Origin of the sequence: Janthinobacterium sp. RA13 (assembly GCF_000745325.1) — a bacterium.
Classification (GTDB): Bacteria; Pseudomonadota; Gammaproteobacteria; order Burkholderiales; family Burkholderiaceae_D; genus Janthinobacterium; species Janthinobacterium rivuli.
Genome location: NZ_JQNP01000001.1, coordinates 4,574,328 through 5,035,700, shown reverse-complemented (window position 1 = coordinate 5,035,700; position 461,373 = coordinate 4,574,328). Strand labels below are relative to the sequence as shown.

Annotated in this window: 409 protein-coding genes, 8 tRNA genes, 2 pseudogenes and 2 riboswitches (1 of these 421 cut by a window edge); of the genes and pseudogenes, 137 read left to right on the top strand and 282 right to left on the bottom strand. The window is 61.6% G+C overall.

Annotated features, from left to right (window positions below; genetic code table 11):
• The 6 genes from FG13_RS22260 to dkgB form a co-directional block, all read right to left on the bottom strand.
• A protein-coding gene (locus FG13_RS22260) for a xanthine dehydrogenase family protein molybdopterin-binding subunit (RefSeq protein ID WP_035824413.1) crosses the window boundary here: on the bottom strand, positions 1–887 show its start. The gene continues 1,387 nt to the left of window position 1, outside the view; the window shows 887 of its 2,274 coding nt (coding positions 1–887); its start codon is at positions 885–887; its stop codon lies beyond the left edge, outside the window.
• A 10-nt stretch (positions 888–897) separates the two neighbouring features.
• A complete protein-coding gene (locus FG13_RS22255; protein ID WP_034753534.1) occupies positions 898–1,356 on the bottom strand; it encodes a (2Fe-2S)-binding protein in 459 nt (152 codons plus the stop codon).
• Between the two features lie 131 nt (positions 1,357–1,487).
• A complete protein-coding gene (locus tag FG13_RS22250) occupies positions 1,488–2,204 on the bottom strand; it encodes a DsbC family protein (RefSeq protein ID WP_035824412.1) in 717 nt (238 codons plus the stop codon).
• Between the two features lie 160 nt (positions 2,205–2,364).
• Positions 2,365–3,609 (bottom strand): FAD-dependent monooxygenase, encoded by a 1,245-nt coding sequence (locus tag FG13_RS22245; RefSeq protein WP_035824411.1) that lies wholly within the window; start codon positions 3,607–3,609, stop codon positions 2,365–2,367.
• Positions 3,610–3,675: 66 nt separating this feature from the next.
• Positions 3,676–4,605 (bottom strand): LLM class oxidoreductase, encoded by a 930-nt coding sequence (locus FG13_RS22240; RefSeq protein WP_035824410.1) that lies wholly within the window; start codon positions 4,603–4,605, stop codon positions 3,676–3,678.
• 10 nt (positions 4,606–4,615) lie between these two features.
• Entirely contained in the window at positions 4,616–5,440 is an 825-nt protein-coding gene (gene dkgB / locus FG13_RS22235; protein ID WP_035824409.1) for a 2,5-didehydrogluconate reductase DkgB, read from the bottom strand.
• 185 nt (positions 5,441–5,625) lie between these two features.
• On the opposite strand from dkgB, the gene FG13_RS22230 reads away from it, so the two are divergent.
• Both FG13_RS22230 and FG13_RS22225 read left to right on the top strand, forming a co-directional pair.
• Positions 5,626–5,701 (top strand) — tRNA-Phe (locus FG13_RS22230).
• Between the two features lie 253 nt (positions 5,702–5,954).
• Positions 5,955–6,968 (top strand): hypothetical protein, encoded by a 1,014-nt coding sequence (locus FG13_RS22225; RefSeq protein ID WP_152598836.1) that lies wholly within the window; start codon positions 5,955–5,957, stop codon positions 6,966–6,968.
• A 155-nt stretch (positions 6,969–7,123) separates the two neighbouring features.
• Here FG13_RS22225 and FG13_RS22220 read toward each other — a convergent pair whose 3' ends face one another.
• Positions 7,124–7,663, bottom strand: a complete 540-nt coding sequence (locus FG13_RS22220; protein WP_034784389.1) for a DUF2058 domain-containing protein — start codon at positions 7,661–7,663, stop codon at positions 7,124–7,126.
• Positions 7,664–7,927: 264 nt separating this feature from the next.
• Between FG13_RS22220 and FG13_RS22215 the strand changes: the two genes are divergently transcribed.
• Positions 7,928–8,233 carry a PsiF family protein gene (locus tag FG13_RS22215; protein ID WP_035824403.1) on the top strand — a complete coding sequence of 102 codons (306 nt, stop codon included), beginning with the start codon at positions 7,928–7,930 and terminating at the stop codon, positions 8,231–8,233.
• Positions 8,234–8,280: 47 nt separating this feature from the next.
• Here FG13_RS22215 and FG13_RS22210 read toward each other — a convergent pair whose 3' ends face one another.
• Together FG13_RS22210 and ptsJ are read right to left on the bottom strand one after the other, a co-directional pair.
• On the bottom strand, positions 8,281–9,000 hold the full coding sequence (locus FG13_RS22210; RefSeq protein ID WP_035824400.1) for a glutamine amidotransferase-related protein: 720 nt from the start codon (positions 8,998–9,000) through the stop codon (positions 8,281–8,283).
• 32 nt (positions 9,001–9,032) lie between these two features.
• Positions 9,033–10,334, bottom strand: a complete 1,302-nt coding sequence (gene ptsJ / locus FG13_RS22205; protein ID WP_035828595.1) for a MocR-like B6 salvage transcription factor PtsJ — start codon at positions 10,332–10,334, stop codon at positions 9,033–9,035.
• Positions 10,335–10,426: 92 nt separating this feature from the next.
• On the opposite strand from ptsJ, the gene FG13_RS22200 reads away from it, so the two are divergent.
• The 3 genes from FG13_RS22200 to FG13_RS22190 all read left to right on the top strand — a co-directional run bounded on the left by FG13_RS22200 (position 10,427) and on the right by FG13_RS22190 (position 16,087).
• Positions 10,427–11,254 carry a YggS family pyridoxal phosphate-dependent enzyme gene (locus FG13_RS22200; protein ID WP_035824397.1) on the top strand — a complete coding sequence of 276 codons (828 nt, stop codon included), beginning with the start codon at positions 10,427–10,429 and terminating at the stop codon, positions 11,252–11,254.
• An 88-nt stretch (positions 11,255–11,342) separates the two neighbouring features.
• Entirely contained in the window at positions 11,343–13,604 is a 2,262-nt protein-coding gene (locus FG13_RS22195; protein WP_035824396.1) for a putative bifunctional diguanylate cyclase/phosphodiesterase, read from the top strand.
• A gap of 92 nt (positions 13,605–13,696) precedes the next feature.
• Positions 13,697–16,087 carry a S9 family peptidase gene (locus FG13_RS22190; protein WP_035824393.1) on the top strand — a complete coding sequence of 797 codons (2,391 nt, stop codon included), beginning with the start codon at positions 13,697–13,699 and terminating at the stop codon, positions 16,085–16,087.
• Positions 16,088–16,196: 109 nt separating this feature from the next.
• Here FG13_RS22190 and FG13_RS22185 read toward each other — a convergent pair whose 3' ends face one another.
• On the bottom strand, positions 16,197–17,192 hold the full coding sequence (locus tag FG13_RS22185; RefSeq protein ID WP_035824391.1) for a cytochrome-c peroxidase: 996 nt from the start codon (positions 17,190–17,192) through the stop codon (positions 16,197–16,199).
• Between the two features lie 208 nt (positions 17,193–17,400).
• Between FG13_RS22185 and FG13_RS22180 the strand changes: the two genes are divergently transcribed.
• Positions 17,401–17,841, top strand: coding sequence for a hypothetical protein (locus tag FG13_RS22180; protein ID WP_051959357.1), 441 nt, complete (start codon positions 17,401–17,403; stop codon positions 17,839–17,841).
• 20 nt (positions 17,842–17,861) lie between these two features.
• Here FG13_RS22180 and FG13_RS22175 read toward each other — a convergent pair whose 3' ends face one another.
• The gene (locus tag FG13_RS22175; protein WP_235211789.1) at positions 17,862–18,632 is read right to left on the bottom strand and encodes a hypothetical protein; all 771 of its coding nucleotides are present in this window, start codon (positions 18,630–18,632) and stop codon (positions 17,862–17,864) included.
• A gap of 119 nt (positions 18,633–18,751) precedes the next feature.
• Here FG13_RS22175 and FG13_RS22170 point away from each other — a divergent pair.
• The 3 genes and pseudogenes from FG13_RS22170 (at position 18,752) to FG13_RS29150 (ending at position 20,804) form a co-directional block, all read left to right on the top strand.
• A tRNA-Phe gene (locus FG13_RS22170) sits at positions 18,752–18,827 on the top strand.
• Between the two features lie 945 nt (positions 18,828–19,772).
• A pseudogene (locus FG13_RS31000) lies at positions 19,773–19,910 on the top strand (IS3 family transposase); the annotation flags it as partial.
• 282 nt (positions 19,911–20,192) lie between these two features.
• A complete protein-coding gene (locus FG13_RS29150) occupies positions 20,193–20,804 on the top strand; it encodes a hypothetical protein (RefSeq protein ID WP_051959355.1) in 612 nt (203 codons plus the stop codon).
• Positions 20,805–21,110: 306 nt separating this feature from the next.
• Here the strand turns inward: FG13_RS29150 and FG13_RS30535 are convergent, their stop codons facing one another.
• Positions 21,111–21,302, bottom strand: coding sequence for a hypothetical protein (locus FG13_RS30535; RefSeq protein ID WP_161784205.1), 192 nt, complete (start codon positions 21,300–21,302; stop codon positions 21,111–21,113).
• A gap of 158 nt (positions 21,303–21,460) precedes the next feature.
• On the opposite strand from FG13_RS30535, the gene FG13_RS30530 reads away from it, so the two are divergent.
• The 5 genes from FG13_RS30530 (at position 21,461) to FG13_RS22140 (ending at position 30,459) form a co-directional block, all read left to right on the top strand.
• A complete protein-coding gene (locus FG13_RS30530) occupies positions 21,461–23,797 on the top strand; it encodes a DUF7034 domain-containing protein (protein WP_161784204.1) in 2,337 nt (778 codons plus the stop codon).
• A gap of 233 nt (positions 23,798–24,030) precedes the next feature.
• A complete protein-coding gene (locus tag FG13_RS22155; RefSeq protein WP_051959351.1) occupies positions 24,031–26,415 on the top strand; it encodes an acyl-CoA dehydrogenase in 2,385 nt (794 codons plus the stop codon).
• A 180-nt stretch (positions 26,416–26,595) separates the two neighbouring features.
• Positions 26,596–27,537, top strand: coding sequence for a hypothetical protein (locus tag FG13_RS22150; protein WP_035824389.1), 942 nt, complete (start codon positions 26,596–26,598; stop codon positions 27,535–27,537).
• Between the two features lie 129 nt (positions 27,538–27,666).
• Positions 27,667–29,028: a prephenate-dependent tRNA uridine(34) hydroxylase TrhP gene (gene trhP, locus FG13_RS22145; protein ID WP_035824385.1), complete on the top strand. Its 1,362-nt coding sequence runs from the start codon at positions 27,667–27,669 to the stop codon at positions 29,026–29,028.
• Between the two features lie 183 nt (positions 29,029–29,211).
• Positions 29,212–30,459 (top strand): DUF819 family protein, encoded by a 1,248-nt coding sequence (locus tag FG13_RS22140; RefSeq protein WP_035824382.1) that lies wholly within the window; start codon positions 29,212–29,214, stop codon positions 30,457–30,459.
• 85 nt (positions 30,460–30,544) lie between these two features.
• Here FG13_RS22140 and FG13_RS30190 read toward each other — a convergent pair whose 3' ends face one another.
• On the bottom strand, positions 30,545–31,141 hold the full coding sequence (locus tag FG13_RS30190) for a hypothetical protein (protein WP_152598831.1): 597 nt from the start codon (positions 31,139–31,141) through the stop codon (positions 30,545–30,547).
• Positions 31,142–31,403: 262 nt separating this feature from the next.
• On the opposite strand from FG13_RS30190, the gene gdhA reads away from it, so the two are divergent.
• The gene (gene gdhA, locus FG13_RS22135) at positions 31,404–32,747 is read left to right on the top strand and encodes an NADP-specific glutamate dehydrogenase (RefSeq protein WP_035824380.1); all 1,344 of its coding nucleotides are present in this window, start codon (positions 31,404–31,406) and stop codon (positions 32,745–32,747) included.
• A gap of 112 nt (positions 32,748–32,859) precedes the next feature.
• Here the strand turns inward: gdhA and FG13_RS22130 are convergent, their stop codons facing one another.
• A complete protein-coding gene (locus FG13_RS22130; protein ID WP_035824378.1) occupies positions 32,860–33,417 on the bottom strand; it encodes a flavin reductase family protein in 558 nt (185 codons plus the stop codon).
• 175 nt (positions 33,418–33,592) lie between these two features.
• Between FG13_RS22130 and FG13_RS22125 the strand changes: the two genes are divergently transcribed.
• Complete coding sequence (locus FG13_RS22125; RefSeq protein WP_035824377.1) at positions 33,593–34,222, top strand: head GIN domain-containing protein; 630 nt, start codon at positions 33,593–33,595, stop codon at positions 34,220–34,222.
• 42 nt (positions 34,223–34,264) lie between these two features.
• Positions 34,265–35,065: an enoyl-CoA hydratase gene (locus tag FG13_RS22120; RefSeq protein WP_035824375.1), complete on the top strand. Its 801-nt coding sequence runs from the start codon at positions 34,265–34,267 to the stop codon at positions 35,063–35,065.
• Position 35,066: 1 nt separating this feature from the next.
• On the opposite strand, the gene FG13_RS22115 is transcribed toward FG13_RS22120, so the two are convergent.
• From FG13_RS22115 to FG13_RS30525, 7 genes are all read right to left on the bottom strand, one after another.
• Positions 35,067–35,804, bottom strand: coding sequence for an AIM24 family protein (locus FG13_RS22115; RefSeq protein ID WP_035824373.1), 738 nt, complete (start codon positions 35,802–35,804; stop codon positions 35,067–35,069).
• A gap of 3 nt (positions 35,805–35,807) precedes the next feature.
• Positions 35,808–36,419, bottom strand: coding sequence for an AIM24 family protein (locus FG13_RS22110; RefSeq protein ID WP_235211788.1), 612 nt, complete (start codon positions 36,417–36,419; stop codon positions 35,808–35,810).
• Between the two features lie 47 nt (positions 36,420–36,466).
• On the bottom strand, positions 36,467–37,120 hold the full coding sequence (locus tag FG13_RS22105) for an AIM24 family protein (RefSeq protein ID WP_081922678.1): 654 nt from the start codon (positions 37,118–37,120) through the stop codon (positions 36,467–36,469).
• 81 nt (positions 37,121–37,201) lie between these two features.
• The gene (locus FG13_RS22100; protein WP_035824369.1) at positions 37,202–38,170 is read right to left on the bottom strand and encodes an IS1595 family transposase; all 969 of its coding nucleotides are present in this window, start codon (positions 38,168–38,170) and stop codon (positions 37,202–37,204) included.
• A gap of 142 nt (positions 38,171–38,312) precedes the next feature.
• Positions 38,313–41,477: a S8 family serine peptidase gene (locus FG13_RS31200; RefSeq protein WP_035824365.1), complete on the bottom strand. Its 3,165-nt coding sequence runs from the start codon at positions 41,475–41,477 to the stop codon at positions 38,313–38,315.
• Position 41,478: 1 nt separating this feature from the next.
• Entirely contained in the window at positions 41,479–42,294 is an 816-nt protein-coding gene (locus FG13_RS22090) for an NF038120 family PEP-CTERM protein (RefSeq protein ID WP_200880305.1), read from the bottom strand.
• 128 nt (positions 42,295–42,422) lie between these two features.
• Complete coding sequence (locus FG13_RS30525; RefSeq protein WP_161784203.1) at positions 42,423–42,731, bottom strand: hypothetical protein; 309 nt, start codon at positions 42,729–42,731, stop codon at positions 42,423–42,425.
• On the opposite strand from FG13_RS30525, the gene FG13_RS22080 reads away from it, so the two are divergent.
• Together FG13_RS22080 and FG13_RS22075 are read left to right on the top strand one after the other, a co-directional pair.
• On the top strand, positions 42,730–43,638 hold the full coding sequence (locus FG13_RS22080; RefSeq protein ID WP_051959349.1) for a histidine kinase: 909 nt from the start codon (positions 42,730–42,732) through the stop codon (positions 43,636–43,638). The two genes, FG13_RS30525 and FG13_RS22080, sit on opposite strands and share 2 nt — an antisense overlap.
• Positions 43,635–44,294 (top strand): response regulator, encoded by a 660-nt coding sequence (locus tag FG13_RS22075; RefSeq protein WP_235211787.1) that lies wholly within the window; start codon positions 43,635–43,637, stop codon positions 44,292–44,294. The genes FG13_RS22080 and FG13_RS22075 overlap by 4 nt, the downstream gene beginning before the upstream one ends.
• Here the strand turns inward: FG13_RS22075 and FG13_RS22070 are convergent.
• Entirely contained in the window at positions 44,291–46,777 is a 2,487-nt protein-coding gene (locus FG13_RS22070) for a TonB-dependent receptor (RefSeq protein WP_035824352.1), read from the bottom strand. The genes FG13_RS22075 and FG13_RS22070 overlap by 4 nt on opposite strands.
• A 93-nt stretch (positions 46,778–46,870) precedes the next feature.
• Complete coding sequence (locus tag FG13_RS22065) at positions 46,871–47,332, bottom strand: Lrp/AsnC family transcriptional regulator (RefSeq protein WP_034784295.1); 462 nt, start codon at positions 47,330–47,332, stop codon at positions 46,871–46,873.
• Positions 47,333–47,431: 99 nt separating this feature from the next.
• Between FG13_RS22065 and ilvB the strand changes: the two genes are divergently transcribed.
• A complete protein-coding gene (gene ilvB / locus FG13_RS22060) occupies positions 47,432–49,183 on the top strand; it encodes a biosynthetic-type acetolactate synthase large subunit (RefSeq protein WP_035824350.1) in 1,752 nt (583 codons plus the stop codon).
• 140 nt (positions 49,184–49,323) lie between these two features.
• On the opposite strand, the gene FG13_RS22055 is transcribed toward ilvB, so the two are convergent.
• Positions 49,324–50,181, bottom strand: a complete 858-nt coding sequence (locus tag FG13_RS22055; RefSeq protein ID WP_035824347.1) for a helix-turn-helix domain-containing protein — start codon at positions 50,179–50,181, stop codon at positions 49,324–49,326.
• A gap of 145 nt (positions 50,182–50,326) precedes the next feature.
• Here FG13_RS22055 and FG13_RS22050 point away from each other — a divergent pair, with 145 nt between their 5' ends.
• Genes FG13_RS22050 through bamE form a run of 5 tightly spaced genes read left to right on the top strand, consistent with a single transcriptional unit; the run spans position 50,327 to position 53,763 of the window.
• The gene (locus FG13_RS22050) at positions 50,327–51,769 is read left to right on the top strand and encodes a cytochrome P450 (RefSeq protein WP_035824344.1); all 1,443 of its coding nucleotides are present in this window, start codon (positions 50,327–50,329) and stop codon (positions 51,767–51,769) included.
• Positions 51,770–51,803: 34 nt separating this feature from the next.
• Entirely contained in the window at positions 51,804–52,265 is a 462-nt protein-coding gene (locus FG13_RS22045) for a GNAT family N-acetyltransferase (protein WP_035824341.1), read from the top strand.
• Positions 52,262–52,621, top strand: a complete 360-nt coding sequence (locus FG13_RS22040; protein ID WP_035824338.1) for a nucleotide pyrophosphohydrolase — start codon at positions 52,262–52,264, stop codon at positions 52,619–52,621. The genes FG13_RS22045 and FG13_RS22040 overlap by 4 nt, the downstream gene beginning before the upstream one ends.
• A gap of 48 nt (positions 52,622–52,669) precedes the next feature.
• Entirely contained in the window at positions 52,670–53,458 is a 789-nt protein-coding gene (locus FG13_RS22035) for a hypothetical protein (RefSeq protein WP_035824336.1), read from the top strand.
• Positions 53,455–53,763, top strand: coding sequence for an outer membrane protein assembly factor BamE domain-containing protein (gene bamE / locus FG13_RS29140; RefSeq protein WP_051959347.1), 309 nt, complete (start codon positions 53,455–53,457; stop codon positions 53,761–53,763). Before FG13_RS22035 ends, bamE begins: the two co-directional genes overlap by 4 nt.
• Before the next feature lie 97 nt (positions 53,764–53,860).
• Here the strand turns inward: bamE and FG13_RS22025 are convergent, their stop codons facing one another.
• The 3 genes from FG13_RS22025 to FG13_RS22015 all read right to left on the bottom strand — a co-directional run bounded on the left by FG13_RS22025 (position 53,861) and on the right by FG13_RS22015 (position 59,194).
• Complete coding sequence (locus FG13_RS22025) at positions 53,861–55,516, bottom strand: methyl-accepting chemotaxis protein (protein ID WP_035824334.1); 1,656 nt, start codon at positions 55,514–55,516, stop codon at positions 53,861–53,863.
• Between the two features lie 436 nt (positions 55,517–55,952).
• Entirely contained in the window at positions 55,953–58,112 is a 2,160-nt protein-coding gene (locus FG13_RS22020; protein ID WP_081922845.1) for a DEAD/DEAH box helicase, read from the bottom strand.
• 200 nt (positions 58,113–58,312) lie between these two features.
• Positions 58,313–59,194 (bottom strand): alpha/beta fold hydrolase, encoded by an 882-nt coding sequence (locus tag FG13_RS22015; RefSeq protein WP_051959344.1) that lies wholly within the window; start codon positions 59,192–59,194, stop codon positions 58,313–58,315.
• A gap of 134 nt (positions 59,195–59,328) precedes the next feature.
• On the opposite strand from FG13_RS22015, the gene FG13_RS22010 reads away from it, so the two are divergent.
• Positions 59,329–60,945, top strand: coding sequence for a M28 family peptidase (locus FG13_RS22010; protein WP_035824333.1), 1,617 nt, complete (start codon positions 59,329–59,331; stop codon positions 60,943–60,945).
• Positions 60,946–61,059: 114 nt separating this feature from the next.
• Here the strand turns inward: FG13_RS22010 and FG13_RS22005 are convergent, their stop codons facing one another.
• The 3 genes from FG13_RS22005 to FG13_RS21995 all read right to left on the bottom strand — a co-directional run bounded on the left by FG13_RS22005 (position 61,060) and on the right by FG13_RS21995 (position 65,352).
• The gene (locus FG13_RS22005; RefSeq protein ID WP_035824332.1) at positions 61,060–61,476 is read right to left on the bottom strand and encodes an SRPBCC family protein; all 417 of its coding nucleotides are present in this window, start codon (positions 61,474–61,476) and stop codon (positions 61,060–61,062) included.
• Positions 61,477–61,616: 140 nt separating this feature from the next.
• A complete protein-coding gene (locus FG13_RS22000) occupies positions 61,617–62,315 on the bottom strand; it encodes a dienelactone hydrolase family protein (RefSeq protein ID WP_035824330.1) in 699 nt (232 codons plus the stop codon).
• A 91-nt stretch (positions 62,316–62,406) separates the two neighbouring features.
• The gene (locus FG13_RS21995) at positions 62,407–65,352 is read right to left on the bottom strand and encodes a polymer-forming cytoskeletal protein (protein WP_152598829.1); all 2,946 of its coding nucleotides are present in this window, start codon (positions 65,350–65,352) and stop codon (positions 62,407–62,409) included.
• Positions 65,353–65,467: 115 nt separating this feature from the next.
• Here FG13_RS21995 and FG13_RS21990 point away from each other — a divergent pair, with 115 nt between their 5' ends.
• Positions 65,468–66,472: a GlxA family transcriptional regulator gene (locus FG13_RS21990; protein ID WP_035824326.1), complete on the top strand. Its 1,005-nt coding sequence runs from the start codon at positions 65,468–65,470 to the stop codon at positions 66,470–66,472.
• A gap of 4 nt (positions 66,473–66,476) precedes the next feature.
• Here the strand turns inward: FG13_RS21990 and FG13_RS21985 are convergent, their stop codons facing one another.
• Both FG13_RS21985 and FG13_RS21980 read right to left on the bottom strand, forming a co-directional pair.
• Complete coding sequence (locus tag FG13_RS21985; protein ID WP_034784311.1) at positions 66,477–66,710, bottom strand: hypothetical protein; 234 nt, start codon at positions 66,708–66,710, stop codon at positions 66,477–66,479.
• A 117-nt stretch (positions 66,711–66,827) separates the two neighbouring features.
• On the bottom strand, positions 66,828–67,934 hold the full coding sequence (locus FG13_RS21980) for an S-(hydroxymethyl)glutathione dehydrogenase/class III alcohol dehydrogenase (RefSeq protein WP_035824324.1): 1,107 nt from the start codon (positions 67,932–67,934) through the stop codon (positions 66,828–66,830).
• A gap of 208 nt (positions 67,935–68,142) precedes the next feature.
• Between FG13_RS21980 and FG13_RS21975 the strand changes: the two genes are divergently transcribed.
• The 3 genes from FG13_RS21975 to FG13_RS21965 all read left to right on the top strand — a co-directional run bounded on the left by FG13_RS21975 (position 68,143) and on the right by FG13_RS21965 (position 70,996).
• A complete protein-coding gene (locus FG13_RS21975; protein WP_035824321.1) occupies positions 68,143–69,591 on the top strand; it encodes a PQQ-dependent sugar dehydrogenase in 1,449 nt (482 codons plus the stop codon).
• A gap of 119 nt (positions 69,592–69,710) precedes the next feature.
• Positions 69,711–70,154: a thioesterase family protein gene (locus tag FG13_RS21970; protein ID WP_034753479.1), complete on the top strand. Its 444-nt coding sequence runs from the start codon at positions 69,711–69,713 to the stop codon at positions 70,152–70,154.
• A gap of 41 nt (positions 70,155–70,195) precedes the next feature.
• On the top strand, positions 70,196–70,996 hold the full coding sequence (locus tag FG13_RS21965) for a substrate-binding periplasmic protein (protein WP_051959341.1): 801 nt from the start codon (positions 70,196–70,198) through the stop codon (positions 70,994–70,996).
• Positions 70,997–71,043: 47 nt separating this feature from the next.
• Here FG13_RS21965 and FG13_RS21960 read toward each other — a convergent pair whose 3' ends face one another.
• Positions 71,044–71,547: a DUF3016 domain-containing protein gene (locus tag FG13_RS21960; protein WP_035824318.1), complete on the bottom strand. Its 504-nt coding sequence runs from the start codon at positions 71,545–71,547 to the stop codon at positions 71,044–71,046.
• A 435-nt stretch (positions 71,548–71,982) separates the two neighbouring features.
• Between FG13_RS21960 and FG13_RS21955 the strand changes: the two genes are divergently transcribed.
• Entirely contained in the window at positions 71,983–73,488 is a 1,506-nt protein-coding gene (locus FG13_RS21955; RefSeq protein WP_035824316.1) for a DUF3369 domain-containing protein, read from the top strand.
• Positions 73,489–73,780: 292 nt separating this feature from the next.
• Here FG13_RS21955 and FG13_RS21945 read toward each other — a convergent pair whose 3' ends face one another.
• The gene (locus tag FG13_RS21945) at positions 73,781–75,736 is read right to left on the bottom strand and encodes a GAF domain-containing sensor histidine kinase (protein ID WP_035824309.1); all 1,956 of its coding nucleotides are present in this window, start codon (positions 75,734–75,736) and stop codon (positions 73,781–73,783) included.
• A 185-nt stretch (positions 75,737–75,921) separates the two neighbouring features.
• On the opposite strand from FG13_RS21945, the gene FG13_RS21940 reads away from it, so the two are divergent.
• The 5 genes from FG13_RS21940 to FG13_RS21920 all read left to right on the top strand — a co-directional run bounded on the left by FG13_RS21940 (position 75,922) and on the right by FG13_RS21920 (position 83,566).
• Positions 75,922–77,469 (top strand): C13 family peptidase, encoded by a 1,548-nt coding sequence (locus tag FG13_RS21940; protein ID WP_051959339.1) that lies wholly within the window; start codon positions 75,922–75,924, stop codon positions 77,467–77,469.
• A 29-nt stretch (positions 77,470–77,498) separates the two neighbouring features.
• On the top strand, positions 77,499–77,852 hold the full coding sequence (czcI, locus tag FG13_RS21935) for a cation efflux protein, CzcI family (protein WP_035824308.1): 354 nt from the start codon (positions 77,499–77,501) through the stop codon (positions 77,850–77,852).
• A gap of 91 nt (positions 77,853–77,943) precedes the next feature.
• Positions 77,944–79,182 carry a TolC family protein gene (locus tag FG13_RS21930; protein WP_035824307.1) on the top strand — a complete coding sequence of 413 codons (1,239 nt, stop codon included), beginning with the start codon at positions 77,944–77,946 and terminating at the stop codon, positions 79,180–79,182.
• A 12-nt stretch (positions 79,183–79,194) separates the two neighbouring features.
• Positions 79,195–80,400 carry an efflux RND transporter periplasmic adaptor subunit gene (locus tag FG13_RS21925; protein WP_035824304.1) on the top strand — a complete coding sequence of 402 codons (1,206 nt, stop codon included), beginning with the start codon at positions 79,195–79,197 and terminating at the stop codon, positions 80,398–80,400.
• Between the two features lie 25 nt (positions 80,401–80,425).
• The gene (locus FG13_RS21920) at positions 80,426–83,566 is read left to right on the top strand and encodes an efflux RND transporter permease subunit (RefSeq protein ID WP_035824299.1); all 3,141 of its coding nucleotides are present in this window, start codon (positions 80,426–80,428) and stop codon (positions 83,564–83,566) included.
• Between the two features lie 184 nt (positions 83,567–83,750).
• Here FG13_RS21920 and FG13_RS21915 read toward each other — a convergent pair whose 3' ends face one another.
• Together FG13_RS21915 and FG13_RS30185 are read right to left on the bottom strand one after the other, a co-directional pair.
• On the bottom strand, positions 83,751–84,260 hold the full coding sequence (locus FG13_RS21915) for a hypothetical protein (RefSeq protein ID WP_035824298.1): 510 nt from the start codon (positions 84,258–84,260) through the stop codon (positions 83,751–83,753).
• 122 nt (positions 84,261–84,382) lie between these two features.
• Entirely contained in the window at positions 84,383–84,619 is a 237-nt protein-coding gene (locus FG13_RS30185; protein WP_152598828.1) for a hypothetical protein, read from the bottom strand.
• A gap of 211 nt (positions 84,620–84,830) precedes the next feature.
• Between FG13_RS30185 and FG13_RS21910 the strand changes: the two genes are divergently transcribed.
• Positions 84,831–85,205, top strand: a complete 375-nt coding sequence (locus FG13_RS21910; protein ID WP_035824296.1) for a hypothetical protein — start codon at positions 84,831–84,833, stop codon at positions 85,203–85,205.
• On the opposite strand, the gene FG13_RS21905 is transcribed toward FG13_RS21910, so the two are convergent.
• Positions 85,206–88,250, bottom strand: a complete 3,045-nt coding sequence (locus FG13_RS21905; RefSeq protein WP_235211786.1) for a sensor domain-containing diguanylate cyclase — start codon at positions 88,248–88,250, stop codon at positions 85,206–85,208.
• A gap of 224 nt (positions 88,251–88,474) precedes the next feature.
• Here FG13_RS21905 and FG13_RS21900 point away from each other — a divergent pair, with 224 nt between their 5' ends.
• On the top strand, positions 88,475–89,194 hold the full coding sequence (locus tag FG13_RS21900) for a helix-turn-helix domain-containing protein (protein WP_051959337.1): 720 nt from the start codon (positions 88,475–88,477) through the stop codon (positions 89,192–89,194).
• Here the strand turns inward: FG13_RS21900 and FG13_RS21895 are convergent.
• Together FG13_RS21895 and queC are read right to left on the bottom strand one after the other, a co-directional pair.
• Positions 89,178–90,095 carry a sterol desaturase family protein gene (locus FG13_RS21895; protein WP_035828575.1) on the bottom strand — a complete coding sequence of 306 codons (918 nt, stop codon included), beginning with the start codon at positions 90,093–90,095 and terminating at the stop codon, positions 89,178–89,180. The genes FG13_RS21900 and FG13_RS21895 overlap by 17 nt on opposite strands.
• Before the next feature lie 81 nt (positions 90,096–90,176).
• The gene (gene queC / locus FG13_RS21890) at positions 90,177–90,890 is read right to left on the bottom strand and encodes a 7-cyano-7-deazaguanine synthase QueC (RefSeq protein WP_035824294.1); all 714 of its coding nucleotides are present in this window, start codon (positions 90,888–90,890) and stop codon (positions 90,177–90,179) included.
• Between the two features lie 221 nt (positions 90,891–91,111).
• Here queC and FG13_RS21885 point away from each other — a divergent pair, with 221 nt between their 5' ends.
• Positions 91,112–93,019 (top strand): autotransporter assembly complex protein TamA, encoded by a 1,908-nt coding sequence (locus FG13_RS21885; protein WP_035824291.1) that lies wholly within the window; start codon positions 91,112–91,114, stop codon positions 93,017–93,019.
• An 8-nt stretch (positions 93,020–93,027) separates the two neighbouring features.
• Positions 93,028–97,443: a translocation/assembly module TamB domain-containing protein gene (locus FG13_RS21880; RefSeq protein WP_327062479.1), complete on the top strand. Its 4,416-nt coding sequence runs from the start codon at positions 93,028–93,030 to the stop codon at positions 97,441–97,443.
• Between the two features lie 170 nt (positions 97,444–97,613).
• On the opposite strand, the gene FG13_RS21875 is transcribed toward FG13_RS21880, so the two are convergent.
• Positions 97,614–97,853, bottom strand: coding sequence for a hypothetical protein (locus tag FG13_RS21875; protein WP_034753464.1), 240 nt, complete (start codon positions 97,851–97,853; stop codon positions 97,614–97,616).
• A 24-nt stretch (positions 97,854–97,877) separates the two neighbouring features.
• On the bottom strand, positions 97,878–98,030 hold the full coding sequence (locus FG13_RS30730; protein ID WP_168208500.1) for a hypothetical protein: 153 nt from the start codon (positions 98,028–98,030) through the stop codon (positions 97,878–97,880).
• A 154-nt stretch (positions 98,031–98,184) separates the two neighbouring features.
• Here FG13_RS30730 and FG13_RS21870 point away from each other — a divergent pair, with 154 nt between their 5' ends.
• Positions 98,185–98,703 (top strand): hypothetical protein, encoded by a 519-nt coding sequence (locus FG13_RS21870; RefSeq protein ID WP_035824281.1) that lies wholly within the window; start codon positions 98,185–98,187, stop codon positions 98,701–98,703.
• A gap of 6 nt (positions 98,704–98,709) precedes the next feature.
• Here FG13_RS21870 and FG13_RS21865 read toward each other — a convergent pair whose 3' ends face one another.
• The 8 genes from FG13_RS21865 to FG13_RS21830 all read right to left on the bottom strand — a co-directional run bounded on the left by FG13_RS21865 (position 98,710) and on the right by FG13_RS21830 (position 108,248).
• The gene (locus FG13_RS21865) at positions 98,710–99,519 is read right to left on the bottom strand and encodes a hypothetical protein (protein ID WP_035824277.1); all 810 of its coding nucleotides are present in this window, start codon (positions 99,517–99,519) and stop codon (positions 98,710–98,712) included.
• Positions 99,520–99,606: 87 nt separating this feature from the next.
• A complete protein-coding gene (locus FG13_RS21860) occupies positions 99,607–100,185 on the bottom strand; it encodes a nucleotidyltransferase family protein (protein WP_051959335.1) in 579 nt (192 codons plus the stop codon).
• A 2-nt stretch (positions 100,186–100,187) separates the two neighbouring features.
• Complete coding sequence (locus FG13_RS21855) at positions 100,188–101,195, bottom strand: DUF4424 family protein (protein ID WP_161784202.1); 1,008 nt, start codon at positions 101,193–101,195, stop codon at positions 100,188–100,190.
• The gene (locus FG13_RS21850) at positions 101,192–104,023 is read right to left on the bottom strand and encodes an ATP-binding protein (protein WP_035824270.1); all 2,832 of its coding nucleotides are present in this window, start codon (positions 104,021–104,023) and stop codon (positions 101,192–101,194) included. The genes FG13_RS21855 and FG13_RS21850 overlap by 4 nt, the downstream gene beginning before the upstream one ends.
• Positions 104,024–104,031: 8 nt before the next feature.
• Complete coding sequence (locus FG13_RS21845) at positions 104,032–104,766, bottom strand: hypothetical protein (RefSeq protein ID WP_035824268.1); 735 nt, start codon at positions 104,764–104,766, stop codon at positions 104,032–104,034.
• Positions 104,759–106,129: a hypothetical protein gene (locus FG13_RS21840; protein WP_099378545.1), complete on the bottom strand. Its 1,371-nt coding sequence runs from the start codon at positions 106,127–106,129 to the stop codon at positions 104,759–104,761. The genes FG13_RS21845 and FG13_RS21840 overlap by 8 nt, the downstream gene beginning before the upstream one ends.
• Positions 106,130–106,364: 235 nt before the next feature.
• Positions 106,365–107,129, bottom strand: a complete 765-nt coding sequence (locus FG13_RS21835; protein ID WP_035824262.1) for a DUF3108 domain-containing protein — start codon at positions 107,127–107,129, stop codon at positions 106,365–106,367.
• A complete protein-coding gene (locus tag FG13_RS21830) occupies positions 107,130–108,248 on the bottom strand; it encodes a DUF3108 domain-containing protein (RefSeq protein WP_235211785.1) in 1,119 nt (372 codons plus the stop codon).
• A gap of 149 nt (positions 108,249–108,397) precedes the next feature.
• On the opposite strand from FG13_RS21830, the gene FG13_RS21825 reads away from it, so the two are divergent.
• Complete coding sequence (locus FG13_RS21825) at positions 108,398–109,126, top strand: PhaM family polyhydroxyalkanoate granule multifunctional regulatory protein (protein ID WP_035824257.1); 729 nt, start codon at positions 108,398–108,400, stop codon at positions 109,124–109,126.
• 21 nt (positions 109,127–109,147) lie between these two features.
• Here FG13_RS21825 and FG13_RS21820 read toward each other — a convergent pair whose 3' ends face one another.
• The 11 genes from FG13_RS21820 to pdxR (FG13_RS21770) form a co-directional block, all read right to left on the bottom strand.
• On the bottom strand, positions 109,148–109,444 hold the full coding sequence (locus tag FG13_RS21820) for a hypothetical protein (protein ID WP_225242919.1): 297 nt from the start codon (positions 109,442–109,444) through the stop codon (positions 109,148–109,150).
• A complete protein-coding gene (locus tag FG13_RS21815) occupies positions 109,428–111,158 on the bottom strand; it encodes a response regulator (protein ID WP_035824253.1) in 1,731 nt (576 codons plus the stop codon). Before FG13_RS21815 ends, FG13_RS21820 begins: the two co-directional genes overlap by 17 nt.
• Before the next feature lie 11 nt (positions 111,159–111,169).
• Positions 111,170–111,889: a sensor histidine kinase gene (locus FG13_RS21810; RefSeq protein WP_035824251.1), complete on the bottom strand. Its 720-nt coding sequence runs from the start codon at positions 111,887–111,889 to the stop codon at positions 111,170–111,172.
• Positions 111,890–112,046: 157 nt separating this feature from the next.
• Positions 112,047–113,801 carry a family 2A encapsulin nanocompartment cargo protein cysteine desulfurase gene (locus tag FG13_RS21805; RefSeq protein ID WP_035824247.1) on the bottom strand — a complete coding sequence of 585 codons (1,755 nt, stop codon included), beginning with the start codon at positions 113,799–113,801 and terminating at the stop codon, positions 112,047–112,049.
• Positions 113,776–114,705 carry a family 2A encapsulin nanocompartment shell protein gene (locus FG13_RS21800; RefSeq protein ID WP_034784363.1) on the bottom strand — a complete coding sequence of 310 codons (930 nt, stop codon included), beginning with the start codon at positions 114,703–114,705 and terminating at the stop codon, positions 113,776–113,778. Before FG13_RS21800 ends, FG13_RS21805 begins: the two co-directional genes overlap by 26 nt.
• A gap of 117 nt (positions 114,706–114,822) precedes the next feature.
• Positions 114,823–115,047: a helix-turn-helix domain-containing protein gene (locus tag FG13_RS21795; RefSeq protein WP_051959649.1), complete on the bottom strand. Its 225-nt coding sequence runs from the start codon at positions 115,045–115,047 to the stop codon at positions 114,823–114,825.
• Between the two features lie 7 nt (positions 115,048–115,054).
• Positions 115,055–116,041, bottom strand: coding sequence for a serine O-acetyltransferase EpsC (gene epsC / locus FG13_RS21790; protein ID WP_051959333.1), 987 nt, complete (start codon positions 116,039–116,041; stop codon positions 115,055–115,057).
• A 19-nt stretch (positions 116,042–116,060) separates the two neighbouring features.
• Positions 116,061–116,558: a rhodanese-like domain-containing protein gene (locus FG13_RS21785; protein WP_081922674.1), complete on the bottom strand. Its 498-nt coding sequence runs from the start codon at positions 116,556–116,558 to the stop codon at positions 116,061–116,063.
• 228 nt (positions 116,559–116,786) lie between these two features.
• Positions 116,787–118,418 (bottom strand): FAD-dependent 5-carboxymethylaminomethyl-2-thiouridine(34) oxidoreductase MnmC, encoded by a 1,632-nt coding sequence (gene mnmC / locus FG13_RS21780; RefSeq protein ID WP_035824244.1) that lies wholly within the window; start codon positions 118,416–118,418, stop codon positions 116,787–116,789.
• Positions 118,418–118,981, bottom strand: coding sequence for a DNA-3-methyladenine glycosylase I (locus tag FG13_RS21775; RefSeq protein WP_035828568.1), 564 nt, complete (start codon positions 118,979–118,981; stop codon positions 118,418–118,420). Before FG13_RS21775 ends, mnmC begins: the two co-directional genes overlap by 1 nt.
• 38 nt (positions 118,982–119,019) lie before the next feature.
• Entirely contained in the window at positions 119,020–120,501 is a 1,482-nt protein-coding gene (gene pdxR / locus FG13_RS21770) for a MocR-like pyridoxine biosynthesis transcription factor PdxR (RefSeq protein WP_035824242.1), read from the bottom strand.
• Between the two features lie 106 nt (positions 120,502–120,607).
• On the opposite strand from pdxR (FG13_RS21770), the gene FG13_RS21765 reads away from it, so the two are divergent.
• Complete coding sequence (locus tag FG13_RS21765) at positions 120,608–121,069, top strand: OsmC family protein (RefSeq protein ID WP_035824241.1); 462 nt, start codon at positions 120,608–120,610, stop codon at positions 121,067–121,069.
• Entirely contained in the window at positions 121,070–121,723 is a 654-nt protein-coding gene (locus FG13_RS21760; protein ID WP_035824236.1) for an FMN-binding negative transcriptional regulator, read from the top strand.
• Here the strand turns inward: FG13_RS21760 and FG13_RS30520 are convergent.
• The 4 genes from FG13_RS30520 to FG13_RS21745 form a co-directional block, all read right to left on the bottom strand.
• A complete protein-coding gene (locus FG13_RS30520) occupies positions 121,707–121,847 on the bottom strand; it encodes a hypothetical protein (protein ID WP_161784201.1) in 141 nt (46 codons plus the stop codon). The two genes, FG13_RS21760 and FG13_RS30520, sit on opposite strands and share 17 nt — an antisense overlap.
• Before the next feature lie 2 nt (positions 121,848–121,849).
• Positions 121,850–122,803 (bottom strand): AEC family transporter, encoded by a 954-nt coding sequence (locus FG13_RS21755; RefSeq protein WP_035824235.1) that lies wholly within the window; start codon positions 122,801–122,803, stop codon positions 121,850–121,852.
• Between the two features lie 99 nt (positions 122,804–122,902).
• The gene (locus FG13_RS21750; RefSeq protein ID WP_035824233.1) at positions 122,903–123,340 is read right to left on the bottom strand and encodes a CHRD domain-containing protein; all 438 of its coding nucleotides are present in this window, start codon (positions 123,338–123,340) and stop codon (positions 122,903–122,905) included.
• Between the two features lie 167 nt (positions 123,341–123,507).
• Positions 123,508–124,065 carry a winged helix-turn-helix transcriptional regulator gene (locus tag FG13_RS21745; RefSeq protein ID WP_034753667.1) on the bottom strand — a complete coding sequence of 186 codons (558 nt, stop codon included), beginning with the start codon at positions 124,063–124,065 and terminating at the stop codon, positions 123,508–123,510.
• 253 nt (positions 124,066–124,318) lie between these two features.
• Between FG13_RS21745 and FG13_RS21740 the strand changes: the two genes are divergently transcribed.
• A complete protein-coding gene (locus FG13_RS21740) occupies positions 124,319–124,555 on the top strand; it encodes a hypothetical protein (RefSeq protein WP_035824231.1) in 237 nt (78 codons plus the stop codon).
• On the opposite strand, the gene FG13_RS21735 is transcribed toward FG13_RS21740, so the two are convergent.
• From FG13_RS21735 to FG13_RS21720, 4 genes are read right to left on the bottom strand one after another with little or no spacing between them, the layout of a single operon-like run.
• The gene (locus FG13_RS21735; RefSeq protein ID WP_035824228.1) at positions 124,552–125,559 is read right to left on the bottom strand and encodes a Csu type fimbrial protein; all 1,008 of its coding nucleotides are present in this window, start codon (positions 125,557–125,559) and stop codon (positions 124,552–124,554) included. The genes FG13_RS21740 and FG13_RS21735 overlap by 4 nt on opposite strands.
• Positions 125,559–127,913 (bottom strand): fimbria/pilus outer membrane usher protein, encoded by a 2,355-nt coding sequence (locus FG13_RS21730; RefSeq protein WP_081922843.1) that lies wholly within the window; start codon positions 127,911–127,913, stop codon positions 125,559–125,561. The genes FG13_RS21735 and FG13_RS21730 overlap by 1 nt, the downstream gene beginning before the upstream one ends.
• A 57-nt stretch (positions 127,914–127,970) precedes the next feature.
• Positions 127,971–128,699, bottom strand: a complete 729-nt coding sequence (locus FG13_RS21725) for a fimbrial biogenesis chaperone (protein WP_235211784.1) — start codon at positions 128,697–128,699, stop codon at positions 127,971–127,973.
• Positions 128,700–128,711: 12 nt separating this feature from the next.
• Positions 128,712–129,242 (bottom strand): Csu type fimbrial protein, encoded by a 531-nt coding sequence (locus FG13_RS21720; RefSeq protein WP_035824226.1) that lies wholly within the window; start codon positions 129,240–129,242, stop codon positions 128,712–128,714.
• Between the two features lie 349 nt (positions 129,243–129,591).
• On the opposite strand from FG13_RS21720, the gene FG13_RS21715 reads away from it, so the two are divergent.
• Positions 129,592–130,395 (top strand): response regulator transcription factor, encoded by an 804-nt coding sequence (locus tag FG13_RS21715; RefSeq protein WP_035824223.1) that lies wholly within the window; start codon positions 129,592–129,594, stop codon positions 130,393–130,395.
• Here the strand turns inward: FG13_RS21715 and FG13_RS21710 are convergent.
• Entirely contained in the window at positions 130,392–132,959 is a 2,568-nt protein-coding gene (locus FG13_RS21710) for a TonB-dependent receptor (protein ID WP_035824220.1), read from the bottom strand. The genes FG13_RS21715 and FG13_RS21710 overlap by 4 nt on opposite strands.
• Positions 132,960–133,290: 331 nt before the next feature.
• Entirely contained in the window at positions 133,291–133,881 is a 591-nt protein-coding gene (pnuC, locus tag FG13_RS21705; RefSeq protein ID WP_035824218.1) for a nicotinamide riboside transporter PnuC, read from the bottom strand.
• Between the two features lie 222 nt (positions 133,882–134,103).
• On the opposite strand from pnuC, the gene FG13_RS21700 reads away from it, so the two are divergent.
• Positions 134,104–134,865 carry a substrate-binding periplasmic protein gene (locus FG13_RS21700; RefSeq protein ID WP_035824216.1) on the top strand — a complete coding sequence of 254 codons (762 nt, stop codon included), beginning with the start codon at positions 134,104–134,106 and terminating at the stop codon, positions 134,863–134,865.
• 6 nt (positions 134,866–134,871) lie between these two features.
• On the opposite strand, the gene FG13_RS21695 is transcribed toward FG13_RS21700, so the two are convergent.
• Both FG13_RS21695 and FG13_RS21690 read right to left on the bottom strand, forming a co-directional pair.
• The gene (locus FG13_RS21695) at positions 134,872–135,573 is read right to left on the bottom strand and encodes an isochorismatase family protein (RefSeq protein ID WP_198521362.1); all 702 of its coding nucleotides are present in this window, start codon (positions 135,571–135,573) and stop codon (positions 134,872–134,874) included.
• A 78-nt stretch (positions 135,574–135,651) separates the two neighbouring features.
• On the bottom strand, positions 135,652–136,518 hold the full coding sequence (locus FG13_RS21690) for a pirin family protein (protein WP_035824213.1): 867 nt from the start codon (positions 136,516–136,518) through the stop codon (positions 135,652–135,654).
• A gap of 119 nt (positions 136,519–136,637) precedes the next feature.
• On the opposite strand from FG13_RS21690, the gene FG13_RS21685 reads away from it, so the two are divergent.
• Together FG13_RS21685 and FG13_RS21680 are read left to right on the top strand one after the other, a co-directional pair.
• Positions 136,638–137,543 carry a LysR family transcriptional regulator gene (locus FG13_RS21685; RefSeq protein ID WP_035824211.1) on the top strand — a complete coding sequence of 302 codons (906 nt, stop codon included), beginning with the start codon at positions 136,638–136,640 and terminating at the stop codon, positions 137,541–137,543.
• A gap of 46 nt (positions 137,544–137,589) precedes the next feature.
• Entirely contained in the window at positions 137,590–138,393 is an 804-nt protein-coding gene (locus tag FG13_RS21680) for a metallophosphoesterase family protein (protein ID WP_035824209.1), read from the top strand.
• On the opposite strand, the gene FG13_RS30725 is transcribed toward FG13_RS21680, so the two are convergent.
• Both FG13_RS30725 and bla read right to left on the bottom strand, forming a co-directional pair.
• Complete coding sequence (locus FG13_RS30725; protein WP_200880304.1) at positions 138,390–138,563, bottom strand: hypothetical protein; 174 nt, start codon at positions 138,561–138,563, stop codon at positions 138,390–138,392. The genes FG13_RS21680 and FG13_RS30725 overlap by 4 nt on opposite strands.
• 266 nt (positions 138,564–138,829) lie before the next feature.
• Complete coding sequence (gene bla / locus FG13_RS21675) at positions 138,830–139,774, bottom strand: subclass B3 metallo-beta-lactamase (RefSeq protein ID WP_035824207.1); 945 nt, start codon at positions 139,772–139,774, stop codon at positions 138,830–138,832.
• A gap of 138 nt (positions 139,775–139,912) precedes the next feature.
• Here bla and FG13_RS21670 point away from each other — a divergent pair, with 138 nt between their 5' ends.
• Positions 139,913–140,710 (top strand): metallophosphoesterase family protein, encoded by a 798-nt coding sequence (locus FG13_RS21670; RefSeq protein ID WP_035828562.1) that lies wholly within the window; start codon positions 139,913–139,915, stop codon positions 140,708–140,710.
• Here the strand turns inward: FG13_RS21670 and FG13_RS21665 are convergent.
• On the bottom strand, positions 140,707–141,234 hold the full coding sequence (locus FG13_RS21665; RefSeq protein WP_035824205.1) for a dihydrofolate reductase family protein: 528 nt from the start codon (positions 141,232–141,234) through the stop codon (positions 140,707–140,709). The genes FG13_RS21670 and FG13_RS21665 overlap by 4 nt on opposite strands.
• Positions 141,235–141,275: 41 nt before the next feature.
• Here FG13_RS21665 and FG13_RS21660 point away from each other — a divergent pair, with 41 nt between their 5' ends.
• Positions 141,276–141,872, top strand: a complete 597-nt coding sequence (locus FG13_RS21660; protein ID WP_158300074.1) for a TetR/AcrR family transcriptional regulator — start codon at positions 141,276–141,278, stop codon at positions 141,870–141,872.
• A gap of 30 nt (positions 141,873–141,902) precedes the next feature.
• Here FG13_RS21660 and FG13_RS21655 read toward each other — a convergent pair whose 3' ends face one another.
• From FG13_RS21655 to FG13_RS21510, 30 genes are all read right to left on the bottom strand, one after another.
• On the bottom strand, positions 141,903–142,580 hold the full coding sequence (locus FG13_RS21655) for a type 1 glutamine amidotransferase domain-containing protein (RefSeq protein WP_035824201.1): 678 nt from the start codon (positions 142,578–142,580) through the stop codon (positions 141,903–141,905).
• 22 nt (positions 142,581–142,602) lie between these two features.
• Positions 142,603–143,766: an iron-containing alcohol dehydrogenase gene (locus FG13_RS21650; RefSeq protein ID WP_035824199.1), complete on the bottom strand. Its 1,164-nt coding sequence runs from the start codon at positions 143,764–143,766 to the stop codon at positions 142,603–142,605.
• A gap of 91 nt (positions 143,767–143,857) precedes the next feature.
• Positions 143,858–144,466 (bottom strand): TetR/AcrR family transcriptional regulator, encoded by a 609-nt coding sequence (locus FG13_RS21645; protein ID WP_035824197.1) that lies wholly within the window; start codon positions 144,464–144,466, stop codon positions 143,858–143,860.
• Between the two features lie 106 nt (positions 144,467–144,572).
• A complete protein-coding gene (locus FG13_RS21640; protein WP_035824195.1) occupies positions 144,573–144,962 on the bottom strand; it encodes a hypothetical protein in 390 nt (129 codons plus the stop codon).
• A 143-nt stretch (positions 144,963–145,105) separates the two neighbouring features.
• Positions 145,106–145,885, bottom strand: a complete 780-nt coding sequence (locus tag FG13_RS21635; RefSeq protein ID WP_035824193.1) for an enoyl-CoA hydratase — start codon at positions 145,883–145,885, stop codon at positions 145,106–145,108.
• A gap of 73 nt (positions 145,886–145,958) precedes the next feature.
• Positions 145,959–147,155, bottom strand: coding sequence for an acetyl-CoA C-acyltransferase (locus tag FG13_RS21630; protein WP_035824191.1), 1,197 nt, complete (start codon positions 147,153–147,155; stop codon positions 145,959–145,961).
• A 60-nt stretch (positions 147,156–147,215) separates the two neighbouring features.
• Positions 147,216–147,713, bottom strand: a complete 498-nt coding sequence (locus FG13_RS21625; RefSeq protein WP_235211783.1) for a PaaI family thioesterase — start codon at positions 147,711–147,713, stop codon at positions 147,216–147,218.
• An 11-nt stretch (positions 147,714–147,724) separates the two neighbouring features.
• Complete coding sequence (locus tag FG13_RS21620) at positions 147,725–150,124, bottom strand: 3-hydroxyacyl-CoA dehydrogenase/enoyl-CoA hydratase family protein (RefSeq protein WP_035824189.1); 2,400 nt, start codon at positions 150,122–150,124, stop codon at positions 147,725–147,727.
• Between the two features lie 14 nt (positions 150,125–150,138).
• Positions 150,139–151,929: an acyl-CoA dehydrogenase C-terminal domain-containing protein gene (locus FG13_RS21615; protein ID WP_035824186.1), complete on the bottom strand. Its 1,791-nt coding sequence runs from the start codon at positions 151,927–151,929 to the stop codon at positions 150,139–150,141.
• Between the two features lie 78 nt (positions 151,930–152,007).
• Positions 152,008–152,610: a TetR/AcrR family transcriptional regulator gene (locus FG13_RS21610; RefSeq protein ID WP_035824184.1), complete on the bottom strand. Its 603-nt coding sequence runs from the start codon at positions 152,608–152,610 to the stop codon at positions 152,008–152,010.
• Positions 152,611–152,867: 257 nt separating this feature from the next.
• Positions 152,868–153,257 (bottom strand): RNA-binding S4 domain-containing protein, encoded by a 390-nt coding sequence (locus FG13_RS21605; RefSeq protein WP_035824182.1) that lies wholly within the window; start codon positions 153,255–153,257, stop codon positions 152,868–152,870.
• Positions 153,254–154,417, bottom strand: coding sequence for a cardiolipin synthase ClsB (gene clsB, locus FG13_RS21600; RefSeq protein WP_035824180.1), 1,164 nt, complete (start codon positions 154,415–154,417; stop codon positions 153,254–153,256). The genes FG13_RS21605 and clsB overlap by 4 nt, the downstream gene beginning before the upstream one ends.
• A gap of 9 nt (positions 154,418–154,426) precedes the next feature.
• Positions 154,427–155,248, bottom strand: coding sequence for an endonuclease/exonuclease/phosphatase family protein (locus FG13_RS21595; protein WP_035824178.1), 822 nt, complete (start codon positions 155,246–155,248; stop codon positions 154,427–154,429).
• A 70-nt stretch (positions 155,249–155,318) separates the two neighbouring features.
• Positions 155,319–155,621: a hypothetical protein gene (locus FG13_RS21590; RefSeq protein WP_152598826.1), complete on the bottom strand. Its 303-nt coding sequence runs from the start codon at positions 155,619–155,621 to the stop codon at positions 155,319–155,321.
• 69 nt (positions 155,622–155,690) lie between these two features.
• On the bottom strand, positions 155,691–155,984 hold the full coding sequence (locus FG13_RS21585; RefSeq protein ID WP_077398985.1) for a hypothetical protein: 294 nt from the start codon (positions 155,982–155,984) through the stop codon (positions 155,691–155,693).
• A 13-nt stretch (positions 155,985–155,997) separates the two neighbouring features.
• Positions 155,998–156,462: a dihydroneopterin triphosphate diphosphatase gene (gene nudB, locus FG13_RS21580; RefSeq protein ID WP_035824172.1), complete on the bottom strand. Its 465-nt coding sequence runs from the start codon at positions 156,460–156,462 to the stop codon at positions 155,998–156,000.
• A gap of 84 nt (positions 156,463–156,546) precedes the next feature.
• A complete protein-coding gene (gene aspS, locus FG13_RS21575; protein WP_035824170.1) occupies positions 156,547–158,343 on the bottom strand; it encodes an aspartate--tRNA ligase in 1,797 nt (598 codons plus the stop codon).
• Between the two features lie 69 nt (positions 158,344–158,412).
• Positions 158,413–159,054: a DUF502 domain-containing protein gene (locus tag FG13_RS21570; protein ID WP_035824167.1), complete on the bottom strand. Its 642-nt coding sequence runs from the start codon at positions 159,052–159,054 to the stop codon at positions 158,413–158,415.
• A gap of 39 nt (positions 159,055–159,093) precedes the next feature.
• Entirely contained in the window at positions 159,094–159,402 is a 309-nt protein-coding gene (locus tag FG13_RS21565; protein WP_035824165.1) for an FmdB family zinc ribbon protein, read from the bottom strand.
• 79 nt (positions 159,403–159,481) lie between these two features.
• Positions 159,482–160,084 carry a methyltransferase gene (locus FG13_RS21560; protein WP_035824163.1) on the bottom strand — a complete coding sequence of 201 codons (603 nt, stop codon included), beginning with the start codon at positions 160,082–160,084 and terminating at the stop codon, positions 159,482–159,484.
• A gap of 18 nt (positions 160,085–160,102) precedes the next feature.
• Positions 160,103–161,674: a ubiquinone biosynthesis regulatory protein kinase UbiB gene (ubiB, locus tag FG13_RS21555; protein ID WP_035824160.1), complete on the bottom strand. Its 1,572-nt coding sequence runs from the start codon at positions 161,672–161,674 to the stop codon at positions 160,103–160,105.
• On the bottom strand, positions 161,671–162,309 hold the full coding sequence (locus FG13_RS21550; RefSeq protein ID WP_035824158.1) for a ubiquinone biosynthesis accessory factor UbiJ: 639 nt from the start codon (positions 162,307–162,309) through the stop codon (positions 161,671–161,673). The genes ubiB and FG13_RS21550 overlap by 4 nt, the downstream gene beginning before the upstream one ends.
• A 152-nt stretch (positions 162,310–162,461) precedes the next feature.
• Positions 162,462–163,415, bottom strand: coding sequence for a Tim44 domain-containing protein (locus FG13_RS21545; RefSeq protein WP_035824155.1), 954 nt, complete (start codon positions 163,413–163,415; stop codon positions 162,462–162,464).
• A 31-nt stretch (positions 163,416–163,446) separates the two neighbouring features.
• On the bottom strand, positions 163,447–164,181 hold the full coding sequence (gene ubiE, locus FG13_RS21540) for a bifunctional demethylmenaquinone methyltransferase/2-methoxy-6-polyprenyl-1,4-benzoquinol methylase UbiE (protein ID WP_035824152.1): 735 nt from the start codon (positions 164,179–164,181) through the stop codon (positions 163,447–163,449).
• A gap of 29 nt (positions 164,182–164,210) precedes the next feature.
• Positions 164,211–165,452, bottom strand: a complete 1,242-nt coding sequence (locus FG13_RS21535; RefSeq protein WP_035824150.1) for an RNA polymerase sigma factor — start codon at positions 165,450–165,452, stop codon at positions 164,211–164,213.
• 2 nt (positions 165,453–165,454) lie between these two features.
• Positions 165,455–165,799 carry a YciI family protein gene (locus FG13_RS21530; RefSeq protein WP_035824148.1) on the bottom strand — a complete coding sequence of 115 codons (345 nt, stop codon included), beginning with the start codon at positions 165,797–165,799 and terminating at the stop codon, positions 165,455–165,457.
• A gap of 215 nt (positions 165,800–166,014) precedes the next feature.
• Positions 166,015–166,464: a gamma-butyrobetaine hydroxylase-like domain-containing protein gene (locus tag FG13_RS21525; RefSeq protein ID WP_035824146.1), complete on the bottom strand. Its 450-nt coding sequence runs from the start codon at positions 166,462–166,464 to the stop codon at positions 166,015–166,017.
• A 9-nt stretch (positions 166,465–166,473) separates the two neighbouring features.
• Positions 166,474–166,923, bottom strand: a complete 450-nt coding sequence (locus FG13_RS21520) for an HIT family protein (RefSeq protein WP_035824142.1) — start codon at positions 166,921–166,923, stop codon at positions 166,474–166,476.
• The gene (locus FG13_RS21515; protein WP_035824140.1) at positions 166,923–170,963 is read right to left on the bottom strand and encodes a DUF3683 domain-containing protein; all 4,041 of its coding nucleotides are present in this window, start codon (positions 170,961–170,963) and stop codon (positions 166,923–166,925) included. The genes FG13_RS21520 and FG13_RS21515 overlap by 1 nt, the downstream gene beginning before the upstream one ends.
• A 258-nt stretch (positions 170,964–171,221) precedes the next feature.
• Complete coding sequence (locus FG13_RS21510; RefSeq protein ID WP_035824134.1) at positions 171,222–171,713, bottom strand: YqaA family protein; 492 nt, start codon at positions 171,711–171,713, stop codon at positions 171,222–171,224.
• 201 nt (positions 171,714–171,914) lie between these two features.
• On the opposite strand from FG13_RS21510, the gene ilvA reads away from it, so the two are divergent.
• From ilvA to rapZ, 5 genes are all read left to right on the top strand, one after another.
• Positions 171,915–173,450: a threonine ammonia-lyase, biosynthetic gene (gene ilvA, locus FG13_RS21505; RefSeq protein ID WP_034753344.1), complete on the top strand. Its 1,536-nt coding sequence runs from the start codon at positions 171,915–171,917 to the stop codon at positions 173,448–173,450.
• Between the two features lie 119 nt (positions 173,451–173,569).
• A complete protein-coding gene (gene queF / locus FG13_RS21500) occupies positions 173,570–174,412 on the top strand; it encodes an NADPH-dependent 7-cyano-7-deazaguanine reductase QueF (RefSeq protein ID WP_035824131.1) in 843 nt (280 codons plus the stop codon).
• Positions 174,413–174,759: 347 nt separating this feature from the next.
• Entirely contained in the window at positions 174,760–175,242 is a 483-nt protein-coding gene (locus FG13_RS21495) for a PTS sugar transporter subunit IIA (RefSeq protein ID WP_034753339.1), read from the top strand.
• Between the two features lie 36 nt (positions 175,243–175,278).
• On the top strand, positions 175,279–176,214 hold the full coding sequence (gene hprK, locus FG13_RS21490; protein WP_034753337.1) for an HPr(Ser) kinase/phosphatase: 936 nt from the start codon (positions 175,279–175,281) through the stop codon (positions 176,212–176,214).
• A 148-nt stretch (positions 176,215–176,362) separates the two neighbouring features.
• Complete coding sequence (gene rapZ, locus FG13_RS21485; protein WP_035824128.1) at positions 176,363–177,226, top strand: RNase adapter RapZ; 864 nt, start codon at positions 176,363–176,365, stop codon at positions 177,224–177,226.
• Here rapZ and FG13_RS21480 read toward each other — a convergent pair whose 3' ends face one another.
• From FG13_RS21480 to FG13_RS21445, 8 genes are all read right to left on the bottom strand, one after another.
• A complete protein-coding gene (locus FG13_RS21480; RefSeq protein ID WP_035824126.1) occupies positions 177,227–178,312 on the bottom strand; it encodes an enoyl-CoA hydratase/isomerase family protein in 1,086 nt (361 codons plus the stop codon). It abuts the gene before it with no gap.
• 135 nt (positions 178,313–178,447) lie between these two features.
• Positions 178,448–178,810, bottom strand: a complete 363-nt coding sequence (gene hpf, locus FG13_RS21475) for a ribosome hibernation-promoting factor, HPF/YfiA family (protein WP_035824124.1) — start codon at positions 178,808–178,810, stop codon at positions 178,448–178,450.
• Between the two features lie 69 nt (positions 178,811–178,879).
• On the bottom strand, positions 178,880–180,358 hold the full coding sequence (locus FG13_RS21470) for an RNA polymerase factor sigma-54 (protein WP_035824120.1): 1,479 nt from the start codon (positions 180,356–180,358) through the stop codon (positions 178,880–178,882).
• 4 nt (positions 180,359–180,362) lie between these two features.
• Positions 180,363–181,118: an LPS export ABC transporter ATP-binding protein gene (gene lptB / locus FG13_RS21465; RefSeq protein WP_035824117.1), complete on the bottom strand. Its 756-nt coding sequence runs from the start codon at positions 181,116–181,118 to the stop codon at positions 180,363–180,365.
• A complete protein-coding gene (lptA, locus tag FG13_RS21460) occupies positions 181,118–181,699 on the bottom strand; it encodes a lipopolysaccharide transport periplasmic protein LptA (protein ID WP_035824115.1) in 582 nt (193 codons plus the stop codon). The genes lptB and lptA overlap by 1 nt, the downstream gene beginning before the upstream one ends.
• A gap of 25 nt (positions 181,700–181,724) precedes the next feature.
• Positions 181,725–182,336 (bottom strand): LPS export ABC transporter periplasmic protein LptC, encoded by a 612-nt coding sequence (lptC, locus tag FG13_RS21455; protein ID WP_035824112.1) that lies wholly within the window; start codon positions 182,334–182,336, stop codon positions 181,725–181,727.
• Between the two features lie 42 nt (positions 182,337–182,378).
• Positions 182,379–182,912, bottom strand: a complete 534-nt coding sequence (locus FG13_RS21450; protein ID WP_035824109.1) for a KdsC family phosphatase — start codon at positions 182,910–182,912, stop codon at positions 182,379–182,381.
• Entirely contained in the window at positions 182,912–183,946 is a 1,035-nt protein-coding gene (locus FG13_RS21445) for a KpsF/GutQ family sugar-phosphate isomerase (protein WP_035828559.1), read from the bottom strand. Before FG13_RS21445 ends, FG13_RS21450 begins: the two co-directional genes overlap by 1 nt.
• Positions 183,947–184,030: 84 nt before the next feature.
• Here FG13_RS21445 and FG13_RS21440 point away from each other — a divergent pair, with 84 nt between their 5' ends.
• On the top strand, positions 184,031–186,010 hold the full coding sequence (locus tag FG13_RS21440; protein WP_035824107.1) for a monovalent cation:proton antiporter family protein: 1,980 nt from the start codon (positions 184,031–184,033) through the stop codon (positions 186,008–186,010).
• Here FG13_RS21440 and FG13_RS21435 read toward each other — a convergent pair whose 3' ends face one another.
• The 3 genes from FG13_RS21435 to FG13_RS21425 form a co-directional block, all read right to left on the bottom strand.
• Positions 186,011–187,168: a GGDEF domain-containing protein gene (locus FG13_RS21435; protein WP_035824106.1), complete on the bottom strand. Its 1,158-nt coding sequence runs from the start codon at positions 187,166–187,168 to the stop codon at positions 186,011–186,013. It lies immediately after the preceding gene.
• A 34-nt stretch (positions 187,169–187,202) separates the two neighbouring features.
• Positions 187,203–188,054 (bottom strand): MOSC domain-containing protein, encoded by an 852-nt coding sequence (locus tag FG13_RS21430; RefSeq protein ID WP_035824105.1) that lies wholly within the window; start codon positions 188,052–188,054, stop codon positions 187,203–187,205.
• Positions 188,055–188,182: 128 nt separating this feature from the next.
• On the bottom strand, positions 188,183–189,277 hold the full coding sequence (locus tag FG13_RS21425) for a type II asparaginase (protein WP_081922672.1): 1,095 nt from the start codon (positions 189,275–189,277) through the stop codon (positions 188,183–188,185).
• Between the two features lie 133 nt (positions 189,278–189,410).
• Here FG13_RS21425 and FG13_RS21420 point away from each other — a divergent pair, with 133 nt between their 5' ends.
• Together FG13_RS21420 and FG13_RS21415 are read left to right on the top strand one after the other, a co-directional pair.
• Complete coding sequence (locus FG13_RS21420) at positions 189,411–189,803, top strand: hypothetical protein (RefSeq protein WP_152598824.1); 393 nt, start codon at positions 189,411–189,413, stop codon at positions 189,801–189,803.
• On the top strand, positions 189,800–190,636 hold the full coding sequence (locus tag FG13_RS21415; protein WP_035824099.1) for a MipA/OmpV family protein: 837 nt from the start codon (positions 189,800–189,802) through the stop codon (positions 190,634–190,636). The genes FG13_RS21420 and FG13_RS21415 overlap by 4 nt, the downstream gene beginning before the upstream one ends.
• Positions 190,637–190,641: 5 nt before the next feature.
• Here the strand turns inward: FG13_RS21415 and FG13_RS21410 are convergent, their stop codons facing one another.
• The 20 genes from FG13_RS21410 to FG13_RS21315 form a co-directional block, all read right to left on the bottom strand.
• Positions 190,642–193,095 carry a TonB-dependent receptor gene (locus FG13_RS21410; RefSeq protein WP_035824096.1) on the bottom strand — a complete coding sequence of 818 codons (2,454 nt, stop codon included), beginning with the start codon at positions 193,093–193,095 and terminating at the stop codon, positions 190,642–190,644.
• A gap of 106 nt (positions 193,096–193,201) precedes the next feature.
• Positions 193,202–194,185: a siderophore ABC transporter substrate-binding protein gene (locus FG13_RS21405; RefSeq protein ID WP_035824094.1), complete on the bottom strand. Its 984-nt coding sequence runs from the start codon at positions 194,183–194,185 to the stop codon at positions 193,202–193,204.
• A gap of 1 nt (position 194,186) precedes the next feature.
• Positions 194,187–194,957 carry an iron ABC transporter ATP-binding protein gene (locus FG13_RS21400; protein WP_035824092.1) on the bottom strand — a complete coding sequence of 257 codons (771 nt, stop codon included), beginning with the start codon at positions 194,955–194,957 and terminating at the stop codon, positions 194,187–194,189.
• Positions 194,954–195,904: an iron chelate uptake ABC transporter family permease subunit gene (locus FG13_RS21395; protein ID WP_035824089.1), complete on the bottom strand. Its 951-nt coding sequence runs from the start codon at positions 195,902–195,904 to the stop codon at positions 194,954–194,956. Before FG13_RS21395 ends, FG13_RS21400 begins: the two co-directional genes overlap by 4 nt.
• Entirely contained in the window at positions 195,901–196,857 is a 957-nt protein-coding gene (locus FG13_RS21390) for an ABC transporter permease (RefSeq protein ID WP_035824088.1), read from the bottom strand. The genes FG13_RS21395 and FG13_RS21390 overlap by 4 nt, the downstream gene beginning before the upstream one ends.
• The gene (locus tag FG13_RS21385; RefSeq protein WP_035824086.1) at positions 196,854–198,626 is read right to left on the bottom strand and encodes an ABC transporter ATP-binding protein; all 1,773 of its coding nucleotides are present in this window, start codon (positions 198,624–198,626) and stop codon (positions 196,854–196,856) included. The genes FG13_RS21390 and FG13_RS21385 overlap by 4 nt, the downstream gene beginning before the upstream one ends.
• The gene (locus FG13_RS21380; protein ID WP_035824084.1) at positions 198,620–200,386 is read right to left on the bottom strand and encodes an ABC transporter ATP-binding protein; all 1,767 of its coding nucleotides are present in this window, start codon (positions 200,384–200,386) and stop codon (positions 198,620–198,622) included. Before FG13_RS21380 ends, FG13_RS21385 begins: the two co-directional genes overlap by 7 nt.
• A 103-nt stretch (positions 200,387–200,489) precedes the next feature.
• The gene (locus tag FG13_RS21375; RefSeq protein WP_035824081.1) at positions 200,490–201,458 is read right to left on the bottom strand and encodes a FecR domain-containing protein; all 969 of its coding nucleotides are present in this window, start codon (positions 201,456–201,458) and stop codon (positions 200,490–200,492) included.
• A gap of 3 nt (positions 201,459–201,461) precedes the next feature.
• Positions 201,462–201,980, bottom strand: a complete 519-nt coding sequence (locus FG13_RS21370; protein ID WP_035828558.1) for a sigma-70 family RNA polymerase sigma factor — start codon at positions 201,978–201,980, stop codon at positions 201,462–201,464.
• A 121-nt stretch (positions 201,981–202,101) separates the two neighbouring features.
• Positions 202,102–203,514, bottom strand: a complete 1,413-nt coding sequence (locus FG13_RS21365; RefSeq protein ID WP_035824079.1) for a lipopolysaccharide biosynthesis protein — start codon at positions 203,512–203,514, stop codon at positions 202,102–202,104.
• 21 nt (positions 203,515–203,535) lie between these two features.
• Positions 203,536–204,084, bottom strand: coding sequence for a dTDP-4-dehydrorhamnose 3,5-epimerase family protein (locus tag FG13_RS21360; RefSeq protein WP_200880303.1), 549 nt, complete (start codon positions 204,082–204,084; stop codon positions 203,536–203,538).
• Between the two features lie 56 nt (positions 204,085–204,140).
• A complete protein-coding gene (locus FG13_RS21355; protein ID WP_081922670.1) occupies positions 204,141–205,064 on the bottom strand; it encodes a glycosyltransferase family 2 protein in 924 nt (307 codons plus the stop codon).
• A gap of 106 nt (positions 205,065–205,170) precedes the next feature.
• A complete protein-coding gene (ychF, locus tag FG13_RS21350) occupies positions 205,171–206,262 on the bottom strand; it encodes a redox-regulated ATPase YchF (RefSeq protein WP_035824073.1) in 1,092 nt (363 codons plus the stop codon).
• Between the two features lie 214 nt (positions 206,263–206,476).
• Entirely contained in the window at positions 206,477–207,061 is a 585-nt protein-coding gene (pth, locus tag FG13_RS21345; RefSeq protein ID WP_035824070.1) for an aminoacyl-tRNA hydrolase, read from the bottom strand.
• Between the two features lie 115 nt (positions 207,062–207,176).
• Positions 207,177–207,785, bottom strand: coding sequence for a 50S ribosomal protein L25/general stress protein Ctc (locus FG13_RS21340; RefSeq protein ID WP_035824067.1), 609 nt, complete (start codon positions 207,783–207,785; stop codon positions 207,177–207,179).
• Positions 207,786–207,951: 166 nt separating this feature from the next.
• Entirely contained in the window at positions 207,952–208,902 is a 951-nt protein-coding gene (locus FG13_RS21335) for a ribose-phosphate pyrophosphokinase (RefSeq protein WP_034753270.1), read from the bottom strand.
• 150 nt (positions 208,903–209,052) lie between these two features.
• Positions 209,053–209,129: transfer RNA gene (locus FG13_RS21330), tRNA-Gln, on the bottom strand.
• Positions 209,130–209,207: 78 nt separating this feature from the next.
• Positions 209,208–210,092: a 4-(cytidine 5'-diphospho)-2-C-methyl-D-erythritol kinase gene (ispE, locus tag FG13_RS21325; protein WP_035824064.1), complete on the bottom strand. Its 885-nt coding sequence runs from the start codon at positions 210,090–210,092 to the stop codon at positions 209,208–209,210.
• Positions 210,089–210,739 (bottom strand): outer membrane lipoprotein LolB, encoded by a 651-nt coding sequence (locus FG13_RS21320; protein ID WP_035828557.1) that lies wholly within the window; start codon positions 210,737–210,739, stop codon positions 210,089–210,091. Before FG13_RS21320 ends, ispE begins: the two co-directional genes overlap by 4 nt.
• Positions 210,740–210,744: 5 nt before the next feature.
• Positions 210,745–212,532: a tetratricopeptide repeat protein gene (locus tag FG13_RS21315; protein WP_035824062.1), complete on the bottom strand. Its 1,788-nt coding sequence runs from the start codon at positions 212,530–212,532 to the stop codon at positions 210,745–210,747.
• Positions 212,533–212,699: 167 nt separating this feature from the next.
• Here FG13_RS21315 and mutM point away from each other — a divergent pair, with 167 nt between their 5' ends.
• From mutM to FG13_RS21290, 5 genes are read left to right on the top strand one after another with little or no spacing between them, the layout of a single operon-like run.
• Positions 212,700–213,536, top strand: coding sequence for a bifunctional DNA-formamidopyrimidine glycosylase/DNA-(apurinic or apyrimidinic site) lyase (gene mutM / locus FG13_RS21310; RefSeq protein ID WP_035824059.1), 837 nt, complete (start codon positions 212,700–212,702; stop codon positions 213,534–213,536).
• 21 nt (positions 213,537–213,557) lie between these two features.
• Positions 213,558–215,459: a dynamin family protein gene (locus FG13_RS21305; RefSeq protein WP_035824057.1), complete on the top strand. Its 1,902-nt coding sequence runs from the start codon at positions 213,558–213,560 to the stop codon at positions 215,457–215,459.
• 20 nt (positions 215,460–215,479) lie between these two features.
• Positions 215,480–216,643 carry an A/G-specific adenine glycosylase gene (gene mutY, locus FG13_RS21300; protein WP_051959327.1) on the top strand — a complete coding sequence of 388 codons (1,164 nt, stop codon included), beginning with the start codon at positions 215,480–215,482 and terminating at the stop codon, positions 216,641–216,643.
• Positions 216,643–218,445: a sensor histidine kinase gene (locus FG13_RS21295; RefSeq protein WP_051959325.1), complete on the top strand. Its 1,803-nt coding sequence runs from the start codon at positions 216,643–216,645 to the stop codon at positions 218,443–218,445. Before mutY ends, FG13_RS21295 begins: the two co-directional genes overlap by 1 nt.
• Positions 218,442–219,056 carry a response regulator transcription factor gene (locus FG13_RS21290; protein WP_035824055.1) on the top strand — a complete coding sequence of 205 codons (615 nt, stop codon included), beginning with the start codon at positions 218,442–218,444 and terminating at the stop codon, positions 219,054–219,056. Before FG13_RS21295 ends, FG13_RS21290 begins: the two co-directional genes overlap by 4 nt.
• A gap of 34 nt (positions 219,057–219,090) precedes the next feature.
• On the opposite strand, the gene FG13_RS21285 is transcribed toward FG13_RS21290, so the two are convergent.
• From FG13_RS21285 to pilM, 10 genes and pseudogenes are all read right to left on the bottom strand, one after another.
• Positions 219,091–222,315, bottom strand: a complete 3,225-nt coding sequence (locus FG13_RS21285; protein ID WP_051959323.1) for a molybdopterin dinucleotide binding domain-containing protein — start codon at positions 222,313–222,315, stop codon at positions 219,091–219,093.
• A gap of 10 nt (positions 222,316–222,325) precedes the next feature.
• Positions 222,326–223,432: an NrfD/PsrC family molybdoenzyme membrane anchor subunit gene (nrfD, locus tag FG13_RS21280; protein ID WP_035824053.1), complete on the bottom strand. Its 1,107-nt coding sequence runs from the start codon at positions 223,430–223,432 to the stop codon at positions 222,326–222,328.
• Between the two features lie 3 nt (positions 223,433–223,435).
• Complete coding sequence (dsrO, locus tag FG13_RS21275) at positions 223,436–224,146, bottom strand: sulfate reduction electron transfer complex DsrMKJOP subunit DsrO (RefSeq protein ID WP_051959321.1); 711 nt, start codon at positions 224,144–224,146, stop codon at positions 223,436–223,438.
• A 263-nt stretch (positions 224,147–224,409) separates the two neighbouring features.
• Entirely contained in the window at positions 224,410–225,546 is a 1,137-nt protein-coding gene (locus tag FG13_RS21270) for a deoxyguanosinetriphosphate triphosphohydrolase (RefSeq protein ID WP_035824051.1), read from the bottom strand.
• Between the two features lies 1 nt (position 225,547).
• Positions 225,548–227,167: a bifunctional shikimate kinase/3-dehydroquinate synthase AroKB gene (gene aroKB / locus FG13_RS21265; protein WP_035824048.1), complete on the bottom strand. Its 1,620-nt coding sequence runs from the start codon at positions 227,165–227,167 to the stop codon at positions 225,548–225,550.
• A gap of 107 nt (positions 227,168–227,274) precedes the next feature.
• Entirely contained in the window at positions 227,275–229,545 is a 2,271-nt protein-coding gene (locus tag FG13_RS21260; RefSeq protein ID WP_161784200.1) for an Ig-like domain-containing protein, read from the bottom strand.
• 55 nt (positions 229,546–229,600) lie between these two features.
• Positions 229,601–230,926, bottom strand: a pseudogene (locus tag FG13_RS21255) (type IV pilus secretin PilQ); the annotation flags it as partial.
• Positions 230,927–231,018: 92 nt separating this feature from the next.
• Positions 231,019–232,056, bottom strand: a complete 1,038-nt coding sequence (locus FG13_RS29135; protein ID WP_152598823.1) for a pilus assembly protein PilP — start codon at positions 232,054–232,056, stop codon at positions 231,019–231,021.
• Positions 232,057–232,071: 15 nt separating this feature from the next.
• The gene (locus FG13_RS21245; protein WP_158300069.1) at positions 232,072–232,614 is read right to left on the bottom strand and encodes a PilN domain-containing protein; all 543 of its coding nucleotides are present in this window, start codon (positions 232,612–232,614) and stop codon (positions 232,072–232,074) included.
• Positions 232,615–232,628: 14 nt separating this feature from the next.
• Positions 232,629–233,270, bottom strand: coding sequence for a pilus assembly protein PilM (gene pilM / locus FG13_RS21240; RefSeq protein WP_051959318.1), 642 nt, complete (start codon positions 233,268–233,270; stop codon positions 232,629–232,631).
• Between the two features lie 292 nt (positions 233,271–233,562).
• On the opposite strand from pilM, the gene FG13_RS21235 reads away from it, so the two are divergent.
• Positions 233,563–235,908 (top strand): penicillin-binding protein 1A, encoded by a 2,346-nt coding sequence (locus tag FG13_RS21235; protein WP_035824043.1) that lies wholly within the window; start codon positions 233,563–233,565, stop codon positions 235,906–235,908.
• A 66-nt stretch (positions 235,909–235,974) separates the two neighbouring features.
• On the opposite strand, the gene cyaY is transcribed toward FG13_RS21235, so the two are convergent.
• Positions 235,975–236,304 (bottom strand): iron donor protein CyaY, encoded by a 330-nt coding sequence (gene cyaY / locus FG13_RS21230; protein ID WP_035824041.1) that lies wholly within the window; start codon positions 236,302–236,304, stop codon positions 235,975–235,977.
• A 40-nt stretch (positions 236,305–236,344) separates the two neighbouring features.
• Between cyaY and lptM the strand changes: the two genes are divergently transcribed.
• On the top strand, positions 236,345–236,527 hold the full coding sequence (gene lptM, locus FG13_RS21225; RefSeq protein ID WP_034778304.1) for an LPS translocon maturation chaperone LptM: 183 nt from the start codon (positions 236,345–236,347) through the stop codon (positions 236,525–236,527).
• On the opposite strand, the gene FG13_RS21220 is transcribed toward lptM, so the two are convergent.
• The 5 genes from FG13_RS21220 to FG13_RS21200 all read right to left on the bottom strand — a co-directional run bounded on the left by FG13_RS21220 (position 236,524) and on the right by FG13_RS21200 (position 242,418).
• The gene (locus tag FG13_RS21220; RefSeq protein ID WP_035824039.1) at positions 236,524–237,177 is read right to left on the bottom strand and encodes a sulfite oxidase heme-binding subunit YedZ; all 654 of its coding nucleotides are present in this window, start codon (positions 237,175–237,177) and stop codon (positions 236,524–236,526) included. The two genes, lptM and FG13_RS21220, sit on opposite strands and share 4 nt — an antisense overlap.
• Before the next feature lie 9 nt (positions 237,178–237,186).
• The gene (gene msrP, locus FG13_RS21215) at positions 237,187–238,164 is read right to left on the bottom strand and encodes a protein-methionine-sulfoxide reductase catalytic subunit MsrP (RefSeq protein WP_035824037.1); all 978 of its coding nucleotides are present in this window, start codon (positions 238,162–238,164) and stop codon (positions 237,187–237,189) included.
• A gap of 84 nt (positions 238,165–238,248) precedes the next feature.
• Positions 238,249–239,400, bottom strand: a complete 1,152-nt coding sequence (gene ccsB / locus FG13_RS21210) for a c-type cytochrome biogenesis protein CcsB (protein ID WP_034753239.1) — start codon at positions 239,398–239,400, stop codon at positions 238,249–238,251.
• A 64-nt stretch (positions 239,401–239,464) separates the two neighbouring features.
• On the bottom strand, positions 239,465–241,561 hold the full coding sequence (locus tag FG13_RS21205) for a cytochrome c biogenesis protein ResB (RefSeq protein WP_035824035.1): 2,097 nt from the start codon (positions 241,559–241,561) through the stop codon (positions 239,465–239,467).
• Positions 241,562–241,746: 185 nt separating this feature from the next.
• A complete protein-coding gene (locus FG13_RS21200; protein ID WP_035824033.1) occupies positions 241,747–242,418 on the bottom strand; it encodes a c-type cytochrome in 672 nt (223 codons plus the stop codon).
• 186 nt (positions 242,419–242,604) lie between these two features.
• Between FG13_RS21200 and yihA the strand changes: the two genes are divergently transcribed.
• Positions 242,605–243,348, top strand: coding sequence for a ribosome biogenesis GTP-binding protein YihA/YsxC (yihA, locus tag FG13_RS21195; protein ID WP_034753234.1), 744 nt, complete (start codon positions 242,605–242,607; stop codon positions 243,346–243,348).
• 77 nt (positions 243,349–243,425) lie between these two features.
• On the opposite strand, the gene FG13_RS29630 is transcribed toward yihA, so the two are convergent.
• The 6 genes from FG13_RS29630 to FG13_RS21160 all read right to left on the bottom strand — a co-directional run bounded on the left by FG13_RS29630 (position 243,426) and on the right by FG13_RS21160 (position 252,489).
• A protein-coding gene (locus tag FG13_RS29630; RefSeq protein ID WP_425252161.1) for an IS3 family transposase occupies positions 243,426–244,792 on the bottom strand; the annotation gives its coding sequence in 2 pieces (ribosomal slippage) (positions 243,426–244,289 and positions 244,292–244,792; 1,365 coding nt in all).
• A gap of 88 nt (positions 244,793–244,880) precedes the next feature.
• Positions 244,881–245,768: a hypothetical protein gene (locus FG13_RS21180; RefSeq protein ID WP_235211781.1), complete on the bottom strand. Its 888-nt coding sequence runs from the start codon at positions 245,766–245,768 to the stop codon at positions 244,881–244,883.
• 270 nt (positions 245,769–246,038) lie between these two features.
• The gene (locus tag FG13_RS21175) at positions 246,039–249,149 is read right to left on the bottom strand and encodes an efflux RND transporter permease subunit (RefSeq protein ID WP_035824029.1); all 3,111 of its coding nucleotides are present in this window, start codon (positions 249,147–249,149) and stop codon (positions 246,039–246,041) included.
• Positions 249,146–250,318 carry an efflux RND transporter periplasmic adaptor subunit gene (locus FG13_RS21170; protein ID WP_035824027.1) on the bottom strand — a complete coding sequence of 391 codons (1,173 nt, stop codon included), beginning with the start codon at positions 250,316–250,318 and terminating at the stop codon, positions 249,146–249,148. Before FG13_RS21170 ends, FG13_RS21175 begins: the two co-directional genes overlap by 4 nt.
• 87 nt (positions 250,319–250,405) lie before the next feature.
• Positions 250,406–251,764, bottom strand: coding sequence for an ATP-binding protein (locus FG13_RS21165; RefSeq protein ID WP_035824025.1), 1,359 nt, complete (start codon positions 251,762–251,764; stop codon positions 250,406–250,408).
• The gene (locus FG13_RS21160) at positions 251,761–252,489 is read right to left on the bottom strand and encodes a response regulator (RefSeq protein ID WP_035824023.1); all 729 of its coding nucleotides are present in this window, start codon (positions 252,487–252,489) and stop codon (positions 251,761–251,763) included. The genes FG13_RS21165 and FG13_RS21160 overlap by 4 nt, the downstream gene beginning before the upstream one ends.
• Before the next feature lie 186 nt (positions 252,490–252,675).
• Between FG13_RS21160 and FG13_RS21155 the strand changes: the two genes are divergently transcribed.
• A complete protein-coding gene (locus FG13_RS21155) occupies positions 252,676–253,212 on the top strand; it encodes a Spy/CpxP family protein refolding chaperone (RefSeq protein WP_161784199.1) in 537 nt (178 codons plus the stop codon).
• Positions 253,213–253,283: 71 nt separating this feature from the next.
• Here the strand turns inward: FG13_RS21155 and dsbD are convergent, their stop codons facing one another.
• The 34 genes from dsbD to creB form a co-directional block, all read right to left on the bottom strand.
• A complete protein-coding gene (gene dsbD / locus FG13_RS21150) occupies positions 253,284–255,233 on the bottom strand; it encodes a protein-disulfide reductase DsbD (RefSeq protein WP_081922666.1) in 1,950 nt (649 codons plus the stop codon).
• A gap of 158 nt (positions 255,234–255,391) precedes the next feature.
• On the bottom strand, positions 255,392–255,784 hold the full coding sequence (rplQ, locus tag FG13_RS21145; RefSeq protein WP_034753219.1) for a 50S ribosomal protein L17: 393 nt from the start codon (positions 255,782–255,784) through the stop codon (positions 255,392–255,394).
• Positions 255,785–255,917: 133 nt separating this feature from the next.
• Positions 255,918–256,895 carry a DNA-directed RNA polymerase subunit alpha gene (locus tag FG13_RS21140; protein ID WP_008444343.1) on the bottom strand — a complete coding sequence of 326 codons (978 nt, stop codon included), beginning with the start codon at positions 256,893–256,895 and terminating at the stop codon, positions 255,918–255,920.
• A 108-nt stretch (positions 256,896–257,003) separates the two neighbouring features.
• A complete protein-coding gene (rpsD, locus tag FG13_RS21135) occupies positions 257,004–257,627 on the bottom strand; it encodes a 30S ribosomal protein S4 (protein WP_010394478.1) in 624 nt (207 codons plus the stop codon).
• A 258-nt stretch (positions 257,628–257,885) separates the two neighbouring features.
• Positions 257,886–258,290, bottom strand: a complete 405-nt coding sequence (gene rpsK, locus FG13_RS21130; protein ID WP_010394475.1) for a 30S ribosomal protein S11 — start codon at positions 258,288–258,290, stop codon at positions 257,886–257,888.
• Positions 258,291–258,307: 17 nt separating this feature from the next.
• Positions 258,308–258,673 carry a 30S ribosomal protein S13 gene (gene rpsM, locus FG13_RS29625; protein ID WP_046681666.1) on the bottom strand — a complete coding sequence of 122 codons (366 nt, stop codon included), beginning with the start codon at positions 258,671–258,673 and terminating at the stop codon, positions 258,308–258,310.
• 14 nt (positions 258,674–258,687) lie between these two features.
• Positions 258,688–258,801: a 50S ribosomal protein L36 gene (rpmJ, locus tag FG13_RS29620; protein WP_010394471.1), complete on the bottom strand. Its 114-nt coding sequence runs from the start codon at positions 258,799–258,801 to the stop codon at positions 258,688–258,690.
• A 42-nt stretch (positions 258,802–258,843) separates the two neighbouring features.
• A complete protein-coding gene (gene infA, locus FG13_RS21120) occupies positions 258,844–259,062 on the bottom strand; it encodes a translation initiation factor IF-1 (RefSeq protein WP_005663428.1) in 219 nt (72 codons plus the stop codon).
• 18 nt (positions 259,063–259,080) lie between these two features.
• Positions 259,081–260,415, bottom strand: a complete 1,335-nt coding sequence (secY, locus tag FG13_RS21115; RefSeq protein ID WP_010394438.1) for a preprotein translocase subunit SecY — start codon at positions 260,413–260,415, stop codon at positions 259,081–259,083.
• A 32-nt stretch (positions 260,416–260,447) separates the two neighbouring features.
• Positions 260,448–260,879 carry a 50S ribosomal protein L15 gene (gene rplO / locus FG13_RS21110; RefSeq protein WP_034753211.1) on the bottom strand — a complete coding sequence of 144 codons (432 nt, stop codon included), beginning with the start codon at positions 260,877–260,879 and terminating at the stop codon, positions 260,448–260,450.
• A 30-nt stretch (positions 260,880–260,909) separates the two neighbouring features.
• A complete protein-coding gene (gene rpmD / locus FG13_RS29615) occupies positions 260,910–261,089 on the bottom strand; it encodes a 50S ribosomal protein L30 (RefSeq protein WP_010394435.1) in 180 nt (59 codons plus the stop codon).
• A 10-nt stretch (positions 261,090–261,099) separates the two neighbouring features.
• Positions 261,100–261,618 carry a 30S ribosomal protein S5 gene (rpsE, locus tag FG13_RS21105; RefSeq protein WP_010394433.1) on the bottom strand — a complete coding sequence of 173 codons (519 nt, stop codon included), beginning with the start codon at positions 261,616–261,618 and terminating at the stop codon, positions 261,100–261,102.
• A gap of 9 nt (positions 261,619–261,627) precedes the next feature.
• Complete coding sequence (rplR, locus tag FG13_RS21100; RefSeq protein ID WP_010394431.1) at positions 261,628–261,990, bottom strand: 50S ribosomal protein L18; 363 nt, start codon at positions 261,988–261,990, stop codon at positions 261,628–261,630.
• Positions 261,991–262,003: 13 nt separating this feature from the next.
• On the bottom strand, positions 262,004–262,537 hold the full coding sequence (rplF, locus tag FG13_RS21095) for a 50S ribosomal protein L6 (RefSeq protein WP_034778281.1): 534 nt from the start codon (positions 262,535–262,537) through the stop codon (positions 262,004–262,006).
• 10 nt (positions 262,538–262,547) lie between these two features.
• Positions 262,548–262,943 carry a 30S ribosomal protein S8 gene (gene rpsH, locus FG13_RS21090; RefSeq protein ID WP_034753208.1) on the bottom strand — a complete coding sequence of 132 codons (396 nt, stop codon included), beginning with the start codon at positions 262,941–262,943 and terminating at the stop codon, positions 262,548–262,550.
• A gap of 14 nt (positions 262,944–262,957) precedes the next feature.
• Complete coding sequence (rpsN, locus tag FG13_RS21085) at positions 262,958–263,263, bottom strand: 30S ribosomal protein S14 (protein ID WP_010394423.1); 306 nt, start codon at positions 263,261–263,263, stop codon at positions 262,958–262,960.
• A 2-nt stretch (positions 263,264–263,265) separates the two neighbouring features.
• Positions 263,266–263,805 carry a 50S ribosomal protein L5 gene (gene rplE, locus FG13_RS21080; RefSeq protein ID WP_010394421.1) on the bottom strand — a complete coding sequence of 180 codons (540 nt, stop codon included), beginning with the start codon at positions 263,803–263,805 and terminating at the stop codon, positions 263,266–263,268.
• Positions 263,806–263,811: 6 nt separating this feature from the next.
• Positions 263,812–264,126 carry a 50S ribosomal protein L24 gene (gene rplX / locus FG13_RS21075; RefSeq protein WP_034753204.1) on the bottom strand — a complete coding sequence of 105 codons (315 nt, stop codon included), beginning with the start codon at positions 264,124–264,126 and terminating at the stop codon, positions 263,812–263,814.
• Positions 264,127–264,135: 9 nt separating this feature from the next.
• On the bottom strand, positions 264,136–264,504 hold the full coding sequence (rplN, locus tag FG13_RS21070) for a 50S ribosomal protein L14 (RefSeq protein WP_008444317.1): 369 nt from the start codon (positions 264,502–264,504) through the stop codon (positions 264,136–264,138).
• A gap of 253 nt (positions 264,505–264,757) precedes the next feature.
• The gene (gene rpsQ, locus FG13_RS21065; protein ID WP_010394415.1) at positions 264,758–265,030 is read right to left on the bottom strand and encodes a 30S ribosomal protein S17; all 273 of its coding nucleotides are present in this window, start codon (positions 265,028–265,030) and stop codon (positions 264,758–264,760) included.
• Positions 265,027–265,218, bottom strand: coding sequence for a 50S ribosomal protein L29 (gene rpmC, locus FG13_RS21060; protein WP_010394412.1), 192 nt, complete (start codon positions 265,216–265,218; stop codon positions 265,027–265,029). Before rpmC ends, rpsQ begins: the two co-directional genes overlap by 4 nt.
• Before the next feature lie 12 nt (positions 265,219–265,230).
• Positions 265,231–265,650 (bottom strand): 50S ribosomal protein L16, encoded by a 420-nt coding sequence (gene rplP / locus FG13_RS21055; protein ID WP_034753201.1) that lies wholly within the window; start codon positions 265,648–265,650, stop codon positions 265,231–265,233.
• Positions 265,651–265,652: 2 nt separating this feature from the next.
• Positions 265,653–266,477 (bottom strand): 30S ribosomal protein S3, encoded by an 825-nt coding sequence (gene rpsC / locus FG13_RS21050; protein ID WP_034753199.1) that lies wholly within the window; start codon positions 266,475–266,477, stop codon positions 265,653–265,655.
• 9 nt (positions 266,478–266,486) lie between these two features.
• Positions 266,487–266,819, bottom strand: coding sequence for a 50S ribosomal protein L22 (rplV, locus tag FG13_RS21045; protein WP_170840583.1), 333 nt, complete (start codon positions 266,817–266,819; stop codon positions 266,487–266,489).
• Positions 266,816–267,091 (bottom strand): 30S ribosomal protein S19, encoded by a 276-nt coding sequence (rpsS, locus tag FG13_RS21040; protein WP_008444295.1) that lies wholly within the window; start codon positions 267,089–267,091, stop codon positions 266,816–266,818. The genes rplV and rpsS overlap by 4 nt, the downstream gene beginning before the upstream one ends.
• A gap of 10 nt (positions 267,092–267,101) precedes the next feature.
• Complete coding sequence (gene rplB, locus FG13_RS21035) at positions 267,102–267,929, bottom strand: 50S ribosomal protein L2 (protein ID WP_034753198.1); 828 nt, start codon at positions 267,927–267,929, stop codon at positions 267,102–267,104.
• The gene (gene rplW, locus FG13_RS21030) at positions 267,929–268,246 is read right to left on the bottom strand and encodes a 50S ribosomal protein L23 (protein WP_010394398.1); all 318 of its coding nucleotides are present in this window, start codon (positions 268,244–268,246) and stop codon (positions 267,929–267,931) included. The genes rplB and rplW overlap by 1 nt, the downstream gene beginning before the upstream one ends.
• Complete coding sequence (rplD, locus tag FG13_RS21025) at positions 268,243–268,863, bottom strand: 50S ribosomal protein L4 (RefSeq protein ID WP_034753197.1); 621 nt, start codon at positions 268,861–268,863, stop codon at positions 268,243–268,245. The genes rplW and rplD overlap by 4 nt, the downstream gene beginning before the upstream one ends.
• A gap of 3 nt (positions 268,864–268,866) precedes the next feature.
• Positions 268,867–269,523 (bottom strand): 50S ribosomal protein L3, encoded by a 657-nt coding sequence (gene rplC, locus FG13_RS21020; RefSeq protein ID WP_010394393.1) that lies wholly within the window; start codon positions 269,521–269,523, stop codon positions 268,867–268,869.
• 380 nt (positions 269,524–269,903) lie between these two features.
• The gene (locus tag FG13_RS21015; RefSeq protein ID WP_035824017.1) at positions 269,904–270,092 is read right to left on the bottom strand and encodes a hypothetical protein; all 189 of its coding nucleotides are present in this window, start codon (positions 270,090–270,092) and stop codon (positions 269,904–269,906) included.
• Positions 270,093–270,159: 67 nt separating this feature from the next.
• Positions 270,160–270,348 carry a hypothetical protein gene (locus FG13_RS21010; RefSeq protein ID WP_035824015.1) on the bottom strand — a complete coding sequence of 63 codons (189 nt, stop codon included), beginning with the start codon at positions 270,346–270,348 and terminating at the stop codon, positions 270,160–270,162.
• A 244-nt stretch (positions 270,349–270,592) separates the two neighbouring features.
• Positions 270,593–271,984 (bottom strand): cell envelope integrity protein CreD, encoded by a 1,392-nt coding sequence (gene creD / locus FG13_RS21005; protein WP_035824013.1) that lies wholly within the window; start codon positions 271,982–271,984, stop codon positions 270,593–270,595.
• Positions 271,985–272,070: 86 nt separating this feature from the next.
• A complete protein-coding gene (gene creC / locus FG13_RS21000; protein WP_035824011.1) occupies positions 272,071–273,492 on the bottom strand; it encodes a two-component system sensor histidine kinase CreC in 1,422 nt (473 codons plus the stop codon).
• On the bottom strand, positions 273,489–274,220 hold the full coding sequence (gene creB, locus FG13_RS20995; protein WP_035828548.1) for a two-component system response regulator CreB: 732 nt from the start codon (positions 274,218–274,220) through the stop codon (positions 273,489–273,491). The genes creC and creB overlap by 4 nt, the downstream gene beginning before the upstream one ends.
• A 165-nt stretch (positions 274,221–274,385) precedes the next feature.
• Between creB and FG13_RS29130 the strand changes: the two genes are divergently transcribed.
• Complete coding sequence (locus tag FG13_RS29130; RefSeq protein ID WP_051959312.1) at positions 274,386–274,934, top strand: tetratricopeptide repeat protein; 549 nt, start codon at positions 274,386–274,388, stop codon at positions 274,932–274,934.
• Between the two features lie 19 nt (positions 274,935–274,953).
• Here the strand turns inward: FG13_RS29130 and FG13_RS20985 are convergent, their stop codons facing one another.
• From FG13_RS20985 to rpsL, 6 genes are all read right to left on the bottom strand, one after another.
• Positions 274,954–275,799 carry a DUF817 domain-containing protein gene (locus FG13_RS20985; RefSeq protein WP_035824009.1) on the bottom strand — a complete coding sequence of 282 codons (846 nt, stop codon included), beginning with the start codon at positions 275,797–275,799 and terminating at the stop codon, positions 274,954–274,956.
• 154 nt (positions 275,800–275,953) lie between these two features.
• Entirely contained in the window at positions 275,954–276,271 is a 318-nt protein-coding gene (rpsJ, locus tag FG13_RS20980; protein ID WP_010394389.1) for a 30S ribosomal protein S10, read from the bottom strand.
• 179 nt (positions 276,272–276,450) lie between these two features.
• The gene (gene tuf / locus FG13_RS20975; RefSeq protein WP_034753125.1) at positions 276,451–277,641 is read right to left on the bottom strand and encodes an elongation factor Tu; all 1,191 of its coding nucleotides are present in this window, start codon (positions 277,639–277,641) and stop codon (positions 276,451–276,453) included.
• 72 nt (positions 277,642–277,713) lie between these two features.
• On the bottom strand, positions 277,714–279,819 hold the full coding sequence (gene fusA, locus FG13_RS20970) for an elongation factor G (RefSeq protein ID WP_034753184.1): 2,106 nt from the start codon (positions 279,817–279,819) through the stop codon (positions 277,714–277,716).
• A 108-nt stretch (positions 279,820–279,927) separates the two neighbouring features.
• Positions 279,928–280,398: a 30S ribosomal protein S7 gene (gene rpsG / locus FG13_RS20965; protein WP_010394377.1), complete on the bottom strand. Its 471-nt coding sequence runs from the start codon at positions 280,396–280,398 to the stop codon at positions 279,928–279,930.
• Positions 280,399–280,550: 152 nt separating this feature from the next.
• Positions 280,551–280,934, bottom strand: a complete 384-nt coding sequence (gene rpsL, locus FG13_RS20960) for a 30S ribosomal protein S12 (RefSeq protein ID WP_010394376.1) — start codon at positions 280,932–280,934, stop codon at positions 280,551–280,553.
• Between the two features lie 425 nt (positions 280,935–281,359).
• On the opposite strand from rpsL, the gene FG13_RS20955 reads away from it, so the two are divergent.
• Positions 281,360–283,285: a phosphoethanolamine transferase gene (locus FG13_RS20955; protein WP_035824007.1), complete on the top strand. Its 1,926-nt coding sequence runs from the start codon at positions 281,360–281,362 to the stop codon at positions 283,283–283,285.
• An 18-nt stretch (positions 283,286–283,303) separates the two neighbouring features.
• On the opposite strand, the gene FG13_RS20950 is transcribed toward FG13_RS20955, so the two are convergent.
• From FG13_RS20950 to FG13_RS20940, 3 genes are all read right to left on the bottom strand, one after another.
• Complete coding sequence (locus tag FG13_RS20950; protein WP_035824005.1) at positions 283,304–283,600, bottom strand: hypothetical protein; 297 nt, start codon at positions 283,598–283,600, stop codon at positions 283,304–283,306.
• The gene (locus tag FG13_RS20945) at positions 283,590–283,883 is read right to left on the bottom strand and encodes a BrnT family toxin (protein WP_035824003.1); all 294 of its coding nucleotides are present in this window, start codon (positions 283,881–283,883) and stop codon (positions 283,590–283,592) included. The genes FG13_RS20950 and FG13_RS20945 overlap by 11 nt, the downstream gene beginning before the upstream one ends.
• Before the next feature lie 63 nt (positions 283,884–283,946).
• Positions 283,947–285,512: a MutS-related protein gene (locus tag FG13_RS20940; protein ID WP_051959311.1), complete on the bottom strand. Its 1,566-nt coding sequence runs from the start codon at positions 285,510–285,512 to the stop codon at positions 283,947–283,949.
• A 207-nt stretch (positions 285,513–285,719) separates the two neighbouring features.
• Between FG13_RS20940 and FG13_RS20935 the strand changes: the two genes are divergently transcribed.
• From FG13_RS20935 to FG13_RS20900, 8 genes are all read left to right on the top strand, one after another.
• Entirely contained in the window at positions 285,720–286,985 is a 1,266-nt protein-coding gene (locus FG13_RS20935; RefSeq protein WP_035828545.1) for an efflux RND transporter periplasmic adaptor subunit, read from the top strand.
• A 27-nt stretch (positions 286,986–287,012) separates the two neighbouring features.
• Entirely contained in the window at positions 287,013–287,729 is a 717-nt protein-coding gene (locus tag FG13_RS20930) for an ABC transporter ATP-binding protein (protein ID WP_035823997.1), read from the top strand.
• Between the two features lie 9 nt (positions 287,730–287,738).
• Positions 287,739–289,061 (top strand): ABC transporter permease, encoded by a 1,323-nt coding sequence (locus FG13_RS20925; RefSeq protein ID WP_035823994.1) that lies wholly within the window; start codon positions 287,739–287,741, stop codon positions 289,059–289,061.
• A gap of 28 nt (positions 289,062–289,089) precedes the next feature.
• Complete coding sequence (locus tag FG13_RS20920) at positions 289,090–290,328, top strand: ABC transporter permease (protein ID WP_035823992.1); 1,239 nt, start codon at positions 289,090–289,092, stop codon at positions 290,326–290,328.
• Positions 290,329–290,356: 28 nt separating this feature from the next.
• Complete coding sequence (locus tag FG13_RS20915) at positions 290,357–291,709, top strand: sigma-54-dependent transcriptional regulator (RefSeq protein WP_035823991.1); 1,353 nt, start codon at positions 290,357–290,359, stop codon at positions 291,707–291,709.
• Positions 291,709–293,040 (top strand): sensor histidine kinase, encoded by a 1,332-nt coding sequence (locus tag FG13_RS20910; protein WP_081922665.1) that lies wholly within the window; start codon positions 291,709–291,711, stop codon positions 293,038–293,040. Before FG13_RS20915 ends, FG13_RS20910 begins: the two co-directional genes overlap by 1 nt.
• 238 nt (positions 293,041–293,278) lie before the next feature.
• A complete protein-coding gene (locus tag FG13_RS20905; protein WP_081922664.1) occupies positions 293,279–293,803 on the top strand; it encodes an FxDxF family PEP-CTERM protein in 525 nt (174 codons plus the stop codon).
• A gap of 59 nt (positions 293,804–293,862) precedes the next feature.
• Complete coding sequence (locus FG13_RS20900; RefSeq protein WP_035823990.1) at positions 293,863–294,642, top strand: spermidine synthase; 780 nt, start codon at positions 293,863–293,865, stop codon at positions 294,640–294,642.
• A 29-nt stretch (positions 294,643–294,671) separates the two neighbouring features.
• Here the strand turns inward: FG13_RS20900 and FG13_RS20895 are convergent, their stop codons facing one another.
• Both FG13_RS20895 and pdxR (FG13_RS20890) read right to left on the bottom strand, forming a co-directional pair.
• Positions 294,672–295,277: a hypothetical protein gene (locus FG13_RS20895; RefSeq protein WP_035823989.1), complete on the bottom strand. Its 606-nt coding sequence runs from the start codon at positions 295,275–295,277 to the stop codon at positions 294,672–294,674.
• A gap of 31 nt (positions 295,278–295,308) precedes the next feature.
• Complete coding sequence (gene pdxR / locus FG13_RS20890) at positions 295,309–296,826, bottom strand: MocR-like pyridoxine biosynthesis transcription factor PdxR (RefSeq protein WP_035823987.1); 1,518 nt, start codon at positions 296,824–296,826, stop codon at positions 295,309–295,311.
• 109 nt (positions 296,827–296,935) lie between these two features.
• Between pdxR (FG13_RS20890) and FG13_RS20885 the strand changes: the two genes are divergently transcribed.
• Entirely contained in the window at positions 296,936–297,595 is a 660-nt protein-coding gene (locus FG13_RS20885; RefSeq protein WP_035823985.1) for a pyridoxamine 5'-phosphate oxidase family protein, read from the top strand.
• Between the two features lie 85 nt (positions 297,596–297,680).
• A complete protein-coding gene (locus tag FG13_RS20880; RefSeq protein WP_081922840.1) occupies positions 297,681–298,511 on the top strand; it encodes a class I SAM-dependent methyltransferase in 831 nt (276 codons plus the stop codon).
• A 45-nt stretch (positions 298,512–298,556) separates the two neighbouring features.
• Here the strand turns inward: FG13_RS20880 and FG13_RS20875 are convergent, their stop codons facing one another.
• From FG13_RS20875 to FG13_RS20865, 3 genes are all read right to left on the bottom strand, one after another.
• Positions 298,557–300,200 (bottom strand): serine hydrolase, encoded by a 1,644-nt coding sequence (locus FG13_RS20875; protein WP_035828539.1) that lies wholly within the window; start codon positions 300,198–300,200, stop codon positions 298,557–298,559.
• A 22-nt stretch (positions 300,201–300,222) separates the two neighbouring features.
• Entirely contained in the window at positions 300,223–302,082 is a 1,860-nt protein-coding gene (locus FG13_RS20870; RefSeq protein WP_035823983.1) for a M1 family metallopeptidase, read from the bottom strand.
• Between the two features lie 115 nt (positions 302,083–302,197).
• Entirely contained in the window at positions 302,198–304,594 is a 2,397-nt protein-coding gene (locus FG13_RS20865) for a M1 family aminopeptidase (RefSeq protein ID WP_035823980.1), read from the bottom strand.
• Positions 304,595–304,740: 146 nt separating this feature from the next.
• A riboswitch (yybP-ykoY riboswitch) is annotated at positions 304,741–304,923 on the top strand.
• Positions 304,924–304,931: 8 nt separating this feature from the next.
• Between FG13_RS20865 and FG13_RS20860 the strand changes: the two genes are divergently transcribed.
• Together FG13_RS20860 and FG13_RS20855 are read left to right on the top strand one after the other, a co-directional pair.
• Positions 304,932–305,507 carry a TMEM165/GDT1 family protein gene (locus FG13_RS20860; protein ID WP_035823977.1) on the top strand — a complete coding sequence of 192 codons (576 nt, stop codon included), beginning with the start codon at positions 304,932–304,934 and terminating at the stop codon, positions 305,505–305,507.
• 113 nt (positions 305,508–305,620) lie between these two features.
• Positions 305,621–305,824 (top strand): hypothetical protein, encoded by a 204-nt coding sequence (locus FG13_RS20855; RefSeq protein WP_035823974.1) that lies wholly within the window; start codon positions 305,621–305,623, stop codon positions 305,822–305,824.
• On the opposite strand, the gene FG13_RS20850 is transcribed toward FG13_RS20855, so the two are convergent.
• Together FG13_RS20850 and FG13_RS20845 are read right to left on the bottom strand one after the other, a co-directional pair.
• Positions 305,821–314,448 carry a GH36-type glycosyl hydrolase domain-containing protein gene (locus FG13_RS20850; RefSeq protein WP_081922839.1) on the bottom strand — a complete coding sequence of 2,876 codons (8,628 nt, stop codon included), beginning with the start codon at positions 314,446–314,448 and terminating at the stop codon, positions 305,821–305,823. The two genes, FG13_RS20855 and FG13_RS20850, sit on opposite strands and share 4 nt — an antisense overlap.
• A 392-nt stretch (positions 314,449–314,840) precedes the next feature.
• Positions 314,841–316,868, bottom strand: a complete 2,028-nt coding sequence (locus FG13_RS20845; RefSeq protein ID WP_035823972.1) for an aminotransferase class V-fold PLP-dependent enzyme — start codon at positions 316,866–316,868, stop codon at positions 314,841–314,843.
• A 153-nt stretch (positions 316,869–317,021) separates the two neighbouring features.
• On the opposite strand from FG13_RS20845, the gene FG13_RS20840 reads away from it, so the two are divergent.
• Together FG13_RS20840 and FG13_RS20835 are read left to right on the top strand one after the other, a co-directional pair.
• Positions 317,022–317,519, top strand: a complete 498-nt coding sequence (locus FG13_RS20840; RefSeq protein WP_035823969.1) for an Lrp/AsnC family transcriptional regulator — start codon at positions 317,022–317,024, stop codon at positions 317,517–317,519.
• A 197-nt stretch (positions 317,520–317,716) separates the two neighbouring features.
• Positions 317,717–319,693 (top strand): methyl-accepting chemotaxis protein, encoded by a 1,977-nt coding sequence (locus FG13_RS20835; protein ID WP_035823966.1) that lies wholly within the window; start codon positions 317,717–317,719, stop codon positions 319,691–319,693.
• A gap of 6 nt (positions 319,694–319,699) precedes the next feature.
• Here FG13_RS20835 and FG13_RS20830 read toward each other — a convergent pair whose 3' ends face one another.
• Positions 319,700–320,200 (bottom strand): thioredoxin family protein, encoded by a 501-nt coding sequence (locus tag FG13_RS20830; RefSeq protein ID WP_035823964.1) that lies wholly within the window; start codon positions 320,198–320,200, stop codon positions 319,700–319,702.
• A gap of 165 nt (positions 320,201–320,365) precedes the next feature.
• Between FG13_RS20830 and FG13_RS20825 the strand changes: the two genes are divergently transcribed.
• From FG13_RS20825 to FG13_RS20800, 6 genes are all read left to right on the top strand, one after another.
• Positions 320,366–320,656: a DUF3349 domain-containing protein gene (locus tag FG13_RS20825; RefSeq protein ID WP_235211849.1), complete on the top strand. Its 291-nt coding sequence runs from the start codon at positions 320,366–320,368 to the stop codon at positions 320,654–320,656.
• An 80-nt stretch (positions 320,657–320,736) separates the two neighbouring features.
• Positions 320,737–321,903: an HPP family protein gene (locus FG13_RS20820; protein WP_035823961.1), complete on the top strand. Its 1,167-nt coding sequence runs from the start codon at positions 320,737–320,739 to the stop codon at positions 321,901–321,903.
• Positions 321,900–322,997, top strand: a complete 1,098-nt coding sequence (locus tag FG13_RS29125) for a M48 family metallopeptidase (RefSeq protein ID WP_051959304.1) — start codon at positions 321,900–321,902, stop codon at positions 322,995–322,997. The genes FG13_RS20820 and FG13_RS29125 overlap by 4 nt, the downstream gene beginning before the upstream one ends.
• Positions 322,998–323,132: 135 nt before the next feature.
• Entirely contained in the window at positions 323,133–324,944 is a 1,812-nt protein-coding gene (locus tag FG13_RS20810) for a DUF885 domain-containing protein (protein ID WP_035823958.1), read from the top strand.
• A gap of 157 nt (positions 324,945–325,101) precedes the next feature.
• Positions 325,102–326,199: an SRPBCC family protein gene (locus FG13_RS20805; protein ID WP_161784198.1), complete on the top strand. Its 1,098-nt coding sequence runs from the start codon at positions 325,102–325,104 to the stop codon at positions 326,197–326,199.
• The gene (locus tag FG13_RS20800) at positions 326,196–327,371 is read left to right on the top strand and encodes a zinc-dependent alcohol dehydrogenase (protein ID WP_035823956.1); all 1,176 of its coding nucleotides are present in this window, start codon (positions 326,196–326,198) and stop codon (positions 327,369–327,371) included. Before FG13_RS20805 ends, FG13_RS20800 begins: the two co-directional genes overlap by 4 nt.
• Before the next feature lie 58 nt (positions 327,372–327,429).
• On the opposite strand, the gene FG13_RS20795 is transcribed toward FG13_RS20800, so the two are convergent.
• A complete protein-coding gene (locus FG13_RS20795) occupies positions 327,430–328,269 on the bottom strand; it encodes an HDOD domain-containing protein (RefSeq protein ID WP_035828534.1) in 840 nt (279 codons plus the stop codon).
• A 76-nt stretch (positions 328,270–328,345) separates the two neighbouring features.
• A complete protein-coding gene (locus tag FG13_RS20790; protein ID WP_035823954.1) occupies positions 328,346–328,978 on the bottom strand; it encodes a transcriptional regulator in 633 nt (210 codons plus the stop codon).
• Positions 328,979–328,993: 15 nt separating this feature from the next.
• On the opposite strand from FG13_RS20790, the gene FG13_RS20785 reads away from it, so the two are divergent.
• On the top strand, positions 328,994–329,767 hold the full coding sequence (locus tag FG13_RS20785) for a hypothetical protein (RefSeq protein WP_152598822.1): 774 nt from the start codon (positions 328,994–328,996) through the stop codon (positions 329,765–329,767).
• 273 nt (positions 329,768–330,040) lie between these two features.
• Here the strand turns inward: FG13_RS20785 and FG13_RS30180 are convergent, their stop codons facing one another.
• The 20 genes from FG13_RS30180 to FG13_RS20695 form a co-directional block, all read right to left on the bottom strand.
• Positions 330,041–330,229 carry a hypothetical protein gene (locus tag FG13_RS30180; RefSeq protein ID WP_152598821.1) on the bottom strand — a complete coding sequence of 63 codons (189 nt, stop codon included), beginning with the start codon at positions 330,227–330,229 and terminating at the stop codon, positions 330,041–330,043.
• Between the two features lie 48 nt (positions 330,230–330,277).
• Positions 330,278–330,442, bottom strand: a complete 165-nt coding sequence (locus FG13_RS30515; RefSeq protein WP_161784197.1) for a hypothetical protein — start codon at positions 330,440–330,442, stop codon at positions 330,278–330,280.
• 48 nt (positions 330,443–330,490) lie between these two features.
• Entirely contained in the window at positions 330,491–330,655 is a 165-nt protein-coding gene (locus tag FG13_RS30510; protein WP_161784196.1) for a hypothetical protein, read from the bottom strand.
• A 48-nt stretch (positions 330,656–330,703) separates the two neighbouring features.
• Positions 330,704–334,945 (bottom strand): DNA-directed RNA polymerase subunit beta', encoded by a 4,242-nt coding sequence (gene rpoC, locus FG13_RS20775; RefSeq protein WP_034753138.1) that lies wholly within the window; start codon positions 334,943–334,945, stop codon positions 330,704–330,706.
• 109 nt (positions 334,946–335,054) lie between these two features.
• Entirely contained in the window at positions 335,055–339,161 is a 4,107-nt protein-coding gene (gene rpoB / locus FG13_RS20770) for a DNA-directed RNA polymerase subunit beta (protein ID WP_035823947.1), read from the bottom strand.
• A gap of 244 nt (positions 339,162–339,405) precedes the next feature.
• Entirely contained in the window at positions 339,406–339,777 is a 372-nt protein-coding gene (rplL, locus tag FG13_RS20765) for a 50S ribosomal protein L7/L12 (protein WP_034753136.1), read from the bottom strand.
• A 67-nt stretch (positions 339,778–339,844) separates the two neighbouring features.
• The gene (rplJ, locus tag FG13_RS20760; RefSeq protein WP_034753621.1) at positions 339,845–340,384 is read right to left on the bottom strand and encodes a 50S ribosomal protein L10; all 540 of its coding nucleotides are present in this window, start codon (positions 340,382–340,384) and stop codon (positions 339,845–339,847) included.
• 320 nt (positions 340,385–340,704) lie between these two features.
• Positions 340,705–341,400, bottom strand: coding sequence for a 50S ribosomal protein L1 (gene rplA / locus FG13_RS20755; protein ID WP_034753134.1), 696 nt, complete (start codon positions 341,398–341,400; stop codon positions 340,705–340,707).
• Positions 341,400–341,834, bottom strand: coding sequence for a 50S ribosomal protein L11 (gene rplK, locus FG13_RS20750; RefSeq protein ID WP_034753131.1), 435 nt, complete (start codon positions 341,832–341,834; stop codon positions 341,400–341,402). Before rplK ends, rplA begins: the two co-directional genes overlap by 1 nt.
• 114 nt (positions 341,835–341,948) lie before the next feature.
• Complete coding sequence (gene nusG / locus FG13_RS20745; RefSeq protein WP_034753130.1) at positions 341,949–342,575, bottom strand: transcription termination/antitermination protein NusG; 627 nt, start codon at positions 342,573–342,575, stop codon at positions 341,949–341,951.
• The gene (gene secE, locus FG13_RS20740; RefSeq protein WP_035823944.1) at positions 342,575–342,958 is read right to left on the bottom strand and encodes a preprotein translocase subunit SecE; all 384 of its coding nucleotides are present in this window, start codon (positions 342,956–342,958) and stop codon (positions 342,575–342,577) included. The genes nusG and secE overlap by 1 nt, the downstream gene beginning before the upstream one ends.
• Positions 342,959–342,990: 32 nt before the next feature.
• Positions 342,991–343,066 (bottom strand) — tRNA-Trp (locus FG13_RS20735).
• Between the two features lie 66 nt (positions 343,067–343,132).
• Positions 343,133–344,323, bottom strand: coding sequence for an elongation factor Tu (tuf, locus tag FG13_RS20730; protein ID WP_034753125.1), 1,191 nt, complete (start codon positions 344,321–344,323; stop codon positions 343,133–343,135).
• Positions 344,324–344,411: 88 nt separating this feature from the next.
• A tRNA-Thr gene (locus FG13_RS20725) sits at positions 344,412–344,486 on the bottom strand.
• A 43-nt stretch (positions 344,487–344,529) separates the two neighbouring features.
• Positions 344,530–344,603 (bottom strand) — tRNA-Gly (locus FG13_RS20720).
• Between the two features lie 63 nt (positions 344,604–344,666).
• A tRNA-Tyr gene (locus FG13_RS20715) sits at positions 344,667–344,751 on the bottom strand.
• A 232-nt stretch (positions 344,752–344,983) separates the two neighbouring features.
• The gene (locus FG13_RS20710) at positions 344,984–346,630 is read right to left on the bottom strand and encodes a response regulator (RefSeq protein WP_035823941.1); all 1,647 of its coding nucleotides are present in this window, start codon (positions 346,628–346,630) and stop codon (positions 344,984–344,986) included.
• A gap of 133 nt (positions 346,631–346,763) precedes the next feature.
• Positions 346,764–348,359 (bottom strand): DUF3369 domain-containing protein, encoded by a 1,596-nt coding sequence (locus tag FG13_RS20705; protein ID WP_035823938.1) that lies wholly within the window; start codon positions 348,357–348,359, stop codon positions 346,764–346,766.
• A gap of 63 nt (positions 348,360–348,422) precedes the next feature.
• Positions 348,423–349,511 carry a J domain-containing protein gene (locus FG13_RS20700; RefSeq protein WP_035823936.1) on the bottom strand — a complete coding sequence of 363 codons (1,089 nt, stop codon included), beginning with the start codon at positions 349,509–349,511 and terminating at the stop codon, positions 348,423–348,425.
• A gap of 149 nt (positions 349,512–349,660) precedes the next feature.
• Positions 349,661–350,812 (bottom strand): class I SAM-dependent methyltransferase, encoded by a 1,152-nt coding sequence (locus FG13_RS20695; RefSeq protein ID WP_035823933.1) that lies wholly within the window; start codon positions 350,810–350,812, stop codon positions 349,661–349,663.
• Positions 350,813–350,886: 74 nt separating this feature from the next.
• Here FG13_RS20695 and FG13_RS20690 point away from each other — a divergent pair, with 74 nt between their 5' ends.
• The 4 genes from FG13_RS20690 (at position 350,887) to pepF (ending at position 355,144) form a co-directional block, all read left to right on the top strand.
• Positions 350,887–351,675: an SDR family oxidoreductase gene (locus FG13_RS20690; RefSeq protein ID WP_035823931.1), complete on the top strand. Its 789-nt coding sequence runs from the start codon at positions 350,887–350,889 to the stop codon at positions 351,673–351,675.
• Between the two features lie 54 nt (positions 351,676–351,729).
• Positions 351,730–352,128, top strand: coding sequence for a dihydroneopterin aldolase (locus tag FG13_RS20685; protein ID WP_035823929.1), 399 nt, complete (start codon positions 351,730–351,732; stop codon positions 352,126–352,128).
• Between the two features lie 5 nt (positions 352,129–352,133).
• Positions 352,134–353,096, top strand: coding sequence for a tRNA 2-thiocytidine(32) synthetase TtcA (ttcA, locus tag FG13_RS20680; protein WP_035828533.1), 963 nt, complete (start codon positions 352,134–352,136; stop codon positions 353,094–353,096).
• Positions 353,097–353,275: 179 nt separating this feature from the next.
• Positions 353,276–355,144, top strand: coding sequence for an oligoendopeptidase F (gene pepF, locus FG13_RS20675; protein WP_035823926.1), 1,869 nt, complete (start codon positions 353,276–353,278; stop codon positions 355,142–355,144).
• A gap of 100 nt (positions 355,145–355,244) precedes the next feature.
• Here pepF and kefC read toward each other — a convergent pair whose 3' ends face one another.
• On the bottom strand, positions 355,245–357,059 hold the full coding sequence (kefC, locus tag FG13_RS20670) for a glutathione-regulated potassium-efflux system protein KefC (RefSeq protein ID WP_035823924.1): 1,815 nt from the start codon (positions 357,057–357,059) through the stop codon (positions 355,245–355,247).
• 55 nt (positions 357,060–357,114) lie between these two features.
• On the opposite strand from kefC, the gene FG13_RS20665 reads away from it, so the two are divergent.
• Entirely contained in the window at positions 357,115–359,655 is a 2,541-nt protein-coding gene (locus FG13_RS20665; RefSeq protein WP_081922661.1) for a KAP family P-loop NTPase fold protein, read from the top strand.
• A 64-nt stretch (positions 359,656–359,719) separates the two neighbouring features.
• On the opposite strand, the gene FG13_RS20660 is transcribed toward FG13_RS20665, so the two are convergent.
• The 9 genes from FG13_RS20660 to hppD form a co-directional block, all read right to left on the bottom strand.
• A complete protein-coding gene (locus FG13_RS20660) occupies positions 359,720–360,304 on the bottom strand; it encodes a tyrosine-protein phosphatase (RefSeq protein ID WP_035823920.1) in 585 nt (194 codons plus the stop codon).
• The gene (locus FG13_RS20655; RefSeq protein ID WP_035823918.1) at positions 360,301–360,783 is read right to left on the bottom strand and encodes a hypothetical protein; all 483 of its coding nucleotides are present in this window, start codon (positions 360,781–360,783) and stop codon (positions 360,301–360,303) included. Before FG13_RS20655 ends, FG13_RS20660 begins: the two co-directional genes overlap by 4 nt.
• A complete protein-coding gene (locus FG13_RS20650) occupies positions 360,780–361,922 on the bottom strand; it encodes an MGDG synthase family glycosyltransferase (protein WP_035823916.1) in 1,143 nt (380 codons plus the stop codon). Before FG13_RS20650 ends, FG13_RS20655 begins: the two co-directional genes overlap by 4 nt.
• A gap of 111 nt (positions 361,923–362,033) precedes the next feature.
• Entirely contained in the window at positions 362,034–363,179 is a 1,146-nt protein-coding gene (locus FG13_RS29120; RefSeq protein ID WP_051959299.1) for an ankyrin repeat domain-containing protein, read from the bottom strand.
• Positions 363,180–363,240: 61 nt separating this feature from the next.
• Positions 363,241–365,061 carry a M14 family metallopeptidase gene (locus tag FG13_RS20640; RefSeq protein ID WP_051959297.1) on the bottom strand — a complete coding sequence of 607 codons (1,821 nt, stop codon included), beginning with the start codon at positions 365,059–365,061 and terminating at the stop codon, positions 363,241–363,243.
• Between the two features lie 125 nt (positions 365,062–365,186).
• Positions 365,187–367,907: a TonB-dependent receptor plug domain-containing protein gene (locus FG13_RS20635; protein ID WP_035823913.1), complete on the bottom strand. Its 2,721-nt coding sequence runs from the start codon at positions 367,905–367,907 to the stop codon at positions 365,187–365,189.
• 163 nt (positions 367,908–368,070) lie between these two features.
• Positions 368,071–369,573, bottom strand: a complete 1,503-nt coding sequence (locus FG13_RS20630) for a S41 family peptidase (protein ID WP_035823910.1) — start codon at positions 369,571–369,573, stop codon at positions 368,071–368,073.
• A 123-nt stretch (positions 369,574–369,696) separates the two neighbouring features.
• Positions 369,697–373,293: an indolepyruvate ferredoxin oxidoreductase family protein gene (locus tag FG13_RS20625; protein WP_035823907.1), complete on the bottom strand. Its 3,597-nt coding sequence runs from the start codon at positions 373,291–373,293 to the stop codon at positions 369,697–369,699.
• Positions 373,294–373,593: 300 nt separating this feature from the next.
• Positions 373,594–374,721 (bottom strand): 4-hydroxyphenylpyruvate dioxygenase, encoded by a 1,128-nt coding sequence (gene hppD, locus FG13_RS20620; protein ID WP_034753093.1) that lies wholly within the window; start codon positions 374,719–374,721, stop codon positions 373,594–373,596.
• 125 nt (positions 374,722–374,846) lie between these two features.
• On the opposite strand from hppD, the gene FG13_RS20615 reads away from it, so the two are divergent.
• Positions 374,847–375,377 carry an Lrp/AsnC family transcriptional regulator gene (locus FG13_RS20615; RefSeq protein WP_035823904.1) on the top strand — a complete coding sequence of 177 codons (531 nt, stop codon included), beginning with the start codon at positions 374,847–374,849 and terminating at the stop codon, positions 375,375–375,377.
• Here FG13_RS20615 and FG13_RS20610 read toward each other — a convergent pair.
• Genes FG13_RS20610 through FG13_RS20595 form a run of 4 tightly spaced genes read right to left on the bottom strand, consistent with a single transcriptional unit; the run spans position 375,369 to position 379,930 of the window.
• Positions 375,369–376,091: a GNAT family N-acetyltransferase gene (locus FG13_RS20610; RefSeq protein WP_035823901.1), complete on the bottom strand. Its 723-nt coding sequence runs from the start codon at positions 376,089–376,091 to the stop codon at positions 375,369–375,371. The genes FG13_RS20615 and FG13_RS20610 overlap by 9 nt on opposite strands.
• Positions 376,088–377,200 (bottom strand): hypothetical protein, encoded by a 1,113-nt coding sequence (locus tag FG13_RS20605; protein ID WP_035823899.1) that lies wholly within the window; start codon positions 377,198–377,200, stop codon positions 376,088–376,090. Before FG13_RS20605 ends, FG13_RS20610 begins: the two co-directional genes overlap by 4 nt.
• A 12-nt stretch (positions 377,201–377,212) precedes the next feature.
• Positions 377,213–377,929 (bottom strand): glutathione S-transferase family protein, encoded by a 717-nt coding sequence (locus FG13_RS20600; RefSeq protein ID WP_035823898.1) that lies wholly within the window; start codon positions 377,927–377,929, stop codon positions 377,213–377,215.
• Between the two features lie 12 nt (positions 377,930–377,941).
• Entirely contained in the window at positions 377,942–379,930 is a 1,989-nt protein-coding gene (locus FG13_RS20595; protein WP_035823896.1) for a lytic transglycosylase domain-containing protein, read from the bottom strand.
• Between the two features lie 104 nt (positions 379,931–380,034).
• Between FG13_RS20595 and FG13_RS20590 the strand changes: the two genes are divergently transcribed.
• Positions 380,035–380,562: a 5-formyltetrahydrofolate cyclo-ligase gene (locus FG13_RS20590; RefSeq protein ID WP_051959295.1), complete on the top strand. Its 528-nt coding sequence runs from the start codon at positions 380,035–380,037 to the stop codon at positions 380,560–380,562.
• A 13-nt stretch (positions 380,563–380,575) separates the two neighbouring features.
• On the opposite strand, the gene metF is transcribed toward FG13_RS20590, so the two are convergent.
• The 4 genes from metF to metK all read right to left on the bottom strand — a co-directional run bounded on the left by metF (position 380,576) and on the right by metK (position 384,637).
• Complete coding sequence (gene metF / locus FG13_RS20585; protein WP_035823894.1) at positions 380,576–381,406, bottom strand: methylenetetrahydrofolate reductase [NAD(P)H]; 831 nt, start codon at positions 381,404–381,406, stop codon at positions 380,576–380,578.
• On the bottom strand, positions 381,393–381,749 hold the full coding sequence (locus FG13_RS20580) for a phage holin family protein (protein WP_035823893.1): 357 nt from the start codon (positions 381,747–381,749) through the stop codon (positions 381,393–381,395). The genes metF and FG13_RS20580 overlap by 14 nt, the downstream gene beginning before the upstream one ends.
• An 81-nt stretch (positions 381,750–381,830) precedes the next feature.
• Positions 381,831–383,255: an adenosylhomocysteinase gene (gene ahcY / locus FG13_RS20575; protein WP_035823891.1), complete on the bottom strand. Its 1,425-nt coding sequence runs from the start codon at positions 383,253–383,255 to the stop codon at positions 381,831–381,833.
• A gap of 24 nt (positions 383,256–383,279) precedes the next feature.
• A riboswitch (S-adenosyl-L-homocysteine riboswitch) is annotated at positions 383,280–383,348 on the bottom strand.
• Positions 383,349–383,470: 122 nt separating this feature from the next.
• Positions 383,471–384,637, bottom strand: coding sequence for a methionine adenosyltransferase (gene metK, locus FG13_RS20570; RefSeq protein WP_035823888.1), 1,167 nt, complete (start codon positions 384,635–384,637; stop codon positions 383,471–383,473).
• Between the two features lie 188 nt (positions 384,638–384,825).
• Between metK and FG13_RS20565 the strand changes: the two genes are divergently transcribed.
• The 3 genes from FG13_RS20565 to dapF are packed head-to-tail and all read left to right on the top strand — an operon-like array spanning position 384,826 to position 387,442.
• Positions 384,826–385,695 carry a lysophospholipid acyltransferase family protein gene (locus FG13_RS20565; RefSeq protein WP_035823886.1) on the top strand — a complete coding sequence of 290 codons (870 nt, stop codon included), beginning with the start codon at positions 384,826–384,828 and terminating at the stop codon, positions 385,693–385,695.
• The gene (locus tag FG13_RS20560; RefSeq protein WP_035823883.1) at positions 385,692–386,567 is read left to right on the top strand and encodes an LpxL/LpxP family acyltransferase; all 876 of its coding nucleotides are present in this window, start codon (positions 385,692–385,694) and stop codon (positions 386,565–386,567) included. The genes FG13_RS20565 and FG13_RS20560 overlap by 4 nt, the downstream gene beginning before the upstream one ends.
• 11 nt (positions 386,568–386,578) lie before the next feature.
• Complete coding sequence (dapF, locus tag FG13_RS20555; protein ID WP_035823882.1) at positions 386,579–387,442, top strand: diaminopimelate epimerase; 864 nt, start codon at positions 386,579–386,581, stop codon at positions 387,440–387,442.
• An 11-nt stretch (positions 387,443–387,453) separates the two neighbouring features.
• Here dapF and FG13_RS20550 read toward each other — a convergent pair whose 3' ends face one another.
• Positions 387,454–388,956, bottom strand: a complete 1,503-nt coding sequence (locus FG13_RS20550) for a tetratricopeptide repeat protein (protein WP_035823880.1) — start codon at positions 388,954–388,956, stop codon at positions 387,454–387,456.
• Between the two features lie 415 nt (positions 388,957–389,371).
• Here FG13_RS20550 and FG13_RS20545 point away from each other — a divergent pair, with 415 nt between their 5' ends.
• The 8 genes from FG13_RS20545 to FG13_RS20510 all read left to right on the top strand — a co-directional run bounded on the left by FG13_RS20545 (position 389,372) and on the right by FG13_RS20510 (position 396,745).
• The gene (locus FG13_RS20545; RefSeq protein WP_035823879.1) at positions 389,372–390,406 is read left to right on the top strand and encodes a porin; all 1,035 of its coding nucleotides are present in this window, start codon (positions 389,372–389,374) and stop codon (positions 390,404–390,406) included.
• Positions 390,407–390,585: 179 nt separating this feature from the next.
• Complete coding sequence (locus FG13_RS20540; RefSeq protein WP_035823876.1) at positions 390,586–391,263, top strand: DUF484 family protein; 678 nt, start codon at positions 390,586–390,588, stop codon at positions 391,261–391,263.
• A gap of 7 nt (positions 391,264–391,270) precedes the next feature.
• The gene (locus FG13_RS20535) at positions 391,271–392,218 is read left to right on the top strand and encodes a tyrosine recombinase XerC (RefSeq protein ID WP_035823873.1); all 948 of its coding nucleotides are present in this window, start codon (positions 391,271–391,273) and stop codon (positions 392,216–392,218) included.
• Between the two features lie 135 nt (positions 392,219–392,353).
• Positions 392,354–393,442 (top strand): CobW family GTP-binding protein, encoded by a 1,089-nt coding sequence (locus FG13_RS20530; protein ID WP_035823872.1) that lies wholly within the window; start codon positions 392,354–392,356, stop codon positions 393,440–393,442.
• Between the two features lie 481 nt (positions 393,443–393,923).
• On the top strand, positions 393,924–394,376 hold the full coding sequence (gene dksA / locus FG13_RS20525; protein WP_034753066.1) for an RNA polymerase-binding protein DksA: 453 nt from the start codon (positions 393,924–393,926) through the stop codon (positions 394,374–394,376).
• Positions 394,377–394,599: 223 nt separating this feature from the next.
• Positions 394,600–395,136: an ATP-dependent protease subunit HslV gene (hslV, locus tag FG13_RS20520; RefSeq protein WP_035823869.1), complete on the top strand. Its 537-nt coding sequence runs from the start codon at positions 394,600–394,602 to the stop codon at positions 395,134–395,136.
• Between the two features lie 40 nt (positions 395,137–395,176).
• Positions 395,177–396,532, top strand: coding sequence for an ATP-dependent protease ATPase subunit HslU (gene hslU / locus FG13_RS20515; protein ID WP_035828527.1), 1,356 nt, complete (start codon positions 395,177–395,179; stop codon positions 396,530–396,532).
• Positions 396,533–396,550: 18 nt separating this feature from the next.
• Positions 396,551–396,745 carry a hypothetical protein gene (locus tag FG13_RS20510; protein ID WP_034753063.1) on the top strand — a complete coding sequence of 65 codons (195 nt, stop codon included), beginning with the start codon at positions 396,551–396,553 and terminating at the stop codon, positions 396,743–396,745.
• Positions 396,746–396,813: 68 nt separating this feature from the next.
• On the opposite strand, the gene FG13_RS20505 is transcribed toward FG13_RS20510, so the two are convergent.
• Positions 396,814–397,428, bottom strand: coding sequence for an outer membrane protein (locus FG13_RS20505; protein WP_035823866.1), 615 nt, complete (start codon positions 397,426–397,428; stop codon positions 396,814–396,816).
• 167 nt (positions 397,429–397,595) lie between these two features.
• On the opposite strand from FG13_RS20505, the gene FG13_RS20500 reads away from it, so the two are divergent.
• Entirely contained in the window at positions 397,596–398,375 is a 780-nt protein-coding gene (locus FG13_RS20500; protein WP_035823864.1) for a helix-turn-helix domain-containing protein, read from the top strand.
• On the opposite strand, the gene FG13_RS20495 is transcribed toward FG13_RS20500, so the two are convergent.
• The 17 genes from FG13_RS20495 to gpmA all read right to left on the bottom strand — a co-directional run bounded on the left by FG13_RS20495 (position 398,348) and on the right by gpmA (position 416,322).
• On the bottom strand, positions 398,348–400,600 hold the full coding sequence (locus FG13_RS20495; RefSeq protein WP_035823862.1) for a patatin-like phospholipase family protein: 2,253 nt from the start codon (positions 400,598–400,600) through the stop codon (positions 398,348–398,350). The genes FG13_RS20500 and FG13_RS20495 overlap by 28 nt on opposite strands.
• 58 nt (positions 400,601–400,658) lie before the next feature.
• Complete coding sequence (locus FG13_RS20490; RefSeq protein ID WP_081922659.1) at positions 400,659–401,222, bottom strand: type II secretion system protein N; 564 nt, start codon at positions 401,220–401,222, stop codon at positions 400,659–400,661.
• 16 nt (positions 401,223–401,238) lie between these two features.
• A complete protein-coding gene (gene gspF, locus FG13_RS20485; RefSeq protein ID WP_035823860.1) occupies positions 401,239–402,459 on the bottom strand; it encodes a type II secretion system inner membrane protein GspF in 1,221 nt (406 codons plus the stop codon).
• Positions 402,460–402,469: 10 nt separating this feature from the next.
• Complete coding sequence (gene gspE / locus FG13_RS20480) at positions 402,470–403,891, bottom strand: type II secretion system ATPase GspE (protein ID WP_035823857.1); 1,422 nt, start codon at positions 403,889–403,891, stop codon at positions 402,470–402,472.
• 10 nt (positions 403,892–403,901) lie between these two features.
• The gene (gene gspD / locus FG13_RS20475; protein WP_035823854.1) at positions 403,902–406,145 is read right to left on the bottom strand and encodes a type II secretion system secretin GspD; all 2,244 of its coding nucleotides are present in this window, start codon (positions 406,143–406,145) and stop codon (positions 403,902–403,904) included.
• Positions 406,142–406,918 (bottom strand): type II secretion system protein N, encoded by a 777-nt coding sequence (locus FG13_RS20470; protein ID WP_035823851.1) that lies wholly within the window; start codon positions 406,916–406,918, stop codon positions 406,142–406,144. The genes gspD and FG13_RS20470 overlap by 4 nt, the downstream gene beginning before the upstream one ends.
• On the bottom strand, positions 406,915–407,448 hold the full coding sequence (gene gspM, locus FG13_RS20465; RefSeq protein WP_035823849.1) for a type II secretion system protein GspM: 534 nt from the start codon (positions 407,446–407,448) through the stop codon (positions 406,915–406,917). The genes FG13_RS20470 and gspM overlap by 4 nt, the downstream gene beginning before the upstream one ends.
• On the bottom strand, positions 407,445–408,674 hold the full coding sequence (gene gspL / locus FG13_RS20460) for a type II secretion system protein GspL (protein ID WP_035823846.1): 1,230 nt from the start codon (positions 408,672–408,674) through the stop codon (positions 407,445–407,447). The genes gspM and gspL overlap by 4 nt, the downstream gene beginning before the upstream one ends.
• A gap of 19 nt (positions 408,675–408,693) precedes the next feature.
• The gene (gene gspK / locus FG13_RS20455; RefSeq protein WP_035823842.1) at positions 408,694–409,668 is read right to left on the bottom strand and encodes a type II secretion system minor pseudopilin GspK; all 975 of its coding nucleotides are present in this window, start codon (positions 409,666–409,668) and stop codon (positions 408,694–408,696) included.
• On the bottom strand, positions 409,665–410,288 hold the full coding sequence (locus FG13_RS20450; protein ID WP_035823839.1) for a prepilin-type N-terminal cleavage/methylation domain-containing protein: 624 nt from the start codon (positions 410,286–410,288) through the stop codon (positions 409,665–409,667). The genes gspK and FG13_RS20450 overlap by 4 nt, the downstream gene beginning before the upstream one ends.
• Positions 410,288–410,671: a type II secretion system minor pseudopilin GspI gene (gene gspI, locus FG13_RS20445; protein WP_035823837.1), complete on the bottom strand. Its 384-nt coding sequence runs from the start codon at positions 410,669–410,671 to the stop codon at positions 410,288–410,290. The genes FG13_RS20450 and gspI overlap by 1 nt, the downstream gene beginning before the upstream one ends.
• Positions 410,668–411,162: a GspH/FimT family pseudopilin gene (locus FG13_RS20440; RefSeq protein WP_051959291.1), complete on the bottom strand. Its 495-nt coding sequence runs from the start codon at positions 411,160–411,162 to the stop codon at positions 410,668–410,670. Before FG13_RS20440 ends, gspI begins: the two co-directional genes overlap by 4 nt.
• Positions 411,163–411,174: 12 nt before the next feature.
• Positions 411,175–411,627, bottom strand: coding sequence for a type II secretion system major pseudopilin GspG (gene gspG / locus FG13_RS20435; RefSeq protein ID WP_035823835.1), 453 nt, complete (start codon positions 411,625–411,627; stop codon positions 411,175–411,177).
• Positions 411,628–411,720: 93 nt separating this feature from the next.
• Positions 411,721–412,482 carry a HesA/MoeB/ThiF family protein gene (locus tag FG13_RS20430; protein WP_035823833.1) on the bottom strand — a complete coding sequence of 254 codons (762 nt, stop codon included), beginning with the start codon at positions 412,480–412,482 and terminating at the stop codon, positions 411,721–411,723.
• Positions 412,483–412,490: 8 nt separating this feature from the next.
• On the bottom strand, positions 412,491–413,984 hold the full coding sequence (locus tag FG13_RS20425) for a S41 family peptidase (RefSeq protein WP_035823830.1): 1,494 nt from the start codon (positions 413,982–413,984) through the stop codon (positions 412,491–412,493).
• 51 nt (positions 413,985–414,035) lie between these two features.
• The gene (locus tag FG13_RS20420) at positions 414,036–415,499 is read right to left on the bottom strand and encodes a murein hydrolase activator EnvC family protein (RefSeq protein ID WP_035823828.1); all 1,464 of its coding nucleotides are present in this window, start codon (positions 415,497–415,499) and stop codon (positions 414,036–414,038) included.
• 76 nt (positions 415,500–415,575) lie between these two features.
• The gene (gene gpmA, locus FG13_RS20415) at positions 415,576–416,322 is read right to left on the bottom strand and encodes a 2,3-diphosphoglycerate-dependent phosphoglycerate mutase (RefSeq protein WP_035823826.1); all 747 of its coding nucleotides are present in this window, start codon (positions 416,320–416,322) and stop codon (positions 415,576–415,578) included.
• A gap of 106 nt (positions 416,323–416,428) precedes the next feature.
• Here gpmA and FG13_RS20410 point away from each other — a divergent pair, with 106 nt between their 5' ends.
• From FG13_RS20410 to FG13_RS20390, 5 genes are all read left to right on the top strand, one after another.
• Positions 416,429–416,845 (top strand): rhodanese-like domain-containing protein, encoded by a 417-nt coding sequence (locus FG13_RS20410; protein ID WP_034783578.1) that lies wholly within the window; start codon positions 416,429–416,431, stop codon positions 416,843–416,845.
• A 28-nt stretch (positions 416,846–416,873) separates the two neighbouring features.
• Positions 416,874–417,140: a glutaredoxin 3 gene (grxC, locus tag FG13_RS20405; protein WP_034783579.1), complete on the top strand. Its 267-nt coding sequence runs from the start codon at positions 416,874–416,876 to the stop codon at positions 417,138–417,140.
• A gap of 160 nt (positions 417,141–417,300) precedes the next feature.
• Positions 417,301–417,774 (top strand): protein-export chaperone SecB, encoded by a 474-nt coding sequence (secB, locus tag FG13_RS20400; protein ID WP_034783580.1) that lies wholly within the window; start codon positions 417,301–417,303, stop codon positions 417,772–417,774.
• An 83-nt stretch (positions 417,775–417,857) separates the two neighbouring features.
• Entirely contained in the window at positions 417,858–418,319 is a 462-nt protein-coding gene (locus tag FG13_RS20395) for an SH3 domain-containing protein (protein WP_035823824.1), read from the top strand.
• A 36-nt stretch (positions 418,320–418,355) separates the two neighbouring features.
• Positions 418,356–419,408, top strand: a complete 1,053-nt coding sequence (locus FG13_RS20390; RefSeq protein WP_051959289.1) for an NAD(P)H-dependent glycerol-3-phosphate dehydrogenase — start codon at positions 418,356–418,358, stop codon at positions 419,406–419,408.
• 24 nt (positions 419,409–419,432) lie between these two features.
• Here FG13_RS20390 and FG13_RS20385 read toward each other — a convergent pair whose 3' ends face one another.
• The 4 genes from FG13_RS20385 to mscL are packed head-to-tail and all read right to left on the bottom strand — an operon-like array spanning position 419,433 to position 422,158.
• A complete protein-coding gene (locus tag FG13_RS20385; RefSeq protein ID WP_235211780.1) occupies positions 419,433–419,777 on the bottom strand; it encodes a hypothetical protein in 345 nt (114 codons plus the stop codon).
• Between the two features lie 15 nt (positions 419,778–419,792).
• Complete coding sequence (locus FG13_RS20380) at positions 419,793–420,485, bottom strand: DUF2461 domain-containing protein (RefSeq protein WP_035823821.1); 693 nt, start codon at positions 420,483–420,485, stop codon at positions 419,793–419,795.
• Positions 420,486–420,506: 21 nt separating this feature from the next.
• Complete coding sequence (locus FG13_RS20375) at positions 420,507–421,667, bottom strand: Do family serine endopeptidase (RefSeq protein WP_072455825.1); 1,161 nt, start codon at positions 421,665–421,667, stop codon at positions 420,507–420,509.
• A 41-nt stretch (positions 421,668–421,708) separates the two neighbouring features.
• On the bottom strand, positions 421,709–422,158 hold the full coding sequence (mscL, locus tag FG13_RS20370; protein WP_035823819.1) for a large conductance mechanosensitive channel protein MscL: 450 nt from the start codon (positions 422,156–422,158) through the stop codon (positions 421,709–421,711).
• 412 nt (positions 422,159–422,570) lie between these two features.
• Between mscL and petA the strand changes: the two genes are divergently transcribed.
• From petA to FG13_RS20340, 6 genes are all read left to right on the top strand, one after another.
• Complete coding sequence (petA, locus tag FG13_RS20365) at positions 422,571–423,179, top strand: ubiquinol-cytochrome c reductase iron-sulfur subunit (RefSeq protein ID WP_034783594.1); 609 nt, start codon at positions 422,571–422,573, stop codon at positions 423,177–423,179.
• Between the two features lie 2 nt (positions 423,180–423,181).
• The gene (locus FG13_RS20360; protein ID WP_035828518.1) at positions 423,182–424,594 is read left to right on the top strand and encodes a cytochrome b; all 1,413 of its coding nucleotides are present in this window, start codon (positions 423,182–423,184) and stop codon (positions 424,592–424,594) included.
• Between the two features lie 36 nt (positions 424,595–424,630).
• On the top strand, positions 424,631–425,395 hold the full coding sequence (locus tag FG13_RS20355) for a cytochrome c1 (RefSeq protein WP_035823818.1): 765 nt from the start codon (positions 424,631–424,633) through the stop codon (positions 425,393–425,395).
• A gap of 120 nt (positions 425,396–425,515) precedes the next feature.
• Positions 425,516–426,127 carry a glutathione S-transferase N-terminal domain-containing protein gene (locus FG13_RS20350; RefSeq protein WP_010394154.1) on the top strand — a complete coding sequence of 204 codons (612 nt, stop codon included), beginning with the start codon at positions 425,516–425,518 and terminating at the stop codon, positions 426,125–426,127.
• A gap of 119 nt (positions 426,128–426,246) precedes the next feature.
• A complete protein-coding gene (locus tag FG13_RS20345; RefSeq protein ID WP_035823815.1) occupies positions 426,247–426,759 on the top strand; it encodes a ClpXP protease specificity-enhancing factor in 513 nt (170 codons plus the stop codon).
• A gap of 26 nt (positions 426,760–426,785) precedes the next feature.
• A tRNA-Thr gene (locus tag FG13_RS20340) sits at positions 426,786–426,861 on the top strand.
• 1,212 nt (positions 426,862–428,073) lie between these two features.
• Here the strand turns inward: FG13_RS20340 and FG13_RS30175 are convergent.
• Positions 428,074–428,289, bottom strand: coding sequence for a hypothetical protein (locus tag FG13_RS30175; protein ID WP_138828936.1), 216 nt, complete (start codon positions 428,287–428,289; stop codon positions 428,074–428,076).
• 324 nt (positions 428,290–428,613) lie between these two features.
• Here FG13_RS30175 and FG13_RS20335 point away from each other — a divergent pair, with 324 nt between their 5' ends.
• The gene (locus FG13_RS20335; RefSeq protein ID WP_152598820.1) at positions 428,614–429,141 is read left to right on the top strand and encodes a sigma-70 family RNA polymerase sigma factor; all 528 of its coding nucleotides are present in this window, start codon (positions 428,614–428,616) and stop codon (positions 429,139–429,141) included.
• Positions 429,138–430,148: a hypothetical protein gene (locus FG13_RS20330; RefSeq protein WP_138828937.1), complete on the top strand. Its 1,011-nt coding sequence runs from the start codon at positions 429,138–429,140 to the stop codon at positions 430,146–430,148. Before FG13_RS20335 ends, FG13_RS20330 begins: the two co-directional genes overlap by 4 nt.
• A gap of 355 nt (positions 430,149–430,503) precedes the next feature.
• On the opposite strand, the gene FG13_RS20325 is transcribed toward FG13_RS20330, so the two are convergent.
• The 3 genes from FG13_RS20325 to FG13_RS20315 form a co-directional block, all read right to left on the bottom strand.
• A complete protein-coding gene (locus tag FG13_RS20325) occupies positions 430,504–433,272 on the bottom strand; it encodes an HD domain-containing protein (protein ID WP_152598819.1) in 2,769 nt (922 codons plus the stop codon).
• Between the two features lie 310 nt (positions 433,273–433,582).
• Positions 433,583–435,442, bottom strand: a complete 1,860-nt coding sequence (locus tag FG13_RS20320; RefSeq protein WP_035823805.1) for a hypothetical protein — start codon at positions 435,440–435,442, stop codon at positions 433,583–433,585.
• Positions 435,439–436,470, bottom strand: a complete 1,032-nt coding sequence (locus FG13_RS20315; RefSeq protein WP_035823802.1) for an AAA family ATPase — start codon at positions 436,468–436,470, stop codon at positions 435,439–435,441. The genes FG13_RS20320 and FG13_RS20315 overlap by 4 nt, the downstream gene beginning before the upstream one ends.
• A gap of 1,037 nt (positions 436,471–437,507) precedes the next feature.
• Here FG13_RS20315 and FG13_RS20310 point away from each other — a divergent pair.
• The 4 genes from FG13_RS20310 to FG13_RS20295 all read left to right on the top strand — a co-directional run bounded on the left by FG13_RS20310 (position 437,508) and on the right by FG13_RS20295 (position 440,200).
• Positions 437,508–437,885: a hypothetical protein gene (locus FG13_RS20310; RefSeq protein WP_035823799.1), complete on the top strand. Its 378-nt coding sequence runs from the start codon at positions 437,508–437,510 to the stop codon at positions 437,883–437,885.
• A 59-nt stretch (positions 437,886–437,944) separates the two neighbouring features.
• Complete coding sequence (locus FG13_RS30505; RefSeq protein ID WP_161784195.1) at positions 437,945–438,109, top strand: hypothetical protein; 165 nt, start codon at positions 437,945–437,947, stop codon at positions 438,107–438,109.
• Positions 438,110–438,587: 478 nt separating this feature from the next.
• Entirely contained in the window at positions 438,588–438,851 is a 264-nt protein-coding gene (locus FG13_RS20300) for a helix-turn-helix domain-containing protein (protein ID WP_035823794.1), read from the top strand.
• 2 nt (positions 438,852–438,853) lie between these two features.
• The gene (locus tag FG13_RS20295; RefSeq protein ID WP_035823792.1) at positions 438,854–440,200 is read left to right on the top strand and encodes a type II toxin-antitoxin system HipA family toxin; all 1,347 of its coding nucleotides are present in this window, start codon (positions 438,854–438,856) and stop codon (positions 440,198–440,200) included.
• Positions 440,201–440,322: 122 nt separating this feature from the next.
• On the opposite strand, the gene FG13_RS20290 is transcribed toward FG13_RS20295, so the two are convergent.
• Both FG13_RS20290 and FG13_RS20285 read right to left on the bottom strand, forming a co-directional pair.
• Positions 440,323–441,003: a hypothetical protein gene (locus FG13_RS20290; RefSeq protein WP_152598818.1), complete on the bottom strand. Its 681-nt coding sequence runs from the start codon at positions 441,001–441,003 to the stop codon at positions 440,323–440,325.
• Positions 441,004–441,016: 13 nt separating this feature from the next.
• Entirely contained in the window at positions 441,017–442,258 is a 1,242-nt protein-coding gene (locus FG13_RS20285) for a site-specific integrase (protein ID WP_035823787.1), read from the bottom strand.
• Positions 442,259–443,177: 919 nt separating this feature from the next.
• On the opposite strand from FG13_RS20285, the gene FG13_RS20280 reads away from it, so the two are divergent.
• Both FG13_RS20280 and FG13_RS20275 read left to right on the top strand, forming a co-directional pair.
• Positions 443,178–444,185 carry a ParM/StbA family protein gene (locus FG13_RS20280; RefSeq protein WP_035823785.1) on the top strand — a complete coding sequence of 336 codons (1,008 nt, stop codon included), beginning with the start codon at positions 443,178–443,180 and terminating at the stop codon, positions 444,183–444,185.
• A 14-nt stretch (positions 444,186–444,199) separates the two neighbouring features.
• Positions 444,200–444,610: a hypothetical protein gene (locus tag FG13_RS20275; protein ID WP_035823784.1), complete on the top strand. Its 411-nt coding sequence runs from the start codon at positions 444,200–444,202 to the stop codon at positions 444,608–444,610.
• Positions 444,611–444,676: 66 nt separating this feature from the next.
• Here FG13_RS20275 and FG13_RS20270 read toward each other — a convergent pair whose 3' ends face one another.
• Positions 444,677–445,837 carry a B12-binding domain-containing radical SAM protein gene (locus FG13_RS20270; protein ID WP_200880301.1) on the bottom strand — a complete coding sequence of 387 codons (1,161 nt, stop codon included), beginning with the start codon at positions 445,835–445,837 and terminating at the stop codon, positions 444,677–444,679.
• Positions 445,838–446,089: 252 nt separating this feature from the next.
• Here FG13_RS20270 and tmk point away from each other — a divergent pair, with 252 nt between their 5' ends.
• Both tmk and FG13_RS20260 read left to right on the top strand, forming a co-directional pair.
• On the top strand, positions 446,090–446,731 hold the full coding sequence (gene tmk, locus FG13_RS20265) for a dTMP kinase (protein WP_200880300.1): 642 nt from the start codon (positions 446,090–446,092) through the stop codon (positions 446,729–446,731).
• Between the two features lie 67 nt (positions 446,732–446,798).
• On the top strand, positions 446,799–449,507 hold the full coding sequence (locus FG13_RS20260; RefSeq protein ID WP_035823780.1) for a tetratricopeptide repeat protein: 2,709 nt from the start codon (positions 446,799–446,801) through the stop codon (positions 449,505–449,507).
• Positions 449,508–449,760: 253 nt separating this feature from the next.
• On the opposite strand, the gene FG13_RS20255 is transcribed toward FG13_RS20260, so the two are convergent.
• Positions 449,761–450,036 (bottom strand): hypothetical protein, encoded by a 276-nt coding sequence (locus FG13_RS20255; protein ID WP_035823777.1) that lies wholly within the window; start codon positions 450,034–450,036, stop codon positions 449,761–449,763.
• Positions 450,037–451,541: 1,505 nt separating this feature from the next.
• Between FG13_RS20255 and FG13_RS20250 the strand changes: the two genes are divergently transcribed.
• Genes FG13_RS20250 through FG13_RS20230 form a run of 5 tightly spaced genes read left to right on the top strand, consistent with a single transcriptional unit; the run spans position 451,542 to position 458,630 of the window.
• Positions 451,542–453,491 carry a hypothetical protein gene (locus FG13_RS20250; protein ID WP_035823774.1) on the top strand — a complete coding sequence of 650 codons (1,950 nt, stop codon included), beginning with the start codon at positions 451,542–451,544 and terminating at the stop codon, positions 453,489–453,491.
• The gene (locus FG13_RS20245) at positions 453,488–454,603 is read left to right on the top strand and encodes a phosphoribosyltransferase-like protein (protein ID WP_138828942.1); all 1,116 of its coding nucleotides are present in this window, start codon (positions 453,488–453,490) and stop codon (positions 454,601–454,603) included. The genes FG13_RS20250 and FG13_RS20245 overlap by 4 nt, the downstream gene beginning before the upstream one ends.
• The gene (locus tag FG13_RS20240; RefSeq protein WP_051959287.1) at positions 454,587–456,476 is read left to right on the top strand and encodes an ORC-CDC6 family AAA ATPase; all 1,890 of its coding nucleotides are present in this window, start codon (positions 454,587–454,589) and stop codon (positions 456,474–456,476) included. Before FG13_RS20245 ends, FG13_RS20240 begins: the two co-directional genes overlap by 17 nt.
• Positions 456,473–457,561, top strand: a complete 1,089-nt coding sequence (locus tag FG13_RS20235; RefSeq protein ID WP_035823771.1) for a hypothetical protein — start codon at positions 456,473–456,475, stop codon at positions 457,559–457,561. Before FG13_RS20240 ends, FG13_RS20235 begins: the two co-directional genes overlap by 4 nt.
• Entirely contained in the window at positions 457,545–458,630 is a 1,086-nt protein-coding gene (locus FG13_RS20230) for a PfkB family carbohydrate kinase (RefSeq protein ID WP_161784194.1), read from the top strand. The genes FG13_RS20235 and FG13_RS20230 overlap by 17 nt, the downstream gene beginning before the upstream one ends.
• On the opposite strand, the gene FG13_RS20225 is transcribed toward FG13_RS20230, so the two are convergent.
• A complete protein-coding gene (locus FG13_RS20225; RefSeq protein WP_200880299.1) occupies positions 458,604–459,206 on the bottom strand; it encodes an NADAR family protein in 603 nt (200 codons plus the stop codon). The two genes, FG13_RS20230 and FG13_RS20225, sit on opposite strands and share 27 nt — an antisense overlap.
• 668 nt (positions 459,207–459,874) lie before the next feature.
• The gene (locus FG13_RS20220; RefSeq protein ID WP_035828513.1) at positions 459,875–461,212 is read right to left on the bottom strand and encodes a tyrosine-type recombinase/integrase; all 1,338 of its coding nucleotides are present in this window, start codon (positions 461,210–461,212) and stop codon (positions 459,875–459,877) included.
• Positions 461,213–461,373 lie beyond the last annotated feature (161 nt).

The following is a 461,373-nucleotide window of genomic DNA, read 5'->3' as shown; positions in this document are numbered from 1 at the left end:
CCGCCACGGTCGGTCTTCACTTCCAGCACCTCGAGCACTCCCTTGATGGCTTTCGCCTTGCTGGCGTCGAATGTCGCCACCTTGGCGCCAAACACGGGCGGACGCGCCACCATGGCCACTTTCGCGCCAGGCGGCTTGAAGTCGATGCCGAACTGCTGTTTTCCCGTGGATTTGGCCGCCGCGTCCAGGCGTTTCACGGGTTTGCCGATGATGACAAAGTCGCGCGGGTCTTTCAGCTTGACGGTGGTGGGCACGGGTTGGCGCATGGCCGCGTCGGCAAATTCGCCGTAGCTCGCTTTTTGTCCGCCGGGGCCATACAGCACGCCCTTGGCGGCGCGCACCTGGTCGGGACTGACTTTCCACTGCGCGGCGGCGGCGCCCACCAGCATGGCGCGCGCCTTGGCGCCGATTTCGCGGTACTGTGTAAACGAATGGGCGATACTGCCCGAGCCGCCCGTCATCTGCATGCCGTAGGCGGCATCCTTGTATTGTTCTCCGGCGGGCGCCAGGGCGCCATGCACGAGGCTCCAGTCGGCGTCAAGTTCCTCGGCGATCAGCATGGGCAAGCTCGTTTGCACGCCCTGGCCAAATTCCAGCCGGTTCACCTGCACCGTCACCGTGTTGTCGGGCGCGATGTGCAAAAACGCGTTCGGCGCATACACGGGCTTGGCGGGCGCGGCATCGGCCGCCTGCGCCAGCTTGCCTGCGCCCGGCAGGAAAAAGCCCAGCATCAAGCCGCCGCCGGCCACCGCGCCAGCCTTCATGAAACCGCGCCGCGACACGCCATCGGCCGCGCCAGCGACAGCCACCGGCGCCGATGCCAGCGCCGCGCCCAGGGTCACGCCGCCATGCTGCAATGCTTCCTGATTCAACCATTCGATACGCATGTCGCTCTCCTCAGGCCAGGGTCTTGGCCGCGTCCTTGATGGCCGCGCGGATCCGTTGATAGGTGCCGCAGCGGCAGATATTGCCGCTCATGGCGCCGTCGATGTCGGCATCGCTGGGCGCCTTGTTGGTGCGCAGCAGCGCCGTCGCGCTCATCACCTGGCCGCTTTGACAGTAGCCGCATTGCGGCACGTCGTGACGTACCCATGCCGCCTGCACGGCCTTGCCCACCTGGTCGTTTTCCATCGCTTCGATGGTGGTGATCTTTTGCGCGCCCACCGAGGAAATCGGCGTGATGCACGAGCGGATCGGCTGGCCGTCGAGGTGCACCGTGCAGGCGCCGCACAGGGCCGCGCCGCAACCGAACTTGGTGCCCGTCATGTTCAGGTTATCGCGCAACGCCCACAGGATGGGCGTGGATGGATCGGCGTCGACTTGCGTGTCGCGTCCGTTGATATTCAAGGTAATCATCTGCTGCTTCCCCTCTTTGGATTGTTATGGCGTCTACGAACAACACTTGATGATACGACAGCGAAAAAAAACGCAAAAAAAAGCGCGCCTTGCGAGGGCGCGCCGTCCAGCCTTCCTGGCGACAGCCCGGATTACTTAATGGTCGAGAATTTCTGTTCCAGCGTTTTCGCATCGACCGCGCCCGGAATGCGGCTGCCGTCGGCAAAGAAGATGGCTGGCGTGCCCGAGACGCGCAGCTGCTGGCCCAGGGCCAGGATTTTTTCATGCGGGTTGGCGCACGTGGCGGCCACCGTGGCCGGCGCCTTGCCATTCAACATCCAGTCATCCCAGGCCTTGTTGCGGTCCGGCGCGCACCAGACATTGCGCGACTTGACGATGGAGTCCGGCGACAGGATGTTGTACATGAAGGTGTACACGGTGACGTTGTCGATTTCCTTCAAAGCGTTCTGGCGGAAGCGCTTGCAATAGCCGCAGTTCGGATCTTCGAACACGGCGATCACGCGCTTGCCATTGCCCTTGACGGTCTTCATGGCGGAATCGAGCGGCAGGTCGGAGAACTTGATGCGGTTGACTTCATCCAGGCGCACCTTGGTGAGATCCTGCGACGTCTTGGCGTCGAAGACGTGGCCGACGAACAGGTACTGCGCGCTCTTGTCCGTGTACAGGATGTCGCCGCCCGTGCGCACTTCGTACAGGCCGCCGTACGGCGTTTCCTTGACCGAATCGACCTTGGCGCCTTCGCCCAGGCGCGGCTCGATCAGCTTTTTGATGTTTGCTTCCGTCGGCGTTTCGGCGCCGGCGCACGACATCATCAGGCCCGAGGCCAGTACCAATGCGATTCTGCTCATTTTGATCACTATCACTTCTCCACTTTGTAACGCCCGGCGAAACTGGCAGGGGGCCCGGCGCCGTTATCTCTTTAATAAAACGAGCGCCGCAGACCAGCTGCGGCGACCTTGAATTTTCACTAATGCCATTATCCGGCGATATCTTAAGATACGCTGATATTTACGGATGCCCCAAGGCGTGCGCAATCATTTTGCGCTTCAGGGCAGGTAATTTATCCAGCAAGTTTAATCCCAAATTGCGAACCACGCGCAACGGTTCCAGATCGGCGCCAAATAATCGCGCCAGGCCATCGGTGGCCAGCTGCATCAGCAGCACGTCTTCCTTGCGCGCGCGCGCATATCGGGCCAGCACGCGTTCGTCGCCGATGCCGCGGTGCGCTTCGCGTTCGCTGATCGTCTTGACCAGCTGCGCCACGTCGGCAAAGCCCAGGTTCATGCCGTGGCCGGCCATCGGGTGCACCACGTGGGCGGCGTCGCCGACCAGGGCCACGCGCGGCGCCACCATGGCGTGCGGGCGCATCAGGGTCAATGGGAAGGCGCGCACCAGTTCCGGCTGCAAGGGCGTGAGTTTGCCCAGCTTGTCCTGGCAATACGCGGCCAGGCGCGCGGCCAGGGCGTCGGCCGGTTCGGTCATCAAGGTATCGGCCAACGCATCGGGCGCCGACCAGACGAGAGAAACGCGGTCGCCTGGCAACGGCAGCAGCGCGACGATGCCTTCGCTGCCCGTAAACCACTGGTGCGCCGCGCCATGGTGCGGCTTTTCGCAGGCGAAGTTGCTGACCACGCCGCGCTGGCCATACGAGCGGTAATCGAGGCCGATGTCGCACTGGCCCCGCACCCACGACTGGGCGCCGTCCGCGCCCACCACCAGCGCGCAGGTGATGGTGTCGCCGCCATCGAGGTGCACGATGGCCGAGTCGTTCGTCCATTCCAGACGGCTGGCGCGGCCCTGCAGCACGCTGACGTTCGGCGCGAATTTGAGGGCGGCGTCCAGCGCCTGGCCCAGGTTGCGGTCTTCGACAATCCACGCCAAACTGCCCACATGGGCGCCGTAGGCGTCGAAACCCAGTCCGCCCGCCTGCGCGCCGTCGCCGTTGACCAGCATGGCGTCGACTGGCGCCACCCTGTCAGCCTCCAGGGCGCCCCATACCTTCAGCGACGACAGCAAGTCGTGCGCCGTGTGATTGAGCGCATACACGCGCACGTCCCAGCTGGCTTCGACCGGCCTGCTGGCCGAAGGGGATGCGGTCACCGGCGGGCTCGCCGGAGATAACAGGGTGACGCTTTGTCCTGCCTGGGCAAACGCCAGCGCCGTGGTTTTCGCGATGGCGCCGTTGCCGACGATGCAAACGTCGCTGTGGCTATGCATGAAGCGCCGCATGGTGGGGGAAGTAGGACTGTTCATGCGGCCATTATAGCGTTTGCCCCACCCTTTTCAGCTAGTCCCGAAGTACGGGACGCGTGCCCCAGATCAAGCGGTTCCATGAAAGACGGGCAGCACGTAGTCCGCGATCTCCTGCATCGTCTCGGCCAGCGGGCGGCGGTTCTGCCGCAGCTGCAGGCCGATATGCTGCACGCCGGCTTCGCGCATGGCGTGCAGCTCGGCGATCAGGCCATCGCGCCCCGTGCGCCCACCAAAGCGGAAGCGCTGCAGCGGCAAGTTCGGATCTTCATCCAGGTCCAGGTGGATGAAGCTGACGTACGGCTTGTCGTCGCCGGCCACGGCGCGCCATTGCGCCGAACGCCGCGCATGGTCGTCCGGCGTGCCCGGATAGGCGAGCCAGCCATCCATCTGCGCGCCGATCCACGCGGGCGACTGCTGCGCCAGCCCCGCCACCAGCAGCGGCAAGGGCGCGGCCGGTTTGGGCAGCAGACGGATGCCGGGCGGCAGGCGCATCTCGCCCCAGTCGCGCAGCATGGCGACCTGCTCGCGAAAGGCGGCGCCGCGCTGCTCGAAATCACGACCAAACACGGGATACTCGACGGGCCGGTCGCCGCTTGCCACGCCCAGCAGCAAACGCCCGCCACTCAACTGGTCGACGCTGGCCGCCGCTTTTAGCGTCAGCACCGGCTCGCGCAGCGGCAGCACCACGGCGGCCGTGCCCAGCAAGATGTTGTCCGTGATGCCGGCCAGGTAGCCGAGGTAAGTAAACACCTCGAAGACCTGGGCCGCATCGCCGAACGACGGATCGTACAGGGGCACGTCGCGCAGCCACAGGGCGCGGAAACCCAGGCGGTCGGCCAGCTTTGCCAGCGCCGCATGCTGTTTCAGGTCAGGTTCGCCCGGCACGCGGCCGGACGCCGCATGCGCATGGCGCCCCGTGGACGACCAGTCGTTATCGAGCGGCAGTTCCAGGCCGATACTGAAACCGCCCTGCCCCAGCTTTTGCATCGCAGTCATGGGCTTCACCTCAATCCCACTGCGGCGCCAGGCCGTCCGGGTTGGCCAGGCGTTCGCCACGCTCCAGGGTCGCCATCTGCGCCATCTCGTCCGGCGACAGGGTGATGCGCTGGAAATGCAGGTTCGCTTCCAGGTTGGCGCGCTTGGTCGACGACGGAATCACGGCAAAGCCTTGCTGCAGCGACCAGCTCAGGGCCACTTGCGCCGGCGTCACGCCGTGCTTCGCGGCGATGGCAGCGATCACGGGATCGACCATCACCTTGCCGTACGCGAGCGGCATGTAGGCCGTGATGTGGATGCCCTGGCTGCGCGCGAAATCGATGGCCTTGCGGTTTTGCAGGAACGGGTGGATCTCGACCTGCTGCGTGGCGATTTCTGCCGCGCCCACCGTATCGATGGCTTGCCGCAGCTGCGCGTTGGTGAAATTCGACACGCCGATGGCCCTGGTCAGCCCCTGCGTCTTGGCATCCGCCAGCGCCGCCATGTAGTCGGCCACGGGAATCGCGTCTTGCGGCGACGGCCAGTGGATCAGGGTCAGGTCCAGCTGTTCCAGCCGCAGCTTGTGCAGGCTGTCTTTCAAACTGGGAATCAGCTTGTCGCGCTGCAGGCTCTCGATCCATATCTTGGTGGTGACGAACAGCTCATCGCGCGGGACGCCGCTGGCGGCGATCGCCTGACCCACTTCCGCTTCATTGCCGTAGATTTGCGCCGTGTCGATATGGCGGTAACCAACGTCCAGGCCCGTGGTGACGGAATCGATGACGACCTGGCCCTGCAAGCGGAAGGTGCCCAGGCCGATTTCAGGGATGGCGGTGTGTTGGGTAGTCGTGTTCATGCGGCAGTCCTCTCAAATACATTCAATGATCACACTATGCGCCCATCCTTTGTTGAGAAAAATACCGTTTATATCAAATCATATTTGATCCACACGCAAGTAAGATGATGCCCATGCATGAAATCGGGGAAAAGTCGCAGCCGGCTCTTGCATTCCCGTTTTGGTCTGCTATAATTCGCCACCTTGGCCTGGTAGCTCAGTCGGTAGAGCAGAGGATTGAAAATCCTTGTGTCGGTGGTTCGATTCCGCCCCGGGCCACCAAGAATTCGTTATACGTTCAAAAACGCCACCTTCGGGTGGCGTTTTTGTTTGTGGACTGCGCCAATTCACCGCAGCATCCCCCTCTTCCGGCCGCATGCCGGCATCCTCCCCTCATCCGATACGGTATTTCCCCCCCAGCGCATGGCCCGGCGGCCTGACGCGAGACGCCAGTACCCCGATACCGGCAGATATTCCCCATGGGAAACATGTTAAAATTAAATAAATATTAACACCGGCATCAAGGATGATGAAAATGAAAAAATGGTTCTTGCTGGCTGCCACCAGCGCACTTGCAGGCATGGGCACGGCACAGGCCACGCAAGTGGCAGAGCAAGTGAAAAGCCCATCGAGCGCAACGCCTCAGGAACAGAAGAGTGCCGTCCTCCACAGGCCATGGGAACGAAAGGTGGAGGGGGAGAAATTTTCCATGGAGATGCTCGACAGCGACCGCCTCGATCCGGCGTATCCAGGCTTGCCGCTGGGCGCGGTCATCGAGGCAGTCAAAAAATTTGTGCGCGAGAAAAAGGGGGAGTTTGAATCGACGGCTGACTACAAGCGCAGAATGGCGGCAGCGCTGAACGAAAAAGTGGTGGCGGATTCGAGCTTGAATGATGCACTGGCCTTTGTTGTTTCCGTCAAAAAAGACGGAGCATATTCCGTTGGCATTGGGTACGATTTCAATGCGGATACGGGAAAGGTGAAGCTGTATGTCTTTCCCCGCACACGAGACTTGAATGGCATCGGCGCGCCTGACTATGACATCAACAAGCCTTCCTATAAAGGACTGGACCAATTTGACTTGAGTTCCAAATTGAACTCGAAAGGCCGTTATAAAGGACGCAGCACCTATCGCGGCTACTATCGCGGCTACTATCCCATTGAAGAAACGTACACATCCACGATGGGCGTTGCCGTCAATCGCATCCCATTCCTGGATATTGACCGGGGCTACACCCAATACATAAAACCTGCATTCCAGTTTACGCTGGAAAATGCCGTCGCGGCAAAAGAATTGCCGGTCTTGAAGGCGATGATCGTGATGCAGCTGGCATCGCCTTACATTGCCTACGACTACGAGTCGTCCGATTCAACACCACAACAAATCGACGTGACTACGACAGATAGAGTATTTCTTACTGGGAATATCTTGGGCATCGTTTTTTACTCCGGCATCACTGGCGAAATCCTGGGGCGATTACCAGCGTCATTTGGCCTGCCTGCTGCCAGGCAAGCCACGAATGAGAGAAGCGCGCCCGCAGCGCAGTAATGGCAACTGTCCAGATACCGGCCTAGCCTTGCATCTCCCCGTGCCTTGCTTGCGCCGGGTAACAGAATTTGCCGCGCCAATAAAAACGCCAACCTTCGGGTTGGCGTTTTTATTGAATCGAGCAAGGCTGCCGGCTGCGGCCAGCCCCGTCGTTCTTACCACATCAAATCATCGGGAATCTGGAACGCCGCATACGGATCGTCCTCATCCACTTCCGTGCTGGCCTGCTTGACGCGCACGACGATGGCGGGGTCGCGTTCGGCGATCTTGTCGGCGATGATGCGCGGCACCAGTTCCACGGCGCCGCCCAGGCAGATGATGACCAGACGGCCCGCCACCAGGTGGGCTTGCACGGCGGCTGTCACGTAAATGCGCTCTATCTTGTTGTTGAACGTGAAGTTATACGGCACGTCGCCGTTGTTGCCCTTGCTCTGGCGGTTTTTTTGCACCATTTGCGCGATCTGCGCCACGATGGCCTTCTGGTTGGCAGCCGCGTCGCGCTGGGCGTTCAGTTCGCGCGCGCGTTCCGCGTTCTTGCGCTGCGTCTCAAGCGCGGCCAGGCGCACTTCGTCGACACTTTGCGTACCGCTCTTGCGCTCGTCCTTTTTCTGCTTGCTCTTGTCCTGGTTGGCCAGCTTGACCTTCTTCTTGTCGACCAGGCCGGCCTTTAAAAACTGCTCTTGCAACGAGACCATAACTACTCCGTATTGAGGGTGCGCCGGCCAAGGCAGCGGCATCGGCCGGTGGAAAGACGCTAGCATAGCAAAAAACAGGGGCGCTGCCGCCGCAACATGGCTACCCGGGCCAGCCAGGGAGCGCCTTGTACCTGCCAGTAACAAAAAGACACACTCGAGTGGAAATTTTGTTGATAAATGTCATATAGTTAGTTACGTTCTGCATATCGGCATTACCTGCCGATTGCATGTCCCCTTCCACCGACTGCGTCTAAAGGATTTACCATGAAACAATTCATCGCCCTCTGCATCGCCGCCGCGTTTGCCAGCACCGCCTTTGCCGCCGCACCGGAAGCGGCGCCCGTCGCCAAGACGGCGCAACAGTCAAAAATGACGACCTGCAATGCGGACGCCGCCGGCAAGAAAGGCGATGAGCGCAAGACCTTCATGAAGGAATGCCTGAGCGCCAAGCCGGCGCCGGCCATGACGCAGCAAAACAAGATGAAAGCGTGCAATGTCGACGCCAAGGACATGAAAGGCGACGCCCGCAAAGCCTTCATGAAGGAATGCCTGAGCGCGCCGAAGAAATAAGCGCCTCGCCGCTTGCCCCACAACGCCAGCATCATGCTGGCGTTTTTTTATTGCGCCGCGTACGCCTGCATCAGGCGGTCGAGGAAGATAAAAAGCTGGCCGTTCATGGCTTGCCAGTCGTGGGCGCGCAGGATAGCTGGCTGCTGCACGAAGCGGTGCGATTCCAGCGTGACCAGTTCTGCTTCCGACGCGGCGATCAGCAGCTCGACCACCTCCGGCGTGAACTCCATATGGCACTGGAAGCCGTACACCAGATTGCCGTATTCGATGATCTGGCGCGGGCAGCCCTGGCTATAGGCGATGACCTTCGCGCTATCGGTCAGGCCCGGCATGTCGCTGTGCCAATGCCCGCTTTCCAGAACATCGCCGACATGCTTGAACTTGTCGTTCTCCCGCCCTGCCTCCGTCAGCACGATGGGAAACTTGCCGATCTCCTTTTCAGGGCTGTGCGCATGGGGCGCTCCCAGGGCCGCGCCGATCAGCTGCGCGCCCAGGCAAACGCCGACCACGGCCTTGCCCGCCGCGACGCATGCGGCTATCAGGGCCTGTTCGGCTGCCGCGTCGAAATGCGGGCATTCCTCGCGCGTCGTCGACGGCGACTGCGGTCCGCCCATGACGACCAGCAGGTCGATGTCCGCGATGGAGCCGGGCAACGGCTCGTGGGCATGGACGCGCGAATACGCAGCCTCGTGGCCCCGCTCGCGCACCCAAGTCTCATAGGCGCCCGGCGCCTCGAACGCTTCATGCACGATGAAATGGACTTTCATGCTTTTCCCTTTCTGTGGCGAGTAACTAAAAACTATGGCCGGCCAAGCACCTGGGCCAGCACGCCGGCGAACGCCTGCGCACTCGCTTCGTCGATGGTCGACACGGTAATCCGCAATCCCTGCGCCGGCGCCTGCACGCCGAAGGCTTCGCCGCCGCGCACCAGCCAGCCATGCCGGGCCAGCGCCAGCACGACGGCCTGGCTGCTGTCCGGCAGCGGCAGCCACAGGTTCAGGCCATCGGCGGGACTGGCGCAGACCAGGCCGTGCGCCGCCAGCGCCGCCGCCACCATGTCGCGGCGGCGCGCATAGTCGGCGCGGGCCAGGACCACTTGCGCGGACACCTCGGGCGACGACAGGCAGGAACTCACGGCATCCTGCAAGAGATGGCTGACCCAGTTCGTGCCGGGCGCCAGGCGCAGACGCAGGCGCTGGGCCGTCTGCCCGTCGCTGGCGACAACGGCCAGGCGCAGGTCGGGGCCGAAGATCTTCGACACGGAACGGATCAGCGCCCAGCGCCGGGCCGCAGGGGGAATCACGTCCTGGTAGCCGGCGGTGGACAGCAGCGAGAAATGGTCGTCGACGATGACCAGCACGTGCGGGTAAGCGGCCAGCACGGCGCGCAGCTGGTCCGCACGCGCCGCGCTCAGGCTGCAGCCGGTGGGATTGTGCGCGCGCGGCGTGACGATGACGGCTTGCGCGCCTTGCGCCAGCGCCCGCTCCAGCGCCCCGGCCTGCATGCCCTCGGCGTCGACCGCCACGCCAACAGCGTGCAGCCCGGCGCTGCGCAAGGTGTTGATGCTGCTGATGAAACATGGGTCTTCCACGGCCACCTTGTCGCCCGCGACCAGATACGCCCCCAGGAGGCGCTCGACCGCGTCCACCGCCCCATTCGTCAGGGTGATGTCGTGGCCCTCGGGGCAATCGCCGGCCATCCAGCGCCGCGCCAGCACTTCCAGTTCCGGATCCACGGTAGCCTCGCCATACAGGCGCGGGCGGTATGGCTTGCGCGCCAGGGCCGCGCCGACATCGGGCAGCCAGGCCAGGTTCGGATTGCCGCCGCCCAGGTCAGCCAGCGGCGAGCCGGGCAGCAAGCCTTCCTGCTCGCCGGGATCGCGCTGCGGGCGGATGGCCGTGCCCAGGCGCCCTTGCGTGACCGCGATGCCGGCCGTCACCAGGCGCTGGTAGGCCAGCGACACGGTATTGCGGTTGACGCCCAAGGTCGCGGCCAGCTCGCGCACGGTGGGCAGCTCCTGGCCCGGCGCCAATTCTCCCGCCTGCGTCAGCGCGCGGATGCTGTCGAACAGTTCCGCCGCGGTTTTCCCTGTGATTTTCACGATAGTCTCAGACATGATATATTTTGGCATAGGACAATAATATACCACTGCGGCGACTCCTGCCGTCAATAAGGCGATTACAAGGCTGACACATGCACAACGACACTCACCTGCTCACTCCCACCATGCATGAGCGGCATGGGCACTGGCCGCAAGCCGTGTCGGTGGACGACTTCCGCCGCAATCTGGCGGCAGTGCATGCGCGCATGGCGGCCGCGTGCCAGCGGGTCGGGCGCGATCCGGCCGGCGTGCGCCTGCTGCCCGTCAGCAAGACCAAGCCCGAAGCGAGCCTGCGCCTGGCGTACGCCGCCGGTTGCCGCATGCTGGGAGAAAACAAGCCGCAGGAAGTGGGCCGCAAATGGGAAGCGATGGCGGATCTGGCCGACCTGCAATGGTCGGTGATCGGCCATTTGCAGACCAACAAGGCCAAGCTGGTGGCGCGCTTTGCCAGCGAATTCCAGGCCCTCGACAGCCTGCGCGTAGCCGAGGCGCTGGAGCGGCGCCTGCAAGCGGAAGGGCGCGGACTCGATGTGTTCGTGCAAGTGAACACCTCGGGCGAAGCCAGCAAGTACGGCTTGCCGCCGGACGAGGTGGCCGCTTTCCTGCGCCAGCTGTCCGCCTTCCCGGCGCTGCGCGTGCGCGGTCTCATGACCCTGGCGCTGTTGTCGGCGGAAGCGGTGCGCGTGCGCCGCTGCTTCGTGCTGCTGCGCGAACTGCGCGACCGGCTGCGCCAGGACGTCCCGCATGGCATCGGCCTCGACGAACTGTCGATGGGCATGTCCGGCGATTATGAAATCGCCATCGAAGAAGGCGCCACCGTCGTGCGTGTCGGCCAGGCCATCTTCGGCGCGCGGGACACGCCCGATAGCCACTACTGGCCGGCGGCGGAAGGTGGTCGCGCCGTCAATCATGCCGAATGATCAAGATGACATGCTGAAAGATACCGCGTAATATTTTTACCATACTGCTCAGCTCGGCAGCAGAGCTCACTGGTGAAAGGACGGCAGCGTGGCCGCGTCAAACGATCTCGCGCACTGGCGCGGACAGATTTTTGCGCGCCTGCTGCAGGCGGTGCTGCTGCTGGGCATCGTCACTGCCATTCCCAGCGCCCTGCTGGCCGCGCGCGAAGCTATCTGGTCCATAGTCATCCTCGACGTGCTCGCCATCGGCTGGATCGGCCTCATCTGGCATTGGCGCGCCATGCCCTACCGCTGGCGCGTGTGGCAATTTCTCATCATCGCCTATCTGGTGGGCGTGGGCCTGCTGCTGAAAATCGGCCCCGTCAGCCAGATCTACATGATGCTCATGCCCGTGCTGGCGGCCCTGCTGCTGGGGATGCGGCCCGCCTTGTCGACCCTGGCCCTGACGTCGCTGACCATCTTTGTCCTCGGCCTGCATCCCGACGTCGCCCTGCACGTGCAGGGCGTGCCCGACTCCCCCGTGCTGCGCGCGCTGATCGTGGCCCTGAACTTCCTGTTCATCGCCGCCGTGCTGACCCTGTCCTGCGCCTTCCTGCTGCGCCACCTGGAACGCAGCAGCCAGGCCCTGTCGCAGCTGAACGCCGACCTGCGCTTGACGGCCACGGCGCTGGCCCGCCTGAACGATATGGTCATGATCGCCGAAGTGAGCGATGCCCCCGACTCCGGCACGGTATCGGCCACGCGCATCATCTTCGTCAACGACGCCTTCGAGCGCAGCAGCGGCTATGCGCGCGCCGAAGTGCTGGGCCGCAGCCTGCTGTTCCAGCAAGGCCCCGCTACCGATACGGACGAACTGGCGCGCATCGCCGCCGCCATGGCCCAGGCCCAGCCGGCCAGGGCGGAATTGCTGAACTACAACAAGGCCGGCAAGGCCTACTGGGTCGAGGCGGAACTGGTGCCCTTCACGGATGCGGACGGCAAGCAGACGCACTGGGTGGCCGTCGAGCGCGAAATCGACGAGCGCAAGAAATCGGAAGCGGACATCCACCGCCTGGCCTTCTACGACGTGCTGACGGGCCTGCCCAACCGGCGCCTGCTGATGGACCGCATCGCTCACCTGCTGGCCGCCGCACCGCGCGACCAGTCCATCAGCGCGCTGATGTTCATCGACCTCGACCACTTCAAGCACATCAACGACGCGCGCGGCCACGCCACCGGCGACGCGCTGCTGCGCCTGGCGGGCGAACGGCTGGCGCAGCTGATGCGCAAGGCCGACACGGTGGCGCGCATCGGCGGCGACGAATTCGTCGTGCTGCTGGCGCACCTGGCCGATGACCTGGACAGCGCCGCCCGCGCGGCCGCCCAGGTGGCCGAGAAAATCCGCGCCGCCATCGCGCGCGACTTCGATATCGACGGGCAGTCCTATCATTGCAGCGCCAGCATCGGCGTGACCCTGCTGCCGAAAGCGGGCCAGCAGGCGCACGACCTGCTGCGCGAAGCGGACATCGCCATGTACCGCGCCAAAGCGGAAGGACGCAACGGCATCGCCTTCTTTGAAGCGGCCATGCAGGCGGGCGTGGAGCGCCGCCTGACCCTGGAACGGGCGCTGGCGCGCGCCCTCGATGCCAGTCAACTATGCATGCACGTGCAGCCGCAGGTCGACCGTCACGGCCGGGTGACGGGCGCCGAATTGCTGATGCGCTGGCCGCAAGCGGACGGCACATACATCGCGCCTGGCGTGTTCATTCCCATCGCCGAGGAATCGGGACTGATCGTCAAGCTCGGGCACTGGGCCCTGCGCGAGGCGTGCCGTGCGGCGACCATGCTGGCGCAGGCCGGATCGCCCGTCGCCCTGTCGGTGAATGTCAGTCCGGCCCAGTTTCGCCAGCCCGATTTCGCCGCCCGCGTGCAGGCCGCGCTGGCCGAACACGGCACGCCGGCCGGCGCCCTGATCCTGGAACTGACGGAGGGTTTGCTGATCGACCAGCGCGACGCCTCGCTGGCGCGCATGCGCGAGCTGGCGGCCCTGGGCATCCGCTTTTCCATCGACGATTTCGGCACCGGCTATTCCAGCCTTGCCTACCTGACCTCGATGCCGCTGTACGAACTCAAAATCGACAAGCGCTTCATCGACGACACGCCGCGCGATGCGCGCGACACGGCCATCGTGCAAGCGATCCTGGCCATGGCGCGCCACCTGGGCTTGCGCGTGGTGGCTGAAGGCGTGGAAACGCAGGAGCAGGCCGACTTCCTGCTCGCCCACGATTGCGACGGCTTGCAAGGCTACCTGTATGCGCGGCCCATGCCGCTAGCCGACTTTCTCGGCTGGCTCGCTCACAATCAAGCTTAGCTTTACGACATTTCCTGTACGAAACTCCTCCGCTAGAATACCGGCCTCATAGCCTGTACCTTCACCATCCCCTTTGATTAAAGCGATCCCCGATGCGTCTGGTTCTTCCCTTGCTGCCGCTGCTGCTCTCTCTGCTGCCCGCCGCCCATGCGGCCCCTTCCTCCACCGCCACCGCGCCCACGCCGATCACGCTGGACCAGGCCATGGCTGATCCCGACTGGATCGGCACGCCCGTCGAAGCGGCATGGTGGGGCTGGAATGGCCAGCTCTACTACAAGCAAAAACGCCTCGGCTCGCCCCTGCGCGACACGTATCAATTGCCAGGCGCGAACGCGAAACTCAATAGCGGCAAGCAGGTCGACGATGCGCAGCTGGCCAACCTCGATGGCCAGCAAATGGTCGTCAACCGGGCCGGCACGCGCGCCATCCTGCTGCGCAACGGCGACTTGTTCGAGCGCGACCTGAAAAACGGCGCCTTGATCCAGATCACGCGCGGCGTGACGGCCATCAGCGACCCGCAATATTCCAGCGACGGCGGCGCCGTGCAATACCGCAGCGGCAGCGACTGGTTCAGCTGGAGCCGCGCGGAGCGCCTGAGCGCTCCCGTCGCCCTGCTGCGCGCGGCCAAGGACCCGGACGCCAAGCCGGAAGCGGACGCCCTGCGCGAACTGCAGCTGCGCCTGATCGTCAACCTGGCGCGCCAGAAGGAAGACCGCGACGCGAGCCGCGAACGCCGCCATGAAGAGCGCCGCCTGGACGCCACGCGCGCGCCGGAGCCTATCTACCTGGGCGAGAAAGTCACGATTTCCGGCAGCGCCCTGTCGCCGGATGGCCGCTGGCTGCTGTTCGTCACGCAAGACAAGGCCGCCGAAAAAGGCAAACTGGGCAAACTGGCCCGCTACGTGACGGAAACGGGCTACCCGGAAGCGGACGATGAGCGCACGCGCGTGGGCCGCAACATGCCGATCGCGCAAAGCCTGAAGCTGGCCGACCTGCGCACGGGCCAGGTGCGCGAGATCGCCTTTGACAACCTGCCCGGCATCGCCACCGACCCGCTGGCGCTACTGCGCGCCGAACAGAAACTGCTGCCGTTGAAAGGCAACCGTGCCGTGCGCATCGACGCCCAGCGCGACGGCATCGCCTGGACCGATGATGGCAGCAAGGTCGCCGTGCGCATCCGCGCCATCGACAACAAGGACGGCTGGCTCGCCAACGTCGATCTGGCCAACGGCGCCCTCGTGCCCGTGCACCGCATCAGCGATGCGGCCTGGGTCAACCGCCGCGCCGAGGAATTCGGCTGGCTGCCCGACAACGCCACCCTGTGGTATTTGTCCGAGGAAAGCGGCTACGCCCACCTGTACGCAAAGACGGGCACGGCACCGGCGCGCGCGCTGACCAGCGGCCAGTGGGAAGTGAACGCCGTCGAATGGAGCCGCGACGGCAAGAATGCCTACTTTATGTGCAATCGGCAGGCGCCGGGCACGTATGAAGTGTGCGCCAGCACGGCCAGGGATGGCGGCGCGCGCGAAGTCACGAATTTGAAAGGCGTGGAAAACTTCGGCCTGTCGCCCGATAACGGCAAGCTGCTGCTGCGCTATTCCACCAGCTATATGCCGGCCCAGCTGGCCACCGTTTCGGTCTCTGGCGGCAAGGCGAATATCCTCACGGATACGCGCAGCGACGCCTTCAAGGCGCGCAACTGGGTCATGCCGGAACTGGTGCAAGTGCCCTCCACGCATGGCGCGGCGCCGATCTGGGCCAAGCTGTACCGGCCAAAGCAGCTGGAAGCGGGCAAGCGCTACCCGATCGTCATGTTCGCGCACGGCGCCGGCTACCTGCAGAATGTCACCGAGCGCTATCCCGTGTATTTCCGCGAACAGATGTTCCACAACTTGCTGGTCGAGCAAGGCTACATCGTGCTCGACGTCGACTACCGCGCCTCGCTCGGTTACGGCAGCGCCTGGCGCACGGCCATCTACCGCCAGATGGGCCACCCGGAACTGGAAGATTTTATTGACGGCGCCAACTGGCTGGCACAGCAGCACCAGGGCGACATCCGGAACGTGGGCATCTATGGCGGCAGCTATGGCGGCTTCATGAGCCTGATGGCCCTGATGCGCGCGCCGGAGGTCTTCAAGTCGGGCGCCGCGCTGCGTCCCGTGACGGACTGGACCACCTACAACCACGAGTACACGGCCAACATCCTGAACACGCCGGACATCGATCCGCAAGCGTATAAAATCTCGTCGCCGATCGAATATGCGGACAAGCTGACGGGCAACCTCCTGATCGCCCATGGCATGATCGACGACAACGTGTTTTACCAGGACTCCGTGCGCCTGTCGCAGCGCCTGATCGAGCTGAAAAAGGATAACTGGGAAATGGCCAGCTACCCGATGGAGCGCCACGGCTTCGTGCAGCCGGAAGCGTGGTATGACGAGTACCGCCGGATTTACCAATTATTCCAGCGCACGCTGAAGTAAGCGATATCAGCAAAAAATGTCGGATTACGCGGCGTGCCGCTAATCCGACCTACCCGCTCCGGCGTAGATCGGATTAGCCCGCAAGGGCGTAATCCGACACCACACTCACTCAGTCAAACGGCACGGGCCGCGGCGTCGTGTCCGACGATGGCGGCAGGATCGGCAGCACGATGTGCGGCTGCTTGCCCGTCAGGGTTTTCAGAAAGGCCACCAGTTTCGCGTTTTCGTCGGGCGTAAAGGTGCGGCCCAGCTGCAAGCGGCCCATCACATCGACGGCTTGCGTCAGGGTTGCCGCTTCGCCATCGTGGAAGTACGGGTAGGTCAATTCCACGTTGCGCAGGGTCGGTACCTTGAAGTTGAAACGGTCGACATCCTTGCCCGTCACGGCCGAGCGCCCTTCTGCCGTCATCGCCGTCTTGTACGGCTCGACGACGCCCATCTTCTGGAAAGTGTTGCCGCCCACGGCGGGGCCGTTATGACAGGCGATGCAGCCGCTCGATTTGAACAGCTGGTAGCCGGCCAGCTCGTCTTTCGTCAGCGCGCTTTTCTTGCCCGACAGCCATTGATCGAAGCGCGAACCGGGTGTCACCAACACCTCTTCAAAGGCGGCGATGGCGCGCGTGACTTGCTCGATGGTCAGTTTATCCTGGCCAAACACTTGCCGGAACTCCGCGCGGTAGGCGGGAATCGAGGCCAGCACGTCGATGGCCAACTCGTGCGTAAAAGCCATCTCGCCGGGATTGGCGATGGGGCCGCCCGCCTGCTCCTGCAAATCCTTGGCGCGGCCATCCCAGAATTGCGCCACGTTCATGCTGGAATTGAGCACCGTGGGCGAATTGATGGGCCCGCGCTGCCAGTTGTGGCCGATCGAGGTCTTGATATTGTCCGTGCCGCCCATGCTCAGGTTGTGGCAGCTGTTGCAGGAAATGAAGCCCGAGCGCGACAGGCGCGGATCGAAAAACAGTTTCTTGCCCAGCTCGACCATGGCTGGATTGGCCACTTTGGCGGCAGTAATCGGCTGGATCGGTTCCTTTTCCGCAGCATGCAGGATGCCGCCAAAGGCCAGGCTGGTGATGAAGAGGAAGGGTGAAAGGGTGCGGCGCATAGTCTAACTCCTGGAAACATTCCCGAATCGGCGGCGTGCGCCGGCGCGGGAATGCAGCGCACCGGCCCGGTTGCCACCCGTACATCGCTGGTTGGATGTTGATTTATATTAACTTTGACGGGTTGACAATGGAAATGACCGGGATCAAGGTTCTGGCCAAGTACGAATCGCGCTTGCCATTTACGCAAGCCTGGCACATGATAAGGACATGCAAACGCCAACCTACCCTACCCTGTTGCCCCTGCTGCGCGCCGCCTGCGCCAGCTTCCTGCTGCTGGCCGCCAGCGCCTGCGGCAGCGCCCCCACGCAAGACGATGCACCGCCCGCCCCCGGCAATGCCGGCTTGCTGGCGCAAATCCAGGCGGAAGTGGGCGCCGCCGCCTGCGATTCCACCCAGCAATGCCAGACCATCGCCATCGGCGCCAAGGCTTGCGGCGGCCCCGAGCGCTACCTGGCCTGGTCCAGCAAAAGCAATGACGGCAAGAAACTCAAGGCACTGGCCCAGGCGCAAGCCGAAGCGAGCCGCAAGCAGCAGCAGGCGGACGGCATGATGTCCACCTGCTCCATCGTCACGGACCCGGGCGCCACCTGCGAGGCAGGGCGCTGCGTGCTGCAAAAGAGCGGCCTGGGCGGCAGCGCCGCCATGTAATCGAGTTCAACTGCAACACGTCAGGGCTGCAGCTGCAAGGTCTTGACGATCTTGCTTTCCACTTTCTCACCCGCGCCCGACATGGCATTCTTGCTCTCCTTACGCAGCAACAATAAATGGTCGCCGCTGACGCCATATTGGCGCGTCTCGTCCGTCTTTTGCGTAAAGCTGATGACGACAAAGGCGCGCCCGCTCACATCCACGTGGAAATGACTGGCCAGCGGCGCGCCGTCCGCGGCGATCCACACATCGAGGCCGCCGTCGAACTTCTTCACATACTTGCGGTCTTTCTCAGGCACTTTGTCGAGCGACAAGGTAAAGCTGAGCAGCCGCGCCGGCTTGCCCTTGTAGCTATCCATTTTTTCGCCGCTGAACACGGCCTCCTCGATCTCGCGCGACAAGGCATCCGCCGCCGACACCATGGAACGCAGTTCCGTCGCCTTCATTTCCCCCAGCGCAAAGCCGATCGGCGTCTTGACCTTCGGATCCTTTACCCTGGCGCGCTGCTCGGCCTCCACTTTCGCCAGCAAGTCCTTTCCGTAGAGCACCTGCAAGCCCGCCGGCCCGCCCTCGACAGTGACCGTGGCCTGGCCGCTATCCTCTTCTGCCGCCTTGCCCTCGCCCTCGCGGCGCCAGGATTTCGATTCGACCTGCGCCTTGATCGGCATCTGGCCCTGCAAGCGCGCCAGCGCCGCATTCAGCTCGGCCAGCCCGTCGGCCCGCGCCGTACCGCACAACAAACTGAACAAGCCCGCCACCGCCAAGCCCTGCACTCCAATACGTCGCTGCATCGCCACATCCCTTCAGGTCATACAAGGATGTCAAAACACCATGTTTTGGCCATCTGTTGCATTTGAACACAGCCAGCTCTGGTCAGGTGGAAAGTCTTTCTGCTATAATTCGCCGCCTTGGCCTGGTAGCTCAGTCGGTAGAGCAGAGGATTGAAAATCCTTGTGTCGGTGGTTCGATTCCGCCCCGGGCCACCAAGAATTCAGCAGTACATAGCAAAAAGCCAACCTTCGGGTTGGCTTTTTTGTTTCCGGAACAGGAAGTCTTCGTGTCCGGTCTATTTCCTGCACTTGACCCAGCTACTCTTCGCCGCGCCGCAGCCAAGTCATCTTTACCTAATTTGTTTTAGGTATCTAGTGACTCGTTCCATTCGGCACCAAGTACCCAGCTTAGTTCAGACATGCGTCCACTCAACACCCCCCATTCGAAATCATCCCAGCCGAGATTTTTCTTGCCGAATTTCTTCTCGATTCGCTTGTCCGCAGCTTTCGCTGTCGCAAGCAATTCTTTTTGACCGGCCTCAAGCTTATCCTCTCCGGTTGCGGGACGATGTAGCCAGTTTTAGTGACGATTCCACCATACTTTATCCCACAGATCGTTATATTCCCTCAGGGTTGCGTTATCGTTGCGACGGAGCACCATAGGCCAACCCCTCCCCCGTCTTCGTCCTCAAATGGTATCCACTCGACCTTGTCGCCGTCATCGTTATAGCCGATTCGGTGGCCATTGGGTCCCACTTCACCCTGCTTCACGGGATCATTCGTTTGCTCAGCATTTCGATGCATACCGCGCACCGGATGCAAAGCTGAAAATTGCTGGTTAAGCTCATGCAACCGCAGAACAAAATCAAGGGCGAACCTAGTAATTTCAATCCCAGGCTCCTGTAGCCGAAGCTCGCCAAGAGCACGTATAGTCTGATTGGGGTCAAGCGCGCCGATAGCTACACGTTTCAGTTTTCGTTCGATTAATTAAAGTGTCCTTTCTCGGGGTTCAGATGCACGATCTCAGCCGACAGCCAGTTGCGGACATAGCCACTCCAGCGGTTGGGGTACAGGGCCATGGCGGCCTCGTAGACGACGGTTCGCTCGCGTAGCAGCGCGGCATCAAGCCCGGCGTGGCGCTGCTCCGGCGCGACGAATCCGATGGCCCATCACTTGTTCGACACGCTCGACGAGATCCAGGATTTTGCAATCCGCTGGCAGTGGACGTACAGCCACGACCGGCCGAAAATGGCACTTGGCGGCATTACGCCAAAACAGAAACTGGCCTTGGCCGCTTAACCTCTACTTTTAGCGCGCTCTAAAAATGGGGATTACCACTCCAAGGCGGGAAGAGTGTATTAGAGGTAGGCAAAAAGGTTGGGGGACGGAAACGTAATCTCGTCGTTGATACGATGTGCCGTAACCAGTTACCGTTATCGAAGCAAACAATCGGCTTGGGTTGACATGCCAGCAGGAAATGTGTAAATTTTATCAATGTGATATTTAGCTCCACCTGCAGTGACGTTACCAGTTGCTCTATCGGATAAAGAGGGGCTACGCTTTCATAAGGCTTGTCTGCGCATGATCCATTTCGACTTCGCGGCAAGCAATTTGCAGGTGAAGAGCAGCGCAGAGCGGGGCGCCGCTCATACCGTTCCGCGAGCTATTCCCTTGGCTATCTATTGGATAATATTAATGAAAAGACTGCATGTCCTCGGCGGCCCGGGAAGCGGAAAAACGGCGTTAGCAAAAATAATCTGCGAGCTAAGCGGGTTGCCACACATCGAATTGGACCATATGGCATATGCTGACTCTGACTTTTTTCGACCCCGGTGCCGCGAAGACCGGCTGGCAGCAGTCAAGACCTACTCCAGCAAAGAAGCATGGGTTGCCGAAGGTGTTTATTTCAGCTGGATCGGACGCAGCTTGAAGTATGCAGACCGCATATATCACTTAACAATCGACCAAGTTGAGCGTCAACGCAATATTGATGCTAAACTATCTCTGCGTTTTCCGGAAAGAGATGAACGACATGCTCGCCATCTTGCGATGCTCTCGCTCTCCAATAGCGAATACGATGCTCTGTATAAAAACCGTATTGAAGGTTTTTTGAAGCCAGTTAGAGACAAGCTCATTATTGTCCATTCGATGGAGGACGCACTTAAAGAATTCGGCACATTGCGTGCCAACTGACTACCCGGGGCCGGGGTTGCATCCTGGCGCAACTTTGTCGTAGCTGTAGCATTAATGATGTTTACATCGATTCTGGTCGAACAACCCAACTCAATATCTGCTGTGTTTTTTGCAGCTGAGAAAGGCGAAATCATGGTTGCACTTCACGCGTTGCTTGTGTTGTCAATCTTCAAACCAGTAGGCGCTGTACTCTTATCAATCGCTGCGGGTGTAACCGCTAATATGTGCCCCGGCCGCATAGCTCGCTTAGCAAGTAGGTTCAGTCTGACGTCTGCCTCTTGCTAAGAGATACAATAAGGGAATGCTTCAATTTGGACATTGCCTTGAAAATCCTTGTGTCGGTGGTTCGATTCCGCCCCGGGCCACCAAGAATTCAGCAGTACATAGCAAAAAGCCAACCTTTGGGTTGGCTTTTTTGTTTGCTGAATTGTTCGCGTCCAGCCTGTCGCCAGTCACGCTGCAACCGCGCAGCGCTGCGCGCCGCTTGAAAAAATCCATCCCTCACTCCCTTCAGCTGCATCGCCTTCAATTTCAAGGCATGAACTATTGCTTAAAGATATATAATTTCCCTTAACAGACTGACTCCGGCAAGAGCTTGGCCGTTTGAGCGTGACGCCACATGGCATCACTTTAAAAATTGAAAATGGATAGATTCGATGAAAACTTTGGCAATTATGCTTGGTTCGTGCATGCTCGTTGCATGCGGCGGCGGCGGTAGCGGCGCCTCACCGGCCCCTGCTAGCCCGGCAGAGTTAACCGTCAACGGCACTGCCGCAACGGGGAAAGCAATTGCTGGCGCCATGATTACTGCCAAATGCCAGACGGGCACAGGCAACACCACGACGCTGGCCGACGGCAGCTACAGCCTTGCCGCCGCCGGTGGCCAACTGCCGTGCCTGCTCCAGATCACCGATCCGGCTGATGGCTCCAAATTGCACACGCTCGTACTGGGAAGCGGCAACGCCGCCACTGCCAATATCACACCACTGACCGAAATGCTGACGGCGCGGGTATTGGGGAACGAACCCGCGGTCTTTTTTGCCGCTTTTGACTCCGCTATTGCCGGCAGCAAAATCAATAGCACTGCGGTGAAAGCAGCGCAGGCTGACGTGGCTGCGGTACTGAGCGGTGTCGTCGACACGACCCCGCTCGCTGATTTCCTTTCCACGCCATTGAAAGCGGCGACGCAAGGCAACCCGGCCGGCGGCGATGCGCAGGACAGGCTTCTCGATGCGCTCAGAATAAAAATCAATGCCGCCCAGCTTACCCAGGTCGTGACCGCGCTGGCCAAGATCAGCAATCCAGACACCATCAAGCAAGTCATCGCCGATATTGCCGCAGTCCCCCCTGTCGCCCAGGCCGGACCGGTACAAAGCGTGGTGACGGGCACTGTCGTTACTCTCGATGGCAGCGCCAGCTCGGCAGATGCCGGCCGTACACTCAGCTATGCGTGGACCCTGCAATCCAAACCGGCAGGCAGCACGGCAAGCTTGGCGTCGCCGACCTCCGCCAGACCCACTTTTACGGCGGATGTGGCTGGCACCTATGTTGCCAGCGTCATCGTCAACGACGGCAAGGTCAGCAGCAACGCCGCGGCAGTCAGCATTACGGCCAGTGTAGCCAATGCGGCGCCGGTTGCGAACGCAGGCTACGCGCAGAATGTCTTGTCCGGCAGCGTGGTCGAACTCGATGGCAGCGCCAGCTCGGATGCCAATGGCGATGTGTTGACGTTTGCCTGGATGCTCACGGAAAAACCGGCGAACAGTACGGCCACCTTGTCCTCTGTCAGCGCGGCCAGGACCACCTTTACCGCCGATGCCTCCGGCTTGTATGTCGCCAAACTCATCGTCAACGATGGCAAAGCGAACAGTGCGGATGCAACGGTCACGGTCAGCGCCAGCACCGTCGACACGTCGGGACCCTCCGTGTCAGCCATCACCGTCACCCCCGCCACCGTCGACGTCTCGCAGGCAAGCCAACGCGTGACGGCCACGGTGACCGTGACAGATGCCACCGGAATCAATCTCAACGCCCTGCCCCACCCCTATTGGCACAGCATCGCCGATATCGGCGGCACCCGCATCGACAGCAAATGGGTGCTGGCCTCCGGCGACGCGAAGCATGCCACCTTCAGTTCCACGGTGACGATCCCCGCCGGCGCCAAAGCGGGCGCATGGCTGGTTGGTGCGACATCGTTCCGTGACGTATTGGGCTATACGAGTACGAATGGCGGCTACAGCCAGAGTTTCACCGTGCAAAACGATGGAGACAACGACACGTCGGGCCCCGTCGTGTCAGCCATCACCGTCAATCCCAGCACCGTTGACGTCTCGCAGGCGAGCCAACGCGTGACGGCCACGGTGACCGTGACAGACGACACCGGAATCAATCTCAAAGATCTGCCCTCCCCCTATTGGCACAGCATCGCCGATATCGGCGGCACCCGCATCAATAGCAAATGGGTACTGGCCTCCGGCGACGCGAAGCATGCCACTTTCAGTTCGACGGTGACGATCCCAGCCGGTGCCAAAGCGGGCGCATGGCTGGTTGGTGCGACATCGTTCAGTGACGTATTGGGCTATACGAGTACGAATGGCGGCTACAGCCAGAGTTTCACCGTGCAAAACGATGGACTCAGCGACACGGCGGGCCCCGCCGTGTCAGCCATCACCGTCACCCCCAGCATCGTTAATGCCTCCCAGGCAAGCCAACTGGTGACGGCCACGGTGACCGTGACAGATGCCACCGGGGTCAATCTCAACGCCCTGCCCGGCACCTCCTGGTACAACCTCGCCGATATCGGCGGCACCCGCATCGACAGCACATGGGTGCTGGCATCCGGCGATGCGAAGCATGCCACCTTCAGTTCGACGGTCAGGATCCCCGCAGGCGCCAAAGCGGGCGCATGGCTAATCAGCTCGCTGGCTTTCGATGATGTATTGGGCTATACGAGTACGAATGGCGGCTACAACCAGAGTTTCACCGTCAAATAAGCGGGTCAGGCAGCGCCCGCCGTAGTACCAGTCGTCATCGGCCCTGCCGGTGCGACACTGGCGCCAAAGGCAAGGCCGGCGACACGGTGATTGTCGTGCCACAACGCTAATTCGCCTCACGCCAGCCCCTACAACGCCAGCCCCTGCGGTTGGCGTTGTGCGTATGCGCTGTACCGCACAGTAACATCGGCCGCATCGGACTACCCTGTCCTCATTACACAGGGAGATATCGCATGCTGACGATCATATTGATGCTGGCCCTGCTGGGCCTGGTTGCACTGTTCGCGCCCGGCCCCGTGCGCCGCGCCCTGATTACCCCACACCTGCTGGCCTTGTTCAAGCGCATCTTGCCGACGATGTCCGACACGGAACGCGACGCGCTCGAAGCGGGCACCACGTGGTGGGATGCCGAGCTGTTTTCCGGCAAGCCCGACTGGCCAAAACTGCTGGGCTATGGACGCGCTGCGCTCACGGCCGAAGAGCGCCACTTTCTCGAGCATGACGTCGAGCGGCTGTGCGAACTGGTCAACGACTGGGAAACGCAGCAGGCGCAGGATTTGCCGCCGCAAGCCTGGGACTACATGAAAAGCCAGGGTTTCCTCGGCATGATCATCCCGAAGCAGTACGGCGGCAAGCAGTTCTCCGCCTACATGCATTCCCAAGTGGTGATGAAGCTGTCGAGCCGCTGCTCGGCGCTGGCCGTGACCGTAATGGTGCCCAATTCGCTGGGGCCGGCTGAACTGTTGTTGCACTACGGCACCGAAGAACAGAAAAACCATTATCTGCCGCGCTTGGCCGCCGGTACGGAGATTCCCTGCTTTGCCCTGACCAGCCCGTACGCGGGTTCCGACGCGGCCGCCATTCCCGACCTGGGCGTCGTGTGCATGGGCATGCATGAGGGCCGCGCTACCCTGGGTTTCCGCCTCAGCTGGAACAAGCGCTACATCACCCTGGCGCCCGTGGCGACCTTGCTGGGCCTGGCATTTCAGACCAGCGATCCCGAACATCTGCTGTCCGACAACGATGCGCCCGGCATCACCTGCGCGCTGATCCCCGCCAGCCACGACGGCGTGGTGATCGGCCGCCGCCATCACCCCTTGAACGCCGCCTTCCAGAACGGCCCCACGTCCGGTCAAGATGTGTTCATCCCCATCGACTGGGTCATCGGCGGCCAGGCGCAAGTGGGCAAAGGATGGCGCATGCTGATGGAATGCCTGGCGGCCGGGCGCGCCATCTCTCTGCCCTCGTCCAGCGTGGGCATGGGCAAGATGGCCGTGCGCGGCACCGGCGCGTATGCGGCCGTGCGGCGCCAGTTCAACATGCCGATCGGCAAGTTCGAAGGGGTGCAGGAAGCGCTGGCCCGCATGGGCGCCAACCTGTACCTGATGGATGCGGCCCGCACCCTGGCCGCGCACGCCGTCGACCTGGGCGAAAAGCCGGCCGTCATTTCCGCCATCGTCAAATATCACGTCACGGAACGGGGACGCGCGCTCGTCAATGACGGCATGGACATTCTCGGCGGCAAGGGCATCTGCGTGGGACCGAACAATTTCCTCGCCAGTGCCTACCAGCAAATCCCCATCGCCATCACGGTCGAAGGCGCCAACATCCTCACGCGCAGCCTGATCATCTTTGGCCAGGGCGCCATCCGCGCCCATCCATATGTGCTCAGGGAAATGGCCGCCGTCAGCGAAAGCGACGGCCGCAAGGCCCTGCGCGATTTCGATGCAGCCTTCTTTGGCCACGTGGGCTTTGTGCTGGGCAACCTGGCCAGGGGATTGTGGTACGGACTGGGCGGCGCGCGCCTGGCGGCCGCGCCCGACGCCGGCGCGCCCGCACTGGCGCCCTATTACCGCGCGTTGACGCGGCTGTCGACGGCGTTTGCCGTCATGACGGATATGTCGATGTTCGTGCTTGGCGGCGAACTCAAGCGCCGCGAACGGCTGTCCGCCCGGCTGGGCGACGTGCTGGCGCAACTGTACCTGGCCTCGTCCGTGCTGAAACGCTACGAGGATGATGGCCGGCCCGAGCCCGATCTGCCCTATGTGCACTGGTCGCTGCAGGATACGCTGGTCAAGGCGCAGCAGGGTTTGACGGGCGTGCTCGACAATTTCCCGGCGCGTGTGCTGGCCATGCTGCTGCGCACCCTGCTGTTCCCGTTTGGCCTGCCCCATCGTCCACCGTCCGACGAACTGGGCAGTGAAGTGGCGCTGGCCCTGCAAACGCCGGGCGCCGACCGCGAACGCCTGCTGGCCGACGGCCATGTGGCCAGCGACGCGGCAGATCCCGTGGCCTGCGCCGAACGGGCGCTAGCCCTGCTGCCCGACATCCTGCACATCGAGAAACGCTTGAAGGATACACCCGAAGGCGCGGCCCTGCGGCACCTGCCGCAAAGCCTGTCCGCCATGCAGCAGTGGCTGGCGACGGCCAAGGCGGCAGGCTCGGTCAGCTGCCAGGAGCACAATACCTTGCTGGAAGTTGCGCGCCTGGTCGACGGTTTGATACAGGTCGACGATTTTGCGCCGGAGACGATGCGACAGGCACATGGCAGTGACACCAGCCCGATCGTGCATGTCCTTGGTGGAGAATCTCCTGCTGGTGAAAACCGTGCCGCCTAACTGGAAAATCTTCTTTCTGGCTATTGGGCACTAATGATGCGGACAAATAGTCTAATTGCCCGACTGCGCCGGTTTTTATGTTGAAATCCAACTCAAGGATTCCTTTAGCGACATACCCAGGGGCACAATCCTCAAGGTGGCAGCTAGAATGATTGCTCGAGGCCAACAAAAGGAACTGTAATGGGTATCAAAATGAACACAGCACTCGACAGTGCTGGCATTGAATGGACCGCCGAAATTTATTCGAAGGGAAAAGGCACGGAGCCCCTTCGTTGCTCCCATTGCTCTGTTCACGTCACCCATCAGAATGCACATACGCGGGAGCGGGACGACAAACCTTATCTGGTATCTGCTTATTTCCGTTTGCTTCCTGGCGGCCATCATGCAGAAGGATGCAAGCATGCCATCAACGACAAGGTCAAATCGATAGCAAACGAATCGACGGGGCTCTTTGAAAGCATCCGCAATGGCCAATACCGGCTGCGCCTGGTCATGATCAGAGACGCATTGTCAGAATTGAGCAAAAAAGCAACGAATAGTGACGAAAAATCTGCAAACGGCAGTAGCAAAACATTTGAAAGTTCACGAGGAAAACTTCCCGCCTATATCAACTCGGCCAAGCGTGTGCTGCAATTACGTGCACTCTGCGATGAGGACGAAGAGATTGCGATGTATCTGGAATTGATATTCGAAGGTAACACGACCGTACCATGGTCTCATTTCTATTTCGAGACAGAGCGCCATCTTGATGCCTACAGAAATGCGATACGCAATACAGTACAACACCCTATCGCCTTGCATGGCACGGTCAAATCGAAGCGCATTGGCATAGGCAAGAATCAAACAAGCAATGTATTGAACCTCACAAAAAACAAATACCTTGCGGATGCCAATGATCCGGAAATTGGTATCGGCGTCGAAGCCAGTGTCTGGTGCGAGAGTGCTGACTGGCTGGCAAAACTCAATACTGGTGATGAGGTTGTAGTCTTCGGTATGTGGAAGGCAAAAGCAGGAGAGATATTAGCGTCGAGCAAACCGGAGCAGTACCGATTCAAATCATTCATTACTCATAAACTATCGCTCTGGCCAGCTCTCGCGACACAAATTACACGCGTATCTTAGTTAAAAACGACTGTCTGTTTCGACGCAGGAAAATGCATTCCCATGGTGTCGAATTAGTGCAATTTCTTGACGTTAGGCAATGCAATATGGGGCCAGCCAGCATAAGATCGCCGGCTTTGCCCATCCCCCATGCGCCACGCTCCCGAACTCCTCCTGCCTGCCGGCTCCCTGGCCAAGATGCACGCCGCCTTCGATTTTGGCGCCGACGCCGTCTATGCGGGCCAGCCGCGCTACAGCTTGCGCGTGCGCAATAACGACTTTTCGACTTTGCAAGCCTTGCAGGAAGGCATTGATGGCGCGCATGCACGTGGCAAGCAATTCTTTGTCGCCAGCAATATCTTCGCCCACAACGCCAAGCTGAAAACGTATTTGCGCGACATGGAGCCGGTGATCGCCATGCGCCCGGATGCCTTGATCATGGCCGATCCCGGCCTGATCATGATGGTGCGCGACAAATGGCCGGACGTTCCCGTGCACCTGTCGGTGCAGGCGAACGCCGTCAACTGGGCCGACGTGAAGTTCTGGCACCGCATGGGCTTGACGCGGGTGATTTTGTCGCGCGAGCTGTCGCTCGACGAAATCGAGGAAATCCGCCAGCGCTGCCCGGAAATGGAACTGGAAGTATTCGTCCACGGCGCCCTGTGCATCGCCTATTCGGGCCGCTGCCTGCTGTCCGGCTATTTCAACCATCGCGATCCGAACCAGGGCACGTGCACAAATTCCTGCCGCTGGGATTACAAGGTGAAAAACGCGTCCGAAGACGCCAGCGGCGACCTGGGCGGCATGCAGGTGGTGCCGCTGGAATTTCACCAGGCGCTGGCCGAGGCCGACAATAACGCGTTTTCCGCCCTGCATCAGCAGCCGCGCCACCCGCTGGCCGATCAGCCATACTTCATCGAAGAAGCCCAGCGTCCGGGCCAGTTGATGCCGATCCTCGAAGACGAGCACGGCACCTACATCATGAATTCGAAGGACTTGCGCGCCGTCGAGCATATCGAGCGCCTGGTGAAAATCGGCGTCGATTCGCTGAAAGTCGAGGGCCGCACCAAGTCGCTGTACTACGCGGCGCGCACGGCGCAAGTCTACCGCCAGGCCATCGATGACGCCGTCGCGGGCCGCCCCTTCGACATTGGCCTGCTGGGCCAGCTGCAAGGCCTGGCCAACCGCGGCTACACGGACGGTTTCTATCAACGCCACCACACGCAGGCACACCAGAACTACATGCGCGGCGCGTCCGAGGCCGACCGCAGCCAGTACGTGGGCGACGTGCTGGGCGTGACGGACGGCTGGGCGCGGGTGGACGTGAAAAACCGCTTTGCCGTGGGCGACCGCATCGAGGCCGTGCATCCGGGCGGCAACCGCGACTTCACCATTACCCGCATGCTCAGCGACGACGGCAGCGAGATCCAGGTGGCGCCCGGCAGCGGCCACTTCGTGCGCATCGAACTCGACGGTGCTCTCGACAAGGCCTTGCTGGCGCGCTATTTGTAACCGCCAGTCTGCTGCGCCAGGTGGCGCAGCAGTTTCCAAGTGTTTGATTTGACAAGAAAAATCCCTGCTGGCATTACCTAAATAATTTGTTTAGGCTTCAACATTGCTATACGATACGGCCACCCGCGCCCGGGGGCCAGATCGGCATCCCGTGCGTCCCTGACACGTTCACCGGAATCCCCGATGCCACCTGCCACACCCGCCCTGATCACCAATGACGCCGTCGTCCTCGGCCTGCTCGCCATGACCCTGGGGGCCGTCTTCTGGAGCGCCTCCCGCCCCGACGGCTTCTGGAAAAAGTTCTACACGTACATTCCTTCCCTGCTGATGTGCTATCTGATCCCGGCACTGCTCAACACCTTCGGCATCATCGACGGCAACGCTTCCGGGCTGTACGCCGTGGCGCGCGATTACCTGCTGCCCAGCGCGCTGGTGCTGCTGTGCGTGGCCATCGATTTCGGCGGCATCATTCGCCTCGGCCCCAAGGCCATCATCATGTTTTTGACGGGCACGCTGGGCGTCATGCTGGGCGCCCTCGTCTCGTTCGAAGCCTTACGTTTGATCCACCCGGAAACAGTGGCGGGCGATACGTGGCGCGGCATGACGACCGTCGCCGGCTCGTGGATAGGCGGCGGCGCCAACCAGGCGGCCATGAAGGAAGTGTTTGAAGTGGATGCCACGTTGTTCGGCCAGTTCGTCGCCGTCGACGTGCTGGTGGCCAACGTCTGGACGGCCGTGCTGCTGTTCCTGGCCGGCCGCGCGGGCGCCTTCGACCGCTGGACCGGTGCCGATTTGTCCGCAATCAATGCGCTCAAGGACAGCATCGAAAGCTACCGCGCCCAGCACGCGCGCGTGGCCAATCTGACCGACATCATGATCATCCTCGGCGTGGGCCTGGGCGTGACGGGCCTGTCGCACTTCCTGGCCGGCCCCATCATCAGCTGGATCACCACCCTGCCCGCAGCATGGCGCTTGCAGGATTACAGCCTGACGTCGAACTTCTTCTGGATCGTCGTGCTCGCCACCACCTTCGGCTTGCTGCTCAGCTTTACCAAGGCGCGCAGCCTGGAAGGCGCGGGCGCCTCGACCATCGGCTCTGCCATGCTGTACGTGCTGGTGGCCACCATCGGCATGCACATGGACCTGAAAGCCCTGTTCGACAAGCCATTTTTGTTCCTGCTGGGCCTGATCTGGATCGCCGTGCATGGCGGCCTGATGCTGCTCGTCGCCAAGCTGATCCGCGCACCGCTGTTCTTCATGGCCGTCGGATCGCAAGCCAATATCGGCGGCGCCGCTTCCGCCCCCGTCATCGCCAGCGCCTTCCACCCGGCCCTGGCCCCCGTCGGCGTGCTGCTGGCCGTGCTCGGCTACGCGCTGGGCACCTACGGCGCCTACATCACGGGGCTGATTCTGCGCAGCATGGCGGGGTGACGCTCCTGGCAGCATAGTGACGACAACGCCAGCCTTCGGGCTGGCGTTGTCGTTTATGGGCTACGCAAGGTGGGCGACGGGGACGTCACTTGGTCGGGCACTTGCCATTACGGCACATGTAAAAAGCCGCTTTCAGTTTGCACTCGGATACACTGAGAAACAGGGGAGCAAGACCTTGCTCATCGGTAATGCCTGTTTGATCGTATCCGCAACCTGTCACGTGATAATGCATGCCGGCCACGCCCGAGCCGTCCGTCGGGCGCAACAATTGAGGACTGAGGCCATATGGCCCGCTTCCCACCACCCGCACAAATCGCATGCGCTCGGGAGTGATGGGAAATGATGCCCGTATGAATCCGGATCGCCCATGCGCATCTGTCACACCTTTCAGTGTGGTGAGAAATGGTGTTTCTGAGGCTGCCGATTTTGACGGTGCATAGATGTCGAGTGAATACGGTGTATTGACGAGAATTGCTTTCGTCTCAGTATCGAGCAGTTGAAAATGGCATCCATACGCACCCTCCCCCGCCATGGGCAAGCCATCGACTGGCGTCGGCCTGCATTCATAGCTTGAGGCCGATGCTACCACTGGCACTGTCTTTGTTACGCATCCGGAAAGCATGTGCGCGCAAAGCAAGGCGATGACGATAGGCGCGCTTTTAGTGGCAAGACACTTGAACATAAGGATTCCCCCATTCAAAGTTGGCAAACAGCAAGTCATTCTTGCCTGACTACCCACAGGAGTGATTGGGATCTGTCAATCTTTCAATAAATAAACAATTCTTAAAAACCACCAGAGCACTACCTGTTTTACCGCGCCGGCCAGCTGGAAAATGCGCCCCAGAATGTAGCAGAAACCCCTCAAAACCAAATTTTCGCACCATTTTCGCGCAAAATCTGCGATGATAGTTGCCCAAATAACCGATTACCTCCATGGAATTCTGATGAAATACGCATCTGCTCACGAGTATGTCCAGCATGTCGCCGCACGCAATCCAGGTCAACCCGAGTTTCTGCAAGCCGTCACCGAAGTCATGGAGAGCTTGTGGCCGTTCCTGGAACAGCACCCGAAATACGCGGAACAAGGCTTGCTAGAACGCTTGATCGAGCCGGAGCGCGTGGTGATGTTCCGCGTGTCGTGGGTCGATGACCATGGGCAAGTACAAGTCAATCGCGGCTACCGCATCCAGCACAGCATGGCCATCGGGCCGTACAAGGGCGGCATCCGCTTCCACCCGTCCGTCACCTTGTCCGTGCTGAAATTTCTCGCCTTCGAACAGACGTTCAAGAATGCGCTGACCACGTTACCGATGGGCGGCGGCAAGGGCGGTTCCGATTTCGATCCGAAGGGCAAGAGCCCGGGCGAAGTGATGCGTTTCTGCCAGGCCTTCGTCAGTGAACTGTTCCGCCACGTGGGTTCGGACACGGACGTGCCGGCCGGCGACATCGGCGTGGGCGGGCGCGAAGTGGGCTATATGGCCGGCATGATGAAAAAGCTCAGCAACCGCGCCGACTGCGTGTTCACGGGCAAGGGCGCCAGCTTCGGCGGCTCGCTGATGCGTCCTGAAGCGACGGGCTACGGCACCGTGTATTTCGCCGAAGAAATGCTGAAAACGCGGGGCCGCTCCTTCGAAGGCATGCGCGTCTCCGTGTCCGGCTCGGGCAACGTGGCGCAATATGCAGTGGAAAAGGCCATGGCGATGGGGGCGAAAGTCATCACCGTCTCCGATTCCAGCGGCACCGTCATCGATGAAGACGGCTTTACGCCGGAAAAGCTGGCCATCCTGATGGAGGTCAAGAACCATTTGTATGGCAGGGTCAGCGACTACGCCGCGCGCATGGGCGTGCGCTTCGAGGCGGGCGTGTCGCCATGGCATGTGCCGGTCGACATCGCCCTGCCCTGCGCCACGCAAAATGAACTGAACATCGACGATGCGCGCACCTTGATCGCCAATGGCGTGCAATGCGTGGCCGAAGGCGCCAACATGCCCACCACCATCGAGGCCGCCAAGGCGTTCGAAGCGGCCGGCGTGCTGTATGCGCCGGGCAAGGCCAGCAACGCGGGCGGCGTGGCCACGTCGGGCCTGGAAATGAGCCAGAACGCGGCCCGCATTTCCTGGCCGCGCGAAGAAGTCGATGCGCGTTTGCTGCAGATCATGCAAGGCATCCACGCCGCGTGCAAGCAATACGGCACGCGCGCCGATGGCACGGTCAGCTATGTGGATGGGGCCAATATCGCCGGCTTCGTCAAAGTAGCCGATGCGATGCTGGCGCAGGGGGTGATCTGACCGCAGCTTGGATGAGGTGTAGGTCGGATTAGCGCGCAAGCGCGTAATCCGACGCCATCGTTGGCACGGCTGGTGGTGGTGTCGGATTACGGCGCCTTGCGCCTAATCCGACCTACGACATCTCCGGCTTCATCAAACTCTTGCGGCTGATCGTGCGGCCCGACACCATGAACTCGCCGTTGCCGCGGTAATGTAACGTTTCCGGCAGCTTGGGCGACGTAGCCACGTGGGCTTTCACGCACTCGAAGATGAAGAAGCCGCCTTTCGGATTGCCCGACACCTGCGCCAGCTTGCATTCGAAGTTGGCGTAGCACTCGGCGATCAGGGGCGCGCCCACCTGCTCGGCCGGCTGGGGCGTCAGGCCGAAGGCCGCAAACTTGTCCGTGTCTTCGCCGCTGCAGTTGCCGATGGCGACGACCTGGTCGACCAGGTCGGCCGTGGGCAGGTTGATCACGCACTCCATGCTGCGCTTGATCATTTCATAGCTGTGGTTCGCGTCGGAAATGAAGCAGCCCAGCAAGGATGGTGTGAACTCCATCAGCATGTGCCAGGCCATGGTCATGACGTCGCTTTCGCCCTGCCACGTTGAACTGACCAGCACCACGGGCCCCGGTTCGAGGAAGCGCCGGATATCGGCGACGGGATAATCTTCTTTGTGGTAATTTTTCATCTGGTCTCCAGGACGCGGTACGCCACAGCATAGCCCAACGGCGCCTTGCCGGGCGCGCGGCTGGCCAGCGGCGCCGTGTCATCCGCGCCGCGATTTGTGCAGTTCATCGCAAATTTCTCCCCAATGGAGATGTTGCACAATAGAATACACTGATCAACTACTCAAGGAAACCGCCATGCGCCCTCTGTTCCTGTTGTCAGTCCTGTCCCTCGCCTGCCTGTCCACTCTCGCGCATGCCGACGAGCAAACCCGCACGGTAGCCGCCTTCAACGCCATCGATATCCGCGGCCCCATCAGCATCGAAGTCGAATCGGGCAAGGAACAAAGTCTGCTGCTGCGCGGCGACCAGAAATTCCTCAGCGGCGTGATCACGGAAGTGGTCGATGGCGAGCTGAAAATTTCCATGAAGGACAAGGACATCAAGAAAACGGATGGCGACCCGCGCATCATCATCACCATGCCCACCTTGCGCAAGCTGATCGCGGAAGGCGCGGGCGAGAAGATATTGACCAAGCTCAATGGCCCAAGAGTCGACATCAGCTACAAGGGCGCGGGCCGCCTGGCCGCCGATGGCCAGGTCGACTGGCTGCGCCTGAAGGCGCAAGGCGTGGGCGAAGTCGATACGAAAGCCTTGCTGGCGAAAAACGTCGACGTCAATTTCGAAGGCATCGGCTCCGTCAAGGTGTATTCCTCGGGCGAACTGAACGCCGTGGTGCGCGGCATGGGCGAACTGACCTATTACGGCAAGCCGAAGATCGTGCACAAATCGATCGCCGGCATCGGCAGCGTGAATGCCGCCAAGTAAGATTTCCTAGTACAACAGGGCCATCAGGCCACTGGAGACCGCATGACCGCAACACATGACACGCAAGCACCGCTGGTGCTGCGCGAAGACGAGGGTGGCCTCGTCACCCTGCGCCTGAACCGTCCGCTGCAATTCAATGCCCTGTCGGAAGCCATGCTGACCGCGCTGCAGACTGAACTCGACCTCATCGCCGGGCAGTCGCACGTGCGCTGCGTGGTGCTGGCCGCCGAAGGCAAGGCCTTTTGCGCGGGCCACGATTTGCGCCAGATGCAGGCCACGCGCCAGCTTGCGTATTATCAAACCCTGTTCGCGCAATGTTCGCGCGTGATGCAAGCCATTCAAACCTTGCCCGTGCCCGTGATTGCCCGCGTGCATGGCATCGCCACGGCGGCCGGCTGCCAGCTGATCGCCAGCTGCGACCTGGCTGTGGCGGGCGCGTCCGCGCGCTTTGCCGTCTCCGGCATCAACGTGGGCCTGTTCTGCGCCACGCCATCCGTGGCCCTGTCGCGCAATGTGTCGCCCAAGCGGGCCTTCGACATGCTGGTGACGGGCCGCTTCATCGACGCCGACACGGCCGCCGACTGGGGCCTGATCAACGAAACGGTGGCCGACGCGGCGCTCGACGAGGCCGTGGCGCGTCTGGCGCAGCAGATCATGGCGAAAAGCCCGACGGCCATCCGCTACGGCAAGCAGATGTTCTACCGGCAGCGCCAGCTGCCGCTGGACGAGGCATATGCGTATGCGGGCGACGTGATGGCGCGCAATATGATGGAAGAGGATGCGGATGAAGGCGTCACCGCCTTTTTGGAAAAGCGGCCGCCCCGCTGGGCGGCCGTCAAGTAGCTTAACGTTCCTGCTTCAGCTGCTGCTGGACGGACAGACTCAAGGTGCCCAGGTCTTCCTTGCCCAGCATCGGCAATTGCGCCAGCAGATTGGCCAAGGCGGAACTGCCCGTCACGTCCAGCTCGGACGACTGCACCAGCACCGTGCCGGCGCCCGTGAAGTCGATCTGCTTTTCCTCGCCCGACAGGGTAAAACCCGTGAGCGCGCCGGCGGCCGAAGCCCAGCCCTGCACGTGGGCGTAATCGTAGTGGTACGAGGGGCTGGGGCAATCGGCCCAGCCCAGCACGGCCTGCTCGTCCACGCGGCACGGCAGTTCCAGGAAATGCACGGGGCCGTTCGACGAGGCGATCACCTTGCCCGTACCGATCATCGTCAGATAACCGGGCAAGGTCGATTCCTGGCAAATCACATCCTTGGTAAAACCCAGCAGGTTTTTCGCGCGGATGGTCATGTTGGCGTTGTCCAGGTCGTAGCACGCCAGGTCGTTGCCGTTGTCGCCGAGGATCAACTGGCCCTGGCCTTGCGCGACGACAAAGTGGTGGATGTATTTCGGCGCGTTGAAGGCATTGCGCACGATCAGGTCGAGCACGCTGCTGCCCATGGCTTCGAAGCGCAGTTCGCCATAGAAGGCAATCATCTTGCCCTTGCGAATGAAGATCTGCTCCTTGACGTCGATGACATACGAAAAACGGTTCAGGTTATCGTTCTTCGGCAAGGTATCGGGGTTGTAAATCGTCATGGCTTACCTTTCGCTCGCTTGGATGTAGACCGTGCCCTGGCCCGTAAACTTCACCTGGTACGATTCGCCGGACGCCTGGCCAACGAAGGTTTTCCAGTTCAAGTCCGTGACGATGGTCGAGCTCAGCTGCCCCGTGTGGCCGATATACGCTTGCGGGTCGACAAACACGGGCACGTCCGGCGTGACGGGCAAGCCGATGGCGTTACCGTCGGACAAAATCGCCACGTCGCCCGTGCCTTGCAAGGTGGTGGTAAACAGACCCTGGCCGGAAGCCATGCCGCGCACCACGCCCTGCACACCGCCCTGGTTGCCGAGGAACATGGTGCCGGCCGTCAGGCGCGCATCGAAGGCCAGCAGGGAATCGCTTTCCACATAGAAAGTTTCGCCGCGCACGGGGACGATGGTGACGAACAGGCCGCCTTGCGCGTAAAACACGCTACCCGTGCCACGCGCCGACATCATGGCGTAGCCTTCGTTCGTGACGGCGCGCATGGCCAGGCTTTGCACGCCCTGGCCGGCCAGGAAGGAGCGGCTGAACGCCACGTCGCCCTGGTAGGACACCATGGCGCCCTTGCGGGCGAACACTTCTTCATTGCCGAGTTTAACCTCAAGCATCTTTTCATTGATCTGCTGATAGACAGGCATCGCGGGTCCTCGCTAACTTAACGTTCGGCGGGCTGGATGAACACCACGCCCTGGCCTGTGAATTTGTGCTGGTACGATTCGCCCGAGCTCTGGCCGATCATCGTGCGCCAGTTGACATCAAAAACGAATTCCTGGCGGATATCGCCCTTGAAGCCGACAAAGGCGTCCGGGTCCACGCGCAGCGGGTGCGCCGGCGTCACTTCCAGCATGATCAGGTTGCCGCGCGAAATGACGGCCAGGTTGCCATGGCCTTCGACGGTGGTGGAAAACAGACCCTGGCCCGAGCTGGCGCCGCGCAAGCCCGCAAAGCTGGTGCCCGTCTTCAGGCTCGTGTCGTAAGCCAGCAGGCTGCTGCTTTCGATGGTCAGCTTTTCGCCGGCCAGCGCCATGACGGTGATCTCGGCCGCATTCTGCGCGAAAAACACGGTGCCCGTGCCGGCGGCCTGCATCACCTGCATGCCTTCGTTCGTCACCTTGCGCTTGAGCGCGCCGAAGAGGCCCTCGCCACCGAGCAGGGACTTTTCAAATTTGATGGCGCCCGTGTAGGCGACCATCGCGCCGGCAATCGCCAGCACTTTTTCATCCTGCAGGCGCACTTCCAGCAGGCGGTCGGTATTGGTGCGGAAACTGGTCACGCGCGACTCCCCAAGAATGCCAGGCCACAAAGCCATGGCTATCCGACAAGATACCGTTGGCTTTACCGCCATGCAAGTGCTATTCCTCCCGAACGGGGGGGCGTGCATAAAAAAAGGCTATGTCACCGTCAGATGAGGGAATGCTCCGAGCGTTGCTTTCAATAATGTTTCTGGTGAACGGATGCGCCTGGCGTCGAGGATCCAGCGCCATCCCAAGTAGTTCGGCAAGTAGCGCGTCGCCACGCCGTGAAAGGGCTGCAGCCACTCGCGCAATCGGCTGTGATACGCGTTAACGTTCTGCACGTGGGCGGCGCCCTGCACGCGGATACCGGCGCGCAAGTTGACGGCCTGGTGGCTGATGCCCGCTTCCCTCGCAAAGGCCCGGTAGGCGGCGTGGCCATCGGTCACCAGCAGCACGTCCTTGTCGATAACGGGTAACAAGCAATGATGCAGCTGCGCTTTCGTCAATGCCCCTTTTCCCGTGACAAAATCGAGCGTCTGCCCCGTGCGGTCGCGTGCCACCAGGATGCAGACCTGTTCATTGGAAATGCCGCGCTTGTGGGCATGGCCTCCCCGGTGGCGGGCTGGACGCGTCATGTTTCTGGATCCCTTTTCCGATTCCAGCAGATATAGCTCGTCTGCCTCGGCGATACCATGCAGACCATGCGGCCGGTCCGTTTTTGCCAACGACAAAAACCGGTGGCGCCAGCGGAACGTGGTGTTGCGGTGCACGCCTAACTGTAACGCCGCCTTGCGCACGGAATCCGATGCCAGCAGGCAATCGGTGTAGTCGAGCCACAAGGTTTTATGGCGCAAGCGGGCCAACGGCGTGCCGGTGAGTGCATTGAAGGTGCGACCGCAGGGCACGCAGCGGTAGCGCTGCAGGCCGTGCGCATGGCCGTGCCGGTGCAAGTGCACCGAGTGGCAGGCGGGACAGGCCAATCGCAACTGCGCCACACTTTCCAGCAGCGCGACGGTCGCGTCGTGTGGAGAGTTACCTCGCAGCAGGGCAATGCCCGCCTGGCGCTGGCGCTGGCTCAAATGAGCAAACTGCGCGATAAAACTGATCCATTCGGCTGGCCGCATGATCTTCTGCTCCCTGTAAGGTGAGTATGCAGAGTCAGACAGCACGGCCACAGGAAGATTCCGACATTTCCCTACTTGCCGATGACAGAGCCTAAAAAAAAGCGTGCCCGGAGGCACGCCTTGCGTTCACACAATGAACGGTTTATTCCGCCAGCACAGGCCTGGCGCCGCGCGCGTTCTGGAACAGCGGCACGGGATCATTGGTATTGACCTCGACCACCGTCACGCCCTGCACCACGCCAGCCACCTGGTAGCCGACGGCGCCCAGGTGGCGCGTGCCTTCGGCCAGGTTGGACCAGCTCAGCGAGACGGTTGCCGTGCCGCCCGTGTAGGCCGTGCCCGGCATCAGCGCCTTGAAGCCGCCATTCGACAAGCCCGGCGCCAGCACCCACGACGACAAGGTGTAGTCGGCCTGGCCGTTTTGCGGCGCGAAACCGATCACGCACACCTTGTAGGTGCCGGCGGCCGGCAGACGCAGTTCCACCTGCTCATTGGAACTTTCATTGCCGCTGCTGCCGACCAGCACATTGGCGGCGTTGTAGACCTCCATGTCCATGTCGGTATTCGCGCCGCCCGTCGTTTCCGCATCGTAGGTAGCAAAGCGCGCGGCCAGGGTGCCGGCCGGGATCACCACGTTGTGCACGTTCACACCCGTGGCGCCGCCCGCCTTGCAGGCAGCCGATGCGGCAGCGCCCGTCGCCGCCTGGCCGATCGTGCGCGCCTGGCGCACGGCTTCGACCATTCCCGACTTGACGCCGACCAGCGGGCCCGAGAAGCCCGTGCCCAGGGTCAGCACCTTGCTGCCCGTGGCCGCTTCGCTGCTGACCAGTGGAATGGCGGCCAGCGCGGTGCCGCGCGCCGTCAGCGGGCTGCGCACCGTGTGCGTGCCATCCGTCCAGCTCAGGGCGCCGTAGGTCCAGGTATTGGCCGGCGCCGTGGTGCGCGTCAGCTTGACCTGGTACTGGCCCTTGGCGCCCGGCGCCAGGCTCAGGCTCGTTGGCGTCACCGCCACCGTATAGCCTGGCAGGCTGGCCGAGACGTTGTAGACGGCGCTGCTGGCGCCCACGTTGGTCACCGTGCGCGTCAGGGTTTGCGTACCCAGCACGTTGGCCGCCGTCAGCGATGCCAGGTTCAGGTTGTAGGCAGCGATGCCGCCGATGGCCTGGCACGTGGCGGCGCTGTAGACCTTCAGGTTCAGGCCGCACAGGAAGCGAGCATAGTCGATTTCCGACATGTCGTACACGAGGCCCGGATCGGCCGCGCTGTTCGGCGCGATGTGGCCGGCGCCCTGGCCCCATGGCAGCTGGCCCGAGTTCTTCGCCGTGGCATCCCACGACACGGAACCGTTCAAGCCATCCGAATAGGTGCTGAAGGCCGTCGTCATCAGCGCCGACTTGATGGCCGCGGGCGACCAGTCCGGATGCTGCTGCTTGAGCAATGCCGCCACGCCGGCCACGTGCGGGCTGGCCATCGAGGTGCCGGAATAGAAATCCCACTCGGCCGCTGGCGCCACGCCGCCTGCCGCCACGGCATCGCGCTGCGCCTGCGTCAGGTCGGCCGTCACGCCGGCCAGCACGTTGGTGCCGGGCGCCGAGAGATCCGGTTTCAGGATGTTCGCGTTGGCCACGTTCGGCCCGCGCGAGGAACGGTCGCTGACGATCGGCGCCTGCACCGTGGTGTCGGGGATCGTATGGACTTCACCCAGCGCCGCCGTGCCATCGGGCGTCGCGGCCATGAAAGCCTTCAGCGCGTCGCCCTGCGCCTGCGCCAGGTGCACGGTCGACAGCACGTGTGCCTGGTTGATGATGGTGTTGGCGCCGCCGGCCACGTTGGCGATGATCACGCCCGCCGCACCGGCCGTCCTGGCATTCGCGCTCTTGTTGACCAGCACGTTGCCGCCACGGTCGCACACGAGGATCTTGCCTGCCACTTTCGCCGGATCCAGATACGCCGAGGTGGCATCGGCCACGCCGAAGCAGCGCAGCAAATTCAGGTCCGTCGGCAGCACGCCGGCCAGGCCCGCGTCGCGCGACTGGATCAGCGGCAGCGCCGGTGTATTCGCATTGCTCGATGCGCCTTCCAGCTTGCTGCCATTGCTGAGAATGACGTTGGCCGCGTACAGGCGGTTGTGGGTGGAATTGGCGACCGTTGCCAGCCACGGGCTGATGTGCGACACCGGCGCCGGCACGTCTGGTGCGGGCGTGGCCGGGCCGGAATTGCCGCCCGACGTGGCGACAAACACGCCGGCTGCCGCCGCGCCGAGGAAGGCGACTTCCGTCGGTTCGTCGAAGGCACCGCCGCCCGCGTTCGGGCCGATGGAGAAGTTGATGACGTTGACGCCGTCCTTGACCGCCTGGTCGATGGCGGCCACGCTGTCGGCCGTGGCGCAACCATTGCGGCCCGTCGATGCGGCCGTCCAGCAGACCTTATAGGCGGCGATGCGGGCGCGCGGCGCCATGCCGGACGCCTTGCCCAGCGACACGCCATTCGAGGTGGCCAGGGCGCCATTGTTGCCGCCGGCCGTGGACGCCGTATGCGTGCCATGGCCGCCGTGTCCCGTCAGGCCGGCGACGGAATCGCGCGGCGACAAAAATTCCGTCCAGTGCAGTGCCGACGTGGCCGCGCGGTAGTAGCGCGCGCCGATCAGCTTGTTGTTGCAATTCTCGGCGGAAAATCCTTCGCCCGTCTGGCAAGTACCCTGCCAGCTGGCCGGCGGCGCGCCGTACACGACATTGCCGCCGCTGTGGCTGGGCACGCCATTTTCGTCGAGACGGTCGGCAAAGGCCGTGTTCTCGGGCCAGATGCCGCTGTCGACGATGCCGATGATGATGTCTTCACCGGCGTGCGCCTTGCCGCCCAGCTGCTCCCAGATGCCGCCCGGCTTGTCCAGGCCCAGGAAGCTGGGCGTGTAGCTGGTGTCGAGCTGCAGGATGGAATCGGCGCTGATGCTGGCCACGCCGCTGTTTTTCTTCAGGGCCCGCACTTCATCGTCCGTCAGCAAGGCGGAAAAGCCGTTGAAGACGACGCTGTACTGGTGCGTGATTTGCGCCGCGCTGACGGTGCCGGCCACGGCGGCCTGTTTGGTGTCGAGGTAGCTCAAATAGGCCTGCACATCGGCGGCGCCCACGTTGATGCGCGCGCCCGGCGCCGGCTTGGTGGCGGCCAGGCCGTCGACCTGGCCCGTGTAGGTGGCGGCCGGCTTGTCGACCAGCTGCACGATGTAGGAACGGCGTTCCTGCGCCTGCGCCGCTTGCGCCAGGCTGGCGGCCAGCAGAAGGATGCCGAGTGAAACGGGACGTAATCTCATCTCACGCTCCTTGCACGGTGGAGGCGGCGAACTTGCCGCTGCGGCGGCGCGACAGCATGCCGATGGCGCCCAGGCCGACCAGCATCAGCATGTAGGTCGACGGTTCCGGCACGGCGCTGACATTGATATTGTCGAGCGCAAACTGGCCCTGGTTAAAGGCGGGGAAATCGATGGAATTGCTGCATGCGCCCGTGTCATTGAAAATGCAGGCATTGAAGGTCAGGCCCGTAAACGCGTAGTTGCTGAAACCGCCCAGCAGGGAAGCGCTCTGGAAAAAGTAATTGCCATCGCTGCCCTGGCCGGGAAACGCCAGCGAGGTGCTGATCACCTGGCCGTCGCTGAGGGTGCCGCTCAGCTGCAGCTGGCCCCAATTCTGGTTCGGCAAGCCGGAGACAGGCGCGATGAAGGAATAATCGAAACCGGCCAGGGTGAATGCCTGGTGGTCGGCACGCGCGAAGTTCACGCCGCCATCGTTGAGGATAGCCAGGTAGTTGCCGGTAGCGCCCTGCGGGCAGGCGGCGATATCGCACGACGAACCCGCGCGGCCATCGAGAATGGCGCCCACGCCGCTGACGCCGCCGCCGGCCGCCGTGGTCGGATCGGCCAGGAACAGCAGGTTGTAGCTCGACGTATTGAGCGTCTGGCCGCTTTCATACACGTCGGGGCGCAAGTTGTCGAAGGTCAGGACACCGGCCATGGCCGGCGCCGAGGCCAGCACGGACAAGGTGGCCAGCGCGGCAAGGACGGTGGCGCGACCGCGGGTAGCGGATGTATTGGCGGTGGCGGGCGATACCCGCGCATGTGATGAACGATGCATTCTATTCCCTTGATTGTTGTGGATAGATAGGTCGGCAGGTCTGGCGCCCGCTTTCAGCTTTTTCACAAAAGTGTCAACAAATATAGCAAATCGCATAAAACAAATAGCATATTTTTAATATCATTTATTTATTTTTTATCTAACTCCGCGAAACTTTGTTTTGTTTTATCTATGAAAGTTTGAGGAATCTCAACGTTACATTTGAACAACAATGCTTCGCACTGCAGGCGCATGGGCCAGCGCGCCGGCGCGACTTCGGATAAGCTCGAAAACCGCGCCTGCCGCGTCGTCATCCCCGTCACATCGCGGTACACCTGTTCCATCCTGGAACACTTGCCTGCCCCCGCCGCCCCGGCGATCCGCCCCTTCTGCCCCTGCGCCGATGGCATGAAGCTTGCACAACAAGGACATCTACCGTGCTCAGGGAGCAGCATCATGGAACACTACCAACTGGCCGGCAGCGGCCGCTCGAACACGCGGCAGGCCTGGCGCCTCCTGCTGTGCTGCACGCTGACGCTGGCTTTTTTTCTGCTGGCCGCCAGGCTGGATCTGGCAGAACGGCTGACGCAGTCACTCTGGCGCCAGGAGCACTGGCAACTCGATGAACTGGCCCTGAGCCTGCTGGTGCTGGCGCTGGCGCTGGCCGGCTTCGCCGTGCGGCGCGGACGCCAGGTGGCGCTGCTGCTGGCGCAGAACCGCGCCCTCACGCAGCGTCTGCTGCACGCGCAGGAAGAGGAGCGCTGCGCGCTGGCGCGCGAGCTGCACGATGAAGTGGGACAAGACTGCACGGCCATCCGCGCCGCCGCCAGCTACATCCTGCGCGCGCGCGACGGCGACCAGGCGAACGTGCAGGCGTGCGCCGCCAGCATCGCGCGCTCGTCGGAAGCGCTGCATGCGATGGTGCGCACGATGCTGCGCCGGCTGCGTCCGCCCGTGCTCGACAGCCTGGGCCTGGCGCCGGCCCTGCAGGCGCTGTGCGACAGCTGGGCCCAGCAGCACGGCATCGCTTGCCATTTCGCGCCGCAGGCCATCCCCGACAGCCTCGACGACTGCACCGCCACCGCCATCTACCGCCTGGTGCAGGAAGGCTTGACGAACGTGGCGCGCCACGCGGGCGCCGACCGGGCCACGGTGGAACTGCGCGCCGATGCGCACGGCGTGCTGCACCTGGCCATCGAAGACAATGGCCGGGGTTTATGCCCGGACAAGACGCCAGCAGATGGCTTCGGCATGCTGGGCATGCGCGAAAGAGTGGCCGGCCTGCGCGGCCATATCCGCTGGATCAGCGCGCTGGGCAACGGCTTGCGCATCGAAGTGGCCCTGGCGGCACGGTGCGCGGCATGAACGCGGCCATGACCCCGATCCGCGTGATGCTGGTCGACGACCACCCGGTGGTGCGCACCGGTTACCGGCGCCTGCTGGAACAGGGCGGCGACATCGCCGTCGTGGCCGAGGCGGGCAATGGCGAAACGGCGTATGGTTTGCATCTGGAGCACGCGCCCGACGTCTGCGTGACGGATTTGTCCATGCCCGGCATCGGCGGCCTGGAATTGCTGCGCAAGCTGCTCGCCCGCGACGCCGGCGCCCGCGTGCTGGTGTTTACCATGCACGACACGCCGCAGCTGATCGCGCGCGCGTTTGACGGCGGCGCCTGCGGCTTCGTCAGCAAGCAGGCCGACCCGGAACACCTGGTCGACGCCGTGCGCGCCGCCCATGCGGGCCGGCGCTACCTCGATCCGCACAGCGCGCCCGGCGTGCTGCAGGGCACGGCCCGCTGGGAGGCGGAACGTTTGAGCAGCCTGAGCCAGCGCGAATTCGAAATCTTCCGCCTGCTGGCCGAAGGCCGCAGCGCCGCCGACTGCGCCCGCCTGCTGCACCTGAGCAGCAAGACGGTGGCCAACCACCAGACTTGCATCAGGGAAAAGCTCGACGTGCCCGGCCCCGCCGCTTTGGTGCACCTGGCCTTGCGCAATGGCGTCATCGAACAGATCCACCCTTAAAACACGTAGCGCAAGCCCGCACTCACGCTGCGCGGCGCGCCGGCCGCATAAAAGGTCGCGTTAACCATCGGATATTCTCCGTTCACGGCCGGCAGTGGCCGGGCGGCGAAATTGCCGTTGGCGTCGAAACCCGTCGCGCCCAGCTGGGCCGCCGTCGCATAGTTGCGGTCGAACAGGTTATTGATTTGGGCGAACACGCTCAGCTGACGTGTCAGCTGATATTTTCCATTAAGTTCAAAGACCGCGTAACCGCCGCTCTTGCCCGCGCCCAGGTACGCTGGCCCGCCCGCCTGGTGCGCATTGTTTTCATTGCCGCGCGCATAGGCACTCGACACGGCCGTCATGGCCAGGCCCACCGTCCAGTCGCGCCCGCCCTCATAATCCACGTGCGCTTTGAAAATATGGCTCGGTGTCAAAGGAATGCGCTTGCCCGGCGTGATGACGATATTGCCTTCCAGGCCGGGCGCGTCCGCGTCGCTGCTGCTGTTGGCGCTGCCGTTGACGGTTTCGCGGCTTTGATACGTCGCCTGCAACCACGTGTAGTTGACGCCGAAGTCCAGCGCGCCCGCCTTGCCGTCCAGCGCCAGCTCGGCGCCCTGGTGGCGCGTCTTGCCGAAATTCTTGAAGTAGCCGAAACCGGCCTGGTTGTCGGCGACGAACAGGATGTCGTCGTGGTTTTCCGCGCGGAACAGGCCCGCGCTCCAGCGGACCAGCTCGCCCCACTGGCCGCGCACACCCGCTTCCCACGTCTTCGTCACCACCTGTTTCAAGGGAGGGTCGCCGGCCATGGCGTTGGGTAGGCGGCACGGGTTTTCCGGGTCGGCGCAGCCAAGCTCGATGGCCGTCGGCGTGCGGCTGCCTTCGTTGTAGCCGAGATAGGCGCTGGCACCTGCGGCCGGCGCGTAGGCCAGGCCGATGGCGGGGTTGAAGCGGCTGAAACGGTGGTCGCCATCGAGCGAACCGCTGCCGCCGCCGGGCGTGATGGCGTCGCGGTTGCGCACCGTGCTGCGGTTGTAGCGGCCGGAAACAGTCAGGGTCAAGTCTTGCTTGAGCGCAATGCTGTCGCTCGCATACACGCTCCAGGTGCGCATGCGCCCGCTCAAGTCGACCCGGTTGTCCACTGGCGTGCCGTCGTCGTCGATCTGCGTGCCGTCGGCAAAGAAGTCGACGGGTGTGATGCCGCGGTCCGGGTTCAGGTAGCCGAACTGGCTGGTCTGGCGGAACGTGGCGTGGCTCGTGTCATAGGCGGCGCCGGCCGTGACGGCATGGCGCGCGCCCGCCAGGTCGGCCAGCGCCGTGAACTGGCCGGAGAAGCCATAGTTTTCCTGCTCGGTATGGCTGCGGTTGATCATGCCATTGCATTTTTCGGCCGGCTCATCGTTCAGCAGCACGTTGGCTATGCAACGCCATTTCGGAAACGGTGTATTGCCCGCATTCGCCCCACTGGCGGGAAAACCCGTGTAACCGGCCGCCGCCAGGGCCGCGCGCTCGGCCGCGCCGGGCTGGTAGACGGACTGATCGAGCGACTCGTCGTTCAGATCGCCATTGAAAGTGTGCGTATCGATCTTGCGGAAGTAGACATTGCCGGACAAGAGCAGGGCAGCGCTGGCCTGGTGCTTGCCCGTCAGGTTCAGCAAGGTCGACCTGTTTTGCGTCAAGTCCGGCTTGGTGTAGACGCTGCGGTAGTCGCGCGCCAGCATGCGCTGTTCCTGCAAGCCGTTGCCCGTCAGCGCATTGTCCGCGTGGGCCACGGTGACGGCAATGTCCGTGCGCGCATCGCTCCAGCCCAGCTTGCCAAACAGCTGGCGCACGTCGGAAGGGGAATCGTCGCGCCAGCCATCTTCCTTGAAACGGTTGCCCGTCACATACCAGTGCCAGCCTTGCGCATTGCTGCCGCCATGCTCGAACTCGACGCTGCGGCGTTGATCGGAACCCAGGCGCGCCTCGACGGCGGTGCCGGGATTGCTGCGGCCATCCTTGGTCTGCAGGGCCAGCGCGCCGCCCAGGGTATTCAAGCCGAACAAGGGGTTCGAACCGGGCATCAGGGTCAGCGATTTGATGGCCATGCGCGGTATCAAGTCCCAGCTGACGACGTCGCCAAACGGCTGGTTCAGGCGCATGCCGTCCAAGTACACGGACAGGCCCTGCGGCGTGCCCAGCAGCGGCGACGCCGTATAGCCGCGGTAGCTGACGTCGGGCTGGAACGGATTGTTCTGCACTTCGTTCACGACAACGCTGCCCAGGTTGCGGCGCAGGAAGGCGGAAATATCGAGCGCGCCGCTGCGGGCAATCTGCTGCGCGCTGGCCGTCTGCACGGGCGCGGCGAACGTGTCGCTCGCCTGCTCCACGGTGGGCAGCGGCATGCTGCCCGTGATGATGACGGTGGGCAAGTCGCCCGCTGCGGTCAGGCTGGCACCAGCAGGTTCAGCAGCCTGCGCCTGGCACAGCGCCATGGCCGCGGCGGCGAATAAAGTCAGTTTCATGCTATCCCCGTTTTATCATGGTTTTTATGTCTGTCCAGTATCGGACAGCCACCATCGATGAACTAGGGAAAAACTCCCGCCGTGCAAGGAAACTTAGCGCTGCAAGGGCAAGTAACTCTGCTTGAGCTGGCGCAAGACAAAGCTCGATTTGCTGTGGCGGATGCCGGGAATTTTGTATAAACGCTCGCGCAGCAGGCGTTCATAGTCGCGCGTGTCGCTGACCGCAATGCGCAAATAGTAATCGTAGTCGCCGGAAACAAGGAACGCTTCGAGCACTTCCGGGATCATGGCCAGCGCGTGGCCGAACTCGAACAGGGCCTGGTCGGAATGGTCATCCAGGGTGACTTGCACGATGACGGTGTCGGCCAGCCCCACCTTGGCCGCGTTGACGTTCACTGTGTAGCCCTCGATGACGCCATCGTCTTCCATGCGCTTGATGCGCGCCCAGCATGGCGACGAGGTCAGGCCCACCTTGGCGCTCAGCTCGTGCAGGCTGATGCGGGCATCCTGCTGCAGGGCCGTCAGGATGGCGAGATCGAATTTATCTAGCTTCATTCTGTCATATCCTTATTTCACAGCAAATTTTGCTGAAGTCTGTATTCTATACGAGAAAACCAGCAGCCTTTTCTGCCTGAGCAAGCAGAAAATAGATACATGAAACCCGATCCCGCTCCCCTCCTCGCTCCCGCCCACGATCTTGCGCCGCGCAACGGCGCCAGCACCCTGATCGACACCCTGCTGGCCCTGGGTGTCGACACCGTCTTCGGCTATCCGGGCGGCGCCGTTCTGCCCCTGTACGATGCGCTGCACGCGCAGCCGCGCCTGCGCCACGTGCTGGTGCGCCACGAACAGGCGGCCGTGCACGCGGCAGAAGGGTATGCGCGCAGCACGGGCCGGCCCGGCGTCGTCTTCGTCACGTCCGGCCCCGGCATGAGCAATACCACCACGGGCTTGCTCGACGCCCTGTGCGATTCGGTTCCCGTCATCTGCATCAGCGGCCAGGTGGCCACTACCAGCATCGGCACGAACGCCTTCCAGGAGTGCGACGCGCTGGGCATTTCGCACCCCGTCACCAAGTGGAACCGGCAAATCCGCGCGGCCGAGGAAACGGAGGCCGTGGTGCACGAAGCGTACGCGCAAGCCACGCAAGGGCGGCCCGGTCCCGTGCTGATCGATTTCCCCAAGGATATGCAACTGGCGCCCGTTGCGGCCAACACGCCGCCGCCATCCGTCGCAGCCGTCCCTGCTCCCCTGCCCGAGGCAGCCAATATCGAGCAAGCCGCCAGCCTGATCGCCGGCGCGCGCCAGCCCGTGTTCTATGGCGGCGGGGGCCTCATCAATTCCGGCCTCGATGCCTGCGCCGCTTTCGGCCAACTGGTGAAACTGGCGGCCGCGCCGTGCACCTTGACCCTGCTGGGCCTGGGCGCCTTTCCCGCCGCGCACCCGGCCTTCCTCGGCATGCTGGGCATGCACGGCACGCTGGAAGCGAACCTGGCCATGCACCACGCGGACCTGATCGTCTGCGTCGGCGCCCGCTTCGACGACCGGGTGACAGGCAGGCTCGACGCCTTCTGCCCGGGCGCGAAAATCATCCACGTCGATATCGACCCGGCGTCGATCGGCAAGGTGGTGCGCGCCGACGTGGCCTTGCGCGGCGATTGCGCGCCCGTGCTGGCGGCCCTGCTGGCGCAGCTGCGCGGCCGCTTGCTGGCCGACCGCCAGCCGTGGTGGCAGCGCATCGACGGCTGGCGCGCGCAGGACTCGCTGGCGTTCGATGACACGCCGGACGTGATCGCGCCGCAGGCGCTGATGCAGCGGCTGCAGGCGGCGCTCGATGGCAAGGACGCCATCGTCTCCACTGACGTGGGCCAGCACCAGATGTGGGCCGCGCAGCATATGCGCTTCGAGCAGCCGCGCCGCTGGCTCACCTCGGGCGGCGCCGGCACCATGGGGTATGGCTTGCCGGCCGCCATCGGCGCGCAGATCGCCCATCCGGGAAAATGCGTCGTGTGCGTCAGCGGCGACGCGTCGATTTTGATGAATATCCAGGAACTGGCCACGGCCGTGCAGCACCGCCTCCCCGTGAAAGTGGTGTTGTCGAACAATGGCTACATGGGCATGGTGCGCCAGTGGCAGGAACTGCATCACGGCGAGCGCTACAGCCACAGCTACACGGAAGCGCTGCCCGACTTCGTCGCCCTGGCGCGCGCGTTCGGCTGGCAGGCGCACACGGTGAGCCGGCGCGACGAGCTCGACGGGGCACTGGCGGCCTGCCTGGCATCGAGCGGCCCCTATTTCCTCGACGTACGCGTGCATGGCGAGGAAAACTGCTTCCCCATGATGGCGCCCGGCGCGGGGCATCATGAAGTGACCCTGTCCAAGGGAAAGGTGTACAGCGAACGGTAATCCGGCATGACCACCGGCCACGCCAACGATGTTGCCGGATTACGCGTGGCGTTGCCACGCTAATCCATCACCTCTCGCCACCACGGGTAGGTCGGATTAGCGGCGGTACGCCGCGTAATCCGACATCACCACGGGCCGGATTACGCCCAAATCCTGTAGACCCAATAACTTTCATCCTCGCGGCTGGCACGCGCCAGTTCCGTGGGGCTCAGGCCCGTGATGGCGCGCACTTCGCGGCACAGGTGGGCCTGGTCGGCGTAGCCGCCCTCGGCGGCGATATCGGTCCAGGAAGCATTGCCTTGCAGCATGGATTCTCGCGCGTCGAGAAACGACTGTTCCGCACGGCGCATGCGGCGCAGGGTGCGCATGGGCTGACCGGCCCAGGCCTTGATGCGGCGCTCGATATTGCGCGCGCCGCTGGCCAAGCCCGTCGAGGCCGCCTGCACGCCCAGGCGGCGCACCCAGTCCTGGATGGCGCCGGCCGGCTGGTCGCCGCTCTTGCGCGCCAGCGCCCAGCGCGGCGCGAGGAATGCCTCCACCAGCGCGATGCGCGCTGCATCGTCGGGCGCGGCCAGCACGGCGTCGGACAAGGCCAGCCAGTCCGCGTCGAACAGCGGTGCCAGCGGACGCACCTGGTCGAATAGGGCCGCCATGTCGATGCCCGTCAGTGCATGCAGAGCGGCCGGATACAGCATCACCATGAACGAGTGCACGGGGCCGGGGTTGTAACTGACCAGGGGATAGCCGCGCGGCCCGCTGAACAGGGCGGGCGGCATGCGCACGTGCAGCAGGTCGGGAGCGGGCGCGGCCGCCTCGACGTCGCCCGCGACCGTCCACAGCAGGCAGCACATGGGCGTGGCGGGAAAGCGGTTCAGGCGCTGCGCGGGCGGCAGCGGCGCGCAATGCGTGGTGTCACGCACGAGGAAGGCGCGCACGCAGGAAGCGAGCGCGGTGCGCGGCGCGATCAAGCGGGTCAGGGGCGTGGGGGCGGCAGGCATGGCGACGATTGTACCGGCAATGTTTGATGCTGCGCGCGCTGTCGTATTCGTTCATGTCGTATTCGTTCATGTCGTATTCGTTCAAGACGCGCGTGCGCAAGCGCGCTACAGTCAGGCCATCGTTCCACGACAACAGGAGCTTGCCATGCCGCCACTCGACCACGTCACTGCACCTGCACCCGCCGCCACCCTGCGCCAGATCCGCCACTTGCCGGGGCCATTCGCCTTGCCCATCATCGGCAACGCCATGCAAGTGAGACTGCCGCGCATCCACCGCGACGTAGAAGGCTGGGTACGCCGCTATGGCCCTTTCGTGCGCGCCTGGTTTGGCCGTACCCTGGTGCTGGTGGTGGCCGACAGCGAGGCCGTGGCAGCCGTGCTGCGCGACCGCCCCGATGGTTTCCGCCGCCCTCTCAGCAGCTACACGATTTCGGTGGAAATGGGCGGCAATCCCGGCGTCTTCCTGGCCGAGGGCAGCGAGTGGCGCAACCAGCGCCGCATGGTCATGGCCGGCATGGCGCCCGGCGCCATCAAGGCGTATTTCCCCGCGCTGGTGACGGTGGCGCAGCGCCTGCAGCGGCGCTGGCAGCATGCCGCCACGCAAGGCCAGGCCATCGCCCTCGATGGCGACCTGAAGCGCTACACGGTCGACATCATCGCCGGCCTGGCCTTCGGCAGCGAAGTCAACACGCTGGAATCGGGCGAGGACGTGATCCAGCGCCACCTGGACGCCATCCTGCCGGCCGTGGCACGGCGCAGCCTGTCGATGCTGCCATACTGGCGCTACGTCAAGCTGCCCGTCGACCGGCGCCTGGACCGCGACGTGGCAGCGCTGGACGTGGCTGTGGCGCAACTGGTGCAGCAGGCGCGCGAACGCATGGCGCACGACCCCGCGCGGCGCGTGCGGCCACCGAACTTGCTCGAAGCCATGATCGCCGCCGCCGACGAAAAGGACAGCGGCGTGAACGACCGCGCCGTGGCCGGCAATGTGCTGACCATGCTGCTGGCCGGTGAAGACACGACGGCCAACACGATTTCCTGGATCATCTATCTGCTGCAGCGCCATCCGCACAGCCTGGCCAAGGCGCGCGAGGAAGTGCGGCGCCTGGCGCCCGACGTGGCACAGTTCAGCGTGGCGCAACTAGATAGCCTCGACTACCTGGGCGCCTGCGCCAGCGAGGCCATGCGCTTGAAACCGGTGGCCCCCTACATTCCGCTCGAAGCGCTGCGCGACACGGTGGTGGGCGACGTGGCCGTGCCCGCCGGCAGCATGCTGTGGTGCGTGATGCGCCACGACAGCGTATCCGATGCGCACTTTCCAGACGCGCAAGCGTTCCGGCCCGAGCGCTGGCTGGAGGGCAGCGCCGAGGCGAACAACAAACGCGCCACCATGCCGTTTGGCGGCGGCTTGCGCACCTGTCCCGGCCGCTATCTGGCCTTGTTGGAAATCAAGATCGCCATGGCCATGCTGCTGGGCAGCTTCGACATCGCCGGCGTCGACACGCCCGATGGCGGCGAGGCGCAGGAGCTGATGGGTTTTGTGATGTCGCCCATCGGCCTGACGATGCGCCTGGCACCACCGCAGTGATACCATGGGGAAGTCCCATACATTCGACCTTCCCATGACCATTCGCCTCGAATCGCCGCAGCAAGCCGACGTGCAAACCCTGATCGCCGAGCTTGATGCCTATCAACAGACCCTGTACCCGGCCGAGTGCGTCTACTCGCTGGACCTGGCATCGGTGCCATCCGATACCCTGCTGTTTGCCGTCGCCCGCGATGCCGATGGCCGCGCGCGCGCTTGCGGCGCCATCGTCGTCACGCCCGCATTCGGCGAGGTCAAGCGCATGTACGTGCATCCGGACAGCCGCGGCCTGGGCCTGGCCAGGCGCCTGCTGGCCCTGCTGGAAGAACAGGCGCTGGTGCGCGGCTGCCGCTTGCTGACCCTGGAGACGGGCATTCACCAGCCGGCAGCCATCGCCCTGTACGCGCGCCACGGCTACCAGCGGCGCGGGCCGTACGGCGACTATCCCGACGACCCGTTCAGTGTCTTCATGGAAAAACCGCTGCAGGTGGCGGCATGAGCGCGCCTGCCGACAGCCTGTTTGATATCCGCGCGCGCCTGCGCGCCTTTGCCGACGAACGCGACTGGGACCAGTTCCACACGCCGAAAAACCTGGCCATGGCCCTGTCCGTGGAAGTGGCGGAACTGGTCGAGCACTACCAGTGGCTGCCCACGGGCGCGGACGCCGAGCTCGACGATGCCAAACGCACCGGCATCCGCCACGAGCTGGCCGACGTGCTGATGTACCTGGTGCGCCTGGCCGACAAGAGCGGCGTCGACCTGCATGCTGCCGTGCAGGAAAAGATGGCACTGAACGCACAGAAATACCCGGCGCAGCAGGTACGCGGCGACGCGCGCAAATATAGCGAATACTGATCACCCACTCGTGCGTGGCTGATGCCCAAAAAAGCGTAGCATCAAGCCATGCGTACTCCTCTCTCCCTGCTGCTTGCCTGCCTGCTCCATGGCCCGGTTGCCCTGGCGCAAACCGCGCCCGTGCCGCAAGTCAAAGTGGACGCCACGCGCGACCCCGTCGATAAATCCTACCGCAAGATGCTGCAGGGCGTGGACCGCTTCGAACGCGACCATGCGCTGGCGCCGCAGGCGGTGCTGCGCTTTCGCTTGCTGCCGCGCCAGCCCGGTGTGGACATGACGGGCGTGCGGCTGCGCATCGCCGGCGACACCGTCAGCATTCCGCTACCCCTGGCCGAGGACAACAGCTTTGCCCCCGTGCGCAATGCACAGGCCGCGCGCGAAGACGCCGTGCTGATCGCCAACCGCAAGGCCACCACCATGAGCTGGCGCGCGCAAGTCATCACGCCCGGCTTGCCGCCCGGCACGCGGCGCCTGGGCGACTTGCGCCTGGAATGCCGCGCCGGCATGGATTCGGGCCTGATCTCGAACGACCCGCAAATCATCGCCTGGCTGTCCAGCATGCTCTACAGCACCGACAAGGTGTGTTCCGAGCCGGACGGCAACTATTTGTTCTTCACGGACCGCCCCCTGTTCGGCGTGACCCTCGTGCATGGCGAGCGCAGGGTTTCGTTACCATTCAAGATGCTGTACGCGGGCGGCGAGCAAACGCCCGCCTCGCTGCCCTATTGCGATTGCCAGGTCTTGCTTGACCGTACGTATTACGCCCCCCTGTGGGACACCAGCTGGCCCGACGATACTCTGCTGGAATTTAACTATATGGACGAGGTGGCGCCATGAAGTGGCTCAGTGTCTTCGTGCTGATGCTGCTGGCCGCCTGCTCGGGCACGCGCGCCTTGCAGGCAAGCAAAAACGTGCCTTACGCTACCCTGGAACAGACGGTGCAACTAGGCAGCAGCACGCGCGAACAGGTGCGCGCCGCGCTGGGAGACAGCACGTCCATCCGTTTCGACAGCGGCAATGAAGTGTGGATGTACACCTACCCGGCCGCCTCGGGCGCGCAGGGAGAGTATGTGATTTTGTTTGGCGGGGATGGGGTGGTAAAGAAGGTACGCAGCGGGGAAGTGTATCGGGTGAAGCAGTAAGAGTACCCCACAGGCAAAACCCGGGGTCAGACCCGACGGGGGAATGCGCCCCAATGGGGAGCATTCCGATCACGCAGTGACTGACCCCAGCATTTTGCTACCTGGCCTTTAACAGCGCCCTTGCCGCCACACCCGCACCCACGCTGCGTCCCACGCCGGCAGCCTTGCGCTTGGGCGAGGCCTTCAGTTTGAAGATGCCGATCGACTGGGCCACGCTCTCGGTGCGCTGCGCCAGGCTACTGGCGGCCGCGGCCGCCTGCTCCACCAGCGCCGCATTCTGCTGCGTGATGCCATCCATGTGGATGACGGCCTGGTTGACTTGCCCGATGCCCTGGTTCTGCTCGCGCGTGGTCGAGGAAATCTCGTCCATCACTTCCGTCACGCGGGCCACCGAGGCGATCACTTCCGTCATGGTGGCGCCCGCATTGCTGGTCAGCACGCTGCCCGCATTCACGGTGGCGATCGAATGGTCGATCAGATTCTTGACCTCTTTGGCGGCGGTAGCCGAGCGCTGCGCCAGGCTGCGCACTTCGCCGGCCACGACGGCAAAGCCGCGGCCATGCTCGCCCGCGCGGGCCGCTTCCACGGCCGCGTTCAAGGCAAGGATATTCGTCTGGAAGGCGATGCCATCGATGAGGCCGATGATGTCGAGAATCTTGCGCGACGAGGTGCTGATCTCGTCCATCGTGGTGACCACTTCGCTGACGATGGTGCCGCCCTTGGCCGCGACGGTCGACGCCTGCGCTGCCAGCTTGTTGGCCGTGTCCACGTGGTCGGCGCTGTTTTGCACGGTGGACGTCAGCTCTTCCATGCTGGCCGCCGTCTGTTCCAGGCTGGACGCCTGCGATTCCGTGCGGCTGGACAAGTCCATATTGCCCGTGGCGATTTCCGCCGTGGTGATGCGGATATCCTCGAAGTTGGCGCGCACGTCGCCGATGATGCTGTGCAAGTTGATGTTGGTCTGGCGCAAGGCCGCCATCAATTGGCCCATGTCGTCGTCGCGCACTTTGTCGATGACGCCCGTCAAGTCGCCGCCGGCCATCTTGCGCGCCATCGTGACGGCGTCGCCCAGCGGAACGACGAGGGAATTGTGCAGATGGGCCCAGAAATACAGCATCAGCGCGACGGCGGCGGCGGCGGCACCGCTGAGCCAGCTGCGCGTGGCCGTGCTCGTGTCACCATCGATATTCCACACGGCACAGCCGAGGATGGCCAGCACCACGCCAAAGACGATGCAATGGAAGGCCAGGTCTTGCGACAGGGTCAGCTTGCGCCATTCGGCCAGCTTGGCGACCAAGCCCTGGCGCACGACGCGGCCATTGCGGATCGCCAGCTTGGCGGCATTGCCGTCTTTGAAACTTTTATACAGGGCTGCCGCTTCGTTGATCTGCTCGCGCGTGGGCTTGGTGCGCACGGACATATAACCGATCGGGCGGCCGTTTTCGATCACGGGCGTGATATTGGCGAAGACCCAATAGAAATCACCATTCTTGCAGCGGTTCTTGACCATGCCGGTCCACGGCATGCCCGTCTTGATGGTGTCCCACAGGTCGGCAAACGCTTCGGCCGGCATATCGGGATGACGCAGGATATTCTGTGGTGCACCCAGCAGTTCCATTTCTGAAAAACCGCTGACTTCAATGAAATACTGATTAGCGTAATTGATGTTTCCCTGTAAATCCGTCGTGGAAACAATCGTCATGCCTTCATTTAATACGTATTCATTTTGCGTGATAGGCGTATTGACCCGCATCGTCGCTCCTCTATTTTTTTCAACTAGCATAACAAAAACATAAAAACAATATACCACATCAAGCACCCTTGATATATCGCCCCGGCGACAGTGACACTGGTCAAATAATTTAATAAAAACCAATTCATTTATTTTTTAGAATTTACTTTGATTCAACTTGATTGATTTTATTGAATGCTAAATTCAAATTACGCGCACACACAATAATTAATAAAAAATTATGTATCTTCGTGGCAGGCGATAAATACGGCGTATGTGCCGATAAAAAGACGCAGGAAGACTGCCGTCATGACCAGCGCATGGCGACGCCTGCCGCCAACAATAACGCGGTAACAATATTCATTTCTTGAGGGAAAATAAAAACTGGCGCGAACGCGCCAGTGGGGGATGTGTCTCCAATCCGCGACACAGGCGCCGTAGCGCCCGTGGGGATGGCTTACTTGAATGTTTTGCGCGGCGACTTCGGACGCGGTGGCGCAGGCTTGCGTTCCGTCGTGCCATCGTCGAGGCTGATGCGCAGTTTCTGACCAGAAACGACGACCGATTTCAGGTGGTCGAGGATTTCCGGCGGCATGCCTTCCGGCAGGTCCAGCACACTGTAGTTGTCAAAGATATCGATGCGGCCGATATGCTTGGCTTCCAGGTTCGCTTCGTTGGCGATGGCGCCGACGATGTTGCTTGGCGTCACAGCGTGCTCACGGCCCACTTCGATACGGTAAGCCGTCACGCCCGGGCGTGGACGTTCCTTCTTCGGCGCGCGCGGCGCTGGGGCTGCCTCGCCCGCGTCCGCTGGCGCATCCTTGAACGCTGGCGCGGACTTGGCGGCAAACGGCTTGCGTGGCGCGGCTGGCGGCGCCAGGTCCGGCGCGTCGCCGTCACGGCTGATGCGCAGCTGCTGGCCCGCGACCCACACGGTTTTCAGCTGGTCCAGCAATTCTTTCGGCATGCTGTCTGGCAAGTCCAGGACGCTGTAGTCGTCATAGATTTCGATGCGGCCGATGTTTTTCGAATCGATGCCCGCTTCGTTGGCGATGGCGCCCACGATATTGCCCGGTTTCACGCCATGCTGATGACCGACTTCAATGCGGAAGGTCTGCATGCCGGCGTCGGCTGGACGTTGAATGCGTTCCTTTTTCGGGAAGGCCGGGCGTTCGCCACGGTCGCTGCGCTCGTTACGGTCGAAGCGGTCGCCCCGTTCCGGACGGTCGTTGCGCTCAAAACGGTCTTGGCGCACAGGACGGTCGTCCTGCCACGTGGCTTGCTCGCGCGCCTTGTTCTTGTCCAGCAGCAGCGGCGTATTGCCACGCGCCATCTTCGCCAGGGCGGCGGCGATTTCGATGGCGGGAATGTTTTGCTCGCGCTCGAAATCCTCGATCAGCGACTGGAACTGTTCCAGTTCGCCCAGGGCCAGGGTTTCGCTGATCTGTTCCTTGAACTTGGCGATACGCACGTCGTTGACGGCCTGGATCGTTGGCAGTTCCAGCATGCCGATCGGCTGGCGGGTCGAGCGTTCGATGGCTTTCAACAAGTTCTTTTCACGCGGGGTGATGAACAAAATCGCTTCGCCGCTGCGGCCGGCGCGGCCCGTGCGGCCGATGCGGTGGGTGTAGCTTTCCGGATCGTGCGGCACGTCGTAGTTGACGACGTGGCTGATGCGCTCGACGTCCAGGCCGCGGGCGGCCACGTCGGTTGCCACGAGGATGTCGATCTTGCCGTCTTTCAACTGCTGGATCGTGCGCTCGCGCTGCGCTTGCTGGATGTCGCCATTGATGGCGGCAGCCGAGAAGCCACGCGCTTGCAGCTTGCCGGCCAGCTCTTCCGTACCCAGCTTGGTGCGGGCAAAGATGATCATGCCGTCAAACGCTTCCGCTTCCAGGATGCGGGTCAGCGCGTCGAGCTTGTGCATGCCCGACACCAGCCAGTAGCGCTGGCGGATGTTGTCGGCCGTGCCCGTCTTGGCGGCAACCGTCACTTCGGCCGGGTTCACCAGGTAAGTGGTGGCGATGCGCTTGATGACGGAAGGCATGGTGGCCGAGAACAGGGCCGTTTGATGGCCTTCCGGGGTTTCTTTCAAGATACGTTCGACATCGTCGATAAAGCCCATGCGCAGCATTTCATCGGCTTCGTCCAGCACCAGGGTTTTCAGCTTGGACAGGTCGAGCGAACCCTTGTCCAGGTGATCGATGACGCGGCCTGGGGTGCCGACGATGACGTGCACGCCGCGGCGCAGGGCCGACAGTTGCGGGCCGTAGCTTTGGCCGCCGTAGATCGGCAACACGTGGAAGCCGGGGATGTGGGCGGCGTACACCTGGAACGCTTCGGCGACCTGGATGGCCAGTTCGCGCGTCGGTGCCAGGACCAGGGCTTGGGGTGAGCTTTGTTTCAGATCGATGCGCGACAGGATCGGCAAGGCGAAGGCGGCGGTTTTACCCGTGCCTGTTTGCGCCTGGCCCAGCACGTCGCGGTTCGCGAGCAATAATGGAATCGTGGCCGCCTGGATAGGCGACGGTGTTTCGTAACCGACATCCTTGAGCGCGCGAATCAGCGGCTCGCTCAGGTTAAGGTCGGAAAATAAGGAAATTGGTGTATCAGACATGAAATCACTCACAAGTTCGCTCGAATCGCCCAATGCGAAAGAGTGTATCTGCTAGTTTACTCTTTACTGGACCTTACCGGGTGGAACGAGGCGGCAGAACGCCATTTTTTGCATTCTAAAACGCAGAAAAATCGGCGATCCGCACGCAATTGGTGCAAAAATCAAACAATATTATGTGTTTTGCAATGGATATGCCGGTTTTACAGGTGCGCCTCGATATTGCTTGCCGCATCGACCGAGTGGCGCAAAAATTCCAGCAAGTCCTCGTTCAGCCTGTCCTTGTGCGTCGTCGCCAAGCCGTGCGGCGCGCCCGCATACACGAGCAGCTTGCTGCCGATGATGAGCTCGGCAGTGCGCCGCGCCGAGGCGGCGATCGGCACGATCTGGTCGTCGTCGCCGTGGATCACCAGGGTCGGCACGTCGAATTTGGCCAGGTCAGCAGTGAAATCCGTCTCGGAAAATTGCTTGATGCACAGGTAAGACGCCGGCATGCCCGCCTGCATGCCTTGCCGCCAGAAACCGTCGCGCACGCCCTGCGAGGGCTTCGCATCGGGCCGGTTGTAGCCATAGAAGGCCACACTCAAGTCGCGGAAAAATTGGCTGCGGTCGGCCTGCACGCCGGCGCGGATGGCGTCAAAAACGGATAGCGGCAAGCCCAGCGGATTGTCGGCCGTCTGCAGCATCAGCGGCGGCACGGCGCCCACCAGCACGGCGCCGGCCAGGCGCCCGGTGCCATGGCGGCCAATGTAGCGCGCCACTTCGCCGCCGCCCGTCGAGTGGCCGACGAGCGTGGCGCCCGTCAAGTCGAGCGCGGCGATCAGGGCGGCCAAGTCGTCGGCATAGGTATCCATGTCGTTGCCGTCGAAGGGCTGGCTGGAACGGCCATGGCCGCGCCGGTCGTGCGCGATGACGCGGTAGCCGTGCGAAGCCAGATAAAACATCTGGTCTTCCCACGCGTCGGACGACAATGGCCAGCCGTGGCTGAAGACGACGGGCGGGCCGCTGCCCCAGTCCTTGTAGTGGATCAATGTACCGTCGTTAGTACGCAGGGTATTGTTTGAATGCAAGTCAGGGGGTGTCATGGAACGCTCCTTGTCGGTGGACCAGCAGCCATTGTGGCCGCAATGGCGCACGCACGCCGCGCGCTACGCTGGAGCATTGCGGTAGAGTAAGATTGCCGCTGCTTTGCTTTCCCGTATTCACTTTTGGAGTTGTCATGCGCTTTCCCCTCGTCCTCGCCGCCAGCCTGTTCAGCACGGCTACCCTCGCCCAGCCGCTCGTTGCCGAAGCGCCCCTGCGCGCCCACTTGTCCTTCCTGGCCGACGATTTGCTGGAAGGACGCGGCACGGGCCAGCGCGGCGGCGACCTGGCCGTGCGCTACCTGGAAACGCAGGCGGCCGTGGCCGGCCTGCAACCGTTGAAGGATGGCAGCTACCGCCAGGCGCTGACCATCGTCGGCAGCAAGGCCTTGCCATCGAGCAAAGTCACCTTCAGCGCGGGCGGCAAGACCTTGTCTCCCGCCTTCGGCCAGGACATCGTCTTTGGCGCGGCGAATGGGCAACAGACAGTGGCGTTCGACGCGCCCGTCGTGTTTGCCGGCTACGGCATTCGCGCCCCGGAAGAAAACTGGGACGATTTCAAGGGCGCCGACCTGAAGGGCAAACTCGTCATCATGATGGTCAACGACCCGCAGCCGACCAGCGCCGAACCGCAGCGCTTCGCCGGCAAGTCGCTCACGTATTACGGCCGCTGGGTCTACAAGTACGAAGAAGCGCTGCGCCAGGGCGCGGCTGGCGTGCTGCTGATACACACGACGGCATCGGCGTCGTATCCGTGGTCGGTGCCGGCCAACGGTTTCGGCCATGAACGCTTCAACCTGGTGGGCGCGGGCAATGCGATGGAAGGCTGGCTGCAGGAAGACATGGCGCGCGCCCTGTTCCAGGCGGGCGGGCAAGACCTGGACGCCTTGCGCGCACAGGCGGAAACGCGCGCATTCCGCCCCGTCGCCTTGAACGCGACGGTCAAGGTGGCACTGAACAGCCAGATCCGCAGCATCGAGCAATTCAACGTGGCCGGCATCGTGCCGGGCACGGATCCGAAACTCAAGGACGAAGCCGTCATCTACTCGGCCCATTGGGACCACTTGGGCAAGGATGACGAAGGCAGCCAACGCAGCGGCCAGAGCGACCATATCTACAACGGCGCCATCGACAACGCCTCGGGCGCGGCCGCCTTGCTGGCCATGGCGCAAGTGGCGGTGAAACAGCCGGCGCGCCGCACGCAGATCTTCCTGTGGCCAGCTGGCGAGGAAACGGGCATGCTGGGCAGCACGGCCTACGCGCGCGCGCCCCTGTGGCCACTGGCCAAGACGGCCGCCGACCTGAACCTCGACAGCATGAATTTCGTCGGCAAGACGCACGACATCGGCGTGGCCGGCGCCGAGCGTAGCAGCCTGTACGCGAGCGCCGCCAGGGTGGCCAAGCGCATGGGTCTGCGACTGGCGCCGACCATCCCCGACCTGTCCGGCGCGTTTTACCGGGCCGACCATTTTGCGTTTGCCAAGGCCGGCGTGCCCGCCTTCAACGTGGGCTCGGCCGTGTTTTCCGGCGACGGTTCGTTCGACTTCGTCCAGGAGCCCAAAGCCTCAGGCGAGCGCCTGGTGGCGTTTAAAAAGGATTACCACCAGGTCACCGACGAGTACAAGCCGTCATGGGATCTGTCCGGCATGGTGCAGCAGGCGCAATTCACCCTGAACCTGGGCTATGAAGTGGCGAATGACAAGAATTTGCCAGTGTGGAACAAGGGTGAAGCGTTTGGGAAGGTAAAGCGGTAACGTCAAGCGTAGGTCGGATTAGCGGGGCATCGCCCCGCGTAATCCGACAACATTGTTGGCGCCGGTGGTGGTGTCGGATTACGCGGCGTTGCCGCTAATCCGACCTACGAGCGTTCAAATCGCCATGATGCGTTTCAGGTCGACAAACGCCGTCTCATACAGATGCTGAAACGCGCCCACCATGACCTCTTCCACGCCTTCGGCCGCGTCGAACTCGCTCGACCATTCCGCCACGCACTCGTTCGCGCCCGGTTCGCCCGTGACGCGCAGGGTGGAACGGTAGTTCTTGACGGGGATCGGGCCCGAGACGATGGTGTAGCTGTAGCTCTTGTCCGCTTCGCTGTAGCTTTGCAGGCGTTCGGCGATGATGGCGCCGTCCGTGGTTTTCAGGCGGCGCACTCTGCCGCCGTGCTCGGACAGGCTGGTCTTGATGGAGCTCGACCATTCATTCAGCGACTGGAAGCCGCCGATAAAATCCCACACTCGTTCGGCGCTTGCCGCCAATGTTACAGAAACAATTACTTGGGCCATCTTTAATTCGGTTCCTCATCCAGGTTTGCCGGGCGCCGCGCCCGGCCGGCCGGAGTTGCCCGGCACAGCCGCTATTTTAGCGCCCATGCGGCTTTGCTGCTGGGCGGAAAATAACGGCTGGCCAGTCTGGCGAGGCAGTCTTACAGATTTTCCGCCAAGAAAATCAGGGAATTACCATGCGCCTGGGCGGCGGCGCGCTGCTGGTAGCTGTCGCGGTGGGTGCAATTGAAACCGTGCTCGGCGCCCGGGTAGATATGGATTTCCACGTCTTGCCGGTCTTCGAAACGCTCGGCGATCTTTTGCACGGCTTCCGGCGGGATATGGCTGTCCTGGCCGCCGAAATGCATGAGCAGCGGCACCTTGATGTTGTCAGCCAGGTCCAGCTTGTTCTGGATGCCGCCGCCGTAATAGGCGATGGCCGCATCGACCAGGCCGGCCGCGGCTGCCTGGAACGACAGCCGGCCGCCGAAGCAGTAGCCGACGGAAGCCAGCTTGCCCGTCACTTCCGGACGCGCGCGCAGGGCGGCAACGGTGGCGGCGATATCGGCGTCCGCCTGCGGATTGTCGGTTGCCTGCATCAGTTCGACGGCGCGCTTCCAGCCGTCCGCGTCATAGCCGAGCTCAATGTGTGCGCCGGCGCGCCAGAACAGGTCGGGCACCAGCACCACGTAGCCATCGGCCGCGTACTGGTCGGCCACGGCGCGGATGTGCTCGTTGACGCCGAAAATTTCCTGCAACAGGATGATGGCGGGACCCTTGCCCACGTGCGGCACGGCCAGGTAAGCCTGGAAGCTGCCGTCCGGGCCGGCGATATCGATCCACTGCGAAGTTGTGCTCATAGAAAACTCCAGTCTGAGGTTGGGGGAGGAAATGCCACAGCCAGGCATGTTACTGGTTTTTCGCGCTGCCTGCCCCCGCCCTTGGTTCAGGCTAATACATCTCGCGCAGGTAAATCACGGGGCCCGACTTGAAGACGCCAAAGACGACGGTGCCCACGGTGCTGGGCAAGTACGCAATGCCGGGCACGGAAACATCGACGCTGCCGCTCTTGCCGACGCCGGGCGCCGCCAGGATCAGGCGTCTATTTGGCGGCAAGACGCCCTTGTCGACCGTATAAGTAACAATAGTGTTATTGGGCAATAAAAAGTCCTTGCATACCAGGGTTTTCTTGCAATTGGCAAACACCACCAGCGTGTTGTCGAACGCACTGATGCTGTCCAGCAGACTGGTGACCCAGGTCTTGCCATCCCAGTACTGCGTCTGTACCGCCAGGCGCACGGGATAGCGCTCGGAACCGTAGTCATGCGGCACCATCAGGCGGCCCGTGAGCACGGTCAGCTGCGCTTCCTTGCCATCGGCCGGTGCCGAGCTCACATTACCGGCCGCCGGGTAGGCATACGTCGCGCGCAGCAGCAGCCCCGTCGGCGATGCCAGTGCCGTTGGCTCTTTGGGCACGGCATAGGCCGAAGGGAAACTGTAGGCGATGGAGCGCGTGGCAACGCCATTGCTGAAACTGCTGACGGGTACGCCCGTCACGGCCGCAGGTGCTTTTGCCCCATCCGTCAGCGTGCTGCCCGATGGCGCCGTGGGCGGATAGCTGTTCTTCTCCGTAGCCGCGTCATACGGGACCAGCGTCACTTGCGTTTTGTTGATGACGTCATTCCTGGCGTCAAAATTCTTGGTGTCCACGCCACCCGAGGTCTGGGCGCGGATGGTCAGATCGAAAGGCTGGCGCGAATACACGGCACGGTCGCCGGCACACACGAACGGCGCGCTGCACGGGAAAGGAAACTCCGTCTTCGTCCCCCCCGGGAGGTCCACTTTCTTGACCACCAGTTCCGTCACAAAGTGGTGCGGATAAAAGAGTACGGCATCGCTCGTCCCCGGCGACGTCAGGCCGCTGCCCAGATAACCGTATTGCAGCGCGGCCGTGAAATTGATCTTGCCCACTTCGGGCCAGACCAGCGGCGGCGCCGCGATGACGCCCCCTTTCTTCACGAAATCGAGATCGCCGCCGACTTCTGGATTGCTTACGTCTGTGTAGACCGGCGCCAGCAGATTACGGCCGAGCACGACTTTTTGCACCGCGACACCGCTTTCGTTGCCAAAGTTCTTCGTCACGGCACCGAGCGCGTTGACGGCCGATAACGTGATGGGTGTCCCCGCCACGAGAGGCGTTGCCGCCAGGCCAGCGCGCTGCGTCGGCGCCAGCTTCGTCAACAGGAATTGCTGCGGCGCCACGATGACCGTGCCGCTGCCGCTCATGTCCAAACCTTTGTCGCTGCCGCTATCGGGCTTGTAAGAGGCCGTCAGGAGCAGCGCTCCCGCATCGGCATACAGCATGTTCGGCTTGGCCACGCCATCGGCGTCGAACGTCACTCTCAACTTGGTGCTCGTCCCGCTGCAACTGCTCTGGTCGCTGGCCGCCAGGGCAACATAGCTATTTTTGGCGCTGTCAAAGATGCGCGCAGGCAATGTCCCCTTGTCCGGATTGCCGTACGCACATGTGAGGTTCAAGTCCTTGTTCTGGCCGGCGAACATGGTCACGCAAGCGGTCGGATTGTTGGGTGATACTTGCAAGGCGCTGATTTCCAATTTATACGGCACTTCCGCGTAGCGCGGAATGCCGCTCACCTGGAAGCCGCTGGAGAGAAAGCTGATCTGGCAATTGCTCGTGTTGCCGCCGCTCTTGCACACCAGCGCCCCCGTCGTGGCGGGCGTGCTGACCAGGCCGAGGGTGGCGATGCCCACCGTGGTCTGGCGCACCGTGACATTGGCGTTGACGCCGCTGGTATCGATCGGCGTCGACTCGCCGCCCGGGCTGACGGTGACATTCACGCCATTTTTGTAGACCGCGCTGCAACTGGCATCGGCGCAGGCTGTTACCTTCACCGTGGGCACCTGGCAAGTGAGCGCCGTCAGCGGGTGCTCGATCTGGAAATGGTGCAGTCCGCTCGGCGTACCGGGCCCGCATTTCGGCCCCATCGGTTCATTGAAGGCCCAGCCGCTATTGTTCGTCACGCAGCTGCACGGGTTCGATGGCGTATATGCCTTGCAGGTGATGGTTTGCTGCACCCGGCCCTGCCAGCCCAGGGTGATGTGGTCGACCTTGGCGTTGCCCGTGATATAGGCGTTGGACGAGTCGAGCGTCACCTCGCCGGCGTCCACATTGCCCTTGATGCCATTGCCGGAGGCGATCGACAGGGAATTGCTGGCGTCGACGTCGCCCGTGACGAGCAGGCCGGACGCCTTCAGGTCGATCGTCGGCGATTTCAGATTGCCCGTCACCTGGCTGCCGGAACCGATGGTCAGCGATACGCTGGCCGTGATATCGCCCTGGATGCGGGTACTGGCGGGCAGGATATTGACGATGGTGCCGCTGATCGGCCCGTTGATGACGGAACCCGAGGCGATTTCCACGGGGCCCTTGGCGCTGATCTTACCCGTCACCTTGACGTTGTTCGAGCCCATCTTGATGGTCGTGGCGGAAACATTTGCCGTGATGGTCTGTTCCTGCGCGCCCATGAGGAAAGTGCCGCCCTCGGCTGTCAGGTTGCCCCCCGTGACTTTCAGGTTCGGCGGATTGATTTCCTTGATATCGAGATTGCCCTTGACCGTCAGCGTGGCATTGCCGCTCATCGTCAAGCCCTGGTTGTAGCTCATCGCCAGCGAACTGTTGACCGTCACGGCATACGCGCTGCCGATGACGATGACGTCGGTGGAGGTCAGCGCCAGCGAGGTGCACGTGTATTGCAAGCCATCCTGGCTCTGGTTGCAGTTGCTGACGGCGCCGCCATTGAAGTTGAGCGTGGCCGCGTGGGCAAGGGATGAGCCCAGCAGCAATGTCAGGGCGGCAAAAATGTGAAGTAAGCGCACGATATCGAGGAATCCGGTGGGTGGGGAGCCAGCGGGCGCGCCGGTTATTTCATGCTAACCTACGCCATCGCTGTTGTTGCATTATGGCAGTATTTATCCCCCTCGCGCATATCGCATGATCAAGCAAAGCCCCAAAGAATTCCCCCTGCGCACCGTCGACATCATCGTCTATCCCGGCTTCAAGGCGCTCGAAGCCATCGGCGCCATGAAAGTGTTTGACTACGCCAACACCCATTTGCGCCTGCGCAATCTGCCCGGCGGCTACGACGTGCGCATCGTGTCGACAGCCATCGGCCCGGTCGAGTCGGACACCCTGATGTCGCTGCATGCCAGCAAGGCGCTCGATGCCAGCCGCCTGCCCGACCTGGCCGTCATCGTCGGCTGCCACCACGTCGAGCAAGTCTTGCAGGACATCCCCGCCCTCGCCGCCTGGGTGGCCGAGGCGGCGCCGCGCATCGACACCCTGGCGGCCCTGTGCACGGGCTGCTTCTTCCTGGCCGAGGCCGGTGTGCTGGACGGCAAGAGCGCCGCCACGCACTGGAGCGCCGTGGACAGCCTGCGTCAGCGCTATCCATTGATACAGGTCAATGCCGATGCGATTTTCGTGCGGGAAGGGAAATTCTGGACGTCGGCCGGCGTGACGGCCGGCATCGACCTGGCGCTGGCCCTGGTGGAAGACGATTTCAGCCGCGATATCGCGCTGGAAGTGGCGCGCGACCTGGTCGTGTATCTGAAGCGGCCCGGCGGCCAGTCGCAGTTTTCCGTGCACCTGTCGAGCCAGATGACGACGCATCCCACCATCCGCCAGTTGCAGGGCTGGATCATGGAGCACCTGGCAGAAGAGCTTACTGTGCCGCTGCTGGCGGCCAGGCTGGCCATGAGCGAGCGCAATTTTACGCGCGTGTTCCAGCGCGAAACGGGCACCAGCCCCACGGAATTCATCGACACGGCCCGCTTCGAAGTGGCGCGCCGTTTGCTGGAAGACAATGTGTCTTCCTTAAAACAGGTGGCAGTGCAGGCGGGCTTGCATAGCGAGGAAAGGCTGCGCCGGCTGTTTCAAAAGAAACTCGCCATCACGCCGCGCGACTACCGCGAGCGCTTTTCCAGCACGGCGCGCTAGGATCTCAGCGCGGCTTGCCGTGACGCACGTGGCGCGTGGCCAGTTGGCGGCTCTGCCGGGCCAGCGGCGTAAACAGCAGTGCGCACAGCAGATACGTGGCCAGCAGCGCCAGCCAGATGGCGGGCGTGGCGAGGCTGGCGGCATTGCTCCACCACAAGGCCAGCAGGGAAGACAGGGCAGCGCCGAGGAAGACGGGCAGCATGCGGCGCAAGGTGGCGAGGTAGGCAGTGGCAAACATGAACGGCTCCCAAAGCAAGGCGGTGATGTCTTCACACTAGCAGGGGCAGGCAGCGAAGTACAGCGTGCCGCCCTGCCCCGTCCGTCAAGTGTTGCGCAATGAGTACATCCGATAAGATTAGTACAACACGACGGAACGGATCGATTCGCCGCTCTTCATCAGGTCGAAGCCTTCATTGATGCGTTCGAGCGGCAAACGGTGCGTGATCAGGTCGTCGATGTTGAGCTTGCCTTCCATATACCAGTCGACGATCTTCGGCACGTCCGTGCGGCCGCGCGCGCCGCCGAAGGCCGAACCGCGCCATTCGCGTCCCGTCACCAGCTGGAAGGGCCGCGTGGAAATTTCCTGGCCCGCCGCCGCCACGCCGATGATGAAGGACTTGCCCCAGCCCTTGTGCGTGCATTCGAGCGCCTGGCGCATCAGGGTCGTGTTGCCCACGCATTCGAAACTGTAGTCGGCGCCGCCGTCCGTCAGTTGCACGATGGCGTCGACGACGTTTTCCACCTCGTTCGGGTTGATGAAATGCGTCATGCCGAACTTGCGCGCGATGGCCTGGCGCGCCGGGTTGATGTCGATGCCGATGATTTTATCGGCGCCGACCATTTTCGCCGCCTGGATCACGTTCAGGCCGATGCCGCCCAGGCCGAACACGGCCACGTTGGCGCCCGCCTCGACCTTGGCCGAGAACAGGACGGCGCCCACGCCCGTCGTCACGCCGCAGCCGATGTAGCAGACCTTGTCGAACGGCGCATCTTCGCGGATCTTGGCCAGGGCGATTTCCGGCACGACGATGTAATTCGAAAAGGTCGACGTGCCCATGTAATGGAACAGCGGCTGGCCATTGAGCGAAAAGCGGCTGGTGGCGTCCGGCATCAGGCCGCGGCCCTGCGTGGAGCGGATGGCCTGGCACAGATTCGTCTTTTGCGACAGGCAGAACTTGCACTGGCGGCATTCCGGCGTGTACAACGGGATGACGTGGTCATCCTTTTTCAGGGTCGTCACGCCCGGGCCCACGTCGACGACGACGCCGGCGCCTTCATGGCCGAGAATGGCGGGGAAGATGCCTTCCGGATCGGCGCCGGACAGGGTGTAGTAATCGGTATGGCAAATCCCCGTGGCTTTCAGCTCGACCAGCACTTCGCCGGCGCGCGGGCCGGCCAGGTCGACTTCTTCGATGGTCAGCGGAGCGCCCGCTTTCCAGGCAATCGCGGCTTTGGTTTTCATGTGTGTCATTCCTGCTCGGTTTCAGATGCGCCATTATCGGGCGGCTGCTGGCACGGTGGCACAGCTGGCCCTGCGCTTGTCTGAAAACGCGGCGCATTTGTCCGATGCCGCCGCACGTTTGCGCCAGCGCAAACTTCCCGCCACAAAGACGCGCATTCTTGGCACATCCCCTCGATCAGCCGTTGCGTCATTCCCGCAGGAGACTGACATGCGCCATCTACCTTTCCGCCTCCCCCGGCCCTGGCTGGCCCTGCTGCTGGCATGCTGCCTGTCCCTGCTGGCTGCCTGTGGCGGCGGCCATCACCACCCTGCGCCTGGCGCCACCACGGGCAGCCTGACGGTCACCCTCGGCGGCTTGCCGGCCGGCGTGGCGGGCGCCGTCACGGTCACGGGACCGGCGTCGTACAGCAAGACGCTGACGGCGAGCACCACGCTCACGGACCTGGCGCCCGGCGCCTACACGCTCAGCGCCGCCAGCGTGGCGCAGGGCACGGGAACGCTGGCGCCCACGCCCGTCACGCAGCAGATACAAGTCAATGCGGGGGCGACGGCCAGCGCGGCCGTCACGTACGCGGCCACAGCACCGCTGGCCCTGCGCCTGCAGGAAGTGGCCAGCGGCTTGAGCGTGCCCATCTTCCTCACGGCGCCGCCCGGCGACAGCCGTTTGTTCATTATCGAACGGGCCGGCCGCATCCGCGTGGTGCAGAACGGCAACCTGCTGGCCACACCCTTCCTCGACATCAGTACGCTCACCACCACCAGCGGCGAGCGGGGCTTGCTGTCGATGGCCTTTCATCCGCAATACGCCAGCAACGGCTATTTCTTCCTGTACTACACGAACCTGGCCGGCGATATCGTCATCGAGCGGCGGCAAGTGTCGGCTGGCAACGCCAACGTGGCCGATCCCCTGTCCGCGCTGAACATCATCACGATTCCCCATCCCACGTTCAACAACCACTATGGCGGCTTGCTCAGCTTTGGACCGGACGGCTATCTGTACGCGGGCACGGGCGACGGCGGCAGCGGGGGCGATCCGCCCGGCAACGCGCAAAACACCAACGTACTCTTGGGAAAACTGCTGCGCCTGGACGTCAACGCCAGCACGGTGGCCCAGCCGTACGCCATTCCACCCGGCAACCCATTTGCCACGGCAGGCGGGCGCCCTGAAATCTGGGCCTATGGCTTGCGTAATCCGTGGCGCTACGCCTTCGACGTGCCGGCCCAGCTGCTGTACATCGCCGACGTGGGCCAGGCCAACTGGGAAGAGGTCGACGTGCGCCCCGTGGGGCAGGCGGGCAACAACTATGGCTGGAACATCATGGAAGGCACGCAGTGCTACAACAGCGCCAGCTGCAACCAGGCTGGGCTGGTCCTGCCCGCCATCACGTACAGCAACGATGCGGCCAACGGCTGTTCGATCACGGGCGGCTATGTGTACCGGGGCACGGCCTTGCCGGAACTGGCGGGGCAATACCTGTATTCCGACTACTGCAGCGCCTGGCTGAAAAGTTTTAGCTATAGCAATGGCACGGCATCGGCCGTGAAAGACTGGGGCATCACGAACGTGGGCAATATCCTGTCGTTTGGCCAGGACGCGCAAAACGAGCTGTACATGCTGAGCGGCACGGGCAAGGTGTACAGGATTGTGCGCAAATAAGCGTACACCCGTAAAGCGGCCCCGCGCACGCGGCTGGGACTGTTTTTCGACGGGGCGCGGGGAACCGGCTAGAATGGATTTTTTCCGCCGCGCCCTGCGCCCCAGCCCAAGAGAACACCATGGCCCGTTTGAAACTTGAATTTCCTGAAGACCAGTACTGCTATTCCTCGCAACTGACGGTACGCACGACCGACATCAACGCCGGCAACCATCTCGGCAACGATTCCATGATTTCCATGATTTCCGAAGCACGCGCCCGCTTCCTGTTCGAATACGGCGTGCGCGACATCGAAGCGGATGGCACCGGCATCATCGTCACCGACCTGGCCACCACCTACCGCGCCGAAGCCCATGCGCGCGACCAGCTGCTGTTCGAAGTGGGCGTCATGGATTTCAACAAGTATGGCGGCGACATCACCTTCCGCATCACGCGCCCGCGCGACAACACCCTGATCGCGATGGCCAAGTCCGGCTTTGTCTTCTTCAACTACAAGCGCAGCCAGGTCGTGCCCATGCCGGAAGAGTTCGGCAGCAAGTTTCCACAGGTGAACTGGATCGATTGAGACGCGATACATTCTGCTCGTCATCCTGTATGCTTGTCAGGATGATATGCAAAATTGACCTGCGCCGCGCCGGCGCCTGCCTGTTGGCCGCCGCCTGCGCGATGGCGCCACCGGGCATCGGCCATGCCGCGCCGCAAACCGTCATCCTGTACGGCGACGACGACTATGCACCGTACAGCTATGTGGAAAACGGCGTCTTCAAGGGCATGTATGTCGACATCCTGCGCCAGGCGGCCATGTCGATGCCAGACTACCGGCTGGAACTGCAGCCGCGCCCCTGGAAACGGGGACTCGACGCGCTGGAAAAGGGCCAGGTTTTTGGCCTGTTTCCGCCCGGACGCAAAACGGAACGCTCGTACGTGCAACCGTATTCAGCCGTTCTATACCGTGAATCGGTGGTTCTGTTTTGCCATGAGGCCGTCATGCGCACGCCGCGCACGCGGTTTCCCGCCGACTTTGCCGGCCTGACCATCGGCGTCAATACGGGTTTTCTGCTGTCGGAAAAACTGATGGCCCCAGCCCGCGAAGGACTGCTGCACTTGGAAGCGGCCAAGGGGAATGAAGCCAATCTGAAAAAACTGGCTTTGCGGCGCATCGATTGCTACGCCAGCGACCGCGGCGCGGCGCGCCACACGGCGCGCCAGCTGCAGGGAGAACTGGCCACTTACGGCTTCGCCCTGCATGAAGTGCTGGAACTGTCGTCCGAAGCCACCTATATCGCCTACAGCGCGCGCAACACGCCGGCTTACAAGGACGATTTCATCGCGCAGATGAATGCCGCCCTGCTGGCCCTGCGCCATAGCGGCCAGCAGGCGCGCATCGAACAGGCTTACTTGCGTTGACTACTTGCGTTGATTAGCTGCCCTGCGGGTCGCGCGCGACGGCAAGATCATTTGCGTGGCGGATGTTTCAGTTGCGTGCCAAACGTGCTCGAGAACCAGTCATCGATCATCAGCTTCTCGTAGCGCAGCTTGTCGCCGTTCGCATAACGATTGATGCGCGTCAGATAGGACATATCGGACAGGGCCGCATCGGCGTTGGCGATCACCTTACCATCCTGCTCCAGCACATAGTGCAAGCGCATGCGCGGCCAATCGGCCTGTCCATTCATTACGCGGAAATTTTGCATGGCACGCATGGCGGGATTTTCACGGCCAGCCATGTCCAGGTCCGTCACGTCGATCTTCAGGGTCAGGCCAGGCTTGAGCGACTCTCCCAGTTTCTCGAAATGCGCCGTCAAGTCCTTGAGCACTTTTTCACGCTCCGTCTGATCGAAAGACACGTCCGAAAATTGTTCCGGCTTGGTGAAATGCACTTCCGTGCCCGCCCAGGCGGCACTGCTCGCCAGCAAGGCAAGACCAGCAATGAAGGTACGCGTTGTGTTCGTTTTCATGATGAGTCCTTTCAAGAATGTGGATGGCACTCCGGCCATTTTTTACGTTTTACTATAACGCAATGAGTTTCATTCTAAAGAGAAACTAATACATTGTTACTTTTCTTGCACAGCGCAACGAACATGGCTTAGACCACAGACTTTTTTACAGATTCATTGGCAATATTAATTAAAACAAAGTATTGTCTTGAAAATATAGTTGCCTAAGCGATAAAGTATAGATGGTGTCGCCAACAGGGATTTAAAGTGCTTTTTTGATATGCATGTTGCATGAATTTAGTCAATTATTCTTGCTTGTTGTTAATACTAAGCCGTCAGTCTACAATCGATAAAATGCGCCCGAAAAACGCGCAACGCCAGTAGTGGCGCACAGGCTAGCCTGGCGCGGGCGTCTCAGCATTGCGTCAGTTATGCCTTTTAGCGGAACTCGCCCTTATGTCATTTTTGTCTTCAGCCTCACCCAAGTTACCCCCCTGGAAAGTCCTGCTCGTCGACGATGAACCCGACATCCATGACATCACCAAACTGACGCTGAGCCGTTTTCGCCTGGAAGGCCGCGCCCTGAGTTTCGTGCACGCCTACAGCGGCGCCGAAGCCAAGCAGGTGCTGGCGCGCGAAGAAGGCATCGCGCTGGTGTTTCTCGACGTGGTGATGGAGCGCGAAGACAGCGGCCTGGAAGTGGCGCGCTGGATGCGCGAAGACCTGGGCAACCAGTTTACGCGCATCGTGCTGCGCACGGGACAGCCGGGACAGGCGCCGGAAGAACGCGTGATCGTCAACTACGACATCAACGACTACAAGGAAAAAACCGAGCTCGACCGCACCAAGCTGTTCACCACCACCTTTGCCGCCCTGCGCGCCTACCGCGACATCATGAAGGTGGAAGAGGCGCGCCAGGCCCAGCTCCATTACCGCGAAGGCCTCGAGCGCGTCATCGCCGCCTCGGCGCACATTTTCAAGCAGCGCAACCTGCGCGACTTCGCCAGCGGCCTGCTGCAGCAAGTCGTCGCCCTGCTGCGCCTGGAAACGAGCATGCTGCTGCGTCTGCGTGGCGCCAGCGCCATCACGGGCGAGCAAGACTACGAAATTCTCGCGCAGATCGGCGACACGGACGATGGCATCCTCAGCCCTTCCCTGCTGTCGCAGCTCGACCATGCGAAGAGCAACAAGATCTCGCGCCTGCACGGCGACACCTATGTCGGCTACTTTCCCAACAGCAGCGGCAAGGCGTCCTTGCTGGTACTCAAAGGCGTGGAAGAAATCTCCGACCTCGATGCGCAATTGCTGGAAGTGTTCTGCTCCGGCGTGGCGATTGCCTTCGACAACATCCTGCTGACGCAGGAAATCACCGATACCCAGGCCGAGCTGATCCTGCGCCTGGGCGACGTGGTCGAATCGCGCTCGCACGAAGGCGGCAATCACGTGCGCCGCATGGCCGAAGTGTGCCAGCTGCTGGCGCAAGCGTCCGGCATGTCGGAAGAGGAAACCATGGTGCTGCGCCACGCGGCGCCCATGCACGACATCGGCAAAATCTCCACGCCCGACGCCGTGCTGCTCAAACCGGGCAAGCTCGACGCCGCCGAATGGGAAATCATGAAGCAGCATCCGACGGTGGGCATGTCGATCCTCGACGGCTCACAGCGCCCGCTCCTGAAGGCGGCCGCCGTGATCGCCCACCAGCACCATGAAAAATACGACGGCAGCGGCTACCCGCAAGGCCTGGTCGGCGACAACATCCACAAATACGCGCGCATCGCCGCCGTGGCCGACGTCTTCGACGCCCTCATGCACAAGCGCTGCTACAAGGACGCCTGGCCCCTGGAGCGCGTGGTCAGCTACCTGCGCGAAGTGAGCGGCAGCCACCTCGACCCGCAGTATGTGGAGTTGCTGATTGCGAATCTGGAGGAAGCGCTGGCGTTGAATCAACGTTTTCCGGATTAGTAGGTCGGATTAGCGCTTGCGCGTCATCCGACCTCACCACCGGCCACGTCAACAATGTTGTCGGATTACGCGGCCTTGCCGCTAATCCGACCTACGTCGCTGAGCGATACGCACACCGGCAAACCAGCAAACCACGCTGCGGCCCAAGCCCCCAACACAGGCTCTCCGGGCCAAGCGGGCCTGAAAAATGTCGAGGGCAAGGCGCAGCGACGCAGACAGTACGCATGTACGGCAAGGAGCTGCAACGCCGCCATCGGCATTTTCTCAGGCCCGCGTCTCCGGCCCGCCATTTTTAGGTTTTCAAGGACACATCATTGAAGCCGAGCGGAAAACGTATCTTGTAATGCAACCCCATCCCCGGCGCACTAACCACCTTCACCGTCCCGCCCAGCGGTCCCGTCACCAGGTTGTACAGGATATGCGCACCGAGTCCGCTGCCGCCGGAACCCCGCTTGGTCGTGAAGAAGGGGTCGAACAGCTGGCCCAGGGTCGCGCTGTCCATGCCCATGCCGTCGTCGCTGTAGTCGAGTTCCAGCATCTCGCCGGCCGTGCGCACGCTGATCTTGATCTTGCCCGGCTCGCCTTCGGCAAAGCCATGCACGAGTGAATTGACCACCATGTTCGTGACGATCTGCGAGACGGCGCCCGGATAGCTGCGCAGCTGCACCTCGGGCGCGCAATCGATCTCCACCTTGATCGGCTTGCCCTTCAGCTTCGGCTGCAGGGACAACAGGATTTCATCGAGGTATTTGCGCAAGTTAAAACTGCGCAATTCGTCCGAGGACTGGTCCACGGCCACCTGCTTGAAGCTGCGCACCAGCGCCGCGGCGCGCTGCGTGTTCGTCGTCATGATGCGCAGGGTCTGGTCGATGATGTCGAAGAATTGCCGCAAGCCGTCCTCATCGAGCTGGCCGCCCTCCAGGTCTTCGCGCGTGAGTTTCAATTCCTGCACCAGGTGGCTGGTGGCCGTCACGCATATGCCCAGCGGCGTATTGATTTCATGCGCCACGCCCGCCACCAGGCGCCCCAGGGACGCCAGCTTTTCCTGGCGCACCAGTTCCGACTGCGCTTCCTGCAAGGCGCTCAGGGCGCTGTTCAGGGCCGCGTTCTGCTCTTCCAGCGCTTCCTTGGCCCGGCGCATGGCGCTGTCGGCCTGGATGCGGGCCATCGCCACGGCCACGTGACTGGCCATGAAGGCCAGCACGTCCAGTTCGGCCTGGCCATACACGACGGATTCGTCATAGCTTTGCACGATGATCACGCCATATTTGCGCTCGCCCAGCAGCATGGGCGCGCCCATCCAGCTGGCGATGCCGGTATTGCCCAGCGGCTCGTCCATCTCGCCGCTGGCCACCAGCGCCGCGTAGCTGCCGGCATCGAGCAGGCAGGCTTGCCGCCGCGCCAGCACGTACGAACTCATGCCGATGCCATAGTGAAAACGTTTTACGGGCGCCTGCGCATCCTTCTCGTCGACGAAGTAAGGGATCGTGATGTCCTTGTTGTCCGGGTGATACAGGGCGATCAGGAAATTCTTGGCCGTCACCAGCTCGCTGATGATGGCGTGCAGGCGCGCATACAGGGTCGTCGCGTCGGCCGCCTGCGCCGACAGGTTGGCGATTTCATACAGCGCATGCTGCAGGTTTTCCGCGCGGCGCCGCTCGGCCACCTCGTGCGCCAGCAGGGCCGTGCGCTCCTGCACCGCCTTTTCCAGGCGGTCCATGCTTTGCATGCCTTGCAGCGCGCTCGACACGTGCGTGGCGATCAGCGCGAACAGGGCCTGGTCTTCCAGGCTGAAGCGGTGCTGCGCGTCATAGCTCTGGATGACGATGGCGCCCAGCACCTGGTGCTGCTGGTCCAGCAGCGGACAGCCGATCCAGTGCTCGGCCGCCGTGCCGCCGCCCCAGGCGCCGCCGCCGATGGCGCGCATGGCGTCGTCGTCGGCCGTCATCACCAGCTGCTTGCGGTTGACGATGACCCACGCCGTAGGTGACTGCGCGGCGCTGGCCAGGCGCACGCCCTCGTCCGGGTCGGGCGCGGCGTCGAATTCATCGACAAAGTAGGGAAAACGCACGAGGCCGTCGTCATGGTCGCTGAGCGCCACGTAAAAGTTCGCCGCATACATGATGCGTCCCAGCGCCGCATGCACCGCCTGCAGGAATTCGCTGATATCGCTGCAGGTGCTCGAGCGTTGCCCGATTTCCAGCAACACGGTTTGAACGGCTTCCAGGCGGCTGAGACGGCTTTCCATGGGTGACTATGTACCTTGTGCAAGTATATGTTCTGAAAATCAATATTATCAGTTCAGCCCAGCCTTGGCACGGCATAAAACGCAGAATCTTGCCTTGAGGCAGAGCAACACACGCCACGCGCGCATTTGCCATGCTGGCAATACAGTGGCAGACTAGGCCCCTTCCTACAGACCAGACCGTCCTCATGACCGCCACGCTACGCGCCTCGCTTCGCCCCTACACCCTCGCCGGCCTGCTGGCCTTTGCCGCGCTGGGCATGCCGCCGCTGTGCGCTGCGCCAGCCAAGGCGCCGGCGGCGGAAACGGCCGATGGCGGACGCTATTTCGGCCCCCTCGTCGCCGGCAAGATGCATGGCCAGGGCCGGCTCGAATACGCGAGCGGCGCGTTTTACGAAGGGGGCTTCGCGCGCGGCGTGTTTTCCGGCCAGGGCAAGCTGCGACAGGCGTCCGGCGTCGAATACACAGGCGCCTTCCGCCAGGGCGCCTTCGATGGCATCGGCCGCTATACCTCGCCCAAGGGCGAGATTTATGCGGGCAGCTTCGTCAAGGGCAGCTTCGAGGGAGAAGGCCGCTTCCAGGGCGCCGATGGCGCCACCTTCGAAGGCCATTTCAAGCACTGGCGCCCGCACGGCGCCGGCAAGCTGACCGACACGGACGGCACCGTCTTCGAAGGCGAATTCGTCCAGGGCCAGGTGCAGGGCAAGGCCAAAGTCACCACCAGCGACGGCATCCACTACGAAGGCGAGCTGAAAGACTGGAAATTCGAGGGTGTAGGCGTGCTGCGCACGGCCGATGGCGACGAATACCGGGGCGGCTTCAAGAATGGCCAGTTTGACGGCCAGGGCGTGCTGCGCTATGCCGTGGCGCAAGCGGACGGCCGGCGCGAAGACAGCGGCAACTGGACGGAAGGCCAGCTGGACGACCCGGCCGCAGATAAACTTACGCGCGACAATATCGAGCTGGCCCTGTACCACCAGCGCACCCTGCTCGACGGCGCCCTGGCCCGCATCGCGCCGCGCGATGCGGCGAAAAAAATCAATCTGTATTTGCTGGGCGTGGCTGGAGATGGCGCGCAGGAAGTGTTTCACCGCGAAACGGTATTCGTGCAGCGCCAGTTCGACCGCGATTACGGTACCGTGGGGCGCTCCTTGATGCTGGTCAACAGCCGCAACACGGTGGCGCAGCAGCCAATGGCCACGCGCACCAGCATCGCCGCCAGCCTCGACGCCCTGGGCGCGAAAATGGACAAGGCCAACGACATCCTGTTTTTATTCCTCACCAGCCACGGCTCGCCCGAGCACGAACTGGCGCTGGCGCAAAACGGCATGGATCTGCACAGCTTGCCCGCGCAAGAGCTGGCCACCATGCTCAAGCACAGCGGCATCCGCTGGAAAGTCATCGTGATCTCGGCCTGTTATGCGGGCGGCTTCATTGCGCCCTTGAAAGATGACAACACCCTCATCATCACGGCCGCGCGCAGCGACCGCACCTCGTTCGGCTGCGACGACCAGAACGATTTTACCTATTTCAGCGAAGCGTATTTCAAGGAAGCCTTGCCCAAAAGCACCGGCTTTGCCGAAGCGTTCGAGCAGGCCAAGGTGCTGGTGCGCGCGCGCGAGGCGGCCGATTTCCGCGAAGGCGGCATGGAGACGGAAGAACATTCCGAGCCGCAACTGTTCCAGGGCAAGGCCATCGCTGCGCAACTGAAGGCGTGGCGCGCACAGCCACGTTAAGCGCTTCTTTCTGTACAATAGCTGTCACCATGCGCCGATTCTTCCTCATTTTGCTGCTGTTCGTGCTTCCGCTCCAGATGTCCTGGGCCGCGGCGAGCGCGTATTGCCTGCACGAGGAAGGCAAGGCGGCGCAGCACCTGGGCCACCACAGCCACCAGCACAAGGCCGAGTCCGACGCGGACAAGCAACCCGCCGGCGACAAAAAAGGCCAGCCGCACAGCGACTGCAACGTCTGCCACGGCATCGGCCATGCATGGCTGCCAGCCGGCTCCAGCCTGCCCATCGGCGACATAGCGTCCGTCAACGCGGACACTTCTCCCTTCTTTTACGCTTCCCACATCCCGGACGCTCCCAAGCGCCCTGACTGGTCGTCGGCCGCCTAGGCCGACGGGACGTTTCAATCACTTTTCGCAGTAAGTCAGGCGCAGGCCTGCGCGTCCCGTCGAATTCTTTTTCCGTACTTTGGAGAATTCGATGCACCGATCCATCTATCTGTTATTGCTCTCCGCTGGCCTGCTGGCCGGCAATTTTGCCCATGCACAAGCTCCGCAGGAGCCTGCCGGCCCCCTGACCTTGCCCGCCGCGCTGCTGCTGGCCGAAGGCGGCAACGCCACTTTATCCGCCGCCCGCCACGAACTGGCGGCGCAAGGCGGCGCCCTGCAGCAGGCGCGCGCCCGGCCCAATCCGGAACTGCAAACCGTGCTGGAAGACACGCGGCGCGCCACGCGCAGCACCACGGTGCAACTGAACCAGCTCATCGAACTGGGCGGCAAACGGGGGGCGCGCGCCGCCGTCGCCCAGCGCGGCGCAGACCTGGCGCAAGCGGGCCTGTCAATGCAGCAAGCCGACACGCGTGCGGCCGTCACGAGTGCCTTTGTCGACGTGCTGGCAGCGCAGGAAGGCTTGCGCCTGGCCGACAGCGCACAGGCCCTGGCCGCGCGCGCCAGCGACATCACGGCCCGACGAGTGACGGCTGGCAAGGCCTCGCCCGTCGAGGAAACCCGCGCCAAGGTCGCCGAAGCGAGCGTGCGGCTGGAGCTGAATCTGGCCCGCAGCACCCTGGCCAGCGCCCGCAAGCGCCTGGCCGCCCTGTGGGGCAACGCCACGCCACGCTTCAGCGTAGCGGACGGACGCCTGGAAACCTTGCCGGACCTGCCACCGGCCAGCGAACTGGCGGCGCGCCTGGCCCAAGCGCCGGCCGTGCGCCAGGCGCAAAGCGCGCTGGCCCAGCGGCAAGCCATGCTGGACGTGGAACAGCGGCGCGCCACGCCCGACGTCACCGTCAGCATCGGCATGAAGCGCTCGGAAGAGCTGGGACGCAACCAGGCCATCATCGGCCTGGCCCTGCCGCTGCCCCTGTTCGACCGCAATGCCGGCAACAAACTCGACGCCCTGCGCCGCAGCGACAAGGCCAGCGACGAGCTGGTCGCCGCCCGCATCGCCGTGCAAACGGACGTGGCCGCCGCCACCGAACGCCTGGCCACGGCCCGGCTCGACGTGGAAAGCTTGCGCCAGGACATCTTGCCTGGCGCCCAAAGCGCCTATGACGCGGCCAGCAAGGGTTTCGAGTTCGGCAAGTTCGCCTTCCTCGACGTGCTCGATGCCCAGCGCACCTTGCTGCAAGCCAAAAACCAATACCTGCGCGCGCTGACGGAAGCGCAGCACGCCGCCGCTGACATCGAGCGTCTGCTGGGCGCCCCTGCCTCCCTGTAAGGAACACCATCCATGAACATCACACTCAACAAAAAGCAGACGATCGCCATCGCTTCCATCGCGGCCGCCGGGATCGTGCTGGCCATCCTCATCCTCGGTACGGGAAAATCCAGCGCCCCGCCCGCCCCTGCCGTCAAGGCGGAAGCACATGCTGAAAAGAAAGACGAACACGGCCACGATGAAGTGGAAGGCAAGCTGGAATTGACGGCGGCGCAAAGCAAGGCCGCCGGCGTCGTCATCGCCACGGCCGCGCCTGGCCGCATCAAGACGACGGTGGCCCTGCCCGGCGAAATCCGGTTCAACGAAGACCGCACGGCCCACGTCGTGCCGCGCCTGGGCGGCGTGGTGGAAGCCGTGCAGGCGGACCTGGGCCAGCTGGTGAAAAAGGGGCAAATATTGGCCGTCATCGCCAGCACGGAATTGTCGGAACAGCGCAGCGCGCTGCTGTCGGCGCAGCGGCGCTTGTCGCTGGCCCGCTCCACGTATGAGCGCGAGGAAAAACTGTGGCGCGAGAAAATTTCGGCCGAACAGGATTATCTGCAGGCGCAGCAAACGTGGCGCGAAGCGGAAATCGCCGTGCAGAACGCGCAGCAAAAGCTCAGCGCCCTGGGCGCCACGAGTACCAGCAAAGGTCCGCTGAACCGCTATGAGATCCGCGCGCCGTTCGACGGCATGGTGCTGGAAAAACACATCACCCTGGGTGAAGCCGTCAAGGAAGACGCGAACATCTTCGTCATTTCCGACCTGTCGACCGTGTGGGCGGAAATCGCCGTGCCGGCGAAAGACCTGGCCACCGTGCGCATGGGAGGCAAGGCGGAGGTGAAAGCGTCCGCGTTTGACGCCAGCGCACAAGGTACGATCACCTACGTGGGCGCGCTGCTGGGCGAGCAGACGCGCACGGCCAAGGCACGCATCAGCTTGCAGAACCCCGACATGGCCTGGCGCCCGGGCCTGTTCGTCACGGTGGAAGTGGTGTCCGGCGAAGCGGACGCGCCCGTCACCGTGCACAGCACGGCCATCCAGACGGTGGAAGACAAGCCCGTCGTCTTCGTGCAGATAAAAGATGGCTACCAGGCCACGCCCGTGGTGCCGGGCCGCAGCGATGGCACATTGACGCACATCAAGCAGGGACTTGCTGCCGGCACGCCGTATGCGGCGCAAGGCAGTTTTGTTCTGAAGTCCGAGCTGGGCAAAGACTCCGCCGGCCACGAACACTGATCACGTCAAAGCTAAGGAAACCATCATGTTTGAACGCTTGATCCGCTTCGCCATCGACCAGCGCTGGCTGGTGATGCTGGCCGTCGCCGCCATGGCGGGCCTGGGCATCTACAGCTATCAAAAGCTGCCCATCGACGCCGTGCCCGACATCACCAATGTGCAGGTGCAAATCAATACCCAGTCCGCCGGCTATTCGCCGCTGGAAACCGAGCAGCGCGTGACCTTCCCCATCGAGACGGCCATGGCCGGCTTGCCGAATCTGGAACAGACGCGCTCGCTGTCGCGCTATGGCCTGTCGCAAGTGACCGTGATCTTCAAGGATGGCACGGACATTTATTTCGCGCGCCAGATGATCAACGAGCGCTTGCAGGAAGCCAAAGAAAGTCTGCCGTCCGGCATCACGCCCAAGATGGGCCCCGTCTCCACAGGCCTCGGCGAAATCTACCTGTGGACGGTGGAAACGCAGGACGGCGCGAAAAAGCCGGACGGCACGCCGTACACGCCGACGGACTTGCGCGAAATCCAGGACTGGATCATCAAGCCGCAGTTGCGCAACGTCACGGGCGTGACGGAAATCAATGCCATCGGCGGCTACGCGAAGCAATACCAGGTGGCGCCGTATCCGGAAAAACTGGCCGCCTACGGCATCAGCCTGCAAGACGTGGTGACGGCGCTCGAGCGCAACAACAGCAACGTGGGCGCCGGCTACATCGAAAAGCAGGGCGAGCAATTGCTGATACGCGCGCCGGGCCAGGTGGCGTCGAAAAGCGACATCGGCAACATCGTCGTCGCCAACGTGCAGGGCGTGGCGATCCGCATCCGCGACGTGGCCGACGTGGTGCTGGGGCGCGAGCTGCGCACGGGCGCGGCCACGGAAAACGGCCGCGAAGTGGTGCTCGGCACCGTCTTCATGCTGATCGGGCAGAACAGCCGTGCCGTCTCGCAAGCCGTCGACAAGAAGATGGTGGAGATCAACCGCAGCCTGCCCAAAGGCGTGCACGCCGTCACCGTGTATGACCGCACGGTCCTCGTCGACAAGGCCATCAATACGGTGAAGAAAAACCTGCTCGAAGGCGCCGTGCTGGTGATCGCCATCCTGTTCCTCTTCCTCGGCAATATCCGCGCGGCCGTCATCACGGCCATGGTGATTCCGCTGGCCATGTTGTTCACGTTTACGGGCATGGTGCAATACCATGTCAGCGCCAACCTGATGAGTCTGGGCGCGCTCGATTTCGGCATCATCATCGATGGCGCCGTGGTGATCGTGGAAAACTGCGTGCGCCGCCTGGCCCATGCGCAGCAGAAACTGGGACGACCGTTGACCTTGCAGGAACGTTTCCACGAAGTGTTTTCCGCATCGCAAGAGGCGCGCCGTCCCTTGCTGTACGGCCAGCTGATCATCATGGTCGTGTACCTGCCCATCTTCGCGCTGACGGGCGTGGAAGGCCGCATGTTTACGCCGATGGCGCTGACGGTGGTGATTGCCCTGCTGGGCGCCATGCTGCTGTCGATCACTTTCATTCCCGCCGCCGTGGCGCTGTTTATCGGCGACAAAGTGGCTGAAAAGGAAAACGCCATCATGCGCGCCGCCAAGCGCTGGTATGCTCCGCTGCTGGACAAGGTGATGCGCAACACGCCCGTCGTGCTGACGGGTGCGGCCGTGGCAGTCGTGCTGTCCGGCTTGCTCGCCACGCGCATGGGCAGCGAGTTCGTGCCCAGCTTGAACGAGGGCGACATCGCCATCCAGGCCCTGCGCATCCCCGGCACCAGTTTGACGCAATCGCTGGCCATGCAGCAGCAGCTGGAAAGCAAGCTGATGGCAAACCACAAGGAGATCGCGCGCGTCTTCGCCCGCACGGGTACGGCCGAGATCGCGTCCGACCCCATGCCGCCGAATATTTCCGACGGCTACATCATGCTGAAACCCCGCGACGCATGGCCGGAACCGGGAAAATCGCGCGAGCGCTTGCTGGCGGAAATCGAAGCGACGGCCACCAGTTTACCTGGCAATAACTACGAGTTTTCTCAACCGATCCAGCTGCGCTTCAATGAACTGATTTCCGGCGTGCGCAGCGACGTGGCCGTGAAACTGTTCGGCGACGACATGCTTGTCCTCGACAACACGGCGGCGAAGATCGCCGGCGTGCTGGGCAAAATTCCCGGTGCAACAGAGGTGAAAGTCGAGCAGACCACGGGGCTGCCCATGCTGACGGTGCAGATCGACCGCGAGCAGACGGCCCGCTATGGCCTCAACATTGCCGACGTGCAAGCGGCCATTGCCACGGCCATCGGCGGGCAAGAGGCGGGCACCCTGTTCCAGGGCGACCGCCGCTTCGACATCGTCGTGCGCCTGCCCGACAGCCTGCGCAGCGACCTGGAGCAGTTGAAACGCCTGCCCATCGCCCTGCCCCTGGGTGCGGCGTCGGAAGGCCGTGCCCGCTTCATTCCGCTCGGTGAAGTAGCCAGCCTGCAAGTCGCGCCGGGGCCGAACCAGATCAGCCGCGAAGACGGCAAGCGCCGCATCGTCATCAGCGCCAACGTGCGCGGGCGCGATATCGGCTCGTTTGTGGCGGACGCCACGCAGCAGCTGCAAGCGCAAGTGGCCATTCCCGCCGGCTACTGGACCAGCTGGGGCGGCCAGTTCGAGCAACTGCAATCGGCCACGAAACGCCTGGAACTGGTGGTGCCCGTGGCCTTGGCACTCGTGTTCGTCTTGCTGTTTGCCATGTTCGGCAACGTGAAGGATGGTTTATTGGTGTTCAGCGGCATCCCGTTCGCCTTGACGGGCGGCATCGTCGCCCTGTGGCTGCGCGACATCCCCATGTCGATCTCGGCGGCCGTCGGCTTCATCGCCCTGTCCGGCGTGGCCGTGCTGAACGGCCTGGTGATGATCGCCTACATCCGCCAGCTGCGCGAACAGGGCATGCCCTTGCACGAGGCGATACGCGAGGGAGCGATCACGCGCTTGCGCCCGGTCCTGATGACGGCGCTGGTGGCCTCGCTGGGCTTCGTGCCGATGGCCATTGCCACGGGCACGGGCGCCGAAGTGCAGCGTCCGCTGGCCACCGTGGTGATCGGCGGCATTTTATCGTCGACGGCATTGACCCTGCTGGTGCTGCCGCTGCTGTACCGGCTCGCGTATGCCGCAAGAGGTAGGTCGGATTAGCGCGCAGGCGCGTAATCCGACACATTGTTGGCGCGGGTGGTGGCGTCGGATTACGGCCTTTCAGGCCTAATCCGACCTACGCCTTGCCGCTGCTGTACCGGCTGGCGTATGCCGCAAGAGGTAGGTCGGATTAGCGCGCAGGCGCGTAATCCGACACATTGTTGACGCCGCTGGTGGCGTCGGATTAAGGACGGCGGTAGCCGCCCTCAATCCAGTTCGCCGCTGACGTGGCATTGAACTTGAACGCGGCCGAGGTGCGCACCTTGGCGATCTGTTCGCCGTCGGCGTCGTAGGCGCTCAGTTCCGCGTACGGGTGGTCTTCGTCGGGCACGATGTCGAACATCACCTTGACTTGCCCCTCGTCGGTGGCGACGAACAGGTTCTTGTGCAATTGCGCATGCAGCTGCTGCTCGTGGCGGCGCAGCACTTCCGAGGCCGTCTTGACCAGGGTATTGAACGCGTTGACGTCGAGCGGCTTCGGGTTTTTCTTGTCGCGGCCCATGGTCCACGGGCCCACCAGCGCCGGCTCCGGTTCGCCATCCTTGATCATGGCCACGGCCCAGCCTTCATCTTCCTCGTTCTTGATCACCCTCGCCGTCCAGCCATTGCCTACCCACAGGCGCGGCTCCTGGATCGGGGCGTCATTGTCTGGCTCGGCTGCTTCGTCGGAAAAGTCGGGGAAATCGGTACTCATGGCGGTGCTCGTGGTGGAAGGTCGGGGCTAGCATGATAGTCGAAAACGCCCTCCCGTGCCGCATCGCCGGAAGCGAAACGGCACGTCCTACGGCACGAGCCAGCCTGCCACCAAGGCAACTGTCAGCACATGGACATGGCAGGCCGGTTGGGCCAGGTCAGCGGCGGACCGGGCGGTACCCAGCGCGGGTCGATGGCCGGCAGCGGCGCATGGTAATTAAAGGGATTGATGATGATCGGCGGTATCGCCGATGGCGCGCCGACGGGCTCGGCGCAAGACTGCGTGGCGCTACGCTGGCGCGTGCTTCGATGGTGGGAAAGGGATAGCGATTGATCCCCGGTATCTGCAAACAAAAGCATGTTGCCCTCCTTGCGAGAGTGAGGTATTCAGTATAGGACGGCTTGCGCACATTACAAGAAAAGAAATCTTGTTCCAGATCAGCGTTTTTGCCGCGCCAGCGCCTTCCATACCGTGAAAATGACGGCCTGTCGCACGCCGCTGGCGGCCAGCCGGGCGCGCGCCTACAGTGTGACCATGCAAGACCCCATCACCCACACACCGAGGCTTACCATGAAAAAATTGCTCACCTTCGTCCTCATCGTCATGCTCGCCTGCCTGTTCCTCGACAAGATCAGCGGCAGCGACATGCACATGCAGTTCAACGGCGACGATGTCGACGGTCCGCTCGAGTGGCTGTTCGGCCTGGTGTTTGCCGGCGGCGGCTTGCTGGTCGCCGCCATTGCGGTGGTGTGCGCCGCCGTCGTCACGGGCGTCGTCCTGGCGGGAGTCGGCGTGGTGCTGATCGCCGTGGTGGCCCTGTGCGTGGTGCTGGCGCTGGCCTTGAGCACGCCCGTGCTGCTGCCGCTGCTGATACCCGTCGCCATCGTCTGGCTGATCGTCAGCCGCAAGCACAAGCAGGCGCAAGCGCGCCAGCACAGCCTGTAATCACTGCGCCATGAACTTGCTGAGCACGCCGTCGCCGCCGCCGTCATTCTGCTCGATGCGGTTGCGCCCGCCCCGCTTGGCCCGGTACAGCGCCTCGTCGGCGCGTGCCAGCACGGCGTCGCAATCGGCATCGGTACCGGCCATGGCGGCCATGCCGATGCTCACCGTGATGGTGATCACGATGCCGCCATCGATGGTCAGCGAACTTTCCGCCACGCGCCGGCGCAGCCGTTCCGCAAACACGGCCGCCGCCGCCAGGTCGGTACCAGGCAGCAAGATGGCGAATTCTTCGCCGCCCACGCGACCCGGCACGTCGACCTTGCGCAAGGCCTGGCACATCAGCGCGCCCAGGTGACGCAGCACGGCGTCGCCCACGGCGTGGCCATACTCGTCGTTGACGCGCTTGAAATGGTCGATGTCGAGCATCAGCACGCTGGCGCAGCTGGCCAGCTCGCGCTGCAAGCGGGCATGCTCGTTTTCCAGCGACGCCATGAAGTGGCGCCGGTTCGGCAAGCCGGTTAAAAAATCCGTGGTGGCCAGTTGCAGCAGTTCCGCATTCATGCGCTTGCGCTCGGTGATGTCGAGCGAGGACACCATGACGAAATCGAGGCTGTCCGCATGGCCGGGCATCACCAGCAAGCTCAATTCATTTTGCCGCGCCGCGCCGTCGAGACGCACGAAGCTGCTTTCGCACTCGAACAGGTGGGCGCCGCCAGCCAGCGCCAGCAGCGCGTCGCCGAAGCGGGGCAAGGCGCTGTCGTCGAAATTCTGCGCCAGACTCAGCGCACCGCGGCGCTGGTCGTCCTCGTTGGCGCGCACCTGCGCCAGCGCGGCGCCGTTCGCATCGATGATGCGCACCAGGCCCGCCAGTTGCCGCAGCGCGTCCGGACTGGCCTGGAAATGAGCGCCCAGGTCGCGCACGCCAGCTTGTTCGAGGGCATCGAGCGCGGCGCGCACGGCCGACCAGTCCTGTTCCCACAGGGCCACGGGCGCATGGTCGTACAGGCTGCGGAAACGCGCTTCGCCCGCGCGCAGGGCCAGCGCCACCTGCGCCTGTTCGATGGCCATGCCGGCCAGGTGCGCCGCCTCGCTCAGCCGCGCCAGATGCGCCGCGCCCGGCAAGGTGGGCTGGCGGTGATACGCCATCAGCACGCCCAGCAGCTTGCCCGAGCCACCACGCACGGGTTCGGCCCAGCACGATTGCAGCTGGGCCCGCCACGCCAGTTCCATCGTCTCTTGTGCATCGGCAACCGTATGCAAGTCGCCGACGATCACGCGCAGGCCGTCGCGCAGCGCTTGCGCGGCGATGCCATGCACGCCCTGCAGGGTGTCGAGGTCATGGCCATGGCTGGACAGGTTGAAAAACGCGGGCAAGCTGGGCGCCGCACCCAGCACCAGGCGGTGGCGGCTTTCATCGAGCAGCAAGATGCTGCACAGCATGGCCGGATGGTCCGCTTGCACGCTCAGCACCACGCTTTCCAGCACCCGTTCCAGCGGCGCGCCCGTGGCCAGCATTTCCAGTACTTGCCGCCGAGTATGCTCACGCCGCTCCATCTGACTGCGCTCGCTGATATCGCGGAAGGTCCACAGGCGCGCTTGTTCATTGCCCAGTTGCATGCTGCGCACATATTGCTCGACCACCCGCCCATCGCGCAGGTGCAGCACGTCGCGCCGCTCGCGGTGGCCGTGCGGCGCGCGGGTGCGTGCCCCGAGGAAAGGCGCGGCCTGCTCCAGCTGGCTTTCCACATGGCGCACCAGCGCCGCGCCATCGGCTTGCCAGTCGAGCGCATCGGGCACTTGCCACAAATCGCGGAAGCGCCGGTTCGAGGTGAAGATGCGGCCATCGATATTGTCGACCAGAATGCCGTCGATGGTCGAATCGAGAATGCTGCGCAGCATGGCCTGGCTGCGTTGCGCCGCCTCGGCCATCGCCAGCACGCTCGCCTGCCCCTGCTCCAGCTGGCCCGTCAGCTCGCTCGAACGCGCCAGCGCCGCCTGGGCGCGGGCGCGGCCCGCCGCCAGCAGCCACGTGGCCAGCGCCAGCACGATGCTGGCCAGCAGCCCCGTCCAGGCCACCAGGCGGGGGCGCGCCAGCAATTCGCCATCGAAGCCCGGCATGGTGCGCACGCGCAAAGTCCAGGCATGGCCGGCGATGCTGATCGCTTGCCGCGACACCAGGCTGTCCGAGGCGGCAGACGACAGGGCGCCCGGCAAGCTGTCATACATCAGGGCCGCCTCGGACAATTGCGCACCATCATAGATTTCCAGGTCCAGCTGGCGTGCGCTCTCGCCGCCCACGCCCGCCATCAGGTCGCCCATGCGAAATGGCGCAAACACCCAGGCGCGCAAGGCGGTGCGCCGCTGCGCCACGCTACCATGCAGCAAGCCATTGTCATACACGGGCAAGACGACCAGGAAGCCATGCGCCTGGGCGCTGCCGCCATCCTGCACCAGGTGGATCTTGCCCGTCATGGCCGCTTGGCCCGTGTCGCGCGCCTGCTCGAGCGCGGCGCGGCGCACGGGTTCGGAGCCGATGTCGTAGCCGAAGGCCAGCAGATTGCTCTCGCTTAACGGTTCCAGATAAGTGATGGGCGCATGCCAGTCGCGCTGGCCGTGCGGACGCACCGCATAGCCGGGATAGCCGTCCGCGCGCACGCCTGCCTCATGCCGCGCCAGGGCGGCGCCGGACAACAGCGGCAGGTAGCCGATGCCGTGGATGCCGGGAAAGTGGCGATCCACCTGCTGCGCCGCCAGATAGGCATGGAATTCGCGGCGCGTGACTTCCTGCGAACTGGCATACAGTCCCTGCACCCCATGCAGCACCTGGATGTAGGTCTGCATGCGGCCGACAATGTTATTGACCAGTTCGCGCACGCGGAAATCGAAATCGGCCTGCACCTGCTGTTCGCTGGCGTCGTCGGCATTGCGCCAGGCGCCATACGTCAATCCCAGGCACAGCGCCAGCACCAGGGCGGCCAACACGCGCGGTCCCACCCAGTGCGACACTGGCCGGGCAAACCACGACGAAGACGCGCGTGTAGGCATGACAGGCTGACAGGCAGAACGGACATCAAACCGCTACACGACCAGCAACATGGCTGGCGGCGGGCTGCACGATTACCATCGGTAGTCGATGAGAATGATAGTACGTTACAGCGGGCGCCCTTGCAATGCTGAATATTGTATGAAAAAAATCACATATTTCGTCAATGCAACGATGTGCACGCCAAGAAACTTCGTTGCCGTGAAAACCATCTCCGCCGGCTGGTATGATCGCCCCGCAATCCATCACCGAGGAGCCGCGTTTGCAGCACGATAGCTGGCAGGGAACACTCTGGCTGGCGCCGGACTTTGCCATCTTGCATGGCGCAGCGGGCGCCACGGATAGCCACGCCCATTATGCGCACCAGCTGATGCTGAGCACGGGGGCGCCCTTCACGGCCGAGCTCGACGGCATCGTCCACACGGCGCGGCACTTGCTGGTCGACAGCCTGCGCCCGCACGCCATCCTCAGCGCACCGGCGCCCATGCTGACCATCTATGCGGAACCGCAGCGCCTGGGCGGTGCGGCCCTGCTGGCGGCAGCCGGCGGCGCCGGCGTGCCCAGCCTGGACAATCTGGCCGCAGCGCTGCAGGCGCAGCCACGCGAGCACTTGCCCGATCCCCGCCTGCGGCGGGCGCTGGACAAGGTCGACGCGCTGCTGTCGGGCAAGGTCAGCGCGGCGGCCGTGGCCGAGGCGGCGCATTTGTCGCTGAGCCAGCTGGAACGCCTGTTCAGCGCCCAGCTGGGCCTGCCCGTGCGGCGGCTGGTGCTGTGGCGCCGCCTGCGCCTGGCCATCCGTTTTATATTGCTCGGCAGTACCCTGACGCAGGCGGCCCACGGCGCCGGCTTTGCCGATGCCGCGCATTTTTCGCGCACCATGCGCAGCCTGTTCGGCGTGCGCGCCGACCGCAGCTTGCGCCAGCTCAACGTCAAGCTGCTCGATTGATGACGCGCTTGAGCGCCTGCTTCAAGCCGGCCGGCAACTCGGGCGCGCGCACGCCCTCTTCCGCGCGGAACGGTTCGATCAGTTGCGCCCCATACGCGGGCGGGTAGTCGGGACGGCTGCCGATGCCCAGATCTTCGCCCCGCATGCGGTAGCCGGGCGCGTCGAAGGCCGTGCCCAGCAAGCGGTCCCAGCAGGTAAAAAACAGGCCGAAATTCACGTCTCCGGCCGTGCCGTACTTCATGTGGTGAAAACGGTGCAGCGGCGCCCAGGCGAACACGTGGCGCAGCGGGCCCATGCGCATGTCGACATTCGCATGCTGCAGCAGCAACTGGATCGCCACGGCAAACGCCAGCACGGCCATGACGGCTTCCGGTATGCCCAGCAGCAGCAAGGGTAGCATGCCGCCCGCCGCTTCCAGCAACAGGTGCAAGGGGTGTTTCATCCAGCCATTGAAACCGTACATGCGCTGCACGCTGTGATGCACGGCATGCAGTTTCCACAGAAAGTAATAGCGGTGGCTCAGGTAATGCACGAGCGTGATGCCGCAGTCGGCAATCAGGATGGCCAGCAGCAGCTGCGTCCAGAACGGCAGCTGGACAGGCCAGAATGCGCCCAGCGCCAGGTGCCCGGCCAGCAAGGGAAAGGCAGCCAGGCCCAGCAGGTACAGCGCTTCATTGACGAGCGCATGCAGCGTATCGCGCCAGCCATCGCCGTGAGCGTGGTTCCACGCGCCGTCATACGGTGCATAGCGTTCGGCAAGAAAGGAAGTGAGCAGGGCCAGCAGCAGCAAGGGCGGCAAGACCCAGAAGGAATAGTGGCACACCGCAATCAGGTAACTGGCGGCGCCGATGAAGCCGGCCCAGAACGCGGGGCCGTACAGCGCGGCAAAGAGGGATTTCATGGCAAGACGCTCCTGTGGCAAAAACCACAGCATGGCTGCTCTCTCCGCCGCGCCGCTTGAAGAAACGGCGCAAGCTGTTTTTTACTTTGCTGCCTTGCGCGCAGCGTATTGCTGGTAGCCATTCGCGCGCAGGGCGCAGGCGGGGCAGGTGCCGCAGCCATAGCCCCAGTCGTGCAGCTCGCCCCGTTCGCCCAGGTAGCACGTGTGCGTGCCGCTGCGGATCAGGTCGACCAGCGGCTGGCCGCCCAGGTCTTCCGCCAGGTCCCAGCTTTGCGCCTTGTCCAGCCACATCAGCGGCGTTTCCAGCTTCAATCGCGTATTCATGCCCAGGTTCAGGGCCACTTGCAGGGCCTTCATCGTGTCGTCGCGGCAATCCGGGTAGCCGGAGAAATCCGTCTCGCACATGCCGCCCACCAGCACCGTCAAGCCGCGGCGATACGCCACGGTGGCGGCCACCGTCATGAACAGCAAGTTGCGTCCAGGAACAAAGGTGTTCGGCAAGCCGTTTTCCTGCATGACGATCTCGACGTTCTGCGTCATGGCCGTGTCGGAAATGGCGGAAATCAGCGACAGGTCGATCATGTGATCCTGGCCCAGGCGGCTGTCCCACTCGGGCGACTGCTGGCGCATCTGCTCCAGTACGCCGGGGCGCACGGTCAGCTCGATCGCATGGCGCTGGCCATAATCAAAGCCGATGGTTTCGACGCGCTTATAGTGCTTCAAGGCCCAGGCCAGGCAGGTAGTGGAATCTTGTCCACCGCTAAACAGCACCAGTGCGGAGTCCGTTGCTAGCATAAATTTTCTTTCCATGTTTTTATCTGTTGCAATAGTGCGTGGGGAAACGAATTCCCCATGCAAAAAATACTTATTCGTCCGCCATCAGTTTACCTATTCCGGTAACATGCAGTCAGCATTTACTCATCTGGAGCACCATGTTTTCTGCACGACCCATACGGCATACGGCTGCCGGCAAGGCGATACGACCACGAATTTTGGCACAAGTAGTGACAAAAGCAATGGGTCAACTGACACTGGCCGCCGCCGGCGGTGCCATATTGCTGTTTCCCATCGCCCATGCCAGCGCGCAGGAGGCGGCGCAAGAGCGCCCGCAAGACGCCGTTGCCGACAGCCCCGCCAGCACGGAAGCGGCGCCCGCCCCGCTGCAGTACGAGGTCAAGGTCAACGCGCCCGGCGACCTCGATGAGTTGCTTGAAAAAAACCTGGACCTGGAACGCTTCCGCGGCAACCCGCGCATGGACCGCGAGCAATTGCGGCGCCTCGTGCGCGCTACGCCCGAAGAAGCCAAAAACCTCATCGCCACGGCCGGCTATTACACGCCCGTCGTCACGGTGCGCGTCGATACGACGGGCGCCAAACCCGTCGTCATCGTCGACGTCGATCCGGGCCAGCCCGCGACCATCGACAAGGTCGAACTGGAATTGCGCGGCTTCGATCCCACGCCGCCGCTGGCTGCCAGCGAACCCTACGATACGGAAGCCCTGAAACGCAGCTGGGCCCTGAAGACGGGCAGCGTGTTTCGCCAGTCCGACTGGGAAGCGGCCAAGCGCGCCCTGCTGCGCGAAGTGGTGCAGACGCGCTACCCGCGCGCCCAGCTGGTCGACACGCAAGCCGTGGTGGACCCGGAAACGCACAAGGTCTCCTTGCTGGTGGTGCTCGACAGCGGCCCCGAGCTGCGCTTTGGCGAGCTGCGCATCGAAGGCCTGAAGCGCTACCCGGAAGCCATCATCCGCAACCTCGACAAGATACGTCCGGGTGAATACTACAGCGAATCGGCGCTGCAATCGTTCCAGGCGCGCCTGCAGGACACGGGCTACTTTGCCAGCGTGGAAGTGAGCGCCGACATGAGCAGCATCCTGGGCGAGCAGATCGAGGCGGGCCAGGAAAGCCAGGCGGCCGAGGCCGAAGGTGCCTCCGTAACGAAACCCGTCAACCGCGGCCCCGCGCCGCAGCTGCCGCTGGTGGTGCGCGTGACGGAAAACAAGCAGCAGAACGTCAGCGCCGGTCTCGGTTTCAGTACGAATACGGGGAATCGCGCCCAGCTCAACTATGACAACCTGAACGTGTGGGGCACGCGCTTCAAGAGCGCGATCACCATGGAAACGAAGAAACAGGCGGCGCACGCCAATTTTTATTTCCCCACCACTGAGCGCGGCTACAACGACAGCGCGGGCGCCTCGTTCGAACGCAGCGACATTTCCAACGAAATCACGGCCGTCACCACCCTCTCGGCCAAGCGCAACTGGGGCGGCACCAACCTCGAGCGCAGCCTGACGTTCGAGTTCCTCAGCGAAGACAAGACCGTCGTCGGCCTGGAACAGACGCGCAGCAAGAGCTTGCCGTTGACCTATGCCATCACCAAGCGCAGCCTCGATAGCCTGCTGTTTCCCACCAAGGGCTATGTCATCAATGCCCAGGTGGGCGGCGCCCTGCTGCCCGTGCTGACGGATGAGCGCTTCGTGCGCGTGGCCGGCAAGGCCGTGTATTACCGTCCGCTTGGTGAAAAAGGCGAGCTGATCGTACGCGGCGAAATGGGCGCGCTCGGTTCGAAGGAAAAACGCGGCGTGCCGGCCGTCTACCTGTTCCGCGCAGGCGGCGACCAGTCGGTGCGCGGCTATGCCTACCAGGAACTGGGCGTCAAGGAAGGCGACGCCACGGTTGGCGGACGCTACATGCTCACCGGCAGCGCCGAATACCAGTACTGGTTCAAGCCGAAGTGGGCCATTGCCGCCTTCTATGACGCCGGCAACGCGGCCGATACCGTAAAGGTGGCCATGACGCCGAAATCGGGCTACGGCCTGGGCGGACGCTACAAGAGCCCCGTCGGCCCCATCAATGTCGACGTGGCGTATGGCCACGCCGTCCACGCCTACCGTTTGCACTTCTCTCTGGGATTCACTTTCTGATGTCCGATATGACTACCGAATCGCCCGGCGCCGTCCCTCCGCCGCCGGCGAAAAAACCGCGCCGCTGGGTGCGCTACACACTGATCGCCATCGCCAGCCTGGCCGTGCTGCTGGGCGGCGCCTTCTGGTTCCTGGGCCGCGAATCGACCTTGCAGATGCTGGTGCAAAAAGTGGCCAGCGCCAGCGGCGGCGACATCGAAGTATCGGGCGTGTCCGGCTCGCTGTACAACCGCATGCACCTGGGCCATGTCAGCTACCGCAGCAAGACGCAGCACATCACGGCCGACAATATCGACATCAACTGGTCGCCGTTCCAGTTCTTCTCGGAAGGCATCGCCATCAGCGAACTGCACGTGGCCAGCCTGTCCGTGGAAAGCACGGCGCCGTCCGAGGAACCATCGACCATGCCCGCCAGCCTGGCCGCGCCGTTCAAGATCGGCATTGCCGACGCGCGTCTGGACAAGGTGACCCTGGTCAGCGCGGGCGGCAACACGGTGTTTGAAAAGATCCACTTCACCTTGTCGGGCGACAAGACGCAATGGCAGCTGGAAGACGCGTCGGCCCTGACGCCATTCGGCCAGGCCACGGCCAGCGCGACGATTGCTGCCACGCAGCCATTCAAACTGTCAGGCAAGGCCGGCTTGACGCAGCTCAAGGCCGCCGCCGGCGAAAAACCGGCCGCCCTGGCGCTGCAGCTGGGCGGCGACCTGAACGTGCTGAACGTGACGGCCAAGGGCAGCGCGGGCGCGGCCACGGCCGACGCCCAGCTGGCGCTGGCGCCGTTCGATCCCGTCATCATCCTGCGCTCAGCCAATATCCGTGGCCGCAACATCAATCCGGGCAAGTTCGACGCCACCTTGCCGCAGGCGGACCTGAGCCTGGAACTCGACGCCGCCATCGACACGCGGCCAACCAAGCAAACCGTGTCGGGCAAGCTGGCCATCCTCAACCACGCCACGCCGGGTCCCATCGACCAGCAAAAGCTGCCGCTGCGCCAGTTCGAGGCGCGCCTGGGCGGCACCCTGACGGCCACGACGCTCGAATCGGCCATCATCGATTTCGGCAATGCGGGCAAATTCACGGGTAGCGGCAAGCTCAACCGCGACGCGGCCGATGCGCCCATCGGCAATGCGCAGCTGACCTTGCACACGGACAAGATCGACTTGCAGCACATATACAGCAGCATCAACAGCACCAAGATCGTCGGCGACATCGTGCTCGACAGCGACGGCAAGACGCAAACCCTGCGCGCCAAACTCGGTGAAGCCAAGCTGCGTCTGGACGTGGAAGCCACCCTGGCCGATTCCTTGGTGCAACTGCGCAAGGCGACCTTGCAAGCGGGTAAAAGCAGCGTCAACGCGACGGGCCAGATCAGCCTGAAGGATGAGCAGCCCTTCAAGGCCGTGGCCAGCACCAGCCGCCTGAACCCTGCCGACTTCGGCGCCTTCCCCGTGGCCGACCTGAACCTCGACGTGCGCGCCAGCGGCCACGTGGCTCCCCAGTGGCTGGCGAATGCGGACTTTACCGTGCGCCCCAGCAAGCTGCTTGACCAGCCGTTGTCCGGCAAGGGCAAGCTGACGGCCGACGCGGCCCATTTCAGCGGCATCGACGTGCAATTGGCGCTGGGCAAGAACAACGTGACGGCCAAGGGCAACTTTGGCGGCGCCGGCGAAAAGCTCAACTGGAATGTCGATGCGCGGCAACTTTCCGCCTTGCAGGGCGACTTGCTGGGTAGCGTGCTGGCCAGTGGCGTGGTGCAAGGCACGATGCAGCAGCCGCGCACGAGCTTTGTTGCCGATGCAAAAGGATTGGGCCTCACCAGCGGCAAGCGTCCCGCAGCCGACAGCGCCATCCACGCCAGCGGTGACGTGGGCTTGACGGGGCCGAAGCAGACAGCGGAACTGAAAATGACGGGTTCCCTGCAAAAGATCAACCCGGCCGCGTTTGGCGCATCACTGCCCAACGGCAACGTCAATGCGGATTTCAACGGTAGCGGCCGCCTGAGCGGCGACTGGCAAGTGGCCCTCAACCTGGCCCTGCGCGAATCGACCCTGCAAAATGCCCCGCTGGCCGGCTACGCCAAACTGTCCGCCAACGCCAAACGCATCGACAGCGTCGATACGGAATTGCGCCTGGGGCCGAACAGCCTGCTGGCCAAGGGCGCGCTCGGTGGCGCCACCGACAAGCTCACATGGAAACTCGATGCGCCGCAACTGTCGACCCTGGGCCCGCGCTTTGCCGGCGTGCTGCAGGCAGCCGGCTCCGTCTCGGGCAAGATGGATGCACCGGCAGCGCAACTGACGCTCGATGGCCGTGACCTGACCTTCTTTGGCGACCAGCAACTGAAATCCATCAAAGGCAGCGCCAGCGTGGGCGCCGGCCAAGGCGCGCTCGACCCCATGGTCAGCAGCCTGGACATCACGGGCTACAGCACGCCCACCTTCAAGCTGGCCAGCGCCCGCCTGGGCACGACGGGCACGCGCGGCAGCCATACGGTGAACCTGGCGGCGCGCAACGACGATTTCGACGCCAGCGTGCAAATCCGCGGCAGCCAGAGCGGCGCCAGCTGGACGGGCACCATCGACAGCCTGCAAAACAAGGGCCGCTATGCGCTCGTGCTGCAAGCGCCCGTGCCCGTCAAAGTGGCCGGTCCCGCCGGCAGCGGCGTGGCGGGCCTGGGCCAGCCGGAACAGATCAGCGTGGGCAACACGGTCATCAAATTACCGGCAGGCAGCATCACCATGCAAAGCCTGGTCAAGAACGGCCCCCGCTGGACCAGTTCCGGCCAGGCGGCCGGCGTGGCGCTGACCTATCTGGCGCAAGTGATTCCGGCGCTGCAAGCCAATGCGCGTAGCGACCTGACCCTGGGCGCGCAATGGTCGCTCGACATGCAGGTGCCGACGGCCAAGCAGAAAGACCCATCACTGGCCGGCATGCTGCACATCTACCGCGAAAAAGGCGACGTGACGGTGGGCGTGGAACAGCCGCTGGCGCTGGGCTTGCGCACCCTCGATGCAAGAGTGGACGTGGCCAACCAGCAATTGCGCCTGGCCGTGAAACTGGACGGCGCGCGCGCGGGCCAGAGCGACATCAATGCCACCGTGCAAATGCTAGGCGGGCGCATCAGCAACGACAGCGCCCTCTCGCTGACGGGCACCACCAGCATCGATACACTGGCCTGGCTGGCGCCGCTGACGGGCCAGCCAGGGCTGGAACTGGGCGGCGCCCTGAAGGTGGCGCTGGCTGGCAGCGGCACCATCGGCGCGCCGCAGTTAAATGGCGACATCAACGGCAGCAAGCTGCTGGTGAACTGGGCCGACCAGGGCTTGAAATTGCGCAATGGCGTGCTGCAAGCCAAGCTGGCCGGCGATCAATTGCAACTGCAGCGGCTGAGCTTTGACGGCGGCGATGGCAAGGTGCAGGCAGATGGCTGGGTACGCTTTGCGAATGGCGAGGCGAGCCTGGAACTGAAATTGATGGCCGACCGCCTGCAGGCACTGTCGCGCCCTGACCGCACCTTGATCCTGTCGGGCAACAGCACCCTGGTGCGCAACGACAAGCGTTTCAGCTTCGAGGGCAAGTTCAAGGCCAACCGCGCGCTGATCGAACTGGCGCCGCAGGATACCCCGACGCAAAGCAGCGACGTGGTGGTGCTGGGCAAGGAAGTCAAGGGCGGCAAGGAAGCGCCCACACTGCCCCTGAATATCGACCTCGAGTTCGACCTGGGCAATGCCTTCCACCTGCGCGGCATGGGCATCGACGCGGACCTGGCCGGCAATGTGCGCGCCAGGGTCATCAACCGCGCCGCGCCGCGCGTGACGGGCAGCATCAAGGTCACCAGCGGCCAGTACGCGGCCTATGGACAAAAGCTGTCGATCGAGCGGGGCCTGATCGCCTTCACGGGCGCCTACGACAACCCGTCGCTGAATATCCTGGCCGTGCGCAAGCGTCCCGAGGGCGAAGCCTTGTCGGAAACGAATGTGGAAGCGGGCGTGGAAGTGCGCGGCACGGCGCAGGCGCCGACGGCCAAGCTGGTGTCCACGCCAAGCGTGTCGGACAGCGACAAGCTGGCCTGGCTGATCCTCGGCCACGGCGCGGAAACGGCGGCCGGCGATGAAATGGCCCTCCTGACGACGGCGGCAGGCGCCCTCTTCGGCGGCTCCGGTGGCGGCTTGCAAGGCAAGCTGGCCAGTTCGCTGGGACTCGATGAAGTGGGCCTGTCGCAGGCGCAAGGGCTGGAAAGCACGGTCGTCACCGTCGGCAAGCGCCTGTCGTCGCGCGCCTACCTGACGTTCGAGCAAGGCACCAGCACGGCGACGAGCCTGGTCAAGCTGCGTTATAAGCTGAACCGCCGCATCACCTTGCAATTCCAGACGGGCACGAACAATGCGCTCGACGTGTTGTACACGTGGGCGTTTGATTAGATTGGCGGCCAACAATGTCGTCGGATCACGCGGGGCGTTGCCCCGCTAATCCGACCTACGCTCCATGTGCATGCGCGTAGGTCGGATTAGCGGCGCAGCCGCGTAATCCGACACCACCAGAAACACAAAGGGCGCCTCGGCGCCCTTTTCTTTGCTCTACCGCAAACGGCTTACTCGGCCACGTCGAGCCCCCGCTCGATCATGCCTTCGACATACGCGCGCAGGTATTGTTCCAGCGCGGGGCCCGACAGCACATTGGCCGTCAGCGCGCCGTGCGGCGAGCCCTTCAGCACGCCGTCGTGGTACACGCGCGCAATCCAGGCCACGTCCGCGCCCTGGGTGTAATCGAGTTCATAGTCGAACGATTCTCCGCTGACTTTGCGTGTGTAGACTTCCTTGACAATTGCCATCTAAAACAGCCTTTCTTGACGAGATTAACTGGGATGCGGGTGCGGCACGGGATCGTCCTGCGGCACCGGGTGCACGGGCCCCGGATGGTGCCCGGGCGCTTCTTGCGGCTCCGGCGCCGGCATGGGTTCATCGACGGGCGCCGGGTCGGGCGCGCGGTGGGCATGGATGACTGACATGGCTGGCCTCCCTGCAGACAAAAGAAGACCATACCACGAGATGCCCGCCGCCTGCCATGTAAATGTCAACATGCAACCTTTGGCGTTTGACAAGCATCGCCGCCCGTCCCCATCTGGCTTACAATCGCTGTTTTACCCGTACCCGATTGCATACATGGAAACCACCACCCTCGCCCTGCTGTTACTGGTCCCGCTGCTGGTCTGGCGCATTTATTCGCGCCTGAAGAAACTGGTGGCGCGCCAGAAGTCGCAGCTGTGGCGGCACTGGAGCGTGGCGATCGCGTTTCCCGTACTGCTGTTGTTTCTGGCGACGACGACGAAATTCGACGTCCTGCCCCTGTCCAGCCTGGGCGCGGCGGCACTGGCCGGCGGCTGGCTGGGCGTGCTGGGCTTGAAGCTGACGCGCTTCGAGCACGTCGGCAAAGATTTCTTCTTTACCCAGCACCGCTACCTGGGCCTGGCCATCACGATGCTGTTCATCGCCCGATTGCTGTACCGCGGCATGGAGATCTACCTGAACTCGCGCCAGGACGTGCCCGTGCCGCCGCCACCGTTCGGCCAGAGTCCGCTGACCATGGCCGCCTACGGCCTCGTCATCGGCTACTACGCCGTGTATGCGTGGGGCCTGGTGCGCTGGCGCCAGCGCAACAAGCCCTTGCAAGCGGCCGAATAAGCCGGATCAGTAGTACTGGCACAGGCCAGTACACGTCGTCACCGCCAGCGCCTGGCGTATCGTCGCCAGCGCAGGCGCCAGGGTGGGATCGAGATCCTTGTCCGCCTCGGCCAGGCTGGTCAGCATGCGCTCGCGCAAGGGCGGCGCCATCAGATTGACATTCGCCGTGGCGTGCTGCGCCGCCGCTGCCAGCATGACTTTCTTTTGCGCCCCATTCCAGTACGGCACCTGCACAAACTGCACCACGTTCGCAAACATGGTGCTCGATCCCTTGCTGAAGGCGCGGGCCCGCATGCGCTCGGTACCGCTCACGTCCTGCGCCGGCTGCGTGCTGAACTCGGCTTCCATCAAACCGATCAAGTGCGCATGGCAATGCACGCCGAAGGCAAACAGGGCGGCCATTTCATCGCCATAATTGGCCAGGTTCTGCGTCACCTGCTCCCGGCGCGCCTGCTGCAGCTCGGCGCCGGACAGCAGCAGCGGCCGTTGCAAGCCAAACGTGTAATACGCCTTGCCCAGGTTGGTTGCCCGCTCACACAGGGCCACGCTCTGGTTCATGTCTTGCAGCGCCGCGACTGGCGCCTGGAACAGGCGCGGGCCATCGGCGACCTGGGCAAACAATGCCGCCACGGCAGGGTCGGCCAAACGCGGCAAGCTGCCATCGGCAGTGGACGCGGCCACCATCGCTTCTAGGCGCGTGGCAGCTTGCTGGAAATCGGTATAGCTGTCGGCCCAGGCGGCAGGCGCCACGAGGGCGGAGGAAAGGCAGAACAGGCGCCCGAGGCGGCGCAGCGGCGTGGAAATCAAAAAGGACATGGGATCAGGAAAACACTATTGAATAATTGGTAATTATAGGCAATCTGTATCCACAGTGCATTTAATTGCCTTTGCGACAATGCTTACCTAAGCGATGAGGGTGACGCGCGGCCAGCGCGCCGCATAGTCCTTGCTGGCCAGGCGCTGAGCATAACCATCCAGGCTGATGCGCGCCGGGTTGCGCCGCACCACCATATTGAACAGATCATCGAGGCCATGCGGCGCGACGATGCCGATCTCGCCGTCAGGCTGCAGCCAGATGCCAACCGAGGTGGCAAATTCGGGCCAGGAAGCGATGGCGTCGTCGAGCGACAGCAGCGGCGGCACGGCATAGCCAAAAGCATCTTCGAACCACAGGTGCACCCGCGCCTGGTTGCAGACCTCCCACGGCACGCCGGGCAACGCAGTTTCCAGGCGCTGGCGCAGTTCCACCTCGCGCCGGGGTTGCAAATTGTGCGCATCGAAATACGCCACGTCGACGTCGCTCAAGACCGACGGTTGCGCGTAGCCGTGCAAGGCGTCCCACACGAGGTTGCGCACGGCGCCGGCGCCGATGCAGCAGTGAGGCAAGCCCAGCTGCGCCACGGCGTGCAAGGCTTGCATGCACCACGGCGTGGCGCGGGCGATGGCGCGCAGACGCGCGGTCAGCGCTTCCTGCGTGCTCATTCCTATGGCCGGATCTGCGGCGCCACGCCGTCGTGGTCGCCCGCGCCTTCGACATTGCCGAAGTACACGTCCAGATCCTGTTTCGGATGGAAGTTGCGCAGCTTGACTTGCAGGGTGGTGGGATTGATTTTGGTGAACGTGCCGGGGAAGCACAGGCTGACCAGCTCGTCCGGCTTGCCCTTGATCAGGTTCAAGGTAAAGTCTTCGATGCCATTCTTCCAGGTGTTACCCGTCGTCAAAATGTACGATACCCACACGGCATTGACGAAGCCGCTTTCGCCCTGCTTGGCCGCCAGGCGGTTCCACGTCTTGTAGAAGGCCTTGTCGCCGCAGTATTTCTTTTCAAATGTATTGCCATCGCCCAGGTAGGACGCACCGGGACCGGCCGCGACGAATGGCGCATATTGATGGCGCACGCGCACGACTTTGCCGGCGGGGAATTTCTGCTGCCACAGGTAGATGACTTTCACGGTCCAGGCCGGCACCCATTCCTCGTCGTACAGCTGGGCCAGCAAGCCTTCGCGTATCATGATCTTGCTCTGCGCGGCCGTCAGCGGCGCCACTTTCTTGTCGAACGGCGTGTGCGAGGGGAAATAGGCAATTTGCGCATCCGACAAGCCCAGCTGGCGCAAGCGGGCCGTCACGTCGGCGCTATCGAGCTTGGCGACGAAGGTGGTTTTATAGTCCTTGCGCTTGCCATCCACATCGACGGTAAATTGCTGCGGCTGGCCGTAATACGTGGGCGAGCCGTGGTAGCCCGCCGCGTATTCGGGCAAGGGGAAGAAGATCGTCTCTTCCACGTCCCTGGCCGATTCATTGAGGAATTCATACTCGACCTTGATCAAGTCCGTGCTCACGCTGAGCACTTCCTTTTTCATGGCCACGGCATCCGTCTTGCCGAACAGAATGCCGCCCGCGCTGACGGAACCGATGCCGTCGTTGGCCACGGCGGTGCCTGCCAATGCCAGCGACAGTGCCGCAGCCAGAACGAGCTTGCGCGCGATCATCATGCCACCTTGCCCGACACGGGATCGACGCGGCGCTGCAGCACGAAAATCGGTTGCGCCCATTGGGTATCCTTTTTCTTCTTGCTGGTGATCAAAGTGAGCTCCGACGGATCGTAGACATCCGTGTTGTGCGTCAACGGCGTCGTCATCAGGTATTGCGCTTCCGTATTTTTCAGGAATTCGCCGACCAATTGAATGTTGCGGATGTCGAGGTGGGCAAACGGTTCGTCGATGAAGACGAAGCCGCCGGAACCGTCTTCCGATTTCAGCAATCCGATCAGCAGCACCAGCGACTTCATCACCTGCTGGCCGCCCGACGCCTCGCCATCGTTCATGCCGATCACGCCCTTGCCGTCGAACTTGAAGCGCACGTGCAAGCCCGCCTGCGATAGCTGCACATCGTCATTTTCCAGGCGCACGGGGTCGGCATGCACTTCGATGCCGGCCAGTTCGCCCAGCTCCTTGATGTTCTTGCTGTAAGTCTTGATGGTGTAGCGCAAGCGCTCCATGTAGGCGCCACGGGCATTGCCCGTCGCCTCGATGGCGCGGTTGTTCTGGTAGCGGCGCTCATCCGTTTCCGACTGGCGGCCATGCAATTGATCCGACAGGCGGTGGTGCTGGTCGATGACGGTGGCGTCGAGTTCCCAGTCGTCGCGCGCCAGGCTGTTTTGCAGGCTGGCCACGCGCAGATCGACCTGGTGCGCATTCTGGTGTTCGGCCACGAGGGCCGCGCGGCGGGCGGGACGGCGCCAGCTTTTCGGCAGGTGGCGCCACGCATGGCGCAAGGCCAGCAAGGCGCGCGCATGCTCGGCGCGCTGTTCAATCTGCTTCTTGTAGCCCAGGCGCGAACCCGCTTCCGCTTCCGACAAGGCCAGGCGCGCGTTTTGCCACACGGTATCGGCACGCGTGCGCGCCACTGTGGCGTTCTTGGTCAGGTTTTGCAGCTCGCCCAGTCGCCCGCCCACTTCCAGGCGCTCTTCCTTGAGCGGCTTGGAATTGCGCAGCGCTTCGGCGAATTCTTCCTGGCGCGCACTGAGTTCCTTGGCCGCGTCGACGCCGGCGATGCGCGCTTTTAACGCACCCACTTCGGCCGCCAGCTTCGAGATCGCCAGGGTCAAGGTGTCTTCCTGGCCTTCCAGGCCAGGCAGGGAGCGCAGCAGCGCTTCTAGGCGGCCGCTGCGGCCAGCCTGGCCGAAGCGGTAGCGCGACGCTTCCACGAACAGGGAGCGCCCGCCGCGGCGTTCGCGGTGATACGCCTCGGGCGTGATCCATTCCTCGTGGTTGCCCAGCTTGAAGCCGGCTTCGACGGAATCGACTCTAGCAATGCGCGACAGCTGCTCGATCAGCCAGCTGGGCACGGGCGCGGAAAATTTCACCACGGCCAGCAAGCTTTCATCTTTCGCCACGGGCGCCGTGACCAGGTCGGGCACGATGAAGTGGCGGTAGCGCTCCTTCTCGGCCAAACGGTAAGCGGCAGCCGCATCCTTGGCCTTGTCGAGCAAGACGACCGAGGCGTATCCGCCCAGCACGCCTTCGACGGCGCCCTGCCAGCGGCTGTCCGTCACTTCGACGATGTCCGACAGCATCGCGTGGGGAATACCCGCGTCGCGCAGCGCGCGGCGCATGCCGCGCACATTGTCCGGCTCCGGCATGGCCGTCTTGCCTTGCAGCGCGGCAATCGTCGCCTGCTCGCCCGCGATGCGGGCCGACAGGGCGTCGCGCTGCTGGCGCTGGCGCAGCAGTTCCGCTTCCTTCTGTTCCAGCTGGGCCGCCACTTCGGCGATGTCGCTGCCCGAGTCCGCCGCCAGCTTGTGCAAACGGTCTTTCTGCTCCAGCAGGCTGTCCAGCGGTTTCAGCTTGCTATTGATCAGGGACAAACGGCTCTGCAAACCGATCGATTCCTGTTCCAGCAAGGTCTCGTTCATCTGCGCGTCGGACAGGGCCTTCGCCTGTGCGGCCAGCGCATTGCGCTTGTCCGTCAGTTGCTGATCCGCCTGCGCCATCGGTTTGCGCGCATCGCGCAATTGGCGGCTGGCGATGGCCGCTTTTTCGCGCGCCTCGTGGTACTGCAGGCTGGGCAGCACTTCTTCCAGCAGGTTGCGGCGTTCTTTATGTAAACCTTCCCACTGGTGGTAATTGGCCACGCGCAGGCGCAAGCCTTCCAGGTTGGTTTTCGACGCTTTCAGCTCTGTTTCGAAGCGCTTCAGTTCCACTTCCGTGTCGCGCTGGTGGCGCTTGGCTTCATCATAGGCGTCCAGCACTTCCTTGTCGCCGAACACCTGGAACACCAGGTCGAGCAGTTGGCGCGGCGCGTATTCGCACAATTTGTCCGTCTCGCCCTGCTCCAGTGCCAGCACTTTCGACATGGCCGGCGACAGGCCCGCATTGGCCAGGCGCTTGCGGTAGTTTTCCACACCGAGCCAGTCGTTGGCATCCGTGATGTCTTCGATCTGCACATTGCCCGGACGCATCAGATACTGGCGCTTCCAGTCGCCGCCATTCTTCTGGATCTGGCAAAACAGCGTCACTTCATCGTCGCTGAAGAAGCCGGAACTGCGGAACGGGCGGTTCGACAGCTGCTTGCCCACGTTCTTGTTGTCGACCACGGCGCGCAGCCAGGCCGTCTGCTGGCCCGAATGGCGCGCATAGTGTTTATACGTGCGGCCCATCGAGCAGTCGAGGCCGAACAGGGTGCGCAAGGCGTCGAGCAAGGTGGTCTTGCCGGAGCCGTTCTGCCCCGCGATGGTGATGATCTTCGCGTCGAGCGGAATATTCTTGATGCGCTGCCAGTAATCCCAGTGCACCAGTTCAAGTGATTTGATATGAAACATGGGCGCTTTCAGTGAGGGAGGTCGGACACAGGCTCGTCGCCCGCATCTGGCAAGTCGCCGATGTCGGCGGACAAATCAGCGGACAAATCAGCGTCGAGGTCGACGGCCACCAGACGTGCCGGCGCCCGCTTGAACACGTCGGCCAGGGCGCCATTGATGATGCGCTCTTTCAAGACGTCCGTGTCCATCATCAGGTCGAGCAGCGGACCTTCCAGGATGAAATCGCCGCGCCGCTCGATGAAGCCCAGCTTGGCCAGGGTGCCCAGATTCATGTCCATGCGCGTCTTCTTGCCCAGCTTGTCGCCGAAGTCCGACAGCAGCGCCTTGTAGGAAATGCCGATCGACGCGTCTTCCGCGCGCGGCAGCGGTTTTTCCGTGCCGAACATATCGTTCTGGTCGTCGTCCGCGTGCTGGTGCGTTTCCTGGCGTTCACGCTTGGGCAGGATGATCTGCGCCCACAGTACCACCAGCAAGGCCACGCCATCGCGCGCCAGGCCAAAATTATTGTTTTGCCACACGTCGCGCGCGCCGAAAATCTTCGGCTCGATGGTGCGCGTCAGGGCCAGGGTGACATGGTCGGCGTACACGTTGTCGAGCAGCTTCAGGCCGCAAGCCAGCAATCGCGCATCGATTTCGGCGCGGAACAGCTCGTCGGACAGCACGCGCTTGACGAGCTTGTCGTCGCGGCGCAGGGTTTGATGCGTGAGCAGGCGCGCAATCAGGATTTGGGAATCGTCATTCATCGGCGGTGCCGCTATCTAAATCAAGTGAAACATTCAGTGAAAGCGAGGCGATCGACATGGCCGCCACATGGGGGTCGGTCAGCTGGACCATCTCGTCGGTCGGTGTAAAGGTAATCGGCAAGCGGGCCAGTTCGGCCGTCGAGCCTTGCAAGCTCGCTTCGGACACATCGCCCAGCAGCGGCAGCATGGAGGCGCGGTACGAGGCCACGGCAAAGCTGGCCGGCAGCAAGGAATCCTGCACGGGCACCGATTTCGGCCCCTCTTCGCCGATGCTGGGGAAATTGCCCAGGCTGGCGAAGTTTGACAGGCGGTCCAACAGGTCATCGAGTTCAAGCTGCATGGCGGGTCCGTCGCTGATGGTGGTGGGCGCATCCTCGCCGCTAGGCAGGCCCGTGTTGATGACGCCTGCCGCCCGTTCGGACAGCAGTTCCGTTTCGGCCACATCGATCATTTCGGCCGGCGTGGAGAACAGCGGTACGACGGGCTGGTCGATGGCGCCCTCGGCCAGGCTGGCCAGGTCGTCGTGCAGCAAGAGCCAGCGCTTGATGTCGGTAGTCGACAGGCCCGACTGGCCCAGGTGCACGCGCTGGCGCTCGATCTGGTTCAGGGCGCGCGAAAACATGCCTTGCATGTTGAGCAATTTACTTTGCGCGCGGCCAATCGCCTGCGCCGCCTTGTGCGTGGCGCTGTCCGCGTTTTCATCGGACGTGATCGCCACGAGAATCTCGGAACCCTTCTCGACCCAGTCGCAGGCCATGTTCCACTTCGCTTGCGCCGTGCGCAGCCGGAATTCGGAACCGGAAGCGATGGCGTCGGAAAATTCCTCCGTCAAGTCCACCAGGCGCCCCAGCAAATGCTGGAGTTGTTCAACGGATACGCCGCCGACGGCTTGCGCACCGGCCACCTGCGACAGCAGAAAGCCCATTTCCGCTTCGTCTTCCGTCTGCCCCAGGCCCAGCAGGCTGTCGATGGCGGACAGCACATTGCGCGCCATCGGCGTGACGCGGTACACGCCCTGCTGCGCATCCCAGGCCAGCAACTGGTTCGAGCGCAGGCGCAGCAAGACCGTTTCCAGGCTTTCGGGCAACAGATACGCCAGTTTCGTATTGATATCGGCACGCGTATAGGCCGACGTGGCCGCATCGGACGCCAGCTCGCGCAACACCAGCAGACGCACCAGCACCCCATCGAAACCGCCGTGGAACAGGGCCGTAAACACTTGCAGCAGGGGCTGCGCCCGCTTCAAGTGAAATACCTGCTCGATCTCGTCGGCCGAAATATTGGGCTGGAAATGCGCCTGCAAGGAATCGTGATGCTCTTGCTCTGTCTGATTTGCATCCGTAGCCACGGCTGCACTTGCCATTATATCAATCATTCTTTTCCGGATGAGTGTTCAGCGGGCGGCGCTGCGGGCTAACGCGGCGCTGCGGGGCGGGGGCGTCAGTATATCAGTTCTGACATGCAATTTAGCGCATGGGAGGGGGAGGTGCGGACACGGCGCAACGCTGGCGCCTGCTTATTAAGACTCCTGATGGCGAAAACCCATGAAAGGCTGGGGTCAGACCCGGCGGGTCTGACCCCACAACAACAGCAAGCACTTACTTCTTGACAATCTTTTGCAAGGTTTGTTCCACGTAATCACCATCTTCATCGGCGAACGTCACCTTCACGGGATACCATTCCAGCGACGGCGCCAGCCACAGGTCCACTTGCTGGCCCTTCTTGTCCGGCGGCGGCGCCTTGATCAGGTGCACGGCCTCCACCAGACCCTGGCCGGTGGCGACGGTCTCCTGCTTGACGACCTTGAAGGTCCACGGTTCGGCGTCGTGGCGGCCGGCAACGAAGAAGCTCCATTCCGAACCGGGCGTGAATTTCTCGGGGGTGGCGCGCGCCACGCTGACCAGTTGCCAGACGGTGCTGTTGCGGTCCTGCTCGCCGCCTTTCAGAGGATAGCTGTCGTCGCCTTCGCTGAAGACGATCGTCTTGCTGTCGCGCTTGAAGGTGGTCGTGGCCGCTTCCTTGCGGAAGCGCTTTTCCACGAACTGCGCCGGCGCCAGGCCGTAATCGTCGACCGTGCCTTCGCTGCGCTGCTCGAGTATTTTGCCGAACAGGGCCGCCTTGGTTTCGGCCAGCAGCGAGTACTTGCCATCGCCGGCGCGCCAGTTGCTGACGGATTCGCCCGACAGCGCAATGCCGCGCTGTTTCGCCTTGATCGAATACACGAGGTCAGCCGACGGCGCCAGCTTGTACGGGCGCTTGATGACGGGGTGATCGACGGGCTCGTCCGCCGCTATGGCGGGACTCAGGGTGGCGGCCAGCAGGCTGGCGAGCAGAACGCGTTTCAAAGTTATCAAAGTAGTCATTTATTTTCCTGTAGCGTCATTGACGCGAATTTGGGTCACGGTTTGCGTGGTCAGCGCCCCGTTCGCTTCGGTATTGCGTATTTGTACCGGATACCATTGCATGGACGGCGCCAGCCAGATATCGAGCTGCGACGAATACGTGCCGGGCTTCGGCGGCCGGCGCAAATGCCACGTCACCAGCCGGCCCATCCTGGTTTCCAGTTCTTCCTCGCCCACCAGGTGGAAACGGAACACGGTCGCTTCCTTTTCCTCGCCGACGAGTATGTCGATATTGCCCACCAGCTGGTTGACGTCGGCGCGGCCGATGGCGGCCAGCTGGAACGGCACGGTGGCCTTGTCTTGCGCCCCCTCTTGCCATGGCGCCGTGGCCGTCGTGGCCGAAAACGTGATGGCCTTGGCGTCGCGGTTGAAATGCGTGGCCGTTTGCGCGCGGCCCTTGCGTTTTTCCGTGGCCGTAACGGGCACGATGCCGCTGCCATCGATCACGCCCTCGCTGGTCAGCACCAGCAGGTTGATGCGCGTGATCAGCATGCTCAAACCCACTTCCAGCTTCAGCTGATACGTGTCGCCCCGATTGTCCCACGCCATCGCGGCCACGCCCTGCCATTTGGTGCCGTCCGCATCGCGCCGGTCCACATGCAGGTCGAACTGGGCCGAGGCGGGCGCGTTCGTCTTGTAGCGGCGTGCCTGCTCGACGGGCGCCGGCGGCGGCGCGCTGGCCGGCACGGGTGCGGCGGCCACGGCGGGCGCCGGCGCCGTGATGGCCGGGGCAGCCACGGCGGCCGCCTCGGTCGTGGCCGGGCCTTCCGGCACGTCGCTGGCGGGCGCCGTCAACTGGGGCGTTTCGCTCGACGCCAGCTCCGTCGGGGGCGGCGGGGGCGGCGGCCGGGGCTTGGGCACGGGCCGCAGTTCAGGCGGCGGTGGCGGCACCACCGGCAGCGGTTTGGGCGGCTCGGCGATCAAGGCCATGCTGACCGCTTGCGCATGATTCTGTCCCAGCGGCACCATGCTGGCACGCGAGGTGAGCCATTCCAACGCCACGTAATGCAGTACGCCGATGACCGCGACAAAGACGACGGTGCGGCGGCGCGGTGGCGAAAAGAAGGAGTCAGGCATCATAGGCCGTAGTGTAACGCTTCCGCCCCGCTTCCCGCTTCTTGCCCGTGCTCAACTCTTAATGTTTTATGTAAGAAAATGTTGGCGGCATTGCGTCAGTTGCAAGCCGATATCTGCTACGCTAAGCCTATCCATCTACCAGGAGATTTCGCATGGCAAACCCGCAAATGCCCCAAATGCCGGGCGCAGCAGTTGTGACCGATACGCTCGACTTCGTCAAAAACCTGTGGGGCAGCATGAGCGTGCCCGGCATGGGCGTGCCTGGCATCACGGCGCCCACCATGTCGGTGGAAGAGCTGGACAAGAAAATCAACGACCTGAAAGCCGTCGAAGCGTGGCTGAACCTCAACACCAGCATGCTGCGCGGCAGTATCCAGGCGCTGGAAGTGCAGCGCGGCACCATCGCCACATTGAAATCGATGGGCGCGTCACTGGCGGCGGCCATCACGCAACCGGGTGCCAGCGAGAAAACCGTGTTTGAATCCGTGCCCTACGCTTCCGCGTTTTTCCAGCAAGCCACACCTGCACCTGCGGCGCCTGAACCGAAACCGGCTCCTGCGCCAGCACCTGCGCCCGTACCGGAACCGGCTGCGGCTGCGCCCGGCGATGCCGGCAGCCAGGCAGCAGCCCAGTTGGCCAATCCAAGTGCTTGGTGGAATTTGTTACAAGATCAGTTCAAGCAGGCGGTGTCGACGGCAATGTCGCCCGACGCTGCCAGCGCGGCAGCGGCCAGCTTTGGCAGTGTGAGCAAAGCCAAGCCAGCGGCCAGCAAGCCGGCCAAACCTGCCGAGGCAGGCACGGCAGCCAAGGCCAAGGCCCCGCTGCGCAAGGCGCCGGCAAAGCGCGCGGCACCCAAAGCGAAAGCGCCAGGCAAAGCCTGATGCTGCAAGCCGGCAATATGATCAGGCGATACGATGAATGCGGATCGCCTCGATCATGTTGTCGGCCTGGCGTTTTACGTCACCGATCGTGATCAGGCCTTCGTCGGCCAGCGCCTTGGCGTGCTCGTACGAAGACTGGAATGTTTCCAGCGTGTCTCCCTTGGCGGCGACCGGGCGTACCCAGGCAATACTGCCGACTTTCATTTTTTTGTACACTTCATTGACCACATCACGCATAGTTTCTTCCTTATTGTTGTAAAGCAACTCAAGCACGGGCGAACCCACGCTGGCCCCTAGTTTATCATCCGGCACGCTCACGCACGGCTTTTCCGCCTTTTTCCGGCGCCGGCGGCGTTTTTTCCGGCGCTGCGACGGCTTCTTCCGGCCCGGGCGGCGGCGTCAGCTGCACCAGTTGCTCCATCAATTGCGCAAAGCGCTGCTGCCCTGGTGCAATTTTGTCTACATATAACAACACTTCCATGGCCTCGGCCGCCAGGTCGGCCTGAAACCCGCGCTGCTCCAGGCACGACACGATGATTTGCGCGGAATTGAACAGGATGCGCAAGTTGTTCGGCAGCTTTTCGCGCGCCGTGCGCATCCAGGCGACCGCTTCGTTGAGCTTGTCCGTCTTCCACAGCAGCACGCCCTTGTTCATCAAGTCCGACGCTTCCTTGCGCGAGGCGATGATCAGGCTCGTGCCCTCGTCGCCCATCTTCGCCTTATCGAAAATTTTTTGCACCTCGTCCTGCACCACCTGGTTGTCGTGGTTGTTCTTCACCACGTAGCACAGCAGGCCGGCCGGCGCATCCTTGACGCCGACGGCGAACAGCAGGGTCGCCAGCTCCATGCAGATGGCCTTTTCGGGGCGCGCCGGGTCTTCGGCCAGCATGGCTTCGAGCTCGTCGCCGCACTTGCGCGCGCGCCGGTAATCGCCCGTTTCGTGGTGCACCATGCCTTCCGTGATCTTCGCGCGCAGCCCGATCTGCTCGGGCGAGAATTCGCGCTGCGCCAGCAGCAGCCACTGCAACGCCTCCTTGGCATCCTTCTTCAAGCCGCACACGCGCGCCAGTCCCAGGTAGGCGTCCGGCGTCTTCATGACGGAAAACTCGCCGATGGAAATACACTTGCGAAAAGCCTTTTCCGCCATGCTGACGTTGCCCACTTTCAGGGCCGCCAGTCCCAGATTGCGCTGGCGCGGCACGGAATTGGGCGACAGCCGCGCCGCCTTTTCCAGCACGCCGCAGGCCTCTTCGTGCTGGCCCATCAGCTGATAGGCGACGGCCATCTGGTCATAGGCGTCGATGTAATACTTGTTTTCGACGATCACGCCCTGGAATATCTGCCGCGCCGCCTCGTGCTCGCCGTTATTCATGCGGATCTTGCCCAGGCCCGCCTTGGCCCAGCTGTAATCGCGCTCGGCCAGCACTTTTTCGTATACGGCGCGCGCCTTTTCCGGTTCGCCGCTTTTCAGCAGCAAACTGGCCTTCATGCGCAGCAATTCCAGCTCGTGCAGCTTGTTGAGCTCGATCTGCGCGTCGCACAATTTCGCCGCGCGCAAATAATCCTTTTCCATGCAAGCCTGGTCGATTTCGCGGAATACCTGCTTCTTGTGCCACACGCGGTTCAGGCGCGTCAGCAGCACGCCTTCCGTGATCGGCTTGATCAGGTAGGCGTCGGGCTGGTGCTCGGCCGCGCCCATCACGGATTCCACGCTTTTCTCGGCCGACACCATCAGCCACACGCTGGACGGCGCCGTCAGGTTGCGCACGCGCGTCTCTTCCAGCACTTGCTGGCCGTTCTTGCCTTCGCCCAGGTTGTAATCGCACAGCACCACGTCGTAGCGCGTCTTGGCCAGCAGCTTCATGGCTTCGCCGCCGCTGGCCGCCTGGTCGATATGGCGCGCGCCCAGATTGCGCAGGGATTCGCGCAGCAGGATGCGGATGCCGATGAAATCGTCGACCAGCAGATAATGTTTGTCGGCCCAGTCGGTGCTGCCCGCTTCGGCGGCGGTGGCGTGGCTGTCTGTCGTCATGGGTTCCTCGTTCAGGGCAGGCGCAGGATGAAGCAGCCGCCGCCCAGGGCGCCGCCATTTTCCAGCGCGATGCTGCCGCTGCTGCCCCGGTGCTTGTGCATCTTTGCCACTTCGCTGGAAAAATACAGGCCCAGGCCCGTGCTGTTGGTGGAAAAATTCACGCCCGCCGTCATGCCATCCATGGCCGCGCTGCCCGCGTCGAGCAAGGCCTGCGTATAGCCGTCGCCATTGTCCTCCACGCGCAGCTCGAGCATGCCGTCGTGCTCCCGCACCGACAGGCGGATCGTGTCTTTCGTGTAGCGGATGGCGTTGTTGATGGCATGTGAGAGCACGCCGATGACCAGGTCTTCATCGAGGGTCCAGATCAGCTCCGGCGCACAAGCCGTCTCCAGATGGATGCCTTTCGAGGCCAGCAATATCTTTTCCTGGTCCACCACCTGGTCGACCACCTGGCTCACCAGTTGCGGCTGCACGTCAAACGGGTAGCCGGGCTTGCCCACTTCCTTGTACAGGGCCAGCAGCTGGATCAGGTTATCGTTGAGGCGCTTGGTCTGGTACAGCATCTGCGCCATCTGCAGGTAGGCTGGGTCGGCCTGCGGCGCGGCTTTCGCCTGCTCGGCCGCCAGCAAGGATTCCAGCGTGCCGCTGACCACGCTGATCGAGTTTTTCATGTCGTGCACGGTCGACGCCAGGAACAGGAAAAGCTCGGGCGAGCTGTGTTGATCTTCCACCGGACATCTCCTTGGGGCCGCAGCTTGATTATTGCCAAGGATAAATTATACCGCCAGCCTGCGGGCGCCTGCCAGCCGCGCGCAAAGTCCCTGACATGACGCAACAATGCCGCCCCCGCTTGCGCAGGGGCGGCATCAGCTTGACAAGCAGGCAAGATCAGCGGCGCGCGCCCGCCAGGCGTTTCACCACGACGATCATGCGGTCGATTTCCTCATACGTATTGTAGAAGGCGAACGATGGCCGCACGGTCGCTTCCACGCCGAAGCGGCGCAGGATCGGCTGGGCGCAATGGTGGCCCGAGCGCACGGCGATGCCCTCGTCGTTCAGGGCGCGCCCCACTTCCGCCGGCTCGTAACCGGCCAGCACGAATGAGGCCACGCTCGCCTTGTCCAGCGCCGTGCCGATCAGGCGCACCCCGGGAATCGCCTGCAAGTGGTGCGTCGCGTATTCCAGCAGCGCGTGCTCGTAGGCGGCGATGTTTTCCAGGCCGATGCGCTGCACGTAATCGATGGCCGCGCCCAGGCCCACGGCATCGGCGATATTGCCCGTGCCCGCCTCGAAACGGTTCGGCACACCCTGGTAGACGGTGCGCTCGAACGTGACGTCGGCGATCATGTTGCCGCCGCCCTGCCAAGGCGGCAATTGCTCGAGCAAGTCCGCCTTGCCATACACGGCGCCGATGCCCGTCGGGCCAAACACTTTATGGCCCGAAAACACGTAAAAATCCGCGCCCAGCGCCTGCACGTCCACGCGCAAATGCGACACGGCTTGCGCCCCATCGACCAGCACGCGCACGCCGGCCGCATGCGCCAGCGCGATGATCTGCGCCACGGGCGTCACGGTGCCCAAGGCATTCGACACCTGCGTCACGGACACCAGTTTCGTGCGACCGTTGAGCAGCTTGCGGAATTCGTCGAGGATGATCTGCCCGCTGTCATCGACGGGAATCACGCGCAAGGTCGCGCCCTTTTCCGCCGCCAGCTGCTGCCATGGCACGATGTTGGCGTGGTGCTCGAGCTGCGAGACGATGATCTCGTCGCCGCTGCCGATGTACTTGCGGCCAAACGTATTGGCGACCAGGTTGATGCCTTCGGTGGCGCCGCGCACGAAAATGATTTCATTGGGCGAGGCGGCGCCGAGGAACTGCGCCACCTTGGCGCGTGCCGCTTCATATGCATCGCTGGCGCGCGCCGCCAATGCGTGCGCGGCGCGGTGGATGTTCGAGTTCTCGTGCGCATAAAAATACGACACGCGGTCGATCACCGACTGCGGCTTGTGCGTGGTGGCCGCATTGTCGAACCAGGCCAGCGGCTTGCCGTTGACGCGCTCCGCCAGCACGGGAAAATCGCGCCGCACGGCATGCACGTCGAATGGCGCCGGCGTTTGTCCTTGCTGACGCGCAGGCAGCTCGGTCTGGAAATAGAACGCGGGCTGGCTGTTGGCTGGCGATACGGGCAGCTGGCGCGCGGGTGCCTGCTGCGGCGCCGCCTGCCCCAGCCCCTGCTGCGCCAGTCCATCGAGCTTGTGGCTTGATGCGGGATAGCCATGCGCGCCGCCGACAAAATAGTAGGGCGACGGCGCATCGAGGCTTGACGCCCGCGGCGTGGGAATCGATGCCGGCGCCGGCGCAACCGGTGCTTCCAGCGGCGCCGTCACGGGCGGCACCTGCGCCGTTGCCACGCCGGGGGCGATGGCGGCAAACGAAGGGCCGGGCTGCGGCGGCGGACGGTTCGCATAGCGGGGTGCCGCATCGAGCACGCTGCCGGAACCGCCAAGGCTGGGCGACTTGTCCAAGCCCGGCAAACGGGCAAAGAATTCACCGGCCAGGCGGTTCAGGGTCGCTTCATCGGGCAAGAACGGGACGGCAGGCAAGCCCGCCGCGCCATCACTTGTAGGTGTCTGGGTAGTCATGGTATTTACCGATCTCCACGTCTTCCAGTACGGCCAGCGCATCGTCGGTCAGCACGGCCAGCGAGCAATACAGCGAAATCAGATAGGACGAAATCGCGTGGCGGTTGATGCCCATGAAACGCACGGACAGGCCCGGACTTTGCTCACCCGCCAGGCCTGGCTGGAACAGGCCGATCACACCTTGCCGCTGTTCGCCCGCGCGCAGCAAGATGATCTTCGTCTTGCCGTCTTCGATCGGCAGTTTGTCGGACGGCACCAGCGGCACGCCGCGCCACGTGAGGAACTGGGAACCGAACAGGCTGACGGTCGGTGGAGGCACGCCGCGGCGCGTGCATTCGCGGCCAAAGGCGGCAATGGCCAGCGGGTGGGCAAGGAAAAAGCCCGGTTCCTTCCACACTTTCGTCAGCAGTTCGTCGAGGTCGTCCGGCGTGGGTGCGCCCGTCAGGGTAAAGATGCGCTGGTCGTCGTGCACGCTGGCCAGCAGGCCGTAGTCGGGATTGTTGATCAATTCACTTTCCTGGCGCTCCTTGATCGTCTCGATGGTCAGGCGCAGCTGCTCCTTGATCTGGTCGTGCGGGCTGCTGTACAGGTCCGACACGCGCGTGTGCACGTCGAGCACCGTGCTGACGGCATTGAGGAAATACTCGCGCGGCTGGTCATCGTAGTCGACGAAGGTTTGCGGCAGTTCCGACTCGTCGCGCTGCGAGCAGGCGACGCGCACGTCCTTCGGATTTTTTACGCGATTGAGGCGGTAGATACCCGCTTCCACGGGCAGCCATTGCAGCAGATGCACGAGCCAGCGCGGCGTGATCGTGGATAACTGGGGGACGCTCTTGCTTGCATTGGCCAGCTGGCGCGCGGCGTTATCGCCCAGCGCGAACTGGTTCTCTGTTGCTTCTGCCATGACTACTCCTGATGAGAAAAGTGAATATGCTTATCTGAAAAACGAATAAAGTATCGGACGCCCCTCTCATTTACTCAACATGCTATCGCCATCATCGTGGCGCTTAATCCACCCGCTTTAATCCACCAACTCCGGCTCGCAGCGCGCCATCAATCCCGCCAGGCCGACGCCCAGCGCGATGGCCAGCTTTTCCACCGTCAGCAGCGACGGCGTGGCGGCGCCCCGTTCGATTTCGCCGATGAAGGAGCGGTTCAAGTCGGCCGCTTCGGCCAGGCGCTCCTGCGACCAGCCACGCCCTTCGCGCAACTGGCGCACGGCCAGTCCAAACTGTTTGATCAACATGCTGTCCTCATGGGTGATGGGCAAAAGCGGGTTGGGATGGCGCAGGCGACTCCGGTGCTTCCTGCTGGTTATGCGCTTGCGTGACATGGCTGCCGGGCGCCACGCTGCGGGTCAGCCAGACATTGCCGCCGATGACGGAACCCTGGCCGATGGTCACGCGCCCGAGGATCGTCGCGCCCGCATAAATGACCACGTCGTCCTGCACGATGGGGTGGCGCGCCAGTCCCTTTTTCAGCACGCCATCAAAGCCGGCGGGAAAGCGCTTGGCGCCCAAGGTGACGGCTTGATAGATGCGCACCCGTTCGCCGATGATGGCCGTCTCGCCGATCACCACGCCCGTGCCATGGTCGATGAAAAAACTGCTGCCGATGATGGCGCCCGGATGGATGTCGATGCCCGTCTGCGAATGGGCCACTTCGGCGATGATGCGCGCCACCAGCGGCGCGCCGAGCGCATACAAGGTGTGCGCCAGGCGGTAATGGATGATGGCCAGGATGCCCGGATAGCACAGCAGCACTTCATCGACGCTGTGCGCGGCCGGGTCGCCATGGAAGGCGGCCGCCACGTCCGTGTCGAGCTGGGCGCGGATGCGCGGCAGCGCGCGGGCGAAGCGCTGCACGATGACCAGCGCCTGCTGTTCGATGGAGACCGTCTGCTGCAAGCCGTGCTGGCGCGCGTGGTAACTGAGTTCGCGCCGCACCTGCTCGTGCAAGCCCGTGAGGGTCGTGTCGAGCGTGTGGCCGACAAAGAAATCCTCGCTCTCCTGCTGCAGGTCGAGGGGGCCGAGGCGCATCGGGAACAGGGCCGCGCACAGGGCTTTGATGATGTCGTGCAAGTGCTGGCGCGACGGGAATTCGCGCGCGCCGCACTCCTGGTTGCTGGCCAAGCCTTCGCGCCACTGCTCGCGCACGGCGCGCAATTCATCGACGATCTGGTGCAGTTCCCATTGCGGCTGCGCGGCAAGAGGGGCCGGGGGAAGGGCTCGCTGGTTCATGGTGGTCCCGGGAAGAGATTTAATCTTGCAGCCAGGGCAGCGCATGCCAGCGCCAGCCACCGCTGTGGCCACGCTGCTGCTGCTCGTCGAGGTCGCCCTCGAAGCCTTGCGCGATATTGAAGACGTGCGTGAAACCGGCCTTGGCGGCCGCTTCGGCAGCCGCGGCCGAGCGCTTGCCGCTGCGGCACAGCAGCACCACGACAGCATCCTTGCCGCCCACCTTTGCTTCCAGTTCGCGCGTAAAGCGGGGATTGCGGTTCATGGACGTGCCGGTCGCCCACGCCACGTGCAGCGAGGCGGGCACGTAGCCGACGAACGTGCGTTCTTCATGCGTGCGCACATCGACCAGCACGGCCTTGCCGACCTGCACCAGCTGCCACGCATCCTGCGCGCTGACGATGCCCGCATACGGCAAACCCTGCGCCTGCGCCTGGGTGCGCGCGAGATTGAGCACTTCGTCAAAGGCCGCCTCGCCGTGGGCGGCGCGGGGATCGAAAATCAGTTCTGCAGCAGCCATCGTTCCACCTCTTTATTCCGTCGTCAAAAACCAGCACGAGTCCACTGTAGCGAACTTATGTTGTTCGGAAAACAAATTAAAAAGAGTTTGGAAAGCTGAAAAACATATATAGGGACTACGCGCGGAGCGTCCGCATATGGGGTCAGACCCTCATGTGCGTTGGCGCCAAGCTTTGCGTCAGCTGTGTTGGGGGTCTGACCCCAGCCCTCGCCTGCTCTGCGCCAACGCTCAACCAGCGCGGCGGCGTTCGCGCAGCAGGAAGCGCGCAGGATCAAGCGCAGCGGCCAATTGACTCTCCAGTGGCAGCGGTTCCCCCTCCAGCTGGCACGCCAGCAGCTCGGCCGCCAGCGGCGCCCAGATCAGGCCGCGCGAAGCGTAACCGAGCAAGCCAAACAGGCCGGGCCAGCGCGGCACGTCGCGCAGGCGCTCGCAGCGGCCTGGCGCGCCCGGGTCGGGCAAGGCCCCCGCCAGCGGCAGGCGGTCCGGCGCCATGCAGCGAAAGCCCGTGCGACCCGCCAGCGGCGCGTCGAACGGAGCCACATCAAGGATGTCGGCGATCTTCGCGATATTGTCTTCCTGGCTCGATGAACGCAACTTGGGTTCCGCGTCCGCATCGTAGCTGGCGCCCACGCAGACGACGCCCTGGTGCACCGGCGTCATGTAGGCCTCGCGGCAGACGACGAACGGCAACGACGGCAAGCTGCCTTCGGCCAGGTGCGTGACCTGGCCGCGCACGGCGTCGAGCGGCAGGCCGGCCGCCTGTTCAAAATCGATGGCCCCCGTGCCCGCCGCCAGGATGACGTTGGGCGCGGCCGCGATCAGGGCGCCGTCCGCATCGCGCACCAGCCATTCCTGGTCGCCGCGCTCCAGGCGCAAGGCGCTGCTGGAAAAGCGCCGCGTGAGCAAGGCGCCGCAGGCGTCCAGCATGGCCGCGCAGACGGAAGACGGGCGCGCCCAGCCGCCCTGCTCGAACCACCAGGCGCCATCGGGCGCCGGCGCGCCCAGCATGGCGGTGGCCTCGGGCGCTTCCAGCCAGCGGGCGAATTCACGCGGATACAGGCCGCTGGCGGCGATCTGCCGCTGCACCTGCGCATGCGCGCCGTCGCGCGCCAAGTGCAGCACGCCGCTTTGCGCACCCTCGATGGCCGCGCCGATGCCGCCCAGGTCTTTCCAGCGGCGCAGCGAATACAGATAGGCGGCGCGCGTCAGGCGCGTGGCGATGTTGTCGTCCTTCGACAGCAACGGCATGAAGATGCCCGCCAGGTTGCCCGACGCTTCGCTGGCCAGCTGCGCGTGGCGCTCGATCAAGGTCACCTTCCAGCCGCGCGCGGCCAGCCGTTCGCAGGCGGCCGCGCCGGCCACGCCAGCGCCGATGACGATGGCGCGCCGCTCGGGCACGGTGACGGCCGCATACTCTGCGCGCCGCGCATAAAACACGGCGCGCAGGCGGCTCTCGTCAAAAACAAATCCATTCTTTTGCAGGGCGGCGCGCTGTTCCTCGTCCAGATGCACGGCTTGCAGGCGGGCGCCATCGACCATCAGGCGCGCCAGCACCGAGGTGGCGGCCGGCACCCAGGCCAGATGAACTTCATCGACGCGCGCCGACAATTGCGCCAGGCAGGCATCGGCCTCGCCGATCAGCACATCGAGCGTGACGAGGCCATCGTGCGACACCATCCGGTGCAGGCCCGGCACGCAAGGCGGCCACTGTGCGCGCCACTGCTCGGGCAAGTGGCGCGCATCGACGGGACGCGGCGCCAGCGCGATGTAGTGCAGGCGGCGGCCGCCATGCGCCGCGCAGGCGGCGCGCAAGCGGGCACCATCAAAATCCGTGTCGAGCAGGACCAGTGCGCGGCGCATCAATGCCCCGTGCGGCAAAAACAGGCGGGCGCATGGTCGTTGACCATGCCGATGCCCTGCATGTAGGCGTAGATGATGGTCGAACCGACGAACTTGAAGCCCAGCTTGAGCAAGTCTTTCGACAGTTGGTCCGACAGGGCCGTCTTGGCGGGAAACTCGCCCGGCTGCCAGTTGTTGACGATGGGCTGGCCATCGACATACGCCCACAGAAAGCTGTCCAGGGTCTGGCCTTGCGCGCGCAGGCGCAAATAGGCTTGCGCGTTCGTGATGGCGGCCGCTACCTTCAGGCGGTTGCGCACGATGCCGGGGTCGGCCAGCAGCTGCGCCACCTTGTCCGGACCATACGCGGCGATCTTTTCCGCGTCCCAGTTGTCGAAGGCGGCGCGGTAGGTGTCGCGCTTGTTGAGGATCGTTTCCCAGCTCAGGCCAGCCTGCGCGCCTTCCAGGTTCAGCATCTCGAACAGCCGGCGCTCGTCGTGGCAAGGCACGCCCCACTCCGTGTCGTGATAGTCGAGGTAGCGGGGATTGGCCGGGTTGGCCCAGGAGCAGCGGGTAATATTCATGGTCGTGTTCTTCATGTGCAGGCAAGTGCCAGTATAGTTTATCGGCCGCGCAGGATGCGTCCCAATTCCCGCAAGCCGTGCGCCATCTCGTCCGGGGGAATCGCCGCAAAGCCCAGCAGCAGCCCGGACGGCGTGGCGCACTCGAGCCCCGCCGCCGGGTCGGCATAGTGGCCCAGCGGACGCAACTCGATACCGCGTGCCAAGGCCGCGCGCGATACCGTTTCTTCATCATGGCCGGCGCGAAAATACGCGCATAGTTCCAGGCCGCTGTCGGCCGGGCCGCACGCGAGCTGATCGTCGAGTTCGCGCGCAAGGCCGCGCACCAGCAAGTCGCGCCGCTCGGCATTGCTGTCGCGCGTGCGGCGGATATGCCGGCCAAAGTGGCCCTCGGCGATGAAGTCGGCCAGCGCCATCTGCGGCACGATGGCCGTGTGCCGGTCCATCACGGCCTTGGCCTGCACCAGCGCGTCGGCCAGCGCGGGCGGCGCCACCATGTAGCCCAGGCGCAGGCCGGGAAACAGCACCTTCGACAGGGTGCCCACGTACACCACGCAGCCGGCCCGGTCCAGGCTTTGCAGCGAGGCCAGCGGCGCGCCCGTGTAGCGGTATTCACTGTCGTAATCGTCTTCCACCAGCCACGCTTTATTGTGTGCGGCCCAGGCCAGCAGGGCCAGGCGGCGCGGTAAACTCATGCTCACGCCCAGCGGCATCTGGTGCGACGGCGTCACGTAGGCCAGCTTCGCCTGCGGACAATGCGCCACGCCATACGCCACGTCGAGCCCCTGCGCATCGACGGGGACGGGAAAGACGCGCGCGCCGGCCGCGCGCAGCGGGCCGCTGGCGCCCCGGTAGCCGGGCGACTCCATCCAGGCAGAGTCGCCCGGCGCCAGCAAAATGGTCGACAGCAAAAACAGCGCCTGCTGCGAACCGGAGGTGATGACGATCTGCTGCGGCGTGCACTGGACGCCGCGCGAGGCTTTTAAATACACGCACAGCAGTTCGCGCAGCGGCAGGTAGCCGGCCGGGTCGCTGTAGCCGAAATGGTGGTCGGGCCGGCGCCAGCGCCGCGCTTCCAGACGGTTCCACACGCCGAACGGAAAATGGTCGATGCGCGGCATGCCGACGCGAAAAGCGCGCAACGGACCACGGTGGAACGCCACCTGGCGCATGGCCGCCACCACGCCCTGCCCGCGCGCCGACAGGGGCCGCAGCAGGCCGGGCGCCGTTGCAGGGACAGGCGCCGGCAGCGGAACGTCGCGGCTGACGAAGGTGCCGCGCCCCACGGCGCCATCGAGATAGCCTTCGGCCGTCAGCAGCGCATACGCATTGAGCACCGTCTGGCGCGACACGGCCAGCAGGCGGCAAAAGTCGCGCGTGGGCGGCAGCTGCATGCCGGGACTCATGCGGCCATCGAGAATGGCGGCCTTGATGGCCGCATACAGCTGGCGAAACAGCGGCTCGCCGGCGCCGCGCTGCAAAGGCAAGGCGGCGATGAGCTGGTGCAGATGGGAAGCTGGCATGGTGGCCTTCTTGAATTGGTAGCTTCAAGATAGCACTTATTGGCTGTTTTAAATAGCCAAGACTGGCGCTAAGATGGCGCATCCCCTCTACTCTTGCGGAGCACCCATGCATCAGTTTTTCGCCACTGTGGCCTGGCAGCGCGACGGCCAGGATTTCGCCGGCCAGCGCTACAGCCGTGGCCATGAATGGCAGTTCGACGGCGGCTTGACGGTAGCCGCCTCGTCGTCGCCCCTGTCGGTGCCGCTGCCCATGTCGGTGGCGGCAAATATCGATCCGGAAGAAGCGCTGGTGGCCGCCACGTCGAGCTGCCACATGCTGTTCTTCCTGTCGCTGGCAGCGCAGCGCGGCTATGTCATCGACGACTACCGCGACGACGCCACCGGCGACCTGGGGAAAAATGCGGCAGGCCGCCTGGCCATGACGCGCATCGTGCTGCGCCCGCGCATCGCGTTTGCGGGAACGCCGCCCTCGCCCGAGGCGCTGGCGGCCCTGCACCACGACGCGCATGAACGCTGCTACATCGCCAATTCGCTGACGGCCGACGTGGTGGTGGAAGGAGCCGATTAAATGTACACGCCAGCCAGCTTTCGCGAAGAACGCCTCGACGTGCTGCATGGCCTGATAGCCGCGCATCCGCTGGGCGCGCTGGTGCGCCATGGCGCCGATGGCCTGTGCGCCGACCACCTGCCATTCGAGATCGCCGCGCCCACGCCTGACGCCCCATTCGGCATCCTGCGCGCCCATGTGGCGCGCGCCAATCCGCTGTGGCGCGCGGCCGGCGGGAACGATGAAGCGCTGGTGATTTTCCAGGGGCCGCACGCCTACATCACGCCCGCCTGGTATGCGGAAAAGCAGCGCAGCGGCAAGGAAGTACCGACTTTTAATTATGCGGTCGTGCACGCCCACGGCCCCCTGCGCGCCATCGACGATGCGGCGTGGCTGCTGGGATTGGTGGAGCGGCTGACGGCGCGCCATGAAGCGGGGCTGGCCGCGCCATGGCGGGTGAGCGATGCGCCGGCCGCCTATATCGAGAAACTCCTGAAAGCCATCGTCGGCATCGAAATCCCCCTCACGCGCCTCACGGGCAAATGGAAGCTGGGGCAGAACCGCACGCAGGAAGATCAGGCCACGATGGCGCGCGAACTGGCGCACGACAGCCAGCCCGGCGCGGCGCAGGCCCTGGGCGCGCTGATCGCCGCCAACGTCACGCCAGCCAGCTGACGGCCGCCGAAAACGTCAGGAACGACAGCGCCGTCGAGACCAGAATAATGCGGGCGATGCGCGCCGTCGCTGTGCTCTCGACGATGCGCAAGGCGCGCGGCGAGGCCCGGGGCCACGCGGCCACCCTCACGCCAGCCAGCTGACGGCCGCCGAAAACGTCAAAAACGACAGCGCCGTCGACACAAGGATGATGCGGGCGATGCGCGCCGTGTTCGCCCCGAAGCGTTCGGACAGCAGCGAGACATTGCTGGCGCTGGGCAGGCACGCCACCAGCACCATGCAAGTCAGCGCGAACGGATCGAGCGGCGCGCCCAGCGCGATGGCCGCATGGCCGATGCCCCACACCAGCAGCGGATGCAGCAGCAGTTTTTTCAGCGCCACGGGCACATATTCCCCCAGCGGCGCCGGATCGCTCGTGCTCATTTGCGAGCGGGCCAGCACGGCGCCGATGGTAAACAGGGCAACCGGCGAGGCGGCGTCTGCCAGCAGGCCCACCGTCTGCATCAATGGCTTGGGCAAGGCCAGTGCCAGCCACGAAGACATGGCCCCCAGCACGATCGCCCACGGCATCGGGTTGCCGGCCATGCCTTTCAGGGCGTTGACGACGGCGGCGCGGCTGCCATGCGCGCCGCCGCTGCCGATGCGCGACAGGGCGATGCACAGCGAACTGGTAATGAGCATATCGACGACGATGGTGACGATGACGGGACCCGAGGAACGGGGGCCGAGCAAGGTCAATAGCAGGGGCACGCCCATGAAGCCCGTGTTCGGGAAGGCCGCCACCAGCGCGCCGAAGGCGGCGTTGTTCCAGTCGATGCGGTGGCTCAGTGTCATGGCCATGGTGACGCCCACCATGATCAGCGCGCACAGCAGGTAGACGCCGAACACGCTGGCGTCGAGCAGCTGCGCGATGGGCGTGGCGGCGCCGAAGCGGTACAGCATGCAGGGCAGCGCGAAGTACAGGACAAAACTGTTCAAGCCGCCGATGGCGGCCAGCGGCAGCAGCTTGCGCCGCACGGCCAGGTAGCCGCACAGCACCAGGGCGAAGAAGGGAAAGGTGATGGCGAGGATGGTCAGCATGGAGCGCCATTGTAGCGCGCTGCACCGGCTGGCCGCCTGGCGCAAAAAAAGGCCGCTCGCGCGGCCCAAGGAGGTTTCGGGGATAACGCCGCTGGCCGGCTAGGGCTTGAGCTGGGCGCGGATCTCGCCGGCCGGGTAGGCGGCGCTGTGCACGTTCACGTACAGGTTGCCTGCTTGGTAGCTCGCATACTGGGGCGGCGTGAGCATGGCGCCGGCCGGCACGGCAAACATGCCTTCGGCCGTTTTCACGAGCGGCACGATGACAGGGCCATTGGCGCCGGCCGGCGCTTCATGGATGTGCGCGACGGTCGCCACCATGCCCGTGTAGCGCACGCCGCCACTGACGCTGCGGTCGTGGGCGACGCGAAGATTGCTGCTGCCGCTGGCCGTGCTGGTGTTAGCCGGCACTTCCTGCGCGCCCGTCAAGGTGACGTCATGGCCGCCCGGCTGATGCGGGCCATGGGAACAGGCGCCCAGCAGGGCGGCCAGCGCCAGCACGCTGGCGACGCGGCGTACGTGTTGTTGCAGTGTGCTCATCGCAATACTCCTTCAACGGACATCGGATCACGGATGGCGCCCCGCCCCGCCAGCAGTGCCGAACCGGGGTTTGCGCCGCACTTGCATTGCATAGTGCGACAGTAAGGCCATGCCGCCGTGTCCGCATTGCTTTGCGCCAAACTTGCTGCTCGCCTGCCAGCGCGTCCTCAGGCCAAATGCCCTTCCGCCACCCAGCCGCGGTTGGCGGCCGGCGCCTTCGGCTTGGGTGCGATGCCGCTGCTTTTTTCCGCGTCGAGGATGATGCTGCGCATGCTGTCGCTGGCGGCAGGTCCTGGCGCGAACGCGTAATACTCGTCATTGATGGGCAAGCCCGTCGTCGCGTCGACCAGCACCGGGTCGGCGGCCAGGCCCGTGTCGCGGCTGGCGATGACGAGGCTGGCGCCTTCCGGCGCGAAGTTTTCATTACCCCAGGCAATAAACGCCAGCAAGACGGGCTTGAAGGCGCGCCCGGACTTGGTCAGCACATAGTCATAGCGGGGCGGCTTGGCGCAATACAGGCGGCGCGTCATCAAGCCCCCTTCCACCAGGTCGGCCAGGCGGCGCGTCAGGATGGTGGGGGCGATTTTGAGGCTTTTTTCAAATTCGTCGAAGCGCGTCTTGCCATAAAACGCTTCGCGCAGGATGAGGATGCTCCACCATTCGCCCACCTTGCCCAGGCTGCGCGCAATCGGGCAAGGCAAATTATTAAAGTTGGTATGTTTCATGGCCATCTCCTCACATTGATTCAACACAACAATCGAAAAGTATTTCAGTTGCAACACGGAAACTTAGTTACTATCATTTTGAAAGTGAGGTACTTGCCCCTGTGGCGGGCTGAAAATACGCGAAAACTCACACTTTCCTTGTTCAAGTACAATCATGGCTGGTTCTACTATCCCAATCCCGGTGCGAAAAACGGTGCCAGCCACGCCTTCCAGCGCTGCTGCCCACGCCCGTTTTTCACTCGATGCGTTCACGATGACCCCTTTGAAGCTTGCCGTACTGCCTGCCCTGCTCGCCCTGTCCCTTTGCCAGACCACCACCGCCGGTACCGTGTCTTCCGCGTCGTTCCAGGCCACCTTCGTTGTCCACGAAACGTGCACCATCGTCTCGCAGCGCAACAGCGCCCAGGTGCGCTGCCAGCACAACACGCCCTATCTGCTGCTCCAGCAGACAACGCCATCGGGCGCTGGCCTCCTCACCGTCACGTTCTAAAAATAAATCGTTGCCGTCACCGTGTCCTTGTAGTCGCCGGGGCGCGGCGACACCTGTGCCGGCACGCGGCCGTAAATGGTCAGCGGCACGCTGGCGCCCGTGCCCGTCCCCGTCACCATGCTCGTGCCTGCCGTGCCATCGCCCCAGGGCGCACCATCGAGCGTGGCTGACAGCAGGTAGCTGACCTTGTCCGTGGTGATGGTGTTCTTCATTTGCCGGTTGGCCACATTGGCCGCCACGCTGCCGCCATTGAGGGCGATCTGGTAGGCGTTGTTGTTCACGCAGCGCACCGACAAGGTGCTGGTGCTGCGCAAGTTGCCCGTCAGGATGGAGGCGTTCGCGAACGCCATCGGCGTGGCCGTGATGGTGCAATCGTTGATGGCCGTGGCATTCACCGTGAAACCGAAGCTGCCGCTGGTGGCCGTGCAACCCTGCAGGTTGATCAGGCCATACGTGGTGTAGGTGTAGGTGCCCACGCCGGCAAAGCTCGACGTATACACGGTATTGGCGTTGGCGACCGTGGGCACGGCGGCCAGGGCCGTGCCGGCAGGGATCTTGGCGTACACGGTAAACGTGGTGGAATACGTGCCGGGCGGCGCCAGCAAGCCGGCCGACAGGATCATGCCGAAGGTCGACGGCGCGCCCGCCACGCCAGCGCCGCCCCAGATCTTCGCCGTCGCATACGAATTGTCCACATAGATGTTGTACTCCATGCGGTTGCTGCCGTTGCCCAGCTTGCGCGGCAGGGCCGAGGTGGAATTCGTGCCCAGCCCCAGCGAGATGCACACTTGCGCATTGGGCGTAAGCAACTGCCCCAGGTTCAGCGACGAAAACAGGCAGCTGAAGGTGCCCGTTGCCTGCGCCACGTAATCGGTGCCGGAAATCGGGCTGACGGAGCCGAAATTGATATTCGTCATGCTGACCGTGCAGGTATCGACCGCCTGCGCCGCGCTGCCCCAGGCGCAGCCCAGCAGCAGAGTCAACCATAGCAACAGGCGGCGCATCAGCGGCCCGCCCCGGCGCTGGCAGACGCGGCAGCGCAGCGCAGCGGCCCGATCACGGGCAAACCGCCAGCCGCCGGACGCGCATAGGCAAAACGCACGGTGCACGCGCCATCGCCCTCGCCGACTTGCAACTGATTCTGTTCGAGCAGGTCGTCGACGAAAACGATGCCGTCAAATCCCACGACCGTCTGCTTGCCGCTTTGCAGGTGCAACACGGGCAAGCCCGTGGCCAGCGGCTTGCCCTGCGCATCCTGCACGATGACGGTGGCCGCGCTGTAGCGCTCGATGGGAAAGGCCGCCAGCACGCCCGCCAGGTGTTGCGGCACGACATTGATATTGCTCACGGGTACCCGCGCATCAACATCGAGTTCATCGGTGGCGATGCTGATCTGGTTATTGCCATAGGGGTTCAAATTCGGCACCAGCAAATAGCCGCCACTGCCCGTCACGCCGATCTGGCGGTTTTCATGCAGCACAGGAATATTGCCCACGCCACCCGTGGAGACCAGCGCAAAACCGTTGCCCACCTGGCGCGCCGTCTCGACATGGCCATCCATCAGCACCAGCGCGCCAGCCGCGCCCAGCGAGGAAGCATTGCCCATGCTGCTGCTTTGCGTGCGCACGCTCACGCGGCCATCATTGCCCAGGTATTCCACCTGCGCCTGGCGGTAGGCATTGCCGCCCGCCGTGCCAGCCTGCAAGTTCCAGCCGAAGCCGCCACCAAAGTCCGCCGCGCGCTGCGCGCTGATGCTGCGGCCGCTCTCACTGTTTTGCCGGCTGCTGTTCACGCTGAGGGACAGATTGTTGTCGAAGGCCATGCTCAGGCCAAAGTAAAAGCCCCGTTTCTCTCGTTGCCGCAAGTCCTGGAACAGGCTGGCGTTGAAGAACAGGCCGTGCAACAGGGTGGCCGAATAGCCCATGGTGGCCAGCTTCGATGGCGGCCCGCCGGGCGTGCGGTAACTGATATAGCTGCTGCTGATGCTGCTTCCTGCCGGTAATGGCAGGCTGACGGTAAGGCGGTCCGCCGCGCGCACCACGGGGCTGCCGTCGCGCGAAGCCAGGTCGCCAAAGCCGGCGCTGGCGCGCACGCTTTGAACATCGACGCTGAAGCGCGCCCCCATGTACTGGTAGCCGGCGCCCAGTTGCACGCCACGGCTGCGGCCGGCGCTGGCCGACAGCGAACCGTTGAGCACGCCCGCCTGGCCCAGCCGCAGCAGAGCGCCCGCCCCCGCCTGGTACAGGCCGGCGGCCAGTTCCGCATGGCCTTCGATGGTGAAGCTGTCGCTGACGCCATGGCGGACGGAAGCGCTGGCAACGAGCTGCCGTTCATAGCCGAACAGGCGGCGGCCATAGTCGCGCCGCACGGCGCCCGCCTCGACCGAATAATCGCTCAAGCCGCCGGCCAGCATGCGCGTATCGACGTACAGGGGCAGCACGGTCGTCACGCTGCGCCCCAGCGCATCGCGCGTGATCAGGGTGGCTTGCCCGGCGCCATTGATGCCGGCCACCTGGTTCAGCACAAACGGACCGCTGGGCACGCTGGCAGCATATTGCTGCACCCCATTGACATACAGGCTCAGCGACGAAGGCACGAGCGCCGTGCCATCGACGGAGGCGACGGGAAAGGTCAGCAGGTCGGGACGCAGCTGGAAATTCTTGCGCCACTGCACGCCACCGACGCGCACGGCGCGGCTCCAGCTGAGCGACGAGGAAATCAGGTCGCCCACCTGCCACGTTTGCAAGGTCTCGGGGTCGGCGTGGCTCCAGAAGGTGTCAAAGCGCATGTATTTGCGCTGGTCCGCCCCCAGGTTCACGGTGCCGGTATTGCTGAAGACGCCGCTGTCATTGAAATAGCGCAAGTCATTGAAGATGGCGGCGCGCCGCGTCCGGCCCAGCTCCGCATACGCTTCGTAATTGAGGACGGCGCCGGGCGTGACCCGCGATGGCGGCGTCTGCGCCGCCGTGCGCGCGCTGATGCGGTACGGCGCGCGCAAGTCGTCCGCCACCTGCAGCGACACGCTCTGGCGCGCCGCGTCATATTCATAGCTGAGTCCGGGAATCGACTCGAGCGCCACTTCGCTCTGACCGGGTGCGACCAGGCGCGCCGGGTCCAGCCCCAGCTGCTGCAGGTTCGCCACACTGCTGCGCAAGCCTTTGCCCACCTGGGTAAAGCGCAAGATCAGCCCGGTTGATTCAGCATTCACAGTGACCTCCAGATACAGTTCATTCGGCGCCGCCGGATCGCTGGGCAAGCTGGCGGGGCCCGGATCGGCGCCCGTCACGGCTACCGCGGCATCGGCCCTGGCCAGCGGCGCCATGCCCAGCAACAGCAACGCTGCCAGTACGCGTTTCATGGTGTGGCCGCTCGCGCCCAAGGCGTGCGGCAAGCCGGCCCGTCATGGCAGCCATGTTCAAGGTGTCGAATTCTTGGCAATGAGTGCCTTGGCATTCACATTGACCGCAATACTCAACGGTCCATCCAGTTCGGCCTCCCTGGCAACGGGCAGGCGCCAGACGCGCATGCGTGCCGCCAGGACATAACCAAACAGCCCCTTGCTGATGACAAACTCCTTGCCCGCCTGGTTCGTGAACGTCATCGCACCGAGCTGCGCATGAAAATTGCCGCTGTTTTTGACGCGCAACATCCACTCGCCCTGTTCGCGGAACACCTGCCAGTCGAGCACTTCCTTGCCCGGCGCACCGGCCGGCAGCACGAACACGGGCACCGAATAGCGCAGGCGGATATCGACGCCGCTGCGGCCCGCCTCATCCTCGCGGCTGACTTCATCGATGAGCACGCGATACGTCTTTTCCTGCGCGACGGGGCCAGCCTGGGCACGCACGAGACGGATGGTCTGCCGGCTGTTGGCGGCGATCTCGACGATCGGCGGACTGGCCACCAGTTCCTGCGTCGGCGCCAGCGTTTCCTCGCCATCGCGCTGGTCCCAGACGAACACGCGCACCTGGCCGTAGATGGGCTGGTCGCCGAGGTTTTGCAGGCTGATGCCGGCCGCATTCTGTGGGGCGCGCAAATTGAGCGTCACCGGCGAAATCTGCAGACTGGCGCCGTGCGCACCCGTGGCGCAGCAAGCCAGCAGCGCCAGCACGCCTTGCATCAGGGAAGCAGCACCGGCCTTCACGCAGCGCCCGGCTTAAAAGTAAACGGTGGCCGTGATGGTCGACTTGTAGGTATCGGGCGCCGGTGTCGCCTGCGGCGGAATATTGCCGTACACGGTGATTGGCTGCGATGAGCCGTTGCCGGTGCCGCCGACGGTATTCGTGCCCTGGGTATCGCCCCACAAGGTGCTGCCGGCCGTCTGGTACAGATTGAACTGCACCGTGCCCAGGTTGCCGCCGGTGCCGCTCAGGTAGCGCGTGGTGCCCGATGATCCGGTGCCCGAGCCAGCCGTCAGGCCCACGTTATACAGCGTGGTATTGGTGCAGGTGACGTTCACGGTCGTATTGACGTTAACGGCAGTAGCCAGTACACCCTGACTTTGGCCAAAGTCGAGATTGGCCGCCGCGATGGTGCAATTGGCGATGATTTTCAGGGTGACGTCAAAGGTGGTGCTGGCGCTGCCATTCAGATACACGGCGGCGTCGGCGCCACGCGGCAGCAATGCCGTGGCGGCAACAGCCACGCTGGCGGCAACGATAAGGCGGGGAAAAATAACTCGCAACATGATACCTCCTGATGATGGAACATCATTAATGAGCCCGCCAATAGGGAGGGCATCGAGGATAGTCACGGTATTGCCGGCGTTTTCTTGGGCACGCAAACCAGGACGACAAATTACGTGTGCCGAGAGTCAGGAACCCGGGGACTCCGGCACTTTTTGCAGCATTGGCAAAACAGATTTTTTGGCAAGCGACATTGCTTAAAATCAATGCATGAGTGAATTATTGGCGATCTGGGAAATCCGCGCTTCTTCTCGCGGAGAAACATCTTTTGAAACACGAGAAAAGCAGAAAAAAAAGAAAAAGCGAGGCATAATAAGCCACAACTTGCTATTTGGTTAAGTCATCCATGCCATGCCATTGACCAGCGAAACCATCAAAAAGAACATCTTGATCGTGGACGACTCCGCGTTCGAGCAGCGCATGCTGATGGAGCTGCTCAGCGAGCAGCCCTATCGTTTCAGCATTGCCTTCAATGGCTACCAGGGTTATCAGCTGGCACTGGCCACGCATCCGGATCTGATCCTGCTCGACGTGCGCATGCCCGAGATGGATGGCTACACGGCCTGCCGTTTGCTCAAGGCCAACCCCGAAACGGAAGAGATACCCGTGATCTTTCTCAGCGGCGCCGATGCCGCCAAGGAGCGCATCATGGGCTTGCAGGTGGGTGGTGTCGACTACATTTCCAAACCCTTCCTGCCGGAAGAACTGGCCGCGCGCATCCATATTCACCTGGGCTTGATGCGTAAAAGCAACAGTACCTTGCCGGCGACGACGCCGGTCAGCGACAAGCTGCAGCATCCCGACCAGGTGTTCGTCAATGCGGTCAAACAGTTAATCCTCGACAACCTGGGCAGCCTGCCGAACCTGTCCGAAATCGCCCGCAGCGTGGGCACCTACCGCGAAAAGCTGACCCTGATGTTCCGCGAGCAGACGGGCATGACGGTGTTTGCCTTCATCCGCGAAGCGCGCATTGCCCGCGGCGTGGAATTGCTGCAGCAGACGGATATCGACGTGCAGGATATCGCCCTGCTGATCGGCTTTCACAACGCGGGCAACTTCGCCACCGCCTTTCGCGAACGCATGGGCGTTCCCCCCAGCGCCTACCGCCAGCGCCTGCAGGAGCAGACGGGCCAGCGGCAGGCGGCGGGTGGCTAGAACTTGTAGTTCAGCTTGAGCGCCGCGACGCGTCCACGCGGATCGGCCTGGGTAAAGTCAAAGCCGGTGGAGGCATAGTCCCAGGGCGCGCGCTTGTTGGCCAGGTTTTGCACGATGAAGGTGACGTTCGCCTGTGGCGTCAACTGCCAGCTGCTGGTCACGTCAAACGTGCTGAAGGCGGCCACCGATTCATCGAGGTGCTGCTGCTGCGCGTAGCTGCCCACGTAGTTCCATGTGAGCGTGGACGACCATTTCCCCTGTTCCCAGGTGGCCGAGCTGACGCCGCGCCATTTCGGGATGGAGCCAAAATAATTGGTGCCGGCGCCATCGGTGAGCGGCGCGCCATCGGACAGCGGTTCGGCAAAGCGCAGCACGCGGCTCAACTGGCCAGCCAGGGTCAGCTTGCCCCAGTCCTTGTCGACGAAGCGCTGGCGCAGGTCGATATCGATGCCCGACACTTCGCGCTGGCCCTGGTTGCGGAACTGGCGGTACAGGGTCGTGATGCGTCCATCGGCACCGCGCGTGATCTGTTGCGGCGCCGTGCTTTCATTCTCCAGAATGGTGGTGGCGCTGGCCGTGCCGATCACGCCATCCTGCTTGATACGGTAGTAATCGAGGCCGATGCTCGAACTGCTGGTGGGCGACACCACCACGCCCAGGTTCAGGTTTTTCGAGCGCTCGGGGCGCAGGGCCGGATTGGCGATCGTCATGACCGTCACGCCGCGCGACTGCGTCGGCGTCAGCGGATCGCGGGCATCGATCACGCCGGTATAGCTGACGGCCGTGCTGTCGGTGATTTCCGGCAGCGACGGCGCGCGGAAGGCGCGTGACACGGTGCCGCGCAGCAGCAGCCATGGCGCCGCCTGGTAACGCGCGCTGGCCTTGGGCGAAAACGCATTGCCAAAGTCGCTGTAATGGTCGGCGCGGCCCGCCACGTTGACGGACAGGTCTTTCACGACGGGCACATTGAATTCGGCAAACAAGGCCGACACATTGCGCGAGCCGTTGATGATATTGAGTGCGGGGCGCAGTTCCGTGCCCGACAGCACGGCCGTCGAGGTTTGCGAATCCATCTTTTCGCGGCGCCACTGGGCACCGGCGGCAAAGCCCAGCGGGCCGGCCGGCAAGTCCCAGATATCCTTGGCCGCCGAGAAATCGAGCGTGTCGAGCGTCGATTCGGCCGGGCGCAGGGTCGACAGGCGCAGGCGGTTGCGCACCGCTTCGCTGTTTTGCGACTGGTCAAAGAAATTGTAGCTGCCCTCGGCCAGCACTTTCTGGAATTCATAGCGGTTGACGAAGTTCTGCACCGTTTCCTCCAGCTTGCTGCTGGAATGGGCCACGGCCGTATCCCAGTCCCAGCCCGCCCAGGTGCCCTTGGCGCCGGCCAGCGCGCGGTAGAAGGTGACGCGGTCCTGCTTCAGGCGCGGTCCCAGGTCGAACAGGGTGGCCGTGAATGGCAAAGGCGTCGTGCCCGGATTGTTCGGATGGCCCACGGGCAGCACCACGGGAATGGTGTCGAGCAGCTTGGTGCTGTTGTTCCACACGCGCGTGGCGTTGTTCACGCTCAAAGGCGCGCTGAAGGTCTGGTCGGCGCGCGAATAACTGTGCAGCAGGTCGACATAGGCTTCCGTGTCCGCGTTCAGTTTCACGGTGCCGCGCAGCGACGAGTGGATGCGCTGGATGCCCGGGATCAGCGTTTTATACGGCGCCGGATTGTAGGCCAGCACCTGGCCGCTGCGATCGGGATTGATGTCGTTGTATGGCACCAGTTGCAGCGGGCCGCGCACGCCGCCCAGGGTTTGCGTGGGATCGTTGCCAGCGTAATTCGTCACGTTCCAGCCCAGGCTGCCGCGCTGCTGCTGGCGGTAATCGGCGTCGCGCAGCCATGCCACGTCGCTTTGCTGCAGCTTGTCGCGCTGCTGCGCGTCGACGGAAAAGACCACGCTGTAGCCATCTTCCTCGAGCTTGCCGAAACCCGTTTGCAGCGCCACGCTCTTTTCGTGCTGGCCCGTGCCTTGCGTCGAGCCGCCCCATTGCGCCGTAATGTCCGTGCCCGTGAATTCCTTGTACAGGATGATGTTGACCACGCCGGCGACGGCGTCGGAGCCATACACGGACGAGGCGCCATCCTTGAGCACCTCGATGCGCTGCACGGCCGCCATCGGCAGGCTGTTCAGGTCAACGAAGGTCTGCTGCAAATCCTGCGCCGTGGCGTAGCTGGCCACGCGGCGCCCATTCACGAGGATCAGGGTGTTTTGCTGGCCGATGCCGCGCAGCGACAGGCCCGAGGTGCCGGCCGAGAAACTGCCCGTATATTGTTCGTTGTAGCTGTTGCCGCTGTTGGCGGAGATGGCGCGCAGCACGTCCGACACGCTGGTCTTGCCGCTGGCTTTCAATTCCTTGGCCGTGATGACCTGCACGGCGCTGGCGCCCTCCTTTTCGCTGACGCGGATATTCGATCCGGTGACATTCACGCGCAGCATGTCGTCCTCCGCATGGGCGATGGTGGAAACGGCGGGAAAGGCGGCGGCGATGGCAAGACTGATGGCGAGTGGTTTGAACATGGTTTCCTCTTATTGGGATTGCAGCCTTTTTCCGATAAAAAAGGCCGAGCAGGGGCACGCGGACCGGGTGGGCCAGCGGGCAAACGACAACGAAACGGATGGGGTGACTTAAGGGATGCGTGGACGGGCACGCACCGGCATCCACTGCGCCATGCATTGCATGGTCAGCTGGTGCGCGGCGGCGTAAAAACAGGCGGAAAGGGTAAAACGCAACATAAAAGACACCGGTAAGCGGGGAAAGGCCACTATATCCCGGTGTCTTTATCGCGTGAACGAATTAAAAATTGATTGTATATACGATTTGAATCTAAGGACTTGGTGCTTGGCAAGATCAGGCGTCGGCCGTCGCCGCAGGCGCTTGCGCCGCGCGGCGCGCCTGCACGCCCCACCAGTACCAGGAAATCAGCGCATTGACCCAGTAGGCCGCATATAGCACGGCCGTCAGGTGCAGGCCGCGGCTGTAGTACAGCGGCACGGCGACGGTATTGACCAGCAGCCAGAAGGCCCAGGTTTCGATGCGCCGGTTCATCAGCAGGAATTGCGCGATGATGCTAAATACCAACACCGCCGAATCGATGAAGGGCGCGTAGGCATTCGTGAAGCGGTGCAGCAGCAGGCCGTAGATCGCCACGGAGGCGATGCCGGCCGGCACCACCCAGGCCAGGCTGCGCCAGCCCGTGCGCGTGATCGGCAAGGGCTTGCCGCCGGCGCCGCGCCGCCATTGCAGCCAGCCAATGACACAGGTGACGATGAAAAACAGCTGCAGCATCACGTCGGCATACAGGTTGACCTGGAAAAACAGCACGGCAAACAGCACGCAGCCGACCATGCCGATCCACCAGGAATGAATATTATTGCGTCCAGCCAAAATGATGGAGGCAGTCATCAGCACATTGGCGGCGATCTCGAGCGGGGCAGTCAAGCGGTCTTCCTTTGCGGGGCAGTGGTGGCACCGCGCCACTATAGCCGATTACACTGCACGGTGTTCACCACGCCGGAGGCGACACGAGGGGAGAAAGCGGCAAAAACCGCGCAAACATCGAGGAAAGGCGAATCAGGCAGGCTTTCAGCGGCCACAGCCCTTGACTTCCGTGGCCAATCTGGCAAATTGAATATCAAGTTGAAACTCCAGGGAAGCTCCCATATGCGTGTGCGCCATCTCCTGTTTGCGGCAGTGCTCGGCGTATCTGCCCTGCCCGCCGCAGCCTGCCGCATGACGATGGCGCTGGAACAATGGCCGCCGTATGTCTACCGCGATGCCCAGGGCCGCCATACGGGCCTGGACCTGGAGCTGCTGAACGCCATTTTCAAGGAAGCCCGCTGCACCCTGGTCACCTTGCCGGAGCTGCCCACGGCGCGGCGCCAGCTGCTGTTCCAGAAAGGGGGACTGGACCTGATGCCCGCCGCGTCCGAGACGCCGGAACGCCTGTCCTATGCGCGCTTTTCCCTTTCGTACCGCGACGAAGCCGTGGGCCTCTTCAGCAAATCCGGCGCGCCCGGCGGCCACCAGCAGATCACCAGCTTCGCGCAGCTCGCGCGCGGCAAGTCGACCTTGCTGGCGCCCAAGGTGGGCTGGTATGGCGCGCAGTACGCGGCGGCCCGGCCGGCCCTGGAAAAGGCCGGCCGCCTGAATGCATTCGGCAGCTTCCAGCAAGGCGTGCGCATGCTCGACGCGGGCCGCGCCGACCTGCTGCTGGGCGACGTGCTGGCCGTGCGCCACGAAGCGCGCCTGCAGGGCGTCGCCTTGAACGCCCTGCCCTTCCTGGTCCTGCGCGCCCCCGTGCACCTGATGCTCAATGCGCGCACGACCAGCGCCGCCGACCTGGCGCGCCTGAACGCCGCCATCACGCACCTGGAACAGCGCGGCGTGCTGGCGGCGATACGCAGCCGCTACGAAGCGCCGTAGCGGCGGTCAGCCCTTGCTGGCCGCCTCGAGGATTTCCAGCTTGGTTTCGCGGCCATTCTTTTGCACGCCTTGCGCCTTGTCGTAGCTTTCGATCAGCGCGCGGTATGGCGGCACGATATGGTCGGTCATGATGGCGGCGAATTCCATCGCGTCGGCGCGGTTCCAGGTGCTCATCACTTCAGCCAGCACGGCGTACGTGTCGATCGGCACGGCGCCCGCCTGCGTCACGCGCGCCATGGTGATGTCGGTGGCCATCTTCGACCAGTTGCCCGAGGCGTCGATGATGGCAAACACCTTGTAGCCGGCCGCCAGCGCGCTGATGGTGGGAAAAGCCATGCACACGCTGGTGAGCGTGCCGGCGATCAGCAGGGTCTTGCGGCCCGTCTTTTCGATGGCTTCGACCCAGGCCGGGTTGTCCCAGGCGTTGATCTGGCCCGTGCGCGGGATGTAGACGGCTTCCGGGTTGAAATGGTGGATTTCCGGGATCAAGGGGCCGTTCGGGCCGTCGGGCACGGAAGCGGTGGTAAACGTCGGCATGTTGGCCAGGCGCGACAGCTTGGCCAGCGCCGTGACGTGGCCGCGCAGCACGTGCTGCTCGATGTCGCGCACCAGCTGGAACAAGCCGCTCTGGTGGTCGATCAGCAGCATGACGGCGTCGTCGGGATCGATCATCGGTGGCAAACCTTGGAAGTTGGCGGGGGTGCTCATGGTGTTCTCCTGAAAAACCGTGCCGCGGGATGCGGCACGGGTACTGCACAAATTCGCTACACAAATTCACTGCACAAATTACGTCGCGATGCGGGCGAAGCGGCCGCTGTTGAAATCCTCGAACGCCTGCGCGATTTCCGCCTCGGTGTTCATGACGAAGGGACCATGGCCGACGATGGGTTCCTCGATCGGTTCGCCGCTCAGCAGCAGCACCACGGCGTCGTTGTTCGCCTCGACGGTGATGCTGTCGCCGTCGCGCTCGAACAGCGCCATCTGCGCTTCGCGCACCACGCTCTCGCCGTTGACCAGCACCGTGCCATGCAGGACGATCAGCGCCGTGCTCCAGCCGCGGGTCACGGGCAGTTCCGTCAGCTTGCCCTGGGCCAGGCGCACGTCCCACACCTGCATCGGCGAGAACGTGCGGGCCGGGCCATGCTGGCCAGCGAAATCGCCGGCGATCACGCGCACGGAACCGGCATCGTCGGGCAGCGCCAGCGTGGGTATCGTGTCGCTGGTGATGGCCTGGTAGCCGGGCGCCGTCATCTTGTTTTTCGCCGGCAGGTTCACCCACAGCTGCACCATTTCCAGGGTGCCGCCCGACTGCGTGAAGGCAGGCGAGTGAAACTCTTCATGCAGGATGCCGGCGCCGGCCGTCATCCACTGCACGTCGCCGGGGCCGATCACGCCGCCCTGGCCCGTCGAATCGCGGTGCGCCACTTCGCCCTTGTAGACGATGGTCACCGTTTCAAAGCCGCGGTGCGGGTGCGAGCCGACGCCGGGTGGACGGGTGCCAGGGGCAAATTCGGCGGGACCGGCATAGTCGAGCAGCAGGAAGGGGCTCAGCTGCTTGCCATGGCCGTTATACGAAAACATCGAGCGCACGGGGAAACCGTCGCCGACCCAGTGCTGGCGAGGTGCGCTGTAGATACCTGTGACTTTGTTCATCTCGATCTCCTGTTGGGGTTTGCATTACGATGGAGACAGAATAAACCTGCAACGATGAAGGCGGTAGACGGTAAAATCAGCCATCAGCGTTCCAAAAATAGAACGATCAAGGAGGCGGCATGCAGGACCTGAATGACTTGTATTACTTTGTGCAGGTGGTCGACCATGGCGGCTTCGCGCCGGCCGGGCGCGCGCTGGGCATGCCGAAATCAAAACTGAGCCGGCGCATCGCCCTGCTCGAAGAGCGTCTGGGCGCGCGCCTGCTGCAGCGCACGACGCGGCATTTTTCCGTCACCGATGTGGGGCAGACGTTTTACGAGCATTGCAAGGCGATGCTGGTGGAAGCGGAGGCGGCGCAGGAAGCGATCGAACTGACGCGGGCCGCGCCGCGCGGCACGGTGCGCCTATCCTGCCCCATCGCCCTGCTGCATTCTCTGGTCGCGCCCATGCTGGCCGGCTTCATGCGCGCGCATCCGCAAGTGACCCTGCTGCTCGAAGCGAGCAACCGCCGCGTCGACCTGGTGGCCGAGGGCATCGACGTGGCCATCCGCGTGCGTCCGCCGCCGCTGCCCGACAGCGACCTGGTGCTGCGCGTGCTGGCCGAACGGGGCCAGTGCATGGTGGGCAGCCCGCTGCTGTTCGCCGGTGCGCCCATGCCGAAGGCGCCGGCCGACCTGGCCGACTGGCCCAGCCTGGCCCTGGGCATGCCGCAACAGCACTACCAGTGGGATTTGCACGGCCCCGATGGTGCGCGCGCGCAGCTGCGTCACGTGCCACGCTTCGTCACGGGCGACATGCTGACCCTGCGCGACGCGGCCGTGGCCGGCGTGGGCGTGGTGCAGTTGCCGACCATGATGATCACGGAACAGGTGGCCAATGGCAGCCTGCTGCCGCTGATGGAGCAGTGGCGGCCGCAGCGCGAAATCATCCACGCCGTGTTCCCGTCGCGGCGCGGCCTGCTGCCGGCCGTGCGCGCGCTGCTCGACTACCTGGCGCACAGCTTCGCCGCGCTGCCGGACGAATGAAGGTTTTCAGGTACGATGGTGCTCTTTCAAGCGGCGTGAAAACAGCATGCGTTTATTGATACTGTCGGACCTGCACCATGAGCTGTGGCGCGACGAAGCGCCGCAGGGCGACCTTGCGCTCAGCTGCCCCGACGCCGTCATCCTGGCCGGCGACATCGACACGGGCGCGCGCGCCGTCGCCTGGGCGGCCACCGCATTCGCGGGCCTGCCGGTGCTGTACGTGCACGGCAACCACGAAGGCTATGGCCACCACCTCGACAAGGTGCGCCAGGAGCTGCACGCGGCCTGCGCCGCCACGGACAACGTGCATTTTCTCGACGCCGGGTCTCACCTCATCACCGACCAGGCAGGCCACACCGTGCGCTTCCTGGGCGCCACCCTGTGGACGGATTTCCGCCTGCTGGGCGACGACACGCGCCAGGCGGCCATGCGCGATGCGGAAGCCGTCATGAACGACTACAAGCGCATCCGCCTGGCCAACATGGGTTTTCGCAAGCTGCGCGCGGCCGATACGGCCATGTTCCACGCGCAGCAAAAAGCCTGGCTGGCGCGCGAACTGGCGCAGCCCTTCGACGGCAGCACCGTCGTCATCAGCCACATGGCGCCGTCGCTGCTGTCGGTCGACGATGCCTACGGCAGCGAGGGATGTTCGCCCGCCTACGCCTCGCGCCTGGACGACCTGGCGGCGCAGGCGGACCTGTGGGTGCATGGCCACCTCCACGCCTCGCGCGACTATCGGATCGGCCAGTGCCGCGTGGTCAGCAACCCGTGCGGCTACAAGACGCGCAGCGGCGCGCCGCAAAATCCCGCGTTCGATCCGAACTTCATCGTCGAACTAGGCCCACGCTAATCATCCGGTTTCAAACGGCCCGCCAGCCATTGCTGCAGGCGGTGCTTGCCGGCCCGGCGCGCCACGCGTGGCGACGCCTCCGACTGGTGCGCGCCGGCGCCGCCGCGCAGCCTGGCGGCGGCCACCAGCGGGTTGCGCGGCTTGGGCGTGGCTTTCACTTTGATTTTCATGCTGTTTCCTTTCAACCCGGTCGCGCAAAACAAAAAACCCCGGCAAGTTTCCTCACCGGGGTTTGAAGGACACCGGCTCGAGATCGGCATTGCTGCCGATGGCCCCGAGCGTCATGCGCGGGGCTAGTAGTACGTCAACTTGCTGCCAGCCTGCTCGAACATGGGTATCCTTTCTTTTTGTGTGGTTGATCTGTAGTGCGGATGACGATTCTGCGCCGGATGCTGCAGTGCGTCAACCGCTTTTCATGGCGCATGCGCCAACGTTGTTATTTTGTCGCAGCCGCCTTTTCCTTGGCGATGCGGGCATCGAGCTTGGCTTCATTTTTGGCCGCGTAGTTGCTGCACGCCTGCGCATCGATGAAGGGATTCGGCGTGACGCCTTCCAGCAATTGCGTCAGCTTGCGGTCGCCGCCCGAGTGGTCGGGGTGGGCCGAGATCAGGATGTCGCACGGCAGTCTGGCGAAGTCCTGCATGACGCGGCGGAAGGCCGGCGTCAGGTCCGCATGGCGTTCATCGCCCAGGTAGTGAAAATCATCGGCCGCCACCGGCGTGAGGCTGGCGCCGAACACCACGTTCAGGCATTCCTTGCGCTCCGCATCCTCGCACGACACCCAGGTCCAGCTGGTGCTGCCCGGCGTATGGCCAGGCGTGTAGCGCGCCGTGACGGTCACGTCGCCCAGCTGCAGGGTTTCGCCATCGGCGATCTCGCGCACGTTTTCCACGGCCGGCATGGGGTCGATTTCGCCCGCTTGCGGGTCCATGGCGAGCACCGATCCCGCGCGTAGCGCCTGCGCTCCCAGCGGGCTGGCGATCACTTGCGCGCCGCTGTCGCGGGCCAGGGCGGCGATGCCGCCCGAATGGTCGAAATGCGCTTCCGTACTCAGGATGAACTTGATGTCTTCCAGGCGAAAACCCAGCTCGAGGATATGCTCCTTGATGGCGGCCACCGATTGCGGCAACGCGCCATCGATGAGGATCAAGCCTTCGCGCGTGTCGATCAGCACCACGCTCAAGCCGCCCACGCCCACGTAATATGTGTCGCCGTGGATGCGCGCCGGCTGCTGCGGGCGATTCCACTGCGCCGCATACGGCGAAGCGATCGGCTGCGTCAAGGGATCGACGGCGGGCGTGGCGGAATGCGCGGCAAACGGCAGCGCCATGGCGGCCAGCGCGATACTGAGCAGAGACTTGGGAAAGTAGAAAGGCGGCATGCGGCTCCAGGAATGAGTATGCGGTAATCGATGCCACAGGGTAACGTCGCCCCCGCACGCGGTCAAGCGGACGGGCGTGGCGACTTGCGCTACGATAGAGGCCCATTCACTGCCGTGCGCCTCGCCGCGCCTCCTGCCATGCGTTTGCTGATTCTGTCCGACCTGCACCTGGAAGTCTGGGGTGACGACACGCCCGCCATCGACCTTGCCGCCTGCCGGCCCGACGTGGTGATCCTGGCCGGCGACATCGACACGGGCAGCAACGCCATCGCCTGGGCCGCGCGCACCTTCGGCGCCCTGCCCGTGCTGTACGTACACGGCAATCACGAGGGCTATGGCCATCAGCTGGAACACATGCAGGACGCCGTGCGCGACGCCTGCGCCAATGCGCACGGCGCCGACATCCGCCTGCTCGACGGCGACGCCATGGTGCTGAACGGCGTGCGTTTTCTCGGCGTCACGCTGTGGACGGATTTTTTACTCTTCGGCGCCGACAGGTACGAGGAAGCCTTGAGCGCGGCGCAAACCTACATGCCCGACTACAAGCGCATCAGCACGGGCGGCGATGCGCCGCGTCTCTTGTGCGCGAGCGACACGGCGCAGCTGCACGCGCGGCATCGCGCCTGGCTGGAACAGCAGCTGGCGCAACCGTTCGATGGCAAGACGGTCGTCATCACGCACATGGCGCCATCGATGCTGTCGGTGGAAGAGCAATACGCGGCGAACCTCGGCTCGCCCGCCTTCGCCTCGCAGCTGGACTCACTGGTGGCGCAGGCCGACCTGTGGGTGCATGGCCACATGCACGCCTCGCTCGACTACCGCGTCCAGGACTGCCGCGTCGTGTGCAACCCCTGCGGCTACAAGCGGCCCGATGGCACGCCCGAGAACGAACGTTTTGACACGGGCTTTATCGTCGACCTGGCCAGCGCGGGCTAGTTTTTCCGATAGCGCAGCTGCACCACGCCGCTGGGCAGCTGGCGCGTGTTGTGCAGGCGCCAGTCGCTGCGCGGCAAGCCGTCCTCGAACAGGCGCACGCCCTTGCCCAGCACCACGGGCAGCACGGACAAGGTCAGGCTGTCGATGACGCCCTCGCGCAAGCCGGCGCGGATGACGGCGCCGCCATCGAGATACACGTGACGGCATCCCTCCTCCGCCAGCCCCTCCAGCACTGCCCGCACACTGCCTGCGCGACGCTGCTCGCCATGGCGCGGCGCGAAGTCGCGGTGGCTGAGGACCACCACGCGCTTGCCCGCATACGGCCACGGCTCAAAACCCAGCACGGCGTCATACGTGGTGCGCCCGATCAGCAGGGTATCGGCCTGCGCCATCAAGGCCGTGTAGCCGGTGGCGTCGGGCGAGTCGGGCGCCAGTTCGGCCAGCCAGGACAGGTCGCCGTTTTCTCCCGCGATGCAGCCATCGAGGCTGATGCCGAGAAAAACGCTGACGAAAGCTTTTTGCATGAGTGCTCCTTGATTTAATTCTACGGTGTAGAATTATGCCCATGAAAACCCCAAAACTTCAAGTCGTGGCATCTTCCGTGCGCCGCGCCGGGCGTCCGCGCCGCGCCGCGCCCGCACTGGACAACGCCAGCATCCTGCAGGCGGCCCTGGCCCTGCTGGAAGAAAAAGGCGAAGCGTTCTCCATGCGCGCGCTGGCGCACAGCCTGGGCGTCGATGCCATGGCCCTGTATCACTATTACGCGGGAAAAGAGGAATTATTGCTGGCCTTGATGGTGCAGCGTTTTGCCGCGCTCGATCCGCGCCAGCCGCCATTTACGCAACGCCAGGCGCCGCGGCGGCGCCTGCTCGCGCTGTGCGCGCTGTACCTGGGACTGGTCAGTGCCACGCCGTATTTCGTGCGCCTGATGGCGCGCGGGCTGGTGGAACAAGCCGACGTGGCCGAGCGGTTCACGGCGCTGTTCGAACTGGCCGTGGAGGGCCTGGGCCTGGACAAGAAAACCCGCCTGCGCGGGCGCGATGCGCTCGTTGATTTCCTACACGGCTATGCGCTGGCGGGCAGGCCGGCCAGCGAGACGCAATGGCACGCCTCGGTCGGCCTGATCCTGGCGGGCATGGCCGCCGGACGCACTGCGGTGTGACGTCCAGCGGCCGGACGCCCTACCTTGGCATCAGGCCAGCAGCTTGAGCAGCGCCTGGGCGGCCGCTTCCGACGACGCCGGATTCTGGCCCGTGACCAGCAAGCCATCGGTGACGGCGTACGGCTGCCAGTCGCCCAGCTTCGAGTAGACGCCGCCGTTTTGCTTGAGCATGTCCTCGACCAGGAAAGGCACGATGGCGCTCAGGCCGACGGCGTCTTCCTCGGTATTCGTAAAGCCCGTCACCTGCTTGCCGCGCACCAGCGGCGTGCCGTCAGTTGCCTTCACGTGACGCAGCACGCCGGGCGCGTGGCAGACGGCGGCGACGGGCTTGCCGGCGGCGATCATCTGCTCGATCAGCGCGATCGAGTGCCGATCTTCGGCCAGGTCCCACAGCGGACCGTGGCCGCCCGGATAGAACACGGCGTCAAAGTCCCCCGCCTTCACGTCGGCCAGCTTGCCCGTGTTGGCCAGCACGGCTTGCGCATCGGCGTCCTGCTTGAAGCGGCGCGTGGCGTCCGTTTGCGAATCGGGCTCGTCGCTTTTCGGGTCGAGCGGCGGCTGGCCGCCCAGCGGCGAGACGACCGTCAGCTTCGCGCCCGCTTCCTGCAGCGCATAGTAGGGCGCGGCGAATTCTTCCAGCCAGAAGCCGGTTTTCTTGCCAGTGTCGCCCAGTTGATCGTGCGAGGTCAGTACCATCAGGATGTTCATGTTGTTTCCTTTTATGTCAGGGTTACAGTGCTGCTTCGAGGATACGGCGGCTGCGCGCGAGGTCGATATCGCGGTGTTCGCCGAGGGAGGTCATGCCATGTGCTTCTAATTGTTTCAGTACCGCGTCCACCGCTTCCTGGCCCAGCTGATAGGCCGACAAACGGGTCGGGATGCCCAGGCCTTCAAAGAAAGCGCGCGTGCGGGCGATGGCGGCGTCGATGCGCTCGTCGTCGCTGCCGCTGGTGATGTTCCACACACGTTCGCCAAATTGCAGCAATTTGCCGCGTTTCTGTTCGCGCTGTACGTCCAGCAGGGCCGGCAGCACCAGGGCCAGGGTGCGCGCATGGTCGATGTCGTACAGGGCCGTCAGTTCGTGGCCGATCATGTGAGTGGCCCAGTCCTGCGGCACGCCGGCGCCGATCAGGCCATTCAAGGCCAGGGTGGCCGTCCACATCAGATTGGCGCGGGTGGTGTAATCGTCGGGCGAAGCCACCGCCTGCGGCGCGATCTCGACCAAGGTTTGCAGCAAGCCTTCGGCAAAGCGGTCCTGCACCATCGCCTGCACCGGATAGGTCAGATACTGCTCCGTCGTGTGGACAAAGGCGTCGACCAGGCCATTGGCCACCTGCGTGGCCGGCAAGGTAAAGGTTTTACTAGGGTCGAGCACGGAAAATTGCGGGTACAGCAGCGGATTGCGAAAACTCAGCTTGTCATGCGTGGCTTTTTTCGTCACCACGCCGCCGCTGTTCATTTCCGATCCCGTTGCCGGCAAGGTCAGCAACGTGCCGAACGGCAGGGCGCGCTGCACATTGGCGCCGCCGCGCTCGGCGATTTCCCACGGCTCGCCATCGTACAGGGCGGCCGCGGCAACGAACTTGGTGCCGTCGATCACGGAGCCGCCGCCGACGGCCAGCAGGAAGTCCAGCTTTTCGCTGCGCACCTGAGCGACGGCGCGCATCAGGGTTTCATAACTGGGATTGGGTTCGATGCCGCCAAACTCCTGCACACTACGCTGGCCCAGCGCAAGCGCGGCGCGCACCTCGGCCAAAGTGCCCGTCTTTTCCGCGCTGGCGCCGCCGTACAAAATCAGCACGCGCGCATCGTGCGGCACCAGGGCGGACAATTTGGCGACGGTGTCGGCACCGAACACAATCTTCGTCGGATTATGGAATTCAAAATTCTTCATGCTGCTGCTCCTTTATTATTAGACTGGTCGTCTAGAATGCGGTTCAAAAAACGCGGACGTGGTGCGTCCGCTTGTTTGCTTGGTTTGCTGCCTATCGGTAGCTGTCCGGCGACAGCTGCAACATGGCCAGAGTCGCCCGCCAGGCCGTTTGCAATGCGCTGGCGTCGCGCCGCAGCTTGGTCAGCATCGCCGCGCCCAGCCACAGCTGGTACAAGGTGGCGGCCATCTGCGCCGGGTCGGCTACCGATGGCAGGGTATCGTCCACCCTGCCCCGCGCGATGGCCAGGGCCAGTCTGGAGATGATGCGGTGGGTGCCGTCCAGAAGCGCCACGCGCATCGGCTCCGACATGTCCGCCACTTCGCTGCTGAGCTTGACCACCAGGCAGCGGCAGTCGCAACCGCTGCCATCGAGGCTCTCGCTGGTCCAGCTGGCCCAATACGCCATCAGCGCCTGCGCCGCGCTCTTGCCGGGCTGGCCCAGCACGAGCTCCATTTCATCCAGATAGCCGGTGACGTAATCTTCCAGCATCGCCTCGCCAAACAATTCCTTGGACTTGAAGTAATGGTAGAACGAGCCCTTGGGCACGTCGGCGGCCGACAAAATCTCGTTCAGCCCCACGCCGGCAAAGCCCTTGCGCGTGATGATGGCCTTGCCCTGGTCGATAATGTGCTGGCGCACGTCGGTGTATTCAGCTTTCATGCGATGATTGTAGCACAATTAGACCAGTCGTCTACCAATAAGGAGCGAAATGTAGAACGAGGCTGGTCGATTGAATATTGCATGTATCCGCTGGAGGCACGCCTCGTCAGGCCGGGCTTGCAGTGTAGACATGCAGCACATCCTCATCGATGTGTATCACCTGCGCCGGTATTCCTTCAAACACAGGCGCAAGCAGCATGGGACGCAGATCACCACTTACCACTGCCGCATCGAGAAATACCAGCAGGTCGGTGGCGCTGGCCTGTACCACACGGCCTTGGAAGATGGCACGCTTGCCTGCATGAGCCACCAGCTTGTGCGCCACGTAATACGCGGGCGCCGTCAATTGCGCGCGCAAAGCAGCAATCGAATCATATGCGGCCAGCGGACCACCGCGCAGGACCAGCCCCAGCATGCTGAAAAAAAGCGCATCGGCGCATGGTCCCGGCGCGACGTCCTGCTTTACCAGCGCCGCGAAACTATACTCGTTCCTCATGTGACTTTGCCCTGCTCAAGGATGTGCTGACGGACGTCGGTGTATTCAGCTTTCATGAGGCAAAGCATAGCACGACTAGACCAGTCGTCTAGAATGCATTATCGGCCTGTTTTTCAACGAGCAATAGTAGCGGGACCAAGCGATCAGGTGAACTTCTTGAAATCCGGCTTGCGCTTTTCAAAGAAGGCCGTAAACGCTTCCTTCGCCTCGGCACCACCCAGCATGGCGCTGAACAGTGTGTTTTCGTCGGCGATGGCCGCCTTCATCGGTTCCATGCGGCTTTGTTTCATCAAGCGTTTGGTGGCGCGGATCGAGGCGGCTGGCAGGGCCACCAGCTTGGCAGCCTGGCCTTGCGCGAACGTCATCAATTCGTACAGGGGAACGACTTTCGAGACCAGGCCCATTTCCAGCGCTTCGCTGGCCGGGAACGCTTCGCCCAGCATCAGCTTTTCCGCCGCGCGCGGGTAGCCGGCCAGTTGCGTGAGCAGCAGGCTGGAGCCGAATTCCGGGCACAATCCCAGCTGCGTAAACGGCATCGAGAAGCTGGCGTTGTCGGCCGCGTAGACAAGGTCGCAGTGCATCAGCAAGGTGGTGCCTATGCCGATGGCCGGGCCGGAGACGGCCGCCACCACGGGCTTGCTGCTGCCGTACAGGGCGCGCATGAACTGGAACACGGGACGGTCATGGTCGAGCGAGCCATCTTTCGGGCGCGCCGTCTTCATGAAGTCATCGAGGTCGTTACCGGCCGTGAAAATCTCGCGCTTGCCGCAGATCAGAATGGCGCGCACGTCGTCGTCCGTCTCGGCCGCCACCAGCGCGTCGGCCAGGGTCTGGTACATGGCACCCGTGATCGCATTCTTGCGTTCCAGGCGGTTGAATTCCAGGGTCAGGATGCCCTCGCTCTTGCTGCACAAAATATCCATGTCGTCTCCAAAAAGATAAAGGGCGCCGGGGTAATCCCGCAGCGCCCTGTTGTATTGCTTTAGCCCGTCGAACTTAGACGCGTTCGAAAATGCCTGCCGCGCCCATGCCGGCGCCCACGCACATCGTGACCATGCCGTACTTCTGCTTGGTGCGCTGCAGTGCGTGGATCACGGTGGCGGCGCGGATGGCACCGGTGGCGCCCAGCGGGTGGCCCAGGGCGATCGCGCCGCCCATTGGGTTGACCTTCGATGGGTCCAGGCCCAGGTCGCCGATGACGGCCAGCGCTTGCGCGGCAAACGCTTCGTTCAGCTCGATCCAGTCCAGCTGGTCTTGCGTGATGCCGGCGGCGGCGCACGCTGCCGGAATGGCGAATTTAGGACCGATGCCCATGATTTCCGGCGGCACGCCGCGCACGGCGAACGAGGAGAATTTCGCCAGCGGGGTCAGGTTGTGCTCGCGCAGGATTTTTTCGCTGACGATCAAGAGCGCACCGGCGCCGTCGGACATCTGCGAGCTGTTGGCGGCCGTGACGGAACCCTTGGCGGCGAAGACGGGCTTCAGCTTGGCCAGCGATTCCATCGACGAATCGGCGCGCGCTCCTTCGTCCGTGTCGACGGTGCGGCGCGTTACGTCCACCTGACCGGTGGCCAGGTTCGGCGTGCGCGTGATGATTTCGACGGGCGTCGTTTCGGCCTTGAAGAAACCGGCTTGCTGCGCGGCGATGGCGCGGCGGTGCGATTCAACGGAGAACGCGTCCTGCTGTTCGCGCGACACTTTCCATTGCTGCGCCACTTTTTCGGCCGTCAGGCCCATGCCGTAAGCCATGCCGATGTTTTCGTCGCTGAACATGTCCAGGTTCATCGATGGGTGGTGACCCATCATCGGCACCATCGACATCGATTCGATGCCGCCGGCGATCATCACGTCGGCTTCGCCCACGCGGATGCGGTCGGCCGCCATGGCGATGGCCGTGATGCCAGACGCGCAGTAACGGTTGACGGTGACGCCGCCCACGGTTTTCGGCAAGCCGGCCAGCAGCACCGAGTTACGCGCGATATTGAAGCCCTGCTCCGCTTCCGGGAACGAGCAGCCGATGATGGCGTCGGTGATCAATGCAGGGTCCAGGCCAGGCGCTTGCGCCAGGGCCGATTGCAGCACGCGCACCAGCAGGTCGTCCGGGCGGGTGTTTCTGAACATGCCGCGCGGCGCCTTGCCGATCGGGGTGCGGGTTGCAGAGACGATGTACGCGTCTTGAAGTTGTTTGCTCATTTTATGCTTTCAAAGATGTTGAACGAGGTTCGTGTTCTGTCGAATGTCCGGGATGCTGGCCTATCGCTTCTGCGACAAATACCAGTCCACCGTCACCTGTGCCGCCAGCGTGCCTTCGGAATCGAAAATATCGACTTCCACGGGAAACGCCACCTTGCCATCCTGCGCCAGCTGCGCCTTCAAGGCAGCCAGGTCGCCCGGTACCCGGCCTTCGGCGCGCGTCGCGCCCCGGGCCACCTTCTGGTACTGGATGCGCGACTCCTTGGCCACCGGACGCAAGCCCAGTATCAGCTCGGCGAAGCCGCCAGCCATGGCCGCGCCGGAAGCCGTTTCGGCCAGGGTAAACAAGGCGCCCGCATGCTGCGTGCCCAGGTGATTATTCAGTTTTGGATCTTCCGGCATCGACACCTTCGAGGTGCCGGCGCCGATGTCGTCGATGCTGATCCCCAGCAGCCGCACGAAGGGCAAGGTGTCCATCATCTGTTGTTTGATACGGTCATACACCATGCTTGGCCTCACGCGCAGCAATACTTTAAAAATAATGGACAGGATCGTCATCGACGTCAGGCTTAGTTGCGTACCGGCTTACCGGTTTGCATCATGCCCATGATCCGTTCCTGGGTTTTCGGATGGTTCAACAGCTCCAGGAATGCCTTGCGTTCCATATCCAGCAGCCACTGTTCGCTGACGAAGCTGCCCTGGTCCACGTCACCGCCCGATACGATCTCGGCGATCATCTCGCCCAGCTTGAAATCGTGCGCCGAAATGAAGCCGCCGTCGCGCATGTTGACCAGCTGCGCCTTGATGGTGCCCCAGCCGTAACGGCCCGTCACCTGGATCAGCGAAGGGAGCGCTGGACGGAAGCCGGCGTCGAACATGGCGCGCGCTTCGACCTTGGCCACGTGCAGCAGCTCGTAGGCGTTGAACACGATCACGTCGTCTTCCTTCAGGTAGCCCATTTTTTTCGCTTCCAGCGCCGATTTCGACACGTTGGCGGTGGCCGCATTGGTGAAGCCCGTTTTCAGGAATTGCAGGATGTCGTTACCCTTGGCTTCCTTGTAGGCGCGCTGCGCCGCTTCCTTCAAGCCGCCGCCGGCAGGAATCAGGCCCACGCCCACTTCCACCAGGCCGATGTAGGACTCGATCGAGGCCACGCGCTTCGATGCATGCAGCGCCAGTTCGCAACCGCCGCCCAGTGCCAGACCAGCGACCGCGGCGATCACCGGCACGTTCGCATATTTCAGCGACATGAAGGTGTTCTGCAGTTCGGCGATGATCGGATCGACGGCTTTCACGCCACCTTGCATGAACGCCGGCAAGGCCGATTGCAGGTCGGCGCCGGCCGAGAACGCGCCGCCTTCGGCTGCGTCCGCGTGCCAGATCACCAAGCCCTTGAAGTTCTTCTGGGCTTCGACCAGCGCCAGTTTCAGGCCGTTGATGACACCTTCGCCGATCACGTGCATCTTGGTCTTGAACGAGATGATCAGGACGTCGTCGCCCGTATGCCAGACGCGCACGGATTCGTCTTCGAAGACGGTGGTGCCGGCGGTCTTGCCGTCGATGGCGCCGCTGCCCAGGACGGGCGCGCGGAATGGCTGGCGGTCATACACGGACAAGGTCGAACGTGGCACGAAGCTGTTCGACACGGCGGAGTAGGAACCTTCCGGCGTGTGCACGCCGCCTTTTTCAGCGACCGGACCTTCGAAGACCCAGGCTGGCAGCGGCGCGTTGCACAGCGCGTGGCCGGCGTCGATGTCTTCCTTGACCCAGTTGGCCACTTGCAGCCAGTTCGATGCCTGCCACGTTTCAAACGGGCCGACGTTCCAGCCGAAGCCCCAGCGCATGGCGAAGTCGATGTCGCGCGCATTGTCGGCCACGGTATCCAGATGGATGGCGATGTAGTGGAAAGCGTCGCGGAAGATCGCCCACAGGAACTGGCCTTGCGGATTCGTCGATTCGCGCAGCGCCTTCATCTTCTTGACCGGATCCTTTTCCTTCAGGATGCGGGCGATGATGTCGGCAGCCTTGGCGCCGCCGGCCACGTATTCACCGGTGGCGAAATCGAGGCGTTGAATTTCCTTGCCAACCTTCTTGTAGAAGCCTGCGCCGCTCTTCTGGCCCAGCGCGCCTTTTTCCACCAGCTTGGCCAGCACTTCCGGCGTCTTGTAGACGGCGGCGAACGGATCGTTCGGCAGGTAGTCCTGCATGGTCTTGATCACATGGCCCATCGTGTCCAGGCCGACCACGTCCGCCGTACGGAAGGTGCCCGACTTGGCGCGACCCAGCTTGGCGCCCGTCAGGTCATCGACGACGTCCACGGACAGGCCGAATTTCTCGGCTTCGTGCACGATGGCCAGGATGCCGAACACGCCAACGCGGTTGGCGATGAAGTTCGGCGTATCCTTGGCGCGGACCACGCCCTTGCCCAGGGTGGTGGTCAAAAAGCCTTCCAGCTGGTCGGCGATTTCCGGGCGGGTAGACTCGGTCGGGATGATTTCGACCAGGTGCATATAGCGCGGCGGGTTGAAGAAGTGCACGCCGCAGTAGCGCGATTTCAGGTCGGCGTCGAAGCCTTCGGCCAGCTTGGTGATCGACAGGCCCGAGGTGTTCGAGGCGAAGATCGCGTTCGGGCCGATGTGCGGTGCGACCTTTTGATACAGGTCGTGTTTCCAGTCCATGCGCTCGGCGATGGCTTCGATGATCAGGTCGCAACCGGCCAGCAAGTCCAGGTTGTCTTCGTAGTTGGCCACCTGGATCAGCGCGGCGTCATCCTTGTTGCCCAGCGGGGCAGGTGACAGCTTTTTCAGGTTCTCGATGGCGCGCAGCACGATGCCATTCTTTGGGCCTTCTTTTGCTGGCAGGTCGAACAGCACGACCGGCACTTTCGCGTTGATGCAATGGGCGGCGATCTGCGCGCCCATCACGCCGGCGCCGAGGACGGCTACTTTTTTAACGATGAAATTGGTCATATTTTCCTCAAGTCTTAGAACAGGTCTGCGTCGAGTGCCATCAGGTTGGCCGAACCGGAACGCGCCTGACGGATCAGGGTTGCCGTTTCAGGCTGCAAGCGGGCGAAGTAGAAACGTGCGGTAGCCAGTTTGGCGGTGTAGAAGGTGTCGCCGCTGGATTCTTTTTCGAGGGCGATCTTGGCCATCTGCGCGAACAGGTAGCTGTAGATCATGTGGCCGACGACGCGCAGGTAAGGCACGCATGCCGCGCCCACTTCGTCAGGGTTCTGGAAGGCCTTCATGCCGATTTCCATGGTCAGCTTGGTGACTTTGTCGCCCAAATCGCCCAGTGGGGTGACGAATTCGCTCATCGCTTCATCGGTGCCATTGTCTTCGACGAAGGCCTTGATCTTTTCGCCGAACTTGCGCAGCTTGGCGCCGTTGTCGCCGAGGATCTTGCGGCCCAGCAGATCGAGCGACTGGATCGTGTTCGTGCCTTCGTAGATCATGTTGATGCGCGCGTCGCGCACATACTGCTCCATGCCCCATTCCGAAATGTAGCCGTGGCCGCCGAACACTTGCATCGCGTCCGAAGTGGCGATCCAGGCGTTGTCGGTGATGAAGGCCTTGATGACGGGCGTCAGCAGCGCCACTTCATCGGCCGCTTCCTTGCGTACGTCGGCGTCAGGGTGGTGCAGTTCGCGGTCGATCTGCAGCGCCACGTACGAGGTGAAAGCGCGCGCGCCTTCGGCGTAGGCTTTGCCCGTCAACAGCATGCGGCGCACGTCAGGGTGCACGATGATGCGGTCGGCCGGCAGTTCCGGGTTCTTGATGCCGGACAGCGAACGCATTTGCGTGCGGTCCTTGGCGTAGATCAGCGCGTTCTGGTAAGCGATTTCCGTCAGGCCCAGCGACTGCATGCCCACGCCCAGGCGAGCCGCGTTCATGAAGACGAACATGGCGTTCAAGCCCTTGTTTGGCTGGCCGATGATCCAGCCTTTCGCGCCGTCCAGGTTCATCTGGCAGGTCGAGTTGCCGTGGATGCCCATTTTTTCTTCGATGGCGCCGCAGGTGATCGGGTTGCGTTCGCCGACCGTGCCGTCCGCATTCGGCAGGAATTTCGGCACCAGGAACAGCGAGATGCCTTTCGAGCCTTCCGGCGCGTCCGGCACGCGGGCCAGCACCAGGTGCAGGATGTTTTCCGCCATGTCGTGCTCGCCGGCCGAGATGAAGATCTTGTTGCCGGTGATGGTCCAGGAACCGTCCGCCTCAGGCAGCGCTTTCGAGCGCAGCAGGCCCAGGTCGGTGCCGCAGTGCGGCTCGGTCAGGCACATGGTGCCCGTCCATTCGCCCGACACCAGTTTCGGCAGGTAGACTTCCTTCTGGTGGTCGGTGCCGTGTTCCTTCAGGCACTCGTAGGCGCCGTGCGACAGGCCAGGGTACATGGACCAGGCCTGGTTCGACGAGTTCAGCATTTCATAGAACGAGTTGTTCAGCACAACAGGCAAGCCCTGGCCGCCGTATTCCGGATCGCAAGCCAGTGCCGCCCAGCCGCCTTCGACGTACTGCTTGTAGGCTTCCTTGAAGCCTTTAGGCGTGGTCACGCTTTTCGTGACGGGGTCGTGGTGGCAGCCTTCGCGGTCGCCGGAGTGATTCAGCGGGAACAATACTTCGGAGGTGAATTTGCCGCCCTCTTCCAGCACCTGGTTGATGATGTCGGCGTCGACGTCGGCGTACGACGGCATTTGCTTCAGTTCTTCTTCCACTTGCAGGAACTCATGCAGGACGAATTGCATATCCCGGATTGGCGCGACGTATTGACCCATAATTTTCTCCTGAAGGCGATTAGCTAAAGTGTTGTACTTGTAAGTGCGTGTGCGTTGTTGCGGATACTGCCTGACGGCTTATTTGCTTGTAACGGAATTCTGATACGACGCCAGCAGGCGGATAAAGCCCGCTTGCGCCCGTTCGATGCTGCCCGGCACACGCAGGAAGCGCGCGTCGTGATGCAGGGCCAGGATCAGGCCATACATCTCGTACACCAGCTGCTGGGCGTCCGTGTCCGCTTTCAGGTCGCCGGTGGCGATCGATTGCTCGACACTGCGCAGCAACGCGCCCTGCCAGGCCCGCACCATGGCCACCAGGGACTCGCGGATGGGACCGGGACGGTCGTCATACTCGACGGCGCCACTGATATAGATGCAGCCGGAAGCGATTTCCACGCTGACCCGCTTGACCCAGCGCGCAAACATCGATTGCAGACGCTGGATGCCGCGTGGTTCTTTCATGCTGGGAAAAAAGACTTCTTGCTCGAAACGATAGTGGTAGAGCTTCAGCACTTCCATCTGCAAGTCTTCGCGCGAGCCAAAGTGGGCAAACACGCCCGACTTGCTCATGTTCATTTTGTCCGCAAGCAGCCCGATGGTCAGGCCCTCCAGGCCGTCGCGGCTGGACAGGTCCAGCGCCACGTCGAGGATGGCGGCACGGGTCAGTTCGCCCTTGCGCATGAATTTGACTGAAGTATTCAAGATTACCGTTCTAAAAGTGATGTTGCCGATTTGGCGGACTGAAGCGAGGGTAAAAAAAAGCACGCCCCGAAAAAATCCGAACGCTCGTACTATTATCCACTACCACGTAAAAGTCAAACGGGAACTTTAGAGCTGGTGTTCTATTGGTGCAGCGCAGCATTTTTGGGCCGCGTGTTTATAGCGATTTCAGGCAGGCAAAAGCGGCATGTGCCCTGCCGCCCGGGTAGCAGCGCGCCTCAGTCGAGGCCGCCTGCCCTGCTCAATTGACGGCGGTCGCGCTTGGTCGGCCGCCCCTTGATGGTGGTGCCCGGCTCGCGGAACAGCTTGCGCTCCTCGGCCAGTTGCTCGCGGCGGGCGATGCTGGCGGGCGTTTCGCCATACAGCAGACGCGCCACGGGCGCCGCGCCGCGCTTGTCGGACAGGCCCAGTACGGCCACTTCCCACGTCTCCGCGCCATTGTCGATGGCCAGCTCGTCACCCACGCGCAGGCTGCGCGCCGGTTTGACGCGCTCGCCCCCCACTTTGACCTTGCCCGTGTCGACGGCTTCGCTGGCCAGCGAGCGCGTCTTGAAGAAGCGCGCCGCCCACAGCCATTTGTCCAGCCTTACCGTTGTCATCTCGTTCATGCGTACTTGCCTACTGAAAAAATGCGCATCACCAGCCGGTACACGAGGAACGCGGCTTCGTAGCCGATGCGCCGGAAGCGGCCGATGTGCTTGAAATCATCCTGGTGAATGACGATGCCGTCCGCCACACCCTGCTCGATATGCTGGCGCAAGCTTTGCGCGAAGGCCACGTCCTTGATGACCACGTTCGCTTCCTGGTTCAGGAACAGGCTCAGCGCGTCAATATTGCTGGAACCGACCGTCGCCCAGTCATCGTCGACGACGGCCACCTTGGCGTGCAGCTGCGTCTTGCGATATTCGACAATTTTCACGCCGGCGGCCAGCAGTTTCGGGTAAAACGAGTGCGCCACGGCGTCTTGCATGCGGAACTCGCCCACGCCGATCAACAGCACCACGTCGACGCCCCGCTGGGCCGCCTGGGCCAGCGCGTGGCGCAGCTTGTGTCCGGGCGCGAAATACGGGTTGGCCAGCATCACGCTTTTACGCGCCTGGCCCAGCGCCTGCAGGTAGGCGCGCTGGATGGTGCGGCGGTTGCGCAGGTTGTCGCGCACGACAAAGCCGGCCACGACGGGGTTCTTCGCCAGCTCCTTGCTGACGACGCGCATCTTGCGGTACAGCTTGATACGCCGCACCAAATTCATCTTGCCCAAGCGCGCCCACTGCGCCTGCGCCTCTTCATGGATAGCGTCGACCAGCGGCCCCTTCACCTGCACGGCGAAATCCCAGCGCGGCGCTTCCAGGCTGATGTTGTGATCGTAGTCGCAAAACATGTCATCGTTAATATTGATGCCACCCACCAGGGCAATTTCCCCATCGGCCACGCAAATCTTGCGATGCGTGCGCGTGATGCCGCGCTTGAACCAAGGGTTGAAGATGCGGTGGTGCACGCCAGCCGCTTCCAGCTGCGCATGCATGGCGTTGACCCGGCGGTTGCCCGTGCCGAACCAGTCCGTGATCATGCACACCAGCACGCCGCGTGCGGCCGCGCGTTTGAGCGCATCGAGCACCAGGGTGCCCGTGGCGTCGTCGGCAAAGATATACGTTTCGAAATAGACTTCCGCGCGCGCGCCGTCGATGGCGGCGATCAAAGCGGGAAAGTAATCGGTGCCGCAATACAGCAGCTGGATGTCGTTGTGGGCGATGAAATTGACTGTACGCATGCCGGCAGTCTACGCGAGTTTCAAAGCGGCAACGATCGGCGCGTGGTCCGACAATTTTGCCCACAGGGTGCCATGCATCACTTGCGCGCCTTCCACGTGGAAACCGCGCACATAGATGCGGTCCAGGCGGAACCACGGCAAGGCGGCGGGAAAGGTGCGCGCCGGCACGGGTGTCGGGGTCTTGCTCTGGCGCCGCGCCAGGGTGCGCACCAGATCGCCCAGAGCCGAGTTCGACGCCCGCTGGTCGAATACTTCCACCACGCCGAGCGCATTGCGCAGCTTATCACTGAGCGTGTTGCGCCAGTCGTTGAAGTCGCCCGCGATGATGACGGGCTCGCCATTCGGCGCCGACTCCATCACGGCGTCGATCAGCGCCTGCGTCTGGCGTCCCCGTCCCGATTCGAACAGGCCCAGGTGGACGACATAACAATGCACGTCGGCCTGCGGCGTCTTGAGCACGCAATGCAGGATGCCGCGTTGCTCGTAGGCATGGTCAGAGACGTCGTGGTTGGTTTGCGAGGCGATGGGAAACTTGCTCAGCAAGGCATTGCCATGGTGGCCGTGATCGTACACGGCATTCATGCCATACGCGGAATGGTGCTCGGCGCCGGCAAAGAACTCATGCTGCGACGCTTCCGGCCAATGCTTGTGGCCGTTTTTCTCGGCGCCATAGCGGGCCGCATTGCGGTCATGCTTGCCTTGCACTTCCTGCAAAAAGACGACATCGGCATGAAACAGGGCAATCGCCTGTTTTAAAGCATGCACGCGGGGCAAGCCTCGCACGGAGGAGACACCCTTGTGTATATTATAAGTTGCTACGCGGATTTTCATGCATTGATTCTACTCCCTGACGGGCCCCGCGCGGCGCCAGCGTAGGTGCGCGTGCGCACCTATGGCAGCTTTATCTGCCCATCATCGCCGCCAGCAAACTATCGATGGCGCTGATGCTGCCCACCACCATGCCGATCACCCACAAGCCCTTCACGATCCCGGGTGCGCTGCTCCAGCTGAAGGCGCCCCGTCCGCCGGCAAAGCAACGTGGATGCAACAGAAATCCCAGCATCAGCAAGGGCAAGCCTGCCTGTGGAAGGCGGGCATGCGGCTGATCGGGGAAACACACGGCATACAGGGCGCCAACTATCCAGGACAAAAATACGGCGCCCACGAGACGCTGCTGAAAAGAAAGTTGAGACCAGTTCAGCATGTACGCCTTTCGTCATGAAGTGGAATTACTATTAAAGCAATAATACCACATGACAATAGTTTGCAGCGCTTAAGCCAGCATGCGTCCCACGCCCGCCGTCACGCTGACGATCAGCGCGGTAATGCCGGCCGCCCAGACGATTTTCACCAGCAACGGTGCGCCGCGCCAGGCCACGGTGCGCTTGCCCTTGGCAAAGGCGCCCGGATGCAGCAGCCAGCCGATCGCCATCAGCGGCATGCCGATCGGCGGCGTGCGGCCAGGGACGGTGGAGCTGAACAGCAGGAAAATAAAGCACAGGCAAAAAACGATGCCCAGGGTGCCCAGCAGTTTTTGCTGCGTCGTCAAATGTAACCAGTTCAACATGGAATGCTTTCTATCAAGTGGGGCGCGCCAGGCCCGTCATGGCCGGCAATTGCAAAATCGCTTCCGCGTTGGATGACGAGAAACAGCGGTCGGCCGCCGCCAGGTAAGGCAGCCATGCGTACTGCAAGTGTTCGCGCGGGCTCAGGGTGATGGCGATATCGCGCGGCACTTGCACGCTGAACACGTGTTCCGTGTTGCGCGTCACGCCGGGCGCATAGCGGTGGCGCCAGATCGGGTAGATCTCGTACACGTTCGACAAGTTCCAGTCGCGCAGCACAATATCGCGCCCATCGGCAACGATGCCGGTTTCTTCCGCCAATTCGCGCGCGGCCGTCCGCAGCAGCGGTTCGTCGACGGCATCGACGGAACCCGTCACCGATTGCCAGAAACCGGGCTGGCCCGCGCGTTCGATGAGCAAGACGTCAAGGTCAGCCGTATGAATGACGACCAGCACGGAAACAGGGATTTTATGAGTCATATGAACAATGAAAAAGGCGCCACGACAGCGCCTTTTTTTGCATAGTGGATCAAACAGCGGCCGCTTGGGCAGCCGCATGCTTCATTACACTACTTTTGGCTCGGCGCTGCGCAAACGGATGTGCAGTTCACGCAGTTGCTTCTCGTCCACTTCCGACGGCGCATGGGTCAGCAAGTCTTGCGCGCGCTGGGTTTTCGGGAAGGCGATCACGTCGCGGATCGATTCGGAACCCGTCATCATGGTCACGATACGGTCCAGGCCGAATGCCAGGCCGCCATGCGGTGGCGCGCCGTATTGCAGGGCGTCGAGCAAGAAGCCGAATTTCAGCTGCGCTTCTTCCGCATCGATCTTCAGCGCGCGGAACACTTTCGACTGCACTTCTTCGCGGTGGATACGGATCGAACCGCCGCCCAGTTCCCAGCCGTTCAGAACCATGTCGTAGGCCTTGGCGATACAGGCGCCCGGATCGCTTTCCAGCATGTCTTCATGGCCGTCTTTCGGCGCCGTGAATGGATGGTGGGTCGCCGTCCAGCGGTCCGCTTCTTCGTCGTGCTCGAACATCGGGAAGTCGACCACCCACAATGGTTTCCATACGTCTTCGAACAGGCCGGCCTTCTTACCGAACTCGCTGTGACCGATTTTCACGCGCAGCGCGCCGATGGCGTCGTTGACGACCTTGGCCTTGTCCGCGCCGAAGAAGATCAGGTCGCCGTCTTGCGCGCCCGTCTGCTCGAGGATCGTGGCCAGCACGTCGGCAGGCAGGAACTTGACGATCGGCGACTGCAAGCCTTCAGGGCCCTTGGCTTTCTCGTTGACCTTGATGTAAGCGAGGCCCTTGGCGCCGTAGATGGCGACAAATTGCGTATAAGCATCGATTTCCGAACGGGGCATGCTGCCGCCTTGCGGTACGCGCAGGGCCACCACGCGGCCGCCTTTCATGTTAGCGGCGCCGTTGAAGACCTTGAATTCGACCGACTTCATGACTTCCGTCAAGTCCGTGAAGGCCAGCTTGACGCGCATGTCCGGCTTGTCGGAACCGTACAGGCCCATCGCTTCGGCGAAATCCATCACCGGGAACGGGTTCGGCAGGTCGATGTCCAGCGTGTTCTTGAAGACGACGCGGATCATGTCTTCGAACAGGTCGCGGATTTCCTGTTCCGTCAGGAACGAGGTTTCGCAGTCGATCTGCGTGAATTCAGGCTGGCGGTCAGCGCGCAAGTCTTCGTCGCGGAAGCACTTGGTGATCTGGTAGTAACGGTCGAAGTTGGCGACCATCAACAGTTGCTTGAACAACTGTGGCGATTGCGGCAAGGCGAAGAAGCTGCCTGCGTTGACGCGCGACGGCACCAGGTAATCGCGCGCGCCTTCTGGCGTGGACTTGGTCAGCATCGGCGTTTCGATGTCGATGAAGCCCAGCGCGTCGAGGTACTTGCGCACTTCCATCGTCACCTTGTAGCGCAGGCGCAGGTTGTTTTGCATTTGCGGGCGGCGCAGGTCCAGCACGCGGTGCGTCAGACGCGTCGTTTCCGACAGGTTGTCGTCGTCCAGCTGGAACGGCACGGGCACGGAAGGATTCAGCACTTCCAGCTCCGAACAGACCACTTCGATCTTGCCCGACTTCAGGTTGTTGTTGATGGTGCCTTCGATACGGTTGGTCACGACGCCCGTCACGCGCAGGCAGAATTCGTTGCGCACGGCTTCGGCGACCTTGAACATCTCCGCTTGTTCCGGGTTGCAGACGATTTGCACCAGGCCTTCACGGTCGCGCAAGTCGATGAAAATCAGGCTGCCGTGGTCGCGGCGGCGATGTACCCAGCCGCACAGGCTGACGGTTTGTCCCAGCATGGCTTCGGTAACGAGGCCGCAGTATTCAGTACGCATAGACATAAAATTCTCAGTTCAGGTTAGTGAGTGTTCAATCCGGCCACGTCCCACGTGGGACGCCTGCCTTTATTCTTTGGCTGCCGGGGCCGGTACAGCAACAACTTCCGCAGGCGCCACCACGCCCATCGAGACGATATATTTGAGCGCCGCATCGACGCTCATGTCGAGTTCGACGACATCGCTGCGCTTCATCATCAGGAAAAAGCCCGATGTCGGATTCGGCGTCGTCGGCACATACACGCTGACAAAGTCGCCCACCAGATGGTTCGCCGCATCGCCGCCCGGCACACCCGTCAGGAAAGCGATGGTCCAGGAATTCTGGTGCGGATACGGTACCAGCACGGCCTTGCGGAAGGCGTTGCCCGACGGGGAAAACAGGGTATCCGACACTTGCTTGACGCTCGAATACAGGGAATTGACGATGGGTATGCGTTGCAGCAATTTTTCCCACAGTTTCACCACGTAATTGCCGACCAGGTTATTCGTCAGCAAGCCCGTGAAGAACACGATCAGTACCGTCAATACCGTGCCCAGGCCGGGAATGGTGCTCAGCGGAGGAACCAGGTGGCCGAACCATATGCTGGGCTTCGTACTGCCGGGCACCAGCAATAGCGACTGGTCCATCGTGCTGATCACCAGATTCAGAACCCAGGCCGTAATGGCCAGGGGTACCAAAATCAGTAATCCGGTAATAAAATATTTACGCATCGGTTTCTCGGTAAGGGATCGTAGCGGCGCGGTGCGCGCTCAGTCCGCTTTCGGCGCAGCGGCAGCCGGGGCGGGCGCAGGCGCGGCAGCAGGCGCGCTCTCGGTGCTTGCGGCAGGCTTGGCGCCATCAGCCGGGCCCGTCGGGATGGCCGTGGTGGGCGCCGTGCCGCCGCGGAAATCGGTCGCGTACCAGCCGGTGCCCTTCAATTGGAAACCGGCGGCCGTCAATTGTTTCTTGAAACTGGGCTTGCCGCACGACAGGCACACCGTCAGTACTGGATCGGAGATCTTTTGCAAGACGTCCTTGGCAAAACCACACTCGTCACAACGGTAAGCGTAAATCGGCATCTCTACTCCGAGAAAATCATCAAAAACCCTGAATTATAAAGCTTTTCCTTTGCTCCCAGCAGAAATTGCCCCGCCCGCCTCAGTCTGCCCGGCGGCGCCAGCTCATCCAGCGCTCCTTGCCGGCGAAGACGGCGATGGAATCATCGACGGCTTCATCGGCAAGGCAATCGAAATGCGGTGCCAGCAATTCCTGTAGTTTCTCACGAGAAATACCAAATGGCGGCCCCTTGGCATTGTCGTCAAAGAAAAAGTAACCAGCCAGCATGGCACCGGGCGCCAGCAGCTGCGCCCAGCGGGCCGCCACTTGCGGCCACATGGCACGCGGCATGGCGCACAGGAAGGCCCGTTCATAGATCAGGTCCAGCGGTGCGGCGGGTTCCCAGGCAAAGAAATCCGCTTCCACCACCTGCCCTGCCCGCGCACCGACGACGGCGCGCGCGGCGGCCACGGCGGCCGGCGAAAAGTCGATGGCCGTGGCATCCCAGCCGTGATCGAGCATGAAGACCAGTTCATAGGCCGAGCCGCAGCCGGGAATCAGGCAGCGCAGCGGCGCCGGGCTGCCGGCAACGAAGCTGCGCAGGCGCGACGGCACGCCGCCGTGGTCCCAGGGCGTGAATTGCTTCTCGAACCGCTCGTCCCAGAAGGCGGGCGAGAGCGGATCGCGGGTGTGAAAGTCAGCCATCACTTACGTCCTCAGCCTTTAAAACGGCAGTTGATGCCAGCGCATGAATACTTGCAAGCCCAGCGCACCGAGGGCAAAGGCGCCGACGAAGTACACGATAAAGCTCAGCAAGCGGTTCGTCTGGCGTTGTTCCGCCAGCAAGGTTTTCATTAGTTCCACATCGTTTTCGCGCGGCTCGCCATGCACCGTCAAGGCCTGGTGCAGCAAGCGCGGCAGTTGCGGGAAGATGTGCGCATAACGGGGCGCCTCGGCGCGCAGGCGCTCCATGAAGCCTTGCGGGCCCACCTGGTTGCTCATCCATTTTTCCAGATACGGCTTGGCCGTTTGCCACAGGTCCAGCTCCGGATCCAGCTGGCGCCCCAGGCCTTCGATATTGAGCAGGGTCTTTTGCAGCAGCACCAGCTGCGGCTGCACTTCCACATTGAAGCGGCGCGAGGTCTGGAACAGGCGCAGCAAGACTTGCCCGAAAGAAATATCCTTCAGCGGACGGTCGAAGATCGGCTCGCAGCAGGCGCGCACGGCCGCTTCCAGTTCATCCACGCGCGTGTCTTTCGGCGCCCAGCCCGATTCGATATGCGCCTCGGCCACGCGCTTGTAGTCGCGGCGGAAGAAGGCGAGGAAGTTTTGCGACAAATAATCCTTGTCATAGTCGTTCAACGTTCCCACGATGCCGAAATCGAGCGCGATGTAGCGGCCGAACGATTCGGGCGCGATGGACACGAGAATATTCCCCGGATGCATATCCGCATGGAAAAAACCGTCGCGGAACACTTGCGTGAAGAAAATTTCCACGCCATCGCTGGAGAGCTTGCGCAAATCCACGCCGGCCGCCACCAGGCGCTCCGTCTGCGACACGGGGATGCCAACCATGCGTTCCATGACGATGACGCTGCTGGAGCAATAATCCCAGTGCATTTCCGGCACCAGCAGCAAGTCCGAATTGGCAAAGTTGCGGCGCAGTTGGCTCGCGTTGGCCGCCTCGCGCATCAGGTCCAGCTCGTCATGCAGGTATTTGTCGAACTCGCCCACCACTTCTTTCGGTTTCAAGCGCTTGCTGTCGGCCCACAGGCGGCTGGTCCAGTCGGCGGCGATGTGCATCAGGGCCACGTCTTCGTCGATCAGCTTTTTCATGCCTGGACGCAAGACCTTCACGGCCACTTCGCGGCCATCTTTCAAGGTGGCGAAGTGCACCTGGGCAATCGAGGCGGACGCCACCGGCTCGCGCTCGAAGCGGGCAAACAATTGATCCGGGTGCGCGCCCAGCGATTTGGTGATTTGCGCGATGGCCAGGTCGGAATCGAAAGGCGGCACGCGGTCTTGCAGGCGCGCCAGTTCTTCGGCGATGTCGGGCGGCATCAGGTCGCGCCGGGTCGACAGCACCTGGCCGAATTTGACGAAAATCGGGCCCAGCTCTTCCAGCGCCAGGCGCAGGCGCAGGCCCCGCGGCGACGACAGGTCGCGCCAGAAAATCAGGGTGTCGATCAATTTGGCGGTGCGGGGAACTTGCAGACCAGAAATCGCTATCTCATCCAGACCGTACTTGATGGAAACACGGATGATTTTAAACAGGCGCAGGAATTTCAATATCATGTAGACAAATCCGGTGAGGAGGACTGCGGCTGGCCGGCGGCGGCCGCCTTTTCCAGCCGGGCAAGGCGCTTGGCCAGGCGTTCGACGTCATCGCGCACGCGCGTCACGCCAGCGGAATACTCTTGCAGGGTAACAGGACGGATCAGCATGGGCTGCTCGTCGAGAAAATATTCGGCCACGTTTTCCGCCAGCTTTTGCTGGCCCGTGCGCACAAAGGCGGCCGCATCTTTCGCGCCGGAAACGAGGCGCGTGGCCAGCATGGGCCCGACGACTTTTTCCAGGTCGTGCTCGGCTTCCCAGCGCAAGCCCTTGCTCAATTGCGAAATCGCATTGGCAAACTCGGCATCGCCTTCGATTTTTACATACGAAAACGCCCGCTCGCGGTTTTGCAGGATCAGCGGCACATCGGACAATTTCACGCGGATGGTGACGTTGGCCGGCATGTCGGCCGGCGCCGCTGCCAGCATGCCGGCGCTGTCGACACGCAGGCGCAAGGCCACGGCGCCCGTGTCGATGCAGGCCAGCTTGCCGGCGTGCACGGCCAACTGCTGGCGCGCCCACGGCTCTTGCGCCAGCAAGTGGTTGATGGTCGCGATGACGGGCGTCATCAGGGAGAGATCGGAAAGTGGTGCCATCTATATACAGCGCGCCAGGCGCGCCCCTAAAAAGAAAAAACCGCCCGTAAAACTACGCGGGCGGTTTCGATCTTACCAGTTCAGCAGGAAATATCTGTTAAGCATCATGCATTCCGCATGGACTTAAGCCAGTATTCAGCAAGTTTTTGCAATTAATTCAATTGCTGGATGCCTGCCAGGACCCAGCCGCTGTTGCCGCTGACGGGTTTCGACATATTCCACACTTCCGCGAACGGTTCCGCCGCGGCGCCCGGCGCCGAACGGATCAGGCCCGTAAACTTCACGCTGGCCAGGTAATCGTTGACGCTCGTCTCGATGCCCAGCAGTTCGGCATCGATGGTGACCACGTCCGTAAAGTCCGGCTGCGCGCCCCGTTCCTGGATTTGCATGCGCAGTTCCGCATACACTTCCGGCGACGTGAATTCGCGGATATCGTTGACGTCCGCCTTGTCCCAGGCCGCTTGCAGGCGAATGAAATTGCTTTTCGCGTGGCGCAGGAAGGCATCCTTGTCGAAGTCGCCTGGCACGCCCCATGGCGCTGCAGCGGGGGCCGGGACCGGGTCCGGCTTATCCAGACCTACGCCGGACGAGACGGGCTGCAGCGGCGGCAGCGGTGGAATGCGCGAACCGATGTCAGGCACGTTGCCCGCTGGCGCAGGCTGGTTGCCGAAACCGGCGAACGGCGCATTGCCGCTGGCATTGCTGTCACGCTTGCCGCGCACCATGCGGTAGATAAAGAAGGCCACGCCGGCCAGCAAAGCCACCATCAGCAAGGTGCTGATCATGCTGGCCAGGGCGCCGCCCAGGCCGAAATGCGACAGCAGCGCGCCCAGGCCCAGACCGAGCAAGGCGCCGCCCAGCAAGCCCTTCCAGCGGCTCGGTGCCTTGGCGGCAGCGGCCGGTGCGGGAGCCGGCGCAGGTTGTGCCTGGCGTGGCGCGGCGGCCGGTGCCGGGGTTGGCGCCGGTGCGGGCGCCTGGCGGCCCACGTTTTGCGACTGGCGGCCAAACGAACGGCCACCGCCCATGGGACGGGCCAGCGCCTCGCCCAGCATGGATACCGTGGTCGCGGCCAGCATCATGCCGACCATAAATTTCTTCAATTTCATTCCATCTCCTAAAATCACCAACGTTGATGCATTACATCTTGATACCGGTGTGCAAAGCGGCAATACCTGCCGTCAAATTGTAGTACTGCACGCGTTCCAGGCCCGCGGTTTCCATCATGGTCTTCAGGGTTTCCTGGTCCGGGTGCATGCGGATCGATTCTGCCAGGTAGCGATAGCTTTCCGCGTCACCGGCGATTTTCTGGCCGAACCACGGCAAGACCGAGAACGAATACAGGTCGTACGGCTTTTGCAGGGGCGCGGCCACCTTGGAAAACTCCAGCACCAGCAGCTTGCCGCCCGGTTTCAGCACGCGGCGCATTTCCGCCAGCGCCACATCCTTGTGCGTCATGTTGCGCAGGCCAAAGGCCACGCTGACACGGTCGAAATAATTATCGGGGAATGGCAGTTTTTCCGCGTCACACAACATGGTGGGGGTGAGCAAGCCGCGATTCAAGAGGCGGTCGCGGCCCACGCGCAACATCGATTCATTGATATCGGTCAACCAGACTTCGCCGGCAGGGCCCGCCTGCTTGGCGAATGCCTTCGACAGGTCGCCCGTACCGCCGGCGATGTCGAGCACCTTGAAACCGGGGCGCACACCCGCGTTGGCAATGGTGAACGTCTTCCACAGACGGTGCAGCCCGCCCGACATCAAGTCGTTCATCACGTCGTATTTGGCAGCGACGGAATGGAACACCTTGGCGACTTCGCGCACTTTGTCGTCTTCTGCAACTGTTTTGTATCCGAAATGGGTCGTATTGGTCATGGTAGGCAGTCTGTTTGAACTTGGGAGCATTATACAAGCGGCAGGCGCATTTCCCCGTGACGCCGGAGAAGGTATTGCCTTTCGACTGCATTCGAAGCCAGCATGGCCGCCCGGGCATACGCCGCCAGCGCCCCCGGCCGGTCGCCCTGGCGGCGCAGCAAGTCGGCGCGGGCCGCGTGCAGATAATGCGATAGCGCCAGGCTGGGCACGGCTTCCAGGCGATCGAGCCACGCCAGCCCGTGTGCGGCCCCATGCGCCATGGCGCAGGCGATCACGGCATTGAGCAAAATCAAGGGTTCCGGCTTGTGCCGCAGCAAGGCGCCATACAGGGTGCTGATCTGGCGCCAGTCCGTCTGGCTGGCCGTGGGAGCTTTGGCGTGCAAGGCGGCAATCGCCGCCTGCAACTGGTACGACCCCGGCGCGCGCGCCGGCAAGGCCTGCGCCAGCACGGCCAGTCCCTCGGCAATCAAGGCGCCATCCCACAGGCGCCGCTCCTGCTCTTCCAGCGTCAGCAGAAAACCCTCGGGCGACAGACGGGCCGGGCCGCGCGACGCCTGCAGCAGCATCAGGGCCAATAGCCCCTGCACTTCCGGCTGCCCAGGCTGCAGACAGTCGAGCAGCCGCCCCAGGCGCAGCGCCTCGGCGCACAAGTCCGCACGCAGCAGGGTGTCGCCGCCGCTGGCGCAATAGCCTTCGCTGAACACCAGGTAAATCACCTGCAGCACTTGCGCCAGCCGTGGCTGCAATTCTTGCTCAGGTGGCAACTCAAAGGGGATGCGCGCTTCGGCGATCTTGCGCCTGGCGCGCAACAGCCGCTGCGACAGGGCCGCTTCCGCCAGGCCGAAGGCGCGTGCGATCTCGCCCGTGGACAGGCCACACAAGGTGCGCAGGGCCAGCGCCACCTGCGCCTCGGGCGCCAGCGCGGGATGGCAGCAAATGAACAGCAGGCGCAGGCGGTCGTCTTCGATGGCGTGCGCTTCTTCAATCACGGGCGCCGGCAGGCCGGAGAACACGGCCTCGGCCTCGCCGACGCTCTTGCCTGCCCGGCGCACGTGATCGAGCCCCGCATTGCGTGCCACGGAACTGAGCCAGGCGGCGGGATTATCGGGGATGCCCGTGCGCGGCCACCGTTCCAGCGCCTTACGGCACGCTTCCTGCAACACATCTTCCACCAGGCCCAGGTCGCCGAAACGCCGCATCAGGCCGGCCAGCACCCTGCCCTTTTCCTGGCGAAAGACGTGCTCGACGGCCGACAGGGCGTCGCCGACCATGTTTATGCCGTGACAGGCCGCACTTCGATGGTACCCAGGGAAGCCGCCGGGCAACGCCCGGCCCAGGCCAGCGCCTCGTCCAGGTTGGCACAGGCGAGCAGATAGTAGCCGCCCAGCTGCTCCTTGGTTTCCGCGAACGGCCCATCCGTGATGACGGGCTTGCCATTGCGCACCCGCACGCTGGTGGCACTGCCCACAGGCGCCAGCTCGGCCCCGCCGCGCAGCACACCGGCCGCCTCCAGCGCCTGCGTATAGCTGGCAAAGTCGGCCATCAGACTGGCCATCTGCTCGTCTGGCATGGTGGCATAGCGCGCCTCGTCGGCGTAGATCAGGATCAGGTATTCCATAGTCTCTTCTCCAAAAGAAAAATGCCCGCAAGCGCGGGCATTCATACGACGAATGGATCTGCGGCAATCCGACAAGAGTACCGCATTATTTTTTCTAAACGCCTAAAAAACCGTAGCGAGCGGAAGCAAGTTGTGGCCGAGAAGCGGAACTGTGCTTGAGCACAGTGAGCATCGGCGGCCGCAAATGGCGACGCGCAGTAGGTTTTTCAGGTGTTTTAATGTTTATGCCCGCAACTGGGTCCGTGGACGTGGCCGGAAGATTGCTTGACCGTCATGTCGGCCTTGGCGTCGCGGCCGCTGTCGCCCGGGTAGCCGGCTGCCGTCAGCTGGTCCAGATAGGCTTGCCACAGTTTGTCTTTTTCCGCGCCCAGCTTGTACAAATAGGCCCAGGTGTACAGGCCGGAATTGTGACCATCGCTGAAGGTCGGTTGCACGGCATAATTGCCCACCGGCTCCAGGCCCGTGATGCCGACCAGGCGTTTACCTAATTGCAAGGTTTCCTGGCCCTTGCCATGGCCTTGCACTTCGGCCGACGGCGAGTACACGCGCAGGTATTCGAACGGCAAGACAAATTCGCTGCCATCGTCGAACGCCACGTCGAGCACGCGCGACTGGTTGTGCACGGTCAAGCCGGTCGGTTGCGGAGTTGCTGTTTTTTCAGTCATGACGATACTTTATGCGGATAAACGTTGAATGATGGCGTCGCGCAGTGCCGGCAACAGGGCGCGGCGCGCGGCCAGGACTTCCGGCGCCGTCTCGCGCTGGACCACGGCCCAGCTGGGGTTCGGGAAATGCGCGTCGTCGCGGTAGCGGGGAATCACGTGCCAATGCACGTGCGGCGTCATGTTGCCGAAACTGGCCACGTTGACCTTTTCCGGCTGCATCACTTCACGCACGGCCAGCTCGACTTGCCACACGACTTCCATGACGTAGTTGCGCTCGCCGGGTGTCAAATCCGTCATTTCCTTCACATGCTTGTTCCAGATCACACGGCAAAAGCCGGGATAGGCGGCGTCATCGACGGCCACGACAGACAGGCGCTCGCTGCGCCACAGCAAGGTCTCCAGACCTTGCTTGTTGGCGTAGCCGTCGAGCAAGCTGCACAGATCGCAAGGCGCGGACATTACACCAGCACCCGTTCGATGCCGCCGTCATTGGCGCGTTTCACGTAATCCGGCATCCAGTTCTCTCCCAGCAAGTGTTTGGCGATCTCGACGACGATGTAGTCGGCCGTCGTGCCCGAATCGTCATTGTAGCGCGACAGGCCTTGCAGGCACGACGGGCAGCTGGTGAGGATTTTCACGTCGCCCGTAAACCCATCGCCGCGCAGCTTGTCGGCACCCTTGACCATCTCTTCTTCCTTGCGGAAACGCACTTGCGTAGAAATGTCGGGACGCGTGACGGCCAGGGAACCCGATTCGCCGCAGCAACGGTCATTCTTCTCGATCTTCACGTTATCCACCGTGCTGATCAGGGAATTGATGGTCTTGCCCGATTCCTGCAGTTTCATCGGATTGTGGCATGGCTCGTGGTACATGTAACGGGTGCCGTTGACGCCTTCCAGCTTGACGTTTTTCTCCAGCAGATACTCATGGATATCCATGATGCGGCAGCCAGGGAAAATCTTTTCGAACTGGTACGTCGCCAGCTGGTCGTAGCAGGTGCCGCACGAGACGAGCACCGTCTTGATGTCCAGGTAATTGAGCGTGTTGGCCATGCGATGGAACAGGACGCGGTTATCCGTCATCATCTTCTCGGCCTTGTCGAATTCCCCGGCACCGCGCTGCGGATAACCGCAGCACAGGTAGCCAGGTGGCAAGACGGTCTGCACGCCCACTTCCCACAGCATCGCCTGTGTGGCCAGGCCCACTTGCGAGAACAGGCGCTCGGAACCGCAACCGGGGAAGTAGAACACGGCTTCCGTATCGGCCGTCGTCGTCTTCGGATTGCGGATGATCGGGATGACCTTGTCGTCTTCGATGTCGAGCAGCGCGCGCGCCGATTTCTTCGGCAGGTTACCCGGCATTTTCTTGTTAATAAAATGGATCACCTGCGCCTTGACGGGCGGCTTGCCCGTCGATGGCGGTGGCGCCTTGGTTTGCTTCTTGGCAAATTTCTTCAGCAAATCGTGGCCCAGGCGCTGCGCCTTGTAACCCCAGCCAATCATGACCTGGCGCGTGGCGTTGATGGTCACGGGATCGGTGGCGTTGAGGAACATCATCGTGGCCTTGGTGCCTGGATTAAAGCTCTTCTTGTCCATCTTGCGCAACAAGTTGCGCATGTTCATCGACACGTCGCCGAAATCGATGTTGACGGGGCAAGGCGTGACGCATTTATGGCACACGGTGCAATGATCGGCCACGTCCTCGAACTCTTCCCAATGCTTGATGGAAATACCGCGGCGCGTCTGCTCTTCGTACAGGAAGGCTTCGATCAGGGACGAGGTCGCCAAAATCTTGTCGCGTGGCGAGTACAGCAAGTTGGCGCGCGGCACGTGCGTCGAGCACACGGGCTTGCACTTGCCGCAACGCAAGCAATCCTTGACGCTGTCGGCGATGGCGCCGATATCGCTTTGCTGCATGATCAAGGATTCATGGCCCATCAGGCCGAACGATGGCGTATAGGCATTGCGCAAGTCGGCGCCCATGCCCGGCAGGTTCAGCAATTTGCCTTTATTAAAACGGCCTTCGGGATCGATGCGCTGCTTGTAGCTGCGGAATTCGCCGATTTCTTCTTCCGTCAAAAATTCCAGCTTGGTAATGCCGATGCCATGTTCGCCGGAAATGACGCCGTTCAGCGAGCGGGCCAGGATCATGATGCGGCCCACGGCTTCGTGGGCGTCCTGCAGCATTTCGTAATTGTCCGAGTTGACGGGCAAGTTCGTGTGCACGTTGCCGTCGCCCGCATGCATGTGCAACGCGACAAACACGCGGCTACGCAAGATGCGCGCATGGATGGCGGTGGCCTCGTCGAGGATCAGTTTGAAGGCGGCGCCGTTGAAGATCTGGCGTAGCTGGGCGCGGATCTCTTGCTTCCAGGTAATGCGTACGGTGCGGTCCTGCACCACGTCGAACAGGGTGGCGTCCGGCTGCGTTTCCAGGCGCGCATCGAACACGGGCAGCAAGCGCTCCATGCCCAGTTCGGCCAATTCGCCCTTCACGTCCGCCAGCGGACGGTCGAACTGGGCCAGCAGATAGGTCCAGCGGGCCGTGACTTGGGCCAGCAGCTGTTGTGCCTGCTCGGCGCGGTCGCCCAGCATTTCCGCATCGTCGACGCGGTCGTCGGACGCATCGTCGCTCTTGCCTACTGGCAAATTACCTTTGCCAAAGAATTCGCTCAGGGCCTCGGCCAGTTGCAGCTTGTTCTTGATCGACAGTTCGATATTGATGCGCTCGATGCCATCCGTGTATTCGCCCATGCGATTGAGCGGAATCACCACATCTTCATTGATCTTGAACGCATTCGTGTGCTTGGCGATCGCGGCCGTGCGGGCACGATCTAACCAGAACTTTTTGCGCGCTTCCGGGCTGACGGCCACAAAACCTTCACCCACGCGGGTGTTGGCGATGCGCACCACTTCCGACGCCGCTTGCGCGACGGCATTTTCATCGTCGCCGACGATGTCGCCAAACAGGGCCATCTTCGGCAGCACGCCCCGCTTCGACTTGGTGGCATAGCCGACGGCGCGCAGGTAGCGCTCGTCCAGGTGTTCCAGGCCCGCCAGGCGGATGGTCGTGTATTGCTCGCCCTTGGCCGGCAAGCCATCGAGGTAATCCTTGATTTCCACGATCGACGGAATCGCGTCGCGCGCCTGGCCAAAGAATTCCAGGCAGACGGTGCGGGCGAACTTCGGCATCTTGTGCAGAATCCAGCGCGCCGACGTGATCAGGCCGTCGCAACCTTCTTTCTGGATGCCCGGCAAGCCGGCGAGGAATTTGTCGGTCACGTCCTTGCCCAGGCCCTCTTTACGGAACTTGCGGCCAGGAATTTCCAGGATTTCCGTCTTGAACGGCGCGTTCGGTTTTGTCGCGTCGCGCGTGCTCGGGTGGCGCCATTCCAGCTGGAAACGTGCCAGTGCGATATCGTGGATCTTGCCCAGGTTATGGTCGAGGCGGGTGACGTCGAGCCAGTCGCCGTTCGGGTCGACCATGCGCCACGAGGCCAGGTTGTCCAGCGCCGTGCCCCACAGCACGGCTTTCTTGCCGCCCGCATTCATGGCGACGTTGCCGCCGATGCAAGAGGCGTGGGCCGAGGTCGGGTCGACGGCGAAGACGAAGCCGGCCTTTTCCGCCGCTTCCGACACCTTGTTCGTGATCACGCCCGCGCCCGAATTGATCGTCGCGTATTCGTGCGTCAAGCCCGGCAAGACCGTCATTTCCACGGCGCCCAAAGTAATGAGTTTTTCCGTGTTGATGACGGCCGACATCGGCGTCAATGGAATCGCGCCGCCCGTGTAGCCGGTGCCGCCGCCGCGCGGGATGATGGTCAGCCCCAGCTCGATACAGCCTTTGACGAGGCCGGCCATTTCCTCTTCCGTGTCGGGCGTGAGCACGACGAACGGGTACTCCACCCTCCAGTCGGTGGCGTCCGTCACGTGCGAGACGCGCGTCATGCCGTCGAAGCGCACATTGTGCTTTTCCGTGTAGCGGCCCAGCACCTTGACCGTGCGCTTGCGCAAATCGTAGGTCTTGCGGAATTCGTCGCCAAAGTCGGCCACGGCCTTGCTGGCCGCTTTCAGCAGCAGCTCCACATTGGCGCTGCGCGCCTTGGCCACTTCCGGCGCTTCGCCACTGGCAGCGACGTCGCCGCCGGCCGCATCGATGCCCAGGCGGCGTTTGTCGACTTCGGCCAGGCGGTGATGCAAGGCATCGATCAAGCCCTGGCGGCGCTTCGGATTGTCGAGCAAGTCATCCTGCAGATAGGGATTGCGGCGCACGACCCAGATGTCGCCCAGCACCTCGTACAGCATGCGGGCCGAACGGCCCGTCTGGCGGGCGCCGCGCAGCTCGTCGAGCAGGCGCCAGGAGTCCTCCCCCAACAGGCGTATGACGATCTCGCGATCGGAAAACGACGTGTAGTTATACGGGATTTCGCGCAGGCGGCTTGCTGCGGGACCATTCGGCGTTTCTGCCAGTAAAGCTTGGATATGTGCGGGAGCGTTCATGGAGTGTGGTGACGATGTGGACTGGACCCTAAAGGCCCATTTTATCTTATTGCGCCGCACCATGCGGGAACAGCCTTATTCCGCCCAAGGTTTAAGCACCTCATCCGCTACCATAGCAAATACGGAAAAGCCCTATTTTTCATGAATAAAAAACCAGTCTTGCTGATTTTTCGACGCAAAAATGCCAAGAACAGGACTCTGCCACGAACTATCGAACTGCCCAAAAATGGGGCAAATTGGCGTTGCATGTAGCCCCATTCAGGCCAGCATTTGTCCAATCCGGTGCCATACGCCATCAGGAACGTAGAGCAGCAAGCCCGTCATGGTCAGGTAGCGCGCGCACTTGCCGACGGCCATGTAGGCCACGCTGGGCCAGAACGGCAGCTTGAGCCAGCCTGCCAGGGTGCACAGGGGGTCGCCCACGATGGGCAGCCAGGCCAGCAGCATGGTCTTGGCGCCATAGCGGGCCAGCCAGCGGAACCAGCGCGTGTCGCGCTCCTTGGCAAACGCCTGCTTGGCCCGGTAGCCGAGCCAGTAGTCGACGATGCCGCCCAGGGTGTTGCCCAGGGTGGCGACGCCGATGGCGGCCCAGAACAGCGCGGGATTGGCCTTGATGACGGCAAAGACGGCCGGTTCCGAGCCGAGCGGCAACAAGGTGGCGGAAATAAAGCTGATCAGAAAGACCGATGTCAGCCCGACTTCCGGCGCTGCGATCAGCTGCAGCAGCCAGGCGATTGCGGATTCGATCATGGAACACTTCACGATGCGGTAAGGCTCTCCATTATAATGAAGAGCAGCTTGCGCGCCGCACAATCCGCGCCGGCCGGCAAAGGCATACCCGCCCGCAGTTCCACAGAGCATTATTGTCGCCAGGCTATCCGCCGCGGCGCCGCCGCTATCGCCCGACACGCTCCAGACCCTTTCTGGCCCAGAATCACTTGCTTGCAGACTATGAACATCGACTACCTCAAGAAAATCCTGACCGCCCGCGTCTATGACGTCGCTACTGAAACGCCGCTGGAACTGGCCCCTGCCCTGTCGCAGCGCCTGAACAACCAGATTTACTTCAAGCGCGAAGACATGCAAAGCGTGTTCAGTTTCAAGATTCGTGGCGCCTACAACAAGATGTCCAAGCTCAGCGAAGCGGAACGCAAGCGCGGCGTGATTTGCGCCTCGGCCGGCAACCATGCCCAGGGCGTGGCCCTGTCTGCCGCGCGCATGGGTTGCCGCGCCGTCATCGTCATGCCGACCACCACGCCGCTGGTGAAAGTCGAGGCGGTCAAGGGGCGCGGCGGCGTGAACGTGGAAGTGGTGCTGCACGGCGAGTCCTACACGGATGCCTACAACCATGCGCTGACCCTGGAAAAGGAACAGAAGCTGACCTTCGTGCACCCGTTCGACGACCCGGACGTGATCGCCGGCCAGGGCACGATCGGCATGGAAATCCTGCGCCAGCACGCCGGCCCCATCCACGCCATCTTCGCTCCCATCGGCGGCGGCGGCTTGATCGCCGGCATTGCCGCCTATGTGAAACAGATTCGCCCCGACATCAAGATCATCGGCGTGCAAAGCGTCGATTCGAACGCCATGGCTCGCTCGCTGAAAGCCGGCGAACGCGTGACCCTGAACGATGTGGGCCTGTTTGCCGATGGCACGGCAGTGCGCCTTGCCGGCGAGGAAACCTTCCGCCTGGTGCAGGCATATGTCGATGAAATCATCACGGTCGACACGGACGCCATCTGCGCCGCCATCAAGGATGTGTTTACGGACACGCGCTCCATCCTGGAACCATCGGGCGCGCTGGCCATCGCCGGCGCCAAGGCCTATGTGGAACGGGCCAGCCTGACCAAGCACCCCGTCAACAATGAAACCCTGGTCACCATCGCCAGCGGCGCGAACATGAATTTCGACCGGCTGCGTTTTGTGGCGGAACGGGCCGAACTGGGCGAGTTCCGCGAAGCCGTGTTTGCCGTCACCATGCGCGAACAGCGGGGCAGCTTCAAGCGCTTCTGCTCGCTCATCGGCGCGCGCAACGTGACGGAATTTAACTATCGGATCAGCGATGAAAAAGCCGCGCACGTGTTCGTCGGCATTCAAATTGCCGACCGGCATGAGTCGAGCGTGCTGGCGAAGACCTTCGAGGAACACGAATTCAAGACCCTGGACCTGACCCACGACGAGCTGGCCAAGTCGCATATCCGCCACCTGGTCGGCGGCAAGAGCCGGCTGGCGCAAGACGAGCTGCTGTACCGCTTCGAGTTCCCCGAACGGCCGGGTGCACTGATGCGCTTCCTCGACAGCATGGCGCCGAACTGGAATATTTCACTTTGCCACTACCGCAGCCAGGGCGGCGACGTGGGCCGGATCCTGATCGGCTTGCAAGTGCCGCCCGACGAGATGGGAGAGTTCGCCCGCTTCCTCGATACCCTGGGCTACCGTTACTGGGATGAGAGCAGCAATCCTGTCTACAAACTGTTCCTGGGGTAAATAGTTAGTAACCCAACTGCAAATGCTGGGGTCGGACCCTGCAGGGTCCGACCCCGGTCCTTGCCGTTGGGTTGAAATAGGCTACCATGCGTCCTTGACTGAATTCACGCCACACGACCATGACCACCACCAACGATCTCGCCGAACTGTCTCCCCTGGGCAAAAGCTCCGCCTACCGCACCGATTACGCGCCGGAATTGCTGTTTCCGATTCCGCGCCAGGGCAAGCGCGACGAGCTGGAACTGCACGGCACCTTGCCCTTCTTCGGCCTCGATATCTGGAATGCATATGAACTGTCGTGGCTGAACCAGCGCGGCAAGCCGCAGGTGGCCATTGCCAAGGTCAGCGCACCGGCCGATTCGCCCAACATCATCGAGTCGAAATCGTTCAAGCTGTATCTGAACTCGTTCAACCAGACCAAGCTCGATAGCGCGGATGCGCTGCTGGCCTTGCTCAAGCAGGATTTATCGAACGGTTTCGGCGCGCCCGTGCAAGTGGAACTGACCTTGCAGGACGATTTCGGCAAGCTGAAAATGGGCGAATTCAACGGCGTGCTGCTCGACCGCCTGGATCTGGAAATCACGCAATACACGCCCTCGCCGCTGCTCTTGAAGGCGGCACTCGATGAAGCGCCGGTGGAAGAAAAACTCGTCTCGCACTTGCTCAAATCGAATTGCCTGGTGACGGGCCAGCCCGACTGGGGCAGCGTGCAGATCGAGTATGCGGGACCGCAGATCGACCAGGAAAGCCTGTTGCGCTACCTGATCGGTTTCCGCGAGCACAATGAATTCCACGAGCAATGCGTGGAGCGCATCTTTGTCGATATCTTGCGCCAGTGCAAGCCGCAAAAACTGTCCGTGTATGCGCGCTATACGCGCCGCGGCGGCCTCGACATCAATCCCTGGCGCAGCAATTTCAGCACGGGTACGATGCCAGGCAATCTGCGCAATGCGCGCCAGTAACATTGATTGGGTAACATCGCGCAACACGACGAAACCATGCCAACAGGAATGTTGGCTGTGTTTTAAAACAACGTTGCAGTAGTGCCGCAGAGCATGTCACAGACGGTGAAAAATCGGAAAATCGGCATTCGGCGGCGGAAAAACCGGTGCGCCGCGTGTTTTTAATCAGGAAATAGCCGATACACGCCGATGTTATTTTTTTGCTAAAATGATGGCTACGCGGGCTGTAGCGCCCACTGCGCCCGCAGCGGGCGTATACTGTTGAGAATTGGCGTTACAGGCCACCGAAACAGGCCTATAATTCGGCTCGCAAGCCCTCTGCGCATTGCACCATCTCATTGAGTGTCATGACTAATCTTAGCAAAATATTATCCCTCGAAAACGTCCTGCTGGACCTGGAAGTCTCCAGTAAAAAGCGCGCCTTCGAGCAAGCCGGCCTGATCTTCGAAAACAATTACGGCATCGCCCGCTCTACCGTCTCGGACAATCTGTTTGCCCGCGAACGCCTGGGCTCGACTGGCCTGGGCCATGGCGTGGCCGTGCCGCATGGCAGAGTCAAGGGCAGCAAAACCTTGAAATCGCCGCTGGGCGCCTTCGTGCGCCTGGCCGAGCCGATTCCGTTCGAGTCGCCCGATGGCAAACCCGTCAATCTGCTGTTTTTCCTGCTGATTCCCGATCATGTCACCCAGCAACATCTGGAAATCCTGTCGGAAATCGCCGAAATGTTTTCCGACGATGCCTTCCGCACGGCGCTGGCCACGGATCCGGAACCGAAATCCGTGCATTCACGCATCGTCAATTGGCAACCTAGTCTGCAAGCGGCGGGTTAAACTTCAGGTATTCCTCCACTCCTGAAGAAGACTGCCATGTTGCAAACGCCACTGACGATACAACGCCTGTACGACGACAATCGTGAAAGTCTGCAACTGGGCTGGTTCGCCGGCTTCCCCGGCGGCGAGCGCCTGATCTCGGGCGACGTCTCGTCGGCCGCCGACCAGGTGGGCCACTTGAACCTGATCCATCCGGGCCGCATCCAGGTCTTTGGCCACCAGGAAATCAATTACTACCAGCGCCTGAAGGTCAACACGCGCACCCACGTGATTGGCGAGCTGATCGCCGGCGGTCCGCCCGCGCTGATCATCGCGCAGGGGCTGGAAACACCGCCCGACATCCTCGCCATCTGCGACGAGCAAAACATTCCCCTGTTCTCCACCCCGCTGCCGGCCGCGCAAGTGATCGACTTCCTGCGCGTCTACCTGTCGAAAAAGCTGGCGCAACGCATCATCATGCATGGCGTGTTCATGGACGTGCTGGGCGTGGGCGTGCTGATCACGGGCGATTCGGGCCTGGGCAAGAGCGAGCTGGGCCTGGAGCTGATTTCGCGCAGCCACGGCCTGGTGGCCGATGACGCCGTCGAATTCTCGCGCATCGCGCCCAACATGATCGAAGGACGCTGCCCGCCGCTGCTGCAAAACCTGCTGGAAGTGCGGGGACTGGGTTTACTCGACATCAAGGCCATCTTTGGCGAAACGGCCGTGCGCCGCAAGATGCGCCTGAAACTGATCGTGCACCTGGTGCGCCGCAACGCACTGGAAGAAGAGGTCGAGCGCCTGCCCTTCCTGTTCCCCACGGAAGACGTGCTGGGCTTGCCCGTGCGCAAGGTCGTCATCCCCGTCGCCGCCGGCCGCAACATCGCCGTGCTGCTGGAAGCGGCCGTGCGCAATACGATTCTGCAGCTGCGCGGCATCGATACCTTGCAGGAGTTCATGGAGCGGCAACGTTTGGCAATGAGTGGCGATTAATTACCGGGGTCCGACCCGACGGGTCTGACCCCACATTGACGCCAATGGCAACAATTAAATACAAGCAATGCTCGAACAATAATTGCAATAATTTGTAAAGATAATTGCCTTGGGAGCAGAGCGTCGATCTTTATTGTATGATCGGCGTATGCATATCGTCCTTATCACCGGAATATCCGGCTCCGGTAAATCCGTCGCGCTCAATGTGCTGGAAGATACCGGTTACTATTGTGTCGACAACCTGCCACCGGCCTTGCTGCCCAGCCTGGTGCAAACCCTGCTCGACGAAGGTACACCGCAACTGGCCGTCGCCGTCGATGCGCGCAGCGCCGAGTCGCTGACCAGCCTGCCGCACAATGTGGCCCTGCTGCGCGACCAGGGGCACGACGTCAAGGTCATGTTCCTGACGGCCACCACGCATTCGCTGGTGGCGCGCTTCTCGGAAACGCGGCGCAGCCATCCGCTGTCGCACGAATTGCGTCCGAACCAGAATCCCGCCAGCCGCCGCACCCTGATCGAGTGCATCTCGGAAGAACGCGAGCGCCTGTCGGCCATTGAACAACTGGGCCATGTGATCGACACGTCGGAATTGAGCGCCAACAAGCTGCGCGCCTGGATCAAGGATATCGTCGCCTCCGAACGCGCGCCGCTGACCCTGTTCTTCGAATCGTTCGCCTTCAAGCTGGGCGTGCCGCTGGACGCCGATTTCGTCTTCGACGTGCGGGCCTTGCCGAATCCCTATTACGACCTGGCCCTGCGCCCCCTCGACGGACGCGACGCGCCCGTGATCGCCTTCCTCGACGCGCAGCCGAGCGCGCTGGAACTGCTGGCCGACATCCGCGCTTTCATCGAAAAATGGTTGCCGTCATTCAAGTCCGACAACCGCAGCTACCTGACGGTGGCCCTCGGCTGCACGGGCGGCCAGCACCGCTCCGTATACATGGCGGAACGACTGGCGCAATACTTCGGCCCGAATGAACGGGTGGTGCTGCGCCACCGCGAGCGCTCCTAGTTAATCCAGGTGGCGCAGCGGATGCGCTTGAGCCGGCCAGACGGGGGCAAAGAAGCGCGCCACCATGGCAGCGTCGACGTCGTCCAGGCTGGCGGGGTTCCAGCGCGGCGCATTGTCCTTGTCGACCACCAGCGCGCGCACGCCTTCGAGCACTTCGCCATGCGCGAAGTTATGGCGCACCACCGTGCGCTCCAGACGCAGGCAATCGGCCACGCCCAGGTGAGCGCCCCGCTGCAGCAATTCCAGGGTGACCGACATCATCAAAGGAGAGCGCAAACGCATGGCCGCCAGCGCCTTGGTGGCGAATGCACTGCTGTCCTGCGCCAGCGAGGCCATGATGGTCGCCACCGAACCCGCGCCGAAATGGCGATCCAGCGCCGCACGCGCCGTCGCCAGGGAAGATACCCCCGCCCCGGCCTGGAACGGTGCCGCCAGCGCCTTGACGGCTACCGGCAAGGCCTCGCCCGGCGTCGAGTCGAACAGGGCCAGCAGCGCCCCCATCTGCGCCTCGGGCAGGAACACATCGGCCAGGCCCGTGTACAGGGCGTCGGCCGCGCTGATCGTCAAGCCCGTCAAGCCCAGGTACAGGCCCAGCTGGCCGGCCAGGCGGGACAGGAAATAACTGCCGCCCACGTCAGGGAACAAGCCAATATTGACTTCCGGCATGGCCATGCGTGTGCGGCCCGTGACGATACGCAGGCGGTTGCCGGGCCCGGCTTGCGCCACGCCCATGCCGCCGCCCATCACCACGCCGTCCATCACGGCAATATACGGTTTCGGATAGAAATGAATCACATGATTTAAGGCGTATTCTTCCGTAAAGAAATCTTCCAGCAAGGCGCTGCCGCCTTGCGGCGTGGCCTGGCCCGCATCGTAAAAGAAGCGGATATCGCCGCCGGCGCACAGGGCTTTTTCGCTGCTCGATCGAATAACGACGGCGTCCACGTGCGGATCGTCGCGCCAGGCCAGCAGGACCGCGCTCAGGGCGCGCACCATCTCCAGCGACAGGGAATTCAAGGCTTTCGGACGGTCGAGCACGATGTGCCCGGTGCGGTTGCGGATGGAGGTCTGGACGAAGTCGCTCATGGCAGGCAGGAAAGAAGTGAAAGTGCAAACATTCTAGCCCTTGCGCGGGGAAGATTGCGTTCAACAGGTCCAGGCGCAAAAAAGGGCGCAAGATGTGCGCCCTTAGTTGATCACAACTGCTGGAAGCGGGTGGCCTTAAACGGCGACGACGGCGTCTTCCTCGGAGTTGTCTGGCAGATGCTTGATCGCCTCTTTACCGTGCCCTTGCACTTTGGTTTTGTATTTCATCACTTGCCTATCGAGCTTGTCGATCAGGGTATCGATCGCGGCGTACAGGTCGTGCGCCAGGCTTTCCACATAGACAGTCTTGCCACTCAAACGCAGGTTGACTTCAGCCTTTTGACGTTTTTCTTTCTCTTTGAGGTTATCCACGGTCAGAATCACGGCGATATCGATAACTTGATCGAAATGACGTTTCACGCGCTCCAGCTTCGTTTGTACGTATTCACGGATGGCTGGTGTCACTTCGAGATGATGTCCGCTGATGGTGAGATTCATACACACTCCTAAAGATGATCGGGTTCGTGCGGTCCATCCTATCCGGCCCGCAGAGGAACCGAAAAAAACTTACAAACACTTACGCAGGCTCACTGGCGGAATTTTCAACGCTTCCCGGTATTTGGCAACAGTACGTCGCGCAATCACCATGCCTTGTTCCCCCAGCATGTCCGCAATCTTACTGTCGGATAAAGGATTTTTAGGGTCTTCTGCTCCTGTCAGTTGCACGATCAATGCCCGTATCGCCGTCGATGACGCTTCGCCCCCCGCTTCGGTGGCGACGTGGCTACCAAAGAAATATTTCAACTCGAACATGCCGTGCGGGGTCAGCATGTACTTTTGAGTTGTTACCCGCGAGATAGTACTCTCGTGTAAACCCAGTGTATCAGCTATTTCACGGAGCACAAGGGGGCGCATGGCAACGGCCCCATGCGAGAAAAAGTTCTTTTGTCTTTCTACTATCGCCTGTGCCACGCGCAGGATGGTGTCGAAGCGCTGGCGCATATTCTTGATCAGCCACTTGGCTTCCTGCAACTGTGCGCCCATGGCGCCCTCGCCCTTGCCCTGCTTGAGCAGGTTGGCGTACATGGCGTTGACGCGCAGGCGCGGCATGACGTCGTTGTTCAGGGTCACTTGCCAGCCATTGCGCGCGCGCTTGACGACGACGTCAGGCACCACGTAATCGGACACGTCCGAGGCGAACACGGCGCCCGGATGCGGATTGCACTGGCGAATCACCGTCTGCGCTTCGCGCAAGTCTTCCTCGTCGCAATCGAGGGCTTTTTTCAGCTTGTTGAAATCGCGCTGGGCAAACCAGGCCAGGTGCTTTTCCACGATGACGAGGGCCATGCGCCGCGTCACCATGGCGATGTGCGGCAAGCGCTTGATTTGCAGGGCCAGGCATTCGGACGCATTGCGCGCGCCCACGCCGGGCGGATCGAAACTTTGCAGCAGCGACAAGGCCGTGCGCATCTCGTCGGCGTCGATTTCCAGCTCTTCCGGCAGGCGCGCCAGGATGTCGTCGAGCGACTCTTCCAGGTAGCCATTGTCGTCGAGCGCGTCGATGATCAGCTCAACCAGCGCGCGGTCGCGCAATTCCAGCACCGTCACGCGCATCTGCTCCATCAGGTGCTCGCGCAGAGTGCAGTGATGGGCTTCCAGCTGTGGACGCGAATCTTCATCGTCCGGCGCCTTGCCGCGGCTCGCCTCGCTCCAGTCGCTGTCGCCGCCATCCGCGGCAGCCGGACTGTCGCCCGCCTCGCCATCAAAGGTTTCCGCTTCGGCCGGCGCGGCGGGCGCTTCCTGGCCTGGCGGCTGGGGCGGCGCTTCGGCCGGCGCGGCCGTGGAACTCAAGGCGCCGTCGGACAGCAGGCGCAGCGAACGGTCGAGCGGATCGTCTAGGCGTTCGAGCAAGGGATTGTCCGTCAGCAATTGCTCTAGTTCCTGGTGCAATTCCAGGGTAGACAATTGCAACAGGCGTATCGATTGCTGCAACTGCGGCGTCAGTGCCAGGTGCTGCGAAGTGCGCAGCTGCAATGATTGTTTCATTGGCTCACATGCGGAAGTGTTCGCCCAGATAGACCCGGCGTACCGACTCGTTCGCGATGATGTCGTCGGGGCGTCCCGACGCCAGCACCGAGCCCTGGTTGATGATGTAGGCACGGTCGCAGATACCCAGCGTCTCGCGCACATTATGATCGGTGATCAGCACGCCGATATTGCGCTCCTTCAAGAAACGCACGATGCGCTGGATCTCGATCACGGCGATCGGATCGACGCCCGCGAACGGCTCGTCGAGCAGCACGAAACGGGGATCGGTGGCCAGCGCGCGGGCGATTTCCACTCGGCGGCGCTCGCCACCCGACAGGGACAGGGCCTGGTTCTCGCGCAGCTTTTCAATTTGCAAGTCGGCCAGCAATTTGTCCAGGCGCTCCTCGATCTCGGCCTTCTTCAAAGGACGGCCTTCGACGGTCTGGATTTCCAGCACGGCGCGGATATTGTCTTCCACCGTCAGCTTGCGAAAGACGGACGCTTCCTGCGGCAGGTAGGACAGGCCCATCTGCGCGCGGCGGTGGATCGGCAGGCTGGAAATGTCCACGCCGCTGATATCGATGCTGCCGCCGTCCGACGGCACCAGGCCGACGATCATGTAGAACGAGGTGGTCTTGCCGGCGCCGTTCGGGCCCAGCAACCCCACCACTTCGCCGCATTCGACTTGCAGCGAGACATCATGCACGACTTGCCGCTTGCCATAGGTTTTTTGCAGACCGCGAACGATCAGGGTGCTGCCGCAACGTGTATTTTCCATTATTTCTTTCCTGGCGCGGGCGTGGCCGGCGCTTTCTCCGCCGCCGGCGCCTTGGTCTTCGGCTGGATCACCATGCGCACGCTGCCGCCATCGGGCGTGCTGGTGCCGCTGTTGGAATTTTCCATCGCAAACACTTCCTTGCGGCTGTCATACGAGATGAAGGCGCCGTTGGCCACGTCGGTGACTTTCGTGCCTTCCAGGCGCGTCAACTTGGCCCGGGAAAACAGTTTCACCACTTCCGTCTTGTTGTCGTATTCCACGCGCTCCGCTTCGCCTTCGACCCACAGGTCGCCCGCGCCATCGCGCTTCTGACGGAAGGTGGCCAGCTTGCCGGGATCGGCCCAGAAGGTAATGAACTGGTAGCCTTGCGGATCTTCCGTGATCAGGGCCCGGCCCGCCTTCATGGTCAGGGTGCCTTTCACCAGCACGACGTCGCCCGTCAGGGTGCGCACCTGCTTGACGTCATCGACGTGGCCGCTGCGTGCCGTGATGACGGCTTCCTTCTCGGAATCGGCCTTCTCGGCATGCGCCACGCCCATGATGGCCAGGGAAAATACGGTCAACAGCAAGATCTTCTTCATAGTATGGTTTCCTTGTTTCATTCTGTCATTTTGCCGCCGCGGCCGGGCGCGGTTTCGGCGGGAGGACCATGCGCAGCGCATTCTGCACTTCCACCACGCCGGTGGCGTTATTGGCCTTCATGCCGACGCCATTGAGGCGCGAGGCGCCCGTCAGGATATCGACAGGCACGTCCGTTTCCATTCTTTCCTCATCCGGGAACACCGTCAGCGCTTCCGTCCTGACCGTCAGGTTCTGCGCCTTCGGGCTGGCCACGCGGTCGATCACGACCTTGCGGTGCAGTTGCAGCCGGGTATTGTCCTGGTCGATATGCGCCAGTTCCGCATTCATGTTCAACGGCGGCATGCCTGGCGTGAGCTTGCGCACGAAGGGCTGGTCGATATCGGACGAATCGTCGGCCGGATAATGCGTGAGCTTGGTGCCCGACACGATATAGCTGGGTTTGCCCGTCAAATCCATGCGCACCAGGCTGAAATTGGTGATGAAATAATCGGGCTCATCCAAATGTTTGCTGGCCTTGATGTCCTGGCTGTTCTTGTTCATCACTTCGAGCAGCCAAAAGCTGGCCAGCGCGACAACAACCGCGCCCAGCAGGGTAAAAATCGTGCGCCAGCGATGGGCGCCTCCTGGCTTACGCATAGGGTTTCACTCTTTCCAATATCACTGGCGGCAAGGCGCGCCTCACTCCAGGAACGGCGCCATGACGCGCGCATAGTTGTCCTGGGCGCGCAGCAGGAATTCGCAGATCTCGCGCACGGCGCCGCGGCCGCCGCCGGCCTGCGTCACATGGTGCGCCAGGCCCTGCGCTTCCGGGCGCCCGCCCGGCACGCTGACGGCAAAACCGACGCGCTTCAGGATGGGCGCATCGATGACGTCGTCGCCGATATAGCCGCATTGCTCTTCCGTCAAGCCCGTCAGCGCCAGTAGTTCGCGAAACGGCGTCAGCTTGTCGTGGCCGCCCTGGTGCACATGGGTAATGCCCAGGTCCTGCGCGCGGCGTGCCGTGATGGCCGAGCGGCGCGCGCTGATGATGGCCGTCTGCACGCCCGATTCCTGCAGCAGCTTGATGCCCAGGCCATCATACACATTAAACGTTTTCATCATCTCGCCGTCCGGGCCGAAATGCAGGCTGCCGTCGGTGAGCACGCCATCGACGTCAAAGATCATCAGTCTGACCTTGGCCGCGCGCGCCAGGTTGTCCGCTACGCTGTCCATCAAATCACCTTCGCTTGCGTCAGATCATGGATATGCAGCGCGCCCACCAGCTTGCCGTCGGCATCGACGACCAGCATCTGGTTGATGCGGAACTGCTCCATCACGGCCACGGCATCGACGGCCAGGCGTTCGGGCGCGATGCTGCGCGGCTGCGCATGCATGACGTCGCGGATCGCCACTTGCGTGAAATCCTGCACGCGCTCGAACATGCGGCGCAAGTCGCCATCGGTAAACACGCCCACGGGGCGGTTGTCCGCATCGACAACGGCCGTCATGCCCATGCCCTTCTTCGTCATTTCTTCCAGCGCCTGCAGCAAGGAAGCGTCCACGGGCACTTGCGGCACCCGTTCGCCGCTGCGCATGACGTCATGCACGTGCGTGAGCAGGCGGCGGCCCAGGGCGCCACCTGGATGCGAGCGGGCAAAATCTTCTTCCTTGAAGCCGCGCAAGTCGAGCAATGCCACGGCGAGCGCGTCGCCCAGGGCCAGGGTGACGGTGGTGCTGGCCGTCGGCGCCAGGTTCAGCGGACAGGCTTCTTTTTCAACAGAAACATCCAGGTGCACGTCGGCCAGCTGGGCCAGGCTGGAATTCGGCTTACCCGTCATGGAAATGAGCACGCCGCCCATGCGCTTGACGACGGGCATGATGGCCATCAGTTCCGACGACTCGCCCGAGTACGATATGGCAATAAAAGCATCGTCCGAGGTGACCATGCCCAGGTCGCCATGGGCCGCTTCGGCCGGATGCACGAACAGGGCCGGCGTACCGGTGGAAGCGAGGGTGGCGGCAATCTTGCGCGCGATATGGCCGGATTTGCCGATGCCGGAGACGACGACTCTTCCTTTGCATTGCAGCAACAGCGCCACGGCGCGGCCCACGCTGTCGTCCGTGGCCAGGCGCGCGTGCAACGCAACGATGGCGTCGGACTCGATCTGCAAGGTGGTGCGGGCCAGCGCGACGGCGCGCTCGGTCGTCGCTTGCATGTCAATTCGATCAAAAGCTTTCAGCATTGTTTTTTCATGGGTTACACTCATGCCCAAAGTATAAACGAATTAGGAAAGCAAAAAACTTGCCAGTCACAACAAACAACGATTTCCATTGACCGTACCGGGCAACCCATGTTTTCCTCGCTTGAACTGACCCTGATGTTACTCGGCAGCGCCGTGCTGGGCGTGGTCGCTTTCAGAATGTTGCATTTGCCGCCCATGCTGGGCTACCTGGCCGTTGGCATCGTCATCGGCCCCCACGCGCTGGGCCTGGCGGCGGAAAACGAGGCCAGCCATACGCTGGCCGAGTTCGGCGTCGTCTTCCTGATGTTTTCCATCGGGCTCGAGTTTTCTCTGCCCAAGTTCCTCGCCATGCGGCGCATCGTCTTCGGCCTTGGCATGGCGCAGGTGGTCACCACCATCATCGCCACCGTCGTCTTCGGCTGGCTCGTCGGACATTACCTGTCCGCCTACATCCACCTGAGCTGGCAAGCCGCGTTCGCCCTGGGTGGCGCGCTGGCCATGTCGTCGACGGCCATCGTCTCGAAAATGCTCACGGAGCGGCTGGAGCTCGAAAGCGAACACGGCCGCAAGATCATCGGCATTTTGCTGTTCCAGGACCTGGCCGTCGTGCCCCTGCTGATCCTGATTCCAGCCCTCACGCGCGATTCGGACAACCTGGCCGAAACCCTGGCCTGGGCCGGCGGCAAGGCCCTCGTCGTACTCATTTTGCTGCTGTTCATCGGCCAGAAACTGGTGCGCGGCTGGCTCACCATCGTCGCCAAGCGCCGCTCGCAAGAATTGTTCATGCTCAACCTGCTGTTGATTACCCTGGGCGCGGCGTGGATCACGGAGCGGGCCGGGCTGTCGCTGGCCCTGGGCGCGTTTGTTGCCGGCATGCTCATTTCCGAGACGGAATTCAAGCATCAGGTGGAAGAAGATATCAAGCCCTTCCGCGACGTGCTGCTGGGCCTGTTCTTCATCACCGTCGGCATGCTGCTCAACATCCGCGTCGTGCTCGACAACTGGTGGCTCGTGCTGCTCTTGCTGTGCGGCCCCGTGCTGCTGAAATTCGCGCTGATCGCGGGCCTGGCCCGGCTGTTCGGCTCCAGCAACGGCGTGGCCCTGCGCACGGGACTGGGACTGGCGCAGGCTGGCGAGTTCGGCTTCGTGCTGCTGAACCTGGCTGGCGGCATCAAGCTGATGGACCCGTTCGTCGTGCAGGTGGTGCTGGCGTCGATGGTGCTGTCGATGCTGGTGGCGCCCTTCCTCATCGCCAAGTCCGACGCCATCGTCATGAAACTGGCGGCCAACGACTGGATGATGCAATCGCTGGCGCTGACCAAGATCGCCACGCGCACCATGGCCTCGCAGAAACACGTGCTGATCGCCGGCTTCGGGCGCAGCGGGCAAAGCCTGGCCACCCTGCTGGCGGAAGAAAAGATCGAATACCACGCGCTGGATCTGGACCCCGAGCGGGTGCAGGAAGCGCAGCTGGCCGGCGCTCACGTGTCGTATGGCGATGCGGGCCGGCGCGAAAGCCTGGTGGCGGCCGGCATCTACCGGGCCAGCGCCGTGGTGATCACGTACGCCAACACGCCCTCGGCCTTGAAATTATTGCATTTGCTCAACGAAATGGCGCCGACCTTGCCCGTCATCGTGCGCAGCCACGACGATACCGACCTCGATCAGCTGAAGAAGGCTGGCGCGGCCGAAGTGGTGCCTGAATTGATGGAAGGCAGCCTGATGCTCGCTTCGCACGCCTTGATCATGATGGGCGTGCCCCTGCGCCGCGTGGTGCACCGGGTGCAGGCGGCGCGCGAGGAGCGTTATGCGTCCCTGCGCGGCTATTTCCACGGTTCCAGCGACGCAGGCGACGATGCCGAGCTGGAACGCCTGCATACGGTCACCGTCAGCGAAGGCGCGCACTGCGTGGGCTTGCCCCTGAGCACGATCGACGTGGCCGGCTGCGGCGCTGCCGTGACGACCATCCGCCGCGGCCGAGGCCGCCTCGATGTCACCCCCGAGACGCAGCTGGCCAGCGGCGACGTGGTGGTGCTGCGCGGCACGGCCGACGCCGTGGCCAAAGCAGAAACTTTACTGTTAAAGTAATTAACCTGACTGCGCCTGCCAGCTGACGACCTTGTTGCGGCCATCGGCCTTGGCCTGGTACAGGGCCTGGTCGGCATGCGCCACCAGTTGCTGCGCCACCGTTTCGATCGGCAGCAGCGCCGCGTCCGCTTCCAGGCTGGCCACGCCGATCGACACGCTGACCCACGCTTGCGCGCTGCCCGGCAAGTCGAACATGGTGCCGGCGATGCTGGCGCGGATGCGCTCGGCCACGAAAGTCGCGCTGTCGAGGTCGGCGTCGATCAGCAGCACGACGAATTCCTCGCCGCCGAAACGGCCCAGCGCGTCCGAGCGGCGCAATTCCGTGCGGATGCGCGTCGCCACTTCGCGCAGCACTTCATCGCCGCCCTGGTGGCCATGCGTGTCATTGACCAATTTGAAATGGTCGATGTCGATATACATGCATGAGATGCAATAATTCTGGCGCCGCGCGCGGGCAATTTCTTCCAGCAGGCGGCGGTCGATATAGCGGCGGTTGTAGACGCCCGTCAGGGAATCGGTCAAGCCGATGTATTTGAGCATTTCATTGCTGATCACGTTTTCCAGGCAAATGGCAATGATGGACGCCATGTGCTTGATGAAATCCGTGCCCAGCGCGGGCGTAAAGCGCGTCACGTCGCTGCTGGCCAGGTTCAGGCTGCCAATCAGGCGCTTGTTGCGCAGCAAGGGCACCAGCGCCACGCTGCGCAGCGCATCGATACCCGGAAAACGCGGGCCATGCACGGCCGCATCGAAGGCCCCCAGCAGCGGCATCGGCGGCAAGGCCGCTTCGCCCTCGGCCACGGGCTTTGGTGCGGCAAAACCCAGCTCCGCCACGGCATGCACGAACAGCAACTGCGGAAAGGCGCTGAAATCGACGCCCAGCTTTTCCATCACCAGCACGATATCGTCATCCTCGTCGAGCAGGCTCAAAGTCACGCCGTCGAGGTCGGAAATCACGGGCAAGGTGCGGAAGATGGTGCCGATCAGTTCGGGAAACGTGGACGCGCCGACGATTTCCAGGTCGAACGCCTGGTGACGGCACATGATGTCGTGGTTGCGCTCGACCTGTTCCAGCAGGAAAGCCATACGCGCCCGCAAGGCCTGGTTTTCGGCTTCGAGGCTGGCAATGCGCGGATCCGGCGGTATTGCTTGATTCATAGAAACCTTAAACCCTTGTGTGCGGGCGCCATGCTTAAAATGCCAGTTCGAAACCGATGTCCTGCCCCACCACGATACGCTCATCGCCGCCTTCGGTGACGATGGCGTTCATGCCGAAGCAGATGGCGCCGTCGAGCTCGGGCTTGGCGCGGTAGCCATGCATGACATCGAGCGGGTCCGGTCCGGGCACGCCCGTGGCCTGGTCCACCGACGGGATCGGGCAGCGCGAGCACGGCTTGACGGGTTTTAGCACGGTCGCGCCGAATTGCAGGAAATCGGCGTAGTCTTCCTCGAAGGCGCCGATGTCGCCGATGACGAGGTTGGGACGGAAACGGTTCATCGGCAAGGCCTCGCGGCCGGCGGCGCGCAGCTTGTCGTTGACGTCATCGAGCGAAGCATTGCCCGCGATCAGCACCGGGTAGCCATCGGCAAACATGGTCTCGGCAGCCACGCCGTCCGTCCATTTGGTGCTCGTGGCGCGCACCACGTCCGGGTGAAAGCGCACCAGCCGGCACGGCACGCCGATGGCGTTGGAAAACCAGGTGGCAGTGACGTCGTCGCAATCGTAGGCGCGCACGCTATCGTCCCACACTTGCACGTCCAGCATCGGTGCCAGTTGCGGATGCGGCAAACCCAGCTCGATTTCCAGGCGCAGCATGCCCGGCGCGCGCAATTCCAGGGTGGTGGCCTTGATGGACGGCACGATCAGCGCCATGCGCGGATGTTCGCGCTGGGTCAGGAAGCGGCCCTGCTCATCGACCACCATCCATTCGCGGTCGAACACGTGCTCGCTCATCAGCCCCGAGCGCGTCAGGACAGCTTCGCGCAAGTGGATGCCGGCGCACGATTTGATCGGATACAGGATGATGTCGGACAGGATAGCCATGAACCAGGGACAAGGAACAGTGTTGCTGCTTCTGCCAGGAAGTTATTCAGAAGCGAAGTATGGCAGCAAAGCGGGCAAGCGTAAATCGGCCAGGCTCAGCCAATAAGGCTGGCCCGGCATGACAAGGATCAATACGTGTAGAAAATACGCTGGATTTCTTGCGTGCTATTTGTTTTGGTCAGGGCCAGCATCAGCAGAATGCGGGCTTTTTGCGGGTTCAGGGTGTCGGACACGACACTGTCGAGTTCATCGTCGTTGGCTTCGCCATTGCGCGCCACGATGCCCTGGCCGACACGGCTCGAACGCACGATCAGCACGCCCTTCTGGCGCGCTTCCACCAGGGCCGGCTTCATTTGCGCGGCCACGCTGCCATCGCCCACGCCAGCGTGGATGATGCCCTTGGCGCCAGCGGCGATGAAGGCGTCCATGCCGACACGGTTCATGTTGGCGTAGCCGTAAACGATGTCCACTTGCGGCAAGGCATCGAGCTTGCTGATGTCAAATTCCGATTCCAGGGTGTGCTTGCGCGTCGACTGGCGGTAGAAGAAGGCCTTGCTGCCCTGGATGTAGCCAAGCATGCCCAGTTCCGGGGACTTGAAGGTGTCGGTCGTCGAAGTGTTGGTTTTGGTCACTTCGCGCGCGGCGTTGATCTGGTCGTTCAAGGCCACCAGCACGCCCTTGCCCACGGCTTCCTTGCTGCCTGCCAGCATCACGGCGTTGTACAGGTTGATCGGGCCGTCGGCCGAAATGGCCGTCGATGGACGCATGGCGCCCACCACGACCACCGGTTTATGGCTTTTCACGGTCAGGTTCAGGAAATACGCCGTTTCCTCGATGGTGTCGGTGCCGTGCGTCACGACCACGCCATCGACCTCGTTCGAGGCCAGCAGCACATTGATGCGCTTGGCCAGGGCCAGCCAGTGGCTATTGCCCATGCTTTCGCTGGCGATCTGGAATACTTGCTCGCCTTTTACGTTTGCCACTTTTTTCAATTCCGGCACGGCCGCGATCAGGCGCTCGACACCCACGGTGGCCGAGGTGTAGCCGACGGTGGTGGTACTGTCGGCGCCGCTGCCGGCGATGGTGCCGCCTGTGGCCAGAATCACTACATTCGGCAATTTGACGGCTGCCTGCTGCGCGCGCGCGGGGGAGGCGGCGATAAAGCCCATCAGCATGGTTGCCAGCATCAGCTGTGCACAAGAATGGAATTTGCGTGAAAACATGGTGCTCCCGTGAAGTGTACTGTCAAAAATAACAAAGTCGTGTGCAAATTATATGTCATCCATGCCGGGGAAAATCCCGAATTCATGCGTATCGGGCAAACGTGCGCGCCTTCCCATGCGCTACAGTGGCGCCATGTCCACACTGTTCCCGTTCCGCGCCAGCCTCGTCCTGCCGCTTGTCTTGATGGCACTGAGCGCCTGCTCCACGCAAATCGAACTGCGCACGGCGGCGCAACAGGAACAGTTCGGACGCGAGGCAGCCGGCCGGGGCGACTGGGCGCTAGCCATGCGCAACTACACGGACGCCGTCGGGAATGTCGAACTGGGCCATGGCGATCCCGCTTGGCAGGCGCGGCTGCACCACGAGGCGGGACGGGCCGCCAGCGCAGCCTGCCGCGACGATGCGGCCGAATTCCATTTCCGCCAGGCCATCGCGCTGGCAAAGAAAAGCGGTCAATCGAGCGCGCTCAGCGACAAAGCGCTGGAATCGCTACAGGCCGGCAAACCCTGCGGAGTTCCTCGATGAATATCGCACGCACCTGGCTGACAGCATCGGCCCTCTTCGCCGCCTTGGCGCCGGCGCGCGCCGCCGAAGCACCGCTGCCCTTATGGGAAGCGGGCATGTTTGGCGGCACGGCAGTCACGCCCGCCTATCCGGGCGCCAGCGAGCGCTCGACGCGCAGCCTGGCCCTGCCCTATCTGATTTATCGCGGGAAAGTGTTGCGCGCAGACCGCTCCGGCGTGGGCGCGCGCCTGTTCAACACAGACCGCCTCGACTTCGATATCGGTTTTGCCCTGTCCTTGCCGGCCCGCTCCAGCGACGTGCCGGCCCGGCGCGGTATGCCAGACCTGGGTACGCTGGTGGAATTTGGCCCGCGCCTGAAAATCAAGCTGGCCGAGCCGACCCAGCACAGCCGTTTGGGACTGGAACTGCCCTTGCGCGCCGTCATCGAAGCGCGCGGCGGCCTGCGCCGCCAGGGCACCACCTTCGAGCCGCGCCTGCTCTACCGTCTGAACGATGACGGCCAGGCATGGCACGTCGATGCCAGCCTGGGCGCCGTGCTGGGCAATGCCGCCATCAACGATTACTTGTATGGCGTCAACCCCGCGTTTGCCACCAGTCAGCGCCCCGCTTATGCGGCAAAAAGCGGGCTGATGCTCACGCGCCTGGGCCTCGGCGGTTCGTACCGGCTGCAGCGGGACTGGCGCGCCTTTGCTTTTTTGCGCTACGACAACTACTCAGGCGCCGCCAACCGCGCCAGCCCCCTGCTGCGCCAGAACAGCGGCACCTCGGCCGGCATCGGCCTGATGTGGACGTGGCGCCGCTCGGACAGTCTGGCGCGGGGTCCAGACGACTAGCCGGATTAAAACTCCGTCGTGGCCGACAGCATGAAAGTGCGCGGCGCGCCCAGGCCCAGGCTGGTCCATTGCGGTAGCGCCCAGTACGCCCGGTTGCCGACGTTCGTCACGCTGGCGCGCACGGTCAGGGGCCGGCCCGCCGCCTGCGTCGCATAGCGGGCGCCCAGGTCAAACACGGTGCGGCCCGGCACGGACATCGAATTGTCGGCATTGATGTATTGCTTCGATGCCGCCGTTGCATTCGCCGTCAGGGTCACGCCGGGGATGGCGGGTGTATCCCACTCGACGCCGAGCTTGGCTTGCAGCTTGGGCACGCCCGTTGCCTGCTTGCCCTGGTTGCTGCCGCCCACGGTCTTGCTCAAGACGGGGTCGACATACGCCACGCCGCCCATCAGGCGCACATCGCGCAGGGGCGAACCGAAGAAGCCCCAGTCGACGCCACGGTTGCGCTGTTCGCCACCGAAGGAAAAGAGATTGCTGACCGGGTCGACATAGCTGCCGGGCCGCTTGATTTCATACAGGCTGACCGTATGCGCGAACTCGCCCAGGTCGACCTTGACGCCAAGCTCCGCCTGTTTCGACTTGTAGGGCGCAAAGACCTCGCCCGAGTTGGCCGCCGTCAGCGGCGCCGTGGCGCCCTGGCTCAAGCCTTCGATGTAATTGCCATACAGAGAGATAGTCTTGCTGGCCTTGACCAGCAGGGCGAAGGCCGGCGTGGTGGCGCCTTCGTCATAGCGCGAGGTGCGCGCGCCCGTCTTGATGTTGAAGTTATCGCTGAGCACTTCCTGGCGGCGCAGACCCGCCGTCAACTGCACGGTGTCTTGCGCAAAGGACAGCGTGTCGACCAGGCCGACGCTGGCCAGGCGCAATTCCGCCTTGGAAATTTGCGGCGCCTCGAAGCGCGTCGCCGGTCCCCAGACGGGGTTATAGATATTCGTGATCCAGTCTTTCGCCAGGGTATTGCGGCGTCCGTACTGCTTGTCCGTGTGGTGGTAATACGTGGCGTTGACGGCCCATTGATGGCCGATGTCGCCCGTGCGCAGCTTGCCCCGCAAACCAATTTCCGCCGACTGCTTTTCCACGTCAAAACCCAGGTCGGCAAGATTGGTGCGGTAGTCGCCTGCCGTGTTGAACACCTGGATCAGGTAGGCGCCCGTCGACTGGTAGTCGGCCCGGCTGGCGCCCACGGCCGCATACGCCATCACTTGCTCATTGACGTCCAGCTCGCCACGCAGCATGGCGCCCTTGTCCTTGGTGTCGTAAAACGCCCAGCTGGGATTGAGTAAGGTTTCCGCTTTCGGCGGACGCGGCACGGGCAAGCCGGGCGCCAGGTTGACGCCCCGGTTCAAGCCATCGGCACGGTCCTCGCTGTGGTACAGGTCGGCGGACAGGCGCGCGCCGTTGCCACGCCAGTCCAGGCCCACGGAGACGAGCCGGGTCTTCTTTTTCTGGTGGTCGATGGCGCCGTCGCCATCGCGGTAGACGCCGTTGACGCGGATGCCGAACTGTTTATGCTCGCCAAAGCGCTGACCCAGATCAATATGCCCACCGAACTGCGCATCCGACATATACGATGCCGTCACGCGCGCCAGCGGCACGTCACCCGCGCGCTTGGGCACGAGGTTGATGCTGCCGCCTACCGAGCCGCCCGGTGGCATGCCATTGAGCAAGGCCGATGGCCCTTTCAGCACCTCGATGCGCTCGAACATTTCAGGCGAGGTGCGGTAATACGGCGAGATGCCGTACAGGCCGCCAAACGCGACGTCGCCGATATTCGAGCTGAAGCCCCGTATCGAATAGTTCTCGCCGATGATGCCCGTCATGCCGCTGCTGAAGACGGTGGGATCGGTGGCGGAAATCACATCGGTGATGTCGCGCGCCTGGCGGTCTTCGATGAATTTATCCGTATAGCTGATGGTGTTGAACGGGGTTTCCATGAAATTCTTGTCGCCCAGGAATCCCACGCGGCCGCCGGACGCCACTTGGCCGCCTGCATAGGCATCCGTCACCGCGTTGCCCTTGCCCCACACCGTCACGGCCGGCATGGTCGCGGCGGCCTCGGCGGCTGCGCCATGCACCGCTTCGCGGCGCACCGTATAGCTGCCATTGCCTTCGCGTACGGCCTGCAAGCCGTGGCCGCGCAGCAATTCATAAAAGCCTTCGGGCACGCTGTAACTGCCGGACAAGCCGGCGCTGCTCTTGCCTTGCAGCAGACTAGCCTCGACCGTCAATTCCACGCCCGCCTCGGCGGCAAAGGTATTGAGCGCCAGACCCAGCGCACCGGCCGGCACGCTGAACGCTTGCCGGGCCTGCCCCGCCCCCGCTTGCGCGTAGGCCGGCGGAGCCGCCACGCCCAGCGCCCCCACGGTCAAGCCCGTGACGAGCGCCAGTTGCACGGCGTTGGCGATGCGGCTCAGGTTCAAGGCGGGAAGGTGGCGCGTTGCCATGCGGTGTGTCATACGGTAAATCCTTTCAGAGGGGATGATTGCTTGTTCTCACCCTATCTCCCGAACGAAAAGGCAAAACCCTCAATGCAAATACGAATCATTACAAAAATAACTTAGATTATTGATAGCCCCTGAGCACGTCGTCGATCACCCGCTTCAGCGACGTCACGCTGGCCGCCGTGATGTACCAGGTGTCCGCATCGACGAAGACCACGCGGCCGTTCTTCCAGGCATTGGTCTGGCGCAGCAGCGGATTGGCCATCTGCTCGGCCGTCATGACGGGACGGTGTTCCATCACGGCCGTCCGGTCGACCACATAGATGATGTCGGGGTTGGCTTGCTGGATGAATTCGCTGGAAATCGGTTGCCCATGCAAGCCCGCTTCGATGGCCGTGCTGGCCGGTTTCACGCCCAGCGCATCGAAGACGAACCCGTAGCGCGACCGCACGCCAAAGGAGCTGAAGGCGCCATTATTGTGCAGCACGATCAGTGCTTTCTCGGGACGGTCCTGCGTCATTTTGCGCGCGTCCGCCACCTTGGCGTCAAGCTCGGCGGCTTTCCGGTTGGCGAGGTCTTCCTTTCCGAAGATGCGGCCCAGGGTCAGCAAGTGCTGCTTGACCACATCGATGTGCTGGCTTTCGCTGTTCTGGTAATCCACATCGAAATGCAGGGTGGGCGCGATCTGGCTCAATTCCTTGTAATGGTTGGCCTGGATCGACGTCATCAGTATCAGATCGGGCTGGAGCGCGTGGATGTGTTCCAGGTTCGGCTGCACGATGGCGCCCAGGTCGCGGATGTTCGCGTCGTCCTTGTAGCGCGTGAGGAAATGCGGCACATAATCCTTCACCATGCCGGCCACGGGCACGCCCAGCTGGTCGAGGAAATCGACTTCGTTCATGTCGAGCACGGCCACCCTCTGCGGACGCTGTTGGATCACCGTCGTGCCCAGCTTGTGCTCAATGGTGATGGGAGTAAATGCCTGCTCCGACGCGGAAGCGGCAGGCGCTGGCGGTGCCGTGGACGCCTTGTCGGTGCAGCCTTGCAGGACGGCCATGGCGGCGAGCAGCACGGCCAGCGCGCAGCGGGATTTGTTCCAGATCATCTCAAGCTCCTGTGGGGGTAAAGTAATTGCAGACGCAGCCGCGTTCATTGCGCACGATGTGAAAATCGATGTCGTACAGCGCGCGCAAGCGTGCCTCGGTGACGACCTCGTGCGCGGGGCCAGCAAAGCGCACGGCGCCGCCCTGCATGGCGACGATGTGGTCGGAATAATTGGCGGCGAAATTGATGTCGTGGATCACCAGGATTACGGTGCGGCCCTGCTCGTCGCACAGGCGGCGCAGCGCGCGCATGATCTGCACGGCGTGCTTCATGTCGAGGTTGTTGAGCGGCTCGTCGAGCAGCAGAATATCCGTTTGCTGGGCGATCGTCATGGCCAGGAAGGCCATCTGGCGCTGGCCGCCGCTCAGTTCATCGACGTAGCTGGCGCGCAATTTTTCCAGCGACAGAAAGGCGATGGCGTCATCGATGGCTTGCCGGTCGTGCGCCGTCAAGCTACCTCGGCTGTAGGGGAAGCGGCCGAAGGCGACCAGCTCTTCCACCGTCAGGCGCAAATGAAAATCGGGCGACTGGCGCAGGGTGGCCACCCGTCTTGCATAGTCCTGGATCTTGATGGCCGCGATGCTGCGCCCGTCTATCGTGATCTCTCCGCCATTCGCTTCCTGCAGGCGCGCGATGAGCATCAGCAAGGTCGTCTTGCCGGCGCCATTCGGACCGATCAGAGACGTCACTTTGCCCTTGGGAAACTGCGCGCTGACATGGGCCAGCACGCGCTTTTCTCCGTAGCTTTTTTCAATCTGGTTGACGTGAATCATGCGGTGCCTCGGGTGCGAACCATGAGCGCGAGGAAATACGCGCCACATACGAGGTTGACGAGGATGCCAACCGTGGTCCGGTAATTGAAAACGTGCTCGACCAGCAACTGGGCGAGCAAAAAAATGGCGATGGCGATGGCGCAACCCAGCGGCAAGGTGGCGCGATGGCGCGCCGTGCGGGCCAGGGCATAGGTCGTGTTCGCCACGAAGATGCCCATGAAGGCTGTGGGGCCCAGCAAGCTCGTCGACACGGCCACCAGCACGGCGATCAGGGCCAGCTGCAGCCGCACCATGCGCCGGTAATCGATACCGAGCGAGATCGCCTGTTCGCGCCCCAGCGCCAGCACGTCGAGCGCCGGCAAGGTTTTCAGCACAGCCACACAGGCAGCGCCCGCCAGCAGGGCCGAGGTCAGCAATTGTGCGGGCTGCGCCTTGTTGAACGAGGCCTGGCTGAAACCTTGCAGGATGGCAAATTCGCCGGGACTGATACGCAGCTGGATGAACTGGGTGAACGTGCCGATCACCATCGTCAGGACAAAACCCAGCAGCAGCAAAAAATACACGTTGTTCTTGCCATCACGAAACAACCAATAGTGGATGGCCCAGGAATACGCGAGCATCAGCGCGATCGACAGCACAAAATTGCCGTTCTGTCCCAGCAGCACCACGCTGTGCATGCCCATCGCGAGGATCAGCAGCGATTGCAGCAACAGGTATACGGCTTCGTAACCCATGACGGCCGGCGTCAAAATCCGGTTGCCGGCGATGGTCTGGAACACGATCGAGGACACGGCCACGCAGACGCCGCCGATGGCGATGGCGGCCAGGCGAGAGAGGCGCTTGGGGATGATGTAATCGAAGTCGAGATTGGCGCCGAGGAAGAGAAACACCACGGCCAAAGCAAGCACGGCCAGCCACAGCGTCCGCTGCTTGAATAGCCGCTTCATCGCCGCCCCCGGATGATCAGGACGAGGAACAGCAGGCCGCCCACGCCGCCCGCCGTCAGGCCGATCGGCACCTCGAACGGGTAGATCAGCAAGCGCCCGGCGATGTCGCAGGCCAGCAGCAGCGACGCACCGCACAGGGCGACGATGGGCAGAGTGCGCTCCAGCCTGTCGCCATAGCGCAAGGCCACCAGATTCGGGATGGCCAGCCCGACGAACGGGATCGCCCCCACCGTGATCACCGTGGCCGCCACCGTGACGGCCACCAGCATCAGGCCCAGCGCCACCGTGCCCGCATAGTTCAGGCCCAGGCTGGTCGCCATGCCCTCGCCCATGCCCAGCACGGTAAAACGCTGCGCGTACACATACGTGAGGGCAACGATGGGCAGGATCAGATAAATGAGTTCATAGTTGCCCTGCACGATGCGCGAAAAATCGCCAAGCAGCCAGCCCTGCATGTTTTGCAGGATATTGTTGCGGTAGGCATAAAACTCGGCCACGGCGCTGAGCACGCCGCCATACACGAGGCCGATCACGGGGACGAGTATCGTGTTCTTGAAACGGATGCGGCGGATCAGGGCCACGTACAGTACGCTGGCGGCAAGGCAGAAGGCCAGCGCGAAGGCCATCTTGCCCGCCGTGCCCGCCGCTGGCGCCACGGTCAGCGCCACGAAGATACCCAGCTTGGCCGCGTCGAGGCCGCCCGAGGTGGCCGGCTCGACGAATTTGTTGCGCACGATGTGCTGCAGGATGACGCCGCACACGGACAGGCCCACGCCCGTCAGCACCAGCGCCGCCAGACGCGGCAGCCGGCTGGCCGTGAGGGTCAGCCAAGCATCGGCAGACAGCGCGCCGGACGATGACAACAGCTGTGCCCACTCCATCTGCCTGGCGCCCACCAGCAGCGAAGCGCAGCACAGCAGGAAGAAGACCAAATACAAACGCACGCGTGTCAAATGTCAGACTCCGGCGCAGGCGCGGCGATGCGCCAGCCCTTGGCCGCCTGGCGCTGGGCCAGGAAGTGGGCATACAGCCCGCCCTGCGCGCGCAAAGTGGCTGGCGCGCCCTGCTCGCCCAGGGTGCCGCCATCGAGCACGACGATCTGGTCAGCCATGGCCACCGTCGACAACTGGTGCGCGATAACGATCACCGTGCGCTTGCCGCGCAGCCGCGCCAGCGCTTCGGCGATGGCGGCCTGGTTTTCCGCGTCGAGCGCGGCCGTCGCTTCATCGACCAGCAGAATCGGTGCATCCTTGACCAGCGCGCGGGCAATCGCGATGCGCTGGCGTTCGCCGCCGGACAGGCGCGCGCCTCCCTCGCCGACCAGGGTATCGAGTCCCTGCGGCAAGCGGGCGATGATCTCGGCCACGCCCGCATGGCGCGCCGCGTCCAGCACATCGGCCTCGGTCGCGTCCGGCTTGCCGATGCGGATGTTGTCGCCGATGCTGCCCTGGAACAGATAACTGTCCTGGAATATCTGGCTGATCTGGCCGGCCAATTGCTCGCTGGACATGTCGCGCACATCGACGCCACCCACCAGCACCGTGCCCGCACTGGCGTCGAAGAAGCGCGCGATCAAGCGTACCAGGGTCGTCTTGCCGGAGCCGGAAGCGCCGATCAGCGCCGTCATGCTGCCCGGCGCAATCTTCAGGTTGATGTCCGTCAAGACGTCGGCCTGGTCCGGTGCATAGCGGAAGTACGCGCCACGCAATTCGACCGAAGCATCGCGCGGCGCCTGCGGCTCGTGTGCTTCCGGCAGGGGCTGCACGGCGAACATCTCGCGCGCCGCATCGAGCGGAACGCGCGCGCCGCGCAGCACTTCGCCATAGCTGGCCACTTCCTGCAGCGGGTCGACAAAGCGCACCACCAGCAGCAAGGCCACGATGACAGAAATAGCGTCACCCGCAGCCGATGCCGCCCCCAGCAAACCCTGCAGCCACAGCGCGGCAATGGCGAGCAAGACGGCGAAGATGGCTTGCACGGTCCAGGCGTTGAGCACGGAAGACAGCGCGGAAAGATAGATCAGCCGCGTGCCTGAGTGGCGCTGCGCGTCGATGGCTTGCTTGAGGAAACGCGTGCCACCATCCGCATTTTCGCCATTAAATGCACGCAGCACCGATTGCGCTTGCGCAAACTCGACCAGGCGCTGGCTGGTCTGGGCAAAGTGGTGGTGATAGGCATCGTCGGCGCGCTGGCCCAGGTGCGCCGTTAGCCGCAAGGCGCCAGCCAGCAGAGGCAGCGCCAGCAACGCGATGAGACCCAGCTGCCAGTGCAGCGCGAACAGCGCGGCGAGCATCACGACGGGCGTGACGGCGCCGCAGATCACGGGCGTCAGTACGTGGGCCGGCAGTTGCGCCACATTCATCATGCCTTGCGTAATGACGTGACCGAGTTTTGCCGTGTTGTCCGGCGTGAACCAGCCGACGGGCAGGCGCGCCACGTGGTCGCCCAAGCGCTGGCGCGCCCCTTGCAAGACCGTCACGCCCACGCGCACGCCCGCTTTTTCCACCTGGCGCCGCCAGGCCCAGCAGGCGACCAGCCCGGCCAGCAGCACCAGCAGCCACAGGGCCGCGCCGTCCAGGTCGCCAGACAGCAAGCGGCCCAGGGCCAGCACCAGCGCCGTGATCGTCAGCCCGCTGAGCACGCCATACGCGAGCGCCATGGCGCAATAGCGGCGGAACACGGGCGCATCATCGCCCAGCAGTTGAATCAACGTTTTCAGCATGGCAACACCGCATCTTCCTGGGAATCTTGATAGCCGCCCAGCGCCCATAGTTGCGCATAGCGGCCCTGGTGGGCGAGCAAGCCGGCATGGCTGCCCTGCTCGACGATGGCGCCGTTCTCGACCACGACGATGTTGTCGGCATGCATGACCGTGTCGAGCCGGTGCGCGATCACGAGCAGGGTGCGGCCCTGAGCAAAGCGCGACAGGGCGTCCTGGATCGCCACTTCGTTTTCCGCGTCCGCCGCGGCCGTCGCCTCATCGAGCACCAGCACGGACGGATCGAGCAGCACGGCGCGGGCGATGCTCACGCGCTGCAACTCGCCGCCGGACAGCTGCGCATCCTCGCCCACCACGGAATCGTAGCCGCGCGGCAAGGCCAGAATGCGCTCGTGGATGTTCGCCAGGCGCGCTGCCGCTTCGATCTCATGCGTACTGGCAGATGGCCGGCCCAGCGCGATGTTTTCGCGCACGCTGGCGTGGATCAGCCGCACTTCCTGCAGCACGAAACCGATGCGCCGGTACAGCTCGGGCGTGGCGATGTGCCGCAGGTCGACGCCGCCCAGGGTGATGCGTCCCTCGGTGGGATCGAAAAAGCGCAGCAGCAGCCGCGCCAGGGTCGACTTGCCGGAACCGGAGGCGCCGACGATGGCCGTCACCGTGCCAGGACGCAAAGTGAGCGTAATGTCCGACAGCACCTTGTTCTGGCCATCGTAGGCATAGCCCACGTGCTCCATGCGGATCTCCGTGCCGTTGGGTAACTGCTGCTGGCCGGGCGCCGGCTGCGCCAGCACGGGCGTATCGAGCAAGGCTTGCACGCGCTGGGCCGCGCCCGTGGCGTTGTTGAGGTCATGCGTGAGGTAATGTAGCAGCAGCATCGGTGCGGAAATGCCGGGCGCCACGAGGGCGAACGGCAGGATATCGACGGGCGCCATCCATTCCAGCGCCACGAAGGCCGTACCGGCAAGCACCACCACGCCCAGCACGGCGACGGGCGCGATCAGCGCGTTGGCATTCGCCATGGAACCGACCAGCGGACGCGTAAACGCGGCGAACGCGTCGGCAAACGCATCGACGGCCGCGCGGTAGCTGCCGTGCGCACGCCCCGTGGCGCCAAAGGCCTTGACCACGGGAATGCCGTTGACGAACTCCACCACGGCATTGTTGATGCGTCCCATGCCGGCGACGAATTGTTCCATATTGCCGCCGCTGGCCTTCATGGCGCGGCGGAAGAACAGGAAAAAGCCGGGAAATGGCAATATCGAAACGATGGCCAGGCGCCAGTCCATGGCGAACAGGTACACGACGGAAATGGCGATGGCGCCCACGGCGCGCCCCGTTGTCGTATAGAAGTGGGCGGTGAGGCTGTGCAAGGTATTGATGTCGTCCTGCATCGCCTGCTTGACCTCGCCCGAGGCGCGGCTGGTGAACCAGCCCAGCGGCACCTGCCCCAGGCGCTGCATGGCTTGCAGGCGCAATTGATGGGTGAGGCGGTTGTCGGCCAGGTGTGCGGCCAGCTCGCCCAGCGAGATCAGGACCATGCCGGCAAACAGGCAGGCGACGCTGGCGAGAATGGTGGGCCAGATGCCAAGCTGCGTGGCCGCAGGGGCCAGGGCGATGCTGGCGATGTGCGCAATACCGGCCAGCGGCACCAGGGTCAGCATGGAACCCATACCGGCCAGCACGGCGGTGGCGATCAGGCGCCCGCGGATGGGCTGCAGTATCCGGCTGATCGGGCCGGCCTGGCGACTTGGGCTACTCATGGAAAAAACGGGAAAAAGCGTGCATAAGTTCAAGGGATAAGGGTGGCTCTCACCCTATATCCCGAACGAGAATGCAAAACCCTCAATCAGGTCCGCGAAATTGTCAGGCAGCGGCTTGGACGGTCACCCAGTAGCGCGTGCGCGCAACGATTTGCACGGGCAAGGCCAGCGCCAGGTTGTGCAGCGCGCGGTCCGTGTCGCGCAGGGAAAACACGCCGTTGACGCTCAGGCTGGCCACGGCCGGGTCGCAGCGCAGCAGGCCGGGACGGTAGCGGGCCAGTTCCGCAAGCAGCTCATCGAGGCGCATGTTGTCGGCCACCAGCACGCCCTTGGTCCAGGCCGCCGCGCTGGCGGACGCGGGTGCGCCTGACTGCACGATGTCCGCCGAGTAGACAGCGCCCTGGCCCGTGTCGATGCGCACGGGATGGCCGGGCGCATGCGCGAGGCGCACCTCGACGGCGCCTTCGAAGACGGCCACGCGCGACGTGTATTCGTCTTGCCGCAAGGTAAAACGCGTGCCCAGCGCCTGCACCGTGCCATGACGGCCCTGCACGCGGAAAGGCCGCTGCGCCGGGTCGGGATCGCGCGCCGTGGTGACGAGGATTTCGCCGCTGCGCAGGATCAGCAAGCGCTCGCTGGCGTCGAAGCGCACATCGATGGCGGAAGCGGAAGCGAGCATCACGCGCGTGCCGTCAGGCAAGGTCATCTCGCGGATCTCGCCCTTGTCGGTGCTATGCCCTGCCGTGGCCACTTGCCAGGCATCCGTGCCGCGCAGCAGGTACGCCATGCCGCCCACGGGCAGCAACACGGCCAGCAGTTTCAGGGCACGGCGGCGGTTCAGGTAGGCGGCCGGCGCCGGTTCGCGCAGCGCGTGCCGGGCCGCGTCGCGCGGCACGCTGTGCAGCTTGCCTTCGAACGCCTGCAAACGCTGCCAGGCGATGGCGTGGTGCGGATGGGCGGCGCACCAGCGGGCGCAGGCATCCCGGTCCGCGTCGCTGGCGTCATCGGACCACAGGCGCGCCATCCACTGGGCCGCCTGCTGCACGATGGCCGGTGCAATCACCACCTCCATGGTTCAGGCGCCTTGGGCGTGCATGGCCTGGTAGCAGGCCAGCAAACCGGCGGCGATGTATTTTTCGACGGACGAAACGGACACCTGCAATTCGGCGGCGATGTCGCGGTAGCTCAGGCCATCGAGTTTGCACAGCAGCAAGGCCTTGCGCGCCTTGGCGGGCAGCTGGTGCAGCACGGCGTCAATTTCCGTCAGCGCCTCGATCACCAGCGCGCGCTCTTCCTCGGACGGCGCCAGCGCTTCGGGCACCAGGGCCAGCACTTCCAAGTAGGCGGCCTCGATCTGGCGGCGGCGGTACAGGTCGATGACCATGCCATTGGCGATCTGCGTCAGGTGGCGGCGCGACTCCCCGGCCGGCGGCACCCTGCCCGTCTTCATCAGGTGCAGGTACACGTCGTGCGCCAGGTCGGCCGCATCGAAGGCATTGCCGAGTTTACGGCGCAGCAAGCCACGCAGCCAGTGATGGTGGTCGGTGTACAGACTGCTGACTTGCTGCTGAAGCGCTAACTCGGCGGTGCTCACGATACCCTTCCTGTCGCCAACGGCCGGCAAGAGCAGGCGCATCGGATTATAAATGAGAATTATTCTCATTGTACGCGGAGTGGTCAGGAAAGCGCAATACGGCGACGGACGGCAAACGCTGTCAGCCCTGCTGCCGGACGGGCTTGATTAGCCTGAACGCGGCCCGCAGCGAAGGCCGGCAGACGTACAGTGCGGCCGCCAGCAGCACACCCCACGCCAGCGGAGCAAGCACCCCAAGGCGCTGGGCAAAAAACGCGTGGCCCGCCGCCAGCAGCGACAGCAGGCAGGCGCTCAGGTACAGCGAACGGCGCGGCAGCGGACGCCAGACGCGCATGCCCAGCTCCGTCTTGACGACAAAGTACACGAGGAAACCCAGCAGCTGCGAGACGGCGGCGCCCGTGGCGCCACAGCGCGGCACCAGCACGGCGCCGGCCAGCAAGGTGCCCAGCAAGCCTGCCGCGAAAGCGGCGATGGATAAGGAGGGACGGCGGGCCAGACTGATGCCGACGCCGCTCACTTCCGCCAGCGCATACAACAGCGGCTGGCCCACGGTGGCCACCGCCAGATACGCGACGCCATGATAGTTGGAAGGCAAGACCCATCCGATCAGCCAGGCCAGGGCGCCCGCCAGGCAAAAGCCCACCACCACGACGGCTTGCGCATGGCGGCAAATGGCCGCGATATTCGACAGGTCGCCGCCGGCCGCGGCCCATTTGTGTACTTGCGGTATCCAGACAATCGTAAAAATCGACTGCACCAGCCAGGCGCCGGCGGCCACGCGCGTGGCCAGCGCATAAATACCGAGCTCGTCAAAGCCGGCAAAAATGCGCAGCAAGCCCATGCCGGCCGACAACATGGACAGGTAGCCTATGGCGCTCACCAGCAGGGGCCCTGCCTCGGAAAGCAGGCGCCGCAGCAGCACCCGGTCCACGGCGGCGCGCCAGGCTTGCGCCAGCGATACGCGCGCATGCCACAGCAGCCATAACGTGACCAGCCAGGTGGTGGCCACGACCAGGCTTGCCAGGTGCACGAAATTGCGCTGCGGATCCCACCACAGCACAGGCAGCAGCAGCAACAGCGAGATTTTCGGCAAGACCTGCGCCAGGCTGAATACCCAGGCGCGCTCCTGCATGCGGAAAAGCTGCGCGATCAGGCGATTGGCCAGGGCGCTCAGCATGCCCGCAGCGAACAGGACGGCCAATGCAGGCTGCGCCGCATCGAACAACAGTTGCGCTACCGGCGCGGCAAACACGAGTATCACGGCCAGCGCCACGGGCGCGAGCAGCACGGCCGGCAGCAGGCACGCTTTCAGCAAGCCGCTACGGCTCGTGCTGTAATGGTATTCATGCAGGAAAGCCTTATCCAGCCCCAGCGACAGCAGCAAACCGGCCACCGTGCACGCGGTCATGAAGAAATCCAGCTTGCCGATGTCGGCAGGCGGAAACAGCCAGGCCACGGCAGGCACGGTGGCAAGGCTGCACAGCAGCGACAAGATGGGGCCGGCTGAAAAACCCGCGAGACGGTTCAGGCGCATCGTTCAGCCGGGCCGGACATCTCAGCCATGCCTGTCGTTGGAAAAACGATACGGCACCGTGTCCGAATCGGCCGGCACGCGCCAGTGGTCCGGCGCATCATAGCGATACGCATGGTCCACCGCATTGACGAGGATGGCCGGCGTGCTGCAGTAATTCTGCACGCCATGCCAGACGCGGGGCGGCACGACGAGCAGGCCGGGACGCCTGGTGCCCAGCTTGAATTCGTTGAGCATGCCAAAGGTGGGCGAATCCGCGCGCGCGTCGTACAGCACCACGCGCATCTGGCCCGCCGCCACGAACAGGCGGTCCGTCGTGATGGCATGCGCATGCCAGGCGCTCAGTCCACCCGGCTCCAGGGTCGAGGCAAATATCTGGCCGATCTGCGCCGCACCAGGCACCCATTCAGTACGGAAAATTTCAGTCAGACTGCCGTACGCCGTCAACACAGGCTTGATTTCCTGAAAGATCACGCCATCGATCAAGGCAGGCGCCTTCGGCTTCCATTCCTTGGTAATGCTTTCGCCGTCCTGCTTCGCGCCAGCCAACAACCAGTTATCTTTCTCCGCCACCAGATCTACCCCCAGAAATTGTATAAAAATGCTCTTATGTATTGCCATCGTATTATCTATCGCCGCGGCATGTCCTTCAATCCCCGGCGGCGGCGCAATTCACGTAAAAATGTGCCTTTGCGCCAATACCGGAGCCAGAAACCGGGATACGGCGGCCATAGTCCCAACATATAACAAAGACGGCGCGACAAGGCTTTCGCGGTCGTCATGGCCGACTGTAGCGGCGCAATCAGCCGCTCACGGCCCACTTTGCCATACAGCGTGGTGACAGCCTGCAAAATATTGAGGGGATCTTGCATGTGCGCCCACCAGAACGCATGCTCGCTGTGCTGCCGCTCCAGGTAGGCATTTCTGCGGCTGCCAGACTGTATCAGGATGGCGCCGATGCGTGGATGGGCCAGCATCGGCCGTCCCGCGCGATACACGCGGTGCAACCACGCTTGCGATGGCGAGGAGCGCACTTCCCATGACGGCTTCCACGGGCCGATCTGCAGGGCCAGCTCACGCCGCATGACCCACAGAGTGGCAGGCACGTCCATCCACGGACGGTACGCTTGCACGCCTTCCGCCAGCGCCCCCACCATGTGATATCCGACCGGCAAAACCACCAGTCCCTGGCCAAAGACCAGGTCAGCCCCGGTACTATCGAGGATAGCGATGTTGCTCTGCAAATGATCGGGCAACCACAGGTCATCGTGGTTCAGGAATGCCAGATAGGTGCCGCGCGCCAGGCTGACGCCGACATTGTTGGGCCCCGTCTGCTCGCCGTAATTGGCTTCCAGATTCACAAAGCGGATGCGCGCGTCGCCGAACGCGGCGACCACCTCGGCGGTATCGTCGGTGCAGCAATCGCCGACGACAATCAGCTCCCAATCCTGCACGGTGCTGGCGAGTAGCGATTGAATCGCATACCCGAGGATATTGCTCCGGTTATACGTGGCCATAACAATGGAAACGAGCGGTTGCTTCTCTGACTGCATGGCAAGCCTTTTCAAATCACGGACAAAAAAATGCCGCCCAGGTTATTGAGCGGCATTTCGCAATGGACTGATAGCAGTTGCCGGCATGGGCCAGCAACCGCGTTCGTCAGACGTTGAACAGGAAGTTCAGCACGTCGCCATCCTTGACGACGTATTCCTTGCCCTCGGCGCGCATCTTGCCCGCTTCCTTGGCGCCCGCTTCGCCCTTGTAGGCGATGAAGTCGTCATAGGCGATGGTTTGCGCGCGGATGAAGCCGCGTTCGAAGTCGGTGTGGATCACGCCGGCCGCCTGCGGCGCCGTGGCGCCCACGGGAACGGTCCAGGCGCGCACTTCCTTCACGCCTGCCGTGAAGTAGGTTTGCAGGCCCAGCAGCTTGTAGCCGGCGCGGATCAGGCGGTCCAGGCCTGGCTCTTCCATGCCCATGTCGGCCAGGAAAGCGCCCTTGTCGGCATCGTCCAGGTCGGCGATTTCCGCTTCCAGCGCGGCGCAGATGGCGACGATAGGGGCGTTTTGCGCTTGCGCGTAGGCCGTCAGCTGGTCCAGCAGCGGGTTATTCGTGAAGCCCGAATCGGACACGTTGGCCACGAACATGGCTGGCTTGGCCGTGATCAGGCACAGCGGCTTGATCAGTTCCATTTCGTCGGCGTCCAGGCCCATGGCGCGCACGGGCTTGGCGTCGTTCAGGTAAGGCATCATGCGTTCCATGATGGCCAGCAGCTTGGCCGCATCCTTGTCGCCCGAGCGGGCTTTCTTGTTTTCGCGGTGGATCGCTTTTTCCACGGTGCCCATGTCGGCCAGCGCCAGTTCGGTCTGGATGACTTCGATATCGTCGAGCGGATTGATCTTGCCGGCCACGTGGATGACGTTGTCATCTTCGAAGCAGCGCACGACGTTGACGATGGCGTCCGTTTCGCGGATGTGCGACAGGAACTGGTTGCCCAGGCCCTCGCCCTTCGATGCACCGGCCACCAGGCCGGCGATGTCGACGAATTCCACGATGGCGTTGACCATGCGTTCCGGCTTGACGATGGCGGCCAGCGCATCCATGCGCGGATCCGGCACTTCGACGACGCCGACGTTCGGCTCGATGGTGCAGAACGGATAGTTTTCAGCCGGGATGCCGGCTTTCGTCAGTGCATTGAACAGGGTGGACTTGCCGACGTTCGGCAAGCCGACGATACCGCATTGGAGACTCATGGAAAACCTTTAATAATCAAAGCACATGGCGCCGTCTATCGGCGTGCTTGCCGTGCTGTTAGGGAAAACGGGCGATTCTTCGCCCTTTTCCGGGGATAGTGCGTGTGCTGCATTTCAAGGGGTCAATTGTACCCGTGTCGCGCGCGCTTCAAAAGCCCGATGATGGGCAAATGACGCCAAAACAGCCGCATCGTGACGCCATCAGGCCCTGTTCTCAGGCCGTATGCAGCTTCATCGTGGCCGCCTCGAACTTGCCTTCAACGATCTGCGGCATCACCTGCAAGGATTTGTCGATCGCCTGCTCGATCAGCTCCTGGTCTTCGCGGCGCGGGCGGTGCAGCACGAAGTCGGCCACCTGCTGCTGCAGGCTCAGGGTACGCGGGTGACCGATGCCCAGGCGCAAGCGCCAGTAATCCTGCGTGCCCAGCGCGGCCGTGATGTCCTTCAAGCCATTATGGCCGCCGGCCGAGCCGCCCTTCTTCAGGCGCGCGATGCCGGGCATCAAGTCGAGCTCGTCGTGCACGACCAGCACTTCATCGGCGGCGATCTTGAAAAAGCGCGCCAGCGCGCCCACGGACTGGCCCGAGCGGTTCATGAAAGTCAGCGGTTCGAGCAGCCAGACTTCCTTGCCGCCGATGGAAGTCTTGGCCAGCATGGCGTTGTAGCGCGAATCGCGCTGCAAGCGCGTGCCGGGCAAGCTGTTGGCAAGATTGTCCACCAGCCAGAAGCCGGCATTGTGGCGGGTTTGTTCGTATTCGGGTCCCGGGTTGCCGAGGCCGACGATCAGGCGTATGGGCATGGCTATGTCTGCAATGTAAAAGAAAGCATTATCGGTGAAAACGGACGGAAAAAAACCCGCGCGGCGAACCTGGCGGGTTTTTCCTTGCGACTACCGCATTGCTGCGGCGGCAGAATTACTTCTTGTCAGCAACAACTTCAGCAGCAGCGGCTTCAGCAGCAACGTGGCCAGCCGGTACCGAAGCGGTAGCGATGGTCAGGTTGGCGCCGTGGGTGACAGCGGTCACGCCAGCTGGCAGAACCAGGTCGCCTACGTGCAGCGAGTGACCAACGTCGATGTTCGACAGGTCAACGTTGATGAATTCTGGCAGTTTGCCTGGCAGGCAAGCGACTTCGATTTCGTTGGCAACGTGGCTGATGGTCGCGCCGTGCAGTTTGACTGCTGGGGAAACGTCAGCGTTGATGAAGTGCAGAGCCACTTTCACGTGGATAGGCTGCGATGCGTCAACGCGCTGGAAGTCAGCGTGCAGAACCAGTTGTTTGTATGCGTGGACTTGGAAGTCGCGCAGCAGAACTTGCTGGGAAACGCCGTCGATTTCCAGATCCAGGATCGACGAGTGGAACACTTCTTTTTTCAACGCGTGGTACAGGGCGTTGTGATCCAGCGAGATCAGCACAGGGGCTTCAGCGCCACCGTAGACGATACCAGGGGTTTGGCCGGAAATGCGCAGGCGGCGGCTCGCTCCGGAACCTTGCAATTCGCGTTTAAATGCGATAACTTTCATGTGAAACTCCAAGAAGAACAAGGCTTGCGCCTTGTGTTATGAGGATACCCGCGACCAGGAATCCTCGAAAATGGGGTGCAAAACACCCCGAAAATTAAAACACTGCGGCGCAACAGGCAAAAAGCCGGTCGCGCCGCAGGCATTACGTCTGTTACTGCTGATCGAATCAGTCGATGAACAGCGAGATGACGGAGTCACCCTTGATGATGCGTTTGAACGTCTCGGCCAGCAGCGGCGCGCACGTCAATTGACGGATCTTGCCGCAGGCCAGGGCCGCTTCGGACAGGGGGATCGTGTCGGTCACGACCAGCTCATCGAGTGGCGAAGCCGAAATACGGTCGATCGCCGGGCCCGACAGCACCGCGTGCGTGCAATACGCCACGACTTTTTTCGCGCCGCGCTCTTTGAGCACTTCGGCAGCCTTGGTCAAGGTGCCTGCCGTGTCGACCATGTCATCCATGATCACGCAGTTGCGGCCTTCGACTTCACCGATGATGTTCATCACTTCGGACACGTTCGCTTTTGGACGACGCTTGTCGATGATGGCCAGGTCGCAGCCCAGGCGTTTTGCCAGGGCGCGCGCACGTACCACACCGCCGACGTCCGGCGACACCACCAGCAGGTCCTGGTAGTTTTTCTTTTGCAGGTCACCCAGCAAAATTGGCGAAGCGTAAATATTGTCGACTGGGATATCGAAGAAACCTTGAATCTGGTCAGCGTGCAAGTCCATGATCAGGACGCGCTCGACACCGGCTTCTTCCAGCATGTTCGCCACCACCTTGGCCGAAATCGCCACACGCGCGGAGCGGGGACGACGGTCTTGGCGGGCGTAGCCGAAGTAAGGAATCGCGGCGGTGATGCGGCCAGCGGAAGCACGTTTCAAGGCATCAACCATCAGCATGATTTCCATCAGACTGTCGTTGGTTGGAGCACAGGTGGATTGCAAAACAAAAACATCCTTGCCGCGCACGTTTTCGTTAATCTCGACCATTACTTCGCCGTCGGAGAATTTCGAAACGTTTGCTTTACCGAGAGGGATGCCGAGGTTTTTTGCGACCCCCTCTGCCAACGCTGGATTCGCGTTGCCGGTAAAAACCATCAGGTTTTCGTAAGCCATGGGAGTCCCAAGAGGTGATATAGAAGTCTTGAAAAGCACTAACCGGGCATAGGCCCGGTCAGTCATTGTTTAGAATATGCCGCGTGGCGACACATCTGCTTTTTCCCGTACTGGACGCTAACTTCGCATCGACAGACTACGGTGAAATGGTGGCAGGGGAAGAAGGATTCGAACCTTCGCATGCTGGAATCAAAATCCAGTGCCTTAACCAGCTTGGCGATTCCCCTACGTTACTGACTGCTTGCCGTCATGTTGGCCAGTATTATACCGACTATTTAACGCTAAGCAAAATCTTTTTTTGCTCTCTACAACATGGTGAGCATCGGGTGGCGATTCAGCGCTTTTGCCTTCCAGGCGATCCAGACTGGTGGCACATTGCTGAGCACCGCATCCGCTTCTTCCTGACTATCAAACGCACTAAACACACAAGCACCGGAACCAGTCATCCTGGCCTCACCGTAAGCACCCAGCCATTCTACCGCATCTGCTACCGGCTTGAAAAGACTGCATGCCACTTGCTGTAAATCATTCTTACCAAACCCGCCCGCATCGTTTCCTTCTGCGAGGTACCTGGAAAAGTCCGCTATTGTGACGGGTTCGGTATTTCTCGTCAAGCCTTCCGCGCAAAAAATTGCGGCGGTCGGCACTTGCACGCCCGGCTCAATCACCACATACCAGCATTCCGGCGTGGCGACGGGCTGCAGGGCTTCGCCCACGCCTTCGGCAAAGGCGTTTTCGCCAAAGATGAAAAACGGGATGTCGGCGCCCAGCGGCAAGCCCAGCGCCATCAATTCCTCGCGCGTCAAACCCGCCTGCCACAGGCGGTTCAAGGCCATCAGGGCCGTGGCCGCGTCGGATGAACCGCCACCCAGGCCGCCGCCCATGGGCAGCACCTTGTCGATGGCGATATCGACGCCGCGCGGCAAGGCGCCCGTGCGGCGCAACACTTCGGCCTGCAGCAGTGTCGCGGCGCGGATGATCAGGTCCTGCTCTTGCGGCACGCCGGCCAGTTCCGTCACGCGGTGGATCGCCGTGTCGTCGCGCAGCGTGAAGTGCAGGGTGTCGCCATGGTCCAGCAACTGGAACACCGTCTGCAGCAGATGGTAGCCATCGGCACGGCGGCCGTTGACGTGCAGAAATAAATTCAGTTTGGCCGGCGCCGGGCAGTTATTCAGGTTAGTCAACGTCATTGTGCTTGAGCGGATGGAGCGGGATCGAGCACGATGCGCAGCGACACGGCATCGGCCTGGGCGCTGGCATTGCGTTCGGCATCGATACGCCGCGGTTGGGGCAAGGCGCCCGGTGTATTGTCGGCCGCATTTTGCCTTACTTCTTGCCACGACACATAGCGCAGGCGCCAGCCGTCTTTCGTGGTGACGCTGTCGTTGGCCGGCGAAGCGGCGAAGCGCTTGCCATCGGCGCCCACGGCATAGCCCTGCAGCCAGTCGCGCAAGCCCGACACGGGCAAGGACCAGCCCAGCATCTGCGCGCTCAGGGTATCGACATCGGGCGCGCTGCGCGGCGCCTTGCCGCTTTGCGTCAACACGGCTTGCTGCGGCGTGACGGCGATCGTCGCCAGGGTGCTGCCGACGGGCGAATACAAGGTCACGTCCGTGCGCTGCGCCGTCTGCTGCCAGTTGAAATTGACGGTGGCCGATTCGGGCTTGTCATCCTTCTGGTAGACGACGTTCAGGCGGCCCGTCAGTTCGACCTGGTCGCGGTAAGGGGCGACGGTTTTATCGGATGGCGCGGTGCCGGACGAAAAGGGGGAAGTCAGGGTCGAGCAGGCCGAGAGGGACAGGCAAAGGGCGGTGAGAGCAAAGAGGTGTTTTGGCATGGCGATCACAAACTGACATTCAGTCGCGCCAGGGTGCTTTTCAGCGCATCGTTTTTCGGATCCTTGCCTTGCGCTTCGCGCCACAGCTTTTGCGCTTCGGCCTTGTCGCCCTTTTGCCACAAGACTTCGCCCAGGTGGACGGCGATTTCCGGGTCGCTGCGCACGGCATAGGCGCGGCGCAGCGCGTTTTCCGCGGCGGCCAGGTTGCCCATGCGGAACTGCACCCAACCCATGCTGTCCATGATGAAGGGGTCGCCCGGCGCCATCTGCAAGGCTTTTTCGATCAGTGCATGGGCTTCGGGCAGACGGATGCCCCGTTCCGCCAGCGAATAACCGAGGGCGTTGTAGGCATGCTGATTGTCGGGCGCCAGCGCCATCACGCGGCGCAGGCTCGCTTCCATCAGCTCGAGCTTATCCAGGCGCTCGGCCAGCAAGGCGTAGTCGTACAGCAGTTCCGGATTATCGGGGAAGCGCAGCAAGGCATTTTCCAGCACCGTGTACGCGCTTTGCACGTAGCCGGCGTCGCGCAGGAATTGCGCGTCGACCAGCAGCACCTGCGCCTGGCTTGCAGGATCGTCCGTTTCGATTTCCGTCAGCGCCTTGCGCGCCGCATCGAGATTGCCGCCACGGGCGATCAGCTGGGCGCGGCGCAAGCGCGCCTCGACATAACCGCTTGATGCGCTGTTGTCGACCTTGTCCAGCCAGGCGATGGCGCCGGCCGTGTCGCCGCGCGTCTCGGCGATCTGCGACAGTATCATCAGGGCCTTGAACGGATCGCGCGCATCGCCAGGAGATTTGTCGAGCACGGCCAGGAAGCGCTTGAAGTACTGCTCCGCGCCCTTGGTGTCTTCCAGCTGCAGCGCCACGATGCCGAGCGCATACAGGCCGCCCAGGTTATCGGGCTGGCTTTTCAGCAGCAGCAGGAACTGCTCGCGCGCCGGCTCCAGCTGTTTTTGTTCGACCAGCAGGCGCGCATACGCGCCGCGCACTTCGACGGCGTCCGGATTCTTTTGCAGGAAAGCGGCCAGCACCTTGTTTGCCGCCTCCGGTTCGCCCGTCACCTGCGCCAGGGTCAGCACGGCCAGTTCGGAATTCGGCTTGATGGCCAGCGCCTTGTTCGCTTCACGGATGGCGCGCTCACGCTCGCCAAGCGACAGGGCGCCTTGCGCCAGCACCAGGTGCGCTTCGAACATGTCCAGGTAGGGCTGCACCAGGCGCGTAAGCATGGCATACGCAAACAGCTTGTCATTCGAGCGCGACAAGATCTGCTGCATCTGGAACAGGGCCACACCGCGCGCGCCCCCTGGCGCATTGGCCAGGCGCTCGGCAAAAATCGGCTCCGCTTCTTCGATCTTGTCCGTCAACACGACGAAGCCGAGGAAGAACTGGGTTGCCTCATCCGATTCGGGCGCCAACTCGCGCCACAGACGGATGGCCGCCAGCGCTTCGCTGCCCTGCTTGGCGGCCAGCGCCATTTCGGACGCGCGGCGCGCCAGGCGAGGATCGCGCGTCTGCTGCGCCGCCACCATCATCGTCACGTACGGCCCTTGCCACTGGCCGCTCTTGAATTCCATTTCAGCCTTGGTCAGCTTGTACAGCAAGTCGCTGCTCAATTCGACCTTCGGCAGCCCGTCGCCGCCGGCCCCCTCCTTGGAGGTGTCCGGCTCCTGCGGCGCGGCGGGCGCGGCCGCAGTGGGGCCGGCCGCGGCATCGGCAGGGGCGACAGGCGTCTGTGCCATGGCATGCGTGGCCATCAGGGCGGACAAGGTTACAATGGCGAAAGCGTTTTTCAAAGGCGGATCCCGGCTAAACGGCAAAGTTTGATTCTACGCCCAACGCGGCTATCGCGTACTTCACGTATGTAACGAAATATATATGTCGTGGCGGCGCAGCGTGTCCGGGCCAGCCATCGGCCGGCAACCCGCCTGTTTTTTACCCGGTTTTCCACTATTCGAGCCCTATGCCAGAATTGCCAGAAGTCGAAGTCACACGGCGCGGTGTCGCGCCCCATCTCGAAGGGCGCGCCGTGCGCTCCGTCGTGCTGCGCCGCGACGGCCTGCGCTGGCCCTTCCCCCCTGCCCTGGGCGAACAATTGTCCGGGCAAACCATCGGTCTGACGGGGCGGCGCGGCAAATACCTGCTGATCCACTTCCGCCACGGCACCCTGATCATCCACCTGGGCATGTCCGGCCATTTGCGCGTGCTGCCGGCGGGGACGGAGGCGCAAAAACACGACCATTTCGACCTTGTCGTGGAAGACGCGCAAGGGGGCAGCCAGGTGCTGCGCATGACGGACCCGCGCCGCTTCGGCGCCGTGCTGTGGCACGACGAGGCCGATGGCCCGCTGGACGGCCACGCACTGCTGCGGGGACTCGGCACGGAACCGCTGGAAGGCGGCTTCACGGGCCAGCTGCTGTTCGAAAAAACGCGTAACAAGGGCACCAACATCAAGCAGGTGCTGATGGCGGGCGACATCGTCGTCGGCGTGGGCAATATCTATTGTTCCGAAAGCCTGTTCCGCGCGGGGATCAACCCGAAGACGCCGGCCCGGCGCATCGGCCTGGCCCGCTATGAGAAACTGGCGCAAGCGATCCGCGACGTGCTGGCCGAAGCCATCGTGCAGGGCGGCAGCACCCTGCGCGACTTCATCGGCGTGAACGGCCAGTCCGGCTACTTCCAGCAGACGTATTTCACGTACAACCGCGCGGGCAAGCCCTGCCGCGTGTGCGGCGCGCCTATCCGCCAGATCGTGCAGGGACAGCGTTCCACGTTTTACTGCGTGAACTGTCAAAAGTAAGTCATGGGTAAAGGGGAGCAGATGGTCAGAGACCTGGAACAATACAGCGCATGGCGGCAGGACGTGCAGGCCGCCTTGCAGGCATACCGGCAAGCCGCCAGCGCGGCGGGCCTGGTCGACGGCGCCTCCGCGCTGCGCCTGGCGCGCTGTGGTTCCCGCCTGCTCGACGACCGTTTATCCGTCGCCTTCGTGGCGGAATTCTCGCGTGGCAAATCCGAGCTGATCAACGCCATCTTCTTTGCCGGCTACGGCCAGCGCATTCTGCCATCGGGCGCGGGCCGCACCACCATGTGCCCCACCGAGCTGCTGTACGACGCGGCCTGGCCGCCATCGATCCGGCTGCTGCCCATCGAGACGCGCGCGCAAAACCTGTCGACCAGCGACTACCGCGACCTGCCCGCCGCCTGGACCGTCCTGCCCCTGAACATCGAGGCGGGCGACGACATGCAGGACGCCATCCGCCAGGTCAGCCTGACGAAAAAAGTCAGCGTGGAAGAAGCGGCGCGCTACGGCCTGTACGACGCCGACGACGCGGACGCCCCCGCCATGCTGGACGACGACGGCCAGGTGGAAATCTCCATGTGGCGCCACGCCATCATCAACTTTCCCCATCCGCTGCTGAAACAGGGCCTCGTCATCCTCGACACGCCAGGCCTGAACGCCATCGGCACGGAACCGGAACTGACACTGAACCTGATCCCGAATGCGCACGCGGTGCTGTTCATCCTGGCGGCCGACACGGGCGTCACGCGCAGCGATATCGAGGTATGGCGCAACCATATCGGCGCCGGCGCCGGGCGCCTGGTGGTGCTCAACAAGATCGACAGCATGTGGGACGAATTGCGCGGCGATGCCGAGGTGGCGCAAGCGATCGAACGCCAGCAAGCCAGCGTGGCGCATCTGTTGACACTGGACGCGAGTCAGGTGTTTCCCGTCTCGGCGCAAAAAGCCCTGGTGGGCAAAATCAACGACGATGCGGCGCTGCTGGAAAAGAGCCGCCTGCAGGCGCTGGAGACGGCCCTGTTCGAGGAGCTGATCCCCGCGCGCAAGGACATCATCCGGCGCCAGCTGGCGTTCGACCTGGACGCCATCGAAGCGGCGCAGCAGGTGCAGGCGGCAGCCCGCGCGCGCGGCATCGCCGAGCAGCTGCACGAGCTGCACAGCCTGCGCGGCAAGAACCAGAGCGTGATCGCGCACATGATGCGGCGCATCGATATCGAGAAGAAGGAATTCGACAGCAGCCTGTTCAAACTGCAGGCGACGCGCGCCGTGTTTACACGCCTGTCGACGGAGCTGTACACAAGCCTGGGCATGGATATCGTGCGCGACGATATCGACGGCGTGCGCGCCGCCATGCAGCGCAGCCGCTTTTTCACGGGGCTGCGCGAAGCCGTGCGCCAGTATTTCGAGCGCATCGCCAGCAACCTGGACCGCTCGGAAGGCAAGACGGCCGAGATCACGGAAATGATGAACGTGATGTACCGCAAATTCGCCTCCGAACACGGCCTGGCGCTGGCCTTGCCGATGCCGTTTTCGCTGGCCCGCTATCGCCAGGAGATCGCCGATATCGAAGCCGTCTACCATAAGCAGTTCGGCACGGCGACCCTGCTCACCACCAGCCGCGTCGTGCTGATGGAAAAATTCTTCGACACCATCGCCTCGCGCGTGCGCCGCAGCTTCACCAACGCCAACGACGACGCCAGCGCCTGGCTGAAAGTCATCATGGCGCCGCTCGAAGTGCAGATCGTCGAATACAAGGAGCAGCTGAAACTGCGCTTTGCCTCGATCCAGCGCATCCACGACGCCACGGGCAGCCTGGAACAGAAAATCGCCGGCTTCGAAGCCAGCCTGGCGGCGCTCGAACGCGACAAGGCGCAGCTGGCGCAATTGCTGGCCGCCTTGCGCGCAGCCAGCGCGACCTAACAAAAACACTGGAATCCTGCATGAAACGTTTGCTGCATCCGCTCTCGCCCGCCAACGGCGCGGCACCATTTGAAGACTATATCGACTCGACTTTTTCCGCCACCATCATCGCCTGGCAAAAGCAGCATGGCCGCCACGCGCTGCCGTGGCAAAACACGCGCGATGCCTACCTGATCTGGCTGTCCGAAATCATGCTGCAGCAAACGCAGGTCACCGCCGTGCTCGGCTACTACGCGCGCTTCCTCGAACGCTTCCCCACCCTGCGCGATCTCGCTAGCGCGCCCGTCGAAGACGTGATGGCGCAATGGAGCGGCCTGGGCTACTACACGCGGGCGCGCAATCTGCACAAGTGCGCGCAGCGCGTGGTGGCCGAATACGATGGCGTGTTCCCCAGCGACCCGGCCCTGCTGGCCGACCTGCCCGGCATCGGCCGCTCGACGGCAGCCGCCATTTCCGCGTTTTCCAGCGGCACGCGCGCGGCCATCATGGACGGCAACGTCAAGCGCGTGTTTGCGCGCACGTTCGGCATCGACGCCTATCCCGGCGAGAAACGGGTCGAGGAAGCCATGTGGCGCCGCGCCGAAGCGCTGCTGCCTGAAACCGGTATCGAAGCCTACACGCAGGGCTTGATGGACTTCGGCGCCACCCTGTGCACGCGCAGCAGCCCAGATTGCGGCCGCTGCCCGCTGCAGCCGCGCTGCGTTGCCTACGCCACCCATCGGGTTAAAGACTTACCTGTGCGCAAGCCGAAGAAAACCAGCCCGGAAAAACACGCCGTGATGCTGGTCGTCATCGACGACGGCCAGGTGCTGCTGGAGCAGCGTCCCGGCTCGGGCATCTGGGGCGGCTTGCTGTCCCTGCCCGAACTCGATGGCCACGTGCTGGCCGATGCAGACTCTCCACGCGACATCGACCAGGATGCGCTGGCGCGCGCCGTGGCGCCGTTCGGCGAGATCGAATCGCAGGAGCGGCTGCTGCCCATCGTGCACGTGTTTACCCACTACAAGCTGCACATCGTGCCCTGCCGCATCACCCTGGCGCGGCGTCTGGCGCTGGCCGGGGAAGCGACGCATGTCTGGTATGACGGCGCGAAAATCGCGGATGCGCCGCTGCCCGCCCCCATCAAGAAACTGCTGCTGGACCTGTTCGGCGATGCGCGTTCGGCACAGCGCAGCATGTTTTAGTGCGTTTTTTACTGTTCGCGCTGGCGGCGCTGTGTCTGCACGGCGCGCAAGCGGATGACGCACTGCCAGAGGTCCGCATTGGCGTACTGGCCTACAAGGGCGGCGACGCCGTGCAGCAGGACTGGTCGTACGTGACGCGCCACCTGCAGGCCAGCATTCCCGGCATCCGTTTCATCCTGGCCGACTACGACCAGGCGGGCCTGACGCGCGCCGTGCAGTCGCAAGCGATCGCCTTTGCCATCACCAGCAGCGGCCATTACGTGGCGCTCGAACACAGCGACGGCGCCAGCCGCATCGCCACGCTGGAATCGCCGTGGACGGACTCGCCGCGCCAGGCCATCGGCTCGGCCATCGTCGTGCGCAGCGCGTCGCCGCTGCATGACCTCGCCGACCTGGCGGGCAAGAACGTGATGGCCGTGGCGCCCGACGCGTTTGGCGGCTACCAGATCGCCGCGCGCGAACTGCGCGAAGCGGGCATCGATCCCGCGCACGATTTTGCCAGCCTGCGCTACAGCGGTTTTCCCTCGCAGCAGATCATCGACGCCGTCAGGTCCGGGCACATGGATGCGGGCATCGTGCGCACCTGTTTGCTGGAACAGATGGTGGCGCGCGGTGAAGTGCGCGCCGAGGAACTGCGCGTGATCACCACGCGCCCGATACCCGGCTTTCGCTGCGCCAGCTCGTCGCGGCTGTATCCGGACTGGCCCTTCGTGGCCCTGCGCCAGACGCCGCCCGCGCTGGCAAAAAAAGTGGCGCAGGCCCTGCTGGCCATGCCGCGCACCGAAGAAGGCTATAGCTGGACGGTGCCCAGCGATTACCAGATCGTCGATGAACTGTTCCGCGACTTGCACATCGGTCCCTACGCCTATCTGGACAAGCTGACGTTCGAGACGGCGCTGCGCCGCTACTGGGGCTGGATGCTGCTGGCGCTGGCCCTGCTCGTGGCCTGGGCCGTGCACACGGTGCGCGTGGAATACCTGGTCAGCCGGCGCACGGAGCAATTGCGCGCGGCCCAGCACCAGCAGCGCGCGCTGGAAGAGCAGGCGCGCCAGCGCCAGGCCACGCTCGATCACACGGCGCGCCTGGCGATTTTGGGCGAGATGGCCAGCGCCATCGCGCACGAATTGAACCAGCCGCTGGCGGCCATCGGCAATTTCGCGCGCGGCATGGCGCGCCGCATCACGGCGGGCCGCCTCGACGCGGCGCCGCTGCTCGATGGCGCGCAGGAAATCGCCACGCAAAGCGAGCGTGCGGGCGCCATCATCCGCCACATCCGCGCGATGGCGCAAAAGCGTCCCGCGCACAGCACCGCCTTCGCTCTGGCCGACGCCGTGGAGCAAGCCATATCGCTGTTCCGCGCGGCCCATCCACAGGCAAGGATAGACTGGCGCCACGACAGCGCCAGGCTTGCGCCACGCGTGCTGGCCGACCCACAGCAAGTGCAGCAGGTGCTGCTCAATTTATTGAAAAATGCGCTCGACGCGCAGGTGGAAAACGACAATCCCGCACACCCCATCGGCGTGCTGCTGCACCGTGAAAACGGCGCCTGCACGGTGGCCGTGCGCGACGCCGGCTGCGGCCTCGATGCGGCGCAGATGGCGCGCTTGTTCGAACCATTTTTCACCACCAAGGCTGAAGGCCTGGGCCTGGGCATGTCGCTCAGCAAAAGCATCATCGAATCGTTCGGCGGCAGCCTGTCGGCACACGCCAACGCGGATGCGCCGGGCTTGACGGTCTGGTTCCGCCTGCCCGAAGATAGCCATATGGAAGCGCACAAGGAAATACAAGAGGAAACACCATGAGTGAAAGCGATGCGATCATCTTTGTCGTCGACGACGACGCCGCCATGCGCCGCTCGCTGGCCTATCTGTTCGATTCGGCCGGCTGGCAAGTGCAGACGTTCGAATCGGCGCGCGATTTCCTGCAACGCTACGAGGGTCAGGCGCCTGGCTGCTTGCTGCTCGACGTGCGCATGCCTTTGATGAGCGGGCTGGAGCTGCAACAGGAGTTGTCGCGCCATGCGATCGCGCTACCCGTGATTTTTTTGAGCGGCCATGGCGACCTGGCCATGGCCGTGCAAACGATGAAGGCCGGTGCCTGCGATTTTCTGGAAAAGCCGTGCAAGGATCAGGTATTGCTGGACGCCGTCTCGCGCGCCGTGGCCCGCAGCGTGGCAGAAAGCCGCAGCGCCGCCAGCGCGAATACGGCGCAAACGGCACTCGCCAGGCTCACCGCGCGCGAGCGCGAAGTGGCGCTGCTGATGGCCGAAGGCAAAGCCTCGAAAATCATCGCCCGCGAGCTGGGCATCAGCGACAAGACGGTGCAGGTGCACCGCCATAACACGATGGAAAAACTGGGCCTGCATTCAGCAGCCGAGGTGGCCCGGCTGCTGATGGCCAGCGGAGAGATTTAACCGGGGTCAGACCCGCCGGGTCTGACCCCAGCCGTTACGACCTTGGGATAATCCGTGCCGGCAGTCCCTGCCGCACCGACGTGCCCGAGACGGGATCGACAAACACGTTCTTGTCGCCGCGGCTCGGGTCCGTCAGCCCCAGGTCATTCAGGTTGATGCCGGCGCCGATTGCCGGCTCGTCGGGCTGGCGCGATTTGCCGATGCGGTGGGCGCGCGCGCCGTGCTCCTTGTGGCCGAAACCGTGTTCGATGGCGATCACGCCACGCTGCACGCCATGGCGCAGCATCACCGTGGCCCTGGCCTTGCCGCCCGGCGTTTCCAGGTAAATTTCATCGCCATTTTGCAGCTTCAAGCGCGCCGCATCGTCAGGATGCACGGCGACCGGGTTGTCGGGATGGATGCCGCGCAAGCGCCGCGCGCCGATGCTGTACGAGTTTTGCAGCGCGGATTTAAAACTGATCAACTCGAACGGCCATTCGCTGGCCGGATAGGTTTTACGCACGGGCGTGCCGTCGGCAAACGCCGCCACTCTCCACGCGGGCGTACCGGGGAAACGCTTGCCGCTCAAGCTGTTCTTGCTCACACCCAGGCCTTCGTTGTACAGCATCATCGGTTTCAGATAGCGGTGCGTGGACCAGTCCTGCGGGTACGGCGTCTCGTCAATCATCGGCACAGGAGCAGCCTGCGCCTTGGGGTTCGCGGGCGGCGGCAGGCGCAGGCCGAACATCTCGCCATAGCTCTGGTAGCGCCCTCCCCGCGCCAGCATGAAGGCCACCTTGCGCCACTCTTCCGGCTTCAGGGTGCGCTCCAGTTCGGGGCGGATGCGGGCAACGCCGGACAGCTCGATGTCGTCGTCGCTGGCGTCAGGCACGGACGTCTTGCCTTGCCAGGCGATGTTGGCGCCGCCGCGCAGATACCAGTCTTCCGCGCGCTGCAGGGGGAAGCGCTGGCCATCCATGTCTTGCAAGGCATCCGGACCGAAGCCGGGCAAGGCCATCGTTTTTGCCAGCGCGATGAAGAACGATTCCATGCAGATGGTCTGGCCGTCCGGCGTTTTTTGCACGCGCGGTTCGACCACGGGCCAGCGCGCCGTGCTCATTTTGACGGGCATGCCGCCCCAGGCGCCGGCCCAGCCCCAGCTTTCATACAGCAAGGTATCGGGCAGCAGGTAGTCGGCAAACGCCGAGCTTTCATTGATGAAGGGGTCGATGGCCACGATCAGGGGAATCTTTTTCGGATCGGCCAGCTCCTTGCCGATCTGCGCGCGCAAGCCCGTGATGCCGTAGACGGGATTGCAGCTCCACAGGATCAGCGCCTTCAGAGTGTACGGATAGCCGTTCATGGCGCTGGTCAGCCACTCGGTCGCCAGCGCGGGCGCGTTCGGATACCACGGCGCCCTGGCTGGATACGCCTTGCCCGCTTCCTTCTTCAGCTTGAATTCCGAGGTTTTTTCATACGGCACATTGCGCCCGATCGGCATGCCGGCCGCCTTGATCTCGCCGTCGAAACTCTCGAGGTTGTAGCGCGGGCCGGGTCCCGCATCCTTGAAGCTGCCGCCGTTGACGAGGGTGCCGCCCTTGCGGTTCAAATTGCCGATCAGGGTATTGAGCATGACCAGCGCATACGCGTTGTAAAAGCCCGCGCCCGACATCATGCCGCCATGGGCATTGACGGCCGCGCGCTTGCCATGGCTGGTGAGTTCCTGCGCCAGGCCTTCGATGATGTCGCGCCCGATACCGCAGGCGGCCGAATACTCGTCCATGCTGTGGCGCTGCGCTTCTTCGTTGAGCATCGTCATGGCCGTCTTCAGGTGCAGCGGCGCGCCAAGCACGTCCAGCGGGCCGTCGAAGAACAATCGCGCCTCGCCCTTGGCGGCATTGTGCGGCACGATGGCTTGCGTGGCGGCGTCGATCACGCAGTAGGCGTCGCCATCCTTGTAGCGCTCTTCTTCCGCCAGCTCCACCGCACCGATGTCCGACGCGCGCAGGTAGCGGCCGTCGCGCGCGTGGCCCTTTTCGTTGATGATCAGGTGCGTGGCGTTGCACCAGGCGGCTTCGCCCGCCGCTTCCGCCACCTTCAGATTCGGCTGCACGAGGAAGTTGCGGTCATAGCGTTCGTGCTCGATGATCCAGCGGATCATGGCCATGGCCAGCGCGCCGTCCGTGCCCGGTTTGATCGGCACCCAGCGGCTGCGGTCGCCCGCGGCCAGGCTGTCCGCATTCGTCAGCACGGGGTCGACGACGACGTAGCTGAATTCGCGCTTGCCGGAACGGGCCTTGGCGATCAGAGTACCCTGGCGTTTGAACGGGTTGCCCGCATTGCCCGGCGCCGTGCCGACGAAAATGCAGAATTCCGTGTTTTCCAGGTCCACTTTCGCATGCGGCATTTTCTTCATGTCGCCGAACATGGCGCCCGAGCCGCTGCGGTAGGCGCCGCCGCAATACGAGCCGTGGTTGACCAGGTTCAGACTGCCGTACGACTGCTTGAAAAAGCGCGTGCCGAACGCCAGGCGGCCATCGTCGGTGCTGCACATCAGGCCCACCTGATTGACTTGCGGGCCCAGTTCCGGCTGCGCCGGATCGATCGGTTTTTCCAGCTCGCGCAAGGCGCGCAAGCCCTGCACATGGCCTTCGCCAAACAGGTCGCCGCCTTCCGTCACTTCCTTCACCAATTGGTCAAAGGCGATCGGTTCCCACTGGCCGCCGCCCCGCGGTCCCACACGCTTCATGGGCGCCAGCACGCGGAACGGCGACTCCATCTGTTCCAGCACGCCGTTGCCGCGGCCGCAAGCCGTCGAACGGCCTTTCAAGCCCTTTTCCTGGAAGCGCGACAGCGACACAAAACTGTCGCGGATCGAAGTTTGATATGGCAGCGCAGGGTCTGCCGACAGGGGGCTGTACGGGTTGCCCGCCACGCGCAGCACCTTGCCGCTTTTTTTATCCAGGCGCACGCGCACGCCGCAAAACGTGGTGCAGCCCATGCACATGGTGTAGCTGACCTGCTGGTCCGGATTGACGGTCAGCTTGCCCGTCGCCGTGTCGACGGAAAACTCGGGCGACAGAGAGTTGCCATGCAGTTTCTGCACGGGTTTATCTTTACCCAGCGCGTGGTCGACCATGCGGCCGGCCGTGGTGGAAAAGCTGGCGGCAAAGGCGGCCAGGCCGCCGCCAATGGCGCCGTAGCGTAGCAGCTTGCGGCGTTTTTCGTTTTCGTCTTCAGGGCCGTCGTTGCGGTCGTCGTTGTTTGTGCGTTCGTTCATTTTTGACTCCTCAGTGCGTGGCCATGGCGGGACGGTTGCGCAGCATGCGTCCGGCCCATGGCAAAAATTCCAGCATCAGCAACAGCAGCGCGAGCCACAGGCCGGCCGTGCCGATGATCCCCATCAAGCCATCGTTCCCCATCGGCAGATGGTAGTCATACAGGCCTGCCCCCGTCTTCGGGATCGTCTGGCCGCCGATAAAAATCGTCCAGCGCATCATCCAGGCGCTGTGCAGCGCGATCAGGCCGTTGACCAGGCCACTGGTGGCCGGGCGCCAGATGGCCAGCGCCATCGGCACGATGGACGACAGCACGGCCCACACAGCCGTGAGCTGCCATTGCGGCATGCCGGCCACCTGGGTGAACGCCATGCTGTGGCTGGCGCTCACGCCAGAGAGACTCACGAACAGCCAGCCGCCGCCCAGCGCCAGCACCAGCGCCAGCGACAGGGCCAGCGCGCGGTTCAGCGACACTTCCAGCGCCTGCTCGCGGCCCGGCAGGAAACGGTTGAACAACAGCGCCAGGCCCACCGCTCCCACGAATGCCGTGGCGGCAAATTGCGCCGGCAGGAAAGGCGTGAACCACAGGGGGCGGGCACGTACCACCATCACTTCCATGCCCGTGTACAGGCCCACGACAAAGGCGGCCAGCAAGGTGAAGGCGGCGGCGGTGACGATGGCCTTGCGCGATGCGGCGCCACCGCGCCCCAGCAGGCGGTAGGCCCAGGCCAGGCGATCCTGCCCCTGCCCCCGCGTGGAAAAGTCCACGCGCAGCGCCAGCCACGCGTACAGCATCAGACAGCCCAGATACAGAGGAATGAAGAACGAGCCCCACGACATCCACGATTGCGGCTGGAAGTAAATATAGAAGTGGTAGAAGCGGCCCGGCCCGTGCAAGTCGGCCAGCAGCGCCACGGGCGCCGTCATGCCGCAGACGAGGGACGCCAGCAGCGCGATGCGCCCCAGGCGTTCATACGCCTTGCGGCCGAAAACGAAGTACGGCAGGGTCAGCATGAAGCTGCCGTAACTGAGGCCGATGAGGAAAAAATACTGCACCGCCCACGGCAACCATGCCGCTTCGCGCGTGACGTTGACAATTTCGGTGATGTGGCTGTCCATGGTTTATTTCCCGTGTTTGCTCGGTTGCCAAAGAGTCGCTTCGCCCTCGACGTGGCCGGCGAAACGCGTATCCAGTCCCAGGTAAAACACGTGGGGCTGGGTGCCCTGCTCGGGTTTCAGTACCTTCACCTTGTTCTCGGTGAGCAGCTGATGCACCAGGCTTTCAGGGTCATTGAGGTTGCCGAAGATGCGCGCGCCGCCCACGCAGGTTTCCACGCAGGCCGGCAGCAAGCCTTCATCGACCCTGTGCGCGCAGAACGTGCATTTGTCGGCCTTGCCCGTCTCGTGGTTGATGAAGCGCGCGTCGTACGGGCACGCTTGCACGCAGTAGGCGCAGCCCACGCAGCGGTCGCCGTCGACGACGACGACGCCATCCTTGCGCTGGAAGGTGGCGCCCACGGGACAGACGGGAATGCAGGGGGGATTGGCGCAGTGGTTGCACAGGCGCGGCAGCATGTAGGTGCCGCAGCGGTTCTCTTCCTTGACTTCATAGGTCGAGACGACGGTGCGGAAGCTGTTTTCCGGCACGGCGTTTTCCATGATGCAGGAGACCGTGCAAGCCTGGCAGCCGATGCACTTCTGCACGTCGACCACCATCGCCCAGCGCTGGCCGCCTTCGCCCTTGGTGGCCGCCTTGCTGGGCAGCGGCGCGATGGCCGCCCCGATGGTTACGGCTGGCAAGGCGCGCAAGAAACTGCGGCGCGATTCAATCATGACACTCTCCTTGACTATGGGCGGCAAGCCCTTGTTGACTTGCTGCCATGATAGAAAAGAAGGCGCTGCGGGGATATTGGGGTGATAGTGCGGGGACCTAGATGATCATGCCAATTGACAGGATCGACAATGCGGAGTAACGGCGCCGCGCCAGCAATGTTGTCGGATTCCCCATGACCGCCTGCATTGGTAGGTCGGGTTAGCCGGCACGGCGTAACCCGACACGCAGCGTCACGCGAGCATGTCAGTGCCCGCAGTGACCGTTACAGCTCGTCGAGCGAATACAACCGGCGATGCTCGCGGATCGCGTAGCGGTCCGTCATGCCGGCGATGTAGTCGGCGATCTTGCGCGCCTGTTGCGTGACGTCGCCATCCTTGATTTGATAGTCGGGCGGCAGCAGGGCCGGTTCGGCCATGAAGCTGTCGTACAGTTCGCGTACGATGCGGCTCGCTTTGACGCGCATGCGGTTGACCTGGTAGTGGCGGTACAGGTTCTCCCGCAGGAAGCGTTTCAGCTCCGTCGCGTCCTTGCGCATGGCGTCCGAAAAACGGATCAGTGGAGCGCTGGCGCGCACTTCGTTCACATCACGCGGGGCGGCATCGGCAATGAGCTGCGTCGAGGTGACGATCAGATCGTCGGCCAGTGCCGTGATCAGGCGGCGCAGGGTTTCGTAGATGGCGCGCCGGCCCGACAGACCCGGGAACGCCTGCTGCACCTCGCGCCACAGGCGGCCGAAAAATTCCACCTCTTCCAGCTGGGCGATGGTTATCAGGCCGGAACGCAGGCCGTCGTCGATATCGTGGCTGTTGTAGGCGATTTCATCGGCCAGGTTGGTCAGCTGCGCTTCCAGGGTCGGTTGCGTACGGTCGATGAAGCGCTGTGCCACGGGACCGAGTTCGCGCGCATGCGCCAGCGAGCAGTGTTTTAATATGCCTTCGCGCGTCTCGAACATCAGGTTCAAGCCATCGAAGGCGCCGTAGTGCTCTTCCAGCGTGTCGACCACGCGCAGGCTTTGCAGGTTGTGTTCGAAGCCGCCATGCTCCTGCATGCATTCATTGAGCACGTCCTGGCCCACGTGGCCGAACGGCGTGTGGCCCAGGTCATGCGCCAGCGCGATGGCTTCCACCAGGTCTTCGTTCAGGCGCAGGTTGCGCGCAATCGAACGCCCCACTTGCGCCACTTCCAGGCTGTGCGTCAGGCGCGTGCGAAACAGGTCTCCCTCATGGTTGAGGAACACCTGGGTCTTGTATTCGAGACGGCGGAAGGCCGAGGAGTGGATGATGCGGTCGCGGTCGCGCTGGAACTGGCTGCGCGAGGCGTGCGGCGCCTCGGCAAAGCGACGTCCCTGCCCCTGTGCCGAGTGGGCCGCATACGGAGCCAGGAAGTCTTCCGGCAGCATGTTATTGCACTCCGGCGGCCAGTGTGGCCAGCACCAGTTCATGGGGTGCGGACGTGATGCTTGGGCTGCCCAGGGGTTTCAACAGGATGAATTTGATGGCGCCGCCCTCGTTCTTCTTGTCGACCTCCATCAGTTCCAGCCAGCGCGCGACACCGAGGTCCGGCGCCTTGACGGGCAGGCCGGCGGCGGCGACGAGTTTGCGCACGCGCTCGACGGCTGCCTGGTCGATATAGCCCATGCGGCACGACAGGTCCGCCGCCATCACCATGCCGCAGCCGACGGCTTCGCCGTGCAGCCAGTGGCCGTAGCCCAGGCCCGCCTCGATGGCGTGGCCGAAGGTGTGGCCGAAGTTCAGGATGGCGCGCAAGCCGCCTTCACGTTCGTCCTGGCGCACCACATCGGCCTTGATTTCGCATGAGCGGGCGATCGCGTAGGCCAAGGCGCCCTTGTCGCGCGCCATCAGCTTGGCCATGTTCGCCTCGATCCAGTCGAAAAACGCGGCATCGATGATGGCGCCATGCTTGATCACTTCGGCCAGGCCCGCCGACAGCTCGCGCGCCGGCAGGGTTTCCAGGGTCGAGGTGTCGGCGATCACGGCGCGCGGCTGGTAGAAGGCGCCGATCATGTTTTTGCCCAGCGGGTGGTTGATGCCCGTCTTGCCGCCGACGGAGGAATCGACCTGCGCCAGCAGGGTGGTCGGCACCTGCACGAAGCCGATGCCGCGCATGTAGCTGGCGGCCGCATAGCCGGTCAGGTCGCCGATCACGCCGCCGCCCAGCGCCACCAGGGTGGTCTTGCGGTCGCATTTATTGGCCAGCAGCGCGTCGAAGATCTGCATCAGGCTGGCCCAGTTTTTATACTCTTCGCCGTCCGGCAGGACGATGCAGATCACTTCGCGGCCATCGCTGGCCAGCGCCGCCTGCAGGCGGCCCAGATACAGGGGCGCGACGGTGGTATTGGTGACGATGGCCACCTTGTGGCCGCTGATATGGCGCAGCAGCGCATCGGCGTCAGCCAAGAGGCCGGGACCGATGGCGATCGGATAACTGCGTTCGTCGAGGTCTACGCTCAACAACATTTTGGATTGCTCGTTCATGGAAGGCTCTGCATGAATAACGCAGTTGGGCGAGGCCTCGCATTCGAGGCTGGCCAGCTGCATCAGGATGGTCTGGACCATCGATTGTACGTTAGGACGGCCCGTGTCGATGACAATGTCGGCCACTTCCATGTAATGGGGCTCGCGCTGCGCCGTCAGCTCTTCGAGCTTCCTGCGCGGGTCGGCCGTCTGCAGCAGCGGACGATTCTTGTCGTGGCTGGTGCGCGCCAGGATGTTGCTGACGCTGGCGCGCAGATACACGACCGTGCCCCGTTCCTTCAGGTAGGCGCGGCTGTCGGCGTTGAGGATGGCCCCGCCGCCCGTGGCCATGACGATACCTTGCTGGGCGCTCAGGTCGCGGATGACCTCGGCCTCGCGCCGGCGAAAGCTGGCCTCGCCCTCGATTTCAAAGATCCACGGGATGGTCGCGCCCGTGCGTGCCTCGATTTCGTGGTCGGAATCGACAAAGCGCAAGCCCAGCTTGCGGGCCAGGATGCGCCCGATCGTGGTTTTGCCTGCGCCCATGAGGCCGACAAGAAAAATATTACTGTTGGAAATTTCGGACACTTTTTATATCAATCAATCAGAAAATAACGGGTGCCGCCCTCGACGGCCCCCGCTCCCCCCGCAGGTCAAGGACAGGAGAATGTCAGTCTAAACGGGTAACTGGTGGCGTTGCCCAGCGGCGTCGTCACTGTCACATTAAACGTATTGACTACATCGGCTACACAGCTGGTCGGCGTCATACTGTTAATTGTAACGGTATGCAGGCTGCCCTGGTTACCCTTGATGTTGTTGCCCGTCCTGTCATCGACACCAAGCATATTGTGCGGGTAGATATTTTGCACGCTCGCCGGCAACACTGACACCTGCCCATTGACGGCATTCGTGATTGTCACCGTACTACCGGATGGCATGGGATTTTGATGCAGATCGCTGATCAGCAGGCGGAATGTGCGGGGCAGGCTCGCCGACCGGGAACCCAGGTCATACGCCTGTGTCCCCAGGACAGCGGTGCTGCCATCGTCGTTCGTCAGGAAGACCTTGTCAGGATGGCTGTCGCTCAAGAAGATCGCGATCTTGGCAAACAATGTCGTGCTGCCATCCGACGTGCTGGCACACACGGTCGCCAGGCCCGGCCAGTTACTGTCCGCCGTGCCGCCGTTTTTGAGGTCATTGCAGGGCGTCGCCGGCGGATTGGTCGCCACACGCGGATTCTGGCTGCGGAAATCGACCGAGCAGCCGCCATTGGTGGTGGTGCAGCCACCCATGCTCGATGAACCGATAGCGCCCAGGTTGCTCTGGAACGCCACCGGCGTGCCATCCGGTACCGGATTGCCCGCCTGGTCCGCCAACAGGACAGTGACGGTGGTGGCGGGGTTGCCCACGCCGCTGTCATAGGACCAGCCTTCCACGTTGGATTTAACCACGCTCAGCGAAAATGCCGTTTGCACGGGCAAGCCGGTCGTCACCAGGATGGAGTCGGACAAGGTGGATACGCCGGATGCCAGGCTGGCCTTGACGCGGAACGTCGTCGGCGTAAGACCGGAATTGACCGTGGTGATGACTTCACCGTTGGCATCGGTGATGTCCTTCAGCTTATTCAACGTCACACCCGGGCCGTTCAGCAGCGAGAAAGTGACTTCCTGGCCTGGCAAAGGTCTGTTGAAAGTATCGAATACGCGGAAAGTCAGGGTCGCCGTTTCCGTGCGCGACAAGCCGCCCTGGCCTTGAATGACAAGCGATTTCCCCACCGGACTAACGGCGGAAAACTGTACCGACGCCGGCGTCGCCCGCGCGACGTTCAGGGTGGCGTGCAGTGCGGCGTTGCTACCGGTCACGGAGGCAAACAGCATGTCCGCGCCGCCGCAACCGAGATCGCGGTACACGGCCGTCGCCTTGCCATTGACGGCCGGCACGCCGCTGCTCACGCTGGCTTTGCCCGCGGAGACACAGTTCGAACCAAAATCCACCGTTACTCCCGTACCGGTGTAGGCCTTGCTGCCAGCCATGATATCAACCGACACATTTGCCGTGCCATAGGCAGGGATGCTGGCAGGCGAAAATGTCATGTTGGCCAGCGTCAGATCTGTTGTGCCCAGCACATAGTTAATTTGAGTGCTGGCAAGAGCACCATTTACTGTCGTGCTAGCCCGCAAGCTAGCGGCGCCGCTGCTCGTCAGACTGAAAGGACGCATGGTAACGCTGGCCATACCCGTCGCGTCAGTCAGTGCCGTCCCTACTGACGGGGACAGTACAGCAACGGCATTGTCGGTAGAAAAAACTACCAGGACATCGGCGATCGGCTTGCCGCTCAAGTCGGTAACAAGCGCCTTGGCCGTCAATGGCGTGGCGCTCGACAATGCATTGCTGGCGCTATTACCGTTCAGCAAGGAAAGCGTCATTTTCGCGCCAGCAGCCTGCGCTGCCTTGATTTCATAGCTCGCCTCGCCGGTGACCGTGGCGGTGGCCGTTGCGACAGTGGCCGTCAGCTTGCCCGCACCGGTTACTGCTGCATTCAGGGCCGAGACGGTGATGCTGGCATAGCCCTTGGCATCGGTCAGTGCCGTGCCGTTGGTCGACGACATCGTTACCAGCGTGGCATCGGCCGAAAACGTGACCACGGCATTGCTGACGGGAACGCCATTTTTATCGTTGACGAGCGCCTTGGCCGTCAGCGGCGTCGTGCTGCTTAGCGTACTGCCAGGCTGGCCAGCAGCGTTAAACAGGCTTACCGTGACCGTCGCGGCCACCCCGCCCGTCGTGCCGCCACTGCTGCCGCCATCGATGGTCGGATCGCCGCCACCGCCGCCGCACGCGGCCAGCAAGGCGCCCAGCGCCAGCAAGACCAGCCAATTCGCTACCCGACTCCAATAAGTGTTGCTCAAAGATACATTCCGCATAGTCGCCATCAGTCCGCTTTCGTTTGCATTGTTACTTAAACGTAAAGATGTGACATTAACGTGTTGCTGGCCGATCTGCCACTATTTTCGGCGTAATAAACACCATCAGTTCCGTTTTTTCTTGACTGCGGCCCGTGCTGCGGAAAAAAACACCGAGCACGGGGATGTCGCCCAGCAGCGGCACCTTGCTGTCCGTGCCCCGCTCGGATTGCTGATAAATACCGCCCAGCACCACCGTGCCGCCGTCTTCCACCATCACTTGCGTGCGCACGTGCTTGGTGTCGATGGCAAAGCCGGAACGCGTTTCCTGGCCCACGCTATCCTTGTTGACGTCCACTTCCAGCACCACGTTGCCGTCCGGCGTGATCTGCGGCGTCACTTCCAGGCGCAGGTTCGCCTTGCGAAAGGTGATCGACGTGGCGCCGCTGCTGGTGGCCACCTGGTACGGCAGCTCGATGCCCTGCTCGATCAGCGCCAGCACCTTGTCGGCCGTCACCACGCGGGGACTGGAAATGATCTTGCCCCGGCCGTCCGCTTCCAGCGCGGACAGTTCCAGGTTCAGAAAACGGTTGGCGGCCGCCGAAAACAGGCTCAGGGCGAAGCTGGCCGGCTGCAAGCCATTGATGCTGGCGGCGGGCAAGTTGACGAATTGCGAGTTCGGCACGAAGGCGCCGCTGCCGCCCACCGTTTGCCCCGTCGCCTCGCCCACGCCCTGGTAGCTGCCGCCGATGGCCGCGCGACGTCCGCTGCCGCCCAGGGAAAAACCGGGCAACTGGCCCGCCGCCAGGCGCTGGTCCGTAAAACCCAGGCGCGCGCCCAGGTTGCGGCTGAAGCTGTCATTCGCCTCGACGATGCGCGCCTCGATCATCACTTGCCGCGTAGCAATATCCGTCTTCGCGATCAACTGACGTATCTGCTCCAGGCGCACCGGCACGTCGGTGACGAACAGCTGGTTCGTGCGCGGCTCGATCAGCACGCTGCCACGGCGCGACAGCAAGCGGCTGCGCCCTTCCCCCGCATCGAGGCCGAACACGCTGCGGAACGCTTCGGCCTTCTGGTAATTGAGCTGGAAGATGGCTGATTGCAAGGGTTCCAGTTCGGCGATCTGGGCGCGCGCTTCGAGCTCCAGTTTTTCGCGCGCCAGCATTTCCTCGCGCGGCGCGATCCACAGCACGCTGCCATTGCGCCGCATCTCCAGGCCCTTGGCCAGCAACAGCACGTCGAGCGCCTGGTCCCACGGCAAGTCGCGCAGGCGCAGGGTCACGTTGCCCGCCACGCTGTCGCTGGCAACGATATTTTGCCCCGACGCATCGGCCAGGATGTGCAGGGCCGCGCGCACGCCCACGTTCTGGAAATCAACGGAGATTTTGTCGCCCGCATACAGACGCGGCGCCGTCACGTTCACCACGGCATCCTGGGCCAGGCTGCTGGCATGCAGGCACAGCACGGCGGCCAGGAACATGTGGCGCGGCCTCACGGCGCCGCCTCGGGCAAGCTGGCCTTCGGCCCCGCCCCCGCCACCTGCAAGGCCAGGCTGCCGCGCCGCTCGCGCCAGGGGCCATCCGCCTCGCGCAGCAATTCACGGTACTGCAGCGCCCGTTCACTGATGTCCGTCACCACGCCGTGATCTTGCCCCAGGTACTGGCCCACTGCCACCCGGTACACACGCTGGCCCGCCAGCAGCAGCGCGCTCAGGCGGCCGTCCTGCTGCACGCTGCCGACCATGCTGATGGCCGGCAAGGCCACGCTTTCCAGCGCTTCGCGCACACGGCGCGGATCAGGCCCCGCCACGCCGCCACGCTGACCGGACTCGGGCGCTGGCGGCAATGCATTGAAAGGATCGGACAGGGCCGCCGCCGCGTAGGGATACGGCGCGACGGCGGCAAGCGGGCGCCAAGTTGGTGTCACTGCGGGCGCGCTGGTCTTTGGAGACAATGCCGCTTGCGCCGCCCGCTCCCCCGCTTCAGGCAAGCGATACGCGTGCAGCACGGCATCGAGGGTCAGCAAGCGATCCTTGCCGAGGTTCAAGGCCAGTTCGTGCACCGTGACGAGGCGCGGCAGGCCCGCCAAATCCGCCAGCAGCGCGCCCATGGCGTGGTAGCCGCCACGCAACTGTATGGCGATCGGCAAGGCGACATACGGCGCTTGCGGCTGGGACGCACCGGGCTTGAACAGGGAAAATTGCAAGCCGCGCGACTGGCCTGCGGCGTTAATCTGCGTCAACAGCTGCGCCATCGCCTGCTGATCGGGTAATTGCTGCTCCAGCAGGGCCAGTTCGGCGCCGGCCTGGCGCTGCTGCGCGCGCCATTGCGGCAACTGCTGCGCCCTGGCCCGCGCCGACAGATAAGTGGCGCGCAAGCGGGCCTCCTCACTTTGCGCCACCTGCACGGCAGTCATCAGCCCAGCCAGCCACACGGCGTGCAGCAGCGCGGCCACCAGCGTAGCGGCCAGGGTGGCGCAAGCGAGGCGCGCGGGTAGCGGCCACAGCGACGCGGTCTTCAAGCTCAGCATGATCAACCTCCACCACTAAGATTGTCCATCGGGTGCCAAAGCCAGCCGTATCGTCCATTCCACGGCGCCATTGGCCGCGCCGCGCACTTCCAACACTTCCGGACGGGACCAAGGCGCCGCCTGCCCGAGCGCCAGCAGCAATGCCGCGACCTTGTCCTGCGATGCAGCCTGCCCCTGCAAGCGCACCATCGCCGTTTCCTGGCGCACACTGTGCAAGGAAACGCCGGCCGGCATTGCCCGGGCCAGCGCGTCCAGCATGCGCACCCAGGCATTGCGTTGCTCTTGCAAACTGGCCATGGCCTGCTGGCGCAGCAGCAGCGCCGCCGTCTCTCCCTGCACCCGCTTGCCAGCGACAAGCATGGCATCGACTTGCTGCATGGCACTGCGCCAGCCCTCCTGGCGGCCCAGTTGCGCGTCGAGCTGGTGGCGCAGCCAGGCGCCTGCCGCCAGGGCCAGCAGCAATCCCAGCAGCGCCCCGCCCGCCAGTTGCCACAGCAGCAGCTGAATGCGCCTGCGCCGTGCCGCAGTGCGATATGGCAACAGGTTGATGCGCTGCATGGGCGCCCGGCCCGTCATCGGGCGTACCGGTGCATGGCCAGGCCCCAGGCCAGCTGGTAGGCCTCGCCACCGTCGGGCAAGGCTTGCCAGCCACCTTGGGCGAGCGCCGCCTGCAAGGCCAGCGCCTCGCTATCCATGACGACGGCCAGCAAGCCCGCCGCCCTGGCCGCATCGAGACGGCGCTGCACGCTGGCCCGCCGCGCCGCCACCAGCAGCACGTCGACTTCCTTGCCTGTCGTGCCGGGCAGCGGCGGCGCGGGGCCGAGAATGCAAAAATCCAGGCTGGCGTCTTCCAGCGCGAACGGCATGTATTGCCCCGCTTCCAGTTCCACGAGGATTTCCAGCTGCTCTTCCGGCAATCCGGCGGGCAAGCGGATCGCATGCGTGATCAGGGCCGTGGCCGGCATGGCCAGCGCCACCCGCGTGCAGGTGCTGCCACTGTCGCGATGAGCCTGGCGCAGGGCATCGGCCAGGCCCTGCATGTCCTCGACATTGCCCTCCAGTAGCACGCCGGGCGCCAGCGCGGCGGCGCCGCAATGCCGGCACGACAGTTTTCCACGCCGGCGCCGCAACTCGACCACGCGCACGGCATCGTCCGCGATGTCGACGCCCAGCAAGCCGATGCCAAGAAAATTGCTGATGGATATGTTTTTCATGGAGAAACGTCAGCGTGGGAGGGATTCCTGCCATCCGAAAGCCTAGTCCCGGCAGCGCTGGCTTGTAAATGGATTTCACGCCGGCGTCTGCTGCGCGCGGCGCCTATCTGGCCGGGCCGTGATCTGGCGCAGAATAATTGTTACCAAATCCTGGTTGCCAGCGAGCCAATACACGCTTATATAGAGTATCGGCAAGTTTCGACTGTCCCCCAGGCAAGCGCCACGGCGCGCTGCCACCCCGGCAAGCTCGCTTATAATTGGCCGGCATAATTAACCGAAAGACATACGACGCATGACATCTTCAAAATCCGCTGGCCCCGCTGGCTCGAAGCCGCCCACCAAGGGCAGCAAACCCAAACGTTTCCTGCTGATGGCCCTGGCATCGCTGCTGGGCCTGGGCATCGTCGGCGTCTTGCTGGTGGTCTTTGGCCTGGCCATGGCCTATCCGAACCTGCCGGCGCTCGATACCTTGACCGATTACAAGCCCAAGATGCCGCTGCGCGTGTTCACGTCCGACAGCGTGCTGATCGGCGAATTCGGCGAAGAGCGCCGCAACATGGTGCACATCAAGGATATTCCCGATGTCATGAAGAAAGCCGTGCTGGCCATCGAAGATGACCGCTTCTATGAACATGGCGGCGTCGATTACCTGGGCATCACGCGCGCGGCCCTGCACAACCTGACGGGCGGCGCCAAGCAAGGCGCGTCGACCATCACGCAGCAGGTGGCGCGCAATTTCTTCCTGTCCAGCGAACAGACCCTGAAACGCAAGGCGTATGAAGTCTTGCTGGCCTGGAAGATCGAGAAAAACCTCAGCAAGGACCAGATCCTCGAAGTGTATATGAACCAGATTTATCTGGGACAGCGCGCCTACGGCTTCGCTTCGGCCGCGCAAATCTATTTCGGCAAGAACATCCAGGACCTGACCGTGGCCGAAGCGGCCATGCTGGCCGGTTTACCAAAAGCGCCATCGGCCTACAACCCCGTCGTCAATCCGAAACGCGCGCGCATGCGCCAGCAATACATCCTGCAGCGCATGGCGCAGCTGGGCTACATCACGCCGGAGCAATACACGGAAGCCAAGAATGAAGAGCTGAAAGTGAAAACCGACAGCAGCGCCTTCGGCGTGCACGCGGAATACGTGTCGGAAATGGCGCGTCAGCTGGTCTACGAGCAATTCAAGGAAGACACGTATACGCGCGGCCTGAACGTCTACACCACCATCACCAAGGCCGACCAGGACGCCGCCTACATCGCCTTGCGCAAGGGCGTGATGGATTACGAGAAACGCCACGGCTACCGCGGCCCGGAAGCGTATATCGAGATTCCGAAAACCAAGGCCGAAGCCGATGACGCGATCGAGACGGAACTGGCCGACCATCCGGACAGCGACGACATCATCGCCGCCATGGTGCTGCAGGCGTCGCCCAAGTCCCTCCAGGCAGTCACCTCAGCCGGCGAGGAAATCACCATTACCGGCCCCGGCCTGACCTTCGGCGCGGCCTGGCTGTCGGACAAAGCGGCGCCTAACCGCCGCATCAAGCGCGGCGCCGTGATCCGCGTCATGCAAGAAGGCAATGCCTGGGTCTTGACGCAAATGCCGGAAGTGCAATCGGCGTTCGTCTCGGCCAGCACCACGGACGGCGCCATCCGCGCCATGGTGGGCGGCTTCGATTACAACCGCAACAAGTTCAACCACGTCACACAGGCGTGGCGCCAGCCCGGTTCGGCCTTCAAGCCCTTCATCTATTCCGCGTCGCTGGAACGGGGCCTGTCGCCTGCCACCATCATCAACGACGCGCCCATCTCGTTCGACGCGGGCCAGACTGGCGGCCAGGCGTGGGAACCGAAGAACTACGACAGCAAATACGATGGTCCGATGACCATGCGCAAGGGTTTGATGAAATCGAAGAACATGATTTCCATCCGCATCCTGCACAAGATCGGCGCCAAGTATGGCCAGGAATACGCGACGCGCTTCGGCTTTGACGCGGACAAGAACCCGCCGTACCTGACCCTGGCCCTGGGCGCCGGCAACGTGACGCCGCTGCAGATGGCGGGCGCGTACGCCGTGTTCGCCAACGGCGGCTACAAGATCAACCCGTACCTGATCGCCAAAGTGACCGATAGCGATGGCAATGTGTTGTCGCAAGCCAAGCCGGACCTGGCGGGCGAGGAAGCCAACCGGGTCATCGACGAGCGCAATGCCTTCATGATGAACAGCATGCTCAACGACGTCGTGCGCTTCGGCACGGCGAACAAGGCCATGGCCTTGAAACGCCCTGACCTGGCCGGCAAGACGGGCACGACCAACGATTCCATCGATGCGTGGTTCGCCGGCTACCAGGCCAAGCTGGTGGGCATCGCGTGGATCGGCTACGACCAGCCGCGCAACCTGGGCAACCGGGAAACGGGCGGCGGCCTGGCCTTGCCGATCTGGATCAGCTACATGGCGAAAGCCCTGAAAAGCATTCCCGTCGAGGAACGCGCCGTGCCGGAAGGCCTGATCCACGTGGGCGACGAGTATTACTATGCGGAAAATCCACCGGGCACGGGCGTCGGTAGCCTGGAAGGCGCGGCGCGCGGCACGCCGGAGGAAGAGAAAGCCAAGGAAGCCGTGAAGAACGAGCTGTTTTAAGATCGTTTGACGCAAAAAGGGCAGCCTGAAGAGGCTGCCCTTTTTTATTGCGCGCGGCTAAAACAATTACTTCAGCACAACGGGAGCACCGGCCTGCTCGCTGGCCATGGCCGACAGGGCCGCGAACAGTTCCGAACCGTCGCGCGTGTTGATCCACTCGTCGCCCACGCGCTTGTAGTGGAAACCGCCGGAACGGGCGGCTACCCACATCTCGCGCATGGGGGCCTGGCTGTTGACGATGATTTTCGTGCCGTTATCGATGAATTCGATTTCCAGCACATTGCCGCTGCGGCTGCATTCGACGTCGAGCACGTCTTCATCGTTCAGCCGGTCCAGCGCCGCCTCGATCTGGGTCAGGGTGGCTTCGGCCAGGGCCAGGAATTCCGATTCGCTCATGCTACACTCCAAAGATCTTAATCAAACCGTGATTCTAATCGTGAAGTCATCCTCAGCGTTTTATATCGGCACCGCCATTGTGGTTTCTAGCGTCCTGGCCGGCTGCGGCCAGCCTGGCCCCCTGTACCTGCCCAAGCCGCCAGCGGCCAAGGGTGCGCCAGCCAAAGGCCCCGTCGAACCGGCGCCCGTGCCGCCGCCACCGGTGATCGTGCCGGCAACCTAAGTCGAGCGTACCGGGGTGGCTGCCTTGGCCGCCCTGACGCTCTTCTCCCGCTTGTTCCAGGCGAAAACCACGCGTATTAACAGCAGTAGCGCGACGATACTGCCAAAAAGTATCGGTTGCGCGAAATTATGCTTGCCCGCCTTCATCCACCAGAAGTGCAAAATGCCCAGCGGCGCGATGATGTAAATCAACCGGTGCAGCCACTGCCAGCGCTTGCCCCCCAGGCGTTTGACCATGCCGTTCGTGCTCGTCAGGGCCAGCGGAATGAGCAAGACGAAGGCGATGAAACCCACGGTGATGAACGGCCGCTTGAGCACATCCTTCCACATTTCCTGCACATCAAAAAAGTGATCGAACCATAAAAAAGTGGTGAAGTGCAGTGCCGCGTAGAAAAAGGCGAACAGGCCCAGCATGCGCCGCAACTTGATCAGCCAATTCCATTGCGTGAGGCGCCGCAAGGGCGTCACCGCCAGGCTGATGCAAAGGAAATACAGGGTCCAGTCCCCCGTGCCGCGCGTGATGAATTCCAGCGGCTCCACCAGTTGCCCCGTGTACGTCAGCCACACCATGCGGGCAAACGGCAGCAGTGCCAGCAAAAAAACCAGACTTTTGAATAGCGACAATTGTCTCGGCGTGGGGTTGAAGGCCATGGTCTTTCCTTAAAAGAACTTCTTCAGATCCATGCCCGCGTACATGGAAGCGACATCGTTGTAGCCATTGAACATCAGGGTCTTGCGCTTGCGCGTGAGGAAACCGTCCTCGCCGATGCGCCGCTCGGAAGCTTGCGACCAGCGCGGATGATCGACGTTGGGGTTCACATTCGAGTAAAAACCATATTCGGACGGCGCCGACAGGTTCCAGGACGTGCGCGGCTGTTCCTTGACGAAACGGATCTTGACGATGGATTTGGCTGACTTGAAACCATATTTCCACGGCAAGACCATGCGCACGGGTGCGCCATTCTGGTTCGGCAAGGTTTCGCCATACATGCCCAGGGTCAGCAGGGCCAGCGGATGGTTCGCCTCGTCGATGCGCAAGCCTTCCGTATACGGCCACTGCAGCACGCGGCTGCCCACGCCCGGCATCTGCTTCTTGTCGGCCAGGGTGATGAATTCCACGTACTTGGCATTGCCCGTCGGCTCGACCTTCTTGATGATTTCCGAGAAGGAATAACCGACCCACGGGATAACCATCGACCAGCCTTCCACGCAGCGCAAGCGGTAGACGCGCTCTTCCAGCGGCGCCAGCTTCAGCAGCGCGTCGAGGTCCAGGGTCATCGGCTTCTTGACTTCGCCTTCGATGCTGACGGTCCAGGGCCGCGTGCGCAAGGTGCCCGCGTTTTGCGCCGGGTCGCTCTTGTCCGTGCCGAACTCGTAGAAATTGTTGTAGGTGGTGGCGTCTTTATAGGCCGTCTGCTTTTCCAGCGCCGAATAGGCGGGATTGAGCTTGGCCGCCAGCTTGGGATTGATGCCTTGCGCGAACGCTTCGCGGCTGGCCATTTCCAGCAAGGCCGCACTGGACATCGAGCCCAGCGCCACTTGCTTGATAAAGCTGCGGCGCGATTCAAACACGGCGCGCGGCGTGATTTCGGAAGAATACGGCAACTCAATGCCGTTGGGACTGCGCTTGATCAACATGGCGGCTCCGGAAAAAGGTGATTGGATATACCTTACACCAGTTTTTCCGGGCCGTTCATGACGCTTCTGTCATGCAAAAATGAATTACAGTTTGCCGTAAGAATGTAATCCAGAAAGGAACATGTTGACGCCCAGGAAAGCAAACGTCGTCACCAGCAAGCCCACCAGCGCCCACCACGAGGCGACGCGGCCGCGCAAGCCCGTCATCAGGCGCATGTGCAGCCAGGCTGCATAGTTGAGCCAGACGATCAGCGCCCACGTTTCTTTCGGGTCCCACGACCAATAGCCGCCCCATGCTTCGGCCGCCCACAGGGCGCCCAGGATGGTCGCTACCGTGAAGAAAGCGAAGCCGACGGAAATGGCCTTGTACATGACGTCGTCAAGCACTTCCAGCGACGGCAAACGGTCGACCAGGTAGCCGCTCGATTTGAGCAGATACGCCGCGGCCACCATGGCCGACAGGGCGAAGGTGCCGTAGCCTATGAAATTGGCCGGCACGTGGATCTTCATCCACCAGCTTTGCAGGGCCGGCACCAGCGGCTGGATTTCGGCCGCGTCGCGCGTGACCGTGTACCACATCAGGAAGACGACGGCCGCCGAAATGACCAGCATGACGAAGGCGCCCAGCTGGCGCGTCGCGTAGTGCTGCTCGTAATACAGGTAGAACATGGCCGTGATCAGGGAAAACAGGATGAACACTTCATACAGGTTCGACACGGGGATGTGGCCCACGTCGGCGCCGATCAGGTAAGACTCGTACCAGCGCACCAGCATGCCCGTCAGGCCCAGCACGACGCCGGCCCAGCACAGCAGGGAGCCGACGGACGAGCCGAATTCCGAGCGCGCCACCAGGCCGATCCAGTAGAACAGGGTCGACAGCACGAAAAGCGTGCCCATCCACAGGATGGCGGACTGGCTCGACAAGATGTATTTCAGGAAGAATTTCTGGTTCGCCATTTCCAGATGACCCGCGTACAGCTCGATGGCGAACAGCGACAGCACGGCCGCCACGGGGATCAGCCAGCGCACGGGTTTCCAGTACCAGCCCAGCCACGCGAACGTGGGGGCGGCGGCCAGCAAGATGGCTTTTTCATAGATATCCATGAAGGCGCCAAAGCGCATCAGGCCGAACAGGGATGCCGCCAGCAAGCCGGCGCCATACAGCCAATCGATCAGGCTCAGGCGCTTGAAAAATCCTGGTTCCTGCGTATATATTTGCTTGTTTGCCAATTCCATCATTTTCTCCATTCCCGGCGACGCGCAAGCGTCCCGAAACTCAGCCAATCCAACTCAGCGCAGCTTACGCCGATTGCGGCAGCTTTGCCTTCAAAGTCTCAAATTCTTTTTCGAAATCCAGCGTCTTGCGTTGCGTGCTCATGGCCATCAGCGCTTCACTGCCGCCCTCGCCATCCTTGATCCACACCCACAGGCGGCGTTCGCGGATATAAAACATGGAAAATACGCCGATCACGAGGAACAGGCAACCGAGGTAGACGACGCTTTTGCCTGGTGAACGCGTCACCTGCAGCACGGACGCCTTGATTTCCGTGAAGTCGTCGAGTTGCAGATACACGGGCGCGCCATAGAAGAAGCTGTCGGACAGCGCATTCGTGGCCAGCTGCAGGAAACGGCCATGCTTGTCATCGGCCTCGATGGCCTTCAAACCATCCTGGGCGCGCGCCGCCTGCCACAAGTCCCACAGGCTGCCATTCAATATCTTCATGAAGATATCGGCCGCTTTTTCTTGCTCGGCGGCAGGAATTTTCTCCAGGAAGCGCGAAATGGCGAGGAAACCGCCCTCTTGTCCATTGCCGGCAAAGATACCGAGGCTCTTCGCGGCCGATTCCTGCAACTGGCCGCGCAAGGCTTCCGCGTTCGCCTGCGGCATGGCGCGCGCCGCATAGCGCGTGGCGGCCTGCTGGCGCAGCGCCGGATCTTGCAGCGCGGCACGCAAACGCATCCATTCGTTCACGCTGTAATTGTCATCGGCGGGAATGCGCAAATAGCTGAACGGGTCGCTGGGGTTGACGCGCATGCCGGCCAGGAACACCGTCGTGCCATCCACGGTGACGGGCTGCATGTAGTTCTGGTACTCGCGCGCCTGGCCCGTCTTGTCGCGCAATTTGTATTGCACCGATGGCCCCACGTTCTTGAGGTCCTTGTTATTCGCATTCTTCGCGGCCGAGCCCAGGCGCTTATCGAGGCCGACGGCGAATTTATCGTTGAAACTTTCCGCCTTGCTGACGGCGCGCACATCCTGGCCCGCGCTGAGGTTTTCCACGTTGAAGGGGCGGAAACCCGACCATTCCACCGTGTAGGAATTGCCATCGCTGCGTTCGAGCGGCGTGCTGCCGCCCACTTCGCCGCCGATATCGAAGCGTTTCGTCGTCTTGCCCGTCATGGGAAAACCGGTCAACTTGAGCTTGCTGCCGCCATCCTCAAAGCTGGACTGGTACAGGGCCAGGCCCTTGTACAACAGCGGCTGGTTGACTTTGATGGTGGCAGGAAAACTTTCTCCCGTCACATGATCGGTGATGACGACATCGCTGGCGAACAGCTTGGGCATGCCGGTGCTGTAGAAATCGATGTGGAATTTTTTCAGCAGGATGGTGATGGGCAAGTCCTGGATCAGCACGCCATCGGCCTGGGGAATAATGGCCGTGTTGCTCGACGAGCCTTCCGGAATCATGGTGTTGCCGCGGAAAGTAGGGTTCGACAGGCTCAGGCGGTGCTGGGCGGGAATATCGGCGATCACGCCGCTGCCGGAGAACGGCGTCTTGCCAAAGAACCATTGCTGTACGCGAATCGGCATTTCCGAATCGAGCAAGCCGCCCACGCAAATGATCACGATGGCGCCGTGGGCAAAGATATAGCCCCATTTATTGGCCGCGCCCCGCTTGGCGGCGACCAGGGTGGCGTTGTCCTTCTCGACCACCTTGGCCCCGTAGCCGGCGTCTTTCAGGCGCATCACCATCTGCTGGGCCAGCACGGCGCGCGGCAGCGGCGCCTGCCATTCCAGCTTGTGGTGGAAATTGCGCAGCGATTGCTCGCGTACGGTTTCACGCCAGCTGCGCATGTCCTTGAGCATCTTCGGCGCATTGCGCACGATGCACAGCGAGGTCGAGGCGACGAGGAAACCCATGATGACGAGGAACCACCAGGCCGAATACACGGAATACAGGCTCAGCTTGTCGAAAACGGTGAACCAGAACGGGCCGAACTGGTTGACATAATTGGGCATGGGCTCGTTTTGCTTGAGCACGGTGCCGATGATGGACGCGACGGCGATCAGGGTCAGCAGGCTGATGGCAAAGCGCATCGACGAGACCAGCTCGACGAATTCAGCCAGGCTGCGGCGTTGGGTCTTTAACTCGATTCCGGTCGTGCCTGTGCTCATACGTGGATACTCATACGGGATATGCAATCTTCAAGAAAATGTAGGCATGGAGCAGAGTGTTTCTCCGCGCAAGGCGGCAGCATACTCCTGTTTGGCCCCTGCCATGAAAAAGGGCAGCCCGTTGACTCGGCCGCCCTTGTTCACGCGCACTGATGCGCCTGGCAATCGCTTGCCACTATGAAAACTTACTTCAGGCCGGCGATATAGTCGGCCACGGCAGCGATCTCGTCATCCGACATGCGGGCGGCGATGGTGTGCATTTCAGCGCTGTTCTTGCGGGCATCGGCCTTGGTGCTGCGGAACATCGTCAGCTGGGCCACCGTGTAATCCTGGTGCTGGCCGGCGATGCGCGGATACTGGACGGGAATGCCATTGCCCGTCGCGCCATGACAGCTGGCGCAGGCGGCAACTTGCTTAGAAGCAATGCCACCACGGTAGATTTTCTTGCCCAGGTCGATCGTATCCTTGTTTTTCGCGGCGCCCGGCTTGGACAGCTGCGTGCCCAGGTAGGCGGCGATATTCTTCTTGTCGGCGTCGCTGAGCATCTTCGCGTACGTCGTCATGACGGGCTGGTTGCGCTGCGGCGTGGTGAAATCGACGAGTTGCTTGTAAATATAGCTTTCGTGCTGGCCGGCCAGCTTCGGATTGACCGTGATGGTCGAATTGCCGGCCGCGCCATGGCAGGAGACGCAGGCAGGCAAGCCGCGCGCCGCATCGCCATCGGCGTACAGGGTAGCGCCCTTGGCAGCGTCGGCCTTGACAGCCGGTTTCGGTGCTTCGACCGCGGAGGCAGTTGCCGATACAGCCAGCAAAGCGAGCAGCATGGATTTGAACAACGGTGAAAACGCACGATTCATTCAGGCACCCTGAGACAGTGAGAAATTAGTGGTGGACATTGCCGCGCCCTGTGGATTTTTGCTTTATTTTCAGGGCCGCAAGCCGCATCGCTGCTACGCCGGCAACAATAAACAACCCCTTATTGTACAATAGCTTCTTGGCGTTATCGCTCCCTTATCGCTCCCTTTTGTTGCTTTACTATTCCCATGTCAAAACTCTGGCAAGCCCGCTTCTTTACGACCGTCAACCAATTGCGTGACCTGCCCGATACCACGGTGCCGGAAATCGCCTTTGCCGGCCGCTCCAATGCCGGTAAATCGACCGCCATCAACATCTTGTGTAATCAGAAAGGCTTGGCGTTCGCCTCCAAGACACCTGGCCGTACCCAGCACATCAACTACTTCTCCATCGGCGGCGCCCACGTGGCGCAGCACCGCAAGGATGCCACCATCGTCGAAGAGATCGAATGCCTGCTGGTCGACTTGCCGGGTTATGGCTACGCGGAAGTATCGGGCTCGGCCAAATTGCACTGGCAGCGCCTGCTGGGTGACTACGTGCAACGCCGCGAACAATTGGCTGGTTTGATCCTGATCATGGATTCGCGCCGCCCGTTCACCGACCTGGACATTCAAATGCTGGAATGGTTCGCCCCGACGGGCAAACCGATCCACTGCATTCTGACCAAGGTCGATAAGCTGAACCGCAATGAATCCGTGAACGCCTTGCGCCAGGCGAAAGCCAAGCTCGACAGCTATGTGGATGAAGACGGCGTCGGCTTCCCGTTCACCGTGCAACTGTTCTCGGCTCTGAAGCGCGTCGGCATCGACGAAGCCAACGACAAGATCATGGAACTGGCCGGCATCAGCGAAGATGGCGCGGCCCAGATGGTCGAACTGATCGAGATGGAAGACGACGTCGAGCCGGAAGCGGGAACCGACAAACCGGCTTGATCAAGATCAACGCTGCGTAAAAAAGGCTGCCCGTTCACTGAACTGACCCCAAATAGTTGGACGGTTTAGTTTATTTACTAGGTGGACAAGGGCTGAGTTCTGTATTGCACAGGACTCAGCCCTTTTAATTTGAGCTTGATACGCTCGTGATTATAGTAGTGGATGTACTGTTTGATGCCACGCTGCAATTCATCGACACTGCTGAACTTGTTCAGGTAGAAGAACTCCGTCTTGAGCACGGCAAAGAAGCTTTCCATGGCTGCGTTGTCGAGGCAGTTTCCCTTACGGGACATGCTTTGCTCCACACCCTTATCGCGCAGCATTTTCTGGTAAGCAGGCATCCGATATTGCCATCCCTGGTCAGAGTGCAGCATGGGTTTGTCTTTCGCCTTCAGTTTGGCCAGCGCTTTCTGGAGCATCGCGCTCACCAGTTTGAACACGGGCCGCCTGGACGTTTCAAACGCCACGATTTCCCCGTTGTACAGGTCCATCACCGGCGACAGATACAGCTTCTCGCCGGCAACGTTAAACTCCGTCACGTCCGTCACCCATTTCTGATGGGCTGCCTGCGCCTGAAATTGGCGCTGCAAGACATTCGCCGCCGCCTGCCCCACTTCGCCCTTGTACGAGCGATATTTCTTGGGGCGCACCAAGGACCTCAACCCTAACTGGACCATCTGCCTTTGAACGGTCTTATGATTGACCTGCAGGCCCAGCTGCCGAATCGCCAACGTCACGCGCCGATATCCATAACGCCCTTGATGGCGGGCGAAAATGGAACGAATTTGTTGCTTCAGTGCCTGATGCTTGTCGGCTACCTGCGCCACCTTCTGCTGATAGTAAAAGGTGCTGCGCGGCAGGGCCGCGAGCTTGAGCAAGGCCGCCAGCGGAAATTGTTGCCTTAGTTCGCCAACTACTTGCGCTTTTTGCGCGCTGTTGTCTGCTGCTCTTGCTGCTGAACCAAGGCTTTCAACTTTTTTAGATAGGCGTTCTCCATGCGCAAGAAATTCACCTCGGCGAGCAGTTCTTCGCGGCTACGGGTTGCATCATCCACATGGGGTTGAGGCTGGGGCGGTTGAGAAGTGGGCATCTTTGTCGGTCTGCCGCGCTGTCGCGGCTTCAGGGCGTCTATACCACCGCTATGATAGCAGCGCTCCCAGGCAGGGATGCAAGAGGGACTACGGATATTGAATACCGCCGCGGTCTGACGATAGGAGAGCTGGTTGGCCCACATGTGCTCGAGCACCTGCAACCGTCGCTCGGCCGGGTAGTGGCTAAACTTTTTGCTTAAGCCAGCCTGTCCGTGCAGGTTAAATAAATGAAGCCATTGCCGAACCATGGCATGATCCAGACCATGTTGCCGGGCGATTGTTTGGACTCCTGCCTCACCCCGCATGCATTGCTGAACCACATCCAGCTTGAACTGCGTACTATGCTTAGCCATAGAAAAACCCCGAAAGTTGGTGTCCAACTTTCGGGGTTCAGTTCATTCACACGGTGCAGCCTTTTTTTATTGCAGCGCGTCCTGGCGCCTAGCGCCGTCCCGGCCCTGGCCGCTTTTCGGAAAAGAATTCCTGGCGCAGGAAAGCCATCAGCTCGGCCGTGTCTTCCACGCGGGCGCTGAGGTTGACGTTGCGTCCCAGGCGCCGCGATTCCCAGACGAAATCACCAGGCTTTTCAGCACGGATCAGCTGGATCATCTTTTTCACGATGGCCGTTTCGATATCGGGCTCATTGCCCAGCTCGACTTTTTCCTGCTTCAGCCAGTTGCGCTTGAAGTTGCCGTTCCAGCCCTTGAACTTGACTTCCGCGCTGAACGAAGTCTGGTTGACGATGGAAAACACGCCGCCCGAATCCTCGCGGTCGCTGCCGGAATTGCGCCCTTGGGCGCCGGCGATATTCGCCTTGGCCACGCGCATGGCGCGGTCGTTTTCGCTTTCCTCGGCCGGCGGCGCGGGATTTTGCGCCTGGCGCTGCTTGCGACGCTGCTCGATCATCGAGCTCATGTCTTCAGCGGGCGGCGGCGGCAACGGCACTTTCGATACCAGCGGCGGCGTAAAGGTTTCCAGTTTCGGCTTGTCGCGCGGCACGTCTTTCGTCACCACGCGCTTGCTCGGCGCCGGCGGCGGTTTCACCTTGGCCACTTTCGTGTCCTTCGGTTTCGGCGTGGGTTTCGGTTGCGGCTTCGGCTGCGGCTTGTCTTTCAGCGGCGCGATGTAGACCATCGCGCTTTCCTTCTTCGGCGGCGGGATCTTTTCGATCGTGTCGCTGCGCAACAGGACATACGCCGCCAGCAGCACGTGCAGCAAGACGGACACGCCGAGCGCCACCTTGCGCATGGTGCTGGTCCTGGACCCGTAGGCCGGTGGCGGCTGGATCACTTGCCCGCAGGTGGGGCAAACATCGGAATCGGCAGCCATCAAATGGGTCGTGTCATGCAAAATGAATCGTGCTTTCTGTGTAGCGAAGAAATAACATTACAGGGCAGCCATAGTGCCAGAGTCCCTAGCCTTTGGGAACACTTCCTCGGCATTTCCAACCCGAAGCGTACAGGATAGCGACATTCCTTGCAGCGGTATCAGCGTACCCGAGCCATGCCTTGACGGTTGTTACCGTATGTATCACGGCCCATACAAAACCGGCGCCACATTCACTGAGGAACGGGGCGCCGGTGGTGGCCGTGTGGCGGCTCAGGACTTGTTGTCGAGCGCCACCAATTGCTCGTCCGTCAACGGCCCCGTGCCGCTGTACTTGTCGAGGAACAGATAGATCACGGGCGTGATGAACAGGGTAATCACTTGCGAAAACAGCAACCCTCCGACCACGGCCAGGCCCAGCGGCTGGCGCAATTCCGCGCCGGCGCCCAGGCCCAGAGCGATCGGCAAGGCGCCCATCAGGGCCGCCGCTGTGGTCATCATGATGGGACGGAAACGCAGGATGCACGCCTGGCGGATGGCCTCGGCCGGCGCCAGGCCGTCGTTGCGCTGCGCATGCAGGGCGAAGTCGATCATCATGATGGCGTTTTTCTTGACGATGCCGATCAGCATCAAGATACCGATGATGGCGATCATGGTCAGGTCCATGCCGAACAGGCGCAGGGTCAGCAGCGCGCCCACGGCCGCCGACGGCAAGCCGGCCAGGATGGTCAGCGGGTGGGTATAGCTTTCATACAGCACGCCAAGCAGCACATAGATCACGGCCAGCGCGGCAATGATGAGAATGATCTGGCTCGCTTGCGAGCTCTGGAACACGGCCGCGTCGCCGCCATAGCGCGTGATGATGGAGGCCGGCAAGCTCATGTCCTTGGCCATCGCGTCGATCTTGCCCGTGGCAATGCCCAGCGGCACGTCCGGCGCCAGGTTGAAGGCGATGGTGACGGCCTGCAACTGCCCCTGGTGATTGACGGACGTGGGGCCGATCGTGCGTTCCACGTAGGCAATACTCGACAGTTTCACCAGCTCGCCTGTCTTGCTGCGCACGGACACGCGCGTGAGCGCATCGTCATACTGGCGGTCGGCCGTGGCCGCTTCCAGGATCACGTAATAGCTGGCCGCCGACGAATAAATGGTCGACACTTGCCGCTCGCCAAAAGCGCTGTACAGGGCCGTGCGGATATCGGACATTTGCACGCCCAGCAGGTTGGCCTTGTCGCGGTCGATCCGGAGCGATGCCTGCAAGCCCTTGATCTGCGAATCGCTGGTAACGTCGCGGAATGCGGGATCCGTGCGCATGCCGGCAATAAACTTTTCCGCCCAATCATTCAAGGCGTCGGGACTGACGCTTTGCAAGGTGTACTGGTAGCGGCTCTTGCTCTGGCGTCCGCCCAGCTGCAAGTTTTGCACGGGACGGAAATACACGGCCATGCCGGGCACGGTACCCGCCGCGCGGCGCAGGTTTTCCAGTACCACCGGCATTTTCGGCCGCTCGCTGCGCGGTTTCAAGACCATGAACATGCGGCCCGTGTTGCCGCCGCCGACGAACGAGGTCACATCCTGCACGCTCGGGTCCGCCTTGAGCACGGCCGCCACACGGGCTTGCAAGTCCTGCAGTGCCGCAGAGGAGATGTCTTCCGACGCTTCCGTATTCACCTGGATCTGGCCCAGGTCTTCCTCGGGGAAGAAACCTTTCGGAATGGTCGCGTACAGCAGCACCGTCAGCGCGAAAGTGCATACGGCAACGAACAGCACCACATTGCGGTGCGCCAGGGCCTTGTCGAGCAGATGCACATAGCCGTTGCGCAATGCCGTGAAACCCGCTTCGAAATGGCGGCCGATAAAGGTTTTTTCGCCATGACTGGGGTCGCTGTCATTGTGCTCGCGCGAGTCGGCCGGCAGGAAGCGGCTGGCCAGCATCGGCACCAGGGTCAGCGACACGACGGCGGACACCAGCACGGCCAGCGAGACGACAACGGCGAACTCATGGAACAGCAAGCCGATCACGCCCGGCATGAAGAAGATGGGGATGAACACGGCCACCAGCGAGACGGAAATCGAGATGATGGTAAAGCCCATCTCTTTCGCCCCTTCCAGGGCCGCGCGTATCGGCTTCTTGCCCATCTCGATATGGCGCACGATGTTTTCCAGCACCACGATGGCATCGTCGACGACGAGGCCCACGGCCAGGGTTATGCCCAGCAGGGAAACGTTGTCGAGACTGTAGCCAAGCCAGTACAGCAGGGCCAGTGCGCCCAGCAGCGAGATCGGCATGGTAACGGCGGGAATGAAGGTGGCGGCCGCGCGGTGCAGGAACAAAAAGATCACCAGCACCACCAGCACCACCGTCAGGGCCAGGGTCAGATTCACGTCGTGGATGGCTTCGCGGATCGACAGCGAACGGTCGTTGACCAGGCTGATCTGTATCGACTGCGGCAATTGCTCCTTGAAGCCCGGCAGCAAACGGCGCACGCCATCGACCACTTGCACGGTGTTGGCGTCCGGCTGGCGCTGCACCATCAGGCTGATCGAGCGCTCGCCATTGAAACTGCCGACGGCCTTGATCGATTGAAAGCTGTCTTCCACCTCGGCCACGTCTTTCAGGCGCACGGGCTGGCCATTGCGGCTGGCGACGATCAGTTCGGCAAAATCGGTCGCTTTCATCATTTGCGGATTGCCCTGGATGGTCAGGGTCTGGCTGGGGCCGTCAAGGATGCCCAGCGGGGAATTCGTGTTCGAGGTGCGCAAGGCAATGGCCAGCTCGTCCATCGTCAGGTTGCGCGCATTCATCAGGTCGGCACGGGCGCGCACACGCACGGCAAAGCGCTTCTGGCCATTGACGATGACCTGGGCGACGCCGGGCAGGGTCGACAGGCTCGGCGCGATCAGATTTTCCGCATAATCGTTGAGGTCCGACAAGTTCAGCGAAGGCGACGTCATCTGGATGAACAGCACGGGTGCATCGGCCGGATTGACCTTGCGGTAGGACGGCAAGTCCGTCATTTCCGTCGGCAACTGGCGCTGCGCGCGCAGCAGGGCCGCCTGCACGTCGACGGCCGCTTCGTTGACATTGATGCTGGCGTCAAACTCCAGGGTCAGCGAGGTATTGCCCAGGGTACTCGTGGATGTGATCAGGCTGAGGCCTGAAATGGTGGAGAACTGTTTTTCCAGCGGCAAGGCCACCGACGAAGCCATGGTTTCCGGGCTGGCACCGGCCAGGTCGGCACTCACGTTGATGACGGGCGTGTTGTAGCTCGGCAAGGCCGCCACGGGAATTTGCAGGTAGGCCAGCACGCCGGCCAGGATGATGGAGAGGGACAGCAGCACCACCATGACGGGGCGGCGGATGCTTAGTTCGGACAGGTTCATGCTGGCTTGCCCTGCGTTGCGGCGGCGCCATCGGCAGCCTTGTGTTTTTCCGCCAGGCGCACCTTGCTACCTGGACGCAAATTCTGCTTGCCATCGACGATGACTTTTTCATCGCCGGCCAAGCCGGTGACGACGGCATTCGGTCCAAATGCATACACGCGGGCAATCTTGCGCATCTTGGCCGTGCTGTCCGCTTCCATCGAGTACACAAACGTGCCGGCGGTACTCGTGATGATGGCGTTTTGCGGGATCACCAGTGCATCCTTGAGGGTGCGCACGGTCAGCTGCGTATTCACGTACTGGCCTGGCCACAAATCGGTGCCGCCATTATTGAAGCGGGCCTTGATCTTGATCACGCCCGTGGCGGGATCGACGGCATTGTCGATAAAGTTCAGCTTGCCATCGAGCTGCTTGCCGCCCGCATCCGACAGCAGCGCCTTGACCGCCACCTCGCCCGCCTTTTGCGCCGCCAGCAAGCCGGACAAGCTGCTTTCCGGCAAGGTGAAGACCACGTCGATCGGGTCGAGCTGGGTGATGCTGGTCAGCGACGTGGTCGGCTGCACCAGGCTGCCCGCGTAGACATTGATGGCGCCCACCCTACCCGCCTGCGGGGCGCGCAGGACGGTGTAGCTGGAGTCGACCTGGGCGGCGCGCAAGGCGGCCTGGTCGGCGGCCAGCAAGGCGCGTGCCGCGTCGAGCTGGCTTTGCAGGGTGTCGACGGCGCCCTGGGCGATGAAATTCTTGCTCAGCAAATCCTGATTGCGCTTGAGCTGGCGCTCGAAGTCCTGTACCGAGGCACGGTCGCGCAAGACCTGCGCCTGCGCCTTGTCGACATTCGCGTGCTCGCTGCGCGCGTCCAGTGTGAACATCAGCTCTCCCTGCCTGACGAACTGGCCTTCGCGGATATGCACCTTGCTAATCGTGCTGGTCGTCTGCGGGTGCAAATCGACGCTGCTGATCGGCATCACGCTGCCATTGGCTTGCAGCACCATCGGCACATCCTGGCGCACGGGCGTGACCACGCTCACCGTCGTCGGCGCCTGTCCGCCCTTGCCCCCTTTGCCATCCTGCCCACCGGCCACCTTGCCTGGCTGATGGTTGAAATACCAGATGCCGCCACCGATACACAGGGCCGCACCCACGAGGATTGCCAGACTAGTCTTTTTCATTGTTCTGTCACGCTGTTGCAGCGCAGGGCCGCAGGTTGAATGTAGTTGCCAGGGGGCATAAAGCACAATATTGTCGCACGGAAATGCTCACTTTCCTGCGTAATACTCTGGCACGATGAGGGTAACTTCCAGTCCACCGTCGACGTGATTGGACAGCAAAACCGTGGCGCCGTGCTGCTCGGCAATATTGCGCGCGATGGTCAGGCCCAGGCCCGTGCCGCCCGATTCGCGCGAACGCGACGTCTCGATGCGGTAAAACGGTTCGAACACTTTCGCCAGTTGATCTGGCGCAATGCCCGGCCCGCCATCGCGGATGCGGATGCGCGCGGCGCCGGGAATGCGTTCGACGGTGACCTGCGCGTACTGGCCATATTTGACGGCATTGTCGATCAGGTTCACCAGGCAGCGCCGCATGGCGATCGGACGCGCCATCAGGGCCATGCCCGCCTGTCCACCGAGGCTGACTTTCTGGCCGGCATCGGCCGCGTCGGAGCAAACACTGTCGAGCAGGGAGTCAAGATCGAGCGCCTGCATCGCTTCCGTGCTGTCCATCGAGCGGGCCAGGTCCAGCCCTTCCTTGACCATGCTTTGCATGGCCGACAGGTCGCCCACCAGGCGGTCATACAATTCCGTATCGGCCACTTTTTCCAGGCGCAAGCGCAAGCGCGTCAGCGGCGTCTGCAAGTCGTGCGTGATAGCTGCCAGCATCTGTGTCCGCTGGGAAATATGCTGGCGGATGCGCGCCTGCATGGCGTTGAAGGCGGCGCTGGCCTGGCGGATCTCGCTGGCGCCCGACAGGGTCAGCGGCGGGTGGTTAATGTCGTTGCCCAGGTCTTTCGCCGCCTGCGCCAGCTGCTTGAGCGGGCGCATGGTCATGCGCGTGACCAGGTAGGCGAGGATGGCGATGCTGATCAGGAAAGGCAGCAAGGTCATCCAGTCGTTGTGTTCATTGAACGGCGGCTGCTGGCGCGGCGGCAAGACCATCAGGCGCAGCACGTGGCCGTCCTGCATGCGCACGTCGAGGTTTTCGCACGTGCCGCCCCATGGCTTGGCGGAAAACATGCCCGGCCTCTGGCGCGGCTTGACGCAGGCGGCCGGCCGTTCGGCCAGCGCGCTGACCTTGAAGCCTTCGCCCAGCTTGGCTTGCAGGGCGGTGGAAAATTCCGTCGGCTTGCCCGGTACATGCTCGACGTCAGGACGCAGCTCCAGGCGCACGCTGCCCTTGTTGGCCACTTTCAGATAGGCGGCGCGCGAGGCCAGCGGCACCACGTCGGCCGCCATCACCAGCTGCTCGGCCCGCTCAACGGCGTGGTAGTCGCGGTATTGTTCGATGGCACGCTGGCGTTCGCCCACGGCCAGCCACTGTGTCAGCGCGGCAGAAGCGACGATGCCGATCAGCAAAAACATGAAGACACGGCCCGTCATGGAGCCCAGGAAGGCCTTCACGCGTGCGGCTCCACATTGACCTGGCCGGCCAGCACGTAGCCGCCGTTGCGTACGGTCTTGATGATTTGCGGCAAGCGGGCATCTTCACCGAGCTTTTGCCGCAGGCGGCTGATCTGGATATCGATCGAGCGGTCGAACGGGTCGGCGTCGCGGCCCTGCGTCAGGTTCAGCAGCTGGTCGCGGTTGAGCACGCGGTTCGGGTGTTCCAGGAACACGCGCAGCAGGCGGAATTCCGCGCCCGACAGCATGATCACCAGGCCCGTGGGATTGAGCAAATGGCGCGCCGTCAGGTCCAGGGTCCAGCCGGAAAAGCGGATTTGCTGCGCCTTGTCCGACGGCACGTTCGACGGCATGGCATGGCTGCGGCGCAGCACGCTGCGTATGCGCGCCAGCAATTCGCGCGGTTCAAACGGTTTCGGCAAATAATCGTCGGCGCCCATTTCCAGGCCCAGGATACGGTCCAGCGGTTCATTGCGCGCCGTCAACATGATCACGGGCACCGTCGATTGGGCGCGCAGCTTGCGGCACAAGGTCAGGCCGTCGTCGCCTGGCAAGTTCAAGTCGAGCACGATCAGGTCGGGCCGCGTTTCGTCGAGGATTTTCCACATGGCCGTGCCATCTGCCGCACCCAGGGTGCGGTAGGCGTTCGTTTCCAGGTAGTCCGCCAGCAAGCTGCGGATATCGCGGTCATCGTCGACGATGAGAATTGTAGAAGTGGGTTCCATGGTACGAATTATCCCCACTTCCCCTGCCCTTGCACAGCGCATTTGTATCGTCTTGTATATAGAAGACCCGAAGAAACATATAGATACAAACTGTCTGACAGCGGACACTTCGGGGAAACATGGAGAGTCCACCATGGATTCATGTGCAGCAACATGTACATCCCCCACTTTTACAAAGGAATCCAGATGAACGCCTCAATGACAACCCTGCGCAAGAATTTGATCATCGCCATGAGCGTGCTCGGCATGGGCGCGGCATCGCTGACCGTCCACGCCCAGGAAGCGGCCGCCAGCGCGCCTGCCGCCAGCAGCAAGATGCAACATGAGGGCCAGCGCGGCCAGCACCGCGCAAGCAATCCCGCCGAACGCATGGCCAAGTACCAGGCCCGTCTGCACGACAAGCTGAAGCTGACGGCCGCGCAAGAACCGGCCTGGGCCACTTTCACGGCCGCCAACGCGCCGAAAAAACCGATGGGCGACTGGAAAGCCAAGCACGAAGCGATGGCCAAGCTGTCGGCCCCGGAACGCATGGAGCAATGGATCGCCATGTCGAAGGAACGCATCGCGGATCAGGAAAGCCGCCTGGCCTCGCTGAAAACCTTCTACGCCGTGCTGACGCCGGAGCAAAAGAAAGTGTTTGATGACAGCGTGCCTGGCGGCAAGCACGGCGGCCACCACCGCGGCGGGCACCATGGCATGCATCAGCAGCCCAAAGCTGGTTAAGTTTTAACTGGCGCAGAAATAGAAAAAGCCTGCATTGCAGGCTTTTTCTTATTCGCGAGACAAGCGACGGCTTATTGCCCGTCGAGCTTGCGCAACGAGGTCAGGAAAGTGGCGGCGTTCTGGAAGCCGATTACGCGCGATTGGGCGATCTCCTGTCCCTGCGGGTTGAACATGATGATGCCCGGCGGGCCGAACAGCTGGAAACGTTTCAGCATGGCCTTATCGTCCGCATCATTGGCCGTCACGTCCACTTGCAGCAACACGGCTTGCCCCATCTTCTCGCGCACGGCAGGGTCGACAAAGGTCAGTTTTTCCATCTCGATGCACGACACGCACCAGTCAGCATAAAAGTCCAGCAAGGCCGGCTTGCCATTCAATTGCGCCAGCGCCGCGTCGAGCTGCGCCACGGTCTTTACGCGCGTAAATGGTTGCGCGTGCACCTGGCCACCGCCGAGGTGGGCCAGCGGCGCCAGCGGGTCGCGGCCACCGCTGGCCACGCCCACCAGTTGCATCGCGCCCAGCACGGCAAACACGAGGCCAAAGGCCTTGGCTACCCACGCGTTCTTCGCGCCGCTCTTGCCCACCAGCAGATACATGCCGTAGCCGACGAACAAGACCATCCAGCCCAGCATTTGCACGGCGCCCGGCAGCACGGGCGAGACCAGCCACCAGGCCACGCCCAGCTGCAGCACGCCAAAGAAGCGCTTGACGGCATCCATCCAGGCGCCGGCGCGCGGCAGCAAGGTGCCGGCCGACACGCCCACTAACAGCAAGGGCACGCTCATGCCCACGGCCATGGCAAACAGGGCACCGCCGCCGATGACGACGTCGCGCGTCTGGCTGATGTACAGCAAGGCGCCGGCCAGCGGAGCGGCCACGCATGGCCCCACGATCAGGGCGGAAATGGCGCCCATGACGAACACGCCCGCCAGGCGGCCCGACGATTGCTGGTTCGACACGGACGTCAGCTTGCCTTGCAGGAAAGCCGGTACTTGCAGCTCATAAAAACCGAACATCGACAGGGCCAGGCCCGCCATCAGCAAGGCAAAGAAACCCAGCACCCACGGATTTTGCAGTTGCGCCGCCAGGCCTTCCCCCGCCAGACCAGCCGCCACGCCCAGCGCCGTGTAGACGATGGCCATGCCCAGCGCGTACGTCAGCGACAGCAGCAAGCCGCGCGAACGGCTGACCTTGCCACCATCGCCGATAATGATCGACGACAAAATCGGCACCATCGGCAGCACGCACGGCGTAAAAGCCAGGCCCAGTCCCAGCAGCATGAACAGCGGCACGATGACGAGCAGCTTGCCGCCCTTCAGGGCCGCTTCGATCTTGCCCATCTCGCTTTGCGCCGGCGCGGCGCTTGCCGCCACGGGCGCCGCCGCGACCGGCTCGGGCGTGCTGGTGATGTTCGCCTGGGGAATGCTCAGCACGGACACGCCAGGCGACGCCTGCGCCTGCGGGCCGTTGACGGCCGCCGTGTCGACTGCCGGCGCGGCGGGCAAGGCGAATTTCGACGGCAAGCCGCCCGGCGCCATGCTCTGGCCGCCGCCACCGCCCACCAGCTGGGCCGTGGCATCCTGCGGCGCATAGCACAAGCCCTTGTCGGAGCAGCCCTGGCCCGTCGCCTTCAGGGTGAACGCGCCGGCCGCTTCAACAGGAATCGTGATGGTGAGCGTCTTGCGGAACGTTTCCACGTTCTTCTGGAAGGTGTCGTCAAACTTGACCTTGCCAGCCGGATACACGGGCGTGCCCAGTTTGGCGCCCACGGCCTCGAACTTGAAGCGCTCGTGGTACATATAGTAGCCATCGGCGATCACATAGGTGACGGCGATGGTGGACGGATCCTGCATGCGGGCGGAAAACTTGAAGGCCAGTTCCGGATCGAGGAATTCATCGTCGGCACGGGCCTGGCTGGCGCCAAAGACGGCCATGGCCAGCAGTAAACAGGTGGCAAACCAGAGCAGCAGTTGATGCAGGGGAGCGGCGCGCGCGGTGGCGCTGGAGGGGAAACGGGACATGAACTACCTTTTCGACCATTCGACAGAGGACGCGCGGAGCAGGCAGCGCTTGTGCCGGGCCGGCGCGAAAGAAGAATAGTACACCGCAGCAAGGATAGCTGCAGCAGAAAACAAAAAAGCCAGGCTAGGCCTGGCTTTCTCAGATGCAATTACTGGGATTACTCGCCAGCAACTTCAACTGCTTCGGTCGTATCTGGACGATCCATCAGTTCAACGAACGCCATAGGAGCGTTATCGCCGACGCGGAAACCCATTTTCAGGATACGTACATAACCACCGTTACGGTTGGCGAAACGTGGGCCCAGTTCAGCGAACAGTTTGACGACCATTTCACGGTCGCGCAGGCGGTTGAAGGCCAGACGCTTGTTTGCCAGGGAATCGGTTTTGCCCAGGGTCAGAATTGGCTCGACAACGCGGCGCAGTTCTTTTGCTTTTGGCAGGGTGGTTTTGATCGCTTCGTGACGCAGCAGCGATACTGTCATGTTGCGCAGCATTGCCAGACGGTGGGACGAGGTACGATTCAGTTTACGGAGGCCGTGACCGTGACGCATGATAAATCCTTTCGGTGAGTGTTTAAATTCCAGCTCTTCGATCAATGAGGCAGAAGCTTCATCGCGGGCCGGTTTGGTACTACAAAATAAAAGCCTGGGACACCTGTCCCAGGCAGTTTGCTACAACTACGAATTACTTTTCCAGGCCGGCAGGCGGCCAGTTTTCCAGCTTCATGCCTAAGGTCAAGCCGCGCGATGCCAGCACTTCCTTGATTTCGTTCAGGGACTTGCGGCCCAGATTTGGCGTTTTCAGCAGTTCGTTTTCCGAACGTTGGATCAGGTCGCCGATGTAGTAGATGTTTTCCGCTTTCAGGCAGTTCGCCGAACGCACGGTCAACTCCAGATCGTCGACTGGACGCAACAGGATAGGATCGACCAGCGGAGCGCGCGATGGCGCTTCGGCGGCGGCTTCCGTGCCTTCCAGGGCAGCGAACACATTCAACTGGTCCACCAGAACGCGGGCCGACTGGCGGATCGCTTCTTCCGGCGAGATCACGCCGTTGGTTTCGATGTTGATGATCAGCTTGTCCAGGTCGGTACGTTGTTCAACGCGAGCCGATTCAACGAAGTACGATACACGGCGCACTGGCGAGAACGATGCATCCAGAATGATGCGGCCGATGGTCTTGTTCGTGTCTTCCGACAGGCGACGCACGTTACCAGGAACGTAGCCGCGGCCTTTTTCAACCTTGATCTGCATGTCCAGCTTGCCACCAGCGGTCAGGTGGGCGATCACGTGGTCAGGGTTGATCAGTTCGACGTCATGCGGCAGGTCGATATCGGAGGCCAGGATCGCGCCTTCGCCTTCTTTTTTCAGGGTCAGGGTTACCGAATCGCGGTTGTGGACTTTGAAAACCACACCCTTCAAGTTCAGCAACAGATCGACGACGTCTTCTTGCACGCCATCGAGGGAGGAATATTCGTGGACGACGCCAGCGATCGTCACTTCGGTCGGCGCGTAGCCCACCATCGACGACAGCAGAACGCGGCGCAACGCGTTACCCAATGTGTGGCCATAGCCGCGCTCGAACGGTTCCATCACGACCTTGGCGTGACCTGCACCGAGAGCTTCAACATCGATAATACGTGGCTTCAACAAACTGTTTTGCATGAAATGTCCTTTTCAATACCCTCGGCTCATTACACCGATAAGGCTGATGGCATTAGTAAAACGCCCACCCGAAAGAAAACGAGTGGGCGGTGATGGTGCTAACTGCTATTAACGCGAGTACAGCTCGACGATCAGCGATTCGTTGACGTCGTTAGCGATTTCGTTACGCTCTGGCAGGGACTTGAAAGTACCTTCCATTTTCTTGGCATCAACCGAAACCCAGCTAGGCATACCAACTTGTTCAGCCAGCGACAGTGCTTCAACGATACGCACTTGCTTTTTCGATTTTTCACGAACAGCAACGATGTCGCCAACTTTGACTGCGTACGAAGCGATGTTCACAACGATACCGTTCACGGTGAACGCTTTGTGGCTGACCAATTGACGCGCTTCAGCGCGGGTCGAGCCAAAGCCCATGCGGTAGCAAACGTTGTCCAGACGCGTTTCCAGCAACTTCAACAGCGTTTCGCCGGTGTTGCCTTTACGACGGTCTGCTTCAGCGAAGTAGCGGCGGAATTGACGTTCCAGCACGCCGTACATGCGCTTGACTTTTTGCTTTTCGCGCAGTTGGTTACCGTAGTCCGAGGTGCGGGCGCCGGATTTGACACCGTGCTGGCCTGGCTTGACGTCCAGTTTGCACTTGCTGTCCAGCGAGCGACGTGCGCTCTTCAGGAACAGGTCTGTACCTTCACGGCGGGAAAGTTTTGCTTTAGGTCCGATATAACGTGCCACGATACTTCCTTTTTTTAAATGATAACGCCCCAGCCACATGCATGATCAAACACACTGATGCGGTTAGGCGCTAGTCTGATTTGGTTTCAATCAGACGGTGGCTGAAAACGAAAAACCCGTCAAACAGGATTTGACAGGCAAGAACAGCCGGGCAGTATAACCGTTTCCGGCTCCCTGCTCCAGCGTTTTCACACAACTGTACTGAGTTACAACAGACAGCAAAGCAGCTGGCGCCGAAGCGCCCTCTGCAACACTATCTTAGATACGACGACGTTTCGGTGGACGGCAACCGTTGTGCGGTACCGGCGTCACGTCCTGGATCTCGGTGATCTTGATGCCCAGGTTGTTCAGCGCGCGAACGGCGGATTCACGACCAGGACCTGGGCCCTTGATACGTACTTCCAGGTTCTTTACGCCACACTCAACAGCCACTTTACCAGCGGCTTCCGCGGCGACCTGCGCTGCGAACGGGGTCGATTTACGCGAACCCTTGAAGCCTGCACCGCCGGAGGTAGCCCACGACAAGGCATTGCCTTGACGATCGGTGATGGTAATGATGGTGTTATTGAACGAAGCGTGGACATGCGCGATGCCTTCAGCGACGTTCTTTTTAACTTTTTTACGCACGCGTGCTGATGCGGCGTTATTTTGCGACTTAGCCATAATTATTCCCTAGCGGATTATTTTTTCAGCGATTGAGCGGCTTTACGCGGTCCCTTGCGGGTACGTGCGTTCGTACGCGTACGCTGGCCACGGCAAGGCAGACCCTTACGATGACGCATGCCGCGGTAGCAACCCAGATCCATCAAACGCTTGATGTTCATGGACAGTTCACGACGCAGATCGCCTTCGACGATGAATTTACCTACTTCATCGCGCAGCTTTTCCAGTTCGCTGTCATCCAGATCTTTGATCTTTTTGTTGGTTGCTACACCGGTCGATGCACAGATTTTCTCTGCGCGTGGACGGCCCACACCGTAGATGGCCGTCAGGCCGATAACGGTATGCTGATGATTTGGGATATTAACCCCTGCAATACGTGCCATTTGTTATTCCTCGATTAACCTTGACGCTGCTTGTGACGTGGTTCCACGCAGATAACGCGGACTACGCCTTTGCGCTTGATGATCTTGCAGTTGCGGCAGATCCGCTTGACTGATGCGAGAACTTTCATTTTTGGGCTCTTTCTTTCGCTTCTTTGGTTTGATTCAGTGTGTTACTTGGTACGGAACACAATGCGGGCTCGGCTCAGGTCGTACGGCGTTAACTCCACCGTCACCTTGTCTCCAGGGAGAATGCGAATATAGTTCATCCGCATTTTACCTGAAATATGCCCGAGCACCACGTGTCCGTTCTCCAGCTTCACTCGAAATGTTGCATTTGGGAGATTCTCAAGAATCTCGCCCTGCATCTGTATGACGTCGTCTTTTGCCATTCGGTATGTTTACCGCGCTTAACGCGTCGGAATTCCGCCCTTGAAATTTGCTTTGCGCAGCAGCGAATCATATTGCTGCGACATCACGTAGTTCTGTACTTGCGCCATGAAATCCATGGTGACAACTACAATAATCAATAAAGAAGTACCGCCGAAATAGAATGGTACTTTCCACTGGGCTTGCATAAATTCCGGCAATAAACACACCAGGGTGATGTAGACTGCGCCGGCAAGTGTCAAGCGTGTCAGGATCTTGTCGATGTAACGGGCTGTCTGTTCGCCTGGACGGATCCCGGGAATGAACGCACCGCTTTTCTTCAAGTTATCCGCTGTTTCCTTGCTGTTAAAGACCAGCGCTGTATAGAAGAAACAGAAAAACACGATCGCCACTGCGTACAACAGCGCATGGATAGGCTCACCAGGCCCCATCGATGCTGCCAAATCTTTCAAGAACCGCACCGCAGGGTTAGCGTTGTCGGCGCCCTTTGAAAACCAGTCCACGATAGTGGCCGGGAACAAGATGATCGAAGAAGCAAAGATCGGCGGGATCACGCCGGCCATGTTCAGCTTCAACGGCAAATGGCTGGTTTGACCGCCATAAATCTTGTTGCCTACCTGGCGCTTCGCGTAGTTGACCAATATTTTGCGCTGACCACGTTCGACGAATACGACGAAGTACGTTACCAGTGCTACCAGGATCACGATGAAAATCGCGCTGAAGCTGCCGATCGAGCCATTCGACACTTGAGTGAACAAGCCACCCAACGCCGACGGCAGACCTGCTGCAATCCCGGCAAAAATGATGATCGAGATGCCATTCCCCAAGCCACGCTCGGTAATTTGCTCACCCAACCACATCAAAAACATTGTTCCGGTCAACAAAGTGACGACCGTCACGAAGCGGAATGCAAGACCAGGTTCCAACACCAGACCAGCTTGCGACTCCAGTGCGACTGCAATGCCTAACGCTTGGAACAGTGCCAGGGCAACCGTGAAATACCGGGTGTACTGGGTGATCTTGCGACGACCTGCTTCGCCTTCTTTTTTCAACGCTTCCATCTGCGGTGACACGATCGACAGCAATTGCATGATGATCGAGGCCGAGATATAAGGCATGATACCCAGCGCAAACACTGTAAAACGAGACAAGGCACCGCCCGAGAACATGTTGAACATGCCCAGGACGCCGCCTTCGTGCTCCTTGAACAGCGAGGCTAATTGTGTCGGGTCAATCCCGGGAACCGGGACGTGAGCACCGATACGATAAACCACCAATGCGCCAAGCAAAAACCAGAGCCGTCCCCAAGGGAAACCGGCCGCTGCACTTTTAGCAAGTTGTGGATTAGTCGCCAATTTTCGCTCCGATCAAGCTGTTAGCGGTCAACTCAGGCTACCGAGCCGCCGGCTGCTTCGATGGCTGCTTTCGCGCCAGCGGACACTTTCAAGCCCTTCAAATTCACCGCTTTGGTGATTTCGCCGGACAAGATCACGCGCACGTCACGGGCCAACACGCCCAGAACGCCAGCTTGCTTCAAGACCAGAATGTCGACATCGCCAACAGCCAGGTTGTTCAGATCGGACAGGCGCACTTCAGCTTTGAAGGTTGCGTGCATCGATTTGAAACCGCGCTTAGGCAGACGGCGTTGCAGAGGCATCTGACCGCCTTCGAAACCGACTTTATGAAAGCCGCCCGAACGCGATTTCTGACCTTTGTGACCACGACCCGAGGTTTTACCCAGGCCGGAGCCGATACCGCGACCGACGCGACGCTTGTAGTGCTTAGCGCCTTCGGCTGGTGCAATAGTATTCAATTCCATGATTTGCTCCGTTCGTGTAAGCCCGAAGGCTTACCCGACAACTTTAACGAGATACGATACTTTATTGATCATGCCGCGTACGGATGGGGTGTCTTGCAATTCGGAAACCGAATTTACACGACGCAGACCCAGACCGCGCACGGTAGCGCGATGCGATTCGCGCGTACCGATCAAGCCCTTGACCAATTGCACTTTGACTGTGTTTGTCATTTTGTCCACCTTAAGCCAGAATGTCTTCGACCGACTTGCCGCGTTTGGCAGCGATATCGGAAGCAGTGCTCATTTTCGACAGGCCGTCCAGCGTAGCGCGTACCAGGTTGTATGGGTTGTTCGAACCGGTGGATTTCGCCACCACGTCCGTCACGCCCATCACTTCGAAGATAGCGCGCATTGCGCCACCAGCGATAACGCCAGTACCAGGCTTAGCTGGGTTCATCAGGACCTTGGAGGCGCCGTGACGACCAACAACCGTGTGATGCAAGGTACCGTTTTTGAGCGGTACTTTGATCAGGTTGCGACGGGCTTCTTCCATTGCCTTCTGCACGCCAACTGGCACTTCTTTCGATTTGCCCTTGCCCATGCCGACGCGGCCATCGCCATCACCAACTACGGTCAGCGCGGCGAAACCCATGATACGACCACCCTTGACCACTTTGGTCACGCGGTTGATCGCGATCATTTTTTCGCGCATGCCATCATCCGGCTTGTCGCTTTGCATTTTTGCTTGCATTTTTGCCATGATTGATCCTTAGAACTTCAGACCGGCTTCGCGTGCGGCTTCTGCCAACGCTTTCACACGGCCGTGGTAACGGAAACCGGAGCGGTCAAACGCAACTTCGGTAATCCCTGCTTTCAACGCTTTTTCAGCGACGCGCTTGCCGATCAAGGCTGCAGCAGCGGCATTGCCGCCTTTGCCGGATTGGCCTGCCAGTTCAGCGCGAACTTCCGCTTCAGCCGTCGAGGCCGAAACCAGGACTTTAGCGTCCGGGCTGATCAGGTTGGCGTAAATGTGCAGGTTGGTGCGATGCACCGACAAGCGATTTACTTTCAATTCCGCAATCTTGATGCGGGTTTGGCGTCCGCGGCGAAGCCGTGATTCTTTCTTATCCATCGTCAGCCCCTAATTACTTCTTCTTGGTTTCTTTAAGCTTAACCACTTCGTCCGCATAGCGAACGCCCTTGCCTTTATAAGGCTCAGGAGCGCGGTAAGCACGAACTTCAGCGGCTACCTGGCCAACCTGTTGACGGTCGATACCTTTAATCAGGATCTCGGTCGGGGTTGGTGTTGCGCAGGTAACGCCAGCTGGCATGTCATGCACTACAGGGTGCGAGAAACCCAGGGACAGATTCAGCTTGTCGCCTTGAGCTTGCGCCTTGTAACCCACGCCTACCAGGTTCAGCTTTTTCTCGAAACCCTTGGTGACGCCAACAACCATGTTGTTGACCAGTGCGCGCAGCGTGCCGGACATGGCATTGGCTTCGCGGCTGTCGTTCGCCACGTCGAAACTCAGGGTTCCTGCATTGTTTTCTACTTTGACCTGACCGGTAAGGGCCTGGGAAAGTACGCCCAGCGGGCCTTTTACGGTGATCGCTTGTGCGGAGATGGCGACTTCGGCGCCAGCTGGCACTACGATAGGCATTTTAGCTACTCGAGACATGTGTAACTCCTTAAGCCACGTAGCAAATAACTTCGCCGCCGACACCGGTAGCGCGTGCTTTGCGGTCAGTCATGACGCCTTGCGGAGTCGACACGATCGCCACACCCAAGCCATTCATCACAACAGGGATCTCGTCTTTACCCTTGTAGACGCGCAGACCCGGACGGGACACGCGCTCCAAGCGCTCAATGACGGGACGGCCAACATAATACTTCAAACCGATTTTCAGTTCCGCTTTGCCACCAGCTTCGGCAACAGCGAAATCTTCAATGTAACCCTCGTCCTTCAGGACGCTGGCAATCGCAATTTTGACTTTCGACGATGGCATGGCCACGGTCGTCTTTTGCACGCCTTGTGCATTGCGAATGCGGGTCAGCATATCGGCGATAGGATCGCTCATACTCATTGCATATTCTCCTATTACCAGCTTGCTTTTGTCATACCCGGAATTTCACCACGCATGGCGAATTCACGGAGCTTGATACGACCCAGACCGAATTTACGGAATGTGCCGCGCGGACGACCAGTGATGGCGCAACGGTTACGTTGACGCGTCGGGTTCGAGTTACGTGGCAGCGCCTGCAGTTTCAGGCGAGCTTCGTAGCGCTCTTCTTCCGATTTCGATTGGTCATCGACGATGGCCTTGAGAGCTTCGCGCTTAGGGGCGAATTTCGCCACCAGGTCAGCACGCTTGATCTCACGATTAATCAGTGACAGTTTGGCCATGATCAGTTCCTGAAAGGGAATTTAAAGGCGGCGAGCAAAGCTTTGGCTTCGTCATCGGTCTTAGCGGTTGTCGTGATGCTGATATTCATACCGCGCAACGCGTCAATCTTGTCGTATTCGATTTCAGGGAAAATGATCTGTTCCTTGACACCGATGTTGTAGTTGCCACGACCATCAAATGCACGGCCGTTCACACCACGGAAATCGCGTACGCGCGGCAGAGCCACGGTAATGAAGCGATCCAGGAACTCGTACATGCGAGCGCCGCGCAGGGTGACCATCGTACCGATCGGGTAACCTTCACGGATTTTGAAGCCTGCGATCGCTTTGCGGGACTTGGTGGTCACTGGCTTCTGGCCGGCGATCTTGGTCAAGTCAGCAACTGCGTGCTCGAGAACTTTTTTATCCGCGATAGCCTCACCAACACCCATGTTCAGGGTGATCTTGGTCAGGCGTGGAACTTCCATTACCGACTTGTAACCAAACTTGCTGGTCAGGTCGGCAACGACTTTTTCTTTATAGAATTCTTGGAGACGTGCCATGATTTCTTAAGCCTTCACTACTTCGCCGGAGGATTTAAAGATGCGAACTTTCTTGCCGTCCACTTCTTTGAAACCCACGCGATCTGCCTTGCCAGTCGCTGCATTAAACAATGCAACGTTGGACACGTGAATTGGCATGGTCTTATCGACGATACCACCAGTTACGCCAGTCATCGGGTTTGGCTTAGTCGCTTTTTTAGCGATGTTAATGCCGTCAACCACGATATGTTCAGCATCGATACGCTGCTGTACCACACCACGTTTGCCCTTGTCTTTCCCGGTCAGAACGATGACTTCGTCGTTTTTACGAATCTTATCCATTACGACTCCTTACAGGACTTCCGGTGCCAGGGACACGATTTTCATGAACTTCTCAGTACGCAGTTCGCGTGTGACAGGTCCAAAAATACGGGTACCGATCGGTTCCAGCTTGGCGTTCAACAGAACGGCGGCATTGCCGTCGAACTTCACCAGGGAACCGTCTTGGCGGCGAACACCTTTAGCGGTGCGCACAACCACGGCGTTATAAATTTCACCTTTTTTGACACGGCCACGTGGCGCAGCAACCTTAACGGTTACCTTGATCACATCGCCAATGCCAGCATAACGGCGCTTGGAGCCGCCCAATACCTTGATGCACATTACTTCTTTGGCACCGGTATTGTCAGCCACTTCGAGCCGGCTTTCAGTTTGAATCATAGTATTCTCTTTCCCAACTTAAGCCGAAGAATCCACACAATGTAGACCCACGGTCAGTCTTGGTCCCGCCAGAGCCGCCCTGCTGGGCTTCACTGTTTGGGTGCATGACCTTCATACATCAACTGACCGCGAATGCTACTGTCTGTGGCCAGACACTTTGCGGCGTTACATGAACGAAGCCCGCAAGTATTACATACAATTTGCGGGCCTGCAAGTACTAATTAAAAGCCACCGCCGAAACGGTGGTTTTTATTTAAACGGTTGGTGCGGCTTGAACCACACGTGTCACCGTCCATGCCTTCGTTTTGGAGATCGGACGACCTTCCTGGATCTCGACCGTGTCACCGGCCTTGACTTGGTTGGTCTCGTCATGCGCGTGATACTTGTTCGAGCGCATGATGATCTTGCCATACAAAGGATGTTTTACGTGGCGCTCGATCAGAACGGTAACGGTCTTGTCCATCTTGTCCGAAACCACTTTACCGATCAGCGTGCGCTTGAGCGACTGTTTCACTGGTTCGTTCATTTGGCTTCCTTCAGATTCATTACCGTCTTCACACGCGCGATATCGCGGCGTACCTTCTTGAGCTGCGAAGTGTTGCTCAGCTGCTGCGTAGCGATTTGCATGCGCAGGCCGAACTGTGCCTTCAACAGGTCATTCAGCTCTTTTTGCAGAGCTGGCTGGTCCTTGCCGCGGAGTTCAGATGCTTTCATATACAACTCCAATTATTGGCCGACTTGGCGGATGACAAACGTCGTCGCCAGTGGCAGTTTAGCGGCGGCAAGACGGAATGCTTCCCGTGCCAGCGCTTCATCAACGCCATCCATTTCGTACAGTACTTTGCCTGGCTGAATTTCAGCGACGTAGTACTCAGGATTACCTTTACCGTTACCCATACGGACTTCAGCCGGTTTGTTCGAAATCGGTTTGTCCGGGAAAATACGGATCCAGATACGGCCACCGCGCTTGATGTGACGCGTCATTGCACGACGCGCCGCTTCAATTTGACGCGCAGTGATACGACCGCGCGCAACTGCCTTCAGACCGAATTCGCCAAACGACACGGCGGTGCCGCGGCTGTGCGAAATACCGGTATTACGGCCTTTCTGCTCTTTACGATACTTTCTGCGTGCTGGTTGCAGCATGATTATTCTCCTGCTTTCTCAGCTGGTGCTGCTGCGGCGGCCGGTTTAGCGGCGGTACGCACACGTGCACCTGGTGCTGTGGATGGTTTCGCACCGGCACCGGCTGGACGTGGACGGCCAGCTGGCTTGCCATCGTCACGGCGTGGGCCGCGGCTTTTCTTCTCGTCAGCTGGGGTATCGATGACTGGTGCATCGCCGTTAGGCGCGCGGTCACCTTTGTATACCCACACCTTGACACCGATGATGCCGTAGGTGGTCGACGCTTCGCTGGTACCGTAGTCGATATCGGCGCGCAGGGTATGCAGAGGCACGCGGCCTTCGCGGTACCACTCTTTACGCGCGATTTCGATACCGTTCAGACGGCCGGACGACATGATCTTGATACCGAGAGCACCCAGGCGCATTGCATTTTGCATTGCACGCTTCATGGCGCGGCGGAACATGATCCGTTTTTCCAGCTGCTGAGCGATCGAATCGGCGATCAGTTGCGAGTCGATTTCTGGCTTGCGAATTTCTTCGATGTTCACGTGAACAGGTACGCCCATGATCTTGGTCAGCGCGGACTTCAGTACTTCGATGTCTTCGCCTTTTTTACCAATGACCACGCCTGGACGCGAGCTGTAGATCGTGAAGCGCGCGTTCTTGGCTGGGCGCTCGATAACGATGCGGCCAACGGAAGCGTTCTTCAGTTTCTTTTTCAGGTAAGCACGTGCTTTCAAGTCTTCGTTCAGCATGGCAGCGAAATTACCGTTGCCTGCATACCAGCGCGAAGCCCAGTTACGGGTGACCGCCAGACGGAAACCGGTTGGATGAATTTTCTGACCCATCGTGGCTCCTTAGTTACCGACAGTCACGTAAACGTGACAGGATTGTTTCGAAATACGGTCGCCACGGCCTTTTGCACGCGCGGTGAAGCGCTTCAGGACCGGGCCCTTTTCGACGTAGATCGTTTTCACGAACAATTCGTCGATGTCCGCGCCATCATTGTGTTCCGCATTGGCGATTGCCGATTCCAGAACACGCTTGATGATCGCAGCACCTTTTTTCGGGCTGAATTGCAAGATGTTGAGTGCAGCGTCAACTTTCTTGCCACGGATCAGGTCAGCAACCAGGCGGCCCTTTTGGTCCGACAGGCGCACACCTTTGAGGATAGCTTTAGTTTCCATTATTTCTTAGCCTTTTTGTCAGCTGCATGGCCCTTGAACGTACGGGTCAGTGCGAATTCGCCGAGCTTGTGACCAACCATGTTTTCGGAAACATAAACCGGCACGTGCAGCTTGCCGTTATGAACCGCGATCGTCAGGCCGATGAAGTCAGGCATGATTGTCGAACGACGCGACCAGGTTTTGATTGGCTTTTTGTCTTTGGCTGCTTGCGCGGCTTCAACTTTTTTCACCAGGTGGGCGTCACAGAACGGCCCTTTTTTCAATGAACGTGTCATGTGCTACCCCTTATTTCTTGCCGCGGCGCGAGACGATCATGGAAGTCGTACGCTTGTTGCTGCGTGTTTTCTTACCCTTGGTCTGTTGGCCCCATGGCGAAACTGGATGACGACCAGCTGCTGTTTTACCTTCACCACCACCGTGCGGGTGATCGACCGGGTTCATGACCACACCGCGAACGGTAGGACGAACACCGCGCCAGCGCATCGCACCAGCTTTACCGATTTTACGCAGGCTGTGCTCGGCATTGCCGACTTCACCAACCGTTGCACGGCACTCGATGTGCACGCGACGTACTTCACCCGAGCGCAGACGCACTTGAGCGTAGGTACCTTCACGTGCCATCAGCACAACGCCAGCGCCGGCGGTACGTGCCATTTGGGCACCTTTACCTGGCAGCATTTCGACGCAATGCATCACGGTACCGACTGGGATGTTACGGATTGGCAAGCAGTTACCCGATTTGATCGGTGCTTCCGAACCGTTCATCACGCTGTCGCCAACGGCCATGCCTTTGGTTGCGATGATGTAGTGACGTTCGCCGTCGGCGTAGCACAGCAGAGCGATATTCGCGGTGCGGTTTGGATCGTATTCGATACGTTCCACTTTCGCTGGAATACCATCTTTGGTGCGCTTGAAGTCGATCAAGCGGTAGTGTTGCTTATGACCACCACCGATATGACGGGTGGTGATGTGACCGTTGTTGTTACGACCAGCGGTCTTGGATTTCTTTTCAACCAGGGCAGCGAATGGACGACCTTTGTACAGGTCGGCATTCACCACCTTCACCATGCCGCGACGGCCTGGCGAGGTTGGTTTCATCTTAACGAGTGCCATTATGCAGCCTCCTCGGAGAAGTTGATTTCCTGGCCAGGCTTCAGGCACACGAAAGCACGCTTGGTATGGTTACGACGACCGTTGAACTTGCCGGTGCGCTTTTGCTTACCTTCGCGGTTTGCAGTTTGCACGGACAGAACTTCAACCTTGAACAGCAGTTCGACCGCTGCCTTGATTTCAGGCTTGGTTGCATCCGGCAGTACGCGGAATACAATTTGCTCGTTCTTTTCCGCGACCATGGTGGCCTTTTCGGAAATCACGGGCGCCAACAGCACCTTCATCAAGCGTTCTTCGCTATGTTTCAAAATCGCGCTCATGCCAGCATCTCCTCAATCTTGGCCAATGCAGCTTTGGTGACCAGGATCTTCTTGTAGAACACCAGGGACATCGGGTCTGCGTGACGTGGCTCAACGACGAGTACGTTAGGCAGGTTGCGCGATGCCAGTTCCAGGTTTTCGTTCAGAACGTCGGTGATGATCAGAACCGAATCAAAGCCCAGGCCGTTCAATTTTTGCGACAGCAGCTTGGTTTTTGGCGCGTCGATCGTCAGATCGTCGATGACGATCAGGCGCTCTTCGCGAGCCAGCTGCGACAGGATCGAGCAGATACCTGCGCGATACATCTTTTTGTTCACTTTGTGGGTGAAGTTTTCGTCAGGCGAGTTCGGGAAAATCCGACCACCGCCGCGCCACAGTGGCGACGACGACATACCAGCACGAGCGCGGCCGGTACCTTTTTGGCGCCATGGCTTTTTCGTCGTGTGGTGAACTTCTTCACGGTCTTTTTGCTTGCGGTTACCACTACGTGCATTCGCTTGATAAGCGATGACGACTTGGTGGATCAGCGCTTCATTGTAGTCACGGCCGAAAATCGTATCGGCTGCAGCAACGTTCGAGGCGGCTTGACCTTGCGCATTCAGAAGCTTGAGTTCCATCGTTTAAGCTCCCTTCTTGGCTTTGGTTTTGATGGCTGGCGAGACAACTACCTGGCCATTTTTCGCACCTGGAATCGCGCCTTTGACCAGCAACAGCTGACGGTCGGCATCGATACGGGCGATCACGAGGTTCTGGATCGTACGGTTAACGTCACCCAGATGACCGGTCATGCGCTTACCAGGGAAAACGCGACCTGGATCTTGTGCCATACCGATGGAACCTGGAACGTTGTGCGAACGCGAGTTACCGTGCGTTGCACGGCCAGAAGCGAAGTGGTAACGTTTGATAACGCCTGCATAGCCTTTACCGATGGTAACGCCTTGCACGTCGATCTTTTGACCGACTTCGAACAGGGAAGCAGCGACAACATCGCCAGCTTTCAGTTCAGCGGCTTTGGCAGCGTCGACACGGAACTCTTTCAACAGAGTACCGGCTTCAACACCAGCTTTAGCGTGATGACCAGCAACAGCTTTGGTCACGCGGGAAGCGCGACGTTGACCGAATGCGACCTGAACAGCGGAGTAACCATCTGTTTCAGGGGTTTTGATTTGCGCAACACGGTTGTTCGATACGTCCAACACGGTGACAGGAATCGAATCCCCTTCATCCGTGAAAATGCGCATCATACCAACCTTGCGACCGAGAAGGCCTAGGCTCATTTTTTCTCCATTCCCACCTGCGATTGGGCGGGGCTTGTTTAACTACAAAGTAACGTAGGACTCAAAAAAGACGAATCCATACCGAAGCCGGCTAGTATATAGCACAAAAACCCTTGACGCAACAAGTTAACACGAGGTATGTCAAAGTGTTGCAAGACGCCCCTGCGGGAGTTGTCGGCGCGCCTGAAAAACGCTGCCGCAAGGCAATTTAACGGCCGCAAAGCACGGCGGCATGCGGCCTGCCGCACCGGGCGCCGCCGGCGGCAAGTCAGTGGCAGCCACGGAAACAACAAGGGCGCGTACACGGCGTACGCGCCCCTTGCCCTCCTCCATCTTGCCCTCCTGTATCAGGCTTGGCGCCCGGCGGAGGGCGACTCAGCTCAGACCTTGCACTGCTCGATGCAATGCTGGTAGACCATCTCGCAAATCGGGCTCGAGGCCGAACCGGGCATGCCGCCCGAGCACGTATTGGCCCGGATGGCGCATTCCAGCGTGCAATCATTGCCAGCCATGGCATACGAGGCGCTGCAGCCGATGGCAAACAGGAATACCGCGATTTTCTTGTACATGCATGTCTCCAATTGTGTGTTTTTCAGGAATTAATGCGCACCCAGGCAAGCTGCCGGGAGCAGGTGCTTACTTCTGGCAATTGGCCAGGCAATGCTCGTACAGGTCCTCGCAGATGGGGCTGCCGCCGAGATGCGCGCGGCAATTGGCCACTTTCTGCCCGCACTCGCCATAGCACTGCGTGACATCGCCGGCGGCAACCGCATACGAGGCGCCCAGGCCCAGCGCAAACAGGAAAGCCATCGTCTTCTTGATCATATTTCGTCTCCGTTTATCAGATGGAAGAACAAGCAGGAAGACACGCCATCCTCGCATCGCCCCGGGCCGGCGCCGCGGCGCCCGCCATTACTTAAAAAGCAATGCCAATAGAATACCGTAAACAATACCAACCAACTACCAATTATTCGTGACACGTTCCTCCCAGCCAAATAAAAAGCCAGCCAGGACATATCACCGTCACGGCTGGCTGCAAATGCGGAGGCGCATGGCGCCCGGATGCCCCCTATTCCTGCGGCGCTCCTTTGCCAATCTGATACCAGTCGACCTTGCGCGTCGCCACCATAATGGCGGCCAGGACGGCGAAAAGCAGGATGCTGCCCATTACCAGCGCATTGTTTTCCGAGTTCAGCAATCCGTACAGGGCGCCATACAGCATGGTCAGCGCCACGCCGAAGCCGATGCCGCGCCAGGCGTTGTGCAATACATGCGCCAGGTAAAAACTGGTCAGCGCGATACAGGCGGCGCTGGCGATCAGGTAGGCGGCAAGGAAAGCGATGTGCTCGGCCAGGCCCACCAGCAGCAGGAAGAAGATCACCAGCGACAGGCCCACCAGCAGATATTGCACGGGATGGATCGGCAGACTCTTCAGGATCTCGAAGATGAAGAAGGCGGCAAACGTCAGCGCCACAAACAGCAAGCCATACTTGGTGGCCCGGTCCGACTGCGAATACACATTGATCGGCTCGATGAAGCCGACGCTGAAACGGTCCACCTGGCCCAGCGGTGCGCTGTCGGGCACCTTGAACTCGCCCTCGATCGTGCTCAGCTGCGTTTGCGCATTGCTGGCCAGCGACGAGATATTCCATTCGACCTGAAAGCCATCGGCATTGATCTGGCGGTGTTTCGGCGACGGCAGGAAGCGCCCGCCAAACTGCGGATGGGGCCAGTTCGACTTGATGCTGATCTGGCTGTTTTTCGCCACCGGCACGAAATGCTGGCGTTCGATGCCGTCCAGTCCCAGGTCAAAACTGAATTTCACCTGCTGCGCTTGCCCCAGCGGCATGGCGCCCAGGGGTGCATGCAGGCCGCTGCGGAAGGCAAACAGGTCGGTGCCCTGTTCGAATTCGATCTGGCGCCCGCCCCAGTCGATTTTCGGGATGTTACGGATGCCGCGCACGTCCTCGATGGACAAGGCAACAAACGGCTCGCCCAGGGTCACGCGCGCGTCCGGCGTCTTGCGCGGCAACTGCTCAAGACTGGGCACCGTGAAGTCGCCCTTGAACGCATGCTGGCCGCTGTACACCAGCACCTGGTGGATGCCACGGTAGCGGCGGTCGGTCTCGATGGTGCCTTCCTGCAGCAAGAGGTTCGGGTACACCAGCAAGCGGCGCTGCATGACGCGGCGCTGCACCTGCGTCTGCGCCGGCACGCTGCCTTTCTGCTCCTTGTCGACGGCGATCTCGACCCGCTCGTCATACTGCTCCACATACGGAATCACGAGGATGGGCCCGATGATGGTTTGTTCGCGCACCGAATCGGCGGCGATGCTGTTGACGGCTTCCTGGCGGAATTCCATCCGCTCCTTGATCGTTTCCTGAATCATCAGCAAAGGCAGGCCGATCAGCAGCATCAGGCCGAACACGATCAACGCTTTGACTAACAGAGTTTTTTGCATGGCGCATCCTTGAAGTAAGGCGGCCAGTGTAAAAAAGCTGTGTGCGCTGACGATGCAGTCTGTGTGAAGCGGGAGAATAAAGTGCGCTAGGCTAGTGGCAGGCACAGGCGCGCGCAGGCGCCGCCCTCCGCATGATTGAGCACTTCGACCGTGCCGCCATGCAGCGAGGCCACCTCGCGCACGAAGGGCAAGCCCAGGCCCGTGCTCTTGCCGGCGCTCGGGCGCGGCAGGGAATAGAAACGCTCGAAGACGCGTTCCAGCGCATACGCGGGGATGCCCGCGCCACGGTCGCGCACGGCAATTTCCACCTGACTGCCCTGGCGCCGCGCCGTCAGGTCGATGCAACTGCCCGGTGGCGCAAAGCCGGCCGCGTTGTCGAGCAAATTGCCCAGCGCCTGGCGCAGCAGCAGAGGGTCGCCCGCCACGCTCGCCTCGTCGTGTTGCACCTGCAGGCGCACGCCGCGCGCCGCCAGGGTGGCGGCCGCGTCCTGCTCCACTTGCGCCAGCAATGGCCCCAGCGCGATGCGCTCGGGATGATCGAGGCGCTGCTGTTTTTCCACGCGCACGAGGGCCAGCAGCTTGTCGATCAGCTGCCGCTGGCGCGCATTCTGTTCCAGGATGCTGGCGAGAAACTGGCGGCGCTCGGCCGGCGGCATGTCTTCCTGCAGCAGCTCGGCCGAGGCCTGGATGGCGGCGATCGGGCTTTTCAATTCGTGCGCCAGGGTGTGCATCAGCTGCTCCACGTATTCCTTGCCTTCCAGGCGCGTGCGCATCGCCTCGAGCGCCCGCCCCAGAGTGCCGATCTCGTTCTTTCCCAGCGCCGGCAGCGCCACCTTGCGCCCCGCTTCCACGTCGCCGATGTAATGCATCAGCTTGCCCAGCGCATGGTGCAGCCACCAGGCAAATGCCAGGCCGATCAGCAGCGACAGCAGCAACAGGATGGCGCCGCGCTGCAATATCTTGCGCTGGCTGCGCTCGACAAACGCTTGCACGCTGGCGTTCGGCTTGGCCACCGTCAGCACGCCGATCACCTCATTGCCGTCGCGAATCGGCGCGGCCACGTGCATCACCGTCGACATCTCGTCGTCGGGCCGGCTGCGCGTGCTGCGCGCGCCATACTTGCCCTGCAAGGTCAGGTACACGTCATTCCAGCGCGAATAGTCGCGCCCCACGTCGCTCCCGCTGGAATCGAACAGCACGATGCCGTGCCGGTCCGTAATATAGATGCGGTAATCGAGGGTGCGCTTGCGCACGCCATTGATATTCACGTCCACGCCATGGCGCGCGTAATCCTGCATGCGTTCGGCCACGGGCGACTGCGCCAGCGTGCCCGCCTTCAGGTCGGGCGCCACCAGGCTGGCCAGCAGCTGCGAAGTGTCGACCAGGGTGTCTTCCAGGGTCGAGCGCACGCCCGGCTTGACCTGCTCCATGAAGACATTCAGCAGGAACCACGCGGCCAGCCCGACGATCAGGAAGTAGCCGAGCAGGATGCGCAGGCCGATCTTCATGCGCCGGCCAGGCTGTAGCCGAGGCCACGGTGGGTCTGGATGGGGTCGACCTGCGCATCGATGCCGCGCAGCTTGGCGCGCAGCGATTTGACGTGCGCGTCGACGGTGCGCTCAAGCGTGTCGGGCGCCCCGCTCCACACGCGCTCCATCAGCTGCGCGCGCGACAGCACGTGGCCAGGATGCTCGAGCAGGGTTTTCAGCAGCAGGTATTCATAGCGGGTCAGGTCCAGCGGCTGGCCGTGAAAGAGCACTTTCGCCTCCAGCGCGCGCAGTTCGAAGCGCGCAGGCGCGGCCGCGGCGGCAGGCGCGGCTATCGTCATGCCAGTCTCGCGGGGAGCTTGCGCAACACCGGCGCGGCGCAGGATGACGCGGATGCGCGCCACCAGTTCGCGCGGCGAAAACGGCTTCGTGACGTAATCGTCGGCGCCGATTTCCAGGCCGACGATGCGGTCGATCTCGTCGCTGCGGGCCGTCAGGAAGATCACCGGCACCTCGGAAAACTGGCGCAGCCGGCGGCACACTTCCAGCCCGCTCATGTCGGGCAAGCCCACGTCGAGCACCACGAGAACGGGCATCTGCGCGGCTTCGCCTGGCGTTGGGCGCAACGCGGCCAGGGCGTGCTCGCCCAGCATCACATGGCGCGGCGTAAAGCCGTCCGTGCGCAAGGCATAGGCGATGCTGTCGGCAATCGCCTGTTCATCTTCCACGATCAGGACAGTCTTGGACATGGCGGCGGCACGCATTAATGGACAAGCCCGGAGTATCCCTGAAGCACGCAAGCGGCGTCAATCGCGTGCGCTGGCAAAAAGCCGCCCATCCCAAAAAACTTATAGTATATTTATTACGGCATGACTCCACCGATACACCGTGTTTGACACCCGTCCGAGGAGACTATGAAGACCCATACCATCAGCCTGCTATGCGCCGTCAGCCTGCTGGCCGCCTGCGCGGCGCCAGCGACGCTCACCACCTCCAATGAACAGCACGACGCCTGCAACGCGGCCGAACTCAAGGGCCAGTTTGGCGAAGCGGAACTGGCTTGCGTACAGGCGCTGCGCAGCGCCGAGCAAGCCGGGGCCAGCGCGGATGTCCTCTCGCAGCGCCAGTACAACCTGGGCCGCATCAAGCGTTTGCAGGGCAAGAATGCGGAAGCGGAGCAGTTGTACCGGCAAGCGCTGGCCACGGAAGAAGCGGCGCAGCCGCGCAGCGACGCGCGCGTCGGCCGGCGCATGGTGGAACTGGCGTCGGCCCTGGCAGCGCAAGGCAAATGGCAGGAAGGCACAGGCTATCTGGAACGCGTGCTGCCGCTGCTGCCGAAGCTGTCGCCCGCCTCGCGCACGTATTCGGCGGAAGTGCTGCGCCAGTACGCGAAGCAGCTGCAAGGCGGTCCGCAGGCGGCACTGGGCGCGCGCTTTGAAGCCGTCGCGGCCAGCCTGCAATAAGAGACTTCCGGTGCCCGGCCTAGGGCTGGGCGACGTGGATGCTGGCCTTGATGTGCTTGAGGTGGGCCACGATGGTGAACGTCATCACCACCAGCAGCGACCACGAGCTCCATTTGCTGACATGCACGACCGACCAGGCGCCAAGCTGGTTCGGATAGCGCCATACGCCCCAGAAGGTGCTGATGTTTTCAGCCAGCCAGATGAAGAAGCCGACCAGCACGAAACCGAGCAGCAAGGGCATGCTGCGGTCGCGGTCGAGCGGACGGAACACCACGCTGGTGCGCGCGTACAGGCCCAGCGCGCAGGCGGCCAGGTACCAGCGATAGTCGCCGATGTAGTGGTGAGTAAAGAAGTTGGCGTAAATCAGCAGCGCGATCAGCACCGCCATCCAGTATGGCGGATGGTGGCGGATCCGCATGTCGAGCAGGCGCCAGGTCTGGATGATGTAGCTGCCGACGGCCGCATACATGAAGCCGGAAAACAGGGGCACGCCAAACACCTTGGTGTAGGCGAAGTCGGGATAGCTCCACGACTGGATCGTCCCCGACACCTTGAACACCTCCAGCGCGAAGCCGACCGCATGAAACAGGCAGATGGCTTTCAATTCATCCCACGTTTCCAGCCCGCTCCACAGCATCGCGCCCTGGATCGCCAGTGCCGCCAGCAGCAGCACGTCATAGCGCGGCAGGCCGAACAGGCCAGCGCGCGGCACCAGGAACACGGCAGCGAAAAACAGTCCCACGAACAGGCACGACCTCGCCTCCTTGATGCCGAAATACAAAAATTCGGTCAGGAAACGCGGCCAGCCGCGCAGGCGCTCACGGGGAGCTGCATTTAACAGGTGGGTATCGAGGGCATTAAGCATGCGGCAACTTTATCGTCCAGCCGCGGCACTGTAAAGCGATTTTGCAGAGATGCGCTGGCACCAATAGCAATGGGGCCGGGCGCACTCACGATCGTGAGCAGGCCCGGCCCCATCATCAGGCAGCGGGACACCCCGCCGGCCTGCTTAAAAACAATTATTGCAGTTTGATTTCGACATCAACACCAGCTGGCAGGTCCAGCTTCATCAGCGCGTCAACGGTTTTGTCCGTTGGGTCAACGATGTCCATCAGGCGTTGGTGCGTACGGATCTCGAACTGATCGCGCGAAGTTTTGTTGACGTGCGGGGAACGCAGCACGTCGAAACGCTGAATACGGGTAGGCAGTGGTACTGGGCCTTTGACGACAGCGCCGGTGCGCTTCGCGGTTTCAACGATTTCCAGAGCGGACTGGTCGATCAGTTTGTAATCGAAAGCCTTCAGGCGGATACGGATTTTTTGGTTTGGTGCCGACATGATATTTCCTTAAAAGAACGAACCGCGCGGTCTGCACGGCAATGAGGTCATACGGGAATTTCTGACGCAACAACCGTCAGGGTCGACATGATAGCACCAAAATGCTTGCCAACCCCGGCAGTTGAATAAAAAGAAGGGCGCCGGGCGACGACGCGTCTTCTTTTATGCAGGCTTAAGAATTAAGCCAGGATTTTTGCAACAACACCAGCGCCGACGGTACGGCCGCCTTCGCGGATAGCGAAGCGCAGACCTTCTTCCATCGCGATCGGGTTGATCAGCTTGACGGTGATCGACACGTTATCGCCTGGCATGACCATTTCTTTGTCTGCTGGCAACTCGATCGAACCAGTTACGTCCGTCGTGCGGAAGTAGAACTGTGGACGATAGTTGTTGAAGAATGGCGTATGACGGCCGCCTTCGTCTTTCGACAGAACATAGATCTCGCCAGTGAAGTGTGCATGCGGCTTGATCGAGCCTGGCTTGGCCAGAACTTGACCACGTTGCACGTCTTCACGCTTGGTGCCGCGCAGCAGCAGACCAACGTTGTCGCCAGCTTGACCTTGGTCCAGCAGTTTGCGGAACATTTCCACGCCGGTGCAAGTCGTTTTGACGGTATCGGTGATACCAACGATTTCGATCTCTTCGCCGACTTTAACAATGCCGCGCTCGATACGACCGGTCACAACGGTACCGCGACCCGAGATCGAGAACACGTCTTCTACTGGCATCAGGAAAGCACCGTCAACAGCGCGCTCTGGCGTTGGGATGTAAGCATCCAGCGCATCGGCCAGACGCAGAACCGCGTCAACGCCCATTTCGCCTTCTTTGCCTTCCAGCGCCATACGTGCCGAACCTTTGATGATAGGCAGGTCGTCGCCTGGGAATTCGTACTTCGACAACAGCTCGCGCACTTCCATTTCAACCAGTTCCAGCAGCTCTGCGTCGTCGACCAGGTCGCACTTGTTCAGGAACACGATGATGTATGGAACGCCAACTTGGCGGGCCAGCAGGATGTGTTCGCGGGTCTGTGGCATTGGGCCGTCAGCTGCGGAGCACACCAGGATCGCGCCGTCCATCTGGGCAGCACCGGTAATCATGTTTTTGATGTAATCGGCGTGGCCTGGGCAGTCAACGTGCGCGTAGTGACGCGTTTCCGTTTCGTACTCGACGTGAGCGGTGTTAATCGTGATACCGCGCGCTTTTTCTTCTGGTGCTGCATCGATCTGGTCGTATGCTTTAGCTTCGCCGCCGAATTTCTTCGACAGAACCGTTGCGATTGCAGCGGTCAGCGTGGTTTTACCGTGGTCGACGTGGCCGATGGTGCCGACGTTGACGTGCGGCTTGGTCCGTTCGAATTTACCTTTTGCCATTTTATTCTTCCTTAGAACAATGATTTAAATGTAGGGACCGGCATTCTCGTGAAAGCCGGCCCGGAACTTCTATTACTTAGCTTTCGAGCTTACGATTGCTTCAGTCACATGCTTAGGTGCTTCAGCATAGTGCTTGAATTCCATCGTGTAAGTCGCACGACCTTGGGTCGACGAACGCAACGACGTAGCGTAACCGAACATTTCCGACAGAGGCACTTCGGCCTTGATGATCTTGCCGCCACCGCCAGCAATTTCATCCATACCTTGCACCATGCCGCGACGCGACGACAGATCGCCCATCACGGTACCGGCGTAGTCTTCCGGCGTTTCCACTTCCACGGCCATCATTGGCTCCAGGATGACTGGCGATGCTTTGCGGCAGCCATCTTTGAATGCCATCGAAGCGGCCATGCGGAATGCATTTTCGTTCGAGTCAACATCATGGTACGAACCGAAGAACAGCGTGACTTTCACGTCAACGACTGGGTAACCAGCCATCACGCCCGAAGTCAGCGTGTCGCGCACACCTTTTTCAACTGCAGGGATGTATTCGCGAGGAACGGTACCGCCCTTGATCGCGTCAACGAATTCGAAGCCCTTGCCCGGTTCTTGCGGTTCGATCTTCAGAACCACGTGACCGTATTGACCACGACCACCCGATTGCTTGACGAATTTGCCTTCCGACTCTTCGCACACTTTACGGATCGTTTCGCGGTAAGCCACTTGTGGCTTGCCGACGGTGGCTTCAACGTTGAATTCGCGCTTCATGCGGTCAACGATGATGTCCAGATGCAACTCGCCCATACCGGCGATGATGGTCTGGCCCGATTCTTCATCGGTACGCACGCGGAACGATGGATCTTCTGCTGCCAGGCGGTTCAGCGCCAGGCCCATTTTTTCCTGGTCGGCCTTGGTTTTTGGCTCGACTGCCTGCGAAATCACCGGCTCAGGGAAGACCATGCGCTCCAGAACCACGCTGGCTTTCTCGTCGCAAAGCGTATCGCCAGTGGTGGTGTCTTTCAGACCCACAACGGCGGCGATGTCGCCAGCGCGCATTTCCTTGATTTCTTCGCGTTCGTTCGCTTGCATCTGCACGATACGGCCGATACGCTCTTTCTTCTGCTTCACGGAGTTCAACACCGAGTCGCCCGAATTCAGGGTACCCGAGTAGCAACGGATGAAGCACAACTGACCGACGAACGGATCGGTTGCGATCTTGAACGCCAATGCCGAGAATTTCTCATTGTCGTCAGCGGCGCGCTCGACTGGCTGCTCGTCCTCGTCCAGACCTGGGACAGGTGGAATGTCGATTGGCGATGGCAGGTACTCGATGACCGCGTCCAACATGGCTTGTACGCCCTTGTTTTTAAAGGCGGTACCGCACAACATTGGAACGATTTCGCTGGCGATGGTACGCTGACGCAGGGCAGCCTTGATCTCTTCTTCCGAGAGGTCGCCTTCTTCCAGGTACTTGTTCATCAGGTCTTCCGACGCTTCAGCAGCGGCTTCAACCATGTTCTCGCGCCACTTGGCAGCATCAGCGGCCAGGTGTGCAGGAATGTCGCCGTATTCAAACTTCATGCCTTGCGACGCGTCGTCCCAGATAACCGCTTTCATCTTGACCAGATCGATAACACCGGTGAAGACGTCTTCAGCGCCGATAGGCATCTGAATAGGTACTGGGTTGGCTTTCAGACGCGAACGCATCTGATCGTAGACCTTGAAGAAGTTGGCGCCGGTACGGTCCATCTTGTTCACGAAGGCCAGACGTGGCACTTTGTACTTGTTAGCCTGACGCCATACCGTTTCCGATTGTGGCTGCACGCCGCCGACTGCACAGTAAACCATGCAGGCGCCATCCAACACGCGCATCGAACGTTCCACTTCAATGGTGAAGTCAACGTGGCCTGGGGTGTCGATGATGTTGATGTGGTGAGCTGGGAAGTTGTTAGCCATGCCTTTCCAGAAGCACGTAACAGCAGCCGAGGTAATCGTGATACCGCGCTCTTGTTCCTGTGCCATCCAGTCGGTGGTGGCAGCGCCATCATGGACTTCGCCCAGCTTGTGGTTCACGCCTGTGTAGAACAGGACGCGCTCGGTCGTGGTCGTCTTACCTGCATCGATGTGAGCGGAGATACCGATATTACGATAGCGCTCAATGGGGGTCTTGCGGGCCATAATTAATCCTAAATGAATGGACAAAACCGAGCAGCATTTTTTTGCAAAAATGAGCCCGGCCTCGAACAACAGATGCTTGACAGCCGCCTTGCGGTAGCTGGCTTTATATTAGAAGCGGAAATGCGAGAACGCTTTGTTCGCTTCAGCCATACGATGGACTTCGTCGCGTTTTTTCATCGCGCCGCCGCGGCTTTCAGCCGCTTCCATCAGCTCACCGCCGAGGCGTTGTGGCATCGATTTTTCGCTGCGCTTGTTAGCAGCTTCACGCAACCAACGCATGGACAGAGCCATACGACGGACTGGGCGAACTTCGACCGGCACCTGGTAGTTTGCACCACCGACGCGACGGGATTTCACCTCAACCAACGGCTTGGCGTTGTTGATTGCGGTAGCAAAAACTTCGAGTGGATCTTTACCCGATTTTGCTGCGATGTGCTCGAAAGCACCGTAGATGATGTTTTCTGCAACCGATTTCTTACCGGACAGCATCAGCACGTTTACAAATTTAGCGACATCAGTGTTGCCGAATTTTGGATCTGGCAAAATTTCGCGCTTGGGTACTTCACGACGACGTGGCATATCAATTCCTTTCAATCTTCAGTTGAGCGCGCGTTCTTCGCACACTCGCGGACGACCATCATAGTCTTCCACTTACTCGACCAGATGCGGTCGACTACATTCACTTAGCTAGTTGCCACTGAGCGAAACTTGGGTTTGCTGCGTACAACTTATTACTTCTTGCCAGCTTTAGCGCGCTTGGTACCGTACTTCGAACGCGATTGCTTACGGTCTTTAACGCCTTGGGTATCCAGGGCACCGCGAACCATGTGGTAACGCACACCCGGCAAATCCTTGACGCGGCCGCCGCGCAACAGCACAACACTATGCTCTTGCAGGTTATGGCCTTCACCGCCAATGTACGAAATAACTTCGAAACCATTGGTCAGACGAACTTTAGCGACTTTACGCAGAGCCGAGTTAGGCTTCTTTGGAGTCGTGGTGTAAACACGTGTGCAGACGCCACGTTTTTGCGGGCTGTTTTCCAGCGCCGGCGATTTGCTCTTCACGGTCAAAGCGACGCGTGGATTGCGAATCAATTGATTGATGGTTGGCATCGTTATAAATCCAACAAAAAACTACGATTAATAACCCGGGCAAGATGCCCGGCGACTAAAACCTCGTCCCGCTTTCATCTACTGCGCACCGGAGGCGCCCGCAGCCACTCGATAAGGAGCGGCCATGAAATGCCAAGCAATACGTAAACGATGAGCAGAATAAAATCGAGAACTCGCTAGTTTAGACCTTGTGTTACAGGGGGTCAATCGGTTTACCACTTTTTGCTATAAAAAAAGGCAAAAAAGCGGCACTTTTGTAGCATTTTGACTAATCTTTGGCCGCAGCGCGCAGACGCCGCCGCCTCGCGGCGCTTGACGATTTGACATTCTTTCTCTGCCACCAAGCATCTGGCGCGCACATTCTTGTATGACCGCAAGACAACAAAAGGATTGATAATAGCGGACATTTTTCGCTGCCCTCCCTTATGCGCTCCTTGCTTCGCCCTGCCACTCTGTTCCTGCTCCTGACGTATGCCTTGCTGACGGCCGTACCCTTCATCCCCGCGCTGCTGGGACGTGCACTCGAGCATCCCTGGCAGATGCTCACGTTCGAGCTGCTGGCCTGGCTGGCCGTCTGGAGCGTGTTCAAGCGTCCCGCGTATTTCCACTGGCTGCTGGTGCCCGCCTTCCTGGCCCTGCCGACGGAAATCTACCTGTTCATCTTCTATGGCCAGGGTATTTCCACGCACCACCTGGGCATCATCTTCGAAACCAGCCCCAAGGAAGCGATGGAATTCCTCGGACAAAAAGTGTGGCTGATGGGCGCCGTCATGCTGGGCGTGATCGCCTGGTGCGCGCTGAGCTGGTATGCGGCCACGCGCACGCGCGACCTGGACTGGCGCGGCAAGACGCGCCCGGCCGCCTTCGTGCTGCTGCTCCTGCTGGGCGGCTTCTGGGCCTATGGCCATGAATTCGGTTTCGAGGCCAAGGTCCTGCATAGCGCCGCCGCAGCGGCCAAGGCCAGCGGGCCGGCGGCCGGCAGCAAGGCGGGCGCCTCCGGCTTCGGCGACGCCAGCTCGGCCGACGATGAAACGGCCGAGGAAGACGAGGAAAGCAGCACGCCGGAAAACGCCAGCATCGCCGGCGCCGATGAAACGGGCCTGGGCTGGCCCAGCCTGCCCCACTGGGCGCGCCTGCCCTACGCCTTCGACACCGTCAGCAATTCCTGGCCTTTCGGCCTGGCCGCGCGCGGCTTCGATTTCTACAAGGAACGTCGCTACCTGGCCGAGCTGGGACAGAAAAGCAGCAGCTTCCGTTTCGGCGCGCACCAGCAACAGCCCGATACCAACCCGGAAGTGGTGGTCATGGTGATCGGCGAATCGTCGCGCTACGACCGCTGGAGCCTGAACGGCTATGAACGCGACACCAATCCCCTGCTGAAACAGGAAGCCAACCTGGTGCCGCTGGCCGACGTCATCACGGCCGTTTCCGCCACGCGTTTGTCCGTGCCCGTCATCATCTCGCGCAAGCCGGCCACGCAAAGCCTCAAGGACGGCTTCTCGGAAAAATCCTTCCTGACCGCCTACAAGGAAGCAGGCTTCAAGACTTACTGGCTGTCGAACCAGATCTCGTTCGGCCAGTTCGACACGCCCGTGTCCGTCTTTGCCAAGGAAGCGGACGTGGTGCAATTCCTGAACCTGGGCGGCTTTACCAACAATTCAAATTTCGACCAGATCCTGTTCGACCCGTTCAAGAACGCGCTGGCCGACCCGGCGCCGAAAAAACTCATCGTGCTGCACACCCTGGGCAGTCACTGGAACTACAGCCAGCGCTATCCGAAGGCGTTCGACAAGTGGCAGCCGTCGCTGTTCGGCGTCGACAAGCCCGTCTACACGGACACGGCCATCAAGCCGCAGCTCAACAACAGCTACGACAGCTCCATTCTGTACACGGACTGGTTCCTGTCGAACGTCATCGGCATGCTGAAGGACGACGGCCAGCGCACCGCCCTGCGCAGCTCGCTTGTCTACGTGGCCGATCACGGCCAGACCCTGTACGACGGCACTTGCCGCCTGGCCTTCCACGGCCACAACACGCAGTTCGAATTCCATGTGCCCGCCTTCGTCTGGTATTCGCCGCAATTCCAGCAGCACTATCCGGACAAGGTGACGCAGCTGCGGCGCCATCAGAAGGCGCGCCTGTCGACGGAAAACATGTTCCATACGCTGCTCGACCTGGGCGACATCCGCTTTGCCGGCGAACAGCCCGAATGGAGCATCGCCAGCCCCCGCTTCAAGCAGCACAAGCGCTACGTCGACAGCTATGGCTGGACCAACTACGACAACGCCATCATCCGTGGCGATTGCCGCGAAGTGATCGACAAGAGCACGCCGGAAAAGCAGGAAAAGTAAGCGGCGGGCGGGCGACTGTCAGGCCGCCGCGGAATGGCGTTCGGCATCGCGCTCGGCATCGCGCAGCAAGGCCTCCGGCACGCCGCGCTTTTTCAACGCCGCGATCAGCCGCGCCGTCGAGCCCTGTGCCAGTTGCGCCTCATCGCGGCGCAAGCCGTCGCTCAGATAGGCCTTCAGCAGCGTTTGATAACCGGCAAAGCCGCGTAGTGGCGCGATCTCTTTCATGGCGTCCACCACGTCGACCGGAATGCGCAAGGTAATCGACGTCATGGGACGATCTTTCGCCAGGCGGGTTTTCAAGCGGTCAGACAGCATATGCAGTTTCCTCCTTGTGATCCGCCATACGGGCGGAAATAATGCGGATGGCGACGTCCTCGATCTCGACATGTACCACGAACAGCAGCCGCCCGGCAGCATCGAAACCGATGGCGGCATCGCGTGCCTCCTGATTGCGCGAGGCTTCCACCAGCACCAGCAGCGGGTCGCCAAATACCTGCGCAGCCTCCTCGAACCGGATACCGTGCTTGCGCTGGTTCAGCTGCGCCTTGGCAGCGTCCCATACAAACGCATCAGCCCCCAGGGTGAAGTGGACGTCCATGCAAAAAGATTAGCACACGTATTGACGATGTCAATACAAACCATCGCTTGGGAGCGCACGTCTTCAAGCCATGTCCAGCACTCCCGCGCAATCGGCCGGTTGCGCCATGTGCGTGCTGAGCCAGTCGAAGACGCGCCCGGCCTTGTCCGCGATGCCGGCGTCAAATCCGCGCTGGGCCAGCAGGGCGATGCCATTCGTTGCTTGCAGCACGCCGGGCGCCAGCAACAGCGCGCCGGCGTCATCGCGGCGCACGCACCATGGCGCCAGGCAGTCCTCAAGCAGCGGCCCCAATACCAGGTTGTGCGACGAGACGATCACCATGTGCTGCGCCGCCAGGGAGTGCAGCACGGCGGCCGCGGCCGCCACCGATTCGAGGTGATTGGTGCCGCGGAAAATTTCATCGATCAGGAACAAGGCCGGCGGGCCCTCCTCGGCCAGCGCCAGCAATTCGCGCGCGCGCCGCAATTCGGCGATATACAAACTTTCGCCGCCATCGAGCGAGTCTTCATTCTGCATGCTCGCGTACACGACCAGGTGCGGCACATCGGCGCTGTCCGCATAACAGAAACCAAAGGCCCGCGCGCAGACCAGGTTCAGGCCTATGCAACGCAGCAAGGTGCTCTTGCCGATACCGTTCTGGCCGGAGATGAAGCAGCCCTTGCCCTGCACGCCGAACGACAGCGGTGCGGCATTCTCCAGCAAGGGATGCCGCATGCCCTGCAAGGCCAGCGCGCGCGGCGCCGCGGTGCCCGCCCAGCAAAACACGGGGGCCGCACGCAGCTGCCGCGCCAGCGCCAGGTCCGCTTCCAGCTGGGCCACCTGGGTAAAGGTCTCGCGCAGGAAGGGCAGCTGCCGCGCCACCAGCTGGAGCGTGCGGAAATAGCGCTTGACGTTTTTCAGCAGCAGCCAGTCGCCATATTCGACCAGCAGCGTATCGATGAAGGGCACGTAATGCAGCAACGAACGCTCGATGGCGCGCGTCAGCCTGGCCGCCTGCGCGCTGCCGGCAGCCAATGACGAGGCTGCCGGCACATCGAGCCGCACCAGCGCGGCATGGGTTTTCAGCAGGTGGCGCAAGGTATCGAGCGTGCGTTCCCACAGCTTGGCGCTTTCGTAAAAACGCACTTGCACGGTCATCAGCGCAACACAGGCGGCCAGCACGCCAAACAGCGCCGGCCAACCTGCCAGCCAGCTGGCGGCGATGGCCAGCAACAAGGCCAGCGGCACCAGCCATAGCCAGGTACTCCACCATGGCGCTGCCGGCAGCGCCGCACCGAACAGGGTCTCGCTCACTTCCGTATCGGCCTGGCGCAAGGGACGGCAAGCTTGCTGCAGGCTGGCCGCCTGGGCCGGCTCGTCCAGCAATCGCCGGACGCGCGCAATGGAGGCCGGATCGGCCTGGCCACCGCTCAGGCGCCGGTGCAGCTCCTGCTGGCCGAAGATGCTGGTCTCGCGCGCCAGTTGCGCCGCATACTGGTCGAGCAGCAGCTCGTTCCAGGTCTGGCCATCGAGCGCTGGCGCCTCGCCCGTCAGCCGTTGCAGCATCGCCACGTCGCTGCGCGCAAAGGGATAGTCGAGCGCTGGCGCCAAGGCACGGGCAGGGAAAAGTTGCTGGAGGAACGGATGCATGGCGCCTGGGGAAGAGTCAAAAAAGGAGTCGCCACAGCAGATGCAGGCGATTGCCAATTTATCAAGCACAACTTGCGCGGACGGACATGCTGGACAGTGCGGACACTTCGGACAGCCGGACACGAGAATTTTTCTCCATTCAAATCAATGACTTAATCACTGGCACGGATCGTGCATTGGAAAACGCATCCTTCACGAGACATGACCATGATCCGCGATACTTCCTCCCAAGACGCCGTACTGACCGCCCCGCCGGGCCAGCGCCACAAGCAACGCGCCCTGCTGCTGGCCGGCGCCGTCATCGTCATCGGCACCGCCATCGCTGTCGTTGCCGGCTGGCGCAACAGCGAGCATTCCGTCAACAGCAGCCGCCTGCGCATCGCCGAGGTCACGCGCGGCACCCTGATCCGCGACGCGGCCGTCACTGGCCGCGTGGTCGCCTCGATCAGCCCGACCCTTTATTCGACCACGGTGGCCACCGTCACGCTGAAAGCCAAGGCGGGCGACACGGTGAAAAAGGGCGACATCCTGGCCGTGCTGGAGTCGCCGGACCTGTCCGACGCGCTCAAGCGCGAACAATCGAGCGTGCAGCAGCTGGAAGCGGAAGTGGCGCGCCAGCAGATCCTGGCCAAGAAGCAGAAACTGCTGGCGCGGCGCGAAGCCGATACGGCCGAAATCGAGCGCCTGTCCGCGCAGCGCACGCTGGAACGCTACGAAAGCGTGGCGCAGGTGGGCATCATCGCCAAGATCGATTACCAGAAGGCCAAGGATGCCTTGAATTCGGCCGATATCCGCAGCAAGCACGCGTCCCAGGCGGCAGGTCTGGAAAGCGAAGACGTGACCCTGGCCCTGAAAACAAAAAGCAATGAACTCGAACGCCAGCGCCTGAGCCGCGACAACGCCCAGCGCAGGGTCGACGAGCTGACCGTGCGCGCGCCCGTCAACGGCTTCATCGGCACCCTGTCGGTGGCCAACCGCAGCGTGGTGCAAGCCAATACGGCCCTGATGACCCTGGTCGACCTGTCGCAGCTGGAAATCGAGCTCGAGGTGCCAGAAACGTATGTCGCCGACATCGGCCTGGGCATGCGCGCCGAGATCGAAACGGGCGTCATCAAGGCGACCGGCAAGCTGTCGGCGTTGTCGCCGGAAGTAGTGAAAAACCAGGTGCTGGCGCGCGTACGTTTCGACGGCGAGCAGCCGGCCGGCCTGCGCCAGAACCAGCGCGTGGCGGCGCGCCTGCTGATCGATGAAAAACCGAATGTGCTGATGCTGGCGCGCGGCTCCTTCGTCGAAGCCGAAGGCGGCCGTTTCGCCTACGTCGTGCGCGATGGCGTGGCGATGCGCACACCGATCAAGCTGGGCGCGACCAGCGTGTCGGCCGTGGAAATCCTCGACGGCCTGAAGCTGGGCGACAAGGTGGTCGTCGCCGGCACGGAAAACTTCGAGAACGCGGCCCGCGTCTCGCTCAACTAACAACACTCATCCAACCAGGAGCCCTCCATGCTGCGCATGCAAAACCTGAGCAAAGTCTACCGCACCCACATGATCGAAACCCACGCGCTGCGCGGCTTCGACATCCATGTGCGACAAGGTGAATTCGTCACCGTCACGGGGCCGTCCGGCTCGGGCAAGACGAGCTTCCTGAACATCGCCGGCCTGCTCGAGGAATTCACGGACGGCGAATACATCCTCGACGGCGTCAACGTCCGGGGCATGGACGACAATGCCCGCTCGCGCCTGCGCAATGAAAAGCTGGGCTTCATCTTCCAGGGTTTTAATCTGATTCCCGACCTGTCGCTGTTCGACAACGTCGACGTGCCGCTGCGCTACCGGGGCTTCAACCGCGCCGAACGCAAGGAGCGCATCGAGGAAGCACTGGCCAAGGTGGGACTGGCGTCGCGCATGAAGCATTATCCGGCCGAATTGTCGGGCGGCCAGCAGCAGCGCGTGGCGATCGCGCGCGCGCTGGCCGGCTCGCCCAAGCTGCTGCTGGCCGATGAACCGACGGGCAACCTCGATACGCAGATGGCGCGCGGCGTGATGGAACTGCTGGAAGACATCAACGCGCAAGGCACCACCATCCTGATGGTCACGCACGATCCGGAACTGGCGCTGCGCAGCCAGCGCAATGTGCACATCATCGACGGCCAGGTGTCGGATCTGGTGCAGCACCGCGCCACGCTGTCGGCCAGGCCGCAGCACCCCGTGACAGCGTAAGGAGAAACCATGTTCCGCTACTATTTCACCTTGGGCCTGCGCAGCCTGCGCCGCAACCGCGCCCTGACGGCGCTGATGGTGCTGACCCTGGCCGTCGGCGTGGCCGCCAGCGTCTCCACCGTCACCATCCTGCACGCCATGTCGGGCGATCCGCTGCCGCACAAGAGCGACCGCATGTTCGTGCCGATGATCGACATCCTGCCCGTCAAAGGCTACGTCCCCGGCGACAAGCCCGGCTTCTCGCAAGCCCAGATGAGCTATATCGATGCGCGCAATTTCATGGCCAGCAAGATGGGCGTGCGCCGTACCGTCATGTACGGCGTGGCCGGTCCGGTCGAGCCGGCGCGCAAGGATATCGGGTCTTTCAATGCCCAGGGCATTGCGCCCACGCGCGATTTTTTCAGCATGTTCGACGCCCCCTTCCTGTACGGCCAGCCGTGGAGCGAAGCCGATGACGCCAGCGGCGCCGACGTGATCGTCCTGAGCCGCGCGCTGGCTGAAAAACTGGTGGGCTCGAACAACCCGGTCGGCCAGCGCGTGACGGTGCTGGGCCGGCCCTACATGGTGACGGGTGTCCTGGCGACCTGGGACGTGGTGCCACGCCCGCACCGCATCATCGGCAGCAAGGGCGCTTTCGGCGCGGAAGACGAATTCTTCATTCCGTTTGCCAGCGCGATTCGCCACGAGACGGAACACGACGGCGGCATGAGCTGCAACGGCGACAATAACGCACCCGGCTACCAGGGCAGGCTCGCTTCGGGCTGCACCTGGCTGCAGTTCTGGTTCGAGATGGCCAGCAGCGGCGAGCGTGGCCAGTTGCAGCAGTATCTGGATGCCTATGCGGGCGAGCAGCGCAAGCTGGGACGCATGATGCGCAATGCGCCCAACAAGCTGTACGACCTGAACGAATGGATGGCCTTCCTGAAGGTGGTCGACAACGACAACAAGCTGGCGGCCTGGCTGGCCTTCGGCTTTCTGCTGCTATGCCTGGTCAACACCATCGGCCTGCTGCTGGCAAAGTTTTCCGTGCGCGCCAGCGAAGTTGGCATCCGCCGCGCGCTGGGCGCCACGCGGCGCGACATCTTCCGCCAGTTCCTGATCGAAAGCGGCGTGATCGGCCTGGCCGGAGGCGTGATCGGCCTGCTGCTGGCGTTTGGCGCGCTGGCCGTGGTCAGCCAGCAGTCGAAGGAACTGGGCACCGTGGCGCACATGGATGTGCCGATGCTGTTGCTGACGTTTGCCATGTCGGTGCTGGCGGCCCTGCTGGCCGGTCTGCTGCCCACCTGGCGCGCCTGCCAGGTGACGCCGGCGATCCAGCTCAAATCCCAATGAACATCCTTTACCCAACATGAGGTCCAGCATGGAAATCCGTCCCATCCTGTCGGCGCTGATGCGCAGCAAAACCGGCGCCATCCTGGTGGCCGTGCAGATCGCGATCAGCCTGGCCATCCTGGCCAATGCCCTGCACATCGTCAACCTGCGCCAGGCCGTGGCCGCCCGGCCCACCGGCGTGGCCGCTGAAAACGATATTTTTTATGTCCATATCCAGAACATGAACCGCGGCAACCACCAGCGCCAGCTGTCCGAGCAGAAGCGCCAGGCGGCCCTGCTGCGCGCCTTGCCGGGCGTGCTGTCGGTGGCGCAAACGTCGCAGGCGGTGCTGTCGCGCTCGGGCAACTCCACCAGCGTGTCGGCCAAACGCAGCCAGGTCACGCCCAGCGCCAACATCTCGACCTACGTCACCCCCGATGCCCTGGTCAAGACCTATGGCTTGAAGCTGGTGGAAGGACGCGACTTCCTGCCTGAGGAGGTACCCGAGATCGATGAAGATGTCGACGACCGCTACCCCACGGTGGCCATCGTGACGCTGGCCGCGGCGCAGAAAATCTGGCCAGGCGAAACCAGCTTTGTCGGCAAGACGCTGTACCGGGGCAACGGCGCAGATGATCCCGAACTGCGCGTGGTCGGCGTCGTTGAACGGCTGCAGACGCAGGTGGGCCAGGTCAAGGCCGAAGGTGAATATTCGATCCTGATGCCGGCGCGCCTGACGGGCGGGCGCGATTCGCTGCTGTATGCGGTGCGCGCCGAACCGGGCCAGCGCGACCGCCTGATGAAGGAGGCCGAGCAAGCCATCCGCACTGCCACCAGCGACCGCTTGCTGGTACGCACCGATACCCTGGAAAAGCACCGCACGTCACGCTACCGGGCCGACCGCGGCCTGTCATGGATGCTGATCGCCGTGTCGACCCTGCTGCTGCTGGTGACGGCCAGCGGCATCGTCGGCATCGCCAGCCTGTGGGTGACGCAGCGCCGCAAGCAGATCGGTGTGCGGCGTGCGCTCGGTGCCCGCCGCGTCGACATCCTGCGCTATTTTTTGACGGAGAATTTCATGATCACCAGCGTCGGCGTGGCGTGCGGCGTGCTGCTGGCCCTGGGCTTGAACCAGCTGCTGGTGAGTCAGCTGGAAATGGCACGCCTGCCACCCGTTTATCTGCTGGCCGGCGCGCTGGTGTTCTGGCTGCTGGGCGTGGGCGCCGTGTACGGCCCGGCATGGCGCGCGGCCAGCATTTCGCCGGCCACTGCCACCCGCAGTACCTGAGCCGGCACCTGAGTGATATGCTGCGTGCATGCCTACCGTACTGATTATTGACGACAATGCCGCCGTGGCCATCGCGCTCGACGTGCTGTTCTCCCTGCACGAGATCGACGCCGTGCGCGCCGCCTCGCCCGAGGAAGGCTTGCAGCTGCTCGAGCGCCACGCCATCGACCTGGTGGTGCAGGACATGAACTTCACGGCCGACACCACCTCGGGCGAGGAAGGCAGCGCGCTGTTCCACGCCATCCGCGCGCGCTACCCGGATCTGCCCGTGATCCTGCTGACGGCCTGGACCCAGCTCGACGCGGCCGTCGACCTGATCAAGTCCGGCGCGGCCGACTACCTGGCCAAGCCATGGGATGACCGGCGCCTGATCGCTTCCGTGCAGAACCTGCTGGAACTGGGACAGGCCAACCGCGCGCTGCGCCAGCGCGTCGTGGCCGAGCAGCGCCAGCGCCACGCCTTGGAACACGACTTCGACTTGCGCGGCATGGTGTGGCAAGACCCGGCCACGGAGCGCGTCGTGCACCTGGCGTGCCAGGTGGCGCGGGCCGACGTGCCCGTGCTCATTTCGGGGCCGAACGGCAGCGGCAAGGAGCGCATCGCCGCCATCGTGCAAGCCAATTCCCAGGTCGCCGGCGGCCCCTTCGTCGTGCTCAATTGCGGCGCCGTGCCGGTCGAGCTGATCGAGGCGGAACTGTTCGGCGCGGAAGCGGGCGCCTACACGGGCATCACGCGCGCGCGCGACGGCAAGTTCGACGCGGCCGACGGCGGCACCCTGTTCCTCGACGAGATCGGCAACCTGCCGCTGGCCGGGCAAATGAAACTGCTGCGCGTGCTCGAAACGGGACGCTTCGAGCGCCTCGGCTCGAACCGCGAACGGCAAGTGAAAGTGCGCGTCATCAGCGCCAGCAACGCCGACCTGCCGGCGATGATCAAGGCCGGCACGTTTCGCGAAGACCTGTTCTACCGCCTCAACGTGATCGAGCTGCGCCTGCCGCCACTGGCCCAGCGCCCGCTCGACATCCTGGTGCTGGCGCGGCATTTCCTGGGCAGTGACAAAACCCTGGACGCGCAGGCGCAGGCGACCCTGCTGGCGCACGGCTGGCCGGGCAACGTGCGCGAACTGAAAAACGTCATGCAGCGCGCCAGCCTGCTGACGGCCGGCCCGGTGATCGGCGCGCAGGAAACGGGCTTGCCGCTGGTGGGGATGCCATCGCTGCGCGCGCCGCACGATGGCGCCGCGACGGAGCCGGACCGCGACAGCGTCACCGCGGCGCTCGCGCGCGCACACGGCGTGGTGGCGCAGGCGGCGCAGGAACTGGGGCTGTCGCGCCAGGCCCTGTACCGGCGCATGGAACGCCTGGGTATCGCGCGCGGCTGATGGCCTATCGTCCCATGCGCCTCTCCCTGCTCACGCGCTGGACGGCGCTGATCGTCACCCTGCTGGTGCTGGGCATCGTCATCGCGCTGCTGCTCGCGCATTTTTTGCCGGGCCAGCCACTGCTGGTGCTGGCCGGTACCCTGTTGTGCGTGCTGCCGGTGGCCGTCATTACCATCCGCGCCCAGCTGCAATCGATGCTGTCGCTGTTTCGCGCCTTGAGCGGCACGGTGACGAGCTACCAGGACGGCGACTTCGGCTTCAGCCTGCGCTGGCCGCAGAACGATGAACTGGCCGACCTGGTGGCGGCCCACAATGCGCTGGGCGACGTGCTGCGCAAGCAGCGCCTGGAGCTGGTGCAGCGCGAACTGCTGCTCGACACCATGGTGCAAAACACGCCGGTGGCCATGCTGCTGGTGGCCGAGGGCAGCGCCATCGTCTACGCCAACCTGGCCGCGCGCCAGCTGCTGCACCACGGCCGCCGGCTCGAAGGGCGCCACCTGGCCGATATCGTGCGCGAGGCATCACCGGCCCTGGCCGAAGCGCTGGCGCGCGCCAGCGATGGCTTGTTTACCAGCGGCGAGGGGGAACAGGAAGAGGTGTATCACCTGGCGCGGCGCAGCTTCAGCCTGAACGGGCGCAAGCACGAACTGCTGCTGTTGCGCCAGTTGACCCTGGAACTGCGGCGCCAGGAAGTACAGACCTGGAAAAAAGTCATCCGCGTCATCAGCCATGAGCTCAACAACTCGCTGGCGCCGCTGGCCTCGCTGGCCCATTCCGGCGCCGAACTGGTGCGCCGCGGCCAGACGGAACGCCTGCCGCAAATCCTCGCCACCATCGAGGAACGCACGCGCCACCTGGAAACCTTCATCCTCGGCTATGCGCGCTTTGCCAAGCTGCCCACGCCACGCCTGGCGCCGTGCGAGTGGCAGCCGTTCCTCGACGGCCTGGCCTCGCAGGCGGCCTTCACGCTCGACTGCGTACCGCCTGCGCAGGCGGCCGTGTTCGATGCGGCGCAAATGCAGCAGGCGCTGCTGAACCTGCTCAAGAATGCACTGGAATCGGGCTCGCGTGAGGAGCACATCGGCCTGCACGTCAGCCTGGCGCAAGGGCAGCTGCGCATCGAAGTGCGCGACCGCGGCCCGGGCATGAGCGGCGCCGTGCTGGAAAACGCGCTGGTGCCGTTTTATTCCACCAAGCGCAGCGGCACGGGACTGGGCCTGGCCCTGGCGCGCGAAATCGCCGAAGCCCATGGCGGGCGCATCACCCTGGCCAATCGCGAGGGCGGCGGTCTGGCGGTGACCTTGATCCTTCCATTACTGACTGGAAATTAATTTCCCGTGCAACGAATTTTTGATCACATGCTCCGCAATTATTTTTCAATATTATATTGATAATTAGAGTTTTTAATATTGCAACATCGCGAGCGCCATGCCCGTGTGTTAGAAATAAGCTATTTAAGTTTGCATAATGATATAAAAATAGCTCATTGACAATGAAATGTCCTGGCGATAATTTATCTGAGCGGCACGGTTTTTTTGAAACATCAATCGTTTTTTCGCGGGGATAAAAATGAAACTGAAATCACTCATCGCAGTAGCACTCCTGAGCGCAGCTTCCATCGGCGTAGCCCAGGCAACAGCGTACAACGTGGACCTGAGCAACACCACCGGCAACCTGTGGACGGGCGGCTTCAACGCCACGCCCACTCCGCTCGGCGGCTTTACCGATACGTTCACCTTCACTCCCGACGCCACTTTCGGCTCGACCGCGCAAGCCTTCCTGGCCAACCTGTCGGTCACGGGCAGCGATGCGGCCTCCATCAACTTCAGCGGCGCCAACCTGAACGGCATCGCGCTGACGGGCTTTGGCGGACCCACCGTCTTCGGCTATGCCCAGGGCGAGGTGCTGGCGCAAACCAGCCTGCTGTTCAACGGTCCGATGGTTCTCACCGTCATGGGCAACAGCAATGGCGGCAGCTATGGCGGCACCTTCAACCTGAACCTGGCCCCCGTTCCTGAACCGGAAACGTATGGCATGCTGCTGGCCGGGCTGGGCGTACTGGGCTTCCTGGCGCGCCGCCGCAAGCAATCTTGAGCTCTCCCCCAAAAAGACGCTGCGGCGTCTTTTTTTCGGCCGGCTGCTAAACTGGCGCCATGACGACCGACTTTACCTCCACCAGCCATACCGCTTTCAGCCACCCCGGCCACCCGCCGGCCACCACCACCGAACACCGCAGCATCCGCTATCTGCACCTGGGGACCAAATGGGTGCAGGGCGCCATGCGCCTGGACAAACCCGACGCCATCGAGCTCGAATATGTCCAGATGATGATGATGTGGATGCTGTTCAAGACGCAGCCCAGACGCATCGTGCAGCTGGGCCTGGGCAGCGCCGCGCTGACCAAATTCAGCTACCGCCGCTTCCCCGACGCCACGGTCACGGCCATCGAACTCAATCCGAACGTGATCGCCATCTGCGGCGCCCAGTTCGCGCTGCCGCCAAACGACGCGCGCCTCGACGTGCGTGAAATGAATGCGCTCGACTTCGTGCTCGATCCGGCCAACCACGGCACGGCCGACGCGCTGCAAGTGGACCTGTACGACGAGGACGCGCGCGGCCCCGTGCTCGACACGCCCGAGTTCTACCAGGCCTGCTTCGACTGTCTGACGGACGACGGCATCATGTGCACGAATGTCTTCGGCGACTTCCCCAACTACGACAAGAATTTGCAGGCGATGGAGCTGGTCTTCGACGCCGTCGTCTGGGTGCCGGAAATGGAAGATGAAAACATCGTCGTCCTCGCTTTCAAAAAATCGCCATCACTCGACTTCAGTGAGCTATACGAACGCGCCGCCACCATCAAGAAGCAGTTCAACCTGCCCGCCAAGAACTGGGTCAACGGCTTGAAGCAGTGGATGCAGGATCAGCAGTAAGCCCCATCAGGCGCGGTGCCCGTGCGATCTCATTCAAGAGCCTCTTCCCACCGCCCTTCGGCGCGATAAAACCCCAGCTTCTTGTCCCCCTTGAAGCGCGCGGCCTTCATCAGGCCAGCGAGCTCGCTGGAGATCAACAGGTCGCCCGATTGCGCATCCCTGGCGACCTGCCTGGGCGCCATGGCATCGTCGCGGAAAAACCTGCTCGTAAAATAGATGATGTTGCCCTTGTCATCTTTTTCAGCGATTGAACGCGCGAGGTCCACCGTCTGTACGCGTTGCGCCGCATTGACGATGTAAAACGGCTGCGCCACCAGTTCACCGCCCGCCATGATGCAGGCGGGGGCGAGCAATTCCACGTCCTGGCCTGCGGCGCCGGCGAGGAATTCGGCCAGGCGGGCCGAGACCAGCGGCACCTCACCGAGCAGCCACAGACAGTCATATTTCAATAGCCGCTCCTTGGGACAGGCAAAATGCACGGGTGGCTTGTCCATGCCGGGCGGAAAAGGCGCCCCCTGCAGCAGGTCCAGGTAGTCGAAGTTCGATCCTGCCGTCTCATACGAGCCATGTTCCTTGTCGTAGGAACCGGTGAGTTTGTCATTGTAATAAATCGGGGCTTTCCAGCTCAGTATCATGGGCAGTATTCTGATTGGGTTGGAAAGAGCCCTATTGTGACCGCTTCGCCTGCCCAGCCGCGCCAGCTTGCGCGAGCACTGCGCCCAGGCGGCGCGCCAGGCCATCCATGTTCTCGGCCTGCACCTGCGCATAACCGAGCAAAAAACCGTTCCAGCCTGACTCTTCTCCCGTCCCTTCGCCCGTGCCATGCGCGGACAGGGCCAGCGCCACGATGCCGTCCTGCGCGGCGCGGCGGCTCAGCGCCAGGTCATCCCATTGGTCGTCTTGAAAACGCAGCGCCAGGTGCATGCCGGCCGTGCCGCCATGGATGGCCGCACCCGCACACGCATGGCGCTGCAAGGCTTCGCTCAAGGCGTCGCGGCGCTGGCGATACAGGCGGCGCATGCGGCGCACGTGGCGCGCAAACAGGCCGCTGCGCAGGAACTCGGCCAGCGCCAGCTGCTCGGCCACGCGTCCGCGCGCGGCGCCCTGCGCCTGCATCTGCGCGAAGGCGCCGGCCAGCGCGGCCGGCACGACGATAAAGGCGATGCGCAAGGCGGGAAACATGGTCTTGCTGAAGGTGCCCAGGTACACGACGGGCGCGTCGGCCACCAGTCCCTGCATGGCCGCCAGCGGCGGGCCGCCATGGCGAAACTCGCTGTCGTAATCGTCTTCGATGATCAGGGCGCCGGCCGCGCGGGCGCGTTCGAGCAGCGCCATGCGGCGCGCGGGGCTGAGCACGCTGCCCGTCGGATACTGGTGCGACGGCGTCGTGTAGATCAGGCGCGGCGGCGTATCGCGCCAGTCGTCATCGGTCGGCGCGATGCCATCCATGTCGACGGCGATACCGGTCACTTGCAAGCCGGCGCCACGGCCCGCCGCCAGCGCGCCGCCATAGCCGGGATGCTCGATCCACAAGGTATCGCCCTGGTCGGCAAAGGCGCGCAGGCAGACATCGAGGCTGCTCTGCGTGCCGTCCGTGATGAACACCTGGCCCGCATCGCAAACAACGCCGCGCGCGGCGCGCAAATGCTCGGCGATGGCCATGCGCAAGGATGGCTCGCCGGCAGGATCGCCGTAATTGAGCTGGCGCGGCGTCAGCGCGCGCCACGCGCGGTCCAGCATGCGGCGCCACTGCGCCAGCGGGAATTCGTCGAGCGCCGGCACGCCAGGCGCGAACGCCCCCATGGCGTCGGCGGGAAACACCAGCGCCGCGCTGGCATCCTGTCCCGACACGCCGCGCAAATGCCGGGCCCGGCGCGATAATCCATCATGGCCACCGCTCACTGACGATGCCACCGGCACCCCGGCGCTGCCAGCGACGACTGTGCCGCGCCGGTCCGGCAAGACAAACCCTTCGCTGGCCAATTGCTCGTAGGCGTACAGCACGGTATTGCGCGCCAACCCCAGCTCGACGGCCAGCACGCGCGTGGCGGCCAGGCGCGTGCCGGGCGCCAGCTGTCCCCCGCGGATCGCCGCGCGCAGGCATTCATGCAGCAGGCGCTGGCGCGGCCAGCCCCGCTCGCGGTGCGTGCACTCGAACGCGTTCAGCAGCAAAGCAAAATCCATGTGCCTCCTTACATTGTGGCTCTAAATTATTTCTCACTTCTGGATCTTTTTTCAGGGCCAGATGCCGATTATAGTGCGGCCTTCCTCTTCAACCAACGGGACTTCCGCCATGACCGCTACCGCCCTGCCCCCCAGCCCCCGTACCCGCGTGCGCCGCGTCGCCGAACTGGCCAGCTACGAGCAAGCCACCCTGCACGCCATCCTCGACGCCGCCTACCTGTGCCATATCGCCTTCCACGACGAGCACGGAAACCATTGCATCCCGACCGCCTGCTGGCGCATCGGCGGCCACCTGTACATTCACGGCTCGAACGGCAGCCGCATGCTCAAGCAGCTGCTGCGCGAAACCGACGTGTGCGTGACGGTGACCCATCTCGACGGCCTGGTACTGGCACGCTCCGCCTTCAATCACACGATGAACTACCGCTCGGCGATGGTGTACGGGCAGTTTGAAAAACTCAGCGACATCGGCCAGCAGCATGCGGCGATGGATGCGTTGATGGAGAAGCTGGCGCCGGGACGCCTGGCGCAGGTGCGCGGCGGCAGCGCCAAGGAATACGCGGCCACCACCGTGCTGCGCATCGCGCTCGACGAATGCGCCGTCAAGCAGCGCAAGGGCGGACCGCTCGACGACGCGGGCGACATGGCGCATACCGTCTGGACGGGCGAACTGCCGTTTACGCACGGCCGTAGCGCGGCCATCGCCGATGCGCTCAACACCAGCGAGATGCCCGCGTATGCCGCCGTATGGGGGACGGAATCCGCTTGACCGGCCAGCGTGCTTGACCGATGATCGGCGTTGATGGCGATCGCCACCAATTGACCAACCGATCCAATCACGCATGGAGCATATGATGATGAAGCGAGTATCCCTGGCCGCGGCCCTGACGGTCATGCTGGCCTGTGGCGGCAGCGGCGCGGCACTGGCCGCCGATGCGGGCGACGCGGCCCTGAAGGCAGCCATCGCCGGCAGTGCGCGCACGCCGGCCAACGCGCTGCGTGACAGCGCCCGCCACCCGTATGAAACGCTGACGTTCTTCGGCATCAAGCCGACGATGACGGTGGTGGAACTGGCGCCTGGCGGCGGCTGGTATACGGAGATCCTGGCGCCCTACCTGCGCGACCACGGCAAGCTGATCGCCGCAGGCAACGATCCGCAATCCGCCAGCGAAGGCGCACGCCGTGGCGCGGCGCGCTTCCAGCAAAAACTCGACGCCAATCCAGCCGCCTTCGGCAAGGTGGAACTCGGTGCCTTCGCGCCACCGACCACCTACCGCATCGCGCCCAAGGGCACGGCCGACATGGTGCTCACCTTCCGCAATATCCACAACTGGATACCGATCGGCGAGGCGGGCATGCAGACCCTGTTCAAGGAAGTGTATGACAGCCTGAAACCGGGCGGCGTGTTCGGCGTCGTCGAGCACCGCCTGCCGGTGAGCCAGGCGCAGGACGCCACGGCCAGCAGCGGCTACATGCACGAAGCGTATGTGATCAAGCTGGCCGAAGGCGCAGGCTTCAAACTGGCGGCCAAGTCGGACATCAACGCCAATCCGAAAGACAAGGCGAACCACCAGGGCGGCGTCTGGGCGCTGCCACCGACCTACGCCAACAAGGATGTCGATCGGGCCAAATACACGGCCATCGGCGAGAGCGACCGCATGACCCTGAAGTTCGTCAAGCCATAGTGAGAATGTCGGGTTACGCGCTGCGCGCTAACCCGACCTACCGCTTTATTTCTTCGCTTCCTTCGGCTTCACCGGCACCAGGCTTAGGTCCTGGAAGTCGTAGCTGAAATCCGTCTCGGCCGACACGGGCGCCATTTTTACCCGGTCGATGCTGCCATCGGGATTGAGCGAGAACGTCACGTACGCATCGGCGTTGAAATTGCGCTCTTTCCAGCGCACGATGAAGGTGTCGTGCTGCCAGTGTTCCAGCTCGCCCGTCAGGTCCGGCGTGCGCGTGAAGCTGAGGATATGCTTTTTCCCCTCGGGCTTGATGATGACCTTGCCGTACCAGGCATCTTCATACTCGCAGTCGTACGCCGCCAGCGGCAGCGACGGCTGCGATTTCGCCGCGCGCGCGCTCGACGCCTTGCCCTGCTTTTTCACCTCTTCCGCATGCTGGTCCTGCTCCACCTTGGCCACCAATGCCAGCCAGTCCGACGGCGCCGCCTGCAGGTAATGGTCGAGGATGCGCCATTGCAGCGCCGTCATGGAACCGCCATTTTCCGCATTGGTCAGAATGGCCACGCCCAGTTTCGCTTCCGGCACCATCACCACGCGCGAATAAAAGCCCTGCAGCGCGCCGCCGTGCATGGCCACTTTCATGCCCTTGTAGTCGCGCAGCTGAAAGCCCAGGCCATACGCGCTGAAATTCGGTTTCGTCGCGGCCAGCGCCGGCTTCGGTTCGGAAATCTTGATCGGTGTTTGCGCCGTCCACATTTCGCGGCCCTGCTTTTCGCTGAACAGGCGCGCTTCCTTGCCATCCTTGTCTTTCACGCCGGCGATCTTGCCGCCGTCGAGCAGCACCATCATCCACTTGGCGATATCTTCCGCATTCGTGTTGATGCCGACGGCGCCCACGGCGTTCGGCACGGGCATCGATTTGACGGCGGCGATCTTGCCGTCGATCTTGCTGTGCGCACTGGCGACGTCGGGCTTGCCCGCATTTTCAGCCAGGCTGGTGGTGGTGCCCGTCATGCCCAGCGGCGCCAGGATGCGTTCATGCATGGCCTCGCCCCAGCTTTTCCCCGCCTTGTCGGCGATGATCTTGCCGGCCACGATGTACAGCAGGTTATCGTAGGCATAGCTGTTGCGAAAACTCGTGGCCGGACGGATGTAGCGCAGCTTCTCGATGATCTCGTCGGTGCTGAACGTGGTGGTTGGCCACCACAGCAAGTCGCCCGCGCCCAGGCCCAGGCCGCTGCGGTGCGTCAGCAGGTCGCGGATGGTCATGGCGCCCGTCACGTAGGAATCGTGCATCTGGAAGCCGGGCAGGTGCTTGGTGACGGGATCGTCCCAGGCCAGCTTGCCTTCGTCAACCAGCATGGCCAGCGCGGCGGCCGTGAAGCCTTTCGAGTTCGATGCCACTTCAAACAGGGTCTGCGCATCGACGGCCGCCGGTTCGCCCAGTTTGCGCACGCCAAAGCCCCTGGCGGTGATGACTTTGCCATCTTTGACGATGGCGATCGCCATGCCGGGCACGTCGAACACTTTCAGGGCGGTGGCAACGTCGCGGTCAAGATCGAAGGCAGGCGCGGATGCGGGTGTGGGTGCGGCGGCAACGACGGGGGCCGCGTCAACAGCCAGCGCCGGCACGGCGATGCTGGAAAACGCCAGCACGATGGCGGCGGCAAGACGGTTCATGGTATGCATGGTCAGGATATCCAAGGAAGGTTCAATGCGCTTGCGCGGCCATCAATTTATCGACGCTTTCCTGCGTCACCGGGTGGTAGCGTTCGCGCGCTTTCGCATACACGTCCTTGGCCCAGGCATGGCCCTGCGGCGTCTTCATCAAGGCGCTGTAGAGGGGCACGACGAACTTCTGGCGGCCGACGCTCATCAGGAATGCCTGCAAGGGCTGCTGCACGTCGTAGCCGGCGTTCACGGCGGCCAGGTAGAAGCGGTACGCAACTTCATTGTTGCCGCTCTTGCCCACGCCGTAGGCTTGGTCCAGTTCACGCAATTGCGCCGCGCTGGCCTTGTTGTTGATGTCGTTCAGGAAGTGCATCGATTCGATGGCGATCCACTTGTCCATGCCCAGGTCTTTCGTCGGCAATGTGCCTTTCAACCAGGCGTCGCGGTGCTGGTCGAGCAGCGCCAGGCGCGGCGAAACGACGCGCTGCGCGCTGGCCGGCACGCCCGTGCCATACAGCCATTCATCGAGCTCCGCTGCCGGCATCACGTCCGGATGCTGCGCCAGCAGATTCTTGCGCAGGTAGGCGATGAACTGCTCCGTCGTCACGCTCTGGAACGCGTGCTGGTCGAACCAGCCGCGCAGGAAGGGATCGAATACGGCGCGGCCGGCACGGCGCTCCATGGTGGCCAGGAACCAGGCGCCTTTCGGGTAGATGATGCCGTCGTCCGTGTACGTTTCGGCCGGATTGGCGTCCGCATCGCGCGTGATCAGCGCCGTTTTCGCCGCCGGCAATTCGCGGATCGAGGCGGCCAGTTCTTCCTGGTCGACCTGCACGCCCATCTGCGCCACTTCGCTGCCATACAGCTGCTCGACGATGCGCGTGGTGACGTAGGTGGTGAAGCCTTCGTTGAGCCACATGTGCTTCCACGAGGCGTTGGTGACCAGGTTGCCCGACCACGAGTGGGCCAGTTCATGCGCAATCAGGTCTACCAGGCTGCGGTCGCCCGCGATCATGGTCGGCGTGAGGAAGGTCAGGCGCGGGTTTTCCATGCCGCCATAGGGGAACGATGGTGGCAGCACGATCATGTCGTAGCGTCCCCAGCCATATGGACCATACAGCGCTTCGGCTGCCTGTATCATCTTTTCCGTGTCGGCCAGCTCGTATTCGGCCGCCTTGATGCGCGGCGGTTCCGCATACACGGCGGAGCGGGGACCGAGTTTGCGCACTTCCAGTTCGCCTATGGCAATGGCCAGCAGGTACGATGGAATCGGCTGCGGCATCCTGAATTTCCAGCCGCCCTTGCCCGTCGCCTTTTCGTCATTTTCGGCGCTCATCACGACGCGCATGCCCGCTGGCGCATCGATGCGCGCGCTATACGTAAAGCGCACGGCCGGCGTATCTTGCGACGGCACCCACGAGCGGGCATTGATGCTTTGCGACTGGCTGAACATGAAAGGCAGCTTGCCCGACATGGTCTGCTGCGGCGTGAGCCACTGCAGCGCGATGGCGTTCGGCGCCGTGTGGTAGTAGACGCGCACTTTGCCAGGCTGGCCCGTGGTGGTGATGCGCAGCGCCTGGCCCTTTTCCGGGTCGGCCTTGTCCAGCTGGTACGGCGCCATCTGCCATGCGCCGCGCTTGTCCTGTACCTGCACCTTGGCGATCGACAAATCGCGCGTATCGAGCACCAGGGTGCGCGCCGCCGGATCGATCCAGTTCAAGGACAGCTCGGCATAGCCGGAAAGCGTCTTTTGCTTGAAGTCCGCTTTCAGGTCCAGCTGCAGGTCGCGCGTGCGCACCTGGTCATAGCGCGCATAGCTGAGGGGGTCGGCGTGCGCGGCCAGGGTCACCTGGCAAAGTAGCGCACAGCCCAGCGCGCGCAGGAAGGTCAAAGTTTGCATGGTCGTCTTTTGAATGATTTGCGAAAGCCCCGGTCCGTGTGCGCCGGGGCGTCGCGCAGAATAGCACTTCCGGCGCAGGCCGGCAGAAAAAAGCGCCGGACCGGCCGGCGCTGTTTCACTGTTTTGTCTCGGCCTTGGCTGCCGGCTTGGCCTCGGGCGCTTTCAGCGGCGTATTAACATCCTTCATCAGGTTGTTCTTGTCGCGGTCCTGCTTGAACAGCTCCAGGCGCGATGGCGTGATTTTTCTCGGCCAGGCGTTATTGCTGGTGTCGATGTCGGCCGTCTCCCAGTACGGGTCCTGCACCAGGCCCACCATCGGCTCGTCCGTGACGATCACCTTGCTGATCTTGTGCGGCGCATAGCGCCACACTTCGGCCGGCACGCGCTCGATGATCTTCTTGCCGCTTTTCAGTTCGATTTCCAGGATCAAGGGCATCACCAGGCCGCCGAGATTCGAAAAGTCGACCAGGTACAAATGCTTGCCCATGTTGCGCTGTTCCAGCAGCTTGCGCTCCCACGGTTCCAGCGTTTCCTGTTCTTCCGCATAGCTGTTGCGGTCCTTGTTGGTGACCGTGAAATCATCGTGCCGGTTATAGAAATCCTTCAGCGCAGGATCGGCATCGACCTTCTTCGGCAGCGCCTTGTTGCGCTGGTCCGAGATCGAGATCGGCTGCGCGTCCTTCTGCGCCTTCTTCCACGCTTTCTCGACTTCCGGGTTCTTCGTGCTCACGCCATATTCGCTGATGCCGTCAATGCTGATGTCGACCGCGTCGGTGGTATAGAACCAGCCGCGCCAGAACCAGTCCAGGTCCGTGCCGGACGCGTCTTCCATGGTGCGGAAAAAGTCGGCCGGCGTCGGGCGCTTGAACTTCCAGCGCAAGGCATACTGCTTGAAGGCGAAGTCGAACAGTTCGCGCCCGAGGATGGTCTCGCGCAGGATGTTGAGCGCCGTGGCCGGCTTGTCGTAGGCGTTCGCCGTGAACTGCAGCAAGGACTCGGAATTGGTCATGATGGGCACCTGGTTCTGGCTGCGCATGTAGTCGACGATCTTGCGCGGCTCGCCATTCCATGAGGGGAAATGCTCTTCCCACGCCTGCTCGGCCAGGTACTGCAGGAAGGAATTCAGGCCCTCGTCCATCCACGTCCACTGGCGCTCGTCGGAGTTGACGATCATGGGGAAATAATTGTGGCCCACCTCATGGATGATCACGCCGATCAGGTCATATTTGGCCGTCTTCGAGTACGTGAGCTCCCCCGTCTTCTTGTCCTTCACGGGGCGTCCGCCATTGAACGCAATCATCGGATACTCCATGCCGCCCACGGCGCCGTTGACGGAGATCGCGTTCGGATACGGATAGTCGAAACTGTATTTGTTGTACTGCTCGATCGCGTGCACGACGGCGCGCGTGCTGTACTGCTGCCACAGCGGGTTGCCCTCGTTCGGGTAATACGACATGGCCATCACGCGCTTGCCGCCGCTGTCCAGGCCCTGCGCATCCCAGATGAACTTGCGGCTCGACGCCCACGCCACGTCGCGCACATTGGCCGCCTTGAAGTGCCAGGTTTTCATCCCCGCCGCGCGGCCCTTCTCCGCCGCCAGCGCTTCCTGCGGCGTGATCACCAGCAGCGGCGTGTTGCTGTTTTTCGCCCGCGCCAGGCGCTCTCGCTGCGCCGCGCTCAGCACGCTAGCAGGATTTTGCAGCTCTCCCGTGGCAGCCACCACGTGATCGCCCGGCACCGTCAGGTACAGCTCGTAGTCGCCAAACTCCAGGGTGAATTCACCGGAGCCGAGGAACTGCTTGTGCTGCCAGCCGACGGCGTCGTAGTAGGCGGCCATGCGCGGGAACCACTGCGCGATCTGGAAGATCGTGTTCTTGTCGTCTTCAAAATATTCGTAGCCGGAGCGCTCGACGAGCACCTTCTGGTCATTGATCTGATACGACCAGTCGATATTGAACGTGATGCTCTGGCCGGGCGCCAGCGCCGTCGGCAAATCGATGCGCAGCATGGTCTGGTTGACGACATGCGGCAGCGGCTTGCCGCTGGCCGCCTTCACGGCGGTGAGCTTGAAGCCGCCGTCGAATTCACGGCCCGTATGGAGGGCGCGCAAGTCCTCGAACTTCAGCGCTTCGTCCTCGCTGCCACTGAGCCAGGCCTGGCGCGATGGGGCGCTCAATACGCGGCGCTGGTCGGCATCCTGGCGCAAGCCATTCTGGTCCAGCTGCAGCCACAGATACGCGAGGCTGTCGGGCGAGCGGTTGTGGTAGGTGATCTGTTCGCTGGCCGTGATGGCGCGGCGTTCCTCATCGAGCGTGGCGCGGATCACGTAATCGGCGCGCTGCTGCCAGTAGGCGTGGCCCGGCGCGCCGGACGCCGTGCGGTAGTTGTTCGGCGTGGGCAGCAGTTCTTCCAGCTGGCGGAACTTGTCGTCGAAGGGCGCCGCGGCGCACAGGCCGGACAAGGGAGCAAACAGGGTCAAACACAAGGCAAGCAAGCGGACAAGGACCGGCATGGCGCATTCCATCTGGGAGTCGTGGACAGAACTGCATTCTAAGTCGAGTCTGTTTTCAAATCGATCATTGTTGTCGAAGTCCCACACACCAGGTAGCACCGTGCCCCGGCAGCACTGGCGCCGGCGCAGGCATTGGCGTATGATGCGCCTCGAACATTGGGGAGTAGTCGTCTCGCGGTCACGCCGCGGGAACCTGTATCAACATGATTGGCCCGCAGGCCATGGTGCAGGTGGTTGAAAAACTTGACGAGACCATTGATCCAGGGCGGCCGCATGGGCCGGAGTCGCCCGTGGATCATTGGTTAATTCGTCCGGCCCGCGTACCTCTTGCAATCTCATGGAAGCATTCCTCATCTCCACCGGCATCGTCGGTCTCGCTGAAATCGGCGACAAAACCCAACTCCTGGCCTTTCTGCTGGCCGCCAAATTCCGCAAACCCTTGCCCATCGTGCTGGCCATTTTCGTCGCCACCATCGCCAATCACGCCTTTGCCGCCGCCGTCGGCGCCTGGATCACCAGCATGCTGGGGCCGAACGTGCTGCGCTGGGTGCTCGGCGTCTCCTTCCTCGCCATGGCCGCCTGGACCCTGATCCCCGACAAGCTCGATGAAGACGAAACGAAGCTGGCCAAGTACGGCGTCTTCCTGACCACCCTGATCGCCTTCTTCATGGCGGAAATGGGAGATAAAACGCAGGTGGCCACGGTGGCGCTGGCGGCGCGCTATCACGATATTGTCTCTGTCGTGCTGGGCACCACTTTCGGCATGATGCTGGCCAACGTGCCGGCCGTCTACCTGGGCGACAGGATCGCCAACCGCGTCCCGCTGCGCCTCGTGCACGGCATCGCGGCGCTGGTGTTTGCCGTGCTGGGCGTGGCGACCCTGCTCGGTGCGGGTGCGGCACTGGGATTTTGACACAAGCACAGATAATTTCTCGTTTACAATATTCATGTTCATAATTACAATGTCGTGGACATGAATACTGGCGCGCCAATTCCGAACGGTCGGCGCGCTTTCTTGAGGAATCTATGCAGTTAAATGGAAAAGTGGCGGCGCTGTGCCTGGCCGCCTGCGCAAGCCAGTTCCCCGCCGCCATGGCGGCACCGGCGAACCCTCAGACGACAACGCAATCCGCACCCGAAGTGCGCACGCGCGACCTGTTGCTGCTCGGCGCCGGCCTGATCCTGCTGCTTGGCCGGCGCCGTCCCGATGACGACACCTGGCAAGACTAGACCAGCAGCAGCACCGCATACTCGCGGCCCTCGTCGCGCAGGGCGATGCTGTTGCCCTGCTGCGCCACGCCATCGAGCGACAAGCCCGCAGGGCGCCCCTGTGCCTGCTCCACCGTGATGGCATAGCTGCTGGCGCCGAAGCGGTAATGCAGCTTGAAGCTGCGCCACTCGGCCGGCATGGTCGGCGCCATGCGCAGCACGTTCGCTTCGCGCGTCAAGCCCAGCAGGGATTCGACGATCAGCCGGTACAGCCAGCCCGACGATCCCGTGTACCAGCTCCAGCCGCCGCGTCCCACGTGCGGCGCGACGGCATACACGTCGGCCGTCACCACATACGGTTCCACCTTGTAGCGCGCCACCGCCTGCGCATCAGCGCCATGGCGCACGGGACTGATCATACGCAGCAATTCCCACGCCTTTTCACCATCGCCCATGCGGGCAAACGCCATCGCCGTCCAGATGGCCGCATGCGTGTACTGGCCGCCGTTCTCGCGCACACCGGGCACATAGCCGCGGATGTAGCCGGGATTCAGGTCGGCCTTGTCGAACGGCGGATCGAGCAGTTGGATCACGCCGGAGTCACGGCGTACCAGGCGCGCATCGACCTGGCGCATGGCGCCGGCCACGCGCTCCTGGTTGGCGGCGCCCGACAGCACGCCCCAGCTTTGCGAAATCGAATCGATCTGGCATTCCTCGTTGGTGTGCGATCCCAGTGGCGTGCCGTCATCGAAATACGCGCGCCGGTACCACTCGCCATCCCACGCATGTTCCTCGACGTTGGCCGCCAGTTTCACGGCTTCGTCGCGGCAGAACTGGGCAAACGCGGCGTCGCCGCGCAGCAGGGCCACTTCGGCAAAGCGCTGCAGCACTTCGTACAAGAAGAAGGCCAGCCACACGCTCTCGCCCTTGCCATGTTCGCCCACCTTGTCCATGCCGTCGTTCCAGTCGCAGGAACCCATCAACGGCAAACCGTGCACGCCCAGGCGCAGGCCATGGCGGATGGCGCGCACGCAATGCTCGTACAGGTCGGCCGACTCGCCCGAACGCACGGGCAAGTCGTAATACGAATCCTCTTCCGGCTTGACGGCACGCCCCTCGATGAAGGGCGCCACTTCCGACAGCACGTTGACGTCGCCCGTGGCGATCACATAACGGCAGGCGGCCAGCGGCAGCCACAGGTAATCGTCGGAGCAGTGCGTGCGCACGCCCCGGTCCGACGGCGGATGCCACCAGTGCTGCACGTCGCCCTCGACAAACTGGTGCGCCGCGCACAGCAATAAATGCTTGCGCAGCAGCTGCGGCGCCGTGTGTATCATCGCCATCGCATCTTGCAACTGGTCGCGGAAACCGTAGGCGCCGCCCGACTGGTAATAGCCGCTGCGCGCCCACAGACGGCAGGCGATGGTCTGGTACATCAGCCAGCCATTGGCGATCACGTCGAGCGACGGATCGGGCGTTTCGATGCGCACGGCGCCCAGGGTGCTGTCCCAGTGCGCGCGCACCGCGTCGAGCGCACTGCGCGCCGCTTCCTTGCCCGCATGGCGCTGCACCATGGTGCTGGCGTCGGCATTGCGGCGCCCGCCCACGCCGAGGATGAAGACGATTTCGCGCTCCTGTCCCGGCTGCAGTTCGAACGGCACCTGGATGGCGGCACACTGGTCCAGCCCCGTGCCCGCCTTGCCGGACAGGCGCACGCGGCGCAGCGCCGCCGGCTGCGCCAGGCTGCCATTGCGGCCGATGAATTCATTGCGGTCGCAGGTGATGGAGCGGATGCTCGCGTCGGTATTAAAAAAGCCGACGCGGCCCGAAAACTCCGTGTTGTAGTTATTGCGCGCAAACAGGGCGCCGCTGATCGTGTCGACCTCGGTGGCCACGTGCATGCCGGACTTGGCGCGCAAGTCGGCCATCACCCATTCCACATAACCGGTGACGGACAGGCGGCGCGGCACGCCGCTGTCGTTGCGCACCTTGATCACCGAATATTTGACGGCCGCATCGAGCGCCACATAGGTGCACAATTCTGTGGCGATGCCGCCTTCGCTATGTTCAAACACGCTGTAGCCGAAGCCGTGGCGCGTCACGTAATCGCCGCTCCCGCGCGCGGGCAACGACGAGGGCGACCAGAACTGGCCGCTTTGCTCGTCACGCACATAAAACGCTTCGCCGGACAGGTCGGAGACAGGGTCGTTCTGCCATGGCGTGAGGCGGAATTCATGCGCATTCTCGCTCCACGTATATGCCTGCCCCGCTTCCGACACCACCGTGCCGAATTGCGCATTGGCCAGCACGTTCGACCACGGCGCCGGCGTCTGCTTGCCTTCTGCCGTGGTGATCACGTATTCGCGCCCATCGGGTGTGAAACCACCGAGGCCATTTTCCAGGATCAGCGCGCGCTCTGGCGCGCGGTGCGGCACGCCGCCCTGTTCGCGGGCCGGATCCTGCAGCAGCGGCGGCATGCGCAGCACGGGGCTCGGTGGACGCTTGACCTGCTCGGCCAGGGTGCCGCGCAAGTCGCTGATGATGGCGCGCGCCACCGATTGCAGCAAGATGCGGTCTTCGTTGGCGATCTGCTCGGCCAGGCGCACGAAAATGCCGCCCGGGCGGTCGATCGCCTGCGCGTCGATGCCCGAGGCGATCAGGCCCATGATCTGGTCGTGCAGCAGCTGGCGGTAGCCCGACTGTTCTTCGTACCAGATCACCAGGTCGACGATCAATCCCTTCAGGCGCCAGTAGGCGTGCGCCTGCACCATCTGGCGCGCCAGTTCGATATTGGCCGCGTCGCGTATCTGCAGCAGCACGATGGGCAAGTCGCCGGAAATGGCATACGCCCACAGGCCGGACTGGCCGCGCTGGTTCTTGATCAGGATGCTGGCCTCGGCGCGCAGGGCCGCATTCGGATAGATTACGGCGTTGGCCAGGCGCGCATACAGCTGCGCGTCCGCTTCGCTGGCATTCAACTGGCGCAGCACCACCTGGCTGTGCGTCCAGGCCAGCTCGAACACGCGGTCGGCCAGGTGGCGGTCCTGGTATTTGTCGATCAGGTGCAGGGCCGCCTCGCGCTGCTCCACCATGCCTGTCACGCTGTCGACCGTCACAGCTTGGTCGGGTTCGAGCGTGATGACGTAACGGATGGCCACGATGGGGTCGAGCACGGAGCCTTGGCCGCCACTGAGCGGGCCACCTTCCTGCAGCGCCTGCGGCAGCTGCGCCGTGTTGCCGCGACCGATGAAGCGCGCGCGGTCCGTCTCGAACGATACTTCGTAGCGCTCGATATCGTGCACGGTCATCACATGCAGCAGCCACGGCATCTGCTCCTCTTTCGAGCGGGGCCGGCGCGTGCATAGAATCGCCTTTTCATGCGCGAGGATTTCCGTCTGCACGAACAGCTTGCTGAACGCGGGATGGGCCGCGTCGGCCGCCGCCGGCGCCATCACCACTTCGGCAAAGCTGGTGATCTCGATGCGCCGCTGGCGGTTCGAATTATTGCTGATGCGCGTGCGGCGGATTTCAATGTCGTCCTCGGGCGAGACGACGATTTCCGTGTACAGGTCGAGGCCATGGTCGGCGCGGCGGAACTCGGCCCGCCCTTCGGAAAAAATCACTTCGTATTTCTTCGGTTCAGCCAGGGTGGGCTGGTACATGGTGGACCAGACTGCGCCATCATCGAGGTCGCGCAGGTAGCAGAAATTGCCCCAGTTATCACGCGTGCTGTCTTCGCGCCAGCGCGTCACGGACAGGTCTTTCCAGCGGCTGTAGCTGCCGCCCGCATTGCTCACCATGACGTGGTAGCGGCCATTCGACAGCAGCTGCGTTTCCGGCACGGCGCTGTTGGCTTGCGTGAGGATACGCATCGGCATGGCCTGCTCGGGCGCGCCGCTGCGCAGCACCGCCAGTTCGGCCGTGTTCGAGTAAAACGCGCCGGCCTGCGGCGTGCGTTCCTGCAGCACCAGCAAGGCCGATTGCAGCAGCGGATCGGACTCGAAACGCCGCTGCATCGGGCGGTCATGCAGCAAATAGCTGAGGGCCAGAAAACCCATGCCCTGGTGGTGCACCATGAAGGAGCGGATGATGGCGCTGCCCTGCCCGCGCGGCAGGCGCGCCGTGGTGAAATCGATGGCTTCAAAAAAGCCGTAGCGGCCCATGTAGCCGGCCGCCTGCATGCGCTGCAGGTTCTGGCACGACGCTTCCGGCTGCACCATCAGGCCCATCATGCTGGCATATGGCGCCACCACCAGGTCGTCGGCCAGGCCACGCTTCAGGCCCAGCCCCGGCACGCCAAAGGCGCGGTACTGATAGTTCAAACTGGCGTCGACCGTGTTGTAGCCGGACTCGGAAATCCCCCACGGCACATCGCGCTGGCGCCCGTAATCGATCTGCGCCTCGATGACGGAATGGTAGGTCTGGTCAAGCAGGGTATTCGGGTAGTTCGGCATCACCAGCAGCGGCATCAGGTACTCGAACATCGAGCCGCTCCACGACAGCAGCACGGGCTGGCCTGCCACCATGCACAGCTGGCGGCCCAGGGCGAACCAGTGCTCCTGCGGCAGCTGGCCCTGGGCGATGGCGATGAAGCTGGCCAGGCGCACTTCGGAAGCCAATAAGTCGTAGTAGCTGGGGTCCAGGCGCCGTTCGCTGACGTTGTAGCCGATGGCCAGCAGTTTTGTCGCCGGGTTGTACAGGAAGCCGTATTCGATCTGCGCGAAGTCGCGCGCCTGGCCCGCCGCGTGGGCGATGTCGCGCATGTGGCGGCCCGCCTGTTCGCGGCCCTGCGCCAGCAGCACCGCCAGTTCGGGCGGCGTGCCTTCCGGCGCTTCCAGGTTGGCCAGTTCGCGCAGGGTCGGCACGCGCATCAGCGCCGCATCGACGCCCGCGTGCGCCGCCCACGGCGCCAGTTGCAGCAACTCGGCCAGCGCCGCGCGGCACTGGCGCGCCAAGGCTCCCGCCCACATGGACAGGTCGCCATCCTCGCTTTGCAAGGTCAGCGACAGCAGCGCGTCAGCCGCGCCATTCGCGGCGGCGAGATAGGCATGCCATTCGGCCAGGCTGGCGGGCGCGGCCTGCGCCTGCAGCAGGGTCATGCTCTCGCGCATGGCCTTGCCTTCGCCTTCGGCGGCGATGAATTCCTGCAGCACCTGCGCCGTCGTGCGGATGCCCTGCACGATCTGCGCGCCGATGATGGGAGTGTCGTACAGTTCCACCAGGCCCGGCTGCAAGGTCAGCAGATGGCCGGCCAGGTTGCCGCTGTCGACGGTCGAGATATACATCGGCTGCAACGCCTTGAGCGTTTGCGTGTCGTACCAGTTATAGAAATGGCCCTGGAAGCGTTCCAGCTCGCCCATGCTGTGCAGGGTGGCGCGGCTGCGCTCGATCAGCTGGCCCAGGGTCAGATAGCCGAAATCGTAGGCCGTCAGGTTGGCCAGCAGCGCCAGGCCGATATTCGTCGGCGAGGTGCGGTGCGCCACCACCAGGTTCGGATGCTCCTGCATGTTATCGGGCGGCAGCCAGTGGTCGTCCGGCCCGACGAAGGTATCGAAATACGCCCAGGTCTTGCGCGCCACGCCATGCAAAAAACGTCCCTGCTCGGCCGACAAACGCGCCACGGCCCGTTCGATGGGGCGGCTGATCCACCAGGCGATGGCGGGTGCGGCCAGCCACAAGAGCAGCACCACGGCGGCGGCCGGCAAGGCCTCGGGGCGCCAGTGGAGCAAGGCGCCGAAGGTAGCCAGCGCCAGCGCGGGCGAGCACCACATGGCGCGCCAGCTGTCGGCTTGCGAACCTGACGATACATGCAGGTTCGAGGCACGCCAGTCGAGCAAATGCTTGTGCGATACGCCCAGGCGCCACAGGGTGCGGACGATGGCGTCCAGGCTGATCCACGCTTCGTACGGCAGGAAGACGAGGGTCAGCATGGCGTGCGAAAACTGCACGCCGCAGCGCCGCTCAAAGGCGGCCAGGTGCTGGCGCCACAAGGTGTCGCGCGGCTTGCGCAGCAAATCGTACAGGGCCGAAAACACGGGCGGCAGGAAGATGATGGCCAGCACGGCCGCGCTCCAGAAGGCCACGTGCGGCAAAAAGCCCCACACCAGCAGCAGCGACACAGTAGTGGCCGGCGCGACGACGCTGCGGCGCAGATTGTCGAACAGCTTCCAGCGCGACAGCATCGACAAGGGATTGCGTTCGCGCTTGCCGGCACGGCCCGGCACGCGGCCCAGCAACCAGCCGACCAGCTGCCAGTCGCCGCGTATCCAGCGCTGGCGGCGGCTCACGTCGGCGTCGTAGCGGGCCGGATATTCTTCATACAGCTGCGAGTCGCTCAAGAGGCCCGCGCGCAAATAACAGCCTTCCAGCAGATCGTGGCTGAGGATTTTATTGTCGGGCAGGCGCTGGCCCAGCACGCGCTCGAACATGTCGAGATCATAGATGCCCTTGCCGATAAACGAGCCTTCATAAAACACGTCCTGGTACAGGTCGGATACGGTGCGCGTGTACGGGTCGATGCCCGGTTCTCCGCCGCACAGCAGCTCATAGCGCGAGGCGTTCGCGCTGGGCAGCGCCACGGCCACGCGCGGCTGCAGGATGCCGTAGCCGGCCACCACGCGCGTGCCGGCCGCGTCCAGCACGGGGCGGTTCAGCGGGTGCATCATGGTGGCGATGAATTCGCGCGCCGCGTCGCGCGGCAGCTGCGTATCCGTGTCGAGCGTGATCACGTATTTGATCGTGCGCAGGCCGCGCAACTCGCCTTCCACCAGCGAGAATTTGTCGCGCGCGCCGCCGCGCAGGAACGCGTGCAGGTCGGACAATTTGCCGCGCTTGCGCTCCTGCCCCATCCACGCATTCTGCTGCGAATTCCACAGGCGCGGACGGTGCAGCAGCAGGAACGGCCCCACGTGGCCCAGCTCCTCGGGGTCGGCCGGGTCGCCGTTTTCCTTGAACTCGACACCCTCCACGCGGTACTTCTCGTTCAGGGCGCGGATGGTCTCCTGCGCCTGGCGCAGCAGGGCTTCATCGCCGGGCATCGTTTGCGCCTCTGCGTCGACGAAGTCCGTCAGCAGGCAAAAGCGCAGGTTCGGGTCGCGGTTGGCGAGATAGCGCACTTCCAGCGCCTCGCACAGGGCCGCCACGTTCTGCTCGCTGTAGATCAGGGTCGGCACGACGACGATGCCGCGCGCATCGGACGGAATGCCGGCCTGGTAATCCATGCGCGGCAGCGGATGCGGCGACGTCATCAGAGTCGCCAGCCAGTTCACCACGGCGACAGACAGCTGGCTGCTGCCCAGCAGCGCCAGCGCGCCCAGCGCCGCCAGGGGCCAGCCCTGCACGCCATGGCGCACGGCGCGCTCGAGCAGCAAGGCGCTCGTCGCCAGGCTCAGGAAGCAGATGGCGCCCAGGTAGACGGCCAGCGGCGCGGCGCGCGCCGTATGCTGCAGCGCTTCGACGAACGGCAGCCTGGCGCCGGCCTGCTTTTCCAGCACCAGCACGCCGCGGCCCACCAGGTAAAAGCCGATGTGGCCGCGGCGCGCGTCATTGCCGTTGCCATGCGTGTGCGCCAGCTGCACCACCATCTCGGCCACTTCCACCTCGCTGCGCGCGCTGCGTTTGGCGATGCGTTCGATGGCGTGGCGGTAGCTGTCGCGCGTGGCGAAATCCATCAAGCCATAGGTGCCGGCCGGGTCCAGGCGCAAGGTTTGCTCGACCACGCTCATGGTCTCGACGAATTCCTGCCAATCCATGGTGCCGAGAAAACGCAGGCTGCCGATGCTGTTGGCGATCGACACCTGGTCGGCCGCCTGCTGCCCGATCTCGGACTGGATCTGCTGCTCGATGGTGAGGCCCGACTCGGCCAGCTTGTGCGTCAGCCACGACAGCGCCAGGGTCAGCGAGGAACTTTGTCCCTGCAGGCGGCGCGACAATTCGGCCACGAAAGCGCTGGTCATAGGCGGATTCGAACGGGCCATGTCGGCCACCAGCAGGATCAAGCCGCTGGGATTGCGCTCGGCGATCTCCGTCATCTGGTCGGCCCAGGTGTTGGCCAGGTCGCGCTGCATGCGGTCGTCGGCCACGCGCACGGCGACGCGGCGCAGGTTTTCGATCAGGGCCAGGCGCAGCATGATGGGCACGGCCCACAGCTCGCCCAAGGTCAGGGTGGCCACGTCCTGGTAAGCCTCGACAAAGTGGCACAGGTTTTCCAGGTCGACCCTGCCATCGCCGTGCGAGATGATTTCCAGCGCAATTTTATACACGCGCGGACAGCCCGCGTCCGCGCCAGAGCTCAGCCGTGGCAACTCCTTGCTGTAGTTCTTCGGCAAGTGGCGCCGCGTGGTGCGGATCTGCTCTTCGATCAGGTAGAAATTATCGAGCAGCCATTCCGAAGCGGGCGTGACCTGGCGCCCGCTTTTGACGGTCGCCGTCAGCTCGTTGACGGTGGCCGTGATCAGGGCCGCATTGTCGGCCAGGCGCGCCAGCAAGCGGTCGCGGCCGTGATGCCGCCCTACCGCATGGCCGGCGGCCACGTGCTTGCCGTGGGCGGCCATCTGCATGGCGCTGAATAATTCGGAACGCAGGGGCAAGGCATCGTCGCGCGCGGCGTCGAAGGTGTCCGGTGCAAGGGAGTGGTCGCGGAAGATTTCTTTAACTTTGGAAATCTGTTCCTTGATCTGCTGCGTGACAACTGCTGTGTACTCTTTCAACTTGGGCCTCGCTAGGTGCGCGCAGGCAACCAGCGGCCACCGTCACGCTGGCCCAGTCTGGAAGAACACGATCGGACACTGGCGAAGACGGAAAGCGAAGCGCCGGAGCGTTGCGACGAATCTCAGGGTATAGGGAGATTTTCTGAACTTCATCGTAGGAGGGCGACGCAGGCAAGACCGTGCGCTAGCGTACATAGCTGGCGCTTTGGCAGCGTGTCGGCAAAGAAATTTGCAGACTGGACAATGAAAAAATGCCGCAAGGAAACGAATAGCTTGCTCCGTGACGATGATGGCACGGAGCAATATTTCAAGGAGGAAATTCAAGATGCTCAGGCCGCGATGGCCAGCGGGTGGCGCGTCGCTTCCGCCATCGCCATGCCGCCGTTCAGTTGCCATGCGGCGCCATGACCGAGGCGACGCAGGCAGGCGCTGGCGCGCGCGCTGCGGTTGCCGCTGCGGCAGAAAAAGACCAGCGGACGCTGCGGTTGCTGCAGCCATGCGGCCACCTGTCCCGCCAGGCGGCTCAGCGGTACGCTGCGCACCTCGCAACCCTCGAATACCGTGCCGGCGCACGCCGCGTGTTCATACGCTTCGCGTACGTCGACGAGGATGGCGTCGGGATGCTGGCGCAGAAAGGCGGGCAAGGCGGCCGCATCGAACTGGAGTTCGGCGGACGGCACGCTACCGTCCTGCACGCTGTGCACGGTGCCGCAAATACTGCCGTCGTCGCCTGACGCGCACAGCACGGTGTCTGGCGTCAGCAGCGCCGCATCCAGCAAGGGCGTCAAGGCCTCGGGCGCCAGGGTGCCGATGAAGGCGAAGCGCTGCTCCAGCAAATACACATGGTTATCACCGCATTCGATGCGGCGCAAACGCTGCTGGCCCAGTGCCAGCTCACCATCGATATCGACGTGACCGACTTGTTCGATCTCGAGTTCCTGCAGCAAGGCCAGGCGCGCCACGCCATGGTCGGCTGGCGCCGTCGTGTGCACGATGGCGCGCAAGGCCAGGTGCTGGCAGCGGATGAAGGCGGCCAGGCGCGGCACGAGTGCGGCGACGGGGTCGATGACGACGCAACTGGCGCTGGCAGCGTCGCTGAGCAGCCAGGTGCACTGGCCATCGACGCTGAGCTGAATCACGCCATCCTGCGGCGATGGCGCCAGCGCCGACGGCAGCAAACAGCTGCTGCGCAGCGCTTCACCACAGCGCTCGATGCGCGCGCACGCGGCGGTAATGGTCGCCGCGTCAATCAGAGGGCCGAACGACAAACGGATGGCCGAGCTGGCGCGCCATTGCGGCACATGCATCGCTTCCAGAACATAACTGGGGAGCGCTTTGGCGGCGGAACAGGCGCTGCCCGAGCTGACGCGCACGCGCGCCGCGTCGAACAGGTCCAGCAATTCTTTCGAGGACAGGCCCGGTACGGAAAAATTGAGCGTCGTCGACAACGACAAGTCGAACGGCATATTGAACACGATGCCGGGGAAAGCGCGTTCCAGGCTGGCCACCAGCTGCTCGCGGAACGCGGCCAGGTCGGCGTGGCTGCGGAAGGTCTTGCCATCGTCGAGCGCGGCCAGCACGGCGCCCAGCGCGGCGATGCCGGCCATGTTTTCCGTGCCCGAGCGCAAGCCCGCTTCCTGGCCGCCGCCCATCATCAAGGGCGTAAACGGCGCGCCGGCGCGCACATACAGCATGCCGATGCCCTTGGGCGCATACAGCTTGTGGCCGGAAAACGGCGCGTAATCGATGCGCGTGGCAGCCAGGTTCAGTTTCAGCTTGCCCAGCGCCTGCACGCAATCGACCATCCAGTAGGCATCCGCGCCGCGCTCCTGCAGCAGCCGGGCGATGGCGGACAAATCGCTGACGACGCCCGTTTCATTATTCGCCGCCATCGTGCACAGCATGGCGGCGTCGCCGATCAGCGCATCGAGCGCCTGCAGATCGTGGCGTCCCTGCGCATCGACGGGCAGCTTGCGCACTTCCAGGCCCAGGCCCAACAGGCGGTTCCAGTGCGCCAGGCTTTCCGGCACGGCCTTGTGCTCGGTCGCGCCATACAGCAGCAGGCTGCCGATGCGCTTGCCCGCAGCGCGCCGTTCGCGCAGCGCGCACAGGGCCGACAGCACGGCCGTCTGGATGCCTTCGGTGGCGCCGCTGTTGAACATCAGGCGGCCGTCGCCCACGCCCAGCAAGCCGCTGGCGCGCCGGCGCACGCCATCCATCATGGCCTTGGCCTGCAACCCCGTCGCGTGGGTGCTGCTGGGATTGCCATAGCCCTGCTCCATCGCTTGCCGGGCGGCGGCAACGGCGGCGGGCAGCACGCAGGTGGTGGCATTGCTGTCGAGGTAGATTTCTTTCATGATGGCAGTCTGACTATTCTATAAAAAGGGGGCAGCGCAGGCGGCTGGGACATATGAATAGTCTACCGGCCTGCCCCCGTGAAGATATGCCAAAAAATGCTGCAAACAAGGTACCATGCAGCATGTACATGCCACAAAACACGGAATAGCAAAATGAATTCACCAAGTACTCAGCTTGACAAATTCGACTGCGCCATCCTCGCCGCCCTGCAGCAGGACGGCACCTTGTCGATCGCCGCCCTCAGCGAGAAGATCGGCTTGTCCAGCACGCCGTGCTGGAAGCGGGTCAAGCGCCTGGAGGAAGAGGGCTATATCGAGAGCCGCGTGGCCATCGTCAACCGGCAAAAAGTGGGCTTGCCCGTGACCGTCTTCGTCAGCGTGCGCACGGGACAGCACGATGAAAAATGGCTGCGCCGCTTCGCCGCCGCCGTCATCGTCTTGCCCGAAGTACAGGAATTTCACCGCATGAGCGGCGACATCGACTACCTGCTGAAAGTCGTCACGACCGACATCAAAGGCTACGACACGTTTTATAAAAAGCTCATCAAGGCCGTGCAATTGACGGGCGTGTCGTCCGCCTTCTCCATGGAACAAATCAAGTGCAGCACGGAATTGCCGCTGGAATTGATCGCTCACGGCTTGCCTGCCTGAACGTTTTTCCGCGCAGTACGGATGCGCATGAAAGTCGCGCATGTTGATATCCTGCAATCGTTGCCGCACAGCAACGCTCATCAATTAAATACGGCATTCTCCCCATATCGCCACCCTATCGGTCGCTATACTGCGCACTTGCCTGTGCATGTCCGGCACCCTCTGCCAGGCGCGCGGGCCCATTCCCAGGGTCGCCCATGCAGCTGCTTCGTCACCTCTCCATTCAGAAAAAATTGATGTTCAGCATGGGCTTATGCCTGCTACTGTTCATGGGCATTTCCTCTTTCCTCAGCGTGCGCATGAGCAGCGACTATGTGCGCGAACGCGTCGTCGGCCAGGAACTGCCGGCCCAGGTGGGCGAGATCCGCAACGACGTGCTGCGCCAGATCAGCCAGCCGCTATCGGTGGTGCAGACGATGGCCAATGATGTCTTCCTGCAAGACTGGGAAGATGCGGACCTGGCGGAAAACGGCCTGGCCACGTTCCAGCGCTACGCCCGCATGCTCAAGGAAAAAAACAAGGCGGCCGTCGTCAGCTGGAGTTCACAAGCGGCGTCCAGGTACATGACCGATGCGGGCCTGATCCGTACGCTGGACAAGCAGCTGCCAGCCGATCACTGGTTCTTCAGCATGCTCGATGAAAACAAACAGCACACGATCAATCTGGACCGCGATCCGGCCTCGGGCAGTTTCATGCTGTTCCTGAACGCACGGGGCCAGACGGCCGGCGGCAAGGCCGTCATTGCCGGCATGGGCCTGAGCGTCGACGCCATGGCCGAGACCATCCGTAGCTACAAGGTCGGCCAGACGGGCCATGTTTACCTGGTACGCGCCGACGGCAACCTGCTGATCCACCGCGATCCCGCCCTGGCCGACGGCAAGCATCAATTGAAAGACTTGCCCGGTTTCAATGAAGCATTGAGCAAGACTCTGCTGACCGGCAACAAATACGCCTATGCCAGTTATGCGGCGCCGGCCGGCAAGCAGCTCGTGGCCGCCTCTTTCGTGCCGGAATTGAATCTGTATGTGATGGCCGAAGTGCCGGAAGCGGAAGTGTTGGGCAACGTCACGCGTTCGGCCCTGATCGCCGCCCTGATCGCCGGCCTCGTCGGTGGCGGCATCGCCCTGCTCATCATTTATGTCATCAGCCGCGCCATTGCCGGCCCCGTCGCGCGGGCGGCCGACATGCTCAGCGAAATCGCCAGCGGCAATGGCGACCTGAGCCGCCGCATGCCCGTTGAATCGGAAGACGAGGTCGGCGCGCTGGCTGCCGCCTTCAACCGCTTCGTCGCGTCGCTGAACGTGACGATACGCGAAGTTCGCGACAGTACGAGCTCCATTGCGAGCGCATCGAGCCAGATCGCGTCGGGCAACCTGGACTTGTCGGCGCGCACGGAAGCCCAGGCGTCGAGCCTGGAAGAGACGGCGGCGGCCATGGAAGAACTGACGTCGACCGTGAAACAGAACGCGGACAATGCGCGCCAGGCCAATCAGCTGGTGGTGTCAGCCTCGAGCCACGCCGTCAAGGGTGGTGAAGTGGTGGGACAAGTGGTGCAGACGATGGGCGCGATTACGGAAAGTTCACGCAAGATCGCCGATATTATCGGCGTGATCGACGGCATTGCCTTCCAAACCAATATCCTCGCCCTGAACGCTGCCGTCGAGGCGGCCCGCGCGGGCGAACAGGGCCGCGGCTTTGCCGTGGTGGCCACCGAGGTGCGCAATCTGGCACAGAGGTCAAGCCAGGCGGCCAAGGAAATCAAGGATTTGATCGTCGATTCGGGCAGCAAGGTGGAAGCGGGCAGCAAGCTGGTCGACTCGGCCGGTGCCACCATGCAGGACATCGTTGTCTCCGTGCAAAGAGTCGCCGATCTGATGGGAGAGATCGCTTCGGCCAGCCAGGAGCAAAGCCAGGGTATCGCGCAAGTCAATGCCACCGTGACGCAGATGGATGACGCCACCCAGCAAAACGCGGCCCTCGTGGAAGAAGCGGCGGCGGCAGCCCAGTCCTTGCAGGATCAGGCCGGCCGCCTGGCGCAGGTGGTCAGCGTCTTCAAGCTGGAAGAATCCGGGCATGCGGCGCAGCCCCAGCCTCGGCAGCCGGCGCACCAGCCCAGACTGCCCACGCCATCGCGCCCGGCAGCGCCGGCCAGCGATGCGTGGGAAGAGTTTTAAAGGGGATTAAATCGCCGGCGCTTTCACGCTGGCCGCTTGTTTGAAGAAATCATAAATGCCGCTCTCGCTCATGCGGCGGGCATTCGCCAGTTCGCCGCCCTTGGTGGCGTACAGCACTTGATTATTATCGCTCGAGACGAGCACGGCAGCCGGGATGCCTTTCTTGAGCGGATTGCCATAGGCATGCGCCACGTCCAGGTTATGGTCGAAGTTACCCACGTCGACCTTGACGACCTTGAACTGCTGCTGCATCAACTCGGCGTTCTTGCCTTCCTTCAATGCCTTGTCGAGCGCGCGGCAATCCTCGCACCAGTTGGCGCCAAAGATCAGCAAGACAGGCACGTGGGCCGCCTTCGCTTCGGCCAGCGCGCGGGCCACGTCGGCCTTGGCGTCGGCTGCCGCGTTGTACGGCAAATGCGGCGTGGCGACAGGGTTGCTCGGCGTTGGGGCAGCGGCAATGGCGGTGCCGGCAAGCAGCAGGCTGGCAAGGAAAATAGAAAAGCGCATGCGGGCTCCTGAGAGAAATCGTTGGGACCAGCTGAACAGCTGTCAGCTAGTGTGATTGTCTAGAATATGCGTACCTGTAGGAAATATCCACCATTTAATTGCACTGTGCTTATGCGGAAAACATATAAGCACGTATCAGCGCCAACAAGGAGTAGCCGCTTGAGCATGCCAGATACCCTGCCCCCGACCTTGTCCGGCGCCGCGCGCATGCTGCGCAGCGCCTATCCCGGCGGCATGCCAGACACGGCGTATTTCCCCGTGCTGGCCCTGCTGTACGAACACTTTTCCGACCGCAACCTGGCCGAGCTGATGGCCGCTGTCACGCACAAGGATGCGGCGACGGTCCTCAATGACATCTATGCCTGCGCCAGCAGCAAGCCGGCGCCGTCCGCCGTGGCAGCTGCCAGGAGCTTGCTGGAACAACACGGCCTGCATGCCGTCTGCGCCGAGGATTAATGCCCGCAGGCAGCGAAATGGAACGCATGGGATAATATTGGGCTCAGACTGAGCAACGCGGCCCGAACGCGCCCTCCCCCATGACGACTTCTTTCCTGGCACGCTGGCTGCCGCAACCGAACAACGGCAGCCGCCGCGAACAATTACGCGCCTGCGCGGGCGCCATCTGCGGCTTGCTGCTGACGGGCCTGATCTGCCATTTCCTGCTGGCCCCCGACAGTGCCAGCGTCTACCTGATCGCGCCCATGGGCGCCTCGGCCGTGCTGCTGTTCTGCCTGCCGGCCAGCCCGCTGGCGCAACCGTGGTCCGTGGTGGGCGGCAATGTCGTCTCCGGCCTGGTCGGCATGGCCTGCGTCAAATGGCTGGGATCGAGCGTGGCCGTGGCGGCGCTGGCCGCCTGCCTGGCCATCGGCGCCATGTTCGCCCTGCGCTGTTTGCATCCGCCGGGCGGCGCCGTGGCGCTCACCACCGTCGTTGGCGGCGCCAGCGTGCATGCGGCCGGCTTTGAATTCGTCTTCATCACCGTGCTGTTCAATTCCGCCGTGCTGGTCGCTTGCGCCGTGCTGTACAACAACCTGACGGGACGCCGCTACCCGCACATCCAGCAACTGGTCGCGCCGCATCCGCACGCCACCAAGGATGACGTGCCCAGCAACCGCCTGGGCTTTTCGCCGGACGACCTCGATGCCGTCCTGCGCCAGCACAGCGAAGTGCTCGACATCAGCCGCGATGATTTGCAAGCGATCTTCCTGCAAACGGAAATGCGCGCCTACCAGCGCCGCTTCGGCGTCGTCACCTGCGCCGACATCATGTCGAAAGACGTGCTCAGCGTGGAATTCGGCACGCCGCTCGATGTGGCCTGGCGCACCATGCGCGAGCACCAGGTGGGCGCCCTGCCCGTGCTGAACCGCGCGCGCCGCGTCATCGGCATCATCACGCAGACGGATTTCCTGCGCCATGGCGGCCTCGACGATTATCAAGGCATGCGCCAGCGCCTGCGCGGCCTGCTGCAGCGCAGCGGCCTGTCCCACAGCGACAAGCCGGAAGTGGTGGGCCAGCTGATGACGCCGTCGCCGCACACGGCGCGCCTGGGCACGCCCATCATCGATCTCGTGCCGCTAATGGCCGACGCCGGCTACCACCATATTCCCATCCTCGACGATGAAGAACGCCTGGCCGGCATCATCAGCCAATCCGACCTGATGGCGGCCCTGTACGAAAGCCGCTTTGCCGAGGCCGCCGCATGACGCCATTCCAGGCGCTGCTGACCGGCCCCGATGGCGGCCCGGCCGGCACGGCCGTCAGCGCGCATTTTTTCGGTGCGCAGTTGGCCATCGATGCGCCCGGCTATAACGTCGACGTGGCGCAGCTGGTCGTCAGCGTGGGCGGTGTCGACGGACCGGAACTGTTCCTGAACTGGCTCGACGACCAAGGCCGGCAAGCGTCGCTGAAACCGCTGACGGCTAGCGACATCGCCATCGTCTTGCGCGAAGCGCCGGCCGCGCTGCAGCCGCAACTGCAACGCCTGTGGGGCGAGCGCCAGCGCAACCGGCGACAAGTATCGGGCTGGCTGGCCGGCTTGACGGGCGCGACCATCGTCGCGGCCGCCCTGCTGTGGTGGCAAGGCGGCCATGCCGTCGGCGCGCTGGCAGGATTAATCCCTTTGTCGACGGAAAAACAGCTGGGCGAACTGGCCCTGTCGCAAGTGCGCGCGCAAGGCGGCATCAGCGAAAGCGGCGTGACGCAGCAGACGGTGCAGGACATCGGCCGCAAGCTGACGGCCGGTTCGCGCTACCAATACCGCTGGCTGATCAAGAACGACGACACGGTCAACGCGTTTGCCATGCCCGGCGGCATCATCGTCGTGCATACAGGCTTGCTGCGTCAGGCAGCCGATCCGGGCGAACTGGCCGGCGTGCTGGCGCATGAAGTGCAGCATGTGGAGCAGCGCCATTCGCTGCGGCAAATGATCAGCAGCCTGGGCTGGGGTGCCCTGGTGGGCGTGACCATCGGCGACATCAGCGCCGTGGCCGCCATGCTGGCGCACCAGGCGGGCACCTTGTATTTCAGCCGCGACATGGAAGAAGAGGCGGACCGCCTCGGTTTGCTCGCCTTGCAGCGCGCACACATCCGCCCCGACGGCATGCTCAGCTTTTTCCAGAAGCTCGATGACAAGGACAAGGCCAAGGTGCCAGGCTGGATTTCTTCGCACCCGCAAACGGCGGCGCGCGCGCAGCAGATCCGCAGCCTGATCGCCGCCACGCCGTGCTCTGCCTGCCTTCCCTTGACCAGCAGCCACTGGCAAGCGATGAAAGCAGCCTTGCCGCCTACGGCAAAATAGCAACATTCCCCTCGTACAATTTATCCAAACGTACTGGGCAATGGCGTATGCTTACGCCCCGGCTGCTCCATCGCGACCGGCCACCCCGACCTCGCTAAGCCTCCGTTCATACCCTCCTTACAAAGGACCTCGCGCATGAAGCATCGTTTTGCCGCCGGCACCCTCGGCACCCTGGCCATCTCCCTGTTGCTCGCCCATGCGCCCATGGCGCAAGCGGCCCAGTCCGCAGCCAAAAGCGTGGCCGTCAGCGCGCCGCAAGCCAAGCAGCGGTTGCAGGTCGTGGCCGATCAGTACTACGATGCGCTGGCCCGTTTCGAGCCGATCAACGCCACCGAGAGCGGCGACAACCGTTTTGACGACCAGCTCGGTTCAGCCATCGTGCCTGCCGCGCGCGCCAAACAGTTCGCGCTGTACCGCCAGTACCAGAAGACGCTGCGCAGCATTGCCCGCGCGCAGCTGTCGCACCAGGACCAGATCAACTACGATATCCTCGACTATGAACTGGCCACGGCGCTGAGCTTCGAGCGCTTCCCCGAATACCTGCTGCCCTTAAACCAGATGGACAGCATGCCCGTCACCCTGGCCAATTATGCGGGTGGCGAGGCATCGCAGCCTTTGACCACCGTCAAGGAGTATGACGCTTACCTGAGCCGTATCGGCCAGTTGCCGGGCTGGATAGACCAGGCCATCTCCAATATGCGCGTCGGCATGCAAAAAGGCATCGTGCTGCCGAAGGCGCTGACGGAATCGGCCCTGCCGCAATTCAAGAAACTCGTCAGCGCCACGCCGCAAGACAGCGTCTATTACACGCCCATCAAGAACTTGCCGGCCAGCTTTTCCGCCGCGGACAAGGCGCGCCTGACGCAAACCTACACCGTCATCATCGAAGCCAAGCTGATGCCTGCGCTGCAGCGCCTGTCCACCTTCATGGAACGCGATTACCTGCCAGCCAGCCGCGCGAGCAGCGGCTGGAGCGCCCTGCCCGATGGGGCTGCCTGGTACCAGGCGCGCGTGGCCAGCAGCACCACGACGGATCTGAAACCGGAGCAGATCCACGCCATCGGCCTGAAGGAAGTGGCGCGCATCCAGGAACAATATGCGATCGTGGGCCCGAAGATGGGCTACAACGGCCCGGCCGCCGGCTTGCCCGTGTGGGTGTCGCAGCAGGAAAAATTCCGCCCGTTCAAGACGGAACAGGAAGTGCTCGACGTCTATCGCAAGCTGAACGTGCTGCTGGACAGCAAATTGCCAGCCCTGTTCACCCTGGTACCGAAGGCGCCGCTGGACTTGCGTCTGGAACCTGAACTGAGCCGCGACACGGCCGCCGACCACTACACGGCGCCGGCTGCCGACGGTTCGCGTCCCGGCGTGTTCTGGTCCGTCGTCACGGATCCGAAACTGTATGGCGACACGGGCATGACCACCCTGTTCCTGCACGAAGGCAAGCCGGGCCACCATTTCCACCTGGCGCTGGTGCAAGAGATGGACTTGCCGAACTTCCGCCGTTTCGGCGGCAACAATGCCTTCACGGAAGGCTGGGCCCTGTATGCGGAAACCCTGGGCAAGGAAATGGGCCTGTTCGAGGATCCGGCCCAGTATTTCGGCCATTTGAACGACGAGATGCTGCGCGCCGTGCGCCTGGTGGTCGATACGGGCTTGCACACCAAGGGCTGGACGCGCGAACAGACGATCAAGTACATGCGCGACACCCTCGGCTATGACGCCGTGGCGAAAAGCGAGACGGAACGCTACATGGCCTGGCCGGGCCAGGCCCTGGGCTACAAGATCGGTTCGCTGAAAATCGTCGAACTGCGCCAACGCGCGCAGCAAGCCTTGGGCGACAAGTTCAGCCTGCCGAAGTTCCACGAAGTCGTGCTGAGCGACGGCACCCTGCCACTGAAACTGCTGGAAGCCAAGATCGACCGGTGGATCGCCCAGCAGAAGTAAATTAAGCCCCTCCCGCAATAGCGGCAGCGCCAGTCCGGGCTGCCGTTTTTTTCGTGCCGATATTTGATCTGGCGCAGTTCCAGCGCATCTCGCGCACGCCTGCCGGAACGCGTACCAGACCATGCTGCCTAATTCCCATACACAGAAGGGAGGCAGCATGCAAAACGAAGACATTAGCGATGGCGCCACGGCCAGGCCGCACGCATGGCAAGCGTCAATGGAGATACCCGATGATGCTGGCGCATCGGCCCATGGCCATGACGCCATTCTTCATTACACGAGCACGCGCGGCCAGGCCGATGGACGGCCGCAGCGGCACATTCCCGACGCTAGCGCGCACGGCAAGCATGCCATGATCAGGGCACTTGGCTGGCTCAGCATCGGCCTGGGCCTGGCCCAGTTAGTGGCGCCGCAGGGCCTGGCGCGGGCCAGCGGCTTGCGCGGCGTCTCGTCTGTCTGGATACGCGCCATCGGCCTGCGCGAAATGGCTTGCGGCGTGGCCTTGCTGCGCGGAGAAACCCGGCCGGCATGGCGCTGGTCGCGCATCGCCGGCGATGCCATGGATCTGTCGCTGCTGGGTGTGGCCATGGCCAGCCGGCGCAATGCGCGCACGCGCCTGGCGGCGACGGCAGCCGTGGTGGCGGGCGTGACGGCCATCGACTATATCGCCAGCGCACAACTGGCGCCGCGCAAGCTGAGCGAATTGCCCGCGCCCGGCGAAGCGGGGCTGGCGCTGCAAAAGAGCGTCATCGTCAACCGTTCCGCCGACGATTGCTACCGCGCCTGGCGCGACCTGGAAAACCTGCCCCGCTTCATGCCGGGCCTGCAGTCGGTGCAGGTAATCGATGCGCACCGCTCGCGCTGGAACAGCGTCGAAGGCGTATGGATAGGCGAACTGACGCAAGAGCGTCCGGGCCAGGGCATGCGCTGGCGCGCGGCGGAAAACCATGCCGAAACGGGAGCGCTGGAACTGTCGCCCGCACCCGACGGACGCGGCACCGTAGTGACCATGCAGCTGCACATGCAGCCGCCGGCCGGCAAGGTGGGCACTGCCGTGGCCGGCCTGTTCAGCCAGGCGCCCGCCTACCAGATCGAAACCACCTTGCGCCGCTTCAAGCAGTGGATGGAAACGGGCGAGGTCAGCACCACCGAGGGCCAGCCGTCGGGAAAGCGCAGTTTCAAGACGCGCTTGCTGCACAAGGCTGGCGGCACGGCACCGGCCCCTCGGCCGCAAGCAAACGGAGGTGTGTCATGAAAGCCAATTGCTGGCACGGCAAGCGCGACGTACGGATCGAACAGGTGCCCGATCCCGCCATCCTCAATCCCGGCGACGCCATCATCAAAGTCAGTTCCACGGCCATCTGCGGCTCCGACTTGCACCTTTACAATGGCGTCGTGCCGACCATGGAGCAGGGCGATATCCTCGGCCATGAGTTCATGGGCGAAGTGGTGGAAACGGGCTCCGCGGTACGCAAGCTCAAGGTGGGAGATCGGGTGGTGGTGCCGTTTCCCATTGCCTGCGGACGCTGCTTCTTTTGCGAGCAACAGCTGTACTCGGTGTGCGAGAACTCCAATCCCAATGCCTACATGGCGGAAAAGATGTGGGGCCACTCGGGCGCGGGCATCTTTGGCTATTCCCACCTGACGGGCGGCTACGCGGGCGGCCAGGCCGAATATGTGCGCGTGCCGTTTGCCGACATCGGCCCCATCAAGGTGCCGGACGAGCTCAAGGATGAACAGGTGCTGTTCCTCTCGGACATACTGCCAACCGGCTACATGGCGGCCGAAGCCTGCGCCATCACGCCAGGACAGGTGGTGGCCGTGTGGGGTTGCGGCCCGGTGGGACAGTTCGCCATCCAGAGCGCTTTCCTGCTCGGTGCCGAACGCGTCATCGCCATCGACCATTACCCGGAACGCCTGCGCATGGCACGCGAACTGGCCGGTGCGGAAACCCTGCATTTCGATGCGGTGGACGTGCCCGATGCGCTGCGGGAAATGACGGGAGGACGGGGTCCCGATGCCTGCATCGATGCCGTCGGCATGGAAGCGCACGGTTCCGGCATCAGCTATATCTACGACCGCCTCAAGCAGACGATGAAACTGGAATCGGATCGCCCCACGGCCCTGCGCGAAGCGTTGATGGCATGCCGCAACGGCGGCGTCGTTTCGGTGCCGGGGGTGTATGGCGGTTTCAGCGACAAGATCCCGTTTGGCTCCATCATGAACCGTTCATTGACCATCAAGACGGGACAGACACACGTGCAGCGCTACATGCAACCGCTGCTGGAACGGATACAACGGGGAGAACTCGATCCCGGCGCCATCATTTCCCACCACTTGACCCTGGACGAAGCGCCGCACGGCTACGAAATCTTCCAGAAGAAACAGGAACAATGCATCAAGGTGGTGCTGCATCCCGGCCCCTGATCCCACTTGCAGGCAACGCGGCCGTGGCAGACGAGCAATGCGCTGATCTCAGACGAGCTCAGACGAGCAGCGCGGCGCTCATCGAACGCACTTCCTCGTTTGACTCGGCCAGGATGCTTTGCAGGGTTTCGTTATCGATAATGAAATCGATGACGGAATCGGAGGGTGTGAGCATTTCCACGTACGTCACCTGCAAGGGCGACTGCACGGGCGACAGTTGTTTGGCCAACAATAAGGTGTCGAGCAGGGAGTCGGGCGGGATCGATAGCAAGCCATCGCGCAAGCCTTCGATGGCTTCGCTGACGGCTCGCGGGATCAAGAGCTTCTTCATGACTTCGCGGGAAATGATTTCTTCGGCCGATTCCATCCAGTGGTCCGCATCGTCGTCGAGCAGGCCGGGAAATTCATCGGCGCGCGACAGCAGGTAAAAGCCGCCCACCTCATGCACGATGCCGGCGAACAGCGCCGTGTCGGCATCGACGTGCGTCACGCGGCGGGCCAGCACGTGCGCCAGCGCCGCCACATGGGCCGTGTGCTCCCACAACTGGGTCGCCTTCTGGCGCAAGACGGGATCGATGATCTTGCTGCCGAACTGGCGCACCACCATGGCCGCCACCAGCGCGTATAGATTGCGGTAACCCATGCGCATGACGGCGGCGCGCACGCTGGTCACAGGCGCCGCATCGCCGCGGCTGTACACGGCCGAGTTGGCCAGCGCGACCGTGCGCGCCGCCAGCAAGGGCTCGGCCAATACCAGCTTGATCGCATGGTCGATATGGCAGTCCGGTTCAGCCAGGGCCAATTGCAATTGCAATGCGGAATTAACACTCGTGGGAAATGTTAATTCTCCGCGCACCGCCTGGGAAACAATTAAACCGAAAGCCTGTAGTTTATTCATCATACGATCAATCCGCCTCAGATATTATTCTGGCCAACAATTTCATGCATCGGAAATTGAATGCCAGGCCCGGCCTTTAGAATACAGATGGCATGTCATTCGCTTGTAATGAAGAATCAGGCAATGCCAGCGCATGCAATAGCGTTTCATCGCCGATCACAAACAACTTCGGCTGCTGTAATACCTGCAGCAGAAATGGCTGGCCTTCGCGCAGCCGCCGGCGATAATCGGCCAGCGTATATAGGTTGGGATTGATTTTACGCCTTAAGGTTCGCTCGGCCGGGGCCAATCCCGTCAACAGATCGCCATAATTGGCTTCTTCGCCCACCAGCAGCAAATCGATGGCGCTGCCAGGCATGTCCTGCCCCTTCGCCGTGGCGCCCGACACGAATGCCAGGTGCAACTGCGCACGCAAGGGAGCCAGGGTCATGCTGAGCACGCCGACGATGCCGAAGGTTTTCTGCACCAGTCCGCTCAATTCCGGATACACGAGGCTTTCCTTGTTGGGCCAGAAGCGCCGCACATTGCCGATCCGCTCCGACGTGATCAGCCCGGAATCATGCAGGCGACGCAATTCGCGCTGCGCCGACGCGCTGCCCAATCCCGTCAAGCGCATGATCTCGTTCAAGTGAAAACCTTCATTCACGCGGACAAAGAGCAGTCCCAGCAGTTTCTGCTGGGCGGGAGTAAACAGGGCTTGGGCAATCATGTGCCAGATATTAGCATGAGCACGCCGAAAATTGGCGTGGCATGCGTGCTTTTGCTATGCGACAACAGAGTGTGCCGGCAGGACGGCATCGTGCATAATCGCCATGGTTGCGCACTGCCGATCGATCGGAAAACGGCGTGCCCTCTCACACTCGCAGTTGCCAATGAACCATACTTTCAGGGGAACACTTGTATGTCATCAGCCACCAGCAGCGTGGTCGGGTTTGTCGGAGGACAGCTTGATACGGCGGCCTTTGAACACCTTTTATATGAAGACGCAGAAACAGAGCGCCTGTTGTCGGCGCAGCCGGCGCCCAGGTATGCGCATACGGGGCACACGCTGTATCACTATCTGATATCGCTCGACCTGCACAATCCGGCGGATGTGCTGAACGCGCAGGGCGCCCTGGCCGAGTTTTTGCACGCCGCCGGCATTCCGCTATGCGTCTCGGAAAAGCCTGGCCAGCTGCACGCGCTTTTGCTGGCGGCGCAGCCGAAGTGGCTGGATGTGGATCTGGCCTATGTGGCGGCACTGCTGGACAAGGCACCGCCGCATGCGAAAAAAAGTGAACGGACGCAGTGGCTGCGGGCGCAATTGCTCGCGTTATTTCGCTATGCGAAGAAGCCGCCCCGCTGGCTGCAAGCGCCGAGCTGGCCCATCGAGGCGGACGGTCCGCTGGTATTTCTGGGGCAACTCCCGGTGGACGGCTATTTTCATGACGAAGCCGCCGTCTATGTGTTTTACGATGCCAGCAAAAAAGAGTGCCGGTCAATACTGCAGACTTGCTGACGCCATGGCGTCCCTGGGTGCGGCGTCCTGTTTGCGTGTGCGCTGGAAGGCCGCAGTCATGGACATAAAAGAACGGCACCAGGAATTTCTCCCTGGTGCCGTTCTTATCAGCGAACAGCGCAGATGCATATATTTAATAAGTTAAATAATTAATGAATGACCGTTGAATGGCATACGCAATAAATCTTTTCTATTCACTGGAATTTCCATCAATTAAATGATTAAAAGTTTCCAGGAAAATAAAACGGACGACATCCATGCGATTGCAATTAACTATAAATTGTACGCTGCTTGATAAAGATGACGCTTCGTCGTGTGTCGCCGGGTTTCGATAGCCAAAAGATCGTCGGTAGTTTCCCGGGCCAGGGTGGCTTTATCGGTCAGCAGCAGTGCTTGACGCTCTTCCACTTCCCACGCTTCTTTCTCTTTGCGTGCGCGGTGGAAGGCTGCAGTAACGGACATAAAAAAACGGCACCCGAAGGTGCCGTTCTTGTCAGCTAGCAGCGTAGATTACGCTTCGTCGCCGTGGAGTTGCCGGGTTTCGATGGCCAGCAGGTCGTCGGTAGTTTCCCCGGCCAGGGTGGCTTTATCGGTCAGCAGCAGTGCTTGACGCTCTTCCACTTCCCACGCTTCTTTCTCTTTGCGTGCGCGGTGGAAGGCCGCAGTAACGGACATAAAAAAACGGCACCCGAAGGTGCCGTTCTTGTCAGCTAGCAGCGTAGATTACGCTTCGTCGCCGTGGAGTTGCCGGGTTTCGATGGCCAGCAGGTCGTCGGTGGTTTCACCGGCCAGGGTGGCTTTATCGGTCAGCATCAGTGCTTGACGCTCTTCCACTTCCCACGCTTCTTTCTCTTTGCGTGCGCGGTGGAAGGCCGCAGTAACGGACATAAAAAAACGGCACCCGAAGGTGCCGTTCTTGTCAGCTAGCAGCGTAGATTACGCTTCGTCGCCGTGGTGTTGCTGGGTTTCGATGTCCTGCAATGCTTCGGCAGCTTCGCCAGCCATCGAGGCTTTCTCGGCCAGCAGCAGTGCTTGACGCTCTTCCACTTCCCACGCTTCTTTCTCTTTGCGTGCGCGGTGGAAGGCCAGACCCGTACCGCCAGGAATCAGGCGGCCGACGATGACGTTCTCTTTCAGGCCGCGCAGACCATCGCGCTTGCCCATGATCGCCGCTTCGGTCAGCACGCGGGTGGTTTCCTGGAACGATGCGGCCGAGATGAACGAATCGGTCGACAGCGATGCCTTGGTAATACCCAACAAGACGTTTTCGTAGGTCGCTGGAATCTTGTTCTCAACGGCCATGCGATCGTTCTCGTCCAGCAGTTCCGAACGCTCTACCTGCTCGCCAACGATGTAGTTGGTGTCGCCGGCATTGACGATCTGAACACGGCGCAGCATCTGACGCACGATCACTTCGATGTGCTTGTCATTGATCTTCACGCCTTGCAGACGGTACACGTCTTGCACTTCGTCAACGATGTAACGTGCCAGCGCTTCGATACCCAGCAGGCGCAGGATGTCTTGCGGATCGGCCGGGCCGTCCACGATCATCTCGCCCTTGTTCACGACTTGGCCGTCATGCACCAGCACTTGTTTGTCCTTGGTGATCAAGAACTCATGCTTGTTGCCGTCCATGTCCGTGATTTCCAGACGCTGCTTGCCCTTGGTTTCTTTACCGAACGCAACCGTACCCGTGACTTCCGCCAGCATACCGGCATCTTTCGGCGAGCGCGCTTCGAACAGTTCCGCAACGCGCGGCAGACCACCGGTAATATCGCGCGTTTTTTGCGATTCGGTAGGAATACGTGCCAGCACTTCACCAACCGATACCTGTTGACCGTCCTTGACCATGATCAGCGCGCCGACCTGGAAGCCGATCGCCACCGAGTGTTCGGTGCCGGCGATCTTGACTTCTTCGTTCGCGTCGTTGATCAGCTTGACTTGCGGACGCAACGTTTTCGTCAACGAACCGCGACGTTTCGCATCGATCGCCACCAGGGTGGACAGACCGGTCACTTCATCGACCTGACGGGCAACGGTGACGCCTTCTTCGACGTTCTCGAAACGCACTTGACCGGCGTATTCGGTAATGATCGGACGGGTCAGCGGATCCCACGTTGCCAGGGCCGTACCGGCCTTGATGACCATGCCGTCCTTGACGATCAGGGTCGCACCGTACGGTACTTTATGACGCTCACGCTCACGGCCATGGTCATCGGTGATCAGCACTTCGCCGGAACGGGAAATGACGATTTGCGCGCCCTTGCCGTTCGTCACGTAACGCATGGTTGCCGTGAAGCGGATGGTACCGTTCGACTTGGCTTCCACCGACGATGCCACTGCTGCACGCGATGCCGCACCACCAATGTGGAACGTACGCATGGTCAGCTGGGTACCAGGCTCACCAATCGACTGCGCTGCCACCACACCGACGGCTTCGCCGGCGTTGACCAGCATGCCGCGGCCCAGATCGCGGCCATAGCACTTGGCGCACAGGCCGAAGCGCGTGTCGCAAGTCAGTGGCGTGCGGACCTTGACTTCATCGATGGACAGACGCTCGATCTCTTCGACCATGTCTTCGTCCATCAGGGTGCCGGCTTCGTACAGCGTTTCCTGGGTTTCAGGATTGACGACGTCATGCACCACCACGCGGCCGAGGATACGGTCACGCAACGGTTCGATGACTTCACCACCTTCGACCAGTGCCTTCATGACGGCGCCGTTCATGGTGCCGCAATCGTCCTCGATCACCACCAAGTCTTGCGTCACGTCAACCAGACGACGCGTCAGGTAACCGGAGTTAGCCGTTTTCAGCGCCGTATCGGCCAGACCTTTACGAGCGCCGTGGGTCGAAATGAAGTACTGCAAAACGTTCAGACCTTCGCGGAAGTTCGCGGTAATCGGCGTTTCGATAATCGAGCCATCCGGTTTGGCCATCAGACCACGCATACCGGCCAACTGGCGAATCTGGGCTGCGGAACCGCGCGCGCCGGAGTCGGCCATCATGTAAATGGCGTTGAACGATTCTTGCGTCGACTTGGTGCCGTCGCGGCGGATCACGTCTTCGACTTTGAGCTGGTCCATCATGGCCTTGCCGACTTCATCCGAGGTTTTGCCCCAGATATCGACTACCTTGTTGTAACGCTCGCCGGCGGTCACGAGACCCGAGGCGTATTGCTGTTCGATCTGCTTGACTTCCGATTCGGCCGTCGCGATCAGGGTCACTTTTTGCGGCGGTACCAGCATGTCGTCGACGCAGATCGAGATACCGGCGCGTGTCGCCAGGCGGAAACCCGATTGCATCAGTTTGTCTGCGAACACCACGGTGGCGCGCAGGCCGCACTTGCGGAACGACGTGTTGATCAGCTTGGAAATTTCTTTCTTTTTCAGCGCGCGGTTCAGGACGGAGAACGGCAAGCCTTTAGGCAGAATTTCCGACAGAATCGCACGGCCGATCGTCGTTTCGTAGCGGGTTACCGTTTTCTCGAATTCGCCCGTTTCGGCGTTTTTCGGGTATTCGGTAATACGCACGGTAACGCGGGTCGTCAGTTCGACTTCCTTGTTGTCGTAGGCGCGGATCACTTCCGACACGTCAGGGAACATCATCCCTTCGTTCTTCGCATTGATCGCTTCGCGGGTCGCGTAGTACAGACCCAGCACGATATCCTGGGAAGGAACGATCGATGGTTCGCCGTTCGATGGGAACAGGATGTTGTTCGATGCCAGCATCAACGTGCGTGCTTCCATCTGCGCTTCGATCGACAGAGGAACGTGGACCGCCATTTGGTCACCGTCAAAGTCGGCGTTGAATGCGGCGCAGACGAGCGGGTGCAGCTGGATGGCCTTGCCTTCAATCAGGACTGGCTCGAACGCCTGGATACCCAGACGGTGCAAAGTAGGTGCGCGGTTCAACATGATCGGATGTTCACGAATCACGTCTTCCAGGATGTCCCACACGACCGGCTCTTGAATCTCGACCAGCTTTTTCGCGGCCTTGATCGTGGTAGCCAGACCCATCAGTTCCAGTTTATTGAAAATGAATGGTTTGAACAGTTCCAGCGCCATCAGTTTCGGCAAGCCGCACTGATGCAGTTTCAATTGCGGGCCCACGACGATGACCGAACGACCGGAGTAATCGACGCGTTTGCCCAGCAAGTTTTGACGGAAACGGCCGCCCTTGCCCTTGATCATCTCGGCCAAGGACTTCAGCGGACGCTTGTTGGCGCCGGTCATCGCTTTGCCGCGACGGCCGTTGTCCAGCAGCGAATCGACTGCTTCTTGCAGCATGCGCTTTTCGTTGCGCGTGATGATCTCTGGAGCACGCAGCTCCATCAGGCGTTTCAGACGGTTGTTACGGTTGATGACGCGGCGATACAGATCGTTCAGATCCGAGGTCGCGAAACGGCCGCCATCCAGCGGTACCAGCGGACGCAGTTCCGGCGGCAGCACTGGCAGCACTTCCATGATCATCCAGTCAGGCTTGATGCCCGAACGCTGGAACGCCTCTAACACCTTAAGGCGTTTGGCGTATTTCTTGATCTTGGCTTCGGATTTCGATTCCTTCAGTTCCACGCGCAGGGTTTCGGCATCGCGGTGGATGTCGATCGAGCGCAGCAGTTCACGGATACCTTCGGCGCCCATGAAGGCGGTGAAGTCGTCGCCGTACTCTTCGTACTTGGCGGCGTAGTCGTCTTCCGACATGATCTGGCACTTCTTCAGCGGGGTCATGCCTGGATCGGTCACGACGTATGCTTCAAAGTACAGCACGCGTTCGATGTCCCGCAGGGTCATGTCCAGGACCATGCCCAGACGCGACGGCAGCGACTTCAGGAACCAGATGTGCGCGGTAGGCGAGGCCAGCTCGATGTGGCCCATGCGCTCGCGGCGCACTTTGGCCAGGGTGACTTCGACGCCGCACTTTTCGCAGATCACGCCGCGGTGCTTCAGGCGCTTGTACTTGCCGCACAGGCATTCGTAATCCTTGATCGGGCCAAAGATCTTGGCGCAGAACAGGCCGTCGCGCTCAGGCTTGAAGGTACGGTAGTTGATGGTTTCCGGCTTCTTGACTTCGCCGTAGGACCACGAACGGATTTTCTCAGGCGAAGCGAGACCGATCTTGATTGCATCGAAGGTCTCGTTGGTCTGTACTTGCTTGAATAGATCGAGCAGTGCTTTCATGTATCACTCCAGAGGTGATTAAATTTCTATATTCCTGAGACTACATTGCCCGGCGTGGTTTCCCAGCCGGGCTTTGTGTTTCCCAAACCAAATGACAGGGTGCTGTCGTTTAGTTGCGTTCGAGGTCGATATCGATACCCAGCGAACGGATTTCCTTGACCAGCACGTTGAACGATTCCGGCATGCCGGCGTCGATCACGTGGTCGCCCTTGACGAGGTTCTCGTACACTTTGGTACGGCCATTCACGTCATCGGACTTGACGGTCAACATCTCTTGCAAGACATACGACGCGCCATACGCTTCCAGTGCCCAGACTTCCATCTCACCGAAACGCTGACCACCGAACTGGGCTTTACCGCCCAGTGGCTGTTGCGTCACCAGCGAGTAAGGACCGGTCGAACGTGCATGCATCTTGTCATCGACCAAGTGATGCAGTTTCAGCATGTGCATGACGCCGACAGTGACCTTGCGCTCGAACGCTTCACCGGTGCGACCGTCATACATGGTCACCTGGTTCTTCGAAGCGGTCATGCCCAGGTTCTTGGCGATGTCGTCCGGATACGCCAGGTCCAGCATGCGGCGAATCTCTTCTTCATTGGCGCCGTCGAACACTGGCGTGGCGAATGGAACACCTTTTTTCAGGTTTTCCGCCAGCTTCATGATCTCTTCGTCGTCGAAGTTATCCAGATCTTCCGCGCGGCCATTGTCGTTGTAGATCGTCGTCAGGTACTTGCGCACTTGTTCGACCTTGGTTTGCGCCTTCAGCATTTCGCCGATGCGGATACCCAGACCCTTGGCAGCCCAGCCCAAGTGCGTCTCGAGAATCTGACCAACGTTCATCCGCGAAGGAACGCCCAGCGGGTTCAGCACAACGTCGGCTGGCGTGCCGTCGGCCATGTATGGCATGTCTTCCACAGGAACAATACGGGAAACCACACCCTTGTTACCGTGGCGACCTGCCATCTTGTCGCCCGACTGCAGGCGGCGTTTCACGGCCAGGTACACCTTGACCATTTTTTGCACGCCTGGTTGCAGCTCATCGCCTTGCGTCAGTTTCTTGCGCTTCTCTTCGAAGGCCAGATCGAACTGGTGACGCTTCTCGTTGATCGATTCCTTGATCGCTTCCAGCGCTACCGCTGCATCGTCGTCCGCAGGGCGGATGTCGAACCAGTGGTATTTGTCCAGATCGGCCAGGTAATCCTTGGTGATCTTGGCGCCTTTGGCCAGCTTTTTAGGACCGCCGTTGACAACTTTGCCGATCAGCATTTTTTCCAGACGCTGGAAGGCATCGCCTTCAACGATACGCATCTGGTCGTTCAGATCCAGACGGAAGCGTTTCAGTTCGTCATCGATAATTTGCTGGGCACGCTTGTCGCGCACGATGCCTTCACGGGTGAAGACTTGCACGTCGATCACGGTACCGATCATGCCCGAAGGCACGCGCAGCGACGTGTCTTTCACGTCCGAAGCTTTTTCGCCGAAAATCGCGCGCAGCAGCTTCTCTTCCGGGGTCAGCTGGGTTTCGCCTTTTGGCGTCACTTTACCAACCAGGGTGTCGCCGGCTTGTACTTCAGCGCCGATGTAGACGATACCGGATTCATCCAGACGTGCCAGCTGGTTTTCAGCCAGGTTCGAGATGTCGCGCGTAATTTCTTCCGCGCCCAGTTTCGTGTCACGGGCCACCACCGACAACTCTTCGATGTGAATCGAGGTGTAGCGGTCATCCTTGACGACGTTTTCCGAGATCAGGATCGAATCTTCGAAGTTCAGACCATTCCATGGCATGAAGGCCACGGTCATGTTCTGGCCCAGCGCCAATTCACCCAGGTCGGTCGATGCGCCGTCGGCGATCACGTCGCGCTTGGCAACACGGTCGCCCACTTGCACGATAGGACGCTGGTTGATGTTGGTGTTCTGGTTCGAACGGGTGTACTTGATCAGGTTGTAGATGTCGACGCCCACTTCACCAGCGGTCGCTTCGTCATCGTTGACGCGAATCACGACACGGCCTGCATCGATGTAATCGACGATACCGCCACGCAGCGCTTGCACGGTGGTGCCCGAGTCGACCGCAACGGTGCGTTCGATACCGGTACCGACCAGCGCTTTTTCCGGACGCAAGCAAGGCACAGCCTGGCGTTGCATGTTGGCGCCCATCAATGCACGGTTTGCATCATCGTGTTCGAGGAACGGAATCAGCGAGGCAGCGACGGAAACGATCTGACCAGGCGCCACGTCCATGTACTGGATGCGCTCTGGGGAGACCAGGATGGTTTCGCCGGCTTCACGGGCCGAGACCAGTTCATCGGACAGCATGCCTTCGTCGTTGATGGTCGCATTCGCCTGAGCGATGATGTAGCGGCCTTCTTCGATGGCGGACAGGTAGTCGATCTGATCGGTAATCTTGGAGCCTTCGACCTTGCGGTACGGGGTTTCCAGGAAGCCGTATTCATTCAGGCGGGCATACAGAGCCAGCGAGTTGATCAGACCAATGTTCGGACCTTCCGGTGTCTCGATCGGGCAGACGCGGCCGTAGTGGGTCGGATGCACGTCGCGCACTTCAAAGCCGGCGCGTTCGCGTGTCAGACCGCCGGGTCCCAGAGCCGATACGCGGCGCTTGTAGGTAATTTCCGACAGAGGATTGGTTTGGTCCATAAACTGCGACAGCTGGGACGAACCGAAGAACTCGCGAATCGCGGCCGAAATCGGCTTCGAGTTGATCAGGTCGTGCGGCATCAGGTTGTCCGCTTCGGCTTGGCCGAGGCGTTCCTTGACGGCGCGCTCAACACGCACCAGGCCGGCGCGGAATTGATTTTCGGCCAGTTCGCCCACGCAACGTACGCGACGGTTACCCAGGTGATCGATATCGTCGACTTCGCCGCGGCCATTGCGCAGTTCCACCAGGATCTTGATCACGGCCAACACGTCTTCGTTCGACAGGGTCATGGCGCCGGTCAGTTCATCGCGGCCAATGCGGCGGTTGAACTTCATGCGGCCCACGGCCGACAGGTCGTAGCGGTCCGAGTTGTAGAACAGGCCATTGAACAGCGCTTCAACGGAGTCTTCCGTTGGCGGTTCGCCTGGACGCATCATGCGGTAGATCGCCACTTTCGCAGCCATCTGATCGGCGGTGTCGTCGATACGCAGGGTTTGCGAGATGTAGGCGCCCTGATCCAGGTCGTTCGTGTACAAAGTCTGGATTTCGGAAATGTTGGCGTCGCGCAGGCGGCCCAACAAGTCTTCGGTCAGCTCATCGTTCGCGGACGCGACGACTTCGCCGGTGTCGCCATCGACGATGTTCTTCGCCAATACGCGGCCCAGCAGGTAGTCTTCCGGTACGGAAATGTGCTTGATGCCGGCAGCTTCGATATCACGCACGTGTTTCGCGTTGATACGCTTGTCTTTCAGCACCAGGGTCTTGCCCGACTTGTCGACGATGTCGAAACGCGCCACTTCGCCGCGCAGACGCTCGGAGACGAATTCCATTTCCGCGCCTTCGGAGCGCAGGTTGAAATTGTCGAAGACGAAGAAGTTCGCCAGGATTTGCTCATGCGACATGCCGATGGCTTTGAGCAGGATCGTTACTGGCATCTTGCGGCGGCGGTCGACGCGGAAGAACAGGATGTCTTTCGGGTCGAACTCGAAGTCCAGCCACGAACCGCGGTAAGGAATGATACGCGCGGAGAACAGCAGTTTACCGGACGAGTGAGTCTTGCCGCGGTCGTGCTCGAAGAACACGCCAGGCGAACGGTGCAGCTGGGAAACGATAACCCGCTCCGTGCCGTTGATGACGAACGAACCGGTGGTCGTCATGAGCGGCAATTCGCCCATGTAGACTTCCTGTTCCTTCATCTCTTTGACGACGGGCTTGGTTGGCGATTCCTTGTCCAGGATCACCAGACGCACTTTCGCGCGCAGCGGCGACGCGAACGTCAGGCCACGTTGTTGACATTCTTTGACGTCAAAGGCAGGATCGCCCAGAACGTACGACAAGAATTCGAGACGCGCAAAACCATTGTGCGACACGATAGGGAAAATCGAAGTGAAAGCCGACTGCAGGCCATCATTCTTGCGGCCGGACGGTGCTATGTCCTCTTGCAAGAAGCTATGATAAGACTCGAGCTGGGTCGCCAGCAGGAACGGAACGTGGTGAACGTTGGCGCGCTTCGCGAATGATTTGCGAATGCGTTTCTTCTCAGTAAATGAGTAGTGCATGGACACTCCGTGAGTGACAGAAAGGATAGAAAATTCAGGTTTTGCAAGTGTTCGTTTGCACCGCTGCGTGTGACACAGACGAAACCTCAAGGCTCTGCTTTCCGGCTTGAATCGAATAAAAACTGCTGCTACAACTACATGACAAATACGATGCAGACGACAAAGGAGCCAAAGTCGGATTTCCCCCCTTGCGAGGGGAAACCTCAGACTTTGACTCGGGCGCTAACTGCCGCCGGTACAGATATTACTTGATCGAAGCGGTTGCGCCGGCTTCTACCAGTTTCTTCTGTGCTGCTTCAGCGTCAGCTTTCGACACTGCTTCTTTCACAGTTTTTGGTGCGCCATCGACCAGGTCTTTAGCTTCTTTCAAGCCCAGGCCGGTGATTTCGCGAACTGCTTTAATAACGCCAACTTTGTTTGCGCCGAAGGTGTCAAGGATGACGTTGAATTCGGTTTGTTCTTCAGCAGCTGCTGCTGGGCCTGCTGCAGGACCGGCCGAAGCCATTGCTGCTGCGGACACGCCGAATTTTTCTTCGAATGCTTTAACCAGGTCGTTCAGGTCCATTACGGACATGGCGCTAACTGCTTCCAGGATATCGTCTTTGCTAATTGCCATTTTGAAACTCCTAAATTTATTACGTTAGTTACATCAGATTGGTACTGAGAGAAAAAAGCGCGCGCAATTAAGCGGCTGCTGGGGCTTCTTCTGCTGCTGCTTCTGCAGGAGCTTCGGCGCCTTCGCCTTTTTTCGCTGCCAGGGCAGCCAGACCACGTGCAAAGCCCGAAACCGGAGCCAGCATAACGCCCAACAACTGCGAAATGAGGACTTCACGGCTAGGAATGCTCGCCAACGCGGTGACAGCAGCTGTATCCAGCGGCTTGCCTGCGTAGTTACCTGCTTTGATGACCAGTTTGTCGTTGGTTTTAGCGAAGTCAGCGATGACTTTAGCTGCTGCAACGGCATCGGCCGAGATCGAGTAGATCAACGGGCCGGTCATGGCATCTGCCAGGCTGGCGAATGCGGTACCTTCAACGGAGCGACGAGCCAGAGTGTTTTTCAACACACGCAGGTACACGCCTTGGGCACGCGCTTTAGCACGCAGTTGCGTCAAGTGACCAACCTGGATGCCACGATATTCGGCCACGACGATCGTTTGCGCATTTGCTACTTGTGCGGAAACTTCGGCGACGACGGCCTTTTTGTCATTCAGATTGAGACTCACGGTCAACCTCCTTAAATGATGTTCGGCAATCACAACCGAGTGGTTGAGCGCCTTGCATCGGTTCGAACACGGCGTCCGAAGTCAAGAAGTACTAAACTGAGCGGATGGATTCACGCAGCATGAGGACTACAAAACTTGTTCGGGTACACCATCTGCGTTGGGCACTTGCCGTTGCCGGCAAGCCTATTAACCTTCTGCATGTGCGATCACAGTCGGCCCAACGGTCTTTGATTGTCTGCCTGCCTGGTGCGAACACCGGGCAGACAGCCCAAAGATGCGCCCGCAGCGCCCGAAGGCGCTACAGGACTTGATTCTGTTACTTAAGCTGCCAGGCTAGCCTGGTCAACACGGACGCCAGCGCCCATGGTCGACGACAGCGAAACTTTGCGCAGGTACACGCCTTTGCTCGATGCTGGCTTGGCTTTGTTCAGTGCGTCGATCAGTGCGACCAGATTCGACTTCAGATCTGCGTCAGCGAACGATTTACGGCCGATGGTAGCGTGGATGATACCGGATTTGTCGGTACGGTACTGAACTTGACCGGCTTTCGCGTTTTTCACGGCGGTAGCGACGTCAGGAGTAACAGTGCCAACTTTCGGGTTAGGCATCATGCCGCGTGGGCCCAGGATCTGACCCAGGGTACCAACGATACGCATGGTATCTGGCGAAGCGATAACGATGTCGAAAGGCATGTCGCCGGCTTTGATCTGCTCAGCCAGGTCTTCCATACCAACGATGTCGGCGCCAGCAGCTTTAGCCGCTTCCGCTTTTTCGCCCGACGCGAATACAGCTACGCGTACGGTTTTGCCGGTACCAGCTGGCAGCACGACGGAGCCGCGCACCACTTGGTCGGATTTCTTAGGATCAACACCCAGTTGTACCGATACGTCGATCGATTCATTGAACTTGGCCGTTGCGCACTCTTTGATCAGAGCGACAGCGTTGTCGAAAGCGTACACTTTGGTACGGTCGACTTTGGCTTTCAAAGCCTTGATACGTTTGGATAACTTAGCCATTATACAACACCTTCCACCGTGATACCAATCGAACGAGCGGAACCAGCGATGGTGCGTACAGCAGCATCCATGTCGGCAGCGGTCAGATCAGGGGTTTTCAATTTAGCGATTTCTTCAGCTTGTGCGCGGGTCAGCGTACCGACTTTGTCGGTATGTGGCTTCGGCGAACCTTTGGTGATCGCAGCAGCTTTTTTGATCAGGTAGGTTGCTGGAGGCGTCTTCATCACGAAGGTGAAGGACTTGTCAGCGAACGCGGTGATCACGACTGGAATCGGCATGCCTGGCTCCAGACCTTGGGTCTGTGCATTGAAGGCCTTGCAGAATTCCATGATGTTCAGACCACGTTGACCCAGAGCTGGACCGATTGGTGGGGATGGGTTTGCTTTACCAGCTGGCACTTGCAGCTTGATAAAACCAATGATTTTCTTTGCCATGATGGCTCCTATCTTGGATTGAGTAGTAGCGCCCCGCCGATCCTACCCTGGCGGGGCTCCTCTGACCGGATTTCGCTGAGACTGCCGCGACGCTCCTGGTGGCGCTGATACAACTTAAACTTTTTCGACCTGGCCGAATTCGAGCTCTACCGGAGTAGCGCGGCCGAAAATGGTGACCGAGACGCGTACTTTGGATTTCTCGTAGTTGACTTCTTCGACATTGCCGTTGAAATCGGTGAACGGACCATCCTTGATGCGGACTTGCTCGCCCACTTCGTACAAGGTTTTTGGACGGGGCTTTTCAACACCTTCCTGCATCTGCTTCATGATGCCGTCGATTTCGCGCGCGGAGATCGGCGTCGGCTTGTTCGACTTGCCACCAATGAAACCGGTAACCTTGCTGGTGTTCTTGACCAAGTGCCAGCTCTCGTCCGTCATTTCCATTTCAACCAGCACATAGCCAGGATAGAAACGACGTTCGGTGACGGACTTCACACCATTCTTGACTTCGACAACTTCTTCAATCGGCACCAGGATCTGGCCGAACTGGTCTTGCATGCCCGCGCGCTCGATACGCTCGGTCAGTGCGCGCATGACGCTTTTTTCCATGCCGGAATAAGCATGCACGACATACCAGCGCTTGCTGCTGACTGGCACGCTCAGCGCTGCACCAGTGTCCGCTACCGGAGCGTCGCCCGGAACGGACTCGTCCGCCGCTTCATCATGCACATTTTCGCTCATTATTTTTTCCAACCCAGAATTACGTCATACAACAAAAACTCGAGCAATTTATCCGTGCCCCACAGGAAAATCGCCATGACCAGCACAAAGGCAAACACGATCGCAGTAATCTGCGTGGCTTCTTTGCGGGTAGGCCAAACGACTTTCTTGGTTTCGCGCACAGCTTCTTTGGCGAAATTGAGAAATTCACGGCCGGTCGTCGAGATATACAAGAGCGCAACAGCAATAACCAAACCAGCCACAAGCGCGCTTGCACGCACCAGAGCTGGTTGGCCTGCCAGGTAATAAAACCCGACTACTCCTGCAATCGCAGCCACTATTGCCAGCGCGACTTTTATCTTGTCACTCGACGTGCTAACGGTTTGCACGGATTGATTTGACATTTTTCTACTTTCGGTGCCCTGCACCTTGACGGTGGCAGGGACGGAGGGCATCGAACCCCCAACCTTCGGTTTTGGAGACCGACGCTCTGCCAATTGAGCTACGTCCCTACGTAAAACTTTCGAGGAGTGCTATTCTACCACCCAGGACGCCCCGGGTGGAAGCATAACATTTCCTTATGCGAGGATTTTTGCAACCACGCCCGCGCCGACGGTACGACCGCCTTCGCGGATAGCGAAGCGCAGACCTTCTTCCATCGCGATCGGGTTGATCAGCTTGACGGTGATCGACACGTTATCGCCTGGCATGACCATTTCTTTGTCTGCTGGCAACTCGATCGAACCGGTGACGTCCGTCGTGCGGAAGTAGAACTGTGGACGATAGTTGTTGAAGAATGGCGTATGACGGCCGCCTTCGTCTTTCGACAGAACATAGATCTCGCCGGTGAAGTGTGCATGCGGCTTGATCGAGCCTGGCTTGGCCAGAACTTGACCACGTTGCACGTCTTCACGCTTGGTGCCGCGCAGCAGCAGACCAACGTTGTCGCCAGCTTGACCTTGGTCCAGCAGTTTGCGGAACATTTCCACGCCGGTGCAAGTCGTTTTGACGGTATCGGTGATACCAACGATTTCGATCTCTTCGCCGACTTTAACAATGCCGCGCTCGATACGACCGGTCACAACGGTACCGCGACCCGAGATCGAGAACACGTCTTCCACTGGCATCAGGAAAGCACCGTCAACAGCGCGCTCTGGCGTTGGGATGTAAGCATCCAGCGCATCGGCCAGACGCAGAACCGCGTCAACGCCCATTTCGCCTTCTTTGCCTTCCAGCGCCATACGTGCCGAACCTTTGATGATAGGCAGGTCGTCGCCTGGGAATTCGTACTTCGACAACAGCTCGCGCACTTCCATTTCAACCAGTTCCAACAGCTCTGCGTCGTCGACCAGGTCGCACTTGTTCAGGAACACGATGATGTATGGAACGCCAACTTGGCGGGCCAGCAGGATGTGTTCGCGGGTCTGTGGCATTGGGCCGTCAGCTGCGGAGCACACCAGGATCGCGCCGTCCATCTGGGCAGCACCGGTAATCATGTTTTTGATGTAATCGGCGTGGCCTGGGCAGTCAACGTGCGCGTAGTGACGCGTTTCCGTTTCGTACTCGACGTGGGCGGTGTTGATCGTGATACCGCGCGCTTTTTCTTCTGGTGCTGCATCGATCTGGTCGTATGCTTTAGCTTCGCCGCCGAATTTCTTCGACAGAACCGTTGCGATTGCAGCGGTCAGCGTGGTTTTACCGTGGTCGACGTGGCCGATGGTGCCGACGTTGACGTGCGGCTTGGTCCGTTCGAATTTACCTTTTGCCATTTTGAACTCCTAATGATTTGATTAGATTGCTCAGGCACACGCCCGACGGTCTGGTTTGAATTGCTTCTGTGCTGCCTGCTGCGAATTCTGGTGCCCTTGACGTGGATCGAACACGTGGCCTCTCCCTTACCAAGGGAGTGCTCTACCACTGAGCTACAAGGGCTGTAATTTGTTGCATGCGATGCATCAAGCATCTGAACGGAAACTGGAGCGGGTGAAGGGAATCGAACCCTCGTCGTAAGCTTGGAAGGCTTCTGCTCTACCATTGAGCTACACCCGCGAGGTATCGTTCACTTTATCTTCACTTGCTTTTTGCTACTACCCAGTTTTCCTTGCAAAAACTTGGTGGAGGGGGCTGGATTCGAACCAGCGTACTCATAGAGAACAGATTTACAGTCTGTCGCCTTTAACCACTCGGCCACCCCTCCGCGGGAACCGCAGAGTATGAAGCATCTACTCACAACTGTCAACCTTATTTACTGATGCCTGACTGCTGCATTTGCGTATAAAGAAGAAGTTGGCTGCTTCGGGGCGTGATTATAAGCTCCCGATTTGAGAATGTGCAAGGGTTGGCGCGAAAAAGTCTTCTTTTTTTGGATTTTTTTTATCGCCCCTGCCGGGAAGCCGCATTTTTCCGTCATTCGCCCCGCATTTCCCCCTTTACCGGGCATCAGGCGGATGCATCCAGGAGTTGCCCAAAGGCTTATATTTGCGCAACAACTGCTGATGCAAGCCCGACAGTACGGGCAATTTGGGATTGCGCGGGTCCAGCCGGCGCACGCCGGCGATAAACGTCAGCGCCTGCTGTCCCATGCGTTCATCCCATCCCTCGTGCTCCAGGCATTTCAGGACGGCCACGGCCGCATTGAAGACCACTTGCGGATTGTCGGGCAAGCGCGTGACGGCTTCGCCCATCAGGTCGACGGCGCCGCGGAAATCGCCCTCTCCCGCCCTGGCTGCGCCTGCCGCCACCATATCGGCCACTTCCTGGCGGCTTTGCCGCGCCAGCGCCTTGGCCAGCTCTTCGCGTCCCGCCTGTTCAAACACGGCCATGGCGCGCGTCATGGCGGCGCTGTCGGGCGCGTTGCGCATGACTTCGCGCATCACCTCGGCCGCCCCATCCTCGCGACCATGCGCCAGGCAGTGGCGCGCCAGTTCCGTTTTCAGCATGGTCGAGCCGCCCACGCTGTGGCGGTTGGCGGCCAGCGCCGCGTCCAGCGATTGCTGCAGGCGTTCCTCGTTGCCCGTATGCGCATGCAGCATGGCGCTGCACAGGGCGCTGCACAGTTCCGCATTCTTTTGCCCGCCCATCGACTTGTCGAGGTCGCGGATCACGGCGCCCGCCTGCAGCGGGTCGCCCTTGCGCACCAGGGTCTGCACCAGGCGCACATGGTCTTCCGGATCGCGGAATTCCGAATACTTGGCCTTGCTGACCACCAGTTTGAGGGATTTTTCCGCCATCTCGATATTGTCGGCCGCCAGGGCCGCCTCACCCAGACGGCGCAAGCGGCGCACGGCATGCGGCGACAGGGCCACCGCTACACTCAGGGCCTCCTGCGCCAGGTCCGGCTTGCCTTGCGCCAGATGCGTGCGCGCCAGCCAGTCATACGCGTCGAGAAAACGCTTGTTGTTTTCCAGCAGCCCTTCCAGCGTGCCCTGCGCCGCTTCGTATTCCCCCAGCAGGAACTGCGTCTTGGCCTGCCCCAGACGCGCCCAGCCGATGGACTTGGCCTGGTACAGGCCCGCGTAGATCGGTTCGGCGTCGGCCGCCTCGCCCAGCAGCAAATGCAGTTCCGCGCGCAGGCGCAGGAAATCGGTGGCATAACGGGGATACAGGCTGGCGCCCTCGGCGCAGGCGGCAATCGCCGCGCGCTCATTGCCCACGTCGATCAGTTCATACACGGGCACGAAGGCATTGCGCTTGTCCAGCGCGCGGCCGATGCGCTCGAGCATGTTGTCAGCGGTAAAAGGTTTGAGGATGTAATCGGTGGGCAGCAGTTCGACGGCGCTGACCACCTTGGCGAAGCTGCCTTCGCCCGTGACCATGAAGAACATGGTCGAGGCATGCATCAATTTGTGGTGGCGCAAGTCTTCCAGCATCTGCTGGCCATCCTGCCCGCCGTCGAGATCGTATTCGCACAGGATCAGATCATACGATTTGCTGCCCAGCATGCGGATCGCCTGGCCGGAACTGGCCGCGTCATCGATCTTCGCCAGGCCGCACAGGTTGAGCATATTGTGCAGGCTGGCGCGCATGCCCGGATGCGGCTCGATGATCAGCGCGCTGAGGCCCTTGAGTTCTTTCATGTCGTGATGTCCGAAAACTCCGTGGCGCGCCACACTGGTGCGTGGCGCCAGCCAGCATGAGGCTGCCGAGTATATGACGGCGCCGCGCACAAGGGAATGGCGGCGTGCCGAAAAATGCCAACGAAGTGGCGGCTCAAGCGGTGGCGTGCTCCGGATGCCACAGTTGCGGCTCGTGGTCGATCAGCTCCAGCAGCGCCGTCACCACCTCCGGATCGAACTGGCTGCCGCTGCGCTGCTCGATGTATTCGCGCACCTGCGGATACGGCCACGGCTCCTTGTACGGCCGCTCGTGCAGCAAGGCGTCAAAAACATCGACCACGGCAACGATGCGCGCGGCCACGGGAATGTCGCGCCCTTTCAGGCCGTTCGGATAACCGGCGCCATCGAAGTGTTCGTGGTGGCCGCCGGCGATCTGCGCGCCATACGTCAGGTAGCTGACGCCGTCGACCATGTTGGCGGCCCGTTCCAATATGCTGCGACCGACGCCGGCGTGCAGCTGCATCTGCGCCCGTTCCTCATCCGTATGCTTGCCCGGCTTGAGCAGCACGGCATCCGGCGTGGCCACCTTGCCCACGTCGTGCAGAATGCTGGCCAGGCCGATCATGTCGAGCAGCTGCGGGCTGAGCTCGTCGGCGTACACGCCGCGCTGCTGCATGCGCCGGGCGATGGCGTCGGACAACAGCTGCACGCGCCGCACGTGGCCGCCCGTGTCGCTGTCGCGGAACTCGGCCAGGTCGGCCAGCGCCACCACGGTCGCTTCCTGCGCCTTGCGCAGCTGGCCGAACATGTACAGGTTGTCGAAGGCGGCGGCGATGCGCTGGCAAAACACTTCCAGCAGATCGCGCTGGATCTGCGCCAGCGGCCACGGCGGCGTAACGGAAATGGCCAGCTCGCGGTTGCCTTCCGTATGAATGAACAGCACATTGGCCGGATGCTCGAACTGGCTGCGCTTTTCCGCGAACGCCTTGGCGATGGTGGGCGTGAGGGCATGGTCGGCCGGCAAGGCTTCCGCTTCGGCCAGCACGGCATACGTGCCCGTGGCGGCGACCACCTCGGGCCGCCCGGCGCCGCCCTGCATCAGGCACAGCACGCCGTCGGCGCCTACGTCGAGGATGGCGCTGACCTGGTTCAGCACGCCGGAAGCGAATTCGCGCAGGGAATGGATCTGGTACAGATTGGTGGCGCCGGCGAGGATCTTGCCCAGGCCGATGCGGCTGCGTTCGAGCATCATCAGGCTCTCGTAGGCGCGCAGGGCCGAAATGACGGTGGTAAACAGCTTTTGCGTCGTCAGTTCCGTCTTGGCCTTGTAATCGTTGATGTCGTATTCGATGATGACGCGCTGCTCGGGCGCCTGGCCCGGCTGGCCCGTGCGCAGCACGACGCGCACGATGGAGTTGTTCAGGTCGGCGCGGATGCGCTTGGCGAGGATCAGGCCCGCATCATCCGTTTCCATCACCACGTCGAGCAGCACCAGCGCGATATCGGGCGTGTCGCGCAGGATCTCGTATCCTTCACGGCCGCTGTAGGCGGAAAACAGTTCCAGTTCACGCCCCTTGAAACTGACATTGCGCAGCGCCAGCCGCGTGACCGCATGCACATCGACGTCGTCATCGACGATCAGGACACGCCACAGGCGCTGGTCGGGCGCGGCCAGCCCGGCAGGACTGGCCACCGGCTCATCTTCGTCGAGCAGCCAGTTATCATCTGCATCGGCTTTGAGGTCGGTCATGAATACTCCTAATGGATAAGTTCGATGTGGACGCTGCGTTGACGCCTATCAAGCATAATCAGATTAGATGCTGCTTACAACAGGATTCTGCGTACCGCCTTCGCTGGCGGGCGGCGACGAGGCCGAGGCGCCGCTGCGCGTGGCGCCGCCGCAATTGTCCTGGCCTGGCCCGACGGCCTGGTAGCGCACTTCATACTTGCCCGCGCTGAGCTGCTCCACCAGCAGCTTGTCGTACGCGAGGATGTACAGATAGCGCACATTCGAGCGCCGCTCCGTGTCATACAGCTTGACGAACACGGGCGCGGCATTGCCGCTGTTGTCGATGCTCACGGCCAGTTCATCACCCTTGTTACCAATCGGGAATCCATCGACATAGCCGGAATGGGCCGGCCAGGGTTCGCCATTCGGCGCCACCAGCGATGGGGACTCGGCTTTGCCGGCCCCATCACAGGCGGGCGGGACGCCTTTCAGGCTCAGCTGGGACACGGCCAGCACGCGGATCTCGGGCGTCTTCGCTTGCGGGGGTTCGGGCGCATACGGCTTGCCCACGGCCCAGCTATCGACGGCCACGGCCTCGCCTTTCGATGACGACGACGCCGCACTGGCCGCAGACGTGGCTGTTTCCGCATGGGGCTGGGCGCCATCGCGGGCCAGGCCGCTCCAGGCCGACGCCAGCGCGGCAGGCACGGGTTGCGACGTATCGAGCATCAGCAAGGCGCCCAGCCAGCCCAGCAGCAGGCAGACTAGCAAACTCAGCCACCAGCGCCAGTTGCGCCAGACGGGTTGCAAGCCGCGCCGCGCCTTGCCCTTCGGCGGCGGCACATCCTGCGCCCACGTGTGTTCATGCTGCTGGGCATGGCCTTTCGCGCGGCCATCGCGGCTCTTGCCTTCTTCCTGGTGGGTGCTTTCCAGCCATTCGATTTCCCACTCCTCGGCGGCGATCCACTCGTCGTGTTCCTTGCGGCGCTGGGGATCGGACAAGGTGCCATAGGCGCTGTTGAGGATCGCCATGATGCGGGCGGCCTTTTCGTCGCCGGGATTCTTGTCCGGGTGGTATTTCTGGCTGAGGGCTTTGTACGCGGCACGTATGACTTCCTGCGGCGCCAGGCGCGCCACCTTCAGGTTGTCATAGTGTGTGTGTATCTTTCCCATCGTTCTATCTTGAAATCGGTGCGCGGCGACGGGTTCTTGCAGGATGGAACCGTGCTGTGTCGGTCATCATATACGATATGACAAGATAATAACCACTGGCGGACAGGAAATTGCAGGGCGGCACTGCCCTGCCTTGATATTGCGGGCGCTTACAGGCGGTGGCTGCGGTCGCTGGACAACAGCGCTTCCGGCAAGTCCACCTGGTGCCCCACCACCAGCACCTTGAACAATTCCCCCATCTCGGCCGGCGACACCAGCTTTTGCACGGCGCTGGCTTGCGGCAAGTACGTTTTGACCTGCTGCGGATCGGTGCGCAGCAGCAAGTCGCCGAGGCCCGCGCCCAGCAGGAAGGAGGCCTGGTTCATGTAGGCGAGCACGTCAAGGCCCGCATCCTGCGCCGCCACCGCCATGGCCGTAAAGTCGACATGGGCCGTGATGTCCTGCAAACCGGGCAGATAAAACGGTTCCGCGTGGGCATGATGGCGGTAATGGCACATCAAGGTGCCCGTGGCGCGCAAGTCCAGGTAATACTCGTGCGCAGGAAAACCGTAATCGAACAGCACGGCCGCGCCGCCCTTGCCATTGGTCAGCATGCGCGCCAGAGAGCGCATGAAGCCGCAGGCCACGCCATGTATCTCGCTGACATAGCCCACCGGCAAGGCATCGGCGTCCGGCACCTGGGCGGCGATCTGCGCGGCCACGTCATCGCCGGCAAGCCGTTCGACAAACACGAACTGGCCGTCGGCAATGCTGACGTCGAGTTCGCACCAGCCGGCAGGCGTCTTGCTGATCAGGTTGACGGGCATGGCGTCGAGCACTTCATTGCCGAACACGGCGCCTTCGAAACTGTCGGGAAAACCGTCGAGCCACACCACTTGCGGGAAGGCCGCCAGCGCCAGCTCCTGGCGCGCGCGCAATTCGCCGGACAATTCGACGATCGCATACTGTTCAATGGCGATGCCGGCCTGCGCCGCTTCCGTCAGGATATCCAAGGCCAGCTTGCCCGTGCCGGCGCCGAATTCGAGGATGCGGGGGGCCGTTTGCGCCATAATAGCGGCTGCCACATGGGCCAGGGTGGCGCCGAACAGGGGCGAAATCTCCGGCGCGGTTGTAAAATCGCCATCTTTGCCCAGCTTGGCGGCGCCGCCGCTGTAATAGCCGAGGTCAGGCGCGTACAGCGCCAGCTCCATGAAGCGGACAAAGGGAATGGCGCCGTCATTGCGCGCGATTTCGGCGGCAATCTGGTGCTGCAAGGCATGGGACGCGGCCAGCGCGTCGCTATCGGGTGCGGGAAGAGACATTCCCGCATTGTAGCGAATCGGCGGCGCATGCCGCCAGTGTGGCGTCCACCGAATATCTCAACCATAGCAAAGACATGACAGAAGCAACGACAACGCCATTCGACAGCACTCCCCGCGTCGCCCTCGTCACGGGCGCCGCGCGCCGGCTCGGCCGCGCCATCGCCCTGGGCCTGGCGCGCGACGGCTGGGATATCGCCGTGCATTACCGCGACTCGCGCGAGGAAGCGCAGAGTCTGGTGGCGGAAATCGCCGCGCTGGGCCGCCGCGCGCAAGCGTTCCCCTGCGACCTGGCGCAGGAAGACGCCGTGCGCCAGCTGCTGCCGCAGGCGCAGGCGGCGCTGGGGCCCGTTACTTGTGTGGTCAACAACGCATCGTTGTTTGCATACGACAATGCCGGCGATTTTTCCTTCACCGCGCTCGACGCCCACATGCACGCCAACCTGGCCGCCCCCATCCTGCTGGCGCAAGCGCTGTACCAGGCCACCCCGGCAGGCGGGCAAGCCGTGGTCATCAACTTGCTGGATCAAAAACTGTACAATCTCAATCCTGATTTTTTGTCGTACACCCTGTCCAAGGCGGCGCTGTTGTCGGCGACCACCATGCTGGCCCAGGCGCTGGCGCCGAAAGTGCGCGTGGTGGGCATCGCCCCCGGCATCACCATGGTTTCCGGCGAGCAGACGCAAGCGAACTTTGCCAAGGCGCATGAAAACACGCCGCTGGGACGCTCCAGCACGCCAGAAGATGTGGCCGACAGCGTCTGTTACGTGGCCGGCGCGCGCGCGCTGACGGGTACGACCCTGCTGGTCGATGGCGGCCAGCATTTGATCGGCTTGCCACGCGACGTCATGTTTTTGACCAAATAATCAGCAGCCCTAGCAAACAACCAGCATTCCAGCATTCCCTAAAAGGTAAAACCTATGTCGTCCGCCCTGTTCCACCCTCGCCTGGCCGATTGCCGCCGCCTGTTCCTGCGCAATTACGAAGTCCTCATCAACATCGGCGTCTACGACTTCGAGAAAAAGGGCGAGCAGCGCGTCCTCATCAACGTCGACCTGTACATTCCCCTGGCCCTGTCGACGCCGAAGGATGACCAGCTGGAAGAAGTGGTCGACTACGACTTCATGCGCGAAACCATCGCCAGGCGCATGGCGCAAGGCCACGTGCAGCTGCAGGAAAGCCTGGTCGACGACGTGCTCGCCGCCATGCTGGCGCACCCGCGCGTGCGCGCCGCGCGCGTGTCGTCGATGAAACCGGACGTGTATCCCGACTGCGAAGGCGTGGGCGTGGAAGTATTCAAGATCAAGGATGAAGCATGAGCAATATGAACGACACCGCAGTCATGGAAACGACGACCACGGCCGTGGAATTCCCGGCCAACGTGGAAGCGCAGAAACTGGCGCGCAAGAAGGCGGAAAAGATCGCCCTGGAAAACAACAAGCTGCACAAGCGCTTGTGCCGCCTGGTGGGGCAAGCCATCGGCGATTTCAACATGATCGAAGACGGCGACAAGGTGATGGTGTGCCTGTCCGGCGGCAAGGATAGCTACGCGCTGCTGGACATTTTGATGACCTTGCGCGAACGCGCGCCGATTCACTTCGATATCGTCGCCGTCAACCTGGACCAGAAGCAGCCGAACTTCCCGCCGGAAATCCTGCCCGCCTACCTGACGGAACTGGGCGTGGCCTTCCACATCGAAAACCAGGATACCTACAGCATCGTCAAGCGTCTGATCCCGGAAGGCAAGACGACCTGCTCGCTGTGCTCGCGCCTGCGCCGCGGCATCCTGTACCGCGTGGCCGACGAGCTGGGCGCCAACAAGATCGCCCTGGGCCACCACCGCGATGACATCCTGGAAACGTTCTTCCTGAACATGTTCTTCGGCGGAAAACTGAAAGGCATGCCGGCCAAGCTGCAATCGGACGACGGCAAGCACATCGTCATCCGCCCGATGGCCTACGTGAAGGAAGAAGACACGCAGCGCTATGCGGAAGTCAAGGGCTTCCCCATCATTCCATGCGACCTGTGCGGTTCGCAGGAAAACCTGCAGCGCAAGCAGATCAAGGGCTTGATGCGCGAATGGGACAAGAAATTCCCCGGCCGCGTGGAAAGCATCTTCTCGGCCCTGTCGAACGTGGCGCCATCGCATTTGATGGACCCGAAACTGTTCGGTTTCAAGGATTTGAAAGCGGACGGCGTGGCCAGCCCCATGGGCGACATCGCGTTTGACGAAGAGCCATGCTCGACGCCGACGACGTTTGGCACGATTCCGCTGCAAACGCTGTAAGCCGCTGTTCTAAGCCCGTGTTGTTTCGCCGCCACCGCCCAGGTGGCGGCATCCCTCCTCTTTCCCCCTGCCTCCATTTGATGTACCGTAGTCAGCTCTGCCGGTACGCGATGTGTCACGCGCGCATTCCTGCCCGGCGGTCAGCACGCATTCTTCCGACAACCTCACTGGAATGAACCATGACGCCATCCGCGCTCAAGCGCCCCTTGCTGTTCTCCCTGCTGGCCCTCGGCCTCGCCACCGCCTCTGCCGCTCCCGCTCTCACCGACCGCCAGGCCGACCGCTGGGATCTGACGGCGCTGTACGCCAGCGACGCCGCCTTCGACGCCGACGCGAAAAAGCTGTCGGCCCAGCTGCAGCAACTGGGCGCCTGCAAGGGGCAATTGAGCACCCGCCTGAAAAGCTGCCTGGACCTGGTCGCCGATGCGCGCAAGCGCGTCAACACGCTCACCACCTATGCGGCGCAGTACTACGACCAGGATACGGGCGACAGCAAGGGTAACCAGCTGAACCAGCGCGCCGCCCTGCTGGGCAACGACTTCAGCCAGGCGACGACCTTTCTGCAGCCGGAAATCCTCGCCCTGGGCGCCAAGCGCATCGACGCCATGCTGGCGCAAGACAAGGGCTTGCAGCTGTACCGCTTTCAATTGAATAACATGCTGCGCAGCGCGCCGCATACGCTGGACGCGGCAGGCGAACAGCTGGTGGCCCAGTTCGGCCTGGCGACTGGCTCGGCCGCCAGCGTCTACCGCACGCTGGCCAATGCGGAAATCGCGTGGCCGACCGTGAAACTGTCGGACGGCACGCAAGTGCGCCTCGACCAGGCGGCCTATACCAAATACCGGGGCGACGACCGGCGCGCCGACCGCAAGCTGGTGTTCGACGCCTTCTTCGGCAAGTGGAAAGAGTATGAACGCACGTTCGGCGAAACCCTGTACGGCCAGTTGAAGACGGACGCCGCCTACGCGAAAGTGCGCCGCTATCCCGACTCGCAAAGCGCGGCGCTCGACGCCGACAACTTGCCGCCGGCCGTCTACCAGACCCTGATCGCGCAAACCAACGCCAACCTGCCCACCCTGCACCGCTACTTCAAGCTGCGCGCGCGCATGCTGGGCGTCAAGGACCTCGCGTATTACGACATCTATGCGCCGCTGCTGAAAAGCGACCGCACCTTCCCGCTGGCCGAAGGCAAGCAGATGATGCTGGCCTCGGTCGCGCCGCTGGGCCCTGACTACGTCAAGGCACTGAGTGCCGCCGTGGACGCGCGCTGGATGGATGTGTACCCGCGCCCGCGCAAGGTGGCGGGCGCCTACATGAATGGCGACGCGTACGACGTGCACCCGTTCGTGCTGCTCAACTACACGGACAATTACGAAGCCGTCAGCACCCTGACCCACGAATGGGGCCACGCCATGCACTCGGTGCTGGCCAACAAGGCGCAGCCGTCGATCTATGCGCCGTACAGCATCTTTGTCGCGGAAATCGCCTCGACGACGAACGAGGCGCTGCTGCTCAACGCGCGACTGAAGCAGGCCAAGGATGACGACGAGCGCCTGCTGTACCTGGGCGCGGCGCTGGAAAACCTGCGCGGCACCTACTTCCGCCAAGCCATGTTCGCCGAATTCGAAGCGGCCATCCACGGCAAGGTGGATAAGGGAGAATCGCTGACAGGCGAAGAGATCACGGCCATCTATGCCGGCATCCTCAAGCGCTACCATGGCGAAGCGCAAGGTGTCATGACCATCGATCCCGCCTACGCGCTGGAATGGGCCTACGTGCCGCATTTTTATCACGGCTTCTATGTGTTCCAGTACGCCACCTCGATCGCGGCAGCGCAGGATTTCGCGCAGCGCATCCTCGACAAGGAACCAGGCGCGCTGGCCGCCTACCTGAAGATGCTCAGCTCCGGCGGTTCCGCGTATCCGTATGAGCTGGTGAAGGCAGCCGGCGTCGACCTGGCCTCGCCGAAACCATACCAGGCACTGGCGGCGCGCATGAATGGGATCATGGACCAGATCGAGGCGATTGAAGCGAAGCGGGGGAAATAAGGCTGGAACGAGACGCAAAAGGCGTAGGTCGGCTTAGCGCAAAGCGCGTAAGCCGACAGCACCCGCAACGCCAACAAGGTGTCGGATTACGCGGTTCCCGCTAATCCGACCTACCGTTCTCCGTTTCCGCTGCCGCAAACGCCGCCGCATCGCTCTCGAACATGTCTTCCAGCTCCTCGCGCGCCTGGCGCGTGAGGGACATGACTTTTTGCTGGTCCTGGAAGTGCGGCGCCACTTCCAGCAGGGTTTTCAGGTTATGCCGGCCAAAGATGCCGGCCGCGCGCTGCGCCCGCTCCGCGCTGAAGCCCACCTGCTGCAAGGTCTGCTCGCCCAGCAGCAGGGCGGCCGCGAACGTCTCGCGCTCGATCAGGGTCACACCGCGCTTCATCAATTCATAGTAATGCGTGACGTTGCGCGCGCGCGCCAGTATCGTCAATTCGGGCAGGCGCAGGCGCACCGCGTCGACCAGGGCCAGGCTGTCTTCCACGTTGTCGATGGCGATCACCAGCGCCCTGGCCTTTTCGATGCCGGCCGCCACCAGCAAGTCCACGCGCGTGGCGTCGCCATAAAACACTTTAAAGCCGAACTTGCGCAGCAGGTCGATCTGGTCCGGGTCGTGATCGAGCACCGTCACGCCGATCTTGTTGGCCGCCAGCAGGCGGCCGATGATCTGGCCGAAACGGCCGAAGCCGGCGATGACGATGGGGTTGTCCTGCGCCTCGATATGGTCGTCGGGGCGGCGCTTCTTGTCGCTCTGCAGGCGCGGCGCGACGAATTTGTCGTGCGCCAGCAGCAGCAAGGGCGTGGCCACCATCGACAGGGTCACCACCACGACCAGCAGCGCGGCAGTCTCCGGCGCAAACACGTGCGCGGCCTCGGCGGCGGCAAACACGACGAAGGCGAATTCGCCGCCCTGCGACAGCAGCAGCGCAAAGAACAGCTGCTGGCCGCGGGGAATGTCGACAAACTTCGACAGCACGTACAGCAAGGCGATTTTCACCGCCAGGAGCCCCGCCACCAGTGCCAGGATCAGCAGCGGCTGGGCGCGCAGCACGCCGAAATCGACGGACATGCCGACGGCGATGAAGAACAGGCCCAATAACAGGCCCTTGAACGGCTCCAGGTCGGAAATGAGCTCATGGCGGTATTCGGAATCGGCCAGCAGCACACCCGCCATGAAGGTACCCAGCGCCATCGACAGGCCCACCGACTCCATCAGCACGCAGATGGCGATCACCAGCAGCAGGGCGAAGGCCGTGAAGATTTCGCGCAAATCCGTCCTGGCGATGAAGCGCAGGATGGGGTTCACGAGGAAGCGCCCGCCGATCACCAGCGCCGCCAGCACGGCGGCCAGCTTGGCCACGCGCAGCCAGCCCGGTTCGCCGCTGTGCGTGACGAGGCCGCCCAAGAGCGGCACCAGCGCGATCATGGGAATGGCGGCGATATCCTGGAACAGCAAAATGGAAAAGCCGGCGGAACCGGCCGGCGTAGTCATCAGCTTGCGTTCGCCCAGGGTGGCCAGCACGATGGCCGTCGACGACAGCGACAGCCCCAGCGCCCCGACCAGCGCCGTGCGCCAGTCTACGCCAAAGGCCATGGCCACGGCGCACAAGCCCGCGCTGACGACGCCCACCTGCGCCCCGCCCCAGCCGAAAATCGGCCGGCGCAGCAGCCACAAGCGTTTCGGTTCGAGTTCCAGCCCGATCAGGAACAACAGCAGCACCACGCCGAATTCGGAAAAGCTGAGGATCACCTCGACATTCTTGATCAGGCCCAGGCCCCACGGTCCGATGACGACGCCGGCCACCAGGTAGCCCAGCACGGCGCCCATGCCCAGACGCTTGGCCAGCGGCACCATGATGATGGCGGCGACCAGGTAAAACAGTATGTTGATGAGAAAGCTGTGGTGTTCCATGCGGGGTCCGGTAAAACGTGATTGGAATCGCAATCATGCCTGATTCGCCCCCGGCATGTCCAAATCCATGCCTGAAAGCAGGTTGGCACAGACAGCCAGACGATTGATCTGGCGCAGATGGCGCACGTCAAATAGGCGAAAAATCAAGCATGGCAGCCTGAGTGTCCCGGATACCCGGCCGGCCAATCGAGGAGCGGCCATCATGAGAGAACAGTCAGACGGCAACACCGAGTCCAGGTCGGCGCTGGTGGAAGAACAGCCAGCGATGCCTGTCCCGGGCAGCGAGCTATTGGCATTGCTGCGCCAGGCCCACGCGCTGGCCACAATGAAAGATCCGCCGTCACGTTCGATCACCACCAGCCTGATGCTGTTCACCCTGGCCAGGGCCGATGACCTTGTACAGCCATCAATACAGGCGCCGCCCGACGCGCTCTTTTTTAGCCGCGCACTCAAGGAACTGGCCGGTGAGAGCTTGCAGGCGACATGGTCCGGATATTTTTCGTTCCAATACAGCAGTATCAGCGCCCCCTTGGCCAGCGAGACCAGTACGGACGAGCTTACCTATTCGCTGAATGCCGAAAAATGGCTGAGCAATGCGGCTGTCGCGGCACGCCAGGCCGGTCGCGACAGCGTCACGGTGGGCGACTTGATCAGCGCGCTATGGTCCTTAAGGGAAGGCAAATTCATGTCCTTGCTGCACCAGATGGGCATCGACATGGCACAGCTGCAAGCCGCCTACGAACGGCACCCGCTGGCGAAGGTGGCCCAGCAATCAGCCGAAAACGTACTCGACATTCTGGCGCATGACCACCCTTCATTGCTGGACTACATGGAATTTGCGCAATACGCGATCGCGATCGTGGCTTTCCTCACCAGCGACCAAACCCGCGGCTCCATCAGTATCAGCATCCAGGCGCCATGGGGCGCCGGCAAATCTTCGCTGATGCGCCAGATCCAGCATCAGCTCGATCCTCCGAGGCCCGCCGAGCCAGAAAGCGGCACGTTCAAGACGCGCGATGTGCTGCGCTTTCTCGACCGGAAATCCGGGCCCGACAAGCAAGTATTCGTCGACGAAAGCAAGCGCTGGACCGTCTGGTTCAATGCCTGGAAATACGAAAGTTCCGAGCAAGTCTGGGCCGGCCTGGTGGACGCCATCGTCAGTCAGGTCAGCGACCGGCTGAGCCCTGTCGAACGCGAGCTATTCCTGTTGCGCCTGAATCTGTCGCGCATAGACGATGGCGTGGTGCGCAGAAAAATCTATGACCGGGTCGGCACTTTCTGGTGGATCAAGGTGCGCCGCTGGCTGCTGGGGGCCATGGGCCTGATCATCAGTCTGGTGAGCGTGTCGCTCATTCCGCCCGATAGTCTGCCTGCGGCGATCAGGACATGGCTCGATGCCGCTGCCGCGGCCATTCCGACAGCCATCGGCACGCAAATTGCGATTACCGTGTATGCGGTACAGGCCTTCTTCAGCAGTAGAAAAAAGGTAGCGGACGAGCCTGCCAAATTCAGTCTGGCGGAATATGTCCGCGTGCCCGACTATGCCAGGACGGTCGGCATCATGCACCAGATTCACCAGGATTTGCGACGCGTGATGCACTCTCTGCCCCAGCGTCGCACGCAACATGGCGATGGCGCGTCCGTCATCGCGCCACTGGTCATCTTCATCGATGACCTCGACCGTTGCTCGCCCGGCAAAATAGCCAGCGTCGTCGAGGGTATCAACACGTTCCTGGCAGGCGACCAGTCCGAATTCCTGTTTGTGATCGGCATGGATCCGCAGATCGTCGCGGCGGCGCTCGAGCACGCGCACAGGGACATCAAGAAGCAATTGCCCTCCTATGAAAAACTGGTGCCGCTGGGATGGCGCTTCATGGACAAATTCATCCAGCTGGCGTTTACCATTCCGCCCAGCCGGCATTTGAAAAATGGCAAATTTATCGATTATCTGATCGGCTCGGAATCGCAAGCCGGCGCTGCCGCGTCGGCAGGATCCGGGGCACAACAGGCTTCCCATGCCGGCGCAGCGGAAGCGCAAACGCGTGCCCGGACGAAAAGCGAGGCGCCGCAGGACGCCAGTGAGCGGCAGCGCCGCGCCAGCTCGCAATTCATGCGGGATGGCAAAGACGTGCAGACCGTCCTGCGCGGCATCAGCAAAGAGTATGCGTGCGGGCCACGGGAAATCAAGCGCACGCTCAATTTCGTGCGCTTTGTGCTGCTGCTGCGCATTGCACGGATAAGCCATGGCTTGCCGGTGCCGTCGCTGGCGCAATACCAGCGCTGGATCGTGCTATGCATACGCTGGCCGGACATGGCCCTGTGGCTGCAATGGGGTGGCTCGATGCCGCCCCATGCCAGCACCACGCCCAGCATGGATGATGTGGTCTCCAGGCGCTTGTGCTGTCTCGAGGAATGCAGCGCCTTGCCCGACAATGACCGTGAAAAATGGAGCACCAGCGCCGCTATCCGGCTAGGCCTGCCTTCCGGCCAAGTGAGCTGGCTGGAAGATCCCGAGATCTACCATTTTTTTTCGCATGAAACATCGCTGCCAAGGGAAGAGCGCCTGTCCAGCGGCGCGGTGATCGGGTTTTATTAATGTGTCGCGAATGCGCGGTCAGTGCCGGCGATGGGAGGCAGTCACGCCTCTCCAGCAGCATGGCTCAGGGAGCCTTTCCGTCAATCTGCGCGCGCAGTGCCGCCACGTCGACGCGCTTGAGGTAGCTTTCGATGTTCTTCCATACGGCGTGATAGCCGTACCCGCCATTTTTCAGCTCGTCGATCGCCTTCTCGCGCGGCCAGTCCTGGTACAGCATGCGGTACATGGCGGCCATCATGCCCGTGCGGTCGGCGCCGTGCAGGCAGTGCAGCAGCACGGGTCCCTGCTGTGCTGCGGCGCGGATGGCGCGCATGGTGTCGATCACGTGCTTGTCGCGGATGGCCCAGGTATTGATGGGAATGCGCACGGCGCGGATGCCGCTGCCATCGAGCACCTGCGTATCGGAGTGAAAGGAGCGCAGGCTGATCACCGTCTTCACGCCCAGCGCCTGCAGCTGGGCCACGTCGCTGCTATCGAGCCTGGCGCTGCGGTACAGGACGGGCGTGACCTGGTGCAGGTTCGACACCTGCGGCAGCGGCGTGGCCCACTCGGCATTGCGCTGCGGCGGCAGGGGCGCCTGCGCGCCGACGGAACCGGCCGCCAGGGCCAGGGACAACAGCAGGAGATACGACGAGGGCGGCAAGGTCATGACTTCCTCTTGTATGAAAACCACAGCAGTACGCCGGCCAGCAGCAGCGACACCCAGTAGTCGGTCGGCGCCCACCACAGCCAGTGCTTGTGCCAGGCGATGTGGGCCGGATTGAAGTGCGCCACGCCATAGGCGGGATTGAGCACGAACCACAGATAATCCTCGATGATCCAGAACAGCATGATGCAGCCGATGGCGCGACATTCAAGACGCAGCGACCATTGCGCCAGGAAGATCATGGGGAAATGGAAAAACAGGGCGATAAAGGGAAAGACCCAGGCATGGTAGCCCGTCATCGGCCGCCCGCCCCAGAAGATATCGAGCAGCCAATGGCTTTCGATGCGCCAGGTGGGCAGGTTCGCGGCCCAGCCGGCCGCGCCTTCGATCTGGATTTCCACCTGCGCAAAAAATAATCCCAGCAGCGCCACCCAGGCCAGGGTCAGGGCGATCTGCCAGGGTTTTGCTACGGCGCCCGTCATGCCACGCTCTGCGCCAGCACCTGCGTCAACACGTCACAGGCGGCGCGCGGACGGCCCAGGGCCAGCGCCTTTGCGCGCATCGCTTGCAACTGTTCAGGATGTTCAAGCAGCAGGCGCACGCGGTATTCCAGGGTGACGGCATCGAATGCCTTCAGGGCCACGCCCTGCTCCAGCAGATAATCGGCATTGCGCTCTTCCTGGCCGGGTATCGGCGAGTTGACGATCATGGGCAAGCCCAGCGCCAGGCATTCGGACGTAGTCAGGCCGCCCGGCTTGGTGATCACCAGGTCGGCGCACGCCATCAGGCGCTCGACTTCGCTGGTGAAGCCTTGCGCCAGCAGCCGGCCCGGATACTGGCCGGCCAGTGTCTGCAGCGCCGCCAGCGCGGCGGCGTTTTTCCCCGCCAGCACGATCAGCTGGAAGTCGCCTGGCAGCGCCAGCAGGCGCGCGGCGACCGTTTCAAGGCTGCCCAGTCCCGCTCCGCCGCCCATCAGCAAGATCGTCGTGCGCCGCGGGTCGAGGCCAAACGCCTGCGCGCACGACACGCGCTCGGGCGCCTGCGCGAACGCGGGCATGATGGGGATGCCCGTCACGTGGATGCGCTCGGCGGGGATGCCTTCGTGGCGCATGCGGAACGCCACTTCGTCGGTGGCGGCGAAATAACCTTCCATCTGCTCGTGCACCCACATGCGATGCAAGTCGAAATCCGTGACCTGCACCCACACTGGGCAAGCCAGCTGCTGCTGGCGCAGTGCGCGCGACAGCAGTTCGGCCGGCAGGAAATGCGTGCAGAGGATGGCGTCGGGCTGGAAGGCGGCGATCTGCGTCATCAGCGCGCGCGTATTGAGGCGCTCGACGGCGCGGCGCAAGCGCTGCATCGAGCTGTCGCGCGGCGCATCGTGGGTGGCATGATACAGATAGCCCCACAGCGCGGGCGCCTTGTTGACCAGCTTGATATAAAAATCCGTGTACAGCTTGCGGAAGGCGGGCGTGACGAAATCCATCACGTCAAGATGCAGGGCCAGCGCCGCAGGGCCACCACCGTGGCCATCGTGCGCCGCATATGCCTCGATGGCCTGCGCCGCGCGCATGTGGCCGGCGCCGGCCGAAACGCTCAGGAGTAGAATTTTTTGTGTCATGGAAAACCAATCCGGGGAACAGGTGAGCGCGGACGCGGAAAATTTATTGGCAGGATAACATTGCTGCAAGCTGGCCGGCTTGATCTGGCCCTGCGCGCGTGCAGGCCGGTGCTAGCCAATCACGGGGATGGGCAGGGCCGACACTTTCCAGCTGCCTTTGAGCTTGCGCTCCATCAAGGCCGGCAAGGCGCTGGCGTCGGGCGCGCCTTTTTTGGTAAATGCCACCGGCACCAGCAGATAGATGGTGACCTTGTCATCGTCGGCGATGTCTTCTTCCTCCGGCGCCGGATTCCAGCGCTTGTCGATGGCCAGCAACGCATCGACGCCGTCCGGCCACGCCAGGTCCGCCAGGTGCGGATCGTCGCGCCGCAGCAGCTCGCCCGCCGCCAGGCTGGCCTGGTCGAGCGTGCGCCGTCCCAGGCGTGCCAGCAGCGCCACGGGAAAGCGCCAGGGGCTGTGCTCCGCGAAGCCGTGCACGGTCAGCGGCCAGCGGGCCGGCAGGCACAAAGCCAGTTCCGTCATCGGCGATTGCTGGAACAAGCCAACCGTAAACAACAGCTTGAAATCGCGCTTGCCGCCGATGCAGCTAATGCCCAGCGAAAAGCGCGCGTCGCCACTGTCCGGACTGAACACGGCCGGCAGCACCCAGCCGGCGCTGTTGTGCATGAAGGTGCGGATCGATTCCTGCGGCGAGGCGGCCGCTTGCTGCGGCACGTCGAGTATGCTCACGCCGCCGGCGGCAGCGAGCAATCGGGCGATGGCGGGAAAGCCCCAGCCGGTGGCGATATCGACGGGCGCCTGGTTCCAGCGCGTATGCAGGCGGTTCGGATTGGCGCCCCGTTGCAGCAGCAATGCGACCACGTCCTGATGGCCGCCAACGCAGGCGCTGTCCAGCGGCGAGAGTATATTGTCCGGCAAGCCATCGACGGCGGCGCCCTGCTCGAGCAGCCAGCGGCAAGTATCGAGGTGGCCATGGCTGGCCGCCGCGTCCAGCGGCGTCAGGTTGCGGTACCCGGGCAAGGGCAGATCGACGTCCATGCCCAGCGATACGAGCAGGGCGCAGACCTCGCGGCTGCCGCCGGCGGCGGCCAGGTGCAGCAGCGATTCGCCGTCATCCATGTTGTAGCGGCGCAAGGTCAACAACAGCGGTGTGGCCTCGAGCAGGCTGCGCACCTGTTCCACCTGATTCTCGTCCACGGCGTCGCACAGGCGAAAAAACGCCTCGCGGTGCTGGTTATAGAGTGTTTTGTCGACCATGCCTGTTCCCTGCTCGTGGTGGCGGCGCCATCATCGAGCGGAGAATAGCATTTTCTTTCGATTAATCTGCGCGATGTGACAACTTCGGTGTGCGCGTCGGCGGCAATGCCAGGCCGGCCGGCGCGGCATCCGTGCGCAGCACCGGATACAGGTTCAGGCGCTCATCCCAGGAAGCGTGGCGGCGAGCGAAGAACTCCAGGCGTGCGGCCGGGCTCTTGGCAAATACAGGATCGCTGGCCAGCTTTGCGTGGAACTGCGCCGCCAGCGCCGGGTCGGCCGCCAGCTGCGCGCGCGCCACGTCTTCGGCCACGTATTCTTCCATGTATTCCTTGCGCTCGAAGGCCGTATTGAAACTGCCCCAGGCCAGCAGCGAATCGGGGGCGCGCGGCTCGAACAGGGCTACGACCAGGCGCGCCTTGGCCTGGTTGACGGGCACGTACAGCGCGCCCGCAGCGACCACGCGCTCCTCTTTCTGCCACTCGCCCTGCACGGCCGTCGTCTGGCGTCCCTCGAACGACTGCGCCCCGAATTTGACGGCCGTGGCGCGGAAGGTTTCGACCGGCAGCTTGCCCGGCGCGCCGGCGAGCACCTGGTACGACACGCCGTGCTGGCGCAGCTTGGCCGCCACCATCTGCGCCTGCGCGGCGGGCACCAGATAGCCGGCTTTCGGCGCAGCCTGCTGCAGGTCGGGCACGATCTCGTCGCGCAGGGGTACGTTCCAGATCTGCGGCGTCGTTTCGTCGTAGCGCGTCATCAGCGTGCCCGATACTTCGGATGGCGTGCGCGTGTAGGCGTAGCCGCGAAACGCGATCATGCGGCTCTTGTCCGTGGTTTTATACGTGAGCGGCAAGGTCGTACCGGCCAGCTGCGCGGCGCGCGCGTCCGCCTCGAGCGCCGTTTGCCGCCACTGCGCGCCATGCTGCGCCACTTGCGACAGCAGCGAGACGATGGTGTTGCGCGTGATGCGCACGCGGGTCGGATAATCCTTCCACGAATGGGTTTCCACCAGCATGCCGAAGCGGTTGCGCAGCTGGAAATAGCCGTGCGAGAAGCGCGGGTTCGGCGCCGAATCGACAAAACCCGATTGCGGATTGTCGTTCTCGGCAAACGAAATATAGAACGGCTTCGGGTCCGAGCCCTGCTTGGCCAGATCGGCCAGGACATTGTCGCGCAAGGCCGTGCCGGCCACGCGCAGTGCAGCATCGCCTGCATGCACGGGTTCGACCTGAATCGAGATATCGGGTTCGAACTGGGCGCCATCGGTGACGTGCAGGTCGACATACGCCAGCGGATCCCAGGCATTGACCAGCGCCAGCATGTGCTGCATCTCGGGCGTATCGGCCTTCATGTATTCGCGGTTCAGATTGTAGTTTTGCGCCGTGCTGCGCCAGCCCATTTCCACGGGGCCGCGCTGGTTCGGACGGTTCCACTGGCCGAAGCGCTCATGCCCGTCAACGTTAAATACGGGCACGAACAGCAGCACCTGTTTATCGAGCGCGCCGGGCGCCGCCTTGCCCTCCAATACTTCGCGCAAGGCCAGGAAACCCGCATCCTTGCCGTCGATTTCCCCCGCATGGATACCACCCTGCACCAGCAGTACCGGTATCTTGCGCAGCTTGGCCGCGTCCGGCGTCAGCGCACCCGTGTTCGAGACGGCCAGCGCCAGCATGGGGCGGTTTTCCGGCGTGCGGCCAAATTCCACGCAGCGCACCTGCTTTGGATAGCGCGCCTGGAACTGGCGGCACAAGACTTCCACCTCAGCGTAGCGGCCCGTATTTAAAAAGCCCGAGCGCTCGGCCACCGTGGTCAACGGCGAAGCGGCAGATACAGGGGCAGAAAACAGAGACAACAAGGCTGCGGACAACACGGCGTGGCGTAGCATGGGTCAAACTCCATCGAGAGAGGACAAGCGGGCAATTATAGAGTGGCGGTGAGGTAAAAACGCCGTGGCAAATAAAAAAGCCGGAACAGCGTCAGCTGCTCCGGCCTTGCTCTGGCACGCGTGAATTACGAGCCAAAGTGGTAGTTGAATTCGACCCATCCCTGGCGGCCTTGCGGGCTGTAGTTGCCGATCGGGTAGTACGGCCAGCCGTTGCTGGTGTCGCGCTTGATCTTGTCGAAGACGTTGTTGACGATCAGCGACACGGTGGCGCGGTCGTTGATGCGGTACACGGTGCTGATGTTGGCCAGTGCCGTCGGCGTCAGGTAGCCCTTGCCGGCAGAGTCAGGCACCTTGCCGTAGCGGCTGACGAGCAAGGTATTCGACCAGTCGCCTGCGCCCCAGTTGACGCTCAGGTTCAGCTTGTCGGGCCAGTCCCGGTTGGTCATCGATTTGGTTTCATCGGTCTCTGCGTCACCGGCGAATTGCTGCGATTTCTTGCTCAGCACCCGGGCGTAGTTGGCCTTGAAGGCGAAGCGGCCATAGTCTGCCGTGCGCAGCAAATACTTCAGGCTGACGTCGATGCCGCTGCTGCTTTGCTTGGCCGCGTTGATCGGGTTGACGGTGATGGTCTTGATCTCGCCCGCCTTGTTCAAGGCATTGGCCGCGTAACGCTCGATGCGGCCCACGGTATCGATACAGGTCGGCGAGCCGATGTCGGCCTTGCCCAGGCGGCAATCGGATTCGTCGCGCAGCAGCTTGTCGGCGTCCAGGTTCGTCACCAGGTCGTCGATCTTGATGTTCCAATAGTCGACCGAGACGTCGAAATTGGCACTCGGCGACCAGACGGCGCCCACGCCGAAGGACTTACCCTTTTCCGACTGCAGCTCGCGGCTGCCGTTCTGCACGTAATCGGCGCCCGGCGATTTATTCGCGTACTCGCAGCCGTCGATGGCCTGTCCGGCGGCGTCGCAACGGTAGTAATCGGTGGTGCTCGCATAATAGCCTTTGCCGCGGGCCTGGTAGATGTAGTTCATGTCCGGCGCACGGAAGCTGGTGGCGTAGTTGGCGCGGAACAGCAGCTCCGGCGCCGGGCGCAGTTCCAGCCCGCCGTTGTAGGTGAACTTGCCTTCCTTGCGGCCGGCAAAGCTGTAGCGGTCATAACGGCCAGCCACGGTACCGGTCAGCTTCTCATGCAGCGGCACATTCAATTCCGCGCCCAGCGCATAGCGCGAACGGGTGCCGGCCGTGGTGCCCGAACCGGTGGCGATATTGAAATAGCCCTGGTCGATGCGCGCATCGGGTTCGTTGCTGAAGCCCTGCTTGCTCGCCTCGGCAATCGTGGCGATTTTCACCGTGCCGGCAGGCAGCTGGAACAGGTCGCCATTCGTGGCCAGGCTCAGGGTATTCGTCCAGGCCTTGTCACGGCTGTCGCTGTAGCCGCTGATGCTGTCGAATTCGGCCGGCGTCAGGCGGCGCGACAAGCGCGCCGCATCCGGCGCGTAAATGGCCACGCCCTTGGCATCCGTGCCCAGCTTGGGTCCCAGGAAGAAGCTGTCGATGTTCGACAACATGCGCGGCGTGTGGCCTTCGCTCTTGTAGATGGAAGCGTTGTAGTTGGCTTCATACTGCCAGGCCGTGCCAGGAATACGGCCCTTGGCGCCCAGCGAGATGGCCGTGGCCAGGTCCTCCCAACTGCGCTTGTAGCGCTGCACGCCGCCGATTTCCTCGGGCGCCATGAAGCGGGTCCACTCTTCGTAGGCGCCGCTGTTCTGGTTCAGGAAGTAGCCGTTGCCCAGCGAGGCAGAGGTCCACGACGGGCCGCGCGTCGTGTTGACGGTCTTGTTCTTGCCAAGCAAAAAGTCGGCAAACAGGGTCGTATCGGCATCGAGCTCGTAATTGGCGCTGCCGAACACGTTCTGGCTGCTGTTTTTGGTCTGCGTGGTCCAGTAGGTCGGACGGGCTTTCGGGCTGGCGCAATAGCTGCCGTTCTTCGCCTGGTACTTGACGACGCTGCCGCCGAACATGTCGCCGAACTGGTTGCAGGTGTCGCCCAGGTCGACATAGCTGCCGGACGTGCCGGACGCAACCACGCGGCGCGAAGCAATCGTGGTCGGCACGCCGGAGCGGCTGGTCATGAAGTCGCGGTCCATGCTCCACAGCGGGTCGCGTTCACTCAGTTCCACACTAAACAGGGTATGCAGCTTGTCGACATTGCCGCCGCCCGTCAATTGCACGCGCTGGTTGCCGGCGCCGCCGCGCGAGGTACCGCCAACCTTGACGTTGATATCGAAGCCTTCCGCCTGCTTTTTCAGGATCACGTTGACCACGCCGGCGATCGCGTCGGAGCCATAGATGGCCGAGGCGCCGCCGTTGAGGATTTCGATGCGGTCGACAATGCTGGCCGGGATGTTCGCCAGGTTGGTGAAGTTGACGGCGCCGTCATAGGCGATGGGGAAGTCGGCCAGGCGGCGGCCGTTCAGCAGGATCAGGGTATGGTTTGGACCCAGGCCGCGCAGGCTGATGGTATTGGCCGACGGCGTGAAGGTATTGCCGTAATCCTCGCCCTGCGTAAAACCGCTGTTCTGCACCTGGCTGGTCAGCGCGTCGAAGACGTTCTTGTAGCCCTGCTTGGTGATTTCGTCGCCGGTCAGGATGGTGACGGAAGACGGGCCTTCCAGACTGGCGCGGGGAATGCGCGAACCGGTGACCACGACGGCTGGCGGGGTGGCCGCCGGCTGCTGATCCGCTGCGGGCGCTTGCGTTTGCGCGTGCGCCTGCCATGCGGTGCCGCCCAGGATGGCCAGTACGCCAAGGCTGAGCGGGGTTAACTTAAACTGTTTCGACATCGTTGCGCTTCTCAAGGTGGGAGAAAAGCGGGAAGATAGCAAAATGCCAGTCATTCCAGAACGAATGGATTCATCTTTCTATATATCAAAATTGTTATATAGAAAGATTCATGAGCAGGAAATCGTTACGCGCTGACCCTGGCGCATGGCAGGAATATACGCTTTAGCGGCGCATGATGGCAATTTCCTTGTGCAGTGGCCGCAACAGGCGCGTGGCCGTGTCGGCCGGACTCTCGATCGAACTCAACAGCCTGATGGCGCCCGTGGCCGGCGTGCAGCTGCCGCTGCTGCGGTAGCGCAGCGCCGCCGCCAGCATGCCTTCGGCCGGATCGCCCAGCTGGTGCTGGTAATCATCGGCCACGTCGCAGGTCGGCGCCATGCCGTCGGCAAAGTCGCCAAAGCCCTTGGCGTTGACGCCCTGGAACTGCACGGCAAAATACGTGGTGCCGCAATTGGGCGTGGGATAGAAACCGTAGGGCTTGCCGCACGTCGTGCCGCCGATCAGGTTCACTTGCACGTCTACGCCGCGCAAGCCGTTGATGATCGCTTCGCTGGCCGAACAGGTATTGCCCGTCGTCAGCAAGGTCACGCGCTTGAGACCCAGCGTAGGCAACGGCGTCCCCTTGGACAGGGGATTGGGCCCGGCAAAGCCCTGGCTTTGCGCATGGAATGGCACGGGTGCTTCCGGCCGCGTCTTGTCATTGAAGAGCACCTGCTCGAAGGTCTTGCCGGTGGTCACTTGCGGGCCGGCAATCATGTAAGCGAGTTCGCTGGCGACATCGAGGTAACCGCCGCCGTTGTAGCGCACGTCGAGCACCAGGTCGCTGATGCCGGCCGCCTGGAAGCGGCCCATGGTTTCGGCCAGCTGGCGTTCGGCCACGTTGTTGTGGGTGTTGAAGGTCAGGTAGCCCACCTTGCCCGTCGGCGTGTCGATGATGCGCTCGTTTTGCACGGCGCTGGTGCTCACGTCCAGCGCCGTCAGGCTCACGGACAGGGGCGCGCCGTTGCGGCTGAAGCCCAGCGTGTGCGTGCCTTGCGCCTTGGGGAACAGGCCGGCGTTGAGGATACCCACACTGGCAGCGTCCGGGGCATGGACGAAATCGACGCCATCGACGGTTTGCAGCACGTCGCCGCGCCGCAAGCCCGCCCGGTCGGCCGGCGAGCCTGGCTCGATGATCGAGATCACCGCCGTGCGCGGCGGCGTGCTACGCGTCAGCGCCAGCAGCATGCCGTAACCGAGTTCCACGCCGTTGAGCGAGGCTTCCCACTCTGCCGTCGACAAGGTGAAATGAAACTGGTCCTTCGGCTTGCCGGACGCCGTCGTGGCCGTCGTTTTCAGCACATCAAAATACGCCTTGGCCGTGGTGAAGCTTTGCGGCTGGTAGGTGGTCGGCACTTCGCGGTACCACAGATACGTTTCATCGATCCAGCTGCGCACCCATGTCTGCTCATCGAGCAAGCTGCCAGACTTGTCGATGCTGCTGCCGCTGCGCGGTGCCTCGCAGCGGTTCGCGACCGTCGAGGACGCGACCAACGCCGTCGGGCCCACCGGCGTCAAGGGTGGCACGACGGGCGCGCTGTCGCTGCCGCCTCCTCCGCCTCCGCCGCAGGCACTCAACAACAATACGAGAGGAACGGCCAGGGATGAGAGGCGCAGGGCAGGCATGACAAACTTTCTGAAAAGAAATTATCTAAAAATTATAATGCGTTTTGCCAGCAGACGTTGTTTTCTTTGATACAAAAAAATGGCGCCCGCAGGCGCCATTGCTACTGTGTTTCGCTCACCCCATCACGCCACGGTGGCCGCCACGGGCGCCGCCACGACGGGCGGCAGCGGCGTCGGTGCATTGAAGGCGATCAGCAGACTGGCTTCCTTCTCTTTCGCGGCCTTCAAATGACGCTCCTTCACGTGGCCATAGCCGCGGATGTCTTCCGGGATGCTGGCGATGGCCACGGCTTGCGCCAGCTTGGCCGTCGTCAGTTTCGGCAGCAAGCCGCCCACCGTCGCGCGGTACTCAAGAATCAGCGCGCGCTCCATCTTGCGCTCGGCCGTGTGGCCGAAGATGTCAAACGCCGTACCGCGCAAGCCCTTGAACCTGGCCAGCACGCCGAACGCCTTCATCATCCACGGGCCGAATTCCTTCTTCACCAGATGGCCCTGGGCGTCGGTTTTCGCCATGATCGGCGGCGCCAGGTGGAACTTGAGCTTGATGTCGCCTTCGAACATGGCGGCGATCTTCGCCTGGAAGGCGCCGTCCGTGTACAGGCGCGCCACTTCGTACTCGTCCTTGTACGCCATCAGCTTGTAGAAGTAGCGGGCCACGGCTTCCGTCAGACGCAAGTGCGGGCCATTCAAGGCGCTTTCGGCGGCACGTACCTGTTTGATGAAATCCAGGTACTGCTGCGCATACGCGCGGTCCTGGTAGGCCGTCAGCAGGGCCACGCGTTTTTCGATCAGGTCGTCGAGCGTTTCGATGCGCTTGAATTCCACCACCTTGGCTGGCGTTGTCATGCGCACCAGGCTGGCCGCGTCGTGGGCACCGGCGCGGCCCCAGTTGAAGGCGGCCTTGTTGAACGCCACCGAGACGTTGTTCAAATCGATGGCTTTCATGATGGCCGCTTCGCTCAATGGCACTTTACCCTTTTGCCAGGCATAGCCGAGCATGAACATGTTCGTCGCGATCGAGTCGCCCATCAGTGCCGTGGCGATCTGGCCCGCGTCGATGAAGTCCACGTGGTCGCTGCCGCACGCCTTTTCGATTTCCATGCGCGCGGAAGCACCGGGGAATTGCCAGTCCGGATTCTTCACGAAGGCGGCCGTCGACGAGCTGGTCGAGTTGATCATGGCCCAGCTGCGCCCTTCGCCCATGCGCGACAGCGCGTCACGGCTGGCCGTGACGATCAGGTCGCAGCCGATGACGAGATCAGCCGCGCCCGTGCCGACGCGCGTCGAGTGGATGTCTTCCTGGCGGTCCGCCAGACGCACGTGCGACATCACGGGGCCGCCTTTTTGCGCCAGGCCGCTCATGTCGAGCACGGAACAGCCCTTGCCTTCCACGTGGGCCGCCATGGCCAGGATCTGGCCGACGGTCACCACACCCGTGCCGCCGATGCCAGTGACCAGGATGCCGAACGGCTCTGCCGTCGAGGGAATGCTCGGTGTCGGCAAGGCCGGCGCGGCTGGCGCATCCTTGTCGGCGGCAGCAGCCTTCTTCGGCTTTTTCAAGCCGCCGCCTTCCACCGTCACGAAACTGGGGCAGAAACCCGTCGTGCACGAGAAATCCTTGTTGCAGGACGACTGGTTGATCTGGCGCTTGCGCCCCAGTTCCGTTTCCAGCGGTTCCACCGACAGGCAGTTCGATTGCACGGAGCAGTCGCCGCAGCCTTCGCAGACGGCTTCGTTGATGACGGCGCGCTTGGCCGGGTCCGGGTATTCATTGCGTTTCCGGCGGCGGCGTTTTTCCGAGGCGCAGGTCTGGTCGTAGATCATGGCCGACACGCCGGGCATGTCGCGCAGTTCGCGCTGCACGTCCATCAATTCCGAACGGTGGCGCACGGTGACGCCTTCCGCCCAGGCGTAATCGTCCGGGTATTTTTCCGGTTCGTCCGTGACGACGATGATCGGGCCCACGCCTTCGGCGGCGATCTGGCGCGAAATGATGGCCGGAGATAATGGCCCGTCGAATTCCTGGCCGCCCGTCATGGCTACCGCATCGTTGAACAGGATTTTGTAGGTGATATTCACCTTGGCCGAGACGGCGGCGCGGATAGCCAGGATGCCCGAGTGGAAATACGTGCCGTCACCAAGGTTGGTAAACACGTGCTTTTCATTCGTGAACGGCGCCTGCCCCACCCAGGTGACGCCTTCGGCGCCCATGTGGGTAAACGTCGACGTTTCGCGGTCCATCCACAGCACCATGTAGTGGCAGCCGATGCCAGCCAGCGCGCGCGAGCCTTCCGGCACTTTCGTGGAACTGTTGTGCGGGCAGCCGGAGCAGAAGAACGGCGTGCGGTCCTTTTGCGGATCGGGTTTCACGCTGATCGCTTTGAGCACATTCTCTTTGGCTTCCAGGTAGGCGATGCGCTCCTTCACGCGCTGCTCGACCGGGTGGCCCGCGTAGTAGCGCGAAATGCGGCTGGCAATCGCGCGGGCGATCATGGCCGGGTTCAGTTCATACGTGGCCGGCAGCAGCCAGTCGCCGTGACCGGTACCTTTCTGGTTGCTCCATTCGCCCGTGTCGTCGAACTTGCCGACCACGCGCGGACGCTCGCCATCCTTCAGGTTGTAGAGCTCTTCCTTCAGCGCGTATTCGAGGATTTGCCGCTTTTCTTCCACCACGAGGATTTCATCGAGGCCCTTGGCAAATTCGTGCACGCCGTCCGCTTCCAGCGGCCAGGTCATGCCGATCTTGTACAGGCGGATGCCGATGTCGGACGCCGTCTGCTCGTCGATGCCGAGGTCCGCCAGCGCCTGGCGCGTGTCGAGGTAGGATTTGCCGGCCGTGATGATGCCGATGCGCGCCTTCGGGCTGTCCCAGATGATTTTATTGAGCTTGTTGGCACGCGCATAGGCCAGCGCCGCATACCATTTGTAGCTGTTCATGCGTACTTCTTGTTCCAGCACCGTGTCGGGCCAGCGGATGTTCAGGCCACCGGCCGGCATCTCGAAGTCCGTCGGCAGGGTGATCTGCACGCGGTCCGGGTCGAAATCGACGGCGGCGCCCGACTCGATGATGTCGGTCACGCATTTCATCGACACCCATAGCCCCGTGTAGCGGCTCATGGCCCACGCATGCAAGCCGTAATCGATGTATTCCTGCACCGACGACGGATACAGCACGGGAATGCCGCACGCGTTCAGGATATGGTCGGACTGGTGCGCCGTGGACGAGGATTTGGCCGCATGGTCGTCGCCGGCCAGCACCAGCACGCCGCCATGCTTGGCGGAACCGGCGTTGTTCGCGTGTTTGAACACGTCGCCGCAGCGGTCGACGCCGGGGCCCTTGCCATACCACATGCCGAACACGCCGTCGTATTTCGCGTCTTCGAACAGATTCGTTTGCTGCGTGCCCCACACCGCCGTGGCGGCCAGGTCTTCGTTCAGGCCCGGATGGAATTTGACGTGGTGTTCATCGAGATATTTTTTTGCCTTGATCGCCGTCATGTCGACGGACGTCACAGGCGAACCGCGGTAACCGGTGATGTAGCCGGCCGTATTCAGGCCAGCCTTCAGGTCGCGCTCGCGCTGCAGCATGGGCAGGCGGATCAGCGCTTGCGTGCCCGTCATGAAGGCGCGGCCACGCTCCAAGGTGTATTTGTCGTTTAGCGAAATTTCGGACGCGTGCGCGCCCGGCTCAAGACTCGAGCCCTTGATTGGTGCATTCATTACTTGTCTCCATTATTCTCTGTGCTACGCGTGCAAAGTCGGTTGAACTCACACGTACCGGCCGCGCTTTGTGAGCATGCCGGTGCGGAAAAATGACTTGTTTGTCGTAGACTACCACAGGAAGGCGCGCAGTTCTTTTGCTGCACTGCACTCCTGCGTTCGTATCTTTTGCTGCTTTTTAGTGCTTCTTTTTGCGGGCATGTCGGGTTACGCCATTCTGGCTAACCCGACCTACATTGCTGGCCCCAGCCGTAGGTCGGATTAGCGCAGCGTAATCCGACATCCCGCTTATGAATCGGCTTACGCCGCGCTCGTATCTTTCAATACGCCGCGCTTGATCTGATCCAGCTCGATCGATTCGAACAGAGCGCGGAAATTGCCTTCGCCGAAGCCCTGGTCGCCCTTGCGCTGGATGATCTCGAAGAAGATCGGGCCGATCACCGTCTGCGTGAAGATTTGCAGCAGCAGTTCGCGTTCCGTTTCCGTGCTGTGGCCATCGATCAGGATGCGCAAACGGCGCAGTTCTTCCAGCTGTTCGCCGTGGTTCGGCAGGCGGCGATTGACCAGCTCATAGTAAGTTTCAATCGTGTCCTGGAAATCGATACCCGTATCGCGCATGCCTTGCACGGAGCCATAGATATCATCGGTGCCCAGCGCGATATGCTGGATGCCTTCGCCATGGTACTGGTCCAGGTATTCGGCGATCTGCGACTTGTCATCCGACGATTCATTGATCGGAATGCGGATCTTGCCGCATGGCGAAGTCATGGCTTTCGACTTCAGACCCGTATGCTTGCCTTCGATATCGAAGTAGCGCACTTCGCGGAAGTTGAACAGGTTTTCATAGAAACCGGCCCATTCCTTCATGCGGCCACGGTGCACATTGTGCGTCAGATGGTCGATATAGGTCAGGCCATGGCCGACGGGGTTGGCAACGGCGCCGGGAATGGCGACGAAGTCGACGTCATAGATGCTGATGTCGCCAATGCCGCCCGGTGCGGCCGCGTCCGGCTTGTCGGCGCCCTTGCCGCGCCAGCGGTCGACGAAGTACAGCAGCGAATCGCCCACGCCCTTGATGGCGGGGATATTCAGTTCCATCGGACCGGTTTTATTGTCGAAACCCCAGGCGCCCAGTTCCAGCGCGCGGCGGTAGACGAAAGCCGCGTCGTCGACGCGGATGGCGATGGCGCACACGGACGGGCCGTGATGGCGGGCAAAACGCTGCGCGAACGAATCTTGTTCGGCATTGATGATGAAATTGATGTCACCCTGGCGGTACAGGGTCACATCCTTGTGGCGGTGGCGCGCGATGGCCGTGAAGCCCATGTTCTCGAACAGCTTGCCCAATGCTTTTGGGTCTGGTGCTGCATACTCGACGAACTCGAAACCATCGGTACCCATCGGGTTATCCCAAGGCTGAAATTGCATGATGTCTCCTCCAAGAAGTAGCGCACAGTATAGGCGCGGTCTGTGGGCATTAAATGCCAAAGATCTCCCGAACAATCATGATTTGCGCAATAATATTGCGTGAAACACGAACCACCGGAGGAAGCATGAGCAAAATTACGCTGGATAAAACGGATCGCAAGATCCTCGCCGTCCTGCAGGCCGATGGCCGCCTGTCGAACCAGGATGTGGCCGAGCAGGTCAGCCTGTCGCCGTCGCCATGCTTGCGCCGCGTCAAACGGCTGGAAGAAGCGGGCGTGATCCGCCAGTACGTGGCCCTGCTGGACCCGGAAAAGATCGGCTTGGGGCTATTGGCCTACGTCAACGTGCGGCTGGAAAAGCACAGCGACGCCTCCGCCCATGCCCACAGCACGGCAAGAGTGCTGGCGCCGAATCTGGTGACGAACACCTCGCCGCGCGCCGACTTCGCCGTAGCCGTGGCGCAATGGCCGGAAGTGGTGGCCTGCTACGCGATGACGGGTGAAATGGATTATCTGTTGCGCGTGCACGTGGAAGACATGGAGCACTTTTCACGCTTCATGATGGCGACCCTGCTGCGCCACCCGGCCGTGCTGGACGTCAAATCGAGCTTTGCCTTGCAGCGCATCAAGGATACGACGGCCCTGCCCTTACTGTAACGGCGGTGACGGCGGTGACGGCGGTCCGGGCTTCTTCTTGCGCCCCGGCAAACGATCCCACAGTTTGAACGCGGCGCGCGCGTTGGCCTTGAACGTGTAGTCGAACATGGCGAACTGTTCCTGCACGGCTTCCTGCAGCATGCTGCTCGGGTTCGGCGGCAACAGTTTCAGATAGGCATCGGCTTCGCCATAGTCGCGCTGGATTTCCATGCCCGCTTTCTTGGCGATATGCATCATCGTCTTGTTGGACGACAGACAATGCATGTACAGCGTATCGACGTCGTTGTTACGGCAGTGAATCGCCGCCCGCTCGAACAGTTTTGAACCGACCCCCATGCCGCGCATGGATTTCGACACGGACACGCCAAACTCGGCCACCTGCTCCTTGTCCGTCACGATACTTTTCGCCGGCGACGTGTCCTTCGGCGCGAACGCCAGATGCCCCACGCCCACCAGCTTGAACAAGCTGTTGTAGACGCCATAAATCATGTCACGCGAGAAATCCATCTTTTGCACGTACTGGGCCACGAGTTCATCGGGCAGGGCGCTGCCAAAGCGCAGCAGGCGGTCGCTTTTCTCCAGAGAAAGAAAATGCTTCATCATGCGGCGCCGGTCGCGCTCATGCAACTGCTTGACGAGCACGCTCGGACGCCCGCCGCCGCTACGGCTGAGCCAGCGGCGAAACGGATTCTGGAACAATTTGGGCAGGGTCATGGCAGCTCCGTGCTGCTGATCGCGTTCGTGACGGCCTCGACCCGCGCCGCATGGATGAGCTCAGGAATGCGCTTCGGTTCCTGTGCGCAAGCTTGTGCCAGCGCACCCGCATCCACGCCGCGCACGGCCGCCAGCATGGCTTGCAGCCAGGCGGACTGCGGGAATGCCGGATCCTGGGCTTGCACATTGCAGGCGATGGCGTCCAGCATCTGTACGAAGCGCTGCGGCTTGCGCAGTCCGTCGCAGCGTTCGCACAGACTGACGATCGCTTCGGCGCTCAGCGCCAGCGCGCCGTTGATATTGTCCAGCTCGCGCGCCGCCATGACGGCCAGTTCGCGGCACTCGTTGGGCACGCGCAGGCGCTCGCTCAGCTGTTCTATGGCATCCTTGCTCATATGCAGCATCAAGACGGCAAAGCGCACGGGCAAGTCATGACCTTGCGCGGCGGCATGGTCGACCACTTGCAGCAAGCGTTCGCTGATGCTGATTTCGCCCATGATGCGCGCCAGCGCGCCGCACTCGTGCAGCACCGTCAGCATGCGCGACGGCCGCGCTTCCATCAATCCTTTTGCCACTTCCTGCCACACACGCTCGGCCACCAGGGCATCGACCTCGCCGTCCTGCACCATCCGGCGCATCAGTTCCATGGTGGCCGGTGCGACAGTGAAAGTATGAAAGCGGGCGGCAAAGCGGGCCAGGCGCAAGATGCGCACGGGGTCTTCACCGAACGCATCGGAAACGTGGCGGAAGACTTTGTTCTCGATATCCTGAATACCGCCGAACGGGTCGGTCAGGCTACCGTCCTCGGCCTGGGCGATGGCGTTGATGGTCAGGTCGCGGCGCACCAGGTCGTCTTCGAGCGTGACGTCGGGCGCCGTGTGGAAGACGAAGCCCCGGTAGCCGGGGGCCGTCTTGCGCTCCGTGCGGGCCAAGGCGTATTCTTCCTGCGTCTTCGGGTGCAGGAAAACGGGAAAATCCTTGCCGACGGGCCGGAAGCCCCGGCGCAGCATGTCGTCCGGCGTGGCGCCGACGACCACGTGGTCGTGGTCTTTCACGGGCAAGCCCAGCAGTTGGTCACGCACCGCGCCACCGACCGTGTATATCTTCATAACACTCTTTTCTTAATCAGGCAGTTCCGCGTCGTGCTTGGCAGCCACTTCCGTCTCGGCCAGCGCTTCCGTGATCCAGCGGGCCACGGCCGGGTGCGCCTGCACGCGCTCGCAATACGCGTTCAGCGCCGGCGCCAGCGACACGCCATACGTGCGAAAGCGCATGACGACGGGGGCGAAATACGCATCGGCAATGGAAAAGTCGCCAAACAGGAACTGGTGGTGGCCAAAGCGCGATAAACACTCTTCCCAGATTTCGCTGATGCGGCCGATGTCCGCCTGCGCGGCGGCCGTGCGGCCCCGTCCCGGCAACTTGGCCTTGATATTCATCGACATATCCGTGCGCAAGCCCGTGAAGCCCGAGTGCATTTCCGCGCAGACACAGCGCGCCATGGCGCGCGCGGCCACGTCTTGCGGCCACATGTGTTTATCGGGAAACTGCTCGGCCAGGTATTCGCAGATGGCCAGGCTGTCCCAGATCGTGATCTCGCCCGCCAGCAGCACGGGGACGCGGCCGCAAGCCGAATACTCGGCGATTTTGGTGGCCGTGTCCTGCTGGTCGAGCAGCACGCGCACTTCCTGGAACGGGATGCCGAAGGCCGTCATGGCCACCCACGGGCGCATCGACCAGGACGAATAATTCTTGTTGCCGATGATGAGGGTCAGGCCCGGTTCGCGCGCGGCGGCCAGGGTTTGCGTCAGGCTGGGATCAAGGATGGTCGTTTGCATGGTCGGCGAGCTTTAGTTGGATGATGGCAAATCGGCAGAAACAGCGCTGTTTTTCGGGCCCACGGTACCCAGGCGGGCTTTCAGCGACTGCGGGCTCTTCTCGAACAGGGCCGCATAATAGGTGGCGTTGGCCATCACGTTTTTCACGTAGCCGCGCGTTTCCGTGTACGGAATGATCTCGGCAAAGATGGCGCCTTCCAGCGGCCGCGTCATGGTGGCGCGCCAGATGCGCAAGCGCCCCGGCCCCGCGTTGTAGGCGGCGCTGGCCAGCACTTGCGAACCGTCGAGGCCCCCAAGCACCATGTTCAGGTAATTCGTGCCCAGCAAGACGTTGGTGCGCACGTCGCTCAAGGTTTCCGTGACGAAATCCGTCAAACCGATCTTCTTGGCCACATAACGGGCCGTCGACGGCATCACCTGCATCAGGCCGGACGCGCCCACGTGCGACTGCGCATCCATGATGAAGCGCGATTCCTGGCGGATCAAGCCGTACACCCAGGCCTTGTCCAGGCCCAGGGTTTGCGTGGCCGGATGCATGACGTCGTCGTGCGGCGTCGGATAACGCTGCGTATAGTCCACTTCCAGGCGTGTGCGGTCGGAGGTGTTGACCATGCGGTCGAGCACATTGTTCTGGCGCGCAAATTCCGCCGCCGCCAGATGCTGGCGATCCGTCATCGAACGCAATTCCCAGTTCCACTCGCGCGTGCCTTCGAAGCGCAAGCGCATGTTGAAAAATTTCAAGGCGCGCTGCAAGCCCGGATTGGCGGCCATGGCGGCGATTTCCGCCGGCGTGATGGGCTGGCCCGGCGGCGGTAAGACCAGGTGGTTGCCCAGCTCTTCATTGGCCAGCAAGCCATAGAAATTCGATTGTTCATTGATCGTGCGGTACAGGGCATCGGCTTGCGCGTTCGGGCGGCCCGGCGTTTCCGCCTGCTGCGCGCGCGCCAGCCAGTACACCCAGGTAGGATCGGCGCGCAGGGAGGCCGGCATGGCCTGGATGGCGGCTTTCACCACGGACCAATTGCCTTCACGCAAGGCGATACGCGTTTTCCACTGCATCTGCTCCTGGGTCAATGGCGCGCCATTGGTTTTTTGCCAATATTCAAACGCTTCCGGCGCCAGCGAGTACGACGCTTGCAGGGCCAGGCTGGCCCAGCCGATGGCCTGTTCCTGCGCCGTCAATTGCGCACTCGCCTTTTGCAGGCCTACCACGCCCAGTTTCAGGGTGCTTTTCGCCATGCGGCCGACGGCCACCAGGTACATCTCGTGGTCGGCGCGACTTAGACCCGCGCCCTTGGCCAGCACCAGCGCCGGCAAATCGATCGCTTGCGCCATCTTCGCGTCGGACGCGCCCAGCAGCAGCGCGATGCGGCGCGCCGGGCCCGTGGCATTCGTCTGGCCCGCCAGGCGGATCTGCGCCCACAGGTCGTTCGTGTCGAACTGGCCATTTTGCGCCAATGCCGCGATCAGGCTGCCGCACGCTTCGCCATAACCAGGCGGAGACACCAGCAGGTTGCGCGCCTCGGCCGCCACGTTCTGGCCCTTGGCGGCGCGCGACATCAGCGCGTAGCACTTGAGTTGGGTGTCATCGTCGAGGGCGAATTGCGGGTATTGTTCATCGAACACGACCCAGTCGCGCTTGCGGCCCAGCTCCAGCAGCCAGTCGTTGCGGAAACGGTCGGCGATGGCGCTGCCCTTGTAGCGGTTCAGGTAATCGCGAAATTGCGCCTCGGTCAGCAGTTTGATACGCGGTTTCAGCCGATAATAGTCAACATACGATGGAATCTGGTAATTCGTCAGGCGCCCCGCATAAAAGTCGGCTTTTTCGACGTCATCCTTGCGCGCGGCGTCGCGCAGCAGCAGGAAGGCATCGTCCTCGCTGCGCGTGTCGGGCGCGGCAGGCGTTGCGGTGGCGGATACCTGGGCCAGGGCGGCCAGGGGAGACAAGGCCGATGCAACACACAGCATCGTGCCGGCAATCCATTTCAGTGGGGAAATCAATGTACGACTCTCAATCTTAACTTGATGGTGATATGAATAGCTACCCTAGAATAACATGCGATCCGGCTGCACGGCCACCCATTGCGCCACAGGAAAAAGCCGGCTTGCGCAAAGCCTTGCTGGCGACCCGGCGCGCCCTGCCCGACGCCACGCGCGCAGGGTGGGATGCAGCCATCGCGCAGCGCCTGCTGGACTGGTGCGCGCAGGAAAATGTCGAGGAACTGGGCGTGTACTGGCCCCTGCACGGCGAGCCGGACTTGCACGATGCCTATGCGCAATTGGCCGCGCGCGGCGTGCAATTAAGCTTGCCGGTGGTGCTGGAAAAGCATGCGCCGCTGGCATTTTCCGACTGGACGCCGGGCGAGCCCATGGTCAAGGATGGCATGGGCGTGGCCGTGCCGGCCCGTTTGCGCCTGCGTGCGGCGCCCGCCACCCTGCTGGTACCCTGCCTGGGTTTTAATGAGCAACGTTACCGGCTCGGCTATGGCGGCGGCTATTACGACCGCACCCTGGCGGCCACGCCGCGTCCGCGCACCCTCGGCATCGCGTATGCCTGCCTTACGGCCAGCTTTCCCAACGGCGAATACGACATCGCCCTCGATCACATCGTGACCGAGGGCGATCTGCTCTGACGCATCAGAAGGTTTATTTCACCAGGCGCTGCCACAATGCGGTCGTGGGCGCCGCCTGGTTCATGCTATAGAAATGCAAGCCTGGCGCGCCGCCTTCCAGCAGGCGTTCGCACAAGCCCGTCACCACGTCCAGGCCAAAGGCCTTGATGGATGCGCTGTCGTCGCCGAAGCTGGCCAGTTTCAGACGCACCCAGCGTGGAATTTCCGCGCCGCACATGTCCGAAAAGCGCATCAGCTGCGTGTAGTTCGTGATCGGCATGATGCCGGCCACGATGGGCACGTTGATGCCCATCTTCTGCGTCTGCTCGACAAACTGGAAATACGCGTCGGCATTGTAGAAGTACTGGGTGATGGCCGCATCGGCGCCAGCCTGCACCTTGCGCGCGAACGCGTTCAGGTCGTCCTGCGGCGAACGGGCTTGCGGATGCACTTCCGGATAGGCGGCCACTTCGATATGGAAATGGTCGCCCGTCTCGGCGCGGATGAATTCCACCAGCTCGTTGGCATAGCGGAACTCGCCCGAAGCGCCATAGCCGCTCGGCAAATCGCCCCGCAAGGCCACGATACGCTTCACGCCGGCCGCCTTGAAGTCGGCCAGCACGGCGCGGATCGATTCGCGCGAGCCGCCCACGCATGACAAATGCGGCGCAGCCTGTTCGCCGGCCGCCAGGATCTCGCGCACGGTGTCCAGCGTACCCTGCTGCGTGGTACCGCCGGCGCCAAAGGTCACCGAGAAATACTTCGGATGCAACTCAGACAATTTGACACGCGTGGCGCGCAGCTTTTCCGCCCCTTCCGGGGTTTTCGGCGGGAAAAACTCAATACTGAAATTATGCTTTTCCATCGTCGTTACTCAAAAGTAAGGTCGACAGGGCCCAGGAAATGATGCTGTACAAGATGGCACCACCCACGGCAGACCAGAAACTGGCGACATGGAAACCATCGATTATCTGCGCCACGAGCCAGAACATGAAGCCGTTGATGATCAAAATGAACAGGCCCAGCGACAAGAACGTCACGGGCAGGGTCAGCAGGATCAGCAAAGGACGGATCAGCGCATTGACCAGCCCCAGCACGGCAGCAGCCAGCAGCGCGGTCCAGCCGCTGCTCATCGTCACCGAGTGCATCAGGTAAGGGACGGCAAACAGGGCTGCCGCATTGATAAACCAAATCAGTAGCAAGCGCATTTCTCTAGCCTGTCAAAAGTAGGGTCAGGCCGGCGGCAGGCGCCGGCCCTCAGAGGGTGAGTTACAGCCCCGGACTACCGATTAATAGCGGTAGTGTTCAGGTTTATAAGGACCTTCCGTGCGCACGCCGATGTAGTCGGCTTGCTCTTGCGTCAGTTCCGTCAGCTGCGCATTCAACTTTTTGAGTTGCAAACGGGCGACTTTTTCGTCCAGGTGTTTTGGCAAGGTGTACACGCCGACCGGGTAGTTGGCCGTATTTGCGTACAGTTCGATCTGGGCGATCGTCTGGTTGGCAAACGACGAGCTCATCACGTACGACGGGTGGCCCGTGCCGCAACCGAGGTTGACCAAACGGCCTTCGGCCAGCAGGATGATGCGGCGGCCCGACGGGAAGATGATGTGGTCGACTTGCGGCTTGATGTTTTCCCACTCGTATTGTTTCAACGAAGCGACGTCGATTTCATTGTCGAAGTGACCAATGTTGCAGACGATGGCCTGGTCTTTCATGCGTGTCAGGTGATCGTGCGTCAGGATGTGATAGTTGCCGGTGCAGGTAACAAAGATGTCGCCGTGTTCGCAGGCGTAATCCATGGTCACGACGCGGTAGCCTTCCATCGCCGCCTGCAGTGCGCAGATCGGATCGACTTCCGTTACCCACACTTGCGCCGACAGGGCGCGCATGGCCTGGGCCGAACCCTTGCCGACGTCACCGTAACCGGCGATGACGGCCACTTTGCCGGCGATCATCACGTCGGTGGCGCGCTTGATGCCGTCGACCAGGGACTCGCGGCAGCCATACAGGTTGTCGAATTTCGATTTCGTGACGGAATCGTTCACGTTGATCGCAGGGAAAGCCAGCTTGCCTTCCTTGTGCATTTGATACAAACGGTGCACGCCGGTGGTGGTTTCTTCCGTCACACCGAGGATTTCCGGCAGACGCTTCGAGTACCAGGTCGGGTCGGCCAGCAGATGACGCTTGATCGAGTTGAACATGCAGATTTCTTCTTCCGAACCGGGATTCGCCAGCACCGACAGGTCGGTTTCCGCGCGCACGCCCAGGTGCAGCAGCAGGGTTGCATCGCCGCCATCGTCGAGGATCATGTTCGAGTAGACAGCCTTGCCGTCCACGCTAGGCCATTCGAAGATGCGGTGCGTGTATTCCCAGTAGTCATCCAGCGACTCGCCCTTGATGGCGAACACAGGCGTGCCGGCGGCGGCGATGGCGGCGGCAGCGTGATCTTGCGTGGAGTAAATGTTGCACGATGCCCAACGCACTTGCGCGCCCAGTGCTTCCAGGGTCTGGATCAGCACGGCGGTCTGGATGGTCATGTGGATGGAACCGGTGATGCGCGCGCCTTTCAAAGGCTGCGCTGCCGCGAATTCTTCGCGGATGGCCATCAGGCCAGGCATTTCCGTTTCAGCAATCTTGATTTCTTTGTCGCCCCATGCAGCCAGAGTGATATCGGCGATGGTGTAGTCGTGTTGCGATTTGAGTACGGCGTTCATCACGCCCTCCTTTCAGTTGAAAAAGGTACGTGAGCGCAGTTGCAGGATATTCCGAGCCTGGCGAATTTCTTCGTCGCAACGCTCCTCGGACTGTGGATTTTAACATTGGCAAGGCCGGCGCGCCAGTTTGTTCGCCATTTATTGCCATGTAACAACACATAAAAAAAGCGCCCGCGGCCAGAGGCCGGGACGCTTTTCTTGCAAGTCTGGCTAGATTACTTCAGGCCGGCGGCGTCGCGCAGCAGGGCGACCTTGTCCGTGCGTTCCCACGTGAATTCCGGCTCTTCGCGGCCGAAGTGGCCGTAGGCGGCGCTCTTCTGGTAGATCGGGCGCAGCAGGTCGAGCATTTGCACGATGCCTTTTGGACGCAAATCAAAGTGCGCCAGCACCAGCTTGGCGATTTCCGCGTCGGGAATCACGCCCGTGCCTTCCGTGTAGACGGTGATGTTGATCGGCTTGGCCACGCCGATGGCGTAGCTGACCTGCACCTGGCATTGGCGCGCCAGGCCGGCCGCGACGATGTTTTTCGCCACGTAACGGGCCGCGTAGGCTGCCGAACGGTCGACTTTCGATGGATCCTTGCCCGAGAACGCGCCGCCGCCGTGCGGGGCTGCGCCACCGTAGGTGTCGACGATGATCTTGCGGCCGGTCAAGCCGCAATCGCCTTGCGGACCGCCGATGACGAAACGGCCCGTCGGGTTGACGAGGAATTTCGTGTCGGTCAGCCATTCGCGCGGCAGGATCGGCTTGATGATTTCTTCGATGACGGCTTCTTCGATCTGCTTGTGCGAGATTTCCGGCGCATGCTGGGTCGACAGCACGACGGTGTGCACGCCGACGGGGCGGCCATCGACGTAGCGCAGGGTCACTTGCGATTTCGCATCCGGACGCAGCCATGGCAGACGGCCATCCTTGCGCAGTTGCGACTGGCGCTCGACCAGGCGGTGCGCGTAGTGGATGGCGGCGGGCATCAGCTCGGCCGTTTCATCGCAGGCGTAGCCGAACATCAGGCCCTGATCGCCAGCGCCTTGATCCAAGTCAATCCCCGCACCTTCATCGACGCCTTGCGCGATGTCGGGCGACTGCTTGTCGTAGGCCACCAGCACGGCGCAACCCTTGTAGTCGATGCCGTATTCCGTGTTGTCGTAACCGATGCGTTTGATGGTTTCGCGCGCAACTTGAATATAATCCACATTGGCGTGCGTGGTGATCTCGCCAGCCAGCACCACCAGACCGGTGTTGCACAGGGTTTCGGCAGCCACGCGGGCGGCTGGATCCTGGGTCAGGATGGCGTCAAGGATGGCGTCGGAAATTTGATCGGCAACCTTGTCGGGATGGCCTTCCGAGACGGATTCGGAAGTGAAGAGATAGTCGTTTGACATTGCAAGCTCCTGTTTACTATGTGAATGTTCTGTCGCAGTAAAGAGGATGTTGCCTGCGACGCTTTAGCGATATTTATATTCCGCTTCGCAAGTTGTCTATTAACTCAGCGGTTACTGCATACGTGGTATTTTACGCTTCTTAAAAAATTTTGGCACGGCAACACGCCATTCCTGGAAACAGCTTATACATGTTAGTCCCAATTTTCCGCTTCCTGTCCATCTTTCCCCTGCCCGTCCTGCATGCCCTGGGCGCTGCGCTCGGCTGGGTGATTTACGCCATTTCCCCGTCCTACCGCCGCCGCATGCGCGAGAACATGCAAGGTGCGGGGTTTTCGCAACACTTGCACACGGCCGTGGCCGAAGCGGGCAAGAGCGTGCTGGAATTGCCCTTCATCTGGTGCGCGCCGGCCGAACGCGTGGCGCGCCATGCGACGGTGGAAAACTGGGAACTGGTGGAAAAGGCGCTGCAACACGGCCGCGGCATCGTCTTCCTGACGCCGCACCTGGGCTGCTTTGAAATCGTCGCGCAACAGATCGCGCTGCGCACGCCGCTGACCGTGATGTACCGCCCGCCCAAGCGCGCCGCCTTGAAACCGCTGATCGAAGGAGCCCGCGCGCGCGAAAACCTGATGCTGGCGCCGGCCAATATGTCGGGCGTGCGCATCTTCGCCAAATGCCTGAAAAAAGGCCAGCCCATCGGCCTGCTGCCCGACCAGGTGCCGCAAGAGGGCGAAGGCGTGTGGGCCGATTTCTTCGGCCGCCCCGCCTACACCATGACCCTGCCCGCCAAACTGGCGCAGATGGGCGGCGCCGAAGTCATCATCACTTACGCGGAACGCCTGCCGGGCGGACGCGGCTATGTCGTGCATTTCGTGCCGTTTACCGAATCGCTGGACAGCACTTCGGCCGAGCAGGCGCGCACGATCAACGCGGCCATGGAACAATTGATCGCGCGCAGCCCGGCGCAATACCTGTGGAGCTACAACCGCTATAAAGTGCCGCGCGGCGCACCGCCGCCCACGCCCGCCACGCCCGACGCCGCCGGGGAGCAGGCATGAGACTGCTGATCGCCTTCATGTGGTTGCTGCACTGGCTTCCCTTACCCATTCTCGGCCGTTTCGGCGTGGCCGTCGGCAGCCTGCTGTTCATCGCCATGCCCGCGCGGCGCGAGATTGCCCTGACGAATCTGCGCCTGTGCATGCCGGAACTGACGGAAAAACAACGCGTGGCCCTGGCGCGCCAGCATTTCCAGGCGTATTCGCGCAGCGTGTGGGAACGCAGCATCCTGTGGTGGTCGTCGGAAGCGCGCCTGAACCGCCTGATCAGGAAGGTGCCCGCCTTCCCGGGCCAGCAGATCGCGGCCAAGCCGACCATCCTGCTGTGCCCGCATTTCGTCTGCCTCGACGTGGCCGGCGCCGCTACCGCCATGGAGATCTCCGCCTCGTCGATGTATGTGCAGCAAAAGAACGCCGCCTTCGACCAGGCCTTGCGCAACGGCCGTTCGCGCTTCAAGCCGCCCAAGCTGTTTACGCGCCAGGACGGCATCAAGACGATTCTGCGCGCACTGCGCGACGGCTTGCCGTATTTCATGCTGCCGGACATGGATTTCGGCGAGAAGGACGCGGAATTCGTGCCCTTCTTCGGCGTGCCTGCCGCCACCCTGACTGCCACGGCGCGCCTGGCGCTGGCCGCCAAGGCGCAAGTCATTCCCGTCATCGCCACCTTCCTGCCCAATTACCAGGGCTGGCAAGTGACGTATTACCCGGCGTGGGATGACTATCCGGGCGACGACATCACGGCCGCCACGCGCCGCATGAACGAATTCATCGAAGAGCGCGTGCGCGAAGCGCCGGCCGAGTATTTCTGGACGCATAAGCGCTTCAAGACGCGTCCGGAAGGCGAAGCATCGTTCTATAACCAGCACAAGTGATACGGCAGACCATGAAACTCCACTTTACCAAAATGCATGGCGCCGGCAATGACTTCATCGTCATCGACGCCATCCATCAAGAAATCGACTTCACGCCGGCCCAGTGGCAGCGCCTGGCCGACCGCCGTTTCGGCATCGGCGCCGACCAGATCCTCGTGGTGGAAAAGCCGCGCCTGCCCGGCTGCGACTTCCGCTACCGCATCTATAACAACGATGGCGGCGAAGTCGAGCAATGCGGCAACGGCGCGCGCGCCTTCGTCAAGTTCGTCAGCGAAAAGGGCTTATCGACCAAGGACAGCATCCGCGTGGAAACCATGGCCGGCATCATCGCGCCGCGCCTGGAACTCGACGGCAGCATCACGGTCGACATGGGCGCGCCCGTGCTCGAACCCGCGCTGGTGCCCTTCGATGCCATCGGTCTGGACGGTGTAGCGCAAGGCAACGACACTGTGTGGCCGCTGGACCTGGCCTTGCCGGGCCAACCCTCTCCCGTGCTGGTGTCCGTCGTCTCGATGGGCAACCCGCACGCCGTGCAAGTAGTCGACGATGTCGATGCGCAAGACCTGGAAGTGACGGGCCCGCGCATCGAGCACCATCCGCGCTTTCCCCGCAGGGTCAACGCCGGCTACATGCAGGTCGTCGACCGTCATCATGTGAAACTGCGCGTGTTTGAACGGGGCGCGGGCGAAACCCTGGCGTGCGGCACGGGCGCCTGCGCCGCCGCCGTGGCCGGCATCCTGCGCGGCTTGCTCGACTCCCCCGTGCGCATCAGCGCGCGCGGCGGCGAACTGTCGATCGCCTGGCAAGGCCCCGGCCAGCCCGTCCTGATGACGGGTCCGGCCGTGACCGTGTTCGAAGGCACGATCGAACTGTAATCACCGCTGCATTATGCCGCCAGGAACTGCTGTTCCTGCGCGACATCAAGTTCCGCCAGGTAGCACTTCAGGCGGTACAGGCGCTGCCGGTAATTGCCTTCCGGCCCCGCCACGCCGCAATCGACGCGCTCGAACAAACGCACCGCCTGATCGAGCAGCTGGCGCTCCTGCGCCGTGCGGATCAGCACCAGGCGCCGCTTGCCGCGCCCATGCGTGGCGCTGATATCGATCAACAGACAATGCCCCTGGTCGGCCGCATGGATATCGAGCAGCAGCGCCTCGGCACGCGACAGATGAAAGCAGCGCGCCAATGCCAGCCGCGCCGCCAGCAGGGGGTGGCTCTGGCCCAGTTGCCGCAAATGCCCATCGGCGTGCAAGGCGGCGCACTGGCCCCAGTCGCCGGGTTCGCCTTGCGGCGCGATCTTTGCCAGCGCCGCCTCCGCTTCACGGCTGCCTTGCGCCTGCGCCTGCAGCAGCCAGTAGGCGGCCCGCACATCGTTGTTGACGCCGTCGCGGCGATTGCGCCAGGCATGCATGCCGCATTCGAGCTGGGCCGGGCCATGCCCCAGGTCGGCGGCACGCTCCAGGCAGGAATGGGCTTCGACCACATTGCGCTGGGAAAATTCCGGTTTCGTGTAGATGCGCGACAGCACGAACCAGGCTTCGGCCAGACCCTGCTCGCCAGCCTGGGTCAGCCAGCGCACGGCCCGCTTGAAATTGGCCGCGCCGTTACGCGTGGCCAGCCGCTGGCCATGCGCATCCATGCGCGCATAGCCGAGCCCCAGCTCCAGCTGCGCCGTACGGTCGCCGCCATGCGCGGCCAGCTCGCAACACTGCCAGCCCTCAGCATCGCCGCCAGGCGCCAGGGCCTGGGCGCAACGCGACAGCAACAGCACCTGCTGCGCGTCGAGGGTGATCGTGCGCGCCCCGGCGGCCGCCTGGCGCTGCAGCAGCTCGCGCGCCAGCGGCAAGCCTTGCGACAGGAAGCCCGCATGGTTGCCCTGACTCCATGCCTGCTCCAGCCAGGCATGCAGCGGCGCGTCGCCATCGATGGCTTTCTCGCCAGGCAGACTGGTGTCCGGCCCGCAGGCTGCGGACGATCCATCTTGCATGGATAACAACCATTGCGCATCGGGCAAGCCGGCGCGCACGGCGGCGTCCAGCGCCACGCGCGCCTTGGCGCGCAAGGCTTCACTGTGGCTGGCGGCATTGCCCAGCACCAGCTGCGCCAGTACCAGCCCCGCCTGCACCAAGCCCGCGTCGAATGCCTGCGCGTAATACGGGATCAGCACCTTGGCCGACGGTTGCGCCACTTCGAACGGCACGTGCGTACCGATCAGCAAGCACGCTTCCGCGCTATCCTCCTGGGCCGCCCGCGCCAGCCAGTGCAAGGCGGTCGGCAGGCTTTGCGGCACTCCCTGCCCAAACAGATACACGCGTCCCAACGCCAGCTGGCAAGCCACATCGCCCGCGCGCGCTCCCTTGATCAATCCTAATGTTTCGCGATTTGCCATCGATTCTCGATATTGAGTCAATGATTCTAATAATGGTGAGCCGTCTCCAGGCCCATCAATGCAGGCCTTCCCTTAGTGTAACGTCCTTGTGTCATAAATCCGCCAAAGCGGCCTCAAGAACTTGATTCACCGCAACAATGTCCAAGCCCTGACATGCCAATATCACAATGCGCAGCTACCGTGGCGATGGGGAAACGCTTGCCATCGGCGCAGGATCGGCAAAAACCGCGCGTTACAAAAATACAACAGGGGCATGCAGTTATGCCGCTTTTCACCAATCTTTTCACGCATATTTGACCAATCCCGCACGTCTTGCGCGCCGACGAATTAAGGTTCATTCATCGAAACGCGACAGTTAGCGTGTTTCAATCTGCTCGGATCTCGGACGGAACTCACTTTTAATAGGGAATAAGACATGAAAAAATCACTCGTTGCCCTCGCACTCTTCGGCGCCTTTGCCGCAACCGCACAAGCGCAGTCGTCCGTCCAAATCTACGGCACGATCGATGCTGGCCTGGGCAAAATGACCGGTTCGAGCACCGCTGTCACCAAGCGCGACAACAACAAGCTGGGTTTCAAAGGCACGGAAGATCTGGGCAATGGCTTGAAAGCCATTTTCCAACTGGAAATTCGCTATGAATCCGATACGGGTACGCTGGAAAGCAACTCCCGTCCGCTGTTCCAGGGTCAAAGCCGCGTCGGCCTGCAAGGCAACTTCGGTACCGTGCGTCTGGGCCGCGGCCTGACCGCCTTCCAGGAATCGAGCACCGCGTTCGAACCATGGTCGGGCATGCCTACGCCAGCCGGTTTCCAGACCGACATCACGGTGGCCGCCTACAGCAGCGATCCGCTGAGCGCAACCGGCAACTCGCGTAACCGCTTCTCGAATGCCGTGTTCTACAACTCGCCAGTCATCAGCGGCTTCCAGTTCAACGCCACTGTCGCCGCCAAGGAAGCCAATAACAATCCGGCATTCCCTGGACCTGGAGCTACGCCACCAGCCAACAACTACCCGGTGGCTGCCAATGCCGCGCCAGAGTCGAATCCGTACTCGGTCTCGGCCACGTACAACTACGGCCAGTTCGCCGGTATGGCCGCATATGAGCGCAATGGCGTGCAAGCCAAGCTGTGGTCGGTTGCCGCATCGTTCAATCCGGTAACGGAACTGAAACTGATGGCGTCGTACCAGCATCAGGATGATGGCAACTTCAAGATCATCAACACCGACACCAAAGCATGGCTGGTTGGCGCCAACTACGACGTCGGCCCAGGCAAGGTTCGCGCTGGCTACGGTCAAAAAACGCCAGACGGCGTGACCAAAACCAAACAAGCATCGCTGGGCTACGACTACAACCTGTCGAAACGCACCTACCTGTACGCGGACATCTCGAACCGCAAGGATGCTGTGTCGAAGACCTACATCGGTCTGGGCTTGCATCACAACTTCTAATGGCCGGCCAGTCACCCTCCGCGGGTGACTGCTGAACCAGGAGTACAAGGCGGCATGGGCAACCATGCCGCTTTTTTCATGGGCGCGCGGAAAATGCATCGCTACCGTCCCCTTTGCGCCTATGCCGGCGCACTCTCGGTTAGAATGAAGTGTTCAACTTTCACTGACAGATATTCTCAATGACCGCCACACTCGATTCCAGCACCGTCGCCCAGTACCTGAGCGAGCACCCGAATTTCTTCGAAGAGCATACCGCCCTGCTCGGCGAGGTCAAGCTGAGCAGTCCGCTGACGGGACGCACCATCTCGCTGCAGGAGCGGCAAATGGAAGTGATGCGCGACAAGTACAAGGCGCTGGAACTGCGCATGTCCAAGCTGAGCCGTGTGGCCGAGGAAAATGGCGACATCGCCAGCAAGTTCCACGGCTGGAACCAGGCCATGCTGCAAGTGCGCAACGATGCTGACATGCCGCGCGTGCTGGTCGACGCCTTGCAAAGCAATTTCGACGTGCCTTACGTCAGCCTGCGCCTGTGGCAAGTGCTGCCGGAACACGCCGACGGCTGGTTCACGGAAGATGTCACGGCCGACGTGCGCATGTTCGCCAACAGCCTGCAAACCCCGTACTGCGGCAGCAACCGCGATTTCGAAGCCGTGCACTGGTTGCAAGCTGACAAGATCGAATCGACCGTCATGATCGCCCTGCGTGCCCCGAACACCACGGGCACCTTCGGCCTGCTGGTGCTCGGTTCGCCCGACAGCGAACGCTTTACCTCGAGCATGGGCACGGATTTCCTCGTGCATATCGGCGCCACGGCCAGCGCCGCCCTGGCCGCGCTGCGCGCCGGCTCGCCTGCCTGAGTCAGCCATGAACGCGGTGCGCGGCAAGGCCGAGTGGCTTGACGCCTACCTGGCGCAACTGGCCACGCAGCGCAAGCTGTCGCCGCATACGCTCGACGCCTACGGGCGCGACCTGCGCGCCTTGCTGGAACTGAGCGGCAATACGCCCTGGACGGCGCTGGCGCACAACGAAGTGCGCCGCTACACGGCCAAGCTGCACGCCGGCGGCCTCGACCCGCGCTCGATCGCCCGCAAGCTGTCATCGTGGCGCGGCTTTTTCAACTGGCTCAGCGGCGAGACCACGCTCGACGCCAATCCCGTCGACGGCATCCGCGCCCCGAAGCGGGCCAAAACCTTGCCCAAAGCCCTGTCGGTGGACGACGCCGTACGCCTCGTGGCGCCCGCGCAACACCAGCAAGGCGCGGCCGAACCGGAACAGCTGTGCAACCGCGCCATGTTCGAGCTGCTGTATTCAAGCGGCTTGCGCGTGTCCGAACTGACCAGCCTGGACACCCATTACTGCAAGGCCGACGGCGGCCAGCCCGCCTCGCTGGGCTGGCTCGACATGGCCAGCTTCGAAGTCATCGTCACGGGCAAGGGCAGCAAGATGCGCAAGGTGCCGGTCGGCAAGGCGGCGCTCGTGGCCCTGACTGCCTGGCTGGGCGTGCGTCCGCCGGCGGCCGATGGCAGTGCTGCCTTGTTTTTAAGCACGCGCGGCACGCGCATCTCGCCCCGCGTGCTGCAGCTGCGCCTGAAGGCGCACGCGCTGGCCACCGAGATTCCCGCCAACGTGCACCCGCACGTGCTGCGCCACTCGTTCGCCTCGCACGTGCTGCAATCGTCGGGCGACTTGCGCGCCGTGCAGGAAATGCTGGGTCACTCCAGCATCACTTCGACCCAGGTCTACACGGCCCTCGACTTCCAGCACCTGGCGCACGTGTACGACCAGGCGCACCCGCGCGCCAAGCTCAAGTAGGCAGCCGCGCCCGCTGGCCAGCCTGATCCATATCAAGCGGATCGGCGCGCATTTGCAAGCTTTTGCAAAATTCCGGCATAATCGTCCGCATTCTTCCGCTTGCGCGGCGGCACCACCGATTACAAGGCATCTCTCATGGCACTGATTCCAACCACCATCCTCACCGGTTTCCTGGGCGCCGGCAAAACCACCTTGCTCAACCGCATACTGCAGGAAGACCATGGCATGCGCATCGCCGTGATCGAAAACGAGTTTGGCCAGGAAAACATCGACAATGAAATCCTGGTGCAGGATAGCAACGAACACATCATCGAGATGAACAACGGCTGCATCTGCTGCACCGTGCGCGGCGACCTGATCGTGGGCCTGACGGAACTGGCGCGCAAGCGCGACGCCGGCCTGCTGGCCTTCGACCGCGTCGTCATCGAAACGACGGGCCTGGCCAATCCCGGCCCCGTGGCGCAAACCTTCTTTGTCGACGAGGAAGTGGGCAGCCACTACATGCTCGACGCCATCATCACGGTGGTCGATGCCCGTCATGCCATGAAGCAACTGGACGAATACGAGGAAGCCCAGCGGCAAGTAGGCTTTGCCGACAAGCTGCTGCTGTCGAAAACCGACCTCGTCAGTGAAGAGGCCGTGGACATCCTGACGCGCCGTTTGAAGCGCATCAATCCCCGCGCCCCGATCGCCAAGGTCGATTTCGGCCGCGCCCCACTGGCCGAAGTGCTCGACATCCGCGGTTTCAACCTGAATGAAAAACTGGAACTGGACCCGGATTTCCTGGCCACGGAAACGGCGCACGTCCACGATCATGACCATGCACATGAGCACAAGCATGAGCACGCACATGAACACAAGCATGAGCACACTGCGGCCTGCGCCACCGATTGCGGCCATGCCGACCACCACCATGCGCAGCACAGCGACGATATCGCCGCCTTTGTTTTCAAAAGTACGCAACCGTTCGACAGCGCCAAGCTCGACGAGTTCCTCGGCGGCCTGGTGCAAGTGTATGGCCCGCGCATGCTGCGCTACAAGGGCGTGCTGCTGATGCAGGGCGCCGAGCGCAAGGTGGTGTTTCAAGGCGTGCACCAGCTGATGGGCAGCGACCTGGGCGCCAAATGGGGCGAAAACGAAGTGCGTGGCAGCAAAATGGTGTTTATTGGCAAGAATCTACCAAAAGACATTTTTATTCGCGGACTCGAACAATGTTTGGTATAAACTAGCCGGGTTTTGCAAAGTACCCGTTGCAAAGCAGAAACAAAAGGGAAAGTTAAGCACGCTTTCCCGCTGTCCGACACCCATCTTGCTGGTAGAAACCAACAAGTAGCCGTTTCTGATCGGCTAGTCAACAAATCGGGATGGCAATATAAGGCAAAGCGTGCCAAAATCAGCGACGAAAACGGCCCATGTCGTTCGCCTGTCATGAAATGCTGGCAAACTGCCGCTGGCCGCATGCCAGGCATGCAACCGATCCACCCAACACGCCTGTTGACGCGCGCATAGCGCGACTGGCATAGAGCGGTAAAAAGTTATCAACATGGCACCTTAGCCGGCCGGTAGTCCTGGCTTACGCCGGCAAGCCAAGGTCGCACGCAGTACAGCGGGACAGCAATGCCAAGCGGAACCTGTACAGTTGCTCGGTATCGCCGCATCAACTGATCAATTTGAAAACTCTGTCGTATCGAAGGTAAGCGAAGTTATGACCAAAACTAATAAATCGACCCCGGCCGCCAACCAAGACATCCCACTCATCAGCGAAGACCAAATTCGCGCCATGAGCGAAGATGACTACATGAATCCGGCACAACTGGCATTCTTCAAGGCGCGCCTGCAGCAGCTTGAAAAAGACCTGCTGAAAAACGCCGGCGAAACCACGGAACACTTGCGTGAAACCGTGCTCGTACCGGACCCTGCCGACCGCGCCACCATCGAGGAAGAGCATGCGCTGGAACTGCGCACGCGCGACCGCGAGCGCAAATTGCTGAAGAAAGTGCAGCAATCGATCGCCAGCATCGACGCCGGCGACTATGGCTGGTGTGAAGAAACGGGCGAGCCTATCGGCATCCCCCGCCTGATCGCCCGTCCGACCGCCACCCTGTCGCTGGAAGCCCAACAACGGCGCGAACTGAAGCAAAAGCTGTACGGCGACTGATCACCCTCCCCTTGCACGGCCGCCCCGGCGGCTGCGCGATGGCGCATAAAAAAGCACACAACCTTTGGTTGCGTGCTTTTTTTTCGTCCCGCGCCGACTACACTGAAGCAGGCACTGCAGCGGCAAGTGCCGCTTGCAATTGCCTTTTCCATCCCCACTTTTGTAGCATGGGCGCGCAATCGCATGGCCTTGCACGCATCGGCACGAATCTTTTGAGGTCACTATGGAACAATTTCACGGCACCACCATCCTCTGCGTCCGGCGCGGCAAGCAAGTCGCCTTGGGCGGCGATGGCCAGGTAACGCTCGGCAACATCGTCATGAAGGGCACGGCCCGCAAAGTGCGTAAGTTGTATCAGGGCAAGGTCCTGGTCGGCTTTGCCGGCGGCACCGCCGACGCTTTTACCTTGCTCGACCGCTTCGAAGGCAAGCTGGAAAAACACCAGGGCAATCTGCTGCGCGCCTCCGTCGAACTGGCCAAGGACTGGCGCACCGACCGCGTGCTGCGCCGCTTGGAAGCGATGCTGCTGGTGGCCGACAGCGAGTCGACCCTGGTCATCACGGGCAATGGCGACGTGCTGGAACCGGAAGACGGCATCGGCGCCATCGGCTCGGGCGGCACCTATGCCCAGTCCGCCGCCAAGGCGCTGCAGGAAAACACGGACTTGTCGCCGGCCGAGGTGGTCAAGAAATCGCTGACCATCGCCGCGGAACTGTGCATTTATACGAACATGTCGCACATCATCGAGACCTTGGAATAAGCGTCCCCCCAGCACAGAATACAGAAAGCCAACTATGATCATGAACATGACCCCGTCGGAAATCGTCACTGAACTCGACAAGCACGTGGTGGGCCAGGCCAAGGCCAAGCGCGCCGTCGCCATCGCCCTGCGCAACCGCTGGCGCCGCCAGCAGGTGGCCGAGCCCCTGCGCCATGAAATCACGCCCAAGAACATCCTCATGATCGGCCCCACGGGCGTCGGCAAGACGGAAATCGCGCGCCGCCTGGCCAAGCTGGCCGAGGCCCCGTTCATCAAGATCGAAGCGACCAAGTTCACCGAAGTCGGTTATGTGGGGCGCGACGTCGACACCATCATCCGCGACCTGATCGACATCGGCATCAAGCAGACGCGCGCGCTGGAAATGAAGAAGGTGCGCGCACGCGCCGAAGATGCGGCCGAAGACCGCGTCATCGACATCCTCGTGCCGCCGGCGCGCGACTTCGGCTTCACGCCGAATACGGCCGCAGCCGTGGATACGGGCGGCAGCGGCGACAGCACGCGCCAGACCTTCCGCAAGCGCTTGCGCCAGGGCGAGCTCGATGACAAGGAAATCGAGATCGAACTGGCCGAGGCGGGCCCGCAGATGGAAATCATGGCGCCGCCAGGCATGGAAGAAATGACGGAGCAGATCAAGTCCATGTTTTCGGGCGTGGGCGGGCAGCGCAAGAAGGCGCGCAAGGTCAAGATCCGCGAAGCCTTGAAACTGCTGGTCGAGGAAGAAGCGGCCAAGCTGCTCAACGAAGATGAGCTGAAGCAGAAGGCCATCCAGAACGTCGAGCAGAACGGCATCGTCTTCCTCGATGAAATCGACAAGATCGCCTCGCGCTCGGAGTCCGGCGGCGCCGACGTCTCGCGCGCGGGCGTGCAGCGCGACCTGCTGCCGCTGGTCGAGGGCACGACCGTCAACACCAAGTACGGCATGATACGCACGGACCACATCCTGTTCATCGCCTCGGGCGCCTTCCACCTGTCGAAGCCGTCGGACCTGATCCCGGAACTGCAGGGGCGCTTCCCCATCCGCGTGGAACTGGAATCGCTGTCGATCTCGGACTTCGAGCGCATTCTCACCAGCACCGACGCCTGCCTGACGATGCAGTACGAAGCCTTGCTGGCGACGGAAAACCTGAAACTGCAGTTCGCGCCGGAAGGCATCACGCGCCTGGCCGAAATCGCCTATTCGGTGAACGAGCGCACGGAAAACATCGGCGCGCGCCGGCTGCACACGGTGATGGAAAAGCTGCTGGAAGAAGTGTCGTTTACGGCCAGCGAAGGCAGCAGCACCACGGAAAACCTGCTGGTGATCGACGCCGCGTATGTCAATGAACGCCTGGAAGCGCTGTCGGTCAACGAGGACCTGTCGCGCTACGTGCTGTAAGAAGGAAGGGGGACACCGATGGCAAACAAGGCCTTGGCGACGCGGCAGAAAATGCAGTTCCGCGTCGAGCCCTCGCAAAAACCGCGCAATCCGGTCGCCACTGCCGCCCTGCAGCGCGCCGCCGGGGCGCACGTGAAAACCGTGTCAGGCCAGCGCCAGCAGGAAAAACGCCTGCTGGCGAAACTGCTGTTGAAGGTGGAAACAGACAAATAGGCCGCCCGCGGACACCCCGTTTATAGGGCGTCCGCCATCAGGCCACTCTCTGCCGCGGCAGCATCCCCTTAGAAACGGTAGGACGCGCCCAGCGAAAACATGTCGACCTTGGTCGTTTGCTTGCTGTTGTACTTGACGGGCACGCGGTCCCAGTCGAGGTGCAGCGACCAATTCTGGTTCAGCGCATACGCCGTGCCGATGCCGTAGGTCAGGCCGATCTTGCTCTTCTTGTCCGAACCGCCGCCCAGATAATCGACCTTGCCCTGCGTGTAGGCCGCGCCGGCACGCCCGCTCAGTGTAAACGCGTCAAACTGGTAACCGAGCACGCCCTGCATGCCGAGGCCCGTGAACTTGCCGCGGCCCGCGCGCTTGCCGGCGCCCGTGTCGAAACCGGATTTGACCTCGCCACCCGTGTACCCCACCAGCTCAATCGAAGGCAGGGCCACGCCGCCCTGAAACGGCAGCGCGTCGAAACTGTAACCCAGGTAGGCCTTGCCATTGCGCTTGCTGCTCTTGTCGCAATCGCTTTGCCCGGCGATGCAATCGAGGCCGGTGCTGGCGCGAAAGCCATAGCTGGCGCCCGCATAGAACGGACCCAGTGTCGGTTCGGCTGCGGCGGCATGCAGGGGAGCGATGGCGGCCAGCGCCAGCAGCGCTGCTGAAAAATGAAATTTGGAGAACATGGATAACCTCTACAAGTGGATGGATTGCCTGGTTGTAGCGCGCTGCGCGAGCCACAAGCGGGAGTGTCATCGCTTTTGTAAAAAAGTACTATCATCTTGTGCAAAGTGCCATTTACGGCTACATTCGGTACCGTCATCCGCTACCAAACTTGCATAAAGGAACTATCGTGAGTTCACCTGAACTGGTTTTGCGCGTGCTGCGCACCCAACTGCGCGCCGCCGGCATCACGTACAAGGTATTGGCCGAACGTATCGGCATGAGCGAATCCAGCGTCAAGCGCATGTTTGGCCAGCACGACATGTCGCTGTCGCGCCTGGCCCTGATCTGCAAGGCCTCGGGCATCGCCATGGAGGACGTGCTGCGCGGCGCGGCCGACATCACGCCGCATGCCGACACGCTCACCCTGGTACAGGAAAGGTCGCTGGTGGCGCATCCGCGCCTGCTGCTGGTGGCGATTTGCTGCCTCGGCCACTGGAGCCTGGAGCAGGTGGTGGAAACGTATGCGCTGACGCAGGCCGAATGCATCGGCTGCCTGGCCGAGCTGGACCGCCTGGGCTTGATCGAACTCAAGCCGCTGAACCGCTACAGCCTGCGCGTCTCGAACGCCTTCCACTGGCTGGCCGACGGTCCGGTGCAGCAGTACTTCCGCGAACACGTGGTGGCCGATTATTTCAGCGGGCATTTTGACGGCGCCGGCGAAACCCTGATGTGCATCCCGGCGCGCCTGTCGCTGTCGAGCGCGCAGGAACTGGTGCAAAAGATCCGCCAGCTGGCCGAGGAACTGGCGCGCCTGCACCAGAACGACCGGCGCCTGGCACCCGCCGAGCGCGACGGCTTTACCCTGCTGCTGGGCTTTCGCTCATGGGAATTTGCCGCCTTCACGGCCCTGCGCCGCAGCACGGCCGCCCCCGCGGCGCCCTACCAGACCGGCCCCAGGAACAGATAGAGCGTGCTCTCGCCTCCCTTGGTCGCGCCCGCCGCCACATAAACGGGACCGAAGCGCGTGTCGACGGACACAAAGGCGCTGCTGGCCTGAGTGAATTTGCTGCTTTTCCAGCGCTCGCTCTGATCGAAGCCGCCGCCCATCTCCAGCGAAAAGCCGGCCCGCACCACGCCGCCCAGGGTGCTGGGCAGGGAACCGATGCGGCGCGCCATCACGAAGCGCGCGAAGGCGATACTGCGTCCTCTCACCGATTCAAATTCCGTGCCGGACAAGCGCAGGAAACCACCGAGATTGAGCGGCGCTTCGTCACGCTGCGAGCGCGCCCATTCGCCATACACGTGACCGGCCCAGTTGCCACGGCCAAAGGCCTTCAGGCCCGTGATGGACGATTGGCCCAGGGCCGCCTCGCCCACCCCCGTGGTCGTATCGCGCGTCCAGATGGCCTCAAGCAGGGCGCCGCGCGTGGGAAAGCCCGGCGAATCGAGTGTATCGGCGCGAAATCGCACGAACTGCGTGGTGCCCAGCGCGCGCGATTCCGGTTGCGTAGGGTCGGCCGGAATCGCCAGTCTGCCCTTGACCTCCGTACGAGCGACGCCGAACTGCAGATCGCCCCAGGTACCGAACTGGCGTCCCAGCACCAGTGCCGCCGTCTGGCCGTTGTACGCCAGGCGCGCGCTGCGCCGGCCTTTGTCAAACACATCCATGGCTGACGAGGTGTACTGCAACTGCGGCGCGATATACCACGGGTTGCCGGCGCCCAGCGGCTGCCAGAACTGCACCCCATAGCCGCGTTCATTGCCGATCTGCGCCGTGCTGCGCAACTCGCCGCCCCAGCTGTTCAGATTCGAGCGCACGTGCAGCAGCTTCAAGGCAAAGTTATTGCTGTCCCTGAAATCGCTGGCCAGTTCCAGGCCCACGCGCAGGCGGTTGCTGGCCCATGGTGCCTCGACGGCCTTGATGCTCACCGTGCGCTGGTCGCCCGCGTCGACCACGTCCGTCTCCACGCGCGCCACGTCGCCGCGGCCATACAGCCTGGCCGCCGCCTTGAGCACATCTTCCTGGCTGACCGACTGTCCTTCCACCAGGCCCGATTGCGCCTGCAGGATGCGCGGATTGATCTCGCCTTCACTCTCCACGGCCAGGCGCGTGAGCGGCAGGGCCACGTCCAGCAGGGCCGGCGCCGCCAGGCGCAGCTGCTCGCGCGCCGCATACTGTTCCGGCGGCAGGGCCAGCGGCGCCAGACGGGCGGCCAAAGCTTGCGCCGCCTGCTCGCCGGCGCGCATGGCGCGCGCATAGTTTTCAAAGTCGAGGAAACTGACGCCCGTCAGGTCGGGCGCCACCAGGATATCCTGCGGACGCAATTCCTTGAGCGAGCGCTGCACGTTCTGCTCCGTGAGAATCTGCAGCATCTGCTGCGCCACGCCGATGGCGCTGCCCAGGTCTTTTTCCGGCGCCAGCGGCGTGCCCACGTTGACGGCGATGATGATGTCGGCGCCCATGGCGCGCGCCATGTCGACGGGCAGGTTGCGCACCAGGCCCCCATCGACCACCAGCCGGTTGTTCACGCGCACGGGCGCAAACACGCCCGGCACGGCCAGCGAGGCGCGCATCGACAGGAACAATGGCGTGTCGACCAGTTCCACCAGCTCGCCATTGACCAGGTCCGAAGCCACCGAGCGGAAAGGCAGCGGCAGCTGGCTGGCGGGACGGTCGCGCATGCCGGCCGGCAGCAGCCGGTTCAAGGCCATTTCCAGCGCCGCATTGCTGGCCGCCGCCGGCGGCGTGGAAATGCCGTTGCGGCTGGTGCCAAACTCGATGCGCGACGGCAGCAGCAAATCTTCCTCGCGGCGGCGGAACGCCAGTTCATCGCGCGGCGGCCGGTCGGCCACCACACGCGCCCAGTTGGTCTCGCGCGCCATCTTTTCCAGGTCCGCCACGGAAGCGCCGGCCGCATACGCGCCGCCCACCACGCCACCCATGCTGGTGCCGACCACCATGTCGATCGGCACATGCAGCTCCTTCAGTACTTTCAATACGCCGATATGCGCGAGGCCCCGCGCGCCGCCGCCCGACAGCACCAGGGCGATGCGCGGACGCGCCGGCGCGGGAACGGCGACGGTGGAAACAGGGGAAGACGTAGCGGCGGGGACGTCGGCGGCGGCGCCGGCTTGCGGCAAGGCGCACAGCGCCGCCACGCAGCCCGCCAGGACGGCACGGATCGAGAACATGAAGACTCCTGTCGCGATGGCGGCATGGCGCCATCGGCAAAATACGATAAAAACAGCGTTAGTTTGACGGCGGCGGCACGCTGCCGCTCACTTGCGGCGCCGGCATCATGGTCGCCGGCCGCTGCTGCTCCATCGGCAGCGGCGGCGGCACCAGGTTCGATGCCGGCGCAGGGGCCGCGGCCGGCGTCGGGGTGGCGGACACCGGCCCCGGCAAGGCCAGCGCCTTGTCGTCGGCCACCAGGTCGATGCGCTTGCTCACGCCGCCATCGCGCAGCAGCACATGGCGCGCATGCACCTCCAGCACCGTCACGCCGGGCACCACCTCGGCGCCTTCCGGCAAGGCCACGGAAGGCTTGCCATCGGTAGCGATGATGGCCACGCTACCGCGGCCATTACCGGCGGCTACCACACCCTTGAGCTGGTAGTTGCTGGCCGTGGCCACGCTGACCTGGCCGCCGAACAGCGAGGCGCCCGCCTCCACGCTGGCATCCTGCACCACCGGATTGGGGGGCGGATTGATGGGGCGCTGCGGCGCCTTGAACAGCTGCATGGCCCAGTAGGCCAACGACACGGACAGCGCCACGACGGCGAGCAAACTTGTAACTTGAGGCAAACGCTTCATGGCTTCCTTGGGTTTCTTATCTGACGAGCTGATTGATTTCGATAATCGGCATCAGCACGGCCAGCACGATCAGCAGCACCACCACGCCCATCGCCAGGATCAGGGCCGGCTCCAGCAGGCCGGCAATCGTCAGCGTGCGGCGTTCCAGGTCTTGCTCCTGCGCGCTGGCGGCGCGTTCCAGCATGGCCGGCAACTCGCCCGTGATTTCGCCGGCGCGTATCATGTGAATCAGCATGGGTGGAAAGTGCTTTTGCGCCGACAGCGCGCGCGCCAGACTGACGCCCTCGCGCACGGCACCGCTGGCGTCAGCCACCAGTTCCTGCATCGCCACATTGGTCAAGGTGTCGCGGCTGGTATCGAGCGCGCGCAGGATCGGCACGCCGGACCCCGTGGTAATGGCCAGGGTGCTGGCGAAACGCGCCGTGTTCAGGCTGCGCTCGAACTTGCCGTACAAGGGCGCCGTCAGCAGCCAGGTATGCCAGCGCCGTTTCAGGGCCGGCTGCTGCAGCGCGCGGCGCCAGGCGAACCAGGCGCCGGCCAGGATCACGGCCACGATGAGGCCATAGTTGCGCACGAAGTCCGACAGCGCCAGCATGATCACCGTCAGCATGGGCAGCTTCTGCTTGGTATTGGCAAATACGGAAACGATCTGCGGCACCACGTAGGTGAGCAGGAAGATCACGATGGAAAACGCCACCACCGTGACGATGGCCGGATACGTAAACGCCAGCTTGACCTTCTGCACCAGCGCATTGCGCCGCTCGATGTAGTCGGCCAGGCGCGAGAGCACGCGCGACAGATGGCCGATCTGCTCGCCCGACGCCACCAGCGCCCGGTAAATTTCCGCGAAGTCGCGCGGATGGCGCGCCAGCACGTCGGAAAACGCGGCGCCGCCGATCACTTCCGAGCGGATCGAGGCGATCAGGTCGCGCAGATACGGCCGCTCGGCCTGTTCCAGCAAGGCGGAAAAGGCCTGCTCCAGCGGCAGGCCCGCTTCCAGCAAACTGGCCAGCTGGCGCGTAAACAGGGCCAGTTCGGTGCTGGAGAGGCGCTCGCCAAAGCCGCGCCGCTTGGTGACGCCGGCGGCATCGACCTGCGCGGCGATCGGCTCGACGGCCAGCGGTACCAGGCCTTGCACGCGCAGCTCGGCGCGCGCGGAACGGGGACTGTCGGCATTGAGCACGCCCTTGCGGGTGGCGCCTTGCGCGTCGACGGCTTCATAGCGGAATGCGGGCATGGTGGCGGGCCTAGTCTTTGGTCACGCGCAGCAATTCAGCCTGCGTGGTGGTGCCGTCGCGCAGCCAGCGTTCGCCGTCGTCGCGCATGCTCAGCATGCCGTCCTGCAGGGCCACCGTGCGCACTTCCGCCTCCGACGCGCGGTTGTGAATCTGCGCGCGGATCTGCTCCGTCGTGCGCAGCAATTCGTACACGCCGACACGCCCCTGGTAGCCCGTCTGGCCGCAATGTTCGCAGCCGACCGCCTGCCAGTACTCGCCATCGAAGGTTTTACACGAACCGCACAATTTGCGCACCAGGCGCTGCGCCAGCACGCCTAGCAGCGACGACGACAGCAGGAACGGCTCGATGCCCATGTCGAGCAGGCGCGTGACGGCCGCCGAAGCGTCATTCGTGTGCAGGGTCGCCAGCACCAGGTGGCCCGTCAAGGAGGCTTGCACGGCGATCTGCGCCGTTTCCAGGTCGCGGATCTCGCCGATCATGATCACGTCCGGATCCTGCCGCAAAATCGCCCGCAAGGCCTTGGCAAACGTCATGTCGATGCGCGGGTTGACCTGCGTCTGGCCGACGCCGGCCAGGTCGTACTCGATCGGGTCTTCCACCGTCAGGATGTTCGTGGTGGTGGCGTTCAGCATCGACAGCGCCGCGTACAAGGTCGTCGTCTTGCCCGAGCCGGTGGGGCCCGTGACGAGCACGATGCCATGCGGCTGCGTGATCAAGCCGTCGAACTGCCCCAGCATGGGGGCGCTCATGCCCAGGTGCTGCAAGTCGAGGCGGCCCGCTTCCTTGTCCAGCAAACGCAGCACGGCCCGTTCGCCATGTCCGGTGGGCAGGGTCGAGACGCGCACGTCAACGGGTTTGCCGCCCACGCGCAGGGTGATGCGGCCATCCTGCGGCAAGCGCTTTTCCGCGATGTCGAGCTGCGCCATGATCTTGATGCGCGAAATCAGCGAACCGTGAATGGCCTTGCGGGGGCGCACCACGTCGCGCAGGCTGCCGTCGATACGGAAGCGCACGACGGAGGTCTGCTCGAACGGCTCGATGTGGATATCGGACGCGCCTTCGCGCAGCGCCTGCGTCAGCAAGGCGTTGATCATGCGGATGACGGGCGCGTCGTCGGACGATTCGAGCAAATCCTCGATGGCCGGCACGTCCTGCAGCAGCTTGGTCAGATCGAGGTCGGCGTCGAATTCATCGGCCATCTGCGAGGCGTCGCCGCCGCCGCCCGCGTAGGCGCCGGCAATGGCCGCATCGAGTTCGCCGCGCGGCAGCACCGTCAGCTGGATCTGGCCGAAACGGCGCGACACTTCGGCGATCGCCGCCGGCGCCGTCGATGCGGCCACCAGCACCTCGACGGGGGCGCCGTCGACGGCGCCGGGCCGGGCCAGCAAGCCGAAATCGCGCGCGTAGGCGTAGGGAAGCAGATTACTCATGACTGCCCCATCACTTCTGTGGCTGTTGCTGCGGCTGCTGCTGGTATTGCTGCAGCAGCGACTGCGGCGGCGTGGCCGCGTTGGCCGGCGCGCCTGGCGGCGGCGTCGGTGCCGGCGGCACGGGACGCGTCACCATGTTGCCGCCCACCGGCTGGCCATCCTGCAGGGCCGGCAGCACGGGCGTGCCCAGGTCTTTCAGCATCAGGTTGCCCGTGGCCGGCACGGCGGCCGTCTCGGCCGAACGCATGTAGTCGTAGCGGTCGGCCGCCAGGCTGCCGCTCTGTTCCTTGTTGCGCACGATGACAGGGCGCAGGAAGATCATCAGATTGGTTTTCTTGCGCTCGCGCGTCTGGTACTTGAACAGGTTGCCGATCAGGGGAATGTCGCCCAGGCCGCGCACTTTTTCCGCGTTGTCGCCCGTGCTGTCCTCGATCAGGCCACCGAGCACGATGATCTGGCCGTCGTCGGCCAGCACATTGTTCTCGATCACGCGGTTGTTGATGGTGATGCCGCTGACGGCCGTCGACGTGGATTTGTCCACGCTCGACGTCTCATGATAGATGCCCAGCTTGATGGTGCCGCCTTCGGAAATCTGCGGACGCACCTTCAGGGTCAGGCCCACTTCCTTGCGGTCGATGGTCTGGAACGGATTCGTGTTGGTGCCGGCCGTGCTGGTGTACTGGCCCGTCAGGATAGGCACGTTCTGGCCCACCTTGATGGTGGCCAGCTCATTGTCCAGGGTGATCAGGTTCGGTGTCGACAGGATGTTCGCGTTGCCGTCCGATTCCAGCGCATGCGCCACGGCGCCCAGGCCCAGCGCGCCGTTGATCTGCTTGAAGATGCCCAGGGTCAGGCCGCCCGTTGGCAGCACCTTGCCGCCGCCCAGCGCCAGCTTGGCGATATTGTTGTCGGTGCCGCCGGCGAACGACTGCAGCGCGCCCACGCGGTAGCTGCTGCCGCTGTCGCCGGAAAGCCCCAGCCACTGCACGCCGAACTCGGACGCCTTGGCCGACGTCACTTCGACGATCAGCGCCTCGATGTAGACCTGGGCGCGGCGCACGTCGAGCTGGTCGATCACGGCGCGCAGGTTGCGGTAGACGGCTTCGTTGCAGGTCAGGATCAGGGTATTCGTCGATGCGTCGGCCTGGATGAAGCCGGCCGCGCCGCCCGACGACAGTTGCTGCGGCCCGTTGCTCAGCGAAGCGCCGCCCGTGGTGCCGCTTTGCGTATTGCCGCCCAGGCCAGTGTTCATGCCGCTGTTGTTCTGGCTGATCTGGTTGTTCGTGGCGAGGTTGCTGGTATTGCCCTGCTGCGCCGAGGCGGCCGTGCCGTCCGACGTCACCACCGAGCGCAGGGTCTGCGCCAGCTTGGTGGCGTCCGCGTTTTTCAGGTACACCACGTGCACATTGCCCAGCTGCGTGGTGGGCTGGTCCAGCTTCGAGATCAGCGACTTGGCCAGATTGGCGCGCGCCGCCGATGGCGCGCGCAGCACCAGCGAATTGGTGCGCGGGTCGGCCAGCACGGACACCTTGCCCGCGTCGGCCCCTGCGGCGCCGGCCGCATTGCCGCCTTCCATCAGTTTATTCACCATCGAGGCCAGGTCGGAGGCGATGGCATAGCGCACGGGAATCACGTCCAGGTCCGTCGACGCGGGCACGTCGAGCGCGGCGATGATCTTCGCCAGGCGCTTGAGGTTATCCGCGTAATCGGTGATCACCAGCGAGTTGTTGCCCGGGTTGGCGTTGATCGTGTTGTTCGGCGAGATCAAGGGGCGCAGCACGGCCAGCAGGTTGGCCGACGATTCGTAGTTCAGGTAAAACACCTGCGTGGCGATCTGGTCGCCCTTCACCTGGCTGGCGCCGTTGCCCACCTGGGTTGGCACGGATTGCAGCTTGGCGTCCGCTTCCGGCACCACTTTCGCATAGCCGTCGCCGGAGACCACCGCATAGCCCTGCAGGCGCAAGGCCGAGGCCAGCAGCGCGAAGGCCTGCGTCTTGCTGATCGATTTTTCCGACACCAGCGTGATCGTGCCCTTGACGCGCGGGTCGATGACGAAATTGATGTTGGTGTAATGGCCCACCGCCTTGATCACCGATTCGATGTCGGCGCCGACGAAATTGAGCGCCGCTTCATCGCCGGGCGCGGCCCAGACGGGTGCCGGCATGCCGGCCACGGAACAGCACAGCAAGGCGGCGGCCGACAGGCGGCGCAGCGAGAAGGAGGAGGTAATGGGGCTCACGGATGGTTTTTTCATTGTCTGAACTCTAAGGCGATGATGTTTTTTTCGCTATTGCTACGGCGCTGTCCCAGCAAATTCAACAAACTCGCCAAGGTCTCTTCATATCCTGCTGCGGCCTGGGCCTGGCCGGAAAACTGCATGCGCCCCTGATTCAGGCTGCCGCTGCCGTCAAGCAGCAGCGGTCCCTTGATGGAGCGCAGTGCCAACGTCGCCTGCTGCCCCTGCCAATCGAAATCGAGCTCGTAACTGCCCAGCGGACGCAAGGACGACAGGCGCGAGGCCATGTCCGTCATCTGCAAGGTCGTGCGCCCGACGGCGGAAAACTGCTGTTGTTCCAGTGCCAGCTGCAAGGTGCTCCACGACAGGCGCATGCTGCCCGTCGGCGCCACGGTATTTAACGGTGCACCGAGGCCGCCCAGGCCATCGGCCGGCAGCAGCAGGGCCGCCGGGCTGACTTGCCAGTGCGACCACGAGCCGCGCAAATTGACGGCCTGCGACAGCGCCTGCGCATTCTGCAATTCCACATCGACCGATCCCCACAGCACCGACGGCGAAATGCGCCAGCTGAAGCGCCCCGGCAGCAGCGGCGTCACGGCGCCATTCGCGCTGGCCGCCCCGCCGACAAAGGCCGAGCCGCGCCACAGGGTACCTTGCGCGTCGCCCAAGGTCAAACGTCCGCCCGTCTGCTTTTCCACGAGACTGGCCACCCAGCCGGCCGGGAAAAACACCAGCAGGGTGACGCAGACGCTGACGATGATGGCCAGCAGCCAGCCAAGCAGGCGCATCATCGCGCCGCGCCCGGGCTCTGGTGCAGGCTCAAACTGGCGTCGACCAAGCCCGCCTTGCCCTGCGCCGTGATCTTCGCTTCCTGCACCGCCACGCGGCCTTCGCGGCGCAAGCCGTCGAGCCACAGCATGACGCTGGCGAACGGCACACCGTTCAGCTGCACGCGCGCGTATTCTCCCGTCAGCGACAGCGATTGCGGCGCCAGGCCGCGCGCTTTCAGCGACGCATCGAGGCTGTCACGGCTCATCGGCGCCACCTGCACCGGTGCCTGGCGCGCCAGGTCGCCCGCTTCACGCGCCAGGGCCTGCAGCTGGGCCGCGTTCTGGCGCAGCTCGGGCAAGCTCTTTTGCAAGGCGATGCGGCCCGTCCAGGCCGGCTCGAAAAACACGGCGTAAACGAGGGCCAGCCCCGCCACCACGCCGCCCATGGTCAGGAGCTTGCGCTCCTGCTGCGTGCGTTCGGCCCAGAAGGCCTGCACATTTTGCTGTTGTCCCGCCAGCGCGGCGCGCGCCTTGTTGACTGCTGCACTCATGCTTTTGCTCCCGTGGCCGGCGTGATCTTCCACACGCCCGGCGCCGTTTCATTCAAGGCCAGCTTGCGCGCAGCCAGACCATCGCGCACCTGCGCCTGGGCGCTGGCGTCGACCATGTCCGGCTTCAGTCTGACGATCAGGCTGCGCTCGCGGTATTCCAGCGAGGCCACCACGCCGCGCCCGGCCAGGCCGCCCAGCGCCTCGCCCAGGGCCGCGCTCATGCTCGTAAAATCATCCATGCTGGCCTGGCCGCCCTGCAGGCGGGCAGCGGCGATATTGCGCCGCATCTGCTCCGCTTCCAGGCCATACACGGGCGCTTCGTTCGGATACGCGGCCTTGAAGGTTTGCTGCATCGAGGTGCGCACGGTGGCGGCCTCGCGCTTCAGGCGCATCCATTCGATATTCATGCCGGCCAGGTTGACGACCACGGCCAGCAACGCCAGGCGCAGCGGCCAGCGCCAGCGGCGCCATTCGGTGGCCGATCCCGTCGCCGTGCCGAGGGCGGCGGCCAGATCCAGCCCAGCGCCCTTGGCGCCGGCGATCCAGTGCGCCCAGTGGTCCGGTTCCACCGTCACGCCAGCCATGCCGGCGGCCAGCTGTTGATAGTGCGCCAGCTCGGCCTGTGCCACATACACCGTCAGCGGCACGTCGCCGGCAAACGCGCGCGTCGTCAGCAGCGCCTGCTGCGGCTGGGGCGGCAAGACCAGGCCCAGGCCCTCTTGCGGCGCCTGGCGCAAGGCCAGTTCCAGACCGTCGCCGCTTGCCTGCAAGGATGCCGTCACGCTGCCCGGCTGCAAGGGCAGGCACAGCTGCGACGGTAGCAGCGCCACCTTGCGCGCGCCCTGCGCCAGCAAAGCTTTCACCAGCACCTCGGCCCAGGCGCGCTGCGCCACGGCCACCGTGCGCATGCCGGCAGCGTCGGGCGCGCCGGCGGCCAGCAGGCAATCCTGCGCGTCGCCGAGGATGTGTTCTTCCACCAGGCCCGGCAAGGCCGCGCGCAAACGGGCGCCGGCCAGCGGCGGCATTTTCAGGCGCAGCAGGGTCACGTCAGCCGCGGCCAGCAGCAGCACCACCTGCTTCGCGCCAGCGATCAGCTGGCCCAGGCTGCCCAGCGGCGCGCTGCCCTGTTGCAACAGGGCGCCGCCGTCGCCGGCCAGCACGAAGGAGCAGGCAGGCACGCTGTCGGTAGACGCCTTGGCCGGGTGACGGATATACAATATTGTCAAAGTGACTCGCTTTCAGCTGTTAATTTTCCCGCAGCCAGACCAGGCTGGTGGTGCGTTGCGGATCCGTTTTTCGATTGACAAGCGCCACGGCATCCAGGGCGGCACGGTCCAGCCGCACGCGGATGACGGTAAGGAAGTAGCGGCTCTTCACATCGAGTTCCACGCCTTCAATCAATGCAGCATTAATATTATTCTGGAAATTTAACTTATCGACAAACTTTTTGCGCGGATTGCTCAAAGTCAGGGCGCTGGCCTCGGACAGCGACATCATCGTCACGGCCGCCAGCACCTCGGCCGGGGCAGTGTTCACGTTCACGGGCGTTATTTCCGGCAATACGATGATGAAATCGCGCAGTTTTTCAATGATTTGCGGCGTGTAGCCGGGCACGGCCAGCAAATCCTCGATCTGCGTGAACGCCACCGGCTCGCTGCCGCCGCCCGATGGGGGCGTGGCGGCGGGCGTCTTGCCGTCGGTGCCGCTGTCCACAGTGCGCGGTTTCGGCTTCGCGCGCAGCACGGCATCGGCCGTCGCTTGCGCCAGGGAACTATCGAGCTGCAAGTTGGACAGCAAACGCTGGTAGGCCAGCACCTGTTTCGCATTGATGCCGCCCGTGGCTTCAAGCAGGTTCGTAATATTGAAGCGCGCCTGCGCATCGAGCGCGCGGCCCGAGACGGTGGCGTCGAATTTTTCCGTGTCGACCTTTTCACGGTCCACATAATCGTCGAGCCGCGCTTCCTCGATGGGCGTGGCCCAGACGCCATCGGCGGCCGTCAGCATGGGATTGTCCTGGCGCAACCAGAAACGGGCGAAGTCGACCATGCCGCGCATGGCCCACTGCGTCTGCAGGCGCAGGCGCTGGTTTTCCATCGAACGCACTTGCACCTGCTGCTGCCAGAACAGGCTGGCGACGACGGTAATCGCCAGCGCCGTCAGCAGCAGGGCCGTGATGACGGCCACGCCGCGCTGGCGCGAGGGAAACTTGAAGCGCGTCATCCCGGCCCCAATAAAAAGACTTTCGACAGGCCCGCGTCCTGGCCCGGCATCTGCAGGGTCACTTCCAGGCCCGGCACTTGCGTGGAAATGGCGGCGCCCGCCGTCAGCACGTTCCAGGCGCCATTGTTCCAGCCGCGCATGACCATGCTGTCGACGCCATTCATCAAGGCGACGTCGGCGCCGGAGGTATCCGTATCGTCGCGCGCCGCCTGCCACAGGGTGTCGAGCACGGCCAGGTCGCGCGTGCCGTTCGACTCGCGCCGCGTCAGCACGCCGCCGCGCAGGCGGTAAGTGACCACTTGCAACTGCTGTGGCTCCTGTTCCGAGGCGGCCAGGCGCACCAGGGTCAGGCGGTCAGTCTCCGCCGACAGGTTGATGCGGCCATTCAGCAGGGTATTGTTCTGGCCGGCGCCGGCCAGATGGTCGCAATCGCTTTGCATCTGGGCAAACGCCAGCTGCATGCCGCGCGCCTGTTCCAGCTGGCTGGTCAGCACTTCGCGCGAGCGCATGATGCTGTCCAGGCCGCGCCAGCCCAACACGGCGACCATGGCCAGGATGCCGATCGCCACGAGCAGCTCGATCAGGGTGAAACCGCCGGCAGGAACAGTGCGGCGCGCCATCAGTCGTTAAAGGAAAGTAATACCAGGCGCACGATGCGCCGGGCCGGGTATTGCGCGTCATACACGTTGACGCGCACTTGCCGGATGCGGGGATTCGGCGTGGCCACCACTTCCTCTTCACAGATCAGTTTCAAGTCGCCCTGCGGACAGTCGACCGTGCGCTTGCCCGTCTGCGGGAACGTTTTCGCCAGGCGCAAGCGCACCAGATGGTTTTCCGCCGACCAGGTGGCCATCATGGCGCTGCGCAAGCCGTCGCTGTTTTGCGTCAGGCTGCCGACGGCGCGCAAGGAGGCGCCCAGGGCCGTGCCGACGATGACGAGGGCGACCAGCACTTCCAGCAAAGTGAAGCCGCGCTGGCGGCGGTGACGTGAAAGCGGCATCATTGTTCGACCGTGAAGTGGCCGATGCCGTCGGCGCGGATGGCCACGCTGCGCTCGCCGCTGGCCAGGGTCAGGACAAAAGGCTTGTCGACCGGTTCGCGGCCGAAGATGATGCGCAGCGGCTGGGCCACGCTGTTCGAAGGCTGCACGCTGAGCAGCATGGGCGTGTTGGCAAACGCGCGCTCGCGCAGCAAATCGTCCTGCGTCACAGGTTGCCACAGCTTTTCATTGAGGACCAGGAAACGGTATTGATTTTCGTCAGCCTCAAACGCCACTTGCCGGCTGCGCACGATGGCTTCATCGCGCGCCAGTTGCAGCAGCAGCGCGATGCGCTCGGCTTCCTTTTGCAAGGCTTGCTGGCCATTCGGCATCGCATTCAGCGACACCAGGCCCAGGGTCACGCCGATGATGACCATCACCACCAGCAATTCGATCAGCGTGAAGCCGCTGGCGCGTGGCCGGGGCGGTGCGCGACCGGTGGTCATGGCAGGCATGCAATGGAAAACTTACAGTTCCCAGGAACCGATATCGGCGTCGTCGCCGCTACCGCCAGGCTGGCCGTCGGCGCCCAGCGAAATGATGTCGACTTCGCCTTTCACGCCCGGCGACAGGAACTGGTAGGGGTTGCCCCATGGATCCTTCGGCATTTTTTCCAGGTAGCCGCCCGCTTTCCAGCCATTCGCGGCCGGACCCGTGGTCGGTTTTTCGATCAGCGCCTGCAAGCCCTGCTCGGTGGTCGGGTAGCGCTGGTTATCCAGGCGATACAGTTTCAAGGCTTGCATCACGGTAGCGATGTCGACTTTCGCCGCCGCCACTTTCGACTCGCCCGTGCGGGCGATCAGCTTGGGCACCACCAGCGACGCGAGGATACCCATGATCACCACCACGACCATGATTTCGATCAAAGTGAAGCCGCGCGCGCGGCGCTGGCGTATCGGATGGTTTGCTGCGTTTTGCATAAGAAAGAGAGAAGAAGGTGAGTAATGAGTGCAGAGTATAAAGCGGAAATATGACAAAGCCTGTCATATAGGGAAAAATTTCTGCGAGGCCTGTCAGGCCGGCAAGACCACTTCGCCGCAAACGGCGCAGCCGGGGTCGCGCGCGACGCGCATGCTGCTCCATTCCATGTGCAAACCGTCAAGCAGCAGCAGCCGTCCGGCCAAGGACTCTCCCACGCCCATGATGAGTTTCAGCGCCTCGGCCGCCTGCATGGCGCCCACCACGCCGACCAGCGGCGCGAACACGCCCATGGTCGAGCACGCTTCGTCCGTGAACTGCTGCTCCTGCGGAAACAGGCAGGAATAACATGGCTGGGTGCCCGTGCGCGGGTCGAACACGCTCACTTGCCCGTCGAAACGGATCACGGCGCCCGACACCAGCGGCACCCTGGCCGCCACGCAGGCGCGGTTGACGGCATGGCGCGTGGCGAAGTTGTCGGTGCAGTCGAGCACCACCGTGCTGGATAAGACCAGTTCGGCCAGGCGCGCGCCGTCGAGGCGCTCCTGCAAGGCGATGATGTCGATCTCGGGATTGATGCCTGTCAAGGTCTCGCGCGCCGACAGCACTTTCGGCTGGCCCACGCGCTGTGTGGTGTGGGCGATCTGGCGCTGCAGGTTGGTCAGGTCGACCGTATCGTCATCGACCAGGGTCAGCTTGCCGACGCCGCTGGCGGCCAGATACATGGCGGCCGGCGAGCCCAGCCCGCCCGCGCCAATCACCAGCACATGCGCATCGAGCAAGGCTTGCTGGCCTTCGATGCCGATCTGATCAAGCAGGATATGGCGCGAATAGCGCAGCAGTTGGGCGTCGTTCATGGCGGCGACTACGGTTTTTGTACAGGAATCTTTTTGTCATCGGCCTTGATGTCGGAAGCAATTTCCGGCTTGGTGCCGATCTTCTCCGCCTTCGGGTCCACCTTGGCCAGCTGCACCGGCAAGCCCTGGAAGTGGTTCAAGGCTTGTTGCAGCTGGAAATCATCCTTGGCGCCGTATTCGAGCGGCTTGCGCTTTTTCGCCGTGGCGATCAGGCGCTGCTCTTCTTCCAGCTGATCCTGCATGCCTTCCATGGTCGGCCTGGCCGCTTCCGGCTTGCCATCGTTGCTGCTCAGGTGTTTCTCCAGGTCCGCCTCGCGGATGCGCAGGCTGTTCCAACCATCGCCCTCGGCCGTTTCATCGACCAGCAAGTCGGGCACGATGCCGCGCGCCTGGATGGCCCGGCCTTTCGGCGTGTAGTAGCGGGCCGTCGTCAGCTTGACGGCCGTATCGGCCGTGATCTGGCGCAAGGTTTGCACGGAGCCCTTGCCGAACGTTTGCGTGCCGATGACGGTGGCGCGCTGGTAATCCTGCAAGGCGCCGGCGACGATTTCCGAGGCGGACGCGGAACCGGCATTGACCAGCACCACCAGCGGCACGGTTTTCAGCGCGGCCGGCAGCTTGGCCAGCGGGTCGGCCTTGGCGCCCGGCGGCGCATAGAATTCGCGGCGGCCATAAAACACCTGTTTCGACTCGGGCAACTGGCCCTTGGTCGAAACGATCACGGAATTACCCGGAAGGAATGCTGTTGCCACGCCGATGGCGCCCGGCACGACGCCGCCGGGATCGTTGCGCAAGTCCAGCACCAGGCCCTTGAGCTTGGGGTCTTGCGCATACAGCGCGTTGATTTTTTTGACCATGTCATCGACGGTCGGTTCCTGGAACTGGGCGATGCGCAGCCAGGCATAGCCAGGCGCGACCATCTTGGCCTTGACGCTTTGCACGCGGATTTCCTCGCGCACGATGGGAAACACCAGCGGCTTGCTTTCGCCCTTGCGCGACATCGTCAGCACCAGCTTGGTGCCAGGCTGGCCGCGCATCTTCTTGATGACTTCTTCCAGCTGCAAGCCTTTCAGCGGGATGTTATCGAGGCGGGTGATCAGGTCGCCCGCCTGGATGCCGGCCTTGGCGGCGGGGCTGTCCTCGATGGGCGAGACGACTTTCACGTAGCCGTCTTCCATGCTCACTTCGATGCCGATGCCGACAAACTTGCCCTGCACGCTTTCGCGCATTTCCTTGAAGGCATTCTTATCCAGATACACGGAGTGCGGATCGAGCGACGCGACCATGCCGGAAATGGCTTCCGTTAAAAGTTTCTTGTCTTCCACCTTCTCGACATAATCGGACTTGATCAGGCCGAAGACGTCGGACAACTGGCGCAGTTCGTCGAGCGGCAGCGGGGCATTCGTGATTTTTTGCGCCACGGCCGGGAACTGCAGCGACATGCCGATACCGGCCAGGACGCCCAGACCGATCAGGCCGATACTTTTGACTTTGATACCCATGTATTCTTCGCAATCTACAAATTCGCTGCCGCAGCAATGGTGGGAACTGAATTAAAACTTCACCCAGGTGGCGGGGTCGAAGGCGCGGCCCTGATGACGCAATTCAAAGTATAGCCCTGATTCCTCGTTGCCGCCGCTGTTGCCCGCGCTGGCAATGGCGTCGCCGCCCTTGACGGCATCGCCCACCCTTTTCAGCAGGGATTGGTTATTGCCATAAATGCTCATGTACTGGCCGCCATGGTCGACGATGATCAAATTGCCGAAGCCGCGCAGCCAGTCGGAAAACACGACGCGGCCGCCAGCGATGGCGTGGATCTCGCTGCCCTCGCCCGTGCGGATGAACACGCCCTTCCAGCTGGGGCCGTCGCCGCGCTTGCTGCCGAAGCGGGCGGCGATCTTGCCGGCCACGGGAGGGCGCAGCTGGCCTTTCAGGCTGGCAAAGGCGCCGGCTGGCGCGGCCGGGCCCAGGCTCGGGCGTTCCGGCTCCGGCTCGGGCTTGGGTTCCGGCTTAGGCGCCACCTTGGCCACTTGCGGCGGCTCGTCGTCGTCGATCGGTTCCAGTTTCACGGGCGGCGGTGGCGGCGTTTGCGGCTTGATCTTGCCCGATTTGTTTTGTTGCTCTTTTGCCAGGCGTTCGCGTTCGGCCTGGGCCTGGGCGGCCTTGGCGCGCGCGGCCAGCAGGCGTTCGCGTTTTTCCGCGGCAATCTTGGCGTCGGCGGCCGCTTTCGCGGCGGCGCGCTGTTCGGCCAGCAATTGCTGGCGTTTCTTTTCGGCCGCGGCGGCGGCGGCCTGCTCTTCGATCAGTTTCGCCAGCTTGTCGACCAGATTGCCCATGCGCTGTTCGTCGCGCTCGACATTGCCCACTTCCTTGCGCTGCGCCACCAGGCGTTGCGACAAGCTCGTCAGCAAGGCGGCGCGGCGCGCCTTCTCCTGCACCAGCAGGGCTTTCTGGTCGCGCTCTTCCTGCGCGATTTCTTCCAGCTCATCCTTGGCGTTCTGCACGTCCGCCTGGTTTTTCTCCACGGCCAGCAAGTTGGCGCGCAAGGCTTCCAGCAGGCGGGCCTGCGCCTGCGATACATACGCCATCAATTGCAAGTCGCGGTTGATGCGGTTCGGGTTATCGCCCGACAAGAGCAGCTTGATGCGGTCTTCGTTGCCGGCGACATATTGTTCACGCAGCAACTTTGACAGCTGTGCCTTTTGTTTCTCGACGGTGGCCGTCAATTGCTGGTGCTCCTGCCCCAGCGCATTGAGTTTCACGCCCGTCTCGCTTTGTTCCTGCGCCAGGTCGCGCAAGGCGCGGTTGGCGTTGGAAATGGCTTCTTCCGACTCGGCCAGGGTATCGGCCGCGTCATCCTTGGCGCTTTCCGTGCGGCTGATGTCGCGCTTGAGCGCCGTCAGCTTTTGTTGCAATCCAGCACGTTGTGCTTCCGCGGCCGCCTTCTGCTTGCTGCGTTCGGTGGGCTTGGCGCCCTGCGCGGCACCGCTGGAAAGCAGCAGCGCCAGGCACAGCATGGCACCGGCGCGCCACGCCGGCAGGGGTCGATCAGCAGAGGGGGCGATGGCTGTGCCGCGGAAGAAAGACGACAAGTTACTTGGCCTTCCCTTGGTTCGCCACGGCCGCTTGCGCTGCCGCAATCGCTGCCGGGTCGCCCAGGTAGTAGTGACGGATCGGTTTCAGGTCGGCGTCCAGCTCATACACGAGCGGCTGGCCGTTCGGGATGTTCAGGCCGACGATGTCGCTGTCGCTGATGCCATCTAACATTTTGATCAGCGCGCGCAGGCTGTTGCCGTGGGCCGAAATGATGATCTTTTTGCCAGCACGGATGGCCGGGGCGATTTCTTCATCCCAGGCCGGCATCACGCGCGCCACGGTGTCTTTCAGGCATTCGGTCAACGGAATCGACGCTTGCGGCAAGCCGGCATAGCGCGGATCGTTGAACGAGGCGCGGTCGTCATTCGCTTCCAGCGGCGGCGGCGGCGTGTCGTAGCTGCGGCGCCATACCAGTACTTGCTCGTCGCCATACTTGGCGGCCGTCTCGCCCTTGTCCAGGCCTTGCAGGGCGCCGTAGTGGCGCTCGTTCAAGCGCCAGTCGTTCTTGATCGGCAAATACATCATGTCCATCTCGTCAAGCGCCAGCCACAGGGTGCGGATGGCGCGCTTCAGGACGGAAGTGTAGGCCACGTCGAACGTAAAACCTTCCTGCTTGAGGATCTGGCCGGCGGCCCTGGCTTCGTTGACGCCCTTTTCCGTCAGATCGACGTCGGTCCAGCCGGTGAAGCGGTTATCGAGGTTCCAGGTGGACTCGCCGTGACGCATGAAAACGATTTTGTACATAGTTCTATCTTCTCAAGGGGTTCAAATCAAAAAAGCAAAACGTAAAAAGACCTCGTCCAGCTTCTATTTTATAATGCGCGGATTGACTTAAACCATTGGACCCTACGTGAAATTCATTATCGACCACATTTTTCTGTTTGCCATCGTCATTATTTCCGGCGGCGCCCTCCTCTGGCCACTGCTGTCGATGCGCGGCAAGCGCGCGACCGTGCTGGAAGTCACGCAACTGATCAACCGCGGCAAGACCATCATCGTCGACGTACGCAGCGCGGAAGAATTCGCCACGGGCCACTTGCCTGACGCAAAAAATATTCCGCTGCCGGAACTGGCAAAACGCGTGGGCGAGCTGGAAAAATTCAAAACGCGCCCCATTGTAGTGGTTTGCCAGAAAGGTTCGCGTTCGGCAACCGCCGTCGGCCTGCTGGGCAAAGCTGGTTTCGCTGAGGCAACGAGCCTGGAAGGCGGCCTCGACGAATGGAAAAAGCAAGGTTTGCCATTGAAAACCTTGTCGCTGGCGAAATAAGCCGGCATTAACTGAAGGAATAATCATCATGACCGTACCCGTAATTGTGTATAGCACCGCCGTGTGCCCGTATTGCGTGCGCGCCGAGCGCCTGCTGGAAGCCAAGGGCGTGACCGTGCAAAAGATCCGCGTCGACCTCGACCCGGAAGAGCGCATCAAGATGATGGAACGCACGGGCCGCCGCACGGTGCCGCAGATCTATGTGGGCGATACTCACGTGGGCGGATTCGACGATTTGTATGCGCTCGATCAAGCCGGCAAGCTGGACCCCTTGTTAAATGGCACGGCAGCCTGATATAAAGCGGGTTCGAGAAATTGCTTGGTTTTTTGTCGTATGGTTTTGATACAATTGCCCTCGCACCTGATCTGGCCGTGCCTATCCGGCACGGTTTGAATACCGCAAGTACCATATTTGAACGGTGTGCCGTTCTTGTCCTTTACAACGAAAGCGTTCCATGTCCGACGAAAATCTGCAACCAGTCTTCCAAATCCAACGCGTCTACCTGAAAGACATGTCGCTGGAACAACCAAATTCCCCAGCTATTTTCCTGGAACAAGAAGCACCAGCCATCGAAGTGGCACTGGACGTGGGCGCTGCGCCTCTGGCCGACGGCATCTTCGAAGCCACCGTGACCATCACCGTCACCGCCAAAGTCGGCGAAAAAGTCGCTTTCCTGGTTGAAGGCAAGCAAGCCGGTATCTTCGAAGCACGCAACATTCCTGCCGATCAACTCGATCCGCTGCTGGGAATTGGCTGCCCGAACATCATCTACCCTTACCTGCGCGCCAACATCGCCGACGTGATCACCCGTGCCGGCTTCCCGCCAGTGCACCTGGCCGAGATCAACTTCGAAGTGTTCTACCAACAACGTCTGCAAGCTATTGCTGACGCCGCTGCCGCAGCTCCAGCAGCCAGCGAAACGCACTAAGCTCTTGCAAGACCCCGCCAGCCGTCAAGGCTGGCCTGACACGGCGGCCTGGCCGCCGTGTTTCGTTAAGGTTCAAAAATATCATGTTGAAAAGTGCGCTCTTGAGCAAGTTCCGCTGGATGGCCGGCGCCGTGCTGCTGCTGGCGACCGCCGCCAGCCACGCCGTCGATTTCAAAACGGTGGGCGCCGCTCCCGTGATCCTGTACGACGCGCCATCCTCCAAGGGAGGCAAGCTGTACGTGGCGCCACGCGGCATGCCGCTGGAAGTGGTGCTCAGCTACGGCGAATGGGTCAAGGTACGCGACGCCAGCGGCGAAATGGCCTGGACGGAAGCCAAGGGCCTGTCGGCCAAGCGCAACGTCGTGGCGCGCGCCGCGAACCTCAAGGTTCGCGCCAGCCCCGACGACACCGCCTCCGCCATCCTCCTCGTCGACAAGGGCGTGCTGCTGGAAATGAGCGAGCAGCCGAGCTTAGGCTGGGTCAAGGTGCGCCACAAGGATGGCCAGAGCGGCTACGTCAAGACCAGCGAAGTGTGGGGCCTGTAAGCACCGCGTCCGTTCCCCCTGCCCCGTTGAGGTTGCATGCAAGTTTCTCCTGAAGTCACTCCCGACCGTATTCCCGCCGCCCGCAAGATCACCATCCTGGGCGCCGGCGCCTGGGGCACGGCCGTGGCCATGGCCCTGGCCGGCCGCCACGACGTGCTGCTGTGGGGCCGCAACGGCGAGGCCATGGCCGCCATGGCCGCCAGCGGCGAAAACAGTTATTTGCCCGGTTTCCCTTTGCCGCCGCAACTGCGCATCAGTGCCGATTTCGACGCCGCCGTCGCGCATGCCAGTGGCGAACACGGCCTCCTGATCGCCGCCTGCCCCGTGGCGGGCTTGCGGCCCATGTTGCATCAGCTGAAAGATCAGTTGAAAAACAAGGCCATCGGCAACCTCGTGTGGCTGTGCAAAGGCTTTGAAGGCGGCACGGGTTTGCTGCCGCACCAGATCGTGCAGGAAGTGCTGGGCGACACTATCCCCGGCGGCGCCCTGTCCGGCCCCTCGTTCGCGCAGGAAGTGGCGCGCGGCTTGCCGTGCGCGCTGACCATCGCTTCGCACAATGCCGCCTTGCGCGGCGCCGTCGTCTCGGCCTTGCATGGCGGCACCATCCGCGTATATGCGAGCGAGGACCTGGTGGGCGTGGAAGTGGGCGGCGCCGTCAAGAACGTGCTGGCGATCGCCACCGGCGTGGCCGACGGCCTGGGCCTGGGCTTGAATGCGCGCGCCGCGCTGATCACACGTGGCCTGGCGGAAATCACGCGCCTGGGCGCGGCCCTGGGTGGCCAGACGGAAACGTTCATGGGCTTGACGGGCATGGGCGATCTGATACTCACCTGCACGGGCGACCTGTCGCGCAACCGCCGGGTCGGTCTGGGCCTGGCGCAAGGCAAGGCGCTGGAGACCATCGTGGCCGAACTCGGTCACGTGGCCGAAGGCGTGCCCTGCGCCAAGGCCGTGCGCGAACTGGCGCGCCGCATGGGCGTCGACATGCCGATCACCAACGCGGTGGCCGGCGTGCTGTTCGATGGGGATTTACCGCACGTGATGGTGCAGCAGCTGCTGTCGCGCGACCCGCGCGCAGAGGCGGCCTAAGGCGACCTGATGCGCCAGGAAAACCTAGCGCCCCGCCTTGTGCATGAGTATGGTGAGCAACAATAAACTGTCTTCGCGCGCTTCCAGGGCGTGTGCCTGGCCGCCGAGCAGATACAGCATCTGGCCCGGTCCCAGCACCTGCACGCCGCCATGCGCCTCCACCGCCACCTGCCCTTGCAGGCACAGCAAGGTGATTGCGCCGAGTACATGATGTTCGGGCATGGTCTTGCCTTTGGGCATGCACATGCGGATCAATTCCAGCTCATCCGTCTTGGCCAGCGCGATGGCGGAAAACTGCGACAGGTCGTCGCCGTCCCTGCGCAGCACCTCGATCACCTGTCCTGAACTTGCGTGCTCCAGTGCCATCATGTGCTCCTTCAGCAGTTACTCGGTGACTTCCTCCGGCTCTTTCGCGCCGCGCATCCACTCGACCAGCGGCCACGCATCCTTCAAGCCTTCCGCCAGGGTCGGCAGCAGTTGCTCGGGGGCGTTGACGGGCAGCGGCACTTCGGTCCAGACAAAAAAGCTTTTCAGCTTGATGAATTCGATATGTTCGGCGTCCGCGTCAAACCCCTTCGGCGGGCGCTGCAGCTTGCCCTCGTTCTGGATGGTGCCGAAGCGGGCCTTCAAACGCTTATTTTTCAGCACTTTGGAAAAACCTGGCGCATCGTTGAGCATATGCTCGCGCAACGCTTTTAATCGTCCGGGCGGTGGCATGTATTCGCCGGCGCCGAACAGCAAGTTGCCCTGGCCATCGATCTGCAGGTAATACGTGGGACCGCCCGCCTTGCTGGGGCGGCGCATGTCGTTCGGCGCGATGGCGGCCGAAAAACGCGTCTTGTACGGACTTTTATCGTGCGCAAAACGCACGTCGCGGTTGATGCGGAACAAAGCCTTCTTTGGATTGCAGTATTTCACGGCCGGATCGAACTTGCCGAGTTCAGCAATGAGTGACGTCACCAAGGCGAGAAATTCCTCGCGCAGGATGTCGTAGCGGGGCTTGTTCATCACAAACCAGGGACGGTTGTTGTTGTCGCTCAGTTCACGTAAAAATTGGGTCAAATCACGCACATGCATGTGTCAAATTCCGATCAGCAACTATTTGGAAAGCTCTTTCGGGATGGGGCGCTTGCCCACCATCACGTCGAGTGCCGCTTCGCGATTCTTGCGCAGCACCGTCATTTTAGCTTTTTCGCCGGGCGGCAGTTGGGCGATCAGATTCAGCATTTCCGTCGTGTCGCCGACGGGCTTGCCTTGCACCGTCAGCAGGATGTCGCCGGGCACGATGCCCGCCTTGTCGGCCGGGCCGTTGCGTACCACGCCGGCGATGATGGCGCCGCTCGTGCGCTGCAAGTTGAAGCTTTGCGCCAGCTCGGGCGTGATGTCCTGCGTTTCCACGCCAATCCAGCCGCGCACCACGTGGCCATCCTTGATGATGGCTTCCATCACCGTCTTGGCCGTCGAGACGGGAATGGCGAAGCCGATGCCGACGGAGCCGCCGCTTTGCGAGTAGATCGCCGTATTGATGCCGATCAGATTGCCGCGCGTATCGACCAGGGCGCCGCCCGAGTTGCCGAAGTTAATCGCCGCATCCGTCTGGATAAAGTTTTCAAAGCTGTTGATGTGCAGGTTGTTGCGGCCCAGGGCGGAGATGATGCCCATGGTCACCGTCTGGCCCACGCCGAACGGGTTGCCGATGGCCAGCACCACGTCGCCCACGCGCGCCAGTTCCGACTGGCCCAGCACGATGACGGGCAGCTTGTCGAGGTCGATCTTGATGACGGCCAGATCCGTTTCCGGATCCAGGCCCACCACCTTGGCCGGCGCCTTGCGGCCATCCGTGAGCACCACTTCGATTTCGTCGGCGCCTTCGACCACGTGGTTATTCGTCAGCACATAGCCTTCATGGCTGACGATGACACCGGAGCCGAGGCTGTTTTTCAAGTCGTCGTCATCCCCGTCGTCCGGGTCGCGGTCGCCGAAGAAACGTTTGAAGAAGGGATCGCGCGCCAGCGGATGGGCGCCGCGCTTGGGCACTTGCAGGGTTAGGATGTTGACGACGGCGGGCATGGCGCGCGCCGCCGCGTCGCGGTAGGAGCCGGGCGCCAGGCTGCTGGACGCCGTTTCCACCACGGGCACCGGTTTCGCGGGAGAACCCAGCTGCTGTACCCGGCTGGCCGGGCGCAGCGCGCCATACACAAAATACAGCGCCAACGCGATCGTCACGGTTTGCGCAAACAATAACCAGAATCGTCGCATACAGTTTTCTGCCCAGGTCAGCCGGCCCGTGCCGGAACGGCTTATTTTGCCAGATCGCCGCCGTTGCGTGCGTTCTGCTGCAGGGAGTCGCGGATTTCACGCAGCAGCACGATGTCTTCCGGCGTGACTGGCGCTGGCGCCGGCGCGACCGGTTCGCTGCGGCGGGCCTTGTTCATCAGGCGTACCATCTGGAAGATGATGAAAGCCAGAATGACGAAGTTGAGCAAAATGGTCAAAAAATTACCGTAGGCCAGCACGGCGCCCGCTTTTTTCGCTTCCACCAGGGTCATCGTCGTGGCTTGGCCATTCAGGGGCAGGTAGTAATTGGCGAAATCGAGGCCGCCGAAAATGCGGCCGATGGGCGGCATGATCACGTCTTGCACCAGGGAATCGACAATCTTGCCGAAGGCGCCACCGATAATGACACCGACCGCCAGATCGACGACGTTACCCTTCATTGCAAATTCTTTAAATTCTTGCATCATTGCCATGAATTTCTCCTTCGGATAGATATAAAAACATGCCGATCATACTATTGATTCCTGGTGACACCAACTTGTGGTTGTTGGCGAGACCAATTCCGGCACAGCCGTGCGCATCTAGTTCGAAAGAACTAGCCACCTCCTGCAAAAGTATATAAATTATGGTACAAGCAACGTTTTTGTTTTATTCGTTGTTTGCTTCACTTATAATTTGCGGTTGCCAGAAGTGGCTTTTTCACTTCCGGATAATCAACAAGAAACTGGCACGGGCTGCGCCATAGTCCGAAGTTCCGCAGGGATGTTGCCACTTTACCGTACAAAGATGCGGGTTGCGGCAATCAGTGGGATAGAGCTTCGGCGACGGGTTTTTCGCGGCTGCCACTCATAATAAAGATTCGCATTTTGACTGATTGGGGTTTGCATGAGTAACGAAAAGCAGGTCGATTCAGGCCGTCGCGGCTTGCTCGTCGCCACGTGCGCGGCGGGCAGTGTAGTTGGATTGGCAACCGCGGGAGCCTTGGTAAGCACCTTCCAGCCGTCGGAGCGCGCGAAAGCGGCTGGCGCGCCGGTCGAAGTAGACATCACCACCTTGCAACCCGGCGAAATGCGCACCGTCGAATGGCGCGGCAAGCCGGTCTGGATCCTCAAGCGCACGCCGGAAATGATCGCGTCGCTCAAGCAAACCGACGGCAAGGTCGCCGATGCCAATTCCCAGCGTAATCCCGCCGAATTCACGCCGGAATACTGCATGAACGAGGCACGCTCGATCAAGCCTGAAATTCTCGTCGCCGTCGGCATCTGCACCCATTTGGGCTGCTCCCCTTCCTCGAAATTTACCCCCGGCCCGCAACCGTCGCTGCCCGATGACTGGGAAGGCGGCTTCCTGTGCCCTTGCCACGGCTCCACCTTCGACATGGCAGGCCGCGTGTTCAAGAACAAGCCGGCGCCGGACAACCTGCAAGTGCCGCGTCATATGTATCTGAGCGACACCAAATTGCTGATAGGTAAAGACGAGAAAGGCGAGGCTTGATCATGGCTGCTTTCAAAGAAACGAAGTTCCCGGCAGACGCTCCCGTCGCCGAAAAAGCGCTGGGCTGGGTCGATGACCGCTTTCCCCTGACCAAGCTGTGGAACGACCAATGGGGCAAGTACTACGCCCCGAAAAACTTCAATTTCTGGTACATCTTCGGCTCGCTGGCCATGCTGGTGCTGGTCTTGCAGATCGTCACCGGCATCTTCCTGACCATGCACTACAAACCGGATGCGGCCCTGGCCTTCAATTCCGTCGAGTACATCATGCGCGAAGTGCCGTGGGGCTGGCTGGTGCGCTACATGCACTCGACGGGCGCCTCGGCCTTCTTCATCATCGTCTACCTGCACATGACGCGCGGCCTGCTGTACGGCTCGTACCGCAAGCCACGTGAGCTGATCTGGCTGTTCGGTTTCGCCATCTTCCTGTGCCTGATGGCCGAAGCATTCTTCGGCTACCTGTTGCCATGGGGCCAGATGTCGTACTGGGGCGCCCAAGTGATCGTCAACCTGTTTGGCGCCATCCCGCTGATCGGCCCTGACCTGTCGCTGTGGATCCGCGGCGACTACGTTGTTTCCGACGCGACCCTGAACCGCTTCTTCGCTTTCCACGTGATCGCCATCCCGCTGGTACTGCTGGGCTTGGTTGCAGCGCACTTGATCGCCCTGCATGAAGTCGGTTCGAGCAATCCGGACGGCATCGAAGTCAAAGAAAACCTGGGCGCCGATGGCCACCCGGTCGATTCGATTCCATCGCATCCGTACTACACCGTGCATGACCTGTTCGGCGTATCGATCTTCCTCGTCATTTTCAGCGCCGTCGTCTTCTTCGCGCCGGAAATGGGCGGATATTTCCTGGAATACAACAACTTCCTGCCGGGCGACTCGCTGAAGACCCCGCTGCACATCGCGCCAACCTGGTACTTCACGCCGTTCTACTCGGTGCTGCGCGCCACCACGGCCGACTTCATGTACGTGCTGATGGGTGTCGTGGCCGCCTACGTGGTGTTCATCTGGCTCAAGTCGCGCCTGTCGACGACCGTCAAGTCCATCATCGCCGGCATCGCCATCGTCGCCATCATCGGCATGCTGCCGCAGGTGCTGGACGCGAAATTCTGGGGCGTGGTGTTCTTCGGCGGTTCCGTCGTGATCCTGGCGTTCCTGCCATGGCTCGATCATTCGCCCGTGAAATCGATCCGCTACCGTCCGACCTGGCACAAATATGTGTACGCCATCTTCGGCCTGTCGTTCCTGATCCTCGGCTACCTCGGGACCCAGGCGCCAACGGATGCGAAAACCATCGTGTCGCAAGTGTGCACCCTGATTTACTTCAGCTTCTTCCTGCTGATGCCATGGTGGAGTGCAATGGGCAAGTTCAAGACCGTGCCGTCGCGTGTGACGTTTCACCCGCACTAAGCCGCTCTCACGCCACGCTCAAAGGACATACATCATATGAAGATTGCAAAAAAACTGCTCGCCATCCTGGCCTTCGTGCCTGCCATGGCTCTCGCCAGCGAAGGCGGCTTTCCGCTGGACAAGGCTCCTGACCGCCAGACCAACATGGCGGCGCTGCAACATGGCGCCAAATTGTTCGTCAATTATTGCCTGAATTGCCACGCCGCCGTGTCGATGCGCTACAACCGCCTGAAAGACCTGGGCTTGACGGAAGACCAGATCAAGCAGAATCTGTTGTTCTCCGGCGATAAAGTCGGCGACCTGATGACGACAAGCCTGGCGCCGCAGGACGCCAAGGCCTTCTTTGGCGTCGTACCGCCGGATTTGTCGGTAATTTCGCGCGCGAAATCATCTTCCGCTGGCACAGGCGGCGACTACCTGTATACTTACCTGCGTACGTTCTATAAAGACGACACTCGTCCGACCGGATGGAACAACATGGTCGTGCCGAATGTTGCCATGCCGCATGTATTATGGGAATTGCAAGGTGTTCAGTCTGCCAAGTTCGTGGAAGAGAATGATCCGCACGACGCTGGCAAGAAGATCCACAAATTTGCCGGCTTCGAGCAGGTCAAGCCAGGTACGTTGAACAAGATCGAGTATGACAATGCGGTAGCCGACCTGGTCGGCTACATGGAGTGGATGGCCGAACCGGCACAGCAGACACGCAAACGCCTGGGCGTGTGGGTGCTGCTGTTCCTGTCGGTCTTTGCTCTGCTGGCATGGCGCCTTAACGCGTCGTTCTGGAAGGAAGTCAAATAAGTGAGGCGCCGGCCATAGGCCGGTTTATGCCTGTTTCTGCGTTGTCCGCATGAGTGGACAAGCGACCTGGGGTGAGCCGTTCGCGGCTTCACCCCCTTTGTTTCTAAGGAACTATAAAAAATGATGGTTCTCTATTCGGGTACAACCTGCCCATTTTCGCAACGCTGCCGCCTGGTCCTGTTTGAAAAAGGCATGGACTTCGAAGTGCGCGACGTCGACCTGTTCAACAAACCGGAAGACATTTCGACCATGAATCCGTACGGCCAGGTGCCTATCCTGGTCGAGCGCGAACTGATCCTGTATGAATCGAACATCATCAACGAGTACATCGATGAGCGCTTCCCGCATCCGCAACTGATGCCGGCCGATCCGCTGATGCGTGCCCGCGCGCGCCTGATGCTGTTCAATTTCGAAAAAGAACTGTTCGTGCACGTGCACGTGCTGGAAAGCGAACGCGCCAAGAGCAACGACAAGGCCCACGACAAGGCACGCGCGGAAATCCGCGACCGCCTGACGACCCTGGCGCCACTGTTCCTGAAAAACAAGTACATGCTGGGCGACGAGTTCTCGATGCTCGACGTGGCTGTCGCGCCGCTGCTGTGGCGCCTGGACCACTACGGCATCGAACTGTCGAAGACGGCCGCACCGCTGATGAAATACGCCGAACGCATCTTCTCGCGTCCGGCCTATATCGAAGCACTGACGCCATCCGAGAAAGTGATGCGCCGCTAAAAGATATTCCCGGCAGGCAACGCCTGCCGGGGCATCTTGCGTCAGCAGCCAGTCTTTTGAATTACCGGTGCGCCCGCCTCATGCTTGATGGGGGGCGCTCCCGCCTCACAGTGCCTACCATGTCTGAAATCTCAACCAAACCTTATATGCTGCGCGCCATCTACGAGTGGTGCACCGACAGCGGCTACACGCCTTATCTCGCGGTCAAAGTCGATTCGCGCACCACGGTACCGATGGAATACGTGAAAAAGGGCGAAATCGTGCTCAACATCAGCTTCGGCGCCACCAGCGGCCTGAAGATGGACAACGACGCCATCCGCTTCCACGCCCGCTTTGGCGGCGTCTCGCGCGAAATCTACGTGCCGGTCGACAACGTGATGGCCATCTACGCCAACGAAAACGGCCAGGGCATGGCCTTCGAGCCCGTGCTGGGCAACGATGATCCCGATGCGCAACCGACGGACAGCCCGGCCTCCGCCGACGTGCCGCCGCCAGCGATCGCCCCGGTCTCCAGCGCCCCGACCCTGTCGTCCGTACCGACCAGCTCCCCCGAACAACGCGACAACGCTACCCCAAGCGACGACGAGCCACCAAAAAAAGGCGGCCGCCCGACCCTGACACGCATTAAATAGCGTATAATTCGCAACGCGCAGTTTTTGCCGACTTAGCTCATTTGGTAGAGCAGTTGATTTGTAATCATCAGGTGGCCAGTTCGAAACCGGCAGTCGGCACCAATAAATTCAAGCACTTAGCCCAATCCTCAGGATTGGGCTTTTTGCTTTCTGGATGCCATGTAACCCCTGTGTAACCCGGCTTGATCAATCAAGCCGGACTAACCAGCGGCCTGTCGCACCATGCACAGGTGACCAAAGAGCCCAAAAGGGCTCTTATCGAATAAGTCGCATGCACAGGTGCGACACCCTTGTCTCAAGCACCAAGAATGCGCCGGATACACTCTACCGGCCAGGCCAGCCGGCCGTTCACCCGAACCGGTCGCAGAGGTCCATTTTCGGCGGACGCCCATACCCGCAATGTCTGCGGTTTTCTCCCCAAGTGATAAGCAGCACATGCGGTATCGACATGTGTCCGCCGTTCCAGGTCAAGCGGCATGAAACCCTGCCAAGATTGAGAACCTGCCATCTGGTGTTGTACTGCTCGCGGTTGTTGCTGATCCATCCATCGCCTCGAAATTTGAGCGCTGGACAACAGGCCAACCTCAATGGTCAGCGCCATATTGTCCGGCACATGTCCGACAACGCCAGGGCACTGCCCCAGCCCAAGAATACTGTTCCGTATCGACGCCGCCTCTGATGCGCGGTCAATACGCAAGCGCCTTTCGGCGCTTGTCCCCCACCCGGCTTCAGGCACCGGGAGCAACTGCCATGCGGTCTCCCGCGTCGCGCTACCTGCAAAAGAGACAGGTCATTGGTGGCGCCACACCGATTTTTCAGATTCAGAGATGGGGACGGCAAACGTCGTCCGGCCAATGGCCTGGCTCATGTGTTGGATCGACACACGACCAGTTAAAGCTGATGAGGAGAAGCGCCAGGATGAGAAAAACAGGCGTGCCGGGTGCTGGAGGCAATGCTCCGCTTGTGACACGTCGATGGCGTCTGCTATGTGTCGCTCATTGTTCTGCTGGACCGAGGTAGAAAGCAGTTCGTTGGTCAGTCAAGAGACGAAATAGAAATGGTGCGCCATTCAAACTGGCGTTACTTGAAGAGCAATTCCCACCATAGCGGGCATTGTGTGTTGAGGTAGATATTTCAGTTTTCAGGAAGTAAATCCCTGGCCATTCCGCAGAGCGAATCAGCATCATGAAGCAACATATATTGCCTGTCAACAAGTTTCCAATCATGACCTTGAGGCACTGATACCCGTCCTTGCCCCCTGCAGACGCTGCGATCAAAATGATCGTTGCCACAGAGAAATTGGGGTGATATGATTTAAGTGTCGCCATGCGGCCTTATTGTAAATGCAATTTCCTGTAAAAAGTAAGCAACAAAGCAGTTCACAAAATCGTCAGCTTCTGACGCTTCTTCCAGCAAACGCTTGGCGATTGCTCGGCTGAACACGCTCAACATCAGCAACTCTTGGCACATCGGTAATTGCCGTATCCCTGAATCTTCTCGTGTATACGCCTGACGTTTCGTGATCTTCACGATTTGTCATCTTGCTCGACCATCTGCAACGTAGTGCCAACGTCAGCCCGGGCAGGAACTTATACGTCTGTGCTCCACCAACGCTAGCGCGCCCAGCATCGCCATCTTGGGCAATTCCTTTTCCGCCACGCTTTCTCCTCAACTCCTCTGCGTCTGCCTGGACCTTTCGTGATCAGCTTCACGACTAGAGCCATCAGGTCGATCCGTATGCAATGCAGTATCCGGGTGCGACCGGGCAGATGAGAGCAGTTCCTCGTCTATTCGCACACAACCGTGGGTACGTTTTACTCATACCTGTATGCATATTGGATCAAGGAGGATGGCATGTTTTTTAGCACCAACGAAATAGCGCAGCTTGCTATTACGTTCCCCTGGGGACACACGGCCCAAGTCAAAATCAAGGCAGCAAAACACGGCGTGGCACCGGACGACATCATCCAGGAAGGACGCGAAATAATTCTGGAAAAAGCTCCGGTATTTGACCCAGCCAAAGGCACCCTGTGCCAGTTCGTATTTGGCCACCTGGAGAAAAGAATGCTCCGTCAGCTGGGCGCACACACGTTTGCTGTTTCCATCGACAGCGACGAACATTTTGGTGACAGTACACGCAGCATCATCGCCAATCTGGAGGCGCCAGCAGTGTACGACGACGATTTACCTCCACCTTCAGATCAATCCAAAAGTTCTAAGGCCTTGTCAATCGCCAGTTTTGTGAGCGGAAAGTCGACTGCGGATCTTGCACGGGCCCTTGGCGTCACCCCGCGGCGAGTACGACAAATTCTGCAGCAATTTCGTGAGCAGTACGCGACATCGAACCAGTCTGAGCTTTTCTTTGACGAGGTGTGCGAATGACGTCAGGTAATTATCAAAAACATGCGGACTCTCGCGGCCCATCTCGCATAATCATCGCGCTTGACTCTCTCTACGCGCGAAAACTGGGGACAACGACGGCCGTATGGTTGCGTCAGGCTGAATACACTCAAAGAAAAGCTGGGAACGGTTGCTGGTGGTTCAAAAAAATTCTCGCAGATAGGGATGATAATAATCAGATGATTTCACCCCGCTGGGAAATCGACCAAAGTTTTGAGTATGAAACGGGCCTGACTCGTTCACACCAGGGGAATGCCCGAAAGGCAGCGAAAAAGCTCGGCGTGCTTCAGGAGCGGCGCTCGCGTAATGGAGGCCGACTTGAATACCGGATCGATCTGGATCTCTTGGCTAAGATCGTGTCCAAGTGGGCCGATGAAGAGCGCAATTTCCAACGTTCAGAAGCGTCGGAAATCACATTCGGCAACGGCAAATCTGGCGCCCTGGAAAGCGAAATTTCGCTTTCTAGTACAGAGAGTATACAGATTAAAAAAAGTAGAACTGCGCCATCAGGCTCGTCAGCCAAGCACGAGAACAGTAGCAAGAAGCGACAACCAAGGGCGAAGATCGCAGGCGTCCATTGCTGGAACGATCTCGACCAGAAACTTGCCAGTTCTATATTGGAAAAATATGGCGAGAAGGCGGTTTGCGACGCCGTATCACAACTTGAAAACGAGGGCGCAAAGCCATTGCCATCAGTCGTCGAAAAAATATTGTCACGCTCAAGCGCCAAGAATATGGTCGAAGAAACGCGCCAGCGGCTTGACAGCTATGACATCAGCGAAAGCGACCGAAAGAGGCGAACAGCAGCACGTGACGCAGTGGACATGTTATCGCCAAGCGAACGCGGCAAGCTCATCAAAAAATTCATTGATGAAAACATCGGCGGGGACGCGACATCATTCGAACCTATCACAGGTGAGTTTCGCAAATTGGATGAAAAATTGCATTGCAAACGCTGGCTGGAGGCACAGTTTATAGGTGAATTTTGATGCCAACGACGAATTGATCCTGGATGCAGACTCTAACTTCCCAATTAAAGCCTTTGAAACCGTTGCTGCACTTAAGGTTACTGGCTATGGGAATAGATCACCGAAAATCGGCAGCTTCGAGCATAAACTATAATAATCCTGACTTGACCTAACTATGACTGTCAGATGAGTTAAAGTCCTCATTGTCCGCTACTGAGAGGAGCGGACGTTGATCATTAGTCTGTGAATGTCCGGTCCAGGCTGGGTCGGGCAAACTTAGCGGAGCGCTGACATCAATTCAACATTATCGCCCTCTTTGAGCGAATTGATTTTTCGTCGACGATTGCTTCACTTGCTGACTCGCTGAAGAAGCGCTTTAAACCAAAGCACGTACCGCTTCAGAGGCGAATCCTTGCGAATGCAGTTGAAGGTCGTCTACCAATTCGGCCAGCTTGATCAAGCGCTTTTGTTCAACCAGCGCACTGCAATGTACATGTAGCTTCGAGCCGCTCCGTATGATCACTCGAGACCGCCCGAGGAATATATACGGAACACCGAGAGAACTCTCGAAATTGCGCGAATACAAAGCTCCTGCCCATCGCCCTTGCACCTGTGCAATTATTTGATGCTCGTCTGGATCCAGAGTCAAGTTCTGCAGACGCCATCTCTGCATGAGCAGATGGACATTGCTACCACCTGGCCCGATAGGTAAAGCTACCGTCTGTACCATACTTGTCGGGTCCGCATCGAAAAGCATAGAGGCACGTCGATTTGCCTCAAGCAGATACAGGGGTTCGGACGATCCCTGCTGACGTTTAATCATCGCCGCCGCGCTATACGCTAACTCCGTAAGCTGCTCTGGATAGAAGCCGATGAATTGCCCATCTGGCGCCGGAAAGCTCAACGTCGTCTGAGCTACGACGCAAGATCCCGACAGCTTCCGCAGACCCGACCAATCCAGATGGAGGACATTTGCTTCTTGGAGCCTACCTGAGGGATTGACCTCATAGAGCCTAAAACACAGTAAATCCGGATAGTCCTCGGCCGCTACGGAAAGTTCGCGCCCGGTGTACTGATCGAAGACATTGCCTCCACTGAGCTCGGACTCCACTGTGAGGCGGTAAATCGAAGCTGGATCGTAGGCACCGAGCTCCTTCAAGAATGTCCGATAGCCATCATGTATGCACTGGGTGATCACCCGACCCATCTTAATGCTCTGCTCCGATTCAAGGATCTGGCCGCGATCGAGAGAGTACTCCATTCCCTGAGGTGAATAAATATTCGCTACAGCATTGCCGACTCGCCATAGATCAATACATATGGTAGATGGTCTCAAGGGCGCAAAAAATCCGCAAACGGCCGTGGTGTACGTTCCCGACGTACGAACGAGTCTCGACATGACCGAGGTGTGTTCATTTAGGCGAAACGTGACGTTTTGCCCTTCCAAACGGTAGACCAGTCCTATGGCGACATCAACGCCTTGGCGTTCTCCTTGCCATTCGAACACATGCAGGCCATCTGCCTCCATTGTGATCATCTTGGGCCCCAGAAGCTGCGTAGCGGTGATGCCGGGAACAGTCGCCGGAATTGCGTCCACGCGCCCGTCAAGGACCAAATCAATAGGCACAGCCGCAGACACCAGAAGATTACGGCACTGCTCGAACGCATCGTCAATGGCAATGTCTTCACTCAGGGACAGTGTTACGGATGTCCCTGGATTCATTGGCCAGTCCCGGAAAACCGTATAGTCTTTGAGTTCATTGAGGGAGACTTCGAAATTAAGTCCGATGCCCTTGGCATTTCCATCTTCGAAAGCCAGAGACCGGATATCCGCCTTAGTCGCGATTGTAAAAACGGACCAAAAACCTGTTCCGAAGCGTGCTATTGGAGCATACGATTTTGTTGCATAAGCAGGCTCCTTAGCCCTGCTGCTCGCTACGCTCAGGAAGTGGTTCAGGATAGTCCTGAGCGACATTCCGCAGCCGTTGTCCGACACAGTAACTCTATGCCTCGCACGATCAAACTCAATCCTGATCTGCGGCTGGTAGTCATCGGCAGGGCTGGAATGATGCCTTCGGAACCGGCATGCCTCCACAGCGTTCTGAACCAATTCGCGAATCGGCGCGCCCGTTGATCTCTTCCAGACCGCGCTCGACGCTATCAAGTCGATTACAGCCCGTTTGCTCATTCTTACGCCCAAGCGCTCGAACGTAGCACCCGGCAAATCTAACCTCCGCACAAAGGGCTCAGGTCGAATTTTCAGCCGGGGGACTTTCGACTGTCGATCGATGTCGCAGTAACCACGAATCCACCCCTCCATATCATCAAACGTCCGATGTGCGAGCGCAAGGACGTCGCCATCGTCGAAGGTTCCACTCACGACCACCTGACCATCATCTGCCACCGCCAAGCTATCACGGATGCAGTCGTGCTTCCTATTCTCCCGGAAAGAGATCGCAGCCGCATTGCCTGAGGTCTGTCGAGCCAGATCGACCACACCATCCAGAACGCGCGTGTCACTGAACTCTATGGCGTCGGCGCTGCACAGAATAGCTGCAAGTTGCCGAACATCCAAGACACGGCCATCCGCAGCGAACGGTTTCCGCAGATTCACTTCCAACTCCGAAACGCTCAGGTTATGCGACTTCATAATCCAGTCCAGGGGGGCGACTAGATTTTCAGGAACCCCCATCGCCAAGGCATTTTCGTGGATATATGAGCCTCCCCGCTTGGAATGTTCTCGACGTAGGTAGTCCGTCAGCGGAACACTGGTTTTCCATCCATCCGTCGGAAGGCCTAACATCGCTCTAAGGGTTGGTTCCTCGTCAGGAAATACGGTCATGCCAAGATCATGAGCATAGGATGCAGCAATTAGGAGAAAAAGTTCAGGGTACCCAAGCGACTTGCTCGCCCCAATTTTTAGGCAACCAATCTGTAGCACGTCTTCCAGACGCCGCACAACTTGGAATCCGTGGTGTGCATCATGGCGGGTGTACAAAGGAAAGTGCTGGATCGTCGTTTCGAGGATAGGCGCGATCGTCTGCACAAAATGGACAGCCCGATCCGCATATTCCGGGCTTTGTAAAGCGAGGTGTGAAAATACTTTTGTACTTTTTAGTTCTTCGATGGGATCTCTCACCAGCACGCTTACCTCCTCGTTTAATTTCTATCTTCCTATTCTTTGGAAATCTGTCAATGAATGCACATTCCCCAGAACTCCCAGCTTGTGCCGGCCAATAGCCGAGTTGGCCCTTCACAGTACCACGTGGCAAGAGCAGACGTGAATTCGATTTTAACCTCGGAAGCAGACTATCTGGGCCACAAGAACAGTGGGTGCAAGATGACCACTTCGGTGCTGCGGGTGCAGTCAACCGGAACCGCTGGATGCGACGGCTCAAGGTACCAGAGTAAGCTGCCACTTCGAGGCGAACCCTTCGTTTACTTGACATGTGCTGTCAGGTACCGTAGCGCGCCATCAAGGCAAGCAAATTCAGCGAGCGCAACGCAATAAAGCCTCCTGCGAAGTTCTTTTCTTCAAAGCTCACCACCGTCTTTGTCGGATCGGAGTCGTAGTCGGGGATACAGAACTCGCTGCTGATTTTCGTCCCATTCCCTAGCTTTGATTGCAATTGATGTTCGTAAACGAACTGCTTTCTCACAGAACGATCACGCAAAGCAGCAATGTTCTGTGGATCATACAGATAGCCCGACGTCAAATATTTGAAGTCTACTATTACAGCTTTATTGGTGTCTTCCATGACTAAATCATGCAAATTCTCCAATAAATCCAGAACGGCTGACTGGTGTTTATTGATCTTCATTGCTTTCATCGCCAAATCGTAGCTAACCAGTCGTTTGCGAGCATCGCGGTGATCAACACTTCGCAAAGTATCCTGCTTATCAAATAAAACCTCCCACACCATGCCACATAAAAAATCATCATATAATTCGCGTGTCGGATCGTTTAGCAATTCCTTGGTGAGCTTTTGTCTTGACCATGAATCCGACATCTCCGACTGAGAGCTGGCAGACAATGCCCTTCCCATATGAAAAGCAGTAATGGAATTGGGTATCCTCGCTGCTTGAAGCAATGGTCGTAACTCATCAGCACCTTTGTTTTGAACGTTTCCGTCGCCTGATCGTATTTTTTTCAGCACCGCGACATAGGCAGCCGGAATTGCCACTGCGAGTGTTGCGTCCGCGAGGGTGGCCACGCCATGTCTTTTATAAAACGCATCCTTGATATTCTCTACAGTATTTAATAACACAGCATCTGGAAACATGTCTTTGAATACACCATCTAGCTTCGCTATGCTGCGCAGAGTTATCTTCTGATTTTCAATCAGCATTGTCTTCACGGCGGGTAACAAGGATAGGCTGGTAGCTAATCGCGGCGAAATATTGCTAACATCACAAGCCGCCAGCGTCGACGATTTCCTGCGCAATAAGTCCTCTAGGCATATGGATTCCCACACTGGTGCGAACGTACTAATGCCCCACTGCCATCCTTGGCCGGCTTGCATTAGGCTGCCACGCAAAAATCGATCGAGCACCTCATGGAAATCATGAAAGGCAGGATCTTTGTAAGCGGTGGTGCGTTCAATCGCATCCAATCTATCTAGCATCAGTATACGCGTGGCTTGCCAGCTATCGAAAGCAAACAAGCCATAACCTGGATTCAAGTGCAACTCGGCAAATTGGGTCGCCAGCACTTGGATATCGCGATGCAAGTCTTCATCTTCTCCGAGCCAACGCTTTACTTCCAACAATGCATAGCAATACATCTGCACCAACTCTACTGGCTCGTGATTCACCTCCAAACGAGGCATATTCATCGCATCGACGAAAAAGCTGTGATCTGCTGTAAAGGTTGCGCGCTCTAGCTCCCGATGAAGCCGTGTGACGTCAATGCGCTCACTACGGCCGTAGCGCTGTGCCAATGTCAATATTTCCAGTTCATCGAATCGCTGGAGGATGCCGTCAAGGATATCGAGCCGGCGATAGTAAAGCACTTCACCATGTTCCGCTCCTTGTGCTAACAACTCGGCACCACCATCGGAGCGCTGCGCAGAATCCCGATCATCAGCTAGCAGCGAGTTGCAGGTAACGCGAAATGTTTTCAAGGTGCGATACAACAGAAGAAAAGCTTCTTTCACCAACTGAAATTTCAGTGAGGGTTCGGCGCTATTAATCCGGTCCGCCCATGCCTCGCACCCCTTTGGCAGGTGCAATACCTTGTCACGAATGCCTACAAACGAGTACTTCTTGTCCCTATCATTACCGGCCTCGGCGCGTAAAGATGCAAAGTCGATCACTTGCCACTCCACGCCTGAATACGCTCAACAAACAGTGCAGATTTAGCACTGAAGTCACCAAACGTTTTCAATTCTTTGTTATCGCCAAAAAATTGCTCCAAAAGGCGTTTGTCCCGTATAAATACAGTGTCCCATAGAAAGAACATCAGCTTATTCTGAATCTCGCTGCCAGCCACGACACCTTTTCGGGTACGAATAAAGTAGTAGCCAATTAGCTTGTCCTCCACCTTACGTATTGATGCCGCATGACTCAAGATGAAAGCGTTTAATTTTCTAACAAACGCGCGCCAACTATCTTCATTCAAGTCATCGGGCGGGCTGCATGGATTACCATTGTCGATAGGAACATATTCCCAAGACCAGCGGCGTTTAAATGCGCTGTCCATATAATAAATTGACTCGTCGGATGTATTCATTGTCCCCGCCAAGCGCAAGTTCGGTGGTAGTTTTATTTTCCGTTCAGCCAGGAAGTCCAAATCTCCAGCAAATAACTCATCCAGTTTTTTGCGCCCTTCCTTTTCCGATTCATACATGCTGGGATATCGTATACATTGATGAACACCCATCATTTGAAGCAGGGCATCATGCTCCATTTCCGAAAGGTCCACGTCGTAGCTGGACCACCCGTCCTCTCTGCGGTCAAGTAACTGAAACGCTGTTCCGAAAATAGCAGCACTGTTGCCACGGTTGATTTCATCGATAACCAGTAATACCTCCTTAGGTGGTACCGGCGGATTAACTTGTATCGCTTCATGATGATAGCTTAGTGCCTTCGCCAACGCACGCATAAAATGCCCAGGATAATAACGATAGCTCACTCGTCCATCCGGCTGACTGAGTGGCATCAACCGCCCCATAAAATCGCCGTGTGTATATTCAGGATGAAAAATTGTCTTAACCACGAACGGTGACGGCACCATCGCTTTGACATGCTCGTCTATTTTATGGCTTTTTCCGGTACCCGGCGAGCCAAAAAGAATCCATTGGTAAGGGTGTACAGTGACTGGGTCCAAAACATTCGTTTGCATAAAAGCAATTCCATTGAGAAATAATTGCTTTGATTGTACATCGCAAACATTCATGGTTCAATATCTATTATAGGCTGAGACCTTAAGCTGTCTGATATAGAAAATTTTCCACCCCCCTTATTTTTAATCACGCACTGATCTTATGATCGCCCCTTACTGAATTGACGTAAACCCTGGGATAGCAGGGTACTCGGATAAGTTTTAAAAATAACCAAGATCGTCCGCTGGACTGACTTATTTAGCAATTGAATCCGCAGGCATACGCGTCGTATCACAGCCAGCAAAGTCGCGCTAGTGAGCATAAATTGATTGATGGCCAGCACTGATTAACTTTAGTCTGGTCTCTTAGCCGCGCTCTGACAGGCTTCAGTGCGGCTTGGAGCGTGTCGCTGCTTCCGGACGCCTCGAATGCTTGGGAGTGAACACAAATTGAAGAAGGCTTCAGGAATCTTCTGCAACAGAGAAGTCGGCGGCCATGGAACTAAATAAAGTACGAGATGCATACTTTCTTCTAATCTAAGCCCCCTCCCTCGTCACAGTGAAGCCCATCGCCAGCATGGTGAGCCGTCCTTGGCCATACATACTCAAGCTAAGCCGCAACACACTTTTTTATAAGGGTACACAACTGGCACTAAATTATGCCCGTTGAATTCATCAAAATACTTAAAGTTTTCGATACATTAGACGCGACGGTGCTTGGATAAATGTGGTTTTCCCAGAATCCATTCCGCCGCAATGACGCTTGCTATACAACGGACTTCCCTTTAATCATAGGTATCGGTACCGGCATCAAGCTAATCCAGGGGGCCTATTCCGACTGACTCAACTCAACGCCTCTGGAAACATCGTTGAACGCGAGTTTAGTGACTATGGACGTGGATCACAAAAAAACATCTATCTATTTGGACAAAAAACCATCGGAATCGACACTCTTCCTCAGAACTTAACTCGACTTGCACAAGGACGAACGGGACTTACGATTACTCTTGTCGCGGTCACATATACCGCTCAACCAACCCCTCTAAGGGAGTTATTTGATGAGTACCGATAAAGTCACGAACCTGACCATTTTTACTACCGACTGGGCGAAAGAAGATCCCCGCTCCGTGAAGGCCTACCTCAATGGCAAAGGCGATGGCCGGTTCCTGTGGTGGAACATCAATTGTTGGGTTCACCAGCATTTCTGGTCCAAAGCTTCACTCGATAAGATTATGTTTTGCTTCCACTCACGCCACCAAACGCTCACCTTGCTCAACCTGGAATATCGAGCCGACGTCCAAGAGGTGGCAAAGGCAATCCAGTCCAAGGGAGTTGTGGCAGGAATTCGATTCGCGATTTCCTCAGCCTGTAAGACGCGTTTGTCTGAAGGGTCCACGTACTCGCAGCTCTCCTGCCATAAGGATGCCAAGCCATGAACGAGGTTGGCGAAGGCAGGACATAGTGGTTTCACCCTGAACATCATGAAGACAAAAAAATGAACAAACTTATTGAGCATATTAAAAAAGTAGCGATCGACGACATCCGCCTCTTTTTCGAACCGTTCACTAAAGTGACACGCCTGACTCGCCGCCTGGCCACAGCCGTGATTTCTCGTATCAGACGATCAAAGGCAAAGGACAAGAAGGAAGGTGACCAATGAGAAGTGGCGCTTTCTATTTGTTACTTTATTTCCATCCGTTAGTGAAAATGCTCCTCACAATTGTGTGTCGGGTTTTCGGCTTCCTCTCGGTCATCATGCTGATCGCGATATTCTTCAACGACTCTTGGCCGGACATTCTCGCGATTACTGCACTATTCTTTGTGGTATCGATCAGCGCCGCGATTCTTCAGGCAAAGTACACCAGGCTTCTGCTGAAACTCCAACCGGATGAGACTGAATACATTTTTTACGATTGATTGAACAGCCAAGGCCGACCGTCACCTGATAGTCGGCCTTGGTACCTCACATACCTCGGTGAAACACGAGGAGAATCTGCAGCATCTTCCGGCCAACTGTTCGTTATCTCTTCCCCGCTTTATCTGTCCCTCAGCTATTTCTGATACATCCGTTATTCAGATACCTTGACTTTATCTGCATTTCAGATAATATCAATATATCTGAATAACGAATACCACACATGTCCTTCTCGCCTACTACCCACCGTCTCCTCACGGCGTCGCAGCTCGGCCAGTTGCTTGCATCGACCCGCAAACGGCATAAGATCACCCAGGCGACTGTAGGCACGCGTGTCGGCTTGAGCCAGAATCGCATCTCCTACCTGGAAAGCCATCCTGACGAAATCAGCGTCAAGCAGTTACTCAGCTGGTGCTCCGCACTCGAGCTGGAGCTGCAGTTGGGCGAGCGCGATACGTCCACCACAAGCAATTCGGCCGAGTGGTAGCCATGGGCCGCCGCTCACACAGCCAGACGCTCCATCTTTGCGCAAATGGCGACTATGTAGGACGCTGGACGGTCAAGGCCAACGGCGACTCCGAACTCCAGTACGATGCGTCCTGGCAAAGCTCAAGGCTCGGGCGCCCGATCTCCCTGTCGCTGCCGTTCAATCTGCGCAATGAACCGCTCAAGGGTGCCAGTGTTGCAAACTACTTTGAGGGCTTGCTGCCGGACAGTGACATCATTCGCAAACGCGTTGCGACCCGGTTCAAGACAGGCTCTCTCGAACCGTTCGACCTGCTCGCGGCTATCGGCCGGGACTGCGTCGGCGCCTTGCAGCTGCTGCCCGAAGGCGGCAAACCGGAAGGGCTGGCCCAGGTCGATGGCATCCCCCTTGACGAGGAAGACATCGAGCGGCACTTGCTCGAAGTGGTCAGCTCGGAGCGGCACGGCGCCGCAGATGACGCGGACGATGATTTCCGCATTTCGCTGGCTGGCGCGCAAGAAAAAGACGCCTTCTTGTGGTGGGATGGGAAATGGATGAAGCCGCGTGGCGCGACGCCCACAACGCACATCTTCAAGCTTCCGATCGGGATGGTAGGCGGAAAAAAAGCCGATTTCACCACGTCGGTCGATAACGAGTGGCTATGCCTGCGGCTGTTCAAGGAGTACGGGCTGCCTACGGCAAATGCCGAGATTGCGACGTTCGGCGAGCAACGGGTGCTCGTCGTCGAGCGTTTTGACCGCGTGCGATCAAACGATGGCACGCAGCTGTTCCGGCTGGTTCAGGAGGATTTTTGCCAGGCGACGGGAACATCACCGCTGCTGAAATACGAAAATGACGGTGGACCGGGGTTAAAACAGATGTTTACGCTGCTGCAGCAATCGCAGCAAAGCGCTGCCGACATGCACACGCTGATGGCCTCCCAACTTCTGTTCTGGATGCTGCGCGCACCCGATGGCCACGCCAAGAACTTCAGTATCCAGCTACTGGCGGGCGCCGGCCGGTTCAAGCTGACGCCCATCTATGATGTGATGTCCGGCTATCCTGTGATCGGCCCTGGCCCCAACCAGTGGTCCGAACGCAAACTCAAGATGGCGATGGCGCTACTCGGAAGCAACCGGCATTACCTCGCGCATGGCATACAGCGGCGACACTTCAACAGCACTGCAAAAGCGGTCGGCTATGGCGCGGACGCCGAACCGCTCCTGCTCGATTTCATTGCCCGCACACCCGCAATTGTAGATAAGGTCCGCGGCGAACTGCCTGTGGGGTTTTCGGAAAAGGTGGCCGACAAAATTCTGGGCGGCCTGCTTGATGCCGCAGCCGCCCTTCAACGGATGCCGCCAGCCTGACCAGTGCCTCGCAGACGGCACGGCCGCGCACCGGACACCGGGCACTAACACGAAAATGGCCAGTATTTTAACCTCGGTTAAACATGAGGAAAATCAGCAGCATCTTCTGGCCAGCTATTCCGTTATTCCTCCTCTAAAATCGCACACGCCTCGAACTGCAGCTCAGCCGGATCAATGCACAACTGGTACCGATCGTGTTCGACAAGGAGGTCATGAAACGAGCCATCCGGGGACTGTGCGACAGCTGCCTTGATCTTCTCTTGAACAATCCGTGTTGCCTCACCCAGCAGATCATGCCAGATGAGTGGAATGAATACATTGGCAAGCCAGGACCTGAGGGCTTCTCCACAGCCATCTTCACTGTAAAACGAAATGACTGACCAGTGCTCATTTCCCTCATCACAGGGGAACCTGGCATCATAGTAGGGATGGTTGTGGTACAGCCACATGAAAAGGTCTTCCAGTTGCGCGCTTTGCGGGAACGCCAACAAGAGTTCCGTTGGCATGAACTCAAAACGCAACATCGGGGGGCTCTTGTCATCATCGGGATCACTCGGGTTCGACTCCTCGCTCAGCGTCCCCCAAGGAAAAACATACCCCTGCTTATCAAGGTACTCGTCAAGCATGCTGAGTCCCCATCCATCTTTGGATAAACTGCATACCTGCTTGGCAGTAAAAATAGAATATTTGCCGTGCACAAGCTCTCGTATGAGCTTTGCTGGCATCCCAAGTTGTACAGGACACGCGCTGATCAACAAGTTCATCGCCGCGTCGATCACTACCATATCTCGATTGGTATTCACTCTACTTCTCCTATTAACAGAACAAAAAATCGTTCAACATTGCTTCAGCGCTGATGCGCAGCGCCAAAGGAGTCTCCAGCCCTGGAGACATCCATTCCACCCCGTGACGCCGGGCATGCTTCGCAAACAACATATGTGCCTGGTCTGCAGTCAAGACCAGGCCCGTGTGAGCCATCATTTCCTGAATAAACCGACAGTCCTCCAACCGCGCGGTGGGAACTTCGGGCAGTGCAACAGCGTCAAGAATCCGAAGTGCTTTCTGAATCGTCACGATCCCTTGATCGCTGTACGGAAAAAGTGCTGAGGACGAGCCGAAGGAACCGATGTACGCACTTGTCACGGACTGCCGGTTGTGTCCCAATGCTTGCGCCACCTTCGCCTTCACGACGCCGCTATCGGCGCCATCCAGCTGCCCTACGCCTCCACCCATCGTGGCTGGGATCATCCCGAGCAGCAACGCATGGTTCTCGGCAAATTGCGCGCGCAATCCATGTCCTGTTATGCCGGCATCGGCTTTGGTGAAGCCGAACGACGCCATCAAGTTCTCGTAGCGGCGGATGTTCTGCTCCAGACTGGCTATCTGGCCCGACCGGGAATACTCCCACCCAAGCGCTTTATTTTTCGACACACGTGCTTTGACGTAGTCGAGCAAATCGCGCTGCGCGTTTGAAACGATAGGAATATTTCGCCAACGACCGCCTTTACCCATCCCCGGAAAAACCTGCAGGTAGTGGCCGTAATCCTGAACGTGTGGATTGCATTTCAGGACCTCTTCGCGCCGCAGTCCAAAGCCCAACTCGAGACGTAACATCAGACCGAGGCACGGGTCGTGCTCGTCAACCTTGCGGAACGTCTCGACCAAATCAATGCCATGTCCGGACCAGGACTTCGTGGTTCGTGCGGCCGAACGCACTTTCAACAATTCAGGATCTATATCCGGCAGATATTTCTGGACAGCGCCAACCATGCCTGGCTTGCCGAGCATTGCGCAGAAAACCCGTAATCGGGAAAGGTCATTCTGGATAGTCTTGGCTTTCTTGTGCTGGCAATACCACCAGTGCTTGACGAGCACTTCGATGTGCCGTTCACCGAGATTCTTCGGGTCCTGAATCTTGTAGCCGAGTTCATGCAGCCGCCGAATTGATGCATATAAAACGTCTTTCGTCAGTGTCTGAGTGCGTTCGGATGCCACCTTGCCATTGACGCGGCGTGTACCTGCCAATTTCATGATGTCGTTTACTTTTTGCTGCCACATATGTCCTCCACAAGAACCATCGATACTTCTTATCACCAGATGCGGAAGCGCAGCGGGGCGGGGGTAAGGCTCCCGTCTTAAATAAACCGGTTTCGCATCAGCGGGCCTTACTGCCAACCACCGATGCGCCGAGCCCTTCCGGTACTCGGTTCCTCTTCCCGGGAAGAGAACTGAACATTGAGCAGTTTCTCGCTACGCACTCTCGGACCAGGTCCGGGCTTTGAGGGTGCGCGCCTCCAGTTATGGAAAGACCAGTGAGAGCTGGCGTGACGTTCTTAAGCGCCGTGCTTGACGCACATGCGGCCTAAGGGGTGACTAGCCCGATCACGATGTTTGCAGTTGAAGTATTGGAGGCTGGTGCTCTTCGGAGCGAAGAGTGAATGGAGATATAGCTATAGCGTGGCCGTCCGCCCTAACGACTCAAGTAGGAATGCCGATCTGTGATCGAGTTTTCCCTGCCATTGCGCTGAAAAGCCGATGACGACACGTTTTGGGGATCACTCTGTACCTGCCTGTAGAGCCTTGCAGACAAGACTAGACCAGATAAGAGCTGATTTTTTGATGGTGATGAGTGCTCGCGATCGGATGAAAGCGAACGATGCCAAAAGCCTGGCGTTGCGGAAAGCTGTTCTCTCTCATTGGACAGAACAACTTAAAAATTAATTTATAAAAATGCCGGAGGCCGACGCTGGGTACTTTATCCAAGCGTGACTAGCGTGTCAAGAAACATTGTTTGCAGTGCCGCCTGTCTGGATTTCCGCACCTGGTGATAGCTAATGACGGCGCATTTTCGAACCTCGATATTCGACACGGACTGCTTCCTGGTCCCTGTCGCGGCTCATGGTCACGATCAAAACCTGACTTGCGCACGCCGGCTTACGCTTTACATTAAATCTTTCACTGACACTTGGAGTTCTAAATGGAAAACATCTCAATCGCAATCGATGGCGGCCACTCAATGTTCAAAATACGCGCAGCCTCGCTGGCATCGCCAGACGAGCGTCATTCGTTTCAGATCCCCACTGTCGTTATCCCCGCGATCACGCTGACGAACGAGCAGACGCGACAAAAAGCTGAGCTCGAAACTGTCGAGGTGGATGGGCGCAGATACTTCTTCGGCGATACCGCGTTGCGACAAGGCCGTTCCGAAGTGTACACAGGACAAAACGCGGATTGGATCGAGAGTCCCCAGCACGATGCACTGGTGCTGGGAGCATGGCGCAAGGCCATGCAGGCGTTCGGCAATCCTTCGGCAAGGGTGCATCTGGTGATGGGCTTACCGGCCAAGTTCGTCGGGTCGCAGCGCGACACGCTGCGCGACCGCATCGTAGCTTTGCTGACCCCACGCCTCCTGCCCGGCCAGACACTCAGGGTGATGGTGCAGAGCCAAGCGGATGCACCGCTGCAGTGGCTCTCGATCCAGAATAACGGTTGCCTCCACCCACAGCGAGATCTCGACAGCGAGGCCTGGGGCGTCATCGAAATCGGCCACTACACAACCGACTTCGCGCTGTGCGATCGCGGTTCCATGATGGAGTACGCGGCCATATCGTGCGCAGGCATGCATTTGGTCTACGACGGCATGTCCAGCGCGCTGGCACAGGCCAAGCTGCCAACGTCACTGGACGTGGTCGATGCGGCAGTGCGCAACGGAAGCATCAAACACTTCGGGCAGCAGGTCGACGTCTCTCCCTTGCTCAATCAAGCGAAAGCAGGCTTCGAAGCCGTCGTCATGGATGAAGCCAACCGCGTATTTGGCCAAAAAGCAGCCGTATTGGACGGCATCATCATTGGTGGTGGAGGTGCTGAAATGCTTCTTTATGGACTCAAACAACGATATCCCAATGCTGTCACCAGCGACGAGCCGCGAATGATGGTCGCGGAAGGCTTCTGCCGCCTCGGCCTGCTGTCACTGTTGCAGTCCTGATCCAGGGATCTGCCATGTCGACACCAACGGATAAGCCCCCGAAAATCGGTACCGAAATCACGGTTCGAATCAGCCTGACTTTTCAGGAGGCTCCGGACGTCCACACGCTGCTGGCGATGACGCCAGTGCGCGAACGAGGCAAGCTCGTGCGCCTGGCATTGGAGCGATACATTGCCGAGATCGGTCACCCAGCAGGTGACGTCGAACAGCAGATCCATGCCATCTCGACATGGCTGAGGTCCCGAAGTGGGCGGGGAGAAGCGACGGTGGTTGCTGCACGTACTTCCGAAGCGAGCGGCCTGGTCGAGGCTGTGAGCGCAACCCAAGTTCGCGAAACGGAAAAGCCTGTGCCAGCACTAAGTGAACTGGCCCAGAAAGAGACATCCAGTTGCTCGTCACCCATTGCGAGATGGCTTCATACCTAGGCGGATGATCTGATAGGGCGTGTTCACCCGAAGCGACATAGATCCCTTCTAATCAAACCTTCTCAGTTAGTGCGGGATCTGCGAGCAAACGCGAAACGGCAGCTGAGATGTTTCGCTTGCCGCAACATCGCGGTCAAAGTCCGCGCGAGTGTAATCACGCGGATAATAGGAGAAGCTCTTTAATTGGAAATATGCATCTGCATCCATGTAGCGCCGAGACAATTCTAAGCTTGCGGCCTCAGCCGACTTTGCGTCGAAATCGTGGCTGAGGTGAATCATCGATATCCCACTGTCGTTCGCACTACTTGGGTCAACAGCCACAGCACCACTCCTTGACCATTCATCCAAAAGAATGTTTGCAGTTTTCGGCGGTCCATAGGCCATAACTGGGCCCACCGAAACTCCTGAGATCGAATCCTTATGCTCATCAAGAAACGAACGCGTTTCATCAAGAGTCTTAGTCGTTTCCCCTGCATATAGCAAAACATTGACTTTGGCGGCGATACCATGAGCGTTGCATGCTCGAAGCAAACTGGAGGCGCGTTTTAGATAGCGCTCCGGATCTTGAGATTTGCGCATATTTAGAATTTGTGTCGGCGATGCCGTTTCGAGGCCAAGATCGAGCACCTTCATGCCTGCTTCAGCGAGACAAGCAATCGTTTGAGGCGTGAGTGCATCAACGCGGCTTTCTGTCCGCCATGAGACATGGAGGCCGGCAGCCCGGACTGCATTTGCTAGGCCGGTGCCCCATTTCTCATTAGGGGCGAACATCGACGATTGAAAATAGGGACGGATCTCGCTATCGCCATACTGACTAACAACTGCTGCAAGCGTACTGGCAATCTGCTCTGGCGTACGCAGCTTCTCTAGCCGAATATCACGCTCCTCGCAGAAGGCGCATCCCATACCACACCCTCGTGAAGCCTCAATGCTTGGTTGATAGCGTTTGAAGCCAGATACCAATGGATGATTCAGGACGTCATCTGGTGTCGGCGCAGGCAGACGCCGCAAGACCGGTGTGCTCGTGAGCAGACTTGCTATCACCGGTTCTGCCAGCCCTGGTACAAGCAAGTTCGCCTCGGGCAGTTTGGCACGCAACCAATCAGGATCTGGACCAACTACCCACCGTCCGCCGACAATGATCTTGGCATCCGGATCCACGCTGCGCACTAACTGACAAAAGGTCTGCGCCCACGGAAGGGCATAGAAGCTAGGAATCGACAGCATCACCGGCAACCGAGATGGGAGTATGCCTTTCTCGAGCAGTGTGGCTAGTACGTCGGAGGGTTCCCTATGCTCCCCATGAATCAGTAAGGTTTCGGTCCCCATTGAATCTAGGATTGTAGCAAGCGACAATGCGCCATAATTAAGATAGAGTTGCCGGCGCGCGAGCATATGATCGCGCTTCTTGGGTGATAACATGCCGGCGGATACGAATGCAACTATATTTGAGCGCTTCATTAATTAAGATACCATCGTTTGCTTGAATTTTTAGAAAGAAGGATAAACGTGCCATTTATAAGTATCGAGGGTATTGACGGTAGTGGGAAGACAAATCAGGTGAGACTGCTTGTTGAACGCTTAAAAAGTGCAGGACAGGCTGTATTGCAGACAAAGGAACCAGATGGGGGCCATTTGGGTGCGGAGGTGCGAGCGATATTGACTTGCACAGATAGACAACTCGCTCCGGCAGAGCAGCTCTTGTTGGTAAGCGCAGCTCGATTTGATCATGTGCGAAGTGTTATCAGGCCGGCATTGACGAATGGCAAATGGGTTATCTCTGATCGCTTCATCGACTCAACTTACGCGTTTCAGGTCGCGGTATCCGACGCCGACCTCCACCAGCTATTCCAGTCGACTCGCGAGATCGTTGTGGGTACGACGCTCCCAGATTTGACGATCATCCTCGACCTTCCGCTCGATGTCGCACTTAGCCGGAGGGTACTGCGCCGCGATGGTGTTCTCGACCCGGCGGAAGCGACGCGAGATTTTGCATCAATTCGCGAGGCACTACTTACGGTGGCACGCGAGGATAAAAAGCGCTGCCATGTTGTCAATGCGAATCAAACGCTGGACGCGGTGGCGCAGGATATCTGGTGCATCGTTCAACGCTTGCTATGACTCGCAGTTGCGAATAGACAAGCGGAAATCGCAAATAGCCAAAAAATATTAAAACCGGAGCCTTTACATGAACCCGCAGACCCGAAGCTTGCTTACCCAGCGCGTGATCGACTCGCTCGCGATTATGGGCCCTGGTTCGATCTTCGAACGGTTTGGAGTCGTGTTTGTTGAGCGGCTATGTGATGTGAGACTTGTGCAGCGAGGGTCATCGGTTGGGGGCAGTCCTGTCGGCGGCGCGCTAGATGCAGTCTCGGAAGATGGTCGTGTCGTGGTCGAAGCTTCTATAATGAAAGGATATTTCTCCGGTTTGATGTCCAAGCCGTGGGGCGATCTGGATCACACCCTCAAGTTGGCGCCGCTCGCCCAAGACATCTATCTGCTAAGTTCTCAACGCGCGGAAACCGGCGTAATAGAGGCGATGACTAACACCGCCTTGCAGCAGGGACGGATGGCCGGCCGGAGGCTCCATCTCATGGACAGCCGGTCTATCGCAGAGGCGACCATTGATACGCTGATGCTTTATGACGACGCGATCGACGACCTGGCCCAGCATCTACCCGTCTTGGCCGAGATTCGCGATGATCACCCAGCGTCACTAAATGCTCCGCCGCTGAGCGCGCTTTATGTTAAAAACGAGGCGGTTGACACAGAACTGGACCGGTGGCTTGAGAGCAAAGCTTGTGTAGAGATTGTCGGAATTGGTGGTATCGGTAAGTCTCAGGCAGCTGCTGCTTGCCTGCTGCGTAACGAGGCCAACTTTCATTACAGATTCTGGGTAAATGGTCGAGACATCAACGGCATCGAGCAGCTTGCGTCAGTACCGGTCCGACGGGGTGGTGCCGAGCGCAATGTCAGTGCCCTATTACGCAGAAATCGCACGTTTTTGGTTGTGGACGACGCAAGTCCAGGCCTCTCCGTCGACCAACTTGCCAATTTGTGCGGACCAAATTCACGAATACTGATCACACGACAGAATTCTTCATTCGGAGCCTTCGCCATGCCTACAATGGACGCTCAACAAGCCTACACATTACTCAATAGAGGCCTCGATAAGCCGGTGTCCCAAAACGCGTTTCAAACGATCTGGCGCGCTATTGGAGGGCACCCGATGAGCTTGGCGTTGCTTAATACCGCTGCTCGCCAGGGCGTGTCGTGGAGCGACCTTGCCGAGGACTGCGCCAATGTCGCCAAAATGCCAGTTGACGGAGCAACGCTCGCTGACCGTATTCTCGGGCGGCTGAAACCAGCGCTTGAGGAGGAACTGTGCCTGTTCCAGTGGGCTGGCCAGAGCCATTGCGATCGCGCTTTCTTCAAGCATGTCGTTGGATTGATGCGTTTGAGATCCTTCGAACAATATGGTCTAACTGCACCTGAAAGCGCTGCGTCAATTCGCATTCACGATATCGTCTTTACCGCCCTGAAATCGTTGAATTGGCTGACAACCGAGAAAGCGCGAGAGATCGACGATCGACTTGCAGCGTTCATTATCCAGCAGATTCGCGGGAACGGACACGGCCTACAACTGATAGCATCGCAACTGAGAGGGAAAATCGTCAGGAATGTCGAAAATGGTGATAGACGCGCAGCTTTTCTATACGTCTTGTCGATGGTCTGGATGGGTAGCGCCATTCCGACCCATCTGTTACCAGATCCACAAGAAGAGGCCCAGCGGCTCAAGTCGCTGGGCGCTGTCGACAACGACGTGGCCATATTAGTCGTCCTTGAGTCGATCGAAGCGATCGGACGCAGTCTTCGACATGCATCAGGACCTGACGCTGTCATTGCATGGCTACCGACAATCCTTGGAGTATATGACGACCTTGCGGCTATGATAGGCCTCAGTCCCCGGCAGGCCGCCGAGATCAAGCATCATCGTGCTAAGGCGCACAGCACCTTGGGAGAATATACCGAAGCCGAGCGCTTGTTTGAGGAAGTTGTCGCAACCTATCCGTTGAACAAGGCCAAACTTCAGCTAGTCCGCTCTTTCAGTCGCAAGCCGAGAGACCACCAGAAGGCAAAGCAATATGCATCAGAGATCATCGCGGCGAAGCTGGGCGGCAGCAGCATCTCTCCGTCCTTGATGATGGCATTGGGCGATGCCCTCAATGGTGCACGTGCGTCCTGGGCAGGCGAACTCATCGCACAGCATGAGGAACTGTTTCTGTCAGAAGCACTGTACAGTGCCGCCATCGGTATACCGCAAGGCTATCACTCGGTCGCGAACTTCGTCCGCGCGCTGATTTGGTATGCACCGGATCGGGTGGAGGGGGTGCTAGCGCGTCTGCCCGATCCGTCGCCGTGGATGCTAGACGACGATCAAAGCCGCGGTGGCTACGCGGAGATCATGCTACTTGCATCAGACGTCTGCGACGAATCCTTTTATCTGAACCGTGCGCTTGATGCTTATGAGACCCTGAAAGTGCCGGACCACTATCAGAAGCGAAAATGGGGCGAAGCGCTTTACAAGCTTGGTCGCTACCAGGAGGCAGAGACCATATTTGAGACGATTGAAGACAAGAGCGGCCGGATATGGTTGGCTCATAATCTGTCGCAAGTGAAATTCAAGTTGGGCAAGTTCATGGAAGCTCTTAATCTAGTTAACGAGTCCGTAACGGGAGCGACGGGCGTGAACGAAAAATACCGCAGCAGCTTCCTTCTGCAGCGCGTCAAGGTAAAGATCGCGCTATGTCAGGATCCCACAGGCGATATCGCCGAGGGCCGTAGATACACAACCAACCCCGGCCTTCTCGAACAGTTTTCTATTATGGTGCAATGATTTCGGACTCCAACTTTGTAGTGCTCAAGTAAGCTCGGACACGACGATAGTTTTTTTCTGCATGTTCCGCTTGTAGCTGGATGGCGGCATCGCCACCAATGAGTCCTTTAACTCCAACGGATGCTGGCGATAATGGCCACGTTTACTTGGGAGAAGGAAGGCTGTTTATTTGCTCTCAGAATTGACACACTCTGTTTGACCAGCCTTCCACTGCCTGGCAATTTTCACCAACATGTATTTTTTCTCGACCTAATTAATATTCGTCGTCGCGCTCTTCGGAATCAAAAATGCCAAGCTCGACTTGCATCGTCCGCGAACCTGGTGCCAAGCCTATTACCTTAGCCAGCAACTCTTTCGGTGCATCCCGATGGAAGTTCAATATGTAGCAGTAGATCAGTCCATCAGCACTTTCGTTTGTGTCGATGTCAGGTTCGAGCGTATCGAGTTCTTCAGCAGTCAAACCCAAATGTTCGGCCAAGCGCAGATTGCGCTCTTCCTCATAACGTTCTTCCAATTGTCGGCTGCTCATTTTTTTCTCCGTTTAAATTAAGCTGGCATCCGGCCCGCATCGGGCGCCGCAAAGCGCATTTTCTTAGCCGCCATTACAGGCAAGCAATGTCCAACTTGCGGTGATGGGCCACGCGGCGCTGTCAACTATGCCACCAATATAACTAGCTGGTTGAGAAGGGCCTAGCACTGAGAGTGCTGCAGGGTATTCCCAGATAGCCGACGATGCGAGCTATCACTTGTGAATTACGCTTTGACTTTTTCGCCGCAACTTCCCCTTTCTAATCGCTATCTCCTTATCCCGTGCCGAGGTATACAGTTCGCGGTCTAAGGACTCTTCCACGTCGATACCGCGCTTAGCAACAATCTGACTTATGACTTCCAATGCAGGTAATAAAATCGTATTTGGTGTTAGCACGACCTGTCGAGGAATCATTGCGAATTCTCCGAGTCCATAGCCAAATAGACTGATCGAAAGTAAGCTGTATAGGAGCGCTCATTTTTATAACTCCTGCTGCGCCAGCTGCTTCCTAGGCGTAAAAACACCCTCACTGCGATTTTACCCCGATCGTACTGGGTCAGCGCGCTCGTGGCCTGTAGGCTTTTCTCGGCGTCATCAGCATGAAATATCGAGGCGCTGCTCGGCTGCAGTACAGTTTATTGCGAACTTGATAGTGTAGTCCTCTTTAGGATTGAAAACGATGAAAAACAAAAAATCTACTCCGTTATATAGTGCGGTTATGAACTCGTCAGTTTTTTTCGCTTAGTATTTTTTACTTTCTTGCATACCAAAAAATTGTACTGGCGAATCTTATTCGCTTTCCCCTAGGCATTCCTCTTCGGTGCCGCGCGCCCCGTAACTAACGATGCAATCACAATTCACGAAAGAAAAATGACGAAGCTGCTCTGTTACGTCGGAATAAAATATTAAGTAAGACATATTTAAAATCAATGACTTAAGATTTTCATCTACTGTTCGGCATCTATCTACGTTCTCGAATTAAGGCCAGCACGAAAACCATTTCAACAGCTAATTCCAGTATATTCTTGAATAAATTTTCATTGATGCCGTCGCCTGATTAAAATCGGAAACCAATGTGAGGTGTCCGCTAGCCAGAGGATCGTTCTTCGAATTTCATAGCAGCCACTATCAACATGCCAGAGCCCGTCGTACAGCATATGGACACAACGTGGCGGAGTTTCGGGGAGAGCTTGCATGATCATAAAATTGAACGCATCTGATCGCGACAGTCATTATCGGGAGCGCTCAAAGCGAGCATTGGGCACCGAGCTGGGATTGGATATGTAGACCATGTAGCGAATAGCGTCCAACGTTTCCCTCACATGCTCGACTGTAAGTGAGGTAGATTCTATGATATTTTCACCTCGAAGCAGCGCTTGAAAAGAAGAAATACGGGTGATATTGTTAAAATAAGTGAAAAATATAGCAACGACTTCTAAGATTAGGTCATAATGCCTTGGGGCAAAAACAATTCATACTGCAATTACCATTATTGGCGAATACCGATGGGACGTCCTTTTAGTGAAGAAATTGAACACCTTCCTGAGTCGATTACTTGGGCGGCATCCTTACAGATCGACAAGCTAAAACGCGCGGTAGCGACCTCGGCTGGCTCTAACTTGCTCGTGGTCGGCTCTGGAGGCTCTTCAACCGCGGCGGCTTTCATGTCGACGCTGCATGAGCGCTGCTTTGGTGAAGTCTCCCGCGCGCTCACACCTCTGGAGTATTCAACGCTTCCCTTCGGCTTGCGTAACACCTTCGCTGTCTTGTTGTCAGCCGAGGGCAAGAATAAGGATATCTTAGCCGTCGCGTCGCACATCGCCGTCAGTGGAATGGCCGGAATCGCGGTCACGCTCACAGAGTCCAACCCGCTCATCGCCAAGTGCGTCGAGAACGGCGCCCCAACACCGTTCGCTTTCGATATGCCTTGGGCCAAAGACGGCTATCTGGCTACGAATAGCCTGATCGCCATGATGGTGGTCATTGCCAGGGCTTATGCCACCGAGGATACGGCGTTAAATAACACGTTGCTTGGTCTAGATGCTTCTTGGCTCGCGCGGCGCCGTCAATTCTACAGACAAGAATTCACGCTTCGCAATTTGAGTTCTGCCGGCCAAGTCATCGTGCTATACGGCGAGCGCGGAAAAATGGCCGCTATTGATATCGAATCCAAACTGGCTGAGTCCGCGTTGGGCTTTTGCCAGCAAGTAGATTATCGACAGTTTGCTCACGGTCGCCATCTTCAGCTTAAATCCGCCGATAATCCTCCTCTCGTCGTCGCCCTGGTCTCGCCTTGTGATTCGTTGTTGGCCGAATCGACCCTGCAGCTCATACCTGGGCATGTCGAGGTGCTCAAAATTGAGCTGCCGGCCGATCCCGCGTTCGCGGAAATCGTCGGCGTAGTCGAGGCGATGCTTCTGACGGAAGCGATCGCGGAACATTACCAGATTGATCCTGGCCAGCCAGATGTCCCAGAGTTTGGTCGACGGATCCACTCGATCGATTTTTCCACCATGGTCAATTCTGCCGAGTGCACTCTACCGGTATATTTTCACAGAAAACTACCTTGGCTCGTTGCTGGTAAATCGGTGCCTGAGCAATTGACCATCTCACTTGACAGCTTCCTGTCGCGGCTAGAGGTAGCCAGATTTAAGGCGGTGGTATGTGACTTTGATGGAACGTATTGCGATACGCATTTACGGTACGATGGCTTAGATGCCCGACTTGTAGAGCCATTGGAGAGACTACTTGGGGCCGGCGTGACGATCGGGTTCGCGACAGGCCGCGGCGATTCCTTGCAGACCGACCTGCGCAAGAAAATTTCGCCCAAATACTGGTCAAAGATCTTAATCGGCTATTACAGCGGTTCAGAGATCAAAACCCTTAAGGAGCAATTCTCGCCCCCCGACCCCGACCACAGGTTCGTTGCTCTGGAGCGTTGGCTGCGCGCGACCGGGGCCATTCCTGATGACGTTACTCCAAAGGCCCATGGTGGGCAGTTCGGCCTTTCCTGCCCAAGCGTGCAAGTACGTAACGACGTCTTGTCTGCGGTAAATCACTGGATCGATTCGAGCAACTCGACCGGGTGGCGAGTATTCGGATCGGCGCACTCTATCGACGTGGTTACGGAATCGATCGGCAAGGAAAAAGTCATCAATGCCGTCTCCGATTTTGTAGGCTGCAGCGCATTTGAGGTTTTATGCATTGGCGATTCTGGACAATTCACAGGCAACGATTTCGAGCTGCTGAGCGCCCCCTTCGGCTTGAGTGTCGATAAGGTGTCTTTACTCCCCGACGTGTGCTGGAACCTGCTGCCACGTGGGAAAGGCAGCGCATCCGGAACCCTGTACTACCTTTCCCAGCTGGATATAGCAGATGGCATCTCTAAGTTCAGGCCAGATTTTTTTGAAGCCATCAGATCAGATTTACGTTTGAACGCTGGGGGGGGCAAGTGAAACTACAATTGGCTATGAAGGTTCTTGCCGATCTCATGTCGTGGGACGACGAGCGCCTCACTGCAGAGCTTCCTTGGCTCCGTCTGATGGTTAACTACAAATATGACCACTATCACGGTTACGGCCCAGGCGCGCGGTTTTGCGTCAATCTCATTTATTGGCTGAGCCAATTCAGCACGAAAAAGGAACGCGAAACTGCTTTCAAATTCGTCAGGACCAAGCTCATCTACATCAGCTCGCGCGAGATGCTTCATCTCGTTGGATTGTCGATGGCTGAGATAAGGCGATCGATGCGGCGCTCTGTCGCCCAGGCGATGAACATACCGGTGCATAAAACGTGGGACAACAAGGAATGCACCGCTCGACTTTACCAATTGCATATGCGCACGCTGTACGTTGCGCTTAGCGATGGTGCGAAGATTGATTCCTTCCGGCGACTCAACGAAGGCGCGGTCTCTAACGAGCAGATCGTAGCTTCGCCTGAGATATCAGAGAAGAAGTGGCGCGGGTTAATCAAAGATCTACGCAAACGGCTTGATGAAAATGGGTTGAAAGATGTCAATGCGCAGTTCGAGCGTATTTGCCTGATTGATGACTTCACCGCCTCCGGCTCGACGCTGATTCGGCAGGACGAAGGTGGATGGGCAGGGAAGATACCTCGATTTTGCGAGCAAAAATTTCCTGATGACTTTAACCCATTTACGCCAGATTGCATCATTCACGCGCATCACTATATCGCGACCGAAAAGGCCACGCAGACTGTTTTCGATGCAGTTGCTTTGTTCGCCGTTCAGCAGAAAGTATTGATCGAACTTACATTCTCTACTGTGTTTGAAAAGCATGTTGTTCTCACTGAGGACGACGAGGACACCGATCTCGTCGCGTTAATTAAGAAGTGCTATGACAGGGGAATCGAGGATAAGCACACCGGAGAGGGCATCTGGTTCGGATACAAGCAGTGTGGGCTGCCACTTGTTCTCGACCATAACACGCCTAACAATTCGATAGCATTACTCTGGGCCGCTACAGATCCCAAAAACCAGAGAGGTGTAAAAATGAGCCCATTATTTCCCCGCATAAAGCGACATTCAGAGCATGGACAATCCATTTAAAAAGCGCGCGACCGAGTTCATCGATGAGCCGGCGGCCCTGATTTCACTGGTCAGCCACGAGCCTCTCAAAATTTTCTTCGATGATCGTGCCGGCGACGCGATCTTTGAAAAACTCGTCACGATCATTGGCACGCCTGGCAGTGGGAAGACTACCATTGCGCGACTCATCGAACTCGATACCTTAATGACATTGATGCGCTCGGCAGGGGACAGTGAGGTACGAGATCTTATCTCAACGCTAAATGACGCCCGGATTATTCAAGAGCTGCAGCCCAATATCTTGGCATACCGAATCCCGGTTGGGTCGAACTTAAGAGACATATGGGAACTTCCCTATTCTGATGCCATCAAATCGTCGCTTCTCCGTTCTTTTTTACAGGCCAAGGGCGTCCTCGGCTGGCTTCGGAAATTGGAAAAAGAAGAGGTTCCTGTTCGCTCTATAAAAATAGATGTCAAAGAAAATATGCAAACTGAGGCGAATATTATTTTCGCCGATAACATCGAAAAATTCTTGGACTTCGCGCGTGGCGTCGAAGAGCAGATTTTCCGCATCATCACGGCCTTGGTACCGCCTTCGGAAGATAAGCTCGCCACTTTGACGAACAATCTGAGGTACAACGCGTTTGATGTCATTGAGACGATATCGGCGCCGCTCTTCGCAGGCAAGCCGCCGGTGAAGCTCAAGCCTTTAATAATCTTGGACGACGCGCATGAATTGCATCAGCAGCAGTTCGCGGATGTGAACAACTGGTTGCGCGGCCGGGAATTGCGTGTCGCCCGGTGGTTAATGACGCGTGTAGATGCGATCAGTACTGAAAAATTACGAGCGGCCTTAAGTGCGGCCCAAGAAGAAGAAAAGCCAGGAACCACCAAGGGACGTGATGAGATCATCGCCTTGCTTCAACGGACTGGTGGCCGGACCGCGTTTAAAAAAATTGCGAACGACATTTCCCGTCGATACATTGCCCAAATGTCGTCTTTCAGGAGAAAGCCCGGCACGACTCTGGAGACGTTCCTTGATGCGCGTCCAACACCACTGACGGACAATCAGCTCGCCGAGCTCACTCAGTCCGTTGAAAAACTGATCAGCGACAATAAATTCTCGCCGCAGCAAATGGGCATCATTGAAAGCTCTATTCCCAAGACCGTCACCGCCGATCAGCGTCTTATGTTGACGCGAATATTGATTAGCAGGGAACGTAAACGAGTACCCCAAACGCAGCTTTTCTTCGACGATCAAAACGACAATGAAGAAGCGGAGGATGATCTGCTCAACGTGAAGCCGTCTCTTGTCACCGGCGCTGATATCCAGCTTATGCACGATTATGGAAGGCCATTCTATTACGGGCTAGATCGCCTAAGCGATGCTAGCGACGACAACATCGAGCAGTTCATCAACCTTGCTGGCGCCTTAATCAATCAGATCGAAACAAAGGTCATACGGGGGCGCACGGCTCAACTGGACGCCCGCACGCAGCACAACGCGCTCACAGAACGTGCCGTAAAGACCATGAAGGAATGGGATTTTCCTCGAAGCCACTTGGTCAAAAAAATGATCGCGTTCATCGCCAAGAAATGTGTCAACAAGACGCTGGCGGCTAACGCGCCGCTTGACGATGGTGCTAACGCCTACGGTGTGCCGCAGTCCGAGATGGAGCATCTAGAGCGCACATACCCAGTACTGCGCCAGGTTTTGCATTATGGGCTTGCTTATAACGCTATATCGCTGCGCGAAAACTACCAGTGTAAGCGCAAGGTCTGGTGCCTAATCAAGCTCGGTGGTCTTCCCATCATCGAGCACAAATTAACCTTCAGTAAAGGTGGCTTTTGCGAAGGTCACTTGGTCGATCTCGCTGAAAGTATTGTCGAATGAACCGATTTTCGTCTAAATATTGCATTAACAACCGTGGTGAGGATGCCGTTCAGTTCGTGAGCGATCACGTGGCCAACTCCGACAGCGTGTTGTTCATTGGAACTGTTGGAATTCAGGGTAGCAGCTTATACTTCGCCCACTTGTTAGCCAAGGCAAAAAATGTCACGTTTAAATTTATTACAGAGTGCCGTCCAGCGGTATCTCCTGACCTAGAAAATCTGGGGAGTTTGCATAAGGCAGAGTTAGAAAGAATGCTCCCAAACGGCAAACTGGAGTTCATTGATGTCGAGATAATTTCGGGGGACGGCGCCACTGTCGCCGGCCGTAATGCGACCAAGGCGGCGCAGCCTTGGCTTAGCCAGCAATACAAGGATATCGTCATCGACGCTACCGGCATGTCGCGTGGTACATGCTTCCCCATCGTGCGCCAAGCCATGGAACTGCACAAAGAAAGCACGACGAATATCCACTTGCTGATGGCCTCTAGCGATCAGCCTGCGGTGAAACTCAAAAGCGAGTCTAATAGTCACGCAGATTGGATGCATGGCTTCCAGGAGGATATGGAAACTTACATCATGCGCGATGCACTGACGCTCTGGGTACCCCAGTTGACGGAAGACTCTCTGCCGTCGATGAATTCGATGTTCAGTGCGCTGATGCCACTGGCGGAGGTATGTCCAATCGTCCCGTTTCCATCGGCCAGGCCAAGACGTGGAGATGAGCTCCTGTTGGAGTACTTCGATGCGTTTGAATCGCAATGGGACGCCACTGCACAGAACGTGATTTACGCGCACGAAGCCGATCCCATGGATGTGTTCAGATCGATTAGCCGCATGCATGATGCGCGGCTCAAGGTTTTCCCTGACAAAAGTCAGTCGGTGACGGTGCTCTCCCCAGCGGGATGGCGACTCGGTAGCCTAGGTATGTTGCTCGCAGCGATCGATTTGAGCCTGCCAGTCTTGTATGTCGAGACGATAGGATATACTACGGATTCGAAGATCCCTGAGAGCGTGACAATTCCCGCTCCGTCGAAACTTTGGCATGTTTGGCTTGCTGGAGTCGCCTACGATGAAATCACCTGTTAGTTTTGCCCATATTTCCTCGCGCCGGCGTGTTGTCGGATCGGGCCTCATAGCGCTGGACGTCCTGCTGAATGAACATAAAAGCACGGTCTCCTCGGCGCTAGGTGGCTCTGCGGGGAACGTCCTGGCAATTCTCGCCCACATGGGGTGGAATAGTGTGCCTGTGGCAAAGGTGGGCACAGATTCGGCGGCAAAGCGCATCCGTGACGAGTTCGAGGCGCTCAATGCAGATGTGCAGTTTCTGGTTGAAGAGGGTCACTTTTGCACGCCTGTCGTTTTTCAATTGCCTGGCGATGCAGAGAAAACACATCGTTTCACCTTTGCCTGCCCTCACTGCGGCCGCAAGAGACATTTTTCCTACGCGCTGGATGATTACCTTGGGGCGCCCGTCCTATCTGCGATCGAGAGCTCCGATGTTTATTATTTTGACCGGGTGACGCCGCTATCATTGAGGCTCGCCGAGGACTACCGTGCGCGAGGTGCAATGGTTGTATTCGAGCCGTCGACGATCGGAAGCGATCATGCATCGTTTGGGCGCGCGCTAAAAGCCGCGCACATGATCAAATACGCCGATGATCGTATCGAGGATCTGCGAACCTTTGACTTAAGTAGCGTGGCCATTGAAATTCAGACGTCGGGCAAGGATGGGCTCAAGTTCCGTTCGCCATCGTCGGGTGATAATTGGGTTTATCTGGCAGCTTATCGCGCGCAGCATGTCGCCGATACTTCTGGATCGGGCGACTGGTGTACTGCAGGAATGCTGTATTCACTGTTCTCCGACAGGGACGCTGGCTCGACCGGTGACCTCACGAATCACGATTTGTCGAAAGCACTGCGTTTTGGACAGGCGCTCGCTGCGCTTAATTGCAGCTACGCCGGAGCACGCGGGCTCGCGCAGCAGCAAGGCCTTGATGTGATTCTCGAAATGGCCAGTGCTGTTCAGGGCATGACCAAAGTTCACTTCTGGCGCGCAGAGCGCCAGTTACGAATGGACACCTCTATTGAAAAGCACCACTTAGCAATAGAGGATCGTACTTATCAGAGACTATGCTGCGAGGGCCTCGCGTTCTGATTTCTTTCGCGTAGTTTTCTTCTTCGGTTTCTCTGCTTTTGCCTGCTTAGCGTGCAGTTCTTCTCGTACTTCCATCAGAAGCTTTCCAAGCATGTTTTTTCCGACGCCGTTGACCTCGCCCCAGAGCCGATTAACCGCGTTGTCCACGGTCGCGCTTTCTACGAGCCGTGCATCTCCAGTGGAGAGCAACAAGTCATAAAGGTCCTGATGCTGGGTAAATTTAGCCATTAAGACATTTTTCATGCGCTCAAATTTTATCTTAGACCAGTTTGGGCTCACATCCCAGACGTATAGACCGTGCGCAGCCATGGCCAGTAATGCCGGCGATGGTGCCGCCATCAGCCACTCTTTGACAGCCGGCTTACGTGCCTTTCCCGCCTGATAGGCATGCTCCGAAGTGGCAAAATCTTCACCCTCAAAAGTTACTGGGCGCCGAAAGAGATTGCTAAAAGCGCCATATGGTTTCTCGCTTGCTCGGTAGAATCGGATCTCGTCCATTTTTTCTTCCTTAGGCACTGTTTTACTCATTTGCCACACCTCGATTTTGATTTGAGTTCGTATTATCTGATACGTCATGTCACCAATTCTCCACACGACCTCGCGCGAAAGCATCGGGAGCATTGAAAGAATCGCTTCAATAGCGACTGGCGCTGCGCAGCCAACACGCATTCATTCTGAGAGCGTACGCTTAGAAACTCCGGCAAGCTTGGCCATTCCTGCGTGCGCAAGCCGCTGATTTGGGGCTCGTTACAGGCCAAAAACCACCATGTTGAGCGTTTCTCGTATTTTTGTATGCTTTTCTATGTCATAAATGCAGAAAATTGTACTTTTAGTGTTCATTTTCATAAAGAAATTTCTCTTAATAGCATAAATATACACCAATATGCTGTGTTTTTATACAGCATATTGGTGTATATTTTCCATAAATTTAATTTCGACTATGGCTTTTGCAGAGCTACGGGTGCGCCCATAAATTGACGCGGAGAGGTCATACCTAAAATAGGGAGAGCATACGGTCTACTACTCGCTAATCGGTCGACTAAGGTAGGTTAAAGGAAGCATTAACAGCAATGGCGAGGCGTGGGCAACTGGTTGGGCGATAGGCTTCCTCATAATGGTCATTTCAGCAATATGTACATATAAGATAGAATCTATTGCATTCAGGCAACATCTCAAGCCACTAACGACTAATAATGCTTAATGACGACAATACTTTAATAATTTACGATTACCTACGAAGTTACTTAAGCTCCCGTAACGCGCAGTATCGCTGGCAAAGATATAAGCTCCACACCCGCCTGCTCAAGTATCCAAACTTCAATCTTCGCGTGCCAGACACGAAGCAAGTCCAGCGGCCGGCGAATGTAATTTTGCTCGCGCACCCCTTGTGGCGCGTGTCCTTGAATCTGCGCGGCGATACCATTCGGCATTTCGATCCACTCGCTTAATGTGGCAAATGAGCGTCGCAGGCCATGCAGCGTAAGTTGCGGCAAATTCGCCACCGCTACGGCTTCGTTATGCGCAATTCGTGGCTCGGCGATGTGTCCCGATGCGGAAGCGGGACTGGAGAAGACAAAGGCATTCCGGCGCGGCAGGTTGGCCAGGAGCTGAGAAACAAAGGGAGTCAGCGGGACCATCCGAAAATCCTCGACCTTGTCGGACAGTTTGATACTGCCCCACTGGAAATTCACGTCTGCCCACTTCAGTGCCGCGAGCTCCTCGCGCCTGGCGCCGGTGAGCAGAAGAACCTGCAGGTAGGCGGCAATGACCGGGTTTCCAATCTTGCGCACTGCGCTGAACCATGACTGCAGCATCTCGCGTTGGAGAACGTCATGGCGCCGCTTCTCTTTACCCAGGCTCTCGCGCACCCGCGCGCTCTTTGTCGGATTGCTAGTGACCATGCTTAAATACGTCTTGTGCGAAGCGCACCAGTTCATGAAAGCCTTGAGCAGTCGCCATGCCAGCCGTGCGCTGGATGGACGGGTCTTTGCTTCCTCTCGTGCCCAGGCTTCCACGCGCTCGTTTGTCAGGTCGATGAGTCGCAGCGAGGACAAGGACCAGAGCGGACCGGCTTTCGTCAGGGCCGGACTGCGTTTCCGAGGCTGGCCACCATCCTGAATGATCTTTCGATGCGCGGCAATATGATGTTCTGACCAGCCGGCTTCTCGCGTGGCAATGCGATCGGCAATGTATTCAGGCCAGACACGGCCCAGGGTCACGGACTCCCGCAGCTGCTTTTCCTGTTCCGCCACAACGGCAGCTTCCTGCAACGCGCGCGCGTCGCGCTCTGCAGCGAGTGCATCTTCCCGTACCCTTCTTGGATCCTGCCCGTTATCGAGCAGGACCTTGAGGCGCCGTGCTTCGGCCTGGGCCTTGGCAATGTCCCATGTACGAGGATCGCCGATCGTCAGCCGTATGGTGGCGCCGTCCAGCTTACCCTGAAAAATATAGGACTTCGCGCCCTTCGACGTCACCCGCAAACCGAGGCCTGGTGAAGCGGTGTCCCAGAGGAATGACTGACTTTTTCCCCCCTCACAGGCGAACTCTTCTACCCTACCCGCCGCGAACTTTATTTTTTTCACTATTACCTCAAGAAGACGTGCTGTGTAAGCGCCATGTAACCGCCATGTAACCGCCATGTAACCCAAATGGTAGCATAACGATCAACACCCATCTGCATGAAATAAAAATCAAAATCATGTAAGTTTTTGATTTATAAGGATATACTTGAAAATCTCAACAC

Bases quoted from the DNA above. Each gene is read 5' to 3' on its own strand.
- FG13_RS20540 (WP_035823876.1), top strand. From the start codon at position 390,586: ATGACCGCCACACTCGATTCCAGCACCGTCGCCCAGTACCTGAGCGAG.
- FG13_RS20505 (WP_035823866.1), bottom strand. From the start codon at position 397,428: ATGTTCTCCAAATTTCATTTTTCAGCAGCGCTGCTGGCGCTGGCCGCC.
- FG13_RS21900 (WP_051959337.1), top strand. From the start codon at position 88,475: ATGATCGCCCCGCAATCCATCACCGAGGAGCCGCGTTTGCAGCACGAT.
- rpsH (WP_034753208.1), bottom strand. From the start codon at position 262,943: ATGAGTATGAGCGATCCTATCGCCGATATGCTGACCCGCATTCGCAAT.
- rplA (WP_034753134.1), bottom strand. From the start codon at position 341,400: ATGGCTAAGTTATCCAAACGTATCAAGGCTTTGAAAGCCAAAGTCGAC.
- FG13_RS22065 (WP_034784295.1), bottom strand. From the start codon at position 47,332: ATGAAGCTAGATAAATTCGATCTCGCCATCCTGACGGCCCTGCAGCAG.
- FG13_RS30730 (WP_168208500.1), bottom strand. From the start codon at position 98,030: ATGTCAGTCATCCATGCCCACCGCGCGCCCGACCCGGCGCCCGTCGAT.
- FG13_RS20955 (WP_035824007.1), top strand. From the start codon at position 281,360: ATGCGCTCCTTGCTTCGCCCTGCCACTCTGTTCCTGCTCCTGACGTAT.
- dapF (WP_035823882.1), top strand. From the start codon at position 386,579: ATGAAACTCCACTTTACCAAAATGCATGGCGCCGGCAATGACTTCATC.
- FG13_RS21845 (WP_035824268.1), bottom strand. From the start codon at position 104,766: ATGAATGACGATTCCCAAATCCTGATTGCGCGCCTGCTCACGCATCAA.
- FG13_RS21535 (WP_035824150.1), bottom strand. From the start codon at position 165,452: ATGGTCGGCGACGCCCTGTCGGCCGTCGAGCACGTCTTTCGCCAGGAA.
- FG13_RS21795 (WP_051959649.1), bottom strand. From the start codon at position 115,047: ATGTTGATCAAACAGTTTGGACTGGCCGTGCGCCAGTTGCGCGAAGGG.
- FG13_RS20490 (WP_081922659.1), bottom strand. From the start codon at position 401,222: ATGAAGCGTTTGCCTCAAGTTACAAGTTTGCTCGCCGTCGTGGCGCTG.
- FG13_RS21605 (WP_035824182.1), bottom strand. From the start codon at position 153,257: ATGAACGAGATGACAACGGTAAGGCTGGACAAATGGCTGTGGGCGGCG.
- FG13_RS21200 (WP_035824033.1), bottom strand. From the start codon at position 242,418: ATGAATCGTGCGTTTTCACCGTTGTTCAAATCCATGCTGCTCGCTTTG.
- FG13_RS21335 (WP_034753270.1), bottom strand. From the start codon at position 208,902: ATGGCTTACGAAAACCTGATGGTTTTTACCGGCAACGCGAATCCAGCG.
- FG13_RS22255 (WP_034753534.1), bottom strand. From the start codon at position 1,356: ATGATTACCTTGAATATCAACGGACGCGACACGCAAGTCGACGCCGAT.
- FG13_RS20855 (WP_035823974.1), top strand. From the start codon at position 305,621: ATGCAGTTAAATGGAAAAGTGGCGGCGCTGTGCCTGGCCGCCTGCGCA.
- FG13_RS20565 (WP_035823886.1), top strand. From the start codon at position 384,826: ATGTTAGTCCCAATTTTCCGCTTCCTGTCCATCTTTCCCCTGCCCGTC.
- mutY (WP_051959327.1), top strand. From the start codon at position 215,480: ATGAAACGTTTGCTGCATCCGCTCTCGCCCGCCAACGGCGCGGCACCA.
- FG13_RS21650 (WP_035824199.1), bottom strand. From the start codon at position 143,766: ATGAAGAATTTTGAATTCCATAATCCGACGAAGATTGTGTTCGGTGCC.
- FG13_RS20510 (WP_034753063.1), top strand. From the start codon at position 396,551: ATGGCAAACAAGGCCTTGGCGACGCGGCAGAAAATGCAGTTCCGCGTC.
- FG13_RS20805 (WP_161784198.1), top strand. From the start codon at position 325,102: ATGCAAAACGAAGACATTAGCGATGGCGCCACGGCCAGGCCGCACGCA.
- dsbD (WP_081922666.1), bottom strand. From the start codon at position 255,233: ATGTCCCGTTTCCCCTCCAGCGCCACCGCGCGCGCCGCTCCCCTGCAT.
- rplX (WP_034753204.1), bottom strand. From the start codon at position 264,126: ATGGATAAGATTCGTAAAAACGACGAAGTCATCGTTCTGACCGGGAAA.
- gdhA (WP_035824380.1), top strand. From the start codon at position 31,404: ATGAAATACGCATCTGCTCACGAGTATGTCCAGCATGTCGCCGCACGC.
- infA (WP_005663428.1), bottom strand. From the start codon at position 259,062: ATGGCAAAAGACGACGTCATACAGATGCAGGGCGAGATTCTTGAGAAT.
- FG13_RS20395 (WP_035823824.1), top strand. From the start codon at position 417,858: ATGTTGAAAAGTGCGCTCTTGAGCAAGTTCCGCTGGATGGCCGGCGCC.
- FG13_RS21960 (WP_035824318.1), bottom strand. From the start codon at position 71,547: ATGAAAACGAACACAACGCGTACCTTCATTGCTGGTCTTGCCTTGCTG.
- FG13_RS21875 (WP_034753464.1), bottom strand. From the start codon at position 97,853: ATGGCAATTGTCAAGGAAGTCTACACACGCAAAGTCAGCGGAGAATCG.
- FG13_RS21440 (WP_035824107.1), top strand. From the start codon at position 184,031: ATGTTTTCCTCGCTTGAACTGACCCTGATGTTACTCGGCAGCGCCGTG.
- FG13_RS20845 (WP_035823972.1), bottom strand. From the start codon at position 316,868: ATGAAAGAAATCTACCTCGACAGCAATGCCACCACCTGCGTGCTGCCC.
- FG13_RS21445 (WP_035828559.1), bottom strand. From the start codon at position 183,946: ATGAGTGTAACCCATGAAAAAACAATGCTGAAAGCTTTTGATCGAATT.
- FG13_RS20640 (WP_051959297.1), bottom strand. From the start codon at position 365,061: ATGCTACGCCACGCCGTGTTGTCCGCAGCCTTGTTGTCTCTGTTTTCT.
- FG13_RS20550 (WP_035823880.1), bottom strand. From the start codon at position 388,956: ATGGCAAATCGCGAAACATTAGGATTGATCAAGGGAGCGCGCGCGGGC.
- rplO (WP_034753211.1), bottom strand. From the start codon at position 260,879: ATGGAATTGAATACTATTGCACCAGCCGAAGGCGCTAAGCACTACAAG.
- FG13_RS20315 (WP_035823802.1), bottom strand. From the start codon at position 436,470: ATGCAAACGAATGTTTTGGACCCAGTCACTGTACACCCTTACCAATGG.
- FG13_RS20665 (WP_081922661.1), top strand. From the start codon at position 357,115: ATGTCCAAATCCATGCCTGAAAGCAGGTTGGCACAGACAGCCAGACGA.
- FG13_RS21855 (WP_161784202.1), bottom strand. From the start codon at position 101,195: ATGATGATCGCGCGCAAGCTCGTTCTGGCTGCGGCACTGTCGCTGGCA.
- gspD (WP_035823854.1), bottom strand. From the start codon at position 406,145: ATGAAAAAACCATCCGTGAGCCCCATTACCTCCTCCTTCTCGCTGCGC.
- rplF (WP_034778281.1), bottom strand. From the start codon at position 262,537: ATGTCTCGAGTAGCTAAAATGCCTATCGTAGTGCCAGCTGGCGCCGAA.
- ilvB (WP_035824350.1), top strand. From the start codon at position 47,432: ATGAAACCCGATCCCGCTCCCCTCCTCGCTCCCGCCCACGATCTTGCG.
- FG13_RS21015 (WP_035824017.1), bottom strand. From the start codon at position 270,092: ATGTACAAGAAAATCGCGGTATTCCTGTTTGCCATCGGCTGCAGCGCC.
- rplD (WP_034753197.1), bottom strand. From the start codon at position 268,863: ATGGAACTCAAGCTTCTGAATGCGCAAGGTCAAGCCGCCTCGAACGTT.
- FG13_RS30505 (WP_161784195.1), top strand. From the start codon at position 437,945: ATGAACAAACTTATTGAGCATATTAAAAAAGTAGCGATCGACGACATC.
- lptC (WP_035824112.1), bottom strand. From the start codon at position 182,336: ATGCGTAAGCCAGGAGGCGCCCATCGCTGGCGCACGATTTTTACCCTG.
- FG13_RS21975 (WP_035824321.1), top strand. From the start codon at position 68,143: ATGCGCCATCTACCTTTCCGCCTCCCCCGGCCCTGGCTGGCCCTGCTG.
- rplP (WP_034753201.1), bottom strand. From the start codon at position 265,650: ATGCTGCAACCAGCACGCAGAAAGTATCGTAAAGAGCAGAAAGGCCGT.
- FG13_RS21760 (WP_035824236.1), top strand. From the start codon at position 121,070: ATGTACACGCCAGCCAGCTTTCGCGAAGAACGCCTCGACGTGCTGCAT.
- FG13_RS20650 (WP_035823916.1), bottom strand. From the start codon at position 361,922: ATGACACAAAAAATTCTACTCCTGAGCGTTTCGGCCGGCGCCGGCCAC.
- FG13_RS22200 (WP_035824397.1), top strand. From the start codon at position 10,427: ATGCACAACGACACTCACCTGCTCACTCCCACCATGCATGAGCGGCAT.
- bamE (WP_051959347.1), top strand. From the start codon at position 53,455: ATGAAGTGGCTCAGTGTCTTCGTGCTGATGCTGCTGGCCGCCTGCTCG.
- FG13_RS21955 (WP_035824316.1), top strand. From the start codon at position 71,983: ATGTCATTTTTGTCTTCAGCCTCACCCAAGTTACCCCCCTGGAAAGTC.
- FG13_RS21710 (WP_035824220.1), bottom strand. From the start codon at position 132,959: ATGTTCAAACCACTCGCCATCAGTCTTGCCATCGCCGCCGCCTTTCCC.
- FG13_RS21205 (WP_035824035.1), bottom strand. From the start codon at position 241,561: ATGAGCACAGGCACGACCGGAATCGAGTTAAAGACCCAACGCCGCAGC.
- pth (WP_035824070.1), bottom strand. From the start codon at position 207,061: ATGCCCATACGCCTGATCGTCGGCCTCGGCAACCCGGGACCCGAATAC.
- trhP (WP_035824385.1), top strand. From the start codon at position 27,667: ATGCGCCACGCTCCCGAACTCCTCCTGCCTGCCGGCTCCCTGGCCAAG.
- FG13_RS20300 (WP_035823794.1), top strand. From the start codon at position 438,588: ATGTCCTTCTCGCCTACTACCCACCGTCTCCTCACGGCGTCGCAGCTC.
- FG13_RS21560 (WP_035824163.1), bottom strand. From the start codon at position 160,084: ATGGCTGACTTTCACACCCGCGATCCGCTCTCGCCCGCCTTCTGGGAC.
- FG13_RS21610 (WP_035824184.1), bottom strand. From the start codon at position 152,610: ATGCGCAAGGGCGAACTGACCCGTGCCGCCATCCTCGACGTGGCGCTG.
- rpsG (WP_010394377.1), bottom strand. From the start codon at position 280,398: ATGCCACGTCGTCGTGAAGTACCCAAGCGCGAAATTTTGCCAGATCCA.
- FG13_RS22025 (WP_035824334.1), bottom strand. From the start codon at position 55,516: ATGCGGGTCAATACGCCTATCACGCAAAATGAATACGTATTAAATGAA.
- FG13_RS20635 (WP_035823913.1), bottom strand. From the start codon at position 367,907: ATGTCGAAACAGTTTAAGTTAACCCCGCTCAGCCTTGGCGTACTGGCC.
- FG13_RS22005 (WP_035824332.1), bottom strand. From the start codon at position 61,476: ATGGCCCAAGTAATTGTTTCTGTAACATTGGCGGCAAGCGCCGAACGA.
- FG13_RS20940 (WP_051959311.1), bottom strand. From the start codon at position 285,512: ATGCATCCGTTCCTCCAGCAACTTTTCCCTGCCCGTGCCTTGGCGCCA.
- FG13_RS21495 (WP_034753339.1), top strand. From the start codon at position 174,760: ATGACTAATCTTAGCAAAATATTATCCCTCGAAAACGTCCTGCTGGAC.
- rpmJ (WP_010394471.1), bottom strand. From the start codon at position 258,801: ATGAAAGTTCTCGCATCAGTCAAGCGGATCTGCCGCAACTGCAAGATC.
- FG13_RS21625 (WP_235211783.1), bottom strand. From the start codon at position 147,713: ATGACGATCCTGTCCATTATTTTTAAAGTATTGCTGCGCGTGAGGCCA.
- FG13_RS21945 (WP_035824309.1), bottom strand. From the start codon at position 75,736: ATGGAAAGCCGTCTCAGCCGCCTGGAAGCCGTTCAAACCGTGTTGCTG.
- rpmC (WP_010394412.1), bottom strand. From the start codon at position 265,218: ATGAAAGCATCTGAACTCCGCGGCAAGGACCAGCCAGCTCTGCAAAAA.
- queC (WP_035824294.1), bottom strand. From the start codon at position 90,890: ATGCTAGCAACGGACTCCGCACTGGTGCTGTTTAGCGGTGGACAAGAT.
- FG13_RS21530 (WP_035824148.1), bottom strand. From the start codon at position 165,799: ATGGAATACCTGATCCTGATCTACGCCGACGAGGCGCGCTATGCCACC.
- FG13_RS21905 (WP_235211786.1), bottom strand. From the start codon at position 88,250: ATGCCTACACGCGCGTCTTCGTCGTGGTTTGCCCGGCCAGTGTCGCAC.
- mscL (WP_035823819.1), bottom strand. From the start codon at position 422,158: ATGGCAATGATGCAAGAATTTAAAGAATTTGCAATGAAGGGTAACGTC.
- grxC (WP_034783579.1), top strand. From the start codon at position 416,874: ATGACCGTACCCGTAATTGTGTATAGCACCGCCGTGTGCCCGTATTGC.
- FG13_RS20615 (WP_035823904.1), top strand. From the start codon at position 374,847: ATGAGCAAAATTACGCTGGATAAAACGGATCGCAAGATCCTCGCCGTC.
- FG13_RS21910 (WP_035824296.1), top strand. From the start codon at position 84,831: ATGAAAAAATTGCTCACCTTCGTCCTCATCGTCATGCTCGCCTGCCTG.
- FG13_RS21700 (WP_035824216.1), top strand. From the start codon at position 134,104: ATGCGTGTGCGCCATCTCCTGTTTGCGGCAGTGCTCGGCGTATCTGCC.
- yihA (WP_034753234.1), top strand. From the start codon at position 242,605: ATGTCAAAACTCTGGCAAGCCCGCTTCTTTACGACCGTCAACCAATTG.
- FG13_RS21480 (WP_035824126.1), bottom strand. From the start codon at position 178,312: ATGAGCGACTTCGTCCAGACCTCCATCCGCAACCGCACCGGGCACATC.
- ubiE (WP_035824152.1), bottom strand. From the start codon at position 164,181: ATGACCAATACGACCCATTTCGGATACAAAACAGTTGCAGAAGACGAC.
- FG13_RS21990 (WP_035824326.1), top strand. From the start codon at position 65,468: ATGATCAAGCAAAGCCCCAAAGAATTCCCCCTGCGCACCGTCGACATC.
- FG13_RS21925 (WP_035824304.1), top strand. From the start codon at position 79,195: ATGAACATCACACTCAACAAAAAGCAGACGATCGCCATCGCTTCCATC.
- rpsK (WP_010394475.1), bottom strand. From the start codon at position 258,290: ATGGCTAAGTCGCAAAATAACGCCGCATCAGCACGCGTGCGTAAAAAA.
- FG13_RS21175 (WP_035824029.1), bottom strand. From the start codon at position 249,149: ATGAACCTGTCCGAACTAAGCATCCGCCGCCCCGTCATGGTGGTGCTG.
- FG13_RS21365 (WP_035824079.1), bottom strand. From the start codon at position 203,514: ATGCGCCTGAACCGTCTCGCGGGTTTTTCAGCCGGCCCCATCTTGTCG.
- FG13_RS22045 (WP_035824341.1), top strand. From the start codon at position 51,804: ATGACCATTCGCCTCGAATCGCCGCAGCAAGCCGACGTGCAAACCCTG.
- FG13_RS20700 (WP_035823936.1), bottom strand. From the start codon at position 349,511: ATGGGAAAGATACACACACACTATGACAACCTGAAGGTGGCGCGCCTG.
- FG13_RS22150 (WP_035824389.1), top strand. From the start codon at position 26,596: ATGGGTATCAAAATGAACACAGCACTCGACAGTGCTGGCATTGAATGG.
- FG13_RS20830 (WP_035823964.1), bottom strand. From the start codon at position 320,200: ATGCGCTTTTCTATTTTCCTTGCCAGCCTGCTGCTTGCCGGCACCGCC.
- FG13_RS20885 (WP_035823985.1), top strand. From the start codon at position 296,936: ATGACCGCTACCGCCCTGCCCCCCAGCCCCCGTACCCGCGTGCGCCGC.
- rpsJ (WP_010394389.1), bottom strand. From the start codon at position 276,271: ATGTCGGCACCAAACCAAAAAATCCGTATCCGCCTGAAGGCTTTCGAT.
- FG13_RS21285 (WP_051959323.1), bottom strand. From the start codon at position 222,315: ATGAACGAACGCACAAACAACGACGACCGCAACGACGGCCCTGAAGAC.
- FG13_RS21865 (WP_035824277.1), bottom strand. From the start codon at position 99,519: ATGTCCTTTTTGATTTCCACGCCGCTGCGCCGCCTCGGGCGCCTGTTC.
- FG13_RS22110 (WP_235211788.1), bottom strand. From the start codon at position 36,419: ATGCTTGAGGTTAAACTCGGCAATGAAGAAGTGTTCGCCCGCAAGGGC.
- FG13_RS21640 (WP_035824195.1), bottom strand. From the start codon at position 144,962: ATGAGGAACGAGTATAGTTTCGCGGCGCTGGTAAAGCAGGACGTCGCG.
- FG13_RS20275 (WP_035823784.1), top strand. From the start codon at position 444,200: ATGTCGACACCAACGGATAAGCCCCCGAAAATCGGTACCGAAATCACG.
- FG13_RS20685 (WP_035823929.1), top strand. From the start codon at position 351,730: ATGTCGTCCGCCCTGTTCCACCCTCGCCTGGCCGATTGCCGCCGCCTG.
- FG13_RS22090 (WP_200880305.1), bottom strand. From the start codon at position 42,294: ATGCATCGTTCATCACATGCGCGGGTATCGCCCGCCACCGCCAATACA.
- FG13_RS22010 (WP_035824333.1), top strand. From the start codon at position 59,329: ATGCGCTTTCCCCTCGTCCTCGCCGCCAGCCTGTTCAGCACGGCTACC.
- FG13_RS22245 (WP_035824411.1), bottom strand. From the start codon at position 3,609: ATGAACAGTCCTACTTCCCCCACCATGCGGCGCTTCATGCATAGCCAC.
- rpsL (WP_010394376.1), bottom strand. From the start codon at position 280,934: ATGCCAACCATCAATCAATTGATTCGCAATCCACGCGTCGCTTTGACC.
- FG13_RS21430 (WP_035824105.1), bottom strand. From the start codon at position 188,054: ATGGCTATCCTGTCCGACATCATCCTGTATCCGATCAAATCGTGCGCC.
- FG13_RS29135 (WP_152598823.1), bottom strand. From the start codon at position 232,056: ATGCTGAGCTTGAAGACCGCGTCGCTGTGGCCGCTACCCGCGCGCCTC.
- rplR (WP_010394431.1), bottom strand. From the start codon at position 261,990: ATGGATAAGAAAGAATCACGGCTTCGCCGCGGACGCCAAACCCGCATC.
- FG13_RS20580 (WP_035823893.1), bottom strand. From the start codon at position 381,749: ATGCGCTTGCTACTGATTTGGTTTATCAATGCGGCAGCCCTGTTTGCC.
- clsB (WP_035824180.1), bottom strand. From the start codon at position 154,417: ATGCGTACAGTCAATTTCATCGCCCACAACGACATCCAGCTGCTGTAT.
- FG13_RS21835 (WP_035824262.1), bottom strand. From the start codon at position 107,129: ATGACTACTTTGATAACTTTGAAACGCGTTCTGCTCGCCAGCCTGCTG.
- FG13_RS21830 (WP_235211785.1), bottom strand. From the start codon at position 108,248: ATGATGCCTGACTCCTTCTTTTCGCCACCGCGCCGCCGCACCGTCGTC.
- FG13_RS22070 (WP_035824352.1), bottom strand. From the start codon at position 46,777: ATGAAACTGACTTTATTCGCCGCCGCGGCCATGGCGCTGTGCCAGGCG.
- metK (WP_035823888.1), bottom strand. From the start codon at position 384,637: ATGTCAAACGACTATCTCTTCACTTCCGAATCCGTCTCGGAAGGCCAT.
- FG13_RS20495 (WP_035823862.1), bottom strand. From the start codon at position 400,600: ATGTTCTCGATCCGTGCCGTCCTGGCGGGCTGCGTGGCGGCGCTGTGC.
- FG13_RS30180 (WP_152598821.1), bottom strand. From the start codon at position 330,229: ATGTCCGTTACTGCAGCCTTCCACCGCGCACGCAAAGAGAAAGAAGCG.
- FG13_RS20360 (WP_035828518.1), top strand. From the start codon at position 423,182: ATGGCTGCTTTCAAAGAAACGAAGTTCCCGGCAGACGCTCCCGTCGCC.
- FG13_RS21750 (WP_035824233.1), bottom strand. From the start codon at position 123,340: ATGAGCACACTGCAACAACACGTACGCCGCGTCGCCAGCGTGCTGGCG.
- FG13_RS22120 (WP_035824375.1), top strand. From the start codon at position 34,265: ATGACCGCAACACATGACACGCAAGCACCGCTGGTGCTGCGCGAAGAC.
- FG13_RS21870 (WP_035824281.1), top strand. From the start codon at position 98,185: ATGGAAACCACCACCCTCGCCCTGCTGTTACTGGTCCCGCTGCTGGTC.
- queF (WP_035824131.1), top strand. From the start codon at position 173,570: ATGACCACCACCAACGATCTCGCCGAACTGTCTCCCCTGGGCAAAAGC.
- FG13_RS20440 (WP_051959291.1), bottom strand. From the start codon at position 411,162: ATGCCTGCCATGACCACCGGTCGCGCACCGCCCCGGCCACGCGCCAGC.
- FG13_RS20225 (WP_200880299.1), bottom strand. From the start codon at position 459,206: ATGACGTATCAGATAATACGAACTCAAATCAAAATCGAGGTGTGGCAA.
- FG13_RS21140 (WP_008444343.1), bottom strand. From the start codon at position 256,895: ATGCAAAACAGTTTGTTGAAGCCACGTATTATCGATGTTGAAGCTCTC.
- gspK (WP_035823842.1), bottom strand. From the start codon at position 409,668: ATGACGCGCTTCAAGTTTCCCTCGCGCCAGCGCGGCGTGGCCGTCATC.
- FG13_RS21260 (WP_161784200.1), bottom strand. From the start codon at position 229,545: ATGCGGAATGTATCTTTGAGCAACACTTATTGGAGTCGGGTAGCGAAT.
- hpf (WP_035824124.1), bottom strand. From the start codon at position 178,810: ATGAATCTCACCATCAGCGGACATCATCTCGAAGTGACACCAGCCATC.
- FG13_RS21940 (WP_051959339.1), top strand. From the start codon at position 75,922: ATGACCGCCACGCTACGCGCCTCGCTTCGCCCCTACACCCTCGCCGGC.
- FG13_RS21680 (WP_035824209.1), top strand. From the start codon at position 137,590: ATGCGTTTATTGATACTGTCGGACCTGCACCATGAGCTGTGGCGCGAC.
- FG13_RS20710 (WP_035823941.1), bottom strand. From the start codon at position 346,630: ATGAAAGAACTCAAGGGCCTCAGCGCGCTGATCATCGAGCCGCATCCG.
- FG13_RS22020 (WP_081922845.1), bottom strand. From the start codon at position 58,112: ATGTCTGATACACCAATTTCCTTATTTTCCGACCTTAACCTGAGCGAG.
- FG13_RS20355 (WP_035823818.1), top strand. From the start codon at position 424,631: ATGAAGATTGCAAAAAAACTGCTCGCCATCCTGGCCTTCGTGCCTGCC.
- secE (WP_035823944.1), bottom strand. From the start codon at position 342,958: ATGTCAAATCAATCCGTGCAAACCGTTAGCACGTCGAGTGACAAGATA.
- FG13_RS21010 (WP_035824015.1), bottom strand. From the start codon at position 270,348: ATGATCAAGAAGACGATGGCTTTCCTGTTTGCGCTGGGCCTGGGCGCC.
- FG13_RS20545 (WP_035823879.1), top strand. From the start codon at position 389,372: ATGAAAAAATCACTCGTTGCCCTCGCACTCTTCGGCGCCTTTGCCGCA.
- gspI (WP_035823837.1), bottom strand. From the start codon at position 410,671: ATGATGCCGCTTTCACGTCACCGCCGCCAGCGCGGCTTCACTTTGCTG.
- FG13_RS20535 (WP_035823873.1), top strand. From the start codon at position 391,271: ATGAACGCGGTGCGCGGCAAGGCCGAGTGGCTTGACGCCTACCTGGCG.
- nudB (WP_035824172.1), bottom strand. From the start codon at position 156,462: ATGACTCATAAAATCCCTGTTTCCGTGCTGGTCGTCATTCATACGGCT.
- FG13_RS21615 (WP_035824186.1), bottom strand. From the start codon at position 151,929: ATGGGTCAATACGTCGCGCCAATCCGGGATATGCAATTCGTCCTGCAT.
- FG13_RS22225 (WP_152598836.1), top strand. From the start codon at position 5,955: ATGAAAAAATGGTTCTTGCTGGCTGCCACCAGCGCACTTGCAGGCATG.
- FG13_RS21415 (WP_035824099.1), top strand. From the start codon at position 189,800: ATGAATATCGCACGCACCTGGCTGACAGCATCGGCCCTCTTCGCCGCC.
- FG13_RS21915 (WP_035824298.1), bottom strand. From the start codon at position 84,260: ATGAGTACCGATTTCCCCGACTTTTCCGACGAAGCAGCCGAGCCAGAC.
- ahcY (WP_035823891.1), bottom strand. From the start codon at position 383,255: ATGAACGCCGTACTCAAATCGCAACACGACTACACCATCGCCGATATC.
- FG13_RS21840 (WP_099378545.1), bottom strand. From the start codon at position 106,129: ATGGCAAGTGCAGCCGTGGCTACGGATGCAAATCAGACAGAGCAAGAG.
- hslU (WP_035828527.1), top strand. From the start codon at position 395,177: ATGAACATGACCCCGTCGGAAATCGTCACTGAACTCGACAAGCACGTG.
- FG13_RS20385 (WP_235211780.1), bottom strand. From the start codon at position 419,777: ATGATGGCACTGGAGCACGCAAGTTCAGGACAGGTGATCGAGGTGCTG.
- FG13_RS21170 (WP_035824027.1), bottom strand. From the start codon at position 250,318: ATGAAAAAGACTAGTCTGGCAATCCTCGTGGGTGCGGCCCTGTGTATC.
- FG13_RS30510 (WP_161784196.1), bottom strand. From the start codon at position 330,655: ATGTCCGTTACTGCGGCCTTCCACCGCGCACGCAAAGAGAAAGAAGCG.
- czcI (WP_035824308.1), top strand. From the start codon at position 77,499: ATGCGCCGATTCTTCCTCATTTTGCTGCTGTTCGTGCTTCCGCTCCAG.
- FG13_RS20655 (WP_035823918.1), bottom strand. From the start codon at position 360,783: ATGACGGGCGCCGTAGCAAAACCCTGGCAGATCGCCCTGACCCTGGCC.
- FG13_RS21635 (WP_035824193.1), bottom strand. From the start codon at position 145,885: ATGGATATTTTGTGCAGCAAGAGCGAGGGCATCCTGACCCTGGAATTC.
- FG13_RS21425 (WP_081922672.1), bottom strand. From the start codon at position 189,277: ATGTTTTCACGCAAATTCCATTCTTGTGCACAGCTGATGCTGGCAACC.
- rpoC (WP_034753138.1), bottom strand. From the start codon at position 334,945: ATGAAAGCACTGCTCGATCTATTCAAGCAAGTACAGACCAACGAGACC.
- cyaY (WP_035824041.1), bottom strand. From the start codon at position 236,304: ATGAGCGAATCGGAATTCCTGGCCCTGGCCGAAGCCACCCTGACCCAG.
- rpsS (WP_008444295.1), bottom strand. From the start codon at position 267,091: ATGACACGTTCATTGAAAAAAGGGCCGTTCTGTGACGCCCACCTGGTG.
- FG13_RS21800 (WP_034784363.1), bottom strand. From the start codon at position 114,705: ATGGCAGAAGCAACAGAGAACCAGTTCGCGCTGGGCGATAACGCCGCG.
- rplL (WP_034753136.1), bottom strand. From the start codon at position 339,777: ATGGCAATTAGCAAAGACGATATCCTGGAAGCAGTTAGCGCCATGTCC.
- gspG (WP_035823835.1), bottom strand. From the start codon at position 411,627: ATGCAAAACGCAGCAAACCATCCGATACGCCAGCGCCGCGCGCGCGGC.
- FG13_RS21645 (WP_035824197.1), bottom strand. From the start codon at position 144,466: ATGAAAGCTGAATACACCGACGTGCGCCAGCACATTATCGACCAGGGC.
- mnmC (WP_035824244.1), bottom strand. From the start codon at position 118,418: ATGCGCCGCGCACTGGTCCTGCTCGACACGGATTTTGATGGTGCCCGC.
- FG13_RS20930 (WP_035823997.1), top strand. From the start codon at position 287,013: ATGCTGCGCATGCAAAACCTGAGCAAAGTCTACCGCACCCACATGATC.
- ubiB (WP_035824160.1), bottom strand. From the start codon at position 161,674: ATGATATTGAAATTCCTGCGCCTGTTTAAAATCATCCGTGTTTCCATC.
- FG13_RS21985 (WP_034784311.1), bottom strand. From the start codon at position 66,710: ATGTTTGCCACTGCCTACCTCGCCACCTTGCGCCGCATGCTGCCCGTC.
- FG13_RS21245 (WP_158300069.1), bottom strand. From the start codon at position 232,614: ATGCAGCGCATCAACCTGTTGCCATATCGCACTGCGGCACGGCGCAGG.
- FG13_RS20925 (WP_035823994.1), top strand. From the start codon at position 287,739: ATGTTCCGCTACTATTTCACCTTGGGCCTGCGCAGCCTGCGCCGCAAC.
- FG13_RS21410 (WP_035824096.1), bottom strand. From the start codon at position 193,095: ATGACACACCGCATGGCAACGCGCCACCTTCCCGCCTTGAACCTGAGC.
- FG13_RS21305 (WP_035824057.1), top strand. From the start codon at position 213,558: ATGGTCAGAGACCTGGAACAATACAGCGCATGGCGGCAGGACGTGCAG.
- FG13_RS22015 (WP_051959344.1), bottom strand. From the start codon at position 59,194: ATGACACCCCCTGACTTGCATTCAAACAATACCCTGCGTACTAACGAC.
- FG13_RS20840 (WP_035823969.1), top strand. From the start codon at position 317,022: ATGAATTCACCAAGTACTCAGCTTGACAAATTCGACTGCGCCATCCTC.
- FG13_RS31200 (WP_035824365.1), bottom strand. From the start codon at position 41,477: ATGAGATTACGTCCCGTTTCACTCGGCATCCTTCTGCTGGCCGCCAGC.
- FG13_RS22155 (WP_051959351.1), top strand. From the start codon at position 24,031: ATGCTGACGATCATATTGATGCTGGCCCTGCTGGGCCTGGTTGCACTG.
- FG13_RS21400 (WP_035824092.1), bottom strand. From the start codon at position 194,957: ATGATTCACGTCAACCAGATTGAAAAAAGCTACGGAGAAAAGCGCGTG.
- FG13_RS21665 (WP_035824205.1), bottom strand. From the start codon at position 141,234: ATGCAAAAAGCTTTCGTCAGCGTTTTTCTCGGCATCAGCCTCGATGGC.
- FG13_RS20240 (WP_051959287.1), top strand. From the start codon at position 454,587: ATGGACAATCCATTTAAAAAGCGCGCGACCGAGTTCATCGATGAGCCG.
- FG13_RS21685 (WP_035824211.1), top strand. From the start codon at position 136,638: ATGCAGGACCTGAATGACTTGTATTACTTTGTGCAGGTGGTCGACCAT.
- mutM (WP_035824059.1), top strand. From the start codon at position 212,700: ATGCCAGAATTGCCAGAAGTCGAAGTCACACGGCGCGGTGTCGCGCCC.
- FG13_RS21525 (WP_035824146.1), bottom strand. From the start codon at position 166,464: ATGACTGAAAAAACAGCAACTCCGCAACCGACCGGCTTGACCGTGCAC.
- FG13_RS20605 (WP_035823899.1), bottom strand. From the start codon at position 377,200: ATGAAGATATACACGGTCGGTGGCGCGGTGCGTGACCAACTGCTGGGC.
- FG13_RS21670 (WP_035828562.1), top strand. From the start codon at position 139,913: ATGCGTTTGCTGATTCTGTCCGACCTGCACCTGGAAGTCTGGGGTGAC.
- FG13_RS22075 (WP_235211787.1), top strand. From the start codon at position 43,635: ATGAACGCGGCCATGACCCCGATCCGCGTGATGCTGGTCGACGACCAC.
- FG13_RS22190 (WP_035824393.1), top strand. From the start codon at position 13,697: ATGCGTCTGGTTCTTCCCTTGCTGCCGCTGCTGCTCTCTCTGCTGCCC.
- FG13_RS20825 (WP_235211849.1), top strand. From the start codon at position 320,366: ATGCCAGATACCCTGCCCCCGACCTTGTCCGGCGCCGCGCGCATGCTG.
- FG13_RS21395 (WP_035824089.1), bottom strand. From the start codon at position 195,904: ATGAAGCGGCTATTCAAGCAGCGGACGCTGTGGCTGGCCGTGCTTGCT.
- FG13_RS22240 (WP_035824410.1), bottom strand. From the start codon at position 4,605: ATGACTGCGATGCAAAAGCTGGGGCAGGGCGGTTTCAGTATCGGCCTG.
- FG13_RS20335 (WP_152598820.1), top strand. From the start codon at position 428,614: ATGTTTTTTAGCACCAACGAAATAGCGCAGCTTGCTATTACGTTCCCC.
- rpsE (WP_010394433.1), bottom strand. From the start codon at position 261,618: ATGGCAAAAATGCAAGCAAAAATGCAAAGCGACAAGCCGGATGATGGC.
- FG13_RS20610 (WP_035823901.1), bottom strand. From the start codon at position 376,091: ATGACCCTGCCCAAATTGTTCCAGAATCCGTTTCGCCGCTGGCTCAGC.
- FG13_RS21235 (WP_035824043.1), top strand. From the start codon at position 233,563: ATGACATCTTCAAAATCCGCTGGCCCCGCTGGCTCGAAGCCGCCCACC.
- FG13_RS20895 (WP_035823989.1), bottom strand. From the start codon at position 295,277: ATGATACTGAGCTGGAAAGCCCCGATTTATTACAATGACAAACTCACC.
- FG13_RS22175 (WP_235211789.1), bottom strand. From the start codon at position 18,632: ATGCAGCGACGTATTGGAGTGCAGGGCTTGGCGGTGGCGGGCTTGTTC.
- FG13_RS21630 (WP_035824191.1), bottom strand. From the start codon at position 147,155: ATGAGCAAACAACTTCAAGACGCGTACATCGTCTCTGCAACCCGCACC.
- FG13_RS21515 (WP_035824140.1), bottom strand. From the start codon at position 170,963: ATGAACGCTCCCGCACATATCCAAGCTTTACTGGCAGAAACGCCGAAT.
- FG13_RS21450 (WP_035824109.1), bottom strand. From the start codon at position 182,912: ATGGACAGCGTAGCGGACAACCTGGCGCGCGCGGCCAAGGTCAGACTG.
- FG13_RS22050 (WP_035824344.1), top strand. From the start codon at position 50,327: ATGCCGCCACTCGACCACGTCACTGCACCTGCACCCGCCGCCACCCTG.
- FG13_RS21885 (WP_035824291.1), top strand. From the start codon at position 91,112: ATGGGTCAACTGACACTGGCCGCCGCCGGCGGTGCCATATTGCTGTTT.
- FG13_RS21545 (WP_035824155.1), bottom strand. From the start codon at position 163,415: ATGAAATTGAAGAAATTTATGGTCGGCATGATGCTGGCCGCGACCACG.
- rplC (WP_010394393.1), bottom strand. From the start codon at position 269,523: ATGAGCCTAGGCCTTCTCGGTCGCAAGGTTGGTATGATGCGCATTTTC.
- FG13_RS21695 (WP_198521362.1), bottom strand. From the start codon at position 135,573: ATGAGCACCCCCGCCAACTTCCAAGGTTTGCCACCGATGATCGATCCC.
- secB (WP_034783580.1), top strand. From the start codon at position 417,301: ATGTCCGACGAAAATCTGCAACCAGTCTTCCAAATCCAACGCGTCTAC.
- FG13_RS30190 (WP_152598831.1), bottom strand. From the start codon at position 31,141: ATGTTCAAGTGTCTTGCCACTAAAAGCGCGCCTATCGTCATCGCCTTG.
- ispE (WP_035824064.1), bottom strand. From the start codon at position 210,092: ATGACGTTGACTAACCTGAATAACTGCCCGGCGCCGGCCAAACTGAAT.
- FG13_RS21520 (WP_035824142.1), bottom strand. From the start codon at position 166,923: ATGTCCGCGCCTTGCGATCTGTGCAGCTTGCTCGACGGCTACGCCAAC.
- FG13_RS22215 (WP_035824403.1), top strand. From the start codon at position 7,928: ATGAAACAATTCATCGCCCTCTGCATCGCCGCCGCGTTTGCCAGCACC.
- FG13_RS20350 (WP_010394154.1), top strand. From the start codon at position 425,516: ATGATGGTTCTCTATTCGGGTACAACCTGCCCATTTTCGCAACGCTGC.
- FG13_RS21290 (WP_035824055.1), top strand. From the start codon at position 218,442: ATGAGTGAAAGCGATGCGATCATCTTTGTCGTCGACGACGACGCCGCC.
- creC (WP_035824011.1), bottom strand. From the start codon at position 273,492: ATGAAGATCGGCCTGCGCATCCTGCTCGGCTACTTCCTGATCGTCGGG.
- rpsQ (WP_010394415.1), bottom strand. From the start codon at position 265,030: ATGAACGAACCAGTGAAACAGTCGCTCAAGCGCACGCTGATCGGTAAA.
- FG13_RS20330 (WP_138828937.1), top strand. From the start codon at position 429,138: ATGACGTCAGGTAATTATCAAAAACATGCGGACTCTCGCGGCCCATCT.
- FG13_RS30530 (WP_161784204.1), top strand. From the start codon at position 21,461: ATGAAAACTTTGGCAATTATGCTTGGTTCGTGCATGCTCGTTGCATGC.
- fusA (WP_034753184.1), bottom strand. From the start codon at position 279,819: ATGGCCCGCAAGACCCCCATTGAGCGCTATCGTAATATCGGTATCTCC.
- FG13_RS21965 (WP_051959341.1), top strand. From the start codon at position 70,196: ATGATATGCAAAATTGACCTGCGCCGCGCCGGCGCCTGCCTGTTGGCC.
- FG13_RS21860 (WP_051959335.1), bottom strand. From the start codon at position 100,185: ATGAGCACGCAGGAAGCGCTGACCGCGCGTCTGCGCGCCATCGCCCGC.
- FG13_RS21805 (WP_035824247.1), bottom strand. From the start codon at position 113,801: ATGACTACCCAGACACCTACAAGTGATGGCGCGGCGGGCTTGCCTGCC.
- FG13_RS20230 (WP_161784194.1), top strand. From the start codon at position 457,545: ATGAAATCACCTGTTAGTTTTGCCCATATTTCCTCGCGCCGGCGTGTT.
- FG13_RS21735 (WP_035824228.1), bottom strand. From the start codon at position 125,559: ATGCGCCGCCTGTTGCTATGGTTGACTCTGCTGCTGGGCTGCGCCTGG.
- creD (WP_035824013.1), bottom strand. From the start codon at position 271,984: ATGCAAAAAACTCTGTTAGTCAAAGCGTTGATCGTGTTCGGCCTGATG.
- FG13_RS21180 (WP_235211781.1), bottom strand. From the start codon at position 245,768: ATGGCTGCCGATTCCGATGTTTGCCCCACCTGCGGGCAAGTGATCCAG.
- FG13_RS30725 (WP_200880304.1), bottom strand. From the start codon at position 138,563: ATGAAAATCAAAGTGAAAGCCACGCCCAAGCCGCGCAACCCGCTGGTG.
- ychF (WP_035824073.1), bottom strand. From the start codon at position 206,262: ATGAGTCTCCAATGCGGTATCGTCGGCTTGCCGAACGTCGGCAAGTCC.
- FG13_RS20790 (WP_035823954.1), bottom strand. From the start codon at position 328,978: ATGATTGCCCAAGCCCTGTTTACTCCCGCCCAGCAGAAACTGCTGGGA.
- rplW (WP_010394398.1), bottom strand. From the start codon at position 268,246: ATGAGCGCGATTTTGAAACATAGCGAAGAACGCTTGATGAAGGTGCTG.
- rplK (WP_034753131.1), bottom strand. From the start codon at position 341,834: ATGGCAAAGAAAATCATTGGTTTTATCAAGCTGCAAGTGCCAGCTGGT.
- hppD (WP_034753093.1), bottom strand. From the start codon at position 374,721: ATGCAATTTCAGCCTTGGGATAACCCGATGGGTACCGATGGTTTCGAG.
- FG13_RS21420 (WP_152598824.1), top strand. From the start codon at position 189,411: ATGTCCACACTGTTCCCGTTCCGCGCCAGCCTCGTCCTGCCGCTTGTC.
- creB (WP_035828548.1), bottom strand. From the start codon at position 274,220: ATGTCCAAGACTGTCCTGATCGTGGAAGATGAACAGGCGATTGCCGAC.
- FG13_RS29150 (WP_051959355.1), top strand. From the start codon at position 20,193: ATGATCCATTTCGACTTCGCGGCAAGCAATTTGCAGGTGAAGAGCAGC.
- FG13_RS21775 (WP_035828568.1), bottom strand. From the start codon at position 118,981: ATGAATATTACCCGCTGCTCCTGGGCCAACCCGGCCAATCCCCGCTAC.
- FG13_RS29120 (WP_051959299.1), bottom strand. From the start codon at position 363,179: ATGGTCGACAAAACACTCTATAACCAGCACCGCGAGGCGTTTTTTCGC.
- FG13_RS22140 (WP_035824382.1), top strand. From the start codon at position 29,212: ATGCCACCTGCCACACCCGCCCTGATCACCAATGACGCCGTCGTCCTC.
- ttcA (WP_035828533.1), top strand. From the start codon at position 352,134: ATGAACGACACCGCAGTCATGGAAACGACGACCACGGCCGTGGAATTC.
- nrfD (WP_035824053.1), bottom strand. From the start codon at position 223,432: ATGGACAGCCACATCACCGAAATTGTCAACGTCACGCGCGAAGCGGCA.
- FG13_RS21405 (WP_035824094.1), bottom strand. From the start codon at position 194,185: ATGATCTGGAACAAATCCCGCTGCGCGCTGGCCGTGCTGCTCGCCGCC.
- FG13_RS21715 (WP_035824223.1), top strand. From the start codon at position 129,592: ATGCCATTGACCAGCGAAACCATCAAAAAGAACATCTTGATCGTGGAC.
- FG13_RS21340 (WP_035824067.1), bottom strand. From the start codon at position 207,785: ATGAAAGTTATCGCATTTAAACGCGAATTGCAAGGTTCCGGAGCGAGC.
- FG13_RS20630 (WP_035823910.1), bottom strand. From the start codon at position 369,573: ATGCCTGCCCTGCGCCTCTCATCCCTGGCCGTTCCTCTCGTATTGTTG.
- lptB (WP_035824117.1), bottom strand. From the start codon at position 181,118: ATGGAAAATACACGTTGCGGCAGCACCCTGATCGTTCGCGGTCTGCAA.
- FG13_RS20380 (WP_035823821.1), bottom strand. From the start codon at position 420,485: ATGCATGTGCGTGATTTGACCCAATTTTTACGTGAACTGAGCGACAAC.
- FG13_RS22115 (WP_035824373.1), bottom strand. From the start codon at position 35,804: ATGACGATTTACAACCCCGATACCTTGCCGAAGAACGATAACCTGAAC.
- rplQ (WP_034753219.1), bottom strand. From the start codon at position 255,784: ATGCGTCACGGTCACGGCCTCCGTAAACTGAATCGTACCTCGTCCCAC.
- kefC (WP_035823924.1), bottom strand. From the start codon at position 357,059: ATGGAACACCACAGCTTTCTCATCAACATACTGTTTTACCTGGTCGCC.
- FG13_RS21595 (WP_035824178.1), bottom strand. From the start codon at position 155,248: ATGAAAATCCGCGTAGCAACTTATAATATACACAAGGGTGTCTCCTCC.
- FG13_RS29130 (WP_051959312.1), top strand. From the start codon at position 274,386: ATGAAGACCCATACCATCAGCCTGCTATGCGCCGTCAGCCTGCTGGCC.
- FG13_RS20865 (WP_035823980.1), bottom strand. From the start codon at position 304,594: ATGCCGGTCCTTGTCCGCTTGCTTGCCTTGTGTTTGACCCTGTTTGCT.
- FG13_RS20390 (WP_051959289.1), top strand. From the start codon at position 418,356: ATGCAAGTTTCTCCTGAAGTCACTCCCGACCGTATTCCCGCCGCCCGC.
- FG13_RS21970 (WP_034753479.1), top strand. From the start codon at position 69,711: ATGGCCCGTTTGAAACTTGAATTTCCTGAAGACCAGTACTGCTATTCC.
- petA (WP_034783594.1), top strand. From the start codon at position 422,571: ATGAGTAACGAAAAGCAGGTCGATTCAGGCCGTCGCGGCTTGCTCGTC.
- FG13_RS20470 (WP_035823851.1), bottom strand. From the start codon at position 406,918: ATGATGCGCCTGCTTGGCTGGCTGCTGGCCATCATCGTCAGCGTCTGC.
- FG13_RS21895 (WP_035828575.1), bottom strand. From the start codon at position 90,095: ATGAAATCCCTCTTTGCCGCGCTGTACGGCCCCGCGTTCTGGGCCGGC.
- FG13_RS20905 (WP_081922664.1), top strand. From the start codon at position 293,279: ATGAAACTGAAATCACTCATCGCAGTAGCACTCCTGAGCGCAGCTTCC.
- rpsN (WP_010394423.1), bottom strand. From the start codon at position 263,263: ATGGCCAAACTGTCACTGATTAATCGTGAGATCAAGCGTGCTGACCTG.
- FG13_RS21980 (WP_035824324.1), bottom strand. From the start codon at position 67,934: ATGAAAACCAAAGCCGCGATTGCCTGGAAAGCGGGCGCTCCGCTGACC.
- FG13_RS20260 (WP_035823780.1), top strand. From the start codon at position 446,799: ATGAACCCGCAGACCCGAAGCTTGCTTACCCAGCGCGTGATCGACTCG.
- aspS (WP_035824170.1), bottom strand. From the start codon at position 158,343: ATGCGTACTGAATACTGCGGCCTCGTTACCGAAGCCATGCTGGGACAA.
- FG13_RS21920 (WP_035824299.1), top strand. From the start codon at position 80,426: ATGTTTGAACGCTTGATCCGCTTCGCCATCGACCAGCGCTGGCTGGTG.
- rpsC (WP_034753199.1), bottom strand. From the start codon at position 266,477: ATGGGTCAGAAAATTCATCCAACCGGTTTCCGTCTGGCGGTCACCCGT.
- tuf (WP_034753125.1), bottom strand. From the start codon at position 344,323: ATGGCAAAAGGTAAATTCGAACGGACCAAGCCGCACGTCAACGTCGGC.
- FG13_RS29125 (WP_051959304.1), top strand. From the start codon at position 321,900: ATGACGCCATTCCAGGCGCTGCTGACCGGCCCCGATGGCGGCCCGGCC.
- FG13_RS21655 (WP_035824201.1), bottom strand. From the start codon at position 142,580: ATGAACATCCTGATGGTACTGACCTCGCACGATCAACTGGGCGACACT.
- FG13_RS30515 (WP_161784197.1), bottom strand. From the start codon at position 330,442: ATGTCCGTTACTGCGGCCTTCCACCGCGCACGCAAAGAGAAAGAAGCG.
- FG13_RS22130 (WP_035824378.1), bottom strand. From the start codon at position 33,417: ATGAAAAATTACCACAAAGAAGATTATCCCGTCGCCGATATCCGGCGC.
- FG13_RS20660 (WP_035823920.1), bottom strand. From the start codon at position 360,304: ATGACCTTGCCGCCCTCGTCGTATCTCCTGCTGTTGTCCCTGGCCCTG.
- FG13_RS21510 (WP_035824134.1), bottom strand. From the start codon at position 171,713: ATGATCGAATCCGCAATCGCCTGGCTGCTGCAGCTGATCGCAGCGCCG.
- FG13_RS20255 (WP_035823777.1), bottom strand. From the start codon at position 450,036: ATGAGCAGCCGACAATTGGAAGAACGTTATGAGGAAGAGCGCAATCTG.
- FG13_RS20800 (WP_035823956.1), top strand. From the start codon at position 326,196: ATGAAAGCCAATTGCTGGCACGGCAAGCGCGACGTACGGATCGAACAG.
- FG13_RS21435 (WP_035824106.1), bottom strand. From the start codon at position 187,168: ATGAATCAAGCAATACCGCCGGATCCGCGCATTGCCAGCCTCGAAGCC.
- FG13_RS20430 (WP_035823833.1), bottom strand. From the start codon at position 412,482: ATGAACGACGCCCAACTGCTGCGCTATTCGCGCCATATCCTGCTTGAT.
- gspE (WP_035823857.1), bottom strand. From the start codon at position 403,891: ATGAGTAATCTGCTTCCCTACGCCTACGCGCGCGATTTCGGCTTGCTG.
- FG13_RS20820 (WP_035823961.1), top strand. From the start codon at position 320,737: ATGACGACTTCTTTCCTGGCACGCTGGCTGCCGCAACCGAACAACGGC.
- bla (WP_035824207.1), bottom strand. From the start codon at position 139,774: ATGCCGCCTTTCTACTTTCCCAAGTCTCTGCTCAGTATCGCGCTGGCC.
- FG13_RS22125 (WP_035824377.1), top strand. From the start codon at position 33,593: ATGCGCCCTCTGTTCCTGTTGTCAGTCCTGTCCCTCGCCTGCCTGTCC.
- FG13_RS20625 (WP_035823907.1), bottom strand. From the start codon at position 373,293: ATGAATGCACCAATCAAGGGCTCGAGTCTTGAGCCGGGCGCGCACGCG.
- aroKB (WP_035824048.1), bottom strand. From the start codon at position 227,167: ATGGGCGCAGGCAAAACCACGATCGGGCGCATCCTGGCCCGCAAGCTG.
- FG13_RS20530 (WP_035823872.1), top strand. From the start codon at position 392,354: ATGGCACTGATTCCAACCACCATCCTCACCGGTTTCCTGGGCGCCGGC.
- FG13_RS20285 (WP_035823787.1), bottom strand. From the start codon at position 442,258: ATGTGGCAGCAAAAAGTAAACGACATCATGAAATTGGCAGGTACACGC.
- FG13_RS21570 (WP_035824167.1), bottom strand. From the start codon at position 159,054: ATGCGTAAATATTTTATTACCGGATTACTGATTTTGGTACCCCTGGCC.
- FG13_RS20785 (WP_152598822.1), top strand. From the start codon at position 328,994: ATGAGCACGCCGAAAATTGGCGTGGCATGCGTGCTTTTGCTATGCGAC.
- FG13_RS21355 (WP_081922670.1), bottom strand. From the start codon at position 205,064: ATGCAGTCAGAGAAGCAACCGCTCGTTTCCATTGTTATGGCCACGTAT.
- FG13_RS21620 (WP_035824189.1), bottom strand. From the start codon at position 150,124: ATGACCAATTTCATCGTTAAAAAAGTAGCCGTCCTCGGCGCCGGCGTG.
- nusG (WP_034753130.1), bottom strand. From the start codon at position 342,575: ATGAGCGAAAATGTGCATGATGAAGCGGCGGACGAGTCCGTTCCGGGC.
- FG13_RS20270 (WP_200880301.1), bottom strand. From the start codon at position 445,837: ATGCTGTCGATTCCTAGCTTCTATGCCCTTCCGTGGGCGCAGACCTTT.
- FG13_RS21745 (WP_034753667.1), bottom strand. From the start codon at position 124,065: ATGAAACATACCAACTTTAATAATTTGCCTTGCCCGATTGCGCGCAGC.
- FG13_RS20345 (WP_035823815.1), top strand. From the start codon at position 426,247: ATGTCTGAAATCTCAACCAAACCTTATATGCTGCGCGCCATCTACGAG.
- FG13_RS21850 (WP_035824270.1), bottom strand. From the start codon at position 104,023: ATGTTTCATATCAAATCACTTGAACTGGTGCACTGGGATTACTGGCAG.
- FG13_RS20985 (WP_035824009.1), bottom strand. From the start codon at position 275,799: ATGCTTAATGCCCTCGATACCCACCTGTTAAATGCAGCTCCCCGTGAG.
- FG13_RS21160 (WP_035824023.1), bottom strand. From the start codon at position 252,489: ATGGAACCCACTTCTACAATTCTCATCGTCGACGATGACCGCGATATC.
- FG13_RS20920 (WP_035823992.1), top strand. From the start codon at position 289,090: ATGGAAATCCGTCCCATCCTGTCGGCGCTGATGCGCAGCAAAACCGGC.
- rpmD (WP_010394435.1), bottom strand. From the start codon at position 261,089: ATGACAAACACAGTCAAAGTGCAATTGGTCAAGGGCTTGATCGGTACG.
- FG13_RS20880 (WP_081922840.1), top strand. From the start codon at position 297,681: ATGATGAAGCGAGTATCCCTGGCCGCGGCCCTGACGGTCATGCTGGCC.
- msrP (WP_035824037.1), bottom strand. From the start codon at position 238,164: ATGTTGATCAAGCGCAGTCCCAACGGCATTGAGTTGCCGTATTCTTCC.
- FG13_RS22210 (WP_035824400.1), bottom strand. From the start codon at position 9,000: ATGAAAGTCCATTTCATCGTGCATGAAGCGTTCGAGGCGCCGGGCGCC.
- FG13_RS20910 (WP_081922665.1), top strand. From the start codon at position 291,709: ATGGCCTATCGTCCCATGCGCCTCTCCCTGCTCACGCGCTGGACGGCG.
- FG13_RS21320 (WP_035828557.1), bottom strand. From the start codon at position 210,739: ATGCCAAAACACCTCTTTGCTCTCACCGCCCTTTGCCTGTCCCTCTCG.
- FG13_RS20875 (WP_035828539.1), bottom strand. From the start codon at position 300,200: ATGCATACCATGAACCGTCTTGCCGCCGCCATCGTGCTGGCGTTTTCC.
- FG13_RS21815 (WP_035824253.1), bottom strand. From the start codon at position 111,158: ATGACGACAGACAGCCACGCCACCGCCGCCGAAGCGGGCAGCACCGAC.
- FG13_RS21155 (WP_161784199.1), top strand. From the start codon at position 252,676: ATGAACGCCTCAATGACAACCCTGCGCAAGAATTTGATCATCGCCATG.
- rplN (WP_008444317.1), bottom strand. From the start codon at position 264,504: ATGATTCAAACTGAAAGCCGGCTCGAAGTGGCTGACAATACCGGTGCC.
- FG13_RS20900 (WP_035823990.1), top strand. From the start codon at position 293,863: ATGACGACCGACTTTACCTCCACCAGCCATACCGCTTTCAGCCACCCC.
- FG13_RS20560 (WP_035823883.1), top strand. From the start codon at position 385,692: ATGAGACTGCTGATCGCCTTCATGTGGTTGCTGCACTGGCTTCCCTTA.
- FG13_RS20690 (WP_035823931.1), top strand. From the start codon at position 350,887: ATGACAGAAGCAACGACAACGCCATTCGACAGCACTCCCCGCGTCGCC.
- FG13_RS20250 (WP_035823774.1), top strand. From the start codon at position 451,542: ATGGGACGTCCTTTTAGTGAAGAAATTGAACACCTTCCTGAGTCGATT.
- FG13_RS20860 (WP_035823977.1), top strand. From the start codon at position 304,932: ATGGAAGCATTCCTCATCTCCACCGGCATCGTCGGTCTCGCTGAAATC.
- FG13_RS20450 (WP_035823839.1), bottom strand. From the start codon at position 410,288: ATGGCGCGCCGCACTGTTCCTGCCGGCGGTTTCACCCTGATCGAGCTG.
- FG13_RS21930 (WP_035824307.1), top strand. From the start codon at position 77,944: ATGCACCGATCCATCTATCTGTTATTGCTCTCCGCTGGCCTGCTGGCC.
- FG13_RS20835 (WP_035823966.1), top strand. From the start codon at position 317,717: ATGCAGCTGCTTCGTCACCTCTCCATTCAGAAAAAATTGATGTTCAGC.
- gspF (WP_035823860.1), bottom strand. From the start codon at position 402,459: ATGCCCGCATTCCGCTATGAAGCCGTCGACGCGCAAGGCGCCACCCGC.
- dsrO (WP_051959321.1), bottom strand. From the start codon at position 224,146: ATGATTGAATCGCGCCGCAGTTTCTTGCGCGCCTTGCCAGCCGTAACC.
- dksA (WP_034753066.1), top strand. From the start codon at position 393,924: ATGACCAAAACTAATAAATCGACCCCGGCCGCCAACCAAGACATCCCA.
- FG13_RS22185 (WP_035824391.1), bottom strand. From the start codon at position 17,192: ATGCGCCGCACCCTTTCACCCTTCCTCTTCATCACCAGCCTGGCCTTT.
- FG13_RS21740 (WP_035824231.1), top strand. From the start codon at position 124,319: ATGACCCCTTTGAAGCTTGCCGTACTGCCTGCCCTGCTCGCCCTGTCC.
- epsC (WP_051959333.1), bottom strand. From the start codon at position 116,041: ATGAACCAGCGAGCCCTTCCCCCGGCCCCTCTTGCCGCGCAGCCGCAA.
- FG13_RS22040 (WP_035824338.1), top strand. From the start codon at position 52,262: ATGAGCGCGCCTGCCGACAGCCTGTTTGATATCCGCGCGCGCCTGCGC.
- FG13_RS22000 (WP_035824330.1), bottom strand. From the start codon at position 62,315: ATGAGCACAACTTCGCAGTGGATCGATATCGCCGGCCCGGACGGCAGC.
- FG13_RS21385 (WP_035824086.1), bottom strand. From the start codon at position 198,626: ATGCTGAAAACGTTGATTCAACTGCTGGGCGATGATGCGCCCGTGTTC.
- pilM (WP_051959318.1), bottom strand. From the start codon at position 233,270: ATGAAAAACATATCCATCAGCAATTTTCTTGGCATCGGCTTGCTGGGC.
- pdxR (WP_035824242.1), bottom strand. From the start codon at position 120,501: ATGCCAGCTTCCCATCTGCACCAGCTCATCGCCGCCTTGCCTTTGCAG.
- FG13_RS21380 (WP_035824084.1), bottom strand. From the start codon at position 200,386: ATGAGTAGCCCAAGTCGCCAGGCCGGCCCGATCAGCCGGATACTGCAG.
- FG13_RS20420 (WP_035823828.1), bottom strand. From the start codon at position 415,499: ATGCTGTGCCTGGCGCTGCTGCTTTCCAGCGGTGCCGCGCAGGGCGCC.
- FG13_RS20295 (WP_035823792.1), top strand. From the start codon at position 438,854: ATGGGCCGCCGCTCACACAGCCAGACGCTCCATCTTTGCGCAAATGGC.
- FG13_RS21550 (WP_035824158.1), bottom strand. From the start codon at position 162,309: ATGGCACCACTTTCCGATCTCTCCCTGATGACGCCCGTCATCGCGACC.
- FG13_RS22055 (WP_035824347.1), bottom strand. From the start codon at position 50,181: ATGCCTGCCGCCCCCACGCCCCTGACCCGCTTGATCGCGCCGCGCACC.
- FG13_RS21585 (WP_077398985.1), bottom strand. From the start codon at position 155,984: ATGTTGAACTGGTTACATTTGACGACGCAGCAAAAACTGCTGGGCACC.
- ccsB (WP_034753239.1), bottom strand. From the start codon at position 239,400: ATGGAATTGGCAAACAAGCAAATATATACGCAGGAACCAGGATTTTTC.
- rpoB (WP_035823947.1), bottom strand. From the start codon at position 339,161: ATGCACTACTCATTTACTGAGAAGAAACGCATTCGCAAATCATTCGCG.
- FG13_RS22250 (WP_035824412.1), bottom strand. From the start codon at position 2,204: ATGAGCAGAATCGCATTGGTACTGGCCTCGGGCCTGATGATGTCGTGC.
- FG13_RS21785 (WP_081922674.1), bottom strand. From the start codon at position 116,558: ATGGCTGCTGCAGAACTGATTTTCGATCCCCGCGCCGCCCACGGCGAG.
- tuf (WP_034753125.1), bottom strand. From the start codon at position 277,641: ATGGCAAAAGGTAAATTCGAACGGACCAAGCCGCACGTCAACGTCGGC.
- FG13_RS21880 (WP_327062479.1), top strand. From the start codon at position 93,028: ATGACTACCGAATCGCCCGGCGCCGTCCCTCCGCCGCCGGCGAAAAAA.
- hslV (WP_035823869.1), top strand. From the start codon at position 394,600: ATGGAACAATTTCACGGCACCACCATCCTCTGCGTCCGGCGCGGCAAG.
- gpmA (WP_035823826.1), bottom strand. From the start codon at position 416,322: ATGTACAAAATCGTTTTCATGCGTCACGGCGAGTCCACCTGGAACCTC.
- FG13_RS21720 (WP_035824226.1), bottom strand. From the start codon at position 129,242: ATGTTGCGAGTTATTTTTCCCCGCCTTATCGTTGCCGCCAGCGTGGCT.
- rplE (WP_010394421.1), bottom strand. From the start codon at position 263,805: ATGGCACGTCTCCAAGAATTCTATAAAGAAAAAGTCGTTGCCGACCTG.
- metF (WP_035823894.1), bottom strand. From the start codon at position 381,406: ATGGAAAAGCATAATTTCAGTATTGAGTTTTTCCCGCCGAAAACCCCG.
- FG13_RS20795 (WP_035828534.1), bottom strand. From the start codon at position 328,269: ATGAATAAACTACAGGCTTTCGGTTTAATTGTTTCCCAGGCGGTGCGC.
- rpsM (WP_046681666.1), bottom strand. From the start codon at position 258,673: ATGGCACGTATTGCAGGGGTTAATATCCCAAATCATCAGCATACCGTT.
- FG13_RS22035 (WP_035824336.1), top strand. From the start codon at position 52,670: ATGCGTACTCCTCTCTCCCTGCTGCTTGCCTGCCTGCTCCATGGCCCG.
- rplB (WP_034753198.1), bottom strand. From the start codon at position 267,929: ATGGCACTCGTTAAGATGAAACCAACCTCGCCAGGCCGTCGCGGCATG.
- FG13_RS21765 (WP_035824241.1), top strand. From the start codon at position 120,608: ATGCATCAGTTTTTCGCCACTGTGGCCTGGCAGCGCGACGGCCAGGAT.
- ilvA (WP_034753344.1), top strand. From the start codon at position 171,915: ATGAACATCGACTACCTCAAGAAAATCCTGACCGCCCGCGTCTATGAC.
- FG13_RS20695 (WP_035823933.1), bottom strand. From the start codon at position 350,812: ATGTCTCTTCCCGCACCCGATAGCGACGCGCTGGCCGCGTCCCATGCC.
- FG13_RS21690 (WP_035824213.1), bottom strand. From the start codon at position 136,518: ATGAACAAAGTCACAGGTATCTACAGCGCACCTCGCCAGCACTGGGTC.
- FG13_RS20235 (WP_035823771.1), top strand. From the start codon at position 456,473: ATGAACCGATTTTCGTCTAAATATTGCATTAACAACCGTGGTGAGGAT.
- FG13_RS22180 (WP_051959357.1), top strand. From the start codon at position 17,401: ATGCAAACGCCAACCTACCCTACCCTGTTGCCCCTGCTGCGCGCCGCC.
- FG13_RS20810 (WP_035823958.1), top strand. From the start codon at position 323,133: ATGAAGCATCGTTTTGCCGCCGGCACCCTCGGCACCCTGGCCATCTCC.
- rapZ (WP_035824128.1), top strand. From the start codon at position 176,363: ATGCATATCGTCCTTATCACCGGAATATCCGGCTCCGGTAAATCCGTC.
- lptA (WP_035824115.1), bottom strand. From the start codon at position 181,699: ATGAAGAAGATCTTGCTGTTGACCGTATTTTCCCTGGCCATCATGGGC.
- FG13_RS21270 (WP_035824051.1), bottom strand. From the start codon at position 225,546: ATGCTGCCGGAAGACTTCCTGGCTCCGTATGCGGCCCACTCGGCACAG.
- FG13_RS20425 (WP_035823830.1), bottom strand. From the start codon at position 413,984: ATGGGTATCAAAGTCAAAAGTATCGGCCTGATCGGTCTGGGCGTCCTG.
- FG13_RS20950 (WP_035824005.1), bottom strand. From the start codon at position 283,600: ATGCTGTCTGACCGCTTGAAAACCCGCCTGGCGAAAGATCGTCCCATG.
- pdxR (WP_035823987.1), bottom strand. From the start codon at position 296,826: ATGGATTTTGCTTTGCTGCTGAACGCGTTCGAGTGCACGCACCGCGAG.
- FG13_RS21470 (WP_035824120.1), bottom strand. From the start codon at position 180,358: ATGAAACAATCATTGCAGCTGCGCACTTCGCAGCACCTGGCACTGACG.
- dkgB (WP_035824409.1), bottom strand. From the start codon at position 5,440: ATGAACACGACTACCCAACACACCGCCATCCCTGAAATCGGCCTGGGC.
- gspM (WP_035823849.1), bottom strand. From the start codon at position 407,448: ATGAGTGCAGCAGTCAACAAGGCGCGCGCCGCGCTGGCGGGACAACAG.
- FG13_RS22105 (WP_081922678.1), bottom strand. From the start codon at position 37,120: ATGGCTTTGTGGCCTGGCATTCTTGGGGAGTCGCGCGTGACCAGTTTC.
- FG13_RS20375 (WP_072455825.1), bottom strand. From the start codon at position 421,667: ATGCGACGATTCTGGTTATTGTTTGCGCAAACCGTGACGATCGCGTTG.
- FG13_RS21730 (WP_081922843.1), bottom strand. From the start codon at position 127,913: ATGAAACGCGTACTGGCAGCGTTGCTGTTGCTGGGCATGGCGCCGCTG.
- FG13_RS20310 (WP_035823799.1), top strand. From the start codon at position 437,508: ATGAGTACCGATAAAGTCACGAACCTGACCATTTTTACTACCGACTGG.
- FG13_RS20280 (WP_035823785.1), top strand. From the start codon at position 443,178: ATGGAAAACATCTCAATCGCAATCGATGGCGGCCACTCAATGTTCAAA.
- FG13_RS30535 (WP_161784205.1), bottom strand. From the start codon at position 21,302: ATGGATTTTTTCAAGCGGCGCGCAGCGCTGCGCGGTTGCAGCGTGACT.
- FG13_RS20935 (WP_035828545.1), top strand. From the start codon at position 285,720: ATGATCCGCGATACTTCCTCCCAAGACGCCGTACTGACCGCCCCGCCG.
- FG13_RS21755 (WP_035824235.1), bottom strand. From the start codon at position 122,803: ATGCTGACCATCCTCGCCATCACCTTTCCCTTCTTCGCCCTGGTGCTG.
- FG13_RS21825 (WP_035824257.1), top strand. From the start codon at position 108,398: ATGGCAAACCCGCAAATGCCCCAAATGCCGGGCGCAGCAGTTGTGACC.
- FG13_RS22100 (WP_035824369.1), bottom strand. From the start codon at position 38,170: ATGCGGCCAGCCGAATGGATCAGTTTTATCGCGCAGTTTGCTCATTTG.
- hprK (WP_034753337.1), top strand. From the start codon at position 175,279: ATGTTGCAAACGCCACTGACGATACAACGCCTGTACGACGACAATCGT.
- FG13_RS21660 (WP_158300074.1), top strand. From the start codon at position 141,276: ATGAAAACCCCAAAACTTCAAGTCGTGGCATCTTCCGTGCGCCGCGCC.
- FG13_RS22080 (WP_051959349.1), top strand. From the start codon at position 42,730: ATGGAACACTACCAACTGGCCGGCAGCGGCCGCTCGAACACGCGGCAG.
- FG13_RS20600 (WP_035823898.1), bottom strand. From the start codon at position 377,929: ATGCAAACGACCATCCTTGATCCCAGCCTGACGCAAACCCTGGCCGCC.
- FG13_RS20705 (WP_035823938.1), bottom strand. From the start codon at position 348,359: ATGACCGACCTCAAAGCCGATGCAGATGATAACTGGCTGCTCGACGAA.
- FG13_RS30185 (WP_152598828.1), bottom strand. From the start codon at position 84,619: ATGCTTTTGTTTGCAGATACCGGGGATCAATCGCTATCCCTTTCCCAC.
- FG13_RS20945 (WP_035824003.1), bottom strand. From the start codon at position 283,883: ATGGACGTCCACTTCACCCTGGGGGCTGATGCGTTTGTATGGGACGCT.
- pepF (WP_035823926.1), top strand. From the start codon at position 353,276: ATGACGCCATCCGCGCTCAAGCGCCCCTTGCTGTTCTCCCTGCTGGCC.
- FG13_RS30525 (WP_161784203.1), bottom strand. From the start codon at position 42,731: ATGATGCTGCTCCCTGAGCACGGTAGATGTCCTTGTTGTGCAAGCTTC.
- FG13_RS21220 (WP_035824039.1), bottom strand. From the start codon at position 237,177: ATGGCCTTCAACCCCACGCCGAGACAATTGTCGCTATTCAAAAGTCTG.
- FG13_RS21375 (WP_035824081.1), bottom strand. From the start codon at position 201,458: ATGGAGGTGGTGATTGCACCGGCCATCGTGCAGCAGGCGGCCCAGTGG.
- FG13_RS21565 (WP_035824165.1), bottom strand. From the start codon at position 159,402: ATGCCGATTTACGCTTACCGTTGTGACGAGTGTGGTTTTGCCAAGGAC.
- FG13_RS20870 (WP_035823983.1), bottom strand. From the start codon at position 302,082: ATGCAAACTTTGACCTTCCTGCGCGCGCTGGGCTGTGCGCTACTTTGC.
- FG13_RS21590 (WP_152598826.1), bottom strand. From the start codon at position 155,621: ATGCTGAACTGGTCTCAACTTTCTTTTCAGCAGCGTCTCGTGGGCGCC.
- FG13_RS20915 (WP_035823991.1), top strand. From the start codon at position 290,357: ATGCCTACCGTACTGATTATTGACGACAATGCCGCCGTGGCCATCGCG.
- FG13_RS22220 (WP_034784389.1), bottom strand. From the start codon at position 7,663: ATGGTCTCGTTGCAAGAGCAGTTTTTAAAGGCCGGCCTGGTCGACAAG.